The sequence below is a fragment of the Variovorax sp. V116 genome, assembly GCF_041154435.1.
Lineage (GTDB): Bacteria > Pseudomonadota > Gammaproteobacteria > Burkholderiales > Burkholderiaceae_C > Variovorax > Variovorax paradoxus.
In genome coordinates, this window is record NZ_AP028661.1 from 1,575,232 (window position 1) to 2,020,133 (window position 444,902).

The following is a 444,902-nucleotide window of genomic DNA, read 5'->3' on the forward strand; positions in this document are numbered from 1 at the left end:
CGTTGCTGTTGAGCAGGATCGCGCCTTCGCCGCGGCAGCCTTCGGTCAGCAGCACGCCGGCGCCGGCCACGCCGGTCGGGTGGAACTGCCAGAACTCCATGTCCTGCAGCGGAATGCCCGAACGCGCGGCCATGCCCAGGCCGTCGCCGGTGTTGATGAAGGCATTGGTCGAGGCCTGGAAGATGCGGCCCGCGCCGCCGGTGGCCAGCAGCACGGTTTTGGCCTGCAGGATGTGCAGGTCGCCGGTTTCCATTTCGAGCGCCGTCACGCCGACCACGTCGCCTTCGGCGTCGCGGATCAGGTCGAGCGCCATCCATTCGACGAAGAACTGGGTGCGTGCCTCGACGTTCTTCTGGTAGAGCGTGTGCAGCATCGCATGGCCGGTGCGGTCGGCCGCGGCGCAGGCGCGCTGCACGGGCTTCTCGCCGTAATTGGCCGTGTGGCCGCCGAAGGGGCGCTGGTAGATCGTGCCGTCGGGGTTGCGGTCGAAGGGCATGCCGAAGTGCTCGAGCTCGTACACGACCTTCGGGGCTTCGCGGCACATGAACTCGATCGCGTCCTGGTCGCCGAGCCAGTCGGAGCCCTTGATCGTGTCGTAGAAGTGGTAGTGCCAGTTGTCCTCGCTCATGTTGCCGAGCGATGCGCCCACGCCGCCTTGGGCAGCGACGGTGTGCGAACGCGTGGGGAACACCTTGGAGAGCACCGCCACGTTCAGGCCCGCGCGGGCGAGTTGCAGCGAGGCGCGCATGCCGGAGCCGCCGGCGCCGACGATCACGACGTCGAACTTGCGCTTGGTGATTTGTTCTTTTGTGTAGGTCATGGTGGGGTCAGATCTTCCAAAGCACTTGAATGGCCCAACCCGCACAACCGACAAGCCAGACGATGGTGAAAATTTGCAGGGCGAGGCGAATGCCGACGGGCTGGACGTAGTCCATCCACACGTCGCGCATGCCGACCCACACGTGGTAGAGCAGGGAGGCGATCACGCAGAAGGTCAGCACCTTCATCCACTGCGCGGCGAAGATGCCGGCCCACAGGTCGTAGCCGATGGGGCCGCGCGTGAAGATCAGCTGCGCGAGCAGGATGATCGTGAAGAGCGCCATCAGGCCGCCCGTGATGCGCTGGCTGAGCCAGTCGCGCAAACCGTAGTGCGCGCCGACGACGATGCGCTTGGAGCCGTAGTTCACAGACATGGTTGGCTCCTTCTCAGTACAGGCCGAACAGCTTGGCGCCGAGCACCAGGGTGAGCAGGATGCTCAGGGCCAGCGTGACCACGGCGGAGGTCTGGCCGAACTCCTTGGTGACGGCGGCGTGGCTCACGTCCATCCAGAGATGGCGCAGGCCGGCGATGAAGTGGTGCAGGTAGGCCCAGATCAGCGCGAGAGCCACCAGCTTGATGAACCAGCCCGGAACGAAACCAAGGCTGCTGTTGAACGCGGCCTTGAACCTGGCGAAGGAGTAGTCGGACGAAAGCGAGGTGTCGAACATCCAGATGATGAACGGCAGCAGCAGGAACATGAGCACGCCGCTCACGCGGTGCAGGATCGACACGATGCCGGCCGGCGGCAGCCGGTAGGTCGTGAGATCGGTGAAGGCGTTGATGTTTCGGAATTCGCGGCGCGGCGGCCGGGGAGGAGTTGCAAGCTCTGTCATTGGGGGGAGGCTTTCGTGGCTTGGTGGCTTGTTCTGAGAGCGAACGCTTTTGTTTCTTCTGCGGAATGCAAACAACGCAAAATTCTATTGCAATGCACCATTGCGTGGCGGAGGTGCCCGCGTCGGCGCAGCGCTGCAGTCGGATGCTAGGGAGTTCGCGGCGTGTTGTGCGCGAATCTTCGGCGCTGCCATGCGGTGGGGTCGTGATGCCATCTGGATGCGCGCTCAGCCGAGCTGGTTGCGGTAGTGGTGCGTGTCGGTGCGGTAGAGGCCGCGGCGCAGTTCCATCGGCGTGTCGTGGTAGGTGTGGGCCAGGCGCTCCACGCTGAGCAGCGGCATCTGCAGCGGCACGTCGAGCAGCGCGGCCTGCTCGGCATCGGGCAGCACGGCGCGGATCTTTTCTTCGGCGCGCACCATGCGCACGCCGAATTCGGTTTCGAACATGGCGTACATCGGGCCCGGCCAGGCGCGCAGGCGTTCGGCCGTGAGGCCCTTGAACGGCGCGCCGGGGAGCCAGAGGTCTTCGAGGATGGTCGGGACGCCGCCGTAGGCGAGCACGCGCCGCACCTGCAGCACCGCGTCGCCCGTGCGCAGGCCCAGGGCACGCGCCACGTCGGCCGAGGCGCGCTGGCGGCGGCAGTCGACGATGGTGCGCTCGGCCGGACCCTCGGTGCTTGGCGTGCCAACATCGGGCACCAGCTTGAGGAAACGGTACTGCACATGCTGCTCGGCGTGCGTGGCGACGAAGGTGCCCTTGCCCTGGCGCCGCACCACGAGGTTTTCGGCCGAGAGTTCGTCGATGGCCTTGCGCACCGTGCCCTGGCTCACGCGAAAGCGCACCGCCAGGTCCATCTCGCTGGGAATGGGCTCGCCCGGCTTCCACTCGCCGGCCTGCAGGCTCTGCAGGATCAGCGTCTTGATCTGCTGGTAGAGCGGGCTGAAGGAGGGCGTCGCAGAATCTTCGAGGACGGTGGGGGCATTCATGGCAGCGGTGGGTGCGCCGTGGCGGAACCCCGGAGCATATCTTATATAAGACATAAGACGAGGCCTGCTGAATCGGCTTAAAATGCGGGCCGGCCTGCGCCGCGGGAAGGATTCCCGCCCTGCAGGACCATCGGCGCCACGCGCGCCCGCCGATACCGTTTCACCATCTTCTGGAGTCTTCCCATGAGCAAAAAACCCGTCCGCGTTGCCGTCACCGGTGCCGCCGGCCAAATCGGTTACGCCCTGTTGTTCCGTATCGCGTCCGGCGAAATGCTCGGCAAGGACCAGCCGGTCATCCTGCAACTGCTCGAGATCCCCGACGAGAAGGCCCAGAAGGCGCTCAAGGGCGTGATGATGGAGCTCGACGACTGCGCCTTCCCGCTCTTGGCCGGTATGGAAGCCCATGGCGACCCGATGACCGCCTTCAAGGATGCCGACTACGCCCTCCTGGTGGGTTCGCGTCCGCGCGGCCCGGGCATGGAGCGTGCCGAGCTGCTGGCCGTCAACGGCGCCATCTTCACGGCGCAGGGCAAGGCGCTCAACGCCGTGGCCAGCCGCAACGTCAAGGTGCTGGTGGTCGGCAACCCCGCCAACACCAACGCCTACATCGCGATGAAGAGCGCACCCGACCTGCCGCGCAAGAACTTCACCGCCATGCTGCGCCTGGACCACAACCGCGCCGCCAGCCAGATCGCCGCCAAGACCGGCAAGGCCGTGGCCGACATCGAGAAGCTCGTCGTCTGGGGCAACCACTCGCCCACGATGTACGCCGACTACCGTTTTGCCACCATCAAGGGCGAAAGCGTCGCCAAGATGATCAACGACCAGGAATGGAACGCCAACACCTTCCTGCCGACCGTTGGCAAGCGCGGCGCCGCCATCATCGAGGCCCGCGGCCTGTCGTCGGCTGCCTCGGCCGCCAACGCCGCCATCGACCACATGCGCGACTGGGCCCTGGGCACCAACGGCAAGTGGGTCACCATGGGCATCCCGTCGGACGGCCAGTACGGCATTCCGAAGGACACGATGTTCGGCTTCCCGGTCACCTGCGAGAACGGCGAGTACAAGCTGGTCGAAGGCCTGGAAATCGACGCCTTCAGCCAGGAACGCATCAACAAGACGCTCGAAGAACTGCAAGGCGAACAGGCCGGCGTTGCGCACCTGATCTAAGCCAAGACCGCCGGCATGCTCGACTGGAACCCCGCGCTCTACCGTCGCTACGAGGACGAGCGCACCCGCCCCGCACAGGAACTCCTGGCGCGGGTGCCGTTGCCGGAGGCGGCCCGCGTGGTCGACCTCGGCTGCGGCCCGGGCAATTCCACCGAGCTGCTGGCCAACCGGTTCCCGACGGCGAAAGTCGTCGGAACCGACAACTCCGAAGCCATGCTGGCGAGCGCGCGCGAACGCCTGCCGCAGGCACGCTTCGAGTTGAGCGACATCGCGACCTGGGCGCCGCAAGACGAAGCGCCCGACCTCATTTACGCCAACGCAGCCCTGCAGTGGGTGCCCGATCACGAGCGGCTGATCCCGCGCCTGTTCGCTGCGCTGGCCCCCGGTGGCGTGCTCGCCATCCAGATGCCCGACAACCGCGAGGAGCCCACGCATCGCCTGATGCGCGCCGTGGCGGCCGAGGCGCCCTGGGCCGAGCCCATCGGCAATGCCGACCGGCTGCGCACCTTGCTGCTGCCGCTCGGCGGCTACTACGACCTGCTCGCGCCTGCCGCGGCCAGGGTCGATGTCTGGCACACCATCTACCAGCACCCCATGGCCGATGCCGCGGCCATCGTCGAGTGGGTGCGCGGCACGGGGCTCAAGCCCTTCGTCGACCGCCTGCCGGCCGACCTGCAGGCCAGCTACCTGGCCGAATACGAGCGCCGCGTGGACCAGGCCTATCCTGTGCGCACCGACGGCAAGCGGCTGCTCGCCTTCCCGCGCATGTTCATCGTGGCGCAGAAAAAAGCATGACCAAAGCCGCCCATCCCGCTGAAGTGCTGCTCGGCGCGCAGGCCGGGGCCGTGAGCCTGCCGGTGTGCGACCACTACAGCGGCGTCGAGGCGCGCATGAAGAAGAGCCTCGCGCTGCAAGCCGAGATGGCCGATGAATTCGGTGCCTGCGTGTTCGACGTGACGCTCGACTGCGAGGACGGCGCCCCCGTGGGCGGCGAGGCGGAGCATGCCGCGCTCGTGACCGAACTGGCATTGGCCGCCAAGCCCGGCATGCGCGTGGGCGTGCGTGTTCACCCGGTGGACCATCCCGCCTTTGCCGGCGACGTGATCACCATCGCCGGCCGCGCCGGCCATCGCCTCAGCCACCTGATGGTGCCCAAGGTGGAGTCCGTGGCCGACGTCGCGCAGGCGGTGGCGGCGCTCGAGGCGGCCGATGCCGATGCGCTGCCGCTGCATGTGCTGATCGAATCGCCGCTGGCCGTGCACAACGCGTTCGAGATCGCGGCGCATCCGCGCGTGCAATCGCTGAGCTTCGGCCTGATGGACTTCGTTTCCGCCCATGCGGGCGCGATTCCCGCCGATGGCATGGGCGCGGCCGGGCAGTTCACGCATCCGCTGGTGGTGCGCGCCAAGCTGGCCATCGCATCCGCCGCGCATGCCTACGGCAAGGTGCCTTCGCACTGCGTGGTCACCGAGTTCAACGACACCGGCGCGATGCGCCTGGCAGCCCGCAAGGCGGCCGCCGAATTCGGCTACACGCGCATGTGGAGCATCCATCCGAACCAGATCCGGCCCATCCTGGAGGCATTTGCGCCCGATGAGGCGCAGATTCAAATTGCCACAAAAATCATTACAAATGCGGCCCTCGCAAATTGGGCTCCGACGCAAATTGATGGCACATTGCACGACCGCGCGAGCTATCGCCATTTCTGGCAAGTGCTGACGCGTGCCCACGCAACAGGGCGCGCGCTGCCGCCAGAAGCCAAAACCTGGTTTGCACTCGCGGCCTCCTGAAACTTCCGAATCCAGCCTCAAGGAAACACACCCATGAAGAAAATTGCCCTGATCGCCGCTATGGCCCTGGCGCTTCCGTTCGCCGCCACGGCGCAGACCACCCCCGCCAAGCCGGCCGCCAAGTCCGAAGCCAAGAAGGCGCCCGCCAAGAAGCAGGTCACCCGCAAGGCCGCCAAGGCCGTCGAGGAAGTCACGCCCATCGCCGACGAAACCAACATCGTGCTGACCGAGGCCGACCTGGCCGTCGCCAAGCGCGTTTCGCTCGGCAAGGCCCAGTGCGAACTCGGCGCCGACGTGACCGTGGACGCCGACGAGAAGAAGCCCGGCTTCTTCAACGTGTCGACCAAGGGCGTGAAGTACCGCATGCACCCGGTCGAAAGCCGCACCGGTGCCATCCGCCTCGAAGACCCCCGTGCCGGTGCCATGTGGCTGCAGCTGGGCAACAAGTCGATGCTGATGAACCAGAAGGCGGGCCTGCGCATTGCCGACGAATGCCAGACCGCCGAGCAGGTCGCGTTTGCCGAAGAAATGAAGAAGAACCCGCCCAAGAGCCTGTTCGAAGGCGCCGACGCGGCCAAGAAGTAAGAGAGTCCCACACGGGGTGCGGTGCGGCGCGGCTCTTGCTTGCCGTACTGCACGCCCGTCAGCCAGCCAGTTTCCGGAGAAAAGAAGATGTTGCAAGCCTACGTTGACCATGTTGCCGAACGCGCCGCGCTCGGTATTCCGCCGCTGCCATTGAGCGCGAAGCAAACCGCCGAAGCCATCGAGCTCCTCAAGAGCGCGAATGCCAAGGACGGTGCCTTCCTGCTCGATCTGCTCACCCATCGCGTGCCCGCCGGCGTCGACGACGCGGCCAAGGTCAAGGCGAGCTACCTGGCGGCCGTGGCCCACGGCACCGAGAAGAACGCGTTCATCTCGCGTGCGCGTGCCACCGAACTGCTCGGCACCATGCTCGGCGGCTACAACATCAGCCCGATGATCGACCTGCTCGACGACGCCGAAGTCGGCGCCGTGGCGGCCGAGGGCCTGAAGAAGACCCTGCTGATGTTCGACCAGTTCCACGACGTCAAGGAAAAGGCCGACAAGGGCAACGCCCACGCCAAGGGCGTGCTGCAAAGCTGGGCCGATGCCGAATGGTTCACCAGCCGTCCCGAAGTGCCGCAAAGCATCACGGTCAGCATCTTCAAGGTGGCCGGTGAAATCAACACCGACGACCTCTCTCCCGCACCCGACGCCACCACACGTCCCGACATTCCGATGCACGCGCTGGCGATGCACAAGAACGCCCGCCCCGGCATCGTCCCTGAAGAAGACGGCAAGCGCGGCCCGGTGAAGTTCATCGAGGACCTGCGCGCGCGCGGCCACCTCGTGGCCTATGCCGGCGACGTGGTCGGCACGGGTTCGTCGCGCAAGAGCGCAACCAACTCGGTGCTGTGGTTCACCGGCGAAGACATTCCCTTCGTGCCCAACAAGCGCTTCGGCGGCGTCTGCCTCGGCGGCAAGATCGCGCCGATCTTCTACAACACCATGGAAGACTCGGGCGCGCTGCCCATCGAGCTCGACGTGAGCCAGATGAACATGGGCGACGTGGTCGAGCTGCGTCCCTACGAAGGCAAGGCCCTCAAGGACGGCAAGGTGATTGCCGAATTCAAGGTCAAGAGCGACGTGCTGTTCGACGAAGTGCGCGCCGGCGGCCGCATTCCGCTGATCATCGGCCGCGGCCTCACGGCCAAGGCGCGCGAAGCACTGGGCCTGCCCGTCTCCACGCTGTTCCGCCTGCCGACCAGCCCGGTCGACACCAAGAAGGGCTACTCGCTCGCACAGAAGATGGTCGGCCGCGCCTGCGGCCTGCCCGAAGGCACCGGCGTTCGCCCCGGCACCTACTGCGAACCCAAGATGACTTCGGTCGGCTCGCAGGACACCACCGGCCCGATGACGCGCGACGAGCTGAAAGACCTGGCCTGCCTGGGCTTCTCGGCCGACCTCGTGATGCAGTCGTTCTGCCACACGGCGGCCTACCCGAAGAAGGTCGACGTCAAGATGCACCATGAACTGCCCGATTTCATGGCCAACCGCGGCGGCGTCTCGCTGCGCCCGGGCGACGGCGTGATCCATTCCTGGCTCAACCGCCTGCTCACGCCCGACACCGTCGGCACCGGCGGCGACAGCCACACCCGCTTCCCGATCGGCATCAGCTTTCCCGCGGGCTCAGGCCTCGTGGCGTTCGCGGCCGCCACCGGCGTGATGCCGCTGGACATGCCCGAGTCGGTGCTCGTGCGCTTCAAGGGCAAGATGCAGCCCGGCGTCACGCTGCGCGACCTGGTCAACGCGATTCCGCTGTATGCCATCAAGAGCGGCCTGCTCACGGTCGAGAAGAAAGGCAAGAAGAACATCTTCTCGGGCCGCATCCTCGAGATCGAGGGCCTGCCGGACCTGAAGGTGGAGCAAGCCTTCGAGCTGAGCGACGCCTCGGCCGAGCGCTCGGCCGCCGGCTGCACGGTGCACCTGAACAAGGAACCGATCATCGAGTACATCAACAGCAACATCACGCTGATGAAGTGGATGATCGCCGAAGGCTATGCCGACGCCCGCACGCTGGCGCGCCGCATCGCCGCGCAGGAAGCCTGGCTGGCGGACCCGCAACTGCTCAAGGGCGATGCCGACGCCGACTACGCCGCCGTCATCGAGATCGACCTGGCCGACATCCACGAGCCGATCGTGGCCTGCCCGAACGACCCCGACGACGTGAAGACGCTGAGCGACGTGGCCGGCGCCCAGATCGACGAAGTGTTCATCGGCTCGTGCATGACCAACATCGGCCACTTCCGTGCGGCTTCCAAGCTGCTCGAAGGCAAGCGCGACATCCCGGTCAAGCTGTGGATCGCGCCGCCCACCAAGATGGATGCGCACCAGCTCACCGAGGAAGGCCACTACGGCGTGTTCGGCAATGCCGGTGCGCGCACCGAGATGCCGGGCTGCTCGCTGTGCATGGGCAACCAGGCGCAGGTGCGCGAAGGCGCCACGGTGATGTCGACCAGCACCCGCAACTTCCCGAACCGCCTGGGCAAGAACACCAACGTGTACCTGGGTTCGGCCGAGCTGGCCGCGATCTGCTCGCGCCTGGGCCGCATCCCGACGCGCGAGGAGTACATGGCCGCCACGGGCGTGCTCGACGCATCGAGCGCGCAGATCTACCAGTACCTGAACTTCGACAAGATCGACGACTACAAGACCGAGGCCGGCGCCGCAGTCGCGGCCTGATCCTCGGGCGCTTCGCGCAATGGATGGGAGCCCCGCTTCGGCGGGGCTTTCTTGCGTCTGGGGTGGCACTTTTATCCGGCTGCCCGGCAATCTCCGACACGCAGGGGCGCCCTTGGCCGGCCGGGAAAGCCGGCCTCTCTGACAAGATGGCCTTTCTCCGCCGCTTGCCGCGGAGAACAAGGAGACACGCCATGCCTCTGGCCTCTCTGATCGGCCGATGGGCCATGCAGCCGTTTTCCAAGGCGCTGCCGCCGCTCGGCGACACCGAGCGCGCCGCGCTCGAGGCCGGCACCGTCGGCTTCGAAGGCCTGCTTTTTGCGGGGCGTCCCGACTTCGACCTGCTTTCGGCCATGGGCCCCAACCGGCTCAGCGAGCGCGAGCAATCCTTCATCGACCGCGAGGTGTGCGAGCTGTGCCGCATGCTCGACGACCACGCCATCGACCAGGCGCGCGACCTGCCGCCCGAGGTGTGGCGCTACCTGCGCAACAAGCGCTTCTTCGGCATGATCATTCCCGAGGAGTTCGGCGGCCTTGGCTTTGGCCACTACGCGCACGCCACGGTGGTGGCGCGCATCGCCACCGTCAACATCGCCGCCGCCGTGACGGTGATGGTGCCCAACTCGCTCGGGCCCGCGGAGCTGCTGCTGCGCTATGGCACCGACGCGCAGAAGGTGCGCTACCTGCCGCGCCTGGCCGATGGCCGCGAGCTTCCATGCTTCGGGCTGACCTCGCCCTACGCGGGCTCCGACGCGGCGGCCATTCCGGACCGCGGCGTCATGGTCGAGCGCGAATTCGGCGGCCGGCGCACGCGCGGCTTCCTGGTCGACTTCGACAAGCGCTACATCACGCTCGCGCCCGTCGCCACCGTCGTGGGGCTGGCCTTCCATGCGGTGGACGAGAGCAGGCCCGAGGGCGAGCGCGAACTCGGCATCACCTGCGCGCTGATTCCGGTGCCGCACGAAGGCATGGAGATCGGCCGGCGCCACCGCCCGATGGACAGCGCCTTCATGAACGGCCCGATCCATGGCCGCCAGGTGTTCGTGCCGGTGGACTGGGTGATCGGCGGCGAAAAGCAGGTGGGCCAGGGCTGGCGCATGCTGATGGAGTGCCTGGCCGCGGGCCGCGCCATCTCGCTGCCCGCGCTCGGCTCGGCCATGCAGCAGACGGCGCTCTACGTGAGCAACGGCTATGGGCAGATCCGCGAGCAGTTCGGCCTGCCGATCGGCAAGTTCCATGCGGTTGCGGGCCTGATCGCGCAGATGTCGGCCGAGCTCTATGCGAGCGATGCGGCGCGGCGCTTCACCGCGGCCGCGCTGGACAAGGGCGAGCGGCCGAGCGTGGCCAGCGCGATCCTCAAGGTGCAGCTCACCGAGGCCGGGCGGCGCGCCGTGAACCACGGCATGGACATCCTGGGCGGCAAGGGCATCATCGCCGGGCCGTCGAACCTGCTGGGCGTGTCGTACCGGCAGGCGCCGATCGCGATCACCGTGGAGGGCGCCAACATCCTGACGCGCGCGCTCATCGTGTTCGGCCAGGGCGCGATCCGCTGCCATCCGCATGTGCTGGCCGAAATGGCGGCCGTGCAGGCGCGCGACGAGAAGGCGCTGGGCCGGGCGCTCGTCGCGCACGGCAGGCACGTGGCTGCCAATCTGTGGCACAGCCTGTTCGGCGCGCCGGTAGTGGGCGAACCGCCCGAGGCGCTGGCGCGCGAGGCGCGGCTGATCGCGCGCATGAGCGCCAAGTACGCGCTCACCGCCGACCTGGCCATGGGCCTGCTCGGGGGCAGGCTCAAGCGCATGGAGCTGCTGTCGGCGCGGCTGGGCGACGTGCTCGCGCACCTGTACCTGGCCAGCGCGAGCGTATGGCGCTACCGGGTCGATGCGGCGCCCGAATTGCTGCCCTTTGCCCAGGCCGCGATCCGGCTGCAGCTGGACGAGGCGGGGAAGATCCTGCGCGACCTGTATGCCAACCTGCCGACTGCCGGGCGGCGCGTGATCGGCGCGCTGGTGCTGCGCCGCACCGCGCACCTGGCGCCGCTGCGCGACGTGCAGCTGATGGCGCTGGCCGAACTGCTGCGCACCGATCCGCGCATCGTCCAGCGGCTGGCGCCGGACCTCAGCGAGCCCGCGGCCGGCGGCCTGCGCGACCTGATGCATGCGATGGAACTGGGCGAGCAGCTCGGCGGCGACACCGCGGCCATGCTCGACAAGGCGCTGCGGCGCACCCGCTCGTTCGAGGAAGCCGCAGGCTCGGCGCCCGATCCGGGACTGGCGCTGGCCTACCTCAAGGCCGCCGACAAGGTGATCCAGGTCGACGACTTCGAAGGCCCCGCGCAGCAGCAGGCGCGCGCGGCGCTCAACCGGCCGGCTGCGCCGCCAGCGCAGCCAGCGCCGCGGCCGTCTGCGCATCGGCCGGAAAGAAGGACTCCACCGCCAGTTCCTGCAAAGTGACGTCCACCGGCGTGCCGAAGATGGTGGTGGTGCTGATGAAGCTCAGCACGCCGTTCGGCGTGGCCAGCTGAAAGGGCACCACGACGCCCGAAAGCTCCGTGTCGGCCGCGGGCGTGTCGTGGCTCACCTGGGGCGTGGGATAGGCTTCGAGCTCGTCGTGCAGGGCCTGCAGCACGGTGTCGCCGGTGGCGGCAATCTGCTGCTGCAACCGTTCGAGCAGATGGGCGCGCCACTGCGCGAGATTGGCGATGCGCGAAGCCAGGCCCTCGGGATGCAGGCTCAGGCGAAGCACGTTGATGGGCGCCTTCACCAGCTCGGGTGCGGCGCCCGCCATCAGCATCGGCACCAGCGCGTTGTGCGCCACCAGGTTCCAGTGCCGGTCGACGGCCAGGGCGGGGAACGGCTCATGGCCCTTGAGCACCAGGTCCACCGCGCGCCGGGCCGAGGCCATGGCCGGGTCGTCGAGCGAGCGCTGACGGTACATCGGCGCGAAGCCCGCGGCCACCAGCAGCGCATTGCGCTCGCGCAGCGGCACGTCGAGCCGCTCGGCCAGGCGCAGCACCATCTCGCGGCTGGGCGCGGCGCGGCCCGTCTCCACATAGCTCAGGTGTCGGGTCGAGACCTCGGCTTCCTGGGCCAGGTCGAGCTGGCTGAGCCGCCGGCGGGTGCGCCAGTGCCGCAGGTGGGCGCCGAACGGATCGCGCGCGCCGGGCTGGCCGGCAGCGGTGGAGTGGGTGCGGGTGGTGTTCATGGCCCGCATTCTGGCGCGGTGCCGATGCCGCGCCATGACCTCCCAGGTCATCGACGCGATGCAGGCCGAACGGAATCATTGGCTCCAACGCGGCAGGACTGGCTTGCGGCGTACCACCCGAAGGAGATCCGCATGTCCGTCTTTGCATCCCCCCGCTTCCTGCCCAACGTGATGTGGGCCGACGCCGCCTCCTGCGCCGCGACCGGTGCGCTGCAGGTCGTATTCACCGGCGCGCTTGCCAGGCTGACCGGCCTGCCGGCGCCGCTGCTCATGGGAACCGGTGTCTTCCTGCTGGCCTATGCCGCCGCCGCGGCCTTGATGGCCAGCCGCCGCACGCCGCCGCGCACGCTGATCGGCCTTGTGGTGGCGGGCAACTTCGGCTGGGCCGTGGCCTGCATCGCGCTGCTGGTGAGCGGCGCGTTCGCGGTGACCGCGCTGGGCACGGCCTGGGTGCTGGCGCAGGCGCTGTGCGTGGTGGTGCTGGCCGAGCTGCAATGGACCGGCCTGCGCCGCACCCGAGGCGGCGCGGACATGGCGCTGGCCTGAGTGCGCGGGATGCCGGCAACGCCCCTTCACCCGGCATTTTTCGCGATGAGGAACGCCGCAGGCCAGAGGACCGGGTTGGAATACAGACTACAGCAGCTGACATCGTTCCCCGCTATCCTTGAAGAGCTTCCACGAACAATCAGGAGTTCCTCAATGGCCAAAGCACCGGCGCACCCCTTTGCGTCCACCCTCAAGACCTTCAAGACCGCATCGGGCAAGTCCGGCAAGTACTGGTCGCTGAAGGAGCTGGCCAGGCAATATCCCAGCGTCGAGCGGCTGCCGGTGTCGATCCGCATCGTGCTCGAGTCGGTGCTGCGCAACTGCGACGGCAAGAAGGTCTCGGCCAAGCATGTCGAGGAGCTGGCCCGCTGGGCGCCCAATGCGGACCGCATCGACGAGATCCCGTTCGTCGTCACCCGCGTGGTGCTGCAGGACTTCACCGGCGTGCCGCTGCTGGCCGACCTGGCCGCCATGCGCAGCGTGGCCGCCAAGCTCGGCAAGTCGCCCAAGACCATCGAGCCGCTGGTGCCGGTCGACCTGGTGGTCGACCACTCGGTGATGGTCGACTACTACGGCACGCCCAAGGCGCTCGACCTCAACATGAAGCTCGAGTTCCAGCGCAACAACGAGCGCTACCAGTTCATGAAGTGGGGCATGCAGGCCTTCGATACCTTCGGCGTGGTGCCGCCGGGCTTCGGCATCGTGCACCAGGTCAACCTCGAGTACTTTGCGCGCGGCGTCTACAAGAGCTCGAACGACAACGCCGAGGTGCCGGTGTACTACCCCGACTCGCTGGTGGGCACCGACAGCCACACCACCATGATCAACGGCGTGGGCGTGGTCGGATGGGGCGTGGGCGGCATCGAGGCCGAGGCCGCCATGCTGGGCCAGCCTGTGTACATGCTGACGCCCGACGTGGTGGGCTTCGAGCTCACCGGCAAGCTGCGCGAAGGCGTCACGGCCACCGACCTCGTGCTGTACGTCACCGCCATCCTGCGGGCCGAGAAGGTGGTGGGCAAGTTCGTCGAATTCTTCGGCCCGGGCGCCGCGTCCATCGCGGTGCCCGACCGCGCCACCATCGGCAACATGGCGCCCGAGTACGGCGCCACCATGGGCTTCTTCCCGGTCGACGAAATGACCGTGGCCTACTTCGAGGGCACCGGCCGCACCAGGGAGGAGGTCGAGCGCTTCGAGGCCTACTACAAGGCGCAGGGCCTGTTCGGCATGCCGGCGCCCGGCGACATCGACTACACCAAGATCGTCAAGCTCGACCTGGGCACCGTGTCGCCGAGCCTGGCGGGTCCGAAGCGGCCGCAGGACCGCATCGACCTGGGCCACCTGTCGACCAAGTTCGCCGAGCTCTTCAGCAAGCCCAACGACGCCAACGGCTTCAACCAGCCGGCCGAGCGGCTCAAGCTGCGCTATCCGCTCGCCGTGAACGGCCAGGGCGGCGACGAGGAGGCCGCGCCGCCGCCGCCGGGCGCGCCGCGCGACATGGTCGAGATGGTGGACAACCGCTCGACCAAGGCAGCGGCCCATGTGAGCGCCACGGCGCCTCCGGCGCCCAAGGGCGGCGTGAGCATCGGCAACGGCGACGTGCTGATCGCGGCCATCACCTCGTGCACCAACACTTCCAACCCGAGCGTGATGCTCGCGGCCGGCCTCTTGGCCAAGAAGGCGGTGGAGGCGGGCCTCACGGTCAAGCCGCACGTCAAGACCTCGCTTGCGCCCGGTTCGCGCATCGTCACCGAATACCTCGAGAAGGCGGGCCTCCTGCCGTACCTCGAGAAGCTGGGCTTCTACCTGGCGGGCTACGGCTGCACCACCTGCATCGGCAACGCGGGCGACCTCACGCCCGAGATCAACGACGCCATCGTCAAGAACGACCTGGTCGGCGCAGCCGTGCTCTCGGGCAACCGCAACTTCGAGGCGCGCATCCATCCGAACCTGAAGGCCAACTTCCTGGCCTCGCCGCCGCTGGTGGTGGCCTTCGCGATCGCGGGCAACGTGATGGTCGACCTGATGACCGAGCCCGTGGGCAAGGGCAAGAACGGCAAGGACGTGTACCTGGGCGACATCTGGCCGAGCCCGAAGGAAATCGACCAGAACCTGCGCCATGCGATGAACGCCAAGTCGTTCCGCGCGAACTACGACAAGGTCAAGACCGACCCGGGCAAGTTCTGGAGCAGCATCAAGGGCACGACGGGCCAGGTCTACGACTGGCCTTCCTCCACCTACATTGCCGAGCCGCCGTTCTTCGAGGGCTTCAAGATGGAGCCGCACGCCTCGGACGCGGGCTTCAAGGGGGCGCGGATCATGGCGCTGTTCGGCGACTCGATCACCACCGACCACATCTCGCCGGCCGGCTCCATCAAGGAAAGCTCGCCCGCGGGCATCTGGCTCAAGGCGCACGGCGTGGCCAAGGCCGACTTCAACAGCTACGGCTCGCGGCGCGGCAACCACGACGTGATGATGCGAGGCACCTTCGCCAACGTGCGCATCAAGAACCTGATGATTCCGCCCGACGTCAACGGCACGCAGGAAGAGGGCGGCGTCACGCTGTTCCAGCCGGGCAACCAGAAGATGTTCATCTATGACGCCGCCATGAAGTACATGGAGCAGGGCGTGCCGACGGTGGTCTTCGGCGGCGAGGAATACGGCACCGGCTCCTCGCGCGACTGGGCCGCCAAGGGCACGCAGCTCTTGGGCATCAAGGCCGTGGTGGCGCGCAGCTTCGAGCGCATCCACCGCGCCAACCTCGTCGGCATGGGCGTGCTGCCGCTGCAGTTCCGCGGCGCCGATTCATGGCAGACGCTGGGCCTCACGGGCGACGAGCAGATCGACGTGGTGATCGGCGGCGAGCTCAAGCCGCAGATGGACGTGAAGCTCGTGGTGCACCGCGCCGACGGCAGCCACCAGGAGGTGACGGTGCGCCTGCGCATCGACACGCCGATCGAGGTCGACTACTACAAGCACGGCGGCATCCTGCCCTTCGTGCTCAGGCAGCTGCTCGCGGCTTGACCCGCGTCGGCCTCATCTCCGACACCCACGGCCTGCTGCGCCCGGAGGCCGTGGCGGCGCTGCAGGGCAGCGACTTCATCGTGCATGGCGGGGACATCGGCGATGCGGGCATCCTCGAGGCGCTTGCCGCCATCGCGCCGCTGACGGTGGTGCGGGGCAACAACGACCGCGAGCCGTGGGCCGGCCGCATTCCGGAAACGGCCTTGCTGCAGGTGGGCGGCGTGATCGTGCATGCGGTGCACGACCTGTCGCAGCTCGCCGCCGCCCCCGCCGGCGTCCGCGTGGTGGTCTCCGGCCACTCCCACAAGCCGAAGATCGAGGAGCGCGCCGGCGTGCTCTACGTCAATCCGGGCAGCGCCGGGCCGCGTCGATTCAAATTGCCAATTGCGGTGGCCGAGCTCATTGTCGATGGCGATGCCGTGTCGGCGCGCATCCTCGAACTGGGCTGAATGCGCCCCGGGGCGGCCGCAAACCCCAAAAAAAGAACCCGGCCCGCGAGGTCAAAGGGCCTTGGTCAGGTTTCTGCGATTGAGAATTGATAGCATCTAGCTTTTGCTCCATTGGCGCGCCTGGAATCCGGCGCACTTTCTTACCGTGCAAACCAACCATTTCGGGGCCGCGCCGGCATCTTCCGGCCTGCGGCTCGACCAGCTTCCCGACAACCAGTGGGCCACCGTGCTCGACGTGGCGCGGCCCGAGGGCGCGGACGACCGCGAGCTCGTGCTGCGCCTGACCGAGATCGGCTTCGTGCCGGGCGAGGCCGTGCGCATCGTCGCCCGCGGCCTGCCGGGGCGCGAGCCGCTGGCGGTGCGGCTGGGCCACACCACCTTCGCATTGCGGCGCCATGAGGCCGCATTGATCCACGTGGCGCCGGGCCTGGCGGAGGGCGCAAGCCATGGTTGAGGCCGTCATCCAGGGACCGGGGCGCCTTGCGGCCACGGCGCAGCCCGCGCGCATCGCGCTGTTGGGCAATCCGAACTGCGGCAAGACGGCGCTGTTCAACCTGCTCACCGGCAGCCGCCAGAAGGTGGCCAACTATGCCGGCGTGACGGTCGAGCGCAAGGAAGGGTCGCTGCGCACCGCGTCGGGCCGGCGCGTGTTCGTGCTCGACCTGCCGGGCGCCTACAGCCTCAACGCGCTCAGCGTGGACGAGGCCGTGACGCGCGACGTGGTTACCGGCAAGAGCAGCGAGCCCCTGCCCGACCTGCTGGTGTGCGTGACCGACGCCACCAACCTGCGGCTCAACCTGCGGCTCGTGCTCGAGGCCAAGCGCCTGGGTCTGCCGATGGTGGTGGCGCTCAACATGACCGACATGGCCAGGAAGCAGGGCATTGCGGTCGACACGGCCGTGCTGTCGCGCGAACTGGGCGTGCCGGTCATCGAGACCGTGGGCGTGCAGTCGGGCGGCGCGCAGGGCCTGCTCGAAGCCCTCGATGCGCCGGTGGCCGCCGCGGCGCCGCTGCCCTGGCAGCCGCCGGGGCTGGACGACGTGCTGGCCACGCAGCGCGAAGTGCGCCGCATCCTCGGCCTGGCCGTGCATGAGCCGGTCGGCAGCCTGGCCGCCAGCGACCGCATCGACCGCGTGGTGATGCACCCGGTGTGGGGCCTGCTGGTGCTCGCGGTCACGATGTTCCTGATGTTCCAGGCCGTGTTCAGCTGGGCCAACGTGCCCATGGACGCCATCAAGGCCGGCACCGAAGGCCTGGGCAACCTGCTGAAGGCCCACATGCCCGAAGGCATGCTGCAGAGCCTGCTGGTGGACGGCGTGATTGCCGGCGTGGGCGGCGTGATCGTGTTCCTGCCGCAGATCCTGATCCTGTTCCTTTTCATCCTGGCGCTGGAAGACTCGGGCTACCTGCCGCGCGCGGCCTTCCTGCTGGACCGCGTGATGGGCACCGTGGGCCTGTCGGGCCGCTCCTTCATTCCGCTGCTGTCGAGCTTTGCCTGCGCCATTCCCGGCGTGATGGCCACGCGCACCATCAGCAACTGGCGCGACCGCATCACCACCATCATGATCGCGCCGCTCATGACCTGTTCGGCGCGCCTGCCGGTCTATGCGCTGCTGATCGCGGCCTTCATTCCGGCGCGCACCGTGGGCGGCGTCTTCAACCTGCAGGGCGTGGTGCTGTTCGCGCTGTATGTCTTCGGCATCGTGTCGGCCATGGCGGTGGCCTGGGTGATGAAGCGCTTCCGCGACAGCAAGCAGCACTCGCCGCTGATGATGGAGCTGCCGGCCTACCGCTGGCCCAACCTGCGCAACCTGGCGCTCGGGCTCTACGAGCGGGCGTGGATCTTCATCCAGCGCGTGGGCACGATCATTCTCACGCTCACGATCCTGCTGTGGTTCCTGTCGACCTTTCCGTCGCCGCCCGAAGGCGCCACGGGCCCGGCCATCCAGTACAGCCTGGCGGGCATGATCGGCCGCGGCCTGGAGCACATCTTTGCGCCCATCGGCTTCAACTGGCAGATCTCCATCGCGCTGGTGCCGGGCATGGCGGCGCGCGAAGTGGCGGTGGGCGCGCTCGGCACGGTGTATGCGCTCTCGGCCAGCGGCGACGACGTGGCCGGCCAGCTCGAGCCGCTGATCGCAGGCAGCTGGTCGCTCGCAACGGCGCTGTCGCTGCTGGTCTGGTATGTGTTTGCGCCGCAGTGCATTTCCACGCTCGCGGCGGTCAAGCGCGAAACCGGATCATGGAAGTACGTCTGGATCATGGCCGGCTACCTGTTCGCACTGGCCTACCTGGCGTGCTTCATCACCTACCACGTGGCGCTGGCGCTGGGCGCGGGATGACCTGCCGCAAGGCTTGAGCGATGTTTCTGGGTTAGTCTCGAACGCGCGTTGGAGTAAACGGACATGACACAGCAATTGATCGTCGGATTGATCGTCGCGGCCGCCGCGTTCTATGCGGTCTGGCGCTGGATGCCCGCGGGCTGGCGGCGCAGTGCCGCGCACAAGCTCGCGGCCGGCACGCACCGCGCCGGACTGGTCGACCAGCAGCGCGCCGATCAGCTGGCGGCCTCGCTTGCCAAGAGCTCGGGCTGCGGCTCCTGCGACAGCTGCGGCAGCTGCGGACCCAAGACGCCCGCCAACCCACCCGAATCCGACAAAGCCGGCCAGGGCCCGCTGTCCACGCACAGCCGCTGAGGCCGATGCCCACGCACATCCTCGTCGTCGGGGGCGGCATCGGGGGGCTTTCTGCTGCGCTGGCACTGTCCCGCGGCGGCCACCGCGCCGATGTCTTCGAGCAGGCGCCCGCGTTCGCCGAGATCGGCGCCGGCATCCAGATGGGGCCCAACGTCACGCGGCGCCTCGCGCTGCTGGGCCTGGCCCAAGGCCTGGAGGCCATCGCCGCGCGGCCCGATGCCCTCGTGGTGCAGAGCGCGGGCAGCGGCGCCGAACTGGCCCGCCTGCCGCTGGGCGATGCGATGCGCGAGCGCTACGGCGCTCCTTATCTCTGCGTGCACCGCGCCGATCTGCATGCGCTGCTGCTCGAAGCGGTGCGCGCCCGCGGCAGGGGCACCCTGGTGACCGACGCGCGCATTGCGCAGGTCGAGACCAGCGACGATCTCGTGTGCATCTCGAGCAGCGGCGCGCGGGCCTGGGAAGGCGAGGCGCTGATTGGCGCCGACGGGCTCTGGAGCTTGGCGCGGCAACGCCTCGACGTGCCGTCCGCAGCCGAGCCGCCGCGCGCCACCGGCCACACGGCCTGGCGCGCGATGGCCGAGCAGGCCGCGCTGCCGCAGGTCCTGCGCCGCGGCCGGATCGACGTGTGGCTTGGCCCGCAGCTGCATGCGGTGGCGTACCCGGTGCGCGGTGGCGCCTGGCTCAACGTGGTGGTGATCGCGGAGTCGGCGCCGGCCGGCGATGCGCGCGACTGGGACCAGGCCAGCAGCCTCGCCGCACTGCAAAAGGCCACGGGCCGGAGTGGGCGCGCCTTGCAGGCCTTGCTCGAAGCCATGCCCGGCTGGCGCGCCTGGACGCTCAGCGACCGGCCGCCGCTGGCCTCTGCGGCCGAGATGGCCCACGAGCGCGTGGCGCTGGTGGGCGATGCCGCGCATCCGATGGTCCCCTACCTGGCGCAGGGCGCCGGCATGGCCATCGAGGATTCGGTGGCGCTGGCCGAGGCGCTGGGCCAAGGCAGTGCGGCCGACGTGCCGGCCGCCTTCGCGCGCTATGCCGAGGCGCGCTGGCAGCGCAACGCGCTCGTGCAGGCCAAGGCCCGGCGCAACGGCCAGATCTTCCATGCAGCCGGTGCGGTGCGCATCGGCCGCGACCTGGCAATGCGCGCGCTGGGCGCACGGCTGCTGGACCAGCCCTGGCTGTACGGCGGCTGAGTGCAGCCGCGCCGCGCACCCTCAGAGCCTGAAGGTCTGCAGGTGCTCGATGCGTTCGGCCAGGCCCTCGGCACCCAGGTAGTGGCCATGCGTGCCTTCCCGGACCTCGAGCAGCGTGGCTTCGAGTTCGGCCAGCGTCGCATCGCGTTCGACCACGAAGGCGGGCGGCACGTCGATGCCGGCCTCTGCACATGCATCGGCGACCAGGTGCGCGCTGGCGGGCGCACCACAGGCCGCGCATTTGACGATGGCCGCCACGCTGGGCTCCGCCCCGTTGGCAAGCAGCGCGCCCGTGAGCTCGGGCGAGATCTGGCCGTCGACATGGCCCAGCGCATCGCGCGCCACCGGCGCGCCCGCGCGCACCAGCGCCATGGCCGCGGCGAAGGCGCCCTGGCCAATGGCCACGTCGGTGGCCAGCGCGCTGCCCTGCTGCGGGCCGTCGAAGCTCACGCCGGCGGCCGCGAGTTGGGCCACCAGATCCGCGTCGTCGGTGCCGATGGCGTGGTGCAGCGCGGCACGCGCAATGGCCGGCAGCCGGCGCAGCGTGCCGTCCGCCAGCGGCGTGCGCCAGTCGACCACGGCGCGGCAATAGAAGGCCACCAGCTTGTCCATCAGGTCGAGGTCCAGCCCATGGTCCTGGTGCCGGTCGTCGAGGTACTGCAACAGGTCCTGGCCCGAGAAATAGTCGCCCGTGGGCGCCAGCGGATCCTCGTCCAGGTGCAGGGCCGCGAAGGCGCCGCGCAGGTCGGGCGCGATGGCGCTCACGCTGTCTTCGTGCAGCGCATGCGTCCAGGCGGGCGGCAGCCCGTGCTTCCATGCGACGATGCGGCCGTGCTCGGGGCCGGGCTCGACCACCGCATAGACGCGGTCGAGGTATTCGAAGCCGCCGAAGGGCAGGTGCGTGAGCTTGCCGCTCCAGGCGCGGCCTTCTTCCTTGGCGGCTTCTTCGGCCAGCTCTTGCTCATGTTCGATCCAGCCCTGCAGGTCGCGGTAGCCGTCGCTGCCGTCCCAGAACAGTTCCGACCAGCTGATGGATTCCACATTGCCGCTCATCGGCAGCGACAGGTCGTAGTCGAGCCGGCCGCCCGCCGTCTGCCGCCACAGCGCAGCCAGCGCCTCGGGAAGCGGGCCGGCGCACAGCGCCTCGATGGCGGCGATCCGCTGCGCCGGCATGGGCGGCTGGGCCTCGAAGATCACGCGGTCTGCGAACAGGACCACGCCATGCTCGCGCAAGGTCGCAAGCTCTTCGAGCGAGAACTGGACATCGTTCATGGCAGTGCCTCCGTTGTTGTTGCCAACGAATGTAGCGCTTCGGGCGGATGGGGCAAGCGGGGCAAGCGATAGCTTACAGATCGGTGCGCAGCTTCCAGATTTCGGGGAACAGCACCACGTCGAGCATCTTGCGCAGGTAGCTCACGCCGCCGGTTCCGCCCGTGCCGCGCTTGAAGCCGATCACGCGCTCCACTGTGGTCACGTGGCGAAAGCGCCAGAGGCGGAAGGCGTCTTCGAGGTCGGTGAGCTTTTCGCCGAGCTGGTACAGGTCCCAATGGTCGTGCGGGTTGCGGTACACCGTGAGCCAGGCTGCTTCCACGCCGTCGCTGGCCTGGTAGGGCTGGGTCCAGTCGCGCTCCAGGTGATCGGCGGGCACCGGCAGGCCATGCCGTGCGAGCAGCTTCAGCGACTCGTCGTAGAGCGACGGCGAGCGGTAGGCCGCATCCACCTGAGCGAGCAGGTCGGGCCGGTGCGCATGCGGCTTGAGCATGGCGGCGTTCTTGTTGCCGAGCGCGAACTCGATGCAGCGGTACTGCGCGCTCTGGAAGCCGCTGGAGTTGGCGAGGTAGGGCCGCATTGCCGTGTACTCGGGCGGCGTCATGGTCGAGAGCACGGTCCATGCGCTCACCAACTGTTCCATGATGCGGCTCACGCGCGCGAGCATCTTGAAGGCGTCGGCCAGCTTCTCCCCTGCGATGCAGGTGGTGGCGGCGCGCAGTTCGTGCAGCATCAGCTTCATCCAGAGCTCGCTGGTCTGGTGCTGCACGATGAACAGCATCTCGTCGTGCGCGGGCGACAGCGGATGCTGCGCGTTGAGGATCTCGTCCAGGTGCAGGTAGTCGCCATAGCTCATCGACGCGCTGAAATCCAGCTGCGCCATTTCCTCGTGGACGATCTTCTCGGGGTTCTGGTCGGTGCTCATGTCACTGCGTTCTTGCGGTTGAATTCGGCGCGCCGCCACTCGCCCGTCTCGAGCACCTGCACCAGGTGCTCGACCGAGTTCCACACGTCCTCGAAGCCGAGGTACAGCGGCGTGAAGCCGAAGCGGAGGATGTCGGGCATCTGCGAATCGCCGGCGCGGTAGTCGCCGATCACGCCGCGCGCGATCAGCGCCTGCACGATGGCGTAGGCGCCTTCGTCGCGGCTCAGGCACACCTGCGAGCCGCGGCGCGCATGCTCGCGCGGCGTGACGAGCGAGAGGCCTTGTCCGGCGCAGCGTTCTTCGACCAGCTGGATGAAGAGATCGGTGAGCGCGAGCGACTTGGCGCGCAGCGCGGCCATGGCGCCATTCGCGCCGTTGAAGGATTCGGCCGCGAGCACGGTGTCCAGGCCGCACTCCAGCCCCGCCAGCGCGATGACCGGCTGCGTGCCGCAGAGATAGCGGCCCACGCCCGGCGCGGGGCGATAGTGCGGCGTGAACTCGAAGGGCGCGGCATGGCCCCACCAGCCCGACAGCGGCTGCTCGAACTTGCCCGCGTGCCGCGTGTGCACCCAGGCGAAGGCCGGCGCGCCGGGGCCGCCGTTCAGGTACTTGTAGCCGCAGCCGATCGCGTAGTCGGCATTGCTTTCATTGAGCGCCACGGGCACGGCGCCCGCGCTGTGCGCCAGGTCCCACACCGTGAGCGCGCCGGCGGCATGCGCGGCGGCGGTGACGGCCTTCATGTCGTGCATGGCGCCGGTGCGGTAGTTCACGTGCGTGAGCATCAGCACGGCCACTTCATCGGTCAGCACCGAATCCGGGCCTTGCAGCTCGCCCGCCTCGATCAGCTTGAGCGTGAAGCCGCGCTCGCGGCACAGCGACTCGGCAATGTAGAGGTCGGTCGGGAAGTTGCTGCGCTCGCTGACCACCAGCTTGCGCCCCCTGTCCTTCTGCTGCGAGAGCGCCGCGAACAGCACCTTGTAGAGATTGACCGAGGTGCTGTCGGTGCACACCACTTCGCCGGGCGCGGCGCCGATCAGCCGTGCCACCTTGTCGCCCAGGCGCTGTGGCAGGTCGAACCAGCTCGCGGTGTTCCACGAGCGGATCAGGCCTTCGCCCCATTCCTTGGCCACCACCTCGGCGATGCGTGCGGGCGCGGCCTTTGGCAGCACGCCGAGCGAGTTGCCGTCGAGGTAGAGCACGCCCTCGGGAATGATGAATTGGTCGCGCAGGGCGCGCAGCGGGTCTTGCGCGTCGAGCGCGCGGCAGTCTTCGAGGGTTGTCATGGTGGAGGTTTTCAGCGGGGAAATTCGCGCAGCACGGCGCGAACCGGGGAGGCATCGGCGCTGACCAGCTTGAGCGGCAGCGCGATGAGTTCGTAGTCGCCTTCAGGCACGTCGTCGAGCACGAGGTTCTCGAGCACGCGCAGGTCGAGGCGGCGGATGCGTTGGTGGCTTTCCAGCGTCTTGCTGTCGGCCGGGTCGATGCTCGCGGTGTCGATGCCGATGAGCTTCACGCCCATGGCCGCGAGCCGCTCGACGGTGGCGGGCGCATAGGCCGCGAGCTGCGGGTCCCAATGCTCGACGGGCATCGCGGCATAGGTGCGCACGAGCACGCGCTGCGGCATCTGGCTCGTGACGGCGTGCGCGATGTGCTCCCACTCGATCAGCGGCCCCTTGGCAATGGCGTGGATCACCCGGCACGGGCCGAGGAAGGGCGCAAGGTCGACGAGGCCGATGGCCCGGCCTTCGGCGTCGTAGTGCAGCGGCGCGTCGGCATGCGCGCCGACATGCGGTGAAAGCTTGATCTCGCTGACGTTGACCGGGCAGTCGGGCGAAATGGTCGCGGCCCAGCGCTGCTGGTAGGGCGTGTCGCCGGGGAACACCGGCGCGCCTTCATGCACGGGCGGCGAGATGTCCCAGAGGCGGAGTTGGGGTTGCAGGGAACGCATGGCGCAAAGTTAGCGCCGGGCGGGGGGTCGTGGTGTCGGTTATTTCCAACACACGGCGTGACGAGATGATCGACCGGCTCAGGAAGGCAGCCCCGGCAGCCCATGGCGCGCGCGGGCCCGCTCGCAGGCGCCGCTGCCGGCCTGCAGCTCATGGCAGGGGTTGGGGCGCCATTCGTAGATGCCGCAGGCCACGGCCTGGCCGATCTTGCCGGTGAGCGCGGCGCAGCGCGGCGGCGTGTGGTCGGTGCCGCGCATGCGGCAGAGGGCGCCGTTCACATCGACCGCAAGGCCGGAGGGCACCCTGCCGCCGTTGTCGTCGAGTTCATGGATGCTGAAGTCGACGCGGTAGCTGGCGCAGCAGGCGCCACATTGCTGGCAATGGGACACGCGGCTGCGCCTTCGGTCAGGAGCTCAGAGCCGCCCCAGCAGCAGAAACTCCATCAGCGCCTTCTGCGCATGGAGCCGGTTCTCGGCCTCGTCCCACACCACCGACTGCGGACCGTCGATGACCTCGGCCTGCACCTCCTCGCCGCGGTGAGCCGGCAGGCAGTGCATGAAGAGCGAGTCGGGCTGGGCGATGCGCATCATGTCCTCGTCGACGCACCAGTCGGCAAAGGCCTTGCGGCGCGCCTCGTTCTCGGACTCGTAGCCCATGCTGGTCCAGACGTCGGTGGTCACCAGGTCGGCGCCGCGGCAGGCTTCCATCGGGTCCTTGAAGACCTGGTAGCTGTCGGCCGAGCGCAGGCCCGCCACCGACTGGTCGACCTCGTAGCCGCTGGGCGTGCTCACGTGCACCTTGAAGCCGAGGATCTCGCTGGCCTGCAGCCAGGTGTTGGCCATGTTGTTGCCGTCGCCGACCCAGGCCACCGTCTTGCCCTGGATGGAGCCGCGGTGCTCGATGTAGGTGAAGATGTCCGCGAGGATCTGGCAGGGGTGGAATTCGTTGGTCAGGCCGTTGATGACAGGTACGCGCGAGTGCGCGGCGAAGGTGTCGATCTTGGTCTGCTCGTAGGTGCGGATCATCACCAGGTCGACCATGCGGCTGATGACCTTGGCGCTGTCCTCGATGGGCTCGGCGCGGCCGAGCTGGCTGTCGCCGGTGGTCAGGTGCACCACGCTGCCGCCGAGCTGGTACATGCCCGCCTCGAAGCTCACGCGGGTGCGCGTGCTGGCCTTCTCGAAGATCATGGCCAGCGTGCGGTCGGTCAGGGGCTGGTGCTTCTCGTAGGTCTTGAACTTCTTCTTGATGATCGCCATGCGATCGAAAAGATAGGCGTATTCGTCGGCCGTGAAGTCCGAGAACTGCAGGTAGTGGCGGATGGCGTTGGGCGTGGTGGCGGTCGTCATTGCGCTGCGGGCTCCGACAGGAATGTTTTGACGATGGGCGCGAGGATCGCGACGATCTCGTCGGCCTCGGCAATGCTCAGGATGAGCGGCGGCACCAGGCGGATCACCTTGTCGGCCGTCACGCTCAGCAGCAGGCCGGCGTCGCAGGCGCGGTTCAGGATGACGCCGCAGGGCCGGTCGAGCTCGATGCCCAGCATCAGGCCCTGGCCGCGGATTTCCCTCACGCCGGCCAGGCCGCCGATCTCGCGTTCGAGCGCGGCCTTCAGGTGCTCGCCCACGGTGGCGGCGTTCTCGAGCAGCTTGTGCTCTTCCATGATGCGGATGGTCTCGATGCCGGCGCGCATCGCAAGCGGATTGCCGCCGAAGGTGGTGCCATGGTTGCCGGGGCCGAAGATGTGGGCGGCCTTGGGGCCGGCCACCACGGCGCCGATCGGCACGCCCGAGCCCAGGCCCTTGGCCAGCGGCATCACGTCGGGCTTGATGCCGGCCCACTGGTGCGCGAACCACTTGCCGGTGCGGCCCATGCCGCATTGCACTTCGTCGATCATCATGAGCCAGTCGCGCTGGTCGCACAGGGCGCGCACCTGCTTGAGGTATTCCCAGCGCATCGGGTTGATGCCGCCTTCGCCCTGGATGGTCTCGAAGAACACGGCGACCACGTTGGGGTTGCCTTCGGTGGCTTTCTTCAGGGCCTCGATGTCGTTCAGCGGCACGCGGATGAAGCCCTCGACCAGCGGGCCGAAGCCGGCCTGCACCTTCGGGTTGCCGGTGGCCGACAGCGTGGCGATGCTGCGGCCGTGGAAAGCGGCTTCGTACACCACGATCTCGGGCCGCTCGATGCCCTTGTCATGGCCGAACTTGCGCGCGAGCTTCAGGGCCGCCTCGTTGGCTTCCAGGCCGGTGCAGCAGAAGAAGGCGTTGGTCAGGCCCGACAGCTCGGTCAGCTTGGCGGCCAGCTGTTCCTGGCCGGGCACGTGGTAGTAGTTGGAGCTGTGGATCAGCTTGCTGATCTGGTCCTGCAGCGCGGGCACCAGCTCGGGGTGGTTGTGGCCCAGCGTATTCACGGCAATGCCGCCGAGGCCGTCGAGGTAGGCCTTGCCCGCGGTGTCCCAGACTCGGCAGCCCTGGCCGTGCGACAGCGCGATCGGCAGGCGACCGTAGGTGTTCATGACGTGGGGCGAGGTGGGCTGGGCGGTAGCGCTCATTCGGTTCTCCAGATAGGGAACCGCGGATTCTAGGCGTGCGCTTTGACGGCTTCGTTGAGGATTCCGCATTACAGCAATGCCCGCTTCCCGGGAGGCGAAAGGCGCCCGGATAGAATCGCTTGTTGCACCGCAGCACCTGCTGCGGGCGCCTCATTCAACGATGATTTCCCCCACTGCCAAAGAAATCTTCATCCAGGGCATCACCCACGATGGCCGGACTTTCCGCCCCAGCGACTGGGCCGAGCGGCTGGCCGGCGTGATGTGCTCCTTCCGCCCCGGCGGCGCCTATCCGGGCAGCCACCTGAGCTATTCGCCCTGGTGCATTCCGACCACCATCAACGGGGTCAAGTGCGTGGTGGTGAACCGCGCACTGCGCGACGCCGAGCCCATGGCCTGGGACTTCTGCGTGAACTTCGCGCGCGACAACGACCTGCAGGTGGCCGAGGCCTGCCTGGTGCCCGACGTGCCGGACGCGCCGCCCAAGGCCTGAGCGGGCGGCTTCCTCCGGCAGGAAGGAAGCGATCGGACATGAAAAAACCGCCCGAAGGCGGTTTTTTACACTTTGCTGCAGCGCACCCCGATCAAACGGCGGACCGGAGGATTCCGGTCCGGGCTTGCCTGACAGGTGTCAGGCGGCGGCCTTTTCAGGCGCGAGGGCGAGGGCCTTGACCTTCGCCGACAGGCGGCTCTTGTCGCGAGCAGCCTTGTTCTTGTGGAAGATGCCCTTGTCGGCGACGGTGTCGACGATGCTCTGGGCCTTCGCGAAGAGTTCGCTTGCCTTGGTCTTGTCGCCGGCCAGGACGGCCTTTTCGACATTCTTCACGGCGGTGCGGTATTTGGAGCGCAGCGAGGTGTTCGCAGCGTTGAGCTTGGTGTCCTGGCGGACGCGCTTACGGCCGGAGGCGAGGCGCGGGTTCTTTTTCTTGGGCTTGGCGGATGCCATGGTTTGGTTCCTTAGGTGTCTGAGGATGATGCAGCAAAGCCCTCCATTATAGGCCGGGTTGCCTTTTTCGCCGAATCGGGGCTTGGCGGGCCCTACACTCGCCCCGTGTCCCTGTTCAAATCCGCTTCCACCGTATCCCTGCTGACGCTCGCTTCGCGGATCACGGGCCTCGTGCGCGACGTGCTTTTTGCCTCGGTGTTCGGCGTCAGCGCGCTGACCGACGCGTTCAACGTCGCCTTTCGCATTCCCAACCTGTTCCGGCGGGTTTTCGGCGAAGGCGCCTTCAGCCAGGCCTTCGTGCCGGTGCTCGCGGCGCGCAAGACCGAGGCCGGCCAGGAGGGCGCCAAGGCGCTGATCGACCACGTCGCCACGCTGCTGACCTGGGCGCTGGTGGTGGTTTGCGTGGCCGGCGTGGCTGGCGCGCCGCTGCTGGTGTGGGCCATGGCCAGCGGGCTGGCGGGCTTCGACGCGGCCGTGGTCATGACGCGCTGGATGTTTCCCTACATCGGCTTCATGTCGCTGGTGGCGCTGGCGGGCGGCATCCTGAACACCTGGCGCAAGTTCGCGGTGCCGGCCGCCTCGCCGGTGCTGCTCAACATCGCGCTGATCCTGGCGATCGTGGTCGGGGCGCCGCTGTTCCGCCGCTACGGCATCGAGCCGATCTATGCCCAGTGCGTGGGCGTGCTGGTCGGCGGCGTGCTGCAGCTGGCCATCCAGGTTCCGGCGCTGCGCGCGCTGGGCCTCATGCCGCGCATCGGCACGGGTTTCAAGGCGCTGGGCGACGCCTGGCGCGACCCCGCCACGCGCCAGGTGCTGAAGCTGATGCTGCCCGCCCTGCTGGGCGTGAGCGTGGCGCAGATCTCGCTGCTCATCAACACGCAGATCGCCTCGCACCTTGCGGTCGGCAGCGTGACCTGGATCGGCAACGCCGACCGCCTGATGGAATTCCCGACCGCGATGCTCGGCGTGGCGCTGGGCGTGGTGCTGATGCCGCAGCTGGCCGGCGCCCGCGCGGCCAAGGACGATGCGCGCTACTCGTCGCTGCTCGACCTGGGCCTGCGGCTGGTGGTGCTGCTGTCGGCGCCGTGCGCCGTCGCTCTGCTGCTCTTTGCGAAGCCGCTGGTGGCCGTGCTGTTCCACAACGGCGCCTACCAGGGCGAGGACGTGCAGCGCACCACCGTGGCGCTGATGGGCTACGGCGTCGGGCTGGTCGGGCTGGTGGCCATCAAGGTGCTCGCGCCCGGCTACTACGCCAGGCAGGACACGCGCACGCCCATGCTGATCGCCGTGGGCGTGCTGGTGCTGACCCAGGTCCTCAATGTCTTCCTGGTGCCGGTGCTGCAGCATGCGGCGCTCACGCTGACGATTGCCATCGGCGCGCTGGTCAATGCGATCTGGCTGCTGGTCGGCCTGATCCGCCGCGGCAGCTACAAGCCCGAACCCGGCTGGGGCAGGTTCGCGCTGCAGGTGCTGGCGGGCATGCTGGTGCTGGCGGCCCTGCTGGCCTGGGGTTCGCGCCACTTCGACTGGATCGGCCTGCGCGAGCAGCGCTTGCTGCGCATCGGCCTGCTGGCCGCGCTGATCGCCGGCGCGGCGCTGCTGTATTTCGCGGTGCTCACGGCGCTGGGCGTGCGGCTTCGCAGTTTCATGCGCCGGTAAGAGGGCGCCTGGCGCGGCTTTACCCAACGGGCGGTTTTTCGGCTTGCGCAAGCTGAAAACACCGCCTTGACGCTCCCCGAATGCTCCTCTACAAAGACACATGACGTTCAGCTTTCAGGTTCCCACGGCCCTGGCGTATTTCGAATCGCTGGTGCAGAGCGACGAGCACTTTCCGCTGCTGGAGGCGGCCGCCAGCCTCGCACAGGACGAATACCCCGACCTCGACGTGCAGCAGGTGCTGGGCGACGTCGACCAACTGCTCGCGCGCCTGAAGCGCCGGCTGCCGGCCGATGCCGCACCGCTCGCGCGGCTGCGCGCGCTCAACCAGTTCTTCTTCAACGACCTGAACTTCGGCGGCAACGTCAACGACTACTACGACCCCGACAACAGCTACCTGAACGCCGTGCTGCGCACGCGCCGCGGCATTCCCATTTCGCTCGCGGTGCTGTGGATGGAGCTTGCGCAGGGGCTGGGCCTGCAGGCGCGCGGCATCGGCTTTCCGGGCCACTTCATGCTCAAGGTCACGCTGCCGAAGGGGCAGGTGGTGATCGACCCCTTCACCGGCAAGTCGCTCTCGCGCGAAGAACTCGGCGAGCGGCTCGAACCCTACAAGCGCAGCAACGGGCTGGTCGGCGATTTCGACGTGCCGCTGGGCCTGTACCTGCAGCCCGCCAGTTCGCGCGAGATCATCGGGCGCATGCTGCGCAACCTGAAGGAAGTGCACCGCGCGCAGGAAGACTGGCAGCGCGCCATCGCCGTGCAGGACCGCCTGATCGCACTGCTGCCCAACGCCTGGGGCGAGTACCGCGACCGCGGCATCGCGCATGCCGAGCAGGGCAACACCGCAGCCGCCGTGCGCGACCTGGAAACCTACCTCGCGCATGCGGAAGACGCGCTCGACGTCGATGTCATTGCAGAGCGCGTCGCGGCGCTGCGGCGCGAATCCGACTGATGGCCGCCAGCACCGGCGTGGCCGACGCCCCCGATCTCGGCACCCTGCATGAATTCCACGGCGTGCAGCCGGTGCTGCCGGTGTCCGACGCCGCGCGCGCCGCGCGCTGGTTCCGCGACGTGCTGGGCTTCGAGATCGACTTCATCGCCGGCGAACCGCCGAGCTATGCACGGGTCAAGAAGGGCGACCGCAGCTACGGCGACCCGGTCTACCTGCGGCTGTGGCAGTGCAACACCCGCGGGGCGCCGCCCTGGCGCGGCGAGATCGTGATCCACGTGGGCAAGGACATCGACGGCCTGCACGCGGCCTATGCGAAGCGCGGCGTCACGGTGATCGAGCCGCCCGTCTCGCAGCCCTGGGGCCTGCGCGAATTCGCCATCCGCGAGCCCGACGGGCATGTGCTGCGCTTCTGCGGCTACCTGCCCTGAAGCTCTGATACATAAAATTACAAATTGATCGAGGCAGGCGTGTCGATCGGGCTTGCGCTCGTGCGACGTGTGAACAGGAGCGCGCGGTTTCAGTGCCTCCCGATTTCATCAACCTTCAGGAGAAACGACATGCGATTCATGGTTCTGGTCAAGGCCAACAAGGATTCCGAAGCCGGCGTGATGCCGAGCACCGAAGTGCTCACCGCCATGGGCAAGTTCAACGAGGAGCTGGTCAAGGCCGGCGTGCTGCTCGCGGGCGAAGGGCTGCACCCGTCATCCAGGGGCGCACGCGTGCGCTGCGAAGGCCTCAAGCGCACCGTGATCGACGGTCCTTTCGCCGAGACGAAGGAATTGCTCGCGGGCTTCTGGCTGCTGCAGGTCAAGTCGAAGGAGGAAGCCATCGAGTGGATCAAGCGCAGCCCGTTCCAGGAGGGCGAGATCGAGATCCGCCAGGTGTTCGAAGCCTCCGATTTCGGCGACTCGATGACGCCCGAGCTGCTGGCGCAGGAAGAGCGCCTGCGCGCCGAATCCGAGGCCCGGGCCAAGGCCGGCCGCTGAACGGCAGCGCCGCACCGAAGGAGACCGCCATGCGATTCATGCTGCTGATGATTCCCCACGGCTACGAAAGCGCCGCGCCCGGCACCATTCCCGACGACGTCGATGCGGTGGCGGCCATGATGGCCTACAACGAGTCGATGCAGAAGGCCGGCGTGCTGATCAGCTGCGACGGCCTGCATCCGCCCTCGATGGGCGCGCGCGTGAGCTTTCCGGGCCGCAAGCCCAAGGTGGTCGACGGCCCCTTTGCCGAGGCCAAGGAGGTGCTCGGCGGCTACTGGATCATCGACGTGCCCTCGCGCGCCGACGCCATCGAATGGGCCACGCGCTGCCCCGGCAGCGAGAACGAGGTCATCGAGGTCCGCCAGATCCAGGAAATTGCCGACTTCCCGCCCGACGTGCAGGCGCTGACCTCCGAATTCGCGTCGATGCAGGCGGTCAAGAAGACCTGAGCCATGGGTGCTTCCGAGGGCCGCGGCGGCGGAGGTGGCGAGGCCGCCGTCCACCGCAGCATCGAGGCGGTGTGGCGCATCGAATCCGCGAAGATCATCGCCACCGTCGCGCGCATGGTGCGCGACGTGGGCCTGGCCGAGGAACTGGCGCAGGACGCGCTGGTGTCGGCCCTCGAGCAATGGCCCGAAAAAGGCGCGCCCGACAACCCCGCCGCCTGGCTCACGGCCGTGGCCAAGCGCCGCGCGCTCGACCGGCTGCGGCATCGGCAGCTGGCCGAGCACAAGGCGCCCGAGATCGGCCGCGAGCTCGATGCGCAGCACGAGATGGCCCAGGCCGATTTCGCCGAAGCCGTCGATGCGGCCATCGACGACGACATCGGCGACGACCTGCTGCGGCTGGTCTTCACCGCCTGCCACCCGGTGCTTTCGACCGAGGCGCGCGTGGCGCTCACGCTGCGCCTGATGGGCGGCCTCGGCACCGACGAAATTGCGCGCGCCTTTCTCGTGCCCGAAGCCACCGTGGCGCAGCGCATCGTGCGGGCCAAGCGCACGCTGCTCGAAGCGCGCGTGCCCTTCGAGGTGCCGCGCCGGCATGAGCTCCAGGCGCGGCTCGCCTCGGTGCTCGAGGTGCTCTACCTGATCTTCAACGAAGGCTACTCGGCCACGGCCGGCGACGACTGGATGCGTCCCGCGCTGTGCGAGGAAGCCATGCGCCTGGGCCGCATCGTGGCCGAGCTCATGCCCGATGCCTCGGAAGTGCATGGCCTGGTGGCGCTGATGGAAATCCAGGCCTCGCGCACGGCCGCGCGCGTGGGCGCCTCGGGCGAGCCGGTGCTGCTGCTCGAGCAGAATCGCGCACGCTGGGACCACATGCTGATCCGCCGCGGCCTGGCGGCACTGGCGCGTGCCGAGGCGCTCGGCGGTGCCTTCGGCCCGTATGCGCTGCAGGCGGCCATTGCCTCCTGCCATGGCCGTGCGCGCACGGCCGAAGAAACCGATTGGCCGCGCATCGCCGCGCTCTATGACGCGCTGGCCGAGCTGTCGCCGTCGCCCATCGTCGAATTGAACCGCGCGGTGGCGCTGTCGATGGCCTTCGGGCCGGCCGCGGGGCTCGAGGTGGTGGATGCGCTCGTGGGCGAGCCGGCCTTGCAGGCCTACCACCTGCTGCCGGCGGTGCGCGGCGACCTGCTCTTGAAGCTCGGCCGCCGCGCCGAGGCGCAAAAGGAATTCGACCGCGCCGCCTCGCTCACGCGCAACACGCGCGAGCGGACCCTGCTGCTGGCGCGTGCGCGGGCCTGCGCGGCTGTGCAGGGCTGAAACTCCTCGCGGGGCCGGCAGAGCTGCTACGCCTTCGATGCCGAGGCCGAAGGCGAGCCAGGCAATCCGAACTGGTGCCAGGCGCGCCGCAGCTGCGTGTCAGAGCCGAAGCCCGAGATTTCCGCCGCCCGCGTCACGCTCGCGCCCGAGGCCAGCGCCAGCTGCGCGGCCGCCAGCCGCAGCCGGCGCAGGTAGGCCAGCGGCGCCACGCCCGCGTGCTCGACGAACAGCCGCGTCAGGTGCCGCGCCGAGGTATGCGCCACTTCGGCCATCCGCGGCACGCTCCAGTCGGCCTGCGGCTGCTCGCTGACGGCGTCCTGCACGCGATGCAGCGCGGCATGCAGGTGGTTGCGGTGGGCCAGGAAGGGCGACAGCTCCGGATCGTGCGGGCCGCGCCGCTGCGCCACCACCATCGTCTGCGCCACCTGGGCGGCCAGCGCTTCGCCGCACAGGTCGGCAATGCGGTGCAGCACCAGGTCGATGCCGGTGGTGACGCCCGCGCTGCTGTACACCGGCGGATCGATCACGAACACGCGGTTGGCGACCACCTCGCAGCGCGGCTCCACTGCGCGCAGTTCGTCCAGGTGATGGTGGTGCGTGGTCGCACGGCGGCCCGAAAGCGCGCCGGCATGCGCGGCCAGCAGTGCACCGGCGCAGACCGTGACCAGTTCGAGCCGGCCGCGTTCGAAGCGCTGGCCGCGCAGCCAGTGCAGCAGCTCCTGCGTCTCGGCGTTGTCGATCGGGATGGTGTCTCCGGGCAGTCCGACCAGCACGACCCAGGCCGGGCCATGCCATTGCGCCGGCAAGGGCGAGAGGTTGGCGAGTGCCACGCCGACCGACCCGATCGACGTGGGCCGCGGGCTGGCGAATTCGATCTCGAAGCGCTCGGGCTGGCCCGCCGCACGCAGCCGCTGGTTCGCGATGCGCAGCGCCTCGGCCGGGCCGGCCCAGTCGAGCACCAGGCTGCCCGGCAGCAGCACGAACACTACGCGGATGGGCTTTTGCTGCTGCTGCTGCTGGAGATCCATGCGTAGTCCATCTGGCGCGCGGTGCGCTCGGCCAGCGGGTGGCCGGCCAGGCGTTCGACCAGGTACAGGCTCATGTCGATGCCCGCGCTGATGCCCGCGGAGCTGACGATGCGGCCGCTGTCGACCCAGCGCTCGTTTTCGCGCACGTCGAGCAAGGGGAACTGCTCGCGCAAGTCCGCGATGTCTTCCCAATGGGTGGTCACGGCTTCGCGCACGGCCACGCCGCTTTTGGCGAGCAGGAAGACGCCGGTGCAGACCGAGGCGACCAGCTGCGCGCCGGCCGCGCAATCGGCGATCCAGCGCAGCGTGGCGGGGCTTGCCATCGGGGCATCGACCACGCCGCCGGGCACGACCAGCAGGTCGGCCATTGGATTCGCGGCCAGGTCGTGGTCGGCCAGCAGGCGCAGGCCGGCGCGCGCCTGCACCGGCTCGTTGGCGCCCAGCGCCACCGAGGCAACCTCGAAAGGCGCCGGCGCGCCGGGATTCATGCGCTGGCTCACGCGGCTTGCGGTGGTGAACACCTCGAACGGCCCCGCGAAGTCGAGGGCCTCGACGCCGTCGTAGGCGAGGATTCGAACACGCAAGGTCATGCGGCCACGCTTTCGCCGGTTTCGATTCCGGCGCGTTGCAGTGCCTGCGCCACGCTGCAGACGGTGGCGAACCGGCCGTCCAGCACGGCCGCCGTGCGCGCCTTGATGTCGGCCGCGGCAAGCGATTGGCCGTCGGGCTGCGGCATGTCGAAGGTCAGCGTGGCCTCGGTCACGTAGTCGACCTCCCAGCCCAGGTCCGAGGCGTGGCGCGCGGTGGTTTCGCAGCATTGCTCGGTGCGGATGCCGCTCACGATCAGCCGGCCGATGCCCTGCTGCGTGAGCCAGATGTCGAGCCCGCTGTTGACCAGCGCGCTGTGGCGGTGCTTGGTGAAGGTGGCCGCCGCCTCGAAAGCCGCCAGGCCTTCGATCGGCCGCACCAGGCCCGATTCGACCGCGAAAGGATGGCTCGCAGTGGCGGGACCGTCGACGTGGAAGATGCGCACGATCGGAAGGCCGGCGGCCAGGCAGCCCTCGATCAGCGCGTTCTGGGCGGCGAAATAGGGCTGCGCGACGTGTTCGGACCAGTAGGCGCGCTGGCGAAACGATTCCTGCGCGTCGATCACAATCAGACAGGATTTCATGGCGTGGGCTCGAAAGGGCGAAGTGGATGATGCCGCCTATTCTTCTGCGCCGCCAGCGCATGGTCCGCGCCGAAGCGGACCAGAACCGATCAAATCAGGACATCAGGGCTAAACCAGGCCTGCGGCCTGCAGCTCTTTCTTGAGGTACGCATAGAAAAGCGGCGCCGCCACCAGCCCGGCCGGGCCGAACACCGCCTCGGCCACGAACATCACTGCCAGCAGTTCCCACACCCGCATCTGCGTGCGGCTGCCGACCACCTTGGCGTTGATCACGTATTCGGCCTTGTGGATGATGATCAGGAACGCCAGGCAGGCCAGCGCCGTCACGGGCGACACCGACAGCGCCACCAGCGTGATCACCGAGTTGCAGACCAGGTTGCCGACGATGGGCACCAGGCCCGCCACGAAGGTCAGCGTGATCAGGGCCGGCGTGTAGGGCAGGTGAGGGCCCCAGAGCGGCATCAGGAACAGCAGGAAGATGGCGGTCAGCAGCGTGTTGAAGGCCGCGATCCAGAACTGCGCGGCCACGATCTGGCCGAAGGCCTCGCCGAAGATCGCGATGCGCCGGTGCAGCTGCGCGGCGAGCGGCCGGCGCTGCAGCGGCGAAGGCGCAATGGCCGCCAGCCCGCCCACGATGAGCCCCACGTAGGCAAACAGCAGGCCGCCGAGCCATGCCCGTCCGGCCAGCGCCAGCGAACCGGCCTGCGCGCGCAGGTAGTTGGCCACCACGCGCTGCACTTCGGCCGCGCCTTCGGGCAGGTAGACCGCAATTTCGGGTGGGAGCTTGAGCCGCAGTTCGAGCACCGTGCGCGCCGTGTAGTCGAGCAGCTCGCGGTACTGGTCGGGCGCGTCGAGGATGTACTCGCGCGCCTGCGACAGGCCCAGGGAGATCAGCGCGATGGGCGCCAGCAGCACCAGCGTGACGGCCAGCACCCGGGCCGGCACGTCGGCACGTTCGAACGGCAGCTTCAGCCGCGCCAGGCCGCCGACGATCAGCCGCGTGAACCAGCGGGTGGCCAGGAAGCCGATGCACACGCACAGCAGGCCGGGCAGCAGGTGCTGCCACATCACCAGCAGCAGCGCGGCCGGCATCAGCAGGTAGCTGGCCAGCACCACGTTGCGCGAGGCGGGCTGGGGCTTGGTTTCGAAAGTGGCGAGGGAGGGCTTGGCCATCAGGGTCCGGGTGCTGCGCTGGCGAGCCTCGGAGCGAGGAAATCAGCCAACCACGACGGCGGCGCCCGTGCCGCGCTCGGCGATGGTGCCGATCTCGAACACCGATTCGCCGGCCGTGCGCAGCGTGGCAGCGCAGGCTGCGGCCTCGGCCGCGTCGATCACCACCACCATGCCGATGCCGTTGTTGAAGGTGCGGTTCATCTCGATGTCGTCGATGCCGGCCACCTTCTGCAGCCAGGCGAAGAGTTCGGTCTGCGGCCAGCTGCCCTTCCTGAGGTGGGCGGCCGTGCCTTCGGGCAGCACGCGCGGAATGTTCTCGAGCAGGCCGCCGCCCGTGATGTGGGCCAGCGCCTTGATCGGGTGCCTGGCCAGCGCCTCGAGCACCGGCTTCACGTAGAGGTGGGTGGGTTCCATCACGGCTTCGCGGAACGGCTTGCCGTCGAGCGTGGCGGGCAGGTCGGCCCCGGCGCGTTCGATCACCTTGCGCACCAGGCTGAAGCCATTGGAATGCACGCCGGCCGAGGCCAGGCCCAGCACCACGTCGCCGGGCTTCACGTTCTGGCCCGTGAGGATCTTCGACTTTTCGACCGCGCCGACCGCGAAGCCCGCCAGGTCGTACTCGCCGGCCGGGTACATGCCGGGCATTTCGGCGGTTTCGCCGCCGATCAGCGCGCAGCCGGAAATCTCGCAGCCGCGGGCGATGCCGCCGATCACGGCCGCGGCCGTGTCCACCTCGAGCTTGCCGCAGGCGAAATAGTCAAGGAAGAAGAGGGGTTCGGCGCCCTGCACCAGCACGTCGTTGACGCTCATGGCCACCAGGTCGATGCCGACCGTGTCGTGCATGTTCCATTCGAAGGCCAGCTTGAGCTTGGTGCCCACGCCGTCGGTGCCGCTCACCAGCACCGGCTCCTTGTAGCGCTTGGGCACCTCGAACAGCGCGCCAAAGCCGCCGATGCCGGCCAGCACGCCTTCGCGCAGGGTCTTCTTGGCGAGCGGCTTGATGCGGTCGACCAGTGCGTCGCCGGCATCGATATCGACACCTGCATCCTTGTAGCTGAGCGGGGTGGGCGTGGGGGAAGTCATGGTCGGACGGTGTCGAGAAGGGCGGGAAGGTGGAGGCGCCGGCGACCGAAGCGGCCGGGCCGATAGAATTCCTCACGATTTTAAGGGCCCTCCGGGCCCCCTCCATGAACCTTCCCGGGATGAAACAGCTCGCGCTCGATATCGGCATTGCGACGGGCCCCAGCTTCGACGCTTTTTTTGCCGGCCCGAACGAGGCGGCGCTGCGGCACCTGCAACTGTGGGTGGGCGGCGCCGGCAGCGCCGTGCCCCACTCTCCCGTGCCCACCTATCTTTGGGGCGAAGGCGGCAGCGGCAAGACCCATCTGCTCGAATCGGTGCGTGTGGCGCTGCGCGAGCAGGGCGCGAGCGTGGGCTGGCTGCATGCCGGCGTGCTGGAGCCGCCCGAATTCGACGAGCGCTGGGGTGCCGTGCTGCTCGACGACGTGCACCTCTACACCGCCGTGCAGCAGCACGCGGCCTTCAACTGGTTCGTCAACGCGCAGACGCTGCAGCGCGGCGTGGTGGCCGCGGGCGCGCTGCCGCCGGCCGACCTGCCGCTGCGCGAGGACCTTCGCACCCGGCTGGGCTGGGGCCATGTGTTCCACCTGCAGGTGCTGAGCGAAAGCGAACGCCGCGCGGTGCTGCGCCAGGCCGCCGACACGCGCGGCGTCATGCTGTCGGACGAGGTGCTCGACTACATGCTGCACCGCTTCAGCCGCGACCTGGGCAGCCTGATGGAGCTGCTCACGCAGCTCGACGGCTATGCCCTTCAGACACAGCGCGCGATCACGATCCCGCTGATCCGATCCATGCTCGAAAACGAATAGAGAAGAGCTTCAACCAACAATGATCAAGAAATTCATCGACAAGCTGCTCGGCAAATCGGCCGGCGGCGCACAGGGCAAGAGCCGCTTCGGCAAGCGCCAGGAGGTGCCGGCAGAGGTTCACAAGATCGATCCAGCCCTGGTCGACGAACGTGCCAGGAACGTCGTCACCACGCTCCAGCAGGCCGGCTACGAGGCCTACGTGGTGGGCGGCGCGGTGCGCGACCTGCTGCTGGGGCTGCGCCCCAAGGACTTCGACGTGGCCACCAACGCCACGCCCGAGCAGGTCAAGTCGCTCTTCCGGCGTGCCTTCATCATCGGGCGGCGCTTTCGCATCGTGCACGTGGTGTACGGCCGCGGCCGCGAGCACGAGGTGATCGAGGTCTCGACCTTCCGCGCCTACATGGACAACGCCGCCGCCGAGCAGGTGGCCGGCAACGAGCGCACCAGCAAGGGCGAGCTCGCGAGCATGAAGCATGCGGTGGACGCCAGCGGCCGCGTGCTGCGCGACAACGTCTGGGGCCCGCAGGAGGAAGACGCGGCGCGCCGCGACTTCACCGTGAACGCCATGTACTACGACCCCGCCAACCAGGTCGTGGTCGACTACCACAACGGCATCCGCGACGCCCAGAAGCTCACGCTGCGCATGATCGGCGACCCGGCCACGCGCTACCGCGAAGACCCGGTGCGCATCATCCGCGCGATCCGCTTCTCGGCCAAGCTCGCGGCGCTGGGCTTCAAGATGGAAGCCAAGACGGCCGCGCCGCTGGTCGAGTCGAGCAAGCTGCTGGCCGACGTGCCGCAGAGCCGCCTGTTCGACGAAATGCTCAAGCTGCTGCAGACCGGCCATGCCATTGCCACGGTCGAGCAACTGCGCAAGCTGGGCCTCGCCAAGGGCATCTATCCGCTGCTCGACGTGGTGGTGGAGCGGGCCGACCAGCCCTTCGTGAAGGCGGCGCTGCAGGACACCGACCGCCGCGTCGGCGAAGGCAAGCCCGTGGCGCCGAGCTTCCTTCTGGCCTGCGTGCTGTGGGCCGACGTGCGCGACGGCTGGGCCCAGCGCGTCGAGGGCCGGCACGGCCAGCGCCCGCAGCCGCCATTCCCGGCGCTGCAGGACGCGATCGACGACGTGTTCAATGCCCGCATCGGCGATGTGTCGGGCCGCGGCAAGCTCGCCGCCGACATGCGCGAGATCTGGATGATGCAGCCGCGCTTCGACAAGCGCACCGGCTCCACGCCCTACAGCCTGGTCGACCAGGCGCGGTTCCGCGCCGCCTTCGACTTCATGCGGCTGCGCGCCGACGTGGGCGAGGTCAGCGAGGCCATCGCCGAGTGGTGGCAGGAGTTCAGCACCGCCGACGACGTGCGCCAGCAAGACCTGCTGGAGCAGGTGCGCGACGAGCAGAAGACCCGCCAGCGCGTGCGAACGCGCGACCCGGTCGCGCCCAAGCCCTCCCGCGGCGAACCGGCGCCGCGCCAGCGCCAGCCCGAGGCCGACACCCGTCAGGGCGACGAGGCCGAGGAAGTCGAGGTCGAGGCCGGCGCCGTGCCGCCCGATGGCGAGCCGGCCGCGCCGCGCAAGCGCCGGCGCCGCCGCAAGCCGCGCACCGGCGGTGGTGGTGATGGCGGCGGCGAGGGCGGCGGGAGCGCCGCAGCCGAATGAGCGCACCGAACCGGCCGAAGGACGGCAAGAGCGGCGGCGGCCAGGGACGGCCGCCATCGCGCGGCGGCCCTTCGCCGAAGCCGAAGAGCAGCGGACCGGCGCCCGCGCGGCGCGCGCCCAGCCGGCCCGCGGGCAAGGCCGGGTCCGCCGGTGCGCCCCCTCGCCGCACGCGCGAGGACTATCCGACCGTGCAGGCCTTCGTCGCCATCGGCGCCAACCTCGGCGACGCCCGGGCCGCCGTGACGGCGGCCATGGACGCCATCGGCACCATCGAGCGCACCGTGGTGACGGCGCGCTCGTCGCTCTACCGCAGCGCGCCGGTCGATGCGGCCGGGCCCGATTTCATCAACGCCGTGGTGGCCGTGCGGACCGGGCTCACGGCCGAGGCCTTCCTGGCCGAGCTGCACCTGCTGGAGGAGCAGGCCGGCCGCGAGCGGCCCTTTCCCAATGCGCCGCGCACGCTCGACCTCGACCTGCTGATGCACGGCAACGCGATCAAGGACACGCCCGCGCTGGCCTTGCCCCACCCGCGCATGCGCGACCGCGCCTTCGTGCTGAAGCCGCTTGCCGAGATCGCGCCCGACAAGGTGCCGCGCGCGGCGCTTGCCCGCGTTTCCTCGCAGGTCATCGAGCGGATTCGCGACTGAGCGGCCAGGGGCGGCGAACCCCGCCGGCCGGGCGGCTTTGCGCCGCCCATTACACTTGCGCGGTTTTTCATGACGTTGTCACGCATTTGTGGCAGCGGCGAACCCAGGAGAGCGCCATGTTCGGCAAGCTGCTGCCCCGCGAGGGGAATTTTTTCGAGATGTTCAACCAGCACGCCGAGCGCATCGTCGAAGCGGCGCGGGCGTTCGAGCAACTCGTGGCCAATTACAGCGACGTGCACCTGCGCGAGCAGTACAACCGCGACGTCGACAATGCCGAGCGTGCGGCCGACCGCGTCACGCATGACGTCAACCGGCTGATCCACAAGACCTTCATCACGCCGATCGACCGCGAGCAGATCCACAAGCTCATCAATACGATGGACGACGTGGCCGACCTGATCCAGGACTCGGCCGAGACCATGGCGCTGTACGACGTGCGCCACATGACCGACGAGATCGTGCGCCTCACGGCGCTGAGCGTGAAGTGCTGCGACCGCCTGAAGGACGCCGTCAAGTTCCTCGGCAAGATCGCCGACCCGGCGGTGGCCGAGGCCACGCTCAAGACCTGCGAGGAAATCGACCGCCTCGAATCGGACGCCGACCGCGTGATGCGCAGTGCCATGAGCAAGCTGTTCCGCGAGGAGCCCGACGTGCGCGAGGTGATCAAGCTCAAGGCAATCTACGAATTGCTCGAGACGATCACCGACAAGTGCGAGGACGTGGCCAACGTCATCGAGGGCATCGTCCTCGAGAATTCCTGAGCGGTAAGCATCGATGGCAACGGTTCAGGTCGCCCTCTGGGTGGTGATGGTGCTGGTCGCGCTGGCGATCCTGTTCGACTTCATGAACGGCTTCCACGATGCGGCGAACTCGATCGCCACCGTGGTGTCGACCGGCGTGCTCAAGCCGGGCCACGCCGTGCTGTTCGCGGCCTTCTTCAACCTGGTCGCGATCTTCATCTTCCACCTGAGCGTGGCGGCAACGGTCGGCAAGGGCATCGCCCAGCCGGGCGTGGTCGATGTGCACGTGGTCTTCGGCGCGCTCGTGGGCGCCATCAGCTGGAACCTCGTGACCTGGTACTACGGCATTCCGAGCAGCTCGTCGCACGCGCTGATCGGCGGCATCGTGGGCGCCGTGATCGCCAAGACCGGTACCGGCGGCCTGGTGGCGTCGGGCATCTGGAAGACCGTGGCCTTCATCTTCGTTTCGCCCTTCCTCGGCTTCGTGCTGGGCTCGATGATGATGGTGCTGGTGGCCTGGGGCTTCCGGCGCGCCACGCCCTCGCGCATCGACCGCTGGTTCCGGCGGCTGCAGCTGGTGTCCGCCGGGGCCTACAGCCTGGGCCACGGCGGCAACGACGCGCAGAAGACCATCGGCATCATCTGGATGCTGCTGATCGCCACCGGCTACGCCTCGGCCACCGACGCGAGCCCGCCGACCTGGACCATCGTGAGCTGCTACGCCGCGATTGCGCTGGGCACCATGTTCGGCGGCTGGCGCATCGTGAAGACCATGGGCCAGAAGATCACCAAGCTCAAGCCCGTGGGCGGCTTCTGCGCGGAAACGGGCGGCGCGCTCACGCTGTTCCTGGCCACCGCGCTGGGCATTCCGGTGTCGACCACCCACACCATCACCGGCGCCATCGTCGGTGTGGGTTCCGCGCAGCGCGCGAGCGCGGTGCGCTGGGGCGTGGCGGGCAACATCGTCTGGGCCTGGATCTTCACGATCCCCGCGTCGGCCTTCGTGGCCGCCATCGCCTACTGGATCAGCCTGCAGATCTTCTGAGTTTCCGGCGCGCGCTGCGGCCGGCTATTGCGAGATCTTCCGGCCCTCTTCGACCTGGTGTTCGAAGTAGCGCTGGAAGCTGAACACGATGCTGGCCATCAGCACCGTGGTGCCGAACAGGAGCGCCAGCACCACGGCGCCGATCGTGGCCCAGTTGGTGCGGCCCGGCGCGGCGTCCGAAGGTGCGCTGCCGTTGAAGCGGGCGTTCCACTTCTCGGGCGCCATGAGGCCGTAGACGATGGCCGTCAGCGCGCATCCCGCGATGGTGAAGCCCAGGAGCGGAATCAGCACCCAGCTCCAGCCGTCGTCCAGGCCGTACATGCGCGCGCGCTCGATGCCGTACAGGCCGAGCGCCGTGGGAATGGGCAGCAGCCAGCCGAGCCAGTCGCCGATGCCGCGCAGGTAGAACCGGTGCAGGCCCAGCGGGCCGCCCAGGAAGGAGAGCCAGGCGGCAATGGTCTTGTTTTTCATTCGGGTTGGGTGGTGCTGCCTTCGCCGAGCACCTTTTCCATCAGGACCACGTCGCGCCATTGGCCGAACTTCCAGCCGCAGTCCTTGAGCACGCCCACGTGCGTGAAGCCCTGGCTGCGGTGCACGCCGACCGAGCCGGCATTGGCCGAATCGCCGATGACGGCGATCAGCTTGCGCACGCCCACCGCTTCGGCGGCCTGCGAGAGGGCGGCCAGCAGCTGGGCGCCCAGGCCCTTGCCGCGTGCGGCTTCGGACATGTAGATCGAGTCTTCGGCCGAAAAGCGGTAGGCCGGGCGCGGCTTGAACCAGTTGCAGTAGGCAAAACCCAACACTTCGCCATCTTCTTCGGCCACGAGGTAGGGCAGGTTCTTGCCGAGCACGTCGGCGCGCCGCGCGGCCATGTCGGCGGCAGAGGGAGCTTCGGTCTCGAAGGTGCCGGTGCCGGTCAGCACGTGGTGGGCGTAGATGGCCGTGATGGCCGCGATGTCTTGGTCGCGGCTGGGGCGGATGGTGAGGGTCATGCAGGTGGCAAACGGAATGCGGCGGGCGCGGAAATTCGGAGAAAACGCAGGTCGGGCTATAATCGCAGGCTTTTCAGCGTGTCGCTGGCCGGGTGGCCATGTCGCGTGTCTCGACGTTGAAAGAACACTGTGAGCGGGCCTCTTGTCAAAAAAACGGGCTTGCTGCACCACCCAAGGATAAATCATGGTCGTCATTCGACTTTCCCGCGGCGGCTCCAAAGGCCGTCCGTTCTTCAACATCGTCGTGTCGGACAAGCGCGTTCGCCGCGATGGCCGTTTCATCGAGCGCCTGGGTTTCTACAACCCGACCGCCAAGGAAAACGAAGAAAGCATCCGTATTGCCCAGGACCGCCTGGCCTACTGGAAGAGCGTTGGCGCACAAGCTTCGCCCACGGTCCTGCGCCTGATCAAGCAAGCCGCAGCCGCAGCCCCCAAGGCAGCTGCCTAAGCTGCCCGGCACGCCGATGCTGCCCGCACTCGAAGCCGCCGAATTGCCGGCGGATGCGATCGAGGTAGGACGCATCGCCGATGCATGGGGCATCAAGGGCTGGTTCAAGGTCCTGCCCCACAGCGCCCAGCCCGAGGCGCTTTTTTCTTCCAAGCGCTGGTTCCTGCAGGCTCCCGGAGCCTCGGCAACCGCGGCTTTCCGGCTCGCGATCCGCGAAGCCAAGGAACATTCCGACTGCATCGTCGCCTCCTCCGAGGACGTGCCTGACCGCAACGCGGCCGAGGCGCTCCGCGGCGCGCGCGTGTTCGTGCCGCGCTCGAGCTTTCCCACGGCCGGCGACGACGAGTACTACTGGGTCGACCTGATCGGCCTTGCGGTGGTCAACCGCGAAGGCGTGGCGCTCGGCACGGTGCGCGAATTGCTCGCCACTGGCCCGCAGACCACGCTGGTGCTCGCGGCCGAGGAAGACGGCAAGGCCATCGAACGCATGGTGCCCTTCGTCTCGGTCTTCGTCGACAAGGTCGACCTCGCCGGCCGCCTCATCACGGTCGACTGGCAGCCCGATTTCTGATTGCGGGCTCGCGCGCATGCGCTTCGACGTCCTCACGCTCTTTCCCGAACTGTTCGCGCCCTTCATGGCCAGCGGCGTGACGCGCCGCGCCTACGAGTCGAAGCAGGTCGAGGTCGTGCTCTGGAACCCGCGCGATTTCGCGCAGGGCAACTACAAGCGCGTGGACGACCGGCCCTTTGGCGGCGGCCCCGGCATGGTGATGATGGCCGAGCCGCTGTCGGCCTGCCTCGACGCGGCGCTGGCCGCGCGCGGCTCGCAGGCGCCGGTCGTGCTGTTCTCGCCCATTGGCGAGACTTTGCGCCACGAAGCGGTCGAGCGCTGGTCGGCCAGCGAGGGCGCGGTGCTGGTCTGCGGGCGCTACGAAGGCATCGACCAGCGCTTCATCGACACGCGGGTGACGCACCAGGTCAGCCTCGGCGACTTCGTTCTCTCGGGCGGCGAGATCGCGGCCATGGCGCTGCTCGATGCCGTGGCGCGGCTGCAGCCCGGCGTGCTGGGCGACGAGGCCAGCCATGTGCAGGACAGCTTCAATCCCTCGCTCGACGGCCTGCTCGATTGCCCGCACTACACCCGGCCGGAGCAATGGAACGGGCAGGGCGTGCCGGCGCCGCTGCTGTCGGGGCACCACGTGCAGATCGAGCGCTGGCGCCGCGACCAGCGCCTGGCCATCACGGCCGCCCGGCGGCCCGACCTGATTGCCGCCGCACGCGCCGCCGGCCGCCTGAGCAAGGCCGATGAGGCGGTCCTGAAAAAAAAGCTATAATCTTCGGTTCCCCGATCCTCTGCCCGGCCGCGCCTGGCTTGAAACCGAAGGCGCCTTTTGTGTAGCGCGAGCACGATCGAATATCAGGAAATCATGAACCTCATCGAAACCCTCGAGCAGGAAGAAATCGCCCGCCTCGGCAAGAAGATCCCCGATTTCATGCCCGGTGACACGGTCATCGTCAGCGTGAGCGTCGTCGAAGGCACCCGCAAGCGCGTGCAGGCCTACGAAGGCGTCGTGATCGCCAAGCGCAATCGTGGCCTCAACAGCGGCTTCACGGTGCGCAAGATCTCCAGCGGCGAAGGCGTGGAGCGTACGTTCCAGACCTACAGCCCGCTGATCGCCGGCATCGAAGTCAAGCGCCGTGGCGATGTCCGCCGCGCCAAGCTGTACTACCTGCGCGAGCGCAGCGGCCGTTCGGCACGCATCAAGGAAAAGCTGCCGGGCAAGTCGCAAGCAGCGTCGGCCGCCAAGTAAGCCGCCTTCCTGCCGTGCAAAAAGCCGCCGCTCTGGCGGCTTTTTGCGTTGTGCGCCGTGCACGCTTCTTGCAAAAAGAAGGCGCGGCCAGACAGCGCGGCTTTTTTACGCTCTACTCCTTCACTGAAACTCTCTCACTTGACCCACTCCACCGCCCCCATGCAACTCGCGCCCGTCGAACCCGTCAATGCCGTGGTGCCGCCCACGCTGCTGCCGTTCGACCCGCGCGAGGCGCCTGTGGTCGGCGGCCCCGACGGCCTGCCCGCGGTGGCGCCCGCGCAATTGACCACCGAGGCCCTGCGCAGGCGATTTGCCACGCCGCCCGAATGGACGCCCGAATTGCGGCGCGAGCCGCGCCTGACCGACCGCGCCCCGGCGCAGGCGGCCGTGCTGGTGCCCATCGTGCAGCGCCCGCAAGGCGCCACCGTGCTGCTGACCGAGCGCACGGCGCATTTGTCCAACCATTCGGGGCAGGTGGCGTTCCCGGGCGGGCGCGTCGACCCCGAGGACGCCAACATCGCGGCGGCCGCGCTGCGCGAGGCCTGGGAAGAAGTGGGGCTCTCGGCCCAGTACATCGAAGTGCTTGGAAGCCTTCCGACCTACACCACCGTCACCTCGTTCATCGTGACGCCGGTGGTCGCGCTGGTGAAGCCGGAGTTCGAACTCACCATCAATCCCTACGAAGTGGCGCTGGCCTTCGAGGTGCCGCTGGCCTGGCTCATGGACCCGGCCAACCACCGCCGCCACACGGTGCCCGCGCCCGACGGCACCCGCCGCGAGTGGTATTCGATGCCCTACCAGGACGGCAGCGAAGAGCGCTTCGTCTGGGGTGCGACCGCGGGCATGCTGCGCAATCTCTATCGCTTCCTCAGCGCCTGATCTCGGCCCGTGCCGCGCCTGTGCAGGCGCCCTCGCTATCATCGAAGGATGAGCTTCTTTGCCATCCTGTGTGCGTTGCTGATCGAGCAGGTGAGGCCGCTTGCCTCCCACAACCCGGTGTACGGCGGCGTGCTGGCCTGGACGCGCTGGACCAGCCGCAATTTCGACGCCGGCAAGCCGCACCACGGATGGGTTGCATGGGGCCTTGCGGTGCTCGTGCCCACGCTGATGACGCTGGGCATCCACCTGCTGCTGGTGTTCACGCTGGGGCTGCCGTTCGCGGTGCTCTGAGCGTTGCGGTGCTCTACGTCACGCTCGGTTTCCGACAGTTCAGCCACCACTTCACGGACATCCGCGACGCGCTCGACGAAGGCGACGAGCCGCTCGCGCGCTCGCTGCTGGCGCACTGGCAGGGCGTGGACGCGGCCGAACTGCCGCGCAGCGAAATCGTCCGTCACGTGATCGAGCATTCGGTGATCGCGGCGCACCGCCATGTGTTCGGCGTGCTGGCCTGGTTCTCGGTGCTCGCCGCCCTGGGCCTGGGGCCGGCCGGCGCGGTGTTCTACCGCATGAGCGAGTTCGTCTCGCGCTACTGGCACCACAAGAATGGTGCGGCGGTGCAGCCCTCGAGCGTCTCGGTGCAGCGGGCCGCGGAGAGCGCCTGGCATGCGATCGACTGGCTGCCCGCGCGCATCACCGCACTGGGCTTTGCCGTGGTCGGCAGCTTCGAAGAGGCGATCGACTGCTGGCGCAATGACGCGCGGCGCTTTCCGAGCGAGAACGACGGCGTGATCCTCGCGGCGACCTCGGGCGCGGTCAACGTGCGCCTGGGCGGCGGCGCGCTGAGTCCGATTCCCGTCACCGATCCGCTCCCGCGCGCGCAGGCCGGCGATTCGATGGCCGATGGCCGCCGGCTCGACAGCGGCAGCACGCCGGGCCGCGAGCCCGAGCCCGGCCACCTGCGCAGCGTGGTGGGCCTGGTGTGGCGCTCGGTGGTGATGTGGATGGTGCTGCTGGCCCTGCTCACGCTGGCCCGCCTGCTCGGCTGAGCGGCAGAAAATCATGACCACCCCCGCACCGGCCTTCTGGAGCCCGCGCATCGCCGCGCTCGAACCCTACGTGCCCGGCGAGCAGCCGCGCATCGCCAACCTCGTCAAGCTCAACACCAACGAGAACCCGTATCCGCCGTCACCGCTCGCCATCGACGCCATCCAGCAGGCCGCGGCGAATGGCCTGGAGCGCTATCCGGACCCCGCCTCGCTCGCGCTGCGCGAAGCGGTGGCGCGGCGGCACGGCCTGCAGGCCGGCCAGGTCTTTGCGGGCAATGGCTCGGACGAGGTGCTGGCGCATGCCTTCTTTGCCTTCTTCCAGCAGGCCGAGCCGTTGCTGATGCCCGATGTGAGCTACAGCTTCTACCGGGTCTATGCGCAGCTCTACGGCATCGGCTGCGAACTGCTCCCGGTCGACGAAGGCCTGCGCATCGACGTCGATGCCATGGCGGCCCGCGCCCGCGGCGGCTGCGCGGGCCTGGTGATCGCCAACCCGAATGCGCCCACGGGCATCGGGCTGCCGCTCGCGCGCATCGAGCAGCTGCTCGCAGCCTGTCCCGAGCGCGTGGTGCTGGTCGACGAGGCGTATGTCGATTTCGGCGGCGAGAGCGCGCTGCCGCTCATCGGCAAATATCCGAACCTGCTGGTGGTGCAGACCTTGTCCAAGTCGCGTTCGCTGGCGGGCCTGCGGGTCGGCTTTGCCTGCGGGCAGGCGCATCTGGTCGACGCGCTGGTGCGCGTCAAGGACAGCTTCAATTCCTATCCGCTCGACCGGCTTGCCACCGCCGGCGCGGTGGCGGCGCTCGAAGACGAGGCCTGGTTCCAGACCACGCGCGACAAGGTCGTCGACACCCGCGAAGGGCTCAGCCTGCAGCTCGAAGACCTGGGCTTCGAAGTGCTGCCTTCGCAGGCCAACTTCGTGTTCGCGCGCCATCCGAAGCGCGATGCCGCCGAACTGGCGGCGCTGCTGCGCGAGCGCGCGGTGCTGGTGCGGCATTTCAGGCAGCCGCGCATTGCGCAGTACCTGCGCATCAGCATCGGCACGCGCGAGCAGTGCGGGGCGCTGGTGCAGGCGCTCGAATCGATCTTGGGCGTTCAGTAGCGCGACTGGCTGAGCTCGGCGAAGAGTTCGCCGTAGATCCTGTAGCGCGTGGCGCTGATCGGCCCCGGCTTGCCGGGCGTGTCCACGTTCGCGATCACGCCGCAGCCCGGCTCGTGCAGATGGGTGCAGTTGTAGAACTTGCAGTCGTTCGCATGCTCGGCAATGTCGGGCATCAGGCCCGCGAGCTGCATCGGCGCGATGTGGTTGAGGCCGAATTCCTGGAAGCCCGGCGAATCGATCAGGCTGGTGGTGCGCGCCTCGTCGACCCAGTACCAGGTGGTGCTGGTGGTGGTGTGCTTGCCCGAATTCAGCGCCTGCGAGATCTCGCCGGTCAATGCGGTGGCACCGGGCACCAGCAGGTTGATCAGCGTGCTCTTGCCGGCGCCCGAGGGGCCCAGCACCAGCGTGCTCTTGCCAGCCAGCAGCTTCATGAGCGATGCGTAGTCGGCTTCGCCCGACGCCTTGAGCGAGAGCGGCAGCACGCCATGGTGCATGCGGCGGTAGGGCGCGAGCTTGTTCCATGCGCGCTCGAAGGGCTCGGCCAGATCGCTCTTGTTGAGCGCGATGATCGGCGTGATGCGTTCGGCTTCGGCGGCAATGAGCGCTCGCGCGAGTTGATGCTCCGAGAACTCCGGCTCGGCCGCGATCAGGATCAGCACGTGGTCGAGATTGGCAGCGAACGACTTGGTGCGGATTTCGTCCTGGCGGTAGAAGAGGTTGCGCCGCGGCACGACTTCCTCGATGGTGCCTTCGTCTTCGCTGGCCTGCCAGCGCACGCGGTCGCCGACCACGGCCTGGCTCTTCTTGCCGCGCGGATGGCAGATCAGGCGCTCGCCCGCAGGCGTTTCGACCAGGCAATGGCGGCCGTGGCTCGCGATGACCAGGCCGTCGTGAAGAATGCGCGCGGAGGTGCCGGCCCCCTTGGCGGGAGTGCGGCCCGGCTTAGCCAACGGCGGGTTTCCTCATCACGGCGCCGGGCTGGTGACCAGCGCATTCGCCTGGCGCGCGCATTCGAAGTCGGTGCTCGAGAGCCCGCCCACGTCGTGCGTGTTGAAGCGCACCACGCAGCGGTTGTAGTGCACCGACAGGTCCGGATGATGGTCTTGCGTGTGGGCGATGAAAGCCAGCGCGTTCACGAATGCGATGGTCTCGAAGTAGTTGGCGAAGCTGAAGGTCTTCTCGATGGCCACATGGGCACCGTCGCCGTCGAGCTTCCAGCCGTCGAGCTTGGCGAGGCCGGAGACGATTTCGGTGGCGCTCAGTGCCTTGCGGGGAATGTTTTTCCAGTCTTTGGGCTTGAACATGCTGCTCATGGTCTGGGCTTTCCGGCAAATGTCTTCTTCAGGCCGCCGTCATGCGCGCAAGGCGCTCGGAGGCCGGGGGGTGGGAATAGTAGAACTTGACGAACACCGGGTCGGGCGTGAGCGTCGACGCGTTGTCCTGGTAGAGCTTGAGCAGTGCGGCCGACAGGTCGGCGCCGCTGGTTTGCGCCACCGCATAGGCATCGGCCTCGAACTCGTGCTTGCGCGACAGGCGTGCGGGCAGCGGCGCGACGAAGAAGCCGAACACCGGCACCGCGAGCATGAAGAGCAGCAGCGCGAGTGCGTCGTTGGGCGCCGTTGCCGCCATGTTGGGCTGCACGCCGAGCCCCGTGTAGAACCAGGCCTGGGTCGACACCCAGCCCAGCAGTGCGAAGCCCGCCAGGCTCAGCGCGAACATCGCGACGAGCCGCTTCACGATGTGGCGGTGCTTGAAGTGGCCGAGCTCGTGCGCGAGCACGGCCTCGACTTCGGCCGCGTCGAGCTGGCGCAGCAGCGTGTCGTAGAACACCACGCGCTTGCTCGCGCCAAAGCCGGTGAAGTAGGCATTGGCATGCGCGCTGCGGGTGCTGCCGTCCATCACGAACAGGCCCTTGGCGGCAAAGCCGCAGCGCTTCATCAGCGCCGTGACGCGTTCCTTGAGCGTGGGATCGTCGAGCGGCTTGAACTTGTTGAACAGCGGCGCAATGAAGGTGGGGTACACCAGCATCCCCAGCAGGTTGAACCCCATCCACACGGCCCAGGCCCAGAGCCACCAGGTGGCGCCGGCCGCGCCCATGAGCCACAGGATCAGCGCCGCAATCGGCAGGCCGATCGCGGCGCCGAGCGCCGTCGACTTGAGCGTGTCGGCCAGCCAGAGGCGCAAGGTCATCTTGTTGAAGCCGAAGCGCTCCTCGAGCCTGAAGGTCTGCCAGAGCGTGAAGGGCAGCTCGAGCAGGCCGCCAATGGCCGCAAAGGCCGCCAGCAGCGCCAACTGCTGCACCATGCCGCCGCCGAGCCAGGCCAGCAGCAGCCGATTGAGCGCGTCGAGCCCGCCCAGCAGCGTCCAGCCCAGCAGCAGCGCGGTGCTCCAGGCCATTTCGACGAGGCCGAAGCGCGCCTTGGCAATGGTGTAGTCGGCCGCCTTCTGGTGGGCGGCGAGGCTGATGGTGTGTTCGAAAGCTGCCGGCACCGCGCCGCGGTGCCGCGCCACGTGGCGCACCTGCCGCGAGGCGAGCCAGAACTTCACGAGCAGGCCCGCGACCAGTGCAACGGCGAAGGCAGTGGTGAAGATGAGCGAATAGGACATGACGGGCGAGTTTAGCCCTCGGGTCCGGCCGGCGCAGGCCTTCGACGACAATCCTGCCATGCCCGAATCCCTTGACCCCACGACCGTCGCAACCCTCCCTGTCCTCAAGAAAAGCGACCAGAACCTGGTCTGGCTCGACTGCGAAATGAGCGGCCTCGACCCCGAGAAGGAGCGCCTGCTCGAGATTGCCGTGGTCGTCACCGGCCCCGACCTCACGCCCCGCATCGACGGCCCCGTGCTGGTCATCCACCAGAGCGACGCGGTGCTCGACGCCATGGACGCCTGGAACAAGGGCACGCACGGGCGCAGCGGCCTGATCGACAAGGTGAAGGCCTCGACGCTGGACGAAGCCGCGGCCGAGCAGCAGCTGCTGGAATTCGTGGCCCGCTATGTTCCCAGGAGCGGTTCGCCCATGTGCGGCAACACCATCGGGCAGGACCGGCGCTTCCTGGTCAAGTTCATGCCCAAGCTGGAGGCGTACTTCCACTACCGCAACCTCGATGTCAGCACCCTGAAGGAGCTGGCCAAGCGCTGGAAGCCCTCCGCCTACAGCGCCTTCAAGAAGCAGCAGGCGCACACTGCGCTGGCCGACGTGCACGAGTCCATCGAGGAGCTCGCGCATTACAGGGAAACCTTTCTCAAATTGACGGATTAGGTAAAAACCCCGAGTCGTGCCATAATCGATGGCTTCGCTGATCTGGAGGATTTTCCGGTCAGCGTCTCTTGCATCTCCCTATCTTGCACACCGCGCCCGATCGCATCCGCTGATCAAAAAGGGCCGCAGCCTCCGGCGAAAGCCAGAAGTTGAATGTCGTTGGATGGTTGATGTTTTTAACCACCAACGGGGCGCCGCCTACGGCAGCGCTCGCGTTTGAGATTGATATTCACATGACCGACGCTTTTGAAGCGCAGGGCGAGTTCGCGCCTGTGCAATCCACCAACAACAACGAATTCATCGCTGCCCCGGACACCGTGTCCGAAGCGCCGATCCTCGAGGCGCTCGACGCCGCAGCGCCCGAAGCGGCCGCGGCCGAAGAAGCCCGCGTGCCCAACGGCTTCATCAAGCTCGGCCTCGCACCCGAGCTGATCGCCGCCGTGGCCGACCTGGGCTTCACCCAGCCCACGACCGTGCAAGACAAGGTGATTCCGCTCGCCATGGGCGGCGAAGCCGGCCAGGACGGCAAGGCGCGCTTCGTCGACCTGATGGTCTCGAGCCAGACCGGCTCGGGCAAGACCGCCGCCTTCCTGCTGCCCGTGCTGCACACCCTGCTCAAGCGCCAGGCCGAGGCCGAAGCGCAAGCCAAGGCCGAATTCCAGCGCCTGGCCGCCGAAGCCGCCGCGCGCGGCGAAGCCGTGCCGAAGAAGCCCAAGCGCAAGGACCCGACCAACGCCCGCCATTTCAAGGCCGCCACGCCCGGCGCCCTGATCCTGTGCCCGACGCGCGAACTCGCGCAGCAAGTTGCGCACGACGCCATCGAGCTGGTTCGCCACTGCCGCGGCCTGCGCGTAGCCAACGTGGTGGGCGGCATGCCCTACCAGCTGCAGATCGCCAAGCTGCAGAACGCCGACCTCGTGGTGGCCACGCCCGGCCGCCTGCTCGACCTGCAGCGCTCGATGCAGATCAAGCTCGACCAGGTCAAGTTCCTGGTGGTCGACGAAGCCGACCGCATGCTCGATCTCGGCTTTGCCGACGACCTGGCCGAAGTCAACCAGCTCACCATCGAGCGCCAGCAGACCATGATGTTCAGCGCCACCTTCGCGCCGCGCATCCAGCAGCTGGCCCAGCGCGTCATGCGCGAGCCGCAGCGCATCACCATCGACAGCCCGCAAGAGAAGCACGCCAACATCAAGCAGTCGCTGTACTGGGCCGACAACAGCCAGCACAAGCGCAAGCTGCTCGACCACTGGCTGCGCGACACCAGCATCAACCAGGCGATCGTGTTCGCGAGCACCCAGGTCGAGTGCGACGGCCTCGCCAACGACCTGCAGCAGGACGGCTTCAGCGCCGTGGCGCTGCACGGCGCCCTGAGCCAGGGCCTGCGCAATCGCCGCCTGATGGCGCTGCGCCAGGGCCAGGTGCAGATCCTGGTGGCCACCGACGTGGCCGCGCGCGGCATCGACGTGCCCACCATCACCCACGTCTTCAACTTCGGCCTGCCGATGAAGGCCGAGGACTACACCCACCGCATCGGCCGCACCGGCCGTGCCGGCCGCGACGGCCTGGCCATCACCTTTGCCGAGTTCCGCGATCGCCGCAAGATCATGGACATCGAGCAGTACAGCCGCCAGCAGTTCAAGGCCGAAGTGGTGGCCGGCCTCGAGCCGCAGCAGCGCATGCCGCAATCGCGCCCGCCCATGGGCGAGTACCGCGGCGGCCGTGGCGACAACCAGTCGCGCGACCGCAAGTTCGGCAATGGCGGCGGCGGTGGCTACCGCGGCAACAACGGCGGCGGCTATGCCGGCGCCAGCGGCTTCAACGACCGCAACGCCCGTGGTCCGGCGCAGGGCCAGGGCCCGCGCGGCTTCCAGGGCGGCAACAACGCCGGCTTCGGCGGCGGCCGTGACGACGGCGGCAATGGCGGCGGCGCCGGCTACGGCCGCAAGCCGGGCTGGGGCGACAGCGCCCCGCGCGGCGGCCACGGCCAGGGCCACCACGGCGGTGGCCGCGGCGACGGCGGCTTCGCGCCCCGCGAAGGCTTCGCTCCGCGCGAAGGTTTTGCACCGCGCGGCAATGGCGCAGGCCATGGCGGCCCGGGCAAGGTGTTCGTGCCGCGCGACGCACAGAAGCGTGCGTTCAAGCCCACGCGCTGATCCATTCCTGAGCGGCCTTCCGGCCGCCTCGCCCCAAAAGAAAGCCCGCGCTTCGCAAGAAGCGCGGGCTTTTTCATTGCGGGTTTCCGCGGGGGCCACAGGCGCGAAACTTGATTGACATATGAACTGATGAAAAGTAATGTAATAAGGCATTGCTTCCCCCGGTCCGTACCGCGGCTGCCGGTTCATCGACGTCTGCCTTTCAAAGTCCGAACATGAAAATTGCGATTCTTGGTGGTGGCCACGGCGCCTATGCGGCCGCCGCGGACCTGTCCGAAGCCGGCCATGAGGTGCGCCTGTGGCGCCGCGATGCAGCTGCGCTGGAGCCGGTGGTGCAGGCCGGCGCCATCACGCTGAAGGACGCCGATGGCGCGCGGGAGGTGCCGCTGGCATTGGCCACCGCCGACATCGCCGCGGCGCTCCGGGGCGCCGAGCTCATCGTCATTCCCACGCCCGCCATCGCCCAGCACGACATCGCGCTGGCCATGGCGCCGCACCTGGCCGACGGCCAGGTCGTCTTTTTGCCGCCGGGCACCTTCGGCAGCTATGTGATGGCCAGGACGGTGAAAGAGGCCGGCAGCCGCGCCGACGTGGCCTGGGCCGAGACCGGCACCTTGCCGTACCTCGCGCGCAAGCATGGCGAGCGCGAGGTGAACGTCACGATCCGAGCCATCCGCCTGCCGACCGGCGTCTACCCGGCGCGCAAGGAGGCCGAGGCCATCGAGCTGATCCGCCGCGCCTACCCGGCGGTGCATGGCTGCGGCAATGCGCTCTCGGGTGCGCTCATGAACGCCGGCCCGGTCATCCACCCGCCGCTGATGGTGATGAACGCCGCGCCGCTGCAGCACTTCGAGCGCTGGGACATCCACAACGAAGGCACGCAGCGGGCCGTGCGCGACGTGACCGACCGGCTCGACCAGGAGCGCATGGCCGTGCGCGAAGCCTTCGGGCAGCGCGCGCCGCACTATCCGCTGGCCGACCACTACAACAACGACCAGTGGATGTACGGCGACGCGCACAAGCAGCTCGTCAAGTCGGGCGACTGGCGCGAGAACATCGACCTGCACACGCACCGCTACATCACCGAGGACACCGAGCTCGGCCTCGCCTTCCTGGCCTCGGCCGCGCGCCATGCGGGGGTGGACGCGCCCATCGCGCACGGCCTGCTGGCGATCGTCGGCGGCTTTCTCGGCCGCGACCTGCGGCGCGGCTCGCGCACTTTCGAAAGCCTGGGCCTGGCCGATCTGAGCGCGGCGCAGCTCGAAGAGAGGCTGCACGATGGCGAATGAACGCGCGTCGCCGCCCCGCTTCGCGGCCGTTGGCGCGGGCCGCATGGGGCGCGGCATCGCGATCGCCTTTGCCTATGCAGGCCACCGCATCTCGCTGGTCGACCTGCGCCAGCGCAGCGACGAGGCCTGGCAGCGGCTGCAGGCCGAAGCGAAGGCCGAGATCGAAGCCAGCCTTGCAGGCCTGGCGCAGCTCGGCGTGATCGACGCGGCGCAGGTCCAGCCGATTGCCGGCCGGGTGAATTTCGTGAGCGCCGCCGATGCGCCGCAAGCGCTGGCCGCCGCCGAGCTGGTGTTCGAGGGCGTGCCCGAAACCATGGAGGCCAAGCGCGAGGCCTTCGAGCAGCTCAACCGCCATTGCAGGGACGACGCCATCCTCACGTCCACCACCAGCAGCATCCTCGTGACGCAGCTCGCGGCGCTGGTGCGGCTGCCCGGGCGCTTCCTGAACATGCACTGGCTCAACCCGGCCTATGTGATTCCCGTGGTGGAGCTCAGCTGCCATCCCGGCACCGATGCCGCCGTGCTTGCGCGCACCAAGGCGCTGATGGAGGCCATCGGCAAGCTGCCCGTGGTCTGCGGCGCGTCGCCCGGCTACATCGTGCCGCGCCTGCAGGCGCTGGTGATGAACGAGGCGGCCCGCATGATCGAGGAGGGCGCCGCCACCGCCGAGGAAATCGACAAGGCCACGCGCTACGGCCTTGGCCTGCGCTTTGCCGCGCTCGGCGTGGTCGAGTTCATCGACTTCGGCGGCTGCGACATCCTGCACCACGCGAGCCGCGAGATGTCGGCCTCGATCGACATGGGGCGCTACACCGCGCCGGCCATCGTCGATCGCATGGTGGAGGAAGGGCGGCTGGGCCTCAAGAGCGGCAGCGGCTTCTACGACTACCAGGGCCGCGACATCGCCACCTACCGGCGCGACGTGCTGTCGCGCACGCTCGGCGAGTTGAAGCATGCGGGCCTGTGGCGCGCGCCGGCCGGCGAGACGCTCTCATGACCATCCGCCGCGCCTTTGCCGACCTGTCGGTGGGGCAGGTGCACTACGCGGCGTGCGGCGATGCGAGCGCACCGGCCGTGCTGCTGCTGCACCAGTCGCCGCGCAGCTGGGCCGAATACCGCGAGGTGCTGCCGCTGATCGGCGCGCGGTACCGCGCCGTTGCCATGGACACCGCGGGTTTCGGCGATTCGGCGGACGGCGGCGTGCCCGCGAGCATTGCGCAGTGGGCGCGCGTGGCGGGCGAACTGCTCGACGCACTGGGCATTGCGCAGGCCAACGTGGTGGGGCACCACACGGGCGGCGTCATTGCGGTCGAGCTGGCGGCGGCGTTTCCGGGCCGTGTGCGCAGCCTCGTGCTGTCGTCCACGCCATACACCGGCGAAGCCTTTCGCATCGCAAGGGCCGAGCGGCCGCCCATCGACGAAGTGGCGCCCAGTGAAGACGGCAGCCACCTGGCGGCACTCTGGCAGCGGCGCCAGGACTTCTATCCTGAAGGCCGCCCCGATCTGCTCGAGGCCTTCGTGCGCGATGCATTGAAGGTCGGCCATCGCGTGGAGGAGGGCCACCGGGCCGTCGCGTCCTACCGCATGGAAGAGCGCATCGGCCGCGTGACGCAGCCCGCGCTGATCATCCGCGCCACCGCCGATCCCTTTGCTGCGCCGCATGCAGAGGAGCTGCTGCACCACCTGCCGCAGGCCCGCATCGTCGACATCGAAGGCGGCATGGTCCCCTTGCCCGACCAGATGCCCGAGGCCTTCGCGCAGGCGGTGCTCGGCTTTCTTTCGGCGCTGCCCCCATGAAAGCCATCCGCATCCATGGCTTCGACGCGGTGCCGGTGCTCGAAGACCTGCCCGACCCGGTGCCACAGGCCGGCCGCACCATCGTTCGCATGCAGGCCGCCACCGTCGGCCACATCGACCGCACTGTGTGGCGCGGCAGCTTCCTGCGCCATCCGCCGCTGCCCTACACGCCGGGCGTGGAGGCCGCGGGCATCGTCGTGGCCAGCGGGCGCTTTGCCACCGGAGCGCGCGTGTGGCTGCGCGGCAGCGGGCTGGGCACGCTGTTCGACGGCACCTGGTGCGAGCAGATCGATGCACCCGACGAGGCGCTGGGCCTGCTGCCCGACGCGCTCCCGATGGCGGTGGGCGCCGCGTTCTTCTCGCCCACCACGTCGGCATGGGTGGCGCTGCATGAAGTCGCGAAGCTGCAGGCCGGCGAGCAGGTGCTGGTCACGGGTGCGAGCGGCGCCGTGGGCTCGCTCGCCGTGCAGCTGGCGCGCGAGCTTGGCTGCACCGTGCGCGCGGTCGATCCGGACGCCGCGGCCGCGCCGCCTGCGAGTGCGGACCTGTTGATCGACACGGTCGGCGGCGGCGTTCTTTCGGCGGCCTTGCCGGCCGTGCGGCCCGGCGGGCGCGCCGTGCTCATCGGCTACACCGCGGGCCCGACGCTGCAGCTGGACATTGCGCACTTCCTGCAGCGCGACGTGGCGCTGCTGCCGCTCAACATGTTCCGGCGCGAAGCCGCCGGCCGTGCCGCGGCGCCCGAACTGCTCGCGCGGCTGGCCGACGGCCGCCTGCATCTGGAGGTGCGCAGCTTCGCGCTGGCCGATGCCGCCGTCGCGCTCGAATGGATCGCGCAGCGCGGCCATCGCGGCCGCGCGGTGCTGGTGCCTTAGCCGCCCCCCGTACGCAAGGGGCGGGGCGCTTCAGTCTTCTTCCGGCTCCTCGACCGGCACATGCACGTGCAGGTCGATCATCTGCCGCAGCGTCTGCTTCAGTTCCTCGGCGCGCCGCAGGCCGAAGGGTTCGAGCACGCGCCGCTCATGCTCGCGCGCGAGCTCCATGAGGTGCTCCACCGCCTTCAGGCCCTTGCGCGTGATGCGCACCAGCGTGATGCGGCGATCACTCTCGTGGGGCAGCCGCTCGACCTGTCCGCGTGCCTCCATGCGGTCGAGCAGCCGCGTGACGGTCGGCTGCTTGGTCACCGTCACCTGCGCGAGCTGGCCGATGCTGATCGGCTCGCTGCCCGCGAGCGAGGCCATCACGCGCCACTCCGACACCGAGAAGCCGTGCTGCCGCGCCACCTCGTGGAACTCCGAGGAGATCAGCTGGCTGGCCTGCGCCAGCAGCGCCGGCAAGTAGTCGTCGACGAAGCGATGTGTTTCAGGAGGTTGCTCGGCCATGGAGGCACCTCACGGCCAAGCGCCTCGAACCAGCCGCGGGCACGCTGCTTGCATGTCTAGGGTAATTCATGATTGTGGATACATTCATTTGTCAACATTATAGAAAGCACGGTGCGGCAGCTTGCACGCACCGTCCCACGAGAGAGAACAAGGACCGACATGGCTGAGCGTTCGTTCGTCGAAGAAGTCAAGAAGCTGCGGCTTTCTGGCGGAGATGTGTTTCGCGGTGAAGGCATTCTGGCGGTCACCAAGGCTTTGCTCGAATCGGGAGTTTCCTATGTGGCGGGCTACCAGGGGGCACCCATCTCGCACCTGATGGATGTGCTGGCCGATGCGCAGGACATCCTCGCCGAGCAGGGCATCCGCTTCGAGAACAGCGCGAGCGAAGCCACCGCGGCCGCCACGCTGGCCGCTTCCGTCAACTACCCGTTGCGCGGCGCCGTCACCTTCAAGGCTACCGTGGGTACCAACGTGGCCTCGGACGCGCTGGCCAACCTGGCTTCGGGCGGCGTGACCGGCGGCGCGCTGATCATCGTGGGCGAGGACTACGGCGAGGGCTCCTCGATCATGCAGGAGCGCAGCCATGCCTTCGCGATGAAGTCGCAGATCTGGCTGCTCGATCCGCGGCCCAACCTGCCGAGCATCGTCGATGCGGTGAAGCAGGGCTTCGATCTTTCGGAGGCCAGCAACACGCCCGTGATGCTGCAGCTGCGCATCCGCGCCTGCCATGTGCACGGCCACTTCATTGCCGGCGACAACAAGCGCGCGAAGTTCACGCTGAAGGACGCGCTCGAAAATCCGCAGCGCGACGTCGGCCGCATCGTGCTGCCGCCCGCGAGCTTCGTGCACGAGCAGGAGAAGGTGCGGGACCGCTGGCCCGCGGCCGTGCGCTTCATCGAGGAGCGCCAGCTCAACGAGTTCTTCTCCGAAGACGCCGACGACATCGGCATCATCGTGCAGGGCGGCAGCTACAACACGCTGCTGCGCGCGCTCGAGCGGCTCGGCCTGGCCGACGTGTACGGCAACACGCAGGTGCCGCTCTATGTGATGAACGTGGCCTACCCGGTCATCGAGAGCGAGGTGATCCGCTTCTGCGAAGGCAAGCGCGCGGTGCTGATCGTGGAGGAGGGCCAGCCCAACTTCGTCGAACAGAACCTCGCGACCATCCTGCGGCAGGCCGGCTCGGCCACCGCGCTGCATGGCAAGGACATGCTGCCCGTGGCCGGCGAGTACACCGCATCCGAACTGCTGAAGGGCGCGCGCAGCTTCTGCGAGCGCTACGGGCGCCTCGCGCCGCTGCCGGTGCCTGCGCCGGTGCGCAAGGTGATTCCGCTCAAGGAAGTGGCGGCCATCGGCGTCGATGCCGCGCCGGAGCCGGCGCAGCCGTCCACCGCGCTCGCCGAGGTCGTGCATGCGCGCCCGCCGGGCTTTTGCACCGGCTGCCCCGAGCGGCCCATCTTCAGCGCGATGAAGCTGGTCGAGCGCGAGCTGGGTCCGCACCACGTGAGCGCCGACATCGGCTGCCACCTGTTCTCGATCCTGCCGCCCTTCAACATCGGCAACACCACCATGGGCTACGGCCTGGGCGGTGCCGGCGCGGCGGCGCTCAATGCGCCGGCAGGCAAGCGCGCGATCTCGATGATGGGCGACGGCGGCTTCTGGCACAACGGACTGACCAGCGGCGTGGCCAACGCGGTGTTCAACAAGAGCGACAACCTCACCATCGTCGTCGACAACAACTACACCTCGGCCACGGGCGGGCAGGACATCCTCTCGTCGAACGCCGTCAACAAGACGCGCAGCACCGGCCACGAGATCGAGCGCGCGGTGCGCGGGGTGGGCGTGGAATGGGTTAAGACGCTGCGCCGCACCTATGACGTCGCCGGCATGCGCGACGCGCTGAAAGAAGCGCTCACCACGTCGAAGAAGGGCCCCAAGGTGCTGATCGCGCAGTCGGAATGCATGCTCAACAAGCAGCGCCGCGAGAAGCCGCTGGTGCGCAAGGCCATCGCCGACGGCAAGCGCATGGTGCGCGAGAAGTTCGGCGTCGATTCCGACACCTGCACGGGCGACCACTCGTGCATCCGCCTGTCGGGCTGCCCCTCGCTCTCGATCAAGCCCAACCCCGATCCGCTGCGCACCGATCCGGTGGCCACCGTGCTCGACAGCTGCGTGGGCTGCGGCGTGTGCGGCGAGGTCTCGCATGCGGCGGTGCTGTGCCCCTCCTTCTACAAGGCGCAGATCGTGAGCAACCCGAGCCGCTGGGACCTGCTGCGCGAGCGCCTGCGCGCCGCCATTATCGGCTGGCTGCAGCGCGGCGAAGCGCGCCGCCGCGAAACCTATGCCTTCTGAAGCGATGACGAACAAGGCGCAACCGATCAAGATCGCGATCCTTGCCATGGGCGGCGAGGGCGGCGGCGTGCTGGCCGACTGGATCGTCGACATGGGCGAGGCCAACGGCTACGTCGCGCAGACCACCTCGGTGCCCGGCGTGGCGCAGCGCACCGGCGCCACCATTTACTACGTCGAGCTGTATCCCAATGCGCAGGCCGAGGCGGATGGCGGCCGCCCCGTGCTCGCGCTGATGCCGCTGCCGGGCGATGTCGACGTGGTGCTGGCTTCGGAACTCATGGAGGCGGGACGCGCGGTGCAGCGCGGGCTCGTCACCAGCGACCGCACCACGCTGATCGCATCCACGCACCGCGTGTTCTCCATTGCCGAGAAGAGCGCGCTCGGCGACGGCCGCGTCGACAGCGCGCAGTTGCTCGCGCACACCGCGCGGGCCGCCAAGCGCTTCATCCGCTTCGACATGGCGCAGGCGGCCGAAGCTTCGGGCAGCGTGATCAGCGCCGTGCTGTTCGGCGCGCTGGCGGGCTCGGGCGTGCTGCCGTTCAGCCGCGCGCAGTTCGAGGCCACCATCGAGCGCGGCGGCGTCGGCGTGAAGCCCAGCCTCAAGGCCTTTGGTGCAGCATTTGCGCGTGCGCAGGGCGGCGACGACGGCGAGGCGCCGCCGGAAGCGGCAGCGGCCATGCCAACGCCGCAGCCGCGCCATCCGGCCGTGCGTGCCTTGGTCGAGCGTGTGCAGCGCGAATTTCCTGCTGCGGCGCACGGCCTGCTGCTCGAAGGCGTGCGCCGCCTGATCGACTACCAGGACGCGGCCTATGCCAGCCTGTATCTCGACCGCATGGCTGCCGTGGCGGCGCTGCCGGTCGATGGCGACCAGCGGCTGCTGCGCGAGACTGCGCGCCATCTGGCGCTCTGGATGTCGTACGAAGACACGGCCCGCGTGGCTGCGCTCAAGACCCGTGCCACCCGCTTCGAGCGCGTGCGCGGCGAAGCGCGCGTGCAGCCCGGCCAGGTGCTTGCCATCAACGAATACATGCATCCGCGCCTGCAGGAAATCTGCGAGACGCTGCCGGGCGGCATCGGCCGCTGGCTCATGAATTCCACGCTGCCGAAGAGGATCGTCGAGCGCTTCACGCAGCACGGCCGCGTGATCCAGACCAGTTCGCTGCGCGGCTACCTGATGCTGCGCACCGTCGCGGCCATGAAGCGCTGGCGCCGCTCGACGATGCGCTACGCGGAGGAAAACCGCCGCATCGAGGAATGGCTGCAGCGCATCGCCGCCACCGCGAAGCGCAACCCCGAACTGGCCGTCGAGCTCGCGCAGTGCCAGCGCCTGGTCAAGGGCTACAGCGACACGCACGAGCGCGGCATCCGCAACTACGACACCGTGATGCGCGCGGTCGAACGCGCCGGTGCGGCGCTGGCCCCAGCCACGCTGCGCGAGCTGCGCGATGCGGCGCTTGCCGACGAACACGGCCACAAGCTGCAGGCTGCGCTGGCGCAGCACGCATTGGCCTGAAGAGACAACGGACGCACGATGACCGCTCCCACCGCCACGCTCCAGCTTCGCGTTGCCGAAGCGCGCCAGCTCAATCCGCTGATTCGCATGCTGCGCCTCTGCGCCGAAGACGGCCGCGCGCTGCCCGGCTTTGCGGCCGGCGCGCACATCCGCGTGCAGGTCTCGCTGCCGGACGGCAGGACCGACTGGCGCCACTATTCGCTGATCAACTTTGCGACGGCGCGCAACGCCACCAATGCGCCGACGGAATACGTGATTGCCGTGCGCAAGGAGGCCGAGGGCCGCGGCGGCTCGCGCTTCATGCACGAAGGACTGAACGAGGGCGACACGCTCGCCATCGAGGCACCGAAGAACGACTTTCCGCTGCACACCGGCCCCGGCGGCTCGGTGCTGGTGGCGGGCGGCATCGGCGTCACGCCGCTTGCCACCATGGCCGCACGCCGCCGCGCCGAGGGTGCCCCGGTGCGCATGCACTATGCCGGCCGCAGCCGCGAGCTGATGGCCTTCCTGCCCGAGCTGCAGGCGCTGCTCGGCGACGACCTGCGCGTGCATGCCGACGCCGAAGCCGGCGCGCCGCTCGACATCGACGCGCTGCTCGACGGCGTGCCCGCCGGCGACCGCCTCTACGTCTGCGGCCCCAAGGTCATGCTCGACGCCGTGCTGGCCCGCACCCAGGCGCGTGGCTGGGAGCACGACCGCGTGCACTTCGAGCTGTTCACCGAGCCGGTCGCGGAAGAAGGCGACCAGCCCTTCGAGGTGGAGCTTGCCCAATCGGGCCAGCGCTTCACCGTGCCGGCCGGCCAGAGCATCCTCGACTGCCTGATCGAGCACGGCTGCGACCCGATGTTCGACTGCAAGCGCGGCGAATGCGGCGTGTGCGCCGTGCCCGTGCTCGAAGGCGAGATCGATCACCGCGACTACGTGCTGACCGCGCGCGAGAAGGCGCAAGGCAATGTCATGCAGATCTGCATCTCGCGCGCCAAGGGTGCGCGCCTGGTGCTCGACATCTGAAAGAGGAGCCACGAGAACCATGACCTCGTACCGAGACAACCCCGATGCGATCCGCGCGCTGGTCCAGGACGACCGCGTGCACCGCGACCTGTACACCAGCCAGGAGCTGTTCGAGCTGGAGCAGGAACACTTCTTCGCCAACACCTGGAACTACGTCGGCCACGAGAGCCAGCTGCCCAAGCCCGGCGACTGGATCAGCAACGAGATCGCCGGCCGCCCGCTGATCGTCGCGCGCCACTCTGACGGCAGCGTGCGCGCGATGATGAACCGCTGCGCCCACAAGGGCTCGCGGCTGGTGAACGGGCCTTGCGGCAACACCGGCAAGTTCTTCCGCTGCCCCTACCACGCCTGGACCTTCAAGACCGACGGTTCGCTGCTGGCCATTCCGCTCAAGACCGGCTACGAGAACACCGCGCTGCACGAGTGCGAATCGGCCAAGGGCCTGACCACGCTCAGGTATGTGCGCAGCCACCGCGGCTTCATCTTCGTGAAGATCAGCGATGCGGGGCCCGACTTCGATGACTACTTCGGCGATTCGCTGAGCTCCATCGACAACATGGCCGACCGTTCGCCCGAGGGCGAACTGGAAATCGCCGGCGGCTGCCTGCGCTTCATGCACCAGTGCAACTGGAAGATGTTCGTCGAGAACCTCAACGACACCATGCACCCGATGGTGGCGCACGAGTCGTCGGCCGGCACCGCCAAGCGCATGTGGGCCGACAAGCCCGAAGACGAACCCAAGCCCATGGCGGTGGAGCAGTTCGCGCCCTTCATGTCCGACTACAAGTTCTTCGAGGACATGGGCATCCGCACCTACGACAACGGCCACAGCTTCACGGGCGTGCACTTCAGCATCCACAGCAAGTACAAGGCGATCCCGGCCTACGACGACGCCATGAAGGCGCGCTACGGCGAGGCAAAGACCGCGCAGATCCTCGGCATGGCACGGCACAACACGGTGTATTACCCGAACCTCACGATCAAGGGCGCGATCCAGGCGATCCGCGTGGTCAAGCCGATCTCGGCCGACAGGACGCTGATCGAGAGCTGGACCTTCCGCCTGAAGGGTGCACCGCCCGAGCTGCTGCAGCGCACCACCATGTACAACCGGCTCATCAACTCGCCGTTCTCGGTGGTGGGGCACGACGACCTGCAGGCCTACCGAGGCATGCAGGCCGGCCTGCATGCGAGCGGCAACGAGTGGGTGAGCCTGCATCGCAACTACGACCCGTCGGAGCTGAAGGGTGGGGAGATCACCACCGGCGGCACCAACGAGCTGCCGATGCGCAACCAGTACCGCGCGTGGGTGCAGCGCATGACGGAGACGATGTGATGGCCGGCACCGAAGTCACCCGCCAGGACCTGATCGACTTCGTCGTGAACGAAGCGCACCTGCTCGACACCCGCCGCTACGAGGAGTGGAACGCACTCTTCACCGACGATGCCTTCTACTGGGTGCCGCTGGTGCCCGACCAGGAAGACGGCCTCAACCACACCTCGCACCTCTACGAGGACAAGCTGCTGCGCGAACTGCGCATCGAGCGGCTCAAGAGCCCGCGCGCGTTTTCGCAGCAGCCGCCGAGCCGCTGCCATCACCTGCTGCAGGTGCCGGTGGTCGAGCAGTTCGACGCCGAGGGCAATCGCTTCGTGCTGCGCACCGGATTCCACTACACCGAGTCGCAGGGCGACGAACTGCAGTTCTATGTCGGCACCTTCTTCCATCACCTCACCGTGCGGGACGGTGCGCTGCGCATGACGCTCAAGCGCGTGAACCTGCTCAACTGCGACGCGGCGCTGCCGGCCGTGCAGCTTTTCATCTAGGGACGCGATGCAACACGCCACCGTCCATCAAGTTTTCGCAGCGACTGCCGAGCGCACGCCGGAGGCTGAGCTTTTGTTCACTGAATCGGTGACCGCGGCCGCCTACGGCATTGCGGCCGGCGCCACTCGCTGGGGCGAGGCCGTGGCCGAGGTCGAGCGCCTGCGCGCGGCCTATGCGCAAGCCGGCTATGGGCACGGCCACCGCGTCGGCTTGCTGCTGGAGAACCGGCCCGCGTTTCTCTTCCATTGGTTCGCGCTCAATGCGCTGGGCGCGAGCGTGGTGCCGATCAATGCCGAGATGCGCTCGGCCGAACTGGCCTACCTGATCGGCCACAGCGAAATCGGCCTGGCCGTGACGCTGCCCGAGCGCGCTGCCGACCTGCACGCGGCGGCTGCACAGGCCGGTGTGGCCTTCGAGACCATGGGCCCCAACGATGCGGTGCCGAGCGCGAAGACGGCCGCACCGCGGGCGCATGAGCCTGTCGGCATCGACACCGAATGCGGCCTGCTCTACACCTCCGGCACCACCGGCCGCCCCAAGGGCTGCATCCTGAGCAACGCCTACTTCCTGCGTGCCGGCGAGTGGTATGCCGCGCTCGACGGCGTCTGCAGCATCCGGCGCGACGCCGAGCGCGTCATCACGCCGCTGCCGCTCAACCACATGAACGCGATGGCCTTCTCCACCATGGTGGTGCTGGTCGCGGGCGGCTGCCTGGTGCAGCTCGACCGCTTCCATCCGAAGAGCTGGCTCGCGAGCGCACGCGAAAGCGGCGCGACCATCGCCCACTACCTGGGCGTGATGCCCGCGATGCTGCTTTCCGCACCGGCATCGGCGGCCGACCGCGACCATGCGATCCGCTGGGGCTTCGGCGCCGGCGTGGACCGCAAGAACCACGCACCTTTCGAAGAGCGCTTCGGCTTTCCGCTGGTCGAGGCCTGGGCCATGACCGAGACCGGCGCGGCCGCCTGCATTATGGCCAACCAAGAGCCGCGGCTCGTGGGCACGAGCTGCTTCGGGCGGCAGGAAGACTTCGTCGAGATCCGCCTGGTGGGCGAGGACGGCAGCGACGTTGGCACCGATGCCCCGGGCGAGTTGCTGGTGCGCTCGGCCGGCGACGACCCGAAGCGCTACTTCTTCTCCCGCTACCTGAAGGACGACGAAGCCACGCGCGAAGCCTGGGCCGATGGCTGGTTCCACACCGGCGACCTCGTGCGCCGCGATGCCGAAGGCAACTTCTTCTTCGTCGACCGCAAGAAGAACGTGATTCGCCGCAGCGGCGAGAACATCTCGGCCGTCGAGGTGGAGAGCGTGCTCAACCAGCACCCGGCGGTGAAGGCCTCGGCCGTGGCTGCCACGCCCGATGCGGTGCGCGGCGACGAGGTGCTGGCCTGCATCGTGATGCGCGAGGAGGTCGCCGATGCCACGCAGCGCGAGCAGATCGCCGCCAGCATCGTCGAGCATGCGCTTGCGCAGCTGGCCTACTACAAGGCGCCGGGCTATGTCGCCTTCGTCGACGCATTGCCGCTCACGCCGTCGCAGAAGATCCAGCGCGGCCAGCTGCGCGAGATGGCGCAGTCGCTGCCGGGCCAGGGCCATTGCATCGACACGCGCTCCATGAAGAAGAGGCAGGCATGACGAAACGACGACTCTCCTACGAAGGCGTCGCGGTGGCCGTGCCCATCACCGTGCCCTATGTGCGCTACTCCACGCGCACCGCGCACTGGTTCATCGGGCAGGCCATCGAGGCGCTGGTCGAAGCCAGCGGCGTGGCCAAGGAACAGATCGACGGCCTGTGCCTCAGCAGCTTCTCGCTCGCGCCCGACACGGCCGTGGGCGTCACGCAGCACCTGGGCCTTTCGCCGCGCTGGCTCGACCATGTGCCCACGGGCGGCGCCTCGGGCGTGATGTGCCTGCGCCGCGCGGCGCGCGCCGTGCAGGCGGGCGATGCCGACATCGTGGCCTGCGTGGGGGCCGACACCAACCATGTCGACTCCTTCCGCCAGACGCTGGGCAGCTTCAGCAACTTCGCACGCGATGCGAGCTATCCCTACGGTTCGGGCGGACCCAACTCGATCTTCGCGTTCATCACGGCCAACTACATGCGCAGCTACGGCGCTCGGCGCGAGGACTTCGGCCGCATCTGCGTGGACCAGCGCACCAATGCGCTCGGCAATCCGAACGCGATGTTCAAGAAGCCGCTCACGCTCGACGAATACATGGCCGCGCGGCCCATCTCGGACCCGATCCACCTGTTCGACTGCGTGATGCCCTGCGCGGGCGCCGACGCCTTCCTCGTGATGAGCGAGGAGCGTGCACGCGACCTCGGTCTTGCGCATGTGGTGATCCGCGGCGCCATCGAGCGCCACAACGCCTATGCCGACGATCCGGTGATGGTGCAGGGCGGCTGGCGCATGGACCGCGACGATCTGTATGCGCAGGCCGGCGTGCAGCCCGCCGCGCTCGACTTCGTGCAGACCTACGACGACTATCCGGTCATCGTGATGATGCAGTTCGAGGACCTGGGCTTCTGCGAGAAGGGCGAGGGCGCGGCCTTCGTGCAGGCCAACACGATGACCTTCGACGGCAGCTTTCCGAACAACACGAGCGGCGGGCAGCTCTCGGGCGGGCAGGCCGGCGCGGCGGGCGGCTTTCTTGGCATGGTCGAGGCGATCCGCCAGTTGACCGGCCAGGCCGGCCCTCGGGCGGTGCCCGACGCGCAGCTGGGCCTCGTCGCCGGCTTCGGCATGGTGACCTACGACCGCTGCCTCTGTACGGGCGCCGTCATTCTCGGGAGACCCGCATGACGATGCCCCTGATGCGCCCCCCGCGCAAGAACCCGGTGCTGCGCACCCGGCAGATGAACCTGCCGCCCGGCGCGCGCGGCCGCGTGGCGCTCGGCCTCACGGCGGCCGCGGCCGAAGGCCGCTTCGAGCTGCAGACCTGCGACCGATGCGGCACGGTGCAGTACCCACCGCGCGAGGTCTGCCACAAGTGCCTCTCGGCTGCTCTGCGCTGGCGTGCGCAGAGCGGCGAGGGCGAACTGCTCGGCAGCACCACGCTGCACCACAGCAACGACCTGTTCTTCCGCGAGAGGCTGCCCTGGCGGCTGGGCCTGGTGCACCTGGATGCCGGCCCGACGCTCATGGTCCACCTGCATGGCGAGGTCGGCGATGCGCCGCAAAGAGTGCGCGTGGGCGCCCGGCTCGACCGCGCGGGCCAGGCCGTCCTCATTGGTTTTCCGTTTGAAGGGAGTCCCCACATGGCCGACGACAAGATGCTGCGTGAAATGACCAGCGACCCCAAGTTCCGCAAGGTACTGGTGACCGACGGCAAGACCGAGGTCGGCCAGGCCATCGTGCGCGCGCTGGTGAAGGCCGGCGCCGACATCGTCTGGGTCGGCCACGCCGAGCCGTGGAAGAAGATGGGCGAGGGGCTGGACGACATCTCGGCGCTGCCTCAGGTCACGCTGGTGCCGCTGGACCTGACCAACGGCCGGCAGGTGACCGAGCTCGCGGGCTCCATCGGCGGCAAGGTCGACATCGTGATCAACAACGCCGAGGTCCACCGCACTTTCGGCATCGGCGCGCGCCGCGGCACCGACGTGGCCAAGGCCGAGATGGACATCAACTACTTCGGCCTGCTGCGCCTTGCGCAGGAGTTCGGCCCCGCGCTCAAGGGCCGCTCGGCCGACGGCGCGACGGGCGCCACGGCCTGGGTCAACCTGCTGTCGATCTACGCGCTCAGCAACTTCCCGCCGCACGGCACCTTCAGCGCCTCGAAGGCGGCCGCGCATTCGCTTGCGCAGTGCCTGCGCGCCGAGATGCGGCCCGCCGGCATCCGCGTGATCAACGTGTTTCCCGGCCCCATCGACGACGAGTGGAACCAGCACACACCGCCGCCGAAGCTCGCGCCCACCGCGCTGGCCAATGCCATCGTCAAGGCGCTGCGCGACGGTGTCGAGGACGTGTATCCGGGCGACGTGGCGCAGGAGTGGCTGGAGCGCTGGCGCGACAACCCCAAGGTGCTCGAACGCGAGCTCGCGGCAGGCGGCTGAGAACAGGAGCCACACGATGACCACAACCACCACCGAACTGATGTCCGCCGCCGAAATCCTCGGCGGCCTCGTGACCGCGATGGCCAGCGGCCGCATCCGCGTGATCGACCTCACGCAGACGCTCACGCCCGAGTTCCCGCAGATCGCCTTGCCGCCCGAGATGGGCCAGTGCTGGCCCTTCCGCATCGAGGAAGTGTCGAAGTACGACGAGCGCGGCCCGGGCTGGTACTGGAACAATTTTTCCTGCGGCGAGCACACGGGCACGCACTTCGACGCACCGATCCACTGGATCTCGGGCCGCGACCTGCCGAACAATTCGGTCGACACAATTCCGGTGCAGAACTTCGTGGCGCCGGCCTGCGTGATCGATTGCTCGGCCGACGTGCAGGCGAACGACGACTACCTGCTGAGCGTGGCCGACATCGAGCGCTACGAGGCGGCGCATGGCCGCATTCCGAAGGGCGCATGGGTGTTGATGCGCACCGATTGGTCCAAGCGCAGCGACCCCGAGGCCTACCAGAACTTCGACGAAACAGGCCAGCACACGCCCGGCCCGAGCACCGAGGCCGTGCGTTTTTTGGTCGAGCAGCGCGACGTGCTGGGCTTCGGCTCGGAAGCCATCGGCACCGATGCCGGGCAGGGCTACCACCTGCGTCCGCCGTATCCGTGCCACTACTACATGCACGGCGCGGGCCGCTACGGGCTGCAGTGCCTGAGCAACCTCGACCTGCTGCCGCCCTCGGGCGCGGTGCTGATCTGCCCGCCGCTCAAGATCGAGAAGGGCAGCGGGAGTCCGCTGCGTGTGCTGGCGCTGGTGGGAGCCCCGCTATGACTCGCCGTTCCCGCATTGGCTTTGGCTCCTTCTCCCGCTCGCGGGAGAAGGCGGGGAATGAGGGGGCCTGCGAAGGCCTCAGGGGTCACCCTCACCCCAACCCTCTCCCGCAAGCGGGAGAGGGAGCAACACGGGGAGAGCGCGCATGAACAAGGTAGCTGCAGTCACCGGCGGCAGCGCCGGCATTGGCAAGGCCATCTGCGAAGACCTGCTCGCGCAGGGCTACGAAGTGATCTCGCTCGCACGCCGCAAGTCCGGCATCGACCACCCGAAGCTGCACAGCATCGAGGTCGACCTGAGCGACCGCGCCGCCACCGGCGAGGCGGTGCGCGAACTGGTCGATCGCTTTGCGCCGACCACCATCGTCCACAACGCCGGCGTGATCCGCGCGGCCTTGCTGCCCGAAGTGAAGCTCGACGACCTCGATGCGCTGGTCGACCTGCACCTGGGCTGTGCGATCCAGCTGGTGCAGGGCGCATTGCCTGCGATGCGTGCGCAGCGCTTCGGCCGCGTGGTGCTGCTGTCGTCGCGCGCCGCGCTCGGCCTGGCCACGCGCACCAGCTACTCCGCGACCAAGGCCGGCATGCTGGGCATGGCGCGCACCTGGGCGCTCGAACTCGCTGCGGACGGCATCACCGTGAACGTGGTGGCGCCGGGCCCGATCCGCACCGACATGTTCTACGACGTGGTCGAGGCCGGCAGCGAGAAGGAACGCGCACTCGCCGCCTCCGTGCCCGTCAAGCGCCTTGGCGAATCGGCCGATGTGGCACGCGCCGTGCGTTTCTTCGCCGACCCGGACAGCAGCTTCATCACGGGCCAAGTGCTCTACGTCTGCGGCGGCACCAGCGTCGGCAGCCTTGCTCTCTAGTCATCACCGCGTTCACTCGTTCCGTTCAAAAACATCACCTCTGGAGCATCGCCATGAAAGTCCTGAACCGATTCCGTGCCATCGCGGGCATTGCCGCGGCCTTTGGCGCCCTGAGCGCCGCGGGCGCGTGGGCCGCCGATCTCAAGGTCGGCTTCATCACGTCGCTGTCGGGACCAGTGTCGTCGCTCGGCATTCCCTACGAGAAGGGCATGAAGGCCGCGCTCGCCTACAAGGCGGATGTCGGCGGCCGCAAGATCCAGCTGGTGCAGCTCGACGATGCATCCGATCCGTCCACCGCCGCGCGCAATGCCCGCAAGATGATCGATGAGGACAAGGTCGACGTCATCATCGGCACCGCAGGCTCGCCCGGTGCGCTGGCCATTGCCGGCGTGGCGCGCGAGACGAAGACGCCGCTGATCTCGATCGCCAACGCCAACCTGCCGGGCGAGGAGGGCGCCTGGATGGTCACGCTGCCGCAGCCCGCGCCGCTGATGGTGAGCGCGGTGGTCGAGCGCATGAAGAAGTCGGGGGTGAAGACGGTCGGCTACATCGGCTTTTCCGACGCCTGGGGCGACCTGGTCTACGACGCGCTGCAAAAGAGCGCGGAGCCCGCAGGCATCAAGATCGTCTCGAACGAGCGCTATGCGCGCGCGGATTCGTCGGTGACCGGCCAGGTGCTCAAGATCGTGGCGCTGCGTCCTGACGCGGTGATCACCGGCACCTCGGGCACGCCGGGCGCACTGCCTTACCTGGCGCTCGCGGAGCGCGGCTACAAGGGCCAGATCTACGGCATGCACGCACTGATCAACCCCGACTTCGTGCGTGTGGGCGGCGCCTCGGTCGAAGGGCTGCTGGCGCCGACCGGCCCCGTGATCGTGGCCGAGCAGCTGCCGAGCGAGAACCCGATCCGCAAGGTGTCGATGGAATTCCGCGCGGCCTACCAGAAGGCCAACGGCGCACCGCCGACCGATGCCTTCTCGGCCTACACCTTCGATGCCTGGCTGCTGTACCTCGATGCGGCCCAGCGCGCACTCGCCACCAAGGCCGAGCCCGGCACGCCGCAGTTCCGCCTGGCGCTGCGCGACGCCATCGTGAGCACCAAGGAGCTGGTGGGCACGCACTCGGTCTACAACTTCAAGCCGACGGACCGCTATGGCTCCGATGAACGGTCGCGTGTTGTCGTGAAGCTGGAGAAGGGGCAGTGGAAGCTGGTTCCTTGATATGACGGCTTGCTTTTTTGATCGTCGCGGTGCGGGTGCGGGTCATTCGGGGCGCGCTCCCGCCGACGGGGTACCTTGCTCCGCGAATGTCCCCCGGCCTTCGGCCTCCTCCTTGATTTCGCTGCGCAAGGCACCCCATCGACGGGAGCGTTGTGCGGAGGGGTCGTTGATCAGCTGTGCATCCAGAGCGTGTCCTCGTGCACAGGGCATCGGGTGCTCCCCGCAGCGAAATCAAGGAGGAGCCGAAGGCGGAGGACATTCGCGGAGGGGAGTACCCGGTGGCCTGTGCACACGCCCTGAACAGCAGCGCAAAACAACCTTGGAGCACCAACAATGAAACAGAACCTGACCCGAATCCTGGCACTCACCGCAGCAGCACTCGCGACCGCGCAAGCCATGGCGGCCGACCTGAAGATCGGTTTCATCAGCTCGCTCTCGGGCCCGGTCGCTGCACTGGGCGTACCGTACGAGAAGGGCATTCGGGCCGCCATTGCCGAGCATCCCGAGATCGGCGGCCGCAAGGTCCAGCTGATCGTGCTCGACGATGCCTCCGACCCCACCACCGCCGGGCGCAACGCGCGCAAGCTCGTGGTGGAAGACAAGGTCGACGTGCTGATCGGAACCTCGGGCGTGCCGGGCGCGATGGCCATTGCGTCCGTGGCGCGCGAACTCAACACGCCGCTGATCTCGCCCACGCCCGTCACCATCCCCGGCCCCGAAGGCGCGTGGACCGTGACCGTGTCGCAGCCATTCCAGCTCATGGTCGCGGGCGTGGTCGAGCGCATGCAGAAGTCCGGCGTGAAGACCGTGGCCTTCATCGGTTTCTCCGACGCGCTGGGCGACCTGGCCTACGACTCGCTCGTGAAGAGCGCCGATAAGGCCGGCATCAAGGTGGTGGCGAACGAGCGCTATGCGCGCAGCGATTCGTCGGTGGCCGGGCAGGTGCTCAAGATCGTCGCGCAGCGGCCCGATGCGGTGTTTGCCGGCAACTCGGGCACGCCCGGCGCGCTGCCCTACCTCGCGCTGGCCGAGCGCGGCTACAAGGGAAAGATCTACGGCACGCATGGCCTCATCAACGCCGACTTCGTGCGCGTGGGCGGCGCTTCCATCGAAGGCCTGCAGGTGCCCAGCGGCCCCGTGCTGGTGGCCGACCAGTTGCCCGACAGCAACCCGATCAAGAAAGTGTCGATGGGCTTTCGCAGCGCCTACCAGAAGGTCAACGGCGCGGTGCCGACCGATGCCTTCTCGTCCTACACCTACGACGCCTACCTGCTGCTGGCCGATGCCGCCTCGCGCACCAAGGGCGAACCGGGCACTCCGCAGTACCGCAGCGCACTGCGCGACGCCATCGTGGCCACCCGCGAGCTGGTGGGCACGCACGGCATCTACACCTTCAAGCCCGACGACCGCTATGGCTCCGACCAGCGCGGCGTGGTGATCGTGCAGATGAACAAGGGCCAGTGGAAGCTGGTCCCCTGAAAGAAACCTGAGCGCCCGCCGATGACCAGCTACCGCCATCATCCGGACCGCATCGCCGCGCTCGTGCAGAACGACCGCGTGCACCGCGACCTGTACCTGAGCGAGGAGATCTTCGCGCTCGAACAGGAGCACCTGTTCGCGAACACCTGGGTCTATCTCGGTCACGCGAGCCAGGTGCCGGAGCCGGGCGACTTCGTGGCGCAGGACATTGCGGGCCGGCCGCTGCTCATGGTGCGCCAGCCCGACGGCGCGGTGCACGTCATGTACAACCGCTGCGCCCACAAGGGCACGCAGCTCGTGACCGACGAATGCGGCAACACCGGCCGCTTCTTTCGCTGCCCGTATCACGCCTGGACCTACAAGCTCGACGGCGCACCGCTCGGTGTGCCGCTGAAGAACGGCTACGAGGGCACGCAGCTCAAGGCCTGCGAGTCGGGCCGGGGGCTCTCGGTGGTGAAGCACGTGAAGGTCTACCGCGACTTCGTCTTCGTGCGGCTCGCGGACAGCGGCCCCTCGTTCGAAGACTACTTCGGTGAGGTGCTCGGCGCCATCGACAACATGGTCGACCGCTCGCCCGAGGGCCGGCTCACGGTGGGCGGCGGCGTGCTGCGCAACATCGTCCACTGCAACTGGAAGATGTATCTCGAGAACATCAACGACACGGTGCATCCGATGTCGACGCACGAGTCGGCCACCAAGGCGGCCGAGGCGCTGTGGGAAGGCCATGCCCCTTCTGACCCCAAGCCGATGGCAATGGAGCAGATCCTGCCCTTCGGATCCGGCTACGAATTCTTCGACAAGATGGGCGGGCGGGTGTTCGCCAATGGCCACAGCGTGCTGGGCGTGAACTTCAGCATCCACTCCAACTACGCCCAGCTGCCCGAGTACGAAGCTGCGATGCGCGCCGCCCATGGCGAGGAGCACGCGGCCGAGATCCTGCAGCGCTCGCCGCAGAACTCGGTCTTCTATCCGAGCCTGTCGGTCAAGGGCTCGCCGCAGGCCATCCGCGTGATCCGCCCGCTGGCCGCGGACCGCACGCTCATTGAAGCCTGGAGTTTCCGCGCGGCAGGCGCGCCCGAACTGCTGTTCGAACGCGCGATGAACTACAACCGGCTCGTGTTCTCGCCGATGTCGGTGGTCGCGCATGACGACGTGCACCTGTTCGAGAGCATCCAGCAGGGCCTGCGCGCGGGCGGCAACGAATGGGTGAGCCTGCACCGCAATTACGACGCGGCTGAACTCGCGCAATCGACCCTCACCACCAACGGCACCAACGAACTGCTCATGCGCAACCAGTTCCGCGCCTGGGCGAAGTCGATGGTGGCGGGCATGGAGGCCGCGGCATGAACGACGATCCGCGCGATTTCGTGGCGCATGAGGCCGCCTTGCTCGACGAGCGGCGCTTCGACGACTGGCTGGCGCTCTTCACCGAGGACGGCCACTACTGGATACCGCTGCTCGGCGCCGCGCAGGCCGATCCGTTCTCGCACAACTCCCTTGCCTACGAAGACCGGCTGCTGCTGCAGTTGCGTGTGGATCGCCTGAAGAACCCGCGCGCCCATTCGCAGCATCCCGCGAGCCACAGCCAGCATGTGCTGCAGCCTTCGCGCATCGAGGAAGAAGCGAGCGGCGCGGTCCGCCTGCGCACGCCTTTCCTCTACGTCGAAGCGCGCGGCGAATCGCAGATCCTGCTGACCGGCACCGCCCGCCACCACCTCGTGCGCACGCCCACGGGCTGGGCCATCCGCGAGAAGCGCATCGACCTGCTCAACGCCGCGCGCGCCTTGCCCGCGATCCAGCTGTTCATCTGAGTTTTCCGTTCCTTTTCTCCATCCATCTCACCGGAGCTACGACATGAAGAGCCTGATGCTGACCTTGACGCGCGGTGCCATCGCCGCGGCGCTGACCGCCTGTGGTGTTGCGAGCGTGCTGGCGGCCGACCTCAAGGTCGGCCTGAGCGTGTCGTTGTCGGGGCCCAACTCCTCGCTGGGCGTGCCCTATGCCAAGGGCATGCAGGCCGCGCTGGCCTACAAGCCGGAAGTCAACGGCCGCAAGGTGCAGCTCATCGTGCTGGACGACGGCTCCGACCCCACCACGGCCGGGCGCAATGCACGCAAGCTGATCGAGGAGGACAAGGTCGATGTGCTGATGGGCACCTCGGGCGTGCCGGCCGCCATTGCCATGGCGCAGGTCGGCAAGGAAGCCAAGGTGCCGATGATCGGCCTCACGCCCATCCTGCTCGATGCGGCCGAGAACCCCTGGGTCATGACGGTGGCGCAGCCCACGCAGCTGATGATCGATGCGGTGGTCGAGCGCATGAAGCGCAACAACGTCAAGACCGTGGGCTACATCGGCTTCACCGATGCCTGGGGCGACCTGGTCTACAACGCGCTGATGAAGGCCGCGCCCGAGGCCGGCATCAAGGTGGTGAGCAACGAGCGCTATGCGCGCGCCGATGCCTCGGTGACCGGGCAGGTGCTGAAGATCGTGGCGCTTCGGCCCGACGCGGTAATGACCGGCGGCGCCGGCACGCCGGGCGCGCTGCCCTTCCTTGCGCTGCAGGAGCGCGGCTACAAGGGCGGCGTGTACGGCCAGCACGGGCTGATCAACCCCGACTTCGTGCGCGTGGTCGGTGCCGCGGGCCAGAACGCGCTGATGCCCACCGGCCCGGTGATCGTGGCCGAGCAGCTGCCCGACAGCCATCCGACCAAGAAGATCGCGACCGATTTCCGCGCGGTGTTCCAGAAGGTCAACAACGCGCCCACCAGCGATGCCTTCTCGGCCTATTCCTTCGACGGCTGGCTGGTGTTTGCCGATGCCGCTTCGCGCGCCATGAAGAAGGCGGAGCCGGGCACGGCCGAGTTCCGCGTCGCGCTGCGCGATGCCATCTTCAGCACCAAGGAAGTGGTGGGCACGCACGGCGTCTACAGTTTCAAGCCCGGCAGCCTCTACGGCGTGGACGAACGCGCCCGCGTGATCGTCAAGCTCGACAACGGCCAGTGGAAGCTCGCACCTTGAACCATTTCATTCCAACAACAACGATATTGCGAGGGGCTTTTCCATGACATGGGACGTGGCGCTGATTCTCGTCACCGATGGCCTGGCCAACGGTGCCGTCTATCTGCTGGCCGGGCTCGGGCTGGTGCTGATCTTTTCCGTCACGCGGGTGGTCTTCGTGCCGTTCGGCGACATCGCGGCCTTCGCGGCGCTGTCGCTTGCGGCCTTCGAGACCGGCCGTGTACCGCCGACCATCGGCATGGTCGCCGTGCTTGCGGCGCTCGCGCTGGCAACGGAAATCGGCAGCCTGCTGCGGCGCGGCGAGGCCGCGCGCATTCCCAAGGCGTTGCTGATGTGGGGCGTGCTGCCTGCGATTCCGTGTGTGCTGGCCTGGCTGGCGGCTCGGCCCGGCGTGCCGGTGGCGGTGCACATTGCCGTGGCCGTGCTGCTGGTGGTGCCCATTGCGCCGCTGCTCGCGCGGGTGGTGTTCCAGCCGATCGCGGATGCCTCGGTGCTGGTGCTGCTGATCGTCTCGCTGGCGCTGCACTTCCTGCTGTCGGGCCTGGGGCTCCTGTTCTTCGGCCCTGAAGGCTCGCGCACCACGCCGCTCACCAGCGCGGTGTTCACGCTGGGCGACGGCTTCACGGTCAGCGGCCAGGTGGTGCTGATGGTGGGGGCGGCCATCGTGCTGAGCGGCCTCTTCTTCCTGGTGTTCGAGCGCACGGTGGCGGGCAAGGCGCTGCGCGCCACGGCCGTCAACCGCGTGGGCGCGCGGCTGGTCGGCATCCGGCCGGTGCGCACGGCGCTGCTGGCCTATGGCTGCGCCTCGCTGCTGGCCGGGCTCATCGGCGTGCTGATCGCGCCGGTGACCACCATGTACTACGACTCGGGCTTCATCATCGGCCTGAAGGCCTTCGTGGCCGCGATCATCGGTGGGCTCGTGAGCTACCCGATGACGGCCGTGGGCGCGCTCGCCGTGGGCGTGGTGGAAAGCTTCGCCTCGTTCTGGAGCGGGGCGCTGAAGGACGTGATCGTGTTCAGCCTGCTGATCCCGGTGCTGATGCTCAGGTCGTTCATGGCGGCCCATGCCGAAGAGGAAGAAGACGAGGTGGACCAATGAACGCGAATTCCAAACGCACGGCATGGATCGCGGCGGTGGTCGCCGTGCTGGCCCTGGTGCCGGCGGTGGCGGGCAGCTTCACGGTCTCGCTGCTCAACGACATCGGCATCGGCGCGCTGGTGGCGCTCGGGCTGGTGCTGCTCACCGGCGTGGGCGGCGCGACCTCGTTCGGGCAGGCGGCCTTCGTAGGCATCGCGGCCTACGCCACGGCCTGGCTCACCACCACGCAGGGCCTGTCGCCATGGATCGGCCTCTTGTTCGCGCTGCTGCTCACGGGCCTGTCGGCGCTGGCCATCGGCATGCTCACGCTGCGGCTGGGCGGGCACTTCCTGCCGCTCAGCACGATCGCCTGGGGCCTGTCGATCGCGATGCTGTTCGGCAATGTCGATGCGCTCGGGCGCCACACGGGCCTGTCGAACATTCCGGCGCTACGCATCGCGGGCTGGTCGCTGGCCGATCCGCGGTCGATGTACTACCTGATCTGGGTGCTGGTCGGGCTGGCCTGCCTGTTCAGCCACAACCTGCTGCAGTCGCGGCCGGGGCGCGCGATCCGCGGACTGCGCGGCGGTGCCACGCTGCTCGCGAGCGTGGGGGCCGACGCCTACCGCGTGCGGCTCACGCTGTTCGTCACGGCCGCGCTCTTCGCGGGGCTGGCGGGCTGGCTCTATGCGCACATGAACCGCTTCGTGAGCCCGTCGCCCTTCGACGTGCGCGCGAGCATCGAGTACCTGCTGATGGCGGTGGCCGGCGGGCTCGGGCAGCTGGCCGGCGCGCTGGTAGGCGCCGCGCTGGTGCTGGTGCTCAAGAACGGCCTGCAGGACGTGCTGCCGATGCTCACGCAGCGCGCGGGCCAGCTGGAGGCCGTGGCCTTTGCGACGCTCTTCATCCTGCTGCTGCACTTCGCGCGCGGCGGCCTCATGGGCCTGCTGCGGCGCTGGACGCGCCGCCGCGCCGGCACGCAAGCTGCCTCGCGCCACGAGGCGCCCGCGGTCGATCCGCTGCCGCACCGTCAGCTGCCCGCGCGCGGCACGCAGGTGCTGTCGGTGAAAGGCGTGGTCAAGCGCTTTGGCGGACTGGTGGCGGTCAACGACGTGAGCTTCGAAGTGAACGCGGGCGAGATCGTGGGCCTGATCGGGCCCAACGGCGCGGGCAAGTCGACCATGTTCAACCTGCTGACCTGCACGCTGCCGATGAGCGCGGGCCAGGTGCGCTTTCTCGACCACGACATCGCCGGCATGCCGCAGCGGCAGGTGGCGCGGCTGGGCTTGGCGCGCACCTTCCAGCACGTGAAGCTCAGGCCGCACATGAGCCTCTTGGACAACGTGGCGCTGGGCGCGCATTCGCGCACGCGCTCGGGCATCCTGAAGGCGGGCCTGCGGCTGGACCGCAAGGAAGAGATGCAGATCCTGCAGGAGGCGCAGCGCCAGCTCGACCGCATCGGCCTGGGCGACCGCGCGCACGAGCTCGCGGGCAGCCTGCCACTGGGCACTCAGCGCATCCTGGAAATCGCACGTGCGCTGGCCGCCGACCCGGTGCTGCTGGTGCTCGATGAGCCCGCGGCGGGCCTGCGCCGCAAGGAAAAGATGGCGCTCGGCGACCTGCTGCGCAAGCTGCGCGAGGAGGGTGTGACCATCCTCATCGTCGAGCACGACATGGACTTCGTGATGAAACTGGTGGACCGTCTGGTGGTGATGAACTTCGGCTCCAAGCTCGTGGAGGGCGTGCCGTCGGCGGTGCGCGCCGACGAGCGCGTGCAGGCGGCTTATCTTGGGAGCGTGGTATGACCGCGATGCTGGAGATCGGCGACCTGCATGTGTCCTACGGGCAGGTGGAGGCAGTGCGCGGCGTGTCGCTCGACCTGCAGCCGGGGCAGATCATCTCGGTGATCGGGCCCAACGGCGCGGGCAAGACCACGCTGCTCGCGGCGGCGATGGGGCTGCTGCCCTGCAAGGGCACGCTCCGCTTCGAGGGCGAAGACCTGCAGGGCCTCGACGTGGAGGCGCGCGTGGAGCGCGGCCTGTGCCTGGTGCCCGAGAAGCGCGAGCTGTTCGGCGAACTCACCGTGCTCGACAACCTGCAGCTCGGCGCCTATGCCAAGCGGCTGCGCGGCGACGCCATGAAGAAGCGGCTGCAGTCGGTGTACGACCGCTTTCCGCGCCTGGCCGAGCGCCGCGCGCAGCGCGCCGACACGCTCTCGGGCGGCGAGCGGCAGATGCTCGCGGTGGGCCGCGCCCTGATGTCCGCGCCGCGCCTGCTGATGCTCGACGAGCCCAGCCTCGGCCTCGCGCCGCTGATCGTGCGCGACATTCTTTCCATCGTGCGCAAGCTGCGCGAAGACGGCGTCTCGATCCTGCTGGTGGAGCAGAACGCGCGCGCCGCGCTCGAGACCTCGGACCACGGCTACGTGCTGGAAACCGGCGAGATCGCACTGTCGGGCGCATCGGGCGAACTGGCCAGCGACCCGCGCGTGCAGGCCACCTACCTTGGCGGAGGCACGCACGATGACGAGTGAAGCGCGCGCGCTGCCGCCGGGCCAGCGCACGCTGCCCGCGATGCTGCAGCGGCAGTCGGAACGCTTCGCCGGGCGCCCGCTGCTGCGGATCGCGGGCCGGCAGTGGACGCATGGCGACGCGGCCGAGGCGGCTGCGGTGCGCGCCGGCGCGCTGGCCGAGGCCGGCGTGGTACGCGGCGACCGCATCGCCGTGATGTGCGGCAACCGCATCGAGTTTCTCGAGACCTTTCTGGGTGCCGGCTGGCTAGGCGCCTCGGTGGTGCCGGTCAACACTGCGTCGATGGGGCCGCAGATCGAATACTTCCTTGCCAACAGCGAGGCGAAGCTGCTGGTGATCGAGGCGGGCTTTCTCGAGCGGCTGGCGACGGCCGACCTGGGGCGCACGGCACTGCGCGAACTCTGGATCGTCGGCGAGGCGCCTGCTTCATGGACGCCGCCTGCGGGCGTTCGCGCCTCCAGCTACCCGCAAGGCGCACAGGCCATCGCACCGGCCGCGGTGCAGCCTGGCGATCCGCTCGCCATCCTCTACACCTCGGGCACCACCGGCCCGGCCAAGGGTGTGGTCTGTCCGCATGCGCAGTATTTCTGGTGGGGCGTGAACAGCGCCGAAGTGCTCGGCGTCGGCCGCGACGACGTGCTGTGCACCACGCTGCCGCTGTTCCACATCAACGCGCTCAACACCTTTGCGCAGGCCGCGCTGACCGGCGCCGAGGTGGTGTTCGAATCGCGCTTCTCGGCCTCGGGCTTCTGGCCGTCGATGCGCGCCAATGGGGCGACCGTGGTCTACCTGCTGGGCGCGATGGTGCCGATCCTGCTGGCCCAGCCCGAGGGCGAAGGCGAGCGCGATCACCGCGTGCGCATCGGGCTCGGGCCGGGCGTGCCCTCGGCGGCCGGGCAGGCCTTCAGGGCGCGCACCGGCGTGGCGCTGCTCGAAGGCTATGGATCGACCGAGACCAACTTCGCGATTGCCACCGCGCCGGATTCGCCGCGCGGCGGCGTCATGGGCTGGCTGCGCCCCGGCTTTCAGGCGCGCGTGGCCGACGAGGGCGATGTGGAGCTGCCCGCAGGCGAACCCGGCGAATTGCTGCTGCGCGCGGACGAACCCCACGCCTTTGCGAGCGGCTACTTCAACATGCCCGAGAAGACGGTCGAGGCCTGGCGCAACCTCTGGTTCCATACCGGCGACCGCGTGGTGCGCGATGCCGATGGCGCCTTTCGCTTTGTCGACCGCATCAAGGACGCGATACGCAGGCGCGGCGAGAACATCTCGTCCTTCGAAGTCGAGCAGGTGCTGCTGAGCCACCCCGGCGTGGCCTCCTGCGCCGTGTACCCGGTGCAATCCGAACTGGCCGAGGACGAGGTGATGGCCGCGCTGGTGCCGCGCGAAGGCCAGCGCATCGACCCGGCCGAACTGGCGCGCTTCTGCGAGAGCCGCCTGCCGTACTTCGCGGTGCCGCGCTACATCGACGTGCTGGCCGACCTGCCGCGCACCGAGAACGGCAAGGTGCAGAAGTTCAAGCTGCGCGAGCGCGGTGTCAGCGAACAGACCTGGGACGGACGGCCCGCTGCCGTTCGTCCCCCGGCAAGGACCGCATGAGTTCCACGCCGCCACCGCTTGCCGGCCAGGCCGCATTCGTGACCGGCGCGGGGCAGGGCCTGGGTGCCGCCATTGCGCGCGGATTGGCCGAATCGGGTGCGCGCGTGGTGCTTGCCGATGTCGACGCAGGCAGCGCCGAATTGGCGGCCGCGGGCCTGCGCGCCGCGGGCGCCGACTGCGTCGCCATGGAACTCGACGTGCGCAGCGAGCCGGCGTTCGTACGCTGCTTCGAGGCGGCCGTGGCCCGCTTCGGCGCCATCGACCTGCTGGTCAACAACGCCGCGCGCACGCCGTTCACCTCGCCCTGGGACATCACGCCCGACGAGTGGGACGACGTGCTGGCCGTCAACCTGCGCGGCAGCTTCTTCGGCTGCCGCATTGCCGGACGGCACATGCGCGAGCGCGGTTCCGGGCGCATCGTCAACCTGGCGTCGCTGGCGGGCCAGCAGCCCAGCGCCGCAACCGGCGTGCACTATGCGGCCAGCAAGGCGGCGCTGCTGGCACTGACGCGCAGCTTCGCGCAGGAACTCGCACCGCAGGGCGTCACGGTGAATGCACTGGCGCCGGCAGCGGTTCGCAGCCCCGCGCTCGATGCGCTGGATCCGGTGCGGCAGCAGGCGCTGAAGGCCGCCATTCCGCTCGGCCGCTTCGGCGAGGCCGAAGAGGTGGCGGCCGCCGTGGTCTACCTCGCTTCGCCCGCGGCGGCCTTCATGACGGGCGCCACGCTGGACCTCAACGGCGGCCGCTTCATGCGCTGAACAGGCGATGCGCCGCACACGCTAAAATAGTTCAGAACTAAATCATTCAGGTATGCACGCAAATTCACTGACCGGCCGCCATGCCCTCGTCACCGGCGCCGCGCGCGGCATCGGCGCCGAGATCGCCCGCACCCTGGCTGCCGAGGGCGCAACGCTCACGCTGCTGGGACGCGACCTCGATTCACTCCGGCGCGTGGCCGCGACGCTCGCGGGCCAGGGCCACGGCGTGGCCGCAGCGGACGTGGCCGACGCCCAGGCCGTGCAGTCGGCCTTCGCGCTGGCGCGTGCCGAGCGCGGGCCGCTCGCCATCCTCGTCAACAACGCGGGCGCGGCCGAGAGCGCGCCTTTTCTCAAGACCTCGGCCGAGCTCTGGCAGCGCATGCTGTCGGTGAACCTCACCGGCACGTTCCTGTGCACGCAGGCCGCGCTGCCCGACATGCTCGAAGCCGGCTGGGGCCGCATCGTCAACATCGCCAGCACCGCGGGCCAGAAGGGCTATGCCTACGTCGCGGCCTATGCGGCGGCCAAGCATGGCGTGGTCGGGCTCACGCGCTCGCTCGCGCTCGAGGTGGCACGCAAGGGCGTCACGGTGAACGCGGTGTGCCCCGGCTACACCGACACCGACATCCTGCGCGCGAGCGTTGCCAACGTGGTGGGCAAGACCGGCCGCAGCGAAGCCGATGCGCTGGCCGAGTTCTCCAGCGCCAATCCGCAGCGGCGCATCGTGCAGCCCGCCGAAGTGGCCGACGCGGTGCGCTGGCTCTGCGGGGAGGGCGCCGCGTCCGTCACCGGGCAGTCGGTCTCGGTGTCGGGCGGGGAGGTGATGTGATGCGCAACGACGCCTCGCATGCCGCGCTCAGCGACGCCGAGGAGCTCGGCCACGAGGCCCGCGCCGGCCGCGAAGACCACGCCATGCTCAGGCTGTGGCTGCGCATGCTCGCCAGCACCACGCAGATCGAGGCCGAGATCCGGCGCCGGCTGCGCGAGCGCTTCGGCATCTCGCTGGCGCGCTTCGACTACATGGCCCAGCTCTACCGCTATGAAGAGGGCCTGAAGATGCGCGTGCTGTCGCGCTACCTGATGGTGACGGGCGGCAACGTCACGGGCCTGACCGACGAACTCGAGCGCGACGGCCTGGTGGCGCGCGCCCACAGCCCCGACGACCGCCGCTCGTGGATCGTGAGCCTCACGCCCAAGGGCCGCGCGAGTTTCGAGGCCATGGCCAAGGAACACGAGCAATGGATCCTCGAGATGTTCTCGGGCCTCGACATGAAGACCGTCAGGCAGATGCACGCCCAGCTCGGCCAGTTGCGCGTGCACGTGATGCGCAGCGAGCCTGCGGGCGAGGAGGGCTGATGGCGGCCAGCACTGGCGAACCCGAGGCGCCCCAGGCCGAGTTCCAGCGCGCGCGGATGATCCGCTTTTCCGATTGCGACCCCGCGGGCATCGTCTTCTATCCGCAGTACTTCGTCATGCTCAACGGCCTGGTGGAAGACTGGGTGAGCGAAGGGCTCGGCGTTGACTACCACGCGCTCATCGCGAAGCGGCGCATCGGCCTGCCGACGGTGCGGCTCGAGGCCGACTTCCGCGCCGTGAGCCGCATGGGCGATCAAGTCATGCTGGGCCTTGCGGTGGAGCGGCTGGGCTCGCGTTCCATGACGCTCGCGCTGCGCTGCTTCGACCCCGCCAGTGGCGAGCTGCGCATGCAGGTCAAGCAGGTGCTCGTGACCACCTCGCTCGAGAGCCATCGCTCCGTGGAAATTCCGCCAGACCTGCGCACGGCCATCCTGCGCAGCGCGCCCTCGCTCGCCTGAAGCGCATCAGGGCGGCGGCTCTTTGGCGTTGGCCTGCCGCCAGGCCTCGCGCGCGGCTGCGATGAAGCGCTCTTCCGCCGCATCGGGCACTTCGGAGGGACGGTCTTCCTTGTCGAGCCAGCCCGGCTCCACCTCGCAGTGCTGTTCGATCTGCCGCGCCAGGTTGTCGCCGATGGGGAGGGGCTGGCAGGGTGCACTGGCGCTTCCGCTTGCGCCAACGGACCGGAGCCTTGAATATCCCGACCTCGACCAGCGCGTGCGCGAGGTCGGCGAGTGGTAGCAGTGCTGCAAGGCATCGATACGAACACGAAGGAGTGAGTGCCGCATGGACAACAAGCAAGCCATCATCGAAAGCCTCGCGCGGGCATTGGAAAGCTGGGTGCGCCATGCCAGCGCCGCCCAGCTCTGGCAGGTGCAGCAACATGGCGGCCTCGGGGCTTCCATCGCGGTGGAAGAAGACACCGTGCACGTCCGCATCGAACTTGGCGGCCCGCGCAACCCGCTGTCGGACCTGGGCCGCACCGATGGGCGCCTGCCCGTGACGGAGGCCTTTCTAGGCAACGGCGCCGCAGCATGGGGCGCGCCGCCCCCGCACGGAAACCCCGCGCGCGAGGCCTGGTTTCTGTCGAACGAACTGGCCCAGGAACATGCGCGGCAGTACCTGCTGGCGGAAGTGAGGGAAAGGCGGGATGTGCTGGTGCGGTTTGTCGAGGAATGTGCACCGTAGGCATGCCGCGGACTTGCGCGGCCTGCGCGTCAACCCAAGGTCGCGAAGTTGTCGCTGCGCAGCAAGCCCGTAACGCAGGCCGCGATGGCCGCGGTGGGCGGAACAATCTTGCGTTCACGCAGGTTGAACCAGGCACCGGTCATGCGGTATCTGGCTACGGGCAGGGACTTGCGTTGGAACGCAACGGTGTGCACGAAGCGTGAACCATCGGCGGTTTCGGCTGCGGCCAGCATCGACAGCGTCAGGATGTCGCCAAGGCGGACCTCCTTCAGGAAGCTGGTGGTCTCCTCCAGGGTGATGGGCGCCACACCTTCCTGGGCGAAGACTTGCGGATCCAGCCCCGCGCTCTCGAACCATTCGGAGCGGGCAAAGGTGGCCCAATCGGCGTAGGCGCTGTGGCGCAGGTGGCCGTAGGCGTCCACGTCCGCCCAGCGGATTTTCACGGTGACAGCATTCGTCGCATCGTTCATTTGATTACCTTCTGACTCGGGTGGATGGATGACCGGAGACAGAATAGGCGGCTGTTGGCACGTTCCAGGAAGGCGGCCAACCGGCAGCGCAGCGAACATGTCTGTGAGCGCGGACGGGCACCAGGCCGCGGCTACGAGTTCAAGCGGAAGGCGCTTCGGGCGATGGCCGTCGACTGAACAGCGGGCGGACGAAGAGGCTTTCGAGCGCCTTCGATTGGTGACTAATCGTAGGTGCTGCACGCTTGCGCGGTAGGTAGGCTAAGTTGAGAAACCGCCTCAGGCCGCGAAGGCAAAGCGGTCATCATCAGCAGCGCGTGGCTGCACCTCTTTGGCGATCGCCTTCGCTACCGCTTTCTGTGCAACCTTGAAATCGTAGGTCGCTTGCATGTTGATCCAACCCACCGCGTCGGCCTCTTCACCGCCAAAGTAGCGAGTCAGGCGCAGCGCAGTGTCTGGCGAAATGCCACGGCGTTCGAGCACGATGTCATTGATGCGGGACGCAGGCACGTGCAGCGCCTTTGCCAACGCGTTGGCAGTCATGCCAAGGGGCTTGAGGTAGTCCTCGCGGAGGACTTCGCCGGGATGAACCGGGCGCATTCCATTCTTAAACATCGGGTTGCCCTTTCAAGGTGCGGTTTCGGCAGACTGGCCGGTCAGTGCGGGTCATCAATCCTTACGTCGTACGGGCCCGCTTCGCCCCATTTGAAGATCAGCCGCCATTGCTGGTTGATCCTGACGTGCCAGGCACCGTCGTAGAACTTCAGGTCGTTGCCTGGTGGCATCTTCATGAAAACCACCGTCGGCGCAGCGTCCAACTGGGTCAGCTTGCGGGTCGCCACGTCCCGGATATTGGCGAAGCGAGCTTTCTTGCCCGTGGTGAAAAGTTCTTCGGTATCGGGGCAAGAGAAGGACTGAATCGCCATAGGCCATTTTATACCGTTTAACGGGAACCGGTAAGCTCTCGAAGGGTCATCGCCCGCGCCGCCAGCCTGTGGAAATGCGCCGTGATCTATTGGCGATCAACGTGCAGAGGGGCATCGGAATGGAGGGCTACAAAAGAAAAAACCTCCCAGCTTTTCAGCGGGAGGCTTCTCTGTTTTTCGGAACACGTTCTGCAATTGCGGAACAATGCTCCTGAAGAAATAGCGCGGAAACCGCGCAGTTCCTAGTGTTGGTGGTGGGCCCTGAGTGACTCGAACACTCGACCTACGGATTAAGAGTCCGCTGCTCTACCAACTGAGCTAAGAGCCCTTGCACAAAACGTTTTGCGTTTTTTGGCAAGACCGCAAGTATAGCGTAAAAATTCCGGGGCTCAACGATTTTGTGTGCGGCGGGGTTAGGATTCGTCATCATCGACGGGGCTGCGGTCCTTCCATCAGGAGATCTTCCATGACAGATACCACCACCATGTCCCATGTTGTGATCACCGGGGCCGCGGGCGCGCTGGGCCGTGCGGTGGTCCAGCATTTTCTCGAGCAGGGCGCGCGCCTGGCGCTGGTCGACCACCGGGCGGACCGCCTGGCCGAGGTCTTTCCGGGCCTGGACAATTCGCAGCACCTGCTGCTGGCGGGCGACGTGACCTCGGCGGCCGACATGACCGAGCTCGCGAGCCAGGCGCTCAAGGCCTTCGGCCGCATCGACGCGCTGGTCCACATTGCCGGCGGCTTCGAGATGGGCGAGGCCACGCATGCGCTCTCGCGGGCAAGCTGGGACCGCATGATGAACCTCAATGCCTGGTCCTTCGTGGCGGTGACGCAGGCGGTGCTGCCCTCGATGATCGAGCACGGTGCCGGCCGCATCGTGGCGGTGACGGCCAAGGTGGCGGCGCGCGGCCTGCCGGCCATGGCGGCGTACATCGCGTCGAAAAGCGCGCTGCAGCGCCTGGTCGAGGCCGCCGCCGCCGAGGCCGCCCCGCATGGCGTGGCCATCAACAGCGTGGCGCCCAGCGTGCTCGACACGCCGGCCAATCGGCAGGCCATGCCGGACGCCAATCCCGCCGACTGGGTGTCGACCGCCGTCGCGGCCCAGACCATCGGCTTTCTTGCGTCGCCCGCGGCCGCGGCGCTGCACGGCCAGCACCTGACGCTCGACACCTGAGCTGAAACAAGACGAACAAAAAGGGCCCTGGCGGCAACGCCAGGGCCCTTTTTTCGTTCCGCCGCCCGCCGCCCCCAGGCAGGCGGTTTGTCATGGGTGCGGGCCCGGGGGGCGGGGCGCTTGTCTCCCTGGAAAAGGGGCGCACTGCTCATGTGCGCAGGCGGCGCGATTTCTACAGTGACTCCACGGCAAGACGCTTCGGCCCGGCAAGGAAAACGAAGCGGTGCCAGTCGACAACACCATCACTGGGGAACACGCATGGAAACGCTCAACCTGCTGCCACGAAGCTTCATGACCCTGCTGCGCGAGGACGCGGGCATGTCGTTCATGGAGTTCGCGCTCATCGGCTCCCTGGTGGTGGTTGTGTGCCTTCTCCTGCTGCTGGCCGTGCGGCGCAGCGCCTGAGGTTCGCACCATGCAGGAATTCAACGCCGTCCTCGATCTGCTGGCCATGCTGGCCTCGGACTTCCGCATGGGCGGGCTCTTCGTGCTGCTGGTGATGGCCGCCGTGAGCGATGCGCGCTTCTACCGCATTCCCAACTGGCTGACCTTCGGCGGCATGGCCTTCGCGATCATCTACGGCGCCTTCGCGGCGCGCACGCCGATGACCGGCCTGCAGCACGCCCTGGGCGGCCTGGGCACCGGGTTCGCGATCATGCTGCCGTTCTACGTGCTGGGGATCATGGGTGCGGGCGACGTCAAGCTGATGGCAATGGTCGGCGCCTTCATCGGCCCCTACCAGACGCTGGAGGCCATTCTCTTCACCTGCATCGCGGGCGGCTTCGCGGCCGTGGCGGTGGCCATCCACCGGCGCCGGCTCGGCCACATGCTGGCCAACGTCAAGGATGCGGCGCAGGGCATCGTCGTCTCGGGCATTGCGGGCGTGCGACCGAACGGAACGATCGACACGCGGCAATCCATCGGAAAGCTGCCTTACGGCATCTGTATTTGCGTGGGGACGGTTGTACAGGTCCTGGCGCATCAGTTGGGCTTCGTCTAGCCCGTCCCTTCCTCCATCCATCCATCCACGGCGGAGATTCGCATGAAAAACATCAAGGCGCTCGGGCTGCTTCTGCTGGCCCTCCTGACCGGCCTGGCGGCCGCGGTCTACGCAGCGGGCTGGGTCTCCCGGCAGGGCGGAATCGCATCCAACAAGGTGGTGGTGGCCGCGGTCGACATCGAACTGGGCAGCCGGGTCAATCCGCAGATGCTGTCGCTGGTCGACTGGCCGAGCGGCTCGCTGCCGGCCGGCTCGTTCAAGGACGCCAAGTCGCTGGAGGACCGCGTGGTCAAGGTCGGCGTGCTGCGCGGCGAAGCCATCCTGGAAGGCAAGCTCGCGCCGGTCGGCACCCAGGGCGGGCTCTCGGCGGTCATTGCGAGCGGCAAGCGTGCCATGACCGTGCGGGTCAACGACGTGGTGGGCGTGGCGGGCTTCGCGCTGCCGGGCAACTACGTCGATGTGATGGTCAACGCGCAGCAGGACAAGAACCGCGGCGAAGAGGGCCGCCAGATCAGCAAGACTGTGCTCGAGAAGGTGCTGGTGCTGGCGGTGGCGCAGGAAGCCAACCGCGACGACACCAAGCCGAAGGTGGTCAGCGCCGTGACGCTGGAGCTTTCGCTCGAAGACTCCGAAAAGCTCGACCTGGCACGCAGCGTGGGAACCCTCTCGCTGGTGCTGCGCAACCAGATGGACAAGACCACGGTTGCCACCGCAGGCATCACCAAGGGCCAGCTGTTCGGCGAGAAGGACATCCTGCCGATCTCCACCACCGTGGCAGCGCGGCCGGCCCCCGCGCGCATGCCGCGCACCGCCCCCATGGCGCAGCGGCAATCCGAGTGCGTGGAAGTGATCCAGCACGCAGCCCGCACGCTCAACTGCTTCTGATCACCCCGCAGGAGGAACCCAAGTGCAACATCTCTCTTCTTCTTCTTATTCACCCGCCTGGCTGCTGGCGGCACTCATGGCGCTGGCGGCACCCGCGATGGCCGCGGACGCGGTCCCGGCGGCGGCTGCTGCCGTTGCCGCAACCCCGGCCGCAGCGCCGGCCGGGCCCGCCACCCGGCGCTGCACCGCGATCATCCCGGACGACCAGCCGACCTACGCCGTGCTCGGCAAGTCGGTGGTCATCCCGCTGAAGGCACGCGTTGCGCGCATCGTGGTCAGCGGCCAGCCGCCCAGCCGCGCGCCGGCCGCAGCACCCGCAGCCGCAGGGCAGCCGGCACCGGCCCCCGCCACGGCGGCGAACGCGGGCGACGGCATCGCTGATGTCGACGTCACGCTGCTGAGCCCGACCGACCTGTTCTTCCGCGGCCGCCAGGCGGGCTCGATGAACGTCGTGCTGCAAAGCGTCGACGGCACCTGCTACATCAAGGACGTGATCGTCACCATCGATCCGGGCGCGCTGCAGTCCAAGCTCGCCGAGCTGATGCCGGAAGAAAACCACATCCGCGTGCGCAGCGCCGAGAAATCGATCGTGCTCACCGGCGAGATCAGCGATGCGCTCAAGCTCGACGACGTGATGAGCCTGGCCATGGCCTACGGCGCCGACGGCAAGAAGGTGGTGAACCTGCTGCGCGTGACGGCGCCGCAGCAGGTGATGCTCGAAGTGAAGATCGCAGAGGTCAGCAAGACGCTGCTGGACCGGCTCGGTGCGCGCGTCGGCCTGAGCCGCACGGGTGGCGGCGGCCGCGACAGCTACTCGCTGATCTCCAGCTTCCTGAGCGGCGGCGGCGGCCTGCTCGAGGCGATCAGGATCGGGCGCACCTCGGTCGGCATCGACGGACAGAAGGACGACGGCCTGGTGCGCATCCTGGCAGAGCCCAACATCATGGCCATCAGCGGCCAGCAGGCAAGCTTCCTGTCGGGCGGAAAGATCTTCATCCCGGTGGCGCAGAGCGCCGCCGGCGGCGGGGGAACCAACATCACGCTGGAAGAGAAGGAGTTCGGCATCGGGGTCAAGTTCACCCCGACCGTGCTCAACGGCGGGCGCGTCAACCTCAAGATGGTCTCGGAGGTGTCGGACCTGTCGCAGACCGGCTCGCCCTTCACCACCGTGACCGGCGTGACCGCGGTGCTGCCTTCGCTCACGGTGCGCCGCGCCGACACCACCGTGCAGCTCAACGACGGCCAGAGCTTCGTCATCGCGGGGCTCATCAAGAGCAACGTCACCGAATCCATCAAGCGCTACCCCGGGTTGGGCGAAGTGCCGGTGATGGGGGCGCTGTTCCGCAGCACCGAGTTCCAGAACGACCAGACCGAACTGATGTTCGTGATCACGCCGCGCCTGGTGCGTCCGCTGGCCGAGTCGCCGCGCGTGCCGACCGACAACCACGTGGTTCCCAGCCGCGCCGAGGTCTACCTGAACGGCAGCCTCGAAAGCGCCACCCCGGCACCGGTTGCACCGGCCGCCCAACCCCAATGACACCCGCGAGGAGCACCACCATGTTCATCAAGTCGACCACTCTCGCGCTGACGCTGCTGCTGGCCACCGGCTGCTCCCACGTCACGCCCAACTACGACGCGCGCTTTGGCGATGCGGTGCGCGACGCGAAAAGGAAGATGACGATCAATCCCGATGCTGGGAAGGACGGGGACCCGGTCGTGGGCATGGACGGGCGTGCAGCGCGCGAGTCGATGGTGCAGTACCAGAAGTCCTACAAGGCGCCGCCGCCGGCAGTCAACGTCATCAACATCGGTGGCGGGATTGGTGGCGGAACTGGCGGTAGTGAGGGTCGTTAGGCGGCCCTCAACCGATTCTCGAATTCGAACAGAAAGGAGTTGCCTCACAAAGATAGCAGTCAATCAACCCAGAAACCAACGCAAGATTTTTTGTTTTCTTACTGCAATTTCAAAGGTGAAAAAATGAACCAACTTTTTGTCCGCGTCAGCAACTTCATGTCCTCGTTCGCCAAGAAAGAGGACGGCGCGCAAGTTATCGAGTACGCGCTCATCATCGCAGTTGTATCGATTGCCCTGGTCATCGCGCTGCAGGGTCTGACCACCGGAGGTTACTTCGCAACCTTCATTACACGCGTGGCTGCCTGCCTCTCGGGCAACATGGGCGTCTGCAATCCTTAAGTCCGGTAATCGCATTCGCATTTACTGGAACGACGGCGGTGGCGGGGCCGGCTTGCCCGTTGCCCGCCGCCCGTCGTCCATATAACGGTCCGGCACAAAGCGAGGTACTCATCATGTTCGAGTTTTTTCTATGGGATGAAAGCGGTGCCCAGGTGGTGGAGTACGCGCTGGTCGTTGCCGTGATCTCGATCCTGCTGATCGTCGTGTTGAGGCCATTGGTAACGGACACCGGCATTAGCGATCTTGTCGATCTTGTCCGCAACTGCCTCGGCGGCGCGGACTGCGGCTGAAGCGCGGGGCTTTTTCGAACCAAAACCACTGCACAGGAAGTCGATCATGAAAGTCCACACTTCCGGCCACCGCCAAAGCGGCGCGGTGATCATCACCGTCGCGCTGGTCCTGCTGTTCCTCCTCGGATTCATGGGCATTGCGCTGGACTTTGGCCGCCTCTTCATCGTGAAAACGGAGCTGCAGACCGCCCTGGACAGCTGTGCCCTGTCGGCCGCGCAGGAACTCGATGGCGCAAGCGATGCGTTAACGCGAGCCACCAGCGCAGGGAAGACCGCGGCCGATCTCAACAAAATCAACTTTCAAGGCGAGGCGACCGGCATCGCCCAGGCTGAGGTCGTGTTCAGCGACTCGCTGATCGGCACCTACAGCCATACCTTTACGCCCGTCGCGAATGCCCGGTATGTCAAGTGCCTGCACACGAGGTCGGGCATCGCGCCTTGGATCCTCCATGCTCTAAGCGCTTTCAGTGGAAACAGCACGTATGGGGCATCGCAGAGCGTGGCTGCTGTCGCCGTTGCCACTAGAGCGCCGTCGCAAACCAATTGCCTTGTTCCCGTTGGCGTCTGCCAAAGATCCGCCACGCCCGGCTGGGGGTTTGCGCGGGGGGAATGGATCCAAGGCGTGACCAATAGCAACGACGATGTGGAATCCGGTCAGTTCCGCTGGGTGGATTTTTCCGGCAGCGGCGGCGGGGCACGCGAGATCAAGGATCTCCTGACGAGCAGCGGGCAATGCGGTCTTCCCGGCTTAGAGACGAACGTTGGCAAGGCGGGCAAGACCAATGGCGCGGTCGAGGCATGGAATACCCGCTTCGGTATCTATAAGGGCAGCCTCAGCGCTGCAACTGCGGTTCCCGATCAGACCGGGTACGCCTGGTATGCCGACAGCGCTGCCGCCGTGAAGCCAGGCAGGTATGACGATCCCGGCCCGAACGGATTTGCCGCCAAGCGCAACGCATCCGCGCCTTACGAAGGGGACAACAAGAATCCCGACACCAAGAACCTCAACACTCAGGGAAATTTCAGTTCCACCGATTACACGAAGGGCGCCAATCGACGCGTGGTCACGACCGCCGTGGTCGACTGCCCGTCGATCACGCTCAAGGGCTTTGCCTGCATGCTGATGCTGCATCCGCTGGAGAAGAACGCGAGCGGAAAGAATTCGAAGATGTGGCTCGAGTTCATCGGCGATGCGGAGTCAGCTGGCAGTCCCTGTGCCACCGCGGGCCTGGCCGGCGGCACGAGCGGGCCCAAAGTACCTACGCTCGTGCAGTAGGAGAGATGTCATGAAGAAGAAGCAGAACGGGGTGGCGCTGATCGAATTTGCCCTGATCCTTCCATTGCTGCTCATCCTGACGTTCATCACGACGGAATTCGGGCGAGCGCTGTACCAGTACAACACCATCGCGAAATCGCTGCGAGATGCCTCTCGTTATCTGTCCACACAAGATCCGTCGATCGTAACCACGGATCCCGCCAAGGTTACGGCCGCCAAGAACCTGGTGGTCTTTGGCAACCCGGCCGGCGGCGTCTCGCCTCTGGTCCTGGACCTCAAAATTTCTCACGTTCCCGATCCGACCTGGCAGTTCAAGGGCAGCGCCCCGGCCATCAATACCGTGACCATCAAGGTCACGGGATACAAGTTCCGCCCGCTCATCACCGGGGTTTTCGGGCTCACCTTCGGCGATGCGAACGGAGAGATCCCGTTCGGGGACATCAGCGCCACCATGCGAGGTCAATCATGAATCGAACAAGGCAGACCGGTGCGACCACGGTGGAGTTTGCGTTGGTCCTGATGCTCTTCCTGACCTTCCTGCTGGGCATCATGGATTTCGCGCGCATGTTGTGGACGTGGAATGCAGCTGCCGAAGCGACGCGCTGGGGCGCTCGCGCAGCGGTCGTGTGCGATCGAGGCGCCCCCATCGTGCTTTCCAACATGCAGAAGTTCCTGCCTCAATTGACGGCGGCCAACGTCAGCATCGACTGGTACGACGCGGCAGGCAACGTCAGCACGACGTGCACTGCCGCCAATTGCAGCGGCGTGAATGTCCGCATCCTCGATCTCGACTATCAGTGGATCTCGCCTATCGGGTTCGGAACGCATGCGCCGATCCCGATGCCGAGTTTTTCCACCTACCTGCCGCGCGAAATCATGGGACAGGACCCGAACAGCAGCGCCGTCTGCTCCTGACCGCACTTAACTAACCCTGAGTCACATCACCATGAAAATCTCCATCATCTCCCCCAATCCCGCCCACCTGCAGGACATGCGCAAGGTGCTGGAGGCCCGCTCCCACACGGTCTCCGTGTTCGAAGGAGGCAAGAGCCGCATGCAGTGGGTGGTCGAGCAATCGGCGCCCGAGCTGCTGCTGGTGGACGGCATGTGCTGCGACCCCCACGAGGTGGCCATGGTGGAGCAGCTCACGCTGCGCCATCCCGCGCTTGCGGTGGTGCTGCTGTGCGCGATGCAGACGCCCGAGTTCCTGATTCTTGCGATGCGTTCCGGCGTGCGCGAAGTGCTGCCTTCGCCGCCCGAGCCGGCAGCGCTGGAAGCGGCCGTGGAGCGCATTGCGCTCAAGATGGCCGGCACCCAGGCGCGCGAGGCGGGCCAGGTGGTCGCGTTCATGCCGTCCAAGGGCGGCAGCGGCGCCACCTTTCTTGCGACCAACATCGGGCACCAGCTTTCGATGCGCCGATCGGTGCTGCTGATCGACCTGAACCTGCAGTTCGGCGATGCGCTGTCTTACGTGAGCGACCTGCGGCCCACCTCCACGCTGGCCGACGTGGCGCGCGACATCGGCCGGCTCGATGCCTCGCTGCTGGCCGCAAGCACGGTAAAAGTGGCGCCGGGCTTCAGCATCCTTGCAGCCCCCGAAGATCTATCGCGCGCATTGGAGGTCAAGGCCGAGCACATCGATGCCATCCTGCAGGTGGCCGCGGCGCAGTATGACTTCGTGCTGTTCGACCTGGGCCTGCGCATCGATCCGCTCGCCATCCGCGTGCTGGACCGTGCGGACCGGATCTTTCCGGTGCTCCAGCCCAGCCTGCCGCACATCCGCAATGTGACGCGCCTCATGCAGGTGTTCAAGTCGCTCGGCTATGCGGCCGGCAAGGTCGAGCTGCTGGTCAACCGCAGCGCCGGCGGCACGGAGATCGGCCTGGCCGACATGCGCCGTTCGCTGGGCGGGGCCACGCTGGTCAGCGTGCCCGACGGCGGCAAGGACGTGGACGCCTCGATCAACCGTGGCGTGCCGCTGGCCGAGATGTCGCGTGGGAGCGCCCTCTGCAAGCGGCTCGTGGAAATCGCCCACACGCTCAGTCCGCGCCAGAAGGAAGCGCCAGGCTTGATCGGCCGGCTCTTCCGCCGGGCCTGACACCCCACTGCAACCCGACGCATCTTCTTCCTCCAACAGCAAGGCAGGTCCCCATGTCATTCAGAGAACAGCTCAATGCGATCGAAGCCGCACCGGTCGCGCGTGCGCCGGCACCGCCCCTGGCCGATGGGGTGCTGTCGTCCTTCGCCTCGGACTCCTACAAGCTCCTGAAGGAGCGAATGCACTTGAGACTGCTGGACAGGTTCGACCTGGCGGTGCTCGAAACCCTGAAGCCCGAGGTGCTGCGCCAGGAAATCTCCACCATGGTCACCCGGCTGCTGCAGGAGGAGCCCGAGGCGCTGAACGACATCGAGCGGCGCACGCTGATCCGCGACATCCAGCACGAGATGCTCGGCTTCGGCCCGATCGAGCTGCTGATGGCCGACCCCACGGTGTCGGACATCCTGGTCAACTCGCACGACCAGGTCTACGTGGAGCGCAGGGGCCGGCTGGAGCTCACGGACGTGAGCTTCACCGACGAGAAGCACCTGCTGCGCATCATCGACAAGATCGTCTCGCTGGTGGGGCGGCGCATCGATGAATCGAGCCCCATGGTCGATGCCCGGCTGCCGGACGGGTCGCGCGTCAATGCGGTGGTCGCGCCGGTGGCGCTGGACGGCCCGATGATGTCGATCCGCCGCTTCGCGAAGATCCCGCTGAAGATGGAGAACCTGGTGAACGACCTGAAGACGCTCACGCCGCAGATGGGGCTGATGCTCGAAGGGCTGGCCAGCGCGAAGATCAACATGCTGATCTCCGGCGGCACCGGCGCCGGCAAGACGACGCTGCTGAACATTCTCTCGGGCTTCATTCCCGCCACAGAACGCATCATCACCATCGAGGACGCGGCGGAGCTCCAGCTGCAGCAGCCGCACGTCGCCCGCATGGAAACCCGGCCGATGAACATCGAAGGCAAGGGCGAGATCACGCAGCGCGCGCTGGTGCGGAACGCGCTGCGCATGCGGCCCGACCGCATCGTGATTGGCGAGGTGCGCGGGGCCGAGGCGGTCGACATGCTCCAGGCCATGAACACCGGCCATGAAGGCTCGCTGACCACCATCCACGCCAACAGCCCGCGCGACGCGCTGGCACGGCTGGAGAACATGATCAGCATGGCCAACCTGAACCTGCCGCACCACTCGGTGCGCCAGCAGATCGCGTCGGCCATCACGGTCGTGATCCAGGTGCTGCGCATGGTCGACGGGCGGCGCAAGGTCACCAGCATCCAGGAGATCACCGGCATGGAAGGCGAGGTGGTCACGATGCAGGAGATCTTCGCATTCCGCCAGACCGGCATGGGCCCCGACGGCCGCGTGCGCGGCTACTTCCATGCCACGGGCGTGCGGCCGAAATTCGTCGAGCGCCTGCACTCCTTCGGCGTGGTGCTGCCCGACGCCATGTTCGATCCCGACAAGCACTACGAATAGGAGGCCCCCATGTTCCAGAACCTGGTTGGAGACACGCTCATCACGCTGTCGGTGCTGGTCTTCGTGACGGTGCTGATGGTGATCGAGGGGCTGTACATGCTGTGGCGCTCCTACAGGGGCCCTGGCGTGCAGAAGATCGGCAAACGGCTGCAGGCGCTGTCGGCGGCCACCGACCGCATCGCGCAGGCGCGGCTCGTGAAGGACCGCGTGCTCAGCGAGGCGCCATGGATGCAGCGCGTTCTCTTGAAGCTTCCGCGGGCCCACCGGCTGGACCGCTTCATTCTCCAGGCCGGGCTGGAGTGGACCGTGTCCCATGTGCTGCTGGCCTGTGCGCTGTCCGGCATGCTTGCTTTCTTTGCGATGGCATCGCTCGCGAACCAGCCCGCATGGATTGCCCTGCTGGTGGGCGCCGCCGGCGCGGCGGTGCCGCTGCTTTACCTGGATTACCAGCGCAGGCGCCGCCTGGCGCATCTCGAAAGGCAACTGCCGGACGCGCTGGACCTGGTGACGCGCGCCCTGCGCGCGGGCCATTCGTTCGCGAGCAGCGTGCAGATGATCGGCGAGGAAATGTCCGAGCCCATCGCGGGCGAGTTCCGCATGGTGGCCGACGAGGTCGGTTTCGGCGTCTCGCTGCAGCAGGCGCTCACGAATATGAGCGAGCGCGTGCCGCTCACCGACATGCGCTACTTCGTGGTGTCGGTGCTGATCCAGCGCGACTCCGGCGGCAACCTGACCGAGGTGCTGGGCAACCTGAGCCGACTCATCCGCGACCGCCTCAAGCTGCTGGCGCGGGTGCGGGTGCTGTCGGCGGAAGGGCGGCTGTCGGCCTGGATCCTCGGGCTGATGCCTTTTGCACTGGCGGCGCTGATGAACGCATTCAACCCGCAATTTATGTCGCCGTTGTGGACCGACCCGATCGGCATCACCGTCGTCAAGTACATGCTCGGCCTGATGGTGGTCGGCGTGCTGATCCTGCGCAAGATCGTGAAGATCCGTGTCTGAAGGAGAAATGCCATGCTGTTCCCCATTCTCGTTTTCGTGGCCGTCTCTCTCGCCATCGGCGGATTCGCGGTCTGGATGCTGCCCTCGCGCACCGCGCAGCGCTTGAGGGCGGTGGCGCCTGCGAGCAAATCGGCCTGGACCGAGACCGCTGTCAAGATCGTCGGGCCCTTCGCCCAGCTGTCTTCGCCCACCGGCGAAGGCGAGACCTCGCCGCTGCGCTTGAAATTCCTGAGCGCAGGCATCCGCCACCCGGACGCGAGCCTCTTCTATTTCGGCTTGAAGACGCTGCTGCCGCTCGGTCTCGCCGGCCTGGCTTTTGTGGCGATGCGCGCGGCAGGGGCGGACAATGGGCTCACCACCCTGTTGTGGCTGGCAATGGCTGCGCTGCTCGGCTGCTATCTGCCCAACATCGTGCTGCGCACGATGATCAGGAGCCGCCAGCGCGAGATCTTCGAGAACTTTCCCGATGCGGCCGACCTGATGCTGGTCTGCGTCGAGGCGGGCCTCGGGCTCGATGCCGCGCTGGTCAAGGTCACCGAGGAGATCCGCGTCAAGAGCGAGGCCCTGGCGCAAGAGCTGCACTGGACCAACCTCGAGATGCGCGCCGGCGGCACGCGCGAGAAGTCGCTGCGCAATCTTGCGCTTCGCACCGGCGTGGAGGAAATCGGAACCTTTGCCACCATGCTGACCCAGGCCGACCGCTTCGGCACCAGCATCGGCGAGTCGCTGCGCGTGTTCTCGGAAGACCTGCGCCACAAGCGCCAGGTTCGCGCGGAAGAGCTGGCCGCCAAGGTGCCGACCAAGATGCTGCTGCCATTGGTTCTGTGCATCTTTCCATGCATCTCGATGGTCATCCTTACGCCGGCGATCATCCGCATGGTCCGCATCATCGCGCCGATGCTCGTCGGCGGGCATTGAGCCCGGCGCCCGCGCCCCCTCAATGGGGCGCGGCGTCGAGCTGGTGCTTGATGGCGTAGATGTAGAGCTCGAGCCGATTGGCCACGTCGAGCTTCTGGTAGATCGACGTGAGGTGATTGCGGAAGGTGTGCTCGGTCACGAACAGCCGCGAGGCGAGCGTCTTGTTCGCGGCGCCGCTGCCTTCCACCACCGCGCGGATGATCTGCCGCTCCTTCTGCGTGAGGCTCGCGATCCGGGCCGCTTCGGGGTCCGCCTTCACCGGCTTCTTCGGCGCGGTCAGCTCGGAAAATACGCGGCCCATGGCCTGCGCGTCGATGCACAGCTCGCCGTTGTGCACGCGTGCGATCGCATCGATCACCTCTTCGGCCGAAGCATCCTTGCACAGCACACCCCTGGCGCCGCGCAGCACCGCAAGGTCCAGCGTCTGCTGCTTGCGCTCGGCCGTGAGGATGAGCGCGCGCGAGACGTCGTTCGACAGCAGCTTGGGAAGGATGTCGAGGGAGCATCGGCCCCCCAGGTCCAGGTCGAGCAGGATCACGTCGGGCACCAGGTGCTCGGTCCGCTCCAGCGCCTGCTCGAAGCAGTTGGCCGTGGCAACGACCTTCATGCGCGGCTGCTCGCCGTCGATCAGCTTCGACAGGCCCCACAGCATGGTCTGGTGGTCGTCCACGAGCATGACGCCGATGGGGGGTGTTGTTGTGGCTTGCATCTTGACACCTTCGCCTTCCTAGATGGGTATTTCGATCAGTACGGCCGTGGCGCCGCCCGCGCCCTGGCCGACCTGCGCATGCCCGCCGAGGGCGGCTGCGCGTTCGCTGATGGAACGTGGGCGGAAGTTCGAGAAGTCCATGCCGCAGGACTCGTTTTCGATCCTGATCTGCAGCTTGCCGTCCCCGCAGCCGATGCGGATGCAGCCGCGGTGCGCATGGGTGTGCTTGCAGATGTTGTTCAGTCCTTCGCGCACCAGCTGCAGCACTTCGGCCGTCATCCGGTCGTCCAGGTGGACATCGCCATCGACCAGGATCTCCATGTCGATGCCGTAGAGCGTCTTGATGCGCGCGGCCTGGCGGTGCAGGTGCGGAAGAATGAACTCGCAGTGGCTTTCGCCGCCATGCTTGACGATGCCTGCATAGTGGCGCAGGTCGGCCACCACGCCATCGGCCATGCTGGCGAGCTTGTCCAGGTCTTCGACCAGCGGGTTGTCGGCGCCCGCCTTCTTGCGCAGCGCACTCAGCCCCAGCTTCAGGCCGATGTAGGGCTGGATCGCGGTGTCGTGCAGGTCCAGCGAGATCTTCAGGCGCTCCTTCGAGGCCGCCTCCGAGGCCATCCGGTCGAGCACCCCGATCGTCTCGATCACGGGAAAGACCTGGTTCATCATGTGCGAGAGGAACAGCGCATCCGATTTGCGGAAATGCCCGTCGCCGGACGAGACGTAGATGCGTCCTTCTCCCTGGCGCATCGGCAGCGGTGCGCTGATGAAGGAGCGCGCCTCCAGCATGGCGGCAACCGCGGCGCTGCGCCGCAGGCCCGGCTCGTCCTGCGGGTACCAGCGGCGCAGGCGCAGGTCGAAGGCATGCCCCTGCACGCACAGCCGGCTCAGCGGCCAGGGCAGGCGGTTGCGCAGCACGATGTGGCCGGGGTTCAGCGTCATCAGCGGCAATTCGAAAGCTTGGTCGATAGTCTCGACGTCGACCGCCTCGCCCGCGTGGCTTTGCCTGAGCGTGCGCATGACCCAGCTGCCGGTGGCCGTGTCGCGCGTCAGGAGCACGCAGTGGCTTGCCTTGTAGAAGGCCAGCGTCTTCTCCATGGTGCTGGCGATCGTGCGGGCCACGCCGAACCGGGGGTTCGACAGCCGGCTCACCTGGCTCAGCAGGGAAAGGCGCCGCCGCAGCTCGACCTTCGATCCGCCCCAGTGCCCGATCATGTGGCCCAGTGCCAGCAGGAAGGTCGTGCGCATCAGCAGCTGCGGCGTGTCGCCCGCGAGGCTCGCTCCCAGGCCGCAGACGGCAAACGAGGCGACCGAGGCCATGGTGACCCGGGCGCCTTCCTCGTATCCCCACCGGAAGGACGACGTGAGGATGGCGAAGAAGTAGAAAAGAAAATAAAGGCTGCCCGTGCCGCCGCTCGCGAAGACGATCTGCGTGAACCACAGCACGTCGAACCAGTGGATGGCCTTGCCCTGGAAATAGGGCTGGCCCTTGCGCGTGCAGATATACACGCCCAGGCTGTAGATCGCGTAGCAGGAGAAGGTGAGCCAGACGGCGCCGCCTATGCGCAGCTGCGGGTCGCGAAGGTCAACTGCGACCGCCAGCAGCGCCGACACCGACAGCACCAGCCGCATCCGCGCCACCATGAGCGCATCGGCACTGAGGCTGGAGTCGGTCCCGGAATCCGGGTCGATGGAGTGGGCTTGCATGGCGCGGTTTCGAGTGCATAGAACGGCTCATGCCTCGCCAGCCATCCACGACAGGGCACCGATGCCCCTGGGACGGAAGCTCTGGGAGGTAACACCTTGGTTCACTTTTGCGCCAAAATTAATAACTGCGAGGATTTCACATTACTACTTTTGTAGTCGAAAGCAATACTTTTTGTTTAACCCCGACCGCAATGTGTACTTTTGTTACTTAATGATGCAAATTGCGGCTGCCAGCCAGCAGATGTATCGGCGCTCGGAGGAGTGCCCGGTGGCCAGGCAAAGAAAAAGGGCTCGGAAAAATCCGAGCCCTTCTGATGGGATGGTGGAGAGGATGAGGATCGAACTCACGACCTCCGCATTGCGAACGCGGCGCTCTCCCAGCTGAGCTACCCCCCCAACGCAAACCGGATTTTAACCAGAACAGGCCCGGCAGCGCATGGCCCGCATGCCAAGATGCGCCCTTCGAAAAAAGAAGGAAAGCACCACCTGCATGGCCTCGTACGAACCCGCCTGGCTGGAAGGCATGTACAACAATCTTGCGCGCGTGAAGGATCACCCGGCGTACTTCGCCCGCTGGGGGCGCGACTCGCAAGCCGTGCGCGAAGCCCTGGCCGGCCGCATCGACGTGCCCTATGGCCCGGGCGTGAACGAGACGCTCGACATCTTTCCCGCACCCGTGCCCGGCGCGCCGGTGCTGGTGTTCATTCACGGCGGCTACTGGCGCGCGATGGACAAGCGGGACCATTCGTTCATTGCGCCCGCATTCAACGACCGCGGCGTGTGCGTGGTGATGCCCAACTACGCGCTGTGCCCCGGAACGGCGGAGGAACCCGTCACCGTGCCGGGCATCCTCATGCAGATGGTGCGCGCGCTCGAGTGGACCTGGCGCCATGCCGCGAGCTTTGGCGCCGACCCCTCGCGCATCACCGTGGCCGGGCACTCGGCCGGCGGCCACATGGCGGCCGCGCTGCTGGCCTGCGACTGGAAGGCGGTCGCGCCCGACCTGCCGGCGCAACTGGTGCGCAATGCGCTGTCGATCTCGGGCCTGCACGACCTTCGGCCGCTGCAGCGCACGCCGTTCCTCGAAAACGTCCTGAAGCTCGGCGATGCGGATGCGCGACGCGCCAGCCCCGCGCTCTGGACGGCCCCCGCGCGCGGCCAGCTGCATGCGCTGGTGGGGGCCGAGGAGAGCGAAGAGTTCATTCGCCAGAATGCGTTGATTCGCCAGGCGTGGGGCCGCAACGCCGTGCCCGTGTGCGAATCGCTTGCCGGGCTGAACCACTTCAGCATCGTCGACGCGCTAGCGGATCCGGCCCACAGGCTGCATCGCGATGCGGTGCAGCTGCTGGAGGCCTGACCCGGCCGTGCCTACATCAGCAGGTGCTCGCCCGCGTTGTCGCCGCCGAGCGTGACGTAGTTGACCTTGCGGATGTCCATCAGCGCGCGGCCGCCCGCGTAGCTGATGGAGCTTTGCACGTCCTGCTCCATCTCGATCAGCGTGTCGGCCAGCTTGCCCTTGATGGGCTCGAGGATGCGCTTGCCCTCGACGTGCTTGTATTCGCCCTTGTTGAAGTCGCTGGCGGAGCCGTAGTACTCCTTGAAGAGCGTGCCGTCGACCTCGACGGTGCGGCCCGGCGATTCCTCGTGCCCCGCAAAGAGCGAGCCGATCATCACCATCGAGGCGCCGAAGCGCACGCTCTTGGCAATGTCGCCATGGTCGCGAATGCCGCCGTCCGCGATGATCGGCTTGGTTGCCACGCGCGCGCACCACTTGAGCGCGCTGAGCTGCCAGCCGCCGGTGCCGAAGCCGGTCTTGAGCTTGGTGATGCAGACCTTGCCCGGGCCGATGCCGACCTTGGTGGCGTCGGCGCCCCAGTTTTCGAGGTCGATCACCGCTTCGGGCGTGCCGATGTTGCCGGCAATCACGAAGGAGCCCGGCAGCTTCTGCTTGAGGTAGCCGATCATGTTCTTCACGCTGTCGGCATGGCCGTGCGCGATGTCGATCGTGATGTATTCGGGCACCAGGCCCTCGGCCACCAGCTGGTCGACGGTGTCGTAGTCGGGCTTCTTCACGCCCAGCGAGATCGAGGCGAACACGCCCTTGGCGTGCATCTGCTTGACGAACTTCACGTTGTCCAGGTCGAAGCGGTGCATCACGTAGAAGTAGCCGTTCTGCGCGAGCCACAGGCAGATCGGCTCGTCCACCACCGTCTTCATGTTGGCCGGCACCACCGGCAGGCGGAAGCTGCGCGCGCCGAGCGTCACGCTGGCGTCGCACTCCGAGCGGCTTTCCACGCGGCACTTGCGCGGAAGCAAAAGGATGTTGTCGTAATCGAAGATCTGCATGAGAAACCAAGCTTCCTGTGAAAGGTGCGCCGCCGAACGATTTCGGAGCGGCGTGGGCGCTTGGTCCCGGCCCGGTCATTGGCGCCATGCAGGCACAAAAAAACCGGGCGACAAGAAACTTGGGCCCGGTGATTGATTATAGGGAGGTGGCGCCGCGCCTTCCTGCGCGCTTTCGTATAGACCTTATTCGCCAGCCGGTCTGCCCGGCCGGGCCGTATTGGCGAAGCGCGCCCCGCAGCAGTACCATTTGACGCAGATCAGTGCCGCGCGGCGGGCGCGCTCGACAATGCCGCTGGCGCAGCACCTCTTGCGCCCCGTTCATTTCTTCTTCTGGAGACCGTTCCCATGCTTCGCCGCCGCCTCGCCGCCACCGCCGTTCTGGCGCTCGCTTCTCTCGCCGCTTCCTCCGCCTTCGCTGCCGACTGCAGCGTGGAGATCGAAGGCAACGACGCCATGCAGTTCAACAAGCCTGCCATCGAGGTGAGCAAGAGCTGCAAGGAATTCACCGTCAAGCTCAAGCACGCCGGCAAGCTGCCGAAGCAGGCCATGGGCCACAACTGGGTGCTTGCCAAGACGGCCGACGTGCAGGCGGTCGCCGCCGACGGCGTTGCTGCCGGCCTGCCGCAAGATTATGTGAAGGCCGGCGACGCGCGCGTCGTGGCGCACACCAAGGTCGTGGGCGGCGGCGAAAGCGACAGCGTGAGCTTTCCGGTCGCCAAGCTGGGCGCGGCCGACAGCTACACCTTCTTCTGCTCCTTCCCGGGCCATTCGTCGATCATGAAGGGCACGCTGAAACTCGTGAAGTAAAAGAAGGGCGCGGGCAACCCCGCCGCCGCGTCGGGACGCCCCGGCTTCCTACAATGCCGGGATGTCTCTTTTCGGCTCGTACGACGCCACTGCCGGCGCACCCCCATCCCCAGCGGCCGATTCGCCCCTGCTTGCCAACCTCAACCCCGAGCAGCGTGCCGCGGTCACCTTGCCTGCGGGCAATGCGCTGATCCTTGCCGGCGCCGGTTCGGGCAAGACGCGGGTGCTGACCACCCGCATCGCCTGGCTGCTGCAGACCGGCCAGGTCTCCCCCGGCGGCATCCTGGCCGTGACCTTCACCAACAAGGCCGCCAAGGAAATGATGACGCGGCTCACGGCAATGCTGCCGGTCAACGTGCGCGGCATGTGGATCGGCACCTTCCATGGCCTGTGCAACCGCTTTTTGCGCGCGCACTGGAAGCTGGCCAACCTGCCGTCCACCTTCCAGATCCTCGACACGCAGGACCAGCTCTCGGCCATCAAGCGGCTCATGAAGCAGTTCAACGTCGACGACGAGCGCTTTCCGGCCAAGCAGACCCAGTGGTTCATTGCCGGCGCCAAGGAAGACGGCCTGCGCCCGAAGGACGTGGAGATCCGCACGGAAGACGACCGCAAGAAGGTCGAGCTCTACCAGCTCTACGAAGAGCAGTGCCAGCGCGAAGGCGTGGTCGACTTCGGCGAACTCATGCTGCGCAGCTACGAACTGCTGCGCGACAACGACCCGGTGCGCGAGCACTACCAGCGGCGCTTCCGCCACATCCTGATCGACGAGTTCCAGGACACCAACCGCCTGCAGTACGCATGGATCAAGATGCTCTCGGGCAGCACCGCGGCCGGAGGCCAGTTCGTGCCGGGCGAGAACAACAGCGTGATTGCCGTGGGCGACGATGACCAGAGCATCTACGCCTTTCGCGGCGCACGCGTGGGCAACATGGCCGACTTCGTGCGCGAGTTCGATGTGCGCCACCAGATCAAGCTGGAGCAGAACTACCGCAGCTACAGCAACATCCTCGACTCGGCCAACGAGCTCATCAGCCACAACAAGAAGCGCCTGGGCAAGAACCTGCGCACCGACCAGGGCCCCGGCGAGCCGGTGCGCGTGTACGAGTCGCCCACCGACCTGGCCGAGGCGCAGTGGATGGTCGAGGAAATGCGCCAGCTCGTGCGCGACGGCTTCGACCGCAAGGAAATGGCCGTGCTCTACCGCAGCAATGCGCAGAGCCGGGTGATCGAGACGGCGCTCTTCAACGCCTCGGTGCCGTACCGCGTGTATGGGGGCCTGCGCTTCTTCGAGCGCGCCGAAATCAAGCACGCGCTGGCCTACCTGCGCCTGCTCGAGAACAAGGACGACGACACCAGCTTCCTGCGCGTGGTCAACTTTCCGCCGCGCGGCATCGGTGCGCGCACGCTGGAACAGCTGCAGGACGCGGCGCGCACGGCCGGCCGCTCGCTGCACGACGCGGTGCATGCCGTCGGCGGCAAGGCGGGCTCGAACCTCACGGCCTTCGTCGCTAAGATCGACGTGCTGCGCGAGCAGACGCAGGGCGCGAGCCTGCGCGAGATCATCGAGCTGGTGCTCGACCACAGCGGCCTCGTCGAACACTACAAGGCCGACCGCGAAGGCGCCGACCGCATCGAGAACCTGGAAGAACTGGTGAATGCGGCCGAGAGTTTCGTCACGCAGGAAGGCTTCGGCCGCGATGCCGTGGCGCTGCCCATCGACGAACTGCGCCAGTCGCCCGCGAGCCAGGGCCTGGACCCGAACCGGCCCGTCATCGACGAGCCGCTCGCGCCCGATGCCGAAACCGGCGAAACGCTGAGCCCGCTGGCCGCCTTCCTCACGCATGCGGCGCTCGAGTCGGGCGACAACCAGGCGCAGGCCGGGCAGGACGCGGTGCAGCTCATGACCGTCCACGCCGCCAAGGGCCTGGAGTTCGACTGCGTGTTCATCACCGGCATGGAAGAGGGCCTGTTCCCGCACGAGAACTCGATGAGCGACTTCGAGAGCCTCGAGGAAGAGCGCCGCCTGATGTACGTGGCGATCACGCGCGCACGCAAGCGCCTGTACCTGAGCCATTCGCAGACGCGCATGCTGCACGGCCAGACGCGCTACAACGTGAAGAGCCGCTTCTTCGAGGAGTTGCCCGAAGGCGCGCTCAAGTGGCTCACGCCAAAGAACCAGGCCTTCACGCCCTCGGCCTTCGGCTATGGCGGCGGCTATGCGAGCACGCGCGGCGGTGGCGGCAGTTACAGCAGCGGTGGCGGCTACGGCGGCAGCAAGGACACTTTCGCGAGCCCGCCGGTGCCGCCGCAGAAGGCCGCGCCCTCGCACGGCCTGCGCTCGGGCATGCAGGTGTTCCACAACAAGTTCGGCGAAGGCACGGTGCTGTCGCTCGAAGGCAGCGGCGACGACGCGCGCGCGCAGGTCAAGTTTGCGCGCCATGGCGTGAAGTGGCTTGCGCTGTCTGTGGCCAAGCTCACGCCGGTGTGAGCGCGCGCTGCTATTAAACAAATAGCTGAGGCCGCAGTAACCACGGGCTTTTTGAGCGATTTTTAGTCGGGCAACCGCCGTACACTCCATGCTCGCCAAAAACGGGGGAGTTGAGGATGTGGTTCCTTGGCATGATCGCCGGCCTTTTCATCGGGGCCCTGGCTGAATCGGTTCCGGCCGCACTGATCCTGGCGGTGGTCGGCGCGTTCGCGCTGCCGAAGATCATCGGCAAGAAAACCGCCGCCGGACCCGCGCGCAGCGAGGCTGAGAGCGCACAGCCTTCCAGCGGTGCGGCCGCGCCACCCGCAGGCAGCACCTCGACGCTGCAGCAGCGCGTGGCCGAACTCGAACAGCGCGTGAGCCTGCTGGAGCAGCGGCTGGCGCAGGGGGCCGGTGGTGCGGTGGCTGCGCCAGTTGTCGATCAGGCAACTGAGGCCGCGCCGCCCGTGCCGCTTGCCGTGCGGCCCGCGGCAGTGGCCGATGCAGGTGTGGCCGCGGCGCATGTTCCGCTGACGGAGATCCGGCCCGCAGCAATCCAGCCGCCGCCCGAAGCCGCCGCGCCCGCCAGGCCGCCCGCGGCCATGCCGGCAACACCGCGGCGCCCGCCACTGCCGCCACCACCACCGCCGGTCCCGCTGCGCGACCGCCTGCCCGCGCCCATCGCCAACCTGGTCTTCGGCGGCAACATGCTGGTGAAGCTCGGCGTGCTGATCCTCTTCCTGGGGCTGGCCTTCCTGCTGCGCTACACGGCCGAGCGCGTCACGGTGCCTGTCGAGCTGCGCTATGCGGCCGTGGCGCTGGTGGGCGTGGGCCTGCTCGCGCTGGGCTGGCTGCTGCGCCGCAAGCGCACCGGCTACGCGCTGATCCTGCAGGGCGCCGGCATCGGCGTGTTCTACCTGACGACGCTGGCGGCGATGAAGCTGCACGAGCTGCTGCCGCCGACCGCCGGCTTCGCCTTCCTGTTCGGCGTGGCCGTGCTGAGCGCGGTGCTCGCGGTGCTGCAGAACGCGCCGCTGCTGGCCATCGTTGCGGTGCTCGAGGGCTTTGCGGCGCCGGTGCTCGCGTCCACCGGGCAGAACCGGCCGGTGGGGCTTTTTACCTACCTGCTGGTGCTCGACGTGGGCATCGTGCTGATCGCATGGTTCAAGGCCTGGCGCGTGCTGAACCTGATCGGCTTCGTCGGCACCTTCACGCTGGCCGCGGGCTGGGCGCACAGGTACTACACGCCCGACCAGTACGGCATCGTGCAGCCCTTCCTGCTGGTGTTCTTCCTGCTGTTCGTCGCCATCGGCCTGCTGTTCGCGCGCCGCACATTGTTCGACGCGCCGGTGCAGCCCGCGCAGCCGCTGGCCGCGCGTGCGCTCGATACGCTGCGCCGTGCGGGCCGCGTCGACAGCTCGCTGGTGTTCGGCACGCCCATGGTCGCCTTCGGCATGCAGGTGCTGCTGATGCAGCCGTGGGAATACGGCGCGGCGTTCTCGGCCATGGCGCTTGCGGCCTTCTACCTGGTGCTGGGCCGCCTGGTGTTCGCCACGCAGCCCAAGGGCCTCGCGCTGCTGGCGGAGGCCTACGCCATCGTGGGCGTGATCTTCGGCACGCTCGCCATTCCGCTGGGCCTCGAAGGCCGGTGGACCGGTGCGGCCTGGGCCGTGGAAGCGGCCGGCATGTACTGGCTGGGCGCGCGGCAGCAGCGCGTGTATGCGCGCGCCTTCTCGTTCGTGGTGTTTGCCGGCGCCGTGTGGAAGCTGCTCGAAGCCACGCAGCTCGACGCGGCGGCGGGGCATCCGCTGCTGCAGGGATCGGTCATCGGGCCGCTGCTGGTCGCGGTCAGCGGCTTCGCGATGTGGGCGATTCATCGCAGAGCCGGGCTCGACGAAGGCAATGGCTGGGAGGCGCTCGTGGGGACCGCGCTGCCGTGGCTCGGCATGGGTGCGCTCACGCTGCTGCTGTGGCAGTGGTTCACGCCGCCATGGGCAGCGGCGGCCACCGCGGTGCTGGCCTCCATCGCCTTTGCGGTGGCGGTGCGCTTGCAACTGCGCCCGCTGGCTTTCGTGAGCTACGGCATGCAGGCGCTGGCGGTGGCCGGCTTCATCGCCACGCTGCACCAGGCGGTCGACGCGCGCGGCGGCGACGAGGTGCTGGCGAGCGGCTGGCAGGGCGCAGTGGCGGCGAGCCTGATCGCGCTGAGCCTGCTCGGCAGCGCCGCGTGGTCGATGCTGCAGGCGCACCGCGCGGCATTGGTGCGCGGCATCCAGCCGGTGTGGTCGCTGGGCAATGCGATCGCGGTGATCGCGGGCGTGGGCCTGCTGCATCTGGCGATGCTGTTCCAGCTGAGCCTTGCGCAGGCGGCGCTGCTGTGGCCGATCACGGCGACCGTGGTGCTCTGGGTGGCGCTGCGCATCGCGCACGGGCCGCTCGCGGCGCTGGCGGGCGTGCTGCAGCTTGTCTCGGCGCTGCTTCACATCTACGGCCGCATCTTTCATGCCGAAGCCGCGCCGCCGGCTTTCGCGCACCTGGGCTTCTGGACGCCGGTGGTGCTGGGGCTCGCGGCGCTGCTGGCCGGCGGCTGGATCAGCGGCGAAGCAGGGCGGCGCGCCACCGGCGGCGCGGCGGCTCCGCGCAAGCGCTGGATCAACGACTGGTGTGCCCATCCGCTGGCGCTGTGGCTGCCGGTGGTCTGGGGGCTGGGCTGGTGGCTCTTCGGCTGGCTCGACGAAAGTGGCGAGGTACTGCGCCGCAACGGGCTGGCCGCGCACCTGGCCGCGGCCGCGGTGGCGATCGTGCTCGTGACCTCCGCGCTTTCGGCGCTCGTGGCGCACCGTCGCGGCTGGCCGCAGCTCGGCCGCGCGACCTTGGCCACCTTGCCGGACCTCGGCCTGATCGCCGTCCATGCCGTTGCGCTGGCAGCGCCGCTGGTCTACGTGCCGTCGCGTGCGCTCGGCTGGATCGCCTGGCCGCTGGCGCTGCTGTGGCACCTGCGGCTGCTGCATGCGCAAAGGCGCTGGCTGGGCGCATCGGCGCTGGTGCCTTTCCACGTGGCGGGCTTCTGGTTCTTTGTGCTGCTCGCGGCGCGCGAGTGCCAGTGGCAGCTCGGGCGCGTCGGCGCGGAATGGTCGAGCTGGCAATTGCTGGGCTGGGCCATCGTGCCCGCGGTGGCGCTGTGGATGCTGCGCTCGCGCGCGCTGCTGCAGCGCTGGCCGCTGGCCGAATACCGCGCCGCCTACCTCGAAGTCGCGGCGATGCCGGTGGCGGCCTATCTGCTCGCCTGGGCCTGGGTCACCAACGGCGCGAGCCCGGGCGACGCGGCGCCGCTGCCCTACGTGCCGCTCTTGAACCCGCTCGAACTCGCGCAGTGGCTGGTGCTGTTCGCGCTGGTGCTGTGGTGGCGCGCCTTGCCCGAGGCGTCGTTCGCGCGCGTGCAGCCCATGGTGGCGAAGGGCGTGCTCGGCCTCACCGGCCTGGCGCTCCTGACGGGCATGGTGCTGCGCAGCTGCCATCACTATGCGGGCGTCGAGTGGCGCTTCGATGCGCTCTACGCCTCGTGGCTCACGCAGGCGGCGCTTTCGATCACCTGGGCCGTCTGCGGCGTGGCCGCCATGGTGCTCGGCCATGCACGCGGGGTGCGCACCCTGTGGGTCGGCGGCGCGGCGCTGCTTGGCGTTGTGGTGCTGAAACTGTTCTTTGTCGAGTTGGCGGACCGGGGCGGGTTGTTCCGCATCGTGTCGTTCATCGCGGTGGGCGCATTGCTGCTGCTGGTGGGCTATTTCGCGCCCGTGCCGCCAAAGAAGATCGAAAAGGAGAAAGATGTTGTGTTGCCCGAAGGAGGTGCAGCATGAAGCAGAACACGAAGCCGTCGCTTCTCCTGGCGGGTGTTCGCCTCGCCGTGGCCATGGCCGCGGCCTGGTGTGGTGCGGCTGGCGCGCAGCCCGCCACCACCGCGCCCATTGCCCTGCAGGGCAGCGGGCCGTACTACCGGCTCACACTGCCGCTGGGCATCCACGGCCTGGCCGCGCGCAGCGACCTGCGCGACATCCGGGTGCGCAATGCCACCGGCAATGCCGTGCCCTATGCATGGCTGCGCGACGAGGCCGCGGCCCCGCGCTTCAGCTCGAAGGAAGTGCCGATCTTTGCGCTGCCCGCGAGTGCCGCAGATGCATCGGACGATGCATCGCTGGGCTTCAGGGTGCGGCCCGACGGCTCGCTGGCGCTGGCCCGCAGGCCGGCGCGCCAGCAGGCCGAGGCGGCGCAGTGGCTGATCGATGCGAGCCAGCTCAAGGGCGGCCTGCTGCAGGCGCGCTTCGAGGTGGCGCCGGAGGCGCGCGGCCTGTTCGCCTTCAGGCTGGAGGCCAGCGACGACCTGCGGCACTGGCGGCCCGTGGGAGGCGAGGAGCAGCTGGTGCGGCTCGCGCACGGCGGGCAGACCATCGAACGCCTCGCGGTCGAACTGGGCGGCGTGCATGCGCGCTTCCTGCGCCTGCGCTGGAGCGATCCGCAGAACGGCGTGCCGCTGACCGGCGTGGCAATCGACAGCGTGCAGGAGGCCGAACCCGCGGCGCCGCTCCAATGGTCCGGCGCGCTCAAGCCGGAGCGCTGCGGCGCCGACCATTGCGACTACGCACTGCCGCGCGGCCTGCCGGTGGAAGCGCTGCGCATCGACCTGGCCGACGTCAACACGCTGGCGCAGGTCGGCATCTCGGGCCTGCTCGCCGCCACACCGACGGTTCCCGCCGACCCGGCGCCCGTGCCGCGCAATCCGCTCTATGCGCTGCGGCATCGGCAGCGCCCGCCTGTGGCGCCCACCGGCAGCGCGGGCGAGGTGCCGCTGCTCGACACGGTGGTGTACCGCCTTGCGCAAACGGGCGGCGAGGCGCGCTCGCCGGTGCTGGCGCTGGACGGCGCGCGCTACACGCACCTGCGGCTGCGCACCGCCGGACCGGTGAGCCTGCTGGGCGCGGCGCCGCCGTCGATTGTGGTGGGCGCCACGCCGCGCACGCTGGTGTTCCTGGCGCAAGGTGCCGCGCCTTATTCGCTGGCCTGGAATGCCGTGCCGCCGAAGAACGCCGTGCAGGGCGGTCCGCCCGGCGCGGCGCTCGCGCTTGCCACCCTGCTGCCGGGCTACAGCGCGAACAAGCCGGTGGCGGCGGACGAGGCCACCGTCGTGCTGCCGCAGCCGCCGGTGGCCGCCGTCGATGCAGCAGTGGCCGCGGCGGCGCAATTGCCGGTGCCCACGCCGCCGGATCCGGCGCGCAAGTGGTGGCTGTGGGGCGCGCTGGGCATCGGCCTCTTGCTGCTGGCCGGCATGGCCTGGTCGCTGTTCGCGAGCCTGCGCAAGGACAAGCCCGCGGCCGATTGAGGAAGGCGGATCAGCTCGGATCGAAGCTGTCGCGGAAGGTGAACCAGGTGGAGCTCAGCGACATCGCCGCGAGCACCAGCGCCGATCCCACGATCAGCACGTTGCCGATGAGCGCCGCGCCGCCGGCCGCCGCGCCCACGCCGATCAGCACGGTGGCGATGAGCCCCATTCCGATGCCCGCGAGCAGGAACACGCCGAACCACGCCAGCACGAAGAGCGCGTAGGCGCCGAAGTTGCGGAACAGCGCCACCACGCTGAAGAAGATGCTCTTGACCGGTTCCACGCCGTGCCAGTGCACGAGCGCCGGGGCGTGCCACATCGCCAGCGAGAGCGGCAGGTTCAGGCACATGAGGAACATGCGCGCGACCTGGAAGTCGCTGCTCGCGATGGTCTCGGCCGAGGGCATGTCGTCGAGCAGGTAGGCGCGTGCCAGCTGCCCGCCGTCGATGAAGCTCGTGAGCAGCACCGCCACCACGAAATACGCCGCCGAGATCACGCCGAGCTTGACCAGCGAGCGCCACTCGGTGCGCATGGCGGCCGCCACCGCCACGAACATGGCCGAGCCGGTGGGCCGCTGCGCATGGCCGGCGGTGCCGGCACCCTCGGCGTTGTCGGTGTAGGCAATTGAAGTGGCCACCATCAGGCCCAGCGTCATGAAGGGCAGCAGGATCGGCGCCAGCACGCTGCCCACCAGCGGCAGCAGCGACACCGTCGAGATCAGCGCCATCAGCAGGAAGAACAGCGAGATGAAGGCGAGCGGCTGCCGCCAGAAGGTCTTGAGCCCGAGGCGGACCCATTCGGCGCCGGTTCGCGCCGGCACGATGTGGAGTTTCATTCTTGAAGGCTCAGGCGGGCAGCGGCTCGAGCGACTGCGCCATGGCATGCGGATGGGTGGCGCGCTCGCGCAGCACGCGCTCGAAGTGCGCCGGGTCGTGCGGCTTGAGCATGCTGGCTTCGCGCGGCAGGTGAAAGTCCCACAGCCGCGAAATCCAGAAGCGCAGCGCCGCGGCGCGCAGCATGGCGGGCAGCAGGGCGCGCTCGGACGCATTCAGCGGGCGCACGCTTTCATAGGCCGCGAGCAGCGCATCGGCGCGTTCGGCGTCGTGCCGGCCCGTTGAAAGATCGATGGCCCAGTCGTTCAGGCACACGGCCAGGTCGAACAGCCAGGTGTCGGTGCCCGCGAAATAGAAGTCGAACACGCCGGTGAGGCGCGGCGCCGCGCCGGCGTCTTCACCGGTGGCGAACATCACGTTGTCGCGGAACATGTCGGCATGCACCGGGCCGCGCGGCAGCGCCGCGTAGGCCGACGATTCGGCGATGTGGTTTTGATACGCGAGTTCGGCGCTCAGCAGCGCCGCCTGCGATTCGTCCACGTAGGGCAGCACCACCGGCACGGTGTCGTTCCACCATGCGAGGCCGCGCAGGTTCGGCTGGATGCGCGGAAAGTCGCGCGCGGCCAGGTGCATGCGCGCGAGCAGGGCGCCCAGCTCGGCGCAATGGGCCGTGCCCGGCGCGAGCTCGCTGCGGCCCGAGAGCCGCTGCACCAGTGCGGCCGGCTTGCCCGCCACCTTGAGCAGCAGTTCGCACGGGGCGTTCGCGGGAATCGTCAGCGCATGGCCCGAGGGCGGCTGGATGGCCGGATCGGCCACCGGCTCGGGCACCGGCAGGCCGCGGCCCGCCAGGTGCTTCATGAGGCCAAGGTAGTAGGGAAGCTGCTCGGCGCCGAGGCGCTCGAACAGCGTCAGCACGAACTCGCCGCTTTCGGCGGTCGCGAAGTAGTTGGTGTTCTCGATGCCGCCCTCGATGCCGCGCAGCTCGCGCAGCGGGCCGAGGCCCAGGCGCTGCACGAGCGCGTCCGCCTCGCCGAACTCGACTTCGGTAAAAACTGCCATGGCGGTGCTCAGCGTCTTGCTGCAGTTGGAAGGCGCGGCACGGTCAGAACTTCATCACGTTCCAGACCCGGGCGCCGTTGCCGTTCGAGTTGGCATCGCCGGAACCCGCACGCGCGCCTGGATCGTTGGGCCGCACCTCGTAGCCCGGCACGTTGGCCTTGGGCTTCACGTTGATGCTCTGCGTGCGGCCGCCGTAGCGCACTTCGTCGACCGAGGCGCCGCTGTCTTCCGTGTGGATGTGCTCGACCTTCTGGTTGCGGCGGCCCTCGGCCTGCTCCTGATTTTGTAGCGGCTCGGCCGGCGCAGGCGTTGCGGCGGGCGCGGGCTGCGCCTGGACGGCGGCAACGGGGACGGCAAAGGCCAGCGCCAGCAGGATGCGGCGGGCGACCAGGAGTGTGGGGCTAGGCATGGAGGGATTGTAGGCGCGGGGGCGCTTTCGGCGTGTCGGCGGGCGGCGCTTGCAGGCGTGGTTCGGGATGCCGGTCCGGGCACGGCAAAATGGCCCGATGACCGACAAGAAAACGCTGCTGCTCGTCGATGGCTCGAGCTATCTCTACCGCGCCTTCCATGCCATGCCCGACCTGCGGGCCGTGCCCGGCGATCCGAAGAGCCCGGCGACCGGCGCCATCCGCGGAATGATCAACATGATGACGGCGCTGCGCCGCGAGGTGCGCGCCGACTATGCGGCCTGCATCTTCGATGCGCCCGGCAAGACCTTCCGCGACGACCTGTATCCCGAATACAAGGCCAACCGCTCCCCCATGCCCGACGACCTGCGCAGCCAGATCGACCCCATCCACGAGGTGGTCAAGCTGATGGGCTGGCCGGTGCTGTGCGTGCCCGACATCGAGGCCGACGACGTGATCGGCACGCTCGCCAAGACCGCGGCGCAGCAGGGCGTCGAGGTGATCGTTTCGAGCGGCGACAAGGACCTGAGCCAGCTGGTGGACGAGCACATCACCATCATCGACACGATGAACGGCAAGAAGCGCGACGTGGCGGGCGTCACGTCGGAGTTCGGCGTGCCGCCCAACCTGATGATCGACTACCAGACGCTGGTCGGCGATGCGGTCGACAACGTGCCCGGCGTCGAGAAGGTCGGCCCCAAGACAGCCGCCAAATGGCTGCTCGAGTACGGTTCGCTCGATGCACTGATCGAGCGCGCCGCGGAGGTCAAGGGCCAGGCGGGTGAAAACCTGCGCAAGGCCTTGGACAAGCTCCCGCTGAGCCGCCAGCTCGTCACCATCCGCACCGATTGCGACCTGGCCGCGCACGTCGCCGGCCTGCCTTCGCTCGAAGGCCTGCCGGTGGGCGCGCCGCAGACCGCCGAGCTCAAGCCTTTCTACGAGCGGTTCGGCTTCAAGAGCCTGGTCAAGTCGATCGAGGCGCTGGAAGTGCCGCCCGAGCTGATCGAGGAGAACATCAAGAAGCAGATGGCCCGCGGCGCCGCTGCGAGCGCCGACCAGGGCGGCCTGTTCGACGAATCGGCCGAACTCGGCGCGCTGGAGGCCGCTGCGCCCGCGAGCAACCTGAAGTACGAGACGATCACGACTTGGGCCCAGTTCGACGCCTGGCTCGCAAAGCTGGAAGCCGCGGACCTGGCCGCCATCGACACCGAGACCACGTCGCTCGATGAAATGGTCGCGCAGATCGTGGGCGTGAGCTTCAGCGTCGAGCCCGGCGAGGCGGCCTACATTCCACTGGCGCACAACTACCCCGATGCACCCGCGCAGCTGCCCATCGACGAGGTGCTCGCCAGGCTCAAGCCCTGGCTCGAAAACCCCGCGAAGAAAAAACTCGGCCAGCACATCAAGTACGACCGCCATGTGTTCGCCAACCACAGCATCGAGGTGCAGGGCTATGCGCACGACACCATGCTGCAGAGCTACGTGCTCGAGGCGCACCGTCCGCACGGGCTTGCGAGCCTGGCCGAGCGCCACCTGGGCCGCAGCGGCATCTCGTACGAAGACCTGTGCGGCAAGGGCGCGCACCAGATCCCGTTCAGCCAGGTCGACATCGCCAAGGCCGCCGAATATTCGTGCGAGGACAGCGACCAGACGCTCGACGTCCACCTGGCGCTGTGGCCGCAGATCGAGCGCGACGAGAAGCTGCGCTTCATCTACCAGCTCGAGATGGATTCGAGCGAGGCGCTCTACCGCGTCGAGCGCAACGGCGTGCTGATCGATGCGCCCACGCTGGCCGCGCAGAGCCACGAGCTCGGCACGCGCATCATGGCGCTCGAGCAGGAGGCCTACGAGATCGCGGGCCAGCCCTTCAACCTGGGTTCGCCCAAGCAGATCGGCGAGATCTTCTTCACCAAGCTGGGCCTGCCGGTGGTCAAGAAGACGCCGAGCGGCGCGCCGAGCACCGACGAGGAAGTGCTCGAGAAACTGGCCGAGGACTATCCGCTGCCGGCCAAGATCCTCGAGCACCGCGGCCTGTCCAAGCTCAAGGGCACCTACACCGACAAGCTCGGCCAGCTCGCCAACCCGCGCACCGGCCGCGTCCACACGCACTATGCGCAGGCGGTGGCGGTGACGGGGCGGCTGTCGAGCAACGACCCCAACCTGCAGAACATCCCGATCCGCACGCCCGAAGGCCGCCGCGTGCGCGAGGCCTTCATTGCACCGGCCGGCAGCGTGATCGCGAGCGCCGACTACTCGCAGATCGAGCTGCGCATCATGGCCCACATCAGCGGCGACGAGTCGCTGCTGCGCGCCTTCAGGGAGGGCATCGACGTGCACCGCGCCACCGCGGCGGAGGTGTTCGGCGCCACGCCCGACCAGGTGTCGAGCGAGCAGCGCCGCTATGCCAAGGTGATCAACTTCGGGCTCATCTACGGCATGAGCAGCTTCGGCCTGGCGCGCAACCTGGGCATCGAGACCAAGGCCGCGGCCTCCTACATCGACCGCTACTTTGCGCGCTATCCGGGCGTGAAGGCGTACATGGACGAGACCAAGGCGCTGGCCAAGGAAAAGGGCTATGTCGAGACCGTGTTCGGCCGGCGCCTCTACCTGCCCGAGATCAATTCGCCCAACGGCCCGCGCCGCGGCGGCGCCGAGCGCGCGGCCATCAACGCGCCGATGCAGGGCACGGCGGCCGACCTCATCAAGCTCAGCATGATCAAGGTACAGAACGTGCTTGACGAAGAGAAGCGCGCCACCCGCATGATCATGCAGGTGCACGACGAACTGGTGTTCGAGGTGCCCGAGGCAGAGATCGAATGGGTGCGCACCGAAATCCCGCGCCTGATGGCCGGCGTGGCCGAACTCAAGGTGCCGCTGCTGGCCGAGATCGGCATCGGTCCCAACTGGGACAAGGCGCACTGATCAACCGACGAAAGAAAGAAGAAGCACGCACATGACATTCCAGCCCCGCAAATTCCTGCTCGCCGCCGTTTGCGCCGCCTGCCTGGGCACCGCGTTTGCCGCCCCCGATGCCCGCATCGCCTCGCTGGCCGCCAAGGAAAAGCTCGCGCTGCTCGAGACGCTGAAGGAGCTGGTCTCGATCGAATCGGGCAGCCGCGACCTCGAAGGCCTGGAGAAGATCTCCGACCTCATCGCCGCAAAGTTCAAGGCCATGGGCGGCGAGGTCGAGCTCGTCGACACCAGCGCCGAGGCCTACCGCATGGAAGACACGCCCGAGAAGATCGGCCGGGCGGTGCGCGCCACCTTCAAGGGCACGGGCAAGAAGAAGATCATGCTCATCGCGCACATGGACACGGTCTACACCGTGGGCATGCTCGACAAGCAGCCGTTCCGCGTCGAAGGCGACAAGGCCTATGGCCTGGGCATTGCCGACGACAAGCAGGGCGTGGCCGTCATCACGCACACGGTCGCGATGCTGCAGGCGCTGAAGTTCAAGGACTACGGCACGCTCACGGTGCTCATCAACGGCGACGAGGAAATCAGCTCGCCCGGTTCGCGCGCGCTCATCACGCGGCTGGGCAGCGAGCACGACGCGGTGCTGTCGTTCGAGGGCGCATCGGTCAAGGAAGACAAGCTCTCGCTGGCCACCGCGGGCATTGCCTCGGTTTCGCTCAACGTCACGGGCAAGGCCTCGCATGCAGGCTCGGCGCCGGAGCTGGGCGTGAATGCGCTCTACGAGCTGTCGCACCAGATCCTGCAGATGCGCGACCTGTCCGACCCGGCCACCGGGCTCAAGATGAACTGGACCATCTCGCGTTCGGGCAGCAACCGCAACGTGATTCCGGCCAGCGCCACCGCGGGCGCCGATGTGCGCGTGCTCAAGGTGAGCGACTACGACCGCATTGAGCAGCAGGTGCAGGAGCGCGTGAAGAAGCAGCTGATCCCGGAGGCCAAGGTCGCGATGAAGTTCGAGCGCCGCCGTCCGCCGCTCGAAGCCACCGATGCCTCGCTCGCGCTTGCCAAGCACGCGCAGCAGATCTACAAGGACGAGCTCGGCCGGCCGCTGGGCGCCGACGACAAGGTGGCCGGCGGCGGCACCGATGCCGCCTTTGCCGCGCTCAAGACCAAGGCGCCGGTGGTGGAGCGCTTCGGCCTGCAGGGCTTCGGCGCGCATTCGGCCGATGCCGAGTACGTGCTGGTCGACTCCATCGAGCCGAGGCTCTATCTTGCGACCCGCATGGTGATGGACCTCTCCCGCAGCAAGATCGCAGGCAACTGAGCCGGCCATGCGCCTGCGCCACATCGAAGTTTTCAACGCGATCATGCTCACGGGCAGCGTGAGCGCGGCGGCGCGGCTCATCAACATCACGCAGCCGGCGGTGAGCCGCACCTTGCAGCATGCCGAACTGCAGCTGGGCTTTCCGCTGTTCCAGCGCGCCAAGGGCCGGCTCACACCGACCACCGAGGCGCTCACGCTGTATCCGCACATCGAGCGGCTGTTTGCGCAGCTCGACGAGGTGCAGCGCCTCGCGGCCAACCTGCGCGCGGGCAGCGACACCGGCGAGCTGCGCATCCTGAGCGTGCTGGCGCTGAGCTACGAGGTGCTGCCGCGCGCGCTCAAGGCCTTCCGCGAGAAGCACCCGGGCTATGCGATCACGGTGGAATCGCTGCACTCGCCGCAGATCATGTCGGCGCTGTTGCTGCAGGAGGCCGACGTGGGTTTTGTCTTCAGCCCCGCGGTGCATCCCTCGCTCACGCAGGAAACCTTGGCCGACACGCGCATGGTGTGCATCGCGCCCAAGGGCATGCTGCCGCGCGCGCTGGTGCGCAACGGCTCGGTGGCGCTGCACGACTTGGTCGACCGGCCGGTCATCGGGCTCGACAGCCGCGATCCGGTGGGCACCAGCCTGAGCCAGGCCTGCCGCCAGGCGGGCGTCGGCTTCCAGCAGGCGGTGGTCACGGTGCAGACTTACCACGCCGCCCTGTCGATGGCGCACCACGGCCTCGGCGTGGCGCTGGTCGACGGCTGCACGGCCCGCTCGGCGGACGCCGCCAAGGTCGACGTGCTGGCGCTGGAGCCGCACATTCCGGTGCCGGTGCGCGCCCTGCGCTTTGCGGGCAAGCCCGATTCGGTGGCAGTGCGCGGCATCACGCGCTGCATGCGCGAGGCGATCGAGCAGGCCGTCTGACACCGCTGGCGCGGCAACTCAGGAAGCCGCGGGCTCCAGCGCCTCGGCAATCCGCTGTGCCGAGCCGAAAGCCAGCGTGAAGCCCAGTGCGCCATGCCCCGTGTTGAACAGCATGTTCGCGGGCGCGCTCGCCAGCCGCCCGATGATCGGCAGCCCCTTGGGCGTGGCCGGCCGCATGCCGGTCCACGGATGCAGCTCCTCGAGCCGGCTTGCATGCGGGAACACGGCGCGCGTGGCGGCAGCCAGCGTCTCGATGCGCGTGGCCGGGATGCTCGCGTCGTGCCCCACCAGTTCCGCCATGCCCGCCACGCGCAGCCGCGAGCCGATGCGCGCGAACACCACCTTGCGGGCGCTGTCGGTCACGTTCACCGTGGGCGCGGCGCCGGGCGAGGGGTCGACCTCCACCGTGATGCTGTAGCCCTTGAGCGGATACACCGGCAGGTAGGCGCCCAGCGCGCGCCCGAGCCTGTGTGACGCCGAGCCCAGCGCCATCACGAAGGCATCGGCCTCGATGTCGCCGGCGCTCGTCTGCACCGCCGCCACCCGGCCGTTGCTGCGCGCGAAGCCATGCACGTCGGTGCCGAGCAAAAAGCGCACGCCGCGCGCGCCGAGCACCCGCTGCAGTTCGGCGCAGACCTTGAGGCAGTCGGCCGCGCATTCGCTCGGCGTGTAGACGGCGCCCGCCATCTGGCCGCGGTAGTCCGCGAGCGCGGGTTCGATGGCGGCGCATTCGTCGGGCGAGACGATGCGCTGCTCGCTGCCCATGGCGCGCTGCAGTTCGAGCTGCGCGCGTGCGCCGTCGAGCGAGGCTGCGCTGGCGTACAGCACCAGCTTGCCGGTGGCGGAAAAGTCGCAGTCGGGTGCCACGTCGGCCTGCATTTCCTCGAAGCCGGTGCGGCTGAGCGCGGCCAGCGCGAGCAGTTGGGCGGTGGTGCCGCGGGAGGTCTGCGCATTGCAGGCTGCCAGGAAGGCCAGGCCCCAGCGCCACTGGAGCGGGTCGAGCTGGGGCCGCAGCTTGAGCGGCGACGTGGGCGAGAGCAGCAGCTTGGGCAGCTGCTTCCAGATCGATGGATCGGCCAGCGGCTGCACGTACGAGTAGCTGAGCTGCGCGCCGTTGCCGCCGCTGGCGCCCGCACCGGGGGCGGCGCGGTCGACGACCGTGACCTGGTGGCCCCGGCGTTCGAGCTGCCAGGCGGTGGCCAGGCCCACGATGCCGGCACCGAGCACACACACATGCATGGAGGCAGCTTTCCGAAGAGGGAGTGAAGAGGGGACGGCATCGACTGTAGGTGCGCGCCGCGCCGGCCGGAAATGCCAAAAGCGCGGTGGCCCATAGCCAAAGCGCATGCCCCGTCCGTCCGCCTGCCTTAACCCATAACCTTTGGGTATGGCCTAGGGTTCATTTGGAATTGTCGCGATGTGTCACTCCTTCTTACACTGGCTGTTCTGTTCAACCAACCTGAAGAAGGCTCGCATGAAACTCTCCGCATTGATGGCTGCCGCTGCCGTGGTGCTGCTTACCGCCACGGGCGTCCAGGCCGCCGACACGCTGGCCAAGATCGCCGAGTCCGGCAAGATCACGCTCGCCTACCGCGAGTCGTCGGTGCCCTTCAGCTACCTGGACGGCCCCAACAAGCCGATCGGATTCTCGGTCGAACTCTCCAACGCCGTGGTCGAGGCGGTGAAGAAGAAGCTCAACAAGCCCAGCCTGCAGGTGCAGCTGATGCCGGTGACCTCGCAGAACCGCATTCCGCTCATCACCAACGGCACCGTCGACCTGGAGTGCGGCTCCACCACCAACAACAGCGCGCGCGGCAAGGACGTGGCCTTTGCCGTGAACCATTTCTACACCGGCACGCGCCTGCTGGTGAAGAAGTCCTCGAAGATCAAGGACTACGCCGACCTCGCCAAGAAGACGGTGGCCAGCACCACCGGCACCACCAATGCGCTGGTCATGCGCAAGTACAACACCGAGAAGAACCTCGACATGGACATCGTGCTCGGCAAGGACCACGCCGATGCCTTCCTGCTCGTGGAAAGCGACCGCGCCGTGGCGTTTGCAATGGACGACATCCTGCTGTTCGGCCTGATCGCCAACGCCAAGAACCCGGCCGACTACGAGGTGGTGGGCGAGCCGCTGCAGGTCGAGCCCTATGCCTGCATGCTGCCCAAGGACGACCCGGCCTTCAAGAAGCTGGTGGACGACACCTTCATCGGCATGATGAAGAGCGGCGAGTTCGAGAAGCTCTACAACAAGTGGTTCATGTCGCCGATCCCGCCGAAGAACGTGCCGCTGAACCTGCCCATGAGCCAGCAGCTCAAGGACAACATCAAGGCGCCTTCCGACAAGCCAGCGACCTGACCCACGGACGGACCGGACCATGGCTTCCACGAACGTAGTCGGCATCCTGGGCGGCATGGGCCCTGCGGCGGGAGCCGATTTCGTCCGGCTGTTCGTGCAGGCCTGCGCGCAGCAGATGCGCGCGCGCGGGGAGCCGGTGCGGGACCAGTCCTTTCCGGAGCACTGGCTCGCGCAGGTGCCGGTGCCCGACCGCACCGATGCGCTGGGCTCGGCCGAGAACGGCGCGCACCAGCCGCTCGAGCCGATGCTGCAGGCGCTCGGGCGGCTTGCCGCGCTGGGCAGCCAGGCGGTGGCCATTGCCTGCAACACCGCGCATGCCTGGCATGCCCGGCTGCAGGAACGCTTTCCGCAGGTCGAGTTGCTGCACATGGCACGCGAGGTGGCGCTGCATCTGGCCGCGCAGGGCACGGGCAGCGTGGCGCTGATGGCCACCGAAGGCACCTACCGCGTGCGGCTCTACGAACAGGCGCTGGCCGAGGCGGGGCTCGACTGCCATGTGCCGCTGGCCGAGGAGCGCCGCATCATCACGCGCGGCATCTTCGACGGCGTCAAGGCCGGCAACATGCAGCTCGCCGAGGCCTGTTTTTCTCAGGTGGCGCTGCGGCTCGCAGAGCGCCACGGGCCGGTCACCATCATCATGGGCTGCACCGAGGTTCCGCTCGGGCTGCAGGGCTCGGCCGCCGTGGCCGGGCTGAGCCTGGTCGACCCGGCACAGGTGCTGGCCGCCGCACTGGCGCGCCGCGCCTACCGCGACTAGCAAGCAACCCTGCCGGCAGACGGGGCTGGCTGATTTCGCCTACATTGCGGCGTGCGTTTTTCGTGCATGCCGTCCTTGTCCGACGATTCAACTGGAGCCCTACCCATGTCCCTTCGCGACGACAGCCGTTCCGATTTCGATTCGCTTCGCCCCGGCCAGAGCACCGAGCAGGGCGCCACGCGGCGCACCGCGCTCAAGGCCGCCATTGGCGTGGGCTACGCGGCTGCGGTCATGCCGGTCGTGGCGCAGACTGCCATCAGCACCTCGGCCGAAGGCCTGAAGGCCGGCCCCGTCAAGTACACCGTCAATGGCTTCGAGGTGCCGGCCTATACGGCCGCGCCGGCCGGCAAGACCGGCCTGCCCGTGATCCTGGTGGTGCAGGAGATCTTCGGCGTGCACGAATACATCGCCGACACCTGCCGCCGCTTCGCCCAGCTCGGCTACCTGGCCATTGCGCCCGAGCTCTATGCGCGCCAGGGCGATGCCAAGAGCTACACCGACATTCCCAAGCTGCAGGCAGACATCGTGAGCAAGGTGCCCGATGCGCAGGTGCTGGCCGACCTCGACGGCGCGCTCGCGTACGCCGCGGCCAACGGCGGCAACGTGGCCAAGGCGGGCATCACCGGCTTCTGCTGGGGCGGGCGCTTCGTGTGGCTCTACGCGGCCACCGGCAAGGTCAAGGCCGGCGTGGCCTGGTACGGCCGGCTGGTCGGCCAGCCGAGCCAACTCACGCCCAGGCATCCGATCGACGTCGCGGCCAGCCTGCAGGCGCCGGTGCTCGGCCTCTACGGCGGCAAGGACCAGGGCATCCCCCTTGACACGGTTGATAAGATGAAAGCCGCCCTCGCCACCGGAACCCCGGCGGCCAAGGCTTCGAGCTTCGTCGTGTATCCCGAAGCAGGCCACGCGTTCCATGCCGACTACCGCCCGAGCTACGTGAAGAGCGCGGCCGAAGACGGATGGCAGCGCGCCACGGCCTGGTTCAAAGCCAATGGCGTCGCCTGACGGGCAGCCAGCAGCCACCCTCCGCCGAAGGCCGTCCCCGTGACGGCCTTTTCTCTTTTTATGAACGGTATCGGGCATCGATGCCCATCGACATTGCGCAAGCAGCTATGAATTTGATAGTGATCATCGCGGCGACCCTGGTGGCCGGCATCGGAAGCGTGTGGCTGGCCGCATTGCTCTTGCGCGTGGGCGTTCGCAACGGTTCGGGCGGCGTGAATTCGCAGCACCTGCTGAGCCTGGCCGCAGGCGCGCTGCTGGCCACCGCGTTCATGCACCTGTTGCCCGAAGCCTTCGAAAGCCGCATCGAGCCCGCGCTGCTGTTCGGCGTGCTGCTGTTCGGCCTGGTGTTCTTCTTCCTGCTCGACAAGGCCGAGCTCTGGCACCACGGGCACGAGCACCATCACGGCGATCACGGCGATCACGGCCATGGCCACGACCACGGCCACCACCACGGCCATGCGCATGCCCACGCGCCCCGCACCGGCGGCGGCTGGGCCGTGCTCACCGGCGACAGCGTGCACTGCTTCGGCGACGGCATCCTGATTGCGTCGGCCTTCATCGCGGACATACGCCTCGGCCTGGTGGCGGCCGTGGCCGTGCTGGCGCACGAGGTGCCGCACCACATCGGCGACCTGGTCGTGCTGCGCCAGAGCTCGGCCAACCAGCGCGCGGCGCTCGTCAAGGTGTCGCTGGCCGGCACCATGACCATGCTCGGCGGCATCGTGGGATGGTGGCTGGTCGACCAGCTGCACGGCTGGCTGCCGTACTTCCTGGTGCTGGCCAGCAGCAGCTTCGTCTACGTGGCGCTGGCCGACCTGATTCCCCAGCTGCAGAAGCGGCTGCCCGCGCGGCAGACCGCGGCGCAGATCGTGTGGCTGGTGGTGGGCATCGCGCTGGTCACGCTGGTGAGCCGGCTCGCGCACGGCGAGCACGGCCACGGCGACCATGGCCAGGACGAAGGCCACGGGGAACATGGCCACGTCCACAAGGACTGAGAGCAGGGCGGCCAGGCCGCCGGCGCCGGTGCAGCGAAACTTTCCGACACCGACGCCGCGCCTGAGGTGAACCGGAATGGCCGAAACAGGCGCACTATAGGGGTTCGTTCCGTATTCAGCCTGAGGAGCCGATCATGATTCACGTCGACGCCACCGCGCGTTCCGCCTCGTCGTCCGACGAAGACGACGACAACACGCCAGCCGACGACTTCGAGGAGACCGACAGCGAAATCTCCGACGACCTGTCGGAGGAAACCGGCATCGATCTCACCGATGCGAGCGAGCTCGACGCCGACAACGTTCCGGCCGACGAGGAGTTCGACCGCGTGATGAACGCCCCCGACTGATCCCCGTCAGGCCTTCGCGTCGCGCCGCGTGATCACCTGCCCGTTGCGCGCGCCGCTGTGCGCGCCGTGCTGCCAGGTGACGGCGCCGTTCACGATCACCGCATCGATGCCTTCGGCCGGCAAGGTCGGCGACGCGTAGCTGGCCGTGTCGCGCACCGCCTGGGCATCGAAGATCACCACGTCCGCATGGTGGCCCGGCTTCAGCGCGCCGCGCTCGTGCAGCCCGAAGTTGCGCGCGGTGAGCCCGGTCATCTTCCACACCGCCGTCTCCAGCGGAAACAGGCCGACGTCGCGGCTGTAGTGGCCCAGCACGCGCGGGAAGGTGCCCCATAGCCGCGGATGCGGCTTCTCGCCGAGCGGAATGCCGTCGGAGCCGATCATGGTGTCCTCGAAGGCGAGGATGCGCTGCACGTCGTCCTCGTCCATCATGAAATAGATCGCGCTGCCCGGCGAAAGCCGCTTGGCCGCCTCTTCGCCGGACACGCCCCATTCGACCGCGATGTCCTTCAGGTCGCGCCCGGCGCATTCGGGGTGCGGCACGCTCGATGCAATCAGCACGCGGCCGTCCATCATGCCGCGGTCGGTGCGGATCATGGTGGAGCCTGCCGTGTAGGGATAGCAGTCGAGCCCGATGCACTGGTGGCGCATCGCTTCCTTGATGAAGGGCAGCGTGACCTTGCTCTTGCCGAAGTTCTGCGCGTTCTGCACCTTGTGGTGCGACACCACCACGGGAATGCCGAGCGCGCGGCCGATGTGGAAGGTTTCTTCGAGCGACTCCATCACGCGGTCGGCCTCGTCGCGCATGTGCGTCACGTAGAGCGCCTTGCGCGCGCTGAGCGGGCGGGCGACCTCGATGATCTCCTCGGTCGTCGCCTTGACGGCCGGTGGGTAGAAGGTGCCGGTCGACAGGCCGATGGCGCCGGCCTGCATCGCTTCCTCGACCAGGGCCTGCATGGCGGCAATCTCGCTGTCGTTGGCGGGTCGGTCGAGGTCGGACATGACCACGGCGCGCAGGGTCGAGTGCCCCACCATCGCGGCCACGTTCACGGACGATGGCGTGGCGCGCAGCGCATCGAGGTAGGCCGCGAAGCTCGTGAAGCGTCCCGCGGCCGGCGACTCGAGCAGGCTCAGCGGCATCGGCAGCTCCATGTCTTCGCGCAGCGGCGCGGCGCTGATGCCGCAGTTGCCCGCGATCACGGTGGTCACGCCCTGCGACACCTTGAACGGCATCTGCGCCTGCGACAGCACGGCCTGGTCGTCGTGCGTGTGCGAGTCGATGAAGCCGGGCGCGACAATGCGGCCGGTGGCGTCGAGCGTCCGGTCGGCGGTGTGGCCTGCAAGATTGCCGATGGCGGCGATGCGGCCGCGGGCAATGCCTACGTCGGCCTCGAAGCGCGGCGCCTTGGTGCCGTCGATCACGGTGCCGCCGCGGATCAGCAGGTCGTAGTGGTTTTTGAGTGTGCTCATGCGAGGCCTTTCATGTTTTCAAGGACGTTTGTTTGGGGCGCTCTTGTTCGGGGCGCGTGCACAGGCCACCGGGTACTCCCCTCCGCGAATGTCCCCCGGCCTGCGGCCTCCTCCTTGATTTCGCTGCGGGGAGCACCCGATGCCCTGTGCACCTGGGCACGCTCTGGGTGTACCGCTGATCGACGACTGCTCTGTCCAACGCACCCGCTGATGGGGTGCCTTGCGCAGCGAAATCAAGGGGGAGGCCGCAGGCCGGAGGACATTCGCGGAGCAAGGTACCCCGTCGGCGGGAGCAACGCCCTGAACAAGCGGCATCCACACCTCCACCTCAGCGAAAGTGGCAAGCCACCCAATGCCCGCCATTGGAAGACGAGGGTCGTTCCGTCAACTCGGGCACCTGTTCCTTGCACACCGCCTGTGCCATCGGGCAGCGCGTGTGGAAGCGGCAGCCCGACGGCGGGTTGGCGGGACTCGGCGGGTCGCCCTGCAGCAGCATGCGGCACGCCGGTGTGCGCGGATTGGGCACGGGCACGGCCGAAAGAAGGATCTCGGTGTAGGGATGCCGCGGCGCGGAAAACAGCGTGTTCCGGTCCGCGATCTCGACGATGTGGCCGAGGTACATCACGGCCACGCGGTGGCTGATGTGGCGCACCACCGCGAGATCGTGCGCGACGAACAGGTAGGCGATGCCGAACTCGGCCTGCAGGTCCATCAGCAGGTTCACCACCTGCGCCTGCACCGACACGTCGAGCGCGGACACCGGCTCGTCGCAGACGATCAGCTTGGGGTTGAGCGCCAGCGCGCGCGCAATGCCCAGACGCTGCCGCTGGCCGCCCGAGAACTCGTGCGGAAACTTCTTCGCCGCCTCGGGCCTGAGGCCCACGCGCGAGAACAGCCACTGCACGCGTTCGCGCCGCTCGGCCGCCGTGCCCGTGCCGAAGCTGCTGAAGTTGCGCATCGGCTCGGCCACGATGTCGCCGGCCGTGAGGCGCGGATTGAGCGAGGCATACGGGTCCTGGAAGATGATCTGCAGCTGGCGCCGGCGCAGCCGCATCTCGTTGGCGGAGAGCGTCAGCAATTCCTCGCCTTCGAGCTCCACCGAGCCCGAGGTCGGCTCCACCAGCCGCATCACCGACTTGGCGGTGGTCGTCTTGCCGCAGCCCGATTCGCCGACCAGCGACAGCGTTTCGCCGCGCGCCACCGAGAACGAGACGCCGTCGACCGCCTGGATCGCGGGCCTGGCCGGCCGCAGCCAGCGCTTGGGCGAGAGGTAGTGCTTGCGCAGGTTGCGCACCTGGAGCAGCGGGGCTGTGGTTGTCGTCGTCATGCGCTCACCTCGGCGGCATCGGCCCATTGTTCTTCGACGGCGAAGCAGGCCACCACGTGGTCGCCGCCCTGCAGTGTGAGGTGCGGCGTCTCCGCGCGGCAGCGCTCGCGCGCCTGGCTGCAGCGCGCCGCAAAGGCGCAGCCGCGGCCCAGTACGTGCGCGGCCGGCACCAGCCCCGGGATCTCGGCCAGCCGCGTGCTCGCGGTGTTCATCGACGGCATCGAGGCCATCAGCGCGCGCGTGTAGGGGTGCAGCGGCCGGTCGAACAGGTCGACTACGTCGGCCTCTTCGACCTTCTTGCCGGCATACATCACGACCACGCGGTCGCAGCTCTCGGCCACCACGCCGAGGTCGTGCGTGATCATCACCACGCCCATGCCCAGTTCCTTCTGCAGCCGCTTGATGAGGTCGAGGATCTGCGCCTGGATCGTCACGTCGAGCGCGGTGGTGGGCTCGTCGGCAATCAGCACCTCGGGGTTGCAGGCCAGGGCCAGCGCGATCATCACGCGCTGGCGCATGCCGCCAGAGAGCTGGTGCGGATACTCCTTCACGCGCCGCTCGGGCTCGGGGATCTGCACCACGCGCAGCATTTCCACCGCGCGCTGCAGCGCGTCGGCGCGGCTGGCCTTCTGGTGCAGCTGCACCGTCTCGGCGATCTGCCGGCCCACGGTGAGCACCGGGTTCAGCGAGGTCATCGGCTCCTGGAAGATCATCGAGATGCGGTTGCCGCGGATCTGCCGCATCTCGCGTTCGCTGAGCCGCATCAGGTCGGTGCCGCGCAGGCGCACCGCGCCCATGTGGCGGCCGGGCGGCGTGGGCACCAGCCGCAGGATCGAGAGCGCGGTCACGCTCTTGCCGCAGCCCGACTCGCCGACCACGCCGAGCGTGCGGCCCGCGCGCACGGTGTATGAAACGCCGTCGACCGAGCGCACCACGCCGGCCATCGTATGGAAATGGGTGCGCAGGTTGTCGACTTCGAGCAGGGGCTCGCCGGGCGCGAGCGCAAGATGGGACATGGGTGCCATGGCGGGCCTCACAGCTGCCGCGCCAGGCGCGGGTCGAGCGCATCGCGCAGGCCGTCGCCCAGCAGGTTGATTGCCAGCACCGTGGCCGCCAGCAGCAGGCCCGGGTACAGGATGATGTGGAACGCCACCGCCACGAAGTTGCGGCCCTCGGCCATCATGTTGCCCCAGCTCGGCGTCTGCGCCGGCACGCCCACGCCAAGGAAGGAAAGCGCCGCTTCGGTCAGCACCGCGGCGGCGGCCACGAAGGTCGACTGCACGATCAAGGGCGCCACCATGTTGGGCAGCACGTGGCGCAGCAGGATCACCGGCAAGCGCGTACCGACCGCATGCGCGGCCTCGACATACAGCTGCTCGCGCAGGGTGAGCGCGAGCGAGCGCACCAGCCGCACCACGCGCGGGATCTCCGGCACCGTGATGGCGACGATCACCGTCGTGAGGCTGGCGCGCGTCACCGCCATGAGCGCAATGGCCAGCAGGATGCCGGGAATGGCCATGAGCCCGTCCATCACGCGCATCACCGGCCCGTCGGCCCAGCGCACGAAGCCCGCGAAAAGGCCGATCAATACGCCGAAGAAGGTGGCGAGCAGCGCAACCGAGGCGCCGACGATCATCGACACCTGCCCGCCCCACACGGCGCGGCTGAACACGTCGCGGCCGAGCGCATCGGTGCCGAACAGGTGCTCGGCCGAGGGCGGCTGCATGCGCGCGAGCGGATCGATGTCCTGCGGATCGAAGGTGGCGATCCAGGGCGCGCCGATGGAGACGGCGGCCACTGCCACCAGCAGCAGCCCGCCGACGATCAGCGTCGGATGCTTGCGCACCCAGCGCCAGCGCGGCGGCACGAAGGGCGCTTCGTCGGCCATGGCCACGGGCGCGGCGGTGGCAACGGGTGGTGGAAGTTCACTCATCGGAAGTACGGTGGACATGAGGACATCTAGTACGTGATGCGCGGATCGAACAAGCGGTAGCTCAGGTCGATCAGCAGGTTGATCAGCACGTACACGCCGGCCGACAGCAGCAGCACGCTCTGGATCACCGGGTAGTCGTGGCGCTGCACCGAATCGATCACGAGGCGGCCCACGCCCGGAATGGCGAACACCGTCTCCGTCACCACCACGCCGCCGATCAACAGGGCGATGCCCACGCCCACCGTGGTGGCGATGGGAATGGCCGCGTTGCGCAGCGCATGGCCCAGCACCGGCAGCACGCCCAGGCCCTTGGCGCGCGCGGTGCGGATGTAGTCTTCATGCAGCACCTCGAGCACGGTGGCGCGCGTCATGCGTGTGACGAGCGCGATGTACACCAGCGCGAGGTTCACGCAGGGCAGCACCAGGCCGCGCAGCCACTGCCCAGGGCTGTCGGAAAAGCGCACGTAGCCTTGCACCGGAAACCACGGCAGCTGGATCGCAAAAGCGTAGATCAGCAGGTAGCCCACCAGGAACACCGGCACCGAGAACGCGAGCACCGCGAACAGCATCACGAGCCGGTCGATCCAGCTGCCCGCGCGGTAGGCCGCGAGCGTGCCCAGCGGCACCGCCAGCACCAGCGTGAGCGCCATGGTCAGCACCGCGATCGACACCGTGGGCTCCAGCCGCTGCGCGAGCAGCTGCGCCACCGGCACCTGCGTGAAGATCGAGGTGCCGAGGTCGCCCGTGAAGAGCTTGCCGAGCCAGATCGCGAACTGCTGCCACAGCGGCAGGTTCAGTCCCAGCGCGGCGCGCAGCTTCTCGATATCTTCGACGGAGGCCAGGTCGCCCGCGATCAGCGCCGCCGGGTCGCCCGGCGACAGGTGGATCAGCAGGAACACCACCACCGCCACCACTGCCATCACCGGCAGCGTCGAGAGAAATCGCCTGAGGATGTAGCCCATGGTGCTGCCGTGTGGTGCCGCTTACTTGTCGAGCATCCAGACCGTCGGCATGCCGGCCCAGAGCTTGTCGGTGCCCTTGAGGCTGGCGCGGGCGGCAAACGCGGCCGTGTACTGGCCTGCGTTGATGTAGGGCACCGTTTCATAGGCACGGGCCTGGAAGGCGTCGAGGATCTCGCGCCGCTTGGCCGGCACGGTTTCCTTCAGCCAGGCGTTGCGCAGGTCATCGAGCGTCTTGTCGCAGGGCCAGCCGGGCAGCGTGTTGCCGCAGGCCGCGCTCAGGTAGGCGTTGGTGATGGGGGAGTTGACGTCGAACTCGCCGGCCACGGTGACGTACATGTTCCAGCCGCCCGCTTCCGGCGCGTCGCGCTTGGCGCGGCGCGCGCCGATGGAGGCCCAGTCCATGGTCTGCGCATCGACGTTCATGCCGATGCTGCGCATGGTCTGTGCGGCCATCAGCGCCTCGGCATTGAGGTAGGTGACGTCGCTCGGCACCAGGATGGTGACCTTCTCGCCCTTGTAGCCCGCGTCCGCGAGCAGCTTCTTGGCCTTGGCCACGTCGGCCTTGCGGTAGGGCTCGGCGCCCGCGGGGGTTTCGTTGGGGCTGCCGCAGATGAAGAAGGTCGGGCAGTAGGCCATGCGCATGTCCAGCGGATAGCCCATGGCCGCGACGATGCGCTCCTGGCTCACGGCCTGCAGCAGCGCCTGGCGGATCTTCGGGTTGTTGAAGGGCGGCAGCAGGTGGTTCATGACCAGGAAGCCCTGGTAGGTGCCGCCCGAGCCGATCTTCACGCCGGGGTCGGTGCGCAGCGGCGCGATGTAGTCGGGTGGCACCTGCTCCACCAGGTCGACCTCGCCGCGCTTGAGCGCCGCGATGGCGCTGTTGGCGTCGGGCAGGTAGAGCCATTCCACGCGGTCGAAGCTGGTCTTCTTGCTGCCGGCCAGGCCGCTCGGCGGTTCGCTGCGCGGCAGGTAGTTGGGGTTGCGCACGAAGACGGTCTTGTTGCCCGGCACCCATTCGTCGCGCTTGAAGATGAAGGGGCCGGAGCCGATCACCTCGGGCAGCGGCGCCGTGGCGGGCATCTTCGCGAGCCGCTCGGGCAGGATCACGGGCGGAAAGCTCGAGGGCTTGGCCAGGCCCTCGAGCACCAGGCCGAAGGGCTCGGCGAGCGTGAGCGTGAAGGTGCGCGCATCCACCGCCTTCCACTCGGCGCCGCCCGCCACCATGGCGCGGCCGATGCTGTCGCGCGCGGCCCAGCGCTGCAGCGAGGCAATGGCATCGGCCGAGGTCACGGCGGCGCCGTCGGAGAACTTCAGGCCCGGGCGCAGCGTGAAGCTCCACTGCTTGCCGTCCTTGGAGCTGGTGTACTTCTCGGCCATCTGCGGCTGCGGCTTGCCGTTTGCATCCTGCGCGAACAGCGTGTCGTAGACCATGTAGCCGAAGTTGCGCGAGATGTAGGCGGTGGTGAAGGTCGGGTCGAGGATCTTCAGGTCGGCATGCGCCACCACCTTGAGCGTCTTGGGCGCCGGCGTCTGGGCGAGGGCCGGCAGGCACGCGGCGGAAAGCGCCAGGGTGGCAAGGGCGGCAAGCGTTCGTCGTTTCATCGTCGGTTCTCCGTTGGGGGCGAAAGAAAAGGTCAGGCGGCGACGCCGATGGGCCACTTGGGCAGGCGCGCCTTGCGGTAGGGCAGGGTGTTGAGGTCGAGCGTCACTGCACCGGGAGCGCCGGCGTAGATCACGTGCTTCGCGACTTTCGAGTACGAGGCATAGAAGTGCTGCGACGACTTCACGACGATGATCTTCTTGGCCGCAAGGTCGCAGCCCAGCTGCGTGAACAGGTCGGTGCCCATGGCCTGGTTGCGCAGCGTGATCAGCACGATCTCGATGCCGTTGGCCTCGACCAGCGCGCTGTCGCCCATGAGCGTGGGCGTGCCCGCGAGGCCCGTCATCACCAGGTCGTGCTTGAGCGCCTTCACGGTGCAGTCGAGGTCGATCGGGTCGCCCGACAGCGGGCTGATCTTGCCGCCGATGCGCATCGCGAGCTTGGCGCCCACGCCTGCATCGAAGGCAATGCGCACCGCGATCGGATCCCACATCGGGCCAATGGCCGCGTTGGTGATGCCGCGCTCGACCATGCGGCGCAGGATGAAGGTGGAGTCGCTGGCCGCGCCGCCGCCGGGGTTGTCGGCGCCGTCGGACAGCACCACCGGGCCGCCGTCGAAGGCCAGCGCCTGGTCGAGCGAGGCGTCGATGCCCGGGTAGTCGATCGCGAGGCCCTCGCGCATGGCGATGACTTCGTCGGCCAGCTGGCGGGCCAGCGCATCGGCCTTGGCCTGGTCGCCGTCGGTGTAGACCAGCACCTTGGTGCCCATCTCGGGCACGTCGCCCCACGAGAAGCCATGCGTGAGCGAGATCGACAGCACGCCGTCCTTGCCCTCGAGCGACTGCATGCGCTCGACGAAGCCGCGCGCCGGCTCGCGCGAGGTGTGCACCGTGACGATCATGTCGCAGTCGACCACCGCGGCCACCGGCTTCACCTTGCCTTCGGCCATCGCGGCGCAGATGTCCACCAGCTCCAGGCCGCGTTCGAGCACGTCGGTGTGCGGATATTCCTTGAACGAGATCATCAGGTCGGCGTTGGCTACCATCTGCGGCGTGAGATGGTTGTGCGGATCGAGCTCGGCGCCGATCACCACGCCCGGCCCGACGATCTGCCGCACACGCGCCAGCAGGTCGCCTTCGCAGTCGTCGTAGCCGTCGGCCACCATCGCGCCGTGCAGGCCGAGCAGCACCATGTCGACCGGCAGCACCGCACGCAGGTCGGCCAGCAACTCGTCGCGCAGCGTTTCGTAGGCGTGGCGCGTGGTGGTGCCGCTGGGCTGCGCGCCGGCCACCATGCCCTCGAACAGCTCCCAGCCGCGGTCGGCGCCGCGCATGCGTGCGGCCCACAGCGGGCCCGAGAACAGCGTCATCGCGTCCGGATGCCGGCCGGCCGGGAAGTAGCCGCGGTCCTTGAAGGAGGCGAGGCCGGTCGGCATCGGGCCGAAGGTGTTGGTTTCGGTGGCCAGGGAGGCGCTGAAGACACGCATGGGTTTGTCTCTGTGGTGGTGGGAGTGTTCTTGTCAGCCGGCTGCGGCCGTGCGCAGCCGCTGCGGCCCGAGCATCTCGGCCGTGAGGCCGAAGCCCGCGATGCGTTCGGGCAGCGGCAGTCCGCGCGCCAGCGCGGCGCAGGCCTCGCCCATGGCCGCCGAGGTCTGGATGCCGTAGCCGCCCTGCGCCGCAACCCAGAAGAAGCCCGGCGCGTCCGGATCGAAGCCGCCCACCAGGTCGCCGTCGGCCACGAAGGAGCGCAGGCCGGCCCAGGTGCGCGCGGGCCGGCGGATGGCGAGCGTGGTCGCTTCCTCGATGCGGTGGATCGCGAAGGCGATGTCCAGCTCCTCGGGCTGCACGTCCTGCGGCTCGACCAGGTCGGCATTGGCCGGCGAGCCGAGCAGCATGCCGGCATCGGGCTTGATGTACCAGCCTTCGTCGGCGCCGAACACCATGGGCCAGTGCGCGACGCTGCTGCCTTCGGGCGGCGCGAAGACGAAGGCCGAGCGCCGGCGCGGCTCGATGCCGATGGGCTTCACACCGGCCATCCGCGCGATGGTGTCGACCCAGGCGCCCGCGGCGTTGAGCAGCACCGGTGCTTCGTAGACATTGCCGCCAGCCGTCACGCGCCAGCGCTCGCCGATGCGTTCGATGGCCGTCACGCCGGCATCGCACACCAGCTTGCCGCCGGCCTGCCGCATGCCGCGCAGGTAGCCCTGGTGGATGGCGTGCACGTCCATGTCGGCGGCGTCGGGTTCGTAGACGGCGCCGGCCACCTGCCCGGGCCTGAGCGCAGGCACCATTGCCAGCGCTTCTTCGCTGCCAAGCCGCGTGGCGCCGGTGTTCATGGCGCGCAGCACGTTCCAGTGGGCCTCGAGCTCGGCCAGGTGCTCGGTGCTCGCGACCATCATCGCGCCGCGCGGCGTGAGCAGCGGGTGCTCGGAAAAGCCTTCGGGCGGATGCTCGAGAAAGGCGCGGCTCGCCATGGTGAGGGCGCGCACCTGCGCGGTGCCGTAGCTTTCCATGAAGAGCGCGGCCGAGCGGCCGGTGGAGTGGTAGCCCGGCTGGGCTTCGCGTTCGAGCAGGATAACGCGGGCATGCGGGGCGAGCCAGTGGGCCACCGAAGCCCCGGCAATGCCGCCGCCAATCACAAGGTAGTCGGCCACCGTGGGCGCTTTGGAGTTTGCAGTCATCGGCGAAAAGTGTAGGTAGAAATTTGCGGATACGCAAATAAAATAGGAGGCACCAAGGGGAAACCATGGTGCACCGCATCGGTGAAATTTGCGTCAACGCAATTTGCGCATACGCAAATTCCAGGCCTGCGCCGTGCGGGCTGTCATGGATGGCGCGGCGCCGGGCTGGCAGAATTGCGCTGCACCACAAGAGAAAGCCAAGCGTGAATCCACACACAGGGACCAAGCCGGGAACAAGGCCGAAGGACGAGGCGCCCACGCTGGACCGCACCACTTTCGGCCATCGGCTGCGCGCCGCGCGCAAGCGCTTCGGCTGGACGCTGGCGCAGCTGGCCGAGCGCTCGGGCGTGTCGATCACCACCATCTCGCGCGCCGAGCGCGGCCAGCTCGCGCTGGGCTACGAGAACTTCACCGCACTCGGCCGCGCGCTCGAGATGGACATGAACGCCATGTTCGCGGGCGCCGGCGTCAAGCCCGCGCAGCTCGACGGGCCGGTCGTCACGCGCGCCGGCAAGGGCGTGGTGTACCGGGGCCTCTCGATCGCCTACGAATTCCTCGGCACCACGGCGGCCGGCAAGCAGATGAGCCCCATCGTGGGCACGGTGCATGCGCGGCGCATCCATGGGCCGGAAGACTTCGTGCGGCATGCGGGCGAGGAATTCGCCTATGTGCTGTCGGGCGAGATCGAGGTGCACTTCGAGAACGGCGAAGTGGTGCAGCTTGCGCGCGGCGACTCGCTGTATTTCGACAGCCGGCTCGGCCATGCCTATGTGAGCGTGAGCCGGCAGCTCGCGAAGATCGTGGGCATGACCACGGCGGAGAGCGGGCACATGCGGTCGGCGCGCGAGGCGCCTGCTTCCGGGCCGGTGGGGAAGGTGCCGCCCAGATCCAAGCCCGCAGCCGCCACGAAGAAAGCCACGCGAGGCCGCGGGGCCTGACGCTTCGCCGCGCCGTCCTGCTGTCGCCGATTTGCGCGCGAATGCTGGCGAGGGTCGCTATGCTGGCGCCCGCCAATCACTCCGACAAGAAACCATCATGAACCTGCCCTCGTCCTTCCTTGCCCTGCGGTCCGTGTCGCTGGCCTGCAGCCTCGCCCTTGGCGCCGCCGCCGCCGTGCACGCCGCGCCCGATGCCAAGCTGCTCGCCGCCGCCGAAAAGGCGCAGCCCGCGGTGATCGACAACCTCAAGGAAATGGTGCTGATCGAATCGGGCAGCCTCAACGTCGACGGCCTGCTCAAGATGGCCGACGTGGTGGAAGCGCGCCTGAAGGCCGCGGGCTTCAAGACGGAGCGGCGCAAGGCCACGGCGGGCGCGGGCGCCGACATCGTCATCGGCACCCTCAAGGGCACGGGCAAGCGCAGGATCATGCTGCAGGGCCACATGGACACGGTGTACGCCGCCGGCATCCTGAACAGCCAGCCCTACAAGGTCGACGGCAACCGCATCTACGGGCCGGGCATCGCGGACGACAAGGGCGGGCTCGCGGTCATGATGGCTTCGCTGAAGATCCTGGCCGATGCGGGCTGGCGCGACTACGACACGCTCACGGTGCTCATGAACCCCGACGAGGAAGTGGGCTCGGTGGGCTCGGGCGAGCTCATCGCAACCATGGCCGACCAGCACGACACGGTGCTGTCCTTCGAGCCCACCGCCGCCAAGTCGGTGACCAAGGGCGAATCGCTGCTGCTGGGCGCGGCCGGCATCGCGCAGGCCACGCTCGACGTGAAGGGCCGCGCATCGCATGCGGGCGCCGCACCCGAGCTGGGCCGCAACGCGCTGTACGAGCTGTCGTACCAGCTGCTGCAGACCCGCGACGTGGCCAAGGACATCCCCGGCGTGGCACTCAACTGGACCGTGGCGCGCGCCACCGGCCCGATCAACCAGATCACCGAGAAGGCGCAGGCGCTCGGCGACATCCGCATCACGCAGCCCGGCGCCGAGAAGAAGCTCGAAGCCGCGCTGCAGGCGAAGCTCGCGAGCGGCAAGCTGGTGCCCGACACCGAGACCACGCTCAAGGTGGAAGTGGGCCGCCCGGCTTTCGTGGCGGGCGAGAAGGGCCGCGCGCTGGGCGAGAAGGCCCAGGCCATCTACAAGGAGATCGACCGCGAGCTCGCGCTCACGCCCATGACCGGCGGCGGCACCGATGCGGGCTATGCGGGCCGCTCCGGCAAGGCCACCGTGGTCGAGAGCTTCGGCCTCGCGGGCTTCGGCTATCACGCACGCGACGAATACATCGAGGTCGACTCGATCGTGCCGCGCCTTTATCTCGTCACCCGGTTGCTGACGGAAATCGGCAAGCAGTAACCGGCCTCGCGGCCGCCGCCTTCAGGGCTGGTCCTTGGGCGGTTCGCCGGGGCGGCCGGGCGGGCGCCGATGGGCCGCTGCGGCGGCGGCCGCGTGCTGCTGGGCCTGTTGCTGCTGCTGGCGGATTTGCTGTGCCTGCTGCGCTTGCTGTTGAGCCTGTTGCTGTTGGCGTTGCTGCTGCTGTTGCTGCTGTTGTTGGATCGCCTGCTGCCGCTGTTGCTGCTGGCGCGCTGCTTGCGCTTCTTGCTGCTGCCGCTGCAGTTGCTCTTGATGCTGCTGTTGCCGGGCCTGCTGCTGCGCCTGCTGCCGCTGCATCTGCTGCTGTTGCGCTTGCTGCTGCTGGAGCACGCGGGCCTGCTGCTGGGCTTGCTGTTGCTGCATCTGCTGGCGCCGTGATTGCTCCTGCTGCGCCGATTGCCTTTGTTGCTGGCGCTCCTGCATGGCCTGCTGCTGCTGGGCCTGGCTGGCCGCGCGCGCCTGTTGCTGTTGCTGTTGCTGCTGGGCCGCCTGCTGCCGCCGCGCGAGGTCCTGCTGCTGCTGCTGTTGTTGAAGCAAGGCCTGCGGCGCTTGCGGGGGCGTGTTGTGCGCCTGCTGCCGCGCCAGCCGCTCCTGTTGTCGTGCCTGTTGCCGCGCCTGTCGCTGTGCTTGTTGCTGCGCCTGTTGCTGCGCCTGTTGCGCTTGCTGGCGCTGCAATGGGTCTTGCTGCGGGTGCTGCTGAAGGCGTGCCTGCCGCTCCTGCTGCTCCTGCTGGCGCTGGCGGGCCTGCAGCTGCTGTGCTTGTTGTGCGGCTTGCTGCTGCTCCTGCTGCTGGCGCATGAAGGCTTGCTGCTGCCGTGCCTGCTGCTCCCGTTGCTGTTGTTGCTGCTGTTGCTGCTGTTGCTGCTGTTGCTGCTGTTGCGCGAACTGGGCGTTCTGTGGCGGGGGCAGACCCGGCGCGGCCGCGAAATTGGGCGGGGGCGCGCCCGGCGGCAGGCCGCGCGGCGCGTTGTTGTTGTAGACATTGCGCACGTTGTTGACCACGGTCGTCGAGCGCGAGATGTAGGTGCTGTTGTTGTAGACCACGGCGGGCCGCGCATAGGCCGGCGGCACCGCGCGGTCGCGATCCCGGTAGCGCGGCGCGCCCCAGTTCACGTCCCACGAGCGCCAGCCCCAGTCGTGCCGCTCGAGCGCGGCGCCCACCACCACGCCGAGCCCGAAGGTGAACGCGCCGGCCGCCGCCATCTGGCCGCGGCTGTAGCCGGGCGCAACCTCGACGGGCGGGGTGTACGCATAGCCGGGATACACGGGCACGGGTTCGCCGTAGATGCGCTGCGGGTCGTAGCTCGGCACGTAGACCACGTCGGGCTGCGCAGGCTCGATGGTGATGAACTGCGGCGGCGGCTCGACGACGGCGGGGCCCGCATAGACGGGCTGCACGTCAGGCGCCGGTGCGTAGTTGCGCGGTGTGGCGGCGCTGGCCACGCGCAGCTTGTCGTTGTTCTTGAGCCGGCCCGCTGCCGATGCGCGCTGGCGCATGACCTGGATCGCGTTCATCACGTCGGCGGGATCGTTGTAGTAGGCCTGTCCGAGCGCTTCGGTCCACGCGATGTTGCCGGCCATCTGGTCCAGCACCGGGCGGAACGCGGTGAGCGATTTCACGCTCGGGTCCCAGGGCTGCTGATTGGCCGCGTCCGCGAGCGGGCCGCCCTTGAGGGACGCGTTCTGCGCGAGCCAGCCGTGCGCGGCCGTGATCTGGTCGGGATAGGTGGCGCCGGCCAGCACCTGCGCCACCAGCTTGTCGGGGTACAGCGCGATGGGCGCGACCAGCTGGTAGAGCTGCTCGGCGGAGGGCGGCGTGTAGGCCGCGGGAGCGGGGGCGGCTGGCGCGGGTGCCGGCGCGGCAGCTGCCGGAGGCGCGGGCGCAGGTGCCGGGGCCGAAGGCGTGCTGTCGGTCTTGTTGCAGCCGGCGATGCCGATTGCGCCGATGCACAGCGAGATCGTCAGGAGCCGCGCGAGCGGTGTGCGGCGCAGTGATGTTGTCATCTGGAGTTCCTATGGGCGCAGAAGCCGCGCCTTCGAAACTCTTCAACGGCGCGCCACCTGTAGCGACGACGCCAGCCTGCATCGTCGATGCAACGGTCTGTGTCGGTGTTGCGCCGCCTGCGCTGTCGGCGCAGAACCACAAGCCCCAGGCTCTACTTGGCGCCGCCTGTGTATTTGCTGACGCTCGTTGCGTTCACGTGGTAGCCGCTCACGCCCATCATCGAATCGTTGCGCAGCGTCTGCAGCTTGCCGGTGACCCACACGGTGTCCATGGCGCGGAACTTGGCGCCCTTGGGCGTGACCACGTGCAGGATCTGGTTGGCCGGCGGCGGCGGCGTGTGGATGCAGGCGCCGAAGTAGGGCACGAGCAGGAACTCGGTCACTTCGCCCTTGGCTTCCTCGAGCGGCACGATGAAGCCCGGGATCTTGATGTCCGCGCCGTTCATGGAGGGGTTGGTCGGTGCGTTGTTCGACACTTCCTGCATCTTCATGAGCAGCTCGTTGGCGCGCGGGTCGCCGTCGTTGAGCGCGCTCAGGTCCATGCCCTTGAATTCCTTGGCCGGGTCCCAGTCCTTGGGCACGAGCTCTTCCCAGGTGATCTGGCGCGGCTGGCCCGGCGCAGCCTTGGCTGCGGCAGCAGGCGGTGCGGCCTTGCCGCCGAGCGGGTTCGATGCGGTCGTGTCCTTGGGTGCCGGGTCGGCGGCCCATGTGGCGGCGGCAAGGCCGGCGCCAGCCAGCAGCATCGAAAGCCGCGTGAAGGCGTTGACCGTGGAGTTCTTCTTTGCGATGCGCATGGTTCAAATCCTCGGGGAAAGGCCGTCGGCCAACGAGAGCCTATAGGCGCGGATGCCCGGCAGCAGGCTTGCCAGCCAGCCCGCGACCAGCAGGCTCGCCATCAGCAGCCATTCATTCAGTGTAGGTGGCGAAAGGCTCAATGTCAGCCCGAACTGCGCCTGCAGCCATGGCGCGAGCAGGGCAATGCCAAGCACCGCCATCACCACGCCGAGGGCCACGCCCAGCACGGTGACCATGGCGCCCTCCAGCGCAAGCAGCGCCAGCACATGGCGCAGGCCGGCACCCACGGCGCGCAGCACGGCCAGCTCGCGCCGCCTTTCGTTCAGCCCCGCCATCACCACCGAGACCAGGCCCGCAAGGCTCACCAGCGCCACCAGCGCCGACATCAGCAGCAGGGCGTTCTCGCCGATGCCGATCACGCTCCACAGCTCGTCGAGCGCCACGCCGGGCAGGATGGCCATCAGCGGCTCGCCGGTGTAGGTGGAGATCCAGCGCTGCACGCCGAACACGGCCGAGCGGTTCTTCAGGCCCACGAGCGCGGCCGTCACGTTCTTGGGCGTGAGGTCGAACTTGCGCACCTGCTCGGCCGGGATCTTCACGCCCGGCATCGGCGCGCCGCCCACCCATTCGAGGTGGATCGCTTCCATCGCTTCGAGGCCGATGTGCACCGTGCGGTCGACCGGCGTGCCGGTGCGCGCGAGCACGCCCACCACGGTGAAGGGCTTGTCGGCATGCTCGGACGCATTGAGTTCGCCGCTGCCATGCGCGAGCGTGATCCTCTGGCCGACGTGGTAGCCGAGCTTGTCGGCCACCTCGGCGCCCACCACCGCATCGAACAGCGCGCTGAAGGGCTTGCCCTCGCGCAGCGCGAGCGGCTGGCGGTTGCCGTAGCGAAAGCGCGCGAAGTATTCGGGCGAGGTTGCGAGCACCGCGAAGCCGCGGTGCGAGTCGCCGAGCGAAAGCGGCACCACCCAGTCGACGCCCGGATGCGCGGCCAGGGCCTGCACGCTCTTCCAGGAAATGTTGTTGGTGGCCGCGCCGATGCGGAACACCGAGTACAGCAGCAATTGCGTGGCGCCGGTGCGCGCGCCCACGATCAGGTCGGTGCCCGAGACGGACGATGCGAAGTTCTCGCGCAGCTCGGTGCGGATGCGCTCCACGCCGAGCAGCAGGAAGGTCGACAGCGCGATCGAGAACACCGTGAGCGCCAGCGTGAAGCGCCGATTCCAGGCGCTGCGCCAGGCAATGGAAAAAAGTGCCTTCATCTCAGCTGTCCGCCGCCATGGCCGCGGGCGCCGCGCGGTTGATCTCGGGCAGCAGCACGTGCCGCGCAAAGCGCTGCGCAATGCGCTGGTCGTGGCTCACGAACACGAGCGCGCTGTTGTTCACGGCGCAGGCCGTCAGCAGCACGTCGAGGAAGGCTTCGCGCCGGTCCTCGTCGAGCGCCGAGGTGGGTTCGTCGGCAATCACCACTTCGGGCTGGCCGATGAGCGCGCGCGCCGCGGCCACGCGCTGCTGCTGGCCCACGGAGAGCTGCATCGCCTGGCGCTTCCAGAGGTTGCGGTCGAGTCCCATCTGATCGAGCAGGTGCTCGGCCTCTTCGCGCGCGCTGCCGCCGCGTGCGGCCTGCGCCTCTCGCCGCTGCGAGAAGCGGCAGGGCAGCAGCACGTTGTCGAGCACGTTCAGGTAGGGCAGCAGGTTGAACTGCTGGAAGATGTAGCCGACGTGCGCAACGCGGCAGCGGTCGCGCGCGGCGCCCGAGAGCTGCGACCAGTCGTGCCCCAGCAGCGTGACGCGGCCTTCGTCCGCCACCAGCACGCCGGCCAGAAGCGACAGCAGCGTGCTCTTGCCGCAGCCGCTCGGCCCGTGCAGGAAGACGGCCTCGCCCGCGGTGATGCGCAAGGCCTCGATATCGATGCACGGCCTTGGCATGCCGGGCCACGAGAAGCGCAACCCTTCGGCGGCGAGCACCACGCGCAGCGGCGGCGCGGCCTCGCCCTGGGGGACGGTGCTCACAGTGTCACTTGCCCAGGTTCAGGCGAACGGGCTGGGCGGCCTGTGCGCCGGCCGGGCGCTTGAGCTGGCGCTTGAACTGGCCTTGGGCGGATGCAATCTGCGAATCGATCTGGCGCGTGCCCTTGAAGGCGGAGAACAGATTCACATCGATGAACTTTGCCGCGGCCCCATGGGTGCAGTTGAACGAAAAGGTCGCGTCGAGGTCGGCATGGCCCGCGGGCTCTGCCGGGTCGGGGTTGCCAAGGCCCAGTGCGCTGGAGCGCAGCTCGACCGGGCCGAGCTTGCAGTTGGCGGCCGGGTCGATGGCAAACAGCTTGTCGGCTGCGCGCAGCTGGGCGATAGCGTCTTCGGCGGTCTTCTTCTCGGCGTCGGTCTTGGGCGCGCGCTCGAAGCCGACGATGTTGTCCAGTGGCGATTCCATGTCGATCACCACCGTGGGTCCGTCGATCGCCACATCGAGCTTGAGCTGGCCGTGCACATGCGCATGCTGCTGCTGCGCCTGGGCGGAAAGAAAGGGGGCTGCGAACAGCGCCGCGGCCAATGCGAGGCCGGATGAAATGCGTCGTCGAAGTCGGGTCTTGCTCATGGTTCTGCGCCTTGCCGGGTCGGCAGCCCCGGCGTGTTGCTCCACTCGCTCCAGCTGCCGGCATAGAGCGCCGTCGTCCCAAGGCCCGCGATCTGCATCGCGAGCAGGTTGGGCACAGCGCTCACGCCGCTGCCGCATTGGTGGACGACCGTCGCCGGATCGCGTCCCGCGAGCAGCGCTTCGAACTCGGCGCGCAATTGCGATGCCGGCTTGAACTTGCCGTCGGGGCCGAGGTTCTCGGCGAAGGGCCGGTTCACAGCCCCGGGGATGTGACCCGCAATCGGGTCCAGAGGTTCCACCTCTCCGCGATAACGTGCGGCGGCACGCGCGTCGATCAGGTTCTGGTCAGGCTGGCCGAGCCGGCGCGCCACCACGTCGGTGGCCACGAGCTTCACCAGCGGCTCGCCCATCACGAAGTTCGACTGGAAGTGCGCGGGCTCCTCGCGGTTCGTGACTTCGCCGCCCGCGGCCTGCCAGGCCTGCAGGCCGCCGTCGAGCACGGCCACCGCGTCGTGGCCCATCCACTTGAGCATCCACCAGAGCCGGCCGCAGTAGTTGGCGCCGTTGCGGTCGTACACCACGGCCTGCATGTCGTTGGAAAAGCCGATGCTCGACAGCCAGGCCGCGAACTTCTCGCGGCTGGGCAGCGGATGGCGCCCGCCCGAGGCCGGCACGCCGTCTTCCTGCGCGATGACCACGTCGCCCTGCGCGCCCGGCATGCCGTGCTTGGCGCTCAGGTCGGTGTCGAGGTTCGCGTACACCGCGCCCGGGATGTGGGCGGCGGCATATTGCTGCGCGCCGGCTTCGGGCTTCATGAGATCGAAGCTGCAGTCGAAGACCATGTGGGGCGCGTCGCCGGCCTGCAGCTGCTGGAGTTGTTCGACGCTGAGGAGGGTGGTGTACATGGCGGGGTTCCTTCGTTGTCGATGAGGGTCGATGCGGATCAGTGTTCTTCGGCCGGCGCCTTGGGCACTGCGCGCTGGCGCAGCACGGTGGCCGCGATGCCGCTCACGATGATGAGCGCCATGCCGGTCCAGCCGGCGGCGTCGATGCGGTCGTCGAACAGCACCACGCTGTACAACGCCGCAAAGATGATGCCGGAGTACTGCAGGTTGGCCACTACCAGCGTGCCGGCCTGCGTCTTGGCCGTGGCGTAGGCGCGCGTCATGCACAGCTGCCCGAGGGCCGCCAGAAGGCCGATCGGCAGCAGCCACAGCGCATGCTGCCACGTCCAGGAATTTCCGCCCGAAAACCCCGTGGCGGCCGTGGCAAAGGCGCCCGCCACCGCGGAGCCCACCGCGAAATAGAACACCGTGCGCAGCTCGGGTTCGCCGATGCGCGACAGCGCCACCACCTGCATGTAGGCAAAGGCGGCCGTGAGGCCCGACAGCAGGCCCAGCATTCCTGCGAAGCCGTCGCTGCCGCTGACCGTGGGCTTGAGCATCAGCACCACGCCGGCAAAGCCCGCGAGCACGGTCAGCGCGAGCGTGCCCTGCAGCGGCGGCCGCTCGATGCGCCCGTCGCGCCCGGGCACCGGCACCCAGGCCAGCAGCGCGCCGCCGACCAGGAAGGCCGCGATCCACACGCTGCTCATGTAGTTGAGCGTGACGGCCGTGGCCAGCGGCATGTGGGCAATGGCATAGAACCACGCGCCCAGCGACACCACGCCGATGGTGCTGCGCCAGGCGTGCATGCCGGGGTAGCGGGTGGCCATGGAGACGCCGCGGTTGCGCGCCAGCAGCCACAGGAACACGATGCCGATCAGGCCGCGCCCGAGCACCATCTCGCCGCTGTTGAACCAGGCCGAGGCCACCTTGACGACCACGCTCATGGTGGCGAACAAGAAGGCGCCCAGCACCATCCAGAGTGCTTGCACTATCGGCTCAGGCGTTGTTCTGCATTGCGCTGCGGTACCACTCGTGGAACTGCTGCATGCCGTCTTCCATCGGGCTCTGGTAGGGGCCGCTCTCGTCGTCGCCGCGCAGCATGAGCGCGCGGCGGCCGGCGTCCATGCGCTCGGCGATCTCGTCGTCCTCCACGCAGGTTTCCATGTAGGCGGCCTGCTGGGCCTCGACGAATTCGCGCTCGAAGGCCACGATCTCCTCGGGGTAGAAGAACTCCACCATGTTGAGCGTCTTGGTAGGGCTCACCGGATGCAGCGTCGACACCGTGAGCACATGCGGATACCACTCGATCATCACGTGCGGATAGTAGGTGAGCCAGATGGCGCCGTACTTGGGCGGCTTGCCTTCGCGGTACTGGAGCAGCTGCTCCTGCCACTTCTGGTAGATCGGGCTGCCCGCGCGGCCGAGCCGGTTGGCCACGCCCACGGTCTGCACCGAGAAGTTGCGGTTGAACTCCCAGCGCAGGTCGTCGCAGGTGACGAAGCTGCCCAGGCCCGGGTGGAACGGGCCGACGTGGTAGTCCTCCAGGTAGACCTCGATGAAGGTCTTCCAGTTGTAGTTGCACTCGTGCAGCTCGACGCGGTCGAGCGCGTAGCCCGTGAAGTCGAGGTCGGCGCGCGGGCCGAGTTCGGCCATGTCGGCCGCCACGTCGCGCCCTGCGCCATCGGGACCGCGCTCGAACAGCAGGCCGTTCCACTCGGTGAGCGGGTAGTTGTGCAGGTTGAGGCAGGGGTCCTGCTGGAAGTGCGGCGCGCCGATCAGCGTGCCGGTGGTGCGCGCATCGCTGGCCGCATAGGTCCAGCGGTGCAGCGGGCAGACGATGTTGCCGCCGGCCTGGCTGTCGAGCTGGCCGCGGCCCTGGAGAATGAGCGCCTGGCGGTGGCGGCACACGTTGGAGATGAGTTCCACGCCCTTGGGCGTGTGCACCAGCGCGCGGCCCTGGTGCTCCTGCGGCAGGGTGTGGAAGTTGCCGGGCTCGGGCACGGCCAGGCGGTGGCCCACATAGCGCGGGCCCTGCGCGAACAGCGTTTGCATCTCGCGCGCATAGAGCGACTCGTCGAAGTACGCGGAAACTGGAAGTTGGCTCGTGGCCTGCTGCAGTTGAAGACTTAAATCAGACATGGAGGACCTGACCAAGCTCCCCACAGGGAGAAAAAAGAAAAGACGGAAGGCGCCGTCTGGAGGGCGACGGCCCGAAGAGTTGTGCCGGGTCGGCCGGCTTGGGAAGCTCGGATTGTACCCAAGGGGGCAGTGCAGTGCCGTTGGCTTGCCGCATGCCGGCGCCCGTTTGCTTCCCCGTCCTAAAATGCGCGGTTTCACACTCGTTCGCTCGCATGCCCAAGGTCCCTTCTTCCGCCACGTCCAGCCCGGCCGCCACGCCCGACACGGGGCCGCTGCCGGCCAGCTACGAAGCCGGGCTCCAGGAGTTGGAACAATTGGTTGCAGAACTCGAGTCGGGCCAATTGCCGCTCGACCAGCTGCTCGGCAGCTACCAGCGCGGCGCCGCGCTGCTCGCCTTCTGCCGCGAAAAGCTCCAGGCGGTCGAAGACCAGATCAAGGTGCTCGACGCCGGGAGCCTCAAGCCCTGGACTGCCGAATGAGCGCGGTTCAAGCGGTGGAATGGGATGCCGCGCGCCTGGCCAGCTGGAGCGACCCGCACCTGGCGCGCGTCGAGGCGGCGCTGTCGCGCTGGGTCGGCGTCGACGCGCCGGTGCTGCTCGGCGATGCCATGCGCTATGCCGTGCTCGACGGCGGCAAGCGGCTGCGGCCGCTCCTGGTGCTGGCCGCGAGCGAAGCGGTCGGCGGCAATGCGGCTGCGGCGCTGCGTGCGGCCTGCGCAACCGAGCTGATCCACGCCTACTCGCTGGTGCACGATGACCTGCCGAGCATGGACAACGACGTGCTGCGGCGTGGCAAGCCCACGGTGCACGTGAAGTTCGGCGAAGCCGATGCGCTGCTGGCCGGCGACGCCCTGCAGGCCCTGGCCTTCGAGCTGCTCACGCCCGAGGGCGACGAGATTCCCGCATCGATCCAGGCCGCGCTGTGCCGTCTGCTCGCGCGCGCCGCGGGCAGCCAGGGCATGGCGGGCGGGCAGGCGATCGACCTGGCCAGCGTGGGCCTCGCGCTGGACGAAGCGCAGCTGCGCGAGATGCACCGCCTGAAGACCGGCGCGCTGCTGCAGGGCAGCGTCGAGATGGGCGCGGCCTGCGCCGGCGCCGTGGCGCCCGCGGCGCTCTCTGCCCTGCGCGACTATGGCGCCGCCATCGGCCTGGCGTTCCAGGTGGTCGACGACATCCTCGACGTCACGGCCGATTCGCAGACCCTCGGCAAGACCGCCGGCAAGGATGCGGCCGCCGACAAGCCCACCTATGTTTCGCTGTGGGGCCTGGACGGTGCGCGTGCGCAGGCAAGGCAGCTGCTGGCCGAATCGCTCGCGGCGCTGGACCGCAGCGGCCTGGCCGACACCGCGGCGTTGCGCGCGCTGGCCCACATGGTCGTCGACCGCGACCGATGAACAACTCACAGATGGACAAGAAGACCCACGACGATCCCATGGCTGCGCTGCTTCCCACGCTTCACGATCCATCGCCGATCCGCCAGTTCGACCGCGCCCAGCTCAGGCAGCTGGCGGCCGAGGTGCGCGCCTGCGTGCTCGACAACGTCTCGCGCACCGGAGGCCACCTGAGCTCGAACCTTGGCACGGTCGAGCTCACGGTCGCGCTGCACCACGTGTTCAACACGCCGCACGACCGCCTGGTGTGGGACGTGGGCCACCAGACCTATCCGCACAAGATCCTCACGGGCCGGCGCGAGCGCATGCCCACGCTGCGGCAGATCGGCGGCATCTCGGGCTTTCCGCAGAGGAGCGAGAGCGAATACGACACCTTCGGCACCGCGCACTCGTCGACCAGCATCTCGGCCGCGCTCGGCATGGCGATGGCGGCCAAGCAGAAGGGCGAAGACCGCCATTCCGTGGCCATCATCGGCGACGGCGCGCTCACGGCCGGCATGGCCTTCGAGGCGCTCAACAACGCCGGCGTGTGCGACTGCAAGCTGCTGGTGATCCTGAACGACAACGACATGTCGATCAGCCCGCCCGTGGGCGCGCTCAACCGCTACCTCGCGCAGCTGATGAGCGGCAACTTCTACGCCGCGGCCAAGAACGTCGGCAAGAGCGTGCTGCGCGCCGCGCCGCCGCTGTTCGAACTGGCCAAGCGCTTCGAACAGCATGCCAAGGGCATGGTGGTGCCCGCCACGCTGTTCGAGCAGTTCGGCTTCAACTACGTCGGCCCCATCGACGGCCACGACCTCGATTCGCTGGTGCCCACGCTCGAGAACCTCAAGCACCTGGACGGCCCGCAGTTCCTGCACGTGGTCACCAAGAAGGGCCAGGGCTACAAGCTGGCCGAGGCCGACCCGGTGGCCTACCACGGGCCCGGCAAGTTCGATCCGCAGGTGGGGCTGGTCAAGTCCACGGCGGTGGCCAAGCAGACCTTCACGCAGGTCTTCGGCCAATGGCTCTGCGACATGGCCGCGCACGACGGCCGGCTGGTGGGCATCACGCCGGCCATGCGCGAAGGCTCGGGGCTGGTCGAGTTCGAGCAGCGCTTTCCGGACCGCTACTACGACGTCGGCATTGCCGAGCAGCATGCCGTCACCTTTGCGGCGGGCCTGGCCTGCGAGGGCCTGAAGCCGGTGGTGGCGATCTACTCGACCTTCCTGCAGCGCGCCTACGACCAGTTGATCCACGACGTCGCGATCCAGAACCTGCCGGTGGTGTTCGCACTCGACCGCGCCGGCCTCGTGGGTGCCGACGGCGCCACGCACGCGGGCGCCTACGACATCCCGTTCCTGCGCTGCATTCCCAACATGAGCATTGCCTGCCCGGCCGACGAGCGCGAGTGCCGGCAGCTCCTGTCGAGCGCCTACGAGCAGAACCATCCGGTGGCCGTGCGCTATCCGCGCGGGGCCGGTGCGGGTGTGGTGCCGCACCTCGCACTCGACGCGCTGCCGTTCGGCAAGGGCGAAGTGCGCCGCGAGGGCAAGCGCATCGCCATCCTGGCCTTCGGCACTTTGCTGTACCCGGCGCTCACGGCGGCCGAATCGCTCGATGCCACGGTGGTCAACATGCGCTGGGCCAAGCCGCTGGACGTCGAGCTGCTGCTGAAGGTGGCGGGCACGCATGACGCCATCGTCACGCTCGAAGAGGGCGCCGTCATGGGCGGCGCGGGCAGCGCGGTGCTCGAGGCGCTGCAGGCGGCCCATGTGCAAAGGCCGGTGCTGCAGCTGGGCCTGCCCGACCGCTTCATCGAGCATGGCGACCCTGGCAAATTGCTCGCATCGATCGGTCTCGATGCGCCCGGCATTGCCGCTTCGATTGCGCAGCGCTTCGGCGCGGCCGCCGCAGGGTAAACCCCCGCCGGGCGGGTGTAAGTGCGTTTTTACAATATCCGGGACTTACAAAAGTCCTCGACGCGGCCACAAGCCGCGTTTCGTTTTTTCCAATGCACTCGGAGTGAATTCAATGGATCGTCGTTCCCTCATTAAAAACGCCGGCATTGCGGGCGTTCTGGCCGCCGGCATTGCGCCCGCAGTTCATGCGCAGGCGGCCGTCCGCTGGCGCCTGGCGTCGAGCTTTCCCAAGTCGCTCGACACCATCTACGGCGGCGCGGAAGTCTTCGCCAAGGCAGTCAAGGCCATGTCGGGCGGCAAGTTCGAAATCTCGGTCCATGCCGGCGGCGAGCTGATGCCTCCCTTCGGCGTGGTGGACGGCGTGCAGAACGGTTCGGTCGAGATGTGCCACACCGTGCCCTACTACTTCTACGGCAAGAACCCCGCGTTCGCGCTGGGTTCGGCCATTCCGTTCGGCCTGAACTCGCGCCAGATGACCGCGTGGATGATGCACGGCAACGGCCGCAAGCTCATGAACGAGTTCTACGCCAAATACAGCATGGTGAGCTTCGCCGGCGGCAACACGGGCTGCCAGATGGGCGGCTGGTTCCGCAAGGAAATCAAGTCCGTGGCGGATTTCAAGGGCATGAAGATGCGCCTGGGCGGCGGCCTGATCGGCGAGGTCATGCAGAAGATGGGCGCCGTGCCGCAAAGCCTGCCGGGCGGCGAGATCTACCAGGCGCTCGAAAAGGGCACCATCGATGCCGCCGAATGGGTGGGACCGTACGACGACCAGAAGCTCGGCTTCAACAAGGTCGCGCCGTTCTACTACTACCCCGGCTGGTGGGAAGGCGGTCCGGAAGTGGACTTCTTCATCAACCAGAAGGCCATGGACGGCCTCTCGGCCGAGAACAAGGCCATCGTGGAAGCCGCCGCGGCCGTGGCCTCGTCGGACATGCTGGCCAAGTACGACGCGCTGAACCCCATCGCGCTCAAGCAGCTCGTGGCCGCCAAGACCAAGGTGCTGCCGTTCTCGCAAGCCATGATGGACGCCGCCTACAAGGCTTCGCTCGAGGTCTATGCCGAGAACGACGCCAAGAGCCCCGAGTGGAAGAAGATCTACGCCGACTTCCGCAGCTTCCAGCGCGACCAGGTGCTCTGGTTCCGTTTTGCGGAATCGCGCTTCGACTCGTTCATGTCCACGCTCAAGCTCTGATCCGGGTTCACTCCGGCCAGCAAAAAGCCCCGCGATGCGGGGCTTTTTTTTTGGGGCTTCGGGGAAGGCCCGCGGCCGCCGCGTGCCCCGGAGGGCCTGCAGCGGCTTTCTTCGAACTACTTCTTGCCCGCGTCCCGGTCCAGCTGTTCCTGCATGGCCTTCATCGGGTCTTCTTCCGCGCCCGCAGGCGCTTCGCCGCCGGCCGGTGCCGAGGCGCCGGGTGCCGGCTCGGGAGCGGGCTGGGAGTCGTCCTTCGGCATGTTGGCCTGCATCTCGGCGCCGATCTTGTCGAGGTCGACTGCCACCTCCTTGTCGAGCCCGCTCGAGACGATGGCCGGGAACGCGATGATCAGGCCGACCATGATGATCTGGATCAGCACGAAGGGCACCGCCCCCCAGTAGATCTGCATGGTGGTGACGGGCTCGATGCGTTCGTTCGTGACCTTGTCGTTGTAGGCCTTGGTCGGCGCCACGCTGCGCAGGTAGAACAGCGCGAAGCCGAAAGGCGGATGCATGAACGAGGTCTGCATGTTCACAGCCAGCAGCACGCCGAACCAGATCAGGTCGATGCCGAGCTTGTGCGCCACGGGTGCCAGGAGCGGCACCACGATGAACGAGAGCTCGAAGAAGTCCAGGAAGAACGCCAGGAAGAAGATCAGCACGTTCACCAGGATCAGGAAGCCGAGCTGGCCGCCGGGCATGCCGGTCAGCAGGTGCTCGACCCAGCGCGGTCCGTCCACGCCCTGGAACACCAGGCTGAAGATGGTCGAGCCGATCAGGATGAACACCACGAAGCACGACAGCTTGGTGGTGGTGTTGAGCGCCTGCTTGAGCAGGCTCATGCTGAGCCGTCCGCGCACCATGGCCATGATGAAGGCGCCCAGGGCACCCATGGCGCCGCCTTCGGTGGGGGTGGCCACGCCGAGGAAAATCGTGCCCAGCACCAGGAAGATCAGCAGCAGCGGCGGGATCAGCACGAAGGTCACGCGCTCGGCAATGCGCGACAGCAGGCGCAGCCGCAGCAGGCGGTTGGCCACCGCGATCAGGAAGGCCAGCATCACGCCGACGCACATCGACACCACGATGGTTTCGTCGGTGGCCACGCTGGTCACGGGCTGGCCGGTCCACCAGGTGTGGACATCGGCAATGTGCTTGGCAAAGAACACGGCCGCCGCGGTGGCAACGGTGGTCAGCACCAGCAGCGAGGGCAGGCCGCTGCTGCCGCTCGGCTCGCGGAAGGTGCGTGCCTCGAGCGGCAGGGCCGGAACCCACTTGGGCTTGAAGATGGCCAGCAGGATCACGTAGCCCGCGTACATGGCCGTGAGCATGAAGCCCGGCACGAACGCGCCCTTGTACATGTCGCCCACGCTGCGGCCGAGCTGGTCGGCCATGATGATCAGCACCAGCGAAGGCGGAATGATCTGCGCCAGCGTGCCCGAGGCCGCAATCACGCCCGAGGCGATGCGCCGGTCATAGCCGTAGCGCAGCATGATCGGCAGCGAGATCAGGCCCATCGAGATGACCGAGGCCGCCACCACGCCGGTGGTGGCCGCAAGCAGCGCACCCACGAAGATCACGGCCAGCGCGAGGCCGCCGCGCACGGGGCCGAAGAGCTGGCCGATCGAGTCGAGCAGGTCTTCGGCCATGCCGCTTCGCTCGAGGATCAGCCCCATGAGCGTGAAGAACGGAATGGCCAGCAGCGTGTCGTTCTGCATGATGCCGAACACCCGCAGCGGCAGCGCCTGCAGCAGCGCCTCGGGCAGGAGGCCGAGCTCCACGCCGACGAAGCCGAAGAACAGGCCGCAGGCGCCGAGGCTGAACGCCACCGGGAAGCCGAACAGCAGGAACACGATCAGCCCCGCGAACATGATCGGGGCGAAGTTTTGCGTAATGAATTCCATGGGGTGCTACCGCTCAGCCTTTGGCGTTGGATTCGGCGAGCCGGCGGATCGACTCGGCCAGTTCTTCTTCGGCGGTCTTTTCGTCGCGCTTCTGCGTGGGATCGTCGATGCGGCCCTGCAGGAACGCGATGCGCTTGATGAGTTCGGACCAGCCCTGGAGCATCAGCAGCGAGAAGCCCAGCGGGATCATGGCGTAGATCGGCCAGCGGATCAGGCCGCCGGCGTTGTTCGACATCTCGCCCGAGCGATAGCCCTGCAGGAAGAACGGAATGCCATACCAGAGGATGGCGAGGCAGACCGGCGTGAGGAAGAAGCTGAAGCCGATGATGTCGACCCAGATCTGGCCGCGCTTGGACAGGCGGCTGAGGATCACGTCGATCTTCACGTGCTCCTGGTTCAGGAGGGTATAGCCCGCGGCAATCAGGAAGGATGCGGCGAACAGGTACCACTGCACTTCGAGATAGGCGTTGGAGCTGACGTTGAACACCTTCCGGACCACGGCATTGACGCCGCTGATCACGGTGGATGCAAGGATGAGCCAGATCACGTACTTGCCGATCTGGCCATTGAGCCAATCGACCGCGCGCGAAAATCTGAGCAGGAAATTCATGCTCTTCTCCAGAGAGGAAATGGATGCTTGGATGCAGAAGCGGGCCGGGCTCCGCCGGCGGGCGGCGGTCCGGGGGCTTTCGGCGGACGCGCGATTTTATCGGCGCGCAAAGCCGTTTTCGGACGGGCACGGGCGGTGTATTCCCGTAGGCGCGGCCGCCATGCGCCGCACTGGTGCGCCGGCTCGCGATAATGAAACATGCCCTCGTCGTCGCCGCCTCCGCTGCCCACGGGCTTGCCGCACTCCATCGACTCGCCCGACATGCAGCGCGCCGGCCGCGAGCTGCTCTCGCTGGCCCTGATCGATGCGCGCAACCACACGCTTCATCTGCTCTCGCTTTACGAAGAGGCGCTGGGCTCGCCCGCGCTCGCGGTGGAGCGCACGGGCGATGCGGGCCTGGTGCCGCCGCTCTGGCTGGCCGGGCACATCGGCTGGTTCGCCGAATGGTGGATCGGGCGCAACACCCAGCGCGCCTTCGGCGCCGATTGCCCGGTGCGGCCGACCCGCCTGGCCGCCATCGAGCCCGCTGCCGACGACTGGTGGAACCCGGCCCAGGTTTCGCCCGCGCAGCGCTGGTCGCCCGGCCTGCCGGACCTGGCCCAGACCAAGGCCTACCTGCTCGAAACGCTGGAGAGCACGCTCGAACTGCTCGAGCATGCGGCCGAGACCGATCCGGGGCTTTACTTCTACCGCCTCGCGCTCTTCCATGAAGACCTGCGCGGCGAGCAGTTCATCGTGATGGCGCAGACGCTGGGGCTGCCTTTGGGCATCGATCCGATGCCCACGGCCGTCACGCGCGAGCCGCTGCTGCTGCCGGCCACGCAATGGGAGCTCGGCCTGCCCGAGGGCTGCGGCTTCGCCTTCGCGCAGGAGCAGGGCGCGCACCGCGTCGAGGTGCCCGAATTCGAGATCGATGCCCAGCCCGTGACCTGGAGCCAGTTCATCGAATTCGTCGACGAGGGCGGCTACGACCGCGAGGAGCTCTGGCATCCGCAGGGCTGGCGCTGGCTCGCCTCGCAGATCGAAGGGCGCCGCGGGCCGCGCCATATCGAGCAGATCGGCGTCGCGCGCAACGGCACCGGCGGCTCGGTGCTGCAGCACCGTTTTGGTGCCACCGTGCGTGCGGCCGGCCACCACAGCGCGGTGCACCTGAGCTGGTGGGAGGCCGATGCCTGGACGCGCTGGGCCGGCCGGCGCATCGCGACCGAGGTCGAATGGGAAATTGCGGCGCACACGGCGGCGCGGCGTGGATTCCGCTGGGCCGACGTGCACGAGTGGACCGCGGGCACGCTGCGGCCCTGGCCCGGCTTTCGCGCCGATCCCTGGAGCGCGGGCAGCGAGTTCGATCCCGTGCCTGCATTCGGCGAGGCGCGCGTGCTGCGCGGCGCGTCGTTCGCGACCCGCTCGCGCCTGCGTTCGCCGCGGCGCCGCAGCTTTGCGCTGCCCGGGCGCGACGATGGTTTCTTCGGCTTCAGGACCTGTGCACTTTGAGCCTGCGCCGGGGGCTGCCTAGTCGCCGATCCCGGTGCTCCCGATCTCCGACGACAGCGGCGGCGCCACTTCCTCGAGCGGCTTGCACTCCGCATCGGCCGCATAGCGCAGCGCGAGCAGTCCCGCAACGATGACCAGCGTGGCGCCGATCGCGTAGCCCACCATCACCGCGCCGCGGCTGCCGGTCTCGATCAGCACGCCGAACAGCACCGGCGCCACGAAGCCGCCCGCGCCCATGCCGATGGCGTAGAAGATCGCGATGGCCATGGCGCGCATCTCGAGCGGGAACACTTCGCTGACCGTGAGGTAGGCCGAGCTCGCCGCGGCCGAGGCCAGGAAGAACACCGCCGACCAGCACAGCGCCTGGCTGCGCGCATCGAGCCAGCCCATCATGAAGGCCCAGCCGGTGAACGCGAGCCCGACGCCCGCGAGCACGTAGGTCAGCGCGATCATCTTGCGCCGCCCCACGCTGTCGAACAGCGGGCCCAGCAGCAGCGGCCCGAGCACATTGCCAAGCGCGAACGGAAAGATGTAGAGCGCCACGTTGTCCTCGGCCACGCCGTAGAAGCGCGTGAGCACCAGCGCATAGGTGAAGAAGATCGCGTTGTAGAAGAAGGCCTGCGAAACCATCAGCGCCACCGCGACCACGCTGCGCGCGCGGTAGCGGCGCAGCAGCACGTGCGCCACCTCGCGCATCGACGGGCTGCGGTGGTGCCCGCCGCCATAGGCCACGCGGCCCTCGGCCAGCGCCAGCGGGCCGTGCTGCGCGCGGACCTCGGCCTCGATGGTCTCGACGATGCGCAGCGCCTCGTCGGCGCGGCCATGCGCCATCAGCCAGCGCGGGCTTTCGGGCACGTGGCGCCGCACCAGCAGGATGGCCACCGCCAGCACCGCGCCCAGCGCGAAACCCGCGCGCCAGCCCCACACCGGACCGATCACGCGCGGGTCGAGCAGCACCAGGCTGAGCCCGGCCCCCAGCGCCGCGCCGATCCAGAAGCTGCCGTTGATCGCGAGGTTGACGCGGCCGCGCACGCGCGCCGGAATGAGCTCGTCGATGGCGGAATTGATGGCTGCATATTCGCCGCCGATGCCCAGGCCCGTGATGAAGCGGCACAGCGCAAAGAAAGCGAAGTCCGGCGAGAACGCGGTGGCCAGCGTGCCCAGGGTGTAGACCACCAGCGTGACCAGGAACAGCTTCTTGCGCCCGAGCCGGTCGGTCAGGCGGCCGAAGAGCAGGGCGCCGATCACCGCGCCCGCGATGTAGATCGAGCCCGACCAGCCGATCTCGCCGGCGCTGAGCCCGAGTGTGTCGGGCCGCTCGAGCACGGCGCCGATCGAGCCGACAAGCGTCACCTCGAGGCCGTCGAGCACCCAGGCCACGCCGAGCGCAACCACCACGCGCCAGTGCCAGCGCGACCACGGCAGGCGGTCGAGACGGGCGGGAATGTCGCTATGCACCGCAGCTGTCATGGGTACAACCTTAACCCATGTGCCCGGACCGCCTCTTCAATGCCCGTGAGCCTTCTTCTCGCGCGCGAAGGTCCACCACGGCAGCAGCGCGCGCAGCGACTGCACCTCGCCGCTGGCCGCAGCCTCGTAGCCGGGCAGCGTCTCCAGCAGGTGCTGCCAGCTTGCGCTCTGCAGCACCGCCACCAGCGCCTGCATGGCGGGCTGGTCGAGCGCCGACTTGAGGCAGGCCAGGTGGTAGCGCTCCCGCACCAGCGGCACGAAGTCGAGCCCTTCGGCGTGCGCGGCAGATTCGAGCCCGAGCCCCGCATCGGCCTGTCCGGACGCCACGGCATGCGCGACCGCGGCATGCGAGGTTTCGCAGCGCTCGTAGCCCGCGAGCGCTGAGGCGTCGAGACCGGCTTCTGCCAGCAGTTCGTCCAGCAGCAGGCGCGTGCCGGTGCCGATGGCCCGGTTGACGTAGCGCGCGCGCAGCCGCGCCGCGTCGGCCAGCGAGCGCAGGTTGAGCGGGTTGCCCGGCGCCACGAGCAGGCCCTGCGTGCGCCGCGCGAATCCGATCAGCTTGTGCTGACCCGGCTTGAGCAGCGGCTGGTAGGTGCGCTGCGCCAGCGAGCCGCGCGGCGGGTGCTCCAGCGTATGGAAGCCCGCCATCACGCAGCGGCCCTGGTTGAGCGCGCGGATCGCATCGACGCTGCCGGTGAAGTGGATGTCCAGATGCAGCTGCGCGGTGCCCGCCGCATGCGTGCGCAGCAGCGCGAGCGCGTCGTCGTGGCTGGCTTGCAGGCTCAGCACATGGGTGCGGTCGTCGAAGGCGAGGGCGAAGGCGCGCTCCAGTTCGGCATGCAGCGCCTCGATCTGCGGCGCGAGCCGGGCCTGGGCCTGGCGCTCGGCCCACAGCAGCTTGTCGCCGAATTCGGAAAGCTGCGCGCGCTGGCCCTGCTCGCCCTGTATCAGCGGATGGCCGAGCGCCTGCTCCCAGTGCTTGAGCTCGCCCCACACATGGCGGTAGGACAGGTCGAGCGCGCGCGACGCGGCCGAGATGGAGCCGTGCTCGCGCACCGCCTGCAGGATCTGCATCAGCGGATTGCGGATCTGCCGCGATCCGCTGCGGCGGGGCCGGATCGCGTAGGAAAGGTCGATCTGTTGCACGGGGCTGGCGGGGAAATGGAGGCCGGCTCATTATGCAGAGCCGTCCATTGCCCGCCCGCCCGTGCGTCAGGCCGTTTCTGCGAGCGCGTCGCCCAGCGCGTTGACGAGGCGGTCGATCTCCGCCTTCTCGGAAATGAAGGGCGGCGCGAGCTGGATCGTGTCGCCGCCGTAGCGCACGTAGAAGCCCTTCTTCCAGCAGTTCATCGCGATCTCGTACGGCCGGCGTGCCGGCTCGCCCGGCAGCGCGGCAATCGTCAGGCCCGCGGCCAGGCCGTAGTTGCGGATGTCGGTCACGTGCTTGCTGCCCTTGAGGCTGTGCACCGCGTTCTCGAAGTGCGGCGCGAGCGCCTGCACGCGGCCGATCATGTCTTCCTTCTGCAGCACGTCGAGCGCCGCGATGCCGGCGGCGCAGGCCACCGGGTGCGCGCCGTAGGTGTAGCCGTGCGGGAATTCGAGCATGTAGTCGGGGCCGCCCGCCGCCATGAAGGTGTCGTAGATCTCCTTGCTGGCAATCACCGCGCCCAGCGGCTGCGCGCCGTTGGTCACCTGCTTGGCGATGTTCATGATGTCGGGCGTCACGCCGAAGGCATCGGCACCCGTGAGTGCGCCGCAGCGGCCGAAGCCGGTGATGACCTCGTCGAAGATCAGGAGGATGTTGTTGGCGGTGCAGATGTCGCGCAGGCGCTTCAGGTAGCCCTTGGGCGGAATCACCACGCCGGCCGAACCCGCGAAGGGCTCCACGATCACCGCCGCGATGTTCGAGGCGTCGTGCAGCGCGATCAGGTCGAGCAGGCGGTCGGCCAGCTCGGCGCCGTTCTCGGACATGCCGCGCGTGAAGGCATTGGCCGCGATCTGCGTGTGCGGCAGGTGGTCCGCCTCCACGGCCTGGCCGAACAGCTTGCGGTTGGCCGCGATGCCGCCCACCGAGATGCCGCCGAAGTTGACGCCGTGGTAGCCCTTCTCGCGGCCGATCAGGCGCGTCTTGCTGGCAAGGCCCTTGGTGCGCCAGTAGGCGCGCGCCATCTTGAGCGAAGTGTCGGCCGCTTCGGAGCCCGAGCCGGTGAAGAACACGTAGTCCAGGCCCGCGGGCGTGAGCTCCTTGATCCTGTTGGCCAGCTCGAACGAGAGCGGATGGCCGAACTGGAAGGCGGGCGAGTAGTCGAGCTTGGCGATCTGGCGGCTCACCGCTTCGGTGATTTCAGGGCGGCCGTGGCCGAGGCCCGAGCACCACAGGCCCGAGAGGCCGTCGAAGATCTTGCGGCCGTCGCCATCGGTGAAGTAGGCACCCCTGGCCTCCACGATCATGCGCGGATCGGCCTTGAAGTTGCGGTTGCCGGTGTAGGGCATCCAGTGCGCGTCGAGCCAGGCGGCGTCGGTGCGCAGGGCGGGCGTCGGTTCGATGGCGGGCGTTGCAAGGGTCATGGCGCTTCCCGCGCAAGCGGGCTCCAAAAGGGTGATGAGGTGTGCCGATTGTTGGCAGAGCCTTCAGTGTGGAGAATGGCGCAATATCAATGTTCACTTGACACATCATGCAAGTAAAGGCGAAAGCCCAAAACAGTGCCCGCAATCGCGCCGTGCTGGGGCAGCTCAGCGACATGGACCTGCGCCTGCTCAAGGTGTTCAAGAGCGTGGTCGACTGCGGCGGCATGGCGGCGGCCGAGCTGGAGCTCAACATCGGCACCTCCACCGTGAGCCGGCACGTGAAGGACCTGGAAACGCGGCTCGGCCTGGTGCTGTGCCGGCGCGGCCGCGCGGGCTTTGCGCTCACGGCCGAGGGCCAGCGCGTGTACGACGAGACGCTGCGCCTGCTGGCCTCGGTCGATGCCTTTCGCGGCAGCATCGACGACATCCACAACCGCATGGGCGGCCAGCTCGACGTGGCGCTGTTCGACAAGACGGCGACCAATCCGAAGGCGCGCATCGGCGAAGCCATCGCGCGCTTCACCGAACTGGCGCCGGAGGTGAACCTGGCGGTGCATGTGGGCTCGATCAACGCCATCGAGCAGGGCGTGCTGGAAGGCAATTTCCAGATCGGCATCATCCCGGCGCACCGGGCCTCGAAGAGCCTGGTGTACGCCGACCTGTTCGACGAGACGATGCTGCTTTACTGCGGCAAGGGGCATCTGCTCTTCGAGAGCAACAACGCAAAGCTCACGTGGGCCAGGCTGCGCGAGCATCACTTTGCGGGCCTGGGCTACCACTCGCCCAACATGGAACTGAGCCATCGCGCGAAGCTGTCGCGCAAGGCGACGGGCTTCGACCAGGAAGCGATTGCCACGCTGATTCTTTCGGGGCGCTTTCTCGGTTTTTTGCCTGACCACTACGCGCAGGTGTTCGAGGAGCGCGGGCTCATGAAGCCCGTGCTGCCGGCGCGGTTCAACTACGCGTGCCGGTTCGTGAGTTTGCTGCGCCGGTCGCCCAAGCCGTCACGGGCGGTGCTGGCGTTTCAGGAGTGTCTGGAGAAGGCGCACAAGTAACGCTTGTGCGCGAGTTCGGTCTTGCTCCCTCTCCCGCTTGCGGGAGAGGGCCGGGGTGAGGGCTTCGGCAATGGCAAAGGGCGTGCGAGTGTGAAGGCCCGCGGCCCTCACCCTAGCCCTCTCCCCAAGGGGAGAGGGGACAAGAAAAACGGCCTGCTCTCAACCCACCGGTCAACGCTGCCCGCTAGGCAGCAACAGATGCTTCGCCCCGATGTGCGCCTCCATCTCATGCATGTGCGCCTCGGCATCGACCATGTGCTCGGCCATCAGCCGGCGCACCTCGTTCGCATCTTCCCGGCGATAGGCCGCCAGCAGCTGCGTGTGATAGTCGACATTGGCCTCGCCGAAGTGGTGATGGTCCAGCGCCTTCTTGTAGACCACGAGGTCGCGCAGCAGGTCGTTCAGGAAGCGGCACATGAAGGACAGCACCGGATTGGGGCAGGCCTCGGCCAGCATGGTGTGAAACGCAAGCTCGGCCTCGCGCTGCGTGCGCAGCTCGTCCTCGTTGGTGGGCTCCAGCGTGCAAAGGCGCACGTTGGCTTCGAGCCGCTCGAACTGCTCGGGCGTCAGCTTGCCGACCACGCTCACGGCCAGCTCGGGCTCCAGCACCTTGCGCAGCTGGTAGATGTGGTGCCCGTCCAGGTGATGGAAGTGCAGGAAGTTGCGCAGCGGCTCCGACGCATGGTCGACCGAGACCTGCTGCAGGTAGGCGCCGCCGCCCGGCCCGGTGCGGATGGAGACCAGCCCGCGCACCTCCAGCGCCTTCAACGCCTCGCGCACCGTGCTCTTCGAGTAGCCGAAGAGCTCGATCAATTCCTTCTCATTCGGCAGCCGGTCGCCCGGCTGCTTGCGCTCGGCCACGATCCAGCGCTTGACGTCCTCGACGATGACGTCGGAGAGCTTCTGCCGCTTGGCGCGGGTGTGCCCGAAGGTCATGGCGTCCTGCGTCGGTTTCATGCGTAGAGGGTCGTTTCGGGTGATTTAAGGGCTCTGGAGCAGGTATCGGGCCCGGGCCTTCCCGGATTTTGGCACGGGCATTGCTAGCGGGTTTTTACCAGCATATTAATCATATTTATCCGCTTAAATTCGTTGCCGACTTCAGGCAGCACCTTTCTCTTACCTCCCACCCTCGTCCGGAGAATTCCATGCAACGCAGACACCTTCTTCAGCTCGCCGCCCTGTCGGCCGCTCCCGCTTCCCTGCTGGCTGGCCGCGCCGCCTTCGCCCAGTCGGCCGACGCGATCCGCTTCGGCTGCCCGGTGCCGATGTCGGGCGCCTTCGCGGCCAACGGCAAGTTCGCCGACCTGGGCATGAAGCTGGCCATCGAGCAGTACGGCAGCGTGCTCAAGCGCCCGCTGGCCTATACGGTGCTCGACACCGAAGGCAAGCCGGCCACTGCCGTGCGCAAGGTGCAGGAAGCCTCGCAGCAGCAGGGCGCCAAGTTCTTCGCGGGCGGCATCCTGTCGTCCGAAGCGCTGGCCATGGGCAAGGAGGCCGAGAAGGCCGGCGGCGTCTTCATCACCACCGCGGGTGCCGACGAGATCACGGGCAAGGACTGCAACCCGGCCACCTTCCGCTGGTCGGTGCCCACCTTCGGCGCGATCGAGCAGACGGTGCGCCCGCTGATCGCCAGCATGCCGAAGGCCAAGCGCTGGTACACCATCACGCCGCAGTACGTGTTCGGCGAAGGGCTCCTGGGCGCGGCCAAGAACATCTTCCAGGAGAAGGGCATCGAGCACGTGGGCAACAGCTACCACTCGCTCAACGAGAAGGAATTCAGCGGCTATCTCACCAATGCGATGGCCGCCAAGCCCGACGTGCTGCTGCTCCTGAACTTCGGCGCGCAGTCGTCGGCCGCGCTGCGCCAGGCGGTGAGCTTCGGCATGCACAAGAACATGACGATCCTCATGGCCTGGGCCTCGGGTCTGGAGCAGTTCGACGAGCTCGGCGCCGACCTGTGCGACGGCGTCTACTTTGGCGCGCAGTACTGGCACACGGCCGACACCGCCCTCAACAAGGACTTGGTGAAGCTCACGGCCGACAAGCTCAAGATCGTGCCCAACTACAGCCTCGCGGGCTCGTATGTCTGCACCAAGATCCTGATCGACGGCATCGTCAAGGCGGGCACCGTGGACCAGAAGGCCGTGATCGCGGCGCTCGAAGGCATGAAGTACGAGGGGCTCACGGGCACGGAAGAAATCCGCAAGGCCGACCACCAGGTCATCAAGGACTACTACCTGCTCAAGGGCAAGGCCAAGTCGAAGATGAAGAACCCGGCCGACTATGTGGACGTGGTGAGTTCGGGCAAGTCTTTCCTTGCCATCGACAAGACCGGCTGCAAGCTGGCCTGAGGCCGCAAAGGACACCGACGCGCCCATGACCGTCTACCTGCTCCAGACCATCAACGGAATCGGCATCGGCATGCTGTATTTCCTGCTGGCCGTTGGCTTGTCCATCGTGTTCGGCCTGCTGCGCTTCGTGAACTTTGCGCACGGGGCCTTCTACCTGCTGGGCGCGTACCTGTGCTTCCAGGCCATGCAGTGGGGGCTCGACTTCTGGGCCGCGCTGGTGCTGGTGCCGCTGTTCGTGGGCGCGCTCGGCTGGCTGGCCGAGAAGCTGCTGCTGCGCCGCGTCTATGCCAAGGCGCACGAGTTCCACATTCTCGTGACCGTGGGGCTTGCGCTCGCGGTGCAGGAGATCGTCATCGTGTTCTGGGGGCCGCTGGGCAACAGCGTGGCGACGCCCGACCTGCTGCAGGGCGTGGTGATGTGGGGCAGCTTCATCTATCCCAAGTACCGGCTGTTCGTGATCGGCTTCACCGCCGTGCTCGCGGTGCTCTTGTGGTGGGTGCTCGAAGGCACGCGCCTGGGCAGCGCGGTGCGCGCTGGCAGCGAATCGACCGAGATGGTGTCGCTGCTCGGCATCAACGTGTTCCGCGTGTTCAGCCTGGTGTTCGCGCTGGGTGCGGCCACCGCGGCACTGGCCGGCGTGCTGGCCGCGCCGATCCGGGGCGCGGAGCCCTTCATGGGCGTGGAGGCGCTCAGCGTGGCTTTCGTGGTGGTGGTGATCGGCGGGCTCGGCAGCTTCGGCGGTGCGCTGGTCGGCGGTCTGTTGATCGGCATCGTGCAGAGCCTCATGAGCACCATCTGGCCGCCGGGCGCGAGCCTGATGATCTACGTGGCGATGGGGGCGGTGCTGCTGCTGCGCCCGCATGGCCTGCTCGGCCGCAGAGGATGAACATCGCCATGCCCAAAAAAATCACTTTCCTTTTGGCGCTCGTCGTTGCGCTGGTCCTGCCGCTGGTGCTGCGTTCGGGTTCGCTCGCGAGCGAGGTGCTGATCTACGCGCTGGCGGCCCTGGGCTGCAACCTGCTGCTGGGCTACACGGGACTGCTCTCGTTCGGTCAGGGCATCTTCTTCGGCCTCGGCAGCTACACCATCGCGATCCTGCTCACGCGGCTTTCGCTGCCGATGCCGCTTGCCTTGCTCGCGGCCGTTGCCATGGGCGCATTGGGCGCGGCGGTGGTCGGCTGGGTCGCGATCCGCCAGCGCGGCACCTACTTCGTGATGCTCACGCTGGCCTTCGCGCAGATGTTCTACTTTGTGGCGTACACCGCGTCGGGGCTCACGGGTGGCGACAACGGCCTGCTCGACGTGCCGCGCCCCGCCTTCATGGACACGCCCTGGAAGTACTACGCCTTCGTGGCCGTGATGTTCCTCATCGCCTTCGGCCTGCTGCTGCGCGTGACCGATTCGGTGTTCGGCCGCACGCTGCTGGCCATCCGCGACAACGAGGACCGCGCCGCCGCGGTGGGCTACGACCTCAAGCGCTTCAAGCTGCTGGCCTTCGTGATCTCGGGCGCCGTCACCGGCCTCGCGGGTGGGCTGCACGCGATGATGACCGGCATCGCACCGCTGTCGAATGCCGAGTACCACACGAGCGAGATGATCCTGGTCATCACGGTGATCGGCGGCACCGGCAACCTGTTTGCCTCGGTGCTGGGCTCGGCCTTCTACGTGCTGCTGGCCGACTGGCTCTCCACGCTGTGGCCGCGATGGCTGCTGCTGCTGGGGCTGATGCTGATTGCGGTGAGCATCGGCATGCAGCGCGGCCTCTGGGGCCTGGGCGAAAGCGCATGGCGGCGCGTGTTCCGCAAGGTGCCGGCCGCCGCCAAGGCGCCGGCCGTGCAGGGAGAGCAGGCATGAGCGATATCCTCATCGAAGCCATTGGCGTCACCAAGCACTACGGCAAGTTCGCCGCGCTCGGCGGGGTCGACCTGAAGATCAAGCGCAACACCGTGCACTCGGTGATCGGTCCGAACGGCGCCGGCAAGACCACGCTGTTCCACATGCTCACGGGCACCGGCACCACCACGGGTGGCCGCATCCTGTTCGACGGCCACGACGTGACGCACGAGCCCGACCACAAGCGCGTGCAGCGCGGCATGGCACGCTCGTTCCAGGTGACCAGCCTGTTCGCGAGCCTTTCGGTGCGCGAGAACCTGCGCGTGGCGGCGCAGGGCATCGCGCCGCGCCAGGCCATGAACTGCTGGCGCGCGCCGGTCGGCGAACGCGCCTGCGCCGAGACGGTGGCCGAGGTGCTGGAACGCGTGGGCCTGCAGCGGCTGGCCGACGTGCCCGCGAGCGAGCTGTCGCATGGCCAGCAGCGCCGCCTCGAAGTGGGCATGGCGCTGGCCGCCAAGCCCAAGGCCATCTTCCTGGACGAGCCCACCTCGGGCATGGGCATCGACGACCTCGACGACATGAAGCGGCTGATCCGCGGCCTGCGCGACGCCCACACCGTGGTGCTGATCGAGCACAACATGAACATCGTGATGGACATCTCCGACACCGTGACCGTGATGCAGCTGGGCCGCGTGCTGGCCGAGGGGCTGCCGGGCGACATCCGGGCCGATGCGCGCGTGCGCACGGCCTACCTGGGCAACATGATCACGGGGGGCAAGGTATGAGCGCCGCGAACATCCTCGAAGTCGAGGCGCTGCATGCCCACTACGGCAAGAGCCACGTGCTGCAGGGCGTGTCGATGACGGTCGGCGAGGCCGAACTGGTCACGCTGCTGGGCCGCAACGGCGCAGGCAAGTCGACCACGCTCAAGGGCATTGCCGGTGCGGTCACGCCCACCGGCGGCCGCGTGCGCTTCCGGGGCGCGGACATCGCGGGCCTGCCGCCGCATCGCATTGCTACGCGCGGCGTGTGCCTGGTGCCCGAGCACCGCGGGGTCTTCAAGCTGCTCACGGTGGAAGAAAACCTGCTGCTCGGCCAGCGCCGCGATTCGCCCTGGCAGCTGGACGACATCTACCGCATCTTCCCGCGCCTGAAGGAGCGGCGCCGCAATGGCGGCGGCCAGCTCTCGGGCGGCGAGCAGCAGATGCTGGCCATCGGCCGCGCGCTCATGAACCACCCGCGGCTGTTGATCCTCGACGAGCCGGTCGAAGGCCTCGCGCCGGTGATCGTGGAAGAAATCGTCGCGCAGCTCAAGCTCATCAAGGCGGCCGGCGTGGCCATCCTGCTGGTCGAGCAGAACCTGGAAGTCTGCGTGCAGCTGGCGGACCGCCACTACATCCTGGAGCAAGGCGTGATCGTGCACGAGGCGGGCAACGCCGCCTTCATGGCCGACCACGATGTGAAAGACCGCTATCTGGGCGTGGGCCTTGCTTGAGGCTTCGCGCATCCCTTCTTCTTTTTGCAAAGCCATGAACTCACCCACCCCACTGCGCATCAACGGCGACCGTCTCTGGAGCTCGCTGATGGAACTGGCGAAGCTCGGCGCCACCGAGAAGGGCGGCGTCTGCCGCATCGCGCTGACCGACCTCGACCGCCAGGGCCGCGACCTCTTCACCCGCTGGGCGCGCGAAGCCGGCTGCGAGGTGCGCGTCGACCGGATCGGCAACATCTTTGCGCGCCGCGCCGGCCGCGACAACACGCGTCCGCCGGTGGTCACCGGCAGCCACATCGACACCCAGCCCACGGGCGGCAAGTTCGACGGCAACTATGGCGTGCTGGCCGGGCTGGAGGTGATCCGCAGCCTCAACGATGCGAAGGTCGTGACCGAAGCGCCGCTGGAAATTGCGGTGTGGACCAATGAGGAAGGCTCGCGCTTCGTGCCTGTGATGATGGGCTCGGGCGTGTTCGCCGATGCCTTCACGCTCGAGCATGCCCTCGCGCAGCGCGACAACGACGGCATCAGCGTGGCCGAGGCGCTGGCTTCCATCGGCTATGCGGGCAGCGCGCCGGCTTCGGCCGCGGCGTCGCCCGTGGGCGCGTATTTCGAGGCGCACATCGAGCAGGGACCGGTGCTCGAGGCCAACGAGCGCGTGATCGGCGTGGTCGAGGGCGCGCTCGGCCAGCGCTGGTACGACGTGGTGGTGCAGGGCATGGAAGCGCATGCCGGCCCCACGCCGATGGAGCTGCGCAAGGACGCGCTGCTCGCGGCCTCCGAACTGGTGATCGAGGTCAACCGCATCGCGCTGGCCCATGCGCCGCATGCGCGCGGCACGGTGGGCTGGATCGACAACTATCCGAATTCGCGCAACGTGATCCCGGGCCGCGTGAAGCTCAGCGTCGACCTGCGCGCGGCCGACGACGTGGTGCTGTCGGCCATGGACGCCGAGCTGAAGGAGGCGGTACAGCGCATCGCCGCCAAGGGCAAGGTCGAGGCCACGGTGGAGCAGGTCGTCTACTTTCCGCCGCAGCCCTTCACGCCTGCGCTGGTGTCGGCCATTCGAGAGGCCGCGCAGCAGCAGGGCATGACCTGGATGAAAGTGATCAGCGGCGCGGGCCATGACGCGGTGTACCTCGCGCGCGTGTGCCCCACGGCGATGATCTTCGTGCCCTGTCTCGACGGCATCAGCCACAACGAGATCGAGGATGCGCAGCCCGGCCACCTCGAGGCCGGCTGCAATGTGCTGCTGCAGGCGATGCTGCAAAGCGCGGGAGTGGCGTCGTCATGAAGGTGCTGGTCGCAAGGCTCAACCACGAGACCAACACCTTCTCGCCGGTGCCCACGCCGCTCGCGGCCTTCGGGCCCGACGGCCCCACGTTCGGAGCGCAGGCCTACAGGGACAACAAGGGCATGCGCACGGCGATGTCGGCCTTCATCGACCTGGCCGAGCAGGCCGGCGCCACGCTGGTCACGCCGGTGTCGGCCTCGGCCAATCCGAGCGGGCCGGTCGATGCCGGGGCCTACAGCACGCTCACCCAATGCATCGTCGATGCGGCGCCGGGCTGCGATGCCATCCTGCTCGACCTGCACGGCGCGATGGTGGCGCAGAACAGCGCCGACGGCGAAGGCGACCTGCTCGTGCGGCTGCGTGCCGCGGCGCCCGGCGTGCCCATTGGCGTGGCGCTCGACCTGCATGCCAACGTCACGCCTGCGATGGTCGGCAATGCCGATGTGATCGTCGGCTTCAAGACCTATCCGCACATCGACATGTACGAGACCGGCGCGCATGCCGGCCGCCTGCTGTTCGACCTGCTCGAAGGGCGCAGCAGGCCCGCGATGCGCTGGCATCCGCTGCCGCTGATGGCGCACACGCTGCGCAGCGCCTCGTTCACCGGCGCGATGCAGCGGGCCATCGAGGCAGCGCGCGAAGCCGAAAAATCGGAATCGCTCGCGGTGTCGATCTTTGCGGGCTTCTCGCTGTCGGACATCGAGGCGCCCTGCATGAGCGTGGTGGTGGTCGATGCAGAAGCGCCCGAACGCGCGCAGGCCACGGCCGACCGGATCGCCAGGCAGATGTGGGACGAGCGCGAGGCCTTCATCTACCGCAGCGAGCCGCTGGCCGAGTCGATTGCGCGCGCCAAGGCCATCGCCGAGGGCGCGACGCGCCCGGTGCTGCTGCTCGACCATGGCGACAACTGCATGTCGGGCGGCAGCTGCGACACCATGGACGTGCTGCAGGAGGCGCTGGCGCAGGGGCTCGATGGCATCGGTGTCGGTCCGCTGTGCGATCCGGAGGCCGTGGCCGCGCTGATCGCGGCGGGCGAGGGCGCAGAGGTGACGGTGGCCCTTGGCAACAAGGTGTCGCTCGAAGGCATCGGGCTGTCGAAGAAGCCCATGACGCTGACCGGCACGGTGCGCACCATCGGCAACGGCGAATACGTGATCACCGGCCCCACCTACACCGGCCAGCGCAGCAGCATGGGCCGCACGGTGCTGTTCGACATCGGCGCAGCGCGCATCGTGGTGACCGAGCGCACGCAGGAGCCCTGGGACATCGGCGTCTTCGAATGCGCGGGGCTCGATCCGCGCAGGGAACGTTTCCTGCTGCTCAAGTCGCGCATGTACTGCCGGCCGGTGTTCGAGCCGCTCTCGGCTGCGCTGGTGGAGTGCGACAGCCCGGGCGTGACCAGTTCGGACTACGGCCTGTTCCCTTTTTCCAAGGTGCGCAGGCCGGTCTTTCCGCTCGACCCGATCTGAGCCGGAGGGGGCTGGGCCTACCTATGCAAAATCCTGCATAGGTAATTGGAAGTACACCCCGATACTGCGGCGCTTCCACCCATGAAGCCCACCGCGTGAACACCTTTGCACAGAGCGCCGTCGCGGCCTGGCAACTGCTCGTGTCCGGCGATCCGGTGCTGCTGGCCATCGTCGGACGCTCGCTCGCGGTCAGCGCGAGCGCCTGCGTGCTGGCCTGCGGCCTGGGCCTGCTGCTGGGCGCCTGGCTGGGCGTGGCGCGCTTTCGCGGCCGCGCCGGCTTGCTCACGCTGCTGAACACGCTGCTGGCACTGCCGTCGGTGGTGGTGGGGCTGGTCATCTACCTGCTGCTGTCGCGCTCGGGCCCGCTCGGCTTCCTGGGCTGGCTGTTTTCGTTCAAGGCCATGGTGCTGGCGCAGACGGTGCTGGTGCTGCCGGTGGTGACGGCGCTCACGCGCCAGGCCATCGAGGACGCCGAGCGTGCGCATGGCGAGCAGCTGAGCTCGCTCGGCGCGGGGCCTCTGGCGCGCGCGCTGCTGCTGGTGTGGGACGAGCGCTATGCGCTGCTCACGGTGCTGATCGCCGCGTTCGGACGCGCGGTATCGGAGGTGGGCGCGGTGATGGTGGTGGGCGGCAACATCGACGGCTTCACGCGCGTGATGACCACCGCCATCGCGCTCGAAACCAGCAAGGGCGACCTGCCGCTGGCGCTGGCCCTGGGCATCGTGCTGCTGGGCGTGGTGCTGGTGCTCAATCTTGCGATTGCCGCCGTGCGGGGCTGGCGCGAGCGGGTCGACGGCGGCGGCGGCGCAGGCGGCATGGCGGCCTGGTGGCGGCCGGAGGCGCGCCCGTGAACGAACACGCGCAGCTCGCGAGCGCGGATGCCACCGTCTTTGCGCTCTACGGCGTCGACGTGCGCCTGGGGCGGGTGGCGGCGCTGCACGGCGCAACCCTGACCATCGCGGCCGGCGAGCGCGTGGCGCTCATCGGCGCCAACGGCAGCGGCAAGACCACGCTGCTGCGGCTGCTGCACGGCCTGGTGCCGCATGCGGCGGGGAGCTTCACCAGCGCCGCGCCGCGCCGGCAGCAGGCCATGCTGTTCCAGCGCCCGCACATGCTGCGCGCCTCGGTGACGGTCAATGTGGCCCTGGCGCTGTGGCTGCGCGGCATGCGCTGGCGCGATGCCCGCCGCGCCGCCATTCCGGCGCTGGCGCGCGTGGGCCTGGAAGACCTGGCCGAGCGCAACGCGCGTGCGCTGTCGGGCGGCCAGCAGCAGCGGGTGGCGCTGGCGCGCGCCTGGGCGCTGCATCCGGCGGTGCTGCTGCTCGACGAGCCCACGGCCAGCCTCGACCCCACTGCCAAGCGCGAGGTCGAGACGCTCATCGCCGAAGCCGCCGCCGGCCGCACGCTGGTGTTCGCGAGCCACAACCTCGGGCAGGTGAAGCGGCTCGCGAGCCGCGTGGTCTATCTCGAGCACGGCCGCGTGCTGGCCGACCTGCCGGTCCACGATTTCTTCCATGGGCCCCTGCCGGAGGAGGCCCGCCTGTTCGTCAAAGGAGAGTTGGCATGAATCCGTTCCTCAAGCAGCACCGCGCAGGCGCGGGCATCCGCGCCTCGCTGGCCGTGGCCGTTTTCTTCCTGGCCGCGGGCGCGGCGCGCGCCGAGACCATCACCATGGCCTCGACCACGTCCACCGAGCAGTCGGGCCTGTTCTCGCACCTGCTGCCGGCTTTCAAGAAGGCGAGCGACATCGACATCAAGGTGGTGGCGGTGGGCACCGGCCAGGCCATCGACATGGCCAAGCGCGGCGATGCCGACGTGCTGTTCGTGCACGACACCGCGGCCGAGGAAAAATTCGTGGCCGAAGGCTTCAGCGCCAAGCGCTACCCTGTGATGTACAACGACTTCGTGCTGGTGGGCCCGCAGGCCGACCCGGTCGGCGCGAAGGGCGGCGACATCGTCGCGGCGCTCAAGAAGATCGCAGCCGCCAATGCGCCTTTTGTGTCGCGCGGCGACAAGAGCGGCACCGACGCGGCCGAGCGCCGCCTCTGGACGCAGACCGGCGTGGCCGAGGCCGGGCAGCCGGTGCCCAACGAGCGCAAGGGCACGGGCTACAAGGAATGCGGCTGCGGCATGGGGCCGGCGCTGAACATCGCGGCCTCGTCCGGCGCCTATGTGCTGGCCGACCGCGGCACCTGGCTCAGCTTCAAGAACCGCGCCGGGCTGGCGGTGCTGGTCGAGGGCGACAAGCGCCTTTTCAACCAATATGGCGTGATGGTCGTGAGCCCGGCGAAATTCCCCTCGCTCAATAGCCGGGGCGCGCAGAAGTTCGTCGACTGGGTGATCTCGCCGGCCGGGCAGCAGACCATCGCAGCCTACAAGATCGGCGGCGAGCAGCTGTTCTTTCCCAACGCGCTGTCGAACTGAGCATCGTCGCATGACCTGCGAGGTCATCGACGCCGCGCGCGCCCGGCGCGACCATTCCTTCACCCCGCGATGTTGCGGGTCGAACCCCCGAAAGGAAATGGTCATCATGAACACCGCCGCACACGACGCCGCCACCATTGCCCAACGCTACATCGCGGCCTGGAACGAAACCGATGCCGCGCGCCGCGCCCAGCTGATCGAAGCCGCCTGGACCGCCGATGCGCACTATGCCGACCCGCTGGCACAGGCCAGCGGCCGCGAGCAGATCGGCGCGCTGATCGGTGCCGTGCACCAGCGCTATCCGGGTTTCCGCTTCAGCCTGTTCGGCACGCCCGAGGCGCACGGCGACAACCTGCGCTTCTCGTGGACCCTGGGCCCGAGCGGGGCCGAAGACCTGATCCAGGGCACCGATTTCGCCCGGCTCGATGGCGGCAGGCTGCAATCGGTGACCGGCTTCCTCGACAAGGTGCCCGTCGGAGCCTGAAGAGAGGCTTCAGTCCGCGGAGCCGGAAGCGCGGCCGCGCCAGAGCTTGCGGTAGACCGTGGCGCGGCTGATGCCCAGCGTGCGTGCGGCTTCGGCCACGTTGCCGCGGGCGTCGGCCACGGCCTTGCGGATCAGCGCGGCTTCCACGTCGCGCAGCCGCGGCCGGGCTTCGGGCACCACAACGGCCGAGCCCTTGCCGCCGCGCTGGGGCCGGACCTGCACGCGCAGGCCGGACCACAGCGGCACCTCGAGCACGGCGTCGCCGCGGCGGGCCGCATCGAACAGCATGTCCAGCGGCATTGCGAACAGGTCGTTGCAGTGCAGCGCATGCGGGCTGCGCGCCAGCGGCTCGTGCAGCATCTGGCGCGCCGCGGCATTGGCACCCGCCACCGTGCCGTCGGCATCGATGCACAGCAGCCCGTCGGTGGCTTCGCCGCGCGGGCAGCCCGGCCACGAGAGGTGCAGCCGCAGCTCGCAGGGCTGGTTCAGCACCAGCATGTTCTCGATGCTGCGCGCCGACAGCGTGGCCAGGTGCCGCAGCTCCGGCCGTTCCACCGCCTGCACGCCGGTCAGGTCGAGCATGCCGATGCAGTCGCCCCGCGGGCCGAAGAGCGGCGCCCCGGCGCAGCTGTAGATGCTGGTGTCCTCGAAGAAGTGCTCGCCGCGGTGCAGCCACACCGACTCCTGCTCGGCCAGCGCGGTGCTGATCGCACTGGTGCCGACCGCGCGCTCCGACAGGTCGACGCCCACGCGGGCGATGTTGCGGGCGTAGCGGCTGTCGGCCTCGGTGCCGTCGGGCAGCGGGCCCACGTCGACCACGATGCCCTCGGCATCGGTCAGCACGGCGAAATAGCGCGTGTCGGCAATGGCGCGCGACAGCCGCTCGATCACCGGCCGGGCCGCCGACACCAGCGCGCGGTTGCGCTCGGCCGCCTCGCGCTCGGCCGACCTGGCCACCGGCTCGAAGCTGATCCGCTGCTGCGGCTGCCGCCCCGCCGCCAGGCAGCGCTCCCAGGAACGCAGGATCCATGGCTCGATGCGCACCGCACTGCGCGAGCGGGGGGCTTCGCCGTGGATCAGCTCCCGGCGGGCCTGCGCAATGGCGGCGGAGCGTTCGGGCAGGGGCGCAACGAGGGAGGCGGACATCGGGATCGGTTCGCTCGGGTGGGGCGGTTTTTTCAGACTTGCCGGGGCCGCAAGCTGTTTCATTTTGAGAATTTCGTACGCGCTGCGCAAGCGGCAAGGGTTTTGCCTAGGATAGTGCACCGGGCCGGCATCCAAGATGCCTTTCGCTGAACCAGCCATCACCTTCAACGGAGACAGCCAAATGCAGGTAGCTTTCACGGTCAACGGCCGACCGGCCACGGTCGACGCGCCCCCCAATACCTTCCTGGTGCACGCCATCCGCGAGCATCTCCACCTGACCGGCACCCATGTCGGCTGCGACACCGCCCAGTGCGGCGCATGCACCGTCCACATGAACGGGCGCGCGGTGAAGTCGTGCAACATCCTGGTCGGGCAGGCGGCCGGTGCGCAAATCACCACCATCGAGGGCATCGCCCAGCCCGACGGCACCATGCACCCCATGCAGGCGGCCTTCAAGGAATGCCACGGCCTGCAGTGCGGTTTCTGCACCCCGGGCATGGTCATGAGCGCCATCGACCTGTGCACCCACCATCCCAGGTCGAGCGAATCGGAGATCCGCGAACTGCTCGACGGCAACCTGTGCCGCTGCACGGGCTACCAGAACATCGTGAAGGCCGTGCAGATGGGCGGCGAGGCCATGGCCTCGGGCACGCCGGTCAAGACCACCGCCACGGTGTGAAAGGAGCAACATCATGGGTGCCTCCGACTTCTCGAACCTGCCCCACATCGGCGAAGCGCTGCGGCGCAAGGAAGACTATCGCTTCCTGACCGGCGCGGGCAACTACACCGACGACATCACGCTGGCCAACCAGAGCCATGCGGTCTTCGTGCGCTCGCCGCACGCCCACGCGGTCATCAAGTCGGTCGACACCGCCGAGGCGCTCAAGATGCCCGGCGTGGTCGGCATCTTCAGCGGCAAGGACATCGAGGGCAAGATGGGCGGCCTGCCCTGCGGCTGGCTCATCAACAACCCCGACGGCACCCCCATGAAGGAGCCGATGCACCCGATCCTCGCGATCCACAAGGTGCGCTACGTGGGGGACCACGTGGCGATGGTGGTGGCCGAAACCGTCGAGCAGGCCAAGAACGCGGCCGAGGCCGTGGTGGTCGACTACGACGTGCTGCCCGCCGTCGTGAGCGTGGCCGATGCGGCCAAGAAGGCGAGCGGCGTCACGCTGCACGACGAGGCGCCCGACAACCAGTGCTACAAGTGGGCGCTGGGCGACAAGGCCGCGGTCGATGCGGCGTTTGCCAATGCCGCGCACGTCACCAAGCTCGACCTCGTCAACAACCGGCTGATCCCGAACCCGATCGAGCCGCGCGTGGCCATCGGCAGCTACAGCCGCGGCACCGACGACTACACGCTCTATGTGTCCAACCAGAACCCGCACGTCGAGCGCCTGCTGATGACGGCCTTCGTGCTGGGCCTGCCCGAGCACAAGGTGCGCGTGATCGCGCCCGACGTGGGCGGCGGCTTCGGCTCCAAGATCTTCCTCTACGCCGAAGACGTGTGCCTGACCTGGGCCGCCAAGCAGCTCAACCGCAACATCAAGTGGACGGCCGAGCGCTCGGAGTGCTTCCTGTCCGACGCGCACGGCCGCGACCATGTGAGCCATGCCGAGATGGCGATGGACAAGGACGGCAAGTTCCTCGCGATGCGGGTGCACACCGACGCCAACCTGGGCGCCTACCTGTCGACCTTCTCCACGGCCGTGCCCACCATCCTCTACGCCACGCTGCTCGCGGGCCAGTACACCACGCCGCAGATCTACGTCGAGGTCGATGCCTGGTTCACCAACACCGCGCCGGTCGATGCCTACCGCGGTGCGGGCCGGCCCGAGGCCACCTACCTGCTCGAGCGCCTGGTGTCGCGCTGCGCCTGGGAAATGAACCTCGGCCAGGACGAGATCCGCAAGCGCAACTTCATCACCACCTTTCCCTACCAGACGCCGGTGGCGCTGCAGTACGACACGGGCGATTTCCACGCCTGCATGGACAAGGCCCGCGTGCTGGCCGACGTCGATGGCTATGCGCAGCGCAAGTCGGCCAGCGAGGCCGCGGGCAAGCTGCGCGGCATCGGCTACTCGAGCTACATCGAGGCCTGCGGCATCGCGCCGTCGAACATCGCCGGGGCGCTGGGCGCGCGGGCCGGCCTGTTCGAGTGCGGCGAGATCCGCGTGCACCCCACCGGCAGCGTGACGGTGTTCACCGGCTCGCACAGCCACGGCCAAGGGCACGAAACCACCTTTGCGCAAGTGGTGGCGGCGCGCCTGGGCATTCCGGTGGACAACGTCGACGTGGTGCATGGCGACACGGCCGCGTGCCCTTCGGCATGGGCACCTACGGCTCGCGCTCCATCTCGGTGGGCGGTGCCGCCATCATGAAGGCGCTCGACAAGATCGAGACCAAGGCCAAGAAGATCGCCGCGCACCTGATGGAGGCGAGCGATGCCGACATCGAGTTTGCGAACGGCGAGTTCACCGTGAAGGGCACCGACAAGAAGATCCCGTTCGGCCAGGTGGCGCTCACGGCCTACGTGCCGCACAACTATCCGCTCGACAAGCTCGAGCCCGGCCTGAACGAGACCGCCTTCTACGACCCGACCAACTTCACCTTCCCGGGCGGCACCTACATCTGCGAGGTCGAGGTCGACAAGCAGACCGGTGAAGTGCGCGTGGACCGCTTCACCGCGGTGGACGACTTCGGCACCATCATCAACCCGATGATCGTCGAGGGCCAGGTGCACGGCGGGCTGGTGCAGGGCATCGGCCAGGCGCTGCTCGAGAACTGCGTGTACGACAACGAGACCGGCCAGCTGCTCACCGGCAGCTTCATGGACTACGCCATGCCCAGGGCGGGCGACTTTCCGCAGTTCAAGCTCGACACCGTGTGCACGCCGTGCACGCACAACCCGCTGGGCACCAAGGGCTGCGGCGAGGCGGGGGCCATCGGTTCGCCGCCGGCCGTGATCAACGCCGTGCTCGACGCGCTGGCGCCGCTGGGCGTCAAGGACTTCGACATGCCCGCATCGGCCAGCCGCGTCTGGGAAGCGATGCAGGCGGCCGCCTCCCACTAGAACACACCAGAACAACGAAGGAACCCACACCATGTACGCCTTCACACTCGAACGGCCGGCCACCGTGGCCGATGCGGCCAAGCTCGTTGCCGCGGGCGCCAAGCCGCTGGCGGGCGGCCAGACCCTGCTCGCCTCCATGAAGCTCAGGCTGTCGGCGCCCGAGCAGCTCGTGGACCTGGGCGGCATCAAGGAGCTCACCGGCATCAGGAAAGATGCCGGCACGATCACCATCGGCGCGATGTCCCGCCACCTGGACGTGGCCAACAACGCCGACGTGAAAGCCGCCTTTCCGGCGCTGGCCGACCTGGCCGGGCGCATCGGCGACCGGCAGGTGCGCGCGATGGGCACCATCGGCGGCTCGGTGGCCAACAACGACCCGGCAGCCTGCTACCCCAGCGCGGTGCTCGGCTCCGGTGCAACGCTCATCACCTCGAAGCGCGAGATCGCGGCGGACGATTTCTTCCTGGGCCTCTTCAGCACGGCACTCGAAGAAGACGAGCTGATCACCGCGATCCGCTTTCCCATTCCGAAGCGCGCCGTGTACGAGAAGCTGCGCCAGAAGGCATCGAACTTTCCGCTCGTCGGCGTGTTCCTTGCGCAGTTCGACAGCGGCGTGCGCGTGGCCATCACCGGCGCGGGCAACGGCGTGTTCCGCCACGCGGGGCTCGAAGACGCGCTCAACAAGAGCTTCACCGCGGCCGCCGCCGCGGCCGTGAAGATCGACGCGAGCGATCTCAACAGCGACCTGCATGCCTCGGCGGCCTACCGCGCCAACCTGATCAGCGTGCTCACGCAGCGCGCCGTCACCAGGGCGCTGGGCTGAACCAGGCAGCGCCGCCACCGCTCGCGGGCCGGAAGGCGCGACAACCCCGCGTCTTCCGCTACGCTTCGCCATGATCTTCCCGACCATCGATTCCCTTTCCGAAGGCTTGATGCAGGCCGGCTACTTTGCCGACCGCCGCCTGGCCACGGCCGTGTTCCTCGCGCTCAGGCTGCAGCGTCCGCTGCTGCTCGAGGGCGAGCCCGGCGTCGGCAAGACCGAACTGGCCAAGGCGCTGTCGACCGCGCTGAACCGCGAGCTGCTGCGCCTGCAGTGCTACGACGGGCTGGAGCAGCGCGAGGCGCTCTACGAATGGAACTACGCCGCGCAACTGCTGCACATGCGCGCCGCCGAAGCCACCGGCGCCATCGTGGCCCCCACGCTCGGCGCTGGCGCGTCCTCGCTGCCCCCCGAGGGGGCTCTCGCGCCTTCGGGCGGCCGGGCGGCGCTCGTGCGCGACGTGGAAGCCGAGGTCTACCAGCCGCACTACCTGATCCGCCGCCCGCTGCTGCAGGCCCTGCAGACCCCCGCGCCGGGTGCCGTGCTGCTGATCGATGAAGTGGACCGTGCCGACGAGCCCTTCGAGGCCTTCCTGCTCGAATACCTGGGCGAGTACCAGGTCAGCATTCCCGAGCTCGGCACCGTGCGCGCCGTGGTGCCGCCGGTCACCATCCTCACGAGCAACCGCACGCGCGAACTCAACGACGCGGTCAAGCGGCGCTGCCTCTACCACTGGCTCGACTATCCGGAGCGCGAACGCGAACTGGCCATCGTGCGGGCCCAGGTGCCGCAGGCCGGCGAAAAACTTTCGGCCCAGGTGGCGGCCTTCGTGGCGCGGCTGCGCGATGCGCCTTTCGTCAACGCCTTCCAGCGCGCGCCCGGCATCGCCGAAAGCGTGGAGTGGGCAAGGGCGCTGATCGCGCTCGACACCGTCGAGCTCGACCCCGAAGTGGTGGTCGACACGGCCGGCATCCTGTTCAAGCAGCGCGACGACGTGGCGGCGCTCACGCACGAACTGGCATCCGACCTGCTGAAACCCGAGGAGCCGGTCGCGCCCTGAGCGCGTCCGAAGCGCAAGGCCTCCCGCATGGCCGGCATCCAGCAACTCGGCGACGTACGCAGCGGCAAGCTGGCCGGCAACATCACGGCCTTCGGCCGCGCACTGCGCCGCGCCGGCGTTCGCACCGATGCGATGCGCATTGCGCTGGCCGCCGAAGCGGCCACGCTGGTGGGCGTGGAAAGCAGGCTCGACCTGAGCGCCGCGATGGAAGCCGTCATGGTGAGCCGCGAGCAGGACCGCATGGTGTTCCGCGAACTCTTCGACGCCTGGTTCCGTGACCCCGAACTTGCCAACAAGCTGCTCGCGCAGATGCTGCCAAGCGCCGAGGGCAAGGCCGAGCCCTCCAAGCGGCGCCCGCGCGTGCGCGAAGCGCTCACGGCGCCGCGCGATCCCGCCAGGCCCGCCGCGGCTGCCAAGCCCGACAAGGAGGTCGAGTTCGATGCCGCCATGACATCGAGCGACCGGCAGCGCCTGCAGCATGCCGACTTCAATGCGCTTGGCGCGTCCGAGTACCGGCTGGTCGAGCGGCTCGCGCGCGATGTCAGCTTGCCCATTCCCTTGCTGCCGTCGCGCCGGTTGCGTGCTGCCAACGATGCAGGTTCGCAGCATGCGCGCATGCACTGGCCCGGCGTGCTGCACGAGGCGGCGCGCACGGGTGGCGAAATACTTCGCCTGCCGAAGCTGAGCCGGCGCGAGCAGCCCTTGCCGCTGCTGGTGCTGGTCGACGTGTCGGGCTCGATGGAGCGCTATGCGCGGCTGCTGCTGGCCTTTCTGCATGCGTCGACGCGGCGGGCCGGGCGGCGCGACGTGTTCGCCTTCGGCACGCGCCTGACCGATCTCACGCCGGCCTTCCGGCTGGCCGACACCGATGCCATGCTGGCGGCCGCCGGCCTGGCCATCGACGATTTCGCGGGCGGCACGCGGCTCGGCAGTTCGCTGGCCGAGCTTCGCCGCGCGCATGCCCGCCGTCTGACCGGCCGCCGCACGCTGGTGCTGGTGATCAGCGACGGGCTCGACACCGGCGAGCCGGCGCTGCTCGAAAGCGAGCTGCTCTGGCTCAAGCGCCATTCGCGCCGCCTGCTGTGGCTCAACCCGCTGCTGCGCTTCGAGGGCTACGCCCCTTTGGCGCGTGGGGCCAGTGTGCTGCACCGGCATGCGGATGCGATGCTGGCGGTCCACAATCTCAGTGCCCTCGAACAGCTCGCCAGCAGCCTCGCCGCCCTGATGCGGTCCGGGCGCTAGGGACTTCACGGAAGCAAAAAGGAAAACCACCATGGAAATGCTCGGCAACCGCCGCCTCGGCGTCACCCAACAACAGGCCTGGGAAGCGCTCAACGATCCCGAGACGCTCAAGAAGTGCATTCCCGGCTGCGACAAGTTCGAGCTCACGGGCGACAACCAGTACAGCGTGGCGCTGGCGGTCAAGATCGGTCCGGTGTCGGCCAAGTTCAGCGGCAAGGTCGCGCTGTCCGACATCGTGGCGCCCGATGGCTACAAGCTCAGCTTCGAGGGGCAGGGCGGCGTCGCGGGCTTTGCCAAGGGGTCGTCCAGCGTGACGCTGCGGCCGCTGGACGGCGCCGCCGAAGCCGCGCCGGCTGCGCCCGGCTGCGAGCTCGACTACACCGTGCAGGCGCAGGTCGGCGGCAAGATCGCCCAGCTGGGCCAGCGCCTCATCGATGGCGCCGCCAAGTCGACCGCCGACGACTTCTTCAAGCGCTTCGAGGCCGAGATGCAGAGCCGCTACGGCCCGCCGCCGGCCGCCGCGGCCGAGGACACGGCCGAGGCGCCCGCCGAAAAGGCCGGCATGATGTCCGGCCTCATGAAGAAGATCGGCCTCGGCAAGAAGGACGACAAGGACGCGTCCGCCGCACCGGGCGACGCCAGCTAGGAGCGGACCGGGCGATGGAAAATCTCGACGTCATGGTGCTGCGCACGCTGCGCGACTGGCGGCGCGCCGGCAAGCGCGCGCTGCTCACGACCGTGGTGCGCACCTGGGGCTCGTCGCCGCGGCCGGTCGGTTCGATCATGGCGCTGGCCGACGATGGCGCGGTGGTGGGCTCGGTCTCCGGCGGCTGCATCGAGGACGACCTGATCGCGCGCTACAGCCATGCGCACGGCAACGGCGAACAGGTGCCCGTGGGCGCGCCGCCCGTGCTCGTGAAGTACGGCATCACGGCCGACGAGGCGCACCGCTTCGGCCTGCCCTGCGGTGGCACGCTGGAGCTGCTGCTCGAATACGACCCCGACGCGGCCTTGCTCGACACCCTCGTAGCCCAGCTGGAGCAAGGCCGGCTCATGCAGCGCACCGTCACGCTTTCGACCGGTGCCGTGCGCCTGGCCGAAGCCACCGCGCCCGATGCGCTCAAGGTGGACGACACCGAGCTCACCAACACCTTCGGCCCCGAATACCGCATGCTGCTGATCGGCGCCGGCCAGCTGGCCGAATACCTCGCGACCATGGCCAAGTTCAGCGGCTTTGCCGTGACGCTGTGCGACCCGCGTGCCGAATACCGCACCGCATGGACGCTCGCCGGCGTGGAGATCACGACCGAGATGCCCGACGACGCGGTGCTGGCCTTCAAGCCCGACCGCCGCAGCTGCGTGGTGGCGCTCACGCACGACCCCAAGCTCGACGACCTTGCGCTGCTCGAAGCACTGCAGAGCGAGGCCTTCTACGTCGGCGCGATCGGCTCGCGCCGCAATGCCGAGGCGCGGCGCGGCCGCATGATCGAGCACTTCGGCCAGACGGAGGAATCGCTCGCACGACTGCGCGGACCCATCGGCATCTACATCGGCAGCAAGACGCCGCCCGAGATCGCCGTGAGCGTGATGGCCGAGATCCTGGCCGTGAAGAACGCGGTGACGCTGCCGCGCGAAATGGAAGTGGCGCGCGCCAAGGGCATGCAGCAGCTCGCGATGAGCTGATCCCTGCCGCCGGTTTCAGCCCGGCTTGGCCGCCGGCGGCACGTCGCCGCCCTTTTGCCGTTCGCGGAAGAGCGCCGCGCGCATCAGGAAGATGGTGGTGATGGGCGCCGTGAGCGCAATGAACAGGACGATCAGCACGGCGTGCAGGAAGAGGCTGAAGCCCTGCACCGAGAAATAGACGATGGTGGCAATCGTCATGCACCACACGCCCACCGTGGCGCCGAGCGTCGGCGCATGGATGCGGCGGAAAAATGTGGGCAGCCGCACGAGGCCGAAGGAGCCGATGGCCGCAAAGGCCGCGCCGAGCACCGCGAACACGGCGGTGACGATTTCCGCCCACAGCGGCAGCGGCCCCACGATGAAATCCGTCATTCGATGACCTCCCCGCGCAGGAGGAACTTGGCCATCGCCGTCGACCCGACGAAGCCGAACAGCGCCGTCAGCATCGCGGCTTCGAAGTACACGTTGCTCGCATAGACGATGCCCAGCACCAGCATCATCAGCATGCCGTTGATGTAGAGGCAGTCCAGCGCCATCACGCGGTCCTGCGCGCTCGGGCCCACCAGCAGCCGGGCCAGCGCGCAGAGCATGGCCACCGCCAGCAGCAGCAGCGCGAATTTCAAGGCCCAGAAAAGTACAGGCGTCATGATTCGAAAATCTCCATCAGGGGGTGCTCGTAGCGCTGCTTGATCATGGCGATGAAAGCGGCTTCGTCGTCGACGTCGAACACATGGATCAGCAGCGTGCTGCTGTCGAACGCGATCTCGCCCCAGGCCGTGCCGGGCGTGAGGCACATGATCATGGCCAGCACCGCGAGCCCGTTCGGGTCGCGCAGGTCCAGCGGCACGTTGATGAACCGCGAGGCGATGCGCGAGTTGCGGCGCGTCAGCAGCCGCCGCGCCACGAAGAGCGCCGATTCCAGCATGTCGGCCACGGCCCGGCCCGCGAGCCGCAGCGCCACCCAGGGCTTGCGCATGCGCACGGTGGCGGGCCGCAGGCCCTTGGTGAGCAGCGGAACCGCCATGGCCAGCAGCGCGGCCGACAGCAGCGTGGCGGCGTCGAGCGACTGGTTGAGCAGCAGCCACACCGCAAACAGCGCCAGCGAGAGCGGCGGCGAAGGAAGCCAGCGCTTCATGGTGCCGGGCCTTTCGCGGGGCCCGCGGGGTTGGGCACCTGCCGCGCGCCCATCACGGCATTGCGGTAGGCGGTGGGCGTGCGCAGTCCTTCGGCGGTGGTGATGGCGTGGCGCATGACGGGGCCGGCCCAGACCGTGAGCGCCACGCTGGCCGCGAGCAATCCGGCCACGGGCAGCACCTCGAGCGCGGGCAGGGCCGGCATGGTGGGATGCGGCTGGGTCCAGAAGTGGCGCATGCCGGTGCGGCTCAGCGCAATCAGCGCGAGCAGGCCCGAAACGACGAGCAGCGCCAGGAAGATCCATGCGGGCACCGAGGTGCCGCCGGTGGAAAACGCGCCCGACAGCATCGCGAACTTGCCCACGAAGCCCGACAGCGGCGGCAGGCCCGCGAGCAGCAGCGTGCAGCCGATGAAGCTCAGCCCCAGGAAGGCCACGCCGGCCGGAATCGCGCGGCCGTAGAGCGCCTGCGCCTCGTCGTCGAGGTTCACGTCGTCGAGCACGCGCAGGTCTTCGGCGAGGAAAGGCGCATTGCCGGCCTTCTCGTGCGGCGCCACGCTCATGCCGGCATTGCGCCAGCGCTCGATCATGTCGGTCAGCAGGAAGAAGGCGCTCACGGCCAGCGTCGAGCTCAGCAGGTAGTAGAGCGCGCCGGCCCACACGGCCGGCTCCCCCAGCCCGATGGCCGCGAGCAGCGTGCCCGCCGACACCAGCACGCTGAAGCCCGCGAGGTTGGAGAGCCGCTGCGTGCCCACGATGCCGATGGCACCCGCGAACAGCGTCGCGAGCCCGATCGCGAGGAGCGCGGATTGCCCGAACGCCGCCGAGCTGCCGGCATCCGGCGCGAAGAGCAGCGTCCACAGCCGCAGCAATGTGTAGACGCCGAGCTTGGTCAGGAGCGCGAACACGGCACCCACCGGCGACACCGCCGCGCTGTAGGCCGGCACCAGCCAGAAGTTGAGCGGCCAGGCGCCGGCCTTGGCGAAGAACGCCGTTGCCAGGATGGCGGCTGCCGCATGCACGAGGCCGCGGTCGGCCGGCGCGAGCTGCGCGATGCGCATGCCGAGGTCGGCCATGTTGAGCGTGCCGGTCGCGCCGTAGAGCAGCGCCGCGCCGATCAGGAAGAGCGACGATGCGGCCAGGTTGATGGCGATGTAGTGCAGCCCCGCCTGCACCCGCAGCCGGCCCGAGCCATGCAGCAGCAGGCCGTAGGAGGCCGCGAGCATCACCTCGAAGAAGACGAACAGGTTGAACAGGTCGCCCGTGAGGAAGGCGCCGTTCAGGCCCATGAGCTGCAATTGCAGCAGCGGATGGAAATGCACGCCGGCGCGGTCCCAGCGCGAGGTGGAATAGATCGAGGCCGCAAAGGCGACCACGCCCGTGAGCGCCACCATCATGGTCGACAGCCGGTCGGCCACCAGCACGATGCCGAAGGGCGCGCGCCAGTTGCCCGGCAGGTAGACGCCGACCGAGCCGGGGCCGTCGCCGGTCTCGGGCGCGTTCACCCAGCGCAGCAGTGCCAGCGCCGCCAGCAGGCCCACCAGGCCCGAGACCACGCTCAACGCCGACTTGGTGCGGCGCCGGCTTTCGCCCAGCAGCAGCATCAGTGCGGCCGTGAGCAGCGGCACCAGGATCGGCACCGCGACGAGGTGCGGCATGCTGAACTCGAGCAGGCGGTCGAGCAGCTGGACCAGTTGCCCCGTCATTCCGCTGCCTCCTGCCGCTCTTCGCCGTCCACGTGGTCGGTGCCGGTGAGGCCGCGCGAGGCCAGCAGCACCACGAGGAACAGCGCCGTCATTGCAAAGCCGATGACGATCGCCGTCAGCACCAGCGCCTGCGGCATCGGGTCGGCGGTGTTGGCCAGCGTGGCGGTGATGCCGTGGATCAGCACCGGTTCGCTGTCGAGCTTGAGCCGCCCCATGCTGAAGATGAACAGGTTGACCGCGTACGAGATGAGCGTGAGGCCCATGATCACCTGGAAGGTGCGGGGCCGCAGCAGCAGGTACACCCCCGAGCCGCTGAGTACGCCGATGGCCAGTGCGAGCACGATCTCCATCAGCGCGCTCCTTCCGGCATGGCGACGGCGGCCGCAGCGGCTTCGGCTTCCTTCTCGCGCTGCTCGTCGGCCCAGCGGTGGCTGCGCACCGACTGGTGGGCCAGCGCGGTGAGGATCAGCATGGTGGCGCCCAGCACCAGCGCGAACACGCCGATGTCGAAGAACAGGGCGCTCGGCACGTGCAGCTCGCCCAGCACGGGAAGATGCAGGTGCGCGGTGTGGGTGGTCAGGAACGGATAGCCGAACAGCACCGCGCCGCTGCCCGTGGCCAGCGCGAGCAGCAGGCCGGCGGCGATCCAGCGGCGCGGATAGATGCGCAGGTGCTCTTCCACCCACTCGGTGCCCGAGACGATGAACTGCAACACCAGCGCCACCGACATCACCAGCCCCGCGACGAAGCCGCCGCCGGGTGCGTTGTGCCCGCGCATGAAGAAATAGACCGACACCAGCACCGCGAGCGGCAGCAGCAGCCGCACCAGCACGGCCGGCACCATCAGGTAGCCCACGGCCGTGTCCTTGGCCAGGCGCGGGTTCAGCAGGTCGCTGCTGCCATCGTCGGCCTGCGCGCGCTGCTGCACCGGCAGGGCCATCGATTCGCGCGCCGGCCGGAAGCGGCGCAGCAGTGCATAGACCGTGAGCGCCACCACGCCCAGCACGGTGATCTCGCCGAAGGTGTCGAAGCCGCGGAAGTCGACCAGCATCACGTTGACCACGTTGGTGCCGCCGCCCTCGGCCAGCGCATGCTCGAGAAAGAAGGGCGAGATGCTTTGCGGAAACGGCCGCGTCATCATGAGCCACGCCAGCGCCGCCATGCCGCTGCCGACGCCGGCCGCCACCAGCAGGTCGCGCCCGCGCCGGCCCCAGGGGCGCAGCCTGGCGCGCGCTGGCTGGACCGCGTCCTTGCTGCGCATCGGCAGCCAGCGCAGGCCCAGCAGGATCAGCACCGTGGTCACGGCCTCCACCACGAGCTGCGTCAGCGCCAGGTCGGGTGCCGAGAACCAGATGTAGGTCACGCAGCACACCAATCCGGCGCCCGAGGCCAGCATCAGCGCGGCCAGGCGGTGGAACTTGGCCTGCCATGCCGCCGCCAGCGCGCAGACGCCGCCGATCAGCCAGGTCATCGCGAACATCGGCGAGAAGGGCAGCAGCTCGCGGTCGCCGCGCGCGACGGGTGCGGTCCAGAGCGAAGCCGCGGCGCCCGCCGCCGCCACCGCGATCAAGAGCAGCAATTGCGACTGCATGCGCCGCGTGCCCAGCAGGCGCCGGCTGCGCCGGCCGGCCTCGCTGAGCTGCGCGAGCAGGTGCTCGAAGATGGCCTGGCCGTCGAAGCGGTGCAGGAGCGGCGTGTGTTCGAGCTTGCCCTCCGCGCGGCGGCGGCGCTGCGACAGGTAGAGCGCCATGCCACCCGCCAGCGCCACGAAGCTCATCGCCAGCGGCAGGTTGAAGCCGTGCCATACGGCCAGGCTGTATTCGGGCAGCACGCCGCCGACCACCGGCGTGGCGGCCGTGGCCAGCAGCGTGCCGACCGACCAGGCCGGCGCCACGCCCACCACCAGGCAGACCAGCACCAGCAGCTCGACCGGCACGCGCATCCAGTGCGGCGGTTCGTGCGGCTGCCTCGGCACCTCGGGACCGCAGGGCGGGCCGAAGAACACGTCGAACACGAAGCGCGCCGAATAGGCCACGCTGAAGACGCCCGCCACGGTGGCAATGACCGGAAGGCTCAGGCTGATCCACGGCGTCGCCTGGATGAACACGGTCTCGGCAAAGAACATTTCCTTCGAGAGAAAGCCGTTGAGCAGCGGCACGCCGGCCATCGATGCGCTCGCGATGATCGCCAGCGTGCCGGTGATCGGCATCAGCCGCAGCAGCCCGCTGAGCTTGCGGATGTCGCGCGTTCCGCTCTCGTGGTCGATGATGCCGGCCGCCATGAAGAGCGATGCCTTGAAGGTCGCGTGATTGATGATGTGGAACACCGCCGCCACTGCCGCCAGCGGGCTGTTCAGCCCCAGCAGCAGCGTGATGAGCCCGAGGTGCGAGATGGTCGAGTACGCGAGCAATGCCTTCAGGTCGCGCTGGAACATCGCGACGAAGCCGCCGAGCAGCAGCGTGATCGCGCCCGCGCCGCCCACCAGCCAGAACCACTCTTCGGTGCCCGACAGCACCGGCCACAGCCGCGCCATCAGGAACACGCCAAGCTTCACCATGGTGGCCGAATGCAGGTAGGCCGAGACCGGCGTGGGCGCCGCCATGGCGCGCGGCAGCCAGAAGTGGAACGGGAACTGCGCGCTCTTGGTGAAGGCGCCCAGCAATATCAGCACCAGGGCCGCCGGATAGAGCGCATGCGCGCGGATCTCGTTGCCCGAGGCGAGCACCACGTCGAGCTCGTAGCTGCCCGCGATGCGGCCCAGCACGATCACGCCCGCGAGCAAACAAAGCCCGCCGGCACCGGTGACCGTGAGCGCCATGCGCGCGCCGCGCCGCGCGTCGCGCCGGTGGTGCCAGTAGCCGATCAGCAGGAAGGAGAACAGGCTGGTGAGCTCCCAGAACAGCACCAGCTGGATCAGGTTGCCCGAGAGCACCACGCCCGTCATCGCGCCCATGAAGGCGAGAAAGAAAGAGAAGAAGCGCGGCACCGGATCGGACGCCGACATGTAGTAGCGCGCATAGAGCACCACCAGCGTGCCGATGCCGAGCACCAGCATGCAGAACAGCCAGGCAAAGCCGTCCATGCGGAACACGAGGTTGAGCCCGAGCTCGGGCAGCCACGCGATCTCCTGGCGCAGCACGTTGCCGCGCGCGATCTGCGGAAAGAACCATGCGGTCTGCAGCGCGCAGCCCAGTGCCACGAGCCCCGCCAGCGTCGACTCCCGGTTGCGCGCGTTCGACGGCATCAACGCGGCCAGCACGCTGGCAATGAAGGGGAGTGCGACGAGAAAGACCAGGGGCATTGCGGTCGATTCTATCGATCGACCCCTCGGAAGATTCCCCCGGAAACCCGCGAAGATCGACGGCCTTGCAGCCTGGCGATGGATCGATCAGGCGGCCAGGGCCTGCACGCTGCGTATGCCCAGCCAGGTCAGGAACAGCGATCCGCCGAGGTGGGCTGCTGCCGTGAGCAGCGCCACGCCCGGCCGGCCTTCGAGAAGCATGGTCACGACCTCGGCCGAGAAGCTCGAGAAGGTCGTCAGGCCGCCGAGAAAGCCCGTGACCAGCGCGAGCCGCCAGGCCGGATCGAGGTCGGGCAGCAGATGGAACGAGGCAATGGCCACGCCGACGAGGTAGCCTCCGACCAGGTTGGCGGCCAGCGTGCCCCAGGGCATGAAACCGCCCGCGCCGAACCACAGCGCAAGGCCCCAGCGCGCCAGCGCGCCCACGGAGGCCCCCATGCAGATGGCAAGAATCGGAAGCAGCATGGGCCTATTGTCGGGGCACGCCTGGCGCTGTTCAGGGCGCCATCTGCTGCGGCAGCCAGGTGACCAGCTGCGGCACGAAGTAGATGATCAGCACGGCCGCCACCATCAGGAAGAACATCGGCAGCGTGACGCGTGCGATGTAGAGCAGGTCTTTTCCGGTCATGCCCTGCAGCACGAACAGGTTGAAGCCCACGGGCGGCGTGATCTGCGCCATCTCGACCACCAGCACGATGAAGATGCCGAACCACACCGGGTCGATGCCGGCGGCGTTGACCGTCGGCATGATGACGCCCATGGTGAGCACCACCATCGAGATGCCATCGAGGAAGCAGCCCAGCACCACGTAGAACGCCGCGAGCATCGCGATCAGCTGGAACTTCGAGAGCCCGAGCGAGCCGATCCATTCGGCCAGGTGGCGCGGCAGGCCGATGTAGCCCATGGCGAGCGTGAGGAAGGCCGCGCCCGCGAGGATCAGCGCCATCATGCAGTAGAGCCGCGTGGCGCCGAGCAGCGCTTCCTTGAAGCTGTGCCGGTTCAGCGAGCCCTGCGCGCCCGAAATGACCATGGCCCCGACCACGCCCACGGCCGCCGCTTCGGTGGCCGTGGCAATGCCCGCGTAGATGGACCCGAGCACCGACAGGATCAGGAGCGCGACCGGGATCAGCGACATCGAAGCCTTGAGCTTCTGGGCGAAGGGCAGTTTCGCATCGGCCGGCGGAATAAGGTCGGGGTTGCGCAGCGCCCAGAACACGATGTAGCCCGAGAACAGCAGCGCGAGCAGGATGCCCGGGATCACGCCCGCAATGAACAGCCGGGCGATCGACACGTCGGCGCTCACGCCGTAGACGATCATGATGATCGAGGGCGGGATCAGGAGGCCCAGCGTGCCGGCGCCGGCCAGCGTGCCGATCACCATGTCGTCCGGATAGCCGCGGCGCTTGAGCTCGGGCAGGCTCATCTTGCCGATGGTGGCGCAGGTGGCGGCGCTCGAGCCCGACACCGCCGCGAACACCGCGCAGCCCACCACGTTGGTGTGCAGCAGCCGGCCCGGCAGGCTTTGCATCCAGGGCGCGAGGCCCTTGAACATGTCCTGCGACAGCCGCGTGCGGAACAGGATCTCGCCCATCCATATGAACAGCGGCAAGGCGGTGAGCGTCCAGCTCGAGGCCGAGCCCCAGATGGTCACGGCCATGGCGTCGCCCGCGGGCCGCGACGAGAAGATCTGCATGGCGATCCACGCCACGCCCGAGAGCGTGAGGCCGATCCACACGCCGCTGCCCAGGATCAGGAAGAGTGCGCCAATCAGCAGGGCCGCAACGGCAATGTCACTCATGGCGCAGGGCCTCCGTCCCGGCCGGCTTGGCCGGCCTTCCGCGCCACTCGATCACGAACTCGTCGAAGGCTGCGATGGCGAACACCAGCGCACCCACGGCCATCGAGAGCTGCGGCAGCCACAGGGGCGTGGCGTCGTTGCCGGTGGAAATGTCGTGGAAGTCGTACGACTGGAACGCCAGCCGCGCGCTGTACCAGGCAAACAGCACCGCGAGCAGGGCGCCCGCACCCATCGCCCAGCGCTCCAGCCAGCGCTGCGCGGCCGGCGGCAGGTTCTGCAGCACCAGCGTCACGCGGATGTGCTCGCCGCGCTTGAGCGTGTGGGCGAGCGCCAGGAAGCCGGCGCCGGCCATCAGGTAGCCGGCATAGGCATCGATGCCCGGAATGTTGAAATGAAGCTGCCGCCCGACGATGGACAGCAGCACCATCACCAGCAGGCCGATCATGAAAAGCGCCGCCAGGGCGGCGGCGCTGTTGTAGAGGAAATCGAGCGTCTTTCGCATCGGTGGCTGTTCGGGGTTGCGTCACATCTTCTTGTACGCGTCGACCACCGCCTGGCCCTCGGGCCCGGCCTTTTCCAGCCATTCCTTGAGCATGGTGTCGCCGACCTTCTTCATGTCGGCCTTGAGGGCCGCGGAAGGCGCGTGCACGGTCATGCCATTTTTCTTGAGCAGGTCCAGGTACTCGAGGTTCTTCTTCTTCGAGAGCTCCCAGCCGCGCTTCTCCGCATCGGCGGCGGCCTTGAGCACGGCATCCTGCGTGGGCTTGTCGATCGCGTCGAAGGCCTTCTTGTTCATGAGCACTGCGTTCTTGGGCAGCCAGGCCTGCGTGTCGTAGAAGTTCTTGATGTATTCGTAGGTCTTGGTGTCGTAGCCGGTGGAGCCCGACGACATGTACGACTCGATCACGCCCGTGGCCATGGCCTGCGAGAGCTCGGCCTGCTGCACCGTGACCGGCTGTGCGCCGACCAGTTCGCCGATGCGCGCGGTGGCGGGGCTGTAGGCGCGCCACTTCACGCCCTTGAGGTCGGCGGCCGAAGCGATTTCCTTCTTCACGAAGATGCCCTGCGGCGGCCAGGCCACCGTGTAGAGCAGCACGATGCCTTGCTCGGCCAGCTTCTTTTCGAGCGCGGGCTTCTGCGCCTGATAGAGCTTCCAGGCAGCGTCGTAGCTGTCGGCGAGGAAAGGAATGCCATCGGCGCCGAACATCTGCCATTCGTTCTGGTAGTTGACCAGCAGGATCTCGCCGAGCTGCGCCTGTCCACCCTGCACCGCGCGCTTGATTTCAGGCGCCTTGAACAGCGAGGCGTTGGCATGCACGGTGATCTTGAGCTTGCCGCCGCTGCCCTTTTCGACATCGTTGGCGAACTGGGTGATGTTCTCGGTGTGGAAGTTGGTCGCCGGGTAGGCGGTGGGCAGGTCCCACTTGGTTTGCGCGAAGGCTGCGGCGCCAAGGGTGAGGCCAGCCAGTGCAATGCCGAACTTGTGATTCATGAGCGCTCCGGAACGTATGAAATTGAAAACGAGTGCGAGCATACGTGCAAATTCCGGGCCACTCCTGAGGCATTTCCCTGCCACGCGGCGCGGCGCTGCGCCCTCCCTTGCCGCTGCGGCGCACGCAAAAAAGCCGCCTTTGCGGCGGCTTTCACTGTGTTGCGGGCCTGACGCGAGCGCGGCATCGGCCCGCCGGCCCCGCGGGCGTTTCGATCAGGGCTTGGCCGGCTTGGCAGCGGCTGCCTTCGCGGGCTTTTCTGCCTTGGCGGCCACTGCTTCGCCTGCGGTGCCGCCGAAGGCCTTGCCGTTGACCGTGAGCCCTTCGGCCGACAGCTTCCCGGCCTTCTTTTCCTTCACGCCCTTCACGCGCTGCATGAAGTCGGGCCAGTCCTTGAACTCGCCTTCCTTGCGTGCGTCGAGGATGCGCTTGGACATGGCAGGGCCGACGCCCTTGATGCCGTCCAGATCGGCAGCCGTGCCCTTGTTGGCATCGACCGCGGCGAACGAGACAGCCGCAAACAGCATGGCCATCACGGCCAGGATTTTCTTCAGCATGATTTTCAACTCCCTGATTTGTTGAGATGACAGTTCGCCGGCAGAAGGTGCCGGCTCGCGTTCAACGGTTCAGGGTAGGGCGGGTTGACGGCCTCGCGCCCTGCGGAGAGCGCGTTCACCATTGTTCCGAAACGTGTTCGGAATGTGGCTCAGAGCTCCTCGACGCGCCGCGGCGGATAGCTGTCCCAGGCCTGGCAACCGGGGCAGTGCCAGAAGTGCTGGTGCGCCTCGAAGCCGCATGCAGCGCAGCGGTAGCGCATCAGCGGCCGGGTGGCCTGGTCGAGCGCGCGCTGCACCTGCGGGTGGAACTGCTCGTGCTCGAAGCGCTCGCCGGCCAGCCAGCGCGAGGCGGCCACCAGCGAGGGCTGCTGGGCGAGGTGTGCGATGTAGCCGTCGCGCGGAGCGAGCGGCTGGCCGTTGGCCGCCGGAATCGCGCTGGTCGGCGAGCCGCCGAGCGCGATCAGCGCTTCGAGCACGTCGATCGAGGGCGAATCGGCATAGTGCCGCTGCAGCAGCGCGAGTGCTTCGCCCTCGCGGTGGGCGGCGACCGCGGCCTGCTGCAGCGCGGCGGCATACAGCGGCAGGGCGAGCGGCGCGGTGTCGCTCAGCGCGACGAGGGTATCGAAGGCCTTGGCGCCGTCGCCATTGCGCAGTTGCAGCGTGGCGGAGTCGATGGCGGGGCGGGGCGCCTGCGGGGCCAGCGCCACCGCTTCGGAGAGCAGCCGGCCGGCCGCGGCCAGGTCGCCGGCCGCCACCTGCTCGGAGGCCTGCTCGCAAAGGTGGTGGGCTCGGCGCGTGCTGTAGCTGGCCTGGTCGGATTCGTCGAGCTTCTGTGCCACGGCGGCGGCCTGGGCCCATTCGCGCGATCGTTCGTAGATGGCCAGGAGCGAAAGCCGCGCCTCGTTCTCGTAGCGTGTGCCTTCGAGTTTTTGCAGCGCGGCTTCGGCGCGGTCGAGCAGCCCGGCGCGCAGGAAATCCTGTGCCAGCGCGTGCTGGGCGCGCTCGCGGTCGCTGCGGCTCAGGTCGCCGCGCCCCAGCAGATGCTCGTGCACGCGCACCGCACGCTGGTATTCGCCGCGCCGGCGAAACAGGTTGCCGAGCGCGAAGTGCAGCTCCTGCGTGTCGGGGTCGTTCTGCACGGCCTCGATGAAGGCGTCGATGGCCTGGTCCTGCTGTTCGTTGAGAAGAAAGTTGAGGCCGCGGAAATACGCCTTGGGGGCTTGCCGGTTCTCGAGCTTGAGCTGCCGGATGTCGAAGCGCGAGGCGAGCCAGCCCAGCACAAAGGCGACGGGCAGGCTGATCAGCAGCCAGCTGGGATCAAAGTCCATGTTGGCGTACGGTGGGCAGGTCGGTGGCGGAAATGGACGGCGGCGCCGCTGCCGGAGCAGGCGTGGATGGTGCAGGCGCCGCGGCTTCGTCGCCGCGCGCGGCCGGAACCTGCGCCGCCGCCGCACGGTGCTTCCACCATCCGGGCAGCATGCCGAGCGCACCCACCACGAGGCCGCCGGCGAAAGCCGCGAGCACGACGAGCACCAGGGGCGCACGCCAATGCGTGCCGAAGAAGAAATAGACGGTCGCGTCGTGCTGGTTGTTCAGCGCGAAAGCAAAAAGCGTAAAAAAAATGGCTGCCTTGAGCAGCCACAGGAGGTATTTCATAGCTGTTCCCGTTGCCGGGAGCATTCTACGTTTGCATCCATGCGATCAGGCCTTGCGGCCCTTGGCGTCGAGCTCGGCGGTCTTGGCGTCGACGGCCTCGCGCAATGCCTTGCCCGGCTTGAAATGAGGCACCCGCTTTTCGGGGATCTGAACGCTCTCGCCCGAACGCGGGTTGCGGCCGATGCGCGGCGGACGCCGGGTGACCGAGAAGCTGCCGAAGCCGCGGATCTCGATGCGGTGCCCGCGCACCAGCGCGTCGCTCATCGCGTCCAGGATGGTCTTGACGGCGTATTCGGCATCGCGGTGCGTCAGCTGCGCGAAGCGCGCTGCGAGTTCTTCGACGAGGTCAGAGCGGGTCATAGGCCAAACAAAAACGTGGACGAAAAAAAAGACAGAGCGGCCCCAGGGCCTGCTCTGTCTTCGGGGGCAGCTTACTTGCTGTCGTTGTTGTCGAGCTTGGCGCGCAGCAGGGCGCCCAGGCTCGTCGTGCCCGCGTTTTCGCGTGCCGACTGCTGGCTCAGGTTGGCCATGGCGCCTTGTTCGTCGACCATGTCCTTCTGCTTGATGGACAGCTGGATGTTGCGGGTCTTGCGATCCACGTTCACGACGATGGCGGTGACTTCGTCGCCTTCCTTCAGCACGTTGCGGGCATCTTCGACGCGGTCGCGCGAGATTTCCGAAGCACGCAGGTAGCCGATGATGTCTTCGCCGAGGTCGATCTCAGCGCCGCGGGCGTCCACGGTCTTGACCTTGCCGGTCACGATCTGGCCCTTGTCGTTCACCGTGGTGAAGGTGGTGAACGGGTCGCTGTCGAGCTGCTTGATGCCCAGGCTGATGCGCTCGCGGTCGACGTCGACGGCCAGCACGATCGCTTCGACTTCCTGGCCCTTCTTGTAGTTGCGAACGGCGGTTTCGCCGGCTTCGTTCCACGAGAGGTCAGACAGGTGCACCAGGCCGTCGATGCCGGCAGCCAGGCCCACGAACACGCCGAAGTCGGTGATCGACTTGATCGGGCCCTTGACGCGGTCGCCGCGCTTGGTGTTCTGCGCGAACTCTTGCCACGGGTTGGCCTTGCACTGCTTCATGCCCAGGCTGATGCGGCGCTTGTCTTCGTCGATTTCGAGGACCATGACTTCGACTTCGTCGCCCAGCGAGACGATCTTGTTCGGAGCGATGTTCTTGTTGGTCCAGTCCATTTCGGAGACGTGCACCAGGCCTTCGATGCCGGGTTCGAGTTCGACGAACGCGCCGTAGTCGGCAATGTTCGTGACCTTGCCGAACAGGCGGGTCGATTGCGGGTAGCGGCGCGAAACGCCCATCCACGGATCGTCGCCCATTTGCTTCAGACCCAGCGAGACACGGTTCTTCTCGGTGTCGAACTTGAGGATCTTGGCGGTGATTTCCTGGCCGGCCTGAACGACTTCGCTCGGGTGGCGGACACGGCGCCATGCCATGTCGGTGATGTGCAGCAGGCCGTCGATGCCGCCGAGGTCCACGAACGCACCGTATTCGGTGATGTTCTTGACCACGCCGCGGACAACAGCGCCTTCCTTCAGGGTTTCCATCAGCTTGGCGCGCTCTTCGCCCATGCTGGCTTCGACCACGGCACGGCGCGACAGCACGACGTTGTTGCGCTTGCGGTCGAGCTTGATGACCTTGAATTCGAGGGTCTTGTTCTCGTACGGCGTCAGGTCCTTGATCGGACGCGTGTCGATCAACGAGCCCGGCAGGAAGGCGCGGATGCCGTTGACGAGCACCGTGAGGCCGCCCTTGACCTTGCCGCTGGTGGTGCCGGTGACGAAGTCGCCCGATTCCAGGGCCTTCTCCAGGGCGAGCCACGAAGCGAGGCGCTTGGCGGTGTCGCGAGAGAGGATGGTGTCGCCGTAGCCGTTTTCAACGCTGCCGATGGCAACGGAAACGAAATCGCCGGCCTGGACTTCGAGTTCGCCCTTGTCGTTCTTGAACTCCTCGATCGGCACATACGCTTCGGACTTGAGGCCGGCGTTGACCACCACGTGGTTGTGTTCGACGCGCACGACTTCGGCCGTGATGACCTCGCCGGTGCGCATTTCGGAACGCTTCAGGGACTCTTCGAATAGGTCGGCAAAAGATTCAGACATTTATGGTTCCTTCCGTCAGGCAGGGTTGGCAGGCGCTCATGCGAAATTGCGTGCGGCTGCTGTGAGTCTGGAGACGGCGGTTTTGTGGGCAGGTGCCCGGTTGGTTGAACAACCAGCAGGCCGGTGCGCTGTCGCGCGAGAAGAGCCTGCTGGAGCGGTATGCGCTGCCCCGGAATCCGGTTGGCGCGAGCCCTTCAGGCGGGCCTGGAGGGCTGTGGCTTTCAACCGCTCAAGCGGGCTTGAACGGCTGTTTTTCCTGCCACCAGTTCAGCACCTGGTCGATCGATTGCTCGATGGACAGCTGGGAGTTGTCGAGGTGGCGGGCATCCTGCGCCGGCTTGAGCGGAGCGACGCTGCGGGACGAGTCCCGGGCGTCGCGCGCTTCCAAGTCGGAGCGAAGACTGTCAAGTGTAGTTGAAATACCCTTTGAAATCAACTGCTTATGCCGGCGTTCGGCCCTCTGGGCGGCGCTGGCCGTGAGAAAGACCTTGAGCGCCGCGTCGGGGAAGATCACGGTGCCCATGTCGCGGCCGTCGGCGACCAGCCCCGGGAGCTGCCGAAAGCGCTGCTGCAGGGCCAGGAGCGCTGCGCGCACCGCGGGAAGCGTGGAGACGCGGGAGGCATCCATGCCGGCGGCTTCGGTGCGGATTTCGTCGCTCACGTCCTCGCCGCCCAGCAGCACCTTGCCCTCGGTGAAATGCAGTGGCAGGGCGGCCGCCAGGGCGGCGATCTGCGCCTCGTGCTGCGGTTCGGCGCCGAGCCCGGCGCGCCGCATGGCCAGGCCGGTCACGCGGTAGAGCGAACCTGAATCGAGGTAGTGGTAACCCAGCAGGCGCGCCACCTCGGCCGCGAGCGTGCCCTTGCCCGAGGCGGTGGGGCCGTCGATGCAGATCACCGGCACCTCGGGCGCCTGGGCCACCGAGAACAGCGTCTCGAAATAGTCCGGGAAGGTCTTGGCGACGCAGTGCGGCTCCAGGATGCGCACCGGCAAGCCCGCCGGATTGAAGGCCGCGAGCGAAAAGCACATGGCCACGCGGTGGTCGTCGTAGGTGCGGATGCTTGCCGCCTGCCAGCCCGGGCGCTCCAGCGGATGGACCCGGATGAAATCGGGGCCGGAGTCGACAGTGGCGCCGAGCTTCCGGAGTTCGTTGGCCATGGCGTCGATGCGGTCGGTTTCCTTGACCCGCCAGCTGGCGATGTTGCGCAGGGTGCTGGGGCCGTCGGCATAGAGCGCCATCACGGCCAGCGTCATCGCGGCATCGGGGATGTGGTTGGCGTCCAGGTCGATGGCCTTGAGCGGCCAGGCGCCGCGGCGCACGTCGAGCCAGTTCGGCCCGCTGTCGACCTGCGCGCCCATTTGCCGCGCCGCCTCGATGAAGCGGATGTCGCCCTGGATCGAATCGGCGCCCACGCCTTCGATCCGGATGCTGTCCTGGCCGGAAGCACCCGTGGCAATGGCGCCGAGCGCGATGAAATAGCTGGCAGAGGAAGCGTCGGCCTCGACGTGGATGTCGCCCGGCGAGCTGTAGCGGCTGCCCGCGGGGATGGTGAAGCGCTCCCAGCCCTCGCGCTGCACGGCAATGCCGAAGCGCGCCAGCAGGTTGAGCGTGATCTCGATGTAGGGCTTGGAGATCAGCTCGCCGACTACCTCGATCACGATGTCCTTGCGGGCGGCGAGAGGCAGCGCGAGGAGCAGCGCGGTCAGGAACTGGCTCGAGACATCGCCGCGCACGCGGATCGGCGCATCCAGCACCAGCGCGCCGTGATCGACCGGGCGGATGCGCAGCGGCGGGTAGCCGGGGTTGCCCAGGTAGTCGATGCGGCAGCCGAGCTGGGTCAGCGCATCGACCAGGTCGCCGATCGGCCGCTCGTGCATGCGCGGCACGCCGCTCAATTCGAATTCGCCGCCGAGCAGCGACAGCGCGGCGGTCAGCGGACGCATCGCGGTGCCGGCGTTGCCGAGGAAAAGCGGCAGCATCGGCCCGCCTGGCTTCAGCTGGCCGCCGATGCCGGTGATGCGCAGCGTGCTGCCGGCCGCATCGATGCCGCAGCCGAGCGCGCGCAGCGCATCCAGCATCACGCGGGTGTCGTCGGAATCGAGCAGGTCGTGGACCGTGGTGGTTCCGCTCGCCAGCGCGGCCAGCAGCAGCACGCGGTTCGAAATGCTCTTGGAGCCCGGCAGCCGCACGGTGCCCGATGCCCCGGCCAGCGCAGGAATGTCGAGGAATGCCGTCGAGAACATGTCAGGAGTCCTGGGGCGCGTCGGTGTTGGGCTGCCAGGCGGCGCGGGCCTTGCTGGCGGCGGCGATCGAGTGCTCGAGCGCCTGGGCATCGCCGGCCGTGATCAGCGCCTCCAGATCGCAGAGCGACTTGCGCAAGGCCTGCGATTGCAGCAGCACCTGCTCGCGGTTGGCGAGCAGCACGTCGCGCCACATGACCGGATCGCTGGCCGCAATGCGCGAAAAATCGCGAAAGCCTGGCCCTGCAAGGCGCAGGAAATCGTCGCCCTGCGGCTGCGCGATCAGCGCGTTGAGATAGGCAAAGGCCAGCAGGTGCGGCAGGTGGCTCACGGCCGCGAAGGCGCTGTCGTGCTCCTCGTGCGTCATGGTGACGACGTGGGCGCCGATGCCGCTCCAGATCTGCGAGGCGCGCTGCACGTTCGAGCGCAGCGTGGCCTTGACGGGCGTCAGCACGACCTTGCGGCCGGCGTAGAGCGAAGCCTCGGCGTGCTCGATGCCCGACACCTCCTTGCCGGCGATCGGGTGGGCCGGAACGAAGTGGGCGAACTGGTCCTGCAGGCCGTTGCGCGCGGCTTCGATCACGTCGCCCTTGGTCGAACCCACGTCCATCACGAGGGTGTCGCTCGAAATGCCATGGCGGATGGCCTTGAAGGTGGCTTCCGAGGCCGCCACCGGCACCGCCAGCAGCACGAGGTCGGAGCCCGAGACCGCCAGCAGCGCGGAAGGCGCCGCCACGTCGATCACGCCGAGCTGGCGCGCCCGCTCGGTGGTGGAGGGCGACTTGCTGTAGCCGACCACGCGTTTCACGAGCTTCGCGCGCTTGAGCGCGAGCGCAAAGGAGCCGCCCATGAGGCCGCAGCCGATCAATCCCAATTGCTCGAACATGGTGCTTGTCCGGCTCAGGCTTTGACGGGATAGGCGCCCAGCACCTTGTAGAACGCGCAGAGGCCGCGCAGTTCGGCCAGCGCGGCAGCCACGTTGGGCTGCGAGGGATGGCCGTCCAGGTCGATGTAGAAGTAGTACTCCCACTGGCCGGTGCGCGCCGGGCGCGACTCGAACCGGGTCATGGACACATTGTTGACCTTCAGCGGCACCAGCAGGTCGTGCACGGCGCCGGGACGGTTGGGCACGGAGACGATCAGGCTCGTGCAGTCGCGCCCCGAGGCCGGCGGCATGGCCAGCGTCTGCGGCAGGCAGATCACGGAGAAGCGCGTGCGGTTGTACGAATCGTCCTGGATTGCATGCGCCACGATGTGCAGGCCGAAGCGGGTGGCGGCGCGTTCGCCGGCCAGCGCGGCCCAGGCCGGGTTGGTGGCCGCGAGCCGCGCGCCTTCGGCGTTGCTCGAAACGGCACGCCGCTCGGCATTGGGCAGGTGCTTCGACAGCCAGGTCTGGCACTGCGCCAGCGCCTGCGGGTGGGCCAGCACGGCCTCGATGCCCTCGAGCGAGTTGCTGCTGCGCAGCAGATGGTGGCGCACCAGCAGGCTGACTTCGCCCACCACGTGGGTCGGCGAATGCAGGAACAGGTCGAGCGAGCGCGTGACCACGCCTTCGGTCGAGTTTTCGACGCCCACCACGCCGTACTGGGCGCTGCCGGCCGCCGTGGCGTGGAACACCTCGTCGAAGCTGGCGCAGTAGATCAGGTCGGCCGCGCCGCCGAAGTATTCGATGGCCGCCTGCTCGCAGAAGGTGCCCTCGGGACCGAGCACGGCGACGCGCTGCGGCGATTCGAGCGCCAGGCAGGCCGACATGATTTCGCGCCAGATGGCGGCCACATGCAGGTCCTTGAGCGGGCCCGCATTGCTCTTTTGCATCTTCTCGATGACCTGGGCCACGCGGTCGGGGCGGAAATACGGGGTGCCTTCGCGCTTCTTGACCTCGCCCACCAGCTCTGCCACGTGGGCCCGCTCATTGAGCAGGCCGAGCAGTTGCTGGTCGAGCGAGTCGATCTGCACGCGCAGATCGGCAAGGCTTTCGGAGTTGTCGGGAGAGGAGGGCGGTGTTGGAGCGGAGGCGGTCATCGGTGCGAGCAGCTGGGCATGCGCCTAGGCATGCGATCGCTCGAATTCTCGCATGTAGCTCACAAGTGCCTGTACGCCTTCCAGCGGCATGGCGTTGTAGATGCTCGCGCGCATCCCGCCGACCGACTTGTGGCCCTTGAGCTGCAGCAGGCCGGCCTCGCGCGCACCGGCCAGGAAGGCGTCGTTGCGGCTCTCGTCCGCCAGGAAGAACGGCACGTTCATGCGCGAACGGCAACCCGGGTCGATCTTGTTGACGTAGAACGGGGAGGCGTCGATGAAGTCGTACAGCAGCCTGGCCTTGGCGATGTTGCGCTGCTCCATGGCGGCCACCCCGGTGAGCGTGCCTTCGGTCTGCTGCAGCAGCCACTGGAACGTCAGCCCCGCCATGTAGATGCCCCAGGTCGGCGGGGTGTTGTACATGGACTTGTTGTCGGCCACGATCTTGTAGTTGAACGCGCTCGGGCAGATCTCGAGTGCATGCCCGAGCAGGTCGTCGCGCACGATCACCAGGGTGAGCCCGGCCGGTCCGAGGTTCTTCTGGGCGCCGCCGAAGGCAAGGCCGACACGGCGCCAGTCGACGCTGCGCGAGGCCACGTGCGACGAAAAGTCGATGACCAGCGGCGCATCGCTGCCAAGGGCCGCGAGGTCGGGTAGCTGCTGGAACTCGATGCCGTTGATGGTTTCGTTGGTGCACAGGTGCACGTACGAGGCGTTCTTGCTGAGCTGCCAGGTCGAAGGGTCGGGCAGCCGCGTGTGATGGTCGCCGGCGTTGCTCGCGGCGATGTTCGCCGTGCAGTAGCGCTGCGCTTCCTTCTGCGACTTGATGCTCCAGCTGCCGGTGATGACGAAGTCGGCGGCGGTGCCGCGCGACAGGTTCATCGGCACGATGGCGTTCTCGCCGAGGCCGCCACCCTGCATGAAGAGGATGTGGAAGTGCTCCGGCACGGCCAGCAGCGTGCGGATGTCGGCTTCGGCCTGGGTGCAGATCGCGCCGAATTCCTTGCCGCGATGGCTCATTTCCATCACGCTCATTCCGCTGCCCTGCCAGTCGAGCATTTCGGCGGCGGCGCGTTGCAGCACCGCCTCCGGCATGGCGGCCGGGCCGGCGGAAAAGTTGTACGGGCGCGTGCCGGCCGGCTGGTGCTGCTGCTGGGTCACGTCACTTCTTGGCGGGAGCCTTGGCCGGTGCCTTGGCGGGGGCGGCGCCTTGCTGCGAGCCGCCGGTCGGTGCACCCAATGCCTTGGCCACGTTCTCGTCCAGCGCGCGCATCTTCGGCTCGATGGTGGCGCGCGTGTCGTTCACGAGCTTTTCGGTCAGCGCGGTCTGCATCTTCGGATTGAGGTCCTGGTACTTCTTGCTGAGCGGCGAGTTGATCCAGGCCAGCAGCTGCTTGAGTTCTTCTTCGCTGAAGTTCTGCTCGAGCAGCGGGGTCAGGGCGCCGGGGGCCAGTTGCACGGCCTTGTCGCGCACGATCGGGTAGGCCTCGTCGAAGTACTTCTTGAGTTCGGCGTCGGCAGCCTTGGCGGCCGATTCGCGCTTGGCTTCGGGCACTTGCGTCTGCAGGTACTGCGAGCCGGCTTGCGCGATGGGGGCGCTCGATTGCTCGACCAGGCCGCGGGCCAGCGATTCGATGCCGGGGCGCTGCACGTCGATGAATTGCTTGATGAGCGCAGCCTTGTCCTGCGCCATGGCGGCCATGGAGCTGCCGGCCAGGGCGACGGTCAGAAGTGCGAGCTTGAATTTTTTCACTGAGGATTCTCCGTTGAAGATGAGGAAGTATCGTCTGCGCCAGGCTCACTCTCGCCGTTGGCGTCGTTTTCGACGATACGTTGTAGCCCGCTGAGTTTGGCGCCTTCGTCGAGCCCGATCAGCGTAACGCCTTGCGTTGCGCGACCCAGTTCACGAATCTCGGCTACCCGGGTGCGCACGAGCACGCCCTTGTCGGTGATGAGCATGATCTCATCGTCCGCATGCACGAGGGTGGCGGCAACGACCTTGCCGTTGCGCTCACTCTGTTGAATCGCAATCATGCCTTTGGTTCCGCGGCCATGGCGCGTGTACTCGGTAATGCTTGTGCGCTTTCCGTAACCATTTTCGGTGGCGGTGAGCACGCTTTGCTGCTCGTCCTCGGCCACCAGCATGGCGATCACGCCCTGTCCCGGATCGAGCGACATGCCGCGCACGCCGCGTGCATTGCGGCCGAGCGGTCGCACGTCTTCCTCGTCGAAGCGCACGGCCTTGCCGCCGTCGCTGAACAGCATCACGTCGTGCTTGCCGTCGGTCAGTGCCGCGCCGATGAGGTAGTCGCCCTCGTCGAGGTTCACGGCGATGATGCCGCCCTTGCGCGGGTTGCTGAATTCGTCGAGCGTGGTCTTCTTGACCGTGCCCATGGAGGTGGCCATGAACACGTACTGGTCGGCCGGGAAGTTGCGCTTCTCGCCGGTCAGCGCGAGCGCCACGTTGATCTTCTCGCCTTCCTGCAGCGGGAACATGTTGACGATGGGGCGCCCGCGCGAGCCGCGCGAGCCCGCCGGCACTTCCCACACCTTGAGCCAGTACAGCCGGCCGCGGTTGGAGAAGCACAGGATGTAGTCGTGCGTGTTGGCGATGAAGAGCTGGTCGATCCAGTCGTCTTCCTTGGTGACGGTGGCCTGCTTGCCGCGCCCGCCGCGCTTTTGCGCGCGGTATTCGTTCAGCGGCTGGCTCTTGATGTAGCCGCTGTGCGAAAGCGTGACCACCATGTCGGTGGGCGTGATCAGGTCTTCGGTCGAGAGGTCGTAGGCGCTGTGCTCCACCAGGCTGCGGCGCGCGCCGAGCTTGGACTGGCCGAACTCCTGCTTGATGGTGCCGAGTTCCTCGCCAATGATGACCGAGACGCGCTCCGGCTTGGCCAGGATGTCGAGCAGGTCGTCGATCTCGGCCATGACCTCCTTGTACTCGGCAACGATCTTGTCCTGCTCGAGGCCGGTCAGGCGCTGCAGGCGCATCTGCAGGATTTCCTGGGCCTGGGTTTCCGACAGGCGGTAGAGGCCGTCCGAGCCCATGCCGAACTCGCGCTCCAGGCCCTCGGGGCGGTAGTCGTCGGCATTGACCACGCCGCCGTCTGCGCGCGAGCGCGTCAGCATCTCGCGCACCAGCTTGCTGTCCCAGCTGCGGGTCATGAGCTCGGCCTTGGCGACCGGCGGAGTGGGCGACTCGCGGATGATGCGGATGAATTCGTCGATGTTGGCCAGGGCCACCGCCAGGCCTTCGAGCACGTGGCCGCGTTCGCGCGCCTTGCGCAGCGTGAAGACGGTGCGGCGCGTGACCACTTCGCGGCGGTGCTGCAGGAAGACCTCGATCAGGTCCTTCAGGTTGCACAGCTTGGGCTGGCCGTCGACCAGTGCCACCATGTTGATGCCGAAGGTGTCCTGCAGCTGGGTTTGCTTGTACAGGTTGTTGAGCACCACCTCGGGCACTTCGCCGCGCTTGAGCTCGATCACCAGGCGCATGCCCGACTTGTCGGACTCGTCCTGGATGTGGCTGATGCCTTCGATCTTCTTTTCGTGCACCAGCTCGGCCATGCGCTCCTGCAGCGTCTTCTTGTTGACCTGGTAGGGGAGCTCGTCGACGATGATCGCCTGGCGCTGGCCGCGGTCGATGTCCTCGAAGTGGCACTTGGCGCGCATCACGACCTTGCCGCGGCCGGTGCGGTAGCCGTCGCGCACGCCATTGATGCCGTAGATGATGCCGGCGGTGGGGAAGTCAGGCGCCGGCACGATTTCCATCAGCTCGTCGATGGTGGCCTGCGGATTGCGCAGCAGATGCAGGCAGGCGTCCACCACCTCATTGAGATTGTGCGGCGGAATATTGGTGGCCATGCCCACCGCAATACCGCCGGAACCATTCACCAGCAAATTCGGCAGTTTGCTCGGAAGGACCTTTGGTTCTTTTTCGGAGCCGTCGTAATTGTCCTGGAAATCGACAGTTTCCTTGTCGATATCGGCCAGCATTTCGTGCGCAATTTTGGCGAGGCGGATTTCCGTATACCGCATTGCAGCCGCGTTGTCGCCGTCGACCGACCCGAAGTTGCCTTGGCCGTCGACCAGCATATGGCGCATGGAAAAGTCCTGCGCCAGCCGCACGATGGTGTCGTAGACCGACTGGTCGCCGTGCGGGTGGTACTTGCCGATCACGTCGCCCACGATGCGGGCGGACTTCTTGTACGCCCGGTTCCAGTCGTTGTTGAGCTCGTGCATGGCATACAGCACGCGCCGGTGCACGGGCTTGAGGCCGTCGCGCGCATCGGGAAGCGCCCGGCCCACGATCACGCTCATGGCGTAATCGAGATAGCTGCTGCGCATTTCCTCTTCGAGACTGATGGGCAGGGTTTCTTTGGCGAAGGAGGTCATTGAGCAAGAGGCTGGCGGCAGGAAGGCGAAATTTTACGCTGTGAGGGGTGTCGCACCGCCGCAACACAAGGCCGCTATTCCGCCTCCGTCCTACGCTTCCGGGGTGTCCAGCGGCCTGTTTGCCAAAGACCCTATGGCACAATCGCCTCAACGTTTTGGGTGGTGGTCACTTAAAGCGTCCTTGATTCGCAGCGCGGCTGCGGCTTTTTCCCCAAGAGGAGAACCATGAAGAAACTGAATAAAGTGGCGATGATGTTTGCAGTCGCTGCGCTCGCCACTGCCGCCGGCGCGCAGACCCGTGTCACCGCTGCGGACGGCGGTCCTACGATCGACAACTGGCAAAACGGCACCGGCGAACTGGTTTGGAAGAACGGCACGAACGAACTGTGCTGGCGTGATGCCAACTGGACGCCGGCTACTGCCGCCGCCGGTTGCGACGGTGCTCTGGTTCCGGCTCCCGCCGCGACGCCTCCTGCCGCTGTGACGCCGCCTGCCGCTGTCGCACCGCCGGCCGTGGCTGCCTCGAAGGTCACCTTCGCTGCCGACGCATTCTTCGACTTCGACAAGTCGGTTCTCAAGCCTGAAGGTCGCGCCAAGCTGACCGACCTGGTTTCGAAGATCCGCGACGTCAACCTCGAAGTGATCATCGCCGTGGGCCACACCGACTCGATCGGTTCGGACGCCTACAACCAGCGTCTGTCGGTGCGCCGCGCCGAAGCCGTCAAGGCCTTCCTGGTCTCGAAGGGCATCGAACGCAACCGCGTCTACACCGAAGGCAAGGGCGAGAAGCAGCCTGTTGCGGACAACCGCACCAAGGAAGGCCGCGCCAAGAACCGTCGCGTGGAAATCGAAGTGGTTGGCACCCGCGCCACCAAGTGATTCGATTGAATCGCTAAAAGAAAACCCCGCCTCGGCGGGGTTTTTTTATGCCTGCCGAATTCCATCCGGCCGGTGTCAAGTGCGCCTCGATGTCCGACGGCGCATTCTCCGTTTCATAATCACGGCATGACAGATCATGTGAATGCCGACCCGGCGGAACTCGCCAAGTTTTCGGAGCTTGCCCACCGCTGGTGGGATTTGGACAGCGAATTCCGCCCGCTCCATGAAATCAATCCATTGCGACTGGAATGGATTGACGGTATTGCGCCGATTTCGCAGCGCCGGGTGCTCGATATCGGTTGCGGCGGCGGCGTTCTGGCCGATTCGATGGCCCGAAAGGGCGCGGACGTGCTCGGCATCGACCTGGCGAGCAAGGCGCTCAAGGTGGCGCGCCTGCATGCGCTCGAAGCCGGCACCCAGGGCGTCAAGTACCGGGAAGTCAGCGCCGAGGCGCTGGCTGCGGAGCAGCCCGGCAGTTTCGACGTCGTCACCTGCATGGAAATGCTGGAGCACGTACCCGAGCCCGCTTCGATCGTCCAGGCCTGTGCCACGCTCGTCAAGCCGGGCGGCTGGGTGTTCTTTTCCACCATCAACCGCAACCTGAAGTCGTTCATGCTTGCGATCGTCGGCGCCGAATACGTCCTGGGCATGCTGCCCCGGGGCACGCACGAATACGCGAAGCTGCTGCGCCCTAGCGAACTGGCGGCCCACTGCCGCGCGGCAGGCCTCGACCTGCGGCATACGCGCGGCATGGAACACAACCCGCTGACGCGGCGTTACTGGCTCAGCGCCGACACCAGCGTCAACTACATGTTCGCCACGCAGAAGCCGGCCTTGCCGGGCTCGCAGACGTGACGGCCACGGCAATCCAGGCCGTGCTGTTCGATCTGGACGGCACGCTGATAGACAGCGCGCCCGATCTCGGCGCCGCGGCCGACAAGATGCGCACGGATCGCGGGCTCGAGTCGTACCCGCTGGAGCGCTACCGGTTCATGGCGGGAGCCGGCGCCCGGGGCATGCTCGGCGTGGCTTTCGGCATCACGCCCGAGTCGCCGGAATTTCCTGCGTTGAGGGAAGAGTTCTTCGTTGCCTACGAAAACCGCATGCTGCTCAACACGCAGGTGTTCGACGGGGTGCAGCCGCTCATCGAAGCCATCCGCGCGCGCGGCCTGGCCTGGGGCGTCGTCACCAACAAGTCGGCGCGCTTCACCGATCCGCTGACGCACGCCATTCCGCTTTTCGGCAGCGCGGGCGCCATCGTGAGCGGCGACACCACGCCGTTCTCCAAGCCGCACCCCGAGCCCCTGCATGAAGCGGCACGCCGGCTTGGAATTCCGTCCAGCGCCTGCATCTACGTGGGAGACGACGAACGCGACATCATCGCGGGCCGGGCCGCAGGCATGCGAACCATTGCGGCTACCTATGGTTACATGGGGCCCCAGGCGGACGCCACGCTCTGGGAGGCCGATGCCGCAATTACTTCGCCCCTGGAGCTCTTGCAATTCCTCAACCCGGCCTAAAATGCTGTGCTTGGGGCTGCACTGGTTTCGACGTGGGTTCGGAGTCGCAGCGGGGCATGTCGAGCTGAATGCGCTCGTAAAACAGATTCAAACAAACTAACTGCAAACGACGAACGTTTCGCACTCGCTGCTTAATTGCCAGTGAGCCTTGCAACAGTTGGCCGATGGGCTGGGCAAGGGGGTCTGGAGCAATCCTGACCTCCCGGCTGCAAGGATAATTACATGGGCTGGCTTCGATCCGGGTACCTTGGGTCGGGGTGAGAAAATAGGGTGCTGGCGTCCGGTTTAGCGTGTGACTGCGCGACTCCGGAAGCGAGACTCAAATCAGATCACTAAACATGTAGAACTGCGCGATGAAGGCTTGCGGACGGGGGTTCAAATCCCCCCAGCTCCACCATCCACCGCAAAAAGCCAACCTTCGACCGGTTGGCTTTTTTTTGCCCGGCGCGAGGCTATAGTCAGCGGGAACCGACACACCATGGCCGCTGTTTCCCTGGCAAAGGGTGCTGCGGCCGGCCTCGATTCCAAAGGACGCCGTGCCCGATTCACTGACTTCCACGCTCACGAGCTACTACGACGCGGTGCCCTACGAATCGCACCCGTTCCCGCAAACTGCCGTCGAGCACCTGGAGGCCATTGCCTTTCTGTTCGGCCTTGAGGCACCGGCCCCGTCGACCGCGCGCGTGCTGGAACTCGGCTGCGCGGCCGGCGGCAACCTGATTCCGTTTGCGGCGCGCCACCCCGAAGCCAGCGCCCTGGGACTCGATCTGTCGACGGTGCAGGTCGAGCAGGGCCGCGAGGCCATCGCGCGTGCCGGACTGTCGAATGTGGAGCTGCGGGCGTTCAATCTGGCGGAGATCGATGCATCGTTCGGCCAGTTCGACTACATCATCTGCCACGGCGTCTACAGCTGGGTGCCGGGCCCGGTGCAGGACGCGATCCTGCGCGTGTGTTCGGAGAATCTGGCGCCCAATGGCGTTGCCTATGTCAGCTACAACGTCTACCCCGGCTGGAAGGCGAGGGAGATCGTGCGCGACGCGATGATCCTGCGCGGCGGCCCGCGCGACACGCCGGAGGAAAAGCTGTCCTATGCGCGCGGCATGCTCGAATTCCTCGAGCAGTCGGCGCGTCCCGGCAGCGTGCTCGGCAAGACGCTCGAGGAAACCATGCCGATCGTGCGCGGGGCCAACGGCTCCTACCTGCTGCACGAGTTCCTCGAGCCCTGCAACGCACCGTGCTACTTCAAGGAATTCGCGGCGCGCGCCGAGGCGAATGGCCTCGGCTACCTGGCAGAGGCCGAGCCGTCGACGATGTTCGTCCAGAACTACGGCGAGAAGGTCCGCGAGCCGCTGCTGCGCGAGTGCGGCGGCAGCCAGATCCTGATGGAGCAGTACCTCGACTTCCTCGTGAACCGCACCTTCCGCCAGACGCTGCTGGTGAAGCAGGGCCGCGCCGGGGACATCCGCTACCGGCTCGACCCGGCCCGCATTCGCGGCTTCGAGTTTGCCGGCGTGTTTGCCGCCGCAGACGGCAGCGCGCTCACGCTCGATGTGCGCGAGCAGCCATGCAATGCGCTGCGCAACCTGACGGTGACGCTGCGGCTGCCGGTGCACAAGGCCCTGGCGCAGGTGCTCGATGCGCGCTACCCCGCCAGCGTGCCGTTCGAGGGGCTGGTGGCCGCGGTACTCGCGCTGCTGGGCGAGCCGCGTTCGTCGGTCGAGCCCGTGGTGTTGTCGATGCTCGAGGAACTGGTGATCCTCGGCGCTGTGCGCGTGCGGCGCGCGCCCGTGCACGCCGCCGCGGAGGTCTCTGCCTTGCCGCGGGCGCTGCCGTCGGTGCGCAGTGCGCCCGGCCTGGCGCTGTCGGCCGGGAGCGCGGCGAACGCCTGCAACCAGTGGCACGAACTCGTGGGGCTTTCAGCGCTCGAGCGCTGCCTGCTGCCGCTGCTCGACGGCGCGCATTCGCACGGCATGCTGGCCGACCACCTGGCGGACGAAGTGGGCGCCGGGCGCCTGCGCTTCATCCAGAACGACCAGCCGCTGACCGATCCATCGGTCCTGAAGGAATTCGCACGGCAGCAGGTGGTGCTTGGCCTGGCCGCCTTGCGGCGCAAGGCGCTGCTCGTCGCGTGACCGTTACCGTTCCCATCGAACTCAAAAGAGGAAATTCACCCATGCAGAACCTCCACTGGACTCCGAACTTGCGCACCGCCGTGGCGGCTGCGCTCCTGCTCGCGGGCGCAAGCGCCTCGAATGCCGCGTCGCAGGCGCCGGTCGCGGCCGAGCACGGCATGGTCGTGAGCGCGCAGCACCTGGCCACCAAGGTCGGCGTCGACGTGCTCCGGCGCGGCGGCAACGCGGTCGATGCGGCGGTGGCCGTGGGCTATGCGCTGGCGGTGGTCTATCCGGCGGCCGGCAACCTGGGCGGCGGCGGCTTCATGACCGTGCAGCTGGCCGATGGCCGCAAGACGTTCCTCGACTTCCGCGAGAAGGCCCCGCTGGCCGCCACCGCCAACATGTACCTCGACAAGGACGGCAACGTCATCAAGGGCTTGAGCACCAACGGCCACCTGGCCGTCGGCGTGCCGGGCACGGTCTCGGGCATGGAATACGCGCGCGAGAAATACGGCACCATGAAGCGGGCCGATCTGATCGCTCCCTCGATCCAGCTGGCCGAGAAGGGCTTTGCGCTGGAGCAGGGCGACATCGACATGCTGCACACCTCCACCAACGACTTCAAGAAGGACCCGGTTTCCGGCGCCATCTTCCTGAACAAGGGCGAGCCCTTCGCAGTCGGCCAGAAGCTGGTGCAGAAGGACCTCGCCAAGACGCTGCGCGCCGTGAGCGCCAAGGGCGTCGACGGGTTCTACAAGGGCTGGGTCGGGCAGGCGATCGTGGCATCGAGCCAGGCCGGCAAGGGCATCATCACGCAGGCCGACCTCGACCAGTACAAGACGCGCGAGCTCGCACCGGTCGAGTGCGACTACCGCGGCTATCGCGTGGTGTCGGCGCCGCCGCCGAGCTCGGGCGGCGTGATCATCTGCGAGATGCTCAACATCCTCGAAGGCTATCCGCTCAAGGACCTGGGCTTTCGCTCGGCCGAGGCGGTGCACTACCAGATCGAGGCCATGCGCCATGCCTACGTGGACCGCAACAGCTACCTGGGCGACCCCGACTTCGTGAAGAACCCGCTCGAGCGCCTGCTCGACAAGGGCTACGCCGAGAAGATCCGCGCCGCCATCGACCCCAAGAAGGCCGGCGTCTCCAAGGACATCAAGCCCGGCGTCGCGCCGCACGAAGGCAGCAACACAACGCACTATTCGATCACCGACCAGCAGGGCAACGCGGTGTCGGTCACCTACACGCTGAACGACTGGTTCGGCGCCAAGGTCACGGCCGACAAGACCGGCGTGCTGCTGAACAACGAGATGGACGACTTCACCGCCAAGGTCGGCGTGCCCAACATGTACGGCCTGGTGCAGGGCGAGGCCAATGCCATCGCCCCGGGCAAGCGCCCGCTGAGCTCGATGAGCCCGACCATCGTCTCCAAGGATGGCAAGCCGGTGTTCGTGGTCGGCACGCCCGGCGGCAGCCGCATCATCACGGCGGTGCTGCACACCATCCTGAACGTGGTCGACTACGGCATGAACGTGCAGGAAGCCGTCGACGCGCCGCGCTTCCACCAGCAGTGGCTGCCCGACGTGACCAACGTCGAAACCTTCGCCCTGAGCCCTGACACCCGCAAGATCCTGACCGACATGGGCCACAACCTGGGCGTGCCGCAGCCGGCCAACCATCTGGCGGCGATCATCGTCGGCGCGCCTTCGCTGGGCGGCAAGCCGGTGGGTGCCAACCGTTTCTACGGCGCGAACGACCCGCGCCGCAACACGGGCCTCGCGGCAGGCTACTGAACCTGCGGCACACTCGAAGGCGGTCGTGCCCCTGTCGGTACGGCCGTTTTTTCATTTTTCATGCACCTGCAAGACATCCTCTATTCCCAGGGCTTCGGCACCCGCCGCGTGTGTGCGGGCCTGGTCCAGCAAGGCCACGTGAGCATTGCCGGCGCGGCCGTGACCGACCCCTTTGCCGACCTCGATCCCGAAGACCTGCTGTTCACCGTGCAGGGCACCGAATGGGCCTACCACGAGAAGGCCTACCTGATGCTGCACAAGCCCGCGGGCACCGAGTGCTCGCAGAAGCCCTCGACCTACCCGAGCATCTACACGCTGCTGCCGTCGCCGCTGCGGCTTCGGCCCAACAAGGGCGCGGTGCAGGGCGTGCAGGCCATCGGCCGGCTCGACCAGGACACCACCGGGCTGCTGCTTATGACGGACGACGGCCAGTTCATCCACAAGATGGGTTCGCCCAAGCACCATGTGCCCAAGGTCTACGAAGTCACGGCCAAGCACCCGGTGGACGCGGCCCAGATCGAGAAGCTGCTGGCCGGGGTAGTGCTCGACGACGACCCGAAGCCGGTGCGCGCGGCGGCCTGCGAATCCGACAGCCCGCTGCACCTGCGGCTGACGCTGACCGAGGGCAAGTACCACCAGGTCAAGCGCATGCTGGCGGCGGTCGGCAACCGGGTCGAGGGGCTGCACCGCTCCCGCATCGGCGACCTGGCGCTGCCGGGCGACCTGGCGGCCGGCCAGTGGCGCTGGCTCACGGCCGAGCAGGTCGCGGCGCTGCGGGCACCCGCCAAGCCGCCGAAAACGCCGAAATAAGGGCAGAAAGCGCGTCTTCCCGGTCAGCCAGTCCTAAGGCGCGGCCGTTAAGATTCCCAGCTCTCTCTCGGAACCTTTCCCTTGCGATTTCCTGCCCGACCGAATGGCCGCTTTTCGGCCTTCCTGTTCTCATGCCTCGCGGTCTGGCTGGCGCAAGCCGCCGCCGCCGCACCGCCCGAAGCCCCGCCGATCTTCGTGCTCAATTCGCTGGACGCCAGCGTCAGCGTGATCAGTCCAGTCGACTGGACCGAAAAGCAGCGCATCGCCACCGGCAAGGAGCCGCACCACCTCTACATGACGCCCGACGAAAAGTCGGTCATCGTGGCCAATTCGGCGGGCGATTCGCTCACTTTCCTGAACCCCAGGACGGCCGAAGTGCAGCGCGTGGTCTACGGCATCATCGATCCCTACCAGCTGCAGTTCTCGCGCGACATGAAGTGGTTCGTCACCGCGGGCAACCGCCTGAACCACGTCGACATCTACCGCTGGGACGGCAAGGACCTGAAGCTGGCCAAGCGCATCGCGTCGGGCAAGACGCCCAGCCACATCTGGATCGACAACACCAGCACCATCGCCTACGTGACCATGCAGGACAGCGACGAGCTGATCGCCATCGACCTGCCCACGCAGACCATCCGCTGGCGCGTGGCCACCGGCGCCATGCCGGCCGACATCTTCGGCGTCCACAACGACAAGACCCTGCTCGTGGGCCTGACCGGCAGCGACGGCGTGCAGGTGTTCGACGTGGCCGGTGCCGAGCCCAAGCTGGTCGGCAAGATCCCGACCGGCAAGGGCGCCCATGCCTTCCGCTCGGCTGGCGACGGCAAGAGCGTGTTCGTGAGCAACCGGGTGGCCAACACCATCAGCCGGATCGACCTGGCGACGCTGAAGGTCGGCGCCGTCTACCCGGTGCCGGGCGGGCCCGACTGCATGGACGTGTCAGCCGACGGCAAGACGCTGTATGTCACCTCGCGCTGGGCCAAGAAGCTCAGCGTGGTGGACCTGGTGAACAACAAGCTCGTGCGCCAGGTGAACGTCGGCCGTTCGCCGCACGGCGTCTGGACGCTGGACCATGGCAAGCGCATCTAGCCGCAGCAGCCGGGCCGCAGCCCTGCTGGCAATCGCCCTGGCGGCGGTGCCGGTTGCCTGGGCCCAGCAGGGCGCGCCCTGCGAGAAGCCGGTCTACCTGACCCTGGACACCGGCCACATGGGCGTGGCCCCGCTGGTGGCCGATGTGCTCAAGCGGCAGAACGTCCGCGTCACCTTCTTTGCTGCCGCCGAGCCCACGCTGACCGGCGGCGACAGCCTCGACAGCCAGTGGGCGCCGTGGTGGAAGGCGAGGGCGGCCGAAGGCAACGAATTCGCCTCCCACACCTACGACCACGCGTACTGGCGCGGCGACCTCAAGGGCGTGGCGCCGAGCTTCCGCATCAAGCCTTCGGCGGGCGCATTGGCGGGGCGCGAGTTCACCTGGAGCGCGGCCGAATACTGCGCCAACGTCAGCAAGGCCTCCGAGCGGCTGGCCCTCATCACCGGCAAGAAGCCGCTGCCGCTGTTCCGCGCACCGGGCGGCAAGACCTCGCCCCGGCTGCTGGCGGCGGCCAAGGCCTGCGGCTTCGAGCACGTGGGCTGGTCGCCGGCCGGCTTCCTCGGGGACGAGCTGCCGAGCGAGAAGTTCAGCAACGAAAAGCTTCTTTCGCAGGCGCTGGAGAGCATCCGCCCCGGCGACATCCTGCTCGCGCACCTGGGCATCTGGTCGCGCAAGGATCCGTGGGCGCCGGCCAACCTCGAACCGCTGATCGCCGGCCTCAAGGCCAAGGGCTTCTGCTTCGAGACGCTGCGCCAGCATCCGCAGTACCGCGCATGGATCGCGTCCCACCCCTGAGGCTGCTGCCGTGATCGATCGGTTGACGGACGCTTTTTCCGCGCTGCAGGGCTGGTTCTTCGAGACACTGGTCCAGCCGCTGGTGTTTGCCGTGGGCCTGGGCGGCTGGACCGAGGACGCCTTCGACGCCACCGGCTGGCTGCTGGTCGGGCTGATCCAGGTCGTGGTGCTGCTCGCGGTCATCGGGCCGCTGCAGCGCTGGCGCGCCGTCGAGCCGGTCACCGACCGCCGCGCGATCCGCATCGACGTGCTCTACACGCTGATCCATCGCCTGGGCCTGTTCCGGCTCGCGATGTTCTTCACGCTCGAGCCGTTCTTCGACGAGGGCATCGGCTTCTTGCGCACTGCGGGCTGGGGCACCTTCCACCTCGACGAGGCCTGGCCCGGCGTGACCGATGTGCCGTGGGTGGCCTTTGCGATCTATCTCGTGGTGCTCGACTTCGTGGGCTACTGGATCCACCGGGGCCAGCACCAGTTCCGGTGGTGGTGGGGCCTGCATTCGCTGCACCATTCGCAGCGCCAGATGACGATGTGGAGCGACGACCGCAACCACCTGCTCGACGACATCATCCACGACACGCTCATCGTCATCGTCGCGCAGCTCATTGGCGTGGCGCCGGGGCAGTTCATTGCGTTCGTGGCATTCACGCAGCTCAGCGAAAGCCTGCAGCACGCCAACCTGAAGCTGGCTTTCGGCGCCATCGGCGAGCGGCTGTGGATCAGTCCGCGCTTCCACCGGCTGCACCACAGCATCGGGCTGGGCCACGAATCGCGCGGCGCCCACACGCTGGGCGGGTGCAACTTCGGCGTCCTGCTGCCGTGGTGGGACATGCTCTTTCGCACCGCGAACTTCGAGGAGCGCTACGACCCCACGGGCATTCGCGACCAGGTGGAGCCCGGTGCGGACGGCCGCGTGCGCGACTACGGGCGCGGCTTCTGGGCCCAGCAATGGCTCGGGCTCAAGCGGATGGCCGGCCGCGGCTGAGCACCGGGCCCGAACCGGGCCGGTTATCCTCGCACCCAATGCGCCTGCTCCTCGATTCCTTCTGGCGCGCGGTCGCCTACTGCATGCTGCCGCGCGTGATCGTGCTGTCGCTGCTGCCGCTGGGCCTGATGGTGCTGCTGGCCGCAGGCTTCGGCTATTTCTACTGGGACGCGACCGTCGCCTGGACCCGCGACGCGCTCGACGCCTGGCCGCTGCTGTCGAGCTTCTGGGGCTGGATCGGACGGCTCTTCTCGGGCGACGTCACGGCCGTGCTGGCGCCGCTGGTGGTGGTGTTTGCCGCCACGCCGGTGATCGTGGTGGTTTCGCTGCTGATCGTGGCCGGCCTCATGGCAGGCCCCCTCACCGCGCTGGTCGCGCACCGCCGCTTTCCCGCGCTCGAACGCAAGAAGGGCGCGTCCTTCTTCGGCAGCGTGGCGCGCTCGCTCGGCCTCACGCTGCTGGCGCTGCTCGCGCTCGTGGTGTCGATGCCGCTCTGGCTCATTCCGCCGCTGGTGCTCATCTTGCCGCCGCTGATCTGGGGCTGGCTCACCTACCGCGTGATGAGCTTCGACGCGCTGGCCGAGCACGCGAGCCCCGAGGAGCGCGCCGCACTGCTGCGCGCGCACCGGCTGCCGCTGCTGTGCATCGGCGTGCTGTGCGGCTACCTGGGCGCGGCGCCCAGCATCGTCTGGGCCTCCGGCCTGCTGTTTGCCGCCGCCTTCTTCGTGCTGGTGCCGCTCGCGATCTGGATCTACACGCTGGTGTTTGCGTTTTCGGCGCTCTGGTTCGGCCACTACTGCCTCGACGCGCTGGCGCAGCTTCGCGCCCAACGCGGGGCCGCCGCAGCTTCTTCCGGTCCGCCCGGCGGCGCACCCGCGGCCGAGACCGACCAGGCCCTTCTCTCCCAATGGAAATCCCCATGACCCGTGCATTCGGCCTGATCGTCGTCGGCGACGAAATCCTTTCCGGCAAGCGCGCCGACAAGCACATGCCCAAGGTCATTGAACTGCTCGCCGCGCGCGGCCTGCAGCTCGGCTGGGCCGAATACGTCGGCGACGTGCCCACGCGCATCACCGCCGCGCTCGGCCGGGCCTTCGCTTCGGGCGACATCGTCTTCTCGACCGGCGGCATCGGCGCCACGCCGGACGACCACACGCGCCAGTGCGCCGCGCAAGCCCTGCGGGTGCCGCTGGAACTGCATCCCGAGGCCGAACTGCTGATCCGCGAGCGCATGCAGGACACCGCGCGCGAGCAGGGCATTGCCTACGAACCCGACCGCCCCGACAACATCCACCGCCTCAACATGGGCGTGTTCCCGAAGGGCGCCGAGATCATCCGCAACCCCTACAACAAGATCCCGGGCTTCAGCGTCGAGCACGTCCACTTCGTGCCGGGCTTTCCGGTCATGGCCTGGCCGATGATCGAATCGGTGCTCGACAGCCGCTATGCGCACCTGTTCACCAGCGGCCAGTCGGCCGAGAAGTCGGTCATCGTGTTCGGCGCGATGGAGGCAACGCTCACGCCGCTGATGCTCTCGATCGAGACGGCGCACGCCGGCATCAAGGTGTTCAGCCTGCCGAGCGTCGACCATCCGCAGTACGGCCGCCACATCGAACTTGGCGTGAAAGGCGACCCCGCCCGCCTGGACGCCGCCTACGCGCAGCTGATCGAGGGCCTGCACGCCTATGATGCGAAGCTTGGCCCGGAATTGGTGCGGTAGTTTTTATTGCACCAATTTGGTGATTATTCGCCTTTTTTTGGGGTTTGCGCCTGCCGTCAAAGCCTGTTCCCGAGCGGCGACAATGGCATAGAAACTGCATCCTCCGTCCCTGTATTCCTAACCACCATCCAACTCAGGAGAAACTGATGGCAAAGACCGTCGCCGATGTACTCAAGCTCGTCAAGGAAAACGAGGTCAAGTTCATCGACTTCCGCTTCACCGACACCCGCGGCAAAGAGCAGCACGTGACCGTGCCCGTCTCGGCTTTCGATGAAGACAAATTCACTTCGGGCCATGCTTTCGACGGCTCGTCCATCGCTGGCTGGAAGGGAATCGAGGCTTCGGACATGCAGCTCATGCCCGACCCGAACACCGCCAACATCGATCCCTTCTTCGAAGAAACGACGCTGATCCTGACCTGCGACGTGATCGACCCCGCCGACGGCAAGGCCTACGAGCGCGACCCGCGTTCGCTCGCCAAGCGCGCCGAGGCGTACATGAAGGCTTCGGGCCTGGGCGACACCGCCTACTTCGGTCCGGAACCCGAATTCTTCGTGTTCGACGGCGTGCGCTGGAAGAACGACATGTCGGGCTGCTTCGTGAAGATCGACTCCGAAGAAGCCTCGTGGAACACCGACAAGGAATACGAGCACGGCAACACCGGCCACCGTCCCGCAGTCAAGGGCGGCTATTTCCCGGTTCCCCCGGTCGACAGCTTCCAGGACATGCGCTCGGAAATGTGCCTGGTGCTCGAATCGCTCGGCATCCCGGTCGAAGTGCATCACCATGAAGTGGCCAACGCCGGCCAGATGGAACTGGGCACCAAGTTCAGCACGCTGGTCCAGCGCGCCGACTGGGTCCAGCTGCAGAAGTATGTGATCCACAACGTGGCCCACGCCTACGGCAAGACCGCCACCTTCATGCCCAAGCCCATCGTCGGCGACAACGGCTCGGGCATGCACGTGCACCAGTCGGTCTGGAAGGACGGCAAGAACCTGTTCGCCGGCGACGGCTATGCGGGCCTGTCGGACTTCGCGCTGCACTACATCGGCGGCATCATCAAGCACGCCCGTGCCCTGAACGCCATCACGAACCCCGGCACCAACAGCTACAAGCGCCTGGTGCCCGGCTTCGAAGCCCCGGTGAAGCTGGCCTACTCGGCCAAGAACCGCTCGGCCTCGATCCGTATTCCGTTCGTGGCCAACCCGAAGGGCCGCCGCGTCGAAGCGCGCTTCCCCGATCCGCTGATGAATCCGTACCTCGGTTTCGCTGCGCTCCTGATGGCCGGCCTCGACGGCGTGGAAAACAAGATCCATCCGGGCGAAGCCGCCAGCAAGGACCTGTACCACCTGCCGCCGGAAGAAGACGCGCTGATCCCGACCGTGTGCCATAGCCTCGACCAGGCGCTGGAATACCTCGACAAGGACCGTGCGTTCCTGACCAAGGGCGGCGTGTTCACCGATGCCTACATCGATGCGTACATCGAACTGAAGATGCAGGAAGTCACGCGCTTCCGCATGGCGACCCATCCGGTCGAGTTCGACATGTACTACTCGCTGTAATTGGCCCACCCCCGAAGCGGCTCACTTCGTGTAGCCGCCTCCCCCTCTAGGGGGCAACACCGGCGGCCCGGCTGAGCCGGTTCCGCGGTGTTGCTGGAAGGGAATCGAAAAGGACGGCTTGGCCGTCCTTTTTTACTGGCGCGGAACATCTTGTCACCAGTGGCGTCGAATTGCAGGAAAATGCACCTTTGTTGCGCCATCACCGATTCACATGAAGACTGCTTCCCTCATTTTCCTGGCCGGTTCATTGTTGGTCGCCTTGCCTGCGCTCGCCCAGGAGCGCGTGTGGCGCTGCGGCAATGAATACACCAACAATTCGACCATCGCCCAGCAAAAGGGCTGCAAGGTCATGGAAGGCGGCAACGTCACCGTCGTGCAGGGCACCAAGCCGTCGGGCGGCGGTTCGGCTGGCGGCAACTCGGCGCCCGCAGCCTCTCGTGCGCCCGCGGGCAGTCCGCGCGTCGAAGGCGTCGACCAGCGCGCACGCGATGGCGAAGCCCGCTCGGTGCTCGAAGCCGAGCTCAAGAAGGCCGAGGCCCGCCAGGCGGAGCTGCAGAAGGAATACAACAACGGCGAGCCCGAGAAGCAGGGCAGCGAAGGCCGCAACTACCAGAAGTACCTCGATCGCGTGGCTGAAATGAAGGCAGAGCTGGCCCGCAACGAGAGCGACATCGCGGGCATCCGCCGCGAACTCGGCCGCCTGCCGGCCAAGCAGTAGGGCCATGGCGTTCGGGAAGAAGGCGGCCGGCGCCACTCCGCGCTTTCAGTCCTTCGACCTGCTGTCCACGCTGATCGCGGTGGTCAGCACCAACGGTTCGGTGCTGTTTGCCAATGCGGCCCTCGAAGACGCGCTGGGCACCTCGCGCCGCACGCTCGAAGGCTCTCAGTTCGGTGCCTGCTTTCACGAGCCGCACGTGCTTCGCACCGCCATCGACGGTGCGCGCAGCAACGACTTCGCCACGCTGCGCTACGAGGCCTTCCTGCGCCGCGTCAATCATGAGCTGATGCCGGTGCAGGTCACGCTGGCGCAGGGCGACAAGACGGGCGAGCTCATCATCGAGATGTCGCCGCTCGAGCAGCAGGTGCGCCAGGACCGCGAGGAGCGCCTGCTCGACCAGGCGCAGGCCAACAAGGAGCTCATCCGCAACCTTGCGCACGAGATCAAGAACCCGCTCGGCGGCATCCGCGGCGCGGCGCAATTGCTGCAGATGGAGGTCGAATCGCGCGACCTCATCGAATACACGCAGGTCATCATCCACGAGGCCGACCGGTTGCAGACGCTGGTCGACCGGCTGCTGGCACCGCACCGGCGCCCGCACGTGGTGGGCGACGTGAACATCCACGAAGTCTGCGAGCGCGTGCGCTCGGTCATTCTTGCGGAGTTTCCGCGCGACCTGCACATCGAGCGCGACTTCGACGTGTCGATTCCCGAATTCCGCGGCGACCGCGAGCAGCTCATCCAGGCCACGCTCAACATCGTGCACAACGCGGCGCAGGCCCTGGCCGAGCGCCGCGCCGCGGGCGATGCGCAGATCACTTTCAAGACCCGCATCGCCCGGCAGGTGATATTCAACAAGCAGTGGTATCGATTGGCACTGGAATTGCATGTCATCGACAATGGACCGGGTGTGCCGGACACGATCAAGGACCGCATCTTCTATCCGCTCGTCTCGGGCAGGGAAGGCGGGACCGGGCTTGGATTGACGCTTGCACAAACTTTCGTGCAACAGCATCACGGCGTGATCGAGTGCGACAGCGTCCCGGGCCGAACCGATTTCAAGATATTGATTCCGCTGCCCTAGCAGCCACGGCAACAAGGAGATGCATGAAGCCGATCTGGATAGTTGATGACGACCAATCGATCCGCTTCGTGCTGGAGAAGGCCCTTTTGCGCGAAGACCTGCCCACGCGCAGCTTCACCAACGCGCGCGAGGTGCTGGCCGCCCTCGAACTCGCCGACGACGATGAACAGCAGGGCCCCCAGGTCCTGGTGAGCGACATCCGCATGCCCGGCGGTTCCGGGCTCGACCTGCTCGACAAGATCAAGGCCAAGCACCCGGGCCTGCCCGTCATCATCATGACGGCGTTTTCCGACCTCGACAGCGCCGTTTCGGCGTTCCAGGGCGGTGCCTTCGAATACCTGCCCAAGCCCTTCGACCTGCCGCGCGCCGTCGAGCTGATCCGCCGCGCCGTCGACGAAAGCCAGCGCGAGGAAGTGGCCGAAGAGCGCATGGTTGCCGCGCCCGAAATGCTGGGCCAGGCGCCCGCCATGCAGGACGTGTTCCGCGCCATCGGCCGGCTCTCGCAGAGCAACGTCACGGTGCTCATCACGGGCGAATCGGGCTCGGGCAAGGAACTGGTGGCGCGCGCGCTGCACAAGCATTCGCCGCGTGCCAACGGCCCCTTCGTGGCCATCAACACCGCGGCCATCCCCAAGGACCTGCTCGAGAGCGAGCTCTTCGGCCACGAGCGCGGTGCCTTCACCGGCGCGCAGACCATGCGGCGCGGCCGCTTCGAGCAGGCCGAGGGCGGCACGCTCTTTCTCGACGAGATCGGCGACATGCCCTTCGACCTGCAGACGCGCCTGTTGCGCGTGCTGAGCGACGGGCACTTCTACCGCGTGGGCGGCCACAACTCGGTCAAGGCCAACGTGCGCGTGATCGCGGCCACGCACCAGGACCTCGAGCAGCGCGTGAAGCTCGGCGGCTTCCGCGAAGACCTGTTCCACCGCCTCAACGTGATCCGCCTGCGCCTGCCGGCGCTGCGCGAGCGCGGCGAAGACGTGCCGGCGCTCACGCGCCACTTCCTGCAGGTGAGCGCGCGCCAGCTCGGCGTCGAGCCCAAGCGCATTTCCGATGCGGCGCTGGCCAAGCTGGCGTCGTTCAGCTTTCCGGGCAACGTGCGCCAGCTCGAGAACATCTGCCACTGGCTGACCGTGATGGCACCGGCCCAGCTGATCGAGGCCAAGGACCTGCCGCCCGAAGTCATGGCCGCGGCGGCCGGTGCGCCGGTGCAAGCCGCGGAAGGCACGGCCGCCACCGCGGTGCCCGCGCAAGCCGCACCGCTGCCGTCGCCCGGGCTCGAGCGCGAAGCGGCACCGGCGGCGGGCGGCGCTGCACCCGAAGCCACTGAAGGTTTGGTGGGCGCAAGCAGCTGGGAGAGCGGCCTGGAGATCGAAGCCCAGGCGCTGCTCGCGGCCGGGCGCACCGACGTCTGGGATGTGCTGTCGCGCCGTTTCGAGTCGCGGCTGATCCTCACGGCGCTGGCCAACACCCGCGGCCGCCGGATCGAAGCCGCTCAGAAGCTGGGCATCGGCCGCAACACCATCACCCGCAAGATCCAGGAACTCGGGATCGAGTAGGCTGCCTCGGACAGAGAAGGAAGAGGGTGGCTGGGCCCCTTCCAGGAACACCGCGGAACCGGCTTTGCCGGGCCGCTGGTGTTGCCCCCGGTAGGGGGTTGGCGGTAGCGACACGAAGTGCGCGAAGACTGGGGGCGAGCCTATTTACCGGCTGCGCTGGCCCAGCGTCAGCGAGTCGAGCTGGAAGTTGCCGCTCTTGTCCCAGAGCCAGGTGTCCACGTAGGTGTGGCCGCCCAGGCGCCCCGGGCTGGGCAGCGGGGACGCCGCCTTGATGAGTTCTGCAATCTTGCCCGGCACCTCGGGCGCATGGCTCGGCACGCGGCTGAAGGTGACGTTCTTGACGTTGCCTTCGGCATCGATGTCGGTCTCGACCACCACCACCGCATAGACGAGCGGTGGGATCTTTCCCTTGTAGATGCGCTGCGGATAGGCCTTGTAGATCTGGCGCGCGCCGGTCTTGCGGTAGGCCCGCACGGCGGGCGTCTGCGCGGTGATCAGCCGCACGGTCGGCACGTCGCCCCTTGTGCCGGGCACCTCGTCGGTGGCGGTAGCGGGCGACTTGCCGTCGCCGGCCTTGTCCGCGGGCTTGAATGCGGAACAGGCGGCGAGCGCGAGCGCCGCCGCGATGATCGTGAGGGTGCGAAGGGTCATGGTCATCAAATTCCCTGGTCGAGATCGAGCACCACCGGTGCGTGGTCGCTCGGCTTTTCCCACTTGCGCGGCACGCGGTCGATGATGCAGCCCTTGGCGCGCGGCACCAGCGGCTCGCTCACCAGGATGTGGTCGATGCGCAGGCCCCGGTTCTTCTGGTAGCCCAGCATGCGGTAGTCCCACCACGAAAAGCTTTTCTCGGGCTGCTCGAAGAGCCGGAAGCTGTCGACCAGGCCCAGCTGGAGCAGCGCCTTGAAATGCTCGCGCTCCTCGGTCGTGTGATGGATGGTTTCCGCCAGGCCCACGGGGTCGAAGCTGTCGCGGTCTTCGGGCGCGATGTTGAAATCACCGAGAAGCACCAGGTTCGGATGCGCCGCCATTTCGGCGCGCAGCCATTCGCGCAGCGCGCGCAGCCAGCCCATCTTGTATTCGAACTTGTCGGTGCCCGGCGCCTGGCCGTTGACGAAGTAGCCGTTCACGATGCGCAGCGGACCCGCCGGCGTTTCGACCGTGGCCGCGATCACGCGGGACTGGTCGTCGGTGAAGCCGCCGATGTTCCTTGCCACGTCGCGCATCGGCGCGAGGCTCAGGATGGCGACGCCGTTGTAGGTCTTCTGGCCGAACACGGCGGCCTCGTAGCCGGCGGACTTGAGCACTTCGAGCGGGAACTTGTCGTCGCTCATCTTGAGTTCCTGCAGGCACAGCACGTCGACCGGGTTGGCGATCAGCCAGTCGAGCACATGCTGCAGGCGGGCGGTCAGGGAATTGACATTCCAGGTGGCAATTTTCATGAAATATGGTAACCGATTGATTTACAAGGCTTTTTCCGTATTTGTAGCGTCTATTTTGTGCGTGCCCGGCGGCGTACCCGTTTTATGCTTCGCTGCGCTTGGTCCTGGGGGACGGAGTTGGCCAGCTTAGCAAAAGCTCTCGACTTTGCCATGTGGCGCCCGGGGGGTGCGGCTGCGACTCAGCTGTCCACGGGCATGCGCGATCTCGGGCTATAGCTGTTTGAAGCCAATAGTTTCGAGGCGCTCCGAAAGCAGCGACCGTGTCCTGATCCAAAGCTCGTGCCGTGCGGCCGCATCATCGGCCGGTGCGGATGGATTCAGCGGCCGTGCATTCTTCACCGAGAAGTAGCCGCCGGTCGTGGGGTCAGTGTCTTCGGTGGCGAGCCTCACGATGATCTCCGCCCCTCTTCGAGGATCTCCCACGCCCAACCACTTCAGGACCTTGGCAAGGGGCTCCGCGAAGCCAAGCTCGCGGCCCAGGCCCGTCACATTGAACCCCGGGTCGAGGCAGTGGGCGGCGACGCCGGTGCCTTCGAGCTGACCCGCGAGTTCCAGCGAGAACATGATGTCCATGAGCTTGGTTTTGCCATACACCTTGGATGAGCCCGCGCGTGTGAACGGGCTCGTGTCCACAAGATCCTTGTCGGGCGTCAAGCCACCGCTTCGCCGAGATGCCTCGGATGCGACGGTCACGACTCTGGACGGGGCCGAGCGGATCAACGTGTCTCGCAAAATGTCCGTGAACAACCAGGGCGCTAGATAGTTCACCGCGATCATCTCGGCAAAGCCATCGCCGGTGATCCGTTGCTCGAAGGCGTGCAGCCCGGCATTGTTGATCAGTACGTCGATGCGGTCGTACCGGGCGGCGATCTCGGTGGCCACTGCCGCAACGGCGTGCACACTGCCAAAGTCGGCGTAGTGAAAGTCGACATGCGCACCGGGTGCCTCGGCCCGTATGCGGCCGAGCGTGCGGCTGGCCTTCGCCTTGTCCCGCGCCGTGAGTACCAGATGCGCTCCGCGCTTTGCCAGCTCGATGCTCGCGATCTCTCCGATTCCGCTGGTCGCACCGGTCACGACAATGGTGGGGCGTTCTTTCATCTGATTTCCATTTGATGGATAAATATCCACTATAAGCCACCTTCGCGAAGAGAGGACACACCCATCATGAAAACACCCAGGCAAAGGCCCGCCGCTCAGGACGCGGGCGGCCGTGAAGCCGTGGTCCTGGCGCTCGGCGAGCAGCTCAGCGCACTGCTCAGCGCCTCGCGCGCATTGACGATCGAGACGTCCGCGGAATTCCACCCCGACGTGCCATCCGCGGCATTTCACATTGCCCGTTGGCTTCACGCGTTCGGGCCGGCCAAGGCGAGCCGCATTGCCGAAGGCGTGGCGATGGACCGCAGCGCCACGAGCCGGTTGATCTCGAAGCTGGTCGAGCTGGAGTTGGCAGAAGTGAAGCCCGACCCGCTGGACGGTCGCGGCGTGGTCGTGAGCTTGAGCCGCCGCGGCAAGAGCGCGATCAGCCGTGCCGTTCACCGCAAAGGAGATGCACTGCATGCTCGCATCGAGCAGTGGAGCGATGCGGAGGTGAAGCAGCTTGCGTCATTGCTCCGGCGGTTCAATGGCCTGCCGGAGGAGGGCGGGGCTTGAAAGCAGGCTCCAGGCTTTTCTCGCAGGCATGCCGCTCAGCGGAGCCTTGCGCTCCGTTTGCCGATCGGCAGCCGCCACAGGTCGTAGCGCTCGTCCCCGCTCTTGACCGAACCCGCAAAGTGGCTGCTCAAGGAACTGGACGTGAAGACCAGATCGCCGCCCGCAGCGTGCGGCCGTCGGGCGACAGTGCAATGCCGTCTGGGGCCGGCAACCGACCGACGGCAATGGGGCGTTTGCGTGCCTATGGTTATCGTCGGTTGGCCTGCAGTGCCGGGCGAGGGGGCATCCCCGTGTAGGTGCGTGGTCTCAGCGTCCACACCAAAACCGCCACCACTGGGGTCGTGTGGCCCTCATCACCTGTCGCAATGGCCATTTGAAGAGTGACAGCGGTATCCATCCTCGGATGGGAAAGGCATGCGCCTGCATGCGGTGGGGCGTGCTTGAGGCCAGGCACTCTTTCCGATCGATCGCCCGCGCTCCAGACAGCTCACACAACCGCGCAATCAGACTCGACACCTCGTTGACGTGATGCCGGTGCGACATCCCGCCCGGCTTTTCTTGCGCTGCATCAGCGGCTCTTCAATTCCCTCCAGCACCTCAACAACAATTCGGACCCAGCCGATCAGCGCGCAGGATCCATGCGCAGCCGGTACGCCACGCCATCGCGGCCGGGGTCGGCGCCGCCATGCAGGCCATCGGCCTGTACCTGCACGCCGTGCACCCAGCCGATGGTGTAGTTGTATGGGTTGCGGCCAATGGCGTAGCCCTGTGCTTCCAGTGTGCGCGTGGTGGAGCGCGGAATGCGGTTGCACACGTCGATGGCGTTGCTGGTGGACGAGAAGCGCGGCGCCGACACGGCGGCCTGCATTTCCATGCCGTGGTCGATCACGTTGAGCAGCACCTGCAGCACGCCCATCGCGATCTGCGTGCCGCCCGGTGCGCCGAGCACCACGTCGAGCTCGCCGTCCTTGAAGGTCATGGTGGGGCAGGACGAGGTGAAGCGGCTCTTGCCCGGCTGGATGCTGCCGGCGCGGCCCGGGCGCGGGTCGAACACGCCCATGCAGCCGTTGTAGAGGAAGCCCATGCCCGGGGTGATGATGCCCGAGGGCATGGCGAGCGATTGGGTGAGGGACACGGCGTTGCCGTCAGCATCCACCACGCTCAGGTGGGTGGTGTCGCGCGGCACGGGCGCACCGGGGTTCACGCGCTCTACGCTGAAGCGATGGCCTGTGCGGATCTGCTCGGCCACTTCGCGGGCCATGTCCTTGGACAGCAACCGGTCCAGCGGCACGTCGAAGAACTTCGGGTCGCCGATGCAGCGGTCCTTGTCGATCGTCGCCTTCTTCATGGCCTCGCACACCGTCTGCAGATAGTCGGGGCTGTTGTGCTCGAGGCTCGCCAGATCGAAGTGCTCGAGGATGTTGAGCATCTCCAGCAGCATGGCGCCGCCGCCCGGGGGCTGGTTGGTGGTGATGGTGCGGTCGCGGTAGTGGCCCACCAGCGGCGCGTTGCGCTGCACCTGGTAGCGGGCCAGGTCCTCGTGCGTGATCAGCGCGCCCAGCGACTGCAGGTGCGCCACCATCTTGCGCGCCAGGTCGCCCTGGTAGAACGGGCGCGCGCCTTCCTCGGCAATCTGGCGCAGCACGGCAGCCATGCCTTCGTTGCGCAGCGGCGCACCGATGGGCTTGGGACGGCCGTCGGGGCGGCAGTACAGCTGGCGGCTGTCCTCGCAGTACTGCAGGCGCTCCAGGTTGCCGACGCGGCCCATGCTGGGCTCGTCGATCCAGAAGGCGTGCATGCCGGGGCGCACGAAGTAGCCGTCCGCGGCCCACCGGATGGCGGGCTCCACCACCTGCCGCCAAGGCAAGCAGCCGTGCGCCTGGTGCATGGCCTCCAGGCCCTTGAGCGTGGCCGGCGTGCCGATGGACTGGGGGCCGATGTCGTTGACGCGGCCCTTGAGGATGAAACCGAAGCCGTCCTTGGTCTCGCCCTCCAGCAGGTGCTCCCACATGTCTTCCCTGGCCGCCAGCGGCGCGGGCGAGTGGAAGTCGAAATATTCGTGCACCTGGGCGCCGGGCAGGTACACGGCGGCCGTGCCAAAACCTGCGATGCCGCACATCAGCGGATCGACCACCGTCTGCGCCAGCGCGGTGGCCACGGCGGCGTCCACCGCGTTGCCGCCTGCGCGCAGGACGTCGATGCCGGATTCGGCGGCCTCCGGCTGTGGGCAGACCACCATGGCTTCTTTTTTCATGAGGTGTGAGGACGAACCCCTTGCTGCATCGGCGACACAACAAAGGGTGAGGATGGAAGGGGGTGGCGCTTGCGCAAGCCGCCGGCTTACTTGGCGCTGAGGTTCAGGGCCCCGAGTGTGGGACCCCAGGCCTTGGCGTCACGCGCCGCCGTCTCCATGACCAGCGCGGAAGGGCCGGACATGGGGATCACGCCCATGCTCTTGAGCTTGGCCTGCACCTCGGGGCTGTTGTGGAAGGCTGTGGTCGCCTTGTTGAGCTTTTCCACGATGTCGGGCGGCGTGCCGGTGCGCGCCACCACGGCACTCCAGCCCATGTTGTCGAAGCCCTTCACGCCCAGCTCGCCAAGGGTCGGCACATCGGGCAGCTCGGGGGTGCGCTGTGGCGACAACACGGCCAGTGGATTGAGCTTGTGGTTCTTGATGTGGGGCAGGGCCGTGCCATACACCGGTGCCATCACTTCGGTCTGCCCACCGATGGTGGCCAGGATGCCGTCGGCCTCGCCCTTGTAAGGGATGTGGGTCATCGAAATGCCCAGGGCATTGCTCACCAACTCGACCGCCAGATGGGTGGAGTTGCCCAGTCCGGCGGACGCGAAGTTCAGCTTGCCGGGCGCCGCCTTGGCTTTTTCCGTCAGGTCCTTGAGCGTCTTGATGCCCGTGGCCGGGTTGGCCGACAGCACGAACGGCACCGTGGTCAGCATGGTCACGCCCACGAAATCCTTCTCGGGGTTGTAGGGCAGCGGCTTGTAGGTGAACTGGTTGAGCACCATCAGCGACACGCTGCCCAGCAGCAGGGTGTAGCCATCGGCGGGCGCATTCAGCGCGCTTTGCGCGGCAATGAGGCCGCCCGCACCGGGCTTGTTCTCCACCACGATGGTGGCGCCGATGGCCTTGCCTGCGTGTTCGGCCCACAGGCGTGCGATCGTGTCGCTGCTGCCGCCCGGGGCCTGCGATACGACCAGGCGCACGGGCCGGCTGGGGTAGGCGGCTTGCGCGTACACGGTGGTGGCCGTGGCGGCCGCGACCGCGACGCCCATCAGGATCTTGCAGACGTTCGTGATTGCTTCAGGCACAGGGATTCCTCTGAGGGTGCGACATAAAAGATGAAGTAATTTTCATGACAATCCTGCGATCCACCTAGTGAAAATGCAAAATGGATCCATGAAGGTTTACTCATGATTGAGCGTTCAGAAGGCCTCTCCTGGGCACGGGGCATCAAGGTCCGGCATCTGGAGTCCTTTCTGGTGCTGGACGAGGCGGGCACGCTGACCGAGGCGGCGGTGCGGCTGCACATGACGCAATCGGCCATGTCGCACTGGCTGGCAGAGCTGGAACGCGTGGCGGGCACGCCGCTGGTGGTGCGCGGGCGCAAGGTGCAACTGACGCCTGCGGGGCATCTGCTCAAGCGGCTGGCCATCACCGTGCTGGGCGACATCGCGCGCACCGGCCGCGAGATGCATGCGGTGGCCGCGGGGCGCGTGCCGCGTCTGAACGTGGGCAGCGTCTGGGCCGGCATTGCCGGCGGCCTGCCCGAAGCCGTGACCGCGTTCCAGCAGCGCCATGCCGATGTGGCCGTGTCGATTCATGACGGGCTGTTCGACGACCTGCTCAAGGGCCTGGACACGCGTGCCATGGATGCCGTGATCGGTGTTCTGGATGCAAGGGCGCACCAGCCGCAGCTGGCGCATCACGTGCTCTTCGACGACCAGGTGAGCATCGTCGTTGGCCAGGGCAGCAAGCACTGGCACAGCAACCAGCCGCTGGGCTTTGCCGACGTGCTGCGCGAGCAATGGGTGATGCCGCCCCTGGGCACGCTCACCCGCATCCAGATGGATGCCTATCTCATCGAGCAACAAGCATCGTGGCTGGTGCCCAAGGCGGAAACCGCCTCGCTGGCCATGATGCAGGCCCTGCTGCAAAAGGGCGACTATGTCGGCGTGTGTGCGGAATCCATGGCGGACTACATGGCCTCGCTGGGGCTGTTCCGGAAGGTCGCCATTGATTCGAACATCCGCTTCGGCCCGATCACCGTGGTGTGGAACCGCGAGCATGTCTCGGCCACGCTCATGGACTTCATTGCTTGCCTCAAGGCGCATGCGCGGGGCTTGCCTGCCGCGCCAGTGCAGGCGCCGTCCGGCGCGTAGCCCCCGCGCCAGCGTTTTTCGCCCAGGTGGCAGCAGGCATCTCCGCTCCATGATCGCGAGGCAAAGGGCCATCAGCGTCTCTGCCACAACCGCAGCTTCGGTAGCAAGTCGTTCTTTATCTCACGATCGCGCTGTGTGGCGGTGCTTGCGCGTAGGCGGCCATTTGTCACTTCCTGCCACGTCGAAGCAACGGCTCCGACGATTGAGAGCTTTTCTTGTTGCTTGTGATGAACGGGGCTGATACCACTTGCGACGAGCTTTCGTGCTTCCTGGTGGAGCTCGCGGGCGCGCTTCAGGCTGACGTCAGGGTTGCGGCCGAGGGCCAGCATGCTTTCACTGCTGTGCAGGGTGAACCTGTACCTCCACAACTTTGCGCCGGATGGCTTTACTAGCAACGACAGCCCGCCTGGCTCCACGAGCTTGAAGGCGGTATCTTGAGCCTTGGCGTTCCTTATCTGTGTTTCGGTAAGTTGGCGGCGAAGCAGGAACAGGAACGACGCCGCTCACTTCCTGATCGCAGCACTCCAGAATTCATTCGCCGCCTTCCCCAAGAGCTCGCTGTCTCGGTAGAGCCTGATTTCCAGCGGAACGGCCCACTCGCTGCTCGCTGCGGCGACAAGGCGCCCTTGGCCGGTGTCTTCCTCCACGAGGGTCCGCGGCAGCCATGCGATGCCCCTGCCGTCCAGTGCCATCGTCCGGAGGACGGAGGCGAGATGGGCCGTGAAGACGGGCTGTACTGCTTGCGACTCCAGCCGTCGGCTCACGACGGCACGCATGATGCGTCCCAGCCCGGATTCGTCGCTGTACAAGAGCAACGGTACGGCGGATGCGCCTTTCCGTGAAAGCTGATGCAGCGGCTCGCCGGAGCCATTGGGCGCGGACACTGCGATCAGCATGTCTTCGCCGATCCTGGCTGATCTGTAGGGGTCAGCATCGAGTGCGCCATGGGCGTCGGGATGCGCGTGGCTCAGTACGAACTGAACCTTGCTCTGCAGCATCAGGGATTCGCAACGCTGAAGGACGTCGGACATGAGCTGCACCGGCCCGAGCGTGATGCTTGACTCGAGGCTACGTATCCATCGCGGCAGGAAAGTCATGGAAAGCGCATGCGTGCACGCAATGCGCAGGGTGACCGAACTGGCCTCCGCAACCCTCCTCGCGTCACCGGGCACGCGCGCCACCCTCGCGGCCAACTCCTGCGCCACGCCGGCAAACCACTCGCCAACTTCGGTGAGTGTGGCGGGCTGCGTGCTGCGGTCGAACAAGTCGGCGCCGATCCACTCCTCCAGCGCGCGAATGCGACGGCTGAATGCGGGTTGGGAACTGTGGCGCTCATCTGCCGCGCGCGAGAAGTTCCCCGTTGCTGCCAACGCGAGGAAGTCATCAAGCCAGATCAGGTTCATGTCCGGTTCGTCCAGCGCATAGAAGTTGAGAAATTGAACATTGGCCGAAAAAGACGGCACGGCCGACCATTCAGTCTCCCACCCACCCCCTCTGGAGACACCCGTGAAGATCGTCGAAATCCGCGAGAAGACCATCCCCATCAGCTCGCCCATTCGCAACGCCTACATCGACTTTAGCAAGATGACCCTGAGCCTTGTCGCGGTGGTCACCGACGTGATTCGCGATGGCAAGCCCGTCGTTGGCTACGGCTTCAACTCGAACGGCCGCTACGGCCAGGGCAAGCTGATGCGCGAGCGATTCATTCCGCGCATCATGGAGGCGAAGCCGTCGTCCCTCGTCGACGACAGCGGCGACAACCTCGATCCGCACAAGATCTGGAACACGATGTTCACCAATGAGAAGCCGGGCGGCCATGGCGAGCGCTCGGTGGCCATTGGCACCATCGACATGGCGGTGTGGGACGCGGTGGCCAAGATCGAAGGCAAGCCGCTGTTCCAGTTGCTGGCCGACCGCTATGGCGACGGCAAGCCCAACCGCAAGATCTTCGTCTACGCGGCGGGCGGCTACTACTACCCGGGGCAGGACCATGGGAAGCTCCAGGACGAAATGCGCAGCTACATCGACCGCGGCTACACGGTCGTCAAGAAGAAGATCGGTGGCGCCTCGCTCGACGAAGACCTGCGCCGCATCGACTCGATCATGGAAGTGCTGCAGGACGGCCAGAAGCTCTGCGTCGACGCCAACGGGCGCTTCGACCTGGAAACCGCGATTGCCTATGCCAAGGCCCTGTCGCAGTACGACCTCTTCTGGTACGAGGAGCCGGGCGATCCGCTGGACTTCGAATTGCAGGCAGCCTTGCGCAATTTCTACAAGAACCCAATGGCCACTGGCGAAGATCTCTTCTCCATGCAGGATGCGCGCAACCTGATCCGCTACGGCGGCATGCGCCCGGACCGCGATTGGCTGCAGTTTGACTGCGCGCTCAGCTACGGCCTGGTGGAGTACCTGCGCACGCTGGAGATGTTGAAGGAACATGGCTGGTCGGCCAGCCGCTGCATCCCGCACGGCGGGCACCAGATGTCGCTGAACATCGCTGCCGGCCTTGGCCTCGGTGGCAACGAGTCGTACCCCGACCTGTTCCAGCCATTCGGCGGGTTCCCGGACGGCGTGAAGGTCGAGAACAGCTTCGTGACCCTGCCCGATCTGCCGGGCATCGGCTTCGAGGGCAAGGCCGATCTGTACCGCGAGATGCAGGCGCTTTCGGCCTGACGCAGATGGCCCACAAAGGAGACAACACCATGAAAAGCATTTGGCGCTGCGGCGCGGGCATCGTCCTGCTCGCTTCGGCCACGCTGGCCTCTGCAGACTTCCCGGACAAGCCCGTCACGCTGGTTGTTCCGTTCGCGGCCGGCGGCCCGAGCGACAAGATCGCCCGGGACCTGGCCGAGGCACTGCGCAAGCCGCTCGGCCAGACCGTGATCGTCGACAACGCCGCCGGTGCGGGCGGCACGATCGGCTCGGCCAAGGTGGCGCGCGCCACGCCGGACGGCTACACGCTGCTGGTGCATCACATCGGCATGGCCACCGCACCGGCGCTGTATCGCAAGCTCCCCTACAAGGTGCCCGATGACTTCGAAATGCTGGGCCTGATCAACGAAGCCCCATCCGTGGTGATCGGCAAGCCGAGCCTGGAAGCCACCAGCTTCGCGGACTTGCGCAAGTGGATTGCTGCGAACGGCGGAAAGGTCAACCTGGCCCATGCAGGGCTGGGCTCCGCGTCGCACCTGTGCGGCTTGATGTTCCAGAGCGCCTTGAAGACCAGCATGACCCCGGTGCCCTACAAGGGAACCGCACCGGCCATGACGGACCTCATCGGCGGCCAGGTCGACCTCATGTGCGAGCAGGCCACCAACGCCGTGCCGCAGATCGAGGGCAAGAAGGTCAAGGTCTACGGCATCACGAGCCTGAAGCGCCTGCCGCTGCCATCGCTCAAGGACACTCCCACGCTCGCGGAGTCCGGGCTCAAGGATTTCGACGTGCAAGTCTGGCACGGCTTGTATGCGCCCAAGGGCACGCCGCCCGCGGTGCTGGAAAAGCTGAACGCGGCGCTTCGCGCCGCACTGAAGGATCCGGAACTCATCAAGCGCGAAGAGGCGCTGGGCCTCACCGTGGTGAATGACGACCGCCTGGCCGCGGCCGGTCACCGGAAGTTCGTGGAAGCGGAGAAAGTCCGCTGGTCGAAGGTCATCAAGGAAGCCGGCGAATACGCTGACTGAGCGCGAGCCGTGCAAGCGCATGACGATGGGCTTGCCAACTCGAAGGGGCCGCCTGTGGTGAAAGCCTGGAACGCCGTTCTGGCTGAGACCCTGGAAGCAGGGGGGAAGCCAGCAGGCACGCGCGGTCGCCTCGCAATCCTCGTGGCTGGGGACGATGCGAAGGCAACGTGGACAGTGCGCCCCGCAATCGAGATGCCTTGAGCAAGGAATTTGCATCGGCAGGCGGCGCGCTGACGCACGCACAAACCGTAGTGCTACGGCATAGGTGAGGTGCTTTCGTTCTCGGGAAGGTCGCCAGAAGTGATTGGCTCATGGCTTTTCATGGGAGAGCGTTTTCAAGCTCCAGTTATGGCTCGCGAGTCGGCGCGATTCGCGTCGTTCAGTTTCGTGAAGCGCTCACGGCGGAGAGCATTCCCAGGACACTGGCGTACGTGCCATTGGCTTCTGCGTACCGGATGAACTTGGCGCGTTCTACGACAATTTCCTGGGCCTCAGGCTCATCGCGCAGAAGTGCCATGGTTTCTGAAAGAAATTCTTCCAGCGGCATGGACTGCTCGTCGTTTTCCTGGCCCAGCAACGTTGTTCGCACGCCCGGTGGCGCCACTTCGATGACTTGGACAGAGGCGTCCGCCACCTGGATGCGCAGGCTCTCGGTGAAGGAGTGAAGGGCGGCTTTCGTTGCGTTGTAGGTGGGCGTGGCCGGCAGTGGAACGAATGCGAGCGAAGAGGTGACGTTCACGATCACCGCGTCGCTTTTGTCCACCAGTTGCGGCAAGAAGGCGTAGACCATCCGAATCGTGCCAAGCAGGTTGACCGAGACGGTGTCTTCGGCAATTTGGAGGGAGGTCGGCTCAAGAAGATCTTCCCAAAGCATGATGCCCGCGTTGTTGATCAATACGTTCAGTTCGGGGTACTTGCTCGCCACCGTTTTGCTCGCGCGGGTGATGGATGCGGCGTCTGCGACGTCGAGCTCGAGCGCTTCAATGCCCGGGTGCTCATTGGTGATCTGGTCGAGCAAGTCTTTGCGTCGACCCGCGACAATGACCTTGTTGCCCGCCTGATGAAAGCGCAGCGCCAAGCCCAGTCCGATGCCCGAGGTGCCGCCGGTGATCAAGATCGTGTTGCCTGTGAACTTCATGGATTTCCTATGGGGAGAGATAGATAAAATGAGCCAAAACGGACAGTTGTCCATTTGCCGAACCATACCGGACAATTGTCCGCTTTGCAAGTGAGCTTGATGGAGGGGGCACGAGTGCCGAAGAAGATGGACCCGCAACTGCGTTCGGACGCACTGCAGAACCGCGAACGGATCCTGCAAGCGGCAATTGCCGAATTGACACGATCAGTGGACGTTCCGCTGAGCGCCATCGCGAAGAAGGCCGGCGTTGGGCAAGCGACCTTCTATCGAAACTTCCCCAGTCGAGATGCACTGGTGTGGGAGGTTTATCGCTACGAGATGGCGCAGGTCGCGGACCTCGCCGAGCAACTGCTCCAGACCAGTCCGCCGCAACAAGCGCTGCGGGAATGGATGGACCGTCTCGCCCAGTACGCCATGACCAAGGCCGGCCTGGCCGATGCCTTGCGCCAAGCTTCCAGTGCGCCTGAGTGCTCGGAGGAGTCTCGATATGCGCCAGTGATCGGCGCTGCTCAACGCCTGCTTCAGGCCAACGAGAAAGCCGGAACCATTCGGCCAGGCGTCACCACGGATGACTTTTTTCTGGCCATTGCAGGCATTTGGCAAATCGACTCCAAGGGCGACTGGCAACCACGCCTGAAGCGACTCATGGATCTCGTCATGGACGGACTGCGCGCGGGTGCGCCCGCGCGTGCTTCCTAGTTTCTGTTCGTCTTCGCATCGCGGCGATGAAGGGGCGGCGGGTCACGCCGCTCGATACGCAAAGCAAATAACGTTTCGGCGGCCCGCCGCAGGCGCAGCCTAGAAATCAGCGACCTTGCCCCATGCCGAGCCGCTGAACCGTCCTGGCCTGTACGGTGCAGGATCGACGATCGGTTCGGCGCCGCTGGCAAGGTCGGCAATCAGGTGGCCGGCGCCCGGGCCGATGCCGAAGCCGTGCCCCGAAAAGCCCGCGGCCAGGATGAACCCCGGCATGCCGGGCACCTCGCCGATGCCGGGAACACCGTCCGGCGTGCTGTCGATGTAGCCAGCCCAGGCATGCGTGATCCTGGCGTCGCGCAGCTGGGGCAGCAGTTCGATGGCGCGGCGGTGGGTCTCCCTCACCGTGGGCAGATCGGGCTTCGGATCGAGGATGCGCACGCGCTCCATCGGCGTTGGCGCATCGAGCCGCCAGCGCGCCAGCGTTTCATGGCCGCTGCGGATGGCTTCCAGGCCGCCCGGGCGAAGGTTGCGCCAGCGCTTGGCGAACATGGGCACGAATTGCGGCGCGAAGCGCATGAACTGCCCGGTCGGGTCCACGCGCGCGCGGCCGCTGATGGCCAGTGCATAGCGTCCGTCGTTGCGGCGCGTGGCGGACACGCCCCCGCTCACCACGGCATCCGGCAGGCGCTGCTCCACAGGGGACACGCTCAGGATGGATTGGCGGATCGAGGCCTGCGGAAAGCGGATGCCCAGTTGCCGGCAGAACGAAGACGCCCAGGCGCCGCCCGCCATCACGACCGTCCTGGTCTTGATGACCCCGGCTTCCGTGACCACGCCGCTGACCCGTCCGCCTTCGGTCTCGATGCCGCGTGCCGCGCAGTTCTGGTGGACGCTGCCGCCGAGCTTGATGAGCGCAGCGGCCACGGCCGGCGCGGCCTTGCCAGGATCGGCGGTGCCATCGCTGGGCGAGAAGACGCCGCCTTTCCAGGCGCGGCCGGTCGCATGGCCGCGCTCGGCGGCCTCGCGGGCGCTCAGCATGTGGGTCGTCACGCCGGCGGTCTTTGCAAACTCGCGCCAGCTGGCCCAGCGGGAAATCTCGGCCTCGTCGTTGCTGAGGTACAGCAGCCCGCAGCGATGAAAGCCGGTGTCCTCACCGCTCTCGGCGGCAAAGCGTTCCCAGAGGTCGAGGCTCTTGGTTGCCAGCGGCAGTTCGCGGGCATCGCGGTTCTGCTGCCGGCACCAGCCCCAGTTGCGGCTCGACTGCTCGGCGCCGATCCGGCCCTTCTCCACCAGGGCGACCGACAGGCCGCGCTGGGCCAGGTAATAGGCGCTGAAGACGCCGATGATGCCGCCGCCGATCACGACGACATCGGCCGAAGCCGGCAGCGTGGGCGAAGTCTGGATGTGTTGCAGCGGAGGCGACATGATGGATCTCGCTCGCCCGCTCAAGCCGCAACGCTTTGGCACACGTAGAACTTTGCCACGCGATCGCTGCTTTCCCAGCCGATCGGTGCGCCCTGTGGCACGAAAAGCGCGTCGCCCTTTGCCGTGGAAAGCACGCTGCCATCAGGCGCTGCGAAGCGCACGCTGCCGGCCAGCAGATGCATGAACTCGTTCATGCGGTGCGGCCGAACGATGCGGTGGTAGGGGGTCGAGTCCCAGGCGCCGGCGCTGTACTGCGCGCCATCGTCGATGAAGACCTTGTCGCTGCGGCATTCCGGCTGGGGGCCCAGCAGCACTTCCGCGGGCAGCGTGGCCGTGGGCTTGAAGTCGGCGTCGGCATGCAGCGGGAAGACGCCGCGCTTCGTCGGCCTCTCGCAAGCGGCGGCGCAGAACACGAAGCGCACGCGGGATCCGGCCTGGATGCGAAGCGAGGTCCCGCATCCGATGACGGCGCCCGCCTCGGGGCCGACCACCAGCGGGGCCGCGCCGGCTGCCGTCAGGGTCAGCTCGCCCTCGACCACGACGATGGTTTCGATGTGGGGATAGCTGGCGACTTCGAGCTCGCCGATGAAGCTGGTGCGGCCCGCGCTCATCGTGCCAGGTCCTTCCCACGCGATCTCGCGGTGCCGCGCAAAGGGATCGTCCTTGCCGAACGGCGCCCTGCGGAAGGCGGTGGAAAGGGGGGCGCCGCCGGCGCGGTGCAGTACGAGGGCCACGGTCATGATTGCTCCTGCGCGATGCGCAATGTCTTCCTTGAAATCTGTCATTCGGCGGCGGGTGCCGAGGCATCCTGGAAGCCGAGAATGGCCTTGGTTTCCAGGTACTCCTCGAGACCTTCGATGCCGTATTCGCGGCCGTTTCCGGAGCGCTTGTAGCCACCGAAGGGCGCGTGCGGATTCCAGGCCGGATAGTTGATGTGCACCTGCCCGGACCGGATCCGCGCCGCCACGGCGCGCGCCGCGGCAAGGTCCTTGCCTTGCACGTGGGCGCCCAGGCCATAGACGGTGTCGTTCGCAATTTCCACGGCCTCGTCCACGCTGTCGTAGGGAATCAACGCGAGCACCGGCCCGAAGATCTCCTCCTGCGCGATCTGCATCCGGGAATGCACCGCGCTGAAGATGGTCGGTCGGCAGTAGAAGCCGCGGCTCAAGCCCTCCGGCCGGCCGAGGCCGCCGCAGACAAGCTGCGCGCCTTCGGCGATGCCGATGCCGATCATTTCCTGCACGCGATGGAACTGAGCGCGGTTTGCCACCGGGCCGTGCGTGGTCTGCTGCGAACGCGGATCGCCCACCACCATGGCGGATGCCGCTTCGCGCGCGATCTGCTCGACCTCGTGCAGGCGCGCTCGGGGCACGATCATGCGCGTCGGCGCGCTGCAGGACTGGCCGACGTTGCGAAAGCCCGCCGCCACGCCTCCCGGTACGGCGCGCGCCACGTCCGCATCCGGCAGGATGAGGTTGGGAGATTTCCCGCCGAGTTCCTGGGCCACGCGCTTCACCGTGGGTGCCGCTGCCTGGGCCACCAGGACGCCGGCCCTTGTCGAACCGGTGAACGAGATCATGTCCACCTCCGGATGCTGCGCCAGGGCCGCGCCGACCTCCGGTCCGCTGCCATTCACGAGGTTGAACACACCGGGCGGAATGCCGGCGTCTTGCATCACTTCGGCAAAGAGCAGGGCGCTCAGGGGCGACAGCTCGCTGGGTTTCAGGACGACCGTGCATCCGGCTGCGAGGGCGGCGCCGACCTTGGCGGTGATCTGGTAGAGCGGCCAGTTCCAGGGGGTGATGAGGCCGCACACGCCGATGGCCTCGCGCACGATGGCCATCTCCCCGCGATGGGTGACAAACGCATAGCCGCGCGCATTGTCGCGGGCCACGCGGATGTGCTCCGCGGCAGACGGCACCTGCGTGCGGCGCGCGAAGTCGATGGCCGCGCCCATCTCCAGCGAGATCGCCTGGGCGAACAGTTCTGCGCGCTCGAGGACCAGCGCGTGGATGCGGTCGAGGAGCAAGGCCCTGCTCTGGGCCGGACTCGCGGACCAGGCCGCGAATGCGCGCCGCGCTGCGGCCACGGCTGCGGCGGCATCCCCGGCACTGCCCAGCGCGATCTCCGCGACCGGCTCCTCGGTCGACGGGTCGACGACGCTGGCGCGAGTCTGCGTTTCAGGCAAGACCCACTCGCCGCCGACAAACATGCGGTCCAGGCGGCCAGCGCGCCCCAGGTGGTCGACGATCGATGAGTTCATGGATGGGGCCTTCTTTGCATGCCCAAAATCTTAGGCCGCGCGCCCCTCGCGCCGGTGCTTCAATGGGGGTCCTGCACAAAGCAGGCTGCCGTTGTGCGAACCGCGACAGCAGATCCTGCCGTCGTGCAGTGTCAGCGGCTTCCACGCCGCCTGCTCCTATTGCGATCTTCGGTCCGCAATGGCCTCGGTCCAGCCGGCCACGTCTTCGGCCGTCATGGTGCTGGCGGCGGTGAGGCGGCCGTCCACGTAGCCCAATTGCTCGACGTCGTGAAGGTACTGCTCGCGCGACAGGAGGGTGCCGGCGCACACGTGCTCGTTCGGCGCCGGCGGCTCTCGCACCTCTTCGGCCAGCCGCGCCATCAGCCGCTCCATCACCCAGCCGGGAATGCGCTGCCGCTCGCCGGGGTAGATGTAGCCGAACAAGGTCAGGTGGGCCAGCAGCACCCGCCAGTGCGGGCCAAAGCGCTCGAGCAGGCCGGGCCAGTCCAGCCGCTCGGCGGTGGCCTGCAGCAGGTGGGCGATGTCGCCGCCGTCGTAGCGCTCGCGCTCCATGATGAAGGCCTTGGACAGCAGGCTGTCCTCCACGTTGGCAACGAGCACCGGCACGCCCAGGACTGCGGCGCGGCTGTTGCCGCGGAACCAGCGCTCGTCCACCGGCATGAGGCCGTTGCCCGAGTTGAAGATCAGGTCGATGAACTCCGGCCCGTCGTGCACCTTGGCGAGCCAGTGCGGATGGCTCATCTCGGTGCGCCAGCCGTGCTGCTGCATCAGTTGCGCGATGCGTTCGTAGTCCGCGCGGCGGATGAACAGGTCCAGGTCCTTGGTCGAGCGGCGGATGCCGGTGTGGCAGGCATGCGCGAAGGCGCCGCCGACCAGGAAGGGAATGTCCGCACCGTTCAGCGCGCGCAGCGTCTGCCGGTAGAAGTCGGCCACGCGGGGCTCGACTTCTTCTGCTTCTTCCAGCGAAAGCGCAAGACCGGCCGTGGGCTCCATTCAGGCAATGTAGAGCCGGCCCGCAGGCGGGCTCGGAGCAAACGGCCCCATCGGTCGTCGGCAGGCGCCTACAGCCGCCGCAGGATGAGGCCGATCACGGCCGGCGGCATCCGGGCGCAGCCTTGCTGCAATGCCCAATCCGAAATCTTCCTCCCATGTCCGGTTCGCCGCAGTGGGCGACATCCATGTCCACAAGGACGCGGCGGGCACGCTGCGCAGCTTCTTCGCGCAGGCCGCCGACGAGGCCGACGCGCTGCTGCTGTGCGGCGATCTCACCGACTACGGCACGGCCGAGGAAGCCAAGGTGCTGGCCGAGGAACTCGGTGCCGTCCCGATCCCCATCGTCGCCGTCCTGGGCAACCACGACTTCGAATCCGGCACGCCCGAACGGGTGACCGAGGCGCTCGTGCATGCCGGCGTTTGCGTGCTCGATGGCGCGGCCTGCGAGATCGAAGGCGTGGGCATTGCCGGTACCAAGGGCTTTGCCGGCGGCTTCGGACGCGGTTCGCTGGGGGCCTGGGGCGAACCGGCGATCAAGCTGTTCGTGCAGGAGGCGCTCAACGAGGCGATGAAGCTGGAGTCGGCGCTGGCCAAGCTGCGCACCCGGCGCCGCATTGCGCTGCTGCACTACGCGCCGATCGCCGGCACGGTGCAGGGCGAGCCGGTGGAGATATTTCCATTCCTGGGCAGCAGCCGCCTGGAAGAGCCGCTGCTGCGCTATCCGATGGATGCGGTGTTCCACGGCCATGCGCACCGCGGCACGCTCGAGGGGCGAACCATCAGCGGCGTGCCGGTCTACAACGTCGCCAAGCCCCTGCTGCAGCGCAGCCGGCCCGACGCGCCGCCTTTCTTCCTGTACGAGCTGCCGCGCGAGCCGGCCACGGAAGAGGAACCGGCGGCGACATAGGCCGGGCGCGTTCATGAAACATCCCGAAACCGCGGCAGGCGACAGCATGTAGAACCTGTCCTGCACGAGCCATGGCATCCGGCTGGCATGGCGGCGTTGCTGCGCGGTGAAACTTCCGTCTCCAACCCACCTGGAGATCCCGCGATGCCGGACGACATGGAGATCCGCGTCCCACAGGACGACGAGCGAATCGACATCACCGACCTGAAAGAGGTCGACTACTGGACGAAGTGCTTTGGCGTCAGCGAGGCCCGCCTGCGCATGGCGGTCGCCTCGGCGGGGACCATGAAGGACGATCTGCGGATCTACCTCGGCCTTCCCTGAAGGCCGGGGCTGAACGCAAGGGCCGAGCGGCGCCCCTTCGTCCGAAACCCTGATGGCTGCCGAATCGAAGCTTGCGATCTACGGCGCCATCGCGGCCAATGTGGCCATTGCCGCCACCAAGTTCACCGTGGCCGGCATCACCGGCAGTTCGGCCATGCTGTCCGAAGGCATCCATTCGGCGGTCGACACCTTCAACGGCGTCCTGCTGCTGGTGGGCATCCGGCTGAGCCAGCGGCCGGCGACCGCCGAGCATCCCTTCGGCCACGGCAAGGAGCTGTACTTCTGGAGCCTGATCGTCGCCGTGCTGATCTTCGGGCTGGGCGGCGGCGTGTCGTTCTACGAGGGCATCCAGCACATCCGCAAACCGGAGCCGATGCGCGATCCGGGCTGGAACTACGTGGTGCTGGGCCTGGCCGCATTGTTCGAAGGCGCGAGCTTCCTGGTTGCGCTGCGGCAGTTCCGCGTGCAGTCGCGCGGTGCGCCGTTCTGGCGCGCGCTCGGGCAGAGCAAGGACCCGACCACCTACACCGTGCTGGCCGAAGATTCGGCGGCGCTGGCCGGGCTGGCGGTGGCGGCCTTGGGCATCTACTTCAGCCACCGGCTCGGCATGCCGGCGCTGGACGGCGCGGCCTCGGTGGTGATCGGGCTGCTGCTGGCCGGCGTGGCGGTGCTGCTGATCAGCCAGGCCCGCGGGCTGCTGATCGGCGAGGGCATCCGCCCCGAGACCGCGCGCGCCATCCGCGCCCTGGCCATGGAGCAGCCGAGCGTGCAGGACGTGGGCCACGTGCTGTCGATGTACATCGGCCCCGACGAGGTGCTGGCCGTGGTCGACCTCAATTTCAGGGAGGGCACGGCGACCGGAGAGGCCGCCGATGCCATCGCCGCGATCGAGCAGCAGGTGCGCGGGCGCTTCCCGATGATCCGGCGGCTCTTCATCGAGGCGAGCGAGGCGCCCGTGGATGAAGACGCGGCTTCCGCGCGGACCGGCGGGATCGTCGGCGTTGGCTGACGACCGCTGCCGCCATTGCCTGAGCGCTCCCGCGCCGCTGGCACTCCACTGTCGGGGCTCATTCAGGAGGTTGCCAGCCATGAACAAGCCATCGCCCAAGCGCCGCGAGCGCTCCCCCGACGAACCGGAGATCACCCAGGAAGAATCCGTGCCCACCGACGGCAGCGACACCGAGGGCGAGGAGCAGATGAAGAAGGTCGGCAACAAGAAGCTCCAGGATCCGGGCGATGCCGAGCGCAAGACGCCCGACAAGTCCTGAGGCCGTGCGCGGGCCGCGCGCAGCGGCCGCAGCGCAGTGGCGTTGTCTTGTCTCGAAGAAGGGCGATGCCCTACAACCCGGGGGCCGCGCCTCTTGATAAAAATCCTTGCGCCAGCAGATCGCAAGCAGAACAGGGCAGAAAGGACTGTCTGCCCAACGATGGAGGAAGAAGAAATGAAGCTCGACGGTACGGCCGTGCCGTCCGCCCAGGACGGCCTGATCAAAGTCGGTGTTCCCGGCCTCGACGATGTTCTTGGCGGCGGGCTCACGTCCAACCGCCTCTACCTGGTCGAGGGCACGCCCGGTGCCGGCAAGACCACCATCGCGCTTCAGTTCCTGATCGAAGGCGTGAAGCGCGGCGAGTCGGTGCTGTATGTCACCTTGTCGGAAACTGCGCAGGAACTCAAGGGCGTGGCGCGCTCGCATGGCTGGGACCTGAGCGGCATCGAGGTGCGCGAGATGCTTCCGTCGGAGACCGCGCTCGAGCCCGACGAGCAGTACACGATGTTCCACCCGTCCGAGGTCGAGCTCAGCGAGACGACCCTTCGCATCCTCTCGGACGTCGATGTGCTCAAGCCTTCGCGCGTGGTGTTCGACTCGCTGTCCGAACTGCGCCTGCTGGCCGGCAGCTCGCTGCGCTACCGGCGGCAGATCCTCGCGCTCAAGCAGTTCTTCGCGGGCCGCCAGTGCACGGTGCTGCTGCTGGACGACATGACCGCCATGAAGCACGACCTGCAGGTGCAGAGCATTGCCCATGCGGTGATCCGGCTCGAGCAGATCAGCTCCGACTACGGCGCCGCGCGGCGCCGGCTGGTGGTCAGCAAGTATCGGGGCCAGCAGTTCCGCGGCGGCTACCACGACTACCGCATCGAGCGCGGCGGCCTGCGCGTCTTTCCGCGCCTGGTCGCTTCCGAGCATCCCTCGGCGCCGGCGGTGGCGCCGGCGCGCATTCCCAGCGGCCTGGAAGCGCTCGATGCGCTGCTGGGCGGCGGCCTGGAGCGCGGCACCAGCACGCTGTTCGTCGGCGCGCCGGGCACGGGAAAGTCGACGGTGGCCGTGCAGTTTGCGCTGGCGGCGGCGCAGCGCGGCGAATGCGCGGCCCTCTTCATCTTCGACGAGAGCATCCACACGCTGCGCACGCGCTGTGAAAGCATGGGCATGGACCTCGGGCCATACATCGAATCCGGCCGCATCAAGGTGCGGCAGGTCGACCCCGCCGAGCTGTCGCCGGGCGAGTTCGTGCACCTGATCCGGCTGGCGGTGGTGGAGTGCGGTGCGGCGGTGGTGGTGATCGACAGCCTCAACGGCTACCTCAACGCGATGCCCGACGAGCGCTTCCTGATCGTGCAGCTGCACGAGCTGCTTTCCTACCTGGGCCAGGCCGGCGTCGCCACGCTGCTGGTGGGCGCGCAGCATGGCCTCATCGGCATGCAGATGAAGACGCCGGTGGATGCGAGCTACCTGGCGGACGCGGTGGTGCTGCTGCGCTACTTCGAGCTGGAGGGCGAGGTGCGCCAGGCGATCTCGGTGCTGAAGAAGCGCGGCGGCGCGCACGAGCGCAGCATCCGCGATTTCTCGATGACCGCCACGGGCCTCAAGGTGGGCGAGCCGCTGCGTCATTTCAGGGGCATCCTGACGGGCATCCCCATTCCCACCGACGGCGCGCAGCACGCATCGTGAGCCCGCCCGCCGCATCCGCCGAGCAGCGCATCCTGTTGCGGACCGCCACCTCCAGGGACGCCCTCATGGCAAGCGCCGTACTGGCCCGCGCACAGATTGCGGCCCACACCTGCGACAGCCTGTGCGAGCTCGTGCAGGGCATCAAGGAAGGCGCCGGCACCATCATGGTGGCGGAGGAAGTGCTGGCCGATCCGGCCGCGGCCGCGCTGGCCGAAGTGCTGGGCTCGCAGCCGCCGTGGTCCGATCTGCCGGTGCTCGTTCTGGCGCGCCAGGGCGCCGATTCGCCCGTCATCGCCAAGGCCATGGACCGGCTCGCGAACGTCACCGTGATCGAGCGGCCGATGCGCGTGGCCTCGCTGATCAGCACGGTCCGCACGGCCCTCAGGGCGCGCAACCGGCAGTACCAGCTGCGCGAGCTGCTCGACGGCCTGCGCGAATCCGACCAGCGCAAGACCGAGTTCCTTGCAACGCTGGCGCACGAGCTGCGCAACCCGCTCGCGCCGATGAGCACCGCGCTCACGCTCCTGATGCGCAAGCCGCACGAGCCCGCGGAGGCCCGGCGCTACTACGAGCTCATGGGGCGGCAGATCGACCACATGGTGCGGCTCGTGAACGACCTGATGGAGGTCTCGCGCATCACGCGCGGCAAGATCGAGCTGCGCATGGAGGCGGTGGCGCTCGAAGCAGTGATCGAGGACGCCATCGAGCTGAGCCGGCCGCTGCTCGAAGGCGCCAGGCACACGCTGGGCAAGCAGCTGTGCAGCGAGCCGGTGGTGGTGCGCGGCGACGGCGTTCGCCTCACGCAGGTGTTCTCCAACCTGCTCAACAACGCTGCGAAGTACACCGCGCCCGGCGGAAAGATCCGCATCGAGCTGCGCCGGGAACGGCGCGAGGCCGTGGTCGAGGTCTGGGACAACGGCACCGGCATTGCGCCGGACATGCTGAAGTCGATCTTCGAGATGTTCGTGCAGGTGAGCGGCACCTCCAAGGCGGCGCAGGGCGGCCTGGGCATCGGCCTCACGCTGGTGAAGAGCCTGGTCGAACTCCACGGCGGCAGCGTCGAGGCAAGCAGCGCGGGCCTGGGCCAGGGCGCGATGTTCTGCGTGCGCCTGCCGCTCGCCCGCGTCGAGAGCGGCGTGCCCGCGTCGCCGGCACCGGCCGTTCGCGGCTGGCCGGCCTGGTTGCCGGGCACGGTGCTGATCGTCGACGACAACCGGGACGCGGCCGACGCGCTGGGCGAGCTGCTGCGCTCGATGGGCGCCACCACGCGCGTGGCCTACAGCGGCGATGCCGCGCTGCGCATGGTGGCCGAGGGGCCGGCACCCGGGCTCGCGATCCTGGACATCGGCATGCCGGGCATGGACGGCTGCGAGCTCGCAACCCGGCTGCGCGCCAACCCCGCGCTGGCCGGATTGATCCTGGTCGCGCTGACCGGCTGGGGCCAGCATGGCGATAAGGAGCGCATCGCGCTGGCGGGGTTCGACCACCACTTGCTCAAGCCGCTGGACCTGGCGGCGCTGATCTCGACCCTGGGGCCGCACCATGAACCATGACGCGACCACGCTTTCGGCGGCGGACCATCCGGCCGGCCGGCTGTCGCTGTGGCGCCGCAGCCGCCGATGGCTGCTGCCGCTGCTGGGGCTCGTGGTGCTGGGCCTGCTGCTGTCGCATGCGCACAAGGTCGACTGGGCCGGCGCATGGGAGGCGCTGCAGCGCTATCCGGCGATGCTGCTGCTGGGGGTGTGGGCCATCACGACCGCCAGCCATGCGCTCTACGGATGCTTCGACCTCATCGGCCGGCGGCACACGCGCCACCGCGTGCCGCGCTGGCGCACCTGGGCCATCGCGGTGACGAGCTATGCCTTCAACCTCAACCTGGGCTCGCTGGTCGGCGGCATCGGGATGCGCGCCCGGCTCTATGCGCGCGCCGGCCTCGATGAAGCCGTGGTGGCGCAGATCGTCGGCGTGAGCCTGGCCACCAACTGGCTCGGCTACGGGCTGCTGGCCGGCGGCCTGTTCGCCGCGGGCATCATCACGCCGCCGCGCCAGGCCAGCATCGGGGCGGACGCGTTGCGCGCACTGGGCGTGCTGATGATCCTTCTTGCGGCGGCGTACGTGGCGGCCTGCGCCTTTTTGCGCGGGCGGCAGTGGCAGCTGAGGGGGCGGCGGGTGAGGCTCCCTTCGGCACGGCTTGCGGTCGTCCAGCTCGCGCTCTCCACCGCCAACTGGGCATTGATGGGCTGCGCGATGTACCTGCTGCTGGGCCGGCAGGTGCCCTACGCCACCACGCTGAGCGTGCTGCTGGCCGCGTCCATCGTCGGCGTGATCACGCCGATCCCGGCCGGGCTCGGCGTGCTCGAGGCCGTGTACCTGGCGCTGCTCTCGGGCACCGTGCGCCAGGGCGCGCTGATGGGGGCCGTGCTGGCCTACCGCGCGCTCTACTACCTGCTGCCGCTGGCCGGCGGCCTGGTGCTCTACCTGCTGCTCGAACGCTACGCGGCAAGCCACCCGCTGGACACGGAGGCCGACACACCATGGCGCGCGCAAACCCCCTGAAGCGCTACAAGGAAAAGCGCAACTTCGGCGCCACCCCCGAGCCCGCGGAGGGCGGCGCATCGGCGCCCGGCGTGCTGCAGTTCGTGGTGCAGAAGCACTGGGCCACCCGCCTGCACTACGACTTCCGCATCGAGCTCGATGGCGTCATGAAGAGCTGGGCCGTGCCCAAGGGCCCGAGCTACGACACGCACGACAAGCGCATGGCCGTGCATGTGGAGGACCATCCCATCGCCTACAACCAGTTCGAGGGCGAGATACCGCCCCGGCAATACGGCGCGGGCAAGGTGATCATCTGGGACAAGGGCAGCTGGACGCCCATCGGCGATCCGCGCAAGGGCTACAGGGCGGGGCGCCTCAAGTTCGAGCTGCACGGCTACAAGCTGCGCGGCAAGTGGACGCTGGTGCGCATGCACGGCAAGGCCGACGACAAGCAGGACGCGTGGCTCTTGATCAAGGAGCACGACGAGTACGCCCGCCCGGCCGCGGAGTTCAGCGTGGTCGACCAGTTCCCGGACAGCGTGGCGCAGATGCCGATGCCCGCTGCGGCGGTCTCGGCGCCCGCCGAGGCGCCGGCCGCACCGGCCAGAAAGCGCGGCGGCAAGGCATCGGCCAGCGGCATGCCCGCCGATGCGGTGAAGGCCGCCATGCCGGCCAAGCTCTCGCCGCTGCTCGCCACGCTGGTCGATGGCCCGCCGCCCGATCCCGAGAACTGGCTGTACGAGATCAAGTTCGACGGCTACCGCCTGCTCGCGCGCATCGATGCGAAGGGCGGCGTGCAGCTCGTCACGCGCAACGGCCATGACTGGAGCAGCCGCATGCCGCACCTGGTGCACGCGATCGAGCGCATGAAGCTCGCGCCCGGCTGGCTCGATGGCGAGATCGTGGTGCTCAACGAGTCCGGCGGCACGGACTTCCAGGCCCTGCAGAACGCCTTCGACAGCGAGAACACGCGCAACATCGTCTACTTCCTTTTCGACCTGCCGTACTACGGCGGCTTCGATCTCACCGGCGTGCCGCTGGTCGAGCGGCGCGGCCTGCTGCAGGCGCTGCTGGCCAAGGCGCCGCCCGAAATCCGCTTCAGCGAGATCTTCGATGCGCCGCCCGAGGACATCGTGGCCTCGGCCTGCAAGATCGGGCTCGAAGGCGTGATCGGAAAGCGCAAGAACAGCACGTACGCCTCGCGCCGCTCGCCCGACTGGATCAAGCTCAAGTGCTCGCAGCGGCAGGAGTTCGTCATCGGCGGCTATACCGATCCGAAGGGCTCGCGCGTGGGCATTGGCGCACTGCTGATCGGCGTGCACGACGACAAGGGCGATCTCGTCTACGCCGGCGCGGTGGGCGCGGGCTTCAACGGCCGGACGCTCGCCGACATGCTCGAAAGATTGAAGCCGCTCGGCATCGACAAGCGGCCGTTCAAGAACCCGACCGAGAACGACCGACGCGCGCACTGGGTCAAGCCGGTGCTGCTGGCCGAGGTCACGTTTTCCGAATGGACGAAGGACGGCCATGTGCGGCATCCGGTGTTCCACAGCGTGCGCTCGGACAAGCCCGCGAAGGCCATCGTCCGCGAGAAGCCGGTGCACCCGGCGGGCGCCGGCCGCGAAGCGGAGGCTGAGCCCGAACCCGCCGCCACCATGCCCGCCAACTTCAAGGTCTCGCATGCCGACCGCGTGGTCGATCCGTCGACCGGCATCACCAAGGTGGAGGTGGTGCGCTTCTACGGCCTGGTCGCGCCGCTGATGATGCCGCACCTGAAGGGCCGGCCCGTGTCGTTCGTGCGCGCGCCGCAGGGCATCGGCGGCCAGCTGTTCTTCCAGAAGCACCTGGAGCTGGGGCAGATGGCCGGCGTGCGGCAGCTCGATGCGGCGCTGTGGCCCAAGCACCCCGAGCTGATCGAGATCGCGGGGCCGCTCGGGCTGCTGAGTGCGGCGCAGATGAACGTCGTCGAGTTCCATACCTGGAACGGCCTGAAGACGCTCATCGGCAAGCCCGACCGCATGACCTTCGACCTCGACCCGGGTGAGGGCGTCGGCTGGCCCATGGTGCTGCAGGCCGCCGAGCTGATGCGCGTGGTGCTCGACGAACTGGGCCTGGCGCCGTTCTGCAAGACCAGCGGCGGCAAGGGGCTGCACGTGGTGGTGCCGCTCAAGCGGCAGTACGACTGGGACACCATCAAGGATTTCTCGCAGGCCATCGTGCGGCACATGGCGCGCACCCTGCCGCAGATGTTCGTCGCCAAGAGCGGGCCGGACAACCGCGTCGGCCGCATCTTCATCGACTACCTGCGCAACGGCTTCGGCGCGACCACCATCTGCGCCTGGTCGGTGCGGGCGCGCCCCGGCATGGGCGTGTCGGTGCCGGTGGAATGGCAGGAGGTTCCCACGCTCACGAGCGGTGCGCAGTGGACCCTGCGGAACATCCATGCACGGCTCGACCGCGGCAACGATCCGTGGGCCGCGTATGCAAAGGCTGCAAAGAGTCCGGGAGCCGCGATGAAGCTGCTGGGCTTCAGAGTTCGATGAAGGCCGAGGTGGCCTTGTTCAGCGCCAGCTTGCCCTTGGCGGTGATCGATTCCACCTGGGCGAGATGGCGTATCGCCCGGTCGTCCGGCGCGTGGCTGGACGGCGGAATGAAAGCGGTCACCAGCTCGGCCGCACGCAGCACGCGCAGCCTGTCGATGTCGGCTGGCGTGTGGACGACGTATGGCAATTTCTGCTCGGCGATGACCCGAAGAAACTCCATGGACATGAGCCGTCTCCTTGTCTGGATGGTGGAGTGACATTCTGCGGAAAAAATCACAGTTCTGCCTAGTCCCTGCGAGGCACATGACTTTCCAGTGTGTACCTAAGTGTTCTTTTGTTGGCTGTGCTGGAAACCAAGGTGCCGATGGTGTTCCGGCGGCGGGCGCTCACCTTGCCAGCTGGATCGGTGCCGGGGGCCGTTCGGGGGAAAGAATCTGCCAGAGGCCGGGCGCCACGCCTTCGAAGGCGGCCGCATAGCGCTTGGCGCGGCCGTCCTCGCCGGTCACGTCGCGTATCGCGATGCTGTCGATGCGGCCGGGGTGGGCGCGCGCGACCTGTCCGTAGATCTCGGGATCGCTCTCGCCCGAATCGCCCACCAGCATGAACCGGCGCTGCGGAAAGTCGGCCAGCAGGCGCTCGATCACGCCGAGCTTGTGCGTGCGCGAATCCTGCTCGCCGGGGATGAGCGTGCGCCAGGTCGTGCTTTCGCGCAGGTGCATGCTGCCCAAGGGAAAGTCTGCATCGCGAAGGAAATCGGCGAGCGCGCGGTACAGCTGTATCGGGCTGGCCGAAAGATAGTGGAAGCGCGTGTCCGGCGCCTTGGCCAGCGCGCGGTAGTACGCCGCCATGCCGGGGGCCGCCTCGAAGCGCCGCGCAAAGGTGTTCAGCAGCATCTCGCGCCGGTCGCGCACCTGGGTGCGCTTGATGGTGTCGTCGATGTCCGAAATGACCGACAGCCCCTGCGCGGGAACGATCAGCGCCTCGCCCCTGAAGCGGTGCAGCAGCTCGCCGGGCCCGGTCACGGCATGGAACTTCAGCCACTCGCTCGAAGGCGAGAGGCGGGGCACGTCGATGACGATGCGCATGTTCATGCGGCCGTCCGCGCCCGAAGGCGGCGTGGCCACGCGCGCGGCGCTGCCGTCGAAGTCGAGTTCGAACACCTTGCCTTCTTCCGACTCGGCGTGGAACAGCGCGGTGCGCTGGTTGAAGCGCAGCCGCGCCGCCGGCGAGAGCTTCTTGAGGTTCAGGCCCAGGTAGCGCGCGAACGCGGCATTCAGGCCCCAGCGGCGCTCGGGTTCGTAGACCCAGGCATGGATGTCGACTTCGAGCCGGCCATCGGCGGTGGGGCGCGCGGTGCCGGGGATGAAGAGCGCTTCCTGGTCGGGATCGAGCCGCTCGGCCGCGCGCAGCGCCTGCATGGGCGCCAGGCCGCAAAGCAATGCGGCGCCGACCATGAGGGAGCGGCGCCGCAGCGGCGGGGCGATGGCGCGCGGCTCCTCTGCGTTCATGCCTTCGATGGCGCGATGCGTTCGTAGGTCACGAAGCTGTAGTTGAGGCCCTCCTTCGCCGAGACATGCGCTTCGCGCTTGGTTTCGCGCCAGGCGGAGGGGGAGAGCTCCGGCGCATGCGCATCGCCTTCGTAGTCGTGCGCGAGCTCGGTCACGACCACCTGCTGCGCGAGCGGCTCGGCCTCGGCGTAGATCTGCGCGCCGCCGATGATCCACACGTCGGGCACCTGCGATTCCTCGCACAGCGCGAGCGCTTCCTGCAGGCTGCCCACGCGCCATGCGCCTTCGGCCTTCCAGTCGTCCTGCCGCGTCACGACGATGTTGCGGCGGCCCGGCAGCGGCCGGAAGCGCGGCGGCAGCGAATCCCAGGTCTTGCGGCCCATGACGACCGGGGCGCCGGCCGTCTGCTGCTTGAAGTGAACCATGTCTTCGGGCAGGTGCCAGGGAATGGTGCCCTTGGCGCCGATCACGCCGTTGGCGGCGCGCGCGAAGATCAGGTGGATGCGCGGTGTCGTGGCGAGCTCGGACATGGGCCTACACCGCCACCGGTGCCTTGATGGGATCGTGGTGCCGGTAGTCGAGCACCTCGAAGTCTTCGTACTGGTAGTCGAAGATCGAGGCCGGCTTGCGCTTGATGTGCAGCGTGGGGTAGGGGTAGGGCGTGCGGCTCAGCTGCAGCGCCACCTGCTCGGCATGGTTGCTGTAGATGTGGCAGTCGCCGCCGGTCCAGATGAAGTCGCCCACGTCGAGATCGCACTGCTGCGCCACCATGTGCGTGAGCAGCGCGTAGCTTGCGATGTTGAAGGGCACGCCCAGGAAGATGTCGGCGCTGCGCTGGTAGAGCTGGCAGCTCAGCTTGCCGCGCTCGCCCGGTGCCTGCGGCGGCGCCACGTAGAACTGGAAGAAGGCATGGCAGGGCATGAGCGCCATCTTCGAGAGCTCGGCCACGTTCCATGCGCTCACGATGATGCGGCGCGAATCGGGGTTGGTCTTCAGGGTCTTGATGACTTCGGAGATCTGGTCGATGTGGCCGCCGTCCGGCGTCGGCCAGCTGCGCCACTGCACGCCGTACACCGGGCCCAGGTCGCCGTCCTCGCGCGCCCACTCGTCCCAGATGGTGACGCCGCGCTCCTTGAGCCAGTTGTTGTTGCTGGAGCCGGTCAGGAACCACAGCAGCTCCTGGATGATGGACCTGAGGTGCACCTTCTTGGTGGTCACCAGCGGAAAGCCTTCGTGGAGGTCGAAGCGCATCTGGTGGCCGAACACGCTCTTGGTGCCCGTGCCGGTGCGGTCGCTCTTGTGGACGCCGTGCGTGTCCACATGGCGCATGAAGTCTTCGTACTGGGAGCGGACGGGGCGGGCGGGCGAGGTCATGTTGGGAATTTTACGGGGCGGCGCTAGCATTGGCCGATGACCGGCCATGACCACTCCCACGAACACAGCGAACTCGGCGAGATGGACCTGCGGGTGCGGGCGCTCGAGAGCGTGCTCACCCAGAAGGGCTACATCGATCCGGCCGCGCTCGACGTGCTGATCGACACCTACCAGACCCGCATCGGCCCGCGCAACGGCGCGCGCGTGGTGGCCAGGGCCTGGGTCGACTCAGTGTTCCACGACTGGCTGCTGAGGGATGCCACGGCCGCCATCGCCTCGCTGGGCTACACCGGCCGGCAGGGCGAGCACATGGTGGCGGTGGAGAACACCGCCGAGCAGCACCACATGGTCGTCTGTACGCTTTGCAGCTGCTATCCCTGGCCGGTGCTCGGCCTGCCGCCCACCTGGTACAAGAGCGCGCCGTACCGCTCGCGGGCCGTGAAGGACCCGCGCGGCGTGCTGGCCGATTTCGGCACGGTGCTGCCCGAATCGACGCGCATCCGGGTCTGGGATTCGACCGCCGAGGTGCGCTACCTCGTCATCCCGCAGCGCCCCGAAGGCACCGAAGGCATGAGCGAAGAAGAGCTTGCCGCGCTGGTCACGCGCGACTCGATGATCGGCACTCGGCGGGTGGAAGCCGCCTCTACAGGGGGTGCTTCATGAGCTATGTCACGCATGCCGACCTTGGCGGCCAGCCCGGTTTCGGCCCGGTCACGCCCGAGCCCGAGGGCGAGCTGTTCCATGCCGCGTGGGAGCCGCGCGCGCTGGCGCTCACGCTGGCCATGGGAGCGACCGGCTCCTGGAACATCGATGCGAGCCGCGCCGTGCGCGAGACACTGCCGAACTACCGCGACCTGAGCTACTACCAGGTATGGCTTGGCGCGCTCGAGCAGTTGATGCTGCAGCGCGGGCAGGTTTTTCCCGACGAGATCGCGACTGGCGAGATGCGCCATCCGGCCGAGCCGGTCGCCCGCGTGCTGCAAGCCGGGAACGTGCCCGCGGTGCTCGCCAAGGGTTCGCCGACCGAGCGCGCCGCGCCAGGCCCTGCGCGCTTCGCCGTCGGGCAGGCCGTGCGCATGCACATCGGCAAGGCCGACCATCACACGCGGCTGCCGGGCTATGTGCAGGGCAAGCGCGGCACCATCGAACATGTCCATGGCGCGCATGTGTTTGCCGACGCACATGCGCAAGGCCAGGGCGAGCAGCCGCAGTGGCTCTACACCGTGGTCTTCGACGAGGCCGAGCTCTGGGGCAATGCGGCGCCGCGCCAAAACCTCTCGGTGTCGGTCGATGCGTGGGAAAGCTACCTGGAGGCTTCCGCATGAAGATCGACATGCCACCGCTCGCGCTCGCGCCCGGCATGCCGCGCGATGCCGATGGTCCGGTGTTCCGCGAGCCGTGGGAAGCGCAGGCCTTTGCGATGACGCTCGCGCTGCACGAGCGCGGTCTGTTCAGCTGGGTCGAGTGGGCCGAAGCGCTTGCGGCGCAGATCGCGGCCGCGCAGGCCGCGGGCGACCCCGACACCGGCAACACCTACTACCGCCACTGGCTCGCCGCGCTCGAAAGCCTGGTCGCGCGCAAGGGCGCCAGTTCGGACGAGGAACTGGCACGTTACCGCCACGCCTGGGACCATGCGGCCGACCGCACGCCGCACGGGCAGCCGATCGAGCTGCGCGGCGAGGATTTCCCTGGCTGATCTGCTGTCTTGCTCCTTCCCCCGCTGGGGGAAGGTTGGGATGGGGGCTGCCCCCGCATCGGCGCAGCGCTCAATCGAAGGCCGCGTGCCCCCACCCCGGCCCTCCCCCGGGAGGGGAGGGAGAAATACAGCTGCCTAGACGCGGATCACGCGGCCCGGGTTCAGGATGTTCTTCGGATCGAGCCCGCGCTTGATCGCCCGCATCATCTCCAGCGCCACCGGCGACTTGTGCTTCTCGAGCTTGTCGACCTTGAGCGAACCCACGCCATGCTCGGCCGAGAACGAGCCGCCGAACTTCTCGACCGCGTCGTACACCAGCGTGTTGATGCGCTCTTCCTCGTTCTTCAAGAAGGCCTTGGTGTCGATGTTCTCGGGCGCCTGCACGTTGTAGTGCAGGTTGCCGTCGCCCAGGTGGCCGAAGTTCACCAGCCGCACGCCGGCAATCTCGCGCGCCAGCAGTGCGTCGGTTTCCGCCACGAAGGCCGGAATGCGAGACACCGGAATCGAGATGTCGTGCTTGATGTTCAGGCCTTCTTCGGCCTGCGCGAGCGGAATGCTCTCGCGGATGTGCCAGAGCTGGTGCGCCTGCGCGAGGTTCTCGGCCACCACCGCATCGGTCACGCAGCCGTCTTCGAAAGCCGTTTCGAGCAGCGCCTCGAAGCGCGAACGTGCATGGTCTTCGGATTCGCTGTCGGAGTTCTCCAGCAGCACACAGTACGGCACGGCCTCGTTGCCGATGAAGGGCACGCGCAGCTGCGGCATGTGCTTGTCGACCAGGCTCAATGCAAAACGGCCCATCACCTCGAAGCCCGTGAGGCCCGAGCCCAGCTGTTTGTGCGCAAGGCCCAGCAGCGTGACCGCGTGGTCGAGCGAGGGCACCGCGGCCCAGGCCGTGAGCTGCGCGGCGGGCAGCGGGTAGAGCTTCATGGTGGCCGCGGTGATGATGCCGAGCGTGCCTTCGCTGCCGATCATCAGGTCGCGCAGGTCGTAGCCGGTGTTGTCCTTGCGCAGCCCGCTGGTGCCTTCCCAGATCTCGCCCTGCGGCGTGACCACCTCGAGGCCCAGGCACAGCTCGCGCGTGTTGCCGTAGCGCACCACCTGCGTGCCGCCGGCATTGGTCGCCAGGTTGCCGCCGATGGTGCAGCTGCCCTCGGCCGCAAGGCTCAGCGGAAACAGGAAGCCCTGCTTCTCGGCCGCCTCCTGCAGCGTCTGCAGGATGCAGCCGGCCTCCACCGTCATCGTGAGGTTGGCGGCATCGATGGTGCGGATGGCGTTCAGCCGCTGCAGGCTCAGCAACACCTGCGTGCCGCTGTCGTCGGGAATGGAGCCCACGGCCAGGCCGGTGTTGCCGCCCTGCGGCACGATGGCCGTGCCCGCCGCGGCGCAGGCCTTGACCACCTCGGCCACCTGCTGCGCATTGGCCGGCCGCACCACGGCCAGCGACTTGCCGCGTGCGCGCTTGCGCCAGTCCTGTTCGTAGGCCGTGAGGTCGCCCTCGTTCAGCACGTGCTGCGCACCCACGATGGCGCGCAGTTGATCGACGAGGGAAGCGGAAGAAGAAGTCGTCATGGGGTGGAAGTCTCCAGTTGGCGGGCCGCCTTGGCATTGCGCAGGCGCAGCCGCACGTGCCAGGCGCAGGCCGCAAAGAGCATGAGGCACAGCAGCACCTCGATGAGCGCGAGCACCTGCCCCACGCCGTTGGTGTCGCTCCAGGCGCGCACCACGCCCTCGGTGAAATAGAGCCAGATCATCAGGCTGACCCAGCGGTAGGTGTACATGCGGTTCTTGTAGAGCCCCGCGAGCGGAATGACCAGCGGCAGCACCTTGAGCGCCAGCAGCGAGCCGCCCGGCCGCAGCGGCGCGAGCCACAGCTCCCAGGCCAGGCCCAGCACGATCAGGCCGGCAAGGCTGCCCACGGCGAGCCAGCGGGTGGCGCTGACGGAAGAAGAGGCTTGCGGCGTGATGGTTGTCATGGGCAGAACACCGCGGAACCGGGTTGGCCGGGCCGGCTTTTTCGAGCGCAGGCCACGGCGACACGAAGTGCGCGAAGACGAGGGAAGGATTCGGGTTCTTATGATACCGGCCATGAATCGTCGTCAGCTCTGGAGGGATCTTTCGCGCTTTCCGTGGGGCAACACCGCGGCGGTGCTGGGCGAGCGTTTCCGCGAAGACCGGCTCGGCCTCACGGCCAGCAGCCTCACCTTCACCACCACCATCGCGATGGTGCCGTTCTTCACGGTGGCGCTGGCGCTCTTCACCGTGTTCCCGATGTTCGCCAAGCTGCAGGGGCGGCTGCAGCGCTGGCTCATCGAGAGCCTGATTCCCGACAACATCGCGCGCCAGGTGCTGGGCTACCTGAACCAGTTCTCGAGCAAAGCCGGCGGCCTGGGCATCGCGGGCCTGGTGGTGCTCTTGATCACCGCCATTGCGCTGATCCTCACCATCGACAAGACGCTCAACAACATCTGGCGCGTGCGCTCGCCCCGGCCCTTTGCGCAGCGCGTGCTGATCTACTGGGCCGCCATCACGCTCGGGCCGCTGATCCTGGCGGTGAGCCTTTCGACCACCTCGTACGTGTTTGCCGCATCGCGCGACGTGGTGGGCGGAAGCATCCTCAAGCTGTTCTTCGACACCTTCGAATTCGTGCTGCTCGCGGCCGGCATGGCCTCGCTCTACCACTACGTGCCCAACACCAACGTGCGCTGGTCGCATGCCTGGGCCGGCGGCTTCTTCGTGGCGGCCGCCATCGAGATCGCCAAGCGCGTGCTGGGCTACTACCTGAGCCTGGTGCCGACCTATTCGGTGCTCTACGGCGCCTTCGCCACTGTGCCGATCCTGCTGGTGTGGATCTACGTGGCCTGGGTGATCGTGCTGCTGGGCGCGGTCATCGCGGCCTACCTGCCGAGCCTGCTGACCGGCGTTGCGCGCCGGGGCGGGCGGGCCGGGTGGCCCCTGCAACTGGCCATGGAGGTGCTGCAGCACCTGGCGCGGGCGCGCGCCACGCCGGCCAAGGGCATGGGCGCCACCGAGCTCGTCACGCGCATGCGGGTCGATGCGCTGCAGGTGGTGCCGGTGCTCGAAACGCTGGTGGCGCTGGACTGGATCGCGCCGCTCGCCGAGGAAACCGCCAACGAGGATCCGCGTTATGTGCTGCTGGCCGATCCGTCCACGCCGATCGAGCCGCTGCTGAGGGAACTGCTGATGCCGCGCGCCGAGCCGCTCGAAGACCTCTGGCGCAAAGGCCCGCTGCACTCGCTGCGCCTGGGCGACGTGCTCCTGATTTGATAGCCCTCAGAGCTTGACCTTGCCCAGCCAGATGTCGCGGTACATCGCCCAGTCGCCCATGAAGCTGTAGAGCGGGCGCTTGAACGAGGCCGGCCTGTTCTTCTCGAAGCCGAAGTGCCCGACCCAGGCAAAGCCGTAGCCCGCGACCAGCCCGGCCAGCAGCCAGAGCGGGTTGAGCGTGGCAACCAGCGCCACCAGGCACAGCAGCGAGATCGTCGAGCCCGCGAAGTGCAGGCGCCGGCAGGTGCGGTTGGCGTGCTCGCTCAGGTAGAAGGGATAGAACTCCGCGAAACTCTTGAAACGTCGCGGATCGACAGCAGATTCCGGGGCAGTCGTGGTGTTCATCGTGCGGGTCTCCTGAACGCCGGAGGCGCTTTGTCCATAATAGCCACGACCCTTGGGCCGCACCACTGCGGCTTCGTATTCACACCTGCACCGCATCAACCTTGAGCGCCCTTCCTGCCGCCCCCGTTTCCGCCGAGCCGGCCAGCGATGCGCCGTGGGTCGTGTGCCTTTGCGCCGAATGGTGCGGCACCTGCCGCGACTACCGGCCGCTGCTCGAGCAGGTGGCGCGGGCGCATCCGCAGTTCCGCTTTGCCTGGGTCGACATCGAGGACCACGCCGAGATTGCCGACGCCTTCGACGTCGAGACCTTTCCCACGCTGCTGATCGCCGGTGCCGACGGCACCCGCTTCCTGGGCCCGCTGCTGCCGCATGCCGAGACGCTCTCGCGCATGCTCGGTGCGTTGCAGGCGCCGCAGCCTTCCAGCCTCGACGTCGACCTGCTGCTCGCGGTGCTCGAGAAGCGGCCCGGCGAGTTCGCGGTCTGACCGCGCCCCATCCCATGAACATCCTGATCTTCGGCGCCACCGGCATGGTGGGGCAGGGCGTGCTGCGCGAATGCCTGCTGGCACCCGACGTGGCGCGCGTGGTCGCGGTCGGCCGCAGGGCCACCGGGCAGCAGCATCCGAAGCTGCAGGACCTCGTCATTCCGGACATGACCGACTACAGCGGTGTCGAGCCGCAGCTGCAGGGCTTTGACGCCTGCTTCTTCTGCCTCGGCGTGTCGTCGGTGGGCATGAACGAGGCCGACTACAAGCGCATCACCTACGACCTCACGATGGCCGCCGCCACCGTGCTCGCGCGGCTCAACCCGGGCATGACCTTCACCTACGTGACGGGTGCGGGCACCGACAGCAGCGAGCGCGGCAGCCGCATGTGGGCGCGCGTGAAGGGCGCGACCGAAAACGCCCTGCTCAGGCTGCCGTTCAAGGCCGCCTTCATGTTCCGCCCCGGCATGATCCAGCCGCTGCACGGCGTGCGTTCGAAGACGCCGCTCTACCAGGCCGCGATCATGGTGCTCAAGCCGGTGCTCGGGCTGGCCCACCGGCTCTGGCCCGACAGGGTGACGACCACCGAGAAGGTGGGCCGCGCCATGCTGGCCGTGGCACGGCACGGCGCGCCGAAGGTGCTGCTCGACCCGGCCGACATCAACGCGCTGGGCCGCTGAGGCTCAGGCGCTCGACCGCGCGCGGCCCAGCTTGCGCCGGCCCGCGCTGGCAATGGCATGCACCAGGTGTTGTACGAACGCCTGCGCCAGCGGCGTGAGCGTGCGGCCTTCGAGCGCCAGCACCTGCAGCTGCCGCTGCTGCAGCGGCGCCTCGGCGAACGGGCGCGCCACCACCGTGCCTGCATCGATGAGATGCGTGACCGTGAGGTGCCCCGACAGCATCACGTCTGGCGTGCGCAACAGCGGCAGCAGCACCGATGAAAAATTGCTGACGAAGATCGCGCGGTACTGTAGGCCCTGCAGGCTGCAGGCCTGGTCGAACAGCTGCCGCGCGGTCACGCCCTTGTCGCCCACGGCCAGCGGATAGCGCACGGCGTCGGCCACGGACACCACGCGCTGGCGCGCCAGCGGATGGTCGGGGCGCAGCACCGCGAACACCGGCGCATTGGCCGAGTGCTCGATCTTCAGGCCGGGCTCCGGCGCCACCACGTACTTGAGCGCGATGTCGGCCTCACCGCGCGCGAGCAGCGCGCTCACGCCATCGGGCGAGCCCACGTGGAGCTCGAGCTGCGTGCCCGGATGCGCCGACTCGAAGCTGCGCATGACCTGCGGCATGAAGTGCGCGGCAAAGCCTTCGGTGCAGGCCATGCGGATGCGGTGCGCGCTGCGGCCGCCGAGGTCGCGCACCTGCTCGATGACCTGCTCGATGTCGAGCTGCGCATTGCGCAGGTGCGCCGCGAGCCGCTCGCCCGCCGCGGTGAGCGCCATGCCCCGGGCGTGGCGCTCGAACAGGGGCGTGCCCAGGCTGTCCTCGAGCTTGGCGATCTGCCGGCTGACCGCCGACGAGGCCACGAACAGCCGCGCCGCGGCCTGGCTGACCGAGCCGCTGCGCGCCACTTCGAGGAAATGGCGCATCGGAATGCTGAGGAGCGGTGGTGCCATGGCGATTGGAGCGTTGCCTTGAAGGCAATGGTAGCTTGCGAATTCGGTGCTGGAAGCATTGCCCTGCAGGCCTTGTACTTGCTGCATCCCACGCCAACAGGAAATCCCCTCATGCAACGTACCGAAAGCCTTGCCGCGGCCGCCGCCTATTTCGACGACGGCGGCTTCTTTGCCGACCTGCAGCGGCGCGTCGCCTTCCGCACCGAGAGCGACACCGGCGCCGCCACGCCCGCGCTCGGCGCCTACCTGCGCGACGAGCTGGTGCCGCCGCTGGCCGCGCTGGGCTTCGAATGCGAGATCGTCGAGAACCCGGTGGCGGGCGGCGGGCCCTTCCTGATCGCGCGCCGCATCGAAGACCCCGCATTGCCCACCGTGCTGAGCTATGGCCACGGCGACGTGGTGAGCGGGCAGGACGCGCAGTGGGACGAAGGCCTCGGCCCCTGGGTGCTCACCGTGCGCGGCGACCGCTGGTACGGGCGCGGCACGGCCGACAACAAGGGCCAGCACGGCATCGCGCTCGGCGGGCTGGCGGCCGCACTGCGCGCGCGGGGCGGGCGCCTGGGCTACAACATCACCTGGCTCATCGAGACCGGCGAAGAGGCCGCGTCGCCGGGCCTGCATGCGGTGTGCGAGCAGCAGCGCGAGCGGCTGCGCGCCGACCTGTTCATCGCGAGCGACGGGCCGCGCGTGAGCGCCGCGCGGCCCACGCTGTTCCTGGGCTCGCGCGGCGCCGTCAACTTCAGCCTGCGGCTGCGCGCCAGGGCGCGGGGCTACCACTCGGGCAACTGGGGCGGCGTGCTCGCCAATCCTGCCACCGTGCTGAGCCATGCGGTGGCCTCGCTGGTGGATGCGCGCGGGCGCATCCTGGTCGAGGCCTTGCGGCCGGCTGGAATTCCGCAGGGCGTGCGCGAGGCGCTGGCCGATATCGCCATCGGTGGCGGCGCCGACGATCCCGCGCTCGACGACGGCTGGGGCGAGCCCGGCCTCCGCCCGGCCGAGCGGCTGGTGGCGTGGAACACCATCGAGGTGCTCGCGCTCGGCGCCGGCTCGCCGCAACGGCCCGTCAATGCGATTCCGTCCGAGGCGGTGGCGCATTGCCAGCTGCGCTTCGTGGTCGGCACGCCGTGGCGCGAGCTCGCGAGCATCGTGCGCGCCCACCTCGATGCGCATGGCTTCGGCGATGTGGAAGTGAAGGTCACGCTGGAAGGCGCGGCGACGCGGCTCGACGTGGAGAACCCCTGGGTCGACTGGGCCCGGCGCTCCATCGAAAGGAGCAGCGGCCAGCGCGTCGACCTGCTGCCCAACCTCGCGGGCTCGCTGCCCAACGACGTCTTTGCCGACCTGCTGGGCCTGCCCACGCTGTGGGTGCCGCATTCGTACCCGGCCTGCGCGCAGCACGCGCCCAACGAGCACCTGCTGGCGCCGCTGGCGCGCGAGGGCCTGCAGATCATGGCCGGCCTCTACTGGGACCTGGGCGAGCCGGGGCTCGCGCCGTGGGCCGCTGGAAAAACGCAGCACACCGCGGCCGCCTGATTTCTCTTCCTGGACGAACCCCAATGAAAACTGCTCTCTTCCATCGGCTTCGTGGCCTGCTGGCCTGCACCTTGGCGCTCGTGGCCTTCCATGCGCCCGCGCAGGAAAAATGGCCCGACAGGCCCGTGAAGCTGGTCGTGCCCTTTCCGCCGGGCGGCGGCACCGACATCGTCGCGCGGGCGATGGGGCAGGGCCTGTCGGAGCGGCTCGGCCAGCCCGTGGTCATCGACAACAAGCCAGGCGCCGCCACCATCATCGGCACCGATGCGGTGGCCAAGGCCGCGCCTGACGGCTACACGCTGCTGCTCTCGGGCTCCACCAGCTACAGCGTGAACCCCGCGCTGCGCGCCAGGCTGCCCTACGACCCGGTGCGCGACCTCGCGCCCATTGCCATCGTCGCGCGCACGCCGCTGGTGCTGGTGGTGGGGGCCGGCACGCCATGGCGCTCGCTGCCCGAGCTCATCGCCGCCGCCAAGGCCAAGCCGAAGAGCATCCGCTACGCCACCTTCGGCGCCGGCTCGGGCCCGCACCTCGCGGGCGAGCTGCTTGCGCTGGCCGCGGGCATCCAGCTGCAGGACATCCCGTACAAGGGCAGCAGCCAGGGTTCGATGGCGGTGATCGGCGGCGAGATCGAGGTCGGCATCGACACCGTGGCGGCCGTGGCGCCGCATGTGCGCTCGGGCAAGCTGCGCGCCCTGGGCATCGTGGGCGCGGCGCGCTCGAGCATGCTGCCGGAGGTGCGCACGCTGGCCGAGCAGGGCCTGCCCGATGCCACCTTCGACGCCTGGTACGGCTTTGCCGCGCCGGCGCGCGCGCCGCCACCGGTGCTCGACAAGCTGGCGCGCGCCGTCACGGCCACGATGGGCAGCGCGGCCCTGCAGGCGCAGCTGCGCGCGCAGGGCATGGAGCCCGTCGTCATCGGCGCGCCGGCGTTCCGCAGCCAGATGGAGGGCGAGATTTCCCGCTACCGCGCGCTGGCGCACCGCGCGGGCATCGCGGCGGAATAGAAGCGGCTCTTCAGGCGGGCGCGCCGACGAAGTCGCGCAGCGCGAACAGCACTTCGTCGGGCGCCTCGCTCATCAGTGCGTGGCCGGCGTGCACGGTCACCACCTTGGCGTTGCGGGCCTTCCCCACCAGCGCCTTGGTGGCGCGCGGCGGCGTCATCTGGTCGGCGTCGCCGAGCAGGAACAGCACGGGGCACTGCACCGCTTCGATCGCCTTTTCGCCGTTCGCGTAGTCGTTGCAGGCCTTGAAGCCGATGTGGAACACGTTGGCGTCGCGGTTGCTCGCGAGCACGCGCCGCATCAGCGCGCGCGAGCTGCCGTACAGCCAGGTGCCGGGGCCGAGCGAGGAGGGCGGCGGCGCGAGCAGCGAATGCGAGAAGGTGTTGACCATTGCGATGGCGCGCTGCGGATCGTTGAGCGCGCCGTCGAGCAGCGCGGGCGACACGGCCATCGGGTAGGCCGTGCCCACCATAGCCAGATGGGTCACCCGTTCGGGCGCGCGCGAGGCGGCCTCGAGCGCGATCAGCGAGCCGAAGCTGTGGCCCACGAGTGCGGCCTTCTGCACGCCGGCCGCGTCGAGCAGCGCGAGCACGAACTGCGCCGCGTCTTCCACGCTGGCGGGCGGCGGGCCTTCGCTCTTGCAGTGGCCGGGCAGGTCGACGGCCAGCACGTTCCAGCCGTGGTTGGCGAACCAGCGGCTTTGCAGGATCCACACGCTGTGGTCGTTGAGCACGCCGTGGATGAACACCACGGTCGGCTTGTTCGCATCGAAAGCCTTGCCGCCGGTGTAGCAGTAGGTGGCGTGGCTGTTGACGGTGTAGTTCATGTCAGTTGCTCCACGGGGGCGTCTTGTTCTCGGCGCTGTTGTTCAGGGTGCGTGCACAGATCACCGGGTACTCCCCTCCGCGAATGTCCCCCGGCCTTCGGCCTCCTCCTTGATTTCGCTGCGGGGAGTACCCGATGCTCTGTGCACCAGGGCACGCTCTGGGTGCACCGCTGATCAACGACCGCTCCGCATAACGCTCCCGCTGATGGGGTGCCTTGCGCAGCGAAATAAAGGAGGAGCGCGAAGCGCGGGGGACATTCGCGGAGCAAGGTACCCCGTCGGCGGGAGCGCGCCCCGAACGACGGACAACACGACGCAAGGAAAAGCAAGCCCTCATGCCGAGACCCCCGCCTTTTCCGCAGCCTTGAGCGCACGCTTCAGGTCGTCGATCAGATCGGCCGGGTCCTCGAGCCCGATCGAAAGCCGGATCGTCCCTTGGGAAATTCCGGCCCCCGCCAGCGCCTCGTCGGTCATGCGGAAGTGCGTGGTGCTCGCCGGATGGATCACCAGGCTGCGGCAGTCGCCCACGTTCGCCAGATGGCTGAAGAGCTTCAGCGCCTCGATGAACGCCTTGCCCTGCGCGCGGCTGCCCTTGATGTCGAAGCTGAACACCGCGCCGGCGCCGCGTGCGCCGTGGCGCAACAGCTTCTGCGCCAGCGCATGGCTCGGGTGCGATTCGATCAGCGGATGGCCCACGCGCGACACGAAAGGGTGGCTCGCGAGGAACTCGACCACCTTCTGCGTGTTGTCGATGTGCCGCTCCATGCGCAGCGGCAGCGTCTCGATGCCCTGCAGGATCAGCCAGGCCGTGTGCGGGCTCATCGAGGCGCCGAAGTCGCGCAGCCCTTCGCGCCGGGCGCGCAGCAGGAACGCGCCCACCGTGCTTTCCTCGCTGAAGACCATGTTGTGAAAGCCGTCATAGGCCTGGGTCAGCTCGGCGAATTTGCCCGATTTTTCCCAGTCGAAGCTGCCGCCGTCGACCACCACCCCGCCAATCACCGTGCCATGGCCCGAGAGGAACTTGGTGGCCGAGTGGTAGACCAGGTCGGCCCCCCAGTCGAAGGGCTTGATGAGATAGGGCGAGGTGAGCGTGGAGTCGACCAGCAGCGGCACGCCGGCCGCGTGCGCGATGTCGCTCACCGCGGGAATGTCGAGCACGTCCAGGCCCGGGTTGCCCACGGTTTCGCCGAACACCAGCTTGGTTTCGGGCCGGATCGCGGCGCGCCAGCCGTCCAGGTCGCCGGGCTTCACGAAGGTGGTTTCGATGCCGAAGCGCCGCATCGTGTAGTGCAGCAGGTTCTGCGAGCCGCCGTAGAGCGCGGTGCTTGCCACGATGTGGGAGCCCGCGCCCATGAGCGTGGCGATCGACAGGTGCAGCGCGGCCTGGCCGCTGGCGGTGGCAATGGCGCCGATGCCGCCTTCGAGCGCCGAAACGCGCTGCTCGAGCACCGCGTTGGTCGGATTGCTGATGCGCGAGTAGACGTGGCCCGCGCGCTCCAGGTTGAAGAGCGCCGCCGCATGGTCGCTCGACTCGAAGACGAAGGAGGTGGTGAGGTGGATCGGCACCGCCCGCGCGCCGGTGGCGGGGTCGGGCGCGGCGCCGGCGTGCAGCGCCAGGGTGTCGAAGCCGGGGTCGGAGTAGCCGGGCATGGGAGCCTTTCTGGGTTCGTTCGCAATGCCCCGTTACGTCTGCTAATCATGCGCGCGCAACATGGGCGTGGGAGTCGGCGCCGATTGTGGGCTATATTCAAATCGGCACCGCCGCCGAGAACGATTTCCGAGAGGAGCACACGATGAAAGTCAGCGACATCCTTCGCGTCAAGGGCAACACGCTCTTCACCATCACGCCTGACGACCTGCTGGCCGAAGCCGTCAAGACCATGGCGGAAAAGGACATTGGCTCCCTGGTGGTCATGGAACACGGCGACCTGGTCGGCATGCTCACCTTCAGGGAAGTGATCCTGGCCATTGTCGACAACGGCGGCCAGGTGGGCGGCACGCTGGTGCGCAAGGCCATGGACGATGCGCCCGTGACCTGCACGCTCGAAACCGACCTCGACGAAATCCGCCGCATCATGCTGGAGCGCCACGCGCGCTACATGCCCGTGATGGACAAGCGCATGCTGATGGGCGTGATCAGCTTCTACGACGTGGCCAAGGCGGTGGTGGACAGCCAGAACTTCGAGAACAAGATGCTCAAGGCCTACATCCGCGACTGGCCCGAAGAGCAGTAGCCGGCCGCGCCCAGCTCCGGGCGGCGGGCTTATTCCTTGATATTGGCCGACTGCACGATCTTCTGGTTGCGGGCGTATTCGGCCTGGACGAACTGGCCGAACTGCTCGGGCGTGCCGCTGCCGGGCAGGGCGCCCTGTTCGTTGAGCTTGGCCTGCACCTGCTCCTCGGCGAGCACGGCATTCAATTCCTGGTTGAGGCGGGCCACGACGGCCGGCGGGGTGCGGGCGGGGGCGAAGATGCCGGTCCAGCTCACCATGTCGTAGCCCTTGAGGCCGGGCATCTCGTTGAAGGTGGGCACATTGGGCAGCGCGGCAAGGCGCTGGCTGCCGGTGATGCCGAGCGCCTTCAGGCGGCCGCCGCCCACATGCGGAATGGCGCTGGTGCTGACCAGCATCGCCAGGTCGACCTGGTTGCCGATCACGTCGGTGGCAATCTGGGCGCCGCCGCGGTAGGGCACATGGGTCACGAAGATGCCGCTGCGCTGCTTGAGCAGTTCCATCGCGAGTTGCAGCACCGTGCCCACGCCCGAGGTGGCGTAGTTGTAGGCGCCGGGCTTGGCCTTGGCGAGCTTGACGAAGTCGGCATAGGTGTTGGCGTCCAGGCCGGGCCGCGCCACCAGCACCATGGGCGCAGTGTTGAGCATCCCGACCGGCGCCAGGTCCTTGAGCGGATCGAACTTGAAGGCCGAGGGGTTGACCAGCCGCCCGATGGCGATGGCGCTGTCGGGCCCGACCACCAGCGTGTAGCCGTCGGGCGCCGCGTTCACGGCCTTGGCCACGCCGATGGCGCCGCCCGCGCCGCTCACGTTCTCGATCACCACCGACTGCTTCAGCCGCTCGCCCAGCCGCGTGGCGACGAGGCGCGCGTTGACGTCCACGCTGCCGCCCGCGGTGTAGGGAACGATCAGCGTGATCGGCTTGGCCGTTGGCCAGGCGCCCTGCGCGAGTGCCGCCATCGGCAGCATCGAGCAGAGGGTGGCGGCAAGAAGAAGGCGGCGGGGGTTGTTCATGGCGTGGTTCATTGCGGGTGGGCGGGATGCTGCGGCACCGGCGCAAGGCCGGCGCGCAGCGTGTCGAACTCGCGGCTCCATTGCGTGCGCCATGCGCGGCGCTGGGTATCGTCGATCCATGCGCCTTCGAGCCCGTTGTGCATGAAGCCGCGCAGCTCGTCCAGCCCGAAGCCGAAGTCGCGCGCCATCATCAGCCAGGCCTCGGTGGGCGTGACTTTGTGCAGCGTCGGGTCGTCGGTGTTGGGATGGATGCGCAGGCCCAGGCCGGGCATGCGGCGGATGGGATGGTCGAGCGCCCAGCGCTCCGGGGGCAGCGTGCGCAGGTAGTAGGAGTTGGTGGGCACCACGGTGAAGATCACGCCGCGCTCGGCGCACTGGCGCGCGAAATCGGGCTGGTCGACCACCGTGTAGCCGTGGTCGATGCGGTCGACCTGCAGCACGTCGAGCGCGGTGCGTACGTTGGTCCATGGCATGCCGAACTCGCCCGCATGCGCGGTGGCCTTGAGCCCCGCGCGCCGCGCCTCGGCATAGGCGCGCGCGAAGAGTTCGGGCGGCCGGTCGACTTCGCGGTAGTCGATGCCGATGCCGATCACCTCGTCGCAGCGGTGGGCCTTGACCCATTCCACCATCTCGACGGCGGCTTCCGGGCTGGCCTCGCGGTCGATCGCGGCGATGAGCCGGCCGGTGATGCCGAACTCCTGCTGCGCGTCATGGATCGCGCGGACGATCGCGCCCTGCGCCATCGGGTAGGCGATGCCGGAGGCGTGCACCGTGCCGGTGGGGTTCCAGAAGAACTCGGCATAGCGCACGTTGTGCGCCGCCGCGTCCTCGAGGTATTCGCGCGTCAGCTGGTAGAGGTCGCCGGGGCTGCGCACCAGCTGCGCATCGAGCGCGCGCAGCACGCGCAGCACGCCCACCGGTTTTTCGCCGCGCGTGTAGAAGCCTTCGATCTCCTCGGCCGCGAGCGGCGAGCCGGCGCGATGGTTGAGCTGCTTGAAGGTCTCGTGGCGCACCGTGCCGAACAGGTGGCAGTGCAGCTCCACCTTGGGAATCGCATGCAGCATCGATTCCAGCGTGAGGGGCGGCGGGGCGGGGCGGGTCATGCCGGCCAGTCTAGGCAAGGGCGCCTCATAAACAAAATTTTGAATTTCTATAATTTGATTCATTGAATAGATAACAGGAACGCCATGGCCTCCCTGCCGCTCCGGGCGCTCACGCTGCGCCAGCTTCAGTTCTTCTCTGTGCTGGTGGAAGAAGGGCACTTCGGCCGCGCGGCGCGCCGGCTGGCCATCACCCAGCCGGCGCTCAGCAACGCGATCAAGCAGATGGAAAAACTGCTCGGCGCCGAGCTGCTGACCCGTTCCACCCACCGCCTCGAGCTCACGCCGGTGGGCGCCGAGGTGCTGGCGCGCACCGATTTCCTGGTCAACACCTTCGAGGTGGCGCTGCGCGACATCGAGAGCACCGTGCAGCGCGGCCGGGCTTTCGTGCGCGTGGGCGTGATCCCGTCGGCCAGCGCGCGCGTGATGGCCGCGGCCAGCGAGTTCCTCCAGGCCGGCGCGCGCGAGCTCGAGATCGCCTGGCGCGATGCGCCTTCGACCACCTTGCTGGCCGAACTGCGCAGCGGCCAGCTCGACATGGCGGTGGCCGCCATCACCGAGCCGCCGGGCGGGCTGGCCTGCGTCGACCTGTTCCGCGATCCGCTGGTGCTGGTGGTGCGCCGCGGCCATGCGCTGGCGGCGGCCGGGGACGCGAGCTGGGAGGCCATCGGCAAGGAACGGCTGGTGCTGTTCGAGAGCGGCAGCATGCCGGCGCTCGGCAACCCGGCGCGCGCGCAGTTCGAGCAAGGCCCCGAGCCCTACCGCGTGAGCTATTCCGAAACGCTCTATGCGCTGGTGCGCAGTGGCCAGGCGCTGGGGCTGATGCCGCGGCTCTACACCACGCTGCTGCGCGACCCCGAACTGGTGGTGCTGCCGCTCTTGAAGCCGCGCGTCGAGCGCCGCGTGGTGCTGGCCTACCTGCCGGGGCCGATGCGCAACGTGGCGGCGCAGGAACTGATCGCGTTCCTGCGCGAGCGGCTGCCGCAGGCGGGCGAAGCGGCGGTGCGGCGCGTGGCCTCGAAGGAGCGGCGCAGCCGGCGCTGAAGCCGGGCGTCCGGCCGAAGGCTCAGTGCAGCTCGGCCGCGGCGTGGATGGTTTCGCGCACGCGCGGGTAGATCTGCGCGTTCCACTTGCTGCCGCTGAAAACGCCGTAGTGCCCCACGCCGGCCTGCAGGTGATGCACCTTGAGGTAGGGCCGGATGCCGGTGCAGAGGTCTTGCGCCGCCACCGTCTGGCCGACCGAGCAGATGTCGTCGCGCTCGCCTTCCACCGTGAGCAGCGCGGTGCGGCGGATGGCCGCCGGGTTCACCGTGCGGTCGCCCACGGTGAGCACGCCGCGCGGCAGGTCGTAGGTCTGGAACACGCGCTCCACGGTCTCCAGGTAGAACTCGGCCGGCAGGTCGTTCACCGCCAGGTACTCGTCGTAGAAGGTGCCGATGGTGCGGGCCTTCTCGGTGTCGCCCTCGACCAGGTGGCGGACCATGTCCTGGAACTGCTTCTTGTGGCGCTCGGGGTTCATGCTCAGGAAGGCCGAGAGCTGCAGGAAGCCCGGGTACACGCGCCGCATCATGCCGGCATGCGGCCATGGCACGTGGCTGATGAGGTTGCGGCGGAACCACTCGATCGGCTTGCTGTTGGCGAGCTCGTTCACCCCCGTGGGGTTGATGCGGCAATCGACCGGGCCGGCCATGAGCGTGAGGCTGCGCGGCGTGGCGGGGTTGTCGTCCTCGGCCATCAGCGCCGTGGCCGCCAGCGCGGACACGCAGGGCTGGCAGACCGCGACCATGTGCACGCCGGGACCGACGGCTTCGAGAAACCGGATGAGCTGCAGCGTGTAGTCGTCCAGGCTGAAGCCGCCATGCCACAGCGGCACGTCGCGCGCGTTGTGCCAGTCGGTCAGGTACACGTCGTGGTCGCGCAGCAGGGTGCGCACGGTTTCGCGCAGCAGCGTCGCGAAATGGCCCGACAGTGGTGCGACCAGCAGCACGGGCGGGTGCACGGCCTGCGTGTCCTTGCGGAAATGCAGCAGCGTGCCGAAGGGCGAGACCAGCGTTTTCTCCTCGTGCACCGGGGTTTCCACGCCATCGACCGGCACGCTGGCAATGCCGTAGTCGGGGCGCGAATGGGTCAGCCGCATGCGCGAAAACACCTCGAACTGCGCGGCCATGCGCCGCATCATGGTGCGGTCGGTGCCGTCCTTCCAGAGAGCCTGGCCGAGGTACTGGGCTGCGAGCCGGGAGGGCGAAAGCAGGTCGGCTTGGTTCTGGTAGGCCCGGTACAACATGAAAGTAGTACAGGCAAGTTGCGGGCCAAGCGGTGGCACAGGCCTTGCACGCCCCGTGGATGCCAACCGGCAGCAGGCAGTCCGCCAAGGAGATCCACGATGGCCAAACCCGTTCTCACGATCAGCAGCAAGAACTACGGCGCCTGGGCGCTGCGCGGCTGGCTGATGTGCAGGCTGGCCGGGCTCGACTTCAGCGAGAAGATCATTCCGCCCGACGACCCGGCCATGAAGGCCGAGATGCTGCTGCTCTCGTCGTCGATGCTGGTGCCCTCGCTGCAGCATGGCGGCGTCAAGGTGTGGGACACGCTGGCCATCGGCGAATACCTGAGCGAGATCAAGCCCAAGAGCGGGCTGCTGCCGGCCGATGCGGCGGCCCGCGCGCATTGCCGCGCCATCTGCGGCGAGATGCATTCGGGCTTTGCCTCGATGCGCGGCGCCTTGCCGATGAACATCAAGGCCCGCTTTCGCGGCTTCAAGATCTGGTCGCGCGCGCAGGCCGACATCGACCGCATCGTCGCCATCTGGCGCGAATGCCTCAAGACCTACGGCGGCCCCTTCCTGTTCGGCAAGCAGCCCGGCATGGCCGATGCGATGTATGCGCCGGTGGTCACGCGCTTCCTGAGCTACGACGTGCCGCTCGACAGCGTTTGCGCCGCCTACTGCAAGCGCGTGATGGACCTGCCCGCCATGCAGGAGTGGGTGGCCGCCGCGAAGGAAGAGCCCGAGGAAATCGACGAGCTCGACGCCGAGTTCTAGGCAGGTTTTCCGAGCGGGTTCTTCTTCAAGCCGGCGGCGGCCCGAAGCCCGCCTGCCGCAGCTTGCGCTCGATGCTCTGCGCCGCCTGCTGCAGGTCGGCCAAGTGCGCCGAGACGATCTCGCGCTCGGTCTTCACGGCCGGCAGCCACGCGCAACTCAGGCAGCCCACCACGAGCGTGTCCAGGCGCACCGGCACCGAGAGCGCGCCGAAGCGGTCGGGCGAGTCCATGCTCGTCGACGCGGGGTCGCGCACCACGTAGCCCTGGTCGCGCGCATGGGCCATCATGCGCCGGATGTTCTCGGGGCGGCGCGCCGCGCGGTCGGTGTCGCTGGGCGAGCGGGCCAGCGCCGCGAGAATCTCGCGCCGCTCCTCTTCGGGGCAGAACGACAGGTAGCAGCGCCCGAGCGACGACAGCAGCATGGGCGGCCTGAAACCCAGCGCCCGGTAGTTCACCGCCAGGCCATTGCGCGGCCGGTCCGTGTCCAGGATGAGCATGGCCGTGCCGTCGCGCACCCCCAGGTCGATGGGCCACGGCACCAGGCGCTGCAGCGTGGCGCGCGACTGCGCCGCCAGCGCCGACAGGCTTGCGCGCCATTGCACCACGGGCCCCGATTCGCCGGCGGCCGAGGCCGGCACGTAGCGCTTGTCGAGTTCGCTGCGCTCGGCCCATCCGGCCTGCTGCAGTGTCTTCAGGATGCGCAGCAGCGTGGCCTTCGAGAGGCCGGTCTGGCGATGCAGTTCCGACAGCGTGGCGGCCGACGAGCGCTGGATGGCCAGCATCACGTCGAGTCCGCGGCGCAGCGCATCGATCGATTTCACGCTTCGGGCGCCGGTGGTGTCGGACATGTGGAACTCCAGAAAAAGGTTCACCTGGTGAAACTATATCTTCTGGCTTCGGCAGCGTGTTCCTACAGTGCGTCGACCCCACCCGTCGTCCCACTGAAAAGGAAAACAGAGCATGAAGTTCACCCGTCGCGAAGCGGCCCGTGCCGCCGCCGCCATCGCCGCATCGAGCCTTGCCCTGCTGGCCGCCGGCGGCGCCATGGCGCAGGCCTGGCCGGCCAGGCCGATCACCATCGTCGTTTCCTATCCCGCGGGCGGCGACACCGATGCGGTCGCGCGCATCTATGCCGAGAAACTCTCGCTGCGCATCGGGCAGCCGGTGCTCGTGGACAACCGGCCCGGTGCCAGCGGCATGATCGGCAACGCCTGGGTCGCCAAGGCCGCACCGGACGGCTACACGCTGCTGTTCACCCCCAGCACCTTTCCGATCGCGCAGCATGTGCTGAAGGCCGGCCCCGGCGTGGCGCACGACGTGGTCAAGGATTTCACGCCCATCGTGAAGACCGGGAACATCCCGCTGCTGTTGGTGACCGCGCCGTCCACCGGCATCAGGAACGTGGCGCAGCTGGTGGCCGAGGCCCGGGCCGGCAAGGCGCTGAGCTACGGCACGCCGGGCGCGGGCTCGCCGATGCACATCGCGGGCGAGCTCTTCAACAAGGACGCCGGAACGCAGATTGCCCATGCGCCCTATCGCGGCGTGGCGCCGGTGGTGAACGATGCGCTCGGCGGACACGTGGGCGTGGGCTGGATCACGCCCGGCGCGGTGGCGGGCCACATCGCCAGCGGCAAGCTCGTTGCGCTGGCGGTGGCCGAGCGCCAGCGCACCAAGCTGATGCCCGGGGTGCCCACGCTGATCGAGCTTGGCTACAAGGACGTGGATGTCAGCGCCTGGATGGGCCTGCTGGGCCCCAAGGGCATGCCGGTGGAGCTGGTGCAGGCCCTGAACCGCCACTTCAACGAAGTGCTGAAGATGCCCGACGTGCAGGCCCGCATGGCTGCGCTCGGCATCGAGCCGATCGGCGGCGCGCCCTCGGTGCTGGCGCAGCAGATCGCGGACGACGACCAGCGCTTCGGCAAGCTGGTGAAGGAATTCGGCATCCGCGCCGAATGAGCAGGAACAAGGAGACAAGCACATGCTGAGCGAAGAGAAGAACCGCCTGCTGACCGAGGTCGGGCCGGGCAAGCCGATGGGCGACTACCTGCGCCGCTACTGGCACCCGGTGGCCGGAGCCAGCGAGTTCGACGACAAGGCCGTCAAGCCGCTGCGCATCCTGGGCGAGGACCTGGTGCTCTACAAGGACCTGGGCGGCAACTACGGGCTCGTGGACCGCCGCTGCCCGCATCGCAATGCCGACATGTCCTATGGCTTTGTCGAGCAATGCGGCTTGCGCTGCAGCTACCACGGCTGGCAGTACGACCAGAGCGGCCAGTGCGTGCACCAGCCCTTCGAGGAAACGCTGGACCCGGACGCGCGCATGCGCAGGAACACGAAGATCAAGGCCTACCCGGTGCAGGAAAAGGCCGGGCTGCTCTGGGCCTACATGGGGCCGCAGCCCGCACCGCTGCTGCCCGACTGGGAACTGTTCAACTTCAGGAACGGTTTTGCGCAGGCCGTGTTCGCAGAGATCCCCTGCAACTGGTTCCAGTGCCAGGAAAATTCCATCGACCCCGTGCATTTCGAGTGGACGCACAACAACTGGACCACGCGCCTGCAGGGCGACGAAGGCCCCTATGTGCCAACCCACCTGAAGCTCGCGTTCGATGAGTTCGAGCACGGCTTCGTCTACCGGCGGTTGCGCGGCGGCGAGAGCGAGGACAACGTGATGTGGACCACCGGCCGCGTCACGCTGTGGCCCAACGGCTTCTTCCTTGGCCACCACTTCGAATGGCGCGTGCCCATCGACGACCACAACACCCTGAGCGTGCTGTGGGTGCTGAGCCGCGTGCCGACCGAGCAGGAGCCCTACGTGCAGGAGCGCATTCCGTCGTGGTACGGCCCGATCAAGGATCCGGCCACCGGCCGCTGGATCACGAGCCACGTGGCCAACCAGGACTTCGTGGTCTGGGTGGGGCAGGGCACGGTCACCGACCGCACCCGCGAAAAGCTCGGCCAGAGCGACAAGGGCATCGTGATGATGCGCCGCCGCTTCTTCGAGGAACTGGAGGCGATGCAGGCCGATCCGGCGCACGAGCCCAAGGGCCTGATCCGCGACACCGCGATGAACCGCAACGTGCCGCTGCCTTCGGCCTGCCGCGACGAGATGCTCCATGGCCTGCCGCGCGCAGAGCTTGCCGCCCATCCGCTGCTGGGGCCCTACCTGAAGGACTTCTTCGGGCAGGCCGGGCAGCCCGAGCACGTGCGCGCGGCCTACGAACGCGCGATCGGCCAGAAGGTGGAGGGCGCAAAATTCTTCAAGGTGCACGGCAGCGCGGCGGAGCACCACACGCCGCAACCCACGAGCGAAGAGGAACAGGCGGGCTAGCTAGCGCCGGAACATCCGCAGGTCGAGCGGGTTCTCTTCGCCGAGCCACATCGCATGCGCCGTGTGGTCGGCAAAGTCGTCGCCCGTGACCCCGTGCACGAAGATGTCGAGGCCGTTGCGGTGCGCCTCGAGCCATTCGATCACCTGGTCGAACTCCGCCGCATCGAACGCCAGCTGGCAGCTCCAGCGCGTGTGGGGCCCCACCAGGCGTTCGTGCACGCGGCCGACCACCACCATCAGTTCGCGGCCCGCCTGTTCGCACAGCTGCCGGGCCTCGGCCACCGTGGCGGGGTCGAAGTAGACGTGGGCGTGGTATTGCGGATAGAGGTTTTCGGGGCGGCGCGGCATGGTCCGGTCATTGTGGCCCGTTCAGGCGGCGGCCGCTTCGGCCGTTTCGCTGCGCGCCTTGTAGAAGCGCAGGATGTGCTCGGAGAAGTCGCCCAGCAGGAACTGCGCCACGCGGTCGGCATACCAGTTGAAGCGCGTGCTCACGCGCCAGGACACATCGATGCGAAGCTCCGTGCCGCCCTCGCGCGGTGTCAGCGTGTAGGCCGAGTCGCGCAGGTCGAAATAGTGGCCGCCGATCACCACGTGGTCGTCCAGCGCGCCGGCGGGAAAGGAATCGGGCGAGAAGCGGTAGCGCCACTTCACGCGCTGCAGCGGCCGCCACTCGGTGATGATCTCGTCGAAGTGCACATCCTTTTGCCACTGCACCTTGCGCACGCGGCCTTCGGGCGTGTCTTGGGTCACGCCCGCCACCGGCATCGGCACGCCGATGCGGTAGGCCCAGGCATCGCCGACTTCGCTCGGGCGGATGCCCTGCGCATTGTTGAGTTCATGCCACACGCGTTCGGCGGGCGCGGCAATGAAGAGGGTGCGCGAGGTGCCCGAGACCTGCTCGGGGTTGGGCCACTGTGGCTCGACGGCGCCGAAGACCAGCGGCAGCAAGGCGAAGCTGTAGAGCGCAGGCCTGGGCCAGTCGGTCACGCGGCAGACGATGCCCATCGCGAGACCGCCGAGGCTGCCCATGACGCTGAAGAGCGGCACGATCACCACTGCGCAGATCATCCCTTCGATGAAGACCAGCAGCGTGCCGACGACGAACAGCGCGGTCGAGACCGACGGCGCCCAGATGTAGTAGCCCCAGCTGCGCCGCTCGATGCGCTCGGCCATGTAGACCGTGACCGCCCCGCACACGGCGGGCGCAAGGTAGATGAACGAACCCAGCATGGCCGAGAAGCGCTGGCCCGGCAGGCCGCTGAAGGCGATGCGCAGCACCAGCGCGGCTGCCGCGCCGGCGAGCAGCGGCCAGAACCACGCGAAGGGTATGGGGTGCCTGTGCGTGTCGCGCAACTTTGCGTCGGTGGGCGGCAGTTCAGCGGGCTTGGTTTGGCTGGATTCGGTGCTCATGAAAATTGCTTCTCCTCGGTGCGCGTGGCCGTCACCATGCAGTAGTCGAAATCGCGCCAGAAAAGGCCCAGCACCAGCGCGCAGTAGCTGGCCACGATATGCTTGCGGCGCCAGGGGCTGAGCCGCCCGCGCGCCTTCCAGAGTTCGGCCAGCGCGAAGCGCGTGGCCAGCACCGGGATGTGCAGCGCACTGGGCGCCACGCGCCAGCGCAGCGACCGCACCTCGATGTCGTCGAAGCCGTGGTCGCGCAGCGCGGCGACGAAATCGTCCCGCACCGCCAGCGTGGGCACGGCCCAGCTGTCGGCCCACAGGCGGTGCAGCCAGCCGGCGCTGCGGCCGGGCTTCTCGCGCAGCAGGAAGCCGTCGATCACCGCGAGCCGTGCACCGGGCTTCAGCAGGCGGGCCGCCTCGCGCACGAAATCGGCCTTGGCCGTGCCGCTCGCGTAGCAGGCGCTTTCCACGGCCCAGGCGCCATCGGCCTGTGCGGTGGGCAGGCCGGTGCGGGTGTAGTCGGCTTCGATGTGCGCCACGCGGTCGGCCACGCCGGCGCCGGCATCGAGCCGCACGGCGATGCGGTTCTGCACCGCCACGTTGGTGACCGTGACGGCAAACAGCGACGGATCGTCGCCCACCAGCGTGCGCGCGGTGGCGCCGGCGCCGCAGCCAAGGTCGACCACGCAGCGGCGCTGCGTGCTTTCGTGCGCCGGCCGGGGCTGGTCGAGCTTGAGCGCGCGGCCGACGGCGCGGTTCATTTCCACCAGCATGCCTTCGCGCCGCAGCGGGTTCAGCCCGAGCCGCCAGAAGCCGAAATGCATGTTGTAGCTGGGGCTCCATGCGCGGTAGTCGTCGGCCACCTCGGTGAAATAGTCCTGCGTGTCGGCCTTGGTGATGGAGACTTCGGGCGCCGTGGATGCCGGAGGCGCTGTGCGGGCGCCGGAGGGACGGAAATCGGGCTGGAAGACATTGGTCACGAGAGCTCCTTTTTTTCAGATCCGGCAATTGCCGTCGGCGCAGGTGCGGGATGAGCGCGGGGCCTTGCCCGCGAGCAGGGCCACCAGCCAGCGCGGCAGCCGGTAGCGGTTGCGCGCGAGCACCGCATAGGCGCGGTCGGCCAGCGGCGCGATGAGCGGCAGGTCGAGCAGCAGGCTGCCGCTTGGCAGCCCGACGGCATCGCGGCAGGCGCGGATGGCGGGAACGCCCACGAACAGCTGCCCTGCGGCGTCGACGGCGTGGATGGCGGTCATCAGCGCCTCGCGCGGTGCGGGGCCCGCGTCGAAACCGGCGGGTGAGCAGTCGACGACGTTCAGGCGGGCCGAGGCATCGCGCGCCTTCATTGCGTTCATTTCTGCCGCGCAAAGGACGCAGGTGGCATCGAAGTACACGGTCAGCGGGTAGGTGGCGATGGCGCGCATGAGTTTGTTTTCGTTGTTTCTGTCAAAACAGAAATGATGAGGCAAAAAAAAGAGCGGCTCAGATCATCGGCAGGCTGGCGTGGTGGGCATCGGGGTCGTCGCCATCCTTCTTGGGAGCCGCGGGTGTGGCCGCCGGCGCCGCATCGCCGCGAACGAACTTCTGCACGCTGGCCCCGAGCGTCAGCACCTTGTCGAGCGTGCCGGGCGAGAGCCGCAGCATCTCGTCGGCCCAGGTGGCGAGCTTGCTCATGAGGTCCATGGTGGAGCGGATGCGGTCCTGCGCATCGGCGGGCTCCTTCTGGAAGTCGGGGCTGGAGACGATCTCGCGCAGCACGCGGATGGTCGGGTCGAACTCGCGCTCCTTGCGCTCGCGCACCACGGTGCGGAACAGCTCCCAGACGTCGACGCTGGTTTCGAAATAGTCGCGCCGGTCGCCCAGGATGTGCGTCACGCGCACGAGGTTCCAGGCCTGCAGTTCCTTCAGGCTGTTGCTCACGTTGGAGCGGGCCACGCCCAGCGTGTCGGAGAGCTCTTCCGCATGCATGGGCTTGCCGTGTGCGAACAGCAGCGCATGGATCTGCGAGACCGTGCGGTTGACGCCCCACATGGAGCCCATTTCTCCCCAGTGGAGAACGAACTTGCGTTGGATGTCGGTGAGTTCCATGCCTCGGAGTCTAGGATTTTAGAAATTTCTGTCAATAGAGAAACTAAAAATCAGCTTGCCTGCGGAAAAGCTTTGGAATACTGTGTAAACATAAGGGGTATCCTTTTAGCTCCAGTGCGCCGCGATACTGGATGAATGTACAGATGTTAGCGATGTTCGCAGGGAAGCGCTACGCTCAAAGCCCAACGGCTCAAAACGGGCCAGGACAGTCATTCGCACCAATCTCCAAAGTGACCTGATGCCGCTTCAGTACCTTGCCTCATCCCTTGTCGGGCCCCTGTCACGTAACGAGCTTGATGAAATGAGGGGCATGTTCCGCGCCGATTTCCCCTCCTTTGAATTCGACTCGAGCTACCTCCAGCACATCGAGGAATTCAATGGTGGCAAGCCCTCAACGAAGTACTTCCGAACTCGAGATGGTCGGCTTGCGCCACCAGTTGAACGTTTTCTGCACTACACGGCCCGCGCGGACCTTGGAGATAAGCAGCTCGACTTCTTCAATGCCAACGTCTTCTGGTCTGCCCTGGAAGATCGCCTAGGATCGCTTTTGCCATTTGCAGTGCTCGCTAATAACGACGTGCTTTGCTTCGACTGTGGGTCGGGGAAATCGTCAGTTGTTCTGTGGAGTAACGAGCGGTCTGCAGAAGACGAACCGTCGTATGAGCGAATCGCGGATTCATTCGATGAGTTCTGCTCAGTACTCTCGGCGGTGGCTCCCGAGTAACCGCGTTGTAGCAGCGCAATGTCTGGAGTGACCCTTATGAGTCGCTCGACCGGATCACATCCGCATAGGTCACAGGGGCGGTGACCACGGCCTGCTGGAGCAGCCGATAGAACAGCATGCCGCGTGAGCCTGAAGTTCGGCGGTTGAAGCGAAAGACGAACTCGTCGAGGTAGGCATCCAGGTGCTCGGGCTGCACCGACCCGTGGTGCGTACCCAGGATCCAGCGCTTGACCAAGGCCGCCACGCGATGGACGCCAGCCATCGACACATGCGCCGGGACCTCTGAGCCGAGCATCACAGTGCGCTGGTGGTCGTAGCCCAAATCCTTCAGCGGCTTGTAGGCGCCCGCGCCATCGGTGCGTACCTGGGCGCCGGGCTCGATGCTCTCCTGAACGAACGGAATCAGGTACTGCGCTGAAGCCTTGGGAATGCGACGCAGCCGGATGCGGCCGAACCCCTTGGGCTCCAACAGTTCGACGGCCACGGCGACCAGCAGCTTCGAGGTACTGCGCTTGCGCCCGGTCTTGACGGGCGGGGCCTCGCGGTCGGTCAGCGCCATGTAGGTCTCGTCGACCTCGATCACGCCCTTGAGTTGATCCCGGCCGGGGCGAACCATCGCGCGGCGGAACCGGTGCAGCATCGTCCAGGCGGTCTGGTAGCTGCCCAGACCGAGCACGCGCTGCAGGCCCAAGGCGCTGACGCCTTGCTTCTGGTTGGTCAGATACCAAGCAGCGGCCAGCCACACGCGCAGCGGCGTGCGGGTCTTGTCGAAGATCGTGCCGGCGGTCACCGTGGTCTGGTGCTGGCAGGCACGGCACATCAACCGGGTGCGGCTGGCGCGGTACGCCTCGCCAATGCTCCCGCACTTCGGACAGACGAACCCATCGCCCCAACGCAGCCGCTCCAAGTAGGCGAGGCAGTCGTCCTCGGTGGAAAACCAGTCGAGGAATTCGTTCCAGGTCTGGGGGTAGTCCTGGCCCGCTGTCGGCGCTAATATCTGTACATCCATCCAGTAGTCTTACGGTTGCTGGAGCTAAGAGGATACCCCTTGTAAACATACAGTATTTGAGAGAAAGGACCTGCCATGCCGGCCGCCCGGATTCCCATCCATGCCATCAAGGGCCGCGGCGCGGCCACGCACCTGGCGCACCGCTTTTCGCGCGACGAGCGCAATGCCTTCGACGACGGCTGGGGCACGCTCGAAGAAGGCGCGGCCGAAGCCGACGACCTGCCGCCGCTTGCCACCGAAGTGCGCTTCGAGGACGTGAAGTCGGTGCTCAACGAAAACGACTCGCCCGATATTTCCTTCGACCGCTCGCTCAACCCGTACCGCGGCTGCGAGCACGGCTGCATCTACTGCTTTGCACGGCCCACGCACAGCTACCTCAATCTCTCGCCGGGGCTCGACTTCGAAACCAGGCTCATCGCCAAGCGCAACATCGTCGAGGTGCTGCGCGCCGAACTCGGCCGCAGGAGCTACCGGCCCAGCCACATCGCGATCGGCACCGCCACCGATTGCTACCAGCCCATCGAACGTGAACTGCGGCTCACCCGCTCGGTGATCGAGCTGCTGAAGGAAACGCGGCATCCGTTTGCGCTGGTCACCAAGTCGAGCGCGGTGGAGCGCGACCTCGACCTGATCGCGCCCATGGCCGCCGAGCACCTGGCCGCGGTGTACATCACCGTGACCACGCTCGACGGCGAGCTGGCCCGCAAGCTGGAGCCGCGCGCCGCCGCGCCGCACCGGCGGCTGCGCACCATACGCACGCTGGCCGAGGCGGGCGTGCCGGTGGGCGTGAGCGTGGCGCCGCAGATTCCTTTCGTCAACGAAGACATGGAACAGGTGCTCGAAGCCGCCTGGGCCGCCGGTGCGCGCAACGCCTTCTACACGGTGATCCGGCTGCCCTGGGAGGTGGCGCCGCTCTTCAAGCAATGGCTCGAGCTGCACTACCCGCAGCGCGCCGACCGCATCATGGCGCGCATCCACGAAATGCGCGGCGGCAAGGACTACGACGCCGACTTCGCCACGCGCATGAAGGGCTCCGGCCTCTGGGCCGACCTGATCCGCCAGCGCTTCGAGAAGGCGGCGAACCGCATCGGCTTCAACCGCGAGCGCATTGCGCTCGACCTCGGCGCGTTCCGGCCGCCTGGGGCAGCGGGACAGGGCAGCCTGTTCTAGGATGGGCCGCGGCGGTGGCGCCTGTCCCGACGGAAGGCGGATTCAAGTCCCGCCGATGCGCGGAGAAATACCCCCGCGGTTTCACCAGGAAGGGTATGTATGAACGGGCCGTCGCTGGTCGCGATGGGTGTTTCGGGCTGCAGCAAATCGAGCCTCGGCGCCGCGCTGCGCGACCGAGCCGCTGGAGTCACCGGTCGGGCAAGTGAAGGCCTGGTTGCCGGCGGCCTGATTTGCAAGAGGGGTCAGCCGATGACTTCCGGCCAGTTGGTATGGAAGAACTCGCCGGCCGGCTTGTCCACGCGCTCGTAGGTGTGGGCCCCGAAGAAGTCCCGCTGCGCCTGCAGCAGGTTCGCGGGCAGCCGCTCGGTGCGGTAGCTGTCGTAGTAGGCCAGCGAGGCGCTGAACGCCGGCACCGGAATGCCGTTGCCCACCGCCAGCGCCACCACCTCGCGCCAGTTTTGCTGCGTGCGGTTGAGCAGGTCCTTGAAGAAGGGGTCGAGCATCAGGTTGCCCAGTGACGGGTCGGCGCGGTAGGCGTCGGTGATGCGGTTCAGGAAGCGCGCGCGGATGATGCAGCCGCCGCGCCAGATGGCCGCGATGCCGCCGAGGTCGAGCTTCCATTCCTTCTTCTCGCCCATGGTCTGGATCAGGTCGAAGCCCTGCGTGTAGCTGACCACCTTCGAGGCATAGAGCGCGTCGTGCACCTTGGCCACCAGCGCCTTCTTGTCGAGCGAGAGGTCGATCTTCGGCCCCTGCAGCAGCTTGCTGGCCGCCACGCGCGCTGTCTTCTGCGACGACAGCACGCGCGCCTCCACGGCGGCGTTGATGGTGCTGATGACCACCGCGTTCTCGGCCGCGTTGACCAGCGTCCACTGGCCGGTGCCCTTCTGGCCGGCCTTGTCGAGAATGAGCTCGACGATCGGCTGGCCGGTCTCCGGGTCTTTCTGCTCGAGCGCCTTGGCGGTGATCTGGATCAGGTAGCTCTGCAGCTCGCCCTCGTTCCATTCGTTGAAGACCGCGGCCATCTCGTCGGTGCTGAAGCCGGCCGCCTTGAACAGGCTGTAGGCCTCGCAGATCAGCTGCATGTCGCCGTACTCGATGCCGTTGTGCACCATCTTCACGTAGTGGCCCGCGCCGCCGGGGCCGATGTGGATCACGCAGGGCTCGCCGTCGACCTTGGCCGCGATGCTCTCGAAGATCGGCTTCATCACTTCCCAGGTGGAAAGCGGTCCGCCCGGCATGATCGACGGACCCTTGCGCGCGCCTTCCTCGCCGCCCGAGACGCCGGCGCCGATGAAGCGCAGGCCCTTGGTGGCAAGGTACGCGTCGCGGCGCTCGGTGTCGGTGTAGAGGCTGTTGCCGCCGTCGATCACGATGTCGTCCTTGTCGAGCAGCGGGATCAGCTGCTCGATGACCTGGTCGACCGGCGCGCCGGCCTTCACCATGATCTGGATCTTGCGCGGCCGTGCCAGGCTCTGCACGAACTCTTCCAGCGTCTTCGCGCCGACCAGCTTCTTGCCGGGATTGGCGGCCACGAAGGCCTCGGTGGTGGCTTCGGTGCGGTTGTACACGCTGACCTGGAAGCCGCGGCCTTCCACGTTCAGCACCAGGTTCTGGCCCATCACGGCCAGGCCGATCAATCCGAAATCGCTCTTGTTGTTGCTCATGGCCCTTCTTTCGTCTGCGGTGGATGTGATGGGCATTGTGCCGGGGGCGCCGGCGCGCTGCCGTGGGAGGGCATCTATACCCGCTTGGCAAGCGCGCGCGGCTTGGGTATGTTGGCGCGATGAACGCAAATGCCTCGCCCGCGGTCCACACCTGGTCCACCGACGCCGTGCCCCCGGCGCAGCGGCTGGACTACTGGATCGGCGCGGTGTGCGAAGGCTTTCTCGAAATGGACGTGACCAGCTCCCTGGCCGGCAGCTTCGGCGCCACGCTCGAATCCGCACCGCTGGGCGCCATCGGCGTGAACCGGGTCCGCGGCAGCGCGCAGGACGTGTACCGCAGGCGCCGGGCCATTGCCCAGAGCCGCAGCAACTACTACTACCTGCTGTGCAAGACCGATTCGCCCTGGGTCGCCGTGCAGGACGGCCGCTCGGCGCGCATGCTGCCGGGCGACCTGGTGCTGGTCGATTCGCGGCGCTGCTATGAACTTCAGAGCGGCTGAACCCGCATCCCTACCGCACCTTCACCGACAAGATCCGGCTGCGCGAGCCGCTGGCGGCGCTGCAGATCGGCAAGTCGTACCTCAACTGCCTGCAGGACACGGCCATGCCGCACGGCTTGCCGTGGCATCCGCGCCTGTCGGAGCGGCTCGGGTTGTTCAGGCTGGTGGAGTGCCCCGGCAGCCACGAGATGTTCTTCTCGAACCCGAAGCGCCTGGCGCAGGCGATCCTGGAGGCGGGGCGGGACTAGGGCTTGCCGAACAGCGCATCGAACACGCGGATCGATGCATAGGCGTCGTTGGCCGCGTAGCGCATCTGCGCTTCGGTCAGCTGCCTGTTGGCCCAGTTCGAGGTGGTCGCCTTGCGCGACTTGACGAAGCGCTGGTTGAAGACCAGCGCCACGGCCGCCTTCACGCCGACCGACTTGCGGTAGCCGCGGTGGCGGAACTCGCTGTCGATGTCGAACACCGCCTTCGGCTCGATGTTGAGGCGGTTGCGTATCAGCGTGAGATCGGTCGAAAGGCCGAAGCCGACCTTGCGCAGTTCGGTGGAAGCAATCAGCGTTGCGACCACCGGATTGCATTCGGTGCGGTGCAGCTGGAACAGCCAGGCCGTTTCGCGCGTGGCGAACTGCACCACGTGCGGGCCGCCCGAGACCTCGTTCTTCGCGAAGGTGGGCTTGGATTCGGTGTCGAAGCCGGCCACGCCGGCGGCCAGCAATTCGGCGGCGGCATGTTCGGCGTCCTGCAGCGTGGAGACGACCACGATGTCTTTCAGGCCCAGGCCCTCGAAGGGTTCGAGCAGCGCGATCTGCTCGCGTTCGGGGAGGGGCGGCAATGCGGGAGGGTTGTCGCTCACGAGGAGGCTGCTTTCTTTTTCTTCTTCACCGGGGCTTTCCTGGCGGTTTTCTTCTTCGGCGGCTGGCCCGAACGCAGGGCGGCTTCGTAGGCGCGGCGGCCCCAGAGCGCGGCTTCCTCGCGGTCTTCGAAAAGATCGGCCGGCGCGAGCCGGTACGACATCGGCATGGCCTTGCCTTCGCGCACATAGGTGAAGGGCGGCAGGTTCAGCTTGTCGAAATGCTCGGCGCTGCCGGCATCGGACTTGAGGTAGAGCGTGTCCTTGGCAACAAGCGCGATCATGCGGCCCTCATGCCACACGCCGTGGCCGCCGAACATGCGGCGGGTTTCGATGCGGCCGAGGCGCTCGAAAACTTCGTGCAGGCTTTGTACGAATTCGCTCATCGGGCAGGCTTTGCGCGGTTCATGCGGTGATCTCGATGCGGTTGCCGTCGGGGTCGAGCACCACGCTCTCGTAGTAGCCATCGCCAGTGCGGCGCGGGCCGTCGAGCAGCGGGTAGCCGTCCGACTTGAGCCGCTGCGTCAGTGCGTCGACGGCAGCCTCCGAACCCACGCTGATGGCCAGGTGCGTCCAGCCCATGCGCTGGGCGCCGGGTTCGGCGGGCACCGGCGAGAGCGTGCGGGTGGTCATGGCCTCGATGCGCGCGCCGTCGCCCAGGCTCAGGAAGCAAGAGGCAAAGCCCTTGGCCGGATTGGCATAGCCCGCCCCGGCCGTGGCGCCGAAGTATTCGACGTAGAAGCGCTTGCAGCGTTCGAGATCGGTGGTCCAGAGGGCGATGTGATCGATGCGCATGGAGAAAGGGCAGGGGAAGAAGGCGCTCAGCCGATGCGACGCGGCTGCCGCGGCGGGCTCGCCGGATACCAATGGTAGGCGACCCGTTCGCGTCCGCTGGCCGGGTGCCGGTCGACCGCGCCGCGCACCAGGCCGTAGCGTTCGTAGAAGCGCTGCGCCGCGGTGTTGCTGGTGGCCACGTGAAGCTTCCAGCCGAGCGGCATGCGCACGCTGGCCTCGTCGAGCAGCGCCTGCCCCAGGCCCTGGTTGCGAAGATGCGGTTCGACGAACAGCTGCGCCACGTATTCGCGCCGCACCAGCAGCACCATGAAGGCGAGCACCTGGCCTTCGCGCTCGGCCAGCACCACGTCCGCGGGCGGTACGAATTCGGTTTGCACGCGCCGCAGCCAATGCGTGATCGGCTCGATGACGGCGGCATTCCGGTTGGCCGCGATCCAGGCGCGGCGCCAGATGCCGGCCAGCGCCAGGCTCTCTTCGGCGGCGCCGTCGCGGGACCGCAACTGGAAGGCGGGAATCTGTGCTGCGGACATGCGCCCCATGATAAGCCGGCCGTGGGCCGCGGTCGATCAGCCGCGCAGCGTCTGCGCGTGGTGCGCGATGTGGTCCGCCATGAAGGTCTGGATGAAGTAGTAGCCGTGGTCGTAGCCCGCATGGCGGCGCAGCGTGAGCGGCTGGCCGGCGGCAAAGCAGGCGGCCTCGAAGGCTTCGGGGTTGAGCTGCTCGGCCAGGAATTTGTCGGCCAGCCCCTGGTCGACCAATATGCCTTGCGGATAGGGCGCGGCAGTCTGCGACTTCATGAGCGCGCTGGCGTCGTGCGCGAGCCATTGCGCGCGGTCGCCGCCGGGCTCGCCCAGGTAGCCGCCGAACGCCTTCTGGCCCCACGGGCATTGCGTCGGCGCGCAGATGGGCGCAAAGGCCGACAGCGACTTGAAGCGTCCCGGATGCCGCAGCGCCAGCGTGAGCGCGCCGTGGCCGCCCATCGAATGGCCGAAGATGCCCAGGTGCTGGTCGTCGATGGCAAAGTGCCGTCCCACCAGCGGCAGCAGTTCGTGCACGATCCAGCTTTCCATGCGCCAGTGGGTGGACCAGGGCGATTCGGTGGCATCGAGGTAGAAGCCCGCGCCAACGCCGAAGTCCCAGTGGGCGGTGGCACCGGGCAGGTTTTCGGCGATGCTGCCGCGCGGGCTGGTGTCGGGCGCGATCAGCCCCAGGCCCAGGCTGGCGGCCATGCGCTGCGCGCCGGCCTTCACTGCAAAGGTCTCCTCGTTGCAGGTCAGCCCCGCAAGGTAAAGAAGGGCCGGCACGCGCTCCTGCGCGGCCTGCGGCGGCAGGTAGACCGAAAAGCGCATCGGCAGGCCGATCTCGTGCGAGGCATGCTCGTGGAAGCTCTGCACGCCGCCGAAGGCATGGTGCTCGGAAAGGGTCTTGAGGGAGTCGGTCATCAGAGGGTGTTGTGGTGCCGCAAGGCGGGCACGAGTTCGAGCACGGCGTCGGCAAAGATGCGCGGCGCCTCCTGCGGCAGGTTGTGGCCTGCGCCGGGCACCAGGCGGTGCGAACGCGGGCCGCTGAAGCGCTGCGCGTGGGCCGAGGCATCGGCGGGCGGCCGCACGCCGTCGTCGATGCCGTCGAAGGTGATGGTGGGCACGGTGATCGCGGGCTGCGCGGCCAGGCGGCGTTCGATGTCCGCATAGGCCGGGTCGCCCGCCACCAGGCCGAAGCGGTGCCGGTACGAGTGGATCACCACCTCGACGAAATCAGGATGGTCGAAGGCCGCGGCGCTGCGCTCGAAGGTGGCGTCGTCGAACTTCCAGGTCGGCGACCAGAGCCGCCACAGCAGCCGCGTGAGCGCCCTGCGGTCCTTGGCGAGGCCGGCGCGGCCGCGCTCGCTGTGGAAGTAGTACTGGTACCAGAGGCTGTGCTCGTTTTCGGGCGTGTCCGGCTCCATCGCCTTGGCGATGTTCTGGATGTTGTAGCTGTTGAGCGAGACCAGGCCCGCGCAGCGCCCGGGCCACAGCGCCGCCACCACGCAGGCGGCGCGGCCGCCCCAGTCGTAGCCGGCGAGCACCGCGCGGTCGATCTCCAGCGCGTCGAGCAGCGCGAGCAAATCGGCGCCGAAGGCCGCCTGTTCGCCCGAGCGCGGCGTGGCATCGCGCAGGAAGCGCGTGGCACCGTAGCCGCGCATGTACGGGACGATCACGCGGCAGCCTTGCCCGGCGAGCATCGGCGCGACTTCCGCATAGGTGTGGATGTCGTACGGAAAGCCGTGCATCAGCAGCACGGGCGGGCCGTCCGAGGGCCCCGTTTCGTAGTAGGCGATCTCGAGAACGCCCGCTTCGATCTTGCGCAGGGGCTCCATGCGGTTCATGGCGGGCGCTCTCCTCGGGCTCAGTAAAGCACCACGCCGCGGATCGACTCGCCGCGCTTCATCAGGTCGAAGCCCTTGTTGATGTCTTCCAGCGGCATGGTGTGGGTGATCAGGTCGTCGATGTTGATCTTGCCTTCCATGTACCAGTCGACGATCTTGGGCACGTCGGTGCGCCCGCGCGCGCCGCCGAAGGCCGAGCCTTCCCACTTGCGGCCCGTGACCAGCTGGAACGGCCGCGTGCTGATCTCGGCGCCCGCCTCGGCCACGCCGATGATGATGCTGCGGCCCCAGCCCTTGTGCGTGCATTCGAGCGCCTGGCGCATCACCTTGGTGTTGCCGATGCACTCGAAGCTGTAGTCGGCGCCGCCGTCGGTCAGCTGCACGATCGCGTCGACGATGTTCTCGTGCTCCTTCGGGTTGAGGAAGTGCGTCATGCCGAACTTGCGCGCCATGGCCTCGCGCTCGGGGTTCAGGTCGACGCCGATGATCTTGTCGGCGCCCACCATCTTCGCGCCCTGGATCACGTTCAGGCCGATGCCGCCGAGGCCGAAGACCACCACGTTGGCGCCGGCTTCCACCTTGGCCGTGAAGATCACCGCGCCGATGCCGGTGGTCACGCCGCAGCCGATGTAGCAGACCTTGTCGAAGGGCGCGTCCTCGCGGATCTTGGCCAGCGAGATCTCGGGAGCGACTGTGTAGTTGCTGAAGGTGCTGGTGCCCATGTAGTGGAAGATGGGCTTGCCGTCCATGCTGAAGCGGCTGGTGGCGTCGGGCATCAGGCCCTTGCCCTGCGTGCCGCGGATCAGCTGGCAGAGGTTGGTCTTGCGCGACAGGCAGAACTTGCACTGGCGGCATTCGGGCGTGTAGAGCGGAATGACGTGGTCGCCCTTCTTCAGCGTGGTGACGCCGGGGCCTACGTCGACCACGATGCCCGCGCCCTCATGGCCGAGGATGGCCGGGAAGATGCCTTCGGGGTCGGCACCCGAGAGCGTGTAGTAGTCGGTGTGGCAGATGCCGGTGGCCTTGATCTCGACCAGCACCTCGCCGAATTTCGGCCCTTCGAGGTCGACGGTTTCGATGGTGAGCGGGGCTCCGGATTTCCAGGCGACGGCAGCTTTGGTTTTCATGGCGCTTCAGGGCAAAGGGACAAGGATAGCGAGGCCGACGTTCAGGCCGCCCCGGCGGCAAAGATACCCGACATTCCGATGAAGCCGGGCAGGTGGCGAAAGTTCCAGATCCAGTGTCGCAGGGCGGGGTATTCGTCCAGCGAAATGCCACCTTCGCCGGCGAGGGCGGCATAGGGAAAGCAGGCCAGGTCGGCCACGGTCGCATGCGGGCCGGCCAGCCACTGGCGGCCCTCGCTGGCGCGCTCGGCCAAATGGTCGTCCAGCAGGCGGAAGGCCGCATGCGCGCCGCGCCGGCAGGCCTCGATGTCGATGTTCTCGTAGCCGAAGGCGTCGTGCAGCCGCGCGGCCGAGGCGGTGCGGGTGAGCTCGTCGGCCATGGCAAACCACATCGCGGCCTGGCCGCGCAACTGCGGATCGGCGGGGTACCAGCGGCCTTCGGCGTCGTGCTTGCTCGCGAGATAGACGAGGATGGCCTGCGCGTCGCGCAGCAAGAAGCCGTCGTCGTCGATCACCGGAAGCTGGCCCAGCGGATTGACCTCTGCCAGGAACGCGGCCGACCGGTGCTCGCGGCCCGGATGGAAGTCGACCGGCACGCGCTGGTAGTCGATGCCGAGCCAGGCAAGCATCTGCCGCACCTTGAAGCAGTTGCCCGACAGGGCGTAGTCGTAGAGCCGGATCATGCCGCCTGCCTCACGCCAAAGCGCATGCCGCGCTCGCGCAGCCAGCGCCGGTAGGTGACGGAGGAGGTGTCGCCCCGGGTCGGCGTTTCGGCGCGGCCTTCGAGCGGCATGCGCTTGAAGGCGTGGTTCTCCAGGATCGGCTTGTCCTGCCCGAAGATCGTCTGCTGGAACGCGATGAGCTCGGCATCGGTGGAGCTGTCGTCGTAGCAGGCCAAGAGCGTATGGGCGATCACGTGCTCGTCGTCCAGCGGCTGCAGGAACAGGCCGATGGCATCGAGCTCGCCGGCGCGCGAGCTCGACTTGTAGAGCATGGCCGAGAGCGGCTGCATCACCCGGTACTTGTAGAGCACTTCGCTGCCGCTGCCGTGGGCGGCCGAGGCGCGGGGCTGCCAGAAGCGGCAGTCGGTGGCCCAGATCTCGTGCGTGGCGGGATCGACCTGCACCTGGTACTTGGCCACTTCGGTGTGCGGCACCTGGCCCAGGAAGCCGGCATGCACGAAGGGGAAGTGCGCCATGTCGAGGAAGTTCTCGATCACGCGCAAGCCCGACACCGCCACGCCGATGGCGCCGCAGTCGATGATGCGGCGCCCGGCTTCGCCGTATTCGGGAAAGTCGAACAGCGGCCGTGCGGGCCGGCCGCTCGGGCAGACCCAGAGATGGCCGTGGCGCGCCTGGACCGAGAGCGCGCGTGTGCCGAGCCGGCATTGCGGCATGTCGGCGTCATCGGTCCACAGCTGCAGCGTTTCGCCGAGCAGGCGAACTGCGCGGGGCCGCGCTTCGGAGCTGCCGGCGAGCGCCGCCGCGGGGCCTGCGACCAGCCAGTCGTCGAGCATGTTGGGGTCATCGGTGACGAAGGGCATGGGGTTCTTCCGGTCAGGCTTGCGGCTGCTGTTGTTCTTCGATTTCGCCGCGCAGGGCGCGCGCGGCGGCGTGCAGCTTCTTCATGGCGCCGCTGCCGGGCGCGGCGGGCGTCCAGAGGTGAATGAAGGCGAGCTGCGGCTGTGCATCGAGCACCAGCGCGGCGGCATCGACCTTGCCGAGCGCGCCGCGCAAAGCAGGCGGCGCCTCCGACCCGAATCCGCGCGCCGCGAGCGCATCGCGCACGCGGGCCACGCCGGCGCGCACGCTGAGCGTGCGGCAGAACGACCACCCGGCCGGCACGGCATCGCCCGGCGGCGGAGAAGGCGGCGTCTCGGCCGCGAGGCTCACCCACAGCATGCCGGCCGCCTCGGCCGCATGGAACACCTTCGCGCACACATTGCGCGGCGCTGGCATGCCGGGATGGGCGGGAATGCTCGCGCACTGGCCGTTTCCGGCGTCGTATTGCCAGCCGTGGTACGCGCAGGCGAGGCGGTCCTGCAGCACCTGCCCCAGCGTGAAGCGCACGCTGCGGTGCGGGCAGCGGTTTTCCCAGGCCTGCGCGGCGCCGCTGGCCGCACGCCAGAGGGCCAGCTCCTGGCCTTCGGCAAAGCCCGCGACGATGTTGGCGCCGGGGCGCAGTTCGGCCGAGCGGGCCACGGGATGCCAGGTTGGAATGCTGTCTGTGCTCATGATGCGCACCACCTTAGCGCAACCATAATGGCGGCATCCCAGGAAGCCATTCACCATGAAGAAAATACTCGTCCTCAACGGCCCCAATCTCAACCTGCTCGGCACCCGCGAGCCCGAGCAATACGGACGCGACACGCTGGCCGACGTCGAGCGCCTGTGCCAGGAGGCCGGCGCAAAGCACGGCGTGGAGATCGAATGCCGCCAGTCGAACCACGAGGGCGTGCTGATCGACTGGATCCACGAGGCCGGCCGCGAAGTGGCCGCGGGCCACATGCTGGGCGTGGTGATGAACCCGGGCGCCTACACCCACACCTCGATCGCGCTGCACGACGCCATCAAGGGCGCGAGCGTGCCGCTGATCGAGCTGCACATCTCGAACGTGCACGCGCGCGAGGAATTCCGCCACCACTCGTACATCTCGCCCGCGGCGCGCGGCATCATCGTGGGTCTTGGCGTGAAGGGCTACGTGCTGGCCATTGCGGCCCTGGTGCCCTGACGAGCCCGCTGCGGCGCCGGCCGCTCAGTCGGTTTGCCGCGGGGCCGCGGCCTTCCAGCTGCGGGTGATGTGGCCCTGGGCATCGACGCTCTCCAGGTGCACGTCGAAGCCCCAGAGCCGCGCGACGTGCTTGAGCACCTCTTCGGCATCGTCGTGCAGCGGCAGGTTGTTGCGCTGCGTGTGGCGCAGCGTCAGCGCGCGATCGCCGCGCATGTTGACGTTCCACACCTGGATGTCGGGCTCCCTGCTGCCGATGTCGTACTGGCGTGACAGCGATTCGCGCAGCGCGTGGTAGCCGCTGTCGTCGTGGATGGCGGACACCTCCAGCTCGGGTTCGCTCTGGTGGTCGCGGATCGCGAACAGCCTGAAATCGCGCATGGTCTTGGGACTCAGGAACTGGCCGACGAAGCTCTCGTCCTTGAAGTTGCGCATGGCGTAGTCGAGCGTCTTGACCCAGTCGGTGCCCGCGAAGTCGGGGAACCAGCGGCGGTCTTCCTCGGTGGGCTTTTCGCAGACGCGCCGCAGCTCGGTGAACATCGAGAAACCCAGTGCATAGGGGTTGATGCCGCTGTAGGCGCGGTGCCCGACGGGCGGCTGGAAGATCACGCCGGTGTGCGAGCTGAGCCATTCCATCATGAAGCCGTCGGCGAGCTGGCCGCGGTCGTACATGGTGTTCAGCAGGGTGTAGTGCCAGAACGTGGCCCAGCCCTCGTTCATGACCTGGGTCTGGCGCTGCGGATAGAAATATTGCGCGATCTTGCGCACGATGCGCACCACCTCGCGCTGCCAGGGCTCGAGCAGCGCGGCGTTCTTCTCGATGAAATAGAGCAGGTTCTCCTGCGGCTCCGAGGGGAAGCGGCGGGACGAGTCGGATTCGGTGGTGTGTTCGCTCTTGCGCGGCAGCGTGCGCCAGAGGTCGTTGACCTGCTGCTGCATGTAGCGCTCGCGTTCGGCACGCTGCGTGCCTTCCTGCGCGAGCGAGCGCTTCTGCGGGCGGCGGTAGCGGTCGACGCCGTAGTTCATCAGCGCATGGCAGGAATCGAGCAGCTGCTCCACCGCATCGAGGCCGTGCCGTTCCTCGCATTCGGCGATGTAGTGCCGCGCATAGACGAGGTAGTCGATGATCGAGGACGCATCGGTCCACATCCGGAACAGGTAGTTGCCCTTGAAGAAGCTGTTGTGGCCATAGGCGGCATGCGCGATCACCAGGGCCTGCATGGCCATGGTGTTTTCTTCCATCAGGTAGGCAATGCAAGGGTCCGAGTTGATGACGATCTCGTAGGCCAGCCCCATGTGGCCGCGGCGGTAGTTCTTTTCAGTGGCGATGAACTGCTTGCCGTACGACCAGTGGCGATAGATCATGGGCATGCCGACGCTGGCATAGGCATCCATCATTTGCTCGGCGGTGATCACCTCGAGCTGGTTGGGATACACGTCCAGGCCGAAGCTCCTGGCCGTCTTCGCGATCTCGGTGTGGTAGGTCTCGATGAGATCGAAGGTCCAGTCCGACGGACTGGGCAGGCGTTCCAGGCGTTCGGTGCCGCGCGCGAGGGGAGGGTGGTCGGAGGTCATGCGGGCACTCCCTCCTTCTTGAAGAGGTCGCGGAAGACGGGGTAGATGTCCCGCGCGTCCGAGACCTTGCGCATCGCAAAATTGGGCTCGATGCCTTCGAGCTGCGCATATTCCTGCCACAGGTTCTGCTCGGTCTCGGCCACCTGCACATAGGCGTAGTAGCGCACCACCGGCAGGATGTGGTCGACCAGCAGCTCGCGGCAGCGCCCGCTGTCCTGGTGCCAGTTGTCGCCGTCGCTCGCCTGCGCACCGTAGACGTTCCATTCGCCGCTCGGGTAGCGCGCCTTGATGATCTCGTCCATCAGCACCAGCGCGCTCGACACCACGGTGCCGCCGGTTTCGGTGGCATGGAAGAACTCTTCCTCGGTGACTTCCTGCGCCTGCGTGTGGTGGCGCAGGAACACGAGGTCGATGGTTTCGTAGTGCCGCGTGAGGAACATGTACAGCAGCATGAAGAAGCGCTTGGCCATGTCCTTGCGCGCTTCGTCCATCGATCCCGACACGTCCATGAGGCAGAACATCACGGCCTTGGCGCTGGGCACGGGCGTCTTCACGCGGTTGCGGTAGCGCAGGTCGATCGGATCGATGTAGGGCACGTGGCGCGAGGTGCGGCGCAGCTCGGCGATCCGCTCCTCGGTCTCGAGGATTTCTTTCTGGATCAGGGGCTGCTCGACCTGCGGATGCTGCCGCAGGTGCAGCAGGTGCGTTTCCAGGCGGCGCAGCTCCTTGCGCGGCTCGCCGCCCAGCGCGATGCGCCGCGCCAGGGCGCCGCGCATCGAGCGCACCACGTGCAGGTTGTTGGGCGAGCCATCGCTCGTGAAGCCGGCCCGGTGGCTCTTCCATTCGGGCACCTCGGCGATCTGGGTGCGGATGAGGTGCGGCAGCGCCAGGTCGTCGAAGAACACGCGCATGAACTCCTCGCGCGTGAGGCGGAAGACGAAGTCGTCCTCGCCTTCGCCGCTGTCTGCGGCCTCGCCGCTTCCCGAGCCGCCGCCGGCCTGCCCCTCCGGACGCGCAATGCGGTCGCCCTTCAGGTATTCCTGGTTGCCCGGGTGCACGTACTCGCGGTCGCCGCCGCGGGCATGGCCGAAGACGGGCTCGGACACGTCGTGGCGCGGCAGGGTGACATCTTCGCCTTGCTCCAGTTCGCGGATGTTGCGCCCGCTGACCGCGCGCCGCACAGCCTCCTGGATCTGCCCTCGGTAGCGCCTGAGGAAGCGCTCGCGGTTGCCAATGGACTTGTTCTTGCCCGAAAGCCGGCGGTCGATGATCTGCTGCAGGATGGCCACGATGTTGTCAAAGCTCCTTGCAAAAAGGGGGCGGAGCCTGGTGTGGGGCTCCGCCGCTGTGAACTGCCGCTATGAACTCTTGCGCACGCGCAGGTACCACTCGCAGAGCAGGCGAACCTGCTTGGCCGTATAGCCTTTCTCGACCATGCGGGTCACGAAGTCCTCGTGCTTCTTCTGCTCGTCGGCGCTGCTCTTGGTGTTGAAGCTGATCACCGGCAGGAGTTCCTCGGTGTTGGAGAACATCTTCTTCTCGATGACTGCGCGCAGCTTCTCGTAGCTGGTCCAGGCCGGGTTGCGGCCGGCGTTGCCGGCGCGCGCGCGCAGCACGAAGTTGACGATCTCGTTGCGGAAGTCCTTCGGATTGCCGATGCCCGCGGGCCGTTCGATCTTCTCGAGCTCGGCGTTGAGCGAGGCGCGGTCGAACACTTCGCCGGTGTCCACGTCGCGGAACTCCTGGTCCTGGATCCAGTAGTCGGCATAGGTGACGTAGCGGTCGAAGATGTTCTGGCCGTACTCGCTGTAGCTCTCCAGGTAGGCGGTCTGGATTTCCTTGCCGATGAATTCCGCGTAGCGCGGCGCCAGCAGCTCCTTGATGTAGCTGATGTACTTCTGCTCGGTTTCCGGCGGAAACTGCTCGCGCTCGATCTGCTGCTCGAGCACGTACATCAGGTGCACCGGGTTGGCGGCCACCTCGGAGCTGTCGAAGTTGAACACCTTCGAGATGATCTTGAACGCGAAGCGGGTCGAGACGCCGCTCATGCCTTCGTCGACGCCGGCGTAGTCGCGGTATTCCTGGATCGACTTGGCCTTGGGGTCGGTGTCCTTGAGGTTCTCGCCGTCGTAGACCTGCATCTTGCTGTAGATGCTGGAGTTCTCGGGCTCCTTCAGCCGCGTGAGCACCGAGAGCTGCGCCATCATGCGCAGCGTGCCCGGGGCGCAGGGCGCCTTGGCGAGCGACGAGTTGCGCACCAGCTTCTCGTAGATCTTGATTTCTTCGGAGGCGCGCAGGCAGTAGGGCACCTTGACGATGTAGATGCGGTCGAGGAAAGCCTCGTTGTTCTTGTTGTTGCGGAAGGCCTTCCATTCGCTCTCGTTGCTGTGCGCCAGCACGATGCCGTCGAACGGAATGGCGCCGAAGCCCTCGGTACCCTTGAAGTTGCTTTCCTGCGTGGCCGTGAGCAGCGGGTGCAGCACCTTGATGGGCGCCTTGAACATTTCCACGAACTCCAGCAGGCCCTGGTTGGCCAGGCACAGGCCGCCCGAATAGGCGTAGGCGTCGGGGTCGTCCTGGGCGTAGGTCTCGAGCTTGCGGATGTCGATCTTGCCGACCAGCGAGGAAATGTCCTGGTTGTTCTCGTCGCCCGGCTCGGTCTTGGCCACGGCGATCTGCCGCAGCACCGATGGGTAGCGCTTGACCACCTTGAACTGGCGGATGTCGCCGCCGTACTCCTCGAGCCGCTTCACGGCCCAGGGCGAGAGGATCCGGTTCAGGTAGCGGCGCGGGATGCCGTATTCCTTTTCGAGGATCTCGCCGTCTTCGGCGGCGTCGAACAGGCCCAGCGGCGTCTCGTTGACCGGCGAACCCTGGATGGCATAGAAGGGCACGTGCTCCATGAGCTGCTTCAGGCGCTCGGCGATCGAGCTCTTGCCGCCACCGACCGGGCCGAGCAGATAAAGGATCTGCTTCTTTTCCTCCAGGCCCTGCGCGGCATGCCTGAAGTACGACACCACCTGCTCGATGGCGTCCTCCATGCCGTAGAACTCCTTGAACGCCGGGTAGATCTTGATGACCTTGTTCGCGAAGATCCGCGAAAGCCGGGAATCGTTGCGCGTGTCGACCAGCTCGGGTTCGCCGATGGCCTTGAGCATCCGCTCGGACGCAGTGGCATACGCGGTGGGGTCGCGTTTGCAGATATCCAGGAAGTCCTGCAGCGAGAGAACTTCCTCGCGGGTGCGCTCGTAACGGGCGGCAAAGTTGCTGATCACATCCATGGTCACGCCTCCATCAGGTCTGCGGGTTTATTGGACCCGAAGCCAGCAGCCGCAACGCGTAGCAACTTTTTAAAGGTGTACCGCCCATGGCTGCAAGCCATCGAAACTCCCTTAATCTCCATCTGCACAAACAGCATAAAGCAAAGAGTGCACCCGGAAAATTCTTTGTTAAATCAGAACCACAGTGCCGAGTAAAGTTCCTGAGAAAAACCTGCAGCATTTGGCAATTCCAGCTAAATTTCAGGGTTCGGGCTATCGATCTCAGCGCCACCCTGCCGCCCAGTGAAAATACCTATGGCGATCGGCATATGCAGTCATTGCATCTTTTCCGGCGAAAGCACCTCCTAATGAGCCCCCGGCGGCTCAAAGCAGTTACACACCAATAACGCGCCGGGTCGTGTTTAGGTTTATTGCTCAATCGAAAAATATATAAAAGCAATCTGCGCGCCATCTTTTGATGGGCATGTCGCGCATGTGGGCGTGGGAAAGCGCGCCAACGCGTGGTCGGCGAGGTTCCGAGGGGGTGTCGTCAATGGTGCGCGGCACCGAACGAGGTCGGCAGGCACCGTTCGCGTGCGCGAAGCAGCGCGGCACCCAAGCGAGTGCGTGCCGCGCTTTCTAACTGCTTGAAAAGACTGGGAAATCGGCTGCGCCGGCTCTTCAGCTGAAGAATTCCTTGGCCTTGTCGAACCAGCCCTTGTCGGTCGGGCTGTGCTTGTCGCCGCCCTTCTTGAGCGATTCGTCGAGCTCCTTGAGCAGCTTGCGCTGGTGCTCGGTGAGCTTGACCGGCGTTTCGACGCGCACGTGGCAGTACAGGTCGCCCGGGTAGCTGGAGCGCACGCCCTTGATGCCCTTGCCGCGCAGGCGGAACTGCTTGCCGCTCTGGGTGCCGTCGGGAATGTCGATGGCGGCGGCGCCCTTGAGCGTGGGCACGCTGATCTCGCCGCCCAGCGCCGCGGTGGTCATGCTCACGGGCACGACGCAGTGCAGGTCGTCGCCGTCGCGCTCGAACAGCTCGTGCTTCTTGAGCCGGATCTCGATATACAGGTCGCCCGGCGGCCCGCCGTTGGTGCCCGGTTCGCCGTTGCCGGTGCTGCGGATGCGCATGCCGTCGTCGATGCCGGCCGGGATCTTGACCTCGAGCGTCTTGTTGTTCTTGATCTTGCCCTGGCCATGGCACACGGTGCAGGGCTCGGGAATGATCTTGCCGCTGCCGTGGCAGGTGGGGCAGGTCTGCTGCACGCTGAAGAAGCCCTGGCGCATCTGCACGGCGCCGGCGCCGTGGCAGGTGGTGCAGGTGATGGGCTTGGTGCCAGGCTTGGCGCCGGTGCCCTTGCAGGTGCCGCAGTCGTCCCAGCTGGGGATGCGGATCTGCGCTTCCTTGCCCTCGGCCGCTTCTTCCAGCGTGACCTCCATCGCATAGCTCAGGTCGCTGCCGCGGAACACCTGGCGCCCGCCGCTGGTGCGCCCGCGCGCGCCGCCGAACACGTCGCCGAAGATGTCGCCAAAGGCCTCCGCAAAGCCGCCGAAGCCTTCGGCGCCGGGCCCGCCGCGCATGTTGGGGTCGACGCCGGCGTGGCCGTACTGGTCGTAGGCCGCGCGCTTCTGCGCGTCAGACAGCATTTCGTAGGCTTCCTTGACCTCCTTGAACTTGGTCTCGGCGTCCTTGGTGGTGTCGCCGTGGTTGCGGTCCGGGTGGTGCTTCATCGCAAGCTTGCGATAAGCCTTCTTGATTTCCTCCTCGCTCGCGTTCTTGGGAACGCCGAGGGTTTCGTAGTAGTCGCGTTTTGTGGCCATGGCTGGTTCGGTCGGGGCGGGCGGGAAGCCGTAACTTGAAGCGAGAAAGGCTGGAACACCCGGTCAGGTGGTCCAGCCTCGTTCGAAGGACTGAAGATCAGCCCTTCTTGACTTCCTTGACCTCGGCGTCGACCACGTTGTCGTCGGCCGGTGCGCTTGCAGCTTCCGGGCCGGCAGCGGCACCCGGGCCGCCGGCGGCGCCTGCCGCGGCCTGCGCATCGGCATACATCTTTTCGCCGAGCTTCTGGCTTGCGGTCATCAGCGTGTTGGTCTTTTCCTCGATCGACGCCTTGTCCTCGCCCTTGAGGGCTTCTTCCAGGTCCTTGATCGCGGCTTCGATCTTTTCCTTCTCGCCGGCGTCCAGGCTCGCGCCGTGCTCGCCGAGCGACTTCTTCACGCTGTGCACCATGGCTTCGCCCTGGTTGCGGGCCTGCGCGAGCTCGACCTTCTTCTTGTCCTCGGCCGCGTTGAGCTCGGCGTCCTTCACCATCTTCTGGATCTCGTCTTCCGACAGGCCCGAGTTCGCCTTGATGGTGATCTTGTTTTCCTTGCCGGTGCCCTTGTCCTTGGCGCCCACGTGCAGGATGCCGTTGGCGTCGATGTCGAAGCTCACCTCGATCTGCGGCGTGCCGCGCGCTGCCGGCGGGATGCCCTCGAGGTTGAATTCGCCCAGCAGCTTGTTGCCCGAGGCGATCTCGCGCTCGCCCTGGAACACCTTGATGGTCACGGCCGGCTGGTTGTCCTCGGCGGTGGAGAAGGTCTGCGCGAACTTCGTCGGGATCGTGGTGTTCTTCGTGATCATCTTGGTCATCACGCCGCCCATGGTCTCGATGCCCAGCGACAGCGGGGTCACGTCCAGCAGCAGCACGTCCTTGCGGTCGCCCGAGAGCACCTGGCCCTGGATGGCGGCGCCGACGGCCACGGCTTCATCGGGGTTCACGTCCTTGCGCGGCTCCTTGCCGAAGAAGGCCTTGACCTTTTCCTGCACCTTGGGCATGCGGGTCATGCCGCCGACCAGGATCACGTCGTTGATGTCCGACACGCTGATGCCGGCGTCCTTGATGGCCAGGCGGCAGGGCGCGATGGTGCGCTCGACCAGCTCGTCGACCAGGCTTTCGAGCTTGGCGCGCGTGAGCTTGATGTTCAGGTGCTTCGGACCCGAGGCGTCGGCCGTGATGTAGGGCAGGTTGATGTCGGTCTGCGCGCTGTTCGACAGCTCGATCTTGGCCTTTTCGGCGGCTTCCTTCAGGCGCTGCAGCGCGAGCACGTCCTTGCCCAGGTCCACGCCTTGCTCTTTCTTGAACTCGGCAATGATGTAGTCGATGATGCGCTGGTCGAAGTCTTCGCCGCCCAGGAAGGTGTCGCCGTTGGTCGACAGCACTTCGAACTGCTTCTCGCCGTCGACATCCGCGATTTCGATGATCGAGATGTCGAAGGTGCCGCCGCCCAGGTCATACACGGCGATCTTGCGGTCGGCCTTGTCCTGCTTGTCCAGGCCGAAGGCCAGCGCCGCGGCGGTCGGTTCGTTGATGATGCGCTTGACGTCCAGGCCTGCGATGCGGCCGGCGTCCTTGGTGGCCTGGCGCTGCGCGTCGTTGAAGTAGGCCGGCACCGTGATCACGGCTTCGGTCACGGGCTCGCCGAGATAGTCTTCGGCGGTCTTCTTCATCTTGCGCAGGATGTCGGCGCTGACCTGCTGGGGCGCGATCTTCTTGCCGCGCACTTCCACCCACGCGTCGCCGTTGTCGGCCTTCGCGATCGTGTAGGGCATCAGGTCGATGTCCTTCTGGACTTCCTTCTCCTCGAACTTGCGGCCGATCAGGCGCTTGATCGCGTACAGCGTGTTCTTGGGATTGGTCACGGCCTGGCGCTTGGCCGAGGCACCGACCAGCACTTCGCCGTCTTCCTGGTAGGCCACGATCGACGGCGTGGTGCGCGCACCTTCCGAGTTCTCGATCACACGCGTGGTGTTGCCTTCCATGATCGACACGCACGAGTTGGTGGTGCCGAGGTCGATGCCGATGATCTTTGCCATGTTCTTACTCCTGAAAGCCTGAAAAATATGTTGTTATGAACTTGTGGATAACCCGGCGCGATTCAAGGTATGAAGCGGGGATTTCCTGTGGGAATCGTGTGTACCGCGCCGCTTACTTGGGGGCGCTGACCGTGACCAGCGCCGGGCGCAGCACGCGGTCGTTGATGGTGTAGCCCTTCTGGAGCACGGTCACCACGGTGTTGGGCTCCTGCTCGGGAGCGGGCACCACCGAGATGGCCTGGTGCTGGTGCGGGTCGAACTTGGCGCCGGGGGCCGGGGCCACCTCGATCACCTTGTTGCGTTCGAGCGCGCTCTTGAGCTGGCGCAGCGTGGCTTCGGCGCCTTCGCGGATCTGCTCGGGCGTGGCGTCCTTGACGGCCAGGCCGGCTTCGAGGCTGTCGGTCACCGGCAGCAGGCTCTCGGCGAAGGCTTCGACCGCGAACTTGCGCGCCTTGGTGATCTCGTCGTCGGCGCGGCGGCGGGCGTTCTGGACGTCGGCCTGGGCGCGCAGGTACTGGTCGGACAGCTCGGCGTTCTTGGCCTGCAGGGCAGCGAGTTCGCCCTGGGCCACGGCCAGCGCATCCTGCGCCTCCGCTTCGTTGGCAGCCTGTGCGGCTTCCAGTTCTTCGGGGCTTGGCTCGCCTTGCAGCATTTGCGAATTCTGTGCGGATTGTTGCGGGTCAGACATTTTTCAAAGAACCGGCGGGGGGCCGGGAAACAAACGATAGCCAGCCACTTGGGGCTGGTCAGGGGCTTTTCAAGCGAAAAAATGCGGCCGGAAGGCCGCAACGGGACAAAAGCGCCGACGGGAGGGCGTAGCGGCACGCAGCGCGCGCGGCCCCGGGGGCGAGTTCAGTGCGCGTCGAGGAGTTCGACGTCGAACTTCAGGGTGGCGTTCGGGGGGATCACGCCGCCTGCGCCGCGTGCGCCATAGCCCAGCGAAGCGGGAATGATCAGCGTGCGCTTGCCGCCGATCTTCATGCCGGCAACGCCTTCGTCCCAGCCCTTGATGACCTGGCCTGCGCCCAGCGAGAACGCGAACGGGTCGTTGCGGTCGCGGCTCGAGTCGAACTTGGCGCCTTGCACGCCGTCGTTGTAGAGCCAGCCGGTGTAGTGCACGTGCACGTGCTGGCCGGCCTTGGCTTCTGCGCCGTCGCCCACGGTGGTGTCTTCGTATTGCAGGCCGGAGGGAGTGGTAGGCATGTTGAACGCTCCTTGCGTCAATGGGAGGATGGAAGGTGGATGGATGGATAAACGGACCGAAGGCGCGGAGTTTACCGACGCCCCGGCAGCGGCCCGGCCGGCCTGCTCAATTGCCAGTGTCAAGAGGCGGGACGGAGGAGGGCGGGGAGGGCGCCGCAGGCGGGGCGGAGGGGGGTGCGCCCGGGGAAGAGGAAGAAGGAGGCGCCGAAGGCGAAGACGACGAAGGCGATGAAGGCACAGCAGGCGTGGGCGCCGCCGGTGCCGCGGCCTTCTTGACCTGGCCCAGCTGCCATTTGCCCGCGAAGGCCTGCAGGTCCGAGAGCCGCTTGAGAAGGTCCTGTCCGCTCACCGTGAGGCTGTAGCCGTCGCCGCCGTGGCTCACGAGGCCCGCCTCGCGCAGTTCCTTGATGCGGGTGTTGAGCGTGTTGGGGGTGATGCTGCCGACGCTGTCCTGCAGCAGCCGGAAGGTCTGGGCATGGCCGTCGCGCAGCGCCCAGAGCACGCGAAGTGCGTAGCGGGCCTCGAGAAGCGCAAGCAGCTGGCTGACGGCTGCGTTTTCCTTGGTACTCATCGACATCATCTCCTCGGGGCTGGGCGGGCCGTCGGTCCTGGGCAGGGCCGGTGCCTCGCGTTCTTGTTGGCTCGCTATCAGGGACCGCGCATTGCGTCGGCGACTATAGCGCAAGGATCACGATGCTACTAGTTTTATAGCTACGGGTGCATGCTGCATGCGGGCCGTGAGACAAAGCTTCACAAATTCGCGAGATTGGCCATGGCCTCGCCCAGCCGGACCGGCCGGGTGGGCGCCCAGTCGGGGTTGAAGGCCAGCGGGGGCGGCGGGAACAGCATGACGACGGTGGAGCCGAGCAGGAAGCGGCCCATCTCCTCGCCCTGCTTGAGCAGGATCTGCTGGTCGGCGTAGTGCCATTCGCGCAGCTCGCCGCCGCGCGGCGGATTGACCACGCCGTGCCACACGGTCGCCATGCTGCCGACGATGGTGGCACCCACCAGCACCAGCACGAAGGGCCCGTGCGCCGATTCGAAGACGCACACCACGCGCTCGTTGCGCGCGAACAGCCCGGGCACGCCGCGCGCGGTGACCGGGTTGACCGAGAACAGGTCGCCGGGCACGTGGATCATGCGCACCAGGCGCCCGTCGCAGGGCATGTGGATGCGGTGGTAGTCCTTCGGGCTCAGGTACAGCGTGGCGAAGCTGCCATGCGCGAAGCGCGCCGCGAGCACCGCGTCGCCGCCGACCAGCGCGGTGGTGCTGTAGTTGTGGCCTTTGGCCTGGAAGATCTGGTCGCCCTCGATGGCGCCGAACTGGCTGATGGCGCCGTCCACCGGGCACACGAGGTCGGCCTGCGCAAGAGGCCGCACGCCGGGCTTGAGCGCGCGCGTGAAGAACTGGTTGAAGCTCTTGTAGTGGTTGATGTCGGATTCGAGCGCCTCGCCCATGTCGACACCGTACTTGGCAACGAAGCGCCGGATGATCCAGGTGGTGACGGCGCCGCGTTCCTTGCCCGCGACCCAGCCGGCGAAGTTCGTCAGGGCCTGCTTGGGGAACAGGTATTGGGGCAGTACGGCAGAGCGGTCGGACACGTGTGGGAGGCCTGGAATGCCTGGAGTGCGAATCGGAGGGGCATTCTATAAAGCGCCCGGCAGCCCGGGCGTAGGAGGCTTCCCTTGTATCCGTCGCGCCGTTTCCCGGTTGGCGTCAGTCCGCCTTGATGCCCGCGGCCTTGATCACCTGCGCCCACTTCTCGACCTCGGCCTTCTGGAAGGCCGCGATCTTTGCCGTGGAGAGGTCGGCCGGCTCCATGCCGAAGCCCTTGAGCTTTTCCTGCATCTCGGGCGTTGCGAGGATCTTGCGGATCTCGGTGTGCAGCCGCTCGACGATGGGCGCCGGCGTACCCGCGGGCACGAAGATCGCCTGCCACGACAGCACCTCGAAGTCCTGCAATCCCGCAATGCCGGATTCCGCGACCGTCGGCACGTCGGGCATCGAGGCCAGGCGCTTGGCCGAGGTCACGGCAATGGCGCGCAGCTTGCCGCTCTGGATGTGCGGACCCGCCACCACGGTGGTGTCGAACATCATGTCGACCTGCCCGCCGATCACGTCCTGGATCGCCGGGCCGCTCCCCTTGTAGGGAATGTGCGTGAACTTCACGCCCGACTTGAACGCCAGCAGCTCGAGCGACAGGTGCTGCGAGGTGCCGGTGCCGGCCGAGGCCGACGAGAGCCCGCCCGACTTGGTCTTGCTGGCTTCCAGCACGTCCTTCAGCGTCTTGTAGGGGCTGGCCTGGTTGACCACCAGCACCAGCGGGTTGGTGCCGATCAGCGTCACCGGCGCGAACGACTTCTGCGGGTCGTAGCCGAGCTTCGGATACAGGCTCACGTTGATCGCGTGCGAGCTGATCGTGCCGCCCACCATCATGAAGCCGTCGGGCGCTGCGCGCGAGCCGATTTCCGAGCCCACGCTGCCGCCGGCGCCGCCCTTGTTGTCGATGATCACGCTCGTGCCCAGCACCGGGCCGAGCTTCTGGCCGATCAGGCGGGCCAGCACGTCGGTGGTGCCGCCCGCGGGAAAGGGCACGAGGTAGGTGATGGCCTTGCCCGTGGGCCAGTTGCCGGGGCCCTGCGCGAACGCGGGCAGGCCCGCGGCGAGCGAAGAGGCGAGGGCGGTGCGAATCAATGTGCGGCGTTGCATTGCAATATCTCCTTTGATGATGTGGATGGCGGCCGCCACCTCAGGGTGCGTCGACGATCTCGATCCAGTTCGGGTTCTTGCCCGCGGTGATGCGCGAGGGCTTGCCCAGCGCACCGGTCGCGGAATCGATGGGGTACAGCGAAATGCCGTGCGACTCCTGCCCGGCGGCAATCAGGTAGCGGCCGCTCGAATCGATCGCGAAGCCGCGCGGCCCTTTCTCGGTCGGCGTCTGGCCGAGCGGCTGCAGCTGGCCGCTCGCCGCGTCCACCTTGAACGCCGAGAGCGTGCTCGAGGTGCGCTCGGAGGCGTACAGGTAGCGCCCGTCGGGCGTCAGGTGCAGGTCGGCCGCCCAGGGCTTGCCCGTGAAGCCCGGCGGCAGCGTCGTAGTGCTCTGCTCCAGCTTGAGCGCGCCGCGCGCCGCGTCCCAGGCGTACACGTGCAGGGACGCGTCGAGCTCGTTCAGCAGGTAGACGTGCCGCTGCGCCTTGTCCCAGACGAAGTGGCGCGGTCCCGACTTGGCGGTGCTCATGGTCAGCGGCGGATCATTGGCCGCGAGCAGCCCCTTGTCCGCATCGAAGCGCCAGCTCGACACGTTGTCGCCGCCCAGGCTGGTGGCGAGCACGAAGCGGTTGTTCGCATCGGCGTGGACCGCGTGCGCGTTCGGGCCCGTCTGCACCAGCTGCTGGATCGGCCCCACCGCGCCGTCCTTGCCGACGGCGTTGACCGAGATCTTTCCGCCCTGGTAGGAGGCCGCGAAGAGCCACTTGCCGCTCGCGTCGAGGTCGATGTTGGCCATGCTGTCGGCCAGCGGCGCCTCGCCGAGCTTCTGCAGCTTGCCGGTGGCCGCGTCGATCGACATGCTGACCACGCGGAACGGCTGCGAGCGCAGCGCGGCGTAGAGCACGCGCTTGTCAGGGCTCACGGCCATCGGCATGACCGTGCCGCCGACGTTGAGCGTCTGCACCGGCTTGAGCACGCCTTCGGCGCGATCCAGCTCGAGCACGGAGATCTCCTGGCTGTCGGCGTTGGACACGTAGACCCAGGTGGCGGCCCAGGCCTGGCCCATGGCGGCCACGGACAGCAGCGCGACCGCGCCCTGGAGCGCGCGAAGGATGGGAGTGCGGCGGTTCATGGCTTGATGTTCAGTTTGGCGATCAGCGCCTTGAAGTAGGCGTTGTCCTTGGCCAGGGTTTCCTTGAACACCGCGCCGTCCGTGTAGACGTAGCCGAGGTTCTGCCGGTCCATCACCTCGTGCATGAGCGGCTCGGCGGCCGTCTTGGCCGTGATCTCGCGCAGCTTGGCCATCACTTCGGGCGGCGTGTTCTTGGGGGCGCCGAGGCCGCGCCAGGTGCCGATCGACAGGTCGATGCCGCGCTCCTTGGCGGTGGGCACCTTGTCGAAGCCCTTCACGCGCTTGTCGGCCATGACCATCAGCACCTTGAGCTTGCCGGACTGCACATGCGTCGTGACCTCGGCCGGGCTCACCGCCACGGCCTCGATGTGCCCGCCCAGCAGCGCCAGCACCGCGGGCGCCGCACCCTGGAACGGGATGTGGCCGAACCTGGCGCCGGTCTTGTCCTCGAGCGCCGCGGCGGCCAGGTGCCAGATCGAACCGTTGCCCGAATTGCCGACGCGCACGCTCTCGGGCGACTTCTTCGCCGCCGCGAGGAATTCCTCGATCGTGTTCCACGGCGCATCGGCCTTGACGGTGATGGCGGCCGGGTCGGCATTGAGCTGCGCGATCGGCTGGAAGTCGTCGTAGTTGAACTTGGCCAGGCCCAGGTGCGGCAGCGTCAGCAGTTCCACCGTGAGCACCGCGAGCTTGTAGCCGTCGGGCCGGGCGTTGATCACCTCGGTCCAGCCGATGGCGCCGCCCGCGCCCGGACGGTTGACGATCACGATGCTCTGCGAAATGTGCTTGCGGCTGGCCTCGGAGAAGGCGCGCGCCAGGCCGTCGGTGCCGCCGCCCGGCTGGTAGGGCACCAGCAGCTCGATCGTGCGGTTCGGAAAGTCGCCGGCCTGCGCCGCGGCAGTCGCGGCGAACCCGAGCGACAGGGCGGCCGCAGCCGAAAGGGTGGCGAGGCCGCCAAGGAATCTGCTTCTCTTCATGAGGTGTTGTCTCCGTTATTGATCTGATTCCGGTGTCTCGAAAAAGCGCGCCTGCCGCGTCAGGGCATGTACTGCCCGCCGTTCACTTCGATCACCTGGCCCGTCACGTAGCCCGAGAGCTGCTCCGAAGCCAGGTAGAGGAAGGCGCCCACGCATTCGTCGGGCGAGCCGATGCGGCCCATGGGAATGGCGGTGCGGAACGATTCGAGCATGGCGGGCGTCGAGAAGCGGTCCTGGAACGGCGTCTGGATGACACCCGGTGCCACGGCGTTCACGCGGATCCTGTCGCCGACGAGTTCCCGGGCGAGCCCGTGCGTGGCCGTGCTCACGAAGCCCTTGGAGCCCGCATACAGGTAGGCGCCCGGCCCGCCGCCGGTGCGCGCCGCGACCGAGGTCACGTTGATGATGTTGCCGCCGCCGTGCGTGCGCATCAGCGGCACCGCCTCGCGCGCAAACGCGAGCACCGAGCGTGCGTTGATGTGCATCACCTCGTCGAACAGCGCATCGTCGAACTCGGCGATGGGCACGCGCTTGACCAGGCTGCCGGCATTGTTCACCAGCACGTCGATGCGGCCGAGGCGCGATGCCGCCTGCTTGACGCACTCGCGGATCGCGCCAGTGTCGCGCACGTCGGCCTGCAGCGTGAAGGCGTCGCCGCCGGCCTGGCGGATGGTCTCGACGACTTGGTTGGCGGCGTCGGCCGAGCTGTTGTAGTGCACCGCCACGCGCATGCCGCGCGCCGCGAACGCAATGGCCACGGCAGCGCCGATGCCGGTGCTGGCGCCGGTGACGAGTGCGGTCTTGCCCTTGAGGTCTTCCATGGTGTTTCCTTTCGAAGTCAGGTCACGGGGGCCGGGTTGAACAGCACAAGCGCGTTGTGCAGCTTCCACTGTTCGGCCCAGGTCTTCTTGCGGCCGCTGGCCACGTCGAGCATCAGGCGGAACATCTCCCAGCCGATGTCCTCGATGGTGGCGTCGCCGTCGGCGATGCGGCCCGCGTTCACGTCCATCAGGTCGTGCCAGCGGCGCGCCAGGTCGCTGCGCGTGGCCACCTTGATCACCGGCACCTCGGCCAGGCCGTAGGGCGTGCCGCGGCCGGTGGTGAACACATGCAGGTTCATGCCGGCGGCCAGCTGCAGCGTGCCGCAGATGAAGTCGCTGGCGGGCGTGGCGGCGTAGAGCAGGCCCTTTTGCTTCGCTTTCTCGCCCGGCGCAACCACGCCCGAGATCGGCGCGCTGCCGCTCTTGACGATCGAGCCCATCGCCTTTTCGACGATGTTCGAGAGCCCGCCCTTCTTGTTGCCGGGCGTGGTGTTGGCGCTGCGGTCGACGCGGCCGCGGTCCAGGTAGGCGTCGTACCAGGCCATCTCGCGGATCATGGCCTCGGCCACCTCGGGCGTGGTGGCGCGCGAGGTGAGCTGGTCGATGCCGTCGCGCACCTCGGTCACTTCCGAGAACATCACGGTGGCGCCGGCGCGCACCAGCAGGTCGGTGCAAAAGCCGACGGCCGGGTTGGCCGTAACGCCCGAGAAGGCATCGCTGCCGCCGCACTGCACGCCCACCACCAGCTCGCTGGCGGGCACGGTCTCGCGCCGGCGGGCGTTGAGCCGCTCCAGGTGCTCTTCGGCCTGTCGCATGATCGAATCGATCATCGACATGAAGCCGACGTGCGCGTCGTCCTGCAGGCACACCACGTCGAGCTTGGCGTTGGCTGTTTCGCCGACGTCGGCCACGTTGCGCTCGTCCACCAGCGCGATGCTGCCGGGCGGCAGCAGGCGCTCGGGCTGCAGCTTCTCGCAGCCCAGGCTGATGACCATCACCTCGCCGCCGAAGTTCGGGTTGAGGCTGATGTTGCGCAGCGTGCGGATCGGGATGACGGCGTCGGGCGCATCGATGGCCACGCCGCAGCCGTAGCTGTGCGAGAGGCCCACCACGTCGTCGACGTTGGGGTACTTGGGCAGCAGCTCGGCCTTGATGCGCTGCACCGCAAAGTCGACCACGCCCGCCACGCACTGCACGGTCTGCGTGATGGCGAGGATGTTGCGCGTGCCCACCGAGCCGTCGAGGTTGTGGTAGCCCTCGAAGGTGTAGCCCTCCAGCGGCGGCTGCGGGGGCGGGCGCACGGTGGCGATCGGCAGGCCTTCGAGCTCGCGCGCGGCGGGCATCTGCAGCAGGCGTTCGTGCACCCAGCTGCCGGCCGGGATCGGCTTCAGGGCATAGCCGATCGGCACGTTGTAGCGCCGCACCACGCCGCCTTCGGGAATGTCCTCGAGCGCCACCTTGTGCGCCTGGGGCACCTTGTCGACCAGCACCAGGCCGGACGCGAGCACGGTGCCGGCGGGCAGGCCGCCGTCGTTGGCCACGATGGCGACGTTGTCCGCCGCGTGCATGCGGATGAAGTGCGGTGCTCGGGTGTTCGGATCGGTCATCGCGGAACCTCTGTCTTGCTTTGTGCTGCCGTTACTTCACGACCATGAACATGCTCGGCAGCCAGGTCGAGAAGGCCGGCACGAAGGTGACCACCGCGAGCGCGAAGATCAGCGCACCGTAGAACGGCCAGATGGTCTTCATCACCGTGCCCACCGATACGCCGCCAATCGCACAGCCCACGAACTGCGTGGTGCCCACCGGCGGCGTGTTCAGGCCGAGCGCGCAGTTGATCAGCATCACGATGCCGAACTGCACCGAGCTCATGCCGTAGTGCTGTGCAATGGGCAGGAAGATCGGCGTGCACAGCAGGATCGTTGCCGCCATGTCGAGGAAGGTGCCCAGCACGAACAGGATGATGTTGATGAGCAGGAAGATCACCCACGGCGTGCTCGTGATCTGCGACAGCATCTGGCCCGTGAGTTCGGCCACGCCATACAGGCTGATCAGGTAGCCGAAGGTGCTGGAGATGCCGATCAGCAGCAGGATCACGCCGGTGGTGCGCACCGCCTTCGAGGCTGCCTTGACGAAGTGCTCCCACTTCAGCGTGCGGTAGACGAAGATGGTGAGCGCCAGCGCATAGAGCACCGCCACGGCCGCCGACTCGGTCGCCGTGAAGACGCCCGACAGGATGCCCCCGAGGATCAGCACCACGATGAACAGGCCCGGCAGCGCCGCCGCGAACGAGCGCGCCACGATGGCCCAGCCCGGAAAGCTGCCGGCCGGGTAGCCGCGCTTCACCGCCACCAGGTAGGCGGCCGCGAGGTTGCTGAGCGTGAGCACCGCCGCCGGCAGCAGCGCCGCCAGGATCAGCGCCGCGATCGACACCTTGCCGCCTGCCGCGAGCGAATAGATGATCAGGTTGTGGCTGGTCGGCATCAGCGCGCCGACCAGGGCCGCGTGGGTCGTCACGTTGACTGCGTAGTCGGCGTGGTAGCCCTCCTTCTTCATCATCGGGATCATCACGGCGCCCATGGCCGAGACGTCCGCCACGGGCGAGCCCGAGACGCCGCCGAACAGCGTGCAGGCCACCACGTTCGACATGCCGAGGCCGCCGCGCACGTGGCCCACGACGTTGCGCGCGAAGTTGACGATGCGGTCCGCAATGCCGCCATAGAGCATCAGCTCGCCGGCAAAGATGAAGAACGGAATCGCAAGGAACGAGAAGATGCCCATGCCGGAGGTCATCTGCTGGAAACCGACTTCCAGCGGAAGGCCTTCATACAGCAGCGTGGACAGGGCCGAGAGGCCGATCGAGAAAGCGACCGGCACGCCCAGCAGCAGGAAGAGCGTGAACGAGAGGCAAAGAATGAGCAGAGGAATCGTCATGATGCGGTTCAGGCCCAGGCGGGTTCGACTTCGCGGCCTTGGGCGAGCGCGATGATGTGTTCGATGGAGAACATCACGATGAGAACGCCGGCCACGGAGGCGGGCACGTATTTCCAGCCCTCGGAGATCCAGAGCGTGGGCAGCCGGTAGTCCCACACCGATTCGGCGAGGGAGGCGCAATTCCAGGCCATGGCCAGGCCGAACACGAGGATCAGTGCGTGGATCAGGTATTCCATCTTCAGCCGCAGCCAGTCGGGCGCGAGCACGAGGAAGGATTCGAGGCCGATGTGGCCCGCGTCGCGCACGCCGACGGCGACGCCGAACATCGTGACGTAGAGCACCAGCAGCAGCGCCAGGCTTTCAGCCCAGGTGGGGGTGTTGTTGAGCACGTAGCGGCCGAACACCTGCCAGCTCACGGCGCAGATCACCGCGACGAGCCCGAGGATGCCCAACCACATGCAGGCACGGGCGAGGGTGCGGCAAAGTTTGGTGTACATAGATTTCTTTGCCCTTCCCCCGGAGGGGGAAGGAAGGGGAGGAGCCAGGTCGAGGAGGCGGACTTACTTCGTGTCCTGCACGCGCTTGACCAGGTCCTTGAGCTTCGCGTCCGTGATGAACTTGTCATACACCGGCTTCATCGCGGCCTGGAACGGGGCCTTGTCGACTTCGATGATCTCGGCGCCGCCGGCCTTCACCGTGGCGAGCGACTTGATCTCGCGCTCTTCCCACTGCTTGCGCATGTAAGGCACCGATTCCTTGGCGGCCTGGCGGATCCAGCCCTGCTCCTCGGCCGAGAGCTTGTCCCATGCGCGCTTGGAGAACAGCAGCATCTCGGGTGCCATCGAATGCTCGGTCTTGCTGTAGTACTTGGCCACTTCGAAGGCGCGGGCGCTTTCGTAGGTCGGGTAGTTGTTTTCGGCGGCGTCGATCAGGCCGGTCTTCAGGCCCGTGTAGACCTCGCCCATGGGCATCGGCGTGGCGTTGGCGCCCATGGCCTCGAGCATCGACACCCACAGGTCAGACTGCTGCACGCGCACCTTCAGGCCCTTCATGTCGGCAAAGCTGCGCACCGGCTTCTTGGCCGTGAACATCGAGCGCGCGCCGCTGTCGTAGTAGGCGAGGCCGACGAAGCCCTGCTTCTCGCACGACTTCAGGATCTCTTCGCCGATCGGGCCGTCGAGCACCTTGTGCAGGTGGTCCACCGAGCGGAACAGGAAGGGCATGGTCGGCACCTGCGTCTCGGCGCAGATGTTGTTCATCGGGGCGATGTTCACGCGCACCATCTGCAGCGCGCCGATCTTGGTCTGCTCGATGGTGTCCTTCTCGCTGCCGAGCGAACTGTTGTTGAACACCTTGATGCTGTGCTTGCCGCCGGAGAGCGCCTTGAGCCGCTCGCTCATGAACTTGACCGCGGTCACGGTCGGGTAGTCGTCGGGATGGATGTCTGCCGAGCGGAACTCGGTGGCGCTGGCAGCCAGTGTGGTGAGCGCGGCTGCGGCGCCGACGGCAAGTGCGATCAGGGTCTTGTGGAGCTTCATTGTCTCGTCCTCTGCGTGGTGGTTGTCGTGAAAAAAGAAAGAAGAAAAAGGGTCAGCCGCCGAACGCCGGCTCGGGAACGCCCGCCACGCCGGGCCGCAGCGCGAACACGCCGCCGGCCAGGGGCTGGTCCGACAGGTCGATGCCGCCGGGCCGGATCGAGGTGACGAAGAGCGTGTCGAGCGCGGGGCCGCCGAAGGCGCACATCGCGGGCTTCTTCACCGGCACTTCGAGCGAGCGGTCGAGCCGGCCCTGGGGCGTGAAGCGGTGCACCAGGCCCGCGTCGTTGCCGCAGATCCAGTAGCAGCCGTCGGCGTCCATGGCCGCGCCGTCGGGGCGGCCGGGCAGCGGCTTCATGTCGGCGAACAGGCGGCGGTTGTGCGGCGTGCCGGTGTCGGTGTCGTAGTCGAAGGACCAGATGGCCTGCACCGCGGGATGCGAATCCGAGAGGTACATCGTGCGGCCGTCGGGACTGAAGGCAAGCCCGTTGGGCACGATGAAGTCGTCCAGCCGCATGGCGGCGCCGGCACTGCCCTTGGCGTAGCTGTAGAGCCGGCCGACGCGCGCGCCGGCGGCCATGTCCTGCAGCATCGTGCCGGCCCAGAAGCGGCCCTGGCGGTCGCAGCGGCCGTCGTTGAAGCGCATCGCGGGCATGGCATGCGCCACGGGTGCGAGCGCGGTGGCGGCCAGCGTGCCGCCGGCCTGCGGCGCGAGCGAGAAGAGGCCGCTTTCCATGCCGGCGATCCAGGCGCCGGGCGCATCGGCGCGCGGCGCGATGCAGGCGATCATTTCGTCCGCATGCCACTGGGCATGGCCTTCGCTCGCATGCCAGCGGTTCAGCGTGCGTGCCGGAATGTCGACCCAGTAGAGCGCCTGCTCCGCGGCATGCCACACCGGGCTTTCGCCGGTGCCGTTGCGTGCATCGAGGACGAGTTCAGCCTGCATCGCCGAACGGTCCCTGTGCCGTGAAGGCGCCGCCCTGGTAGATGGCGTTGGGATCGGTCGGCGCCACGGGCGGCTGCGCGTCGACCTTGTCGCGGAACACCTCGGAACTGTCCTGCGGCACGAAGCCCAGGTGGGCGGCGGCGCTGTTGTCCCACCAGACGTCGCGGTTGTCGGACATGCCGTAGACCACCGTGTGCTTCACGCCGGGCGTGAAGAGCGACTTCTCGAGCAGCGTGGTCAGGTCGCGGTAGCTGAGCCAGGTGCTCATCATGCGGCGGTTGAGCGGCTCGGGAAAGGACGAGCCGATGCGGATGCTCACCGTCTCGATGCCCCAGCGGTCGAAATAGAACTGCGCCATGTCCTCGCCGAAGGACTTCGACAGGCCGTAGTAGCCGTCGGGCCGGCGCGGGGCGTGGGCGTCGATGTGCTCGCTCTGCTTGTAGAAGCCGATCACGTGGTTGGAGCTTGCGAACACCACGCGCTTCACGCCGTGGCGGCGCGCGGCTTCGTAGACGTTGAAGACGCCCTTGATGTTGGCTTCGAGGATTTCCTCGAACGGCCGCTCGACCGAAACGCCGCCCAGGTGCACGATGGCGCTGCAGCCCTCGACCAGTGCGTGGACCGCGGCCTTGTCCGAAAGATCGCAGGGCACGACTTCTTCGTGCGCGCCCTCGGAAGGGGAGAGGGTGGCAATGTCGGAAAGGCGCAAGATCCGGGCGTAGGGGCGCAGGCGTTCGCGCAGGACCTTGCCCAGTCCGCCGGCGGCGCCGGTCAGCAGAATCCGGTGGAGCGGGGTGTTGGGGGTTTGATGGGACGTCGACATTTTTGCTGGCCTGAGAAGTTATCTGTTGTCGTACAACTAATGCGGGATTATTATCGTGACCATGGTCCAGACGACTGCGGGTAATCCCTCAATTTCCGACGCGGCGACAGAAGTTGCCGCCGGCACGCCCTTCGTGGGGCGTCCGCGCCCGCGTGCGCGCGGGCTCGCCCACGGGCTGGTCGAGGACCTGGGCGAAAAGATCCGCAGCCAGCAGCTGCGCCCGGGCGACAAGCTGCCGACCGAGTCGGCCATCATGCAATCCTTCGGCGTGAGCCGCACCGTGGTGCGCGAGGCGCTGTCCAAGCTGCAGGCGGCGGGGCTGGTGGAAACGCACCACGGCGTGGGCACCTTCGTGCTGCAGCCGCGCGCGGCCGGCATGTTCCGGCTCGATTCCGCCGACATCGCCACCTCGGTGGACGTGCTGGCGGTGCTCGAGCTGCGCATCAGCCTCGAGACCGAATCCGCCGGGCTGGCCGCCACGCGCCGCACCGAGGAGCAGCTGCTCGCGATGCGCCAGGCGCTCGACGATTTCGAGCGCAACGTGGCGGTGGCGGGGGACACCGTGGCGCCCGATTTCCGCTTCCACCTGCAGATCGCCCAGGCCACCGGCAATCCGTACTTCGCGGACATCATGAGCCACCTGGGCACCACGATCATTCCGCGCACGCGCATCACCGCCATCCGCAACTACGACCGGCGCGGCGAGTACCTGAGCCGCGTGAACCGCGAGCACGAAGAGATCTACGCGGCCATCGCGCGCCGCGATCCCGAATCGGCCCGCGCGGCCATGCGCATCCACCTGACCAACAGCCGCGAGCGGCTGCGCGTGGCGCAGGAAGCGGCCCAGCAGGCCGCGGCCAAGACGCCGCCAGCGGCTCCCTGAGAAGAAATTTCGGGCTGAGGCTGGACAAGCGTCATTCCTGGTTGTACGATGACTGACAACACAACCCAGCAGGAGACTCAGAATGAGCTTGAAACGACGTGATCTGATGCTAGGCGCCCTGGGCGGCGGGGTGCTTGCCGCCGGTGGCGTGCATGCCGCCGACAACTGGCCGTCCAGGCCGGTGCGCATCGTGGTGCCGTACCCGCCGGGCGGTTCGTCCGACATCATTGCCCGCTCCATCAGCCAGCCGCTGTCGGAAGCGCTGGGCCAGCCGGTCATCGTCGACAACAAGCCGGGCGCCAACGGCAACCTCGGCGCCGATTTCGTCGCCAAGTCCAAGCCCGATGGCTACACGCTGCTGCTGTGCGACGTCGGCGCGCTCGCCATCAGCCCCTCGGTCTACACGCGGCTGCCTTTCGATCCTTCCAAGGACCTGCGCGGCGTGACCATGCTGGCCTATTCGCCGCACCTCTTGGTGGTGCATCCCTCGGTCCAGGCCAACAACCTGAAGGAACTGATCGCGCTGTCGAAGAAGTCGGAAATCAACTTCGCCGTCACCGCCACCGGCAGTGCGCCGCACCTGGCGGGCGTGGCGCTGGAGCGTGCGAGCGGCGCACGCTGGCAGTACGTGCCCTACAAGGGCGGTGTGCAGGCGGTGCAGGACACGGTCGCCGGCCAGACGCAGATCCTGATGAACGGCATGCTCGCCACCCTGCCGCATGTGCAGAGCGGCAAGCTCAAGGTGCTCGGCGTGTCGAAAGCGACGCGCATGCCGCTGATCGGCGAAGTGCCCACCATCGCGGAGCAGGGCGTGGCCGGCTTCGAGTCGGGCACCTGGCAGGGCGTGCGCGTGGCCAGGGGCACGCCCGACGCCATCGTGCAGCGCCTCAACAAGGAACTGATCACCGTCATCCGCACGGCCGACATCCGCTCGCGCCTCGCGGGGCAGGGCGCCGAGGTCGTGACCATGGCGCCGGCCGAGGAAGAGCAGTTCTTCGGCAAGGAGCGCGCGCGCTGGGCCAAGGTCGTTGCCGACGCCGGCATCAAGCTGGACTGAGCGCCCTCAGCATCCATTTTTCAACTCACTCATTGGTGTCTCGATGAACCCTCAAGAACTCAAATCCATCATGGGCTCCGGCCTGCTCTCGTTCCCGTTGACCGACTTCGACGCGAACGGGGACTTCAACAAGAAGGGCTACGAGAAGCGTCTCGAATGGCTCGCTCCCTACGGCGCGAGCGCGCTGTTCGCGGCCGGCGGCACCGGTGAGTTCTTCTCGCTGACCGGCGACGAATACCCCGGCATCATCCAGACCGCGGTCGACACCTGCCGCGGCGTGGTGCCGATCATCGCGGGCGCCGGCGGCCCCACGCGCTTTGCGATCCAGTGCGCGCAGGCGGCCGAGAAGGCCGGCGCACACGGCATCCTGCTGCTGCCGCACTACCTGACCGAAGCCGGCCAGGAAGGCCTGGCCGCGCACGTGGAAGCCGTGTGCAAGAGCGTGAAGTTCGGCGTGATCGTCTACAACCGCGCCACCAGCCGCCTCAAGCCCGAGACGCTGGCCGCGCTGGCCGAGCGCAACCCGAACCTCGTGGGCTTCAAGGACGGCGTGGGCGACATCGAAGCCATGGTCGCCATCTACCAGAAGATGGGCGACCGCTTCGCCTACCTGGGCGGCCTGCCCACGGCCGAGGTCTATGCCGCGGCCTACAAGGCGCTGGGCACGCCGGTGTATTCGTCGGCCGTCTTCAACTTCATCCCGAAGACCGCGATGGATTTCTACAAGGCCGTTGCCGCCGACGACCTGCCGACGCAGCACCGCCTGCTCAAGAACTTCTTCATGCCGTATCTCGATCTGCGCAACCGCGTGCCCGGCTATGCGGTGAGCATCGTCAAGGCCGGTGCCAAGATCGTCGGCCACGACGCCGGCCCGGTGCGCACGCCGCTCACGGACCTCCAGCCCGCCGAGATGGAACAGCTCAAGGCGCTGATCGACGCGCTCGGCCCGCAGTAAGCGGCCGGGCCGGGAACGACGACAACAAACAACAACGGAGACAACGCATGTCCATCATCAAGAAGTTCTTCCTCATTGCCGCATCGGCCGTCATGTTTTCGGGCTGTGCCATGGCGCCCGCGGGCGGCGGTGCTTCGGCCGAGCCGGCCGTGGCCGCGGCCGCCGAGCGGCTGCGCCTTGCAATGATCGATCCCACGCCGGCCGCCCTTGGCGCACTGGTGGCCGACGACCTGAGCTACGGCCATTCGAGCGGCAAGGTCGACACCAAGGCCAGCTTCATCGGCGACCTGGTGGCCGGCAAGTCGGACTTCGTGAGCATCACGATCACCGACCAGACCATCAAGGTGGCGGGCGACGTTGCGATCGTGCGCCACACGCTCGCGGCCGACACCAACGATTCGGGCAAGCCCGGCAAGGTGGCGCTCAAGATCCTCGGCATCTGGCAAAAACAGGGCGGCGAGTGGAAGATGCTGGCCCGCCAGGCCGTTCGGATCTAGCAGCACTTTTCTTCCAGGGCTCGCGCAAAAAATGACACTTCCAGACTCCGCTTCTCCCATCTCCGGCGCACCCGTGGTCACCGCCATGCGCGTGGTGCCCGTCGCGGGCCACGACAGCATGCTCATGAACCTGAGCGGCGCGCACGGCCCGTTCTTCACGCGCAACCTGCTGATCCTGACCGACAGCGCGGGCCACACCGGTGTCGGCGAAGTGCCGGGCGGCGAGAAGATCCGCCAGACGCTCGAAGATGCGCGCGGCCTCATCGTGGGCCAGCCCCTGGGCAAACACCACGCAGTGCTCAACAGCATGCGCAGTGCCTTCGCCAACCGCGACAGCGGCGGCCGCGGCCAGCAGACCTTCGACCTGCGCGTGACCATCCATGCGGTCACCGCCGTCGAGGCGGCCTTGCTCGACCTGCTGGGCCAGCACCTCGAAGTGCCGGTGGCCGCACTGCTCGGCGAAGGCCAGCAGCGCGATGCCGTGCAGATGCTCGGCTACCTGTTCTACGTGGGCGACCGCACCAGGACCGACCTGCCCTACGAGAGCGACCCCGGCGGCGCCGACGACTGGTTTCGCCTGCGCCACGAAGAAGCCATGACGCCCGAAGCCATCGTGCGCCTGGCCGAGGCCACGCACGCGCGCTACGGCTTCACCGACTTCAAGCTCAAGGGCGGCGTGCTGCGCGGCGAGGAAGAAGTCGAGGCCATCCGCGCGCTGCACGAGCGCTTTCCCAAGGCGCGCGTCACGCTCGACCCCAACGGCGGCTGGCTGTTGGCCGATGCGATCCGCCTGTGCCGCGACCTGCATGGCGTCATGGCCTATGCCGAGGACCCCTGCGGCGCCGAAGGCGTGTTCTCGGGCCGCGAGGTGATGGCCGAGTTCCGCCGCGCCACGGGCCTGCCGACCGCCACCAACATGGTCGCCACCGACTGGCGCGAGATGGTGCACAGCCTCTCGCTGCAGTCGGTCGACATTCCGCTGGCCGATCCGCACTTCTGGACGATGCAGGGCTCGGTGCGCGTGGCGCAGCTGTGCCAGGCCTGGGGCCTGACCTGGGGCTCGCATTCGAACAACCACTTCGATGTGTCGCTGGCCATGTTCACGCACGTGGCCGCGGCCGCGCCGGGCAAGGTGACGGCCATCGACACGCACTGGATCTGGCAGGACGGCCAGCGCCTGACCAAGGCCCCGCTGCAGATCGAGGGCGGCTACGTGAAGGTGCCCACGCGCGGCGGCCTGGGCGTGGAGCTCGACATGGACGAAGTCGAGAAGGCGCACCAGCTGTACCTGAAGCATGGCCTGGGCGCGCGCAACGATGCGCAGGCGATGCAATACCTGATCCCGGGGTGGACTTTCGACAATAAAAAGCCCTGCATGGTGCGCTGAAGGTTTAGTCTCCCGTTTCCATTTCCGCAGCCGGACACGCAGTGCTCCGGCTTCTTTCTTTCCATCGAGCAGCACAAGGAATCCTCATGCAAAACTTCGACAACCTGATCGGCGGCGAATGGCGTGCCGGCGCAAGCTACAGCCCCAACCTCAACCCCAGCAACCTGTCCGACGTGCTGGGCCACTACGCGCAGGGCACGGCTGCCGATGTCGAGGCCGCCGTGGCCGCCGCCACCGCCGCCTTCCCGGCCTGGGCCACCGGCAGCATCCAGGCGCGCTCCGATGCGCTGGACAAGATCGGCACCGAGATCCTCGCGCGCAAGGAAGAGCTCGGCACCCTGCTCGCCCGTGAAGAAGGCAAGACGAAGGCCGAAGGCATCGGCGAAGCCACCCGCGCCGGCCAGATCTTCAAGTTCTTCGCCGGCGAATGCCTGCGCCTCGCAGGCGAAGTGCTGCCCTCGGTGCGCCCCAACATCGGCGTGGAGATCACGCGCGAGCCGGTCGGCGTGGTCGGCCTGATCACGCCCTGGAACTTCCCCATTGCCATCCCGGCCTGGAAGATCGCGCCCGCACTGGCCTTCGGCAACTGCGTGGTCCTGAAGCCCGCCGACCTCGTGCCCGGCTGCGCCTGGGCGCTGTCCGAGATCATCAGCCGCTCGGGCATTCCGGCGGGCGTGTTCAACCTGGTGATGGGCCGCGGCAGCGTGATCGGCAACGCGCTGGTCAGCCACCCCGGCATCCATGCCATCAGCTTCACCGGCTCGGTCGGCGTGGGCCGCAACATCGCGGTGCAGTGCGTGACCAACCACAAGAAGGTGCAGCTCGAGATGGGCGGCAAGAACCCGCAGGTGATCCTGGACGACGCCGACCTGGCCCAGGCCGTGGAGCTCAGCGTGCAAAGCGCCTTCTACTCGACCGGCCAGCGCTGCACGGCCTCCAGCCGCCTGATCGTGACCGAAGGCATCTACTCCAAGTTCATCGAGGCGATGAAGGCGCGCATGGCCAAGATCAAGGTCGGCGATGCGCTGGCGCAGGGCACCGACGTGGGCCCGGTCTCCTCGAAGTCGCAGCTGGACCAGGACATGGAATACATCGCCATCGGCAAGGGCGAGGGCGCCACGCTGGCGGCCGGCGGGGAACTGCTGAAGCTGGAGACCGACGGCTACTACATGTCGCCGGCGCTGTTCAGCGAATCGGCGGCCGCGATGCGCATCAACAAGGAAGAGATCTTCGGCCCGGTGGCGAGCGTGATCCGGGTGAAGAACTACGAAGAGGCGCTGGCCACGGCCAACGACACCGAGTTTGGCCTGTCGGCCGGCATTGCCACCACCAGCCTGAAGTACGCCACGCACTTCAAGCGCCACAGCCAGGCCGGCATGGTGATGGTGAACCTGCCCACGGCGGGCGTGGACTACCACGTGCCGTTCGGCGGGCGCAAGGGCTCGAGCTACGGCCCGCGCGAGCAGGGCAAGTATGCGCAGGAGTTCTTCACCACGGTGAAGACGGCGTACACGCTGGCTTGATGCCACCCCCGCGCCGGGCGCCGCACGCGCCCGGCGCTGGCCGTCCACTTTGTCCGCCCTACAGCCGATGGCCGCCGCGCGCCATCGAGCGGCGCAGGCCCAGTGCAAGCAGCACGCCCATTGCGCCCGCCAGGGCGACGATGGCGGCGGCCGCCGGCCAGCCCAGCGAATCCACTGCACCGCCCACGATCACGGGGCCGATCATCTGGCCGAGATTGCTGCCCAGCATGAGCAAGCCCATCGACATCGGGACCAGCCGCGTGCTCGGTGCCACGATGGGAGAGGTGCCGATCAGCGTTGCGGGAAGCAGGCCGCCCGCGCCCGAAAAAACCAGGCACAGCACAAAGGCCGGCACTGCGCCGAGCACCGGCAGGAAGATGCCGATGGACGCGATGCCCATCGCCGCACTGGCCAGTGCCGCGAGCAGCCAGCGCGCGATGCCGCGCTGGAGCAGCATGCCGGCCGCAAGATTGCCCGCCACGTTGACGCAGCAGGCCGCGGCGCTCAGCTGTCCGGCGGTGGCCGTGCCCACGCCCATGCGCTCGATCAGCAGCACCGGCAGAAAACTGAAGAGCGCGAAGAACTGCAGGCTGTAGATCACGAACGAAGCGGCGATCAGCGCCGGCGCGCTGGCCTTTGCCGTGGCGGCCGCGTCGCGGGCCATGCTGCGCCACGAAACCGGCGCTTCGCGGGTATTTGCACTCGCGCCGCGCGAAACGCCCGCCAGCACCAGCACCGCGATCAAGCCCGCAAGCGCGGCATTGCCCAGCCACAAGCCGCGCCAGCTGCCCGGCAGCGAGCCGCTGAAGAGCGCGATGGCAATCCCGGCGGGCATGAAGCAGCTCCAGATCGCGAAGGCAAGGTCCTTGCCGCCGGGCGCGACCATGCGCTGCAGCACCGAAGGGCCGGCAATGGTGATCAGCACGAAACCCAGGCCTTCGACGACGCGGCCGATCAGCAGCATTGCGATGCCCTGTGCCCATGCGCCGACCATGCTGCCGATGGCAATGGCCAGCAGGCCGGCCACCAGCAGGCGCCTGTCGCCCGCGCGCGCGACCCACGCGCCGACCGGCACCGCGCCAACCACGCCCAGCAGCGAGAACGTTGCCATGAGCCAGCCGACCATCGTGAGGTCGAGCCCGAAGTCCGTGCGCAACTGCGGCACGGCAATGGCGACCTTGCCGACCTGGAGGGACGCCACGACCCCGGCGGCCACGACCAGCGCCACGCCGAGCCAGTGCGTTGAAGAAGGTGAGAGCGGCGCAGCGGCGGGTGGCGATGTGGCGCCGCGCATTTCGATTCGGTTCTGCATGCCGCCACTTTGCAGCGGGCACCCGATCAATGAAAGCGAATAATATCGGCCAACTCAATCGATTGGACAGATCATGCTGGACATCCTCACGCTGAGCCAGATGCAGATGTTCGTTGCCGTGGCGGATGCCGGCAGCTTCCGTGCCGGCGCGGCCCGGCTGCACCGGGTGCAGTCGGCCGTGAGCCATGCCATTGCCAATCTCGAGGAACAGCTCCAGGTGCGGCTCTTCGACCGTTCCGGCCACAAGCCGGTGCTCACGCCCACGGGCAAGGCACTGCTGGGCGACGTGCGGGTGATCCTGTCGAAGGTCGAGGCGCTGCGCTCGCGCGCGCAGGGGCTCGAACAGGGCATCGAGCTCGGGCTGGCAGTTGCGGTGGACACGCTCTTTCCGCCGAACCTCCTGGCCAGCGCGCTGCGTGGCATGCATGCGGTCTACCCGAGCATTGCCATCCGCGTGGAATACAGCTCGATGGGCGGCACCGTCGATGCCTTGAATTCGGGCCGATGCGATCTCGCCATTGCGGCCTTCGGCCATGCCGACGAAAAAATCAGCCGCGAATTCCTCATGCAGCTTCATACCGTGGCCGTTGCCGCGCCGTCGCATGCGCTGGCGGTCCATGCGGGCCGGCGCGGTGCGGGGGGCCTGGATGCCGCCGCGGCGGAGCACGTGCAGATCGTGGTGGAAGATCCGAGCACGCTCAGCCAGGGCTACGACATCGATGTGCTCTCGCCCTCGACCTGGCGCGTGACCGACATGTACATCAAGCTCGCGCTGCTGCGCGCGGGCCTGGGATGGGGAAAGATGCCGTCGTGGCTGGTGGCCGGCGACCTGGCCGCCGGAACGCTGGTGCAGTTGCCGGTGAGCCGCATCGGCCCCGGCGGTGGAACCAGCCAGCAGTGCCATTTCTGCCACCGCGGCGACAAGACGCTGGGAGCGGGCGCTACGCTGCTGCGCGAATGCCTCATGGGAGAAGCGAAGGCGGCGGCGCCCGGCGCCGGCGGCGCATCAGCATCTCCACGAGCTCGAAGATCCCCTCGCTCAGCAACGCCAGCGCCGCGGCCGGCAGCGCGCCGGCCAGCAGCAGCTCGCGGTCGTTGAGCGCCAGCCCCGTGACGATGCGCTCGCCGAATCCGCCTGCGCCGATGAAGGCCGCGATGGTCGCGGTGCCAATGGCAATGGCGGTGGCCGTTCGCACGCCCGCCAGCAGCGTGGGCAGTGCCAGCGGCAGCAGCACCAGCCGCAGGCTCTGCGGCGGCGTCATGCCCAGCGCGGTGCCGGCCAGGCGCAGGCCGTTCGGCACTTCGGCCAGGCCCGTCACGGTGTTGCGCATGATCGGCAGCAGCGAATAGAGCGTGAGCGCGATCAGCGCGGGCAGCGCGCCGATCGCACCGAGCATGGAAATCAGCACGGCCAGCAGCGCGAGCGAAGGCACGGTCTGCAGCAGGCTCGCGAAGCCGAGCACCAGCGCGCGCAGCCGCACATGCGGAAACACCAGGATCGCGAGCGGCACGCCGATCAGGATCGCCACGCCCACCGATACGGCGACCAGCACCAGGTGCTGCCGCGCGAGCTGCCAGAGATCGGGGCCGAACAGCTTGGCGCTGAAGCCGCGCCGGGGCTCCTGGGTCTTTGCGCCCTGGCCTGCGCCGGCCAGGAAGTCGCGCGCAATGGTGTCGAAGGGCACGCTCTGGAGTTCGGCGCGCGCATTCATCGCGATCATCGCGTGTTCGTCGATGCGGCCTTCGAGCGTTTTCAGCGCGGCCCAGGCCTGGGGCAGCCGCGTGGGCAGGTCGAGCCTGTAGAGCACCACGGCGTCGTAGCGCGGAAAGTATTTCCTGTCGTCTTCGAGCACGCGCAGGCCGAGATGCTCGATCTTGGCGTCGGTGGTGTAGATGTCGATCGCGTCGATCTGCTTCGCGGCCACGGCTTCGTAGGCCAGGCCATGGTCGAGGCCGGTGGGCGCCTGGGTGAAGCCGTAGCGCGCGGCCAGGCCCTTCCAGCCGTCGGCGCGGCCGAGGAATTCGTTCGACAGGCCGAGCTTGAGTTCGGGATGCTTTGCAAGATCGCTCAGCGTACGCAGCCCGAGCCGCTCGGCATCGGCCGCCCGCACGGCCAGTGCATAGCCGTCGTTGAAGCCCAGCGGAATCGCCACGCCCAGGCCCATGGGCGCCAGCGCCGCGTTCATGGCCTCGCGCGTTTCGGCTGGCGAACCCTTGAGAATTTCGAGCGCGATGGTGCCGGTGTATTCGGCATAGAGATCGATGGCACCCGAACGCAGCGCCTCGTACACGATGGCCGTGTTGCCGAGGCCCTGGCGCACCACCGGCGGCGATGCGGTGTGGGGCGCCGCGGTCTGCGCGAGCAGTTCGGCCAGGATGTACGACTCGGTGAAGCGCTTGGAACCGACGCGCAGCGTGCCCTCGCCGGGCTGCGCCGATGCAGCGGCACCGAGCCAGGCCATGGCAAGGAACAACAAGGCGGCGCGCAGCATGCGGTGATGGGGCAGTGGCATCGCAGGCCAGTGTATAGACATCGAACCGCTCGGCGTACCCGCCAATCTCCTACAAACCCTGGTGCGGGCTACCGATGCTTCGTAGATGCAGCCGCGCCCATAGTGGCCGCCATGAAGAAGAAAACCCATCTCCTGCCCGGCCCCGACGTTCACGGCCTGCGCGAACTCCCGGGCCTTCGGGTCGAGGGCTACAGCCTGCAGTTGCGCGACAAGGACGGCTTCGTGGGCGACCAGGCCAGCCAGACGGCCTTCAGGGAACTGCTCGAGCGCTGGCGCAAGCGCCGCCGCAAGACGGGCACCGATCCATTGGGCAGGGAACACTCGCGCGACCTCAGCAAGAAGCAGCTCGACCGCGTGCTGCTGAAGACCTCGGCGGCCGGCGACCTGATGCACGGCGCCATCGAGGAGTTCGCCGAGGAACTGGCCCTCGTGATCCAGCGCTTCACGCGCCAGCCCTCATGGAAGAAGGTGGAGCGCATCGTGGTGGGCGGCGGCTTCACCGAAAGCGACGTGGGCGAGCGCGCCATCCTGCAGACCGCCGCCATCCTCGAGGAGCTGGGCGTTCACGTCCAGCTCGGGCGCCTGTCGCACGAGGTCGACGACGGCGGCCTGATCGGCTGGGTGCACCTGGCACCGCCGGCCATGCTCAAGAAGCACGACGCCATCCTGGCGGTGGACATCGGCGGCACCAACGTGCGCTGCGGCATCGTGAAGACGCGCCGGCGCAAGGCACGCGACCTGTCGCTTGCCAAGGTGGTGCGGCGGGAGAAATGGCGGCATGCGGACGACGACCCGAACCGCACCGGCATGGTCGAGCGCATCGCGGCCATGCTCGAGGACATGGTGCGCTACTGCGAGCGCAAGCACATCCGCCTGGCGCCCTTCATCGGCATTGCCTGCCCCGGGCTGATCCGCAAGGACGGTTCGATCGAGCGCGGCACGCAGAACCTGCCGGGCGATTGGGAAAGCCGCGCGTTCCACCTGCCGAGCGCGCTGTGGCGGCGCATGCCGATGATCGGCTCCGGCCCCACGCTGATCCTGATGCACAACGACGCGGTGGTGCAGGGGCTGAGCGAACTGCCCTTCATGCGCGACGTGACCCACTGGGGCGTGCTGACGATCGGCACCGGGCTCGGCAATGCGAGCTTCACCAACACCTTCTAGCCTGGAGTGCCGGGCGCCGCGGGAATGCCGCCGCCCAGCGCCTTGTAGACCGCCACCATGCCCACCGCCATGCGGCTCGTGCTCTGCACCTGGTCGCGCCGCGCCTGCAGCAGTGCGCGGCGCGCGTCGAGTTCGACGCCGAAATCCGTGAGTCCGTTCGCATAGCGCGCGTGTGCGAGCGTGAGTGCATCGCGGCTGCTGCGCTCGCGCTCGGCCAGCTCGGCATGGCGCTGGCGCTCGGCGGCGTAGGCGCTGAGCGCCGAATCGATCTCGTGCCATGCCTTGAGCACGGCCTGCTGGAAGGCCACCGCGGCTTCCTGCTGCTGCAGCTCGCGCAGGTTCACCGTGCTGCGGCGCCGGTCGTTGTCGAAGATCGGCAGGCTGATGGAAGGACCGACGTGCCATTGGCGGCTGCCCCATTCGCCAAAACGCTCGCTGCCGGCCGATTCGTAGCCGAAGCCCGCACCGAGCGTGACGCGCGGATAGAGGTCGGCCACCGCCACGCCGATGCGCGCGGTGGCGGCATGCAGCTGGGCTTCGGCGGCGGCGATGTCGGGGCGCCGGCGCACCACGTCGCCGGGCAGGCCCAGCGCAAGCTCGGGCAGCGGCGGTGCCTGCAGCGCTTCGAGCGGGTTGCCCGCGCCATCGGAAGCTGGCGCGAGTTCGGCGTTCAGCGCGCCCGGCGCTGCGCCGGTCAGCAGCGTGATCTGGTTCATGGCCTGCGCCTCCTGCTGCAGCAGCATGGGGATGCGCGCCTTGAGTTCGGCCAGCTGCGTGCGCTGGCGCGTCGGGTCCAGGTCGGTGACCAGGCCGCCATCGGCACGCGCCTGCACCAGCTCGAGCGATTCGGCTGCGGCCGCGATGTCGGCGTTCGCCACGCGCAGTTCGCGCTGCGCGCCGCGCAGTTCGAAGTAGCTGCGCGCCACCTCGGCCTGCACGCTGAGCTGCGCCTGCTGCAGCAGCGCGGCCGATGCGCCGGCATCCGCATCGGCGGCCTCGATGCTGCGCCGCACGCGGCCCCAGAGGTCGATTTCCCAGGAGGCGTCGAAGCCGGCCTGGTAAAGGTTGTAGGGCTCGCTGAGCGTGCGGATCAGCTGGTCGCGGTTGGCGACCGACGAGCCCAGCGCATCGATCATCCGCGTGGCGGCGCCGCTCTCGCTCTGGCGCTGCCGGTTCACGCTGGCGCTGGCATTGAGCTGTGGCGCCTGCTGCGCCGCGGCCGCGGTGCGCTGGACGCGGCTTTGCGCGAAGTGCAGGGCCGCGGTCTGCAGGTCGTGGTTGGCGGCCAGGGCGCGGGCTTGCAACTGGTCGAGCAGCGGATCGCCGAAGGCCTTCCAGTCGCCGGATGCGGCGGCTGTGGGCGCGGCCTTGCGCTCGGCGCCGAGCAGCGCCGCCGAGCCGCCGTGCCATGCGGACCAGTCGGCCGGCGCCTGCGGCTGCGCGGGCCGGTGGTCGGGCCCCACGGCGCAGCCTGCAAGAAGGAGCGCGAGCGCGGAACAGGAGAAGAGGGTGCGCGATGCGGACATGGAGTGCTCCCTAGACCAGACGATGGCGAAACAGCCAGGCCGCCAGCGGCAGTGTGACGATGGCGATGATCGACAGCGGAATCAGGTTGTGCCACACCGTGGCCAGGCCCACGCCTTCCAGGTAGACGCGCTGCACCAGGTCGATCGCGAAGCGCAGCGGGTTGGCCATGGTGATCAGCTGCAGCACGTGCGGCATGTTGCGCACGGGTGTGGTCAGCCCGGAGAGCAGCATCATCGGCATCAGCAGGACGAAGGTGTAGAGCATGGCCTGCTGCATGTTGGCCGACACCGCCGAGATCGACAGGCCGATGCCCACGCTGGCCACCGTGAAGAAGACCAGCCCGGTGTAGAGCGTGATGAGCGAGCCCGCCATCGGAATGCCGAACCAGAACAGCGCGACCAGCAGGATCAACGTCGACTGCGCAAGGCCCACCAGCACCGGCGGCAGCGCCTTGCCGATCATGATCTCGAGCGGCGACATCGGCGTGACCAGCAATTGGTCGAAGGTGCCTTGCTCGCGCTCCCGCGCCACCGAGAGCGCGGTGAGCAGCAGCGTCTGCAGCATGCTGAGCGCGGCAATCAGGCCGGGCAGCAGGTTCCACCGCGTTTGGAGGTTCGGGTTGAACCAGGCGCGCGATTCGATGGTGAGCGGAGCCGGCGGCGCGCCGGCGCGCGTGCGCAGCTCGGCGTTGTAGCGCTCGACCACCGCGCCCACGTAGCCGGCCGCGGAGCCCGCGGTGTTGGAGTTGCGCGCATCGAGGATCAGCTGGATGGCCGCGGGCTGGCCCGCGCCGAGCTGCTGTTCGAAGTTGGGCGCGATCTGGATCACGAGCAGCGCCTTCTCGGTATCGATCACCTCGCGGATGTCGGCCTGCGTGCGCAGCGTGGCCACGCGATGGAAGACGCCGGTGCTGTCCAGGTGCGCAATGAGCTCGGTCGAGGCGCCCGTGCGGCTCTGGTCGAGCAGCGCATAGGGCACGTTCGAGAGATCGTAGGTGGCGGCGTAGCCGAAGATGAGGCTCTGCATGATGGCGGGAACGAACAGGATCACGCGGCTCGCCGGGTCCTTGAAGATGGCGAGCAGCTCCTTCTTGCAGAGGTTGGCAATGCGCAGCAGGAAGTCGATCATGGAATGCTCCCCTTCAGTCCAGGCTCTTGCGCGTGACCATGCGGGCCAGCAGCAGCAGGCCCACGGCATAGGCCACGAGGACCGCGCAGTTGCGCCAGATCAGCGGCCAGACGTCGCCCGCGAGGAACAGCGTCTTGATCAGGTCCATGAAGTAGGTGGCCGGCAGCAGGTGGCCGATCACGCGCACGGCGGTGGGCACGTTGCGCAGGTCGAACAGGAAGCCCGACAGCATCATCGAAGGCATGAAGGTGGCGATCAGCGCCACCTGGCTCGCGAGAAACTGGTTGCGCGTGACCGACGAGATCACCAGCCCCAGGCTCACCGCCACGATCAGGTAGAGCATCGAGCTGAGCACCACCGCGAACAGCGAGCCGACCATCGGCACCGCGAACAGGAAGCGCGCGGCCAGGAGGCACAGCGCCAGGCCCAGCATGCCGACCGCGAAATACGGAATGATCTTGGCCAGCAGTATTTCCACCGGCCGCACCGGCGTGACGAACAGCGCCTCGAGCGTGCCGCGCTCCCATTCGCGGGCCATCACCAGCGCGGTGAGAAAGGCGCCGATCAGCGTCATGATGAGCACGATGAGCCCGGGCACCAGGTACCAGGTGCTGGTGTTCGCGGCGTTGAACCACATGCGCTGCTCCACCGTCACGCGGCCCGCCGAAGGCGCGGCCGCACCGGCCGCGCCGCCGCGGTCGGCCTGGCGCAGGGCCGCTTGCGCCAGCGCGCTGCTCACATAGGCCTGGATGATGGTGGCGCGCCCCGCGTCGGCGCCATGCACGATGAGCTGCACGCGCGCATCGCCCGCGGCCAGCGCGCGCGAGAAGTCGGCGGGCACGCGCACGATGCCGTCGACCTTGCGCTCGCGCATCAGGGCCTCGGCGTCGCGCATCGAGCCCAGCAGCACGGGTGCGATGGTGGGCGAGAGCTGCAGGCCGGCAATGGCCTCGTGCGCCATCGGCGAGGAATCTTCGAGCACCACGGCCACCGGCGCGTTCTTCACGTCGAGCGACATGCCATAGCCGAAGATCAGGATCAGCACCATGGGCAGCAGGATGCCGATGGCCAGGTTGCTGCGGTCGCGCAGCAGCTGGCGAAATTCCTTGCGCGTGAGCGAGACGAGCCGGGTGCCGAAGCCGCTCATGGCTGTCTCCTTTCTTCCTGCCGCGCCTTCTCGACGATGCCGATGAAGGCCTGCTCCATGTCGATGCGCCTTCCGCCGTCTGCGCCGTCCTGCGCCTGCGCGCGCACCTCGCGCGGCGTGCCGATGGCCAGCACCTTGCCGGCGTCCTGGATCACGATGCGGTCGCAGTACTCGGCCTCTTCCATGAAGTGGGTCGTGATGACGACGGTGGTGCCGCCTTCGGCCAGCGCCGTGATGCGGCGCCAGAACTCGCGCCGCGCGAGCGGATCGGCGCCGCTGGTGGGCTCGTCGAGGAACAGGATCTCGGGCTCGTGCAGCAGGCCCGTGGCCATGGCCAGGCGCTGCCGGTAGCCGCCGGGCAGCTGCCCGCTGGGCGCGTCGAGTTCGCGCTCGAGGTCGAACTGCCGCAGCACCGTGTCCATGCGCCCCTGCAGCTTCTGCCCGCGCAGGCCGTAGGCGCCGCCGAAGAACGAGAGGTTCTCGCGCACCGTGAGATTGCCGTAGAGCGCGAACTTCTGCGAGACATAGCCGATGCGCTGGCGCGCCTGCGCGCGCGCATGGCGCAGGTCGACGCCGGCCACGCGCAGCTGACCGCCGCTTGCGGGCAGGAGGCCGCAGAGCATGCGGAAGGTGGTGGTCTTGCCCGCGCCGTTGGGCCCCAGCAGGCCGAAGATCTCGCCGCGCCGCACCGAGAAGCTGGTGCTGGCCACGGCCACGAAGTCGCCGAAGCGGCGCACCAGGTCCTTCACCTCGATGACCACTTCGCCGGGTTCACCCTCGGCCGGCGCAAGGCCTTCGCTCGCCGCCGATGGGGCAATGTTCGTGTCGCTGGCCTGCCGCGTGCGCAGCAGTGTCATGAAGCCGTCCTCGAGCCGCGGCGGCACGGGTTCGGCGCGCGCGCCGGCCAGCAGCTTTTCGAGCGCCGCGTCGTCCGCGTCCGGGCGGCGGATGAAGTGCACTTCGCCGCCCTGCGGCACGGCATCGACGATCTGCTGCCGCGCATCGAGCAGGCGCGCCTGCATCAGGCGCGGCGCCTCGCCCTCGGGCGGCGCAGCGACGAAGCAGGTGCCCTCGGCATGGCCGCGGATCTCGTCCGGCGTGCCCTCTGCGATCAGCCGGCCCTCCTGCAGCACGAACACGTGGCTGCAGCGCTCGGCCTCGTCGAGGTAGGCGGTGCTCACGATCACCGAAAGCTTTTCCTCGCCGACCAGCTGCTGCACGATCTGCCAGAGCTCGCGCCGCGAGAGCGGATCGACGCCCACGGTGGGCTCGTCGAGCAGCAGCAGGTCGGGCGAGCGCACCAGCGTGCAGGCCAGGCCGAGCTTCTGCTTCATGCCGCCCGAGAGCTTGCCCGCGGGCCGATCGGTGAAGCGGCCGAGGTCGGTCATTTCCATCAGCCGCGCATAGCGCTCGCGGCGCTTGTCCGCGGAGACGCCATGCAGGTCGGCGTAGAGGTCGAGGTTCTCCTGCACGCTGAGGTCGTCGTAGAGGCCGAAGCGCTGCGGCATGTAGCTGATGCGGTCCTGCACTGCCTGCGGATCGGCCGACACGTCGATGCCGAGCACGCGCAGTTCGCCCTCGTCGGCGCGCATCAGGCCCGCCATGAGCCGCAGCAGCGTGGTCTTGCCGGCACCGTCGGGTCCGACCAGCGCCGTGAGCGTGCCGGCGGGCACTTCGAGCGACACGTCGTCGAGCGCGCGCACCACCTGCTTCGAGCCCTTGGCCACGAAGCGCTTGTGCAGGGAGCGTCCGCTGACGGCCGGCTCAGCGCGCAGCATTCAACCTCCCTCCGGGCATGCGGTCTTGCTCCTTCCCCTTTCGGGGGAAGGTTGGGATGGGGGCGCCCCCACCCCAGCCCTCCCCCGGAAGGGGAGGGAGCAATGCGCACGGACGATCGATGAGATCGGTCATCACGGCTTGCCGGTCGACGACAGCTGCAGCCGCACCGTGGCTGGCATGCCGAGCCGCAGCCGGTCTTCCTTGTCGTCGACCATCACGCGGATCTCGTAGACCAGGCTGCTGCGCAGCTCCTCGGTCTGCACCGTCTTGGGCGTGAACTCGGCCACCGACGAGATGTAGCCCACCTTGCCCGCGATCGGCTGGCCGGGCTGGCTGTCGGTGGCCACACTGGCCGGCTGGCCGGGCCGCACGCGGCCGAGGTCGGGCTCGGCCACATAGGCGCGAATCCACTTGGGATCGGTGATGGCCAGCGTGAAGGCCGGGCGCTGCGGCGAAGCCATGTCGCCGGGCTCGAGCAGGCGGGCGCGCACCACGGCGTCGATGGGCGACCTGAGCTCGGCCTCGGCCAGCTGGTGGTTCATGAGCGCGAGATCGGCGCGCGCGGATTCGAGCTGGGCCTGCGCCTGCGCGATGTCTTCCTTGCGCGGGCCGGCCACCGCGAGCTGCTGCGCCTTGCGCACGTTGTCCAGCTGCGCGAGCGCCACCTTGCGGCGGGCCTGCGCGCTGTCGAGGTCCTGCTGGCTCACGGCGCGGCCGGCGGTGGTCTGGCCGATGGCCTGCAGGCGCGCCAGCTGCTGCTGCGCCAGGTCGGCATCGGCTTGCGCCGCGGCCACCTGGGCGCCGGCCTGCGCCAGTTCCTCGGGGCGGCTGCCGGTCTTCAGGCGCAGCAGCGCCTGCTCCTGCACGCCGATGCGCGCCTGCGCCTGCGCCACGCGCAGCACCAGCGAGCGCGTGTCGAGCCGGCCCAGCACCTGCCCGGCCCGCACGTGGTCGCCTTCGCGCACCGTGAGCTCCGCCACGCGCTCGTTGGCATTGAAGGCGAGCGAGACCTGGCGCACGTCGACGTTGCCGTACAGCACGAGCTGGTCGGAGGGCGTGGCCGAGCGGCTGAAGTACCACCAGCCGCCGGCCGCGGCGGCCAGCGCCACGGCGGCCGCGGCAATGAGGGGTTTCTTGTTCATGGGCGGGCTCCTGCCGGTTTCCGGGTCGGATAACGGCCGGATGTTATCAAATTGAAATTTGAATTTGAAGTATTTTTTCAGTTCGATTAACCTTGGCGCATGGCGACACGCTCTTCCACCACCCGCTCCCCCGCCGCGCGCGAGGGCGCGTCGCGCACCCAGCGCACCGACGGCAGCACCACGCGCCTGCACATCCTCGAAACCGCGGGCCAACTGTTCGCCGAGCGCGGCTTCGCCGAGAGCACCAGCAAGGAAATCTGCACGCGCGCCGGCACCAACATGGCGGCGGTCAACTACCACTTCGGCAGCCGGGACGGGCTCTACGAGGCCGTGCTGATCGAGGCGCACCGCCAGCTCGTGAGCATGGACGAGCTGATCAGCCTGGCCAGCGAGGCCGGCGATCCGCGGCTCAAGTTGCGCGCCTTCCTCACGCACCTGGTCGAGATGGGCAGCCAGCCCAAGGCACCCTGGGGCTTTCGCGTGGTGCTGCGCGAGGCGCTGTCGCCGTCTCCGGCGCTGCCCGCGCTGATCCGCCAGGCGGTGCTGCCCAAGGCCCGGCTGATCCGCGGCCTGATCGGCGGCATCATGGGCCTGCCCGAGGACCATCCCTCGGTGCAGCGTGGCCTGCTGTTCGCGGTGCTGCCCTGCATCGTGATGACGGTGGCACCCAAGGACCTGGCGAGCAAGGTGCTGCCGGCGCTGAAGGATGCCGAGGGCCTCGCGGACGACCTGATGCGCTACGTGTTCGCGGGCCTCGACGCCATCGCGAAGGAGGCGGCGCCCGTTAAAGCTGGAAGGCGACGGTGAGCAGCAGCCCCTCGGCCACGTCGCGCACCAGGCCCGGCCGCCGCGCGCGGTAGGGCTCGCCGGCGGAGGCGATGGTGTCGATCCATTCGGCCAGCCAGTCGATCTCGCGCGGGCCGTAGAACACCACGGCGGCCTCGTGGTTGAGCAGCAGGCTGCGCAGGTCGAGGTTGATGGAGCCGCACATGGCCAGTTCGTCGTCGACCACCACGGCCTTGGCGTGGGCCATGAACGGCAGCATGCGAAAGCTCACGCCGGCGCGCGCCAGGTCGCGCATGGCCCGTGCGCGCACGAAGTCCGCCAGGCGGTGGTTCGATCGCGCAGGCATGGCGATGGTCACCTGCACGCCGCGCCGCGCGGCCAGCCGCAGCGCATCGCGCAGCCCGTCGCCGGGCACGAAGTAGGGCGTGACGGCGAGCACGCGGTGCTCGGCGCGAAAGCAGGCGTCGATCAGCAGTGCGTGGGCGGTGTCCTCGGTCTGGTCGGGGCCGCTCGGAAGGAACTGGGCCATGGCGCTGCCTGCGCTTTCCGCCACGTCGTCGGCCGTGATGGCGCGCGCCTTGCGCCCGCGCACCGAGCTCCAGTCGTGGTCGAACTGGCGCGCCGCCGCGGCGGCCACGCTGCCGCGCAGGTCGAACGAAAGGTCGCGCCAGGCGTCGGGTTGCGCGTCGTTGCCGGCGAAGTATTCGCTCGCGAGGTTGCGCCCGCCCGACCACAGCCAGCCGTCGTCGGCAATGGTGAACTTGCGGTGGTTGCGCAGGTTGCGCGGCCCGATGCGGCGCAGGCTGAAGAAGGGGCGGAACACGGCGATCTCGCCGCCGGCCGCGCGCAGCAGGCGCATGTGGCGGCGCGGCAGGGTCAGCGCGCCGAAGCCGTCGAGCAGCACGCGCACCTTGATGCCTTCGCGCGCGCGCAGCGCCAGCCGTTCGATCACGGCATGGCCCAGCGCGTCGTCGCCGATGATGAAGGTGCACACGTCGATGCGCTCGCGCGCGCCGTCGATCACCTGCCACAGCGCCTCGCGCGCGGCGTCGCCGTCGGCATGCAGCCGGATCTCGCAGCGCCCGGGCGGCGCCAGGCCGAAGCTCTCGATGAGGTCGGCCGCCCAGTGCCCGCGCGCGGCCGTGCGCGCCGGCCGCGGCGAGCCCGCGGGTCGCAGCTTGCGCTGGCCGAACAGCAGGTACATCGGCAGGATGATGTAGGGCATCAGCACCAGCCCCATGACCCAGGCAATGGCCGTGGTGGGGGCGCGCTGCTCGCGGCGCGCGCGCGTGGTCAGCACATAGACCAGCAGCGCAAAGGTGACGACGAGAAAATGCTGGGACGGGGAGGGGAGCCAGTCGAATATGGAATTCGGCATGTGGCGATGATGCCCGAGGACGGGTCCGCGCCGCTCAGCGTTGCAGGAAGGCCGGCACACCGCGACCCTCGGAGGCCAGGAAGCGCATCATCGGATCGACCGCCGCGCGCACTGCGGGCCGCTCGCCCACGCGGCCGCGCCAGGCCACGAGCCGCGGCGTGGCACCGGTCATGCCGGCGCCCTTGCGGTCGGCGAACACATGCGCCATGTAGAAGGCGATGTCGGCGAAGGAGTAGGGGCCAGCGAGGTATTCGCGCGTGGCCAGCAGGCCTTCCATTTCCTCGTAGTAGCGCGCGCAGGCGGCGCAGGCCGCCACGGCGGGCGCGCTCTGCATGTCGTGCTGCAGGCCGAAGAGCCGGATCACGTTGGGGAAGAACACCTCGTCCGACTTCTGCTCGAGCTGCCGCGCGCGGGCCCGCTCGGCAATGCCGCGGGGCCACAGCGCAGGACTCGGATACCGGTCTTCGAGGTACTCGAAGATCTGGGTCGAATCGAACAGCTCGACATCGCCGTCGATCAGGATCGGCACCTGCTGCTTCACGGGATTGACGCGCAGCACCTCGGGGTGCTTGGGCTCGTAGGTGTCGTCCTTGGTGAAGGGCACCATCACCAGTTCGAAATCGACGCCTTTTTCGAGCGCGGCGATCTGCACCTTGGCGCCGAACATGCTGAGGGGGGCGGAATAGATCTGGGTCTTCATGCCCCCGACTTCACCATGAAAGGCGCTTCAGGTCGAGCCCCAGACCTCCTGCGCGGTCTCGACCACGAGGCGCAGCTTGGCGCGCTGCGCTTCCACCGCGATGTTGTTGCCGTGCACCGTGCTCGAGAAGCCGCACTGCGGCGACAGCGCGAGCTGCTCGAGCGGCGCGTACTTGGCGGCATCCTCGATGCGGCGCTTGAGCTCGTCCTTGTCTTCCATCTCGCCGAACTTGGTGGTCACGAGGCCCAGCACCACCGTCTTGCCCTTGGGCAGGTAGCGCAGCGGCTTGAAGTCGCCCGAGCGCGCGTCGTCGTATTCCATGAAGTAGGCGTCGAGGTCCATTTCCTTCAGCAGCGCCTCGGCCACCGGCTCGTAGTTGCCGGCCGCGGCGTGGGTGCTCTTGAAGTTGCCGCGGCACAGGTGCATGGCCAGCAGCATGCCCGGCGGCTTCTGTGCCACCACCTTGTTGATGAAGGCGGCGTAGCGGTGCGGCAGCTCGTTGGGATCGTCGCCGCGCTTGCGGGCGGCTTCGCGCATGTGCTCGTCGCACAGGTAGGCCAGGTTGGTGTCGTCCATCTGCACGTAGGTGCAGCCTGCGGCCGCGAGCGAGCGCAGTTCGTCGCCGTAGGCCTTGGCGACGTCGTCGTAGAACACCGGGTCGAGCTCGGGGTAGGCCTCCTTGCTGATGCCGGCGCGGCCGCCGCGGAAGTGCAGCATCGTCGGCGAAGGAATCGTCACCTTGGGCGTGCGGCCGGCCGAGACCTGGCTCTTGAGGTACTGGAAGTCGGCGAGCTGGATGTCCTTGATGTGGCGCACCTTGTCGAGCACGCGCATCGCGGGCGGCGCGAGTTCCTCGGTGCCGTCGGGCTTGCGGATGGTGACTGGAATGTCGGTCTTCACGCCGCCGAGCTGGTCGAGGAAATCGATGTGGAAGTAGGTGCGGCGGAATTCGCCGTCGGTGATGCTCTTGAGGCCAATGTCTTCCTGGAACCGGACGATCTCGGTGATGGCCTTGTCTTCGACCTTGCGCAGCTGCTCGGGCGTGATCTCGCCCTTGGCCTTTTGCTCGCGTGCTTCGAGCAGGTATTTGGGGCGCAGGAAACTGCCGACGTGGTCGTAGCGGGCGGGCAGGGCGGCGTGCTGGGACATGGTGATCTCCGTCGTGGCTGAAAAACGATGGACATCGTATCGCCTCAGGAACGGACATTGGTGTGTACAACGGGCTTGGTGTTTACCCGCAATACGGGGCTTCATCAGCGAAAGTCTCGTGAGATTTGTATACATTCAGTATTCATGAGAACACCCGCAACCGCATGAAAGCCGCAGCTGCATCACCCGTCGAACCCGCGGACGGCGGCGGCTCGCAGGCCGTGAAGGCACAGCTGCGGCTGCGCGAGATGATCCTGGCCGGCGAGCTGCCCGGCGGTGCGCGCATTGCCGAGGTGGCCATCTCCGAGCAGCTCGGCGTCTCGCGCACGCCGGTGCGCAGCGCCCTCATGCGGCTCGAACAGGAAGGCCTGCTCGAGGCGCTGCCCAACGGCGGCTATGCGGTGCGCACTTTTTCCGAACGCGACGTGGCCGATGCGATCGAGCTGCGCGGCACGCTCGAAGGCCTGGTGGCGCGGCTCGCGGCCGAACGCGGCGCGGCGCCGGTGGTGCTGCGCGAGGCGCGCGCCTGCCTGGCACGCATCGACGAACTGCTGCGCGAGCCCGCGCTCGACGACGCGGCCTTCTCGCGGTACGTCACGCACAACGAGAAGTTCCATTCGCTGCTGTGCGAGATGGCGGCCAGCCCGGTCATTGCGCAGCAGCTCGAACGCGTGGTCAACCTGCCGTTCGCGTCGCCCTCGGGCTTTGTCATCGTGCAGGCCAATTCGCCCGCGGCGCGCGACATGCTCGTGATCGCGCAGGACCAGCACCTGCAGGTGCTCGATGCCATCGAGGCCGGCGAAGGCTCGCGTGCCGAGGCGCTGATGCGCGAGCACAGCCGCATCGCGCGGCGCAACCTGCGCGAGGCGCTGCATGGCGCGACCACCGCCGAACAGCGCCCGCTGCCCGGCGTGCAGCTGATCCGCCGCCGCGGCTGAGCAATGGATGCATGCACGCAGTCCGCTGCGCTGCGCGATCATCGCGCAGTTCATTTGTTCATCGCGCAACAAAGGCGCGCCCCGGCGGTGGAGTAGGTGATTGCCTGCTCCGCCGCATGTTGCAAAGTATTGAAAAATAGCTCCCCGTTCGCATCCGCCCCCCAAGGAAAACTTCATGCAAAGACGCCATCTCATCCAGACCGCAGGCCTCACGGCGCTTGCGCTTTCCATGTCGCTTGCCACTGCGCAGGACAGCAACAAGTTCAAGATCGGCCTGATCCTGCCGATGACGGGGCAGCAGGCCTCCACCGGCCGGCAGATCGAAGCGGCGGCCCGGCTGTACATGGCGCAGAACGGCGACACCGTGGCGGGCAAGAAGATCGAACTGATCGTCAAGGACGACGTGGCCACGCCCGACGTCACCAAGCGCCTCGCGCAGGAACTCATCGTCAACGACAAGGTGAACGTGATCGCGGGCTTCGGCGTCACGCCGGCCGCGCTGGCCGCCGCGCCGCTGGCCACGCAATCGAAGACGCCGCAGGTGGTGATGGCCGCGGCCACGTCGAGCATCACCGAGGCCTCGCCCTACATCGTGCGTTCGAGCTTCACGCTGCCGCAGGTGTCGGTGGCGATGGGCGACTGGGCACCCAAGAACGGCGTGAAGACGGTGGTCACGCTGGTGGCCGACTACGGCCCGGGCAACGACGCCGAGAAGTTTTTTACCGAGCGCTTCCAGCTCAACGGCGGCAAGGTGATCGAGAAGCTGCGCGTGCCGCTGCGCAACCCCGACTTCGCACCGTTCCTGCAGAAGGTGCGCGACGCCAAGCCCGATGCGCTGTTCGTCTTCGTGCCCTCGGGCGCCGGCGCGGCCGTGATGAAGCAGTTTCTCGAGCGCGGCATGGACAAGGCCGGCATCCGCATGATCGCCACCGGCGACGTGACCGACGACGACCAGCTCAACGACATGGGCGACGGCGCGCTGGGCGTGGTCACCTCGCACCACTATTCGGCCGCGCATCCGTCGCCTGCCAACAAGAAGTTCGTCGAGGCCTTCCAGAAGGCCAACCCGAAGATGCGCCCCAACTTCATGGCCGTGGGCGGCTATGACGGCATGCGCGTGATCTACGAGGCGCTCAAGGCCACCAAGGGGCAGGGCGGCGGCGACGCGCTCTTGGCCGCCATGAAGGGCCAGATCTTCGAGAGCCCGCGCGGGCCGGTCTACATCGACGCGCAGACGCGCGACATCGTGCAGGACGTGTACCTGCGCAAGGTCGAGAAGAAGGACGGCCAGCTCTACAACGTCGAGTTCGATGTGATCAAGGGTGTGAAGGATCCGGGCAAGGCGAAGTAATTTGGTGCCCAGGTGTTTCGTTCGGGGGCGCTGCTGTTCAGGGCTCGCTCCCGCCGACGGGGTACGCGGCGAAGCGAATGTCCCCCGGCCTGCGGCCTCCTCCTTGATTTCGCTGCGCAAGGCACCCCATCGACGGGAGCGTGATGCGGAGCAGTCGTTGATCAGCGATACACCAGCAGCGTGTCCAGTGCACAGGGCATCGGGTGCTCCCCGCAGCGAAATAAAGGAGGAGCCGAAGGCGGGGGACATTCGCGGAGGGGAGTACCCGGTGGCCTGTGCACGCGCCCCGAACAAAAGCATCCGAAACGAGAGCCACACCATCACGCGGCAAGAGATTTGACATGTTGACCATTCTTTTCGACGGCATCGCCTACGGCATGCTGCTCTTCGTGCTCGCCGTGGGGCTGGCCGTGACGCTCGGGCTGATGAACTTCATCAACCTGGCGCATGGCGCCTTTGCCATGGCGGGCGGGTACCTCACGGTGTTTGCGATGCAGAAGCTGGGCGTGCCGTTTCTGGCCTGCCTGCCGCTCGCTTTCATCGTGGTGGCACTGGCCGGGGCGCTGCTCGAGCGCACGCTCTACCGGCCGATGTACGGCAAGCCGCACCTCGACCAGGTGCTGTTTTCCATCGGCCTCGCGTTCATGGCGGTGGCGGCGGTCGACTACTTTGTCGGTTCGTCGCAGCAGAACATCCAGCTGCCCGAATGGCTGCGCGGGCGCACCGAAGTCGGCGACGGCGCACTGCTGCTCGGCATGGGGCACTACCGGCTTTTCATCATCGCGGTGTGCGCCGTGCTCACGGTGGTGCTCCAGCTCATCTTGTCGAAGACGCGCTTCGGCAGCCGGCTGCGCGCCGCCGTCGACGATCCGCGCGTGGCGGCAGGGCTGGGCATCAACGTCAACATCGTGTTTCTGCTGACCTTCGCGGTCGGCTCGGGGCTCGCGGGGCTGGGCGGCGCGCTGGGCGCCGAGATCCTTGGGCTCGACCCCACCTTTCCGCTCAAGTACATGATCTATTTCCTGATCGTGGTGTCCGTCGGCGGCACCTCGTCGATCACCGGGCCGCTCGCGGCCGCACTGCTGCTCGGCATTGCCGACGTGGCGGGCAAGTACTTCATTCCGAAGATGGGTGCGTTCACCGTCTATCTGCTCATGATCCTGATCCTGATGTGGCGGCCGCAGGGCCTGTTCACGCGCAAGGGAGGCCGTTGAATGAACGAGCCTTCAACGTACCAATCGGCCCTGCTGCGCAAGGCGCGCTGGCGCCCGCTCGAATTCGTGGCCTGGGCCGTGGCCTTTGCGCTGCCGTTCCTCATGCCCTCGCATTCGCTGCTGGTCAACGAGATCGCCATCGTCGCGCTGTTCGCGATGTCGCTCGACCTGATCCTCGGCTACACCGGCATCGTGTCACTCGGGCATGCCGCCTTCTTCGGCTTTGGCGCCTACGCCGCGGCGCTGTTCGCCAAGCTCGTGATGCCCGACCCGACCGTGGGGCTGGTGGTGGCCGCCGTGCTCTCGGCCATGCTCGGCCTGATCGCCAGCGTCACGATCCTGCGCGGCAGCGACCTCACGCGGCTGATGGTGACGCTGGGCACTGCGCTGCTCCTGCTCGAACTCGCCAACAAGCTCGACTGGCTCACGGGCGGTGCCGACGGCCTGCAGGGCGTGGTGATGGGGCCGGTGCTCGGCCTGTTCGCGTTCGACCTCTACGGCCGCACGGCGGCCTGGTATTCGCTGACGGTGATGCTGCTGCTGTTCCTCGCGATGCGCCGCATCGTGCATTCGCCCTTCGGCGCCACGCTGAAGGCCATCCGCGACAACCGGCTGCGCGCCATGGCCATCGGCATTCCGGTGGTGTCGCGGGTCGTCGTCATCTACACCGTGGCCGCCGGCATTGCCGGTGCCGCGGGCGCGCTGCTCGCGCAGACCACGGGCTTTGCCTCGCTCGACGTGCTGGCCTTCGACCGCTCGGCCGACGTGCTGCTGATGCTGGTGATCGGCGGCGTGGGCTGGCTCTATGGCGGCGTGGCGGGCGCCATCGTCTTCAAGCTGCTGCAGAACTGGCTCTCGGCCGTGACGCCGCAGTACTGGATGTTCTGGATCGGCCTCTTGCTGGTGCTGCTGGTGCTCGTGGGGCGCGACCGCGTGCTCAAGCCGTGGACCTGGCTGGGCAAGAGGAAGAAGGGAGGCGCGGCATGACCGAGACCGTGCTTTCGACACAGGGCCTGGTGATGCGCTTCGGCGGCATCACGGCCACCAACAACGTCACGATGGAGCTCAAGCGCGGCGCGCGCCATGCGCTGATCGGCCCCAACGGTGCCGGCAAGACCACGCTCATCAACCTGCTGACGGGCGTGCTCGTGCCCACCGAAGGCCGCATCTCGCTGCTCGGCGAAGACATCACCACGCTCGCGCCGCACAAGCGCGTGGCGCGCGGCCTGGTGCGCACCTTCCAGATCAACCAGCTGTTCGACTCGATGACGCCGCTCGAAACACTGGCGCTCGTGGTCTCGCAGCACCAGGGCATCGCCTCGCAATGGTGGCGCCCGCTGGGGTCCAGCAAGGCCGTGACGGAGCGCGCGGCGCAGCTGCTCGAGCAGTTCCACCTCGGCGACGTGGCGCAGCAGCAGACGAAGTTCATGGCCTACGGCAAGCGACGCCTGCTCGAGATTGCGATTGCGCTGGCCTGCGAGCCGCGCGTGCTGCTGCTCGACGAACCGGTGGCGGGCGTTCCCGCCGGCGAGCGCGAGGAGCTGCTGCAGACGGTGGCCGCATTGCCGGCCGACGTGTCGGTGCTCTTGATCGAGCACGACATGGACCTGGTGTTCAGCTTTGCCGACCGCATGACGGTGCTGGTCAACGGCACCTTGCTGACGGAAGGCGACCCCGAAACCATCGCCAACGATCCGAAGGTGAAAGAGGTCTACCTGGGCCATGGAGATGCCGTTCATGTCTGAACTGCTGCGCATCGAGAACCTGAGCGCCGGCTACGGCGAGGCCGTGGTGCTGCACGACGTGGCCTTCGCGCTCGGCGAAGGCCAGACGCTGGCGCTGCTGGGCCGCAACGGCACGGGCAAGACCACGCTGATCAACACGCTGGCGGGTGCGACGCGGCAGCACGGCGGGAGCATCTCGCTGGCTGGACTGGCGCTGCACAAGCTGGCGCCGCACCAGCGCGCGGCGGGCGGCATCGGCTGGGTGCCGCAGGAGCGCAACATCTTCAAGTCGCTCACGGTGCACGAGAACCTCACGGCGGTCGAGCGGCCCGGCAAGTGGAACCCGCAGCGCGTCTACGAGATGTTCCCGCGCCTGGCCGAGCGCAAGACCAACCTGGGCACGCAGCTGTCGGGCGGCGAGCAGCAGATGCTGGCCGTGGGCCGCGCGCTGGTGCTCAACCCGAAGCTGCTGCTGCTCGACGAGCCGCTCGAAGGGCTGGCGCCGATCATCGTGGAAGAGCTGCTGCGCGCCATCCGCCGCATCACGCAGGACGAGGGGCTGGCCGCGATCATCGTGGAGCAGCATCCGCAGGCGATCCTCGCGATTTCCGACCACGCCGTGGTGCTCGACCACGGGACCATCGTGCATGCCGACAGTGCCGCGGCATTGCGCAGCCAGCCTCAAGTGCTCGAACGCTTGCTGGGCGTGGCGCGCTAGCGGCCCGGCGAACAAGAAGGAGACAGAAAAATGGCGATCCCGAAGACAGTGCTCAGCGGGGGCGCCATGCTGGCGGCCGCCGCATTGCTCGCCGCTTGCGGCACCACCGGCCCGAAGAGCCTCGGCCTCGGCGCAGATCCGGCGGCGGCCTGTGCGGCCCTTGCCGCCGCGCCGGTCGCGCCCGCGGCCATCGGCCTGCCGAGCGGCGCGGCCACGATCGATTCGGCCACGCTCGTTCCCGCCACGGCGCTTGCCGTCGCCGAGCGCGGCCCCAGCCCGGCCGCGCGCATCACGCCGGCAACGCCTGCGCACTGTGCGGTGCTCGGCCGCATTGCGCCGCTCGATGCCGCGGCACCCCCGATCCTGTTCCGGGTCAACCTGCCGCTCGCATGGAACGGGCGCAGCGTGCAGTACGGCGGCGGCGGTTTCAACGGCACGCTGATCACTGGCCTTGCGCTGGTGCCGGCTGCGCGCTTCGACCAGCCGACACCGCTCGCGCAGGGCTACGTGACCTACGGCACCGACTCCGGCCACCAGAACGTGGCCGGTCAGCCGCCGCAGGCCTTTGCGCTCAACGACGAGGCGCTGGCGAACTTCGCCCACGCCTCGTACAAGAAGGTGCGCGACGTGGCGGTGGCGCTGATGCAGCGCGCCTACGGGCAGGCGCCGCAGAAGCTGTACTTCATGGGCAGCTCCGAAGGCGGGCGCGAGGCGCTCACGATGGCGCAGCGCTATCCGCAGGACTTCGACGGCATCTTCAGCCGCGTACCGGTCATCAACTGGACCGGGCTCCAGCACGCCGGCACGCGCAACGGCATCGCCACCTTCGGCGAAGGATGGCTACGGCCCGCGCAGGTGCAGCTGGTGCACAACGCCGTGCTCGCATCGTGCGATGCCGCGGATGGCGCGGCGGACCGCATCGTGTCGAACCCGGTGGCCTGCCTGCAGCGCTTCGATCCGGCGAGCCTGCGCTGCGCGGCGGGCACGAGCGGCGACAACTGCCTGAACGATGCGCAGGTGCAGGCGGTGCGCACGCTGCGTTCGCCGTGGCGCTCGCCCGTGCCGCTGGCCCATGGCGTCACCGAATACCCCGGCTGGGGCATCGGTGGCGAGGCGACGCCGGCTTTCGCATCGATGGGCGGATGGAACGCGTGGTGGACGGGCACCAGCGCGCCCACCGTGCCGCCGCAGCCGAGCAACGGCATCGCGTGGTTCTACGGCAGCGGCGCGCTGCAGTATTTCTATGCGCGCAACCCGTCGCTCGACGTGCGCAACTACCGCGCGGAAGACTTTGCCGCGCGCATCGCCGCCGTCTCGCAGCTGATGGATTCGACGAACCCCGATTTGGGCGCTTTCCACGCGCGCGGCGGCAAGCTGCTGATGCTGGAGCACATGGCCGACTATGCGCAGAGCCCGTTCGCAGGCATCCGCTACTACGAGTCGATCGTCGCGCGCATGGGCCGCGACAACGCGGACCGCTTCCTGCGCCTGTACACCGCGCCCGGCGTCGATCACGTGGGCAGCGGTGCGCCGGCCAACGTCGACATGCTCGGCGCGCTGGCCGACTGGGTCGAGCGCGGCCGTGCGCCCAGCGGGCTGCAGCTGGTCGAGCAGGAAGTGCCGCCGCCGTTCAAGGCCGTGCGTGCGCGCCCGCTGTGCGAATGGCCGCTGTGGCCGCGCTACACCGGCGGCGATGTGTCGCAGGCCGCCAGTTTTCAGTGCAGCAGGTAGCGCGGCGGGGCTGAACGGCTTCTCAGACTGCGCAGCTGTCGGGCCCGCATGAGGTCGGGCCGGCGCCCGCCGCCGTGGCCGGCGAGGGCAGCACGAGCCCGGCGAGCTGCGCCTTCCATTCTTCGGTACGGCCGAGCCAGGGACCGATCTCGATCCGGCCCTCGCTGCCGTCGGCCTGCGCCAGCACGAAGGTCGGAAAGCCCTGGCCGCCCGCGCGCTGCAGCAGCTGGCGGCTTGCGGCGATGTGCCGGGAGGTCGCTTCGCCGCCAAGGCGCGAGAAGGCCGATGCGAAGGCGCCTGCATCGAAGCCGAGCTCCGTTGCCAGCGCCGTGAGCACGTCCGCATCGGCCACGCGCCGGCCTTCGACATAGTGCGCGCGCTGCAGCCGATGGATCATGTCGAGGCCGCCGCCTTCGCGCAGCGCCTCGGCCGCGAGCACCGCGGTGGTCGGCGGCTCGGAGTCCATCACCGCGCCGGTGTCGCGCAGCAGGCCGTCGAAGTAGGCTTCGCCGAAGGGCTGGCCCGTGAGCTCGGCAATGCGGCGGTCGTGCGGCATCACGTAGTCGCGCCATTGCGGCGTGATCGCACGCCGATTGGCGCCGGTCATCATGCCGCCGCCGTGGAACGCGACCTTGAGGCCCGGCACGCCGCGCGCCGCCTCGACCAGCGGCGCAGCCGCATAGCACCAGCCGCACATCGGATCGAAGATGTAGTGCAGCGTGGCGCCTGCTGCCGATGGGTTGTCGTTCACTGCGGCCACTTCATTTCTCCCTTGATGACCTTGGCGCCCAGTTCGAGCGACGAGGCGCCTTCGAGCTTCGGGTAGCGCTTCTTCATCGCGGCAATGAGCGCGGCCGAGTCCGCGGCCTTCTTCGCCTCGGTCTCGAAGGCCTGCAGGTAGCTGCGCGTGAACTTCACCGAGGCGAGCGCGTAGGGCGCACTGCCGTCCGCATTCGGAAGGTAGTGGCCGGGCACCACGGTCTTCGGGCGCAGCGCCTCGATGCGGCCGAGGGTCTTGATCCAGTCGCGGCGCGAGGCGGGCGTCTGCGTGTCGGCCACCCACACATGGATGTTGGCCGAGACCGGAATGCCGCCGACCACCGCCTTGAGCGAGGGGATCCATGCAAAGGTGCGTTCGGGCGTGGGGCCGTCGAGGCCGACGACATGGATCTTGCGGCCTTCGAGCGTGATGCTGTCGCCGGCCAGCGGCTCGGGCACGACCAGCGCCTTGGGCGCGTTGTCCTTCAGGATCGGGCCCCAGTGCGCGAGCTTGCCGTCCTTGGAGGCCTGGATGGCTGCCACGGTCTGCGGCGTGGCGACGATCCTTGCGTCGGGGAACGCGGCCTGGATCACGTCGAGGCCGAAGTAGTAGTCGGGGTCGCTGTGGCTGATGTAGACCGTGGTCAGCTTCTTGCCGCTGGCCTTGATCTTCTGCACCAGCGCCTCGGCGTCGTTACGCTGGAACTGCGCGTCGATCAGCACGGCATCGGCCTGGCCCATGACCAGTTCGGAAGACACCGGGAACATCGACTTGGCGCCGGGGTTGTACACCTCCAGCTTGAGCGGCTCGGCGGCATGGGCCGCCAGGGCAGCGAACGACAGGGCGGCGCCGAGCGCGGCGGCGGAGAGAAGGGTTCTGCGGAACATTCGGGTCTTTCGGTGGAGTGGCGTTGGCGGGATGGCAGCGCGGACAGCCCGAATGTTAGGTTTCGTGAATGGAAACAAAAACCCTGTATTTGCCAATGAATAGTTTCGCATTTCGAACGAATCACCCAGCGACCTCGCGCTCGGTCGCGCACCGTTCGAGATGCGCCACCAGCAGTTGCGCCGACGGCGAGAGCGCCGCTTCGTCGCGAAAGCAGATCGCGAATCGGCGGCGCGCCCAGGCATCGGCGAGCGGCATCAGCCGCAGCCCGTAGGTGTCGGTGAAGGGCCGCGCCACCTCGGCCGGCACCACGCTGATCGCGAGCCCGGCCCGCACCACGCGCAGGGCGGCATCGAAGTTGGACACCAGCACGCGGTACACCAGCGGCTTGCCCGCCACCGCCGCTTCGCGCGCGAGCATCAGCTGCACGGCGCTCAGCGCGGGCATGCCGACGAATTCATGGCCGAGCACGTCCTCGAAGCGCACCTGGCCGTGGCGCGCCGCCGGATGCGAGGGGTGCGCGACGATCGCGAGGTGGTCGGTGCGGTAGTCGCGCCGCTGCAGGCCCTCGAGGTCGGCCGCGTCCCAGCACAGGCCGATCGAGGCGCTGCCCTCGCGGATGCCGCGCACGATCTCGGGGCTGACGCGCTCTTCCATGTCGACGCGGATGTTGCGGTGCGCGGGGTTCTGCAGGAAGTTCGCCACGTCCTCGGCCAGCGATTCGGCCAGCGCCGAGGCCGAGGCCAGGATGCGCACATGCCCGCGCGCGCCGCCTGCATAGGCGGCCATGTCGCGCTCGATGCGGTGGGCGCTGCCGAGCATCGCGCGCGCATGCTCGAGCAGCGTTTCGCCGGCGGGCGTGGGCACCACGCCGCGGCGCTTGCGCAGCAGCAGCGGCGTGCCGACGGCGTCCTCGAGCTGGGCCAGGCGCTTGCTGATGGCCGAGCCGACGATGCTGGCCTGCTCGCCCGCACGCGCGATGCTGCGGGTCTCGCAGACGGCGACGAAGAGGCGGAGCGTGGTGAGGTCGAGGTCTCTCATGATGTTCCGTTCTGGAATCGAATGGCTTCCAAAATATACCTTCTGGATTAAATCGGAACTTCTAAGATCGACGCCGACCCTCACGACGGAGACCAGTTTTGATTCATGCCTTCCTGCCGCCCAGCGCGGACGTTCGCGAAGTGGGGCTGCGCGACGGCCTGCAGAGCATCGCCAGAACCCTGCCCACCGCCCAGAAGCTCGAATGGATCCGCGCTGCACACGCCGCCGGCCAGCGCGAGATCGAAGTCGGCTCCTTCGTGCCCGCGCGCCTGCTGCCGCAACTGGCCGACACGGCCGAGCTGCTGGCCTTTGCAAAGACGCTGCCCGGGCTCGTCGCCTCGGTGCTGGTGCCCAACCTGCGCGGCGCCGAACTGGCCATTGCCGGCGAGGCCGATCTCATGATGGTGCCGCTGTCCGCCAGCCACGCCCACAGCCTTGCCAACCTGCGCAAGACGCCCGACGAAGTGGTGGCCGAGGTCGCGCGCATCCGCGCCGCGCGCGACGCCGCGGGCTCCAGGACCTTGATCGAGGGCGGCGTGGGCACTGCGTTCGGCTGCACGATCCAGGGCCATGTGGACTCCGGCGAGGTGCTGCGGCTGATGCAGGCGCTGCTCGATGCGGGCGCCGACCGCGTGAGCTTGGCGGACACCGTCGGCTATGCCGATCCCGCGATGGTCCGCAGCCTGTTCGAGCGCGCGCAGCGCATCGCGGGCGAGCGCCTGTGGTGCGGCCATTTCCACGACACGCGCGGCCTGGGGCTCGCCAACGTCTACGCCGCACTGGAAGTCGGCATCGCGCGTTTCGACGCCTGCCTGGCCGGCATCGGCGGCTGCCCGCATGCGCCCGGTGCCAGCGGCAACGTCGACACCGAAGACCTCGTCTTCATGCTCGAAAGCATGGGCGTTGCAACCGGCGTCGACCTGCCGAAGCTGCTCGGCCTGCGCCAGCGCGTGGCCGGCTGGCTCGAAGGCGAGACGCTGCAGGGCACGGTGTGGCGCGCGGGTTTCCCGAAGACCTTCGCGGCAACCGCCGGAGTGGCCGCATGAACGCGGCCACCGAAGAAAAACGCCTGCCGCTCACGGGCATTCGCGTGGTCGAGTTCACGCACATGGTCATGGGCCCGACCTGCGGCATGGTGCTGGCCGACCTCGGCGCCGAGGTCATCAAGGTCGAGCCGATCGACGGCGACCGCACGCGGCACCTGCTGGGCGCGGGCGCCGGTTTCTTTCCGATGTTCAACCGCAACAAGAAGAGCATCGCGCTCGACCTGCGCCACCCGCAGGGGCTGGAAGCGGCGCTGCGCCTGTGCGCCACCGCCGACGTGGTGGCGCAGAACTTCAGGCCCGGCACCATGGACAAGTACGGCCTGGGCCATGCCGCGCTCGGCAAGCTCAACCCACGCCTGGTGTACGTCAACCACACGGGCTTCCTGCCCGGCCCCTACGAGCACCGCACGGCCCTCGACGAAGTGGTGCAGATGATGGGCGGCCTGGCCTACATGACGGGCCGCCCCGGCGACCCGCTGCGCGCGGGCAGCAGCGTGAACGACATCATGGGCGGCATGTTCGGCGCGATCGGCGCCATGGCGGCGCTGATGCAGCGCGCGCAGACCGGCAAGGGCCAGGAGGTGCAGTCGGCGCTGTTCGAGAACAACGTGTTCCTGGTCGGCCAGCACATGCTGCAGTACGCGATCACCGGGCAGGCCGCCGCGCCGATGCCCCAGCGCATCTCGGCCTGGGGGCTGTACGACGTGTTCACCGTGAAGGACGGCGAGCAGATCTTCCTGGCCGCGGTGAGCGACGCGCAATGGACCGTGTTCTGCGACGCGCTGGGCTTCGACGACCTGAAGGCCGACCCGGCGCTGCGCACCAACAACGACAGGGTCCGCCTGCGTCCCACCTTGCTCGCGGACCTGCGCCAGCGCCTGGCCGACCGCCCGGCCGCCGAACTGTCGGCCATCTTCGAGGCGCGCGGCCTGCCGTTCGCGCCCATCGTGCGGCCCGAGGACCTCTACGAGGATCCGCACCTGAAGGCGACCGGCGGCCTCGCCGACATCCGCCTGCCCGACGGCGAGCGCGCCGGCCAGACCGCGCAGACCACGCTGTTCCCGATCACGCTCGGCGGCGAGCGCCTGGGCGTGCGCCTGGACCCGCCGACGCTCGGCGAGCACACGCGCGAGCTGCTCGCCGAGCTCGGCTACGGCGATGCGCAGGTGGTCGCGATGCAGGCCGAATCGGCCGTCGCCTGAACGCCTTTTCCAAAAAACATAAAGAGAGACAAAGACCATGCACACGATCCTTCCTCCGATGACCCGCCGCGCCGTCCTGGGCTTCGGCACCTGCGCCGCTGCGCTGGTGGCGTGCCCCGCGATCGCACAGGGCTCCGACAAGCCCGTCCGCTTCATCCTGCCGATCAGCGCCGGCTCGGGCGTGGACGCCATCGCGCGCGCGGCTTCGGTTGCACTCGGCAAGGCCTTCGGCCAGCCGGTGGTGATCGAGAACCTGCCCGGCGCGGGCGGCATCACCGGCACCTCGGCCGTCGTCAAGGCCGCGCCCGACGGGCTCACGCTCGGCATGGTGTCGAACAACCACGTCATCAATCCGGCCGTGTACAAGAAGATGCCCTTCGACGCGCTCGGCGACGTCACGCCGATCAGCGTGGTGGGCGCGACGCCGCTGGTGCTGGTGGTCAATTCCAAGCTGCCCGCGAAGAACGTGAAGGAACTGGTGGCGCTGCTGCGCGCCCGGCCCGAGAGCTACAACTACGCCTCGTCGGGCAACGGCACCATCATCCACCTGGCCGGCGAGATGTTCATGGAAGAGGCCGGCGTGAAGGCGCGCCACATTCCCTACAAGGGCACCGGCCCGATGGTCACCGACATGATCGCGGGGCAGGTCGAGATGGGCGTGGTGGCGCTGCCCGCGGTGCAGCCGCACCTCAAGAGCGGCGCGCTGCGCGCCATCGGCCTGTGCGGCCCGGCACGCTCGCCGGCCGCGCCCGACATTCCCACCATCGCCGAGCAGGGCCTGCCCAACTACGTCGTGGAAGGCTGGTTCGCGGTGATCGGCCCGCCGAAGATGCAGCCTGCCGACGTCCAGCGCGTGCACGACGCCGTGGCCGCGGCCTTCGCGAGCGCCGAGGTGCGTGAGGCCATGGACAAGCAGGGCAACATCATCAAGCCCACCTCGCCCGAGCAGGCCGCGAGCTACTTCCGCAGCGAGGCGGCGCGCTATGCGGCGCTGGTGAAGAAGGCGAACGTGGTGCTGGAGTGAAGCACCGATTCAGGCAGCGCTCGTGAATTTGAGCCCGAGGATGCCCGCGACGATCAGGCCCACGCAGATGAGGCGCGCGGCGTTGGCGGGCTCATGGAACAGCACGATGCCCAGGATCACCGTGCCCACGGCACCGATGCCGGTCCACACCGCGTAGGCCGTGCCCACGGGCAGCGAGCGCATCGCCCAGCCCAGCAGCACCACGCTGAGCACCATCGAGATCGCAGTGCCGACGGAAGGCCAGAACCTGGTGAATCCTTCGGTGTACTTGAGCCCGATGGCCCAGCCCATTTCGAGCAGCCCCGCCACCAGCAAAACGATCCACGCCATGCACGCTCCTTGAAAAGTTTCAGTTCTCCGGCCGCACGGCACGGTAGAGGGCGCGCACGAAATCCGACTGCGTGATCATGCCGGTGAGCCGCTTTTCATGGTCGATGATGGGGATATGGTGGTGGCCGCCCTCGGAGAACAGCGGCACCAGGTCGACCACCGGGCGGTCCGCGCTGGCCACGCGCACCTGGCGCGTCATGATCTGGCCCACCACCTCCGGCTTGTTCGACACCACGGTGCGCGTGGCGCGGATCAGGTCGCGCAGGCGGCCGGCAATGCCTTCGTGGTGCTCCAGGTCGAGCTGGCGGAAGAAGTCGGCCTGCGTCACGATGCCGACCACGCGGCGCGTGCGGTCGGTGACCGGCAGCGCCTTGATGCGGCGCTGGTTCATCAGCATCCAGGCCTCCTGCAGCGGCGTGCCGAACTCCACCGACACCGGGTCGCGCGACATGATGTCGCCGCAGTGCAGGGTGCCGAGCCGGCGCTTGTACGACTCGAGCTCGGTCTGCTGGATCAGCGATTCGAGGTCGTCGCGGCTGATGTCCAGCACCTGGTTGTAGCGCGCCAGCACCGCATCGATGTCGGCCTGGCTGAAGCGCGCATCGGTGCGCGGCGGCTGCGCGACCTGCACATGCGGATAGCGCCTGCCCGTGAGCGAGTTGTAGGCCACGCCCGCCAGCACCAGCAGCAGCGAATTGGTGAAGAACGGAAAGAGGGCGGACGAGAAGTGCGTGGTGTGCGTGAGCACCGCGAGCAGCGCCGCCGCGCCGCCCGGCGGATGCAGGCAGCGTGCGAAGAACATCACGCCGATGGCGGCGGCCACCGCCACCGCGGCGCTCAGCGCCGGGTCGGGGATCCAGCTCACGCTGGCGATGCCGACCATCGCCGACAGCGTGTTGCCGCCGATCACCGACCAGGGCTGCGCCAGCGGACTCGCGGGCACCGCGAACACCAGCACGGCGCTGGCCCCCAGCGGCGCGATCAGCCAGACGCTGCTGCCCAGCGGCTCGGCCAGCCAGCGGCACAGCACGGCCGTGACGAGCAGGCCGATGGCGGCCCCGCAGACCGCGCGCAGCCTCTCGCGCATGTCGACGGTGGTGCGGCCCGGCAACCAGGCGCGCGCGTAGGTCAGGAACGGGGAGGTCCGCATGCGGGTATCGCTCTTTCAGGTTTCGTTGGCGAGGCTTCGTCCGATCTCGGGCCAGCGGCCGTGCAGCCAGACCCAGGCGACCAGGCCGATGCCCAGCATCAGCATGGAGGTGACGGCAAGCGCCAGTGTGGAATGCATCACCAGCGGCGCGATCGCGCCGGCCACCAGGCCGTTGGCGGTCGAGCCGATCACGGCCTGCAGCGACGAGGCCATGCCGCGGCGCTCGGGGTGCAGGTCGAGCACCAGCAGCGTGACCACCGGCACCATCAGCGCCCAGCCGAAGGCGAACACCGCCAGCGGCCACAGCGCCCATGCCACGTGCGCATCGAAGAAAAAATTGGCCGCCACGTTGACCACCGAGGTGACCAGCATGATCAGGAAGCCGTCGCGGATCTGCCGCTTGGGCGTCACCTTGCCCGCCATGCGGCCGCTGGCGCGCGCGCCCAGCATGATGCCGCCGATGGTCAGCAGGAAGAACCAGAAGAACTGCTGCGGCTGCAGCGAGAGGTGGTCGCCCAGGAAGGCGGGCGCGGCCAGCACGTAGAGGAACATGCCGTTGAACGGCACGCCGCTCGCGAGCGCGAGCAGCAGGAAGCGCGGATCGGAACACAGGTCCCAGTAGCCGCGCAGCAGGTGCCGCACGTGGAAGGACTGGCGCTGGCTCTGGTGCAGCGTCTCGGGCAGCAGCTTGTAGTTGGCCGCGAACAGAACCACGCCGACCGCCACCAGGAACCAGAACACCGCGTGCCAGCCCGCATGCACGAACAGGAAGCCGCCGATGATCGGCGCAATGGCCGGCGCCACCCCGAAGTAGATCGTCACCTGGCTCATCACGCGCTGCGCCTCGGCCGGCGGGAACATGTCGCGGATCACGGCGCGCGACACCACGATGCCCGCGCCGGTCGACAGGCCCTGCAGCCCGCGGAACAGCACCAGCTGCGCGATGTTCTGCGACAGCGCGCAGCCCAGCGAGGCGAGCGTGAACACCGCGAGCCCCCACAGCACCACCGGCCGCCGGCCAAAGCTGTCCGACAGCGCGCCATGGAACAGGTTCATGAAGGCAAAGCCGAACAGGTAGGCCGAAAGTGTCTGCTGCATCTCGGCCGGCGTGGCGCCGATGGAGCGCGCAATGCCAGAGAAGGCCGGGATGTAGGTGTCGATGGAGAAGGGGCCCAGCATGCCCAGCACCGCGAGCAGCACGGCCAGTGCCCAGCGCGGGGCCTGCCAGAGTTTGTCTGCATCGGGATTCATGGCAATTGCTCCATTCTTCTTGTTTGCGTTGCACAAAAGAGAGCGCCCGCCGCCCGTATGACGGGGCGCTGCGGGCGCTTGTGGCTTCAGGGAACCCGGATTACAGAGTATCGATGAAGCTGCGCAGTTTGTCCGAACGCGAGGGATGCTTGAGCTTGCGCAGGGCCTTCGCCTCGATCTGGCGGATGCGCTCGCGCGTCACGTCGAACTGCTTGCCGACTTCTTCCAGCGTGTGGTCCGTCGACATCTCGATGCCGAAGCGCATGCGCAGCACCTTGGCTTCGCGCGGCGTGAGGCTGTCGAGGATGTCCTTGACCACGTCGCGCAGGCCCGCCTGCATCGCGGCCTCGATCGGGGCCGTGTTGCTGCTGTCCTCGATGAAGTCGCCCAGGTGCGAATCGTCGTCGTCGCCGATGGGGGTTTCCATCGAGATCGGCTCCTTCGCGATCTTCATGATCTTGCGGATCTTGTCTTCCGGGATCTCCATCTTGGCAGCCAGGATGCCGGCGTCGGGCTCGAAGCCGAACTCCTGCAGATGCTGGCGCGAGATGCGGTTCATCTTGTTGATCGTCTCGATCATGTGCACCGGGATGCGGATGGTGCGCGCCTGGTCCGCGATCGAGCGCGTGATGGCCTGGCGGATCCACCACGTGGCGTAGGTCGAGAACTTGTAGCCGCGGCGGTATTCGAACTTGTCGACCGCCTTCATCAGGCCGATGTTGCCTTCCTGGATCAGGTCCAGGAACTGCAGGCCGCGGTTGGTGTACTTCTTGGCGATGGAGATCACGAGGCGCAGGTTGGCCTCGATCATTTCCTTCTTGGCATCGCGCGAGGACGATTCGCCCTCGTTCATGCGCTTGTTGATTTCCTTGAGCTGGGTGAGCGGCACCACCACGCGCGACTGGATGTCGGCGAGCTTCTGCTGCAGTTCCTGCACCGGCGGAATGTTGCGCGCGAGCACGGCGCTCCAGGGCTTGCCGGCCGCGGCCTGCTTCTCGACCCACTTCTGGTTCAGCAGGTTCGAGGGCACGCGGTTGCCGTTCTTGTCGTAGCCCGAGAAATCGCGGATGAACTCGTCCTGCGGGAAGCCGCACTTGTCCACGATGATGCGGCGCAGCTCGCGCTCCTTCTTGCGCACGTCGTCCACCTGCGTGCGAACCAGGTCGCACAGCTTCTCGATGGTCTTGGCCGTGAAGCGGATGGTCATGAGCTCGTCCGACAGGGCCTGCTGGGCCTTCTCGTACGCGGGCGTGCCGTAGCCTTCCTTGTCGTAGATCTTGTGGACCTTCTCGAACATCGAGGCAATGCGGTCGAAGCGCTCGAGCGCATCGCGCTTGAGTTCCTCGAGCTTCTTGGTGAGGGCCTTGGAGCCGCCCTTGCCGTCGTCGTCGTCTTCCTCGTCGAACTCGTCGAAGTCTTCCTCGGCCACGTAGTCGTCGGCTTCGTTGGGGTTCGAGAAGCCGTCCACCACGGTGGAGATGACGACCTTGCCTTCACGGATGTCGGCGGCCAGGCGCAGGATCTCGGCGATGGTGGCGGGGGAGGCCGAGATGGCTTCCATCATGGCCATCAGGCCGCCTTCGATGCGCTTGGCGATTTCGATTTCGCCTTCGCGCGTGAGCAGCTCGACCGTGCCCATTTCGCGCATGTACATGCGCACCGGGTCGGTCGTGCGGCCGAATTCGCTGTCCACCGTGGACAGGGCCGCTTCGGCTTCTTCCTCGGCTTCTTCCACCGTGGTGGCGGTGGGCGCGGTGTTGTTCAGCAGCAGGGTCTCGGCGTCGGGCGTTTGCTCGTACACCGCCACGCCCATGTCGTTGAGCATGGTGACCACGACTTCCATGGTCTCGGCGTCGACCAGCTTGTCGGGCAGGTGGTCGGAGATTTCGCCGTGCGTGAGGTAGCCGCGGGTCTTGCCGAGCGTGATCAGCGTCTTCAGGCGCGAGCGGCGCTTGGCCAGGTCTTCCTCGGAGAGCACGGTCTCGTCCAGGCCGAACTCCTTCATCAAGGCGCGTTCCTTCGCCTTGCTGATCTTCATGCGCAGCGGCTTGACCTTTTCCTCGGTGGTCGTGGCGGTTGCGGGCTCGTCGCCGGCCAGGTCTTCCTCGATGTCCGACAGGTCGACGTCGCTTTCGGGCGCTTCGTTGCCGGCCTTGGGCTTGCGGCCGCGCTTGGCGCCGGTGGCGGGCGCGGCAGCGCCGGCGGCCTTGGGCGGGCGGCCTACTTTCTTGGCGGCGGGGGCGGCAACTGCCTTGGCGGCAGCTTTTTTCGGATCGTCGATGGAGGTCGATTTCGTGGGCACGGTTTTCACTTTCGTTGCGGCTGCCGATTTGGAAGCGGCGGCACCCGACTTAGTTGCCGGCATAACGCCAGCTTTCAACGGTTTTTCTGCGACAGACTTCGCGGCGGCGCTTTTGGCGAGTGAAGGAGCAGGCTTCTTTGAACTGGGCATACGACCTCGTTACAGCAAGATGGACCAAGCGGAATCACAGGCGCACCGCCACACGGCAGCGCCACCACGGTCCGGGCACAGGCACGGACGGAACAATTGGGAAAGAGGAAGAAATTCCTCGTCAGGCAAGATGTCGGGCGAACATTTGGTGTGCAGTCCTTGCGGTTATTGACCCTTTCCGACGGATTCTTTCCGTGGGAGTGCGTTGCGCTAGGGGTCGGCCCGGAGGTGCTGCTGTCGCTCTTGCCTAATTTCGCCAGTTGCGAAGCCTTACATTATAGCCTATTGCGCAAATTTCAAGCAGTTTCTGCACCGCGCGGGTTCAATCGGTTGCGCAATTCGAGCCGCCTGGCCTCCAGCGCCTTGTAGCGTTCGAGCGCCTTCGGGTCCTTTCCGACCGCGGCAATGGCCTCGCTCTGCTGGGCCTTGAGCCGGTCGTCGAGCATGAAGTCGAGCACGCTCGCGAGCTCCTTGGCGGCATCGGCCAGGTGCTGCTCTTCCTCGCCCTCGGGGACCGGGGCGCTCTCGGAAACGCTCATGAGGCGCTCGGCCAGCGCCTCGAAATCGAGCCCGCGCATGCCTTCGCGGAGCGCCGCCCACGGCTGCACGCCGTGCTCGTGCAGCTGGCTGTCGAGCCAGGTGAAAAGCGCCCCATGCGGGCCCGGCAGGTCGCACAGCATCACGTGGAGCTCGTGCGACAGCGCGTCCCATTGCGCCATGTTCGACAGCAGCAGCCGCGCCGCCACGTCCGGCCGGCTCGGCGGCTTGCCCCGGCCGCGCAGCGGCTCGATCGGCGCCTCGAATTTGCCGCTCCAGCGCTTGCCCTTGGTGAATTTGCGCGGCTTGCTATCGTTTTCATAGCGCGGCGGTTCGTATTCGGCCGGCGGCGGCATGTCGGGGTAGTCGCTCTCGTGGCCCGGCTCGCTCTGGCGCTGGTTTGGCGCCGCAGCCGGCCTGCGCGGACCTGGCGTGGAGGCCCAGAGTTCGGAGAGCGCCGCGGCGTCGAGCTGCACCAGCGCGGCGATCTCGCTCAGCAGCTGGCGCTTGAGCGCGCCGTCGGGCATGGCGCTCCAGAGCGGGCGCACATTGCTCGTCATGTGGGCGCGGCCTTCTGCGGTGGTCAGGTCGCAGCCTTCGCGCGCGGCCTCGAGCATGAAGCGCGACAGCGGCGTGGCTTCCTGGATGAAGCGCGCGAACGCATCGGCGCCGAACTCGCGGATGAAGCTGTCGGGGTCGTGCTCGGCGGGCAGGAACAGGAACTTGATGCTGCGCACGTCGGTGGCATAGGGCAGGGCGCCGTCGAGCGCCTTGCGCGCGGCGCGGCGGCCGGCGGCGTCGCCGTCGAAGCTGAACACCACCGATTCGGTGAACCGGAAGAGTTTTTGCACGTGCTCCGTGGTGCAGGCCGTGCCGAGCGTGGCCACGGCATTGGGAAAGCCGAGCTGGGCCAGCGCGACCACGTCCATGTAGCCCTCGGTCACCAGGGCGAAGCCGCGCTCGCGGAAGGCGGCGCGGGCCTCGTACAGTCCGTAGAGCTCGCGCCCCTTGCTGAACACGGGCGTCTCGGGCGAATTGAGGTACTTGGGCTTTTCGTCGCCGAGCACCCGGCCGCCGAAACCGATGCATTCGCCCTTCACGTTGCGGATCGGGAACATCACGCGGTCGCGAAAGCGGTCGTAGCGCTTGGCGTCTTCGGCGCCGTCTTCGGCGTTGACGATCACCAGGCCGCTTTCGGCCAGCAGCGGGTCGTCGTAGTCGGGAAACACGCTGGCAAGCGTGCGCCAGCCGGCGGGCGCATAGCCGATGCCGAACTGCCGGGCCACTTCGCCCGAGACGCCGCGGCCCTTCAAGTATTCGATGGCGCCCGGTGCCTGCCGCAGGGCCTTGCGGTAGGCCTCGCCGGCTTTTTCGAGCACGTCGGTCAGCGTGGCCTGCTTCTGGCGCTGGCTGGCGGCGCGGGCGCGTTCCGCCGGAGAGGCATCGTCCTCGGGCACCTGCAGGCCGTATTGGCCGGCAAGGTCGTGCACCGCCTCGACGAAGCCCATGCCCGCGTGTTCCATGAGAAAGCCGATGGCGTTGCCGTGGACCCCGCAGCCGAAGCAGTGATAGAACTGCTTGGTGGGGCTGACCGAGAAGGAGGGCGACTTCTCGCCGTGGAACGGGCACAGGCCCATGAAGTTGGCGCCGGCCTTCTTGAGCTGCACGTAGCGCCCGACGATTTCCACCACGTCGGCGCGCGCGATGAGTTCCTGGATGAATGAAGCGGGGATGGTCATGTAGGCGAAGAGCGGCAAATCATACGCAAGCCTTCGAACGCCCGCGCGCGAAGGCCATACTGCCCGCAGCTGGAACCCACGGATGAAGACGCCCCACCCATTGCACCACGTCGCGCCGCTGCTGCGCCATCCCCTGCGCTTCGTCTGGGATGCGCTCAAGGCTTTCCGCGCCAACCAGGGCTTGCTGCTCGCGGGCGCCGTGGCCTACTACGCGCTGCTTTCCATCGTGCCGCTCCTGATCGTGAGCGTGATCGCGATGTCCCACCTGATCGAGCAGGCCGAGCTGCTGCGCACCATCGGCCGGTACCTCGAATGGCTGCTGCCGGGGCAGTCGAAGGCGATCGTGGCGGAGCTGTCGAACTTCCTCCAGCACCGCGACGTGATGGGGCCGGTGCTGTTCGTGACCATGATCTTCTTCAGCTCGCTGGCCTTCAGCGTGCTGGAGAGCGCCATGGCGGTGATCTTCCATCACCGCAAGGCGGACCACCGGCGCCATTTCCTGGTGTCGGCGGTCATGCCCTATCTCTACATCCTGTTCCTGTGCGTGGGGCTGCTGCTGGTCACGCTGGTGTCGGGCGCGCTGCAGCTGGTGGGCCAGGAGAGCGTCGACCTGTTCGGGCGCAACTGGTCGCTGTCGGGCGTCTCGGGCCTGCTGCTCTACCTCTTGGGGCTGGGCGGCGAGATCTTCATGCTGACCTCGCTCTACCTCGTGATGCCGGCCGGCCGCATGTCGCTGCGCCATGCGCTGCTGGGAGGCGTGACCGCCGCGCTGCTGTGGGAGGCCACGCGGCGCGTGCTGATCTGGTACTTTTCGACGCTGTCGCAGGTCAATGTGGTCTACGGCTCGCTCACCACGGCCATCGTGGTGCTGCTGAGCCTGGAGATCGCCGCCACGCTCGTGCTGCTGGGCGCCCAGGTGATCGCCCAGTACGAGCGGCTGGACCGCACCGGCAGCACGGCGGTGCCGCCGCTCACCGGGGCGGAAGCCGAATCGCTCCGTCGAGACGAATCACCTCGCCGTTGAGCATGTCGTTCTCGATGATGTGCTTGGCGAGCTTGGCGTAGTCCTCCGGCGTGCCCAGGCGGGATGGGAAGGGCACGCTGGCGGCCAGCGCGTCCTGCACCTCCTGCGGCATGCCGAAGAGCATGGGCGTGCCGAAGATGCCGGGCGCGATGGTCATGTTGCGGATGCCGTTGCGTGCCAGGTCGCGCGCGATCGGCAGGGTCATGCCGACCACGCCGCCCTTGGAGGCGCTGTAGGCGGCCTGGCCGATCTGGCCGTCGTAGGCCGCCACGGATGCGGTGGAAATCAGCACGCCGCGCTCGCCCGTGGCTTCGGGCTCGTTCCGGCTCATGGCGTCGGCCGCGAGGCGGATCATGTTGAAGCTGCCGATCAGGTTGACCGTGATGGTCTTGCTGAACACCGCCAGCGCATGCGGGCCGTTCTTGCCCACGGTCTTTTCGGCCGGCGCGATGCCCGCGCAGTTGACCAGGCCCACCAGCTTGCCGAGCTTCTGCGCCGCGGCCACCGCCGCCTGGCCGTCGGCCTCCTGGCTCACGTCGCACTTGACGAACACGCCGCCGATGTCCTTGGCGACGGCTTCACCCTTGTCGGCCTGCATGTCGGCGATCACCACCTTGCCGCCATTGGCAGCCAGCATGCGCGCCGTGCCTTCGCCGAGGCCCGAGGCGCCACCGGTCACGATAAAAACCTTGCCGTCGATCTGCATTGAGAGTCTCCTGAAATGAGACCGGCATTATCGAAGACGGCTGCGGGACAAAAAAAAGCCCCGTCCGAAGACGAGGCTTGAATTGGATCCGTGAGGACCCAAGGAGACAACTGGTGGTGGTCGGCAGCTTAGCGCTTGCGCGAGGTGGTCGCGGTCTTGGCGGCGGCAACGGCTTGCGTCGACACGGCGTTGAAGTTGGCTTCGGCAACGTCCGACGCTTGCTTGACGGCCTTCTGGACCGATTCGAAAGCGTTGTTGGCGGCAGCCACGGCGCTCTTCAGCACGGCAACGGCGGTTTCCGAGCCGGCGGGTGCATTCTTGGAAGCGCTGTCGACCAGGCCGACAAAGGTTTGCTGGGCTTCAGCAGCCTTGGCTTCGAAAGCCTTGGTGAACTCGGCGCCGGTGCCCTGGGCGATGTCATAGAGGTGACGGCTGTAGGCAGCGGTCTTTTCGGCCAGGGGCTGGAACAGGCTCGCTTGCAGCGTCAGCAGCTCTTGTGCGTCCTTGACGTTCAGGGCGGCTTGGGCGGTGCTCTGAGCTTCGCTCAGCGCAGCCTTGGAGGCGGTCACGTTCAGTTCGACGAGCTTCTCGACGCCTTCGAAGGCCTTGGTGGTCAGGCCGAACAGGGTTTCGAGGTTTGCTTTTTGGGCGGCGAGGATTTGGTCAGCGGTCAGGGCCATTTGGGAATCTCCGGTAAGGATGAAGGGTGGTCGGTTCACGTTGCGCTGCCTCGTCGTCCATGTTCTATGTTGCGGTGCAGCATGACCTCAAGTATAGGCAGCACAGCTTTGCGATCAAGGGGGTTTTGCTGCTTTGCAGCAATTTAGAACACACTTTCTAAATTCGCTCCGGCCTCCAGAATGCGGGCCATGCGCGCGTTCTATTCCGGCCAGTTCGTCCTGCCCCTGCCTCCGGGCCACCGCTTCCCGATGTCCCGCTATGCCCTGCTGCGAGACCGCCTGCTGGAGCACCTGCCGGCGGTGGACATGGACCAGGCCCCGCGTGCCACCGACGGCGAGCTGGCGCTGGCCCACACCCCGCAGTGGATTGCCGCCATCAGCGACGGCAGCGTGAGCCCGCAGGCCATGCGGGAGATCGGCTTCCCCTGGAGCGAGGCGATGGTCGAGCGCTCGCGCCGGTCCACCGGGGCGACCATCGCGGCCTGCCGCGCGGCGTTCGCGGGCGGCGTGGCGGCCAACATGGCGGGCGGCACGCACCACGCCTACGCCGACAAGGGCGGCGGATTCTGCGTCTTCAACGACGCCGCCGTGGCCGCGCGGCTGATGCAGGCGGAGCACGGCCGCGGCGGCCGGCAGCTCAAGGTCGCGGTGATCGACCTGGACGTGCACCAGGGCAACGGCACGGCCAGCATCTTCCGCAGCGACCCGAGCGTCTTCACGCTGTCGCTGCACGGGCAGAAGAACTTTCCGTTCCGCAAGGAGGCGAGCGACCTGGACGTCGAGCTGCCCGACGGCTGCGGCGATGCCGACTACCTCACCGCGCTCGAGCACGCGCTCGACGAACTGGAGCGGCGCTTCTCGCCGGGCCTGGTGATCTACCTGGCGGGCGCCGACCCCTTCGAGCGCGACCGGCTCGGCCGGCTCAAGCTGACATTCGACGGCCTGGAGGCGCGCGACCGGCGGGTGTTCGACTGGGCCTGGCAGCGCCGCATTCCGCTGGCCTTCGCGATGGCCGGCGGCTACGCGAGCGACATCGCCGAAACGGTGCAGGTGCAGCTGGGCACCTTCAGGGTGGCCTTCGACTATTGGCGCCGCTGGCAAAATGCCGCGCGATGAGCTCCGCCCCCAAACCCACGCCGCATTCCCGAAGCAGCTACCGCGCGTTCCGCAGCATTCCCACGCGCTGGGCCGACAACGACATGTACGGCCATGTCAACAACGTCGTCTACTACAGCTGGTTCGACACGGCGGTGAATGCGCTGCTGATCGAACGCGGCGCGCTCGACATCCATGAGGGGCAGACCATCGGCTTCGTGGTCGAGACGCAGTGCAACTATTTCGCCCCGATCGCCTTTCCCCAGACCGTGGAGGCCGGCATCCGCGTGGCCCAGGCCGGACGGTCGAGCGTGCGCTACGAGATCGCGCTCTTTGCGCAAGGCTCGGACAGCGCAGCCGCGCAGGGCCACTTCGTGCACGTGTATGTGGACCGGGCCACGCAGCGGCCGGTGCCGCTTCCCGAGGCGCTGCAGCGCGTGGTCGATTCGCTGAAGGCCTGATCACAAAAAAGCGCCCGAGGAGGGCGCCTTTTTTGCCGTGCGGACCGGGCCGCGGCTACATGGCCGTCTTCGTCTTCTTCATGGCCTTGATCTCGGCCTTGCCCTGGGCCTCGTCGGCCTTGGCCTGCTTCACGCAGGCAGCCTTGGCGTCGCCGGACTGGTCGTCGCATTTTTCCTTGGCGACTTCGTACGTGGCCTTGACCTTCTCCTCGGCCACCTTGCGGGCATGGGCGTCGCTCGGCTTGTATTGCTGTTCGAGTTCGGCCTTCGCCACGTCTTCCGTGCCCTTGGCTTCCTTCTGGCAGACGTCCTTCGCGTTGTCCTTCATCGCGTCGCACTGGGCCTTGGCGGACTTGTAGTCGGCTTCGATCTTTTCCTTGGCCGCCTTGTATTCGTCCTTGGTCATGGCGCCCGCCTGGGTGGCCATGAAGCAGGTGGATGCAAGAGCGAGCATGAGCAGGTGCTTTTTCATGGTGTTCTTCCTTTGCTGTTCAGAGAGGAATCGGGAGCTCAGTACTTCTCGTACCAGAGCGCTTCCGGCGTGCGGCCGTCGCGCGTTTCCCAGTCCCGGACCTGTTTTTCGGCCTCGTCGCGGCTGATGCCGTGGCGTTCCTGGATGCGGCCCAGCAGCTGGTCGCGCTTGCCGGCGATCACGTCGAAGTCATCGTCGGTCAACTTGCCCCATTGCTCCTTGACCTTGCCCTTGAGCTGTTTCCAGTTGCCTGCAATGGTGTCCTTGTTCATGCGAATCTCCTTGAAAAGATGGATTCGGCGAGCTCCCCGGCTGCCGTGAACGCACTGTCGCGGGGGCCATTCACCCTGGCGGTAGGACGCCCAGTGCTGGCGCCGTAGGCACAAGCCGACGGCGCCCGTGATAATCGAACGCACGCCGAAAAGCTTGGGACAACGCGCGCCGCACCATGATCATTCACAGCCTGCTCGACACCGACCTCTACAAGTTCACCATGATGCAGGTCGTGCTGCATCACTTCCCGGGCGCCCAGGTCGAGTACCGGTTCAAGTGCCGCAACCCCGGCATCGACCTGGCGCAGTTCGCGGGGCAGATCCGCGAAGAGGTGCGAAGCCTCTGCTCGCTGCAGTTCCGGGACGCCGAGCTGGCCTACCTGCGCTCGATGCGCTTCATCAAGAGCGACTTCGTCGACTTCCTGGGCCTGTTCCGGCTCAACGAAAAGTACATCTCCATCACGCCCCAGCCCTCGGGCGAGCTCGAGATCCGCATCAAGGGGCCGTGGCTGCACACCATCCTGTTCGAGATTCCGGTGCTGGCCATCGTGAACGAGGTCTACTTCCGCAACACGCAGAAGAAGCCCGACCTCGAGGAAGGCCGGCGGCGCCTGGAGACCAAGATCGGGCAGCTGCAGGATGCCGGCCTGTCGGACCTCAAGATTGCCGACTACGGCACGCGCCGCCGCTTTTCCAAGGACTGGCATGAAGAGGTGCTGCGCACGCTGACCGCCAGGCTCGGTGCCGTCACCTCGCCGCCGGCGCAGGCCGAGCCCGGTGCGCGGCTGCCCCAGCTCGCGGGCACCAGCAACGTGCTCTATGCGATGAAGCTCGGCCTGATTCCGCTCGGCACCATGGCGCACGAATACCTTCAGGCCTGCCAGGGGCTCGGCCCGCGGCTGCGCGACAGCCAGATCTTCGGCTTCGAGAGCTGGGCCCGCGAATACCGCGGCGACCTGGGCATTGCGCTGTCCGACGTCTACGGCATGAGCGCCTTCCTGCGCGACTTCGACCTGTACTTCTGCAAGCTGTTCGACGGTGCGCGCCATGACAGCGGCGATCCGTTCCAGTGGGGCGAGCGCATGCTGGCGCACTACATCGCCAACCGGGTCGATCCGCGCACCAAGACGCTGATCTTCAGCGACAGCCTCACGGTGCCGCGCACCGTCGAGCTCTACCAGCAGTTCCGCGGCCGCTGCCAGCTGGCGTTCGGCATCGGCACCAACCTCACCAACGACCTCGGCTACGAGCCGCTGCAGATCGTCATCAAGATGATCAACTGCAACGGCCAGCCGGTGGCCAAGCTGTCGGACACGCCTTCCAAGAACATGTGCGAGGACGAAAAATACCTGGCCTACCTGCGCCAGGTGTTCGAGATCGAGCAGCCGCCGGCCTGACGCGCGTCTGGTACGGTACGGCCCCGATGAAAAAAACAATCCGCCTTGCGGCAGCCGCAGCGCTGCCGATGATGTTCCCCGCGCTGGCCATGGCGGCCGAGCTCGACGGCAGCAAGCTGTCGGCGCTCTGGGGTGTTCCGTTCGCGGGCATCCTGCTGTCGATTGCGCTGATGCCGCTGCTGGCCCCGTCGGTCTGGCACCACCACTACGGCAAGATCTCCGCCGCCTGGGCGCTGGCGTTCCTGCTTCCCTTTGCCGCGATCCATGGCGCGCCGCTGGCCGGCTCCCAGTTCGTGCACGCGCTGGTGGAGGAATACATCCCCTTCATCATCCTGCTCACGGCGCTGTTCACGGTGGCGGGCGGCATCCACATCCGCGGCAACCTGCACGGCGCGCCCGGCCTCAACACGGCCATCCTTGCGATTGGCGCAGTGCTCGCGAGCCTCATGGGAACCACGGGCGCGTCGATGCTCTTGATTCGCCCGTTGATCCGCGCCAACGACAACCGCGTGAGCAAGGCGCACGTGGTGGTGTTCTTCATCTTCATCGTCTCGAATGCGGGCGGCTCGCTCACGCCGCTCGGCGACCCGCCGCTGTTCCTCGGCTTCCTGAAAGGCGTCGATTTCTTCTGGACGGCGCGCAACATCCTGCCCAACACGCTGTTCCTCGTCGGCATGCTGCTGGCGCTGTTCTACGTCATCGACCGCCACCTCTACCGCAAGGAAGGCGTGCTGCCATTCGACCCGACGCCGGACACCCGGCGCGTCGGCTTCGACGGCGCCGCCAACTTCTGGCTGCTGGGCGGAATCGTCTTCTTCGTGCTGCTTTCCGGCGTCTGGAAATCGCCCGTCGGCTTCGAGGTGTTCGGCACGCACGTCGGGCTGCCGGGGCTGGTGCGCGACGCCGGGCTCATCGCCATCACGCTCGTCTCGTTCAAGACCACCGCGGCCAAGGTGCATGCCGACAACCAGTTCGAATGGGGTCCGATGGCCGAGGTGGCCAAGCTGTTCGCGGGCATCTTCCTGACCATCATCCCGGTGATCGCGATGCTCAAGGCCGGCGCGCACGGGGCGTTCGCGCCCGTGATCGCAGCGGTGACGAGGCCCGACGGCCAGCCCGATCCGGCCATGTATTTCTGGGCCTCCGGCATCCTGAGCTCGTTCCTGGACAACGCGCCGACCTACCTCGTGTTCTTCAACACCGCAGGCGGCGATCCGGCCACGCTCATGACCACCTACGCCACCACGCTGGCCGCAGTTTCGGCCGGCTCCGTGTTCATGGGCGCCAACAGCTACATCGGCAACGCGCCCAACCTCATGGTCAAGGCCATTGCCGAAAGCCGCGGCGTGCGCATGCCGAGCTTCTTCGGATACATGGGCTGGTCCGTGGTCGTGCTGATTCCGCTGTTCGTCCTTTCCACCTTCATCTTCTTCCGTTGAGAGCAGACATCATGAGCAAGCCCAAGATCCTGGTCGCACGCGCGATCTTTCCCGAGACCATCGAGCGCCTCTCGCAGCATTTCGAGGTCGAGTCCAACCAGGCCGACGAGAGCTGGAGCAAGGAGCAGCTGATCGCCAGGCTGCAAGGCAAGCAGGGTGCGTTCACCACCGGCAGCGAGCGCATCGACACCGCGGTGCTCGACGCCTGCCCCGACCTGAAGATCTGCGCCAACATGGCCGTGGGCTACAACAACTTCGACGTCGACGCCATGGCCGCGCACGGCGTGCTCGGCACCAACGCACCCGACGTGCTCACCGAGACCACGGCCGACTTCGGCTTTGCGCTGCTCATGGCCACGGCCCGCCGCATCACCGAGAGCGAACACTTCCTGCGCGCGGGCAAGTGGCAGAAGTGGAGCTTCGACATGTTCGCGGGCTCCGACATCCACGGCGCCACGCTCGGCATCATCGGCATGGGCCGCATCGGGCAGGGCATTGCCAAGCGCGGCGCGCACGGCTTCGGCATGAAGGTGGTCTACCACAACCGCTCGCGGCTCGACGCGGCGCTGGAGGCCGAATGCAAGGCCAGCTACCTGAGCAAGGAAGAGCTGCTCAAGACGGCGGACCACGTGGTGCTGGTGGTGCCGTACTCGCCGGCGTCGCACCACACCATCGGCGCGGCCGAGATCGCGCTGATGAAGCCGACCGCCACGCTGGTGAACATCGCGCGCGGCGGCATCGTCGACGACGCGGCGCTGGCCGTGGCGCTGCGTGAGAAGCGCATTGCCGCGGCGGGGCTCGACGTGTTCGAGGGCGAACCCAAGGTCCACCCCGACCTGCTGACCGTGCCCAACGTGGTGCTGACGCCGCACATCGCGAGCGCCACCGTGCCCACGCGCCGCGCCATGGCCGATCTCGCGGCCGACAACCTCATCGCCTGGTTCGGCGGCAAGGGGGCACTGACGCCCGTCACGCCCGTTCCGCCCGCTGCCAAGTAAATAAACACGGACCCTCATCGCCACCTTGGACACTTCCCTGATTCTTCTTCTGCTGGCCGCCCTTGCGGTGGTCCAGCTGGTGCTCGCGGTCTGGCTGCTGGCACGCCGCCAGCCGGCGCCCGACCACAGCGAACTGCTCTCCGTGCTGTCCGCCATGGGCACCGCCAACGAACGCACCGAGCGCGAACTGCGCCACGAGATCGGCGAAAGCTCGCGCGGCGCGCGGCAGGAGACCGCGCAGGCCTTCGCCACCTTCCAGCAGGCGCTGGTGCAGCAGGGCGCCGAAGCCACCCGCACGCAGAACGCCCAGCTCGATGCCTTCTCGCTGCAGCTCGCCTCGCTGCAGAAAACCCTGGCCGACACGCTCAACACCCAGCTCCAGGGCCTGAGCGAATCCAATGCGCGCCGCCTGTCGGAAGTGCGCGCGACCATGGAAGCGCAGCTCGCGCAGCTGCAGCAGAGCAACACCGCCAAGCTCGATGAGATGCGCAAGACCGTCGACGAGAAGCTGCAGAGCACGCTCGAAGCCCGCCTCGGCGAGAGCTTCAAGCAGGTGGCCGACCGGCTCGAGCAGGTGCACAAGGGCCTGGGCGAGATGCAGACGCTGGCCGTCGGCGTCGGCAGCCTGCAGCGCGTGCTGACCAACGTGAAGACGCGCGGCGTGTTCGGCGAGGTGCAGCTCGAGGCGCTGCTCGAGCAGGTGCTCACGCCCGAGCAGTACGCCAAGCAGATCGAGACCAAGCCGCGCAGCGGCCAGCGCGTGGACTTCGCGATCCGCTTCCCTGGCCGCGGCGACGACGGCGCCCCGGTGTGGCTGCCGATCGACGCCAAGTTTCCGCGCGACGACTACGAGCGCCTGATCGATGCGCACGAGCGCGCCGACGCGCCCGGCGCCGAGCTCGCGGCCAAGGCGCTCGAGGCGCGCATCCGCGTGGAGGCCCGCTCGATCGCCGAGAACTACCTGGCGGCGCCGCACACCACCGACTTCGCCATTCTTTTCCTGCCGGTCGAAAGCCTCTATGCCGAGGTGCTGCGCCGCCCGGGCCTGATGGACGCCATCCAGCGCCAGCACCGCGTCACGCTGGCCGGCCCCACCACCCTGCTTGCCATGCTCAACAGCCTGCACATGGGCTTTCGCACGCTGGCGCTCGAGCAGCAGGCCTCCGAGGTCTGGAAGGTGCTGGGCGCGGTCAAGACCGAGTTCGAACGCTATGGCGAATGGGTCTCGCGCATCAAGGAGCAGGTGGCCAAGGCCTCCGACACGCTCGACAAGGCCGACACGCGCGCCAAGCAGATGCGTCTGGCGCTGCGCAAGGTCGAGGCGCTGCCCGAGGCCCAGTCGCAGGTGCTGCTGCCTCCCACCGCAGACAGCGAGGGCGACGACACCCCGTGAAAGGCTCCGAACTGCTGCGCGTGATCGGCGCCCAGGTCTGCCTGCACGCCACCATGGCCGGCATGCGGCTCGCAACCCCGCTGCTGGCGCTGCAACTGGGCTACAGCGCGGCGGCCGTCGGCGTGCTGATCGCGCTGTTCGCGCTCACGCAGGTGTTCCTGGCGCTGCCGGCGGGGCGCTTTGCCGACCGGTACGGGTTCAAGCGGCCGCTGTGGCTGTCGGTCATTGCGGCTTCGGCCGGCGCAGCACTCGTGCTCGCCTTTCCGACCTTTCCAATGATGTGCATCGCGGCGCTGCTGACCGGCGGCGCCACCGGCGCGACCGTCATTGCGCTGCAGCGCCACGTGGGCCGCTCCGCGACCAACGCCACGCAGCTCAAGCGCGTGTTCAGCTGGCTTGCGATAGCGCCCGCGGTCGCCAATTTCATCGGCCCTTTCGTCGCCGGCATGCTCATCGACCATGCAGGGCGAGCCCCTGCGGACATGCTGGCGTTCCGGGTCTGCTTTGCGGTGATGGCGGCTTTCCCCATCGCCTGCTGGCTGCTGGCGCGCGGCGCGCACGAACCGCCGCCTGCGGCACCCGCCGCCGGCGCCGCGCCCACGCGCGCCTGGGACCTGCTGCGCGAGCCGATGTTCCGCCGCCTGCTGTTCGTGAACTGGCTGCAATCGTCGAGCTGGGACGTGCATGCCTTCGTGCTGCCGGTGCTGGGGCATGACCGCGGCATCAGCGCGTCGATGATCGGTTCCATCCTCGGCGCCTTCGCCATTGCAGCGGCGGCCATCCGGGTGGTGCTGCCGCTGGTGGCCTCGCGCGCTTCGGAGCGAAGCGTGATCCTGAGCTCCACCCTCGTCACGGCGCTGGTGTTCGCGGTCTATCCGCTGCTCGATTCGGCCTGGAGCATGGGCCTGTGCTCGGTGATCCTGGGCTTTGCGCTCGGCGCGGTGCAGCCGATGGTGATGAGCATGCTGCACCAGATCACGCCGCATGCGCGGCACGGCGAGGCGCTGGGCCTGCGCCTCATGACCATCAACGCCTCGAGCGTGGCCATGCCGATGCTGTTCGGCTCGATCGGCGCGCTGATCGGCATCGCGGGCGTCTTCTGGGTGGTGGGCGGCGTGGTTGTGCTGGGGGCGCGGGCGACCTGGGGCTTGAAGGTCTAGCTGCCCCGCGGAGGCGGGGCGATGCCGCCGGAGCCTGGAACCGGACTACAGCTTGTAGAAGCGCTTGATCGCATCCCAGGCATCTTCGGGCGCGTCGACGTATTCGAAGAGCTTCACGTCGGCCGGCGAGATCACGCCTTCCTCGACCAGGAAGTCAAAGTCGACCAGCTTCTTCCAGTAGGCCGAGCCGAACAGCACGATCGGCACCGGCTTCGACTTGCGGGTCTGCACCAGCGTGATCACCTCGAACAGCTCGTCCAGCGTGCCGAAGCCGCCCGGAAACGCCACCAGCGCCTTGGCACGCATCATGAAATGCATCTTGCGGATCGCGAAGTAGTGGAACTTGAAGCTCAGCGCCGGCGTGACGTAGGGGTTGGCTTCTTCTTCCATCGGCAGCGCGATGGCCAGGCCGACCGAGAGGCCGCCGCCTTCGTGCGCGCCGCGGTTGGCCGCCTGCATGATGCCGGGGCCGCCGCCGGTGCAGACAAAGAGCTTGTCCTCGGGCTCCTTGCCGTTGCTGAACTCCGCCACCAGCTTGCCGAAGGCGCGGGCCTTCTCGTAGTAGTGCGAGCTGCGCGCCAGGCGGCGCCAGCGCTCGGCCGCCACCGCATCGCCGGCGGCTTCGGCCTGCGCGACCAGCGCGGCTGCTTCTTCCTCGCTGCGAAAGCGCGCGCTGCCGAACACCACCACGGTGTTCTCGATGCCGTGGGCGCGCTGCTCCAGGTCGGGCTTCATCAGCTCGAGCTGCATGCGGATGCCGCGGGTTTCGCGGCGCAGCAGGAATTCCGGATCGGCAAAGGCGAGGCGCGAAGGATCGGGATCGAGGGGGAGGCCCTTTTCGGCGTGCGCCTTGAGGGTGGCCCAGGCGTCCGCGAGGCGCTTGTCGTGAAGGTCGTGCGTGTTGTTCATGGAGAAATCGGACAGGAAGACTTGCAGCATTGTGCAGCGTCGCGGATGCGGCGCCCCGCGGCTCAGAAGGTGCCGTGGCGCCCCTCGCCGCGCACGAAGCGTTCGGCACCGGCCGCGCCTTCGGCCGCGACGATCGGCACGCCGAGCCGGCCTTCCTGCCTTAGCGCATCGGCCAGCGGCAGGCTCCATTGGGCATGAGCGGATTGGCGGTCCGCCAGCATGCACTGCTGCGGGAACGACGCGATCTCGCGCGCGAGCGCTTCGGCCGCGTGGCGGGCCTGGCCGAGCGGCACCACGCGGTTGACCAGGCCCATGGCCTGCGCTTCCGGGGCGCTCACGGGCCGTCCGGTCAGGATCAGGTCGAGTGCGCGGCCCATGCCAACGATGCGCGGCAGCCGCACCGTGCCGCCGTCGATCAGCGGCACGCCCCAGCGCCGGCAGAACACGCCGAGCACGGCATCTTCCTCGGCCACGCGCAGGTCGGCCAGCAGCGCCAGTTCCAGGCCGCCGGCCACCGCATGGCCGCTGATGGCGGCGATCAGGGGCTTGGCAAGCGCCATGCGGGTCGGGCCCATCGGGCCCGTGCCGCCGCCCTCGGGGTCGAGTTCGTTGCGGCGCGCGGGGTCGCCGACCGCGCCCAGGTCGGCGCCGGCGCAGAAGGTGCCGTGCTCGCCCCAGAGCACCGCAACGCGCTGGCTTTGATCGGCTTCGAAGCGCTCGAAGGCGGCGCGCAGCGCGTCGGCCATGGGCCGGTCGACGGCGTTGCGCTGCTTCGGGCGGCTCATGACGATGGTGCTGACCGGCCCATCGATCTCGGTGCGGACGCTGGCGGACGTGTTCATGGGCGCAAGGGTAAGCCCATCAACGGAAAAAGGCTCCCTGCGGAGCCTTTGTCGTTGGGTGCTGGCCAGCCAGCATGGGTGCGGGCTTAGACGCGCTTGCGGTATTCGCCGGTGCGGGTGTCGATTTCGATCTTGTCGCCTTGCGACACGAACAGCGGCACCGGCACTTCGAAGCCGGTGGCGATCTTGGCGGGCTTGAGCACCTTGCCCGAGGTGTCGCCCTTGACGGCCGGCTCGGTCCAGGTGATTTCGCGCTCGACGCTGGTCGGCAGTTCGACCGAGATGGCCTTGCCGTCGTAGAACACCACTTCGACCGGCATGCCGTCTTCGAGGTAGTTGAGGGCGTCGCCCATGTTCTCGGCTTCGACTTCGTACTGGTTGTACTCGGTGTCCATGCAGACGTACATCGGGTCGGCGAAGTAGGAGTAGGTGCACTCCTTCTTGTCCAGCACGATCTGGTCGATCTTGTCGTCGGCCTTGAAGACCACTTCGGTGTTGAAGTTGGCGATCAGGCTCTTGAGCTTCATGCGCACGGTGGCGGAGTTGCGGCCGCCGCGGCTGTATTCGGTCTTGAGGACGACCATCGGGTCCTTGCCGTGCATGATGACGTTGCCGGCGCGGATTTCTTGAGCGATTTTCATATCAGGTTCTCTGGATGTTGGCCGCTCGGTGCGCGGAGCCATCGGGCGACGTATGCAATGTGGTTTGCAAGGTCTTGCCGGCGTGTCTTGCCGGCCTCATTGGCCCCGCGGTACATGTCCCGCGGCAGGTTTGGCGGAGAGCATCTCGGATCTGTGTAGATCCGGGCCGAAATCCGCAAAGCCCACTATTTTAGCTTTTTCCGGCGACCAGATGCCGCAATTGAGTGACCAAGTCCTCTTGTGCGCACAGCTTTTGGCGGGCGGCCAGCACGGTTTCACGCCATGGGCCCTGTGTTTCGAGAGCGGGCAGGGGGCTGCTGTCGAACCCGTTCCAGGCATGGTGGAACTGCCGCAGCGACGGCGGGGCGCCCAGCCAGTCGAGCCAGGCGCCGAGCTTGACGTGGTGCGCGTCGTCGTCCTGCGGGTAGATCTGCCAGACCAGCGGCGCGCCGGCCCACAGCCCCCGAACGAGCGAATCCTCGCCGCGCACGAAATTCAGGTCGCAGGCCCAGAGAAGATGATCGAAATCGGCTTGCGTGAGATACGGCAGGTATGAAATTGATAGCGCGCCGAGCCCCGAGACCCCGTGATCCGGCTGTTTCCTGTCGGCAAAGAACGCCCTGACCGCATGCGCGGCCCGGCCCGAGGTGACCAGGAGCCGCGTGGGCTGCGAACCGGCCGCCAGCTGCTCGAGCAGGGTGGCCAGCGACGGCGGCTCGTAGCAGAACAGCGACACCAGGCGTTCGCCATCGCGCCAGGGAATTTGCTGCGCCGCCAGCCATTGCGCGCGGTCGAAGCGTGCCCGTCGCTCCAGCAGGCCGGGCTCCCGCAGCAGCCCTCCCGTGGCGGGTGTGAAGCCCGGATAGAAAAAGCGCTTCGTCAATCCCGTGCCGGGCCCCTTGAACACGGGCGAGGGCAGGCCGTGCAGGCGTTCGACGTACGGCTCGGCCGACAGGTACTCGAGATTGATCCACGCCCGGCCCGGCCCCCCCGGGGCCTGCGGCTCGGCAAAGCGCGCGATCAGTTCGGGCGCCGGCTCGCAGCCGAAGGCCTCGACCAGCACATCGGGCGGCGGGGCCGCCACGGCTTGCCGGACGGCGGCGGGCTGGAGCCAGTCGACCACGCTCACGCCCTCGCAGCCGGTGGGCGCCATCCAGTGCAGCGCCGTGGCGTCGTCGATCCACAGGCGCACGCGTTCGCCGAGGGCGGCCAGCTGGCTCGACAGCCGCCAGCACACGCCGAGGTCGCCGTGGTTGTCGATGACCCTGCAGAAAATGTCCCATTGCATGGGCGCGAGTGTGCCTGTCTTCGGCGGGGCGAGGCCGTGGTGCCTGCTTGGTATGCTGGCCGGCATCACAACATCCGGAGAGAGAAACCATGCGCCTGCCGACCCGCCGCCGTTCGCCACTTTCCCTTGGTTTCTTTGCTCACCCCGGCATGGCGAGAACCGTGCTCGCGCTTTCCCTGGCCTTGGGCGGCCTGGCCGGTGCCTCGGCGCAAACGACGCCGTCGCTGACACCGCAGCAGCAGCGCTTTCACGACATCTACAAGGAGCTGATCGAGATCAACACCAGCCATTCGGCGGGCGACAACACGCTCGCGGCGCGCGCCATGGAAAAGCGGCTGGTCGAAGCGGGCTTTGCGCCCGGCGACATCCAGATCTTCGAGCCCTTCCCCAAGAAAGGCAACCTGGTGCTGCGCTTCAAGGGTAACGGCAGCAAGAAGCCGCTGCTGCTGCTGGCCCATATCGACGTGGTCGAGGCCCGGCGCGAGGACTGGAAGACCGATCCGTTCAAGCTGCAGGAAACCGGCGGCTATTTCACGGCGCGCGGTTCGATCGACGACAAGGCCATGGCCTCGGCGCTGGTGTCGGTGCTGGGGCAGCTCAAGCAGGAAGGCTTCAAGCCCAGCCGCGACATCATCCTGGCGCTGACGGCCGACGAAGAGCGCGGCGACGCGCTCAGCAACGGCGCCTTCTGGCTCATCAACAACAAGCCCGAGCTGCTGCAGGCGGAGTTCGGCATCAACGAAGGCGGCGGCGGCGAACTGCGCGGGGGCAAGCCCAACCTGCACCGCATGCAGGTGGCCGAGAAGATGTACACCACCTACATGCTCGAGGCGCGCGACGTCGGCGGCCACAGCTCGGTGCCGACCAATAGCAACCCGATCTACGCACTGTCCGCGGGGCTCGAGCGCCTGGGCAGCTACGCGTTCCCGGTCAAGCTGGGCGAGGTCACCAAGACCTATTTCGCACGCAGCGCGCCGTTTGCCACCGGCCAGCTGGCCGACGACATGCGCGCGGTTGGCGGCGGCAACCCCGAGCCCGCGGTGATCGAGCGGCTCTCGGCCAATCCGGCCTACAACGCGCAGCTGCGCACCACCTGCGTGGCGACCATGGTGCAGGCGGGCCATGCCGAGAACGCGCTGCCGCAGTCGGCCAAGGCCACGGTCAACTGCCGCATCCTGCCGCACGACGACCCGGACGAAGTCGAGCGCCTGCTGACCCAGGCCGTGGGCAACGACAAGATCGTGGTGCGCAACCTCGGCAAGCCCTTGCGCAGCCCGGCCTCGCCGCTGAACGGCGACCTGGTGAAGACCGTGGAATCGGTGACGCAGGCCATGTGGCCCGGCGTGCCGGTGGTGCCCGCGATGAGCACCGGCGCCACCGACAGCCGCTTCATGCGCAACGCCGGCATTCCGATGTATGGCGTGACGGGCATGTTCCTCGACCCGGCGGATGCACGGGCGCATGGACTGGACGAGCGCATCGAGATCCAGCGGCTCTACGACGGCCGCGAGTTCCTGTACCGGCTGGTGAGCGAGCTCGCCAGATAGGCGCCGCCCTCCCCGCGGAGAGGGCGGGCGTCCCGGTCAGGGCGTGAAGGTGTCTCCCAGCACGATGCCTTCGCGCCGCGGATCGGCGCCGCCGGTGAGCACCGGTTTGCCGCCCACGGTCGTGCGCATGATGGTGCTGATGCCGCTGGACTGCGCCCCGAAGCCCACCGTGTGGCCGAGCGCGCGCAGGCCGGTGATCAGCGGGTCGTTGTTGCCCGAGTCCGACGTGTCGATCGCCGGGTGCTCGCCGCCCACGTTGGTGGTCTTGCTGTTGGAGGCGCCGAAGTCCACCAGCGAGGTGGCCTGCTGCGCATCGAGGCCCCAGTCGAGCGCGCCGACCAGCGTCTTCACCACGTACTGGATGATCGTGCCGCCGCCCGGCGATCCGGTTCCCATCACGAACTCTCCCATGCTGCCGTCGCTGTTCTTCCTGAACACCATCGTGGGCGCCATCGTGCTGCGCGGGCGCTTGCCGGGGGCGACGCGGTTGGCCACCTTCACGCTCGGCGTGACGCTGGTGTCGTCGGGGTTGGAAGCGAAGTCGGTCAGCTGGTTGTTCAGCATGAAGCCCTGGGTCATGTGGAACGAACCGAGCGTGCTCTCGACGGTGGTGGTCATCGTGACGACGTTGCCCTGCTTGTCGACCACGGTGAAGTGCGTCGTGCCGTGCTCCTCGGTCTTGTCGATGCCCAGGGGCACGCTTCCAAGGTCGCCCGGCAGTGCCGTTCCCATGCTCGCCGACAGGCTGATCAGGCTGGCCCGCTTCTGCAGGTAGGGCTTGTTGATCAAGGTGTTGACCGAGCCGCCGGGCAGCGGCACGAAGTCGGTGTCGGCCACGTATTTGTCGCGGTCGGCATAGGCCAGGCGCTCGGCCTCGCTCACCAGGTGCACGCCCATCACGGTCGGCTTGCCGCCTTCGAGGTCGATCGCGGTGGGCTTGTACAGGCCCAGGTTGAAGGTCTCCAGGATGCCCAGCGACTGCACCACCGCAATGCCGCCGGAGGACGGCGGCGACATGCTGCACACGTAGTAGTCGCGGTAGGCGCCGCAGACCGGATCGCGGCGTTTGGCCACGTAGCCGGCCATGTCGGCCATGGTCGTCTTGCCGGGCGTGATGGCCGAACCGTCGGCGGCCGCCGTGATGCCGATCTTGTCGACGATGCCTTGCGCGATGGCGCCGGTGTAGAACGCGTCCGCGCCCTGTGTGGCAATGGTGCCGAGGGTCCTGGCATAGGCCGGATTCTTGAGCCTGGTGCCCAGCGCCTTCGGCGTGCCGTCGTCGTTGAAGAAGTAGGCCGTGGCCTCGGCGTCGCGCTTGAGGCTGGCGGCCGAGCCGGAGATGGCGGCGGCCATGCGCCCGCCGATCGGGAAGCCATCGGCGGCGAGCGTGATGCCGTAGCTGAAGAGGTCTTTCCAGGGCAGCTTGCCATGGTCCCTGTAGGCAATGTCGAGCATGCGCACCGCGCCGGGTGTGCCGATGGAACGGCCGCTCGCACGGGCGCTGGGCTTGGGCGGGTTCTGGTCCGCCACGTCGTCGATCCAGCGCAAGTAGTTCTCGGTTGCCGCTGCCGGCGCCATTTCGCGCCCGTCGTAGGCCTGCAGCTTCCTGGTTGCCGCGTCGTAGTGAAGCATGAACGCGCCGCCGCCCAGGCCGCTGGATTGCGGCTCGACCAGGCCCAGCACGGCCTGCACCGCCACTGCCGCATCGACTGCGCTGCCGCCGGCCTTGAGGACATCGCAGCCCGCGCGCGTGGCGAGCGGATGGTTGGCCACCACCATGTAGTTCTTCGCGTAGACCAGCTTGTGGCCGACGACGTAGCCCGAGGCGGGCTCGGGTGCCGCCGGGTCGCCCGGGTCGCCGGAACCCACCACGACCGGCGTGCCGCCGTCGCCGATCAGGCAGCCCTTGTCGGCTTCGGGCGGCGGTGGGGCAGGCCGGTTGGCGTTGGCCGCGTTGATGGCGGCGATCGTCGCGACCAGGGCGGCGTTGTCCTGCGCGCCATTGCCGCCGCCGCAGCCGGCCACCGTCAAGGCCAGCGCGATGGGGGACAGTGCCAGCCAGGCGCCCGTCCGGATGTTTTTCTTCATGGAGAGTTCCCCCGAGTAGTCTTGATGAAATGACACAGGCGCTCCTCGCGCCCGTCATCATCAGCACAATTCATTCCAGGCCGATCGGGGTTTCCTCGCAGGCTGGCCCTGCGGCCTGGCGTGCGCGCCACAATAGCCGCCATGTCAGACGTGCATTCCGATCAATTGCTCAGCGAAGTCGCGGCCCTGCCGCAGCTGCCGGGCGTCTACCGCTATTTCGACGCGGCTGGCGCGGTGCTCTACGTGGGCAAGGCGCGCAACCTCAAGAAGCGGGTTGCCAACTATTTCCAGAAGAGCCATGGCGGCACGCGCATCGGCCACATGATCAGCAAGATCGTGCGCATGGAGACCACCGTGGTGCGCTCCGAGGCCGAGGCGCTCTTGCTCGAGAACAATCTCATCAAGACGCTCAAGCCGCGCTACAACATCCTGTTCCGCGACGACAAGAGCTATCCCTACCTGAAGATCGCCTCGCACGAGTTTCCGCGCCTGGCCTACTACCGCGGCGCGGTCGACAAGAAGCACCGCTACTTCGGGCCCTACCCGAGCGCCTGGGCGGTGAAGGAGTCGATCCAGCTGCTGCAGAAGGTGTTCAGGCTGCGCACCTGCGAAGACACGGTGTACGCCAACCGCACACGGCCCTGCCTGCTATACCAGATCAAGCGCTGCACCGGCCCCTGCGTGGGCTACATCACGCCCGAGGCCTATGCGCAGGACGTGGCCAGCGCCGAGGCCTTCCTGAGGGGCGACACCCAGCTCGTGCTCTCCAAGCTCGAGGCGCGCATGACCGAGCACGCCGAGAAGCTCGAATTCGAACAGGCGGCCGAGCTGCGCAACCAGATGTCGGCGATCTCGCGCGTGCTGCACCAGCAGTCGATCGAGATCGCTTCGGACAAGGACGTCGACATCCTTGCCGTCAAGGTGCAGGGCGGCAAGGCCTGCGTCAACCTGGCGATGGTGCGCGGCGGCCGGCACCTGGGCGACCGCGCCTATTTCCCGGTGCATGTGGAAGACGCCGCGCAGATCCACCATGGCGAGCTCGATGCGGAAGAGGGCGCAGCGCCCGCCGCGGCCGATCCGATCGAGGTGCAGGTGCTCGAGGCCTTCATTGCCCAGCACTACATCGACGTGCCCGTGCCCGCCACGCTGGTGCTGAGCCACCTGGTGAGCCGCGAGCTGATCGAGGCGATCTCGCAGCAGGCCGGCGCGCGCGTGACGGCGGTGTTCCAGCCGCGCGAGCAACGCAGGCACTGGCTCGAGATGGCCGAGACCAACGCCGGCCTGCAACTGGCCCGGCTGCTGGCGGAAGAAGGTTCGCAGCAGGCGCGCACCCGTGCGCTGGCCGATGCGCTGGAGCTCGCGCCCGACGATCTCGACAACTTCCGCATCGAATGCTTCGACATCTCGCACACCGCGGGCGAGGCCACGCAGGCCTCGTGCGTGGTGTTCGAGCACCACACGATGCAGAACCGCGAATACCGCCGCTACAACATCGAGGGCATCACGCCCGGCGACGACTACGCCGCGATGCGCCAGGTGCTGCACCGCCGCTATGGCAAGCTGGCCGAGGCCATGGCGGCCGAGACTGAAGCGCTGCCGCCGGGCGACGCCGAGAGCGATGGCGGCGGCGCACCGCCCAAGACCCGGACCGCGCGCATGCCGGAACTGGTGCTGGTCGACGGAGGCAAGGGCCAGGTGTCGATGGCGCGCGAGGTGTTCAGCGAACTGGGCCTGCCGCTGTCGCTCATCGTCGGCGTCGAGAAGGGCGAGGGGCGCAAGGTCGGGCTCGAGGAACTGGTGTTTGCCGATGGCCGCGAGAAGGTCTACCTGGGCAAGGACTCCGCGGCGCTGATGCTGGTGGCGCAGATCCGCGACGAGGCCCACCGCTTTGCCATCACCGGCATGCGCGCCAAGCGCGCGAAGGTGCGCGTGGGCGGCAGCCAGCTCGAGGACATTCCGGGCATCGGACCGAAGCGCCGGGCGCGCCTGCTGCAGCGCTTTGGCGGAATCCGCGGCGTGGCGGCCGCCAGCGTCGAGGACATTGCATCGGTCGAAGGCATTGCGACCGACCTGGCCGAGGAAATCTATCGCGCGCTGCATTGAGGCCGATTGCCCCCGGCTTCAGCTTCAGCCTCTCGCGCATGACACAATCGCCCGCATGTTCTGGACCCTCCCGACCATCATGACCTGGACGCGCATCGTCGCGATTCCATTGATCGTTGGTGTGTTCTACCTGCCGATGGCCGAGCCGATGCGCAACCTGATCGCCACGGTCATGTTCATCGTCTTCGCGGCCACCGACTGGCTCGACGGCTTCCTGGCGCGCAAGCTCAACCAGACCTCGGCCTTCGGCGCCTTCCTCGATCCGGTGGCCGACAAGTTCCTGGTCTGCGCCTCGCTGCTGGTGCTGGTGCACCTGAACCGCGCCGACGTGTTCGTGGCGCTGATCATCATCGGCCGTGAGATCGCGATCTCGGCGCTGCGCGAGTGGATGGCGCAGATCGGCGCGAGCAAGAGCGTGGCGGTGCACATGATCGGCAAGGTCAAGACCACCGTGCAGATGGTCGCGATTCCGTTCCTGCTCTATGACGGACGCCTCTTCAAGATCATCGACACCGGTCTCTGGGGCCAGTGGCTGATCTGGATCTCGGCCGTGCTCACGATCTGGTCGATGGTCTATTACCTGCAGAAGGCCATTCCCGAAATCCGGGCCCGCGCCAAATGAGCGTGGCTGCGGCCCGCGGCGCAAGCTGGCTGCGCGCCATGCCGGCGGTGTTCGTGCTGATCTGGAGCACGGGCTTCATCGTTGCGCGCTATGGCATGCCCTATGCGCCGCCGCTCAAGTTCCTGGCTGTGCGCTTTGCGCTTTCTCTCGTGTGCTTCTGCCTCTGGGTCAGGCTTGCGCGGGTCGCCTGGCCGAAGGACCGCGCGCAGTGGGGGCACCTGGCGGTCACCGGCGTCCTGATGCAGGCGGGCTACCTGGGCGGCGTCTGGGCCGCGGTGCATGCGGGCATGGGTGCGGGGCTGGTGGCATTGCTGGTCGGCATCCAGCCGGTGCTGACCGCCGTCTGGCTGTCGTTCAACGGCGGGCGCATTTCGCAGCGCCAATGGGCCGGGCTGGTGCTCGGCTTTGCGGGCCTGGTGCTCGTGGTGTCGCGCAAGTTCGGCCAGGGCAGCGAGGTCAGCGCGTTGACCATGGCGCTTGCGGTGATGGCGCTCCTTTCGATCACGGCGGGCACGCTGTACCAGAAGCGCTTCGTCGCCCCCTGCGACGTGCGCAGCGCGAGCGCCGTGCAGATGGCAGCCGCATTGATCGTGTGCCTGCCCTTTGCGGCCATGGAATCGCAGGGCATCGAATGGAACGCGCATTCGACCGGCGCCATGGCCTGGTCGGTGCTGGTGCTGTCGCTGGGCGGCAGCTCGCTGCTCTACATGCTGATCCAGCGCGGCACGGCCACCGCCGTCACGAGCCTGCTCTACCTGGTGCCGCCGTGCACGGCAGTCATGGCCTGGCTGCTGTTCGCCGAGCCGATCACCCTGGTGACCTTGCTGGGCATCGGCCTCACCGCCGCCGGCGTGAGCCTGGTGGTGCGCAGCGATCGCTGAGCCGCCCTTGCTTTTTCTTCAGCGCGGCGAACCGGCCTTGCCGGGTTTCCAGGGCTCGCCGCGGAACTGTTCGGCCAGGTGGTCGAGCAGCAGCCGCACGCGGCGCGGCGTCTTGGGGCGCCAGGGCGCGATCCAGTGGATGTCGGCATCGGGCATGGCGTAGTGGGGCAGCACCCGCACCAGTTCACCGGAAGCCAGTTGCGGTGCGATGTCCCACAGGCTGCGCAGCATGATGCCGTGGCCGGCCAGGCACCAGTCGCGCACCATCTCGCCCGAATTGCTCGTGAGCGGACCCTGGACGCGCACGCGCGCCGTGCTGCCGTCGCGCGCATGGCGCAGGGTCCACAGCGCGAACTGGTGCTGGTTGACCTCGCCGTTCTCGCGCGCGACCAGGCAGTCGTGGGCCGCCAGCGCATCGACGGTGGCCGGCAGGCCGCGCCGCTCCATATATGAAGGAGAGGCGGCCAGCACGCGCTGGTTGCGCGCAATGCGGCGCGTGACCCAGTCGGCCGCGCGGCGCTGCTGCACGGCCCAGAGCCAGAGCGCGCCGTCATAGCCTTCGGCGCCGAGGTCGGGCAGCCGCTCGGTCAACAGCAACTCGATCTGCAGCCCGGGATGGCGCGCCTGGAAGCTGGCCAGGGCAGGGCCGAGCCAGCGGCGGCCGAAGCCGAAGGTCGCAGCCAGCCGGATGGTGCCGACCAGTTCGTTCTGCCGCTCGCCGAGCTCGCTTTCGAGCGCGGCAAAGCCTTCGAGCAACGCCCTCGCGTGCAGGCAGACCGCTTCGCCCTCGGCCGTCACGCTGAGGCGGCGCGTGGTGCGCTCGAACAGCCGCTGGCCCAGCCGCGCCTCGAGCGCACCGAGCCGCTTGGTCACGACCGAGGGCACCACGTCCAGCGTGGCGGAGGCGCCCGCCAGGCTTCCCTGGTCGCGGATCGCCAGCACCAGCTCGAGATCGCCGCGGTCCATCGACAATGGATTCATGCCAGATTGGAAAGTATGAATTGGTTGATTGTTGCTTGATGATCGATAAGGCGCAACGCACAATTGCCGCGTGACTGCTTCCTTCTTCGACTTTCCCGAATTCGACATCGAGCGCAACGGCGTGCGCATACATGGCCGCATCGGCGGGCGCGGCGTGCCCCTGCTGCTCTTGCACGGGCATCCGCAGACGCACCTGATCTGGCACCGCGTGGCGCCGGCCCTCGCCGAGCGGTTTACGGTGGTGGCGGTGGACCTGCGCGGCTATGGCGACTCCGGTCGCCCCGCGGACGATGCCGGCCACGTGGCCTACAGCAAGCGCGAAATGGCGCGCGATGCACTCGCCGCCATGCGCCATCACGGCTTCGAGCGCTTCGGCGTGCTGGCGCACGACCGCGGCGCGCGCGTCGCGCATCGGCTGGTCGCCGACCATGCGGCGGCCGTCGAGCGCATGCTGCTGCTGGACATCGCGCCCACGCTCTCGATGTACGAGAACACCACCGAGGCCTTTGCGCGCGCCTACTGGCACTGGTTCTTCCTGATCCAGCCGCCGCCGCTGCCCGAGGCCTTGATCGCCTCCGACCCGGTGCGCTACGTGCGCAGCGTGATGGGCGGGCGCCACGCGGGGCTCGCGCCCTTCGCGCCCGAGATGCTGGCCGAATACGAGCGCTGCGCCGCCATTCCGGGCACGGCCGAATCGATCTGCGGCGACTACCGCGCGTCCGCCACCATCGATCTGGTGCACGACCGCGCCGACATCGCCGCCGGCCGCAAGCTTGCGCAGCCGCTGCGCGTGCTCTGGGGCGAGCACGGCGCGGTGGGCCGCTGCTTCGATGTGCTCTCGCTCTGGCGCGAATGCGCCATCCAGGTTTCGGGCCGCGCCTTGCCGTGCGGCCACTACATACCGGAGGAGGCCCCGGGCGAACTGCTCGCCGAGGCGCTCCAGTTTTTCACTTCCCCTCTCCAGCAAGAAGGAACCAGACCATGACCACCCACAGAATCGCAGTCATCGCCGGCGACGGCATCGGCAAGGAAACCATGCCCGAAGGCCTGCGCGTGGTCGATGCCGCGGCGCGCAAGTTCGGCATCGACCTGAAGTTCGACCACTTCGACTTCTCGAGTTGGGACTACTGCGAGAAGCACGGCAAGATGCTGCCCGACAACTGGAAGGACCAGATCGGCGGCCATGATGCCATCTACTTCGGTGCGGTCGGCTGGCCCGAGAAGATTGCCGACCATGTCTCGCTCTGGGGCTCGCTGCTCCTGTTCCGCCGCGAGTTCGACCAGTACATCAACCTGCGCCCCGCGCGCCTGATGCCCGGCATCACGGCCCCCGTGGTGCGGCGCGACGGCACGCCGCGCGAGCCCGGCGAGATCGACATGTACATCGTGCGCGAGAACACCGAAGGCGAGTACTCGAGCATCGGCGGGCGTATGTACGAAGGCACGCCGCGCGAGATCGTCGTGCAGGAAACCGTGATGTCGCGCGTGGGCGTCGACCGCGTGCTCAAGTTTGCGTTCGAGCTTGCGCAATCGCGCCCCAAGAAGCACCTGACCAGCGCGACCAAGTCGAACGGCATTTCCATCACCATGCCGTACTGGGACGAGCGCGTGGCCGAAATGGCAAAGAACTATCCGGGCGTGAAGCTCGACAAGTTCCACATCGACATCCTCACGGCCCACTTCGTGCAGCGGCCCGACTTCTTCGACGTGGTGGTGGCCAGCAACCTGTTCGGCGACATCCTGTCCGACCTCGGCCCTGCCTGCACCGGCACCATCGGCATTGCGCCCAGCGCCAACCTCAACCCGGAGCGCACCACGCCCTCGCTGTTCGAGCCGGTGCACGGCTCGGCGCCCGACATCGCGGGCAAGGGCATCGCCAACCCCATCGGACAGATCTGGTGCGGCGCGATGATGCTCGAGTTCCTGGGCCACAAGAACGCGCACGACGCGATCCTTTCCACCATCGAAAAGGTGCTGGCGCCCCAAAGCGGAGCGCCGCGCACGCCCGACATCGGCGGCAAGGCGAGCACCAGCGACCTTGGCAAGGCCATTGCCGAGGCCCTTTGAAATTCGTCTTCAAGAAACGCCCCTAAAATCGCGCGCTCCGCTGTTCTGCACGGCCTCGTGTCGTATTGACACCCTGCAGACCAGTGGTTGTAATCCTCGCTGGCAGCGCGCTGCCGAGGCGTCAGTCCTGCCAGGCTTTTCGAGCCGCGTCATTTCGCGGCCAGCTCGCAGCTGACGAAAGCCGACCAACTTTATTTCTTCTACAAGGGGCCCTTGTGAACAAGACCGAACTGATTGAGCACATCGCAAAGAACGCCGATATTTCCAAGGCAGCCGCCACCCGCGCGCTGGAATCCACCATCGGCGCCATTCGTACCACGCTCAAAAAAGGCGGCTCGGTGTCGCTGGTCGGTTTCGGCACTTTCGCAGTCGGAAAAAGGGCCGCCCGCACCGGCCGCAATCCGCGCACCGGCGACGCGATTAAAATCAAGGCCGCCAAGATTCCGAAGTTCCGTCCGGGCAAGGCGTTGAAAGACGCGCTGAACTAAGACGTAGACTACGGAGAGTATTCCCGGTGGGGTGCTTAGCTCAGCTGGTAGAGCGGCGCCCTTACAAGGCGTAGGTCGGGGGTTCGAGCCCCTCAGCACCCACCACCACCCGATGCAAAGGCGAACACAGGTTCGCCTTTTTTATTGCCGTCCCGACATCCGTCGCAAAAGAGTGTTCAAGCATGTTTGATTTCTTCCGCAAGTACAACAAGATCGTCATGATTTTCTTGTTCTTGCTGATCATTCCCTCGTTCGTCCTCTTTGGCGTGGAGCGCTATCAGGGCTCCGGCGGCGAAGTGAAGGTTGCGCGGGTCGATGGCCAGAACATCACCCGGCCCGAGTGGGATGCGCAGCACCGTCTCGAGACCGACCGCATCCGCCAGCAATCGCCCAACGTCGATCCAACGCTGCTCGAATCCGACGTGATGCGCTATGCCACGCTGGAGCGCATGGTGCGCGACCGCGTGCTGGCCGCGGCAGCGGCCAAGTCGAACGTGACCATCTCCGAAGAGCGGCTGTCGCGCATCTTCGCGCAGGACACGGGCCTTGCGGCCTTCCGCACGCCGGACGGCAAGTTCGACCGCGAGAGCTTCCAGCGCGTCACCGGCCGCACGCCGGAGCAGTACGAGGCGTCGATGCGCGCCGAACTGGCCACGCAGCAGATGCTGCTGGGCGTCACGGGCACGGCGTTCACGCCGCCCGCGCTGGCGGCGGCAACCATCAACGCCTTCTACGACCGGCGCGAGATCCAGGTCGCGCGCTTCAGCCCCGAGAGCTTCGCGTCCAAGGTGACCGTGAGCGATGCCGACGTGGAGGCCTACTACAAGGCCCACACCGCGCAGTTCCAGGCGCCCGAGCAGGCCAGCATCGAGTACCTCGTGCTCGACCTCGAAGCCGCCAAGAAGAACATCTCGGTGAACGAGGCCGACCTCAAGACCTACTACGAGCAGAACACGGCGCGCTTCGGCACCAAGGAAGAGCGCCGCGCAAGCCACATCCTGATCACCGCGCCGGCCAGCGCACCGGCAGCCGACCGCGCCAAGGCCAAGGCCAAGGCGGAGCAATTGCTTGCCGAAGTGAAGAAGGCGCCCGCCACCTTCGCCGACGTCGCGCGCAAGAATTCGCAGGATCCCGGATCGGCGGAGAAGGGCGGCGACCTCGACTTCGTGACGCGCGGTGCAATGGTCAAGCCTTTCGAGGATGCGCTGTTCGCACTCAAGAAGGGCGACATCAGCGACGTGGTCGAAACCGAGTTCGGCTATCACATCATTCGCCTCGCCGACATCAAGCCGGCCGTGGTGCCGCCGTTCGAGCAGGTGCGCGCCACCATCGAGAACGAAGTCCGTTCGCAGCAGGCGACGCAGGAATTCGCGAAGGCCGCCGAAACCTTCACCGATGCGGTCTACCAGCAGCCCGACAGCCTCAAGCCCGCGGCGGAAAAGCTGAGGCTCACGATCCAGACGGCCAGCAACGTCTCGCGCACGCCGCCGCCGGGCGCCGCCGGCGTGCTCGCGAACCGCAATTTCCTGAACGCGCTGTTCGCGGCCGATTCGCTGGACCGCAAGCAGAACACCGAAGCCATCGAAGTCGGCTCCAACCAGCTCGCGGCAGGCCGTGTGACGCAGTACACGCCCGCGCATCCGATGCCGCTGGCCGAGGTCAAGGACAAGATCCGTGCGCAGCTCATCACCGAGCGCGCCGCGGTCATGGCCAAGGCCGAGGGCGAAGCCAAGCTCGCCGCCTGGACCGCCAAGGCCGACGGCGCCACCTTCGGCGCACCGGTCACGGTGTCGCGCCGCGAAGCGCAGGCCCAGCCCCTTGCCGTCATCGATGCCGCATTGCGCGCCGATGCGTCCAAGCTGCCCGCGCTGGTGGGCGTGGACCTGGGCACGCAAGGCTACGCAGTGGTCCGCGTGACCAAGGTGGTTCCGCGCACGCCGTCGGCGCCCGAACAAACGCAGCAGGAGAACGCGCAGGTCGGCCAGTCGGTGGCTGCGGCGGAAGAAGTTGCGTACTACAACTTGCTGAAGGAACGCTTCAAGGCAGAGATCCTCGTGCCGAAGCCGGCGGAGACGCTGCCGATGGCCCGCTGACCCGGGCTTGTTGCGCGCCGTGTCGCCTCCGGCTCAGCTGCCAGGACGCGACCACGTATTTCGTCGCACGTGGGACAAGCGCAAGGGGCGCTTGTCGCCAGAATCCCGTGCATGGGAACCCTCTATCTCGTGCGCCACGGCCAGGCCAGTTTCGGCGCCGCCGACTATGACAACCTGAGCGAGCTCGGCCACAGGCAGTCCGTGCGCCTTGGCGAATACTGGCGGGAGCGCGGCATGCATTTCGATGCCGTGATCACCGGCACCCTGAAGCGCCATCGCCAGACCTGGGAAGGCATTGCCGAGGGGCTCGGGCTGAAGCGCGACGATGTGCTGGCGTGGCCCGGGCTCAACGAGTACGACAGCGAGGCTGTCATCGCCACCATCCACGAAGGCAAGCTCGAGAAGCCCGACTCGCCCGAGATGTACCGCCACCACTTCCGCCTCTTGCGCGACGGCCTGGGCGCCTGGATGCAGGGCCGGACCCAGCCCGCCGGCATGCCGAGCTACGTCGATTTCCTGGCGGGCGTGACGACGGCGCTCGACCATGTGCGCGGCCGCCACCACGGCGCCAAGGTGCTGGTGGTGTCGAGCGGCGGACCGATCAGCACGGCCGTGGGCCATGTGCTGGGCACGAGCCCCGAGACGACGATCGAACTGAACCTGCGCATCCGAAACACCGCGGTGACGGAGTTTGCCTTCACGCCCAAGCGGCACATGCTCGTCACCTACAACACGCTGCCGCACCTGGACGCTCCGGCCTACGAAGGCTGGGTGACCTACGCCTGAGCGTCTGCAGCAGCGGCTGCATCAGGCCTGCCAGACGCCGTAGCCGCTCTTGCGCAGCGCGATGCCGAGCTCGACCTCCATCGAGCGCGCGTCCTCGTAGCTCATCGGGTTGTAGCGTTCGTAGAGCGCGGGCAGCAGCCTGAGCCCGAAGGCCTGGACGAAGCTGTTGGCCTGGATGCCGGCCTTGTGCTTGTCGAAGCGGATGTCGGGGTCGAGCCCCGTCATTCCGACGTAGACGAAGGGCTTGCCGAGCTGGTAGTCGGGATTGGCGCGCCTGAACCGGCCATGGTTCCAGACGCGGTCATCGAGTTCGACCACGTAGACGTGGTGCTTCGCCCGTGGTTTGCGCGGCATCGATCCGCACTGCCGGCCGGATCAGCTCTTGCGCTTGATCAGGCCGTACAGGATCAGCAGCACGATCGCGCCGAGCACCGAGGCAATGAAGCCCGCCCCCTGGCCCGCGGTGTACCAGCCGAGTGCCTGGCCGACATAGGTCACGATCAGGGAACCCGCCACGCCGATCAGCGTGGTCACGATGAAGCCTGCGGAATCGTCGCCCGGCTTGACGGCCCGCGCCACGAGACCCACGATGAACCCGATCAGGATGGTCCAGACGATGCTCATGAAGAAATTCCTTTGGCGGTGAATTGGAAAGTGGCGGTCACGGCGAAAAGCGCGAACCGTCGAAGCAAGCGGCGTTCATGATAGCGGAGCAGCGCGATTGCCGAAGCCGGCTCGATCACATCGGGCTCGAGTCCGAGAACTTTGGCGCAGACGGCCATGTCGTGGTTGCTGCTGCGTCCTACAGGGTGCTTCGCGGCGCAGCGCTATACCGGGACCATGCTGGAAAAACTGCCTGAAGTCATCGGCCACGCGCTGCAGGGAATGCGCGCGGGGTTGGACAAGATCGTCTTCAATACGCTTGGCATGCGGCAGGGGATGGCGTCGATTGCCTTGAGCAGCGTTGCTTTCGCGGACCACGCGCCCTTGCCGTCGCGCTATACGGCCGATGGCGAGGGCTTGTCGCCGCCGCTGCAGTGGACCGGGCTTCCGGCGGGCACCGAATCGCTGGTGCTGGTGGTCGAGGATGCCGATTCACCCACGCCGAATCCGCTCGTGCATGCGATCGTCGTCGGGCTGCAGCCGGCCGAGGGCAAGCTCGACGAGGCGGCCATTCCGAGCCGGGACAACGCCGGCGCCGCCGGTTTGCGCGTCGGGCGCAATTCCGGGCTGCAGGCCGCCTGGCTGCCTCCCGATCCGCCCCCGGGGCACGGCGCGCACCGCTACGCCTTCCAGCTGTTTGCGCTCGACGACACGCCCGCGTTTTCCACGGCGCCCGGGCGGGACGAGGTGTTCGACGCGCTGCGCGAGCACGCGCTCGCGAGCGGCCTGCTGATCGGCACCTGCGAAAGGCCGGACGGCTCGATCAAGATCAAGAAGGCGGCCCCGGCCGGGCCCCTCGCCACGGGTTGAGAAGAATTTCAGGCCCGTTCGCATGCCCCCGTGGCGAAAACCGGGGTTTTTGCCGCTACAATTGAAGGCTCTGCGGTGGCTGTAGCTCAGCTGGTAGAGTCCCAGATTGTGATTCTGGTCGTCGTGGGTTCGAGTCCCATCAGCCACCCCAAAATACCTTTCCCGACTGCTATTGCGCAATAGCGTCCACGGGAACACAGCGCCGGGCCAGCCCCGGCGTTGTCATTTCCGGCTCCTGCAGCCGGCGCAGCGCTCTTCCTTTGGCTTGATAAAAAGGCATCCAAACTGGTGCGCGCTGCATTGTGCGCCGCCGCAGACCGGGCGCGGGATCCTCAATTTTCACGCGACGGCCTGCTTGTAATAAATTGGAATTGAATTAAAATCCGCCCCGTTTCCAATTTTCAGGAGTCCAACAATGGCTTCGACCCTTGCCGATATCAATTCCCAGATCAAGAAGTACGACGAGCAGATTGCGCAATTGCGCAAGCAGGCCGAAGACCTTCGCAACCAAGAGCGCGCGGGCGTGATTGAAGATGTGCGCCGGAAGATCGCTGAATACGGCCTGACTGCGTCGGACCTGAAACTCAGTGCACGCGGCGGCTCGGTCAAGCGCAGTGCAGGGGTTCCCGCGGTCAAGGCAGCAGCCAAATACCGTGGTCCGACCGGAGAAACCTGGTCTGGCGGCCGCGGCCGCAAGCCGCGTTGGGTCACCGAAGCACTGGCCGCAGGCAAGTCGCTTTCCGAGTTCGAGATCAAGTAAGCGCCGAAGCAGGCCACCCGCCAATAAAAAAGCCCGCATCTGCGGGCTTTTTTATTGGGTGCGAATCCGGGCAAACCCGCAGCGCTCAGTTCACCATCACGAGTTTTCCTTTGACGCCGCGCGATCCCATGTGGGCATAGGCAGCTTTCAATTGTGACATCTGCATCGTGCTGTCGATCACGGGCTTGATCTTTCCCTGTCCGTACCAGTGCGCCAATTCGGCCATCATTTGTGCATTGGCCTTGGGCTCGCGCTTGGCGAAATCGCCCCAGAACACACCGACCAGGGAAGCGCCTTTCAACAGCGTGAGGTTCAATGGCAGCGACGGAATCGGCCCGGAGGCAAAGCCGACCACCAAATAGCGTCCGCGCCATGCAATCGAGCGAAATGCAGGCTCGGCGAAATCACCGCCCACCGGGTCGTAAATGACGTCGGGGCCTTTGCCGTCGGTCGCGGCCTTGATGGCATCGCGAAAGCCGCCTGGAAGCGCATGCGTGGTGTAGTTGATGGTGGCGTCGGCGCCAATGGAGCGGCAGAGTTCGCATTTCTCGTCGGTAGAAGCCGCCGCAATCACTTTGGCGCCTGCCGCCTTTGCGATTTGAATGGCGGCGGTGCCCACGCCGCCTGCCGCGCCGAGCACGAGCACGGTTTCACCGGCCTTGAGCTGCGCGCGGTCCATCAGCGCATGCCACGAGGTGGCATAGATCATGATGAACGCCGCCGCGTCGACATGGCCGAAGCCTTCGGGCAGCGGCATGCACAGCGCCGCCGGTGCCAGCGTGTGGGTTGCGAACCCGCCCGTGCCCGAAAGGCAGGCCACGTTCTGGCCGACCTTCAGATGGGTGACGCCTTCGCCCACCGCCTGGACGACGCCGGCGTATTCCGAACCGGGCACGAAGGGCAGCGGCGGCTTGATCTGGTATTTGTTCTGCACGATCAGCAGATCGGGGAAGTTGAGGCTGGCTGCCCTGATCTCGATCAGCACCTGGCCCGGACCCGGCGCCGGCGTCGGCAGTTCCTTCCAGGCCAGCGCATCGACGCCGGTGGGGTTTTCGCAAAGCCATGCGTGCATGCTCGGGTCTCCTTTGAATCAGTCGTGTGTGGGCAATGATGCGAGGCGATGATAGGGGGCGCGGCAGGGCGCCGTTGTCCCTGCTGCGACGCACGCGGCGCCTACAATCCGGGCACTGAAAAGCACCATGAAGATACTTATTTCCAACGACGATGGTTTTCAGGCGCCGGGCATCGTCGCATTGCACGACGCATTGAAAGACATCGCGGACGTCGAGGTGGTTGCACCCGAGCACAACAACAGCGCCAAGTCCAATGCCCTCACGCTGGCGGCGCCGCTCTACGTGCACAAGGCGCACAACGGTTTTCGCTACGTGACGGGCACGCCGGCCGATTGCGTTCACATCGCGCTCAAGGGGCTGCTCGGCTACCGGCCCGACCTGGTGGTCTCCGGCATCAACAACGGCGCCAACATGGGCGACGACACCATCTACTCCGGCACCGTGGGTGCGGCCATGGAGGCCTATCTGTTCGGCATCCCGGCCATCGCGTTCTCGCAGATCGAGAAGGGCTGGGCGCATGTCGACGCGGCCGCGCAGGTGGCCCGGCGCCTGGTGCAGCAGATCGAACGCGAGCGCATGCTGGACGGCGGCGCCTTCCTGCTCAACGTGAACGTTCCGAACCGGCCGCTCGAAGAGCTCAAGCCGATCCAGGTTTGCCGGCTGGGCCGGCGCCATTCCGCGGAGAAAGTCATCACGCAGGAAAGCCCGCGGGGCGAGACGATGTACTGGATTGCAGGTGCCGGTGGCGCCAAGGACAGCGGCGAGGGCACCGACTTCCATGCCACCGCTGCCGGCCACATTGCGCTGACGCCGCTGCAGATCGACCTGACCGACCATGCCAACCTGGGCCAATGGCGCGAGACGGTTGCCCGTCTCGGTAATTGAGCATGGCCACGCAACGGCCTGGATTCCCGGTTCGCCTGACACCCACCGCCTCGGCCGCCACGCGCGGGCGCCTGCCCGCCGTGCCTGCCAAGCCGATGGTGCCGTCCACGCCTTCGATGGCCTCCGACGCCGTGCGCGCGCGCATGGTGCAGAAGCTCGCCGCCCAGGGCATTGCCGATGCGCGCGTGCTGCGCGCGCTGAGCGCGGTCGAGCGGCATCGCTTCGTCGACAGCGCGCTGGTCAACCAGGCCTATGAAGACACGAGCCTGCCGATCGGGCTGGGCCAGACCATCTCCAAGCCGAGCGTGGTGGCCCGCATGATCGAACTCCTGCTGGGCGCGCCCGCACTGGCCGGCAAGCCGCAGGACCGTCTCGGCCGCGTGCTGGAAATCGGCACTGGCTGCGGCTACCAGGCCGCAGTGCTGAACCACGTGGCCACGGAGGTGTACAGCATCGAGCGCCTGCGCGGACTGCACGAGCGCGCGCGCGCCAACCTGCGGCATTTCCGGCTGGCCACGGTTCACCTGATGCTGGGCGACGGCATGGTCGGCTATGCCAAGGGTGCGCCCTATGCCGGCATCATCGCCGCGGCAGGCGGCGAGGCGGTGCCGCAGGCCTGGATCGAACAACTCGCCGTCGGCGGACGCATCGTGGCGCCCACGCACTCGGCAGGCGGCGGGCAGGCGCTCGTCGTCATCGATAAAACCGCCCGTGGACTCGAGCGCCGCATTCTTGAGGCGGTTCACTTTGTCCCCCTAAAATCGGGCATCGCTTGAAGGAACAACAAATGCAGGGTTTTGGCAATCGGAGTTGGTGCGCTGGTATCACGTTGGCCGTTGTGCTCGTGATCGCGGGCTGCGCCGCACCGCGAGGGCCGGCACCGGTCGAAGACCGGGGCACGATGACGCGTGCGCCCAATGCGGCACCCGGTGGCCCGCTCATCACCACCGACGCGTCGGGCAAGCCGCTTCCAGGCATCGAGAACTATGGCAAGCCGGGCTATTACGCCGTGCGGCCCGGCGACACGATCCGCCGCATCGGCAACGAAACCGGCCAGAGCTGGCAGAACATCGTCCGCTGGAACAATCTTGAAAATCCCGACCTGATCGAAGTCGGACAGGTGCTGCGCGTGGTGCCGCCGGTGGGACCGGGCACCGCCGTTGCAACCGCGCCAGCGTCTTCCTCTTCCGAGGGCGTGGTGACCAAGCCCGTCGCGCCGCCGTCGGCGGTGGTGCCTGCGGCGCCCGCCAGCGCTGCGGTCGGCAAGCCGCCAGTGACGGCGTCGCCGTCGGCGCCCGCAGCAAGCTCGGGCGACGAAGACCTCGGCTGGATCTGGCCGGCGCACGGCACGCTGCTCGCGGGCTTCGACGACGCCAAGAACAAGGGCTTCGACATCGGCGGCAAGGCGGGCGACGCCGTCCTTGCAGCGGCCGATGGCCGCGTGGTCTATGCCGGCGCCGGTTTGCGCGGCTATGGCAACCTGATCATCCTGAAGCACAACAACACCTATCTCACGGCCTACGCGCACAACCAGACGCTGCTCGTGAAGGAAGACCAGTCGGTGCAAAAGGGCCAGAAGATCGCCGAGATGGGCAACAGCGACGCCGACCGCGTCAAGCTGCATTTCGAAATCCGCCGCCAGGGCAAGCCCGTCGACCCGGCGCGCTACTTGCCGAGCCGGTGATGCCATGGCCGCTTCCAGCCCCCGTCGCGCACTGCCCGTGCGTCGGCCGGTGGGCCGGGGCAGGGCCGTAGAGAGCGGCTCGCAGGGCTCGCCTGCGGCACCTGCTGCAGACCTGATTGCCGCAACAACCGATTTGCCCGGCGGCGAGGGCGCCGATGCCCTGACAATCTACCTGCGCCAGGTGCGGCGTACCGAACTCTTCACGCCCGAAGAGGAATACCAGGCCGCATGCGCCGCGCGCGCCGGCGACTTTGCCGCGCGGCAATCGATGATCGAGCACAACCTGAGGCTGGTTGTGAACATCGCCAAGGCCTATCTGGGCCGGGGCGTACCGCTTTCCGATCTCATCGAGGAAGGCAATCTCGGCCTGATGCACGCCATCACCAAGTTCGAGCCCGAACGGGGCTTTCGCTTTTCCACCTATGCAACCTGGTGGATCCGCCAGTCGGTCGAGCGCGCCGTACTGACCCAGGCGCGTGCGATCCGCCTGCCGGTGCATGTGGTGCGCGAGCTGCAGCAGGTGCTGCGGGCCCGCCGCACGCTCGAAGGCGATGCCGAGTTCCTGGCGCATCGGCCCGACGGCGTGCGCGTGGAGGACGTCGCCGCATTTCTGGGACTGGAGGTGCAGGCGGTCGCGGAACTGCTGGCGCTGGCCGAGGCGCCGCGCTCGCTCGATGCCGGCGACGCGCACGGAGACGAAGGCTTCACCCTGGCCGACACCGTGGCGTCGGAGGACGAGCAGGGCGACCCGACCGACGTCACGCACACCCACGAGGTCGCGCGCCTGCTCGATCAATGGGTCCACGCACTGGATGCTCGCGAGCGCGAGGTGCTGGAGGGCCGCTATGGCCTGCACGACCGCGAGCCCGAGACGCTCGAGGTGCTGAGCGTGCGCCTCGGGCTGACGCGCGAGCGCGTGAGGCAGATCCAGAACGAGGCGCTGGCCAAGATGCGGCGCCAGCTGATCCGCTCGGGCGTGGGGCGCGACGCCTTGTTCTAGCGGCGGCTTGCCGCGGCTGCGGAGGGGCAGGGCCGGCGCTGAGACAATCGGGGGATGACGGAATCCATCGAAGAAAAGAAAGTCCCCGCGAAAACCCCGGCCACCGCGGCGGGCGAATGGCTCAAGGTCGAGTCGCTCGACCTCGACGCGCAAGGCGTGGCGCACAACGCCGACGGCATGGTCGTGTTCATCGAAGGGGCCCTGCCTTTCGAGGAAGTGCAGTTCAACGTTCATCGCCGCAAGAACAACTGGGAGCAGGGCACGGTCACGGCCATCCGGCGCGAATCCTCGCAGCGGGTGCGGCCCGGCTGCCCGCATTTCGGCTTGCACACCGGTGCCTGCGGCGGCTGCAAGATGCAGCACCTGGACGAGGCGGCGCAGGTTGCGGTGAAGCAGCGCGCCCTCGAGGACAACCTGTGGCACCTCGGCAAGGTGCGGCCCGACAACGTGCTTCGGCCGCTGGAAGGGCCGGCCTGGCACTACCGCTATCGCGCTCGGCTCTCGGTGCGCCATGTGGTCAAGAAGGGCACGGTGCTGATCGGCTTCCACGAGCGCAAGAGCCGGTACCTCGCCGACATGCAGGTATGCCCGGTGCTGCCCAAGCAGGTCAGCGACATGCTGATGCCGTTGCGCGCATTGATCGGCTCGCTGGACGCCCGCGAGACCTGCCCGCAGATCGAACTCGCCTGCGGCGATGCGCCCGGCACCACCTCGCTCGGCACGATCGCCTTGGTGCTGAGGCACCTGGAGCCGCTCTCCAATGCGGACATCGGCCGTCTGAAGGCCTTTGCGGCGCAGAACGCCGGCGTCCAGTGGTGGCTGCAGGCCAAGGGGCCGGACACCGTGAAGCTGCTCGAAGAAGGCGGCATGCCGCTGTCCTACGAGCTGCCCCAGTTCGGTGTGACGATGCCGTTCAAGCCCACCGATTTCACGCAGGTCAATCCGCACATCAACCGCGCCCTCGTAGGAAAGGCGCTGCGCCTGCTCGACGTGCAGCCGCACGAACGCGTGATCGACTGGTTCTGCGGCCTGGGCAACTTCACCCTGCCGCTGGCCAGCCGTGCGTGCGAGGTCCTGGGCATCGAGGGCAGCGACACCCTGGTCGCGCGCGCAAGCGACAACTTCAGCAAGAACCAGCCTGCCACCTCCGCCAGGCGGGCGCTGTCGGCGACGCGGTTCGTGGCCCGCAACCTCTTCGAAATGACCCCCGCCATGCTGGTGGCCGATGGCAGCGCCGACAAGTGGCTGGTCGACCCGCCGCGCGAAGGCGCCTTCGCGCTGGCCAAGGCCATGGCCGACCTGCACCTGCAGCCCGAGCTTCGAACCGATGGCTGGACACCGCCCAAGCGCATCGTCTACGTGAGCTGCAACCCGTCCACCCTGGCGCGGGACGCCGGCCTGCTGGTGCACCAGGCCGGCTATCGCTGCACGTTCGCGGGGGTGATCAACATGTTCCCGCACACGGCGCACGTCGAGTCGATTGCGGTGTTCGACCTGGCATGAAAAAAGGGCCCCTCGGGGCCCTTCTTCATTGGCGCACACGGCGCCTTGTTCGCTGTTCGCTCAGTCGCGTTCGCCGCCGGCGATGCCCAGCAGGGCCAGCAGGCTCTGGAACACGTTGAACAGGTCAAGGTAGAGCGCGAGCGTGGCGCTGATGTAGTTGGTTTCGCCGCCATCCATGATCTGCTTCAGGTCATAGAGCATGAAGGCCGAGAAGATGCCGATGGCCGCCACCGAGATGGCCATCATGCCGGCGCTCGAGCCGACGAAGACGTTGATGATGGCACCCACCATCAGCACCATGGCGCCGACGAAGAGCCACTTGCCCATGCCGGACAGGTCGCGCTTGATCACCGTGGCCACCGATGCCATCACGAAGAAAACGCCGGCGGTGCCGCCGAACGCCGTCATGATGAGCTCGGAACCGTTCTTGAAACCCAGCACCATCGCGATCAGCCGCGACAGCATCAGGCCCATGAAGAAGGTGAAGCCCAGCAGCACCGGCACGCCGGCGGCCGAGTTCTTGGTTTTCTCGATGGCGAACATGAAGCCGAAGGCGCCGCCGAGGAAAACCATGAGGCCCAGGCCGCCCGTGAGCGAGCTTGTGATGCCGGTGGCAACGCCGATCCAGGCGCCCAGCACGGTGGGCAGCATGCTCAGCGCCAGCAGCCAGTAGGTATTGCGCAGGACGCGTTGGCGCTCAGCCTGCGGCAGCGCCTGGCCGTAGCCGGCGGAAGTGTCGAGGGTGGTAACGCGGTCGTTCATGGCCGTAGCTCCTTTGGTTGCTGCAATCACGCAGTTGGGCGCATTCTAGGGGGCTGCAAGAGGGGGGCGGCACAAAGACCGTATGGACGATGGTCCTAAGCGCAAGGGTGCCCAGGGCACTGTTGGCCGTTATGCTGTCGGGTTTTACGCAACCTGATTCTCACCATGAAGACCAAGTCCTTCCTCGAACTCGCCGATGTCAAGGCCATTGCCGCCGCTGCCGAAGCCGAGGCCCTCAAGAACAACTGGGCCGTGACCATCGCCATCTCCGACGATGCCGGCAACCTGCTGTGGCTCCAGCGCCTGGATGGCGCCGCGGCACTGTCGTCCCACATCGCGCCCGCCAAGGCGCACACCGCAGCCATGGGCCGCCGCGAGAGCAAGGTCTACGAAGACATCATCAACGGCGGCCGCAGCGCGTTCCTCACGGCGCCCGCGGTTCAGGGCCTGCTCGAGGGCGGCGTGCCCATCGTGAAGGACGGCCAGGTGATCGGCGCCGTCGGCGTGAGCGGCGTGAAGTCGAACGAGGACGCCCAGATTGCCAAGGCAGGCATTGCAGCCCTCGGTCTTTGAGCTTTCGATAGCGCCAAAGCAAAACGCCGACTTCGAGTCGGCGTTTTTGTTGGATATCCAGCGTGAAAAAAAGCTTGGCTAGTCGGCGAACCGTTGGCTAGCAAAAAACGACCCTCGGAGATGAATCTCCTCAAGTCGCCCCACGATGAAACTTGCGCGAAGGGCGGGCTGAGGTCTTACTTGGTAAGAATCAGCTTGCCGAGTTTGGTGGCCTGTAGCCTGTAGAGGGAACCGTTGTGCATGATGCCCACGGTCTTGCTTCCTTTCAGAAGCTCCGTGCTTTCGACCATCGGCGCCGGGCGCGCTGCCTGGATGGACGCATGTCCGCCACCCGATTGGTCGAGCGAAGGATGGCTCAGAACAGAAAAGGCGTTCGGTTTGGCTTGCATCTGAAATTCCCTTATCGAAGCGATGAGTGAATGATAATGATTCGCAATAAAAAGTCAATCGCCGCGATCAACTTTTTTTAAAGCCGGTCAGTGACTTATTTCGCGTCGGGCTCGGTAACGAAGCCGATCTTGCGCACGCCGGCTTCCCGCGCCTTGGACATCGCCTTGGCCACGCGCTCGTAGCGCACTTCCTTGTCGCCGCGGATGTGCAGTTCGGGCTGCGGATCCTTGGCGGCCTCGGCGGCGAGGCGGGCGGGCAGTTCGGCGTCGTCGATCTTCTGCTCGTTCCAGTAGTAGCTGCCGTCGGCCGTGATGCTGAACAGGATGTTCTGCGGCTTGGGCTGCTCGGGTTCGCTGGTGGCGCGGGGCAGGTCGATGTTGACTGCGTGCTTCATCACCGGCACCGTGATGATGAAGATGATCAGCAGCACCAGCATGACGTCGACCAGCGGCGTCATGTTGATCTCGTTCATCACCTCATCGGGCTCGTCCTGGGTTCCGAAAGCCATGATCTCAGCCCTTCTTGAGCGGAACCACGATGGCGTCGCCGCCACCGCTTTGCACGCGCGCGCCCGTCACGAAGTAGGCGTGCAGGTCATGGGCGAAGCTGTTGAGCTTGGTGAGAACAAACTTGTTGCCGCGCACCAGCGCGTTGTAGCCCAGCACCGCCGGAATGGCCACCGCAAGGCCCAGCGCCGTCATGATCAGTGCTTCGCCGATCGGGCCCGCCACCTTGTCGATGGTGGCCTGGCCGGCCGTACTGATGCTCATGAGCGCGTGGTAGATGCCCCAGACGGTGCCGAACAGGCCGATGAACGGTGCCGTCGAACCGACCGACGCCAGGATGGCGAGGCCCGTCTGAAGGCGCGCGGTGAACGCATCGATGCCGTTGCGCAGCGCGCGCGTGATCCAGTCGCTGACATCCAGTGCATCGTGAAGGTGGGCTTTGGTGTTGCGATGGTGCGCGGCCGCTTCGCGGCCTTCGAGTGCCAGGGCGCGGAACGGGTTGCTGTCGTCCTTGCCGAGCTTGTTGAGCGCGGTTGCGAAGTCTTCGCTATGCCAGAAGTCCTGCGAATGCTTGGCAAGGCGCTTGTATTTGATGACGTCGAGCGCCTTGATGATGATCACGATCCACGACGCAAGCGACATGCCGATCAACAGCAGCGCGACGGCCTTGGTGACGAAATCGCCCTGGTTCCAGACGTTCATCAAGCCGAATTGGGAATCCATACGAAGTTGCTCCAGAGAAAGATTAGTTCAGTTTGAATGAGAAGGGAGCCCGCAGCAGGTAGGTGGTCTGTGCGTTGCCTCCTGTTTGCCTGAAGGGCGTGACCTGGGCGGTGCGGGCGGCGCTGAGCGCCGCTTCGTCGAGCCGCTCGAATCCGCTGGACTTGAAGAGCTCGACGCGCTTGGCAAAGCCTTCGCTGTCGAAATAGATCGAGACCACAGTGGTGCCCGACTCGCCCAGGCGCCTGCTCATGCTGGGATACACGAGCTTGGGTTCGCGGACGTAGCGCGTCTGCCCTTCCGAGATTTCGATCGTCCGTGGTGCAGGCGGCGCCGGCGGCGGAGCGGGGGGCGCGGGCGGCGTGGGAGCGGGAGCTTCCGCAACGGGCGCGGGCGGCGGAGGCTCGGGCACGCCGACCGGCGCGCTGGGCGCGGGTGTGGGCTTCGGCTCGCGGATGGCCACCGGCCGCGGCGGCGGCTTGACCGCTTCGGGCTTGCGCTGCGGAGGCGGCGGCGGTGGAGGAGGAGGCGGCGGTTCGGCCGGCTTGGGCGGCTCGACGAACTGGCTCAGGATTTCAACGGGGATCACCACTTCGGCAGCGCGGCGCAGCAGGCCGCTTTGCAGCGCCCACAGCGCGGCTGCATGAAACAGGATCACGCCCCCGGCAATGAGTGCATTGCGCGAGAGGCCCAGTACGGAGGGGGGAGGGGCAAAGCGGTCAGACACGATCAACCAATTCGAATGCGGGCACCCACGGAGCGTGCCTCGATTGCAGCAAAACCGCTACGACTACTGTTTACTTACGAAAGATCCACCAGACCGAGCCTGCAACGAGGATCAGGCTGCCGCCGAGTGCCGAGAAGAGTTCCATGCCTTGCTTTCCGAGATGGAGGTGGCAAGCTGGATCGCACTCGTTCCCGATTCGCGGTTCAACGCGGCGACCGGGTGGGAGGCGCTGCACTGCGCGACGATATCGCGCGCACAGCCTTCACACTGGCCACACTGGGTGGCCACGCCAAGTTCGAATTGGACTTCGTCGAAAGTCATGCCCGCCCGCACGTGACGTGCGATTTCGCGGTCGGAGACTCGGCGGCAGACGCAAACGATCATGGTGGTGAAAGCGGCAGTGGCTGGCTGGTTAGGGTTCGGCCGATTATAAATACGAATCCCTCGCATTTTCAATAACTATCCCTCAAAGAAGTCTTCGGTATTCGTTGGGAAAAAGTAGCATTTTCGCAACACGAGAATCTAAGTGCGAATGATTCAGACTACCTTCGCCCTACACTCCAGCCAAATTTCGGCGAGCCACCACCGGTGAAGCACCGGCCCAGCCAGCCATTCAAACCAGCCGTTTGGCTTTTCGGGAGGTTCTCTTGTCCAATGCTGCCCGTCGGCGCGCTCGTGCGCCGCATCCCATGTCTTGCACGCCTGCGGCGACCGGCGTGCCGCGCGAAGCAGCGATGCTGCCTTTCGGCGCATTGATGCTGGCCGCCTCTGTCAGCAGTTGGGCGCAGACGCCTGAAGCGCCGGTGCAGGGCGGCACGCTTGGAACCGTGACGGTGACCGAGCAGGCCGAAGTCCAGGGCAAGGACCAGGTCCAGACCAGGAAGACCAACATCGGCAAGGGAACGCAGGACATCCGCGACATTCCGCAGTCGATCAACGTCATCACCGAAAAGCTGATCGACGACGTCAAGCTCGACACGCTGAAGGACGCTTTGCACTATTCGGCGGGCATCACCTTTGCCGCGACCGAGAACGGCACCGACCAGGACATCCGGCTGCGCGGCTTCCCGATCGCCAGCACCGGCGACCTGATGATCGACGGCATGCGCGACCCCTCGCAGTACGACCGCGACACCTTCAACCTCGACCGCGTCGAAGTGATGCGCGGCTCGGCCTCCATGCTCTTCGGCCGCGGCTCCACGGGCGGCGTCGTGAACCAGGTGAGCAAGAGGCCGCTGCTGGCCGACCAGACCGACGTCGTGGGTACGCTGGGCAGTGGCGGCTACTTTCGCACCACCGCCGATTTCAACGTGCGCACCGGCGAGACCTCGGCACTGCGCATCAACGCGATGTACAACAAGGCCGACAACGGCGGCGCGAAGATCGACAAGTACGGCATCGCACCCTCGTACAGCTGGGGCCTGGGGACCGCGGACGAATTCACCGTGGGCCTGTTCCACCTGAAGAACAACAACGTGCCGATGTCGGCCGTGCGCTACGTCAACGGCAGCCTGGCGCCGGTCAAGCCCGGCAACTTCTACGGCACCTCGGCGGACTTCGTCGACGGCGAGGCGAACTACGTGCACGGCGCATGGAAGCACAGGTTCGCCAATGGCGGCGAACTGCGCACCCAGTTGCGCAGCGGCGTGTTCGAGCGGGCGCAATGGAGCACGGCGGTGGGCGCCTGCGGCGCGCTTCCCACGGCGGCTGGAACCTGCCCGGCCGGCACCCGGGCGGTCACGGCGCTCGATCCGTCGACCTTCCTCACGCGCAGCAGCCTCACGCCACGCAAGGACCGCTACAAGGGCACCTATGCGCAGAGCGACTACAGCCTGGCCTTCGATGCGCTCGGCGTGAAGCATGAGCTGCTGGCCGGCATCGATGCCTCGAAGGAGGAGGCCGTTCGCTTCCAGAACAACGGCAGCACGCTCGGCATCCGTCCGCCCACGCGCGTCGGTACACCCGACGACGGAGCCGGCCTGGTCGGCACCGGCCTGTCGCCGCAATGGCGCAATTCGAGCAACTACGACGCGAAGGCCTACGGCCTCTACGTGCAGGACCTGGTCCAGGTCGCGCCGCACTGGAAGGTGCTCGGCGGCATTCGCTACGACAGCTTCAAGGGCGACTTCGAGCAGCTGAACTACCGCACCGGCGCAGTGAGCAGCACGCCGCTGAGCGTCACCAGCACGCACCTGTCGAACTCGCCGTGGAGCTACCGCGGCGGCGTGATGTACCAGCCCTCCGATTCCCAGTCGTATTACGTGTCGTACGGCACCTCGTTCAACACCTCGGCCGACACCTACCAGTACGTCACGCCGCAGAACGCCAACACGCCGCCCGAGAAGAGCCGCAATCTCGAAGTGGGTGCCAAGCTCGACTGGCTGGACGGCGCGCTCTCCACGCGCGGCGCGATTTTCCGCACCGAGAAGTACAACGAGCGCACCACCGATGCCGACTTTGCCGGCTCGGCCTACACGCTCTCGGGCAAGCGGCATACCGCAGGCGTCGAGCTCGACGTGGTCGGCCGCCTGGGCCGGCAGTGGGAGGTCTACGCTTCGTACACCTGGATGCCGGTCGCCAAGATCGACCAGGCCGGCAGCGCGGCTGCGGCGCAGGCCTCGGTCGGCCAGCGCGTGGGTCTCACGCCCAAGCAGTCGGGTGCGGTCTGGGTCAGCTACCAGGCAACGCCGAAGCTGCGCATCGCGTTGGGCGCGCATGGCGCGACCGAGAACCGGCCGCTGACGGGCACCACCGGCGCCGCGTCGGCGACCGCCCGCGTGCCGGGCTATGTCGTGGCCGATGCAATGCTCGAATACAAGTTCACGCCGGACGTGTACGCGCAGATCAACATCAACAACCTCAGCAACAAGGCCTACGGCGATCAGCTGTATCCGGGCTTTGCCATCCTGGGCGCCAAGCGCCAGGTGCTCGGCACGGTCGGCGTGCGCTTCTGATCGGACTATCCTCGGGGCCATGCTGCTGCACATCAAACAGGTGCTCACCTCCGAGGAGCTGCGCGAGGCCCGCGGGATCCTCGCCGACGCCCCCTGGGGCGACGGCCGGATCACCGCCGGCAGCCAGTCGGCGCATGCGAAGAACAACGAACAGTTGAGGGAAGACTGCGAAGAAACCCGCGCGCTGCAGCAACTGCTGCTGCGCGGCCTGGAGCGGCACCAGCTTTTCTTCTCGGCCGCGCTGCCCAAGCAGATTTCGCCGCCGCTGTTCAACCGCTACGGCGGTGCGTCCAACAGCTTCGGCAACCATGTGGACAGTGCCGTCCGTTTCCTGCGCGACGGCTCGGGCCGGGTGCGCACCGACATCTCCTGCACCCTGTTCCTGGCCGAGCCCGACGAATACGACGGCGGTGAACTCGTGATCGAGGACACCTTCGGCGTGCAGCGCGTCAAGCTGCCGGCCGGAGACATGGTGCTGTATCCAGGCACCAGTGTTCACCGGGTGCTGCCGGTGACGCGGGGCTACCGCACCGCGAGCTATTTCTGGATCCAGAGCATGGTGCGCAGCGACGAGCAGCGCCGCCTGCTGTTCGAGATGGACAACCACCTGCGCCATCTTCGCAGCCAATATGGCGAGACCGATTCCGGCGTTATCGGCCTCACGAGCACGTACCACAACCTGCTGCGCATGTGGCTCGACGTCTGAGCCGCGGCGCGGCGCCTGCAACGCCAGGAGATCATTCATGAACAAGTCGCTTCTTTTCACCGCCGCCGCCACCGCGGTCCTCTGGGCTGCGCCGGCCTCCGCCCAGTTCGTCGATCACGACGCGGTCAAGTGCGCGCCGGTTCCCAAGGCGGAGATGCGCCCGCAGATGGAGCTGCAGCGCAAGCTGACCAGCGAAGGCTGGAAGGTTCGCCAGGTCAAGAACTTCAATGGCTGCTACGAGGTCTACGGCTTCGACGAGAAGGGCCAGCGCACCGAGGCCTTCTTCGATCCCAAGACCTTCGAGAAGGTAGGGCAGGTGAAGCAGCCGTCCTGAGGAAGCGCGCGGTGCGTGCGGTTCCCGGGCGTCCGCCGGTGCAGGTCTGGGCGCTTTGGCTGCGCGCGACGCATTGGGCGCTGGTCGCAGCCATTGCCGCGGCATGGTTCAGCGGCGAGGCGTTGCTGCGGCTGCATGAACTGGCGGGCTACGCGGCGCTGGCTCTGGTGGCCGGCCGCTGCATCGGCGGCTGGCGGGGCGGGCGCCATGCGAGGTTCCGGCAGTTCGTCCGGTCTCCCGCGCAGGTGCGGCGCTACGCGGCCGAGGTGCTGGCCCGGCGCGAAAGGCGCTATCTGGGCCACAACCCGCTGGGCGGCTGGATGGCCGTAGCCCTGCTTGCCACGGTGGCGGCGGTGGGCGTCACGGGCTGGATGTACTCGCTCGACGTGTTCTGGGGATTGGCCTGGGTGGAGTGGCTCCACCGCAGCCTGGCCTGGACGCTGGTGGCACTGATTGCCCTGCATCTGGCCGGTGTTGCCTTCACGAGCTGGCGGCACCGGGAAAACCTGGCGGCCGCCATGCTCAGCGGGCACAAGCGCCCGCCGGAGCCGGGCGACGTCGATTGAGAACTACGTCGCTCCGGCCTTGCCGGATCAGCTGATCTCGCCCATCTGCGATTGCAGATAGTTCTGCACGCCGACCTTGTCGATCAGATCGATCTGGGTTTCGAGGAAGTCGATGTGTTCTTCCGTGTCGTCCAGGATCTCCTGCAGCAGGTCGCGCGAAACGTAGTCGCGCACCGTCTCGCAGTAGGCGATGCCGTCCTTGATGGTGGCTTGCGCACCGGTTTCGGCGCCCAGATCGCAGCTCAGCAGTTCGGGCACGTCCTCGCCGATGTTCAGCTTGCCCAGGTCCTGCAGGTTCGGCAGGCCGTCGAGCATGAAGATGCGGTCCATCAGCTTGTCGGCGTGCTTCATTTCGCCGATCGATTCCTCGTATTCCTTCTTGGCCAGCTTGTCCAGGCCCCAGTGCTTGAGCATGCGGTAGTGCAGGAAGTACTGGTTGATGGCAGTGAGCTCGTTCTTGAGCTGCGCCTGCAGATGTTCGATGACCTTGGGGTCGCCCTTCATGTTCTTTTCCTTGTTCTGAAAGCACCGATTGTGAAAGGGGCGGGCGAGCCCTTGCAAGCAATCCCATGCTGAACCGGTCTGCATGCGTGTGATGGTGATACACGTTCGTATTGCGGCCTGCCGAACAACAGCGTGGAGCCGATCGCAAACATAGCAAGCTCCAATACTTTCAATAGCCCATAACTATTGAAAATATGAGATTGGTAGTTATACTCATGGCTCGCACTTATTTTTGTCCACCTGCAGCATCCAAGGAATCACCATGTCCCTGATCAACACCCAAGTCCAACCCTTCAAGACCCAGGCCTACCTCAACGGCAAGTTCATCGATGTGTCCGACGAGACGCTCAAGGGCAAATGGTCCGTGCTGATCTTCATGCCCGCAGCCTTCACCTTCAACTGCCCGACCGAAGTCGAAGACGCGGCCGACAACTACCCCGAGTTCCAGAAGCTGGGTGCCGAGGTCTACATCGTGACCACCGACACGCACTTCTCGCACAAGGTCTGGCACGACACGTCGCCGGCCGTCGGCAAGGCCAAGTTCCCCCTGGTGGGCGACCCCACCCACACGCTGACCAACGCTTTCGGTGTGCACATCCCTGAAGAAGGCCTGGCACTGCGCGGCACCTTCGTGATCAATCCGGAAGGCATCATCAAGACCGCCGAAGTGCACTCCAACGAGATCGCCCGCGACGTCAAGGAAACCCTGCGCAAGCTGAAGGCAGCGGTCTACACCGCCGCCCACCCGAACGAAGTCTGCCCGGCCAAGTGGAACGAAGGCGACAAGACCATCGCGCCGTCGTTCGACCTCGTCGGCAAGATCTAAGCGCCCCCGCGCGAAAGCCCGGGCGCTCACGCGGCCCCGGGCTTTTTTGTCCCCAGTTGATAGTTTTCAGTTATCGAAAGAGAGTCCGTCATGCTCGACGCCAGCACCAAAGCCCAATTGAAGAGTTACCTCGAACGCGCCACGCAGCCGATCGAGATCGTCGCCTCGCTCGACGACAGCAAGGCCTCGGGCGAAATGCTGTCGCTGCTGAAGGACGTCGCCGAAGCGTCGCCGCTGGTCAAGCTGACCGAAAGCCGCGACGACAACCATCGCAAGCCCTCTTTCTCGGTCAATCGCCCGAGCGAGAACCACGGCCCGCGTTTTGCCGGCCTGCCGATGGGCCATGAATTCACCTCGCTGATCCTCGCACTGCTGCAGATCGGCGGCTATCCCCCGAAGGTCGAGCAGGCGGTGCTCGACCAGATCCGCGCGCTCGACGGTGACTTCGAGTTCGAGATCTACGTTTCGCTCACCTGCCACAACTGCCCCGATGTGGTCCAGGCCCTGAACCTGATGGCCATCCAGAACCCGCGTATCCGCACCACCATGATCGAGGGCGGCACCTTCCAGGAAGAGGTCAAGGAACGCCAGGTGATGGCCGTGCCCACCGTGTTCCTGAACGGCACCGAGTTCGGCCAGGGCCGCATGAGCCTGGAAGAGATCCTCGCGAAGATCGACACCAGCGGCGTCGAGCGCGAAGCGAAGAAGATCGCCGCCAAGGACCCGTTCGACGTGCTGATCGTCGGCGGCGGCCCGGCCGGCGCGGCGGCGGCCGTGTATGCGGCGCGCAAGGGCATCCGCACGGGCGTGGCATCGGAGCGCTTCGGCGGCCAGGTGCTCGACACGCTGGGCATCGAGAACTTCATCTCGATCAAGGAAACCGAAGGACCGAAGTTCGCCCATGCACTCGAAGAGCATGTGCGCGACTACGACGTCGACATCATGAACCTGCAGCGCGCCAAGGCGCTGGTTCCGGGCAAGGACCTGATCGAGGTGCAACTGGAGAGCGGCGCTTCGCTCAAGAGCAAATCGATCATCATCTCGACCGGCGCGCGCTGGCGCAACATCAACGTGCCGGGCGAGCACGAGTTCAAGAACAAGGGCGTGGCCTACTGCCCGCACTGCGACGGCCCGCTGTTCAAGGGCAAGCGCGTGGCGGTGATCGGCGGCGGCAATTCGGGCGTCGAAGCGGCCATCGACCTGGCCGGCATCGTCGGCCATGTCACGCTGATCGAGTTCGACACGCAGCTGCGCGCCGACGCCGTGCTGCAGCGCAAGCTCAAGAGCCTGAAGAACGTCGACGTGTTCACCAACGCGCAGACCACCGAGATCACCGGCGACCAGAAGGTCAACGGCCTGGTCTACAAGGACCGCGCGACGGGCGAGCTGAAGAAGGTCGAACTCGAAGGCGTGTTCATCCAGATCGGCCTGGTGCCCAACACCGACTGGCTCAAGGGCGTGGTCGAGCTGACCAAGCACGGCGAGATCGTGGTCGACGCCAGGGGCCAGACCTCGGTACCGGGCGTGTTTGCCGCGGGCGACGTGACGACCGTGCCGTTCAAGCAGATCATCATCGCGGCCGGCGACGGCGCGAAGGCCGCGCTCGGCGCCTTCGATCACCTGATCCGGACCTCGGCCCCGGCCGAGCAGGCGGCTCAGTAAACCAGCCGCTCCGGCTTCAGCTCCTGCAGGATGGTGGTGGCGATCTCCTCGATCGACTTGGTGGTCGTGGAGAGCCACCGGATGCCGGCGCGGCGCATCATGGCCTCGGCTTCGCTCACCTCGTTGCGGCAGTTCTCGAGGCTGGCGTAGCGCGAATCCGGCCGGCGCTCGTTGCGGATCTGGCTCAGGCGCTCGGGCTGGATGGTGAGGCCGAAGATCTTCTTGCGGTGCGGCATCAGCGCCGGCGGCAATTGCTTGCGCTCGAAGTCTTCCGGAATCAGCGGATAGTTGGCCGCCTTCAGGCCGTGCTGCATTGCCAGGTAGAGCGAAGTCGGCGTCTTGCCGCTGCGGCTCACGCCCACCAGGATCACGTCGGCGCCTTCGAGGTCCCGGTTGCTCTGGCCGTCGTCGTGGGCCAGGCTGAAATCGATGGCCGCAATGCGGGCGTCGTATTCCTTGCTCTTGCTGACGTCGCTGAAGCGGCCGATGCGGTGGTTCGACTTCACCGCCAGCTCGATCTCCAGCGGCCGCACGAAGGTGCCGAACATGTCGAGCAGCATGCCCTTGCAGCCGGTTTCGATCACCTCCAGCACTTCCATGTTCGCGAGCGTCGTGAAGACGATGGGGCGCACACCTTCCAGTTCGGCCGTGTGGTTGATCTGCCGCACCGCCTGGTGCGCCTTGTCGACCGTGTCGGTGAACGGCAGCCGCACGTGGCGCGGCTTCATCTCGAATTGGGCCAGCACGGCGTTACCGAATGTTTCGGCGGTGATGCCGGTGCCGTCGGAAATGAAGAAAACGGTGCGTGTGTGCATGGTGTTGCTCTTGCGGCCTTGTCCTGCGGCGCGTGCAATCTCGCCACGCCTACAATCCGGGCCATTATCGGGAATCCGCCTTCCCACCCCCAATTCTTTCCATGCACGCCGCGCCCGCACCCAAAGCAACGACAACGATCGTGCCGCGCCGTCTGCATGCAGCACCGGTTTCAACTTCTGGAGCTTTCCCATGTCTGCACTTTTCGACGCGACCGCCCTGGTCGTACCGTTTGAAAACCTGAGGATGACCGACGTCGAGTCGGTCGGCGGCAAGAACGCCAGCCTCGGCGAAATGATCTCGCAATTGCCGCAGGGCGTGCGGGTGCCCACGGGCTTCGCGACCACGGCGCATGCGTTCCGCCAGTTCCTGGCCCACGACGGCCTGGCCGACAAGATCAGCAAGCGGCTCGCCGCCCTGGACACCGAAGACGTGCGGGCGCTGGCCGTGGCCGGCGCCGAGATCCGCGCGATGGTCGAGGCCCAGCCCTTTCCGGCCGACCTGCAGAAAGCCATTGCCGAGGCGTTCGCGAAGCTGAGCGCCGGCAACCCCGCGGCCTCGTTCGCCGTGCGCTCCTCGGCCACGGCCGAAGACCTGCCCGACGCCTCCTTCGCGGGCCAGCAGGAAACCTTCCTGAACGTGGTCGGCATCGACGACGTGCTGCACAAGATGAAGGAAGTCTTTGCTTCCCTCTACAACGACCGCGCCATCAGCTACCGCGTGCACAAGGGCTTCGCGCACGACGTGGTGGCGCTCTCGGCGGGCGTGCAGCGCATGGTCCGCTCGGACCTTGGCGCGGCCGGCGTGATGTTCACCATCGACACCGAGTCGGGCTTCGAGGACGTGGTGTTCATCACCTCGAGCTACGGCCTCGGTGAAACGGTGGTGCAGGGCGCCGTGAACCCCGACGAGTTCTACGTTCACAAGCCCACGCTGCGCGCCGGCAAGAAGGCCGTGATCCGCCGCAACCTGGGCTCCAAGCTGATCCAGATGGAGTTCGCCACGCCCGAGGAGAAAAAGGCCACCGGCAAGCTGGTGAAGACCACCGACGTCAAGACCGAGCAGCGCAACCGCTATTCGCTGAGCGACGCGGACGTCGAGCAGCTCGCCAGGTACGCGCTCGTGATCGAAGAACACTATGGCCGCCCGATGGACATCGAGTGGGGCAAGGACGGCACCGACGGCCAGCTCTACATCCTGCAGGCGCGCCCTGAAACCGTGAAGAGCCAGCAGCAGGGCAAGGCCGAGCAGCGCTACAAGCTGCTGGGCAAGGGGGCGGTGCTCGCCGAAGGCCGTGCCATCGGGCAGAAGATCGGTACCGGCCCCGTGCGGCTCGTGCACAACATCAGCGAAATGGACAAGGTCCAGGCCGGCGACGTGCTCGTCACCGACATGACCGACCCCAACTGGGAACCGGTGATGAAGCGCGCCGCCGCCATCGTCACCAACCGCGGCGGGCGCACCTGCCACGCGGCCATCATTGCGCGCGAGCTCGGCATTCCAGCCGTGGTCGGCTGCGGCGACGCCACCGACCTGCTGAAGGACGGCACGCTCGTGACCGTGAGCTGCGCCGAGGGCGACACCGGCTTCATCTACGACGGCCTGCTCGAAACCGAGGTGACCGAAGTGCAGCGCGGCGTGATGCCCGAGATCGACATCCAGCTGATGATGAACGTCGGCAACCCGCAGCTGGCCTTCGACTTCGCGCAGCTGCCGAACCACGGCGTGGGCCTGGCCCGCCTCGAGTTCATCATCAACAACAACATCGGCGTGCATCCGAAGGCGATCCTCGACTATCCGAACGTCGACAACGACCTGAAGAAGGCCGTTGAATCCGTGGCCCGCGGCCATGCCTCGCCGCGCGCCTTCTATGTCGACAAGGTGGCCGAAGGCATCGCGACCATCGCTGCGGCCTTCTGGCCCAAGAAGGTGATCGTCCGCCTGTCGGACTTCAAGTCGAACGAATACCGCAAGCTGATCGGCGGCAGCCGCTACGAGCCGGAAGAAGAAAACCCGATGCTCGGCTTCCGCGGCGCCGCGCGCTACCTGAGCAAGGATTTCGGCGAGGCCTTTGCCATGGAATGCGAGGCACTCAAGCGCGTGCGCAACGACATGGGCCTCGTCAACGTGCAGATCATGGTGCCCTTCGTGCGCACGCTGGGCCAGGCCGAACGCGTCACCACGCTGCTTGGCGAACATGGCCTCAAGCGCGGCGAGAACGAGCTCAAGCTGATCATGATGTGCGAGGTGCCGAGCAACGCCATCCTGCCGGAAGAGTTCCTGAAGTACTTCGACGGCTTCTCGATCGGCTCGAACGACCTGACCCAGCTCACGCTCGGCCTGGACCGCGATTCGGGGCTCGAACTGCTGGCCGCCGACTTCGACGAGCGCGACCCGGCCATCAAGGCGCTGCTGAGCCGCGTCATCAAGGCCTGCAAGGCCGAGGGCAAGTACGTCGGCATCTGCGGCCAGGGCCCCAGCGACCACCCGGACTTCGCGCTCTGGCTGGCGGAGCAGGGCATCGAGTCGATTTCGCTCAATCCGGACAGCGTCATCGACACCTGGCAGCAGCTCGCCAAGCGCTGACAGGGAGGAGGGCGGCGGACCTGCCCGCCGCACGGCAGGCCTGCGGGATTCCCATCGGGAAATTCCCGCTTTGCGGCCTGCCGGAATGAATCACAATGTGTTACTCGTGTCAGACTCGTGACATCCGGCGGCGAGTGGGTTCGCAAGGCGAACCGCTCGTTGCCGCACACGCCGGTATTTCGCGAAAGAAACCATCATGATTCTTGTCAAGACAGAAGCCGGACAGCAGGTTCTCAAGGATCGCTCGGTGCCGCTTTCGCCGCGCCAGCGCACCGCGTTCATCCTGTTCGACGGCAAGCGCTCGGTCGACGAGGTGCTTGCCTCCGGAACGGGCATCGGGCGAGAAGAAATCGACCAGATGGTCGAATTGGGGCTGCTCGGACCCGTGGCGGCAAGCAAGCCGGCTGCGCCGGCGCCAGCCAGGGCGCCCGTATCCGAGGCACCTGCGGCACCGGCAGCCGCAAGCAAGGCGCCGGCGGCGCCAAAACCGGCCGAACCCGCGCCGCCCTCCGGGCGCAGCAGGCAGCAGCGCTACAAGGATGCCTATCCCATTGCCACCCAATTGACCGGCTCGCTCGGCCTGATGGGCTTCAGGCTCAACCTGCAGGTCGAAGGCACCACCAGCTACGAAGACCTGGTCGCCCTGGCGCCCAAGATCCGCGCCGCAGTGGGCGCAGAGAAGGCCGCGGCGCTGGACAGGGCCCTGAAAGACTGACGCTGGACACGCGTGGCCGCAAGCAGTGCTACAATAGCCGGCTTTGCCTTGCCACACTGCGCCCGACGCTGCAGGTGGCTTTTCCTCTTCCACGGAAGAATCCACAAGGAGTGCCATGCGTCACTACGAAATCATTTTGCTGATCCACCCGGATCAGAGCGAACAAGTTCCGGCCATGCTGGAGCGCTACAAGGGCCTCATCACGGCCGGCGGCGGCAAGGTCCACCGCGTTGAGGACTGGGGCCGCCGCCAGCTGGCCTACCAGATCAACAAGCTCAGCAAGGCGCACTACCTGTGCGTCAACATCGAAGCCGAGCAAACCGTGATGGGCGAACTGGAACACGCGTTCAAGTTCAACGATGCCGTGCTGCGCCACCTCACCGTCCAGAAGAAGAAGGCCGAAACCGGTCCTTCGTCGATGATGAAGACGGTCGAGCGCGAAGAAGCCCGCAAGGCTCAGCAGGCCGAATACGCCGCCAACAACAGCTGATGGCGTGACCGCTGCCGCTGCTGCGGCAACCGGTGTCAATCAGCTGGTGCTGACCGCCTCGGTTGCCGAACTCGGAGCCTTGCGATACACGCCGGCCGGCCTTCCCGCCATCGATCTGAAGCTCGAACACGAGTCGACGCTCCAGGAGGCAGGAAAAGCCAGGCAGGTGAAAACGGCCCTCAGGGCCGTTGCCTTCGGCGCCATCGCCGAACGGCTCGCAACGCAGTCGATGGGAAGTCTCTGGCGTTTTCAGGGCTTCCTCGCGACACCGGGCAATGGCAAGCATCCGGTCCTGCACATCCAGGATTTTCAGCAAGATTAATTTTCGACAAGAGGTCCCCAAATGGCCACGTTCAAGAAATTCAACAAAGACAAGCGCCCGAAGCGCAACACCCAGTCGCTGCTGTTCAAGCGCAAGCGCTTCTGCCGCTTCACCGTCGCTGGCGTCGAGGAAATCGACTACAAGGACATCGACACGCTGCGTGACTTCATCAGCGAAAACGGCAAGATCATCCCCGCCCGCCTGACCGGTACGCGCGCGATCTACCAGCGCCAGCTGAACACCGCCATCAAGCGCGCGCGCTTCCTGGCCATGGTGCCGTACAGCGACCAGCACCGCGTCTAAGAAGGAGCACACACCATGCAAATCATTCTTCTGGACAAGGTTCTGAACGTCGGCGGCCTGGGCGACATCGTCAAGGTCAAGGACGGCTACGCACGCAACTTCCTGATCCCGACGGGCCGCGCCCGCCGCGCCACCGCTGCCAACAAGGCCGAATTCGAAGCCAAGCGCGTCGAACTCGAAAAGGCTGCGGCCGCCAAGCTGGCCGAGTCGCAAGCCCAGGGCGAGAAGCTCGGCGGCACCACTGTCAAGCTGACCCAAAAGGCCGGCGTCGACGGCCGCCTGTTCGGCTCGGTCACCAACGGCGACATCGCCGAAGAACTGGGCAAGCAAGGCTACAAGGTTGCCAAGTCGCAAGTGCGCCTGCCCAACGGCCCAATCAAGGTCGTCGGCGACAGCACCGTGAGCGTTGCGCTGCACACCGACGTGGTGGTCGACATCACCGTCACGGTCTACGGCGAAACCGCCTGATCGTCCACAGCGCCTTGTGCGCTGCCGCAAAAGCCGCCTCCGGGCGGCTTTTGTCTTTCTGCGCACCGGTTTTCCAGCGCGATGCACTGAAAGATCACTGTTTATTCACAACTTTGTCCACACACGCCAGCGCGTGCGCGGCTTAGCATGCAGGGTTGCAAGGGAAGTCCATGTCCGCCGTTTTTTCCTATGCCGACAATGACCCGTCGGCCGATCGTCAAGTTGCCCAGCTTCGCATTCCGCCTCATTCGATCGAGGCCGAGTCGAGCGTGCTCGGCGGCCTGCTGCTCGACAACGGTGCCTGGGACCGCATGGGCGACCTGCTGGTGGATGGCGACTTCTACCGCCACGAACACAAGCTGATCTATGCCGCGATCGGCGGATTGATCAACGCCAGCAAGCCGGCCGATGTCATCACGGTCTACGAGCAGCTGCAGGGCCTGGGCAAGGCCGATGAAATCGGCGGCCTGGTCTACCTCAATTCGCTCGCGCAGTATGTGCCGAGCGCGAGCAACATCCGCCGCTACGCGGAGATCGTGCGCGAACGCTCGATCCTGCGGAAACTCGTCTCCGCAAGCGACGAGATCGCGACCAATGCGTTCAACACGCAGGGCAAGTCGGTCGACAAGATCCTGGACGAGGCCGAGCAGAAGATCTTCAACATCGGCGAAGAAGGCACGCGGATGAAGCAGGGCTTCCAGAGCATGGATGCCCTGGTGGTCGAACTGCTCGACCGCGTGACCGAGATGGCGGAGAACCCGAACGACATCACGGGCGTGCGCACCGGCTTCTACGAGTTCGACAAGATGACCTCGGGCCTGCAGCCGGGCGACATGATCGTGCTGGCCGCGCGCCCTTCCATGGGCAAGACCTCGCTGGCCATCAACATCGCCGAGCACGTGGCGCTCAACGAAGGGCTGCCGGTGGCGGTCTTCTCGATGGAAATGGGTGCGTCGCAGCTGGCGGTGCGCATCGTGGGTTCGATCGGGCGCATCGACCAGGGACACCTGCGCACCGGCAAGCTCAGCGACGAAGAATGGCCGCGCCTCACGGAAGCGATCGAGAAGCTGCGCAACGTGTCGCTGCACATCGACGAGACCCCTGGCCTGACCACCAGCGAGCTGCGTGCCAATGCGCGCCGCCTGGCGCGCCAGTACGGGCGCCTCGGCCTGATCGTGGTCGACTACCTCCAGCTCATGAGCGTGTCGACCAGCATGAACGACGAGAACCGCGCCACGGCCGTGGGCGAAATCTCGCGTGGCCTGAAGATGCTCGCCAAGGAGCTCAAGTGCCCGGTGATCGCGCTGTCGCAGTTGAGCCGCGGCGTCGAAAGCCGCACCGACAAGCGTCCCATGATGAGCGACCTGCGCGAATCCGGCGCCATCGAGCAGGACGCGGACATCATCATGTTCATCTACCGCGACGACTACTACGACAAGAACAGCAAGGAGCCGGGCGTGGCCGAGGTGATCATCAGCAAGCACCGCAACGGGCCCACGGGCACCGTCAAGCTGACCTTCCTCAAGCCGCTCACCAAGTTCGAGAACCTGGCCAGCTACGGCAGCAGCGACGACTACTGACCCTGCCTCATCTTCATTTCTGCGGCTGCGGCAGCTTCGCTTCGGCCGCCTGCGCCTTCACCTGGCGCAGCATGTCGGCCAGCGTCTTGCCTGCTTCGTCGCGAAAGCGTTCGGGCAGCACGTCGACCGCATCCATGCGGTCGATGCGAAAACCGCGGAAGTCGTTGCGCAGCTCGCACCAGGTCGAGAGCGTCCAGACCTTGCCCCAGTAGAAGCAACCGAGCGGACGCACGATGCGTTCACTGGCATCGCCCGACACGTCGCGATAGTGAAGGCGCAGTTTCTGGCGCGCCTGCACGGCTTCCCGCAGGGTCTGCAGCCGCGTGCGCAGCGCGTCGCCCAGGCCGAGTGCAGGTGCGTAGAGCGCCAGCGCCTCGGCCGAGACGCGCGCCGCCGGCGGCAGCACCGAGAGGATCTTGCCGAGCCCGGTCTCGATGTCGCGCGCGAGCGCCGGATCGACCCAGCTCTGCGCCAGGCGGGCCGCGGCCACGAGCGCCGAAGCTTCGTCCTGCGTGAACATCAGCGGCGGCAGCTCGAAGCCCGCACCCAGCCTGTAGCCCACGCCGGCCTCGCCCTCGATGGGGACGCCCTGGTGCTGCAGGTCGGCCACGTCGCGGTAGACAGTCCGCTCCGAGACCTCGAGGCGCTGCGCCAGGAAGGCCGCCGTGGTGAGCCGGCGCCCGCGGATGATCTGCACCAGCTGGAACAGGCGGTCGGCACGCCGCATCAGCAGGCTCCCCGGGATGGTCCGGCAGGCACCTCGCGCCGGCCCTGGCGTGTGTTCATGAAACTCCGATGTGGATCGCCACCTTGTCCGGCCCCTCGTAGGCTTCGAAATCGCTGCGGTAGCGGCGCACGATTTCCGGGTGTGCTTCGAAATACTGCCAGATGCGCTGCCAGGCGGCGATCACCATCTGCGGCATCTCGCCCTGGCCCGTGAAGACGAGATAGTTGCCGGCGTCGATGGCCACGCTGCCCGCTGCGTCCGCGACGGCCACGCCCACGGTCAGGTCGAAGGCGCCGTGCGCGTCGGATTCGTAGCCGGAGTAGACGCCGTAGATGCGGGCGTCGCCGGTGCGGCCGGGCGTCGACCGGTAGGTCTCCTCGCCGAAGAAGCGATTCCACAGCGCGCCGATGCGGGCGGTTGCGGGGTCGTTCTCTTCGCGGTTGGTGGTGCGGACCGTGAGGCCTGCGACCTGGAAGGCTTCATGGTGCCGGCGGATGGGTTCCATCGGGGGATTCTTCTGCATGGATGATCGATCTCGGGATTGTGGCGCTCAGAGCGCGAGCGCCTTCAGGTCGGCTTCCATGGCGCGTGCGATCAGCATCATGTCGGCGTCGGAGACATCGAACAGCCCGAAGCGGAACTTGTAGCCCCACTGCTTCGGGTTCTCGATGAAGGCCAGCTGTTCCAGCAAGGGCGCGATCGGCGTTTCGCCGGAGGCCGCGTAGGCCACGTCGAGCCGGCACGGAACAAAGCCGTTGCCCATGTCCGCTTCGTACGGCGCGCCCGGCTGCACGATGCCGATCGAGACGAAGCTCTGCAGCTTGTCGGTACCGCCGAAGACGGTGGCCGGCGCGTAGTAGGCGACGCGGTCGCCCGCCGCAACCCGCTTGAGCGGGCCGAGCTTGCCGTGGCCGACCTGCATGAAGCCGAGCGGCTGGTGGTCGCGGCCCCGCCGGGCGTGCTCGGCGCTGGCAACGGCGATCCAGTTGCGCTGTGCCATGGTGCGGCTCAGGCGAGGGCGTGGAGGCCGACTTCGTTGCCTTCGGTGTCGCGCAGGTGGGCGATGAAGCCCATGCCGGGCGGCAGCGCGGACTTGGGCGCGACGATCTGGCCGCCCGCTGCCTCGACGCGCGCCAGCACGGCATCGATGCTCGGCATGCAGTCCAGGTAGATGCGGATGCCGCTGCCCGCGCGTGCGCTGGCGTTCGCGCCGGCCTGCAGGGCGCCGCCGGTGGCGGGCTTGTCGTAGGGGAACACGGCGAGCGTCTGGTCGCCGAAGTCTTCGCGGCGCAGCGTGCGGCCGAGCACGGTTTCGTAGAAGGCCTGGGCGCGGTCGATGTCGGTGACGGGAATCTCGAACCAGCTGATGGCGTTTTGCATGAAGGACTCGCTTTCGTTGTGTTGTTGAAGGAGCCCTGATGGTGCGGGCCGCCTCCTGACAGCGTGTTGTCAGGAGCCTGTCATCGCGGACGAAAAAAGGCCCGCGCCGCTCCGGGGAGCATGCGCGGGCCTTTTTGAAAGCCGTGGACCGGCGGCTCTTAGAGCACGTCGCTCGCGAAGTCGGCCAGCCGGGAGCGCTCGCCGCGCGCCAGCGTGATGTGTCCGCCGTGCGGCCAGCCCTTGAACTTGTCGACCGCGAAGGTGAGGCCCGAGGAGCCTTCCGTCAGGTAGGGCGTATCGATCTGCGCAAGGTTGCCCATGCAGATGATCTTGGTGCCCGGACCGGCGCGGGTGATCAGCGTCTTCATCTGCTTGGGCGTCAGGTTCTGCGCCTCGTCGATGATCACGTACTTGTTCAGGAAGGTGCGCCCGCGCATGAAGTTCATGCTCTTGACCTTGATGCGGCTTCGGATCAGCTCGTTGGTGGCCGCGCGGCCCCATTCGCCGGCGCCGCCGCCGTCGCCTTGGCAAGAAACTCGAGGTTGTCGTCGAGCGCGCCCATCCACGGGCCCATTTTTTCTTCCTCGGTGCCGGGCAGGAAGCCGATGTCCTCGCCCACGCTCACCGTGGCGCGGGTCATGATGATCTCGGTGTAGCGACGGTCGTCGAGCACCTGCGTGAGGCCCGAGGCGAGCGCCATCAGCGTCTTGCCAGTGCCGGCGGTGCCGGTGAGCGTGACGAAGTCGACTTCCGGGTCCATGAGCAGGTTCATCGCGAAGTTCTGCTCGCGGTTGCGGGTGTTCACGCCCCAGACCGCGTTCTTGCCCGAGCTGTAGTCCTTGAGGGTCTTGAACACCGCGGTCTTGTCGCGGATCTCGGTGACGCGCGCGTACATGCTCGGCTCGCCCGGGGCCTCGAAATAGACGAACTGGTTGATGTACAGGTTGGGCACCAGCGGTCCGCTGACCCGGTAGAAGGTGTTGCTGCCGCTTTGCCAGCTTTCGACCGTCTTGCTCTGGCGCGTCCAGAAGTCGGGCGGCAGCGCGAGCGAGCCCGCGTAGAGCAGGTCGCCGTCTTCCAGCGTCTTGTCGTTCTGGTAGTCGTCGGCAGCCAGGCCCAGGGCGCGCGCCTTGACGCGCATGTTGATGTCTTTGGACACCAGCACCACTTCCTGCTTCGGCCGGCCGGGCTGGTCGTTGGCGTAGAGGTCGCGCAAGGCCTGCACCACGCCGAGGATCTGGTTGTCGGCCTTGCCCTGGGGCAGGCTGATCGGCAGCGAGTAGTCGAGCGGCGCGGTCTGGAAGAACAGCTTGCCGCCGGCCTCGCGATGGCCGGTGGTGTCGAGCTTCAGGCCCTTGGCGATGTCGGCGTCCTGGGCGGCCGCCAGCGCATCGAGCGTGCGGCTGGTCTGGCGGCCGTTGCGGGCCACTTCCGTGGTGCCCTTCTTGTGGCCGTCCAGTTCCTCGAGCACGATCATCGGCAGGAAGATGTCGTGCTCCTCGAAGCGGAACAGGCACATCGGGTCGTGCAGCAGCACGTTGGTGTCGAGCACGAACAGCTTGGCCGGACCGTTGGATTTGCTGCGCTTGGGCCGCGCCGGGGCCTGCGTTGCCGCGATCTGCTGCTGCTGTGGCGCGGGTGCATGCACGGCGGGCGCCGGCGCCTCAGGCTCCCGTCGCGCGGTGGGCTGCTGCCGCTGGCCGCGGGAAGGCGCGGGTTTGGCTTTCGCGCGGATCGGCGGTGCAGCCTCGCTGCTGCCGCCTACCGCGTCGGCGGCGTGTCGGTCGAACAATTCCAGCGGCTGGGAAGAGCCGCTCGACGACGCCGAATCGGTACGCGATTCGCCCGAGCGGCGCGATCCCCTGTGCGAGGAACGGGCGGGTGCATCGTGCGCATCCGGCGAGAGCAATGCGGCGCGTTTCGTGGGGGCGGGAGGCAATGGCATGTGTCAGGTCGCTCGCAGGAAGTGGAAACCAGAAAACGAAAAAGCCGCCTGTAGACCAAGGCGGCTTTGTTCGGGGGATGCGGTCGTGGAGCTCAACGGCATGAGGCCATTATGCACACCGGCGGTGACGCGTCGCGCGCTCTTTGCAAAGTCCGTTGGGCATTTCCCACGGCCGGATGCAAAAGCGCACAGACGGCGCTTCTTGTAACGCTCAGGCGGCCTTCTTGAGGGCCTTGACGGCCTTGAGCACGTCGTCGACATGGCCCGGGACCTTGAGGCCGCGCCATTCGGCCTTGAGGATGCCGTCCGCGCCGATCAGGAAGGTGCTGCGCTCGATGCCCTTGACCTTCTTGCCGTACATGATCTTGTTCTTGACCACGCCGAACATGTGGCACATCTTTTCTTCGGTATCGGCGATGAGTTCGAACGGGAGTTCGAGCTTGGCCTTGAACTCGTCGTGCGACTTCATGTTGTCGCGGGACACGCCGAACACCGTGGCACCGGCCTTTTCGAAGTCCTTGTAGCGGTCGCGAAACTGCATGGCTTCGGTCGTGCAACCCGGAGTGTTATCTTTCGGGTAAAAATACATGACCAGCACGTGGCCGAGGTGAGAGGTATTCGAGACTTTCAGTCCGCCCGTGGCGTTGGCGTCGAATTCAGGAATGGGTTTGTTGACAACGATCGCCATGAAACTTGTTTTCTCCGTTGGTTTCCATTGATCGGGCGCTTTGCAGCACACTCGACGAATGGAGGATTGGTCGTTGCTAACTGGAGCAGCAGGCCTGTTCGCAACCCGGTATTTTACCCCGAAAAGCCTTCTCTCACCGCTCGGGCGGTTCCACGAGGAGGGCGGCTATCACGTGGCGGCCTTCGCCGGCCAGGATGTTGTAGGTGCGGCAGGCGGCGGGGGTGTCCATGGTCTCCACGCCGGTGCGCCTGGCCATCAGGGGCTGGAGCCAGGCAGGCTGCGGGAAGCGGATGCGTGATCCGCTTCCGAAAATGACCAATTCCGCGCCCAGGGACGCAAGCTGGGCGAAATGCTCGGGGCCAAGCTGGTCGAAACGGGAGCAGTTCCATTCGAAGCGCTCGCCGCGGGAGCCCACCACCACGCTGCCCTCGACCTTTTCGTTGTTGATTGCGACCCACCCGGGGCCGTGCGCGGTAAGGGACTGGGCGTCGGATTTGTCGGGCTGGAGCTTCATCGGGGCACTGGGAACTGTGGTCAAATTATAGGTTTTCCCAGTGACACGAGGCCCTTCAGGGCCTTTCGACCTCGAGTAAGTAACCCGCGCCCGGGAGGGCCCTTTGAAGCAGTTCAAGAAATCGGCCAAGCTGGCCAACGTGCTCTACGACATCCGCGGCCCCATCATGGACGCCGCGAAGCAGATGGAGGAAGAGGGCCAGAAGATCATCAGGCTCAACATCGGCAACCTGGCCGTGTTCGGCTTCGATGCGCCGGAAGAGGTCCAGCAGGACATGATCCGCAACCTGCCGGGGTCGGCCGGCTATTCGGACAGCAAGGGCATCTTCGCGGCCCGCAAGGCCGTGATGCACGAAACCCAGAAGCAGGGTGTTGCGGGCGTCACGCTCGAGGACATCTACCTGGGCAACGGCGCGAGCGAGCTGATCGCCATGGCCACCAACGCGCTGCTGAACGATGGCGACGAAATGCTGCTTCCGGCCCCTGACTATCCGCTGTGGACGGCTGCCTCGAGCCTCTCGGGCGGCAAGCCGGTGCACTACCTCTGCGACGAAGCCAACGGCTGGATGCCCGACCTGGACGACATCCGCGCCAAGATCACGCCCCGCACCAAGGGCATCGTGGTCATCAACCCCAACAACCCGACCGGTGCGCTCTATTCCGACGAACTGCTCAAGAGCATCGTCGACATTGCGCGCGAGCACCACCTGGTGATCTTCGCCGACGAGGTCTACGACAAGGTGCTGTACGACGGCGTGCGGCACACCGCGATCGCGAGCCTTTCGACCGACGTGCTCACGCTGACCTTCAACTCGCTGTCCAAGAGCTACCGCTCGTGCGGCTACCGCGCGGGCTGGATGGTGGTTTCGGGCGACAAGGCGCGGGCGCAGGACTACATCGAGGGCCTGAACATGCTCTCGAACATGCGCCTGTGCGCCAACGTGCCGGGGCAATGGGCCATCCAGACCGCACTCGGCGGCTACCAGAGCATCAACGACCTGGTCGGCGACGGCGGCCGCCTGCGGCGCCAGCGCGACCTGGCGTACGAGCTCATCACGGCCATTCCGGGCGTGAGCTGCGTCAAGCCGAGCGCCGCGCTCTACATGTTCCCCAAGCTCGATCCCAAGGTCTACCCGATCACCGACGACCGCCAGTTCTTCCTCCAACTGCTGAGAGAGACCAAGGTGATGCTGGTGCAGGGCACGGGCTTCAACTGGGCCACGCCGGACCACTTCCGCATCGTGTTCCTGCCCCACGAGGACGACCTGCGCGAAGCGATCAACCGCATTGCCAGGTTCCTGGAGCTGTACCGCCTGCGCAGCAAGACGGATTGACGGCGCGCCCGCTCGCCGCGCGGTTGGCCGCGGCGGCCGGCGGTGCCTCCCTCACCACCCCTTACGAACCATCCACGCGAATCTCCCAATGAAACCCATCCAAGTAGGCCTGCTCGGCGCAGGCACGGTCGGCAGCGGCACCTTCAAGGTGCTGCTGCGCAATCAGGAAGAAATCAAGCGCCGCGCCGGCCGGGGCATCGAGATCACGATGGTGGCCGACCTGGACGCGGCGCGTGCGCGCGAAGTGGCTGGCGAAGGCGTGAAGGTGGTTGCCGATGCGCGCGAAGTCATCGCCAATCCGGACATCGACATCGTCATCGAACTCATCGGCGGCTACGGCATTGCGAGGCAGTTGGTGCTCGAGGCGATTGCGGCCGGCAAGCACGTGGTCACGGCCAACAAGGCGCTGCTTGCGGTGCATGGCACCGAGATCTTCGCGGCCGCGCATGCCAAGGGCGTGATGGTGGCCTTCGAGGCCGCGGTGGCCGGTGGCATCCCGATCATCAAGGCGCTGCGCGAGGGCCTCACGGCCAACAGCATCCAGTGGCTGGCCGGCATCATCAACGGCACCACCAACTTCATCCTCTCCGAGATGCGCGACAAGGGGCTCGACTTCGCCACCGTGCTCAAGGAGGCGCAGCGCCTGGGCTACGCCGAAGCCGACCCCACCTTCGACATCGAGGGCGTGGACGCCGGCCACAAGGTCACGCTGATGAGCGCCATCGCCTTCGGCATTCCGGTGCAGTTCGACAAGGCGCACATCGAGGGCATCACCAAGCTCGCGGCGCAGGACATCAAGTACGCCGAACAGCTCGGCTACCGCATCAAGCTGCTCGGCATCACCAAGCGCACCGCGCAGGGCATCGAGCTGCGCGTGCACCCCTCGCTCGTGCCGTCGAAGCGGCTGCTTGCGAACGTCGAAGGCGCGATGAACGCGGTGGTGGTGCATGGCGACGCTGTCGGCACCACGCTGTACTACGGCAAGGGCGCGGGCAGCGAGCCGACCGCCAGCGCGGTGATCGCCGACCTCGTCGACATCACGCGCCTGCACACGGCCGATGCCGCGCACCGCGTGCCGCACCTGGCCTTCCACCCTGACGCCATGAGCGACCTGAAGGTGCTGCCGATGGCCGAGGTCGTCACCAGCTACTACCTGCGCCTGCGCGTGGCCGACCAGGCCGGCGTGCTTGCCAAGGTCACGGGCCTCCTGGCCACCGCGGGCATCAGCATCGACGCGGTGCTGCAGCGCGAAGCCGACGAAGTGGGCGGCGAGGGCTCGACCCAGACCGACCTGATCATCCTCACGCACGATGCGCGCGAAGGCACGGTGAACGACGTGCTCGCCGAACTGCAGGCCCTGCCCACCGTGCTGCAGCCGATCGTGCGCATCCGCAAGGAAGAGCTGTCCTGAGGACGGCGCAAGAGACCTACCGTGAACTACCTGAGCACCCGCGGCCACCCCGACCGCAAGCGTTTCTGCGAAATCCTGCTTGAAGGCCTCGCGCCCGATGGCGGCCTCTACCTGCCCGAGCACTACCCGCAGGTCGACACCGCCACGCTCGCCGGATGGCGCGAGCTGCCGTATGCGGAACTGGCGTTCGAGATCCTCTCGCTCTACATCGACGACATTCCGCCGGCCGACCTGAAGGCGATCTGCGCCAAGACCTACACGGCCGAAGTGTTCGGCAGCGACGAGATCGTGCCGCTGCGCGAGCTGGAAGACGGCGTGTACCTCGAAGCCCTGTCCAACGGCCCCACGCTGGCCTTCAAGGACATGGCGATGCAGCTGCTGGGCAACCTGTTCGAGTACGAACTGGCCCGCCGCGGCGCCGAGCTCAACATCCTGGGCGCCACCAGCGGCGACACCGGCAGCGCGGCCGAGTACGCCATGCGCGGCAAGAAGGGCGTGCGCGTCTTCATGACCTCGCCCGACGGCCGCATGAGCCCGTTCCAGCAGGCGCAGATGTTCAGCCTGCAGGACCAGAACATCCACAACATCGCCATCAGCGGCGTGTTCGACGACTGCCAGGACATCGTCAAGGCGGTGTCGAACGACCTGGGCTTCAAGCGCAAGTACCGCATCGGCACGGTCAACTCGATCAACTGGGCGCGGCTGCTCGCGCAGGTCGTCTACTACTTCGCGGGCTACTTCCAGGCCACGGCCAGCAACGACAAGCCCGTGAGCTTCACGGTGCCCTCGGGCAACTTCGGCAACGTCTGCGCGGGCCACGTGGCGCGCATGATGGGCCTGCCGATCCAGACGCTGGTGGTTGCCACCAACGAGAACGACGTGCTCGACGAGTTCTTCCGCACCGGCATCTACCGCGTGCGCGCCGCGGCCGACACGCACGAAACCTCGAGCCCGTCGATGGACATCAGCAAGGCCAGCAACTTCGAGCGCTTCGTGTTCGACCTGGTGGGTCGCGATGCCGGCAAGCTGCGCTCGCTGTTCGTGGACGATCTGGGCCGCCAGGGCCGTTTCGACCTGAGCGCCGATCCCGCGTTCAGGCAGGCGGCGGAGCGCTTCGGCTTCAAGAGCAGCCGCAGCACCCATGCCGACCGCCTGGCCACCATCCGCGACACCGACAAGCGCTTTGCCACGCTGGTCGATCCGCACACGGCCGACGGCCTCAAGGCCGCGCGCGAACACCTCGCGCCCGGCGTGCCGATGGTGGTGCTGGAGACCGCGCTGCCGATCAAGTTTGCCGCCACGCTGGTGGAGGCGCTGGGCCACGAGCCCGCGCGCCCGGCCAGGTTCGAAGGCATCGAGGCGCTGCCCAAGCGGGTCGTCAAGCTGCCGGCCGATGCCGAGGCCGTGAAGGCCTACATCGCGCAGAACTGTGACTGACCCTTGCCGCAAGCCGCGCACCGCAGCGGCTGCCCCGCACATGCATTCGGCGGCCGCATAGACGGCCGCCACAGGAACTCGACATGAAGGTGATCGGCTTTTCCGGGTATTCGGGTTCGGGCAAGACCACGCTGGTCGAGCGCCTGATTCCCGTGCTCAAGCTCCATGGCCAGCGCGTGTCGGTGGTCAAGCATGCGCACCACAAGTTCGACATCGACCATCCCGGCAAGGACACCTACCGCCATCGCGAGGCGGGGGCCTTCGAGGTGGTGGTGGCGTCGGACAAGCGGCTCGCGCTGATCCGCGAATTCGAGCAGCCCTCGCAGCTGTCGGTGCACGACCTCATCGCCGAGCTCCATGACGGCGTCGACTGGGTGCTGGTCGAGGGCTTCAAGCACAGCGACCTGCTCAAGATCGAGGTCTGGCGCGCCCCCGAAGACGGCAAGCCGCCCCGGCCCTCGCAGTACATCGAGGACGCCTTCGTGACCGCCATTGCCACCGATGCGCCCGCGAGCCTGCCGGTGCCCACCAGCCTGCCGCTGTTCGACCTCGACGACATCGAGGGCATCGCGCAGTGGTTGATCGACAGCGCAAGCCGCTTCGAATACAACCCCGAACACCATGGCTGATTCCACCGCTCCCTCGCGCCCGCCGCTGATGGCGCTCGACGAAGCGCTTGCGAGCCTGCTCGCCAAGGCGCTGCCCAGGTTGCCCGCCGAAAGCGTGGCCACCTTCGATGCGGACGGCCGCGTGCTCGCGCAGGACATCGTCTCCGCGCTCACCGTGCCGCCGCGCGACAACAGCTCGATGGACGGCTATGCGGTGCGCGTGGCCGACTGCGCCGCGCCGGGCGCTGTGCTGCAGGTCGCGCAGCGCATTCCCGCCGGCACCGTGGGCACGCCGCTCGCGGCCGGCACCGCGGCGCGCATCTTCACCGGCGCCCAGATTCCCGAGGGCGCCGACGCCATCGTGATGCAAGAAGACACCCAGCCCGTGCCGCAGGAAGGCACGCTCGGCGCGGTGCGCATCGACATCGTTCCCGCGGCCGGCCAGTGGATTCGCCGCGCCGGAGAAGACGTGGCCGCCGGCGACGTGGTGCTGCGCCAGGGCGAGCGCCTGACGCCCGCCGCGCTCGGGCTCGCCGCCAGCGTGGGCTTCGACCGGCTCCAGGTCGCCCGGCGGCCGCGCGTCGCGCTGCTGTCCACCGGCGACGAACTGGTGATGCCCGGCGAGGTCGCGCCCGAGGCCATGAAGCCCGGCGCGATCTACAACTCCAACCGCTTCTTCATGCGCGCCTTGCTGCACCGGCTCGGCTGCGAGGTGAACGACCTGGGCATCGTGCCCGACAAGCGCGAGGCCACCATCGAGGCGCTGCGCGGTGCTGCGGAAAGCAGCGACCTGATCATCACCACCGGCGGCGTGTCGGTGGGCGAGGAAGACCACATCAAGGCCGCGGTGCAGGCGCTCGGCGAGCTGCAGCTGTGGTCGCTCTCGATGAAGCCCGGCAAGCCCTTCGCCTATGGTTCGATACCAAGGGCCGGTGGCCAGGCGCAAGGGCGCTGCCACGTCACGGGACTGCCCGGCAACCCTGTGTCCAGCTTCCTGACCTTCCTGCTGCTCGTGCGCCCGTTCCTGCTGACGCTGCAGGGCGCCACGCGCGTGGCGCCCGAGCCCGTGCAGATGCGCGCCGACTTCGACTGGCCGCGCGCCGACCGCCGCCGCGAGTTCCTGCGCGCCCGGCGCAACGCCGCCGGCGGGCTCGACCTGTTCGCCAACCAGAGCTCGGGCGTGCTGACCTCGATGGTTTGGGGCGACGGCGTCGTTGACAACCCGCCCGGCCAGACCATCCGGGCCGGCGACACGGTGAATTTCATCCCCCTGGCCTCGCTGCTGGCCTGACCGAGGCTGTCCATGAAGGTCCAGATCCGTTACTTCGCCTCCGTGCGCGAGGCGCTCGACACCAGCGGCGAAACCGTCGACACCGGTGCCGCTACCCTGGCCGCGCTGCGCGACGAACTCATCGCGCGCGGCGGGGCGTACGCCGCGGCGCTGGCGCGCGGCAAGGCCGTGCGCATGGCGCTCGACCAGGCCTTGAGCGACGAGGCGGCCGCGCTGCGCGAAGGCTGCGAGGTCGCCTTCTTCCCGCCCGTTACGGGCGGCTGAGCCGGGCGTCCAGCACCACCAGGCGCTCGCGCAAGGCATCGGAGGCGCGGGTCATCGGCGAGCGCAGCTCGTCGCGCATCGATCCGCCGTGCGCCAGCAGCGCCTTGAGCGGCGCGGGGTTCGGCTCCGCAAACAGCATTTCGATCAGCGGCTGAAGCGGCTGCCATTCGGCGCGCGCTTCTGCCAGCCGGTTCTCGGCCAGGAGGCGCAGCACCTGCACGAAGCGCCGCGTCTGCACATGCGCGCTCGCCGCGATGGCGCCCACGCCGCCTTCGGCCACGGTGCCGAAGATCTGGTGGTCTTCGCCCGACAGCACCTGGAGCCTGCCGTCGGCAATCAGGGCGCGCGTCTTGGCCATGTCGCCGCCGCAGTCCTTGATGCCGCGGATGCGCGGGTGTTCGGCCAGCGCCAGCAGCGTTTCGCGCGTGAGGGTCGCGCCGGTGCGGTAGGGAATGTCGTAGACCAGCAGCGGCACCGCGCTGGCGTCGGCGATGGCGCGGAACCATTCGAGCAGGCCGGCCTGCGAGGGCCGGATGTAGTGCGGCGCGGACACCTGCAGCCCCGCCAGCGGCCGTTCGGCGAGCCGCCGTACCCAGGCCGTGGTCTTGCCCAGGTGGTAGCCCGACAGGCCCATGATGATCGGCAGCCCGCCGGCGGCAGCCTGGACCGTGTCGAGCGCGGCGAGCTGTTCCGCTTCATCGAGCGCGGCGGCTTCGCCGGTCGAGGCGCAGACCACGAAGCCGGTCACGCCGTCGCCGGCGAGCCGGCGTGTCAGCGCCGACAGCGCGGCGTGGTCGACGGCGCCGTGCTGGAACGGCGTGACAAGGGGAATCCAGAGGCCCGAGAAATCAGGGCTGGAGGAGGGGATGGACGATGACGGCACGCGGGTTTCCTCGAGGGAATCGACCGATGGAAGGAACCGTCGTTCGATGCGCGCGCAACCCAATCGGGGCCAAAAGCCTTGGCAGGTTCCGTCGCTCATCCGACGACGGAACCGCAGCTCCGGTCAGACGAGCTTTGGTTTTTTGGCTTTGCTGCCCTGGCGCGCACGGCTGCCTTCGGTGTGCGAGGGCACTGAAGAAAGCATGGCGAGGCGGGGCATTGCCGAAGTCTAGCGCGATGCCACAATCCCGGCATGAGTGGTGCACGCGTTTCGATCCAGACAGCCGATTTCGACCTGGGGCAGGAGGTCGCCGCGTTGCGCGCCGGCGACAAACGCGTGGGTGCGGTCTGCAGCTTTGTCGGCACCGTGCGGGATCGCAACGACGGCAGCAGCGTGGCCTCGATGGAGCTCGAGCATTACCCGGGCATGACCGAAAAGGCCATTGAAGCCATGATCGATGAGGCGCACAAGCGCTTCGATATTTTGGGTGCGCGCGTGATCCACCGCGTGGGCCTGTTGCAGCCGCTCGACCAGATCATGATGGTGGCGGTGGTGTCGGCCCACCGCGGCCAGAGCTTCGAGGCCTGCGAGTTCCTGATGGACTACCTGAAGACCCAGGCCCCGTTCTGGAAAAAAGAACAGACGCCCGAAGGCGCCCGCTGGGTGGATGCGCGCGTCAGCGACGATGCCGCATTGGCGCGCTGGGGCATCACCGCCCCCAATGCTTAGTCAGAGAGGCTTGAAGCCGCTCGACTGGATGATGCGTTCCCAGGTCTGCGTGTAGCTGCGCACGCGGCCCGCGAACTGGCCCTGCGGCTCGTAGCCGACCGTGAGCCCCATGGTCGTGAGCTTCTGCTTCACGTCGGGCATGGCCAGCACCTTCTGCAGCGCGTCGCCGTATTTGTCGATGATCGGCTGCGGCGTGCCCACGGGCGCGAAGATGCCGTAGTAGGGCAGGTCTTCCAGGTTGGAGAAGCCCAGCTCGGTGAAGGTGGGCACGTTCGGCAGCACGGCCTGGCGCTTGGCGCCGATGGAGGCCACGATGCGCACCTTGCCGGCCTTGTGGTTCTCGATGAAGTCGGGCACCGAGGCGATGCCGGCCGTGATCTGGTTGCCCAGCATGTCCGCCGTCATCGGCGCGCTGCCGCGGTAGGGCGCGGGCTGCACGTCGATCTTGTATTTTTCCGAGATCATCTTCACCAGGAACTCGGGGATCGAGGCCGGTGCCGGAATGCCGATGGTTTCCTTGCCGCCGCGCTGGGTGCGAACCCACTTCACGTACTCGTCGATGCTCTTGGCGGGCGTGCCGCCCGAGACGGCCAGCACATTGGCGAAGGTGGCGAATCCGGCCACCGGCACGAAGTCGGTCGCAGGGTTGAAGCCGGGGTTCTTCACCACCTGCGGCAGGATGGAGATCGAATGGTCGTGCGAGAGGAACAGCGTGTGGCCATCGGCCGGCGCTGCCTTGAGCGCCTGCGCCGCGATCTGTCCGCCGGCGCCGGCGCGGTTCTCGACCACCACCGGCACGCCCAGCACGTCCTTGAGTTTTTCGCCCAGCGTGCGTGCGATGGCGTCGGTGCCCGCGCCCGCGGGAAAGCCCACCAGGATGCGGATGGGCGTGCCTTGCGCCTGCGCAAGGCCGGCGAGGCCCATGGCCGCTAGAAAGAGACCGGCGCCGAGCGCCCGGCGAACCGGCTGGACGCGCTGCATTGAAAAAACCATGATCGACTCCATTCGAGAGAGAGAAATGCCTACGGCAGGAAGGTGCCCGGCACCGTGCAATAGCCGTGCCCATTCCGCCAGCGCGATTCAAAACTTGAATCCCGGCGGAACAGCCCTATTTTGGATGCAGGAATACCACCATGCGACAAGACAAACTCACCACCAAATTCCAGGAAGCGCTGAGCGATGCCCAGACGCTCGCGCTCGGCAACGACAACGCCTACATCGAACCGGCCCACCTGCTGGTCGCGATGCTGCGCCAGGAAGACGGCCCGCGCGCCCTGCTGGAGCGCGCCGGCGTCAACGTGCAGGGGCTCGCGAACGCTGCCGAGGCGGCCATCAAGAAGCTGCCGCAGGTGCAGGGCCACGACATCGTGCAGGTCGGCCCCGAGCTCGGCAAGCTGCTGCAGGCCACCGAGAAAGAAGCCATCAAGCGCAATGACCAGTTCATTGCGGGCGAGCTCTTCTTGCTGGCCGTTGCCGACAGCAAGTCCGACATCGGCCGCATCGGCAAGGAAAACGGCCTCAGCCGCAAGTCGCTCGAGTCCGCCATCGACGCTGTGCGCGGCGGCCAGGGCGTGAACAGCGCCGATGCCGAAGGCCAGCGCGAAGCCCTCAAGAAATACTGCCTCGACCTGACCGAGCGCGCGCGCCTGGGCAAGCTCGATCCGGTGATCGGCCGCGACGAGGAAATCCGCCGCGCGATCCAGGTGCTGCAGCGCCGCACCAAGAACAACCCCGTGCTCATCGGCGAGCCCGGCGTGGGCAAGACCGCCATCGTCGAAGGCCTGGCGCAACGCATCGTCGCGGGCGAGGTGCCCGAGTCGCTCAAGGGCAAGCGCGTGCTCTCGCTCGACATGGCCGCACTGCTGGCCGGTGCCAAGTTCCGCGGCGAGTTCGAGGAACGCCTGAAGACCGTGCTCAACGAGCTTGCCAAGGACGAAGGCCAGACCATCGTCTTCATCGACGAGCTTCACACCATGGTGGGCGCCGGCAAGGCCGAGGGCGCGATGGACGCGGGCAACATGCTCAAGCCCGCGCTCGCGCGCGGCGAGCTGCATTGCGTGGGCGCCACCACGCTCGACGAATACCGCAAGTACATCGAGAAGGACGCCGCGCTGGAGCGCCGCTTCCAGAAGATCATCGTGGGCGAGCCCAGCGTGGAGGCCACCATCGCCATCCTGCGCGGCCTGCAGGAAAAGTACGAAGTGCACCATGGCGTGCAGATCACCGACCCGGCCATCGTGGCCGCGGCCGAACTCTCCGACCGCTACATCACCGACCGCTTCCTGCCCGACAAGGCCATCGACCTGATCGACGAGGCCGCGGCCAAGATCAAGATCGAGATGGACTCCAAGCCCGAGGTCATGGACCGGCTCGACCGCCGCCTGATCCAGCTGCAGATCGAGCGCGAGGCCGTGCGGCGCGAAAAGGACGAAGCCTCGCAGAAGCGCTTCGGCCTGATCGAGGACGAGATCGCGCGCCTGCAGAAGGAGATCGCCGACTACGACGAGATCTGGCAGGCCGAGAAGGCACAGGCCCAGGGCAGCGCGAAGATCCGCGAGGACATCGACAAGATCAAGTTCGAGATCGAGGAGTGGAAGCGCAAGGGCGACTTCAACAAGCTCGCCGAGCTGCAATACGGCCAGCTGCCGGCGCTGGAGAAGCGCCTGCGCGAGGCCGAGGAAAGCGAGGCGAGCAAGGGCAAGTCCAGCGCGCCGACGCTGCTGCGCACGCAAGTGGGCTCCGAAGAAATCGCCGAGGTCGTGGCGCGCGCCACCGGCATTCCGGTCGCCAAGCTGATGCAGGGCGAACGCGACAAGCTGCTCGTGATGGAAGACAAGCTGCATGAGCGCGTGGTGGGGCAGGACGAGGCCATCGGCGCGGTCGCCAATGCGATCCGCCGCTCGCGCTCGGGCCTCTCCGATCCGAACCGCCCGACCGGCTCGTTCCTGTTCCTCGGCCCCACGGGCGTGGGCAAGACCGAGCTGTGCAAGGCGCTCGCGGGCTTCCTGTTCGACAGCGAAGACCACCTGATCCGCATCGACATGAGCGAATTCATGGAGAAGCACTCGGTCGCCCGCCTGATCGGCGCGCCGCCGGGCTACGTGGGCTACGAGGAGGGCGGCTACCTGACCGAGGCCGTGCGCCGCAAGCCCTACAGCGTGGTGCTGCTCGACGAGGTCGAGAAGGCCCACCACGACGTGTTCAACGTGCTGCTTCAGGTGCTCGACGATGGCCGCCTCACGGACGGCCAGGGCCGTACCGTGGACTTCAAGAACACCGTGATCGTGATGACCAGCAACATCGGCTCGCCGATCATCCAGTCGATGGTGGGCCAGCCCGCCGAGGAGATCAAGGAAGCGGTGTGGGACGAGCTCAAGAACTACTTCCGACCCGAGTTCCTGAACCGCATCGACGAGACCGTGGTGTTCCATGCGCTCGACGCGAAGAACATCGAATCGATTGCCGCGATCCAGCTCAAGGTGCTGCAGGCGCGGCTCGCGAAGATGGACCTGGGCCTGGAGGTGTCGCCCGCGGCGCTGGCCGAGATTGCCAAGGTCGGCTTCGACCCGGTGTTCGGCGCGCGGCCGCTCAAGCGCGCGATCCAGCAGCGCATCGAGAATCCGCTCTCCAAGCTGCTGCTCGACGGCAGCTTCGGACCGAAGGACACGATCGAAGTGAATACCGACCCGATCCGCACCCCCGGCCAGTTCTCGTTCACCAAGGCCGGGGAACCATCGGAGGCGGTTGCGGCCTAAAGTCGGATGATGAACTTCATTTTTCGCGTCATTCTTCTGCTCCTGGGGCTGGTCTTTGCGGCCAGCCTGGCGGTCGCCGTCATGTTGCTGGCGGCCGTGTGGGGCGTCCGCTACGCCTGGGGGCGGATCACGGGCAAGCCCGTGGCGCCCTGGATGGCTTCGATGGGCGGGCGCTTCAACCCGCGTTCGGGCTTCGAGCGTTTTCGCAATGCGGCACGGCCGGGCGAACCGAGCGCGGCCGACACCGCCAACGCACGCGCGCGCGGCGAATCCGTGGTGCGCCCGGAACGCATTCGGGGCAGCGCCCGCGACGTGACCGACGTTTCTCCGAAATCGGTTTCGCGCGGCTGATCCGCTGCCCGGGCGGCGATATGCCGCTCGCGACAGCCGGCTGCGCGGTTCGCCGTCAAAATCGTCCTCCTGCGACCGCCGCCCCAGGCGGATATTGCTTTCATCCAGGAGAGACATTCCCATGACAACACGCGACATCTTCGTGGTCGGCACTGCCCGCACCGCCATCGGCACCTTCGGCGGCGCGCTGAAGGATGTGCCCAACACCCAACTGGCCACCACCGCCGTCAAGGCCGCCATCGCGCGTAGCGGCGTGGCGGCCGATGCCATCGGCCATGTGGTCATGGGCAACGTGATTCCCACCGACGTGAAGGACGCCTACCTGAGCCGCGTGGCCGCCATCGATGCGGGCTGCCCGATCGAGACGCCGGCCTTCAACGTCAACCGGCTCTGCGGCTCCGGCCTGCAGGCGATCGTGTCGGCGGCGCAGGCCATTGCGCTGGGCGACTGCGACATCGCCATCGGCGGCGGCTCGGAATCGATGAGCCGCGGGCCGTACTTCGACACATCCGCGCGCTACGGCGCACGCATGGGCGATGCGGTGCTGGTCGACTACATGCTGGGCATCCTGCACGACCCGTGGGAGAAGATCCACATGGGCATCACGGCCGAGAACGTGGCGGCGCGCTACGGCATCACGCGTGAGCAGATGGACGAACTGGCCGTGGCCAGCCAGCAGCGCGCGGCGGCGGCCATTGCGGCGGGCCGCTTCACGGCGCAGATCGTCCCGGTCGAGGTGAAGACGCGCAAGGGCGTCGTGCTGTTCGACACCGACGAGCATGTGCGCGCCGACACCACCGCCGAGACGCTCTCGAAGATGAAGCCCGCGTTCAAGAAGGACGGCCTCGTGACGGCCGGCAATGCCTCGGGCATCAACGATGGTGCGGCCGCCGTGGTGCTGGCCAGCGGCGAGAGCGTCAAGGCGCGGGGCCTGAGGCCGCTGGCGCGCCTGGTCGGCTATGCGCACGCCGGCGTGGAGCCCGCGTACATGGGCATCGGCCCGGTGCCGGCCACGCGCAAGGTGCTGGAGCGCACCGGGCTGAAGGTCGCCGACTTCGACGTGATCGAGTCGAACGAGGCCTTTGCGGCGCAGGCCTGCGCGGTCATCAAGGAACTGGGCTTCGATCCGGCCAAGGTCAACCCGAACGGCTCGGGCATTTCGCTGGGCCACCCGGTGGGCGCGACCGGCGCGATCATCACCACGAAGGCGATTGCCGAGCTGCACCGCACCGGCGGGCGTTATGCGCTGGTCACGATGTGCATCGGCGGCGGGCAGGGCATCGCCGCCGTGTTCGAACGCGTTTGAAGGCACACTTGCGGGCATGCTCCGCCCACCCATCCTGATCGACCCCGACGAGGTCGAGTTCAGCGCCATCCGCGCGCAGGGCGCGGGCGGCCAGAACGTCAACAAGGTGTCGGGCGCGGTGCACCTGCGCTACGACATCCATGCGAGCTCGCTGCCCGCCGACGTGAAGGAGCGGATGCTCGCGCTGCGCGACAGCCGCATCACGCAGGAGGGCGTCTTCGTGCTGAAGGCGCAGCAGCACCGCACGCAGGAAATGAACCGCGCCGATGCGCTCGCGCGGCTGCAGGAGGTGGTCGACAGCGTGGCCACGCCGCCGCGCGTGCGGCGCGCCACCAAGCCCACCTACGGTTCGAAGCAGCGCCGGCTCGAAGGCAAGAGCCAGCGCTCGCAGATCAAGAACCTGCGCGGGCCGGTGCGGGACTGACCGGCTGGCTGGCCGGCGCTTAAGGCCCCGCTAAGGCGGCGGACACCGGCCGCAAGCACAATGGACAGCATGAGAGCCTTCTTCCGCCGCGCTTTGCCGGCCTTCCTGCTGGCGCTGGGGGCCGCTGCCCTGGCGGGCTGCGGGCCGGCCGCGGGCAGCGGCGCAGCGCCGGCGGGTGCCGTGCAGGAACTCAAGTGGGAAGCGCTCGTTCCCAAGGATTGGGACCCGACCAAGCGCTACCGCAACCTGAGCCTGGAGTCGCTGCGCGACAACGACCCGCGCGCGATCCAGATGCTGGACGAGATGCGCGCCGTCTGGGACAACGCGCCGGTCAACGTGGCGCTCGACGGCACGGCGGCGCGCCTGTCGGGTTTTGTCGTTCCGCTGGACAACACGCAGGGCGGCATCCGCGAGTTCCTGCTGGTGCCTTACTTCGGCGCCTGCATCCACACCCCGCCGCCGCCCGCCAACCAGATCGTGCACGTGGTCGCGGCCGATACCGTGAAGGGCCTGCATGCGATGGACACGGTGCACGTGAGCGGCCTGCTGAAGGCGGCGCGCTATTCCTCCGTGGACATGGGCGTGAGCGGCTACGAGATCAAGTCGGCCTCGGTGGAGCCTTTCGTCACGGCGCGCTGACGTGTTCAGCCGCCGTCGTCGCCCTCCGGCACCGGCAGCGGCGGAACTTCGGCCTGCTGCTGCGTCAGCGCCGCCAGCGCCTCGCCGTCGGTGCGGTAGCTGAACAGCATCGGCCCCGGCGCGAGCAGGCCAGCGCGCTCCAGCACCTGCATGGCCGGCAGCTTCAGGCCGCTCAGGTGCAGGCGTACGCCCTTGGCTTCCATCATCCGGCGGATCGAGCCGAACACTTCGGCGCCCGTGATGTCGATGCGGTTGATGGGCTGCGCAAAAAGGCACACGTCGGTGAGTTCGGGGCGCTCGGCCAGCGCGGTCGTGAGCGCGCGTTCGAGCGTGGAGGCCGAGGCGAAGTCGAGCTCGGCATCCATGCGCAGCGCATAGAGCTGTGGTGCCAGCGGCGGCAGCTTCCATAGCTTGCGGTCGCGCAGGCTGCCGTCGGGATGCAGGCCCACCTCGATGATGCGCGGATGCAGGTGGCGGTACATGTAATGCGCCAGGCTCGCGAGCAGGCCGCCCAGCACGCCCCAGTAGATGCTCGGCGCCGTGGCAATGGTCAGCACGAAGGTGCCGAACGAAATGCCCGCCTCGATGCGCGACACGCGCCAGAGCGCGACGAAGCTCGCCGGCTTGACCAGCCCCAGGATGGCCGTGATCACCACCGCCGCCAGCACCGCCTGCGGCACGTGATAGAGCAGCGGCATCAGCCACAGCAGCGCGCCGGCCACCACCACCACGCTGAACAATGTGGCCCACCCGGTCTGGGCGCCCGCATACAGCGTGATGGCCGAGCGCGAGAACGAGGAACTGGTGGGAAAGGCGCCCGTGAAGCCCGAGGCCAGCTTGGCCAGGCCCTGGCCGATCAGGTCCTGGTTTTCGTTCCAGAGCGTGCCGGCGCGGGCATTGTCGACCTTGGCGCTCGACGCGGTTTCGAGAAAGCTCACGAGCGTGATCATCAGCGCGGGCAGCACCAGCGCGCTGAATGTGCTCAGCGGCAGCAGGCCTGGCCAGTAGAAGGACGGCAGGCCCGAGGGCAGGCTGCCCACCACGGCCCCGCCGCGCAGTGCGTAGTCGATGCTCCAGCTGATGGCCGCGGCGCCCGCCACCAGCGCCATGGTGGTCGGGAAGCGCGGCGCGAGCCGCTTGCCGAGCCACAGCACGGCGATGCTGCCGAGCCCGAAGGCGATGGCGATCAGGTCCGGCGGCGGCCCGCCCTGCAGCACCTGGGGAAGGGTGCGCCCCGTGAAGCCGAGCAGCGCCGGCAGCTGCGAGATGGCGATCAGCACCGCCGCGCCCTGCGTGAAGCCGATCAGCACCGGCGAGTTGACCAGCCGCAGCAGCCAGCCGAAGCGCCCGATGCCCAGCACGATCTGGATCGCGCCCGACATCAGCGTGAGCCACACCGCCATTTCCACCCATTCGGCGCTGCCGGGCACCGCCAGCGGCGCGAGCGATGCGCCCACCAGCAGGCTGGTGAGCGCCGTGGGCCCGACCGACAGCCGCTGCGACGAGCTGAAGATCACCGCGATGAGCGCCGGGAACAGCGCCGCATACACGCCGGTGACCAGCGGCATGCCCGCCAGCGCGGCATAGGCCACGCCCTGCGGAAGCACCATCAGCGCCACCGTGATGCCCGCCATGGCCTCGTTGCGCAGCAGCGCCGCGGACGGACGGGGCCAGGCCAGGCAGGGAACCCAGCGCGCGATGCGCTGGCGCAGGGAGGAAGAAGCGGAGGAGGGGGTGGCTGCCGGATTCATGGATGGTGGGTGGCTTGCTGGCGATTGTCCTGCGCCACCGCAGAGGGAAACCTGCGCGGCCATTCGGGCCGCGCGCATGGGAGAACGGCTAGACCAGCGAGCTCGCGTTCTTGAGCACGTAGTCGCAGGCTTTTTCCTTCACCTTCGAGGAGAGCATCTTCAAGTTGAGCGTCTTGCCGTCGCCGCCCTTGAGCAGCCCCTTGGCGCCGCTCGCGAAGCCGGTTTCCTGCTGCTTCTGGCCGGTGATCCTGGCCAGCAGCTTGTCCTTCACCGAGGCCGCGTCGCCGCCCAGGTAGTTGTTCTTGACGCAGTACTGCAGCACGCCGGCCGCATTGCCCATGGTGCTGGAGCCGATCGCGGGCATCTTGAAGCCGAGGTTCTCGCCGAGGGCAGCGCCGCCGCCCGAGGAGCCCATCTGGTCCTTGAGCTTGCCGAGCAGGTCCGACTGGGCCGAGGCCGAGACACTGGCCGCAACCAGCGCGATGGAAATCAGTGCGGTGCGAAAACGCATGATGACGAACTCCCGTTTGTCGAGGTGATTGAATGAAGATTCCATCGTCAGCATACCCCCGACGGAACCCCGGTTTCACGCGCGGCGGAAGAGCAGCACGGAATTCGTGCCGCCGAATGCGAAGGAGTTGCTCATGGCCGCCTCGATGTTGGGCGCGCTGGTGTCGTGCTGCGTGACGAGGTTCAGGCTGCAGGCCGGATCGACCTCGCTGCAGTTCGCGTTCGGCGGCAGCTGGCGGCGGTGCAATGCCAGCACCGTGATGAGCGCCTCGATGGCACCCGCGGCGCCGAGCATGTGGCCGTGCAGCGCCTTGGTGGAGCTGACGCGCAGGCTGTCCAGGTCGTCGCCCCACACATCGGCCAATGCGTTGCGCTCGACCACGTCGCCGATGCGCGTGGCCGTGCCGTGCGCATTGCAGTAGCCCACGTCGCGCGGCTGGAGGCCGGCCTGGCGCAGCGCCTGGCGCAGCGCGCGCGCCTGGCCGGGTGCGTCGGGCTTGGTGAGATGGGTGGCGTCGCTGCCGAGGCCCCAGCCGGCCAGCGTGGCGTAGCTGCGGGCGCCACGGCTGCGTGCGCGTTCGGCGGATTCGAGCACCAGGAAGGCCGCGCCTTCGCCCAGCGCAAAGCCGCTGCGGTCGCTCGCAAAGGGCCGCACCGCGCCGGCCGCTTCGCCGGGCTGGAAGCTGGCCAGGGTTTGCATGGCCTGCCAGGCCAGCACCACGCCCGGCACGATCAGCGCTTCGCTGCCGCCGGCAATGGCCATGTCGACTTCACCGCGCTCGATGGCCTTGGCCGCTTCGGCAATGGCCACCGACGACGAGGCGCAGGCGACCGAGTAGGTCAGCACCGGCCCCTGCACGCCCTGGCGCATGGCGACGTGGGCGGCGGGCGCGTTGGGCATGAAGGCGGGAATGGTGAGCGGCGAGACCCGCCCGTTGCCGCGGTAGGCGGCTTCGAGCGCCGCGGCGCCGCCCATGCCGCAGCCGGCATAGATGCCGATGCGTTCAGGATCGGCGTCGTTGTGGGCGGCAAGGCCTGCATCGCGCAGCGCGAGGTCGGCGGCGGCCACCGCGAGCTGGCTCACGCGGTCGACGCCGGCGAGCTGCAGCTTGGTGAACCAGCGTGTTTCGTCGAAGTCCACCGTGGCGGCGGCGGCGGGCTTGGGCAGTTCGGGGAAGACCGGCCGGATGGCCGACTGGCCGTCGAGCAGGGCCTGGAACAGCGCGCCGGGCTCGTCGCCGTGCGGCGCCACGACGCCCAGGCCGGTGACGCAGACCTCGTGCTTCACGCTGTCTTCGCGGCCCTGACCTTGTCGACCAGCACCGCGAGTTCGTTCAGCGTGTCGATGTTGGCGTCTTCATCGGGCATGGTGATGCCGAAGTGGTCTTCGATGGCAAACAGGAACTCGGCCAATGCCAGCGAGTCGAGCCCGCCGGTTTCGCGCATCGATGCGTTGGGGTCGAGCTTGGACGGTTCGATACCGTACTTCTCGTGGATCAGGTCCTGCAATTCCTTCAGCGAACTCATCGTGCGATGCCTGTTGTCGTGTGCCGGCCGCTGATCGATCGCCGCCCTCGGGGCGCGCCATGGGATCGACCCCTTCCTCGCTCGGCTTGTGGGTCAGTGATGGCCAATGATATCCGCTCCCACCAGGGTATTGCTCCGGCGCATGCCCTCCGGCCGCCAGCGCAGCGAAGGAAGCGCGAAGGCCATTCCCAGCAGCGCGCCGGCCAGCGCGTCGAGCACCACGTGCTGCTTGACGGCCAATGTCGAATACGCAATGGCGGCAAACCACAGCCAGTTGGCAAGGCGCAGGAAGACCGGCGTGCGCGCCTCGCGCAGCACGTGGTCCAGCCGGATGGCCGTGAAGATGGCCACCGCCACGTGCATCGAGGGGCAGGCGTTGCCCGCTGCGTCCACGCCCTGCAGCATCGCAAAGCCGGGATAGCCCGACACGTCGATGGCCAGCGGCGGTATCTGCGTCGGCCAGAAGTAGAAGAGGCCCAGCCCCGTCAGGCACAGCGCGCCGATCCACAGCCCGTACACCACCAGCTCGCGGAAGTTGGGCTGCAGGCCGGGCGCGATGCCCACGTAGAACCACAGCGAGAGGTAGGCGCCCAGCGTGTAGGGCTGGAACGGAATCAGGTGGTCCAGCGCCGTGAGCGGCATCACCACGACCGGGTAGGCCGGGTTGCGCAGCATGTGGAAGTAGCCGATGAAGAAGAGCCAGGTGAAGATCGTGGTGCCGATCGCCTTGAGCCAGAAGAGGCGGCGAATGCGCGCGCCGATGTCTGCGGTCCAGGTCTGGGGGCTGTGCGTTCGCGGAAGGGGCGCCATGGGCAGGTGGGTCGGAGGTCCGTGGTTTTCGTCGGCCGGCCGATCTTGCCAGAGCGCCGTGACGGCGTGGCGGCATCGAGGCGAGCTTCAGGCGAGCGCGGCGGATCGCTTCTTGTGCTGGAAGGAAGTGGGCGAGCGTCCGGTGGCGGCCTTGAACATGGCGCAGAACGCGCTGTCGGTGGCATAGCCGCTGGCCGCCGCCACCTGGCTCACGGCCATGCCGCGCGCCAGCAGCGGCAGCGCATGCGCCATCACGGCCTGCTGCCGCCATTGCTGCCAGCTCATGCCGAGCTGGTCGCGGAACAGCCGCGCCACGGTGCGCTCGCTGGCGCCGATGGCAGCGGCACGCTCGGCCAGCGTGGCGCGGTCGGCCGGGTTGCGCAGCAGCGTCTCGCACAGCTGGCGCAGCCGCTTGTCGGAGGGCAGCGGCACGTCGATGCGGATCTGCGTGGCGCGCTCGAGCTCGTCCACCAGCAGCGGGGCGATCATGCGTTCGCGCTGCGGCGCGTGCGGGTCGGCCGGCGGCAGGCCGTCGGGCGTGGTGTCGAGTGCGAGCATCAGCGCGCGCAGCAGCGGGCTGATCTCGAGCACCTCGCACTTCTCCCACGGCGGGCCGAGCCAGGCATGCAGGTACACGGTGCGCAGCTCGGCGTCCTCGATCAGCATGATGCTGTGCGGCATGTTGGCCGGCACCCAGACCGCGCGCGAGGGCGGCACGATGTAGCTGCCGTCCTGCGTGCTGAGCCGGATCACGCCGCGGGTCGAGAAAGTGAGCTGCGGCCACGGGTGCTGGTGCAGCTCGACGAAGGTGTCGGCGCTCAGGAAATGTTCCTTGGCGCGCAACGGCCTGACCGCGTCGGGTGCGTAGAGATGCGGCGTGAGCGAGGCGACGCTGGTGACCGGGGAAGGGAGTGAAACGGCGCTTGGCATAGTTTCGACAAATGTTGTCGCTGTATCGCCATTCTGCCGCGGCCAGCGGGCATAGCATCGGTGCCTGCCCGGTTTTTTGTAGCAATCCATGTCTTCCACTTCCTCCCCGACAGCCACTCCCTCCACCAGCTTGCGCGGCGACGCACAGCTCATCGGCCTGGTCGGCCTGGCCCATGCCATCAGCCACTTCAGCCAGCTGATCCTGGCGCCGCTGTTCCCCTGGCTGAAAGACGCGTTCAACGTGAGCTACACCGAGCTGGGCGCGGTGCTGACGGTGTTCTTCGTGGTCTCGTGCATCGTGCAGGCGGCCTCGGGCTTCATCGTCGACAAGCTGGGTCCGCGGCCGGTGCTGTTCGTGGGGCTGGGCGCGCTGGCCCTGGCGGCCTTCGGCTATGCGCTGGCCCAGAGCTACTGGATGCTGCTGCTGTGCGCCGTCGTGGGCGGCATCGGCAATGGCGTGTTCCACCCGGTCGACTACACGCTCTTCAACCGCAAGGTGGCGCCGACCCGCCTGGGCCACGCCTACAGCGTGCACGGCATCACCGGCAGCCTGGGCTGGGCGCTGGCGCCGGCCTTCGTGGTGCCGATCGCCATCGCTTTTTCATGGCGCGTGGCGCTGGCTTCGGCCGGTGCGCTGGCCATCGTGGTGCTGCTGGTGCTCTGGGCCTACCGCGGCGTGCTGGCGCTGGACGTGAAGGCGGTGCACAAGGCCACCGGGCATGGCGAGCCGGCACCCGTCGGCGGCGAGTTCGACTTCCTGCGCATTCCGGCCGTGTGGATGTGCTTCGGCTTCTTTTTCTTCTACGCCGTCGTGATCAGCGTGGTGCAGACCTTCGCGCCGGCGGCGGCGGGCCACCTGCACGCGGTGCCGGTGGCGCTGGTGGCGGTGTGCCTCACGGTCTACATGGTGGCAAGCGCGGCCGGCATGGTGGCGGGCGGCTTCCTGGCCTCGGATCCGTCGCGCTGCGAACGCATCGTGGGCATCGGCTTCGGGGTGGCGGCCGCGCTGGCGCTGGTGCTGGCCTTTGCGCAGTTTCCGCCGGTGATGGTGCCGGTGCTGTTCGGCGCCATGGGCTTCGTCTCGGGCGTTGCCGGCCCTTCGCGCGACCTGCTGGTCAAGCGCTCGACGCCGCCCAATGCCACCGGCCGCGTCTACGGCGTGGTGTATGCGGGCCTGGACATCGGCCAGGCGCTCGCGCCGCTGGTGTTCGGCCGCTTGATGGACCATGGCCAGTACGCGAGCGTGATCGCCGGCCTGGCGCTGGTGCAGGCCGTGCTGATTGCCAGTGCCTTCAACGTGACGCGGGTGCGCCGCACGGCGCTGGTGCCGGCCTCGGCGTAACAGCCGCGGCTGTGCGCTGCATGCGGCCGATATCATCGACCGCATGCAGGCCCTGTATTTCGACCGGCATGTGCTGTGGCCGTTCGTGCTTGGTGGGCTGGTCGGCGTGCCCTTCGGCGTCTGGCTGCTGCCGCACCTCGACCTCGTGCTCTTCAAGGTCTGCCTCGGTGTGCCGCTGGTGCTGTGGTGCCCTGCGATGCTGATGTCGCAGCACCTGCCGAAGATCGCCTTCGGCGGACGCTTCGCGGATGGCATCGCCGGCACCATCGGCGGGGCCATGGCCGGCATCGGCGGCTTCTCCGGCACCATTCCCACGCTCTGGTGCACGCTGCGCGGCTTCCAGCGCGACACGCAGCGCGCGGTGATCCAGAACTTCAACCTCTCGATGCTGGCAGTGGCGTTCGCGCTGCACCTGGGCCTGCTGATCGCCTCGGGCGTGGCGATGCTGGCCTCGGGGGTGCCGGCGCTGCTGCAGCGCGGCTGAGCCGCGGCAGCTGCTGCGTTCAGGCCGTGGGCAGGATCTCGCGCACGCGCTCCCAGGGCCGGCACATCAGCGTGCCGCGCGGCGAGACGACGATCGGGCGCTGCAGCAGGATCGGGTTCGCGGCGATGAAGTCGAACAGCTGGTCGTCGCTCCACTTCGGATCGGCCAGCTTCAGTTCTTCGTAGGGCGCTTCCTTGGTGCGCAGCAGGTCGCGCGCGCCCAGGCCCATGGCCTTGGCCAGCTCGCGCAGCTTCTTCTTCGAGGGCGGCGTTTCCAGGTACAGGACGATCTCGGGTTCCACGCCGCTCTCGCGGATCAGGCCCAGCACGTTGCGCGAGGTGCTGCAGTTGGGCTTGTGGAAGATGGTCATCGGGTAGTCGGTGGTCGGGGTGCGTGCGGCCATGGTGTCGTCGTCAGTCTTTCTGTGTTTCCTGGTCCATCGTGAAGGGAAAGCGCGCCGCCCAGAAATCGGCCAGGCGCGGATCGGCATCCACGCGCCGCACCACCTGCGCCATGCGCGGCGCCACGCGGTAGAAACGCCTGCGCCGCGGCGTCCAGCGCGACAGCACGGTCACGTAGAGGTCGAGCATGCTGATCTTCTCGCCGAGCAGATAGGGCGAGGGCTCGTCGATCTGCGTGTCCATCAGGTGCCAGCAGTGCGCAATGCGCTCGGCCGTGCGTTCGAGCATCACGGCCTGCGCGGCCGGGTCGGGCGTGAGGCGCGTGGGTTCGTCGCGCACCCAGAACAGCGAGTAGATGGCCGCCGGCAGGTAGACCATCCAGCGCAGGTAGCGCGCACGCAGCGGATCGCCGGGCGCGGGGCAGAGCCCGGCTTCCGGATAGCGGTCGCCAAGCCAGATCAGCATGGCCGCGCTCTCGGTCATCAACTCGCCCGACGGCAGCACGAGCGCGGGCACCTGCTGCATCGGGTTGACGCCCGACATGCGCTCGCGCTCGGAGTCGCTCTCCCAGGGCGAGACATCGACGGTCTCGACCTGCGCGCCGATCAGCGTCAGCGCCGCATGGACCGGCGTCGCGCCCGAGCCGGGCGCGCCGTAGAGGGTGTAGCGGTCGTTCGAGGCGGATGAAGAAGTCATCCGCCCAGATTACTGCAGCAGCGTACCGCTTGTCACGCAGTGGCCAGCAAGGCGTCGACCTTCTTCAGGCCTTCGAGCGTCTTCACGCAGGCCTCGGCCACTTCGGTGCCCTTGACGGCGAAGTGGCGGTGGAAGTACTTGCGGTGCTCCACGTGCTCGTGGAAGTGGTGCGGCGTGAGCACGGCCGAAAAAATCGGCACGTCGGTCTCGAGCTGCAGCGACATCAGCGTGCTGACCACGGTGCCGGCCACGAACTCGTGGCGGTAGATGCCGCCGTCCACAACCAGCGCGCAGCCCACGATGGCCGCGTACTTGCCCGAGTTGGCAAGCCGCTTGGCATGCAGCGGAATCTCGAAGGCGCCGGGCACGTCGAAGATGTCGATCAGCTCGCGCGCCACGCCGAGCCGCTCCATCTCGGCAAGGAAGGCGTCGCGCGCCTGGTGGACGATGTCGGAATGCCATTGCGCCTCGACAAAGGCAATGCGCTCGCCGCGCGGCTGGCCCGGCGCGTTGACGGCGGAAAGGGGAAGGTCGTTGATCTGACTCATGGTGTGCCTCTTGAAAGCAGGTTTCCTGAATCAGGGCGCACGAAACCGCAGGGCAGCATGCGCGCCATTGCAAGGCGCGCGGGCCGGCCCGCATTTCGCGCTCTCTTTCATCCGGACTGTGACCGTCGGCTTCGGAATTGCACCGAAATCTGCTGACCCCGCAGCCCATTGCAGGCCTTGGGCGCTCGCGGGCTCGTGCGGCCCCTCTTTCGAAGAAGCCGCCATTACCGCCGGTGGGGAGTTTCGCCCCGCCCTGAGAACGCTTGCCGTCCGGCATGCCGGACGACGGTGCGATTCTAGGAGCGGACGGCGGCGCTGGTTGTCGCCCGCGCGCCAGACCTTCGGCGGCGCGGGGATTTTCGCCGTGCGCGGGTGCGTACGGCTCAGCGCTTCGCGAGGAACTGCGTCATACGATGGAGTTCGTCGTCGAGTGCCGCGCGGAACAGCGCATCGCGAGGTGGCTTGCCGGCGGCGTAGCCGAACGCGGGCTGCAGCCGGCCTTCGGGCGCCGTGACGTTGGCCCAGCCGATCACGCGCTCGTGCCAGAGCAGGGGCAGCGCGTAGTAGCCGAACTGTCGCTTCGGCGCCGGCATGTAGGCCTCGAACTTGTACGTCCAGCCCCACAGCAGCTCGAAGCGGCGGCGGTCCCACACCACGGGGTCGAAGGGCGCGAGCAGGCGCACTTCTTCATCGGGTGCATGGCGCCGCGAGGCGGGGTTCTCGTCGCCGGGCCAGTACCAGGTGGTGCCGTCGATGCGGCAGCTTGCGAGCCGTTCGTCGCGTGCGAGGCGCAGCGCGGCCTGCGTCTGCGCCGACAGATGCGGCGCGCCGTAGCCGAGCAGCCGCACGAGGTACGTCAGGCTCGCGGCCGGCAGCGGCGCGTACTTGCGCACCACCAGGTCGATCAGCGCGGCGGCGCGCTGCGCGCGGCCGGCGGGGCTGTCGTCGGCGGGCACATGTGTCACGGCCTCGTAGACGCGCGTGCCGCTGTCGCGCCGCACCACGCGCAGCATGCCGCGGTAGTGCAGGCCATCGAGCAGCCGCGTCGTCGCATTGCTCGAGCCGCCCCAGTAGTTCTTGACGCTGCCGTGTGCAAAGTGCTGTTCGACTTCACGCGGATGCACGGGCCCGCGCTCGCGCACGAAGGCCAGCACGTCGGCGGCCTTGCGGCGGGTGTCCGCGTCCCAGGGCTGCCTGGCTTCGCGCGGATGCATCAGCGCCAGGTGCTCGCGCGGCAGAAAGCCGTAGTTGACGAGGCAGTCTTCCTCAATGGCAAGTCGGGTGTAGCGGCTTTCGAGATCGCCCGCGCGGTAGTCCTTCACGCGGTGGCGCAAGGTCAGGTCTTGTGCGCGCGCAGGGGCGCGGATCGGGTCGGCCTGAACGAAGCCGAGCCGGCGGATCGCGCCCGGCAGCGTGGTCGGCTTGAAGAGGGTGCGCGCGATGGCGTAGCGGCGCAGGTCGTCGAGGGTCGGGGTGGCCATGGGGCGGATTGCAGCACAAGTGGGCGCTGCTGTTTTAGGGGCCTTGTTGTTCAGGGCGCGCTCCCGCCGACGGGGTACCTTGCTCCGCGAATGTCCTCCGGCCTTCGGCCTCCCCCTTGATTTATTTCGCTGCGCAAGGCACCCCATCGGCGGGAGCGTTATACGAAGCAGTTGTTGATCAGCTGTGCACCCAGAGCGTGCCTTGTGCCCAGGGCATCGGGTGCTCCCCGCAGCGAAATAAAGGAGGAGCCGAAGGCGGGGGACATTCGCGGAGGGGAGTACCCGGTGGCCTGGGCACGAGCCCCGAACAAAAGCTCCGAATACTTTTGCTAGACGGCTTGCCTGTGCCGTTCGATACACACGTCGAGCGTTTCGCTGCCGGCCCGCTGCCACCAGTCGAGATTCGAAAAGATCTCGACTTCGCTGAACCCCGCGAAGCCCGCGTCCTCGACCCAGCCGCGGATCTTCTTGAGCTCGACCACGCCGTCGCCCATCATCCCGCGGTCCGAGAGCAGGTCGCGCGTGGGCGTGAGCCAGTCGCAGACGTGGTACGCCAGCAGCCGCGCGCGGCCGGCGCGCGCGATCTGCTGCTGCAGCTTCGGATCCCACCACACGTGATAGATGTCCAGCGCCACACCCAGCATGCCGCTCTTGCCCGCATCGAGCTCGTCGCAGATGTCGAGCGCGTGTTCGAGCGTGTTGATGCAGGCGCGGTCGGCCGCCTGCATGGGATGCAGCGGCTCGATGGCCAGCGGCATGCCGACTTCGCGTGCGTATTCGAGCGATGCGGCAATGCCGTCGCGCACCTCGCCGCGCGCGCGGGCGATGTCCTTGTAGGCGGGCTTGCCTTCGAGCGCGCCGGGCAGGGCGCCGACCACCAGCACGAGGCAAGGCGCATCGAGCGTCTTGGCCTCGTCGATAGCGCGGCGGTTGTCGTCGAGCGCGGCCTGGAGGCCCGCCGCATTCGCCGCCGGAAAGAAGCCGCCGCGGCAGTAGCCCGAAAGGCCGATGCCATGCGCCTTCAGCTGCTTTGCGATCTTGTCGAGCCCGACGGCCGCCACCTGGTCGCGCCAGGGGCTGATCGCGCGGATGCCGCGTTCGGCGCACTGGTCGATGATGCGGTCGAGCGGCACCTCGGCGCCCAGTTGCTTGCGGATGGTGGCGGTGTTGATCGACAGCCAGTCGTGGTTCTGCGAGAAGTTGCGCATGGCTTCGATCAATTGTCCACGCCGTGCAGCGCAAGCAGCGTCTTCATGCGCCGCATCGCCAGCTCCGGTTGCTCCAGCAGGTTGGCCGCATCGGCCAGCCGGAACAGCTCGGCGAAGTGCTGCAGCGAACGCGTGCTCTGCTGGCCGCCCACCATCGTGAGGTGCTTCTGGTGGCCGTTGAGCCAGGCCATGAACACCACGCCGGTCTTGTAGAAGCGCGTGGGCGCCGCAAAGATGTGGCGCGACAGCGGCACCGTCGGGCCGAGGATCGCATGGAATTTTTCCGTATTGCCTTGGGCCAGCGCACCCAGCGCCGCGCTCGCAGCCGGCGCGATGGCGTCGAAGATGCCCAGCAGCGCGTCGCTCTTGCCGTGCGTGGGCTCGCGGCCGAAGCCGTCGCCGGCGATCAGCTCGGCATAGTTGAAGTCGTCGCCCGTGTACATGCGCACGCCCTTTGGCAAGCGGCGGCGCATCGCGATTTCCTTGTCCTTGTCAAGCAGCGAGATCTTAATACCGTCGACCTTGTCGGGATGCGCCGCGATGATGCCGATCGCGGTGTCCATCGCGGCGTCGGTGTCCTTCGTGCCCCAGTAGCCGGCCAGCGCCGGATCGAACATCTCGCCCAGCCAGTGCAGCACCACCGGCTGCCTGGCCTGCGACAGGATGCGGTCGTACACGCGCTCGTAGTCGGCAGGGCTCCTGGCCACGCGCGCGAGCGCACGGCTCGCCATCACGATCAGCTTGCCGCCGAGCGCCTCGATCGCCGCCATCTGCTCTTCGTAGCCGCGGATCACGTCGTCCACGCTCTTGACCTCGTCGAGGTTCAGGTGGTCGGTGCCGCAGCCCGAGGCGACCAGCGCGCCGGGCACGTCCTTCGCGGCATCGAGCGAGCGGCGGATCAGCTCGAGCGAGGTCGGCCAGTCCAGGCCCATGCCGCGCTGCGCGGTGTCCATGGCTTCGGCCACGCCCAGGCCCAGCGAGAACAGGTGGCGACGGTAGGCGATGGTCGCGTCCCAGTCGACGGCGGCCTGCAGCCAGGGGTCGACCGCGGCCAGCGGGTCGGCCACCACGTGCGCGGCCGAGTAGGCGATGCGGTTGAACTTGATGCCCGCATCGGGCTTCACCGGCGCGATGCCGCGCAGGGCGTAGGGCGCGAGCGCGCCGCTCGCGGTGGGAAGGGTCAGCGTCAATGCCATGGCTTGTGCTTCTTCTTCAGACCTTCAGCGCAGGCACGTCGACCCAGCGGCGGTCCTTCCACGATTCGAGCGCAGCCTCGACCAATTGCACGCCCTTGGCGCCTTCGGGCAAGGTCCACTTGTAGGGCTCGTTCTCCACCACGTGGCGGATGAAGTGCTCCCACTGGATCTTGAAGCCGTTGTCGTAGACCTGCGAATCCGGAATCTCCTGCCACTGGTCGAAGAAATTCATCATCTGCTTCTCGTCCGGGTTCCACACCGGCCGCGGCGTGGCCACGCGCGACTGGGCGCGGCAACTCGACAGGCCCGCCACGGCCGAACCGTCGGTGCCGTCGACGTGGAAGGTCACGAGGTCGTCGCGGCGCACGCGCGTGGCCCAGCTCATGTTGATCTGCGCGATCACCGGCTCGCCGTTGTGGCCCGTGAGCTCGCAGGTGGCGTAGGCCGCGTCGTCGGCGGTGGCTTCATACGGCTTGCCGGCTTCGTCCCAGCGCCTGGGGATGTGCGTGGCGCCGATGCACGACACAGACTTCACTTCGCCGAACAGGTTGTCCAGCACGTAGCGCCAGTGGCACATCATGTCCAGGATCATGCCGCCGCCGTCTTCCTTGCGGTAGTTCCAGCTCGGACGCTGGATCGGCTGCAGGTCGCCCTCGAACACCCAGTAGCCGAACTCCAGGCGCACGCTGAGCATGCGGCCGAAGAAGCCCGCGCGGCGCAGCATGTCGAGCTTGCGCAGGCCCGGGAGGAACAGCTTGTCCTGCACCGCGCCGTGCTTCAGGCCCGAGCCTTCGGCCAGGCGCGCGATCTCGACGGCCTCATTGAGATTGGTGGCGATGGGCTTTTCGCAGTACACATGCTTGCCGGCGCGGATCGCCTTGGCCAGCAGCGTCGGGCGCATCTGCGTGGTGCCGGCGTCGAAGAAGATCGTGTCGTCGTTGTTGGCGAGCGCCGCGTCCAGGTCGGTGCCCCAGCGCGCGATGTTGTGGGCCTTGGCGAGCGCTTCCATCTTCTCGGCGTTGCGGCCGATGAGGATCGGGTCGGGCATCACCTTGTCGCCGTTCGACAGCGTGACGCCGCCTTGGGCGCGGATCGCGCAGATGGAGCGGATCAAATGCTGGTTCATGCCCATGCGGCCGGTGACGCCGTGCATGATGATTCCGAGTCGTTGGGTGGCCATCGTTTTCTTCCTTGGGATGCGAGAGAGGTGCTTCAATAGACGGAACGCATGGCGTCCCACGAGATGCCGGCGCCGGGCTTGCCGGTGGCAAAGCCGGGCGCGGTGGCGAGCGGCGACAGGGCTAGCTGTCCGCCGCAGATGGCGAGGCGCACGGCGCCGTCGCTCGGTTCGTAGAGGCCGGGATGCAGCTTCAGCAAGGCCTGCTGCTCCGCCTCGGGCACGGCCGCAAGGCCGTTGACGTAATGGTGTCCGTTGCGCTCGACATGCGAGAGGCCGAGCCAGCCGACCAGCGCGAGGTCCTGCTGCACGCCGATGCCGGCCTGCATGGTCAGGTCTTCGCCGGACAGGAAATAGCGGTCCGCTTTCTCAGAAGCATTCCAGTGCACGCAGCGCGCCGCATTGACCACCGACTTGTAGAAGCCCTTGCAGCTCTTGCTCGACACGCCGGTGTAGCCCAGCGCACGGGCCTGCACGAAGGCATCGAGCATGGCGTCGGATTCATCGATGAGCAGGGGAATGCGCTTGCCCAGCGCCGCCACGTCGCGCCGCAGGGCGGCGTCGCGGCGGATCGGCTGTTCGACGAAGGCCGTCTTCTGCGCGAGCCTCCACAGCACGGGCGTCGACAGCATGCGGTCGAGGAAGACGGCGAAGTCGCCGGCATCGGCGTACTGCTCGTTGCCGTCGAGCGTCACGAGCTGCGCGTGGCCGTCGATCACGCGGGCGATGCGTTCCAGGCGCGCGATGTCCTGCGCCGTGTGGCCGCAGAGCTTGAGCTTGAAATGCGTGAGCCCGTAGCGTTGCACCGCCGCGGCCAGCGTGGTGGGCAGGCCGTCGGCCGGCGCATCGGGCAGCGGGTCGCTGTCGTCGATGGCATCGGCCAGGCCGACCGTGTGGCGCGCCGCGATGCTCTTGCGCGGCGATCGGCCGGCCAGGAAGCCGGACATGCCGAAGCCCGCGAGATCGTCGGCCAGCCCGCTGCCGGCAACATCAATGCCGCACAGGTTGGCGCTCATCGCCGCGGCAAAGCTCTGGCCCGTGTGCAGGCACAGCGCATCCATCAGCGCGCGGTCGATCAGCGCGGGGCCGTAGCTCGCCACCAGCGCCTGCAGGCCCTTGGCTTTCGCGCGGGCCTGCAGCGCGGCGTAGTTCGATGCGAAGTGCGTCCAGGCGGTCTGCGCTTCGTCCTCGGCCAGATAGGCTTCGCGCGCATCGCGCAGCGCAAAGCGAAGCTGCTCGAAGTTCTGCTCGTTGGTGAGCGCCGGGTTCTTGTCGAACCACTTGGGCACCATCATCTCGGCTGCGCAACCCTCGGCCGTTCGGCCGTTCTCGAAGCGGATGCGCGCCCGCACGTAGACCTGCGGGCAGGCCGTGACGGTGGCGGCGCCAAAGCGGAACGGCAGCCTGAGCGCGACGTCGCGCTCGGCAAACCGGATCTCCTCGACGTGGAAACGGGGCGCGTCCATGGGTGCGGCTCAGTGGTCCAGGATGCCCTGCGAGAAAAAGTGCGCGCGCACCTCTTTGGTGTAGGCGCCGAACTCGGCCGAGGCCATGACGTCGAGCGTGCGCGGGCGCGGCAGGTCGATGTCGTAGACCGCGGCGATCGAGCCGGGGCGCTCGCTCATCACGATCACGCGGTCCGAGAGAAAGATCGCCTCGGGGATGCTGTGCGTGATCAGCATCACGGTTTTCCTGGAGGCCATCCAGATGCGCTGCAGCTCCAGGTTCATCTTCTCGCGCGTCATCGCGTCGAGCGCGCCGAAGGGTTCGTCCATCAGCAGCACCGAGGGGTCGTGCAGCAGCGCGCGGCAGATCGACGCGCGCTGCTGCATGCCGCCCGAAAGCTGCCAGGGGTACTTGCCCTCGAAGCCCTTGAGGCCCGCCATCTCCATCAGCTCGCGCGCCCGGGCCTCGGAGGCGGCCTTGGGCAGGTGGCGCATCTCGGCCTGCAGCAGGATGTTGTCCTGCACACTGCGCCAGGGCAGCAGCACCGCGCTCTGGAACACGATGCCCACGTCCTTCTGCGGCCCCTTGATCGGCTTGCCCGCCAGCGTGAGCTCGCCGCCGCTGATCGGCAGCAGGCCGGCCACCATCTTGAGCAGCGTGCTCTTGCCGCAGCCCGAAGGGCCGACGACCGAGACGAACTCGCCTTCACGGATGGCAAAGTCGAGCGGCTTCAGCGACTCGACCGGGCCGTCCTTGCTCTGGTAGGTTTTGGCGACGCCGCGCGCTTCGATCAGGTTGGCTTGGGACATGGAGTGCGTGAGGGGTGGCAACAGCGAGCGGGCGCGCGGACGAAAGATCAGTTCGGGAGAAAGTCGAGGGTGACGTAGTCTTCCGGCTTGCCGCGCGTCGAGGCGTCCATGCCGCCGTACTGCACCAGCAGGTCGAGCGAGTCGTTCACGTTCTTCATCGCCACGCGGAACGGGCGCTGGTTGGCCGTTTCCTTCGTGTGGTAGAGCGCCACGCTCTGCTTCATGCCCACGATCAGCGTGTCGCGCACGCCGGCCTTCGGGTTGGCCTTGAGCATGGCGTCGACCGCGGCTTCGGGGCTCTTCTCGGCGGCTTCGGCGGCCTTGGTCGATGCGCGCATGAAGCGCTTCACGAGGTCGGGGTTCTCGACCAGCAGGTTCTTGTTGGCGATGATGCCGGAGCTGATCTGGTTCACGCCCGAGTCGGCAAAGCGGATCGGCGTCACGGGCTTGCCGGTGGCGTCCTGCAGCTTGATGGCCTGGTCCATCACGTAGCCCAGCAGCAGGTCGGCCTGGCCGTTGATCACCGCATTGAGCTTGGTCTGGCCATCGCCCGAGACGATCTTCACCTGCTCGGGCTTGATGTTGTTGACCTTGAGGAAAAGAGGCCACATCTGCGACATCGAGTCGCCCGGCGTGACGGCCACGGTCTTGCCGATGATGTCCTTGGGCACCTTGATGTTCTTCTCGCTGAAGCCCATGACCGACATCGGGCTCACCTGGAACAGCACGCCGGTCGACTTCAGCGGCGCGCCCTTGGCGGCGGCCTTGATCATGGTCGTGACGTCGATGTAGCCGAAGGTCGCCGACTTCGCGGCCACCGCCTGCGCCGTGACGGCGGAGCCGCGGCCTTCCTGGATCTCCAGCTCGATGCCCTCGTCGGCGTAGAAGCCCTTTTCCCTGCCGAGGAAGAAGGGCGCATGCTCGCTGTACAGGTACCAGTTGAGCATCAGCGTGACCTTGTCCTTGTCCTTGGGCTTGTCGGCCTGCGCATGTGCGGGAGCGATGGCAAAGCTGGCGAGCGCGGCAAGGACCGAGATGGCGAGCAGCGAGGGAAGCAGTTTCTTCATGACGTTGTCTCCTGGAGTTTTCTGGGTATGACGAAGAAAGGAACTCAGTTCGCGTGGCGCTGCGAGGCATGCCACGGAATCATCACGCGCTCGACGATGTCGACCGCGACGAAAAGAATCACGCCGATGCTCGACAGCACCACGAGCGCGGCAAACATCAGGGGCAGGTCGAAGTTGCCGTTGGCCACCTGCAGCACGTAGCCGATGCCCGAGTTGGAGCCGACGAACTCGCCGACCACCGCACCCACCACGGCCAGCGTCACCGACACCTTCAGGCCGCTGAAGATCGCGGGCATGGCCTGCGGCAGGCTGATCTTGAAGAAGGTCTGCAGCCGGCTCGCGCCCATCGAGCGGGCCAGGTCGAGCATGTCGGGCTCGACCGACTTGAAGCCCATCACCGTCGACACCACCACCGGAAAGAAACCCAGCAGGAACGCACTGATCACCTTCGGAAAGATGCCGAAGCCGAACCACACCACGAAGAGAGGCGCAATCGCCACCTTGGGAATGCTCTGCGAGAACACCAGCAGCGGGTACACGTACGACTCGACCAGCCGCGAGTAGGCGATGACCATCGCAATCGGTATGCCGATCAAGATCGTCAGGCCGAAGCCGCCGAGCGTGGCGAGCGTGGTCTTCCAGCTCTCGGCCAACAGGCGCGGCCATTCGGCCACGAGCTGCTTCACCACTTCCCACGGCGGTGGAATCAGGTAGGCCGGAATCCTGAAGAGCCGGATCGCCACGTCCCACAGCACCAGCAGCAGCAGGATCAAGAGGAACGGGCGCAGGGCCGGAGAAAGCAGGAGCTTGCGGAGCATGAAGACGACTCGGGGCTTGTCGACGGAGGCTTGCTACTGCTGGACCGACAGGCCCGCGGCCTTCACGAGCTGGGCATTGCTCGCGATCTCGTCCTTGATGTAGGCGTCGAACTGCTCGGGCTTGAGCGTCCAGGCATCGGCGCCCAGCTTGAGAAAGCGCTCCTTCACCTCGGGCGTGGCCAGCGCCTTTGCCACT

General features: G+C 67.6%; 434 protein-coding genes, 4 tRNA genes, 1 other RNA gene, 7 pseudogenes and 1 riboswitch (2 of these 447 only partly in view). Of the genes and pseudogenes, 236 read left to right on the top strand and 210 right to left on the bottom strand.

Translation table 11 applies throughout. The features are described from left to right. The 4 genes from sdhA to ACAM58_RS07335 form a co-directional block, all read right to left on the bottom strand. Positions 1–820 carry the beginning of a succinate dehydrogenase flavoprotein subunit gene (gene sdhA / locus ACAM58_RS07320; protein ID WP_018903263.1) on the bottom strand. 989 nt of this gene lie to the left of the window's left edge, so 820 of the gene's 1,809 nt are visible here — the first part of the coding sequence; the start codon lies at positions 818–820; its stop codon lies off the left edge, out of view. Between the two features lie 7 nt (positions 821–827). Then, positions 828–1,193 carry a succinate dehydrogenase, hydrophobic membrane anchor protein gene (gene sdhD, locus ACAM58_RS07325; protein ID WP_012746574.1) on the bottom strand — a complete coding sequence of 122 codons (366 nt, stop codon included), beginning with the start codon at positions 1,191–1,193 and terminating at the stop codon, positions 828–830. A gap of 13 nt (positions 1,194–1,206) precedes the next feature. Next, positions 1,207–1,653, bottom strand: a complete 447-nt coding sequence (gene sdhC / locus ACAM58_RS07330; RefSeq protein WP_062362747.1) for a succinate dehydrogenase, cytochrome b556 subunit — start codon at positions 1,651–1,653, stop codon at positions 1,207–1,209. A gap of 225 nt (positions 1,654–1,878) precedes the next feature. Beyond that, positions 1,879–2,637, bottom strand: a complete 759-nt coding sequence (locus tag ACAM58_RS07335; RefSeq protein WP_080515726.1) for a GntR family transcriptional regulator — start codon at positions 2,635–2,637, stop codon at positions 1,879–1,881. Between the two features lie 183 nt (positions 2,638–2,820). Here ACAM58_RS07335 and ACAM58_RS07340 point away from each other — a divergent pair, with 183 nt between their 5' ends. From ACAM58_RS07340 to ACAM58_RS07365, 6 genes are all read left to right on the top strand, one after another. Further along, a complete protein-coding gene (locus ACAM58_RS07340) occupies positions 2,821–3,807 on the top strand; it encodes a malate dehydrogenase (RefSeq protein WP_012746577.1) in 987 nt (328 codons plus the stop codon). A 15-nt stretch (positions 3,808–3,822) separates the two neighbouring features. Further along, complete coding sequence (gene tam / locus ACAM58_RS07345; protein WP_062362744.1) at positions 3,823–4,602, top strand: trans-aconitate 2-methyltransferase; 780 nt, start codon at positions 3,823–3,825, stop codon at positions 4,600–4,602. Continuing rightward, the gene (locus tag ACAM58_RS07350) at positions 4,599–5,597 is read left to right on the top strand and encodes a CoA ester lyase (RefSeq protein ID WP_012746579.1); all 999 of its coding nucleotides are present in this window, start codon (positions 4,599–4,601) and stop codon (positions 5,595–5,597) included. The genes tam and ACAM58_RS07350 overlap by 4 nt, the downstream gene beginning before the upstream one ends. A 33-nt stretch (positions 5,598–5,630) precedes the next feature. Then, positions 5,631–6,182 carry a hypothetical protein gene (locus ACAM58_RS07355; protein WP_012746580.1) on the top strand — a complete coding sequence of 184 codons (552 nt, stop codon included), beginning with the start codon at positions 5,631–5,633 and terminating at the stop codon, positions 6,180–6,182. An 87-nt stretch (positions 6,183–6,269) separates the two neighbouring features. Then, positions 6,270–8,858, top strand: coding sequence for a bifunctional aconitate hydratase 2/2-methylisocitrate dehydratase (locus tag ACAM58_RS07360; RefSeq protein WP_062362741.1), 2,589 nt, complete (start codon positions 6,270–6,272; stop codon positions 8,856–8,858). 191 nt (positions 8,859–9,049) lie between these two features. Continuing rightward, positions 9,050–11,308 (top strand): acyl-CoA dehydrogenase, encoded by a 2,259-nt coding sequence (locus ACAM58_RS07365; protein ID WP_062362738.1) that lies wholly within the window; start codon positions 9,050–9,052, stop codon positions 11,306–11,308. On the opposite strand, the gene ACAM58_RS07370 is transcribed toward ACAM58_RS07365, so the two are convergent. Next, positions 11,214–12,059: a helix-turn-helix domain-containing protein gene (locus tag ACAM58_RS07370; RefSeq protein WP_062362735.1), complete on the bottom strand. Its 846-nt coding sequence runs from the start codon at positions 12,057–12,059 to the stop codon at positions 11,214–11,216. The genes ACAM58_RS07365 and ACAM58_RS07370 overlap by 95 nt on opposite strands. 132 nt (positions 12,060–12,191) lie before the next feature. Here ACAM58_RS07370 and ACAM58_RS07375 point away from each other — a divergent pair, with 132 nt between their 5' ends. The 7 genes from ACAM58_RS07375 to ACAM58_RS07405 all read left to right on the top strand — a co-directional run bounded on the left by ACAM58_RS07375 (position 12,192) and on the right by ACAM58_RS07405 (position 19,961). Next, positions 12,192–12,605: a hypothetical protein gene (locus ACAM58_RS07375; protein WP_018903270.1), complete on the top strand. Its 414-nt coding sequence runs from the start codon at positions 12,192–12,194 to the stop codon at positions 12,603–12,605. A gap of 153 nt (positions 12,606–12,758) precedes the next feature. Continuing rightward, positions 12,759–15,626: an aconitate hydratase gene (locus ACAM58_RS07380; RefSeq protein WP_062362732.1), complete on the top strand. Its 2,868-nt coding sequence runs from the start codon at positions 12,759–12,761 to the stop codon at positions 15,624–15,626. Beyond that, the gene (locus ACAM58_RS07385; RefSeq protein WP_062362729.1) at positions 15,623–16,075 is read left to right on the top strand and encodes a metallophosphoesterase family protein; all 453 of its coding nucleotides are present in this window, start codon (positions 15,623–15,625) and stop codon (positions 16,073–16,075) included. The genes ACAM58_RS07380 and ACAM58_RS07385 overlap by 4 nt, the downstream gene beginning before the upstream one ends. A 145-nt stretch (positions 16,076–16,220) precedes the next feature. Continuing rightward, positions 16,221–16,529 (top strand): FeoA family protein, encoded by a 309-nt coding sequence (locus ACAM58_RS07390; RefSeq protein ID WP_026283843.1) that lies wholly within the window; start codon positions 16,221–16,223, stop codon positions 16,527–16,529. Then, positions 16,522–18,417 (top strand): ferrous iron transporter B, encoded by a 1,896-nt coding sequence (locus ACAM58_RS07395; RefSeq protein WP_062362726.1) that lies wholly within the window; start codon positions 16,522–16,524, stop codon positions 18,415–18,417. The genes ACAM58_RS07390 and ACAM58_RS07395 overlap by 8 nt, the downstream gene beginning before the upstream one ends. A gap of 63 nt (positions 18,418–18,480) precedes the next feature. Further along, positions 18,481–18,771: a DUF6587 family protein gene (locus ACAM58_RS07400; RefSeq protein WP_018903275.1), complete on the top strand. Its 291-nt coding sequence runs from the start codon at positions 18,481–18,483 to the stop codon at positions 18,769–18,771. Between the two features lie 5 nt (positions 18,772–18,776). Beyond that, a complete protein-coding gene (locus tag ACAM58_RS07405) occupies positions 18,777–19,961 on the top strand; it encodes an FAD-dependent monooxygenase (protein WP_062362723.1) in 1,185 nt (394 codons plus the stop codon). Between the two features lie 21 nt (positions 19,962–19,982). On the opposite strand, the gene ACAM58_RS07410 is transcribed toward ACAM58_RS07405, so the two are convergent. The 7 genes from ACAM58_RS07410 to ACAM58_RS07440 all read right to left on the bottom strand — a co-directional run bounded on the left by ACAM58_RS07410 (position 19,983) and on the right by ACAM58_RS07440 (position 26,655). After that, positions 19,983–21,233 carry a hypothetical protein gene (locus ACAM58_RS07410; RefSeq protein ID WP_062362720.1) on the bottom strand — a complete coding sequence of 417 codons (1,251 nt, stop codon included), beginning with the start codon at positions 21,231–21,233 and terminating at the stop codon, positions 19,983–19,985. A gap of 73 nt (positions 21,234–21,306) precedes the next feature. Next, positions 21,307–22,155: a tryptophan 2,3-dioxygenase gene (gene kynA, locus ACAM58_RS07415; RefSeq protein ID WP_062362718.1), complete on the bottom strand. Its 849-nt coding sequence runs from the start codon at positions 22,153–22,155 to the stop codon at positions 21,307–21,309. Beyond that, positions 22,152–23,438: a kynureninase gene (kynU, locus tag ACAM58_RS07420; protein ID WP_062362713.1), complete on the bottom strand. Its 1,287-nt coding sequence runs from the start codon at positions 23,436–23,438 to the stop codon at positions 22,152–22,154. The genes kynA and kynU overlap by 4 nt, the downstream gene beginning before the upstream one ends. 11 nt (positions 23,439–23,449) lie before the next feature. Further along, positions 23,450–24,103 (bottom strand): arylformamidase, encoded by a 654-nt coding sequence (kynB, locus tag ACAM58_RS07425; RefSeq protein ID WP_062362710.1) that lies wholly within the window; start codon positions 24,101–24,103, stop codon positions 23,450–23,452. A gap of 78 nt (positions 24,104–24,181) precedes the next feature. After that, positions 24,182–24,490 (bottom strand): YkgJ family cysteine cluster protein, encoded by a 309-nt coding sequence (locus ACAM58_RS07430; RefSeq protein ID WP_018903281.1) that lies wholly within the window; start codon positions 24,488–24,490, stop codon positions 24,182–24,184. A gap of 24 nt (positions 24,491–24,514) precedes the next feature. Next, positions 24,515–25,450, bottom strand: coding sequence for an ornithine carbamoyltransferase (argF, locus tag ACAM58_RS07435; RefSeq protein ID WP_012746596.1), 936 nt, complete (start codon positions 25,448–25,450; stop codon positions 24,515–24,517). Then, positions 25,447–26,655 (bottom strand): aspartate aminotransferase family protein, encoded by a 1,209-nt coding sequence (locus ACAM58_RS07440; protein WP_062362707.1) that lies wholly within the window; start codon positions 26,653–26,655, stop codon positions 25,447–25,449. Before ACAM58_RS07440 ends, argF begins: the two co-directional genes overlap by 4 nt. Before the next feature lie 160 nt (positions 26,656–26,815). Here ACAM58_RS07440 and ACAM58_RS07445 point away from each other — a divergent pair, with 160 nt between their 5' ends. Then, entirely contained in the window at positions 26,816–27,145 is a 330-nt protein-coding gene (locus ACAM58_RS07445; RefSeq protein WP_018903283.1) for a DUF3579 domain-containing protein, read from the top strand. A 138-nt stretch (positions 27,146–27,283) separates the two neighbouring features. Here ACAM58_RS07445 and rpsT read toward each other — a convergent pair whose 3' ends face one another. After that, positions 27,284–27,598 (bottom strand): 30S ribosomal protein S20, encoded by a 315-nt coding sequence (gene rpsT / locus ACAM58_RS07450; protein WP_007831346.1) that lies wholly within the window; start codon positions 27,596–27,598, stop codon positions 27,284–27,286. Positions 27,599–27,703: 105 nt separating this feature from the next. Between rpsT and murJ the strand changes: the two genes are divergently transcribed. From murJ to ACAM58_RS07480, 6 genes are all read left to right on the top strand, one after another. Further along, positions 27,704–29,257 (top strand): murein biosynthesis integral membrane protein MurJ, encoded by a 1,554-nt coding sequence (gene murJ, locus ACAM58_RS07455; protein WP_062362704.1) that lies wholly within the window; start codon positions 27,704–27,706, stop codon positions 29,255–29,257. 100 nt (positions 29,258–29,357) lie between these two features. Continuing rightward, positions 29,358–30,209 (top strand): SirB1 family protein, encoded by an 852-nt coding sequence (locus tag ACAM58_RS07460; protein ID WP_012746600.1) that lies wholly within the window; start codon positions 29,358–29,360, stop codon positions 30,207–30,209. Then, positions 30,209–30,637 (top strand): VOC family protein, encoded by a 429-nt coding sequence (locus ACAM58_RS07465; RefSeq protein ID WP_018903285.1) that lies wholly within the window; start codon positions 30,209–30,211, stop codon positions 30,635–30,637. Before ACAM58_RS07460 ends, ACAM58_RS07465 begins: the two co-directional genes overlap by 1 nt. A 129-nt stretch (positions 30,638–30,766) precedes the next feature. Continuing rightward, positions 30,767–31,195, top strand: a complete 429-nt coding sequence (locus ACAM58_RS07470) for a YciI family protein (RefSeq protein ID WP_018903286.1) — start codon at positions 30,767–30,769, stop codon at positions 31,193–31,195. 29 nt (positions 31,196–31,224) lie between these two features. Next, positions 31,225–31,644 carry a YciI family protein gene (locus ACAM58_RS07475; protein WP_018903287.1) on the top strand — a complete coding sequence of 140 codons (420 nt, stop codon included), beginning with the start codon at positions 31,225–31,227 and terminating at the stop codon, positions 31,642–31,644. Between the two features lie 3 nt (positions 31,645–31,647). Then, complete coding sequence (locus tag ACAM58_RS07480) at positions 31,648–32,961, top strand: RNA polymerase sigma factor (RefSeq protein WP_062362702.1); 1,314 nt, start codon at positions 31,648–31,650, stop codon at positions 32,959–32,961. A gap of 26 nt (positions 32,962–32,987) precedes the next feature. Here ACAM58_RS07480 and ACAM58_RS07485 read toward each other — a convergent pair whose 3' ends face one another. The 5 genes from ACAM58_RS07485 to purM all read right to left on the bottom strand — a co-directional run bounded on the left by ACAM58_RS07485 (position 32,988) and on the right by purM (position 37,416). Continuing rightward, positions 32,988–33,989 carry a GlxA family transcriptional regulator gene (locus tag ACAM58_RS07485; RefSeq protein WP_062362699.1) on the bottom strand — a complete coding sequence of 334 codons (1,002 nt, stop codon included), beginning with the start codon at positions 33,987–33,989 and terminating at the stop codon, positions 32,988–32,990. After that, positions 33,947–34,579: a DJ-1/PfpI family protein gene (locus ACAM58_RS07490; RefSeq protein WP_062362696.1), complete on the bottom strand. Its 633-nt coding sequence runs from the start codon at positions 34,577–34,579 to the stop codon at positions 33,947–33,949. Before ACAM58_RS07490 ends, ACAM58_RS07485 begins: the two co-directional genes overlap by 43 nt. Then, positions 34,576–35,160: a cysteine hydrolase family protein gene (locus ACAM58_RS07495; protein ID WP_062362693.1), complete on the bottom strand. Its 585-nt coding sequence runs from the start codon at positions 35,158–35,160 to the stop codon at positions 34,576–34,578. Before ACAM58_RS07495 ends, ACAM58_RS07490 begins: the two co-directional genes overlap by 4 nt. Before the next feature lie 108 nt (positions 35,161–35,268). Continuing rightward, the gene (locus tag ACAM58_RS07500; RefSeq protein WP_012746608.1) at positions 35,269–36,333 is read right to left on the bottom strand and encodes an AI-2E family transporter; all 1,065 of its coding nucleotides are present in this window, start codon (positions 36,331–36,333) and stop codon (positions 35,269–35,271) included. Between the two features lie 42 nt (positions 36,334–36,375). Continuing rightward, positions 36,376–37,416 (bottom strand): phosphoribosylformylglycinamidine cyclo-ligase, encoded by a 1,041-nt coding sequence (purM, locus tag ACAM58_RS07505; protein WP_062362687.1) that lies wholly within the window; start codon positions 37,414–37,416, stop codon positions 36,376–36,378. 119 nt (positions 37,417–37,535) lie between these two features. On the opposite strand from purM, the gene hda reads away from it, so the two are divergent. The 5 genes from hda (at position 37,536) to ACAM58_RS07530 (ending at position 42,314) form a co-directional block, all read left to right on the top strand. Next, a complete protein-coding gene (hda, locus tag ACAM58_RS07510; RefSeq protein ID WP_026283844.1) occupies positions 37,536–38,222 on the top strand; it encodes a DnaA regulatory inactivator Hda in 687 nt (228 codons plus the stop codon). Positions 38,223–38,241: 19 nt separating this feature from the next. After that, positions 38,242–39,882 carry a polynucleotide adenylyltransferase PcnB gene (gene pcnB, locus ACAM58_RS07515; protein WP_062362685.1) on the top strand — a complete coding sequence of 547 codons (1,641 nt, stop codon included), beginning with the start codon at positions 38,242–38,244 and terminating at the stop codon, positions 39,880–39,882. Continuing rightward, entirely contained in the window at positions 39,879–40,529 is a 651-nt protein-coding gene (folK, locus tag ACAM58_RS07520) for a 2-amino-4-hydroxy-6-hydroxymethyldihydropteridine diphosphokinase (protein ID WP_155736559.1), read from the top strand. The genes pcnB and folK overlap by 4 nt, the downstream gene beginning before the upstream one ends. A 116-nt stretch (positions 40,530–40,645) precedes the next feature. Further along, the gene (locus ACAM58_RS07525) at positions 40,646–41,290 is read left to right on the top strand and encodes a DUF47 domain-containing protein (protein ID WP_012746613.1); all 645 of its coding nucleotides are present in this window, start codon (positions 40,646–40,648) and stop codon (positions 41,288–41,290) included. Between the two features lie 13 nt (positions 41,291–41,303). Next, positions 41,304–42,314, top strand: coding sequence for an inorganic phosphate transporter (locus tag ACAM58_RS07530; protein ID WP_012746614.1), 1,011 nt, complete (start codon positions 41,304–41,306; stop codon positions 42,312–42,314). A 24-nt stretch (positions 42,315–42,338) separates the two neighbouring features. Here the strand turns inward: ACAM58_RS07530 and ACAM58_RS07535 are convergent, their stop codons facing one another. Beyond that, positions 42,339–42,785, bottom strand: coding sequence for an NINE protein (locus ACAM58_RS07535; protein WP_018903297.1), 447 nt, complete (start codon positions 42,783–42,785; stop codon positions 42,339–42,341). After that, entirely contained in the window at positions 42,782–43,306 is a 525-nt protein-coding gene (locus ACAM58_RS07540; RefSeq protein ID WP_012746616.1) for a GNAT family N-acetyltransferase, read from the bottom strand. The genes ACAM58_RS07535 and ACAM58_RS07540 overlap by 4 nt, the downstream gene beginning before the upstream one ends. A gap of 184 nt (positions 43,307–43,490) precedes the next feature. Between ACAM58_RS07540 and rpsP the strand changes: the two genes are divergently transcribed. The 7 genes and pseudogenes from rpsP to hisC all read left to right on the top strand — a co-directional run bounded on the left by rpsP (position 43,491) and on the right by hisC (position 48,595). Then, positions 43,491–43,754, top strand: a complete 264-nt coding sequence (rpsP, locus tag ACAM58_RS07545) for a 30S ribosomal protein S16 (protein ID WP_007831311.1) — start codon at positions 43,491–43,493, stop codon at positions 43,752–43,754. Positions 43,755–43,770: 16 nt separating this feature from the next. After that, the gene (gene rimM, locus ACAM58_RS07550; RefSeq protein ID WP_021006209.1) at positions 43,771–44,325 is read left to right on the top strand and encodes a ribosome maturation factor RimM; all 555 of its coding nucleotides are present in this window, start codon (positions 43,771–43,773) and stop codon (positions 44,323–44,325) included. A gap of 16 nt (positions 44,326–44,341) precedes the next feature. Then, a complete protein-coding gene (gene trmD, locus ACAM58_RS07555; protein ID WP_012746618.1) occupies positions 44,342–45,088 on the top strand; it encodes a tRNA (guanosine(37)-N1)-methyltransferase TrmD in 747 nt (248 codons plus the stop codon). 93 nt (positions 45,089–45,181) lie between these two features. Continuing rightward, on the top strand, positions 45,182–45,565 hold the full coding sequence (gene rplS / locus ACAM58_RS07560) for a 50S ribosomal protein L19 (protein WP_018903298.1): 384 nt from the start codon (positions 45,182–45,184) through the stop codon (positions 45,563–45,565). A gap of 159 nt (positions 45,566–45,724) precedes the next feature. Next, entirely contained in the window at positions 45,725–46,444 is a 720-nt protein-coding gene (locus ACAM58_RS07565; RefSeq protein ID WP_012746620.1) for a CoA pyrophosphatase, read from the top strand. Positions 46,445–46,492: 48 nt separating this feature from the next. Beyond that, positions 46,493–47,493 (top strand): annotated as a pseudogene (locus tag ACAM58_RS07570) (CobD/CbiB family protein). A gap of 13 nt (positions 47,494–47,506) precedes the next feature. After that, positions 47,507–48,595, top strand: coding sequence for a histidinol-phosphate transaminase (gene hisC, locus ACAM58_RS07575; protein WP_062362679.1), 1,089 nt, complete (start codon positions 47,507–47,509; stop codon positions 48,593–48,595). Here hisC and rsgA read toward each other — a convergent pair. Genes rsgA through ACAM58_RS07590 form a run of 3 tightly spaced genes read right to left on the bottom strand, consistent with a single transcriptional unit; the run spans position 48,589 to position 51,202 of the window. Further along, a complete protein-coding gene (rsgA, locus tag ACAM58_RS07580) occupies positions 48,589–49,545 on the bottom strand; it encodes a ribosome small subunit-dependent GTPase A (RefSeq protein ID WP_062362676.1) in 957 nt (318 codons plus the stop codon). The genes hisC and rsgA overlap by 7 nt on opposite strands. 15 nt (positions 49,546–49,560) lie before the next feature. Further along, the gene (locus ACAM58_RS07585; protein WP_062362673.1) at positions 49,561–49,908 is read right to left on the bottom strand and encodes a 4a-hydroxytetrahydrobiopterin dehydratase; all 348 of its coding nucleotides are present in this window, start codon (positions 49,906–49,908) and stop codon (positions 49,561–49,563) included. A gap of 28 nt (positions 49,909–49,936) precedes the next feature. Continuing rightward, on the bottom strand, positions 49,937–51,202 hold the full coding sequence (locus ACAM58_RS07590; RefSeq protein ID WP_012746625.1) for a M48 family metallopeptidase: 1,266 nt from the start codon (positions 51,200–51,202) through the stop codon (positions 49,937–49,939). 58 nt (positions 51,203–51,260) lie between these two features. Here ACAM58_RS07590 and orn point away from each other — a divergent pair, with 58 nt between their 5' ends. The 6 genes from orn to ACAM58_RS07620 all read left to right on the top strand — a co-directional run bounded on the left by orn (position 51,261) and on the right by ACAM58_RS07620 (position 57,974). After that, entirely contained in the window at positions 51,261–51,857 is a 597-nt protein-coding gene (gene orn / locus ACAM58_RS07595) for an oligoribonuclease (RefSeq protein ID WP_026283846.1), read from the top strand. Positions 51,858–52,090: 233 nt separating this feature from the next. Continuing rightward, entirely contained in the window at positions 52,091–54,013 is a 1,923-nt protein-coding gene (locus tag ACAM58_RS07600) for a DEAD/DEAH box helicase (RefSeq protein WP_041945457.1), read from the top strand. Between the two features lie 215 nt (positions 54,014–54,228). Continuing rightward, on the top strand, positions 54,229–55,302 hold the full coding sequence (locus ACAM58_RS07605; protein ID WP_062362670.1) for an NAD/NADP octopine/nopaline dehydrogenase family protein: 1,074 nt from the start codon (positions 54,229–54,231) through the stop codon (positions 55,300–55,302). Continuing rightward, a complete protein-coding gene (locus ACAM58_RS07610) occupies positions 55,292–56,299 on the top strand; it encodes a 3-hydroxybutyryl-CoA dehydrogenase (protein WP_062362667.1) in 1,008 nt (335 codons plus the stop codon). The genes ACAM58_RS07605 and ACAM58_RS07610 overlap by 11 nt, the downstream gene beginning before the upstream one ends. Then, entirely contained in the window at positions 56,296–57,099 is an 804-nt protein-coding gene (locus ACAM58_RS07615; protein ID WP_062362664.1) for an alpha/beta fold hydrolase, read from the top strand. Before ACAM58_RS07610 ends, ACAM58_RS07615 begins: the two co-directional genes overlap by 4 nt. Then, complete coding sequence (locus ACAM58_RS07620; RefSeq protein WP_062362661.1) at positions 57,096–57,974, top strand: zinc-binding alcohol dehydrogenase family protein; 879 nt, start codon at positions 57,096–57,098, stop codon at positions 57,972–57,974. The genes ACAM58_RS07615 and ACAM58_RS07620 overlap by 4 nt, the downstream gene beginning before the upstream one ends. Positions 57,975–58,004: 30 nt before the next feature. Here the strand turns inward: ACAM58_RS07620 and ACAM58_RS07625 are convergent, their stop codons facing one another. Beyond that, entirely contained in the window at positions 58,005–58,481 is a 477-nt protein-coding gene (locus tag ACAM58_RS07625) for a MarR family winged helix-turn-helix transcriptional regulator (protein WP_012746632.1), read from the bottom strand. 159 nt (positions 58,482–58,640) lie between these two features. Here ACAM58_RS07625 and ACAM58_RS07630 point away from each other — a divergent pair, with 159 nt between their 5' ends. The 23 genes from ACAM58_RS07630 to ACAM58_RS07740 all read left to right on the top strand — a co-directional run bounded on the left by ACAM58_RS07630 (position 58,641) and on the right by ACAM58_RS07740 (position 84,430). Then, entirely contained in the window at positions 58,641–60,833 is a 2,193-nt protein-coding gene (locus tag ACAM58_RS07630) for an indolepyruvate ferredoxin oxidoreductase subunit alpha (protein WP_062362659.1), read from the top strand. Between the two features lie 4 nt (positions 60,834–60,837). Further along, on the top strand, positions 60,838–62,346 hold the full coding sequence (locus ACAM58_RS07635) for an indolepyruvate oxidoreductase subunit beta family protein (protein WP_062362656.1): 1,509 nt from the start codon (positions 60,838–60,840) through the stop codon (positions 62,344–62,346). An 18-nt stretch (positions 62,347–62,364) separates the two neighbouring features. Beyond that, a complete protein-coding gene (locus ACAM58_RS07640) occupies positions 62,365–63,357 on the top strand; it encodes a PDR/VanB family oxidoreductase (protein ID WP_062362654.1) in 993 nt (330 codons plus the stop codon). A 19-nt stretch (positions 63,358–63,376) separates the two neighbouring features. Continuing rightward, the gene (locus ACAM58_RS07645) at positions 63,377–64,690 is read left to right on the top strand and encodes an aromatic ring-hydroxylating dioxygenase subunit alpha (RefSeq protein ID WP_062362651.1); all 1,314 of its coding nucleotides are present in this window, start codon (positions 63,377–63,379) and stop codon (positions 64,688–64,690) included. Further along, positions 64,690–65,178, top strand: coding sequence for an aromatic-ring-hydroxylating dioxygenase subunit beta (locus ACAM58_RS07650; RefSeq protein ID WP_062362648.1), 489 nt, complete (start codon positions 64,690–64,692; stop codon positions 65,176–65,178). The genes ACAM58_RS07645 and ACAM58_RS07650 overlap by 1 nt, the downstream gene beginning before the upstream one ends. A 7-nt stretch (positions 65,179–65,185) precedes the next feature. Continuing rightward, a complete protein-coding gene (locus ACAM58_RS07655) occupies positions 65,186–66,814 on the top strand; it encodes an AMP-binding protein (protein WP_062362645.1) in 1,629 nt (542 codons plus the stop codon). Continuing rightward, entirely contained in the window at positions 66,811–67,983 is a 1,173-nt protein-coding gene (locus tag ACAM58_RS07660; protein WP_062362641.1) for a thiolase family protein, read from the top strand. The genes ACAM58_RS07655 and ACAM58_RS07660 overlap by 4 nt, the downstream gene beginning before the upstream one ends. Beyond that, positions 67,980–69,233 (top strand): SDR family NAD(P)-dependent oxidoreductase, encoded by a 1,254-nt coding sequence (locus tag ACAM58_RS07665; RefSeq protein WP_062362639.1) that lies wholly within the window; start codon positions 67,980–67,982, stop codon positions 69,231–69,233. The genes ACAM58_RS07660 and ACAM58_RS07665 overlap by 4 nt, the downstream gene beginning before the upstream one ends. A 16-nt stretch (positions 69,234–69,249) precedes the next feature. Then, on the top strand, positions 69,250–70,065 hold the full coding sequence (locus ACAM58_RS07670; RefSeq protein ID WP_062362636.1) for a cyclase family protein: 816 nt from the start codon (positions 69,250–69,252) through the stop codon (positions 70,063–70,065). A 145-nt stretch (positions 70,066–70,210) separates the two neighbouring features. Beyond that, a complete protein-coding gene (locus tag ACAM58_RS07675; RefSeq protein ID WP_062362633.1) occupies positions 70,211–70,933 on the top strand; it encodes an SDR family NAD(P)-dependent oxidoreductase in 723 nt (240 codons plus the stop codon). Between the two features lie 53 nt (positions 70,934–70,986). Next, positions 70,987–72,153, top strand: coding sequence for an ABC transporter substrate-binding protein (locus ACAM58_RS07680; protein ID WP_062362630.1), 1,167 nt, complete (start codon positions 70,987–70,989; stop codon positions 72,151–72,153). Positions 72,154–72,486: 333 nt separating this feature from the next. Continuing rightward, positions 72,487–73,632, top strand: coding sequence for an ABC transporter substrate-binding protein (locus tag ACAM58_RS07685; RefSeq protein WP_062362627.1), 1,146 nt, complete (start codon positions 72,487–72,489; stop codon positions 73,630–73,632). Positions 73,633–73,653: 21 nt separating this feature from the next. Next, positions 73,654–74,979, top strand: coding sequence for an aromatic ring-hydroxylating dioxygenase subunit alpha (locus ACAM58_RS07690; RefSeq protein WP_062362624.1), 1,326 nt, complete (start codon positions 73,654–73,656; stop codon positions 74,977–74,979). Continuing rightward, entirely contained in the window at positions 74,976–75,443 is a 468-nt protein-coding gene (locus ACAM58_RS07695; protein ID WP_012746646.1) for an aromatic-ring-hydroxylating dioxygenase subunit beta, read from the top strand. Before ACAM58_RS07690 ends, ACAM58_RS07695 begins: the two co-directional genes overlap by 4 nt. A 43-nt stretch (positions 75,444–75,486) precedes the next feature. After that, entirely contained in the window at positions 75,487–76,650 is a 1,164-nt protein-coding gene (locus tag ACAM58_RS07700; protein ID WP_062362622.1) for an ABC transporter substrate-binding protein, read from the top strand. 43 nt (positions 76,651–76,693) lie between these two features. Next, entirely contained in the window at positions 76,694–77,749 is a 1,056-nt protein-coding gene (locus tag ACAM58_RS07705) for a branched-chain amino acid ABC transporter permease (protein WP_062362619.1), read from the top strand. Next, positions 77,746–79,533 carry an ATP-binding cassette domain-containing protein gene (locus ACAM58_RS07710; protein WP_062362618.1) on the top strand — a complete coding sequence of 596 codons (1,788 nt, stop codon included), beginning with the start codon at positions 77,746–77,748 and terminating at the stop codon, positions 79,531–79,533. The genes ACAM58_RS07705 and ACAM58_RS07710 overlap by 4 nt, the downstream gene beginning before the upstream one ends. After that, entirely contained in the window at positions 79,530–80,261 is a 732-nt protein-coding gene (locus ACAM58_RS07715; protein WP_012746650.1) for an ABC transporter ATP-binding protein, read from the top strand. The genes ACAM58_RS07710 and ACAM58_RS07715 overlap by 4 nt, the downstream gene beginning before the upstream one ends. Beyond that, positions 80,251–81,858: an ATP-dependent acyl-CoA ligase gene (locus ACAM58_RS07720; protein ID WP_062362615.1), complete on the top strand. Its 1,608-nt coding sequence runs from the start codon at positions 80,251–80,253 to the stop codon at positions 81,856–81,858. Before ACAM58_RS07715 ends, ACAM58_RS07720 begins: the two co-directional genes overlap by 11 nt. Continuing rightward, entirely contained in the window at positions 81,855–82,616 is a 762-nt protein-coding gene (locus tag ACAM58_RS07725; protein WP_369664282.1) for an SDR family NAD(P)-dependent oxidoreductase, read from the top strand. Before ACAM58_RS07720 ends, ACAM58_RS07725 begins: the two co-directional genes overlap by 4 nt. A 52-nt stretch (positions 82,617–82,668) precedes the next feature. Beyond that, a complete protein-coding gene (locus ACAM58_RS07730) occupies positions 82,669–83,445 on the top strand; it encodes an SDR family NAD(P)-dependent oxidoreductase (RefSeq protein WP_012746653.1) in 777 nt (258 codons plus the stop codon). Beyond that, positions 83,445–83,972 carry a MarR family winged helix-turn-helix transcriptional regulator gene (locus ACAM58_RS07735; protein ID WP_062362609.1) on the top strand — a complete coding sequence of 176 codons (528 nt, stop codon included), beginning with the start codon at positions 83,445–83,447 and terminating at the stop codon, positions 83,970–83,972. The genes ACAM58_RS07730 and ACAM58_RS07735 overlap by 1 nt, the downstream gene beginning before the upstream one ends. Next, positions 83,972–84,430, top strand: a complete 459-nt coding sequence (locus ACAM58_RS07740) for a thioesterase family protein (protein ID WP_062362607.1) — start codon at positions 83,972–83,974, stop codon at positions 84,428–84,430. The genes ACAM58_RS07735 and ACAM58_RS07740 overlap by 1 nt, the downstream gene beginning before the upstream one ends. 6 nt (positions 84,431–84,436) lie before the next feature. Here ACAM58_RS07740 and ACAM58_RS07745 read toward each other — a convergent pair whose 3' ends face one another. Next, complete coding sequence (locus ACAM58_RS07745; RefSeq protein ID WP_018903157.1) at positions 84,437–84,721, bottom strand: hypothetical protein; 285 nt, start codon at positions 84,719–84,721, stop codon at positions 84,437–84,439. A 34-nt stretch (positions 84,722–84,755) separates the two neighbouring features. Between ACAM58_RS07745 and ACAM58_RS07750 the strand changes: the two genes are divergently transcribed. Next, complete coding sequence (locus ACAM58_RS07750) at positions 84,756–85,157, top strand: hypothetical protein (protein WP_062362604.1); 402 nt, start codon at positions 84,756–84,758, stop codon at positions 85,155–85,157. 29 nt (positions 85,158–85,186) lie between these two features. Here ACAM58_RS07750 and ACAM58_RS07755 read toward each other — a convergent pair whose 3' ends face one another. The 4 genes from ACAM58_RS07755 to ACAM58_RS07770 form a co-directional block, all read right to left on the bottom strand. Beyond that, complete coding sequence (locus ACAM58_RS07755; protein ID WP_062362602.1) at positions 85,187–85,627, bottom strand: thioesterase family protein; 441 nt, start codon at positions 85,625–85,627, stop codon at positions 85,187–85,189. Positions 85,628–85,903: 276 nt separating this feature from the next. Then, positions 85,904–86,239: a HigA family addiction module antitoxin gene (locus ACAM58_RS07760; RefSeq protein ID WP_062362599.1), complete on the bottom strand. Its 336-nt coding sequence runs from the start codon at positions 86,237–86,239 to the stop codon at positions 85,904–85,906. A 41-nt stretch (positions 86,240–86,280) separates the two neighbouring features. After that, complete coding sequence (locus ACAM58_RS07765; protein ID WP_062362597.1) at positions 86,281–86,550, bottom strand: type II toxin-antitoxin system RelE/ParE family toxin; 270 nt, start codon at positions 86,548–86,550, stop codon at positions 86,281–86,283. Between the two features lie 252 nt (positions 86,551–86,802). Beyond that, a tRNA-Lys gene (locus ACAM58_RS07770) sits at positions 86,803–86,878 on the bottom strand. 138 nt (positions 86,879–87,016) lie between these two features. Here ACAM58_RS07770 and ACAM58_RS07775 point away from each other — a divergent pair. The 15 genes from ACAM58_RS07775 to ACAM58_RS07845 all read left to right on the top strand — a co-directional run bounded on the left by ACAM58_RS07775 (position 87,017) and on the right by ACAM58_RS07845 (position 98,813). Next, positions 87,017–87,724, top strand: a complete 708-nt coding sequence (locus ACAM58_RS07775; RefSeq protein ID WP_012746658.1) for an SDR family NAD(P)-dependent oxidoreductase — start codon at positions 87,017–87,019, stop codon at positions 87,722–87,724. A 258-nt stretch (positions 87,725–87,982) separates the two neighbouring features. Beyond that, complete coding sequence (locus tag ACAM58_RS07780; RefSeq protein WP_012746659.1) at positions 87,983–88,129, top strand: hypothetical protein; 147 nt, start codon at positions 87,983–87,985, stop codon at positions 88,127–88,129. A 10-nt stretch (positions 88,130–88,139) separates the two neighbouring features. After that, positions 88,140–88,724 (top strand): prepilin peptidase, encoded by a 585-nt coding sequence (locus tag ACAM58_RS07785; RefSeq protein ID WP_012746660.1) that lies wholly within the window; start codon positions 88,140–88,142, stop codon positions 88,722–88,724. A gap of 42 nt (positions 88,725–88,766) precedes the next feature. Next, positions 88,767–89,609: a Flp pilus assembly protein CpaB gene (gene cpaB, locus ACAM58_RS07790; protein WP_012746661.1), complete on the top strand. Its 843-nt coding sequence runs from the start codon at positions 88,767–88,769 to the stop codon at positions 89,607–89,609. Between the two features lie 22 nt (positions 89,610–89,631). Further along, positions 89,632–91,146, top strand: a complete 1,515-nt coding sequence (locus ACAM58_RS07795; protein ID WP_062362594.1) for a type II and III secretion system protein family protein — start codon at positions 89,632–89,634, stop codon at positions 91,144–91,146. A 20-nt stretch (positions 91,147–91,166) separates the two neighbouring features. Next, a complete protein-coding gene (locus tag ACAM58_RS07800; RefSeq protein WP_062362591.1) occupies positions 91,167–91,463 on the top strand; it encodes a hypothetical protein in 297 nt (98 codons plus the stop codon). A gap of 123 nt (positions 91,464–91,586) precedes the next feature. Continuing rightward, positions 91,587–91,802, top strand: coding sequence for a Flp family type IVb pilin (locus ACAM58_RS07805; RefSeq protein ID WP_062362588.1), 216 nt, complete (start codon positions 91,587–91,589; stop codon positions 91,800–91,802). 113 nt (positions 91,803–91,915) lie between these two features. Further along, on the top strand, positions 91,916–92,092 hold the full coding sequence (locus tag ACAM58_RS07810) for a Flp family type IVb pilin (protein ID WP_062362585.1): 177 nt from the start codon (positions 91,916–91,918) through the stop codon (positions 92,090–92,092). A gap of 46 nt (positions 92,093–92,138) precedes the next feature. Then, positions 92,139–93,368, top strand: coding sequence for a TadE/TadG family type IV pilus assembly protein (locus ACAM58_RS07815; protein WP_062362583.1), 1,230 nt, complete (start codon positions 92,139–92,141; stop codon positions 93,366–93,368). A 10-nt stretch (positions 93,369–93,378) separates the two neighbouring features. Beyond that, positions 93,379–93,837: a TadE/TadG family type IV pilus assembly protein gene (locus ACAM58_RS07820; protein ID WP_062362580.1), complete on the top strand. Its 459-nt coding sequence runs from the start codon at positions 93,379–93,381 to the stop codon at positions 93,835–93,837. Continuing rightward, positions 93,834–94,283 (top strand): TadE/TadG family type IV pilus assembly protein, encoded by a 450-nt coding sequence (locus tag ACAM58_RS07825; protein ID WP_062362577.1) that lies wholly within the window; start codon positions 93,834–93,836, stop codon positions 94,281–94,283. Before ACAM58_RS07820 ends, ACAM58_RS07825 begins: the two co-directional genes overlap by 4 nt. Before the next feature lie 31 nt (positions 94,284–94,314). Next, positions 94,315–95,466: an AAA family ATPase gene (locus ACAM58_RS07830; protein ID WP_062362575.1), complete on the top strand. Its 1,152-nt coding sequence runs from the start codon at positions 94,315–94,317 to the stop codon at positions 95,464–95,466. Between the two features lie 53 nt (positions 95,467–95,519). After that, positions 95,520–96,893 carry a CpaF family protein gene (locus ACAM58_RS07835; RefSeq protein WP_062362574.1) on the top strand — a complete coding sequence of 458 codons (1,374 nt, stop codon included), beginning with the start codon at positions 95,520–95,522 and terminating at the stop codon, positions 96,891–96,893. A 9-nt stretch (positions 96,894–96,902) separates the two neighbouring features. Next, complete coding sequence (locus tag ACAM58_RS07840; RefSeq protein ID WP_062362570.1) at positions 96,903–97,895, top strand: type II secretion system F family protein; 993 nt, start codon at positions 96,903–96,905, stop codon at positions 97,893–97,895. A gap of 12 nt (positions 97,896–97,907) precedes the next feature. After that, positions 97,908–98,813 carry a type II secretion system F family protein gene (locus ACAM58_RS07845; RefSeq protein ID WP_062362566.1) on the top strand — a complete coding sequence of 302 codons (906 nt, stop codon included), beginning with the start codon at positions 97,908–97,910 and terminating at the stop codon, positions 98,811–98,813. Between the two features lie 19 nt (positions 98,814–98,832). Here the strand turns inward: ACAM58_RS07845 and ACAM58_RS07850 are convergent, their stop codons facing one another. The 3 genes from ACAM58_RS07850 to ACAM58_RS07860 form a co-directional block, all read right to left on the bottom strand. Then, the gene (locus ACAM58_RS07850; RefSeq protein ID WP_012746674.1) at positions 98,833–99,522 is read right to left on the bottom strand and encodes a response regulator transcription factor; all 690 of its coding nucleotides are present in this window, start codon (positions 99,520–99,522) and stop codon (positions 98,833–98,835) included. 18 nt (positions 99,523–99,540) lie between these two features. Continuing rightward, complete coding sequence (locus ACAM58_RS07855; protein ID WP_062362563.1) at positions 99,541–101,229, bottom strand: sensor histidine kinase; 1,689 nt, start codon at positions 101,227–101,229, stop codon at positions 99,541–99,543. Between the two features lie 320 nt (positions 101,230–101,549). Next, positions 101,550–101,625, bottom strand: a tRNA-Ala gene (locus ACAM58_RS07860). Positions 101,626–101,719: 94 nt separating this feature from the next. On the opposite strand from ACAM58_RS07860, the gene ACAM58_RS07865 reads away from it, so the two are divergent. Next, positions 101,720–102,586 carry an alpha/beta hydrolase gene (locus ACAM58_RS07865; protein ID WP_062362561.1) on the top strand — a complete coding sequence of 289 codons (867 nt, stop codon included), beginning with the start codon at positions 101,720–101,722 and terminating at the stop codon, positions 102,584–102,586. A gap of 11 nt (positions 102,587–102,597) precedes the next feature. Here the strand turns inward: ACAM58_RS07865 and ACAM58_RS07870 are convergent, their stop codons facing one another. Further along, the gene (locus tag ACAM58_RS07870; RefSeq protein WP_062362558.1) at positions 102,598–103,575 is read right to left on the bottom strand and encodes a GMP reductase; all 978 of its coding nucleotides are present in this window, start codon (positions 103,573–103,575) and stop codon (positions 102,598–102,600) included. Between the two features lie 345 nt (positions 103,576–103,920). Between ACAM58_RS07870 and azu the strand changes: the two genes are divergently transcribed. From azu to ACAM58_RS07890, 4 genes are all read left to right on the top strand, one after another. Continuing rightward, a complete protein-coding gene (gene azu / locus ACAM58_RS07875; protein WP_012746678.1) occupies positions 103,921–104,382 on the top strand; it encodes an azurin in 462 nt (153 codons plus the stop codon). 61 nt (positions 104,383–104,443) lie between these two features. Further along, a complete protein-coding gene (locus ACAM58_RS07880) occupies positions 104,444–106,873 on the top strand; it encodes a UvrD-helicase domain-containing protein (protein ID WP_062362555.1) in 2,430 nt (809 codons plus the stop codon). A gap of 131 nt (positions 106,874–107,004) precedes the next feature. After that, positions 107,005–110,709 carry a DUF2339 domain-containing protein gene (locus ACAM58_RS07885; protein WP_369664283.1) on the top strand — a complete coding sequence of 1,235 codons (3,705 nt, stop codon included), beginning with the start codon at positions 107,005–107,007 and terminating at the stop codon, positions 110,707–110,709. Beyond that, complete coding sequence (locus ACAM58_RS07890; RefSeq protein WP_062362548.1) at positions 110,706–112,226, top strand: DUF3999 domain-containing protein; 1,521 nt, start codon at positions 110,706–110,708, stop codon at positions 112,224–112,226. Before ACAM58_RS07885 ends, ACAM58_RS07890 begins: the two co-directional genes overlap by 4 nt. A 10-nt stretch (positions 112,227–112,236) precedes the next feature. Here the strand turns inward: ACAM58_RS07890 and ACAM58_RS07895 are convergent, their stop codons facing one another. From ACAM58_RS07895 to ACAM58_RS07905, 3 genes are read right to left on the bottom strand one after another with little or no spacing between them, the layout of a single operon-like run. Next, on the bottom strand, positions 112,237–113,061 hold the full coding sequence (locus ACAM58_RS07895) for a BPSS1780 family membrane protein (RefSeq protein WP_018903138.1): 825 nt from the start codon (positions 113,059–113,061) through the stop codon (positions 112,237–112,239). 10 nt (positions 113,062–113,071) lie between these two features. Beyond that, positions 113,072–114,118, bottom strand: coding sequence for a homoserine kinase (locus ACAM58_RS07900; protein ID WP_062362545.1), 1,047 nt, complete (start codon positions 114,116–114,118; stop codon positions 113,072–113,074). A gap of 43 nt (positions 114,119–114,161) precedes the next feature. Further along, complete coding sequence (locus tag ACAM58_RS07905) at positions 114,162–114,527, bottom strand: hypothetical protein (RefSeq protein WP_062362541.1); 366 nt, start codon at positions 114,525–114,527, stop codon at positions 114,162–114,164. A 97-nt stretch (positions 114,528–114,624) separates the two neighbouring features. On the opposite strand from ACAM58_RS07905, the gene polA reads away from it, so the two are divergent. Genes polA through ACAM58_RS07920 form a run of 3 tightly spaced genes read left to right on the top strand, consistent with a single transcriptional unit; the run spans position 114,625 to position 119,675 of the window. Further along, complete coding sequence (gene polA / locus ACAM58_RS07910; protein ID WP_062362538.1) at positions 114,625–117,447, top strand: DNA polymerase I; 2,823 nt, start codon at positions 114,625–114,627, stop codon at positions 117,445–117,447. 31 nt (positions 117,448–117,478) lie between these two features. Beyond that, the gene (locus ACAM58_RS07915; RefSeq protein ID WP_062362536.1) at positions 117,479–118,765 is read left to right on the top strand and encodes a M20/M25/M40 family metallo-hydrolase; all 1,287 of its coding nucleotides are present in this window, start codon (positions 117,479–117,481) and stop codon (positions 118,763–118,765) included. Between the two features lie 7 nt (positions 118,766–118,772). Beyond that, positions 118,773–119,675, top strand: a complete 903-nt coding sequence (locus ACAM58_RS07920; protein ID WP_012746687.1) for a LysR family transcriptional regulator — start codon at positions 118,773–118,775, stop codon at positions 119,673–119,675. 18 nt (positions 119,676–119,693) lie between these two features. Here ACAM58_RS07920 and ACAM58_RS07925 read toward each other — a convergent pair whose 3' ends face one another. Next, positions 119,694–120,914 (bottom strand): D-amino acid dehydrogenase, encoded by a 1,221-nt coding sequence (locus ACAM58_RS07925; protein WP_062362533.1) that lies wholly within the window; start codon positions 120,912–120,914, stop codon positions 119,694–119,696. Between the two features lie 235 nt (positions 120,915–121,149). On the opposite strand from ACAM58_RS07925, the gene ACAM58_RS07930 reads away from it, so the two are divergent. From ACAM58_RS07930 to ACAM58_RS07950, 5 genes are all read left to right on the top strand, one after another. Beyond that, positions 121,150–122,037, top strand: coding sequence for a transporter substrate-binding domain-containing protein (locus ACAM58_RS07930; protein ID WP_012746689.1), 888 nt, complete (start codon positions 121,150–121,152; stop codon positions 122,035–122,037). A 19-nt stretch (positions 122,038–122,056) separates the two neighbouring features. Then, entirely contained in the window at positions 122,057–122,794 is a 738-nt protein-coding gene (locus ACAM58_RS07935; protein ID WP_062362530.1) for an aspartate/glutamate racemase family protein, read from the top strand. 105 nt (positions 122,795–122,899) lie between these two features. Continuing rightward, complete coding sequence (locus ACAM58_RS07940) at positions 122,900–123,799, top strand: dienelactone hydrolase family protein (protein ID WP_062362528.1); 900 nt, start codon at positions 122,900–122,902, stop codon at positions 123,797–123,799. Positions 123,800–123,906: 107 nt separating this feature from the next. Continuing rightward, the gene (locus ACAM58_RS07945; RefSeq protein WP_369664284.1) at positions 123,907–124,794 is read left to right on the top strand and encodes a ZIP family metal transporter; all 888 of its coding nucleotides are present in this window, start codon (positions 123,907–123,909) and stop codon (positions 124,792–124,794) included. Between the two features lie 134 nt (positions 124,795–124,928). Continuing rightward, positions 124,929–125,141 carry a hypothetical protein gene (locus ACAM58_RS07950; RefSeq protein ID WP_012746693.1) on the top strand — a complete coding sequence of 71 codons (213 nt, stop codon included), beginning with the start codon at positions 124,929–124,931 and terminating at the stop codon, positions 125,139–125,141. 6 nt (positions 125,142–125,147) lie between these two features. Here the strand turns inward: ACAM58_RS07950 and ACAM58_RS07955 are convergent, their stop codons facing one another. The 8 genes from ACAM58_RS07955 to ACAM58_RS07990 form a co-directional block, all read right to left on the bottom strand. Then, positions 125,148–126,608 (bottom strand): amidohydrolase family protein, encoded by a 1,461-nt coding sequence (locus tag ACAM58_RS07955; RefSeq protein ID WP_062362522.1) that lies wholly within the window; start codon positions 126,606–126,608, stop codon positions 125,148–125,150. A gap of 328 nt (positions 126,609–126,936) precedes the next feature. Continuing rightward, positions 126,937–127,935: an ABC transporter ATP-binding protein gene (locus ACAM58_RS07960; RefSeq protein ID WP_062362518.1), complete on the bottom strand. Its 999-nt coding sequence runs from the start codon at positions 127,933–127,935 to the stop codon at positions 126,937–126,939. Beyond that, positions 127,932–128,960, bottom strand: a complete 1,029-nt coding sequence (locus tag ACAM58_RS07965; RefSeq protein ID WP_369664285.1) for an ABC transporter ATP-binding protein — start codon at positions 128,958–128,960, stop codon at positions 127,932–127,934. Before ACAM58_RS07965 ends, ACAM58_RS07960 begins: the two co-directional genes overlap by 4 nt. Before the next feature lie 8 nt (positions 128,961–128,968). Beyond that, the gene (locus ACAM58_RS07970; protein ID WP_062362512.1) at positions 128,969–129,868 is read right to left on the bottom strand and encodes an ABC transporter permease; all 900 of its coding nucleotides are present in this window, start codon (positions 129,866–129,868) and stop codon (positions 128,969–128,971) included. A gap of 26 nt (positions 129,869–129,894) precedes the next feature. Next, positions 129,895–130,830 (bottom strand): ABC transporter permease, encoded by a 936-nt coding sequence (locus ACAM58_RS07975; protein WP_012746698.1) that lies wholly within the window; start codon positions 130,828–130,830, stop codon positions 129,895–129,897. A 21-nt stretch (positions 130,831–130,851) separates the two neighbouring features. Further along, entirely contained in the window at positions 130,852–132,432 is a 1,581-nt protein-coding gene (locus tag ACAM58_RS07980; RefSeq protein ID WP_062362509.1) for an ABC transporter substrate-binding protein, read from the bottom strand. Between the two features lie 32 nt (positions 132,433–132,464). Beyond that, on the bottom strand, positions 132,465–133,916 hold the full coding sequence (locus ACAM58_RS07985; RefSeq protein WP_062362506.1) for a M81 family metallopeptidase: 1,452 nt from the start codon (positions 133,914–133,916) through the stop codon (positions 132,465–132,467). Between the two features lie 33 nt (positions 133,917–133,949). Further along, entirely contained in the window at positions 133,950–135,110 is a 1,161-nt protein-coding gene (locus ACAM58_RS07990) for an FAD-binding oxidoreductase (RefSeq protein ID WP_062362505.1), read from the bottom strand. A gap of 203 nt (positions 135,111–135,313) precedes the next feature. Here ACAM58_RS07990 and ACAM58_RS07995 point away from each other — a divergent pair, with 203 nt between their 5' ends. After that, on the top strand, positions 135,314–136,048 hold the full coding sequence (locus tag ACAM58_RS07995; RefSeq protein ID WP_062362503.1) for a helix-turn-helix domain-containing protein: 735 nt from the start codon (positions 135,314–135,316) through the stop codon (positions 136,046–136,048). Positions 136,049–136,145: 97 nt separating this feature from the next. Further along, entirely contained in the window at positions 136,146–137,414 is a 1,269-nt protein-coding gene (locus tag ACAM58_RS08000) for a M20/M25/M40 family metallo-hydrolase (RefSeq protein ID WP_369664286.1), read from the top strand. Positions 137,415–137,435: 21 nt separating this feature from the next. Here ACAM58_RS08000 and ACAM58_RS08005 read toward each other — a convergent pair whose 3' ends face one another. The 8 genes from ACAM58_RS08005 to ACAM58_RS08040 form a co-directional block, all read right to left on the bottom strand. Continuing rightward, positions 137,436–139,436 (bottom strand): DUF3300 domain-containing protein, encoded by a 2,001-nt coding sequence (locus tag ACAM58_RS08005; protein ID WP_369664287.1) that lies wholly within the window; start codon positions 139,434–139,436, stop codon positions 137,436–137,438. Positions 139,437–139,588: 152 nt separating this feature from the next. Further along, positions 139,589–140,230 (bottom strand): DUF3299 domain-containing protein, encoded by a 642-nt coding sequence (locus ACAM58_RS08010; RefSeq protein WP_278878085.1) that lies wholly within the window; start codon positions 140,228–140,230, stop codon positions 139,589–139,591. A gap of 3 nt (positions 140,231–140,233) precedes the next feature. After that, positions 140,234–141,496, bottom strand: coding sequence for an ABC transporter permease (locus ACAM58_RS08015; protein ID WP_369664288.1), 1,263 nt, complete (start codon positions 141,494–141,496; stop codon positions 140,234–140,236). A 1-nt stretch (position 141,497) separates the two neighbouring features. Then, the gene (locus ACAM58_RS08020; protein WP_062362498.1) at positions 141,498–142,247 is read right to left on the bottom strand and encodes an ABC transporter ATP-binding protein; all 750 of its coding nucleotides are present in this window, start codon (positions 142,245–142,247) and stop codon (positions 141,498–141,500) included. A gap of 4 nt (positions 142,248–142,251) precedes the next feature. Continuing rightward, positions 142,252–142,833, bottom strand: a complete 582-nt coding sequence (locus tag ACAM58_RS08025; protein ID WP_062362496.1) for a DUF2796 domain-containing protein — start codon at positions 142,831–142,833, stop codon at positions 142,252–142,254. Beyond that, entirely contained in the window at positions 142,830–143,738 is a 909-nt protein-coding gene (locus ACAM58_RS08030; protein WP_062362494.1) for a sulfurtransferase, read from the bottom strand. Before ACAM58_RS08030 ends, ACAM58_RS08025 begins: the two co-directional genes overlap by 4 nt. Before the next feature lie 38 nt (positions 143,739–143,776). Then, entirely contained in the window at positions 143,777–144,694 is a 918-nt protein-coding gene (locus ACAM58_RS08035; RefSeq protein ID WP_012746710.1) for a DMT family transporter, read from the bottom strand. Between the two features lie 22 nt (positions 144,695–144,716). Further along, complete coding sequence (locus ACAM58_RS08040; protein WP_062362491.1) at positions 144,717–145,859, bottom strand: aromatic ring-hydroxylating dioxygenase subunit alpha; 1,143 nt, start codon at positions 145,857–145,859, stop codon at positions 144,717–144,719. Positions 145,860–146,071: 212 nt separating this feature from the next. On the opposite strand from ACAM58_RS08040, the gene ACAM58_RS08045 reads away from it, so the two are divergent. From ACAM58_RS08045 to ACAM58_RS08060, 4 genes are all read left to right on the top strand, one after another. Next, on the top strand, positions 146,072–146,338 hold the full coding sequence (locus ACAM58_RS08045; RefSeq protein ID WP_012746712.1) for an exodeoxyribonuclease VII small subunit: 267 nt from the start codon (positions 146,072–146,074) through the stop codon (positions 146,336–146,338). Continuing rightward, entirely contained in the window at positions 146,335–147,252 is a 918-nt protein-coding gene (locus ACAM58_RS08050; RefSeq protein WP_012746713.1) for a polyprenyl synthetase family protein, read from the top strand. The genes ACAM58_RS08045 and ACAM58_RS08050 overlap by 4 nt, the downstream gene beginning before the upstream one ends. Before the next feature lie 38 nt (positions 147,253–147,290). Then, a complete protein-coding gene (gene dxs / locus ACAM58_RS08055) occupies positions 147,291–149,150 on the top strand; it encodes a 1-deoxy-D-xylulose-5-phosphate synthase (RefSeq protein WP_369664477.1) in 1,860 nt (619 codons plus the stop codon). A gap of 112 nt (positions 149,151–149,262) precedes the next feature. Then, entirely contained in the window at positions 149,263–150,345 is a 1,083-nt protein-coding gene (locus tag ACAM58_RS08060; RefSeq protein WP_012746715.1) for a TRAP transporter substrate-binding protein, read from the top strand. Positions 150,346–150,461: 116 nt separating this feature from the next. On the opposite strand, the gene ACAM58_RS08065 is transcribed toward ACAM58_RS08060, so the two are convergent. Both ACAM58_RS08065 and ACAM58_RS08070 read right to left on the bottom strand, forming a co-directional pair. Next, positions 150,462–152,246, bottom strand: coding sequence for a TRAP transporter large permease subunit (locus ACAM58_RS08065; protein ID WP_369664289.1), 1,785 nt, complete (start codon positions 152,244–152,246; stop codon positions 150,462–150,464). 13 nt (positions 152,247–152,259) lie between these two features. Further along, the gene (locus ACAM58_RS08070; protein ID WP_012746717.1) at positions 152,260–152,856 is read right to left on the bottom strand and encodes a TRAP transporter small permease subunit; all 597 of its coding nucleotides are present in this window, start codon (positions 152,854–152,856) and stop codon (positions 152,260–152,262) included. Positions 152,857–153,054: 198 nt separating this feature from the next. Between ACAM58_RS08070 and ACAM58_RS08075 the strand changes: the two genes are divergently transcribed. Further along, the gene (locus tag ACAM58_RS08075; RefSeq protein ID WP_369664290.1) at positions 153,055–154,347 is read left to right on the top strand and encodes an SUMF1/EgtB/PvdO family nonheme iron enzyme; all 1,293 of its coding nucleotides are present in this window, start codon (positions 153,055–153,057) and stop codon (positions 154,345–154,347) included. Positions 154,348–154,365: 18 nt separating this feature from the next. Here the strand turns inward: ACAM58_RS08075 and ACAM58_RS08080 are convergent, their stop codons facing one another. The 3 genes from ACAM58_RS08080 to ACAM58_RS08090 form a co-directional block, all read right to left on the bottom strand. Next, on the bottom strand, positions 154,366–155,817 hold the full coding sequence (locus ACAM58_RS08080; RefSeq protein WP_369664291.1) for an MFS transporter: 1,452 nt from the start codon (positions 155,815–155,817) through the stop codon (positions 154,366–154,368). A gap of 36 nt (positions 155,818–155,853) precedes the next feature. After that, the gene (locus tag ACAM58_RS08085) at positions 155,854–156,963 is read right to left on the bottom strand and encodes a substrate-binding domain-containing protein (protein ID WP_012746720.1); all 1,110 of its coding nucleotides are present in this window, start codon (positions 156,961–156,963) and stop codon (positions 155,854–155,856) included. 66 nt (positions 156,964–157,029) lie between these two features. Beyond that, positions 157,030–158,385, bottom strand: a complete 1,356-nt coding sequence (locus ACAM58_RS08090) for an aspartate aminotransferase family protein (RefSeq protein WP_062362485.1) — start codon at positions 158,383–158,385, stop codon at positions 157,030–157,032. Positions 158,386–158,492: 107 nt separating this feature from the next. Here ACAM58_RS08090 and ACAM58_RS08095 point away from each other — a divergent pair, with 107 nt between their 5' ends. After that, positions 158,493–159,440 (top strand): LysR family transcriptional regulator, encoded by a 948-nt coding sequence (locus ACAM58_RS08095; RefSeq protein WP_012746722.1) that lies wholly within the window; start codon positions 158,493–158,495, stop codon positions 159,438–159,440. A gap of 171 nt (positions 159,441–159,611) precedes the next feature. Here ACAM58_RS08095 and ACAM58_RS08100 read toward each other — a convergent pair whose 3' ends face one another. Continuing rightward, positions 159,612–160,397: a FadR/GntR family transcriptional regulator gene (locus tag ACAM58_RS08100; RefSeq protein ID WP_012746723.1), complete on the bottom strand. Its 786-nt coding sequence runs from the start codon at positions 160,395–160,397 to the stop codon at positions 159,612–159,614. Between the two features lie 188 nt (positions 160,398–160,585). Here ACAM58_RS08100 and ACAM58_RS08105 point away from each other — a divergent pair, with 188 nt between their 5' ends. The 11 genes from ACAM58_RS08105 (at position 160,586) to ACAM58_RS08155 (ending at position 170,787) form a co-directional block, all read left to right on the top strand. Continuing rightward, positions 160,586–161,791: an ABC transporter substrate-binding protein gene (locus tag ACAM58_RS08105; protein ID WP_012746724.1), complete on the top strand. Its 1,206-nt coding sequence runs from the start codon at positions 160,586–160,588 to the stop codon at positions 161,789–161,791. Between the two features lie 25 nt (positions 161,792–161,816). Then, positions 161,817–162,677: a branched-chain amino acid ABC transporter permease gene (locus ACAM58_RS08110; protein WP_012746725.1), complete on the top strand. Its 861-nt coding sequence runs from the start codon at positions 161,817–161,819 to the stop codon at positions 162,675–162,677. A gap of 8 nt (positions 162,678–162,685) precedes the next feature. Continuing rightward, the gene (locus tag ACAM58_RS08115) at positions 162,686–163,645 is read left to right on the top strand and encodes a branched-chain amino acid ABC transporter permease (protein ID WP_012746726.1); all 960 of its coding nucleotides are present in this window, start codon (positions 162,686–162,688) and stop codon (positions 163,643–163,645) included. After that, on the top strand, positions 163,642–164,409 hold the full coding sequence (locus ACAM58_RS08120) for an ABC transporter ATP-binding protein (RefSeq protein ID WP_012746727.1): 768 nt from the start codon (positions 163,642–163,644) through the stop codon (positions 164,407–164,409). The genes ACAM58_RS08115 and ACAM58_RS08120 overlap by 4 nt, the downstream gene beginning before the upstream one ends. Continuing rightward, positions 164,406–165,119: an ABC transporter ATP-binding protein gene (locus tag ACAM58_RS08125; RefSeq protein WP_012746728.1), complete on the top strand. Its 714-nt coding sequence runs from the start codon at positions 164,406–164,408 to the stop codon at positions 165,117–165,119. The genes ACAM58_RS08120 and ACAM58_RS08125 overlap by 4 nt, the downstream gene beginning before the upstream one ends. Before the next feature lie 34 nt (positions 165,120–165,153). After that, positions 165,154–166,410, top strand: coding sequence for a Zn-dependent hydrolase (locus tag ACAM58_RS08130; protein WP_012746729.1), 1,257 nt, complete (start codon positions 165,154–165,156; stop codon positions 166,408–166,410). Beyond that, a complete protein-coding gene (locus ACAM58_RS08135) occupies positions 166,407–167,879 on the top strand; it encodes a M81 family metallopeptidase (RefSeq protein ID WP_062362474.1) in 1,473 nt (490 codons plus the stop codon). The genes ACAM58_RS08130 and ACAM58_RS08135 overlap by 4 nt, the downstream gene beginning before the upstream one ends. 95 nt (positions 167,880–167,974) lie before the next feature. Continuing rightward, positions 167,975–168,730: an ABC transporter permease gene (locus tag ACAM58_RS08140; protein WP_012746731.1), complete on the top strand. Its 756-nt coding sequence runs from the start codon at positions 167,975–167,977 to the stop codon at positions 168,728–168,730. After that, entirely contained in the window at positions 168,727–169,446 is a 720-nt protein-coding gene (locus ACAM58_RS08145; protein WP_012746732.1) for a phosphate ABC transporter ATP-binding protein, read from the top strand. The genes ACAM58_RS08140 and ACAM58_RS08145 overlap by 4 nt, the downstream gene beginning before the upstream one ends. Beyond that, entirely contained in the window at positions 169,443–170,303 is an 861-nt protein-coding gene (locus ACAM58_RS08150) for a substrate-binding domain-containing protein (RefSeq protein ID WP_012746733.1), read from the top strand. Before ACAM58_RS08145 ends, ACAM58_RS08150 begins: the two co-directional genes overlap by 4 nt. A gap of 106 nt (positions 170,304–170,409) precedes the next feature. Next, positions 170,410–170,787, top strand: coding sequence for a nuclear transport factor 2 family protein (locus ACAM58_RS08155; RefSeq protein WP_012746734.1), 378 nt, complete (start codon positions 170,410–170,412; stop codon positions 170,785–170,787). A gap of 9 nt (positions 170,788–170,796) precedes the next feature. On the opposite strand, the gene ACAM58_RS08160 is transcribed toward ACAM58_RS08155, so the two are convergent. Next, complete coding sequence (locus ACAM58_RS08160; protein WP_369664292.1) at positions 170,797–171,933, bottom strand: helix-turn-helix domain-containing protein; 1,137 nt, start codon at positions 171,931–171,933, stop codon at positions 170,797–170,799. A gap of 181 nt (positions 171,934–172,114) precedes the next feature. On the opposite strand from ACAM58_RS08160, the gene ACAM58_RS08165 reads away from it, so the two are divergent. The 7 genes and pseudogenes from ACAM58_RS08165 to ACAM58_RS08195 all read left to right on the top strand — a co-directional run bounded on the left by ACAM58_RS08165 (position 172,115) and on the right by ACAM58_RS08195 (position 179,814). Next, the gene (locus tag ACAM58_RS08165; protein WP_012746736.1) at positions 172,115–172,612 is read left to right on the top strand and encodes a (2Fe-2S)-binding protein; all 498 of its coding nucleotides are present in this window, start codon (positions 172,115–172,117) and stop codon (positions 172,610–172,612) included. Between the two features lie 13 nt (positions 172,613–172,625). After that, a pseudogene (locus tag ACAM58_RS08170) lies at positions 172,626–175,009 on the top strand (xanthine dehydrogenase family protein molybdopterin-binding subunit). A 31-nt stretch (positions 175,010–175,040) separates the two neighbouring features. Then, positions 175,041–175,832, top strand: a complete 792-nt coding sequence (locus ACAM58_RS08175; protein WP_018903097.1) for a xanthine dehydrogenase family protein subunit M — start codon at positions 175,041–175,043, stop codon at positions 175,830–175,832. Between the two features lie 70 nt (positions 175,833–175,902). Continuing rightward, positions 175,903–176,889, top strand: a complete 987-nt coding sequence (locus ACAM58_RS08180; RefSeq protein ID WP_307593951.1) for a MoxR family ATPase — start codon at positions 175,903–175,905, stop codon at positions 176,887–176,889. 27 nt (positions 176,890–176,916) lie between these two features. Then, positions 176,917–178,131, top strand: a complete 1,215-nt coding sequence (locus tag ACAM58_RS08185; RefSeq protein WP_307593952.1) for a VWA domain-containing protein — start codon at positions 176,917–176,919, stop codon at positions 178,129–178,131. Positions 178,132–178,162: 31 nt separating this feature from the next. Further along, complete coding sequence (locus ACAM58_RS08190; RefSeq protein WP_369664293.1) at positions 178,163–178,777, top strand: CoxG family protein; 615 nt, start codon at positions 178,163–178,165, stop codon at positions 178,775–178,777. Positions 178,778–178,791: 14 nt separating this feature from the next. Then, positions 178,792–179,814, top strand: a complete 1,023-nt coding sequence (locus tag ACAM58_RS08195) for an XdhC family protein (RefSeq protein WP_018903096.1) — start codon at positions 178,792–178,794, stop codon at positions 179,812–179,814. A 15-nt stretch (positions 179,815–179,829) separates the two neighbouring features. Here the strand turns inward: ACAM58_RS08195 and mnhG are convergent, their stop codons facing one another. From mnhG to gyrA, 21 genes are all read right to left on the bottom strand, one after another. After that, positions 179,830–180,186 carry a monovalent cation/H(+) antiporter subunit G gene (gene mnhG, locus ACAM58_RS08200; protein ID WP_012746743.1) on the bottom strand — a complete coding sequence of 119 codons (357 nt, stop codon included), beginning with the start codon at positions 180,184–180,186 and terminating at the stop codon, positions 179,830–179,832. Then, complete coding sequence (locus ACAM58_RS08205; protein ID WP_012746744.1) at positions 180,183–180,461, bottom strand: K+/H+ antiporter subunit F; 279 nt, start codon at positions 180,459–180,461, stop codon at positions 180,183–180,185. The genes mnhG and ACAM58_RS08205 overlap by 4 nt, the downstream gene beginning before the upstream one ends. Further along, positions 180,458–180,949 (bottom strand): Na+/H+ antiporter subunit E, encoded by a 492-nt coding sequence (locus ACAM58_RS08210; RefSeq protein ID WP_012746745.1) that lies wholly within the window; start codon positions 180,947–180,949, stop codon positions 180,458–180,460. Before ACAM58_RS08210 ends, ACAM58_RS08205 begins: the two co-directional genes overlap by 4 nt. After that, a complete protein-coding gene (locus ACAM58_RS08215) occupies positions 180,946–182,652 on the bottom strand; it encodes a monovalent cation/H+ antiporter subunit D (RefSeq protein WP_012746746.1) in 1,707 nt (568 codons plus the stop codon). Before ACAM58_RS08215 ends, ACAM58_RS08210 begins: the two co-directional genes overlap by 4 nt. Next, entirely contained in the window at positions 182,649–183,002 is a 354-nt protein-coding gene (locus ACAM58_RS08220; protein ID WP_012746747.1) for a Na+/H+ antiporter subunit C, read from the bottom strand. The genes ACAM58_RS08215 and ACAM58_RS08220 overlap by 4 nt, the downstream gene beginning before the upstream one ends. Then, the gene (locus ACAM58_RS08225; RefSeq protein ID WP_012746748.1) at positions 183,002–185,953 is read right to left on the bottom strand and encodes a monovalent cation/H+ antiporter subunit A; all 2,952 of its coding nucleotides are present in this window, start codon (positions 185,951–185,953) and stop codon (positions 183,002–183,004) included. Before ACAM58_RS08225 ends, ACAM58_RS08220 begins: the two co-directional genes overlap by 1 nt. Positions 185,954–186,040: 87 nt before the next feature. Next, positions 186,041–186,418: a fluoride efflux transporter CrcB gene (crcB, locus tag ACAM58_RS08230; RefSeq protein ID WP_012746749.1), complete on the bottom strand. Its 378-nt coding sequence runs from the start codon at positions 186,416–186,418 to the stop codon at positions 186,041–186,043. A 31-nt stretch (positions 186,419–186,449) separates the two neighbouring features. Further along, positions 186,450–187,751, bottom strand: coding sequence for a TRAP transporter large permease subunit (locus ACAM58_RS08235; protein ID WP_012746750.1), 1,302 nt, complete (start codon positions 187,749–187,751; stop codon positions 186,450–186,452). Further along, the gene (locus ACAM58_RS08240; protein WP_012746751.1) at positions 187,744–188,253 is read right to left on the bottom strand and encodes a TRAP transporter small permease; all 510 of its coding nucleotides are present in this window, start codon (positions 188,251–188,253) and stop codon (positions 187,744–187,746) included. The genes ACAM58_RS08235 and ACAM58_RS08240 overlap by 8 nt, the downstream gene beginning before the upstream one ends. A 21-nt stretch (positions 188,254–188,274) precedes the next feature. Next, the gene (locus tag ACAM58_RS08245; RefSeq protein WP_012746752.1) at positions 188,275–189,243 is read right to left on the bottom strand and encodes a TRAP transporter substrate-binding protein; all 969 of its coding nucleotides are present in this window, start codon (positions 189,241–189,243) and stop codon (positions 188,275–188,277) included. Between the two features lie 213 nt (positions 189,244–189,456). Beyond that, the gene (locus ACAM58_RS08250) at positions 189,457–189,798 is read right to left on the bottom strand and encodes a helix-hairpin-helix domain-containing protein (RefSeq protein WP_012746753.1); all 342 of its coding nucleotides are present in this window, start codon (positions 189,796–189,798) and stop codon (positions 189,457–189,459) included. 149 nt (positions 189,799–189,947) lie between these two features. After that, positions 189,948–191,126 carry a lipopolysaccharide assembly protein LapB gene (gene lapB, locus ACAM58_RS08255; RefSeq protein WP_012746754.1) on the bottom strand — a complete coding sequence of 393 codons (1,179 nt, stop codon included), beginning with the start codon at positions 191,124–191,126 and terminating at the stop codon, positions 189,948–189,950. After that, positions 191,116–191,454, bottom strand: a complete 339-nt coding sequence (locus ACAM58_RS08260) for a LapA family protein (protein ID WP_012746755.1) — start codon at positions 191,452–191,454, stop codon at positions 191,116–191,118. The genes lapB and ACAM58_RS08260 overlap by 11 nt, the downstream gene beginning before the upstream one ends. A gap of 45 nt (positions 191,455–191,499) precedes the next feature. Beyond that, the gene (locus ACAM58_RS08265) at positions 191,500–191,814 is read right to left on the bottom strand and encodes an integration host factor subunit beta (RefSeq protein WP_012746756.1); all 315 of its coding nucleotides are present in this window, start codon (positions 191,812–191,814) and stop codon (positions 191,500–191,502) included. A gap of 71 nt (positions 191,815–191,885) precedes the next feature. Beyond that, complete coding sequence (rpsA, locus tag ACAM58_RS08270) at positions 191,886–193,574, bottom strand: 30S ribosomal protein S1 (RefSeq protein WP_012746757.1); 1,689 nt, start codon at positions 193,572–193,574, stop codon at positions 191,886–191,888. Between the two features lie 229 nt (positions 193,575–193,803). Continuing rightward, complete coding sequence (locus tag ACAM58_RS08275; RefSeq protein ID WP_012746758.1) at positions 193,804–195,816, bottom strand: bifunctional 3-phosphoshikimate 1-carboxyvinyltransferase/cytidylate kinase; 2,013 nt, start codon at positions 195,814–195,816, stop codon at positions 193,804–193,806. Position 195,817: 1 nt separating this feature from the next. Next, on the bottom strand, positions 195,818–196,699 hold the full coding sequence (locus ACAM58_RS08280; RefSeq protein WP_012746759.1) for a prephenate dehydrogenase/arogenate dehydrogenase family protein: 882 nt from the start codon (positions 196,697–196,699) through the stop codon (positions 195,818–195,820). A 14-nt stretch (positions 196,700–196,713) separates the two neighbouring features. After that, positions 196,714–197,835 carry a prephenate dehydratase gene (gene pheA / locus ACAM58_RS08285; RefSeq protein WP_012746760.1) on the bottom strand — a complete coding sequence of 374 codons (1,122 nt, stop codon included), beginning with the start codon at positions 197,833–197,835 and terminating at the stop codon, positions 196,714–196,716. A gap of 24 nt (positions 197,836–197,859) precedes the next feature. Beyond that, positions 197,860–198,993: a 3-phosphoserine/phosphohydroxythreonine transaminase gene (gene serC, locus ACAM58_RS08290; RefSeq protein ID WP_012746761.1), complete on the bottom strand. Its 1,134-nt coding sequence runs from the start codon at positions 198,991–198,993 to the stop codon at positions 197,860–197,862. A gap of 1 nt (position 198,994) precedes the next feature. Continuing rightward, a complete protein-coding gene (locus tag ACAM58_RS08295) occupies positions 198,995–199,585 on the bottom strand; it encodes a DUF2059 domain-containing protein (protein ID WP_012746762.1) in 591 nt (196 codons plus the stop codon). Continuing rightward, positions 199,582–202,227: a DNA gyrase subunit A gene (gene gyrA, locus ACAM58_RS08300; protein ID WP_012746763.1), complete on the bottom strand. Its 2,646-nt coding sequence runs from the start codon at positions 202,225–202,227 to the stop codon at positions 199,582–199,584. Before gyrA ends, ACAM58_RS08295 begins: the two co-directional genes overlap by 4 nt. Before the next feature lie 225 nt (positions 202,228–202,452). Here gyrA and ompA point away from each other — a divergent pair, with 225 nt between their 5' ends. The 16 genes from ompA (at position 202,453) to ntrC (ending at position 218,859) form a co-directional block, all read left to right on the top strand. Continuing rightward, on the top strand, positions 202,453–203,106 hold the full coding sequence (gene ompA, locus ACAM58_RS08305) for an outer membrane protein OmpA (RefSeq protein ID WP_012746764.1): 654 nt from the start codon (positions 202,453–202,455) through the stop codon (positions 203,104–203,106). A gap of 126 nt (positions 203,107–203,232) precedes the next feature. Continuing rightward, a complete protein-coding gene (gene ubiG, locus ACAM58_RS08310; protein WP_062362455.1) occupies positions 203,233–203,961 on the top strand; it encodes a bifunctional 2-polyprenyl-6-hydroxyphenol methylase/3-demethylubiquinol 3-O-methyltransferase UbiG in 729 nt (242 codons plus the stop codon). Next, positions 203,958–204,626: an HAD-IA family hydrolase gene (locus ACAM58_RS08315; protein ID WP_062362452.1), complete on the top strand. Its 669-nt coding sequence runs from the start codon at positions 203,958–203,960 to the stop codon at positions 204,624–204,626. Before ubiG ends, ACAM58_RS08315 begins: the two co-directional genes overlap by 4 nt. Before the next feature lie 12 nt (positions 204,627–204,638). Beyond that, positions 204,639–205,023, top strand: a transfer-messenger RNA (tmRNA) gene (gene ssrA / locus ACAM58_RS08320). A 139-nt stretch (positions 205,024–205,162) separates the two neighbouring features. Beyond that, positions 205,163–206,758: a class I SAM-dependent methyltransferase gene (locus ACAM58_RS08325; protein ID WP_244883378.1), complete on the top strand. Its 1,596-nt coding sequence runs from the start codon at positions 205,163–205,165 to the stop codon at positions 206,756–206,758. Between the two features lie 41 nt (positions 206,759–206,799). Then, the gene (ggt, locus tag ACAM58_RS08330; RefSeq protein ID WP_062362446.1) at positions 206,800–208,536 is read left to right on the top strand and encodes a gamma-glutamyltransferase; all 1,737 of its coding nucleotides are present in this window, start codon (positions 206,800–206,802) and stop codon (positions 208,534–208,536) included. Between the two features lie 60 nt (positions 208,537–208,596). Further along, positions 208,597–209,346: a pseudouridine synthase gene (locus ACAM58_RS08335; RefSeq protein ID WP_062362443.1), complete on the top strand. Its 750-nt coding sequence runs from the start codon at positions 208,597–208,599 to the stop codon at positions 209,344–209,346. Positions 209,347–209,427: 81 nt separating this feature from the next. Then, on the top strand, positions 209,428–210,435 hold the full coding sequence (locus tag ACAM58_RS08340; protein WP_012746770.1) for a YncE family protein: 1,008 nt from the start codon (positions 209,428–209,430) through the stop codon (positions 210,433–210,435). After that, a complete protein-coding gene (locus ACAM58_RS08345; protein ID WP_062362440.1) occupies positions 210,419–211,231 on the top strand; it encodes a polysaccharide deacetylase family protein in 813 nt (270 codons plus the stop codon). The genes ACAM58_RS08340 and ACAM58_RS08345 overlap by 17 nt, the downstream gene beginning before the upstream one ends. A 10-nt stretch (positions 211,232–211,241) precedes the next feature. Next, a complete protein-coding gene (locus ACAM58_RS08350; protein WP_369664294.1) occupies positions 211,242–212,216 on the top strand; it encodes a sterol desaturase family protein in 975 nt (324 codons plus the stop codon). 38 nt (positions 212,217–212,254) lie between these two features. Beyond that, the gene (locus ACAM58_RS08355) at positions 212,255–213,139 is read left to right on the top strand and encodes an EI24 domain-containing protein (RefSeq protein ID WP_012746773.1); all 885 of its coding nucleotides are present in this window, start codon (positions 212,255–212,257) and stop codon (positions 213,137–213,139) included. Beyond that, positions 213,136–213,936, top strand: a complete 801-nt coding sequence (locus tag ACAM58_RS08360) for a competence/damage-inducible protein A (RefSeq protein WP_369664295.1) — start codon at positions 213,136–213,138, stop codon at positions 213,934–213,936. Before ACAM58_RS08355 ends, ACAM58_RS08360 begins: the two co-directional genes overlap by 4 nt. A gap of 146 nt (positions 213,937–214,082) precedes the next feature. Beyond that, on the top strand, positions 214,083–215,498 hold the full coding sequence (glnA, locus tag ACAM58_RS08365) for a type I glutamate--ammonia ligase (RefSeq protein WP_012746775.1): 1,416 nt from the start codon (positions 214,083–214,085) through the stop codon (positions 215,496–215,498). Between the two features lie 211 nt (positions 215,499–215,709). Beyond that, positions 215,710–216,216, top strand: a complete 507-nt coding sequence (locus ACAM58_RS08370; RefSeq protein ID WP_012746776.1) for a hypothetical protein — start codon at positions 215,710–215,712, stop codon at positions 216,214–216,216. 4 nt (positions 216,217–216,220) lie between these two features. Continuing rightward, on the top strand, positions 216,221–217,300 hold the full coding sequence (glnL, locus tag ACAM58_RS08375; RefSeq protein WP_012746777.1) for a nitrogen regulation protein NR(II): 1,080 nt from the start codon (positions 216,221–216,223) through the stop codon (positions 217,298–217,300). Positions 217,301–217,323: 23 nt separating this feature from the next. Beyond that, positions 217,324–218,859: a nitrogen regulation protein NR(I) gene (ntrC, locus tag ACAM58_RS08380; RefSeq protein ID WP_012746778.1), complete on the top strand. Its 1,536-nt coding sequence runs from the start codon at positions 217,324–217,326 to the stop codon at positions 218,857–218,859. Positions 218,860–219,003: 144 nt separating this feature from the next. Here ntrC and ACAM58_RS08385 read toward each other — a convergent pair whose 3' ends face one another. The 3 genes from ACAM58_RS08385 to ACAM58_RS08395 form a co-directional block, all read right to left on the bottom strand. Then, complete coding sequence (locus ACAM58_RS08385; RefSeq protein ID WP_230537710.1) at positions 219,004–219,510, bottom strand: hypothetical protein; 507 nt, start codon at positions 219,508–219,510, stop codon at positions 219,004–219,006. Between the two features lie 5 nt (positions 219,511–219,515). Beyond that, the gene (gene xth, locus ACAM58_RS08390) at positions 219,516–220,301 is read right to left on the bottom strand and encodes an exodeoxyribonuclease III (protein ID WP_369664296.1); all 786 of its coding nucleotides are present in this window, start codon (positions 220,299–220,301) and stop codon (positions 219,516–219,518) included. A 210-nt stretch (positions 220,302–220,511) separates the two neighbouring features. Further along, on the bottom strand, positions 220,512–221,399 hold the full coding sequence (locus ACAM58_RS08395; RefSeq protein ID WP_062362429.1) for an SDR family NAD(P)-dependent oxidoreductase: 888 nt from the start codon (positions 221,397–221,399) through the stop codon (positions 220,512–220,514). 66 nt (positions 221,400–221,465) lie between these two features. On the opposite strand from ACAM58_RS08395, the gene ACAM58_RS08400 reads away from it, so the two are divergent. Then, complete coding sequence (locus ACAM58_RS08400; RefSeq protein ID WP_062362426.1) at positions 221,466–221,951, top strand: MarR family winged helix-turn-helix transcriptional regulator; 486 nt, start codon at positions 221,466–221,468, stop codon at positions 221,949–221,951. A 622-nt stretch (positions 221,952–222,573) separates the two neighbouring features. Here ACAM58_RS08400 and ggt (ACAM58_RS08405) read toward each other — a convergent pair. Beyond that, on the bottom strand, positions 222,574–224,205 hold the full coding sequence (gene ggt, locus ACAM58_RS08405) for a gamma-glutamyltransferase (protein ID WP_369664297.1): 1,632 nt from the start codon (positions 224,203–224,205) through the stop codon (positions 222,574–222,576). Positions 224,206–224,291: 86 nt separating this feature from the next. Further along, complete coding sequence (locus ACAM58_RS08410; protein WP_018903072.1) at positions 224,292–225,278, bottom strand: tripartite tricarboxylate transporter substrate binding protein; 987 nt, start codon at positions 225,276–225,278, stop codon at positions 224,292–224,294. A 102-nt stretch (positions 225,279–225,380) separates the two neighbouring features. On the opposite strand from ACAM58_RS08410, the gene ACAM58_RS08415 reads away from it, so the two are divergent. Continuing rightward, positions 225,381–226,349 (top strand): LysR family transcriptional regulator, encoded by a 969-nt coding sequence (locus ACAM58_RS08415; RefSeq protein WP_369664298.1) that lies wholly within the window; start codon positions 225,381–225,383, stop codon positions 226,347–226,349. Positions 226,350–226,420: 71 nt separating this feature from the next. Here the strand turns inward: ACAM58_RS08415 and ACAM58_RS08420 are convergent, their stop codons facing one another. After that, complete coding sequence (locus tag ACAM58_RS08420; protein WP_155247784.1) at positions 226,421–226,840, bottom strand: Arm DNA-binding domain-containing protein; 420 nt, start codon at positions 226,838–226,840, stop codon at positions 226,421–226,423. 12 nt (positions 226,841–226,852) lie between these two features. Continuing rightward, positions 226,853–227,905 (bottom strand): LysR substrate-binding domain-containing protein, encoded by a 1,053-nt coding sequence (locus ACAM58_RS08425; protein WP_230537708.1) that lies wholly within the window; start codon positions 227,903–227,905, stop codon positions 226,853–226,855. On the opposite strand from ACAM58_RS08425, the gene ACAM58_RS08430 reads away from it, so the two are divergent. After that, positions 227,856–229,022 carry a mandelate racemase/muconate lactonizing enzyme family protein gene (locus tag ACAM58_RS08430; protein WP_012746787.1) on the top strand — a complete coding sequence of 389 codons (1,167 nt, stop codon included), beginning with the start codon at positions 227,856–227,858 and terminating at the stop codon, positions 229,020–229,022. The two genes, ACAM58_RS08425 and ACAM58_RS08430, sit on opposite strands and share 50 nt — an antisense overlap. Positions 229,023–229,051: 29 nt before the next feature. Further along, a complete protein-coding gene (locus ACAM58_RS08435) occupies positions 229,052–230,029 on the top strand; it encodes a tripartite tricarboxylate transporter substrate-binding protein (protein WP_369664299.1) in 978 nt (325 codons plus the stop codon). A gap of 379 nt (positions 230,030–230,408) precedes the next feature. Here ACAM58_RS08435 and ACAM58_RS08440 read toward each other — a convergent pair whose 3' ends face one another. Then, a complete protein-coding gene (locus ACAM58_RS08440; protein ID WP_018903068.1) occupies positions 230,409–231,167 on the bottom strand; it encodes an SDR family oxidoreductase in 759 nt (252 codons plus the stop codon). A gap of 99 nt (positions 231,168–231,266) precedes the next feature. On the opposite strand from ACAM58_RS08440, the gene ACAM58_RS08445 reads away from it, so the two are divergent. Continuing rightward, a complete protein-coding gene (locus ACAM58_RS08445) occupies positions 231,267–231,866 on the top strand; it encodes a TetR/AcrR family transcriptional regulator (protein ID WP_369664478.1) in 600 nt (199 codons plus the stop codon). Between the two features lie 99 nt (positions 231,867–231,965). On the opposite strand, the gene ACAM58_RS08450 is transcribed toward ACAM58_RS08445, so the two are convergent. From ACAM58_RS08450 to ACAM58_RS08465, 4 genes are all read right to left on the bottom strand, one after another. Next, positions 231,966–233,291, bottom strand: coding sequence for an NAD(P)/FAD-dependent oxidoreductase (locus tag ACAM58_RS08450; protein ID WP_369664300.1), 1,326 nt, complete (start codon positions 233,289–233,291; stop codon positions 231,966–231,968). A 20-nt stretch (positions 233,292–233,311) separates the two neighbouring features. Beyond that, positions 233,312–234,031 (bottom strand): cupin domain-containing protein, encoded by a 720-nt coding sequence (locus ACAM58_RS08455; protein ID WP_369664301.1) that lies wholly within the window; start codon positions 234,029–234,031, stop codon positions 233,312–233,314. Positions 234,032–234,072: 41 nt separating this feature from the next. Further along, positions 234,073–235,554, bottom strand: coding sequence for an aldehyde dehydrogenase family protein (locus tag ACAM58_RS08460; RefSeq protein ID WP_369664302.1), 1,482 nt, complete (start codon positions 235,552–235,554; stop codon positions 234,073–234,075). A 156-nt stretch (positions 235,555–235,710) separates the two neighbouring features. Next, entirely contained in the window at positions 235,711–236,547 is an 837-nt protein-coding gene (locus tag ACAM58_RS08465; protein WP_062362394.1) for a nucleotidyltransferase, read from the bottom strand. A 130-nt stretch (positions 236,548–236,677) separates the two neighbouring features. Here ACAM58_RS08465 and ACAM58_RS08470 point away from each other — a divergent pair, with 130 nt between their 5' ends. The 8 genes from ACAM58_RS08470 to ligD all read left to right on the top strand — a co-directional run bounded on the left by ACAM58_RS08470 (position 236,678) and on the right by ligD (position 245,804). Further along, positions 236,678–237,454 (top strand): metallophosphoesterase, encoded by a 777-nt coding sequence (locus ACAM58_RS08470; protein ID WP_307594007.1) that lies wholly within the window; start codon positions 236,678–236,680, stop codon positions 237,452–237,454. A 144-nt stretch (positions 237,455–237,598) separates the two neighbouring features. Next, complete coding sequence (locus ACAM58_RS08475; protein ID WP_012746796.1) at positions 237,599–237,778, top strand: DUF3606 domain-containing protein; 180 nt, start codon at positions 237,599–237,601, stop codon at positions 237,776–237,778. Between the two features lie 52 nt (positions 237,779–237,830). Next, positions 237,831–238,787: a cation diffusion facilitator family transporter gene (locus ACAM58_RS08480; protein WP_012746797.1), complete on the top strand. Its 957-nt coding sequence runs from the start codon at positions 237,831–237,833 to the stop codon at positions 238,785–238,787. 79 nt (positions 238,788–238,866) lie between these two features. Further along, positions 238,867–239,046, top strand: a complete 180-nt coding sequence (locus ACAM58_RS08485; RefSeq protein WP_012746798.1) for a hypothetical protein — start codon at positions 238,867–238,869, stop codon at positions 239,044–239,046. A 174-nt stretch (positions 239,047–239,220) separates the two neighbouring features. After that, the gene (locus ACAM58_RS08490) at positions 239,221–240,726 is read left to right on the top strand and encodes an ATPase domain-containing protein (RefSeq protein ID WP_012746799.1); all 1,506 of its coding nucleotides are present in this window, start codon (positions 239,221–239,223) and stop codon (positions 240,724–240,726) included. Between the two features lie 65 nt (positions 240,727–240,791). Further along, positions 240,792–242,279 (top strand): ATP-binding protein, encoded by a 1,488-nt coding sequence (locus tag ACAM58_RS08495; RefSeq protein ID WP_369664303.1) that lies wholly within the window; start codon positions 240,792–240,794, stop codon positions 242,277–242,279. Next, a complete protein-coding gene (locus ACAM58_RS08500) occupies positions 242,269–243,282 on the top strand; it encodes a lysylphosphatidylglycerol synthase domain-containing protein (RefSeq protein ID WP_369664304.1) in 1,014 nt (337 codons plus the stop codon). The genes ACAM58_RS08495 and ACAM58_RS08500 overlap by 11 nt, the downstream gene beginning before the upstream one ends. Then, positions 243,261–245,804, top strand: a complete 2,544-nt coding sequence (gene ligD, locus ACAM58_RS08505; RefSeq protein ID WP_369664305.1) for a DNA ligase D — start codon at positions 243,261–243,263, stop codon at positions 245,802–245,804. Before ACAM58_RS08500 ends, ligD begins: the two co-directional genes overlap by 22 nt. Here ligD and ACAM58_RS08510 read toward each other — a convergent pair. The 4 genes from ACAM58_RS08510 to ACAM58_RS08525 form a co-directional block, all read right to left on the bottom strand. Beyond that, positions 245,791–246,030 (bottom strand): hypothetical protein, encoded by a 240-nt coding sequence (locus ACAM58_RS08510; protein ID WP_012746803.1) that lies wholly within the window; start codon positions 246,028–246,030, stop codon positions 245,791–245,793. The two genes, ligD and ACAM58_RS08510, sit on opposite strands and share 14 nt — an antisense overlap. A gap of 160 nt (positions 246,031–246,190) precedes the next feature. Beyond that, a complete protein-coding gene (locus tag ACAM58_RS08515; protein ID WP_012746804.1) occupies positions 246,191–247,312 on the bottom strand; it encodes a phosphatase domain-containing protein in 1,122 nt (373 codons plus the stop codon). Beyond that, positions 247,309–247,842, bottom strand: a complete 534-nt coding sequence (locus ACAM58_RS08520) for a dihydrofolate reductase (protein ID WP_012746805.1) — start codon at positions 247,840–247,842, stop codon at positions 247,309–247,311. Before ACAM58_RS08520 ends, ACAM58_RS08515 begins: the two co-directional genes overlap by 4 nt. A 4-nt stretch (positions 247,843–247,846) precedes the next feature. Further along, positions 247,847–248,686, bottom strand: a complete 840-nt coding sequence (locus ACAM58_RS08525; protein ID WP_369664306.1) for a thymidylate synthase — start codon at positions 248,684–248,686, stop codon at positions 247,847–247,849. A 36-nt stretch (positions 248,687–248,722) separates the two neighbouring features. Here ACAM58_RS08525 and nthA point away from each other — a divergent pair, with 36 nt between their 5' ends. From nthA to ACAM58_RS08540, 3 genes are read left to right on the top strand one after another with little or no spacing between them, the layout of a single operon-like run. Beyond that, entirely contained in the window at positions 248,723–249,349 is a 627-nt protein-coding gene (gene nthA, locus ACAM58_RS08530) for a nitrile hydratase subunit alpha (RefSeq protein WP_012746807.1), read from the top strand. After that, the gene (gene nthB, locus ACAM58_RS08535) at positions 249,346–250,011 is read left to right on the top strand and encodes a nitrile hydratase subunit beta (protein ID WP_012746808.1); all 666 of its coding nucleotides are present in this window, start codon (positions 249,346–249,348) and stop codon (positions 250,009–250,011) included. Before nthA ends, nthB begins: the two co-directional genes overlap by 4 nt. Next, on the top strand, positions 250,008–250,382 hold the full coding sequence (locus ACAM58_RS08540) for a nitrile hydratase accessory protein (protein WP_012746809.1): 375 nt from the start codon (positions 250,008–250,010) through the stop codon (positions 250,380–250,382). Before nthB ends, ACAM58_RS08540 begins: the two co-directional genes overlap by 4 nt. A gap of 135 nt (positions 250,383–250,517) precedes the next feature. On the opposite strand, the gene ACAM58_RS08545 is transcribed toward ACAM58_RS08540, so the two are convergent. Both ACAM58_RS08545 and ACAM58_RS08550 read right to left on the bottom strand, forming a co-directional pair. Beyond that, positions 250,518–251,951: an FAD-binding oxidoreductase gene (locus ACAM58_RS08545; RefSeq protein WP_369664307.1), complete on the bottom strand. Its 1,434-nt coding sequence runs from the start codon at positions 251,949–251,951 to the stop codon at positions 250,518–250,520. Continuing rightward, positions 251,948–252,355 (bottom strand): DUF2069 domain-containing protein, encoded by a 408-nt coding sequence (locus ACAM58_RS08550; protein WP_012746811.1) that lies wholly within the window; start codon positions 252,353–252,355, stop codon positions 251,948–251,950. The genes ACAM58_RS08545 and ACAM58_RS08550 overlap by 4 nt, the downstream gene beginning before the upstream one ends. Positions 252,356–252,455: 100 nt before the next feature. Here ACAM58_RS08550 and ACAM58_RS08555 point away from each other — a divergent pair, with 100 nt between their 5' ends. After that, on the top strand, positions 252,456–253,667 hold the full coding sequence (locus tag ACAM58_RS08555) for a YihY family inner membrane protein (protein WP_012746812.1): 1,212 nt from the start codon (positions 252,456–252,458) through the stop codon (positions 253,665–253,667). 6 nt (positions 253,668–253,673) lie between these two features. Here ACAM58_RS08555 and ACAM58_RS08560 read toward each other — a convergent pair whose 3' ends face one another. Then, a complete protein-coding gene (locus ACAM58_RS08560; protein ID WP_012746813.1) occupies positions 253,674–254,012 on the bottom strand; it encodes an Mpo1-like protein in 339 nt (112 codons plus the stop codon). A gap of 101 nt (positions 254,013–254,113) precedes the next feature. On the opposite strand from ACAM58_RS08560, the gene ACAM58_RS08565 reads away from it, so the two are divergent. Together ACAM58_RS08565 and ACAM58_RS08570 are read left to right on the top strand one after the other, a co-directional pair. After that, entirely contained in the window at positions 254,114–254,497 is a 384-nt protein-coding gene (locus ACAM58_RS08565) for a co-chaperone YbbN (RefSeq protein ID WP_012746814.1), read from the top strand. 14 nt (positions 254,498–254,511) lie between these two features. Beyond that, entirely contained in the window at positions 254,512–255,177 is a 666-nt protein-coding gene (locus tag ACAM58_RS08570) for an NAD-dependent epimerase/dehydratase family protein (protein WP_012746815.1), read from the top strand. A 3-nt stretch (positions 255,178–255,180) separates the two neighbouring features. Here the strand turns inward: ACAM58_RS08570 and ACAM58_RS08575 are convergent, their stop codons facing one another. Then, entirely contained in the window at positions 255,181–256,119 is a 939-nt protein-coding gene (locus ACAM58_RS08575) for a LysR family transcriptional regulator (RefSeq protein ID WP_012746816.1), read from the bottom strand. 111 nt (positions 256,120–256,230) lie between these two features. Between ACAM58_RS08575 and ACAM58_RS08580 the strand changes: the two genes are divergently transcribed. Beyond that, positions 256,231–257,652 carry a M20 family metallopeptidase gene (locus ACAM58_RS08580; RefSeq protein ID WP_369664308.1) on the top strand — a complete coding sequence of 474 codons (1,422 nt, stop codon included), beginning with the start codon at positions 256,231–256,233 and terminating at the stop codon, positions 257,650–257,652. Positions 257,653–257,675: 23 nt separating this feature from the next. Beyond that, on the top strand, positions 257,676–258,659 hold the full coding sequence (locus ACAM58_RS08585) for a Bug family tripartite tricarboxylate transporter substrate binding protein (RefSeq protein ID WP_369664309.1): 984 nt from the start codon (positions 257,676–257,678) through the stop codon (positions 258,657–258,659). Between the two features lie 10 nt (positions 258,660–258,669). On the opposite strand, the gene ACAM58_RS08590 is transcribed toward ACAM58_RS08585, so the two are convergent. Beyond that, positions 258,670–259,482: an alpha/beta fold hydrolase gene (locus ACAM58_RS08590; RefSeq protein ID WP_369664310.1), complete on the bottom strand. Its 813-nt coding sequence runs from the start codon at positions 259,480–259,482 to the stop codon at positions 258,670–258,672. Between the two features lie 333 nt (positions 259,483–259,815). Continuing rightward, the gene (locus tag ACAM58_RS08595) at positions 259,816–261,132 is read right to left on the bottom strand and encodes an O-acetylhomoserine aminocarboxypropyltransferase (RefSeq protein WP_018903059.1); all 1,317 of its coding nucleotides are present in this window, start codon (positions 261,130–261,132) and stop codon (positions 259,816–259,818) included. Between the two features lie 143 nt (positions 261,133–261,275). On the opposite strand from ACAM58_RS08595, the gene ACAM58_RS08600 reads away from it, so the two are divergent. After that, positions 261,276–261,716, top strand: coding sequence for a CBS domain-containing protein (locus ACAM58_RS08600; protein WP_012746821.1), 441 nt, complete (start codon positions 261,276–261,278; stop codon positions 261,714–261,716). 29 nt (positions 261,717–261,745) lie between these two features. On the opposite strand, the gene ACAM58_RS08605 is transcribed toward ACAM58_RS08600, so the two are convergent. After that, positions 261,746–262,726, bottom strand: a complete 981-nt coding sequence (locus ACAM58_RS08605; RefSeq protein ID WP_020610557.1) for a tripartite tricarboxylate transporter substrate binding protein — start codon at positions 262,724–262,726, stop codon at positions 261,746–261,748. A gap of 8 nt (positions 262,727–262,734) precedes the next feature. Then, positions 262,735–263,829 carry an adenosine deaminase gene (gene add, locus ACAM58_RS08610; protein WP_174545051.1) on the bottom strand — a complete coding sequence of 365 codons (1,095 nt, stop codon included), beginning with the start codon at positions 263,827–263,829 and terminating at the stop codon, positions 262,735–262,737. An 84-nt stretch (positions 263,830–263,913) separates the two neighbouring features. On the opposite strand from add, the gene ACAM58_RS08615 reads away from it, so the two are divergent. After that, complete coding sequence (locus ACAM58_RS08615) at positions 263,914–264,870, top strand: LysR family transcriptional regulator (RefSeq protein ID WP_012746824.1); 957 nt, start codon at positions 263,914–263,916, stop codon at positions 264,868–264,870. A 22-nt stretch (positions 264,871–264,892) separates the two neighbouring features. Here ACAM58_RS08615 and ACAM58_RS08620 read toward each other — a convergent pair whose 3' ends face one another. Further along, positions 264,893–266,110 (bottom strand): polyhydroxyalkanoate depolymerase, encoded by a 1,218-nt coding sequence (locus ACAM58_RS08620; RefSeq protein WP_369664311.1) that lies wholly within the window; start codon positions 266,108–266,110, stop codon positions 264,893–264,895. Between the two features lie 99 nt (positions 266,111–266,209). Here ACAM58_RS08620 and ACAM58_RS08625 point away from each other — a divergent pair, with 99 nt between their 5' ends. Beyond that, entirely contained in the window at positions 266,210–266,866 is a 657-nt protein-coding gene (locus tag ACAM58_RS08625; RefSeq protein ID WP_369664312.1) for a glutathione S-transferase, read from the top strand. Positions 266,867–266,891: 25 nt separating this feature from the next. Here ACAM58_RS08625 and ACAM58_RS08630 read toward each other — a convergent pair whose 3' ends face one another. Beyond that, a complete protein-coding gene (locus ACAM58_RS08630) occupies positions 266,892–267,713 on the bottom strand; it encodes an IclR family transcriptional regulator C-terminal domain-containing protein (protein WP_369664313.1) in 822 nt (273 codons plus the stop codon). Positions 267,714–267,825: 112 nt separating this feature from the next. Here ACAM58_RS08630 and ACAM58_RS08635 point away from each other — a divergent pair, with 112 nt between their 5' ends. Further along, positions 267,826–268,821 carry a Bug family tripartite tricarboxylate transporter substrate binding protein gene (locus ACAM58_RS08635; RefSeq protein WP_369664314.1) on the top strand — a complete coding sequence of 332 codons (996 nt, stop codon included), beginning with the start codon at positions 267,826–267,828 and terminating at the stop codon, positions 268,819–268,821. Positions 268,822–268,843: 22 nt separating this feature from the next. Continuing rightward, entirely contained in the window at positions 268,844–270,193 is a 1,350-nt protein-coding gene (locus ACAM58_RS08640) for a Rieske 2Fe-2S domain-containing protein (protein WP_369664315.1), read from the top strand. Here ACAM58_RS08640 and ACAM58_RS08645 read toward each other — a convergent pair whose 3' ends face one another. Genes ACAM58_RS08645 through ACAM58_RS08665 form a run of 5 tightly spaced genes read right to left on the bottom strand, consistent with a single transcriptional unit; the run spans position 270,194 to position 273,679 of the window. Continuing rightward, complete coding sequence (locus ACAM58_RS08645) at positions 270,194–270,541, bottom strand: DOPA 4,5-dioxygenase family protein (RefSeq protein WP_012746830.1); 348 nt, start codon at positions 270,539–270,541, stop codon at positions 270,194–270,196. A 21-nt stretch (positions 270,542–270,562) separates the two neighbouring features. After that, entirely contained in the window at positions 270,563–271,603 is a 1,041-nt protein-coding gene (locus ACAM58_RS08650) for an SRPBCC domain-containing protein (RefSeq protein WP_369664316.1), read from the bottom strand. Further along, positions 271,600–272,574, bottom strand: coding sequence for a cyclopropane-fatty-acyl-phospholipid synthase family protein (locus tag ACAM58_RS08655; RefSeq protein ID WP_369664317.1), 975 nt, complete (start codon positions 272,572–272,574; stop codon positions 271,600–271,602). The genes ACAM58_RS08650 and ACAM58_RS08655 overlap by 4 nt, the downstream gene beginning before the upstream one ends. Positions 272,575–272,589: 15 nt before the next feature. Beyond that, positions 272,590–273,015, bottom strand: a complete 426-nt coding sequence (locus tag ACAM58_RS08660; RefSeq protein ID WP_369664318.1) for a thiol-disulfide oxidoreductase DCC family protein — start codon at positions 273,013–273,015, stop codon at positions 272,590–272,592. A 58-nt stretch (positions 273,016–273,073) separates the two neighbouring features. Then, entirely contained in the window at positions 273,074–273,679 is a 606-nt protein-coding gene (locus ACAM58_RS08665) for a GbsR/MarR family transcriptional regulator (protein WP_012746834.1), read from the bottom strand. 238 nt (positions 273,680–273,917) lie between these two features. Between ACAM58_RS08665 and ACAM58_RS08670 the strand changes: the two genes are divergently transcribed. Further along, entirely contained in the window at positions 273,918–274,403 is a 486-nt protein-coding gene (locus ACAM58_RS08670) for an SMI1/KNR4 family protein (RefSeq protein WP_080642529.1), read from the top strand. A gap of 34 nt (positions 274,404–274,437) precedes the next feature. Here the strand turns inward: ACAM58_RS08670 and ACAM58_RS08675 are convergent, their stop codons facing one another. After that, a complete protein-coding gene (locus ACAM58_RS08675) occupies positions 274,438–275,412 on the bottom strand; it encodes an IS1595 family transposase (RefSeq protein ID WP_369664319.1) in 975 nt (324 codons plus the stop codon). A 75-nt stretch (positions 275,413–275,487) separates the two neighbouring features. Here ACAM58_RS08675 and ACAM58_RS08680 point away from each other — a divergent pair, with 75 nt between their 5' ends. After that, positions 275,488–276,582: a PA0069 family radical SAM protein gene (locus tag ACAM58_RS08680; protein ID WP_369664320.1), complete on the top strand. Its 1,095-nt coding sequence runs from the start codon at positions 275,488–275,490 to the stop codon at positions 276,580–276,582. A 242-nt stretch (positions 276,583–276,824) separates the two neighbouring features. On the opposite strand, the gene gnd is transcribed toward ACAM58_RS08680, so the two are convergent. Further along, complete coding sequence (gene gnd / locus ACAM58_RS08685; RefSeq protein WP_369664321.1) at positions 276,825–278,249, bottom strand: decarboxylating NADP(+)-dependent phosphogluconate dehydrogenase; 1,425 nt, start codon at positions 278,247–278,249, stop codon at positions 276,825–276,827. 227 nt (positions 278,250–278,476) lie between these two features. On the opposite strand from gnd, the gene ACAM58_RS08690 reads away from it, so the two are divergent. Together ACAM58_RS08690 and ACAM58_RS08695 are read left to right on the top strand one after the other, a co-directional pair. Next, positions 278,477–278,749, top strand: a complete 273-nt coding sequence (locus ACAM58_RS08690; RefSeq protein WP_369664479.1) for a hypothetical protein — start codon at positions 278,477–278,479, stop codon at positions 278,747–278,749. After that, positions 278,740–278,997: pseudogene (locus tag ACAM58_RS08695) on the top strand (alpha/beta hydrolase); the annotation flags it as partial. The gene ACAM58_RS08690 and the pseudogene ACAM58_RS08695, both read left to right, overlap by 10 nt. On the opposite strand, the gene ACAM58_RS08700 reads toward ACAM58_RS08695, so the two are convergent. The 10 genes from ACAM58_RS08700 to ACAM58_RS08745 are packed head-to-tail and all read right to left on the bottom strand — an operon-like array spanning position 278,994 to position 286,120. Further along, entirely contained in the window at positions 278,994–279,605 is a 612-nt protein-coding gene (locus ACAM58_RS08700; protein ID WP_278879184.1) for a 3'-5' exonuclease, read from the bottom strand. The pseudogene ACAM58_RS08695 and the gene ACAM58_RS08700 overlap by 4 nt on opposite strands. Further along, entirely contained in the window at positions 279,602–279,988 is a 387-nt protein-coding gene (locus ACAM58_RS08705; RefSeq protein WP_369664322.1) for a TfoX/Sxy family protein, read from the bottom strand. Before ACAM58_RS08705 ends, ACAM58_RS08700 begins: the two co-directional genes overlap by 4 nt. Positions 279,989–280,007: 19 nt before the next feature. Then, a complete protein-coding gene (locus tag ACAM58_RS08710) occupies positions 280,008–280,397 on the bottom strand; it encodes a VOC family protein (protein ID WP_369664323.1) in 390 nt (129 codons plus the stop codon). 26 nt (positions 280,398–280,423) lie between these two features. Further along, on the bottom strand, positions 280,424–280,927 hold the full coding sequence (locus tag ACAM58_RS08715) for a GNAT family N-acetyltransferase (RefSeq protein ID WP_278879180.1): 504 nt from the start codon (positions 280,925–280,927) through the stop codon (positions 280,424–280,426). Between the two features lie 36 nt (positions 280,928–280,963). Continuing rightward, positions 280,964–281,839 carry an S-formylglutathione hydrolase gene (gene fghA / locus ACAM58_RS08720; protein ID WP_369664324.1) on the bottom strand — a complete coding sequence of 292 codons (876 nt, stop codon included), beginning with the start codon at positions 281,837–281,839 and terminating at the stop codon, positions 280,964–280,966. Then, positions 281,839–282,762 carry an alpha/beta fold hydrolase gene (locus tag ACAM58_RS08725; protein ID WP_369664325.1) on the bottom strand — a complete coding sequence of 308 codons (924 nt, stop codon included), beginning with the start codon at positions 282,760–282,762 and terminating at the stop codon, positions 281,839–281,841. Before ACAM58_RS08725 ends, fghA begins: the two co-directional genes overlap by 1 nt. Before the next feature lie 20 nt (positions 282,763–282,782). Further along, positions 282,783–283,889 carry an S-(hydroxymethyl)glutathione dehydrogenase/class III alcohol dehydrogenase gene (locus tag ACAM58_RS08730; protein WP_012746845.1) on the bottom strand — a complete coding sequence of 369 codons (1,107 nt, stop codon included), beginning with the start codon at positions 283,887–283,889 and terminating at the stop codon, positions 282,783–282,785. A gap of 41 nt (positions 283,890–283,930) precedes the next feature. Further along, positions 283,931–284,569: a glutathione S-transferase family protein gene (locus ACAM58_RS08735; protein ID WP_369664326.1), complete on the bottom strand. Its 639-nt coding sequence runs from the start codon at positions 284,567–284,569 to the stop codon at positions 283,931–283,933. Continuing rightward, on the bottom strand, positions 284,566–285,429 hold the full coding sequence (locus tag ACAM58_RS08740; protein ID WP_369664327.1) for an aromatic ring-hydroxylating dioxygenase subunit alpha: 864 nt from the start codon (positions 285,427–285,429) through the stop codon (positions 284,566–284,568). The genes ACAM58_RS08735 and ACAM58_RS08740 overlap by 4 nt, the downstream gene beginning before the upstream one ends. A gap of 13 nt (positions 285,430–285,442) precedes the next feature. Next, a complete protein-coding gene (locus ACAM58_RS08745; protein ID WP_369664328.1) occupies positions 285,443–286,120 on the bottom strand; it encodes a Rieske 2Fe-2S domain-containing protein in 678 nt (225 codons plus the stop codon). Positions 286,121–286,175: 55 nt separating this feature from the next. Between ACAM58_RS08745 and aroQ the strand changes: the two genes are divergently transcribed. Beyond that, complete coding sequence (aroQ, locus tag ACAM58_RS08750; protein ID WP_012746849.1) at positions 286,176–286,616, top strand: type II 3-dehydroquinate dehydratase; 441 nt, start codon at positions 286,176–286,178, stop codon at positions 286,614–286,616. 24 nt (positions 286,617–286,640) lie between these two features. Here the strand turns inward: aroQ and ACAM58_RS08755 are convergent, their stop codons facing one another. The 19 genes from ACAM58_RS08755 to ACAM58_RS08845 all read right to left on the bottom strand — a co-directional run bounded on the left by ACAM58_RS08755 (position 286,641) and on the right by ACAM58_RS08845 (position 308,382). Further along, the gene (locus ACAM58_RS08755; RefSeq protein WP_012746850.1) at positions 286,641–288,188 is read right to left on the bottom strand and encodes a SpoVR family protein; all 1,548 of its coding nucleotides are present in this window, start codon (positions 288,186–288,188) and stop codon (positions 286,641–286,643) included. After that, entirely contained in the window at positions 288,185–289,477 is a 1,293-nt protein-coding gene (locus ACAM58_RS08760; protein ID WP_012746851.1) for a YeaH/YhbH family protein, read from the bottom strand. The genes ACAM58_RS08755 and ACAM58_RS08760 overlap by 4 nt, the downstream gene beginning before the upstream one ends. Before the next feature lie 69 nt (positions 289,478–289,546). Further along, positions 289,547–291,469: a PrkA family serine protein kinase gene (locus ACAM58_RS08765; protein ID WP_012746852.1), complete on the bottom strand. Its 1,923-nt coding sequence runs from the start codon at positions 291,467–291,469 to the stop codon at positions 289,547–289,549. Positions 291,470–292,129: 660 nt separating this feature from the next. Continuing rightward, a complete protein-coding gene (gene dnaJ / locus ACAM58_RS08770; RefSeq protein ID WP_012746853.1) occupies positions 292,130–293,266 on the bottom strand; it encodes a molecular chaperone DnaJ in 1,137 nt (378 codons plus the stop codon). A 97-nt stretch (positions 293,267–293,363) separates the two neighbouring features. Further along, positions 293,364–295,301 carry a molecular chaperone DnaK gene (gene dnaK, locus ACAM58_RS08775; RefSeq protein WP_012746854.1) on the bottom strand — a complete coding sequence of 646 codons (1,938 nt, stop codon included), beginning with the start codon at positions 295,299–295,301 and terminating at the stop codon, positions 293,364–293,366. Between the two features lie 112 nt (positions 295,302–295,413). After that, positions 295,414–295,989, bottom strand: coding sequence for a nucleotide exchange factor GrpE (grpE, locus tag ACAM58_RS08780; protein ID WP_027730027.1), 576 nt, complete (start codon positions 295,987–295,989; stop codon positions 295,414–295,416). A 164-nt stretch (positions 295,990–296,153) separates the two neighbouring features. Continuing rightward, complete coding sequence (locus ACAM58_RS08785) at positions 296,154–296,504, bottom strand: FKBP-type peptidyl-prolyl cis-trans isomerase (protein ID WP_012746856.1); 351 nt, start codon at positions 296,502–296,504, stop codon at positions 296,154–296,156. A gap of 106 nt (positions 296,505–296,610) precedes the next feature. Beyond that, a complete protein-coding gene (locus ACAM58_RS08790) occupies positions 296,611–297,075 on the bottom strand; it encodes a helix-turn-helix domain-containing protein (protein ID WP_012746857.1) in 465 nt (154 codons plus the stop codon). A 179-nt stretch (positions 297,076–297,254) separates the two neighbouring features. Then, a complete protein-coding gene (gene asd / locus ACAM58_RS08795) occupies positions 297,255–298,106 on the bottom strand; it encodes an archaetidylserine decarboxylase (protein ID WP_012746858.1) in 852 nt (283 codons plus the stop codon). 115 nt (positions 298,107–298,221) lie between these two features. Further along, the gene (locus ACAM58_RS08800; RefSeq protein WP_012746859.1) at positions 298,222–299,214 is read right to left on the bottom strand and encodes a tripartite tricarboxylate transporter substrate binding protein; all 993 of its coding nucleotides are present in this window, start codon (positions 299,212–299,214) and stop codon (positions 298,222–298,224) included. Positions 299,215–299,254: 40 nt separating this feature from the next. Continuing rightward, positions 299,255–300,346 carry a lactonase family protein gene (locus tag ACAM58_RS08805; RefSeq protein WP_369664329.1) on the bottom strand — a complete coding sequence of 364 codons (1,092 nt, stop codon included), beginning with the start codon at positions 300,344–300,346 and terminating at the stop codon, positions 299,255–299,257. Next, the gene (locus ACAM58_RS08810; protein ID WP_012746861.1) at positions 300,343–301,323 is read right to left on the bottom strand and encodes a tripartite tricarboxylate transporter substrate binding protein; all 981 of its coding nucleotides are present in this window, start codon (positions 301,321–301,323) and stop codon (positions 300,343–300,345) included. Before ACAM58_RS08810 ends, ACAM58_RS08805 begins: the two co-directional genes overlap by 4 nt. Before the next feature lie 59 nt (positions 301,324–301,382). Further along, positions 301,383–302,144, bottom strand: a complete 762-nt coding sequence (locus ACAM58_RS08815) for an SDR family NAD(P)-dependent oxidoreductase (protein WP_012746862.1) — start codon at positions 302,142–302,144, stop codon at positions 301,383–301,385. A 17-nt stretch (positions 302,145–302,161) separates the two neighbouring features. Continuing rightward, complete coding sequence (gene garD, locus ACAM58_RS08820; protein WP_369664330.1) at positions 302,162–303,751, bottom strand: galactarate dehydratase; 1,590 nt, start codon at positions 303,749–303,751, stop codon at positions 302,162–302,164. A 31-nt stretch (positions 303,752–303,782) separates the two neighbouring features. Beyond that, entirely contained in the window at positions 303,783–305,078 is a 1,296-nt protein-coding gene (locus tag ACAM58_RS08825; RefSeq protein ID WP_012746864.1) for a TRAP transporter large permease, read from the bottom strand. An 8-nt stretch (positions 305,079–305,086) separates the two neighbouring features. Continuing rightward, positions 305,087–305,575: a TRAP transporter small permease gene (locus ACAM58_RS08830; RefSeq protein WP_012746865.1), complete on the bottom strand. Its 489-nt coding sequence runs from the start codon at positions 305,573–305,575 to the stop codon at positions 305,087–305,089. Positions 305,576–305,638: 63 nt separating this feature from the next. Continuing rightward, positions 305,639–306,616, bottom strand: coding sequence for a TRAP transporter substrate-binding protein (locus ACAM58_RS08835; RefSeq protein ID WP_369664331.1), 978 nt, complete (start codon positions 306,614–306,616; stop codon positions 305,639–305,641). 52 nt (positions 306,617–306,668) lie between these two features. Further along, complete coding sequence (locus tag ACAM58_RS08840) at positions 306,669–307,559, bottom strand: SMP-30/gluconolactonase/LRE family protein (protein WP_369664332.1); 891 nt, start codon at positions 307,557–307,559, stop codon at positions 306,669–306,671. Beyond that, the gene (locus ACAM58_RS08845) at positions 307,549–308,382 is read right to left on the bottom strand and encodes an NAD-dependent epimerase/dehydratase family protein (protein ID WP_369664333.1); all 834 of its coding nucleotides are present in this window, start codon (positions 308,380–308,382) and stop codon (positions 307,549–307,551) included. The genes ACAM58_RS08840 and ACAM58_RS08845 overlap by 11 nt, the downstream gene beginning before the upstream one ends. A gap of 61 nt (positions 308,383–308,443) precedes the next feature. On the opposite strand from ACAM58_RS08845, the gene ACAM58_RS08850 reads away from it, so the two are divergent. The 6 genes from ACAM58_RS08850 (at position 308,444) to ACAM58_RS08875 (ending at position 314,684) form a co-directional block, all read left to right on the top strand. Further along, positions 308,444–309,265 (top strand): FadR/GntR family transcriptional regulator, encoded by an 822-nt coding sequence (locus ACAM58_RS08850; protein ID WP_012746869.1) that lies wholly within the window; start codon positions 308,444–308,446, stop codon positions 309,263–309,265. Between the two features lie 106 nt (positions 309,266–309,371). After that, positions 309,372–310,322: a tripartite tricarboxylate transporter substrate binding protein gene (locus tag ACAM58_RS08855; RefSeq protein ID WP_020610556.1), complete on the top strand. Its 951-nt coding sequence runs from the start codon at positions 309,372–309,374 to the stop codon at positions 310,320–310,322. 43 nt (positions 310,323–310,365) lie between these two features. Beyond that, a complete protein-coding gene (kdgD, locus tag ACAM58_RS08860; RefSeq protein WP_012746871.1) occupies positions 310,366–311,277 on the top strand; it encodes a 5-dehydro-4-deoxyglucarate dehydratase in 912 nt (303 codons plus the stop codon). A 47-nt stretch (positions 311,278–311,324) separates the two neighbouring features. After that, positions 311,325–311,774 carry a nuclear transport factor 2 family protein gene (locus ACAM58_RS08865; RefSeq protein WP_012746872.1) on the top strand — a complete coding sequence of 150 codons (450 nt, stop codon included), beginning with the start codon at positions 311,325–311,327 and terminating at the stop codon, positions 311,772–311,774. Positions 311,775–311,805: 31 nt separating this feature from the next. Further along, positions 311,806–313,161 (top strand): glucarate dehydratase, encoded by a 1,356-nt coding sequence (gudD, locus tag ACAM58_RS08870; protein WP_012746873.1) that lies wholly within the window; start codon positions 311,806–311,808, stop codon positions 313,159–313,161. 86 nt (positions 313,162–313,247) lie between these two features. Continuing rightward, entirely contained in the window at positions 313,248–314,684 is a 1,437-nt protein-coding gene (locus ACAM58_RS08875; RefSeq protein WP_012746874.1) for an aldehyde dehydrogenase family protein, read from the top strand. Positions 314,685–314,742: 58 nt separating this feature from the next. Here the strand turns inward: ACAM58_RS08875 and ACAM58_RS08880 are convergent, their stop codons facing one another. Continuing rightward, the gene (locus ACAM58_RS08880; protein ID WP_012746875.1) at positions 314,743–315,996 is read right to left on the bottom strand and encodes a CynX/NimT family MFS transporter; all 1,254 of its coding nucleotides are present in this window, start codon (positions 315,994–315,996) and stop codon (positions 314,743–314,745) included. 100 nt (positions 315,997–316,096) lie between these two features. On the opposite strand from ACAM58_RS08880, the pseudogene ACAM58_RS08885 reads away from it, so the two are divergent. Continuing rightward, positions 316,097–316,903 (top strand): annotated as a pseudogene (locus ACAM58_RS08885) (LysR family transcriptional regulator); the annotation flags it as partial. A 55-nt stretch (positions 316,904–316,958) separates the two neighbouring features. Here ACAM58_RS08885 and ACAM58_RS08890 read toward each other — a convergent pair. Next, complete coding sequence (locus ACAM58_RS08890; protein ID WP_012746877.1) at positions 316,959–318,488, bottom strand: glycine betaine ABC transporter substrate-binding protein; 1,530 nt, start codon at positions 318,486–318,488, stop codon at positions 316,959–316,961. 132 nt (positions 318,489–318,620) lie between these two features. Between ACAM58_RS08890 and ACAM58_RS08895 the strand changes: the two genes are divergently transcribed. After that, entirely contained in the window at positions 318,621–319,673 is a 1,053-nt protein-coding gene (locus tag ACAM58_RS08895) for an ROK family protein (protein ID WP_012746878.1), read from the top strand. Here ACAM58_RS08895 and ACAM58_RS08900 read toward each other — a convergent pair. The 5 genes from ACAM58_RS08900 to ACAM58_RS08920 all read right to left on the bottom strand — a co-directional run bounded on the left by ACAM58_RS08900 (position 319,670) and on the right by ACAM58_RS08920 (position 326,396). Beyond that, positions 319,670–321,199 carry an efflux transporter outer membrane subunit gene (locus ACAM58_RS08900; protein WP_012746879.1) on the bottom strand — a complete coding sequence of 510 codons (1,530 nt, stop codon included), beginning with the start codon at positions 321,197–321,199 and terminating at the stop codon, positions 319,670–319,672. The two genes, ACAM58_RS08895 and ACAM58_RS08900, sit on opposite strands and share 4 nt — an antisense overlap. A 10-nt stretch (positions 321,200–321,209) precedes the next feature. Then, complete coding sequence (locus ACAM58_RS08905) at positions 321,210–322,328, bottom strand: ABC transporter permease (RefSeq protein ID WP_012746880.1); 1,119 nt, start codon at positions 322,326–322,328, stop codon at positions 321,210–321,212. A gap of 13 nt (positions 322,329–322,341) precedes the next feature. Then, complete coding sequence (locus tag ACAM58_RS08910) at positions 322,342–323,475, bottom strand: ABC transporter permease (protein ID WP_012746881.1); 1,134 nt, start codon at positions 323,473–323,475, stop codon at positions 322,342–322,344. Continuing rightward, entirely contained in the window at positions 323,472–325,253 is a 1,782-nt protein-coding gene (locus ACAM58_RS08915) for an ATP-binding cassette domain-containing protein (protein WP_012746882.1), read from the bottom strand. Before ACAM58_RS08915 ends, ACAM58_RS08910 begins: the two co-directional genes overlap by 4 nt. 132 nt (positions 325,254–325,385) lie before the next feature. Further along, positions 325,386–326,396 (bottom strand): HlyD family efflux transporter periplasmic adaptor subunit, encoded by a 1,011-nt coding sequence (locus tag ACAM58_RS08920; protein WP_012746883.1) that lies wholly within the window; start codon positions 326,394–326,396, stop codon positions 325,386–325,388. A gap of 99 nt (positions 326,397–326,495) precedes the next feature. On the opposite strand from ACAM58_RS08920, the gene ACAM58_RS08925 reads away from it, so the two are divergent. After that, on the top strand, positions 326,496–327,203 hold the full coding sequence (locus tag ACAM58_RS08925) for a TetR/AcrR family transcriptional regulator (protein ID WP_027730624.1): 708 nt from the start codon (positions 326,496–326,498) through the stop codon (positions 327,201–327,203). On the opposite strand, the gene ACAM58_RS08930 is transcribed toward ACAM58_RS08925, so the two are convergent. Genes ACAM58_RS08930 through ACAM58_RS08940 form a run of 3 tightly spaced genes read right to left on the bottom strand, consistent with a single transcriptional unit; the run spans position 327,181 to position 330,409 of the window. Next, positions 327,181–328,560: a phospholipase D-like domain-containing protein gene (locus ACAM58_RS08930; RefSeq protein ID WP_012746885.1), complete on the bottom strand. Its 1,380-nt coding sequence runs from the start codon at positions 328,558–328,560 to the stop codon at positions 327,181–327,183. The genes ACAM58_RS08925 and ACAM58_RS08930 overlap by 23 nt on opposite strands. A gap of 34 nt (positions 328,561–328,594) precedes the next feature. Beyond that, entirely contained in the window at positions 328,595–329,260 is a 666-nt protein-coding gene (locus tag ACAM58_RS08935) for a glutathione S-transferase family protein (RefSeq protein ID WP_012746886.1), read from the bottom strand. Between the two features lie 27 nt (positions 329,261–329,287). After that, positions 329,288–330,409, bottom strand: a complete 1,122-nt coding sequence (locus ACAM58_RS08940; RefSeq protein WP_012746887.1) for a 5-methyltetrahydropteroyltriglutamate--homocysteine S-methyltransferase — start codon at positions 330,407–330,409, stop codon at positions 329,288–329,290. A gap of 164 nt (positions 330,410–330,573) precedes the next feature. Between ACAM58_RS08940 and ACAM58_RS08945 the strand changes: the two genes are divergently transcribed. The 7 genes from ACAM58_RS08945 to ACAM58_RS08975 all read left to right on the top strand — a co-directional run bounded on the left by ACAM58_RS08945 (position 330,574) and on the right by ACAM58_RS08975 (position 338,085). After that, entirely contained in the window at positions 330,574–331,347 is a 774-nt protein-coding gene (locus tag ACAM58_RS08945) for a GntR family transcriptional regulator (protein ID WP_012746888.1), read from the top strand. Between the two features lie 175 nt (positions 331,348–331,522). Continuing rightward, positions 331,523–332,698, top strand: coding sequence for an ABC transporter substrate-binding protein (locus tag ACAM58_RS08950; protein WP_012746889.1), 1,176 nt, complete (start codon positions 331,523–331,525; stop codon positions 332,696–332,698). Between the two features lie 341 nt (positions 332,699–333,039). Next, entirely contained in the window at positions 333,040–333,912 is an 873-nt protein-coding gene (locus tag ACAM58_RS08955) for a branched-chain amino acid ABC transporter permease (RefSeq protein WP_012746890.1), read from the top strand. Next, positions 333,913–334,899, top strand: a complete 987-nt coding sequence (locus tag ACAM58_RS08960) for a branched-chain amino acid ABC transporter permease (RefSeq protein ID WP_012746891.1) — start codon at positions 333,913–333,915, stop codon at positions 334,897–334,899. Continuing rightward, the gene (locus ACAM58_RS08965) at positions 334,896–335,657 is read left to right on the top strand and encodes an ABC transporter ATP-binding protein (protein WP_012746892.1); all 762 of its coding nucleotides are present in this window, start codon (positions 334,896–334,898) and stop codon (positions 335,655–335,657) included. Before ACAM58_RS08960 ends, ACAM58_RS08965 begins: the two co-directional genes overlap by 4 nt. After that, positions 335,650–336,354 carry an ABC transporter ATP-binding protein gene (locus ACAM58_RS08970; protein WP_012746893.1) on the top strand — a complete coding sequence of 235 codons (705 nt, stop codon included), beginning with the start codon at positions 335,650–335,652 and terminating at the stop codon, positions 336,352–336,354. Before ACAM58_RS08965 ends, ACAM58_RS08970 begins: the two co-directional genes overlap by 8 nt. A gap of 30 nt (positions 336,355–336,384) precedes the next feature. Continuing rightward, on the top strand, positions 336,385–338,085 hold the full coding sequence (locus tag ACAM58_RS08975; protein ID WP_012746894.1) for a tannase/feruloyl esterase family alpha/beta hydrolase: 1,701 nt from the start codon (positions 336,385–336,387) through the stop codon (positions 338,083–338,085). Positions 338,086–338,107: 22 nt separating this feature from the next. Here ACAM58_RS08975 and ACAM58_RS08980 read toward each other — a convergent pair whose 3' ends face one another. From ACAM58_RS08980 to ACAM58_RS08990, 3 genes and pseudogenes are all read right to left on the bottom strand, one after another. Beyond that, a complete protein-coding gene (locus tag ACAM58_RS08980) occupies positions 338,108–338,782 on the bottom strand; it encodes a DsbA family protein (RefSeq protein ID WP_244883482.1) in 675 nt (224 codons plus the stop codon). Positions 338,783–338,838: 56 nt separating this feature from the next. Continuing rightward, a pseudogene (locus ACAM58_RS08985) lies at positions 338,839–339,732 on the bottom strand (MBL fold metallo-hydrolase); the annotation flags it as partial. A 121-nt stretch (positions 339,733–339,853) separates the two neighbouring features. Continuing rightward, entirely contained in the window at positions 339,854–340,771 is a 918-nt protein-coding gene (locus ACAM58_RS08990) for a LysR family transcriptional regulator (RefSeq protein ID WP_012746897.1), read from the bottom strand. A 98-nt stretch (positions 340,772–340,869) separates the two neighbouring features. Between ACAM58_RS08990 and ACAM58_RS08995 the strand changes: the two genes are divergently transcribed. The 3 genes from ACAM58_RS08995 to ACAM58_RS09005 are packed head-to-tail and all read left to right on the top strand — an operon-like array spanning position 340,870 to position 344,043. Further along, positions 340,870–341,817: a hydroxymethylglutaryl-CoA lyase gene (locus ACAM58_RS08995; protein ID WP_012746898.1), complete on the top strand. Its 948-nt coding sequence runs from the start codon at positions 340,870–340,872 to the stop codon at positions 341,815–341,817. Beyond that, positions 341,814–343,019, top strand: a complete 1,206-nt coding sequence (locus tag ACAM58_RS09000; protein ID WP_012746899.1) for a CoA transferase — start codon at positions 341,814–341,816, stop codon at positions 343,017–343,019. Before ACAM58_RS08995 ends, ACAM58_RS09000 begins: the two co-directional genes overlap by 4 nt. Before the next feature lie 37 nt (positions 343,020–343,056). Beyond that, positions 343,057–344,043 (top strand): tripartite tricarboxylate transporter substrate binding protein, encoded by a 987-nt coding sequence (locus ACAM58_RS09005; RefSeq protein ID WP_012746900.1) that lies wholly within the window; start codon positions 343,057–343,059, stop codon positions 344,041–344,043. A 9-nt stretch (positions 344,044–344,052) separates the two neighbouring features. Here ACAM58_RS09005 and sugE read toward each other — a convergent pair whose 3' ends face one another. The 5 genes from sugE to dnaG all read right to left on the bottom strand — a co-directional run bounded on the left by sugE (position 344,053) and on the right by dnaG (position 351,502). Continuing rightward, positions 344,053–344,373 carry a quaternary ammonium compound efflux SMR transporter SugE gene (sugE, locus tag ACAM58_RS09010; protein WP_012746901.1) on the bottom strand — a complete coding sequence of 107 codons (321 nt, stop codon included), beginning with the start codon at positions 344,371–344,373 and terminating at the stop codon, positions 344,053–344,055. 19 nt (positions 344,374–344,392) lie between these two features. Further along, entirely contained in the window at positions 344,393–345,523 is a 1,131-nt protein-coding gene (locus ACAM58_RS09015) for an HPP family protein (protein WP_012746902.1), read from the bottom strand. A 15-nt stretch (positions 345,524–345,538) separates the two neighbouring features. Next, positions 345,539–346,774, bottom strand: coding sequence for a multidrug effflux MFS transporter (locus tag ACAM58_RS09020; RefSeq protein WP_012746903.1), 1,236 nt, complete (start codon positions 346,772–346,774; stop codon positions 345,539–345,541). A 100-nt stretch (positions 346,775–346,874) separates the two neighbouring features. Then, entirely contained in the window at positions 346,875–349,226 is a 2,352-nt protein-coding gene (gene rpoD, locus ACAM58_RS09025; protein ID WP_026283816.1) for an RNA polymerase sigma factor RpoD, read from the bottom strand. A gap of 296 nt (positions 349,227–349,522) precedes the next feature. Further along, positions 349,523–351,502, bottom strand: coding sequence for a DNA primase (dnaG, locus tag ACAM58_RS09030; RefSeq protein ID WP_026283815.1), 1,980 nt, complete (start codon positions 351,500–351,502; stop codon positions 349,523–349,525). 82 nt (positions 351,503–351,584) lie between these two features. Between dnaG and ACAM58_RS09035 the strand changes: the two genes are divergently transcribed. Then, on the top strand, positions 351,585–352,526 hold the full coding sequence (locus ACAM58_RS09035; RefSeq protein ID WP_012746906.1) for a YihY/virulence factor BrkB family protein: 942 nt from the start codon (positions 351,585–351,587) through the stop codon (positions 352,524–352,526). Here the strand turns inward: ACAM58_RS09035 and ACAM58_RS09040 are convergent. Together ACAM58_RS09040 and ACAM58_RS09045 are read right to left on the bottom strand one after the other, a co-directional pair. Then, the gene (locus tag ACAM58_RS09040) at positions 352,474–353,232 is read right to left on the bottom strand and encodes a 3-hydroxyacyl-CoA dehydrogenase (RefSeq protein WP_012746907.1); all 759 of its coding nucleotides are present in this window, start codon (positions 353,230–353,232) and stop codon (positions 352,474–352,476) included. The two genes, ACAM58_RS09035 and ACAM58_RS09040, sit on opposite strands and share 53 nt — an antisense overlap. Positions 353,233–353,360: 128 nt before the next feature. Next, complete coding sequence (locus tag ACAM58_RS09045; RefSeq protein ID WP_012746908.1) at positions 353,361–353,912, bottom strand: phasin family protein; 552 nt, start codon at positions 353,910–353,912, stop codon at positions 353,361–353,363. Between the two features lie 189 nt (positions 353,913–354,101). On the opposite strand from ACAM58_RS09045, the gene ACAM58_RS09050 reads away from it, so the two are divergent. Both ACAM58_RS09050 and ACAM58_RS09055 read left to right on the top strand, forming a co-directional pair. Continuing rightward, positions 354,102–355,028, top strand: a complete 927-nt coding sequence (locus tag ACAM58_RS09050) for a histone deacetylase (protein WP_369664334.1) — start codon at positions 354,102–354,104, stop codon at positions 355,026–355,028. Beyond that, the gene (locus ACAM58_RS09055; protein WP_027730546.1) at positions 355,025–355,468 is read left to right on the top strand and encodes a thioesterase family protein; all 444 of its coding nucleotides are present in this window, start codon (positions 355,025–355,027) and stop codon (positions 355,466–355,468) included. The genes ACAM58_RS09050 and ACAM58_RS09055 overlap by 4 nt, the downstream gene beginning before the upstream one ends. Before the next feature lie 55 nt (positions 355,469–355,523). On the opposite strand, the gene ACAM58_RS09060 is transcribed toward ACAM58_RS09055, so the two are convergent. Together ACAM58_RS09060 and ACAM58_RS09065 are read right to left on the bottom strand one after the other, a co-directional pair. Then, on the bottom strand, positions 355,524–355,940 hold the full coding sequence (locus tag ACAM58_RS09060; protein ID WP_012746912.1) for a hypothetical protein: 417 nt from the start codon (positions 355,938–355,940) through the stop codon (positions 355,524–355,526). Between the two features lie 38 nt (positions 355,941–355,978). Then, on the bottom strand, positions 355,979–356,212 hold the full coding sequence (locus tag ACAM58_RS09065) for a CsbD family protein (RefSeq protein ID WP_012746913.1): 234 nt from the start codon (positions 356,210–356,212) through the stop codon (positions 355,979–355,981). A gap of 176 nt (positions 356,213–356,388) precedes the next feature. Here ACAM58_RS09065 and pncB point away from each other — a divergent pair, with 176 nt between their 5' ends. The 5 genes from pncB to ACAM58_RS09090 are packed head-to-tail and all read left to right on the top strand — an operon-like array spanning position 356,389 to position 362,599. Continuing rightward, positions 356,389–357,609 (top strand): nicotinate phosphoribosyltransferase, encoded by a 1,221-nt coding sequence (gene pncB / locus ACAM58_RS09070; protein ID WP_012746914.1) that lies wholly within the window; start codon positions 356,389–356,391, stop codon positions 357,607–357,609. Between the two features lie 26 nt (positions 357,610–357,635). Continuing rightward, positions 357,636–359,048, top strand: a complete 1,413-nt coding sequence (locus ACAM58_RS09075) for a sodium:proton antiporter (RefSeq protein ID WP_369664335.1) — start codon at positions 357,636–357,638, stop codon at positions 359,046–359,048. 11 nt (positions 359,049–359,059) lie between these two features. Next, a complete protein-coding gene (locus tag ACAM58_RS09080) occupies positions 359,060–360,046 on the top strand; it encodes a D-glycerate dehydrogenase (protein WP_027730548.1) in 987 nt (328 codons plus the stop codon). A gap of 25 nt (positions 360,047–360,071) precedes the next feature. Then, positions 360,072–361,439 carry a DNA recombination protein RmuC gene (locus tag ACAM58_RS09085; protein ID WP_028256161.1) on the top strand — a complete coding sequence of 456 codons (1,368 nt, stop codon included), beginning with the start codon at positions 360,072–360,074 and terminating at the stop codon, positions 361,437–361,439. Next, positions 361,436–362,599 (top strand): MFS transporter, encoded by a 1,164-nt coding sequence (locus tag ACAM58_RS09090; protein WP_028256160.1) that lies wholly within the window; start codon positions 361,436–361,438, stop codon positions 362,597–362,599. Before ACAM58_RS09085 ends, ACAM58_RS09090 begins: the two co-directional genes overlap by 4 nt. Positions 362,600–362,644: 45 nt before the next feature. On the opposite strand, the gene ACAM58_RS09095 is transcribed toward ACAM58_RS09090, so the two are convergent. The 4 genes from ACAM58_RS09095 to earP all read right to left on the bottom strand — a co-directional run bounded on the left by ACAM58_RS09095 (position 362,645) and on the right by earP (position 366,345). After that, complete coding sequence (locus ACAM58_RS09095; RefSeq protein WP_026283814.1) at positions 362,645–363,508, bottom strand: TIGR00730 family Rossman fold protein; 864 nt, start codon at positions 363,506–363,508, stop codon at positions 362,645–362,647. 62 nt (positions 363,509–363,570) lie between these two features. After that, the gene (locus ACAM58_RS09100) at positions 363,571–364,350 is read right to left on the bottom strand and encodes a crotonase/enoyl-CoA hydratase family protein (RefSeq protein ID WP_369664336.1); all 780 of its coding nucleotides are present in this window, start codon (positions 364,348–364,350) and stop codon (positions 363,571–363,573) included. An 86-nt stretch (positions 364,351–364,436) separates the two neighbouring features. Continuing rightward, a complete protein-coding gene (efp, locus tag ACAM58_RS09105; protein ID WP_012746921.1) occupies positions 364,437–364,991 on the bottom strand; it encodes an elongation factor P in 555 nt (184 codons plus the stop codon). A 190-nt stretch (positions 364,992–365,181) separates the two neighbouring features. After that, positions 365,182–366,345: an elongation factor P maturation arginine rhamnosyltransferase EarP gene (earP, locus tag ACAM58_RS09110; protein WP_012746922.1), complete on the bottom strand. Its 1,164-nt coding sequence runs from the start codon at positions 366,343–366,345 to the stop codon at positions 365,182–365,184. A gap of 23 nt (positions 366,346–366,368) precedes the next feature. On the opposite strand from earP, the gene ACAM58_RS09115 reads away from it, so the two are divergent. Next, positions 366,369–367,826, top strand: coding sequence for a M20/M25/M40 family metallo-hydrolase (locus ACAM58_RS09115; RefSeq protein WP_049809375.1), 1,458 nt, complete (start codon positions 366,369–366,371; stop codon positions 367,824–367,826). 36 nt (positions 367,827–367,862) lie between these two features. Here the strand turns inward: ACAM58_RS09115 and ACAM58_RS09120 are convergent, their stop codons facing one another. Further along, on the bottom strand, positions 367,863–369,914 hold the full coding sequence (locus ACAM58_RS09120; protein WP_369664337.1) for a gamma-glutamyltransferase family protein: 2,052 nt from the start codon (positions 369,912–369,914) through the stop codon (positions 367,863–367,865). Between the two features lie 141 nt (positions 369,915–370,055). Here ACAM58_RS09120 and uvrC point away from each other — a divergent pair, with 141 nt between their 5' ends. The 3 genes from uvrC to ACAM58_RS09135 are packed head-to-tail and all read left to right on the top strand — an operon-like array spanning position 370,056 to position 373,520. Continuing rightward, the gene (gene uvrC, locus ACAM58_RS09125; RefSeq protein WP_012746925.1) at positions 370,056–372,017 is read left to right on the top strand and encodes an excinuclease ABC subunit UvrC; all 1,962 of its coding nucleotides are present in this window, start codon (positions 370,056–370,058) and stop codon (positions 372,015–372,017) included. 55 nt (positions 372,018–372,072) lie between these two features. Further along, on the top strand, positions 372,073–372,639 hold the full coding sequence (pgsA, locus tag ACAM58_RS09130) for a CDP-diacylglycerol--glycerol-3-phosphate 3-phosphatidyltransferase (protein ID WP_012746926.1): 567 nt from the start codon (positions 372,073–372,075) through the stop codon (positions 372,637–372,639). After that, positions 372,636–373,520, top strand: a complete 885-nt coding sequence (locus tag ACAM58_RS09135) for a DMT family transporter (protein ID WP_012746927.1) — start codon at positions 372,636–372,638, stop codon at positions 373,518–373,520. Before pgsA ends, ACAM58_RS09135 begins: the two co-directional genes overlap by 4 nt. Positions 373,521–373,538: 18 nt before the next feature. Here ACAM58_RS09135 and ACAM58_RS09140 read toward each other — a convergent pair whose 3' ends face one another. Then, positions 373,539–374,501, bottom strand: a complete 963-nt coding sequence (locus ACAM58_RS09140) for a LysR substrate-binding domain-containing protein (RefSeq protein WP_369664338.1) — start codon at positions 374,499–374,501, stop codon at positions 373,539–373,541. Between the two features lie 70 nt (positions 374,502–374,571). Here ACAM58_RS09140 and ACAM58_RS09145 point away from each other — a divergent pair, with 70 nt between their 5' ends. The 6 genes from ACAM58_RS09145 (at position 374,572) to ACAM58_RS09170 (ending at position 379,935) form a co-directional block, all read left to right on the top strand. Next, positions 374,572–375,486, top strand: coding sequence for an alpha/beta fold hydrolase (locus tag ACAM58_RS09145; protein WP_369664339.1), 915 nt, complete (start codon positions 374,572–374,574; stop codon positions 375,484–375,486). Further along, entirely contained in the window at positions 375,483–376,568 is a 1,086-nt protein-coding gene (locus tag ACAM58_RS09150) for a tartrate dehydrogenase (protein WP_012746930.1), read from the top strand. The genes ACAM58_RS09145 and ACAM58_RS09150 overlap by 4 nt, the downstream gene beginning before the upstream one ends. A gap of 215 nt (positions 376,569–376,783) precedes the next feature. Continuing rightward, on the top strand, positions 376,784–377,056 hold the full coding sequence (locus ACAM58_RS09155; protein WP_007830705.1) for an HU family DNA-binding protein: 273 nt from the start codon (positions 376,784–376,786) through the stop codon (positions 377,054–377,056). 29 nt (positions 377,057–377,085) lie between these two features. Then, positions 377,086–377,161 (top strand) — tRNA-Val (locus ACAM58_RS09160). 77 nt (positions 377,162–377,238) lie between these two features. Then, a complete protein-coding gene (locus ACAM58_RS09165) occupies positions 377,239–379,149 on the top strand; it encodes a SurA N-terminal domain-containing protein (RefSeq protein WP_012746931.1) in 1,911 nt (636 codons plus the stop codon). Between the two features lie 111 nt (positions 379,150–379,260). Beyond that, on the top strand, positions 379,261–379,935 hold the full coding sequence (locus ACAM58_RS09170; protein WP_012746932.1) for a histidine phosphatase family protein: 675 nt from the start codon (positions 379,261–379,263) through the stop codon (positions 379,933–379,935). A 21-nt stretch (positions 379,936–379,956) separates the two neighbouring features. Here the strand turns inward: ACAM58_RS09170 and ACAM58_RS09175 are convergent, their stop codons facing one another. Genes ACAM58_RS09175 through ACAM58_RS09185 form a run of 3 tightly spaced genes read right to left on the bottom strand, consistent with a single transcriptional unit; the run spans position 379,957 to position 380,717 of the window. Further along, complete coding sequence (locus ACAM58_RS09175) at positions 379,957–380,289, bottom strand: hypothetical protein (protein WP_012746933.1); 333 nt, start codon at positions 380,287–380,289, stop codon at positions 379,957–379,959. A 21-nt stretch (positions 380,290–380,310) separates the two neighbouring features. Further along, positions 380,311–380,559 carry a GlsB/YeaQ/YmgE family stress response membrane protein gene (locus ACAM58_RS09180; protein WP_012746934.1) on the bottom strand — a complete coding sequence of 83 codons (249 nt, stop codon included), beginning with the start codon at positions 380,557–380,559 and terminating at the stop codon, positions 380,311–380,313. Next, positions 380,556–380,717 (bottom strand): hypothetical protein, encoded by a 162-nt coding sequence (locus ACAM58_RS09185; RefSeq protein ID WP_155247783.1) that lies wholly within the window; start codon positions 380,715–380,717, stop codon positions 380,556–380,558. The genes ACAM58_RS09180 and ACAM58_RS09185 overlap by 4 nt, the downstream gene beginning before the upstream one ends. Here ACAM58_RS09185 and ACAM58_RS09190 point away from each other — a divergent pair. The 3 genes from ACAM58_RS09190 (at position 380,716) to ACAM58_RS09200 (ending at position 382,168) form a co-directional block, all read left to right on the top strand. Next, positions 380,716–381,408 carry a YbhB/YbcL family Raf kinase inhibitor-like protein gene (locus ACAM58_RS09190; RefSeq protein ID WP_369664340.1) on the top strand — a complete coding sequence of 231 codons (693 nt, stop codon included), beginning with the start codon at positions 380,716–380,718 and terminating at the stop codon, positions 381,406–381,408. The two genes, ACAM58_RS09185 and ACAM58_RS09190, sit on opposite strands and share 2 nt — an antisense overlap. 75 nt (positions 381,409–381,483) lie before the next feature. After that, positions 381,484–381,559: transfer RNA gene (locus ACAM58_RS09195), tRNA-His, on the top strand. Positions 381,560–381,823: 264 nt separating this feature from the next. After that, positions 381,824–382,168: an H-NS family nucleoid-associated regulatory protein gene (locus tag ACAM58_RS09200; RefSeq protein WP_012746936.1), complete on the top strand. Its 345-nt coding sequence runs from the start codon at positions 381,824–381,826 to the stop codon at positions 382,166–382,168. Between the two features lie 85 nt (positions 382,169–382,253). On the opposite strand, the gene ACAM58_RS09205 is transcribed toward ACAM58_RS09200, so the two are convergent. Then, positions 382,254–383,240 (bottom strand): NADPH:quinone oxidoreductase family protein, encoded by a 987-nt coding sequence (locus tag ACAM58_RS09205; RefSeq protein ID WP_012746937.1) that lies wholly within the window; start codon positions 383,238–383,240, stop codon positions 382,254–382,256. A gap of 127 nt (positions 383,241–383,367) precedes the next feature. Between ACAM58_RS09205 and surE the strand changes: the two genes are divergently transcribed. The 5 genes from surE to rlmD are packed head-to-tail and all read left to right on the top strand — an operon-like array spanning position 383,368 to position 388,313. Further along, positions 383,368–384,126, top strand: a complete 759-nt coding sequence (gene surE / locus ACAM58_RS09210; RefSeq protein ID WP_018903013.1) for a 5'/3'-nucleotidase SurE — start codon at positions 383,368–383,370, stop codon at positions 384,124–384,126. A gap of 2 nt (positions 384,127–384,128) precedes the next feature. After that, on the top strand, positions 384,129–384,902 hold the full coding sequence (locus ACAM58_RS09215; protein ID WP_062362153.1) for a protein-L-isoaspartate(D-aspartate) O-methyltransferase: 774 nt from the start codon (positions 384,129–384,131) through the stop codon (positions 384,900–384,902). 11 nt (positions 384,903–384,913) lie between these two features. Next, a complete protein-coding gene (locus ACAM58_RS09220; protein WP_012746940.1) occupies positions 384,914–385,810 on the top strand; it encodes a peptidoglycan DD-metalloendopeptidase family protein in 897 nt (298 codons plus the stop codon). Between the two features lie 4 nt (positions 385,811–385,814). Next, a complete protein-coding gene (locus tag ACAM58_RS09225) occupies positions 385,815–386,810 on the top strand; it encodes a sigma-70 family RNA polymerase sigma factor (RefSeq protein WP_012746941.1) in 996 nt (331 codons plus the stop codon). A 54-nt stretch (positions 386,811–386,864) separates the two neighbouring features. After that, the gene (rlmD, locus tag ACAM58_RS09230) at positions 386,865–388,313 is read left to right on the top strand and encodes a 23S rRNA (uracil(1939)-C(5))-methyltransferase RlmD (protein WP_369664341.1); all 1,449 of its coding nucleotides are present in this window, start codon (positions 386,865–386,867) and stop codon (positions 388,311–388,313) included. Positions 388,314–388,373: 60 nt separating this feature from the next. Here rlmD and ACAM58_RS09235 read toward each other — a convergent pair whose 3' ends face one another. Next, a complete protein-coding gene (locus ACAM58_RS09235; protein ID WP_369664342.1) occupies positions 388,374–389,075 on the bottom strand; it encodes a Bax inhibitor-1/YccA family protein in 702 nt (233 codons plus the stop codon). 165 nt (positions 389,076–389,240) lie between these two features. Between ACAM58_RS09235 and ACAM58_RS09240 the strand changes: the two genes are divergently transcribed. Then, complete coding sequence (locus ACAM58_RS09240) at positions 389,241–389,648, top strand: heme-binding protein (RefSeq protein WP_012746944.1); 408 nt, start codon at positions 389,241–389,243, stop codon at positions 389,646–389,648. 176 nt (positions 389,649–389,824) lie between these two features. Here the strand turns inward: ACAM58_RS09240 and hemP are convergent, their stop codons facing one another. From hemP to ACAM58_RS09265, 5 genes are all read right to left on the bottom strand, one after another. Next, positions 389,825–390,037, bottom strand: a complete 213-nt coding sequence (hemP, locus tag ACAM58_RS09245; RefSeq protein WP_012746945.1) for a hemin uptake protein HemP — start codon at positions 390,035–390,037, stop codon at positions 389,825–389,827. Positions 390,038–390,132: 95 nt separating this feature from the next. After that, on the bottom strand, positions 390,133–390,546 hold the full coding sequence (locus tag ACAM58_RS09250; protein WP_012746946.1) for a biopolymer transporter ExbD: 414 nt from the start codon (positions 390,544–390,546) through the stop codon (positions 390,133–390,135). A gap of 4 nt (positions 390,547–390,550) precedes the next feature. After that, positions 390,551–391,267, bottom strand: coding sequence for a MotA/TolQ/ExbB proton channel family protein (locus ACAM58_RS09255; protein ID WP_012746947.1), 717 nt, complete (start codon positions 391,265–391,267; stop codon positions 390,551–390,553). A 22-nt stretch (positions 391,268–391,289) separates the two neighbouring features. Then, positions 391,290–391,991: an energy transducer TonB gene (locus ACAM58_RS09260; RefSeq protein WP_012746948.1), complete on the bottom strand. Its 702-nt coding sequence runs from the start codon at positions 391,989–391,991 to the stop codon at positions 391,290–391,292. 111 nt (positions 391,992–392,102) lie between these two features. Continuing rightward, positions 392,103–392,375, bottom strand: a complete 273-nt coding sequence (locus ACAM58_RS09265; protein WP_018903007.1) for a bacterioferritin-associated ferredoxin — start codon at positions 392,373–392,375, stop codon at positions 392,103–392,105. Between the two features lie 305 nt (positions 392,376–392,680). Between ACAM58_RS09265 and ACAM58_RS09270 the strand changes: the two genes are divergently transcribed. The 4 genes from ACAM58_RS09270 to ACAM58_RS09285 are packed head-to-tail and all read left to right on the top strand — an operon-like array spanning position 392,681 to position 396,551. Then, positions 392,681–394,945, top strand: a complete 2,265-nt coding sequence (locus ACAM58_RS09270) for a TonB-dependent receptor (RefSeq protein ID WP_369664343.1) — start codon at positions 392,681–392,683, stop codon at positions 394,943–394,945. Positions 394,946–394,964: 19 nt separating this feature from the next. Further along, positions 394,965–395,651 (top strand): Fe2+-dependent dioxygenase, encoded by a 687-nt coding sequence (locus tag ACAM58_RS09275; RefSeq protein WP_018903005.1) that lies wholly within the window; start codon positions 394,965–394,967, stop codon positions 395,649–395,651. Positions 395,652–395,688: 37 nt separating this feature from the next. Then, positions 395,689–395,985, top strand: coding sequence for a PepSY domain-containing protein (locus ACAM58_RS09280; protein ID WP_369664344.1), 297 nt, complete (start codon positions 395,689–395,691; stop codon positions 395,983–395,985). 11 nt (positions 395,986–395,996) lie between these two features. Further along, positions 395,997–396,551 (top strand): cytochrome b/b6 domain-containing protein, encoded by a 555-nt coding sequence (locus tag ACAM58_RS09285; RefSeq protein WP_369664345.1) that lies wholly within the window; start codon positions 395,997–395,999, stop codon positions 396,549–396,551. Positions 396,552–396,578: 27 nt separating this feature from the next. Here ACAM58_RS09285 and bfr read toward each other — a convergent pair whose 3' ends face one another. After that, a complete protein-coding gene (gene bfr, locus ACAM58_RS09290) occupies positions 396,579–397,055 on the bottom strand; it encodes a bacterioferritin (protein WP_012746953.1) in 477 nt (158 codons plus the stop codon). A 262-nt stretch (positions 397,056–397,317) separates the two neighbouring features. On the opposite strand from bfr, the gene ahpC reads away from it, so the two are divergent. Both ahpC and ahpF read left to right on the top strand, forming a co-directional pair. Next, positions 397,318–397,881: an alkyl hydroperoxide reductase subunit C gene (gene ahpC, locus ACAM58_RS09295; protein WP_007830764.1), complete on the top strand. Its 564-nt coding sequence runs from the start codon at positions 397,318–397,320 to the stop codon at positions 397,879–397,881. A 90-nt stretch (positions 397,882–397,971) separates the two neighbouring features. Beyond that, positions 397,972–399,543 carry an alkyl hydroperoxide reductase subunit F gene (ahpF, locus tag ACAM58_RS09300; protein WP_012746954.1) on the top strand — a complete coding sequence of 524 codons (1,572 nt, stop codon included), beginning with the start codon at positions 397,972–397,974 and terminating at the stop codon, positions 399,541–399,543. On the opposite strand, the gene ACAM58_RS09305 is transcribed toward ahpF, so the two are convergent. Continuing rightward, a complete protein-coding gene (locus tag ACAM58_RS09305; protein WP_012746955.1) occupies positions 399,537–400,358 on the bottom strand; it encodes a pyruvate, water dikinase regulatory protein in 822 nt (273 codons plus the stop codon). The two genes, ahpF and ACAM58_RS09305, sit on opposite strands and share 7 nt — an antisense overlap. Positions 400,359–400,548: 190 nt before the next feature. On the opposite strand from ACAM58_RS09305, the gene ppsA reads away from it, so the two are divergent. The 7 genes from ppsA (at position 400,549) to dnaB (ending at position 406,820) form a co-directional block, all read left to right on the top strand. Further along, positions 400,549–402,942, top strand: a complete 2,394-nt coding sequence (gene ppsA, locus ACAM58_RS09310; protein ID WP_307594102.1) for a phosphoenolpyruvate synthase — start codon at positions 400,549–400,551, stop codon at positions 402,940–402,942. A 196-nt stretch (positions 402,943–403,138) separates the two neighbouring features. Next, positions 403,139–403,657: a hypothetical protein gene (locus tag ACAM58_RS09315; RefSeq protein ID WP_012746957.1), complete on the top strand. Its 519-nt coding sequence runs from the start codon at positions 403,139–403,141 to the stop codon at positions 403,655–403,657. A gap of 115 nt (positions 403,658–403,772) precedes the next feature. After that, a complete protein-coding gene (gene rpsF, locus ACAM58_RS09320) occupies positions 403,773–404,147 on the top strand; it encodes a 30S ribosomal protein S6 (RefSeq protein WP_012746958.1) in 375 nt (124 codons plus the stop codon). Between the two features lie 4 nt (positions 404,148–404,151). Continuing rightward, complete coding sequence (gene priB / locus ACAM58_RS09325) at positions 404,152–404,469, top strand: primosomal replication protein N (protein ID WP_230537706.1); 318 nt, start codon at positions 404,152–404,154, stop codon at positions 404,467–404,469. Between the two features lie 21 nt (positions 404,470–404,490). Then, the gene (gene rpsR / locus ACAM58_RS09330; RefSeq protein WP_007830781.1) at positions 404,491–404,772 is read left to right on the top strand and encodes a 30S ribosomal protein S18; all 282 of its coding nucleotides are present in this window, start codon (positions 404,491–404,493) and stop codon (positions 404,770–404,772) included. A 15-nt stretch (positions 404,773–404,787) separates the two neighbouring features. Beyond that, positions 404,788–405,240 carry a 50S ribosomal protein L9 gene (rplI, locus tag ACAM58_RS09335; protein WP_007830783.1) on the top strand — a complete coding sequence of 151 codons (453 nt, stop codon included), beginning with the start codon at positions 404,788–404,790 and terminating at the stop codon, positions 405,238–405,240. A gap of 170 nt (positions 405,241–405,410) precedes the next feature. After that, positions 405,411–406,820: a replicative DNA helicase gene (dnaB, locus tag ACAM58_RS09340; protein ID WP_018903000.1), complete on the top strand. Its 1,410-nt coding sequence runs from the start codon at positions 405,411–405,413 to the stop codon at positions 406,818–406,820. Positions 406,821–406,833: 13 nt separating this feature from the next. Here dnaB and ACAM58_RS09345 read toward each other — a convergent pair whose 3' ends face one another. The 7 genes and pseudogenes from ACAM58_RS09345 to ACAM58_RS09375 form a co-directional block, all read right to left on the bottom strand. Further along, positions 406,834–407,547: a helix-turn-helix transcriptional regulator gene (locus ACAM58_RS09345; RefSeq protein WP_369664346.1), complete on the bottom strand. Its 714-nt coding sequence runs from the start codon at positions 407,545–407,547 to the stop codon at positions 406,834–406,836. Positions 407,548–407,602: 55 nt separating this feature from the next. Then, positions 407,603–408,070, bottom strand: a complete 468-nt coding sequence (locus ACAM58_RS09350; protein WP_049809688.1) for an effector binding domain-containing protein — start codon at positions 408,068–408,070, stop codon at positions 407,603–407,605. Between the two features lie 27 nt (positions 408,071–408,097). After that, on the bottom strand, positions 408,098–408,547 hold the full coding sequence (locus ACAM58_RS09355; RefSeq protein ID WP_369664347.1) for an EVE domain-containing protein: 450 nt from the start codon (positions 408,545–408,547) through the stop codon (positions 408,098–408,100). 8 nt (positions 408,548–408,555) lie between these two features. Then, positions 408,556–408,927 (bottom strand): VOC family protein, encoded by a 372-nt coding sequence (locus ACAM58_RS09360; protein ID WP_369664348.1) that lies wholly within the window; start codon positions 408,925–408,927, stop codon positions 408,556–408,558. A gap of 158 nt (positions 408,928–409,085) precedes the next feature. After that, a pseudogene (locus ACAM58_RS09365) lies at positions 409,086–410,872 on the bottom strand (PhoH family protein). A gap of 211 nt (positions 410,873–411,083) precedes the next feature. Then, complete coding sequence (locus tag ACAM58_RS09370) at positions 411,084–411,560, bottom strand: peroxiredoxin (protein ID WP_007830801.1); 477 nt, start codon at positions 411,558–411,560, stop codon at positions 411,084–411,086. A gap of 133 nt (positions 411,561–411,693) precedes the next feature. After that, on the bottom strand, positions 411,694–412,074 hold the full coding sequence (locus ACAM58_RS09375; protein ID WP_012746966.1) for an Mth938-like domain-containing protein: 381 nt from the start codon (positions 412,072–412,074) through the stop codon (positions 411,694–411,696). 103 nt (positions 412,075–412,177) lie between these two features. Between ACAM58_RS09375 and ACAM58_RS09380 the strand changes: the two genes are divergently transcribed. From ACAM58_RS09380 to moaD, 6 genes are all read left to right on the top strand, one after another. Beyond that, positions 412,178–413,407, top strand: a complete 1,230-nt coding sequence (locus tag ACAM58_RS09380; RefSeq protein ID WP_012746967.1) for a pyridoxal phosphate-dependent aminotransferase — start codon at positions 412,178–412,180, stop codon at positions 413,405–413,407. A gap of 88 nt (positions 413,408–413,495) precedes the next feature. Then, positions 413,496–414,818: a homoserine dehydrogenase gene (locus ACAM58_RS09385; protein WP_012746968.1), complete on the top strand. Its 1,323-nt coding sequence runs from the start codon at positions 413,496–413,498 to the stop codon at positions 414,816–414,818. Positions 414,819–414,839: 21 nt separating this feature from the next. After that, the gene (gene thrC / locus ACAM58_RS09390) at positions 414,840–416,255 is read left to right on the top strand and encodes a threonine synthase (RefSeq protein ID WP_018902996.1); all 1,416 of its coding nucleotides are present in this window, start codon (positions 414,840–414,842) and stop codon (positions 416,253–416,255) included. 83 nt (positions 416,256–416,338) lie between these two features. Then, positions 416,339–416,884: a molybdopterin-guanine dinucleotide biosynthesis protein B gene (gene mobB / locus ACAM58_RS09395; protein WP_018902995.1), complete on the top strand. Its 546-nt coding sequence runs from the start codon at positions 416,339–416,341 to the stop codon at positions 416,882–416,884. Further along, positions 416,877–418,154, top strand: a complete 1,278-nt coding sequence (glp, locus tag ACAM58_RS09400; protein WP_018902994.1) for a gephyrin-like molybdotransferase Glp — start codon at positions 416,877–416,879, stop codon at positions 418,152–418,154. Before mobB ends, glp begins: the two co-directional genes overlap by 8 nt. 12 nt (positions 418,155–418,166) lie before the next feature. After that, positions 418,167–418,418, top strand: coding sequence for a molybdopterin converting factor subunit 1 (moaD, locus tag ACAM58_RS09405; RefSeq protein WP_369664349.1), 252 nt, complete (start codon positions 418,167–418,169; stop codon positions 418,416–418,418). Here moaD and ACAM58_RS09410 read toward each other — a convergent pair. Next, positions 418,405–419,301: a 4-hydroxy-tetrahydrodipicolinate synthase gene (locus ACAM58_RS09410; protein WP_369664350.1), complete on the bottom strand. Its 897-nt coding sequence runs from the start codon at positions 419,299–419,301 to the stop codon at positions 418,405–418,407. The two genes, moaD and ACAM58_RS09410, sit on opposite strands and share 14 nt — an antisense overlap. Before the next feature lie 252 nt (positions 419,302–419,553). Here ACAM58_RS09410 and ACAM58_RS09415 point away from each other — a divergent pair, with 252 nt between their 5' ends. Then, entirely contained in the window at positions 419,554–420,030 is a 477-nt protein-coding gene (locus tag ACAM58_RS09415; protein WP_012746974.1) for a molybdenum cofactor biosynthesis protein MoaE, read from the top strand. On the opposite strand, the gene ACAM58_RS09420 is transcribed toward ACAM58_RS09415, so the two are convergent. Further along, on the bottom strand, positions 420,031–421,023 hold the full coding sequence (locus ACAM58_RS09420) for a Bug family tripartite tricarboxylate transporter substrate binding protein (RefSeq protein WP_012746975.1): 993 nt from the start codon (positions 421,021–421,023) through the stop codon (positions 420,031–420,033). It lies immediately after the preceding gene. 140 nt (positions 421,024–421,163) lie between these two features. Between ACAM58_RS09420 and clpB the strand changes: the two genes are divergently transcribed. The 5 genes from clpB (at position 421,164) to ACAM58_RS09445 (ending at position 426,505) form a co-directional block, all read left to right on the top strand. Continuing rightward, positions 421,164–423,785 (top strand): ATP-dependent chaperone ClpB, encoded by a 2,622-nt coding sequence (gene clpB, locus ACAM58_RS09425; RefSeq protein WP_369664351.1) that lies wholly within the window; start codon positions 421,164–421,166, stop codon positions 423,783–423,785. A gap of 6 nt (positions 423,786–423,791) precedes the next feature. Then, the gene (locus ACAM58_RS09430; RefSeq protein WP_369664352.1) at positions 423,792–424,136 is read left to right on the top strand and encodes a hypothetical protein; all 345 of its coding nucleotides are present in this window, start codon (positions 423,792–423,794) and stop codon (positions 424,134–424,136) included. Positions 424,137–424,257: 121 nt separating this feature from the next. Next, complete coding sequence (locus ACAM58_RS09435) at positions 424,258–425,442, top strand: acetyl-CoA C-acyltransferase family protein (RefSeq protein WP_369664353.1); 1,185 nt, start codon at positions 424,258–424,260, stop codon at positions 425,440–425,442. Between the two features lie 16 nt (positions 425,443–425,458). Next, positions 425,459–425,866, top strand: coding sequence for an alternative ribosome rescue aminoacyl-tRNA hydrolase ArfB (gene arfB, locus ACAM58_RS09440; RefSeq protein WP_369664354.1), 408 nt, complete (start codon positions 425,459–425,461; stop codon positions 425,864–425,866). Positions 425,867–425,935: 69 nt separating this feature from the next. Next, positions 425,936–426,505 carry a DUF3299 domain-containing protein gene (locus ACAM58_RS09445; protein WP_230537704.1) on the top strand — a complete coding sequence of 190 codons (570 nt, stop codon included), beginning with the start codon at positions 425,936–425,938 and terminating at the stop codon, positions 426,503–426,505. 5 nt (positions 426,506–426,510) lie between these two features. Here the strand turns inward: ACAM58_RS09445 and ACAM58_RS09450 are convergent, their stop codons facing one another. From ACAM58_RS09450 to ACAM58_RS09475, 6 genes are all read right to left on the bottom strand, one after another. Then, the gene (locus ACAM58_RS09450; RefSeq protein ID WP_369664355.1) at positions 426,511–428,256 is read right to left on the bottom strand and encodes a SulP family inorganic anion transporter; all 1,746 of its coding nucleotides are present in this window, start codon (positions 428,254–428,256) and stop codon (positions 426,511–426,513) included. 88 nt (positions 428,257–428,344) lie between these two features. Further along, entirely contained in the window at positions 428,345–428,767 is a 423-nt protein-coding gene (locus ACAM58_RS09455) for a DUF2501 domain-containing protein (protein WP_026283808.1), read from the bottom strand. A 75-nt stretch (positions 428,768–428,842) separates the two neighbouring features. Further along, positions 428,843–430,054 carry a beta-ketoacyl synthase gene (locus ACAM58_RS09460; protein WP_012746983.1) on the bottom strand — a complete coding sequence of 404 codons (1,212 nt, stop codon included), beginning with the start codon at positions 430,052–430,054 and terminating at the stop codon, positions 428,843–428,845. After that, entirely contained in the window at positions 430,051–430,293 is a 243-nt protein-coding gene (locus ACAM58_RS09465; protein WP_012746984.1) for an acyl carrier protein, read from the bottom strand. The genes ACAM58_RS09460 and ACAM58_RS09465 overlap by 4 nt, the downstream gene beginning before the upstream one ends. A 93-nt stretch (positions 430,294–430,386) precedes the next feature. Beyond that, positions 430,387–431,103, bottom strand: coding sequence for a phosphatase PAP2 family protein (locus ACAM58_RS09470; RefSeq protein WP_012746985.1), 717 nt, complete (start codon positions 431,101–431,103; stop codon positions 430,387–430,389). A gap of 87 nt (positions 431,104–431,190) precedes the next feature. Then, the gene (locus ACAM58_RS09475; protein WP_012746986.1) at positions 431,191–432,033 is read right to left on the bottom strand and encodes a helix-turn-helix domain-containing protein; all 843 of its coding nucleotides are present in this window, start codon (positions 432,031–432,033) and stop codon (positions 431,191–431,193) included. Between the two features lie 88 nt (positions 432,034–432,121). Here ACAM58_RS09475 and ACAM58_RS09480 point away from each other — a divergent pair, with 88 nt between their 5' ends. After that, positions 432,122–433,375, top strand: coding sequence for an MFS transporter (locus tag ACAM58_RS09480; protein WP_012746987.1), 1,254 nt, complete (start codon positions 432,122–432,124; stop codon positions 433,373–433,375). Positions 433,376–433,433: 58 nt separating this feature from the next. Beyond that, positions 433,434–433,859 (top strand): annotated as a pseudogene (locus ACAM58_RS09485) (TSUP family transporter); the annotation flags it as partial. Positions 433,860–433,878: 19 nt separating this feature from the next. On the opposite strand, the gene arsC reads toward ACAM58_RS09485, so the two are convergent. The 12 genes from arsC to ACAM58_RS09545 form a co-directional block, all read right to left on the bottom strand. Next, positions 433,879–434,262 (bottom strand): arsenate reductase (glutaredoxin), encoded by a 384-nt coding sequence (gene arsC, locus ACAM58_RS09490; protein ID WP_018902987.1) that lies wholly within the window; start codon positions 434,260–434,262, stop codon positions 433,879–433,881. Positions 434,263–434,272: 10 nt separating this feature from the next. Then, positions 434,273–434,956, bottom strand: coding sequence for a glutathione S-transferase family protein (locus ACAM58_RS09495; RefSeq protein ID WP_012746990.1), 684 nt, complete (start codon positions 434,954–434,956; stop codon positions 434,273–434,275). Between the two features lie 32 nt (positions 434,957–434,988). Further along, a complete protein-coding gene (locus tag ACAM58_RS09500; protein WP_012746991.1) occupies positions 434,989–435,504 on the bottom strand; it encodes a 6,7-dimethyl-8-ribityllumazine synthase in 516 nt (171 codons plus the stop codon). Positions 435,505–435,599: 95 nt separating this feature from the next. After that, positions 435,600–435,769: riboswitch (FMN riboswitch) on the bottom strand. A gap of 118 nt (positions 435,770–435,887) precedes the next feature. After that, a complete protein-coding gene (locus ACAM58_RS09505; RefSeq protein WP_012746992.1) occupies positions 435,888–436,985 on the bottom strand; it encodes a crosslink repair DNA glycosylase YcaQ family protein in 1,098 nt (365 codons plus the stop codon). A gap of 329 nt (positions 436,986–437,314) precedes the next feature. Then, a complete protein-coding gene (locus ACAM58_RS09510) occupies positions 437,315–438,193 on the bottom strand; it encodes a sugar phosphate isomerase/epimerase (protein ID WP_012746993.1) in 879 nt (292 codons plus the stop codon). 8 nt (positions 438,194–438,201) lie between these two features. Further along, a complete protein-coding gene (locus ACAM58_RS09515; protein ID WP_012746994.1) occupies positions 438,202–439,389 on the bottom strand; it encodes a dihydrodipicolinate synthase family protein in 1,188 nt (395 codons plus the stop codon). A 16-nt stretch (positions 439,390–439,405) separates the two neighbouring features. Beyond that, on the bottom strand, positions 439,406–440,569 hold the full coding sequence (locus tag ACAM58_RS09520; RefSeq protein ID WP_012746995.1) for a Gfo/Idh/MocA family protein: 1,164 nt from the start codon (positions 440,567–440,569) through the stop codon (positions 439,406–439,408). A gap of 32 nt (positions 440,570–440,601) precedes the next feature. Beyond that, the gene (locus ACAM58_RS09525) at positions 440,602–442,032 is read right to left on the bottom strand and encodes an enolase C-terminal domain-like protein (protein WP_012746996.1); all 1,431 of its coding nucleotides are present in this window, start codon (positions 442,030–442,032) and stop codon (positions 440,602–440,604) included. Positions 442,033–442,041: 9 nt separating this feature from the next. Beyond that, positions 442,042–442,821: an ABC transporter ATP-binding protein gene (locus tag ACAM58_RS09530; protein WP_012746997.1), complete on the bottom strand. Its 780-nt coding sequence runs from the start codon at positions 442,819–442,821 to the stop codon at positions 442,042–442,044. Positions 442,822–442,868: 47 nt separating this feature from the next. Then, positions 442,869–443,888 carry an ABC transporter substrate-binding protein gene (locus ACAM58_RS09535; RefSeq protein WP_369664356.1) on the bottom strand — a complete coding sequence of 340 codons (1,020 nt, stop codon included), beginning with the start codon at positions 443,886–443,888 and terminating at the stop codon, positions 442,869–442,871. 44 nt (positions 443,889–443,932) lie between these two features. After that, positions 443,933–444,706, bottom strand: a complete 774-nt coding sequence (locus ACAM58_RS09540; RefSeq protein WP_012746999.1) for an ABC transporter permease — start codon at positions 444,704–444,706, stop codon at positions 443,933–443,935. A gap of 33 nt (positions 444,707–444,739) precedes the next feature. Next, positions 444,740–444,902 carry the final stretch of a tripartite tricarboxylate transporter substrate binding protein gene (locus ACAM58_RS09545; protein WP_012747000.1) on the bottom strand. It continues 821 nt past the right edge of the window, so 163 of the gene's 984 nt are visible here — the last part of the coding sequence; its start codon lies off the right edge, out of view; the stop codon is at positions 444,740–444,742.

Bases quoted from the DNA above. Each gene is read 5' to 3' on its own strand.
- sdhD (WP_012746574.1), bottom strand. From the start codon at position 1,193: ATGTCTGTGAACTACGGCTCCAAGCGCATCGTCGTCGGCGCGCACTAC.
- sdhC (WP_062362747.1), bottom strand. From the start codon at position 1,653: ATGACAGAGCTTGCAACTCCTCCCCGGCCGCCGCGCCGCGAATTCCGA.
- ACAM58_RS07335 (WP_080515726.1), bottom strand. From the start codon at position 2,637: ATGAATGCCCCCACCGTCCTCGAAGATTCTGCGACGCCCTCCTTCAGC.
- ACAM58_RS07340 (WP_012746577.1), top strand. From the start codon at position 2,821: ATGAGCAAAAAACCCGTCCGCGTTGCCGTCACCGGTGCCGCCGGCCAA.
- tam (WP_062362744.1), top strand. From the start codon at position 3,823: ATGCTCGACTGGAACCCCGCGCTCTACCGTCGCTACGAGGACGAGCGC.
- ACAM58_RS07350 (WP_012746579.1), top strand. From the start codon at position 4,599: ATGACCAAAGCCGCCCATCCCGCTGAAGTGCTGCTCGGCGCGCAGGCC.
- ACAM58_RS07355 (WP_012746580.1), top strand. From the start codon at position 5,631: ATGAAGAAAATTGCCCTGATCGCCGCTATGGCCCTGGCGCTTCCGTTC.
- ACAM58_RS07360 (WP_062362741.1), top strand. From the start codon at position 6,270: ATGTTGCAAGCCTACGTTGACCATGTTGCCGAACGCGCCGCGCTCGGT.
- ACAM58_RS07365 (WP_062362738.1), top strand. From the start codon at position 9,050: ATGCCTCTGGCCTCTCTGATCGGCCGATGGGCCATGCAGCCGTTTTCC.
- ACAM58_RS07370 (WP_062362735.1), bottom strand. From the start codon at position 12,059: ATGAACACCACCCGCACCCACTCCACCGCTGCCGGCCAGCCCGGCGCG.
- ACAM58_RS07375 (WP_018903270.1), top strand. From the start codon at position 12,192: ATGTCCGTCTTTGCATCCCCCCGCTTCCTGCCCAACGTGATGTGGGCC.
- ACAM58_RS07380 (WP_062362732.1), top strand. From the start codon at position 12,759: ATGGCCAAAGCACCGGCGCACCCCTTTGCGTCCACCCTCAAGACCTTC.
- ACAM58_RS07395 (WP_062362726.1), top strand. From the start codon at position 16,522: ATGGTTGAGGCCGTCATCCAGGGACCGGGGCGCCTTGCGGCCACGGCG.
- ACAM58_RS07400 (WP_018903275.1), top strand. From the start codon at position 18,481: ATGACACAGCAATTGATCGTCGGATTGATCGTCGCGGCCGCCGCGTTC.
- ACAM58_RS07405 (WP_062362723.1), top strand. From the start codon at position 18,777: ATGCCCACGCACATCCTCGTCGTCGGGGGCGGCATCGGGGGGCTTTCT.
- ACAM58_RS07410 (WP_062362720.1), bottom strand. From the start codon at position 21,233: ATGAACGATGTCCAGTTCTCGCTCGAAGAGCTTGCGACCTTGCGCGAG.
- kynA (WP_062362718.1), bottom strand. From the start codon at position 22,155: ATGAGCACCGACCAGAACCCCGAGAAGATCGTCCACGAGGAAATGGCG.
- kynU (WP_062362713.1), bottom strand. From the start codon at position 23,438: ATGACAACCCTCGAAGACTGCCGCGCGCTCGACGCGCAAGACCCGCTG.
- kynB (WP_062362710.1), bottom strand. From the start codon at position 24,103: ATGCGTTCCCTGCAACCCCAACTCCGCCTCTGGGACATCTCGCCGCCC.
- argF (WP_012746596.1), bottom strand. From the start codon at position 25,450: ATGACGACCGCCACCACGCCCAACGCCATCCGCCACTACCTGCAGTTC.
- ACAM58_RS07440 (WP_062362707.1), bottom strand. From the start codon at position 26,655: ATGAGCGCTACCGCCCAGCCCACCTCGCCCCACGTCATGAACACCTAC.
- ACAM58_RS07445 (WP_018903283.1), top strand. From the start codon at position 26,816: ATGATTTCCCCCACTGCCAAAGAAATCTTCATCCAGGGCATCACCCAC.
- rpsT (WP_007831346.1), bottom strand. From the start codon at position 27,598: ATGGCATCCGCCAAGCCCAAGAAAAAGAACCCGCGCCTCGCCTCCGGC.
- ACAM58_RS07460 (WP_012746600.1), top strand. From the start codon at position 29,358: ATGACGTTCAGCTTTCAGGTTCCCACGGCCCTGGCGTATTTCGAATCG.
- ACAM58_RS07465 (WP_018903285.1), top strand. From the start codon at position 30,209: ATGGCCGCCAGCACCGGCGTGGCCGACGCCCCCGATCTCGGCACCCTG.
- ACAM58_RS07470 (WP_018903286.1), top strand. From the start codon at position 30,767: ATGCGATTCATGGTTCTGGTCAAGGCCAACAAGGATTCCGAAGCCGGC.
- ACAM58_RS07475 (WP_018903287.1), top strand. From the start codon at position 31,225: ATGCGATTCATGCTGCTGATGATTCCCCACGGCTACGAAAGCGCCGCG.
- ACAM58_RS07480 (WP_062362702.1), top strand. From the start codon at position 31,648: ATGGGTGCTTCCGAGGGCCGCGGCGGCGGAGGTGGCGAGGCCGCCGTC.
- ACAM58_RS07485 (WP_062362699.1), bottom strand. From the start codon at position 33,989: ATGGATCTCCAGCAGCAGCAGCAGCAAAAGCCCATCCGCGTAGTGTTC.
- ACAM58_RS07490 (WP_062362696.1), bottom strand. From the start codon at position 34,579: ATGACCTTGCGTGTTCGAATCCTCGCCTACGACGGCGTCGAGGCCCTC.
- ACAM58_RS07495 (WP_062362693.1), bottom strand. From the start codon at position 35,160: ATGAAATCCTGTCTGATTGTGATCGACGCGCAGGAATCGTTTCGCCAG.
- ACAM58_RS07500 (WP_012746608.1), bottom strand. From the start codon at position 36,333: ATGGCCAAGCCCTCCCTCGCCACTTTCGAAACCAAGCCCCAGCCCGCC.
- purM (WP_062362687.1), bottom strand. From the start codon at position 37,416: ATGACTTCCCCCACGCCCACCCCGCTCAGCTACAAGGATGCAGGTGTC.
- hda (WP_026283844.1), top strand. From the start codon at position 37,536: ATGAAACAGCTCGCGCTCGATATCGGCATTGCGACGGGCCCCAGCTTC.
- pcnB (WP_062362685.1), top strand. From the start codon at position 38,242: ATGATCAAGAAATTCATCGACAAGCTGCTCGGCAAATCGGCCGGCGGC.
- folK (WP_155736559.1), top strand. From the start codon at position 39,879: ATGAGCGCACCGAACCGGCCGAAGGACGGCAAGAGCGGCGGCGGCCAG.
- ACAM58_RS07525 (WP_012746613.1), top strand. From the start codon at position 40,646: ATGTTCGGCAAGCTGCTGCCCCGCGAGGGGAATTTTTTCGAGATGTTC.
- ACAM58_RS07530 (WP_012746614.1), top strand. From the start codon at position 41,304: ATGGCAACGGTTCAGGTCGCCCTCTGGGTGGTGATGGTGCTGGTCGCG.
- ACAM58_RS07535 (WP_018903297.1), bottom strand. From the start codon at position 42,785: ATGAAAAACAAGACCATTGCCGCCTGGCTCTCCTTCCTGGGCGGCCCG.
- ACAM58_RS07540 (WP_012746616.1), bottom strand. From the start codon at position 43,306: ATGACCCTCACCATCCGCCCCAGCCGCGACCAAGACATCGCGGCCATC.
- rpsP (WP_007831311.1), top strand. From the start codon at position 43,491: ATGGTCGTCATTCGACTTTCCCGCGGCGGCTCCAAAGGCCGTCCGTTC.
- rimM (WP_021006209.1), top strand. From the start codon at position 43,771: ATGCTGCCCGCACTCGAAGCCGCCGAATTGCCGGCGGATGCGATCGAG.
- trmD (WP_012746618.1), top strand. From the start codon at position 44,342: ATGCGCTTCGACGTCCTCACGCTCTTTCCCGAACTGTTCGCGCCCTTC.
- rplS (WP_018903298.1), top strand. From the start codon at position 45,182: ATGAACCTCATCGAAACCCTCGAGCAGGAAGAAATCGCCCGCCTCGGC.
- ACAM58_RS07565 (WP_012746620.1), top strand. From the start codon at position 45,725: ATGCAACTCGCGCCCGTCGAACCCGTCAATGCCGTGGTGCCGCCCACG.
- hisC (WP_062362679.1), top strand. From the start codon at position 47,507: ATGACCACCCCCGCACCGGCCTTCTGGAGCCCGCGCATCGCCGCGCTC.
- ACAM58_RS07585 (WP_062362673.1), bottom strand. From the start codon at position 49,908: ATGAGCAGCATGTTCAAGCCCAAAGACTGGAAAAACATTCCCCGCAAG.
- ACAM58_RS07590 (WP_012746625.1), bottom strand. From the start codon at position 51,202: ATGTCCTATTCGCTCATCTTCACCACTGCCTTCGCCGTTGCACTGGTC.
- orn (WP_026283846.1), top strand. From the start codon at position 51,261: ATGCCCGAATCCCTTGACCCCACGACCGTCGCAACCCTCCCTGTCCTC.
- ACAM58_RS07600 (WP_041945457.1), top strand. From the start codon at position 52,091: ATGACCGACGCTTTTGAAGCGCAGGGCGAGTTCGCGCCTGTGCAATCC.
- ACAM58_RS07605 (WP_062362670.1), top strand. From the start codon at position 54,229: ATGAAAATTGCGATTCTTGGTGGTGGCCACGGCGCCTATGCGGCCGCC.
- ACAM58_RS07610 (WP_062362667.1), top strand. From the start codon at position 55,292: ATGGCGAATGAACGCGCGTCGCCGCCCCGCTTCGCGGCCGTTGGCGCG.
- ACAM58_RS07615 (WP_062362664.1), top strand. From the start codon at position 56,296: ATGACCATCCGCCGCGCCTTTGCCGACCTGTCGGTGGGGCAGGTGCAC.
- ACAM58_RS07620 (WP_062362661.1), top strand. From the start codon at position 57,096: ATGAAAGCCATCCGCATCCATGGCTTCGACGCGGTGCCGGTGCTCGAA.
- ACAM58_RS07625 (WP_012746632.1), bottom strand. From the start codon at position 58,481: ATGGCCGAGCAACCTCCTGAAACACATCGCTTCGTCGACGACTACTTG.
- ACAM58_RS07630 (WP_062362659.1), top strand. From the start codon at position 58,641: ATGGCTGAGCGTTCGTTCGTCGAAGAAGTCAAGAAGCTGCGGCTTTCT.
- ACAM58_RS07635 (WP_062362656.1), top strand. From the start codon at position 60,838: ATGACGAACAAGGCGCAACCGATCAAGATCGCGATCCTTGCCATGGGC.
- ACAM58_RS07640 (WP_062362654.1), top strand. From the start codon at position 62,365: ATGACCGCTCCCACCGCCACGCTCCAGCTTCGCGTTGCCGAAGCGCGC.
- ACAM58_RS07645 (WP_062362651.1), top strand. From the start codon at position 63,377: ATGACCTCGTACCGAGACAACCCCGATGCGATCCGCGCGCTGGTCCAG.
- ACAM58_RS07650 (WP_062362648.1), top strand. From the start codon at position 64,690: ATGGCCGGCACCGAAGTCACCCGCCAGGACCTGATCGACTTCGTCGTG.
- ACAM58_RS07655 (WP_062362645.1), top strand. From the start codon at position 65,186: ATGCAACACGCCACCGTCCATCAAGTTTTCGCAGCGACTGCCGAGCGC.
- ACAM58_RS07660 (WP_062362641.1), top strand. From the start codon at position 66,811: ATGACGAAACGACGACTCTCCTACGAAGGCGTCGCGGTGGCCGTGCCC.
- ACAM58_RS07665 (WP_062362639.1), top strand. From the start codon at position 67,980: ATGACGATGCCCCTGATGCGCCCCCCGCGCAAGAACCCGGTGCTGCGC.
- ACAM58_RS07670 (WP_062362636.1), top strand. From the start codon at position 69,250: ATGACCACAACCACCACCGAACTGATGTCCGCCGCCGAAATCCTCGGC.
- ACAM58_RS07675 (WP_062362633.1), top strand. From the start codon at position 70,211: ATGAACAAGGTAGCTGCAGTCACCGGCGGCAGCGCCGGCATTGGCAAG.
- ACAM58_RS07680 (WP_062362630.1), top strand. From the start codon at position 70,987: ATGAAAGTCCTGAACCGATTCCGTGCCATCGCGGGCATTGCCGCGGCC.
- ACAM58_RS07685 (WP_062362627.1), top strand. From the start codon at position 72,487: ATGAAACAGAACCTGACCCGAATCCTGGCACTCACCGCAGCAGCACTC.
- ACAM58_RS07690 (WP_062362624.1), top strand. From the start codon at position 73,654: ATGACCAGCTACCGCCATCATCCGGACCGCATCGCCGCGCTCGTGCAG.
- ACAM58_RS07695 (WP_012746646.1), top strand. From the start codon at position 74,976: ATGAACGACGATCCGCGCGATTTCGTGGCGCATGAGGCCGCCTTGCTC.
- ACAM58_RS07700 (WP_062362622.1), top strand. From the start codon at position 75,487: ATGAAGAGCCTGATGCTGACCTTGACGCGCGGTGCCATCGCCGCGGCG.
- ACAM58_RS07705 (WP_062362619.1), top strand. From the start codon at position 76,694: ATGACATGGGACGTGGCGCTGATTCTCGTCACCGATGGCCTGGCCAAC.
- ACAM58_RS07710 (WP_062362618.1), top strand. From the start codon at position 77,746: ATGAACGCGAATTCCAAACGCACGGCATGGATCGCGGCGGTGGTCGCC.
- ACAM58_RS07715 (WP_012746650.1), top strand. From the start codon at position 79,530: ATGACCGCGATGCTGGAGATCGGCGACCTGCATGTGTCCTACGGGCAG.
- ACAM58_RS07720 (WP_062362615.1), top strand. From the start codon at position 80,251: ATGACGAGTGAAGCGCGCGCGCTGCCGCCGGGCCAGCGCACGCTGCCC.
- ACAM58_RS07725 (WP_369664282.1), top strand. From the start codon at position 81,855: ATGAGTTCCACGCCGCCACCGCTTGCCGGCCAGGCCGCATTCGTGACC.
- ACAM58_RS07730 (WP_012746653.1), top strand. From the start codon at position 82,669: ATGCACGCAAATTCACTGACCGGCCGCCATGCCCTCGTCACCGGCGCC.
- ACAM58_RS07735 (WP_062362609.1), top strand. From the start codon at position 83,445: ATGCGCAACGACGCCTCGCATGCCGCGCTCAGCGACGCCGAGGAGCTC.
- ACAM58_RS07740 (WP_062362607.1), top strand. From the start codon at position 83,972: ATGGCGGCCAGCACTGGCGAACCCGAGGCGCCCCAGGCCGAGTTCCAG.
- ACAM58_RS07750 (WP_062362604.1), top strand. From the start codon at position 84,756: ATGGACAACAAGCAAGCCATCATCGAAAGCCTCGCGCGGGCATTGGAA.
- ACAM58_RS07755 (WP_062362602.1), bottom strand. From the start codon at position 85,627: ATGAACGATGCGACGAATGCTGTCACCGTGAAAATCCGCTGGGCGGAC.
- ACAM58_RS07760 (WP_062362599.1), bottom strand. From the start codon at position 86,239: ATGTTTAAGAATGGAATGCGCCCGGTTCATCCCGGCGAAGTCCTCCGC.
- ACAM58_RS07765 (WP_062362597.1), bottom strand. From the start codon at position 86,550: ATGGCGATTCAGTCCTTCTCTTGCCCCGATACCGAAGAACTTTTCACC.
- ACAM58_RS07775 (WP_012746658.1), top strand. From the start codon at position 87,017: ATGACAGATACCACCACCATGTCCCATGTTGTGATCACCGGGGCCGCG.
- ACAM58_RS07780 (WP_012746659.1), top strand. From the start codon at position 87,983: ATGGAAACGCTCAACCTGCTGCCACGAAGCTTCATGACCCTGCTGCGC.
- ACAM58_RS07785 (WP_012746660.1), top strand. From the start codon at position 88,140: ATGCAGGAATTCAACGCCGTCCTCGATCTGCTGGCCATGCTGGCCTCG.
- cpaB (WP_012746661.1), top strand. From the start codon at position 88,767: ATGAAAAACATCAAGGCGCTCGGGCTGCTTCTGCTGGCCCTCCTGACC.
- ACAM58_RS07800 (WP_062362591.1), top strand. From the start codon at position 91,167: ATGTTCATCAAGTCGACCACTCTCGCGCTGACGCTGCTGCTGGCCACC.
- ACAM58_RS07805 (WP_062362588.1), top strand. From the start codon at position 91,587: ATGAACCAACTTTTTGTCCGCGTCAGCAACTTCATGTCCTCGTTCGCC.
- ACAM58_RS07810 (WP_062362585.1), top strand. From the start codon at position 91,916: ATGTTCGAGTTTTTTCTATGGGATGAAAGCGGTGCCCAGGTGGTGGAG.
- ACAM58_RS07815 (WP_062362583.1), top strand. From the start codon at position 92,139: ATGAAAGTCCACACTTCCGGCCACCGCCAAAGCGGCGCGGTGATCATC.
- ACAM58_RS07820 (WP_062362580.1), top strand. From the start codon at position 93,379: ATGAAGAAGAAGCAGAACGGGGTGGCGCTGATCGAATTTGCCCTGATC.
- ACAM58_RS07825 (WP_062362577.1), top strand. From the start codon at position 93,834: ATGAATCGAACAAGGCAGACCGGTGCGACCACGGTGGAGTTTGCGTTG.
- ACAM58_RS07830 (WP_062362575.1), top strand. From the start codon at position 94,315: ATGAAAATCTCCATCATCTCCCCCAATCCCGCCCACCTGCAGGACATG.
- ACAM58_RS07835 (WP_062362574.1), top strand. From the start codon at position 95,520: ATGTCATTCAGAGAACAGCTCAATGCGATCGAAGCCGCACCGGTCGCG.
- ACAM58_RS07840 (WP_062362570.1), top strand. From the start codon at position 96,903: ATGTTCCAGAACCTGGTTGGAGACACGCTCATCACGCTGTCGGTGCTG.
- ACAM58_RS07845 (WP_062362566.1), top strand. From the start codon at position 97,908: ATGCTGTTCCCCATTCTCGTTTTCGTGGCCGTCTCTCTCGCCATCGGC.
- ACAM58_RS07850 (WP_012746674.1), bottom strand. From the start codon at position 99,522: ATGCAAGCCACAACAACACCCCCCATCGGCGTCATGCTCGTGGACGAC.
- ACAM58_RS07855 (WP_062362563.1), bottom strand. From the start codon at position 101,229: ATGCAAGCCCACTCCATCGACCCGGATTCCGGGACCGACTCCAGCCTC.
- ACAM58_RS07865 (WP_062362561.1), top strand. From the start codon at position 101,720: ATGGCCTCGTACGAACCCGCCTGGCTGGAAGGCATGTACAACAATCTT.
- ACAM58_RS07870 (WP_062362558.1), bottom strand. From the start codon at position 103,575: ATGCAGATCTTCGATTACGACAACATCCTTTTGCTTCCGCGCAAGTGC.
- azu (WP_012746678.1), top strand. From the start codon at position 103,921: ATGCTTCGCCGCCGCCTCGCCGCCACCGCCGTTCTGGCGCTCGCTTCT.
- ACAM58_RS07880 (WP_062362555.1), top strand. From the start codon at position 104,444: ATGTCTCTTTTCGGCTCGTACGACGCCACTGCCGGCGCACCCCCATCC.
- ACAM58_RS07885 (WP_369664283.1), top strand. From the start codon at position 107,005: ATGATCGCCGGCCTTTTCATCGGGGCCCTGGCTGAATCGGTTCCGGCC.
- ACAM58_RS07890 (WP_062362548.1), top strand. From the start codon at position 110,706: ATGAAGCAGAACACGAAGCCGTCGCTTCTCCTGGCGGGTGTTCGCCTC.
- ACAM58_RS07895 (WP_018903138.1), bottom strand. From the start codon at position 113,061: ATGAAACTCCACATCGTGCCGGCGCGAACCGGCGCCGAATGGGTCCGC.
- ACAM58_RS07900 (WP_062362545.1), bottom strand. From the start codon at position 114,118: ATGGCAGTTTTTACCGAAGTCGAGTTCGGCGAGGCGGACGCGCTCGTG.
- ACAM58_RS07905 (WP_062362541.1), bottom strand. From the start codon at position 114,527: ATGCCTAGCCCCACACTCCTGGTCGCCCGCCGCATCCTGCTGGCGCTG.
- polA (WP_062362538.1), top strand. From the start codon at position 114,625: ATGACCGACAAGAAAACGCTGCTGCTCGTCGATGGCTCGAGCTATCTC.
- ACAM58_RS07915 (WP_062362536.1), top strand. From the start codon at position 117,479: ATGACATTCCAGCCCCGCAAATTCCTGCTCGCCGCCGTTTGCGCCGCC.
- ACAM58_RS07920 (WP_012746687.1), top strand. From the start codon at position 118,773: ATGCGCCTGCGCCACATCGAAGTTTTCAACGCGATCATGCTCACGGGC.
- ACAM58_RS07925 (WP_062362533.1), bottom strand. From the start codon at position 120,914: ATGCATGTGTGTGTGCTCGGTGCCGGCATCGTGGGCCTGGCCACCGCC.
- ACAM58_RS07930 (WP_012746689.1), top strand. From the start codon at position 121,150: ATGAAACTCTCCGCATTGATGGCTGCCGCTGCCGTGGTGCTGCTTACC.
- ACAM58_RS07935 (WP_062362530.1), top strand. From the start codon at position 122,057: ATGGCTTCCACGAACGTAGTCGGCATCCTGGGCGGCATGGGCCCTGCG.
- ACAM58_RS07940 (WP_062362528.1), top strand. From the start codon at position 122,900: ATGTCCCTTCGCGACGACAGCCGTTCCGATTTCGATTCGCTTCGCCCC.
- ACAM58_RS07945 (WP_369664284.1), top strand. From the start codon at position 123,907: ATGAATTTGATAGTGATCATCGCGGCGACCCTGGTGGCCGGCATCGGA.
- ACAM58_RS07950 (WP_012746693.1), top strand. From the start codon at position 124,929: ATGATTCACGTCGACGCCACCGCGCGTTCCGCCTCGTCGTCCGACGAA.
- ACAM58_RS07955 (WP_062362522.1), bottom strand. From the start codon at position 126,608: ATGAGCACACTCAAAAACCACTACGACCTGCTGATCCGCGGCGGCACC.
- ACAM58_RS07960 (WP_062362518.1), bottom strand. From the start codon at position 127,935: ATGACGACGACAACCACAGCCCCGCTGCTCCAGGTGCGCAACCTGCGC.
- ACAM58_RS07965 (WP_369664285.1), bottom strand. From the start codon at position 128,960: ATGGCACCCATGTCCCATCTTGCGCTCGCGCCCGGCGAGCCCCTGCTC.
- ACAM58_RS07970 (WP_062362512.1), bottom strand. From the start codon at position 129,868: ATGAGTGAACTTCCACCACCCGTTGCCACCGCCGCGCCCGTGGCCATG.
- ACAM58_RS07975 (WP_012746698.1), bottom strand. From the start codon at position 130,830: ATGGGCTACATCCTCAGGCGATTTCTCTCGACGCTGCCGGTGATGGCA.
- ACAM58_RS07980 (WP_062362509.1), bottom strand. From the start codon at position 132,432: ATGAAACGACGAACGCTTGCCGCCCTTGCCACCCTGGCGCTTTCCGCC.
- ACAM58_RS07985 (WP_062362506.1), bottom strand. From the start codon at position 133,916: ATGCGTGTCTTCAGCGCCTCCCTGGCCACCGAAACCAACACCTTCGGC.
- ACAM58_RS07990 (WP_062362505.1), bottom strand. From the start codon at position 135,110: ATGACTGCAAACTCCAAAGCGCCCACGGTGGCCGACTACCTTGTGATT.
- ACAM58_RS08000 (WP_369664286.1), top strand. From the start codon at position 136,146: ATGAACCTGCCCTCGTCCTTCCTTGCCCTGCGGTCCGTGTCGCTGGCC.
- ACAM58_RS08005 (WP_369664287.1), bottom strand. From the start codon at position 139,436: ATGACAACATCACTGCGCCGCACACCGCTCGCGCGGCTCCTGACGATC.
- ACAM58_RS08010 (WP_278878085.1), bottom strand. From the start codon at position 140,230: ATGCGCATCGCAAAGAAGAACTCCACGGTCAACGCCTTCACGCGGCTT.
- ACAM58_RS08015 (WP_369664288.1), bottom strand. From the start codon at position 141,496: ATGAAGGCACTTTTTTCCATTGCCTGGCGCAGCGCCTGGAATCGGCGC.
- ACAM58_RS08025 (WP_062362496.1), bottom strand. From the start codon at position 142,833: ATGAGCAAGACCCGACTTCGACGACGCATTTCATCCGGCCTCGCATTG.
- ACAM58_RS08030 (WP_062362494.1), bottom strand. From the start codon at position 143,738: ATGTACACCACCCTCCTCAGCGTCGAACAACTCCAGCAGCTGCAGGCC.
- ACAM58_RS08035 (WP_012746710.1), bottom strand. From the start codon at position 144,694: ATGGTGCTGGGCGCCTTCTTGTTCGCCACCATGAGCGTGGTCGTCAAG.
- ACAM58_RS08040 (WP_062362491.1), bottom strand. From the start codon at position 145,859: ATGTCTGATTTAAGTCTTCAACTGCAGCAGGCCACGAGCCAACTTCCA.
- ACAM58_RS08045 (WP_012746712.1), top strand. From the start codon at position 146,072: ATGCCCAAGGTCCCTTCTTCCGCCACGTCCAGCCCGGCCGCCACGCCC.
- ACAM58_RS08050 (WP_012746713.1), top strand. From the start codon at position 146,335: ATGAGCGCGGTTCAAGCGGTGGAATGGGATGCCGCGCGCCTGGCCAGC.
- dxs (WP_369664477.1), top strand. From the start codon at position 147,291: ATGGCTGCGCTGCTTCCCACGCTTCACGATCCATCGCCGATCCGCCAG.
- ACAM58_RS08060 (WP_012746715.1), top strand. From the start codon at position 149,263: ATGGATCGTCGTTCCCTCATTAAAAACGCCGGCATTGCGGGCGTTCTG.
- ACAM58_RS08065 (WP_369664289.1), bottom strand. From the start codon at position 152,246: ATGGAATTCATTACGCAAAACTTCGCCCCGATCATGTTCGCGGGGCTG.
- ACAM58_RS08070 (WP_012746717.1), bottom strand. From the start codon at position 152,856: ATGAATTTCCTGCTCAGATTTTCGCGCGCGGTCGATTGGCTCAATGGC.
- ACAM58_RS08075 (WP_369664290.1), top strand. From the start codon at position 153,055: ATGCCCTCGTCGTCGCCGCCTCCGCTGCCCACGGGCTTGCCGCACTCC.
- ACAM58_RS08080 (WP_369664291.1), bottom strand. From the start codon at position 155,817: ATGACAGCTGCGGTGCATAGCGACATTCCCGCCCGTCTCGACCGCCTG.
- ACAM58_RS08090 (WP_062362485.1), bottom strand. From the start codon at position 158,385: ATGACCCTTGCAACGCCCGCCATCGAACCGACGCCCGCCCTGCGCACC.
- ACAM58_RS08095 (WP_012746722.1), top strand. From the start codon at position 158,493: ATGCAAGTAAAGGCGAAAGCCCAAAACAGTGCCCGCAATCGCGCCGTG.
- ACAM58_RS08100 (WP_012746723.1), bottom strand. From the start codon at position 160,397: ATGAAACCGACGCAGGACGCCATGACCTTCGGGCACACCCGCGCCAAG.
- ACAM58_RS08105 (WP_012746724.1), top strand. From the start codon at position 160,586: ATGCAACGCAGACACCTTCTTCAGCTCGCCGCCCTGTCGGCCGCTCCC.
- ACAM58_RS08110 (WP_012746725.1), top strand. From the start codon at position 161,817: ATGACCGTCTACCTGCTCCAGACCATCAACGGAATCGGCATCGGCATG.
- ACAM58_RS08115 (WP_012746726.1), top strand. From the start codon at position 162,686: ATGCCCAAAAAAATCACTTTCCTTTTGGCGCTCGTCGTTGCGCTGGTC.
- ACAM58_RS08120 (WP_012746727.1), top strand. From the start codon at position 163,642: ATGAGCGATATCCTCATCGAAGCCATTGGCGTCACCAAGCACTACGGC.
- ACAM58_RS08125 (WP_012746728.1), top strand. From the start codon at position 164,406: ATGAGCGCCGCGAACATCCTCGAAGTCGAGGCGCTGCATGCCCACTAC.
- ACAM58_RS08130 (WP_012746729.1), top strand. From the start codon at position 165,154: ATGAACTCACCCACCCCACTGCGCATCAACGGCGACCGTCTCTGGAGC.
- ACAM58_RS08135 (WP_062362474.1), top strand. From the start codon at position 166,407: ATGAAGGTGCTGGTCGCAAGGCTCAACCACGAGACCAACACCTTCTCG.
- ACAM58_RS08150 (WP_012746733.1), top strand. From the start codon at position 169,443: ATGAATCCGTTCCTCAAGCAGCACCGCGCAGGCGCGGGCATCCGCGCC.
- ACAM58_RS08155 (WP_012746734.1), top strand. From the start codon at position 170,410: ATGAACACCGCCGCACACGACGCCGCCACCATTGCCCAACGCTACATC.
- ACAM58_RS08160 (WP_369664292.1), bottom strand. From the start codon at position 171,933: ATGTCCGCCTCCCTCGTTGCGCCCCTGCCCGAACGCTCCGCCGCCATT.
- ACAM58_RS08165 (WP_012746736.1), top strand. From the start codon at position 172,115: ATGCAGGTAGCTTTCACGGTCAACGGCCGACCGGCCACGGTCGACGCG.
- ACAM58_RS08175 (WP_018903097.1), top strand. From the start codon at position 175,041: ATGTACGCCTTCACACTCGAACGGCCGGCCACCGTGGCCGATGCGGCC.
- ACAM58_RS08180 (WP_307593951.1), top strand. From the start codon at position 175,903: ATGATCTTCCCGACCATCGATTCCCTTTCCGAAGGCTTGATGCAGGCC.
- ACAM58_RS08185 (WP_307593952.1), top strand. From the start codon at position 176,917: ATGGCCGGCATCCAGCAACTCGGCGACGTACGCAGCGGCAAGCTGGCC.
- ACAM58_RS08190 (WP_369664293.1), top strand. From the start codon at position 178,163: ATGGAAATGCTCGGCAACCGCCGCCTCGGCGTCACCCAACAACAGGCC.
- ACAM58_RS08195 (WP_018903096.1), top strand. From the start codon at position 178,792: ATGGAAAATCTCGACGTCATGGTGCTGCGCACGCTGCGCGACTGGCGG.
- mnhG (WP_012746743.1), bottom strand. From the start codon at position 180,186: ATGACGGATTTCATCGTGGGGCCGCTGCCGCTGTGGGCGGAAATCGTC.
- ACAM58_RS08205 (WP_012746744.1), bottom strand. From the start codon at position 180,461: ATGACGCCTGTACTTTTCTGGGCCTTGAAATTCGCGCTGCTGCTGCTG.
- ACAM58_RS08210 (WP_012746745.1), bottom strand. From the start codon at position 180,949: ATGAAGCGCTGGCTTCCTTCGCCGCCGCTCTCGCTGGCGCTGTTTGCG.
- ACAM58_RS08215 (WP_012746746.1), bottom strand. From the start codon at position 182,652: ATGACGGGGCAACTGGTCCAGCTGCTCGACCGCCTGCTCGAGTTCAGC.
- ACAM58_RS08220 (WP_012746747.1), bottom strand. From the start codon at position 183,002: ATGGAGATCGTGCTCGCACTGGCCATCGGCGTACTCAGCGGCTCGGGG.
- ACAM58_RS08225 (WP_012746748.1), bottom strand. From the start codon at position 185,953: ATGCCCCTGGTCTTTCTCGTCGCACTCCCCTTCATTGCCAGCGTGCTG.
- crcB (WP_012746749.1), bottom strand. From the start codon at position 186,418: ATGCTGCTTCCGATTCTTGCCATCTGCATGGGGGCCTCCGTGGGCGCG.
- ACAM58_RS08235 (WP_012746750.1), bottom strand. From the start codon at position 187,751: ATGAGTGACATTGCCGTTGCGGCCCTGCTGATTGGCGCACTCTTCCTG.
- ACAM58_RS08240 (WP_012746751.1), bottom strand. From the start codon at position 188,253: ATGCGAAAGACGCTCGATTTCCTCTACAACAGCGCCGCCGCCCTGGCG.
- ACAM58_RS08245 (WP_012746752.1), bottom strand. From the start codon at position 189,243: ATGAATCACAAGTTCGGCATTGCACTGGCTGGCCTCACCCTTGGCGCC.
- ACAM58_RS08250 (WP_012746753.1), bottom strand. From the start codon at position 189,798: ATGCTGAAGAAAATCCTGGCCGTGATGGCCATGCTGTTTGCGGCTGTC.
- lapB (WP_012746754.1), bottom strand. From the start codon at position 191,126: ATGGACTTTGATCCCAGCTGGCTGCTGATCAGCCTGCCCGTCGCCTTT.
- ACAM58_RS08260 (WP_012746755.1), bottom strand. From the start codon at position 191,454: ATGAAATACCTCCTGTGGCTGCTCAAGGCAGCCATTTTTTTTACGCTT.
- ACAM58_RS08265 (WP_012746756.1), bottom strand. From the start codon at position 191,814: ATGACCCGCTCTGACCTCGTCGAAGAACTCGCAGCGCGCTTCGCGCAG.
- rpsA (WP_012746757.1), bottom strand. From the start codon at position 193,574: ATGTCTGAATCTTTTGCCGACCTATTCGAAGAGTCCCTGAAGCGTTCC.
- ACAM58_RS08275 (WP_012746758.1), bottom strand. From the start codon at position 195,816: ATGTTCTCGACGGCATTCCTCGACATTCCTGCGCTGGCCGGGGCATCG.
- ACAM58_RS08280 (WP_012746759.1), bottom strand. From the start codon at position 196,699: ATGTTCGAGCAATTGGGATTGATCGGCTGCGGCCTCATGGGCGGCTCC.
- pheA (WP_012746760.1), bottom strand. From the start codon at position 197,835: ATGACCGCCTCCGCTCCAACACCGCCCTCCTCTCCCGACAACTCCGAA.
- gyrA (WP_012746763.1), bottom strand. From the start codon at position 202,227: ATGACCTCCTTCGCCAAAGAAACCCTGCCCATCAGTCTCGAAGAGGAA.
- ompA (WP_012746764.1), top strand. From the start codon at position 202,453: ATGAAGAAACTGAATAAAGTGGCGATGATGTTTGCAGTCGCTGCGCTC.
- ubiG (WP_062362455.1), top strand. From the start codon at position 203,233: ATGACAGATCATGTGAATGCCGACCCGGCGGAACTCGCCAAGTTTTCG.
- ggt (WP_062362446.1), top strand. From the start codon at position 206,800: ATGCAGAACCTCCACTGGACTCCGAACTTGCGCACCGCCGTGGCGGCT.
- ACAM58_RS08335 (WP_062362443.1), top strand. From the start codon at position 208,597: ATGCACCTGCAAGACATCCTCTATTCCCAGGGCTTCGGCACCCGCCGC.
- ACAM58_RS08345 (WP_062362440.1), top strand. From the start codon at position 210,419: ATGGCAAGCGCATCTAGCCGCAGCAGCCGGGCCGCAGCCCTGCTGGCA.
- ACAM58_RS08355 (WP_012746773.1), top strand. From the start codon at position 212,255: ATGCGCCTGCTCCTCGATTCCTTCTGGCGCGCGGTCGCCTACTGCATG.
- ACAM58_RS08360 (WP_369664295.1), top strand. From the start codon at position 213,136: ATGACCCGTGCATTCGGCCTGATCGTCGTCGGCGACGAAATCCTTTCC.
- glnA (WP_012746775.1), top strand. From the start codon at position 214,083: ATGGCAAAGACCGTCGCCGATGTACTCAAGCTCGTCAAGGAAAACGAG.
- ACAM58_RS08370 (WP_012746776.1), top strand. From the start codon at position 215,710: ATGAAGACTGCTTCCCTCATTTTCCTGGCCGGTTCATTGTTGGTCGCC.
- glnL (WP_012746777.1), top strand. From the start codon at position 216,221: ATGGCGTTCGGGAAGAAGGCGGCCGGCGCCACTCCGCGCTTTCAGTCC.
- ntrC (WP_012746778.1), top strand. From the start codon at position 217,324: ATGAAGCCGATCTGGATAGTTGATGACGACCAATCGATCCGCTTCGTG.
- ACAM58_RS08385 (WP_230537710.1), bottom strand. From the start codon at position 219,510: ATGACCCTTCGCACCCTCACGATCATCGCGGCGGCGCTCGCGCTCGCC.
- xth (WP_369664296.1), bottom strand. From the start codon at position 220,301: ATGAAAATTGCCACCTGGAATGTCAATTCCCTGACCGCCCGCCTGCAG.
- ACAM58_RS08395 (WP_062362429.1), bottom strand. From the start codon at position 221,399: ATGAAAGAACGCCCCACCATTGTCGTGACCGGTGCGACCAGCGGAATC.
- ACAM58_RS08400 (WP_062362426.1), top strand. From the start codon at position 221,466: ATGAAAACACCCAGGCAAAGGCCCGCCGCTCAGGACGCGGGCGGCCGT.
- ggt (WP_369664297.1), bottom strand. From the start codon at position 224,205: ATGAAAAAAGAAGCCATGGTGGTCTGCCCACAGCCGGAGGCCGCCGAA.
- ACAM58_RS08415 (WP_369664298.1), top strand. From the start codon at position 225,381: ATGATTGAGCGTTCAGAAGGCCTCTCCTGGGCACGGGGCATCAAGGTC.
- ACAM58_RS08425 (WP_230537708.1), bottom strand. From the start codon at position 227,905: ATGGGCGAGCTGATGGGGATGGTCTTCTCGCGGATTTCGACGATCTTC.
- ACAM58_RS08435 (WP_369664299.1), top strand. From the start codon at position 229,052: ATGAAAAGCATTTGGCGCTGCGGCGCGGGCATCGTCCTGCTCGCTTCG.
- ACAM58_RS08440 (WP_018903068.1), bottom strand. From the start codon at position 231,167: ATGAAGTTCACAGGCAACACGATCTTGATCACCGGCGGCACCTCGGGC.
- ACAM58_RS08445 (WP_369664478.1), top strand. From the start codon at position 231,267: ATGGAGGGGGCACGAGTGCCGAAGAAGATGGACCCGCAACTGCGTTCG.
- ACAM58_RS08450 (WP_369664300.1), bottom strand. From the start codon at position 233,291: ATGTCGCCTCCGCTGCAACACATCCAGACTTCGCCCACGCTGCCGGCT.
- ACAM58_RS08455 (WP_369664301.1), bottom strand. From the start codon at position 234,031: ATGACCGTGGCCCTCGTACTGCACCGCGCCGGCGGCGCCCCCCTTTCC.
- ACAM58_RS08460 (WP_369664302.1), bottom strand. From the start codon at position 235,554: ATGAACTCATCGATCGTCGACCACCTGGGGCGCGCTGGCCGCCTGGAC.
- ACAM58_RS08465 (WP_062362394.1), bottom strand. From the start codon at position 236,547: ATGGAGCCCACGGCCGGTCTTGCGCTTTCGCTGGAAGAAGCAGAAGAA.
- ACAM58_RS08470 (WP_307594007.1), top strand. From the start codon at position 236,678: ATGCCCAATCCGAAATCTTCCTCCCATGTCCGGTTCGCCGCAGTGGGC.
- ACAM58_RS08475 (WP_012746796.1), top strand. From the start codon at position 237,599: ATGCCGGACGACATGGAGATCCGCGTCCCACAGGACGACGAGCGAATC.
- ACAM58_RS08480 (WP_012746797.1), top strand. From the start codon at position 237,831: ATGGCTGCCGAATCGAAGCTTGCGATCTACGGCGCCATCGCGGCCAAT.
- ACAM58_RS08485 (WP_012746798.1), top strand. From the start codon at position 238,867: ATGAACAAGCCATCGCCCAAGCGCCGCGAGCGCTCCCCCGACGAACCG.
- ACAM58_RS08490 (WP_012746799.1), top strand. From the start codon at position 239,221: ATGAAGCTCGACGGTACGGCCGTGCCGTCCGCCCAGGACGGCCTGATC.
- ACAM58_RS08495 (WP_369664303.1), top strand. From the start codon at position 240,792: ATGGCAAGCGCCGTACTGGCCCGCGCACAGATTGCGGCCCACACCTGC.
- ACAM58_RS08500 (WP_369664304.1), top strand. From the start codon at position 242,269: ATGAACCATGACGCGACCACGCTTTCGGCGGCGGACCATCCGGCCGGC.
- ligD (WP_369664305.1), top strand. From the start codon at position 243,261: ATGGCGCGCGCAAACCCCCTGAAGCGCTACAAGGAAAAGCGCAACTTC.
- ACAM58_RS08510 (WP_012746803.1), bottom strand. From the start codon at position 246,030: ATGTCCATGGAGTTTCTTCGGGTCATCGCCGAGCAGAAATTGCCATAC.
- ACAM58_RS08515 (WP_012746804.1), bottom strand. From the start codon at position 247,312: ATGAACGCAGAGGAGCCGCGCGCCATCGCCCCGCCGCTGCGGCGCCGC.
- ACAM58_RS08520 (WP_012746805.1), bottom strand. From the start codon at position 247,842: ATGTCCGAGCTCGCCACGACACCGCGCATCCACCTGATCTTCGCGCGC.
- ACAM58_RS08525 (WP_369664306.1), bottom strand. From the start codon at position 248,686: ATGACCTCGCCCGCCCGCCCCGTCCGCTCCCAGTACGAAGACTTCATG.
- nthA (WP_012746807.1), top strand. From the start codon at position 248,723: ATGACCGGCCATGACCACTCCCACGAACACAGCGAACTCGGCGAGATG.
- nthB (WP_012746808.1), top strand. From the start codon at position 249,346: ATGAGCTATGTCACGCATGCCGACCTTGGCGGCCAGCCCGGTTTCGGC.
- ACAM58_RS08540 (WP_012746809.1), top strand. From the start codon at position 250,008: ATGAAGATCGACATGCCACCGCTCGCGCTCGCGCCCGGCATGCCGCGC.
- ACAM58_RS08545 (WP_369664307.1), bottom strand. From the start codon at position 251,951: ATGACGACTTCTTCTTCCGCTTCCCTCGTCGATCAACTGCGCGCCATC.
- ACAM58_RS08550 (WP_012746811.1), bottom strand. From the start codon at position 252,355: ATGACAACCATCACGCCGCAAGCCTCTTCTTCCGTCAGCGCCACCCGC.
- ACAM58_RS08555 (WP_012746812.1), top strand. From the start codon at position 252,456: ATGATACCGGCCATGAATCGTCGTCAGCTCTGGAGGGATCTTTCGCGC.
- ACAM58_RS08560 (WP_012746813.1), bottom strand. From the start codon at position 254,012: ATGAACACCACGACTGCCCCGGAATCTGCTGTCGATCCGCGACGTTTC.
- ACAM58_RS08570 (WP_012746815.1), top strand. From the start codon at position 254,512: ATGAACATCCTGATCTTCGGCGCCACCGGCATGGTGGGGCAGGGCGTG.
- ACAM58_RS08575 (WP_012746816.1), bottom strand. From the start codon at position 256,119: ATGGCACCACCGCTCCTCAGCATTCCGATGCGCCATTTCCTCGAAGTG.
- ACAM58_RS08580 (WP_369664308.1), top strand. From the start codon at position 256,231: ATGCAACGTACCGAAAGCCTTGCCGCGGCCGCCGCCTATTTCGACGAC.
- ACAM58_RS08585 (WP_369664309.1), top strand. From the start codon at position 257,676: ATGAAAACTGCTCTCTTCCATCGGCTTCGTGGCCTGCTGGCCTGCACC.
- ACAM58_RS08590 (WP_369664310.1), bottom strand. From the start codon at position 259,482: ATGAACTACACCGTCAACAGCCACGCCACCTACTGCTACACCGGCGGC.
- ACAM58_RS08595 (WP_018903059.1), bottom strand. From the start codon at position 261,132: ATGCCCGGCTACTCCGACCCCGGCTTCGACACCCTGGCGCTGCACGCC.
- ACAM58_RS08600 (WP_012746821.1), top strand. From the start codon at position 261,276: ATGAAAGTCAGCGACATCCTTCGCGTCAAGGGCAACACGCTCTTCACC.
- ACAM58_RS08605 (WP_020610557.1), bottom strand. From the start codon at position 262,726: ATGAACAACCCCCGCCGCCTTCTTCTTGCCGCCACCCTCTGCTCGATG.
- add (WP_174545051.1), bottom strand. From the start codon at position 263,829: ATGACCCGCCCCGCCCCGCCGCCCCTCACGCTGGAATCGATGCTGCAT.
- ACAM58_RS08615 (WP_012746824.1), top strand. From the start codon at position 263,914: ATGGCCTCCCTGCCGCTCCGGGCGCTCACGCTGCGCCAGCTTCAGTTC.
- ACAM58_RS08620 (WP_369664311.1), bottom strand. From the start codon at position 266,110: ATGTTGTACCGGGCCTACCAGAACCAAGCCGACCTGCTTTCGCCCTCC.
- ACAM58_RS08625 (WP_369664312.1), top strand. From the start codon at position 266,210: ATGGCCAAACCCGTTCTCACGATCAGCAGCAAGAACTACGGCGCCTGG.
- ACAM58_RS08630 (WP_369664313.1), bottom strand. From the start codon at position 267,713: ATGTCCGACACCACCGGCGCCCGAAGCGTGAAATCGATCGATGCGCTG.
- ACAM58_RS08635 (WP_369664314.1), top strand. From the start codon at position 267,826: ATGAAGTTCACCCGTCGCGAAGCGGCCCGTGCCGCCGCCGCCATCGCC.
- ACAM58_RS08640 (WP_369664315.1), top strand. From the start codon at position 268,844: ATGCTGAGCGAAGAGAAGAACCGCCTGCTGACCGAGGTCGGGCCGGGC.
- ACAM58_RS08645 (WP_012746830.1), bottom strand. From the start codon at position 270,541: ATGCCGCGCCGCCCCGAAAACCTCTATCCGCAATACCACGCCCACGTC.
- ACAM58_RS08650 (WP_369664316.1), bottom strand. From the start codon at position 271,603: ATGAGCACCGAATCCAGCCAAACCAAGCCCGCTGAACTGCCGCCCACC.
- ACAM58_RS08660 (WP_369664318.1), bottom strand. From the start codon at position 273,015: ATGCGCGCCATCGCCACCTACCCGCTGACCGTGTACTTCGATGCCACC.
- ACAM58_RS08665 (WP_012746834.1), bottom strand. From the start codon at position 273,679: ATGGAACTCACCGACATCCAACGCAAGTTCGTTCTCCACTGGGGAGAA.
- ACAM58_RS08670 (WP_080642529.1), top strand. From the start codon at position 273,918: ATGCCGCTTCAGTACCTTGCCTCATCCCTTGTCGGGCCCCTGTCACGT.
- ACAM58_RS08675 (WP_369664319.1), bottom strand. From the start codon at position 275,412: ATGGATGTACAGATATTAGCGCCGACAGCGGGCCAGGACTACCCCCAG.
- ACAM58_RS08680 (WP_369664320.1), top strand. From the start codon at position 275,488: ATGCCGGCCGCCCGGATTCCCATCCATGCCATCAAGGGCCGCGGCGCG.
- gnd (WP_369664321.1), bottom strand. From the start codon at position 278,249: ATGAGCAACAACAAGAGCGATTTCGGATTGATCGGCCTGGCCGTGATG.
- ACAM58_RS08690 (WP_369664479.1), top strand. From the start codon at position 278,477: ATGGACGTGACCAGCTCCCTGGCCGGCAGCTTCGGCGCCACGCTCGAA.
- ACAM58_RS08705 (WP_369664322.1), bottom strand. From the start codon at position 279,988: ATGAGCGAATTCGTACAAAGCCTGCACGAAGTTTTCGAGCGCCTCGGC.
- ACAM58_RS08710 (WP_369664323.1), bottom strand. From the start codon at position 280,397: ATGCGCATCGATCACATCGCCCTCTGGACCACCGATCTCGAACGCTGC.
- ACAM58_RS08715 (WP_278879180.1), bottom strand. From the start codon at position 280,927: ATGTCCGCAGCACAGATTCCCGCCTTCCAGTTGCGGTCCCGCGACGGC.
- fghA (WP_369664324.1), bottom strand. From the start codon at position 281,839: ATGACCGACTCCCTCAAGACCCTTTCCGAGCACCATGCCTTCGGCGGC.
- ACAM58_RS08725 (WP_369664325.1), bottom strand. From the start codon at position 282,762: ATGAACCGCATGGAGCCCCTGCGCAAGATCGAAGCGGGCGTTCTCGAG.
- ACAM58_RS08730 (WP_012746845.1), bottom strand. From the start codon at position 283,889: ATGAAAACCAAAGCTGCCGTCGCCTGGAAATCCGGAGCCCCGCTCACC.
- ACAM58_RS08735 (WP_369664326.1), bottom strand. From the start codon at position 284,569: ATGATCCGGCTCTACGACTACGCCCTGTCGGGCAACTGCTTCAAGGTG.
- ACAM58_RS08740 (WP_369664327.1), bottom strand. From the start codon at position 285,429: ATGCCCTTCGTCACCGATGACCCCAACATGCTCGACGACTGGCTGGTC.
- ACAM58_RS08745 (WP_369664328.1), bottom strand. From the start codon at position 286,120: ATGAGCACAGACAGCATTCCAACCTGGCATCCCGTGGCCCGCTCGGCC.
- aroQ (WP_012746849.1), top strand. From the start codon at position 286,176: ATGAAGAAAATACTCGTCCTCAACGGCCCCAATCTCAACCTGCTCGGC.
- ACAM58_RS08755 (WP_012746850.1), bottom strand. From the start codon at position 288,188: ATGACCTCCGACCACCCTCCCCTCGCGCGCGGCACCGAACGCCTGGAA.
- ACAM58_RS08765 (WP_012746852.1), bottom strand. From the start codon at position 291,469: ATGGATGTGATCAGCAACTTTGCCGCCCGTTACGAGCGCACCCGCGAG.
- dnaJ (WP_012746853.1), bottom strand. From the start codon at position 293,266: ATGGCCACAAAACGCGACTACTACGAAACCCTCGGCGTTCCCAAGAAC.
- dnaK (WP_012746854.1), bottom strand. From the start codon at position 295,301: ATGGCAAAGATCATCGGCATCGACCTCGGCACCACCAACTCGTGCGTG.
- grpE (WP_027730027.1), bottom strand. From the start codon at position 295,989: ATGTCTGACCCGCAACAATCCGCACAGAATTCGCAAATGCTGCAAGGC.
- ACAM58_RS08785 (WP_012746856.1), bottom strand. From the start codon at position 296,504: ATGCCTACCACTCCCTCCGGCCTGCAATACGAAGACACCACCGTGGGC.
- ACAM58_RS08790 (WP_012746857.1), bottom strand. From the start codon at position 297,075: ATGAGTACCAAGGAAAACGCAGCCGTCAGCCAGCTGCTTGCGCTTCTC.
- ACAM58_RS08800 (WP_012746859.1), bottom strand. From the start codon at position 299,214: ATGCAACGCCGCACATTGATTCGCACCGCCCTCGCCTCTTCGCTCGCC.
- ACAM58_RS08805 (WP_369664329.1), bottom strand. From the start codon at position 300,346: ATGAACCGCCGCACTCCCATCCTTCGCGCGCTCCAGGGCGCGGTCGCG.
- ACAM58_RS08810 (WP_012746861.1), bottom strand. From the start codon at position 301,323: ATGAAGAGAAGCAGATTCCTTGGCGGCCTCGCCACCCTTTCGGCTGCG.
- ACAM58_RS08815 (WP_012746862.1), bottom strand. From the start codon at position 302,144: ATGGAAGACCTCAAGGGCAAGACCGCACTCGTCACCGGCGCCAGCACC.
- garD (WP_369664330.1), bottom strand. From the start codon at position 303,751: ATGACCGATCCGAACACCCGAGCACCGCACTTCATCCGCATGCACGCG.
- ACAM58_RS08825 (WP_012746864.1), bottom strand. From the start codon at position 305,078: ATGACGATTCCTCTGCTCATTCTTTGCCTCTCGTTCACGCTCTTCCTG.
- ACAM58_RS08830 (WP_012746865.1), bottom strand. From the start codon at position 305,575: ATGTACACCAAACTTTGCCGCACCCTCGCCCGTGCCTGCATGTGGTTG.
- ACAM58_RS08835 (WP_369664331.1), bottom strand. From the start codon at position 306,616: ATGAAGCTCCACAAGACCCTGATCGCACTTGCCGTCGGCGCCGCAGCC.
- ACAM58_RS08840 (WP_369664332.1), bottom strand. From the start codon at position 307,559: ATGCAGGCTGAACTCGTCCTCGATGCACGCAACGGCACCGGCGAAAGC.
- ACAM58_RS08845 (WP_369664333.1), bottom strand. From the start codon at position 308,382: ATGTCGACGTCCCATCAAACCCCCAACACCCCGCTCCACCGGATTCTG.
- ACAM58_RS08850 (WP_012746869.1), top strand. From the start codon at position 308,444: ATGGTCCAGACGACTGCGGGTAATCCCTCAATTTCCGACGCGGCGACA.
- ACAM58_RS08855 (WP_020610556.1), top strand. From the start codon at position 309,372: ATGCTAGGCGCCCTGGGCGGCGGGGTGCTTGCCGCCGGTGGCGTGCAT.
- kdgD (WP_012746871.1), top strand. From the start codon at position 310,366: ATGAACCCTCAAGAACTCAAATCCATCATGGGCTCCGGCCTGCTCTCG.
- ACAM58_RS08865 (WP_012746872.1), top strand. From the start codon at position 311,325: ATGTCCATCATCAAGAAGTTCTTCCTCATTGCCGCATCGGCCGTCATG.
- gudD (WP_012746873.1), top strand. From the start codon at position 311,806: ATGACACTTCCAGACTCCGCTTCTCCCATCTCCGGCGCACCCGTGGTC.
- ACAM58_RS08875 (WP_012746874.1), top strand. From the start codon at position 313,248: ATGCAAAACTTCGACAACCTGATCGGCGGCGAATGGCGTGCCGGCGCA.
- ACAM58_RS08880 (WP_012746875.1), bottom strand. From the start codon at position 315,996: ATGCAGAACCGAATCGAAATGCGCGGCGCCACATCGCCACCCGCCGCT.
- ACAM58_RS08890 (WP_012746877.1), bottom strand. From the start codon at position 318,488: ATGCTGCGCGCCGCCTTGTTGTTCCTTGCCATGGCCTGGCTCGGTGCC.
- ACAM58_RS08895 (WP_012746878.1), top strand. From the start codon at position 318,621: ATGAAGAAGAAAACCCATCTCCTGCCCGGCCCCGACGTTCACGGCCTG.
- ACAM58_RS08900 (WP_012746879.1), bottom strand. From the start codon at position 321,199: ATGTCCGCATCGCGCACCCTCTTCTCCTGTTCCGCGCTCGCGCTCCTT.
- ACAM58_RS08905 (WP_012746880.1), bottom strand. From the start codon at position 322,328: ATGATCGACTTCCTGCTGCGCATTGCCAACCTCTGCAAGAAGGAGCTG.
- ACAM58_RS08910 (WP_012746881.1), bottom strand. From the start codon at position 323,475: ATGAGCGGCTTCGGCACCCGGCTCGTCTCGCTCACGCGCAAGGAATTT.
- ACAM58_RS08915 (WP_012746882.1), bottom strand. From the start codon at position 325,253: ATGCTGCGCGCTGAGCCGGCCGTCAGCGGACGCTCCCTGCACAAGCGC.
- ACAM58_RS08920 (WP_012746883.1), bottom strand. From the start codon at position 326,396: ATGAACAAGAAACCCCTCATTGCCGCGGCCGCCGTGGCGCTGGCCGCC.
- ACAM58_RS08925 (WP_027730624.1), top strand. From the start codon at position 326,496: ATGGCGACACGCTCTTCCACCACCCGCTCCCCCGCCGCGCGCGAGGGC.
- ACAM58_RS08930 (WP_012746885.1), bottom strand. From the start codon at position 328,560: ATGCCGAATTCCATATTCGACTGGCTCCCCTCCCCGTCCCAGCATTTT.
- ACAM58_RS08935 (WP_012746886.1), bottom strand. From the start codon at position 329,260: ATGAAGACCCAGATCTATTCCGCCCCCCTCAGCATGTTCGGCGCCAAG.
- ACAM58_RS08940 (WP_012746887.1), bottom strand. From the start codon at position 330,409: ATGTCCCAGCACGCCGCCCTGCCCGCCCGCTACGACCACGTCGGCAGT.
- ACAM58_RS08945 (WP_012746888.1), top strand. From the start codon at position 330,574: ATGAAAGCCGCAGCTGCATCACCCGTCGAACCCGCGGACGGCGGCGGC.
- ACAM58_RS08950 (WP_012746889.1), top strand. From the start codon at position 331,523: ATGCAAAGACGCCATCTCATCCAGACCGCAGGCCTCACGGCGCTTGCG.
- ACAM58_RS08955 (WP_012746890.1), top strand. From the start codon at position 333,040: ATGTTGACCATTCTTTTCGACGGCATCGCCTACGGCATGCTGCTCTTC.
- ACAM58_RS08960 (WP_012746891.1), top strand. From the start codon at position 333,913: ATGAACGAGCCTTCAACGTACCAATCGGCCCTGCTGCGCAAGGCGCGC.
- ACAM58_RS08965 (WP_012746892.1), top strand. From the start codon at position 334,896: ATGACCGAGACCGTGCTTTCGACACAGGGCCTGGTGATGCGCTTCGGC.
- ACAM58_RS08970 (WP_012746893.1), top strand. From the start codon at position 335,650: ATGTCTGAACTGCTGCGCATCGAGAACCTGAGCGCCGGCTACGGCGAG.
- ACAM58_RS08975 (WP_012746894.1), top strand. From the start codon at position 336,385: ATGGCGATCCCGAAGACAGTGCTCAGCGGGGGCGCCATGCTGGCGGCC.
- ACAM58_RS08980 (WP_244883482.1), bottom strand. From the start codon at position 338,782: ATGTGCGGCTGGTGCTATGCGGCTGCGCCGCTGGTCGAGGCGGCGCGC.
- ACAM58_RS08990 (WP_012746897.1), bottom strand. From the start codon at position 340,771: ATGAGAGACCTCGACCTCACCACGCTCCGCCTCTTCGTCGCCGTCTGC.
- ACAM58_RS09000 (WP_012746899.1), top strand. From the start codon at position 341,814: ATGAACGCGGCCACCGAAGAAAAACGCCTGCCGCTCACGGGCATTCGC.
- ACAM58_RS09005 (WP_012746900.1), top strand. From the start codon at position 343,057: ATGCACACGATCCTTCCTCCGATGACCCGCCGCGCCGTCCTGGGCTTC.
- sugE (WP_012746901.1), bottom strand. From the start codon at position 344,373: ATGGCGTGGATCGTTTTGCTGGTGGCGGGGCTGCTCGAAATGGGCTGG.
- ACAM58_RS09015 (WP_012746902.1), bottom strand. From the start codon at position 345,523: ATGCGGACCTCCCCGTTCCTGACCTACGCGCGCGCCTGGTTGCCGGGC.
- ACAM58_RS09020 (WP_012746903.1), bottom strand. From the start codon at position 346,774: ATGAATCCCGATGCAGACAAACTCTGGCAGGCCCCGCGCTGGGCACTG.
- rpoD (WP_026283816.1), bottom strand. From the start codon at position 349,226: ATGCCCAGTTCAAAGAAGCCTGCTCCTTCACTCGCCAAAAGCGCCGCC.
- dnaG (WP_026283815.1), bottom strand. From the start codon at position 351,502: ATGACCATCCCCGCTTCATTCATCCAGGAACTCATCGCGCGCGCCGAC.
- ACAM58_RS09035 (WP_012746906.1), top strand. From the start codon at position 351,585: ATGAAGACGCCCCACCCATTGCACCACGTCGCGCCGCTGCTGCGCCAT.
- ACAM58_RS09040 (WP_012746907.1), bottom strand. From the start codon at position 353,232: ATGCAGATCGACGGCAAGGTTTTTATCGTGACCGGTGGCGCCTCGGGC.
- ACAM58_RS09045 (WP_012746908.1), bottom strand. From the start codon at position 353,912: ATGGCCCTGACCGCTGACCAAATCCTCGCCGCCCAAAAAGCAAACCTC.
- ACAM58_RS09050 (WP_369664334.1), top strand. From the start codon at position 354,102: ATGCGCGCGTTCTATTCCGGCCAGTTCGTCCTGCCCCTGCCTCCGGGC.
- ACAM58_RS09055 (WP_027730546.1), top strand. From the start codon at position 355,025: ATGAGCTCCGCCCCCAAACCCACGCCGCATTCCCGAAGCAGCTACCGC.
- ACAM58_RS09060 (WP_012746912.1), bottom strand. From the start codon at position 355,940: ATGAAAAAGCACCTGCTCATGCTCGCTCTTGCATCCACCTGCTTCATG.
- ACAM58_RS09065 (WP_012746913.1), bottom strand. From the start codon at position 356,212: ATGAACAAGGACACCATTGCAGGCAACTGGAAACAGCTCAAGGGCAAG.
- pncB (WP_012746914.1), top strand. From the start codon at position 356,389: ATGATCATTCACAGCCTGCTCGACACCGACCTCTACAAGTTCACCATG.
- ACAM58_RS09075 (WP_369664335.1), top strand. From the start codon at position 357,636: ATGAAAAAAACAATCCGCCTTGCGGCAGCCGCAGCGCTGCCGATGATG.
- ACAM58_RS09080 (WP_027730548.1), top strand. From the start codon at position 359,060: ATGAGCAAGCCCAAGATCCTGGTCGCACGCGCGATCTTTCCCGAGACC.
- ACAM58_RS09095 (WP_026283814.1), bottom strand. From the start codon at position 363,508: ATGAACAACACGCACGACCTTCACGACAAGCGCCTCGCGGACGCCTGG.
- ACAM58_RS09100 (WP_369664336.1), bottom strand. From the start codon at position 364,350: ATGAACACGTCCGCCAGCGTCCGCACCGAGATCGATGGGCCGGTCAGC.
- efp (WP_012746921.1), bottom strand. From the start codon at position 364,991: ATGAAAATCGCTCAAGAAATCCGCGCCGGCAACGTCATCATGCACGGC.
- earP (WP_012746922.1), bottom strand. From the start codon at position 366,345: ATGCCGGCCAGCATACCAAGCAGGCACCACGGCCTCGCCCCGCCGAAG.
- ACAM58_RS09115 (WP_049809375.1), top strand. From the start codon at position 366,369: ATGCGCCTGCCGACCCGCCGCCGTTCGCCACTTTCCCTTGGTTTCTTT.
- ACAM58_RS09120 (WP_369664337.1), bottom strand. From the start codon at position 369,914: ATGAAGAAAAACATCCGGACGGGCGCCTGGCTGGCACTGTCCCCCATC.
- uvrC (WP_012746925.1), top strand. From the start codon at position 370,056: ATGTCAGACGTGCATTCCGATCAATTGCTCAGCGAAGTCGCGGCCCTG.
- pgsA (WP_012746926.1), top strand. From the start codon at position 372,073: ATGTTCTGGACCCTCCCGACCATCATGACCTGGACGCGCATCGTCGCG.
- ACAM58_RS09135 (WP_012746927.1), top strand. From the start codon at position 372,636: ATGAGCGTGGCTGCGGCCCGCGGCGCAAGCTGGCTGCGCGCCATGCCG.
- ACAM58_RS09140 (WP_369664338.1), bottom strand. From the start codon at position 374,501: ATGAATCCATTGTCGATGGACCGCGGCGATCTCGAGCTGGTGCTGGCG.
- ACAM58_RS09150 (WP_012746930.1), top strand. From the start codon at position 375,483: ATGACCACCCACAGAATCGCAGTCATCGCCGGCGACGGCATCGGCAAG.
- ACAM58_RS09165 (WP_012746931.1), top strand. From the start codon at position 377,239: ATGTTTGATTTCTTCCGCAAGTACAACAAGATCGTCATGATTTTCTTG.
- ACAM58_RS09170 (WP_012746932.1), top strand. From the start codon at position 379,261: ATGGGAACCCTCTATCTCGTGCGCCACGGCCAGGCCAGTTTCGGCGCC.
- ACAM58_RS09175 (WP_012746933.1), bottom strand. From the start codon at position 380,289: ATGCCGCGCAAACCACGGGCGAAGCACCACGTCTACGTGGTCGAACTC.
- ACAM58_RS09180 (WP_012746934.1), bottom strand. From the start codon at position 380,559: ATGAGCATCGTCTGGACCATCCTGATCGGGTTCATCGTGGGTCTCGTG.
- ACAM58_RS09190 (WP_369664340.1), top strand. From the start codon at position 380,716: ATGTCGTGGTTGCTGCTGCGTCCTACAGGGTGCTTCGCGGCGCAGCGC.
- ACAM58_RS09185 (WP_155247783.1), bottom strand. From the start codon at position 380,717: ATGGCCGTCTGCGCCAAAGTTCTCGGACTCGAGCCCGATGTGATCGAG.
- ACAM58_RS09200 (WP_012746936.1), top strand. From the start codon at position 381,824: ATGGCTTCGACCCTTGCCGATATCAATTCCCAGATCAAGAAGTACGAC.
- ACAM58_RS09205 (WP_012746937.1), bottom strand. From the start codon at position 383,240: ATGCACGCATGGCTTTGCGAAAACCCCACCGGCGTCGATGCGCTGGCC.
- surE (WP_018903013.1), top strand. From the start codon at position 383,368: ATGAAGATACTTATTTCCAACGACGATGGTTTTCAGGCGCCGGGCATC.
- ACAM58_RS09215 (WP_062362153.1), top strand. From the start codon at position 384,129: ATGGCCACGCAACGGCCTGGATTCCCGGTTCGCCTGACACCCACCGCC.
- ACAM58_RS09220 (WP_012746940.1), top strand. From the start codon at position 384,914: ATGCAGGGTTTTGGCAATCGGAGTTGGTGCGCTGGTATCACGTTGGCC.
- ACAM58_RS09225 (WP_012746941.1), top strand. From the start codon at position 385,815: ATGGCCGCTTCCAGCCCCCGTCGCGCACTGCCCGTGCGTCGGCCGGTG.
- rlmD (WP_369664341.1), top strand. From the start codon at position 386,865: ATGACGGAATCCATCGAAGAAAAGAAAGTCCCCGCGAAAACCCCGGCC.
- ACAM58_RS09235 (WP_369664342.1), bottom strand. From the start codon at position 389,075: ATGAACGACCGCGTTACCACCCTCGACACTTCCGCCGGCTACGGCCAG.
- ACAM58_RS09240 (WP_012746944.1), top strand. From the start codon at position 389,241: ATGAAGACCAAGTCCTTCCTCGAACTCGCCGATGTCAAGGCCATTGCC.
- hemP (WP_012746945.1), bottom strand. From the start codon at position 390,037: ATGCAAGCCAAACCGAACGCCTTTTCTGTTCTGAGCCATCCTTCGCTC.
- ACAM58_RS09250 (WP_012746946.1), bottom strand. From the start codon at position 390,546: ATGGCTTTCGGAACCCAGGACGAGCCCGATGAGGTGATGAACGAGATC.
- ACAM58_RS09255 (WP_012746947.1), bottom strand. From the start codon at position 391,267: ATGGATTCCCAATTCGGCTTGATGAACGTCTGGAACCAGGGCGATTTC.
- ACAM58_RS09265 (WP_018903007.1), bottom strand. From the start codon at position 392,375: ATGATCGTTTGCGTCTGCCGCCGAGTCTCCGACCGCGAAATCGCACGT.
- ACAM58_RS09270 (WP_369664343.1), top strand. From the start codon at position 392,681: ATGTCTTGCACGCCTGCGGCGACCGGCGTGCCGCGCGAAGCAGCGATG.
- ACAM58_RS09275 (WP_018903005.1), top strand. From the start codon at position 394,965: ATGCTGCTGCACATCAAACAGGTGCTCACCTCCGAGGAGCTGCGCGAG.
- ACAM58_RS09280 (WP_369664344.1), top strand. From the start codon at position 395,689: ATGAACAAGTCGCTTCTTTTCACCGCCGCCGCCACCGCGGTCCTCTGG.
- bfr (WP_012746953.1), bottom strand. From the start codon at position 397,055: ATGAAGGGCGACCCCAAGGTCATCGAACATCTGCAGGCGCAGCTCAAG.
- ahpC (WP_007830764.1), top strand. From the start codon at position 397,318: ATGTCCCTGATCAACACCCAAGTCCAACCCTTCAAGACCCAGGCCTAC.
- ahpF (WP_012746954.1), top strand. From the start codon at position 397,972: ATGCTCGACGCCAGCACCAAAGCCCAATTGAAGAGTTACCTCGAACGC.
- ACAM58_RS09305 (WP_012746955.1), bottom strand. From the start codon at position 400,358: ATGCACACACGCACCGTTTTCTTCATTTCCGACGGCACCGGCATCACC.
- ppsA (WP_307594102.1), top strand. From the start codon at position 400,549: ATGTCTGCACTTTTCGACGCGACCGCCCTGGTCGTACCGTTTGAAAAC.
- ACAM58_RS09315 (WP_012746957.1), top strand. From the start codon at position 403,139: ATGATTCTTGTCAAGACAGAAGCCGGACAGCAGGTTCTCAAGGATCGC.
- rpsF (WP_012746958.1), top strand. From the start codon at position 403,773: ATGCGTCACTACGAAATCATTTTGCTGATCCACCCGGATCAGAGCGAA.
- rpsR (WP_007830781.1), top strand. From the start codon at position 404,491: ATGGCCACGTTCAAGAAATTCAACAAAGACAAGCGCCCGAAGCGCAAC.
- rplI (WP_007830783.1), top strand. From the start codon at position 404,788: ATGCAAATCATTCTTCTGGACAAGGTTCTGAACGTCGGCGGCCTGGGC.
- dnaB (WP_018903000.1), top strand. From the start codon at position 405,411: ATGTCCGCCGTTTTTTCCTATGCCGACAATGACCCGTCGGCCGATCGT.
- ACAM58_RS09345 (WP_369664346.1), bottom strand. From the start codon at position 407,547: ATGCGGCGTGCCGACCGCCTGTTCCAGCTGGTGCAGATCATCCGCGGG.
- ACAM58_RS09350 (WP_049809688.1), bottom strand. From the start codon at position 408,070: ATGCAGAAGAATCCCCCGATGGAACCCATCCGCCGGCACCATGAAGCC.
- ACAM58_RS09355 (WP_369664347.1), bottom strand. From the start codon at position 408,547: ATGGCACAGCGCAACTGGATCGCCGTTGCCAGCGCCGAGCACGCCCGG.
- ACAM58_RS09360 (WP_369664348.1), bottom strand. From the start codon at position 408,927: ATGCAAAACGCCATCAGCTGGTTCGAGATTCCCGTCACCGACATCGAC.
- ACAM58_RS09370 (WP_007830801.1), bottom strand. From the start codon at position 411,560: ATGGCGATCGTTGTCAACAAACCCATTCCTGAATTCGACGCCAACGCC.
- ACAM58_RS09375 (WP_012746966.1), bottom strand. From the start codon at position 412,074: ATGAAGCTCCAGCCCGACAAATCCGACGCCCAGTCCCTTACCGCGCAC.
- ACAM58_RS09385 (WP_012746968.1), top strand. From the start codon at position 413,496: ATGAAACCCATCCAAGTAGGCCTGCTCGGCGCAGGCACGGTCGGCAGC.
- mobB (WP_018902995.1), top strand. From the start codon at position 416,339: ATGAAGGTGATCGGCTTTTCCGGGTATTCGGGTTCGGGCAAGACCACG.
- glp (WP_018902994.1), top strand. From the start codon at position 416,877: ATGGCTGATTCCACCGCTCCCTCGCGCCCGCCGCTGATGGCGCTCGAC.
- moaD (WP_369664349.1), top strand. From the start codon at position 418,167: ATGAAGGTCCAGATCCGTTACTTCGCCTCCGTGCGCGAGGCGCTCGAC.
- ACAM58_RS09415 (WP_012746974.1), top strand. From the start codon at position 419,554: ATGAGTGGTGCACGCGTTTCGATCCAGACAGCCGATTTCGACCTGGGG.
- ACAM58_RS09420 (WP_012746975.1), bottom strand. From the start codon at position 421,023: ATGGTTTTTTCAATGCAGCGCGTCCAGCCGGTTCGCCGGGCGCTCGGC.
- clpB (WP_369664351.1), top strand. From the start codon at position 421,164: ATGCGACAAGACAAACTCACCACCAAATTCCAGGAAGCGCTGAGCGAT.
- ACAM58_RS09430 (WP_369664352.1), top strand. From the start codon at position 423,792: ATGATGAACTTCATTTTTCGCGTCATTCTTCTGCTCCTGGGGCTGGTC.
- ACAM58_RS09435 (WP_369664353.1), top strand. From the start codon at position 424,258: ATGACAACACGCGACATCTTCGTGGTCGGCACTGCCCGCACCGCCATC.
- arfB (WP_369664354.1), top strand. From the start codon at position 425,459: ATGCTCCGCCCACCCATCCTGATCGACCCCGACGAGGTCGAGTTCAGC.
- ACAM58_RS09445 (WP_230537704.1), top strand. From the start codon at position 425,936: ATGAGAGCCTTCTTCCGCCGCGCTTTGCCGGCCTTCCTGCTGGCGCTG.
- ACAM58_RS09450 (WP_369664355.1), bottom strand. From the start codon at position 428,256: ATGAATCCGGCAGCCACCCCCTCCTCCGCTTCTTCCTCCCTGCGCCAG.
- ACAM58_RS09455 (WP_026283808.1), bottom strand. From the start codon at position 428,767: ATGCGTTTTCGCACCGCACTGATTTCCATCGCGCTGGTTGCGGCCAGT.
- ACAM58_RS09465 (WP_012746984.1), bottom strand. From the start codon at position 430,293: ATGAGTTCGCTGAAGGAATTGCAGGACCTGATCCACGAGAAGTACGGT.
- ACAM58_RS09470 (WP_012746985.1), bottom strand. From the start codon at position 431,103: ATGGCGCCCCTTCCGCGAACGCACAGCCCCCAGACCTGGACCGCAGAC.
- ACAM58_RS09475 (WP_012746986.1), bottom strand. From the start codon at position 432,033: ATGCCAAGCGCCGTTTCACTCCCTTCCCCGGTCACCAGCGTCGCCTCG.
- ACAM58_RS09480 (WP_012746987.1), top strand. From the start codon at position 432,122: ATGTCTTCCACTTCCTCCCCGACAGCCACTCCCTCCACCAGCTTGCGC.
- arsC (WP_018902987.1), bottom strand. From the start codon at position 434,262: ATGGCCGCACGCACCCCGACCACCGACTACCCGATGACCATCTTCCAC.
- ACAM58_RS09495 (WP_012746990.1), bottom strand. From the start codon at position 434,956: ATGACTTCTTCATCCGCCTCGAACGACCGCTACACCCTCTACGGCGCG.
- ACAM58_RS09500 (WP_012746991.1), bottom strand. From the start codon at position 435,504: ATGAGTCAGATCAACGACCTTCCCCTTTCCGCCGTCAACGCGCCGGGC.
- ACAM58_RS09505 (WP_012746992.1), bottom strand. From the start codon at position 436,985: ATGGCCACCCCGACCCTCGACGACCTGCGCCGCTACGCCATCGCGCGC.
- ACAM58_RS09510 (WP_012746993.1), bottom strand. From the start codon at position 438,193: ATGCGCAACTTCTCGCAGAACCACGACTGGCTGTCGATCAACACCGCC.
- ACAM58_RS09515 (WP_012746994.1), bottom strand. From the start codon at position 439,389: ATGGCATTGACGCTGACCCTTCCCACCGCGAGCGGCGCGCTCGCGCCC.
- ACAM58_RS09520 (WP_012746995.1), bottom strand. From the start codon at position 440,569: ATGGCCACCCAACGACTCGGAATCATCATGCACGGCGTCACCGGCCGC.
- ACAM58_RS09525 (WP_012746996.1), bottom strand. From the start codon at position 442,032: ATGGACGCGCCCCGTTTCCACGTCGAGGAGATCCGGTTTGCCGAGCGC.
- ACAM58_RS09530 (WP_012746997.1), bottom strand. From the start codon at position 442,821: ATGTCCCAAGCCAACCTGATCGAAGCGCGCGGCGTCGCCAAAACCTAC.
- ACAM58_RS09535 (WP_369664356.1), bottom strand. From the start codon at position 443,888: ATGAAGAAACTGCTTCCCTCGCTGCTCGCCATCTCGGTCCTTGCCGCG.
- ACAM58_RS09540 (WP_012746999.1), bottom strand. From the start codon at position 444,706: ATGCTCCGCAAGCTCCTGCTTTCTCCGGCCCTGCGCCCGTTCCTCTTG.